Annotated in this window: 404 protein-coding genes, 2 tRNA genes, 4 pseudogenes and 2 riboswitches (1 of these 412 cut by a window edge); of the genes and pseudogenes, 186 read left to right on the top strand and 224 right to left on the bottom strand. The window is 56.2% G+C overall.

What is annotated here, in order from left to right:
• Window positions 1-506 precede the first annotated feature (506 nt).
• Window positions 507-1,766 (bottom strand): cytochrome c peroxidase, encoded by a 1,260-nt coding sequence (locus ABJN86_RS10420; RefSeq protein ID WP_348432268.1) that lies wholly within the window; start codon window positions 1,764-1,766, stop codon window positions 507-509.
• A 72-nt stretch (window positions 1,767-1,838) separates the two neighbouring features.
• Between ABJN86_RS10420 and ABJN86_RS10415 the strand changes: the two genes are divergently transcribed.
• Window positions 1,839-2,306 carry a tetratricopeptide repeat protein gene (locus ABJN86_RS10415; protein ID WP_348366908.1) on the top strand — a complete coding sequence of 156 codons (468 nt, stop codon included), beginning with the start codon at window positions 1,839-1,841 and terminating at the stop codon, window positions 2,304-2,306.
• Between the two features lie 49 nt (window positions 2,307-2,355).
• Here the strand turns inward: ABJN86_RS10415 and dctP are convergent, their stop codons facing one another.
• From dctP to ABJN86_RS10385, 6 genes are all read right to left on the bottom strand, one after another.
• Window positions 2,356-3,411, bottom strand: coding sequence for a TRAP transporter substrate-binding protein DctP (dctP, locus tag ABJN86_RS10410; RefSeq protein WP_348366906.1), 1,056 nt, complete (start codon window positions 3,409-3,411; stop codon window positions 2,356-2,358).
• A gap of 62 nt (window positions 3,412-3,473) precedes the next feature.
• Window positions 3,474-5,003, bottom strand: a complete 1,530-nt coding sequence (locus ABJN86_RS10405) for a TRAP transporter large permease (protein WP_348366904.1) — start codon at window positions 5,001-5,003, stop codon at window positions 3,474-3,476.
• Window positions 5,003-5,599: a TRAP transporter small permease subunit gene (locus ABJN86_RS10400; protein ID WP_348366903.1), complete on the bottom strand. Its 597-nt coding sequence runs from the start codon at window positions 5,597-5,599 to the stop codon at window positions 5,003-5,005. The genes ABJN86_RS10405 and ABJN86_RS10400 overlap by 1 nt, the downstream gene beginning before the upstream one ends.
• Before the next feature lie 45 nt (window positions 5,600-5,644).
• Entirely contained in the window at window positions 5,645-6,166 is a 522-nt protein-coding gene (locus ABJN86_RS10395) for a flavin reductase family protein (RefSeq protein ID WP_348366901.1), read from the bottom strand.
• Window positions 6,166-7,056 carry an aldo/keto reductase gene (locus ABJN86_RS10390; RefSeq protein ID WP_348366900.1) on the bottom strand — a complete coding sequence of 297 codons (891 nt, stop codon included), beginning with the start codon at window positions 7,054-7,056 and terminating at the stop codon, window positions 6,166-6,168. Before ABJN86_RS10390 ends, ABJN86_RS10395 begins: the two co-directional genes overlap by 1 nt.
• On the bottom strand, window positions 7,056-8,210 hold the full coding sequence (locus ABJN86_RS10385; RefSeq protein WP_348366899.1) for an LLM class flavin-dependent oxidoreductase: 1,155 nt from the start codon (window positions 8,208-8,210) through the stop codon (window positions 7,056-7,058). The genes ABJN86_RS10390 and ABJN86_RS10385 overlap by 1 nt, the downstream gene beginning before the upstream one ends.
• Window positions 8,211-8,309: 99 nt before the next feature.
• On the opposite strand from ABJN86_RS10385, the gene ABJN86_RS10380 reads away from it, so the two are divergent.
• Both ABJN86_RS10380 and ABJN86_RS10375 read left to right on the top strand, forming a co-directional pair.
• On the top strand, window positions 8,310-9,020 hold the full coding sequence (locus ABJN86_RS10380; protein ID WP_348366897.1) for a GntR family transcriptional regulator: 711 nt from the start codon (window positions 8,310-8,312) through the stop codon (window positions 9,018-9,020).
• A 9-nt stretch (window positions 9,021-9,029) separates the two neighbouring features.
• Window positions 9,030-10,139 carry a Gfo/Idh/MocA family oxidoreductase gene (locus tag ABJN86_RS10375; RefSeq protein ID WP_348366896.1) on the top strand — a complete coding sequence of 370 codons (1,110 nt, stop codon included), beginning with the start codon at window positions 9,030-9,032 and terminating at the stop codon, window positions 10,137-10,139.
• Window positions 10,140-10,162: 23 nt separating this feature from the next.
• Here ABJN86_RS10375 and ABJN86_RS10370 read toward each other — a convergent pair whose 3' ends face one another.
• Window positions 10,163-10,528 (bottom strand): hypothetical protein, encoded by a 366-nt coding sequence (locus ABJN86_RS10370; RefSeq protein ID WP_348366894.1) that lies wholly within the window; start codon window positions 10,526-10,528, stop codon window positions 10,163-10,165.
• A gap of 529 nt (window positions 10,529-11,057) precedes the next feature.
• On the opposite strand from ABJN86_RS10370, the gene ABJN86_RS10365 reads away from it, so the two are divergent.
• A complete protein-coding gene (locus ABJN86_RS10365) occupies window positions 11,058-11,888 on the top strand; it encodes a DUF547 domain-containing protein (RefSeq protein ID WP_348366893.1) in 831 nt (276 codons plus the stop codon).
• A gap of 153 nt (window positions 11,889-12,041) precedes the next feature.
• Window positions 12,042-13,409, top strand: a complete 1,368-nt coding sequence (locus tag ABJN86_RS10360) for a radical SAM protein (RefSeq protein WP_348366891.1) — start codon at window positions 12,042-12,044, stop codon at window positions 13,407-13,409.
• A gap of 2 nt (window positions 13,410-13,411) precedes the next feature.
• On the opposite strand, the gene ABJN86_RS10355 is transcribed toward ABJN86_RS10360, so the two are convergent.
• From ABJN86_RS10355 to miaB, 4 genes are all read right to left on the bottom strand, one after another.
• A complete protein-coding gene (locus tag ABJN86_RS10355) occupies window positions 13,412-14,407 on the bottom strand; it encodes a PhoH family protein (protein WP_348366939.1) in 996 nt (331 codons plus the stop codon).
• Window positions 14,408-14,567: 160 nt separating this feature from the next.
• Complete coding sequence (locus tag ABJN86_RS10350) at window positions 14,568-14,894, bottom strand: hypothetical protein (protein WP_348366890.1); 327 nt, start codon at window positions 14,892-14,894, stop codon at window positions 14,568-14,570.
• Window positions 14,895-14,906: 12 nt separating this feature from the next.
• Window positions 14,907-15,479, bottom strand: a complete 573-nt coding sequence (locus ABJN86_RS10345) for an OmpA family protein (RefSeq protein WP_348366888.1) — start codon at window positions 15,477-15,479, stop codon at window positions 14,907-14,909.
• Between the two features lie 300 nt (window positions 15,480-15,779).
• Window positions 15,780-17,096, bottom strand: coding sequence for a tRNA (N6-isopentenyl adenosine(37)-C2)-methylthiotransferase MiaB (gene miaB / locus ABJN86_RS10340; protein WP_348366886.1), 1,317 nt, complete (start codon window positions 17,094-17,096; stop codon window positions 15,780-15,782).
• A gap of 113 nt (window positions 17,097-17,209) precedes the next feature.
• Between miaB and ABJN86_RS10335 the strand changes: the two genes are divergently transcribed.
• Window positions 17,210-18,070, top strand: a complete 861-nt coding sequence (locus ABJN86_RS10335) for a hypothetical protein (RefSeq protein ID WP_348366884.1) — start codon at window positions 17,210-17,212, stop codon at window positions 18,068-18,070.
• Between the two features lie 85 nt (window positions 18,071-18,155).
• On the opposite strand, the gene ABJN86_RS10330 is transcribed toward ABJN86_RS10335, so the two are convergent.
• From ABJN86_RS10330 to ABJN86_RS10310, 5 genes are all read right to left on the bottom strand, one after another.
• Entirely contained in the window at window positions 18,156-18,605 is a 450-nt protein-coding gene (locus tag ABJN86_RS10330) for an Hsp20 family protein (RefSeq protein ID WP_348366883.1), read from the bottom strand.
• Between the two features lie 142 nt (window positions 18,606-18,747).
• A complete protein-coding gene (locus tag ABJN86_RS10325; protein ID WP_348366881.1) occupies window positions 18,748-19,554 on the bottom strand; it encodes a trypsin-like serine protease in 807 nt (268 codons plus the stop codon).
• A gap of 917 nt (window positions 19,555-20,471) precedes the next feature.
• Window positions 20,472-21,803, bottom strand: coding sequence for a glycolate oxidase subunit GlcF (gene glcF / locus ABJN86_RS10320; RefSeq protein WP_348366880.1), 1,332 nt, complete (start codon window positions 21,801-21,803; stop codon window positions 20,472-20,474).
• A 3-nt stretch (window positions 21,804-21,806) separates the two neighbouring features.
• Window positions 21,807-22,904 carry an FAD-binding protein gene (locus ABJN86_RS10315; RefSeq protein WP_348366879.1) on the bottom strand — a complete coding sequence of 366 codons (1,098 nt, stop codon included), beginning with the start codon at window positions 22,902-22,904 and terminating at the stop codon, window positions 21,807-21,809.
• A gap of 42 nt (window positions 22,905-22,946) precedes the next feature.
• Window positions 22,947-24,380: an FAD-linked oxidase C-terminal domain-containing protein gene (locus ABJN86_RS10310; RefSeq protein ID WP_348366877.1), complete on the bottom strand. Its 1,434-nt coding sequence runs from the start codon at window positions 24,378-24,380 to the stop codon at window positions 22,947-22,949.
• A 91-nt stretch (window positions 24,381-24,471) separates the two neighbouring features.
• Here ABJN86_RS10310 and ABJN86_RS10305 point away from each other — a divergent pair, with 91 nt between their 5' ends.
• Together ABJN86_RS10305 and ABJN86_RS10300 are read left to right on the top strand one after the other, a co-directional pair.
• Window positions 24,472-25,200, top strand: a complete 729-nt coding sequence (locus ABJN86_RS10305) for a DUF599 domain-containing protein (RefSeq protein ID WP_348366875.1) — start codon at window positions 24,472-24,474, stop codon at window positions 25,198-25,200.
• The gene (locus tag ABJN86_RS10300) at window positions 25,197-25,559 is read left to right on the top strand and encodes a hypothetical protein (protein ID WP_348366874.1); all 363 of its coding nucleotides are present in this window, start codon (window positions 25,197-25,199) and stop codon (window positions 25,557-25,559) included. Before ABJN86_RS10305 ends, ABJN86_RS10300 begins: the two co-directional genes overlap by 4 nt.
• Here the strand turns inward: ABJN86_RS10300 and ABJN86_RS10295 are convergent.
• From ABJN86_RS10295 to ABJN86_RS10280, 4 genes are read right to left on the bottom strand one after another with little or no spacing between them, the layout of a single operon-like run.
• Window positions 25,556-27,619 carry a hypothetical protein gene (locus ABJN86_RS10295; protein WP_348366872.1) on the bottom strand — a complete coding sequence of 688 codons (2,064 nt, stop codon included), beginning with the start codon at window positions 27,617-27,619 and terminating at the stop codon, window positions 25,556-25,558. The two genes, ABJN86_RS10300 and ABJN86_RS10295, sit on opposite strands and share 4 nt — an antisense overlap.
• A 3-nt stretch (window positions 27,620-27,622) precedes the next feature.
• The gene (locus ABJN86_RS10290) at window positions 27,623-30,367 is read right to left on the bottom strand and encodes a DUF4159 domain-containing protein (RefSeq protein ID WP_348366871.1); all 2,745 of its coding nucleotides are present in this window, start codon (window positions 30,365-30,367) and stop codon (window positions 27,623-27,625) included.
• Window positions 30,364-31,269: a DUF58 domain-containing protein gene (locus ABJN86_RS10285; protein WP_348366870.1), complete on the bottom strand. Its 906-nt coding sequence runs from the start codon at window positions 31,267-31,269 to the stop codon at window positions 30,364-30,366. The genes ABJN86_RS10290 and ABJN86_RS10285 overlap by 4 nt, the downstream gene beginning before the upstream one ends.
• On the bottom strand, window positions 31,266-32,273 hold the full coding sequence (locus tag ABJN86_RS10280; RefSeq protein WP_348366868.1) for a MoxR family ATPase: 1,008 nt from the start codon (window positions 32,271-32,273) through the stop codon (window positions 31,266-31,268). Before ABJN86_RS10280 ends, ABJN86_RS10285 begins: the two co-directional genes overlap by 4 nt.
• Before the next feature lie 66 nt (window positions 32,274-32,339).
• On the opposite strand from ABJN86_RS10280, the gene ABJN86_RS10275 reads away from it, so the two are divergent.
• Complete coding sequence (locus ABJN86_RS10275; protein WP_348366867.1) at window positions 32,340-32,927, top strand: DUF1285 domain-containing protein; 588 nt, start codon at window positions 32,340-32,342, stop codon at window positions 32,925-32,927.
• Window positions 32,928-33,369: 442 nt separating this feature from the next.
• A complete protein-coding gene (locus ABJN86_RS10270; protein ID WP_348366865.1) occupies window positions 33,370-33,999 on the top strand; it encodes a LysE family translocator in 630 nt (209 codons plus the stop codon).
• Window positions 34,000-34,002: 3 nt separating this feature from the next.
• On the opposite strand, the gene polA is transcribed toward ABJN86_RS10270, so the two are convergent.
• The 3 genes from polA to ABJN86_RS10255 form a co-directional block, all read right to left on the bottom strand.
• Window positions 34,003-36,789 (bottom strand): DNA polymerase I, encoded by a 2,787-nt coding sequence (gene polA / locus ABJN86_RS10265; protein ID WP_348366863.1) that lies wholly within the window; start codon window positions 36,787-36,789, stop codon window positions 34,003-34,005.
• Window positions 36,789-36,965, bottom strand: coding sequence for a zinc-finger domain-containing protein (locus ABJN86_RS10260; protein ID WP_348366862.1), 177 nt, complete (start codon window positions 36,963-36,965; stop codon window positions 36,789-36,791). Before ABJN86_RS10260 ends, polA begins: the two co-directional genes overlap by 1 nt.
• Window positions 36,966-37,076: 111 nt before the next feature.
• The gene (locus ABJN86_RS10255; protein ID WP_348366860.1) at window positions 37,077-37,583 is read right to left on the bottom strand and encodes a hypothetical protein; all 507 of its coding nucleotides are present in this window, start codon (window positions 37,581-37,583) and stop codon (window positions 37,077-37,079) included.
• Between the two features lie 251 nt (window positions 37,584-37,834).
• On the opposite strand from ABJN86_RS10255, the gene ABJN86_RS10250 reads away from it, so the two are divergent.
• Window positions 37,835-38,722: an SGNH/GDSL hydrolase family protein gene (locus ABJN86_RS10250; protein ID WP_348366858.1), complete on the top strand. Its 888-nt coding sequence runs from the start codon at window positions 37,835-37,837 to the stop codon at window positions 38,720-38,722.
• A 108-nt stretch (window positions 38,723-38,830) separates the two neighbouring features.
• Entirely contained in the window at window positions 38,831-39,292 is a 462-nt protein-coding gene (locus tag ABJN86_RS10245) for a YHS domain-containing (seleno)protein (protein WP_348366857.1), read from the top strand.
• A gap of 147 nt (window positions 39,293-39,439) precedes the next feature.
• Here the strand turns inward: ABJN86_RS10245 and ABJN86_RS10240 are convergent, their stop codons facing one another.
• Both ABJN86_RS10240 and ABJN86_RS10235 read right to left on the bottom strand, forming a co-directional pair.
• Complete coding sequence (locus tag ABJN86_RS10240; RefSeq protein ID WP_348366855.1) at window positions 39,440-39,811, bottom strand: histidine triad nucleotide-binding protein; 372 nt, start codon at window positions 39,809-39,811, stop codon at window positions 39,440-39,442.
• Window positions 39,812-39,816: 5 nt separating this feature from the next.
• Window positions 39,817-41,394: a DUF5928 domain-containing protein gene (locus tag ABJN86_RS10235; RefSeq protein ID WP_348366853.1), complete on the bottom strand. Its 1,578-nt coding sequence runs from the start codon at window positions 41,392-41,394 to the stop codon at window positions 39,817-39,819.
• 156 nt (window positions 41,395-41,550) lie between these two features.
• Between ABJN86_RS10235 and ABJN86_RS10230 the strand changes: the two genes are divergently transcribed.
• Entirely contained in the window at window positions 41,551-42,369 is an 819-nt protein-coding gene (locus ABJN86_RS10230) for a sulfotransferase family protein (RefSeq protein WP_348366851.1), read from the top strand.
• A 45-nt stretch (window positions 42,370-42,414) separates the two neighbouring features.
• On the opposite strand, the gene ABJN86_RS10225 is transcribed toward ABJN86_RS10230, so the two are convergent.
• The 3 genes from ABJN86_RS10225 to nth are packed head-to-tail and all read right to left on the bottom strand — an operon-like array spanning window position 42,415 to window position 44,654.
• Entirely contained in the window at window positions 42,415-42,987 is a 573-nt protein-coding gene (locus tag ABJN86_RS10225) for a GNAT family N-acetyltransferase (protein ID WP_348366849.1), read from the bottom strand.
• 22 nt (window positions 42,988-43,009) lie between these two features.
• Window positions 43,010-44,005, bottom strand: coding sequence for an adenosine kinase (locus ABJN86_RS10220; protein ID WP_348366848.1), 996 nt, complete (start codon window positions 44,003-44,005; stop codon window positions 43,010-43,012).
• A complete protein-coding gene (gene nth / locus ABJN86_RS10215; RefSeq protein ID WP_348366846.1) occupies window positions 43,998-44,654 on the bottom strand; it encodes an endonuclease III in 657 nt (218 codons plus the stop codon). Before nth ends, ABJN86_RS10220 begins: the two co-directional genes overlap by 8 nt.
• 106 nt (window positions 44,655-44,760) lie before the next feature.
• On the opposite strand from nth, the gene ABJN86_RS10210 reads away from it, so the two are divergent.
• The 4 genes from ABJN86_RS10210 to ABJN86_RS10195 all read left to right on the top strand — a co-directional run bounded on the left by ABJN86_RS10210 (window position 44,761) and on the right by ABJN86_RS10195 (window position 48,084).
• Window positions 44,761-45,639 carry a bifunctional helix-turn-helix domain-containing protein/methylated-DNA--[protein]-cysteine S-methyltransferase gene (locus ABJN86_RS10210; RefSeq protein WP_348366845.1) on the top strand — a complete coding sequence of 293 codons (879 nt, stop codon included), beginning with the start codon at window positions 44,761-44,763 and terminating at the stop codon, window positions 45,637-45,639.
• A gap of 161 nt (window positions 45,640-45,800) precedes the next feature.
• A complete protein-coding gene (locus ABJN86_RS10205; protein WP_348366843.1) occupies window positions 45,801-46,436 on the top strand; it encodes an OmpA family protein in 636 nt (211 codons plus the stop codon).
• 127 nt (window positions 46,437-46,563) lie between these two features.
• Complete coding sequence (locus ABJN86_RS10200) at window positions 46,564-47,208, top strand: OmpA family protein (RefSeq protein ID WP_348366841.1); 645 nt, start codon at window positions 46,564-46,566, stop codon at window positions 47,206-47,208.
• Between the two features lie 105 nt (window positions 47,209-47,313).
• The gene (locus tag ABJN86_RS10195) at window positions 47,314-48,084 is read left to right on the top strand and encodes a FadR/GntR family transcriptional regulator (RefSeq protein ID WP_348366839.1); all 771 of its coding nucleotides are present in this window, start codon (window positions 47,314-47,316) and stop codon (window positions 48,082-48,084) included.
• Here ABJN86_RS10195 and ABJN86_RS10190 read toward each other — a convergent pair.
• Window positions 48,074-49,303, bottom strand: a complete 1,230-nt coding sequence (locus ABJN86_RS10190; RefSeq protein WP_348366837.1) for a mandelate racemase/muconate lactonizing enzyme family protein — start codon at window positions 49,301-49,303, stop codon at window positions 48,074-48,076. The two genes, ABJN86_RS10195 and ABJN86_RS10190, sit on opposite strands and share 11 nt — an antisense overlap.
• Window positions 49,300-50,388 (bottom strand): Zn-dependent alcohol dehydrogenase, encoded by a 1,089-nt coding sequence (locus tag ABJN86_RS10185; protein ID WP_348366836.1) that lies wholly within the window; start codon window positions 50,386-50,388, stop codon window positions 49,300-49,302. Before ABJN86_RS10185 ends, ABJN86_RS10190 begins: the two co-directional genes overlap by 4 nt.
• Window positions 50,389-50,519: 131 nt before the next feature.
• On the opposite strand from ABJN86_RS10185, the gene pcaD reads away from it, so the two are divergent.
• Both pcaD and ABJN86_RS10175 read left to right on the top strand, forming a co-directional pair.
• Entirely contained in the window at window positions 50,520-51,305 is a 786-nt protein-coding gene (pcaD, locus tag ABJN86_RS10180) for a 3-oxoadipate enol-lactonase (RefSeq protein ID WP_348366834.1), read from the top strand.
• Window positions 51,306-51,344: 39 nt separating this feature from the next.
• Window positions 51,345-52,565 (top strand): TCR/Tet family MFS transporter, encoded by a 1,221-nt coding sequence (locus ABJN86_RS10175; RefSeq protein WP_348366832.1) that lies wholly within the window; start codon window positions 51,345-51,347, stop codon window positions 52,563-52,565.
• On the opposite strand, the gene ABJN86_RS10170 is transcribed toward ABJN86_RS10175, so the two are convergent.
• From ABJN86_RS10170 to fabA, 9 genes are all read right to left on the bottom strand, one after another.
• On the bottom strand, window positions 52,534-53,721 hold the full coding sequence (locus tag ABJN86_RS10170; protein WP_348366830.1) for an endonuclease/exonuclease/phosphatase family protein: 1,188 nt from the start codon (window positions 53,719-53,721) through the stop codon (window positions 52,534-52,536). The genes ABJN86_RS10175 and ABJN86_RS10170 overlap by 32 nt on opposite strands.
• On the bottom strand, window positions 53,718-54,698 hold the full coding sequence (locus ABJN86_RS10165) for a threonine/serine dehydratase (RefSeq protein WP_348366829.1): 981 nt from the start codon (window positions 54,696-54,698) through the stop codon (window positions 53,718-53,720). Before ABJN86_RS10165 ends, ABJN86_RS10170 begins: the two co-directional genes overlap by 4 nt.
• Window positions 54,695-55,516: an alpha/beta hydrolase gene (locus ABJN86_RS10160; protein WP_348366827.1), complete on the bottom strand. Its 822-nt coding sequence runs from the start codon at window positions 55,514-55,516 to the stop codon at window positions 54,695-54,697. The genes ABJN86_RS10165 and ABJN86_RS10160 overlap by 4 nt, the downstream gene beginning before the upstream one ends.
• Window positions 55,513-56,199, bottom strand: coding sequence for a haloacid dehalogenase type II (locus tag ABJN86_RS10155; protein ID WP_348366825.1), 687 nt, complete (start codon window positions 56,197-56,199; stop codon window positions 55,513-55,515). Before ABJN86_RS10155 ends, ABJN86_RS10160 begins: the two co-directional genes overlap by 4 nt.
• A gap of 57 nt (window positions 56,200-56,256) precedes the next feature.
• Window positions 56,257-57,039 (bottom strand): site-2 protease family protein, encoded by a 783-nt coding sequence (locus ABJN86_RS10150; protein WP_348366824.1) that lies wholly within the window; start codon window positions 57,037-57,039, stop codon window positions 56,257-56,259.
• Window positions 57,040-57,058: 19 nt separating this feature from the next.
• Complete coding sequence (locus ABJN86_RS10145; protein ID WP_348366822.1) at window positions 57,059-57,847, bottom strand: SDR family oxidoreductase; 789 nt, start codon at window positions 57,845-57,847, stop codon at window positions 57,059-57,061.
• Window positions 57,848-57,850: 3 nt separating this feature from the next.
• The gene (gene fabB, locus ABJN86_RS10140; RefSeq protein ID WP_348366820.1) at window positions 57,851-59,080 is read right to left on the bottom strand and encodes a beta-ketoacyl-ACP synthase I; all 1,230 of its coding nucleotides are present in this window, start codon (window positions 59,078-59,080) and stop codon (window positions 57,851-57,853) included.
• Between the two features lie 129 nt (window positions 59,081-59,209).
• Window positions 59,210-60,853, bottom strand: a complete 1,644-nt coding sequence (locus ABJN86_RS10135) for a hypothetical protein (RefSeq protein WP_348366818.1) — start codon at window positions 60,851-60,853, stop codon at window positions 59,210-59,212.
• A gap of 80 nt (window positions 60,854-60,933) precedes the next feature.
• Window positions 60,934-61,443 (bottom strand): bifunctional 3-hydroxydecanoyl-ACP dehydratase/trans-2-decenoyl-ACP isomerase, encoded by a 510-nt coding sequence (gene fabA, locus ABJN86_RS10130; RefSeq protein ID WP_348366816.1) that lies wholly within the window; start codon window positions 61,441-61,443, stop codon window positions 60,934-60,936.
• 157 nt (window positions 61,444-61,600) lie between these two features.
• On the opposite strand from fabA, the gene irrA reads away from it, so the two are divergent.
• From irrA to ABJN86_RS10115, 3 genes are read left to right on the top strand one after another with little or no spacing between them, the layout of a single operon-like run.
• Window positions 61,601-62,017, top strand: a complete 417-nt coding sequence (gene irrA, locus ABJN86_RS10125) for an iron response transcriptional regulator IrrA (protein ID WP_348366815.1) — start codon at window positions 61,601-61,603, stop codon at window positions 62,015-62,017.
• 25 nt (window positions 62,018-62,042) lie between these two features.
• On the top strand, window positions 62,043-62,714 hold the full coding sequence (locus ABJN86_RS10120) for a DUF1007 family protein (protein ID WP_348366813.1): 672 nt from the start codon (window positions 62,043-62,045) through the stop codon (window positions 62,712-62,714).
• Entirely contained in the window at window positions 62,699-63,670 is a 972-nt protein-coding gene (locus ABJN86_RS10115; protein WP_348366811.1) for a hypothetical protein, read from the top strand. Before ABJN86_RS10120 ends, ABJN86_RS10115 begins: the two co-directional genes overlap by 16 nt.
• An 18-nt stretch (window positions 63,671-63,688) precedes the next feature.
• Here the strand turns inward: ABJN86_RS10115 and ABJN86_RS10110 are convergent, their stop codons facing one another.
• Together ABJN86_RS10110 and ABJN86_RS10105 are read right to left on the bottom strand one after the other, a co-directional pair.
• Window positions 63,689-64,252, bottom strand: a complete 564-nt coding sequence (locus ABJN86_RS10110) for a TetR/AcrR family transcriptional regulator (protein ID WP_348366809.1) — start codon at window positions 64,250-64,252, stop codon at window positions 63,689-63,691.
• Window positions 64,249-64,623, bottom strand: coding sequence for a hypothetical protein (locus ABJN86_RS10105; RefSeq protein ID WP_348366807.1), 375 nt, complete (start codon window positions 64,621-64,623; stop codon window positions 64,249-64,251). The genes ABJN86_RS10110 and ABJN86_RS10105 overlap by 4 nt, the downstream gene beginning before the upstream one ends.
• A 70-nt stretch (window positions 64,624-64,693) precedes the next feature.
• Between ABJN86_RS10105 and ABJN86_RS10100 the strand changes: the two genes are divergently transcribed.
• Window positions 64,694-65,152, top strand: a complete 459-nt coding sequence (locus tag ABJN86_RS10100) for a hypothetical protein (RefSeq protein ID WP_348366806.1) — start codon at window positions 64,694-64,696, stop codon at window positions 65,150-65,152.
• Window positions 65,153-65,160: 8 nt separating this feature from the next.
• Here ABJN86_RS10100 and ABJN86_RS10095 read toward each other — a convergent pair whose 3' ends face one another.
• The 4 genes from ABJN86_RS10095 to ABJN86_RS10080 form a co-directional block, all read right to left on the bottom strand.
• Window positions 65,161-65,490: a DUF2322 family protein gene (locus ABJN86_RS10095; RefSeq protein WP_348366804.1), complete on the bottom strand. Its 330-nt coding sequence runs from the start codon at window positions 65,488-65,490 to the stop codon at window positions 65,161-65,163.
• A gap of 170 nt (window positions 65,491-65,660) precedes the next feature.
• Window positions 65,661-66,584: an MYG1 family protein gene (locus tag ABJN86_RS10090; RefSeq protein ID WP_348366802.1), complete on the bottom strand. Its 924-nt coding sequence runs from the start codon at window positions 66,582-66,584 to the stop codon at window positions 65,661-65,663.
• A 118-nt stretch (window positions 66,585-66,702) separates the two neighbouring features.
• On the bottom strand, window positions 66,703-67,014 hold the full coding sequence (locus ABJN86_RS10085) for an ETC complex I subunit (protein WP_348366801.1): 312 nt from the start codon (window positions 67,012-67,014) through the stop codon (window positions 66,703-66,705).
• Between the two features lie 73 nt (window positions 67,015-67,087).
• Window positions 67,088-67,585 (bottom strand): YHS domain-containing (seleno)protein, encoded by a 498-nt coding sequence (locus ABJN86_RS10080; RefSeq protein WP_348366799.1) that lies wholly within the window; start codon window positions 67,583-67,585, stop codon window positions 67,088-67,090.
• A 180-nt stretch (window positions 67,586-67,765) separates the two neighbouring features.
• On the opposite strand from ABJN86_RS10080, the gene uvrB reads away from it, so the two are divergent.
• Both uvrB and ABJN86_RS10070 read left to right on the top strand, forming a co-directional pair.
• Window positions 67,766-69,970, top strand: coding sequence for an excinuclease ABC subunit UvrB (uvrB, locus tag ABJN86_RS10075; protein WP_348366797.1), 2,205 nt, complete (start codon window positions 67,766-67,768; stop codon window positions 69,968-69,970).
• A gap of 260 nt (window positions 69,971-70,230) precedes the next feature.
• Window positions 70,231-70,476, top strand: a complete 246-nt coding sequence (locus tag ABJN86_RS10070; protein WP_348366795.1) for a hypothetical protein — start codon at window positions 70,231-70,233, stop codon at window positions 70,474-70,476.
• Between the two features lie 39 nt (window positions 70,477-70,515).
• Here the strand turns inward: ABJN86_RS10070 and ABJN86_RS10065 are convergent, their stop codons facing one another.
• The 5 genes from ABJN86_RS10065 to dacB form a co-directional block, all read right to left on the bottom strand.
• Window positions 70,516-70,833, bottom strand: a complete 318-nt coding sequence (locus ABJN86_RS10065; protein ID WP_348366793.1) for an antibiotic biosynthesis monooxygenase family protein — start codon at window positions 70,831-70,833, stop codon at window positions 70,516-70,518.
• Window positions 70,834-71,290: 457 nt separating this feature from the next.
• Window positions 71,291-73,582, bottom strand: a complete 2,292-nt coding sequence (locus ABJN86_RS10060; protein WP_348366791.1) for a glycosyl hydrolase family 28-related protein — start codon at window positions 73,580-73,582, stop codon at window positions 71,291-71,293.
• 188 nt (window positions 73,583-73,770) lie between these two features.
• Window positions 73,771-74,175 carry a DUF4864 domain-containing protein gene (locus ABJN86_RS10055; protein ID WP_348366789.1) on the bottom strand — a complete coding sequence of 135 codons (405 nt, stop codon included), beginning with the start codon at window positions 74,173-74,175 and terminating at the stop codon, window positions 73,771-73,773.
• Between the two features lie 61 nt (window positions 74,176-74,236).
• Window positions 74,237-75,814: a lysine--tRNA ligase gene (locus ABJN86_RS10050; RefSeq protein ID WP_348366787.1), complete on the bottom strand. Its 1,578-nt coding sequence runs from the start codon at window positions 75,812-75,814 to the stop codon at window positions 74,237-74,239.
• Between the two features lie 117 nt (window positions 75,815-75,931).
• Window positions 75,932-77,431, bottom strand: a complete 1,500-nt coding sequence (gene dacB / locus ABJN86_RS10045; protein ID WP_348377700.1) for a D-alanyl-D-alanine carboxypeptidase/D-alanyl-D-alanine-endopeptidase — start codon at window positions 77,429-77,431, stop codon at window positions 75,932-75,934.
• A 64-nt stretch (window positions 77,432-77,495) separates the two neighbouring features.
• Here dacB and ABJN86_RS10040 point away from each other — a divergent pair, with 64 nt between their 5' ends.
• Window positions 77,496-78,353, top strand: coding sequence for a DMT family transporter (locus ABJN86_RS10040; RefSeq protein ID WP_348366783.1), 858 nt, complete (start codon window positions 77,496-77,498; stop codon window positions 78,351-78,353).
• On the opposite strand, the gene ABJN86_RS10035 is transcribed toward ABJN86_RS10040, so the two are convergent.
• Together ABJN86_RS10035 and mgrA are read right to left on the bottom strand one after the other, a co-directional pair.
• Entirely contained in the window at window positions 78,322-78,936 is a 615-nt protein-coding gene (locus ABJN86_RS10035; protein ID WP_348366937.1) for a nicotinate-nucleotide adenylyltransferase, read from the bottom strand. The two genes, ABJN86_RS10040 and ABJN86_RS10035, sit on opposite strands and share 32 nt — an antisense overlap.
• On the bottom strand, window positions 78,932-79,999 hold the full coding sequence (gene mgrA / locus ABJN86_RS10030) for an L-glyceraldehyde 3-phosphate reductase (RefSeq protein ID WP_348366781.1): 1,068 nt from the start codon (window positions 79,997-79,999) through the stop codon (window positions 78,932-78,934). The genes ABJN86_RS10035 and mgrA overlap by 5 nt, the downstream gene beginning before the upstream one ends.
• A 119-nt stretch (window positions 80,000-80,118) precedes the next feature.
• On the opposite strand from mgrA, the gene ettA reads away from it, so the two are divergent.
• Entirely contained in the window at window positions 80,119-81,774 is a 1,656-nt protein-coding gene (gene ettA / locus ABJN86_RS10025; RefSeq protein ID WP_348366780.1) for an energy-dependent translational throttle protein EttA, read from the top strand.
• A 519-nt stretch (window positions 81,775-82,293) separates the two neighbouring features.
• On the opposite strand, the gene ABJN86_RS10020 is transcribed toward ettA, so the two are convergent.
• Both ABJN86_RS10020 and ABJN86_RS10015 read right to left on the bottom strand, forming a co-directional pair.
• Window positions 82,294-82,698 (bottom strand): BrnA antitoxin family protein, encoded by a 405-nt coding sequence (locus tag ABJN86_RS10020; RefSeq protein WP_348366779.1) that lies wholly within the window; start codon window positions 82,696-82,698, stop codon window positions 82,294-82,296.
• A 246-nt stretch (window positions 82,699-82,944) separates the two neighbouring features.
• Complete coding sequence (locus tag ABJN86_RS10015) at window positions 82,945-83,130, bottom strand: hypothetical protein (RefSeq protein WP_348366777.1); 186 nt, start codon at window positions 83,128-83,130, stop codon at window positions 82,945-82,947.
• A gap of 392 nt (window positions 83,131-83,522) precedes the next feature.
• Between ABJN86_RS10015 and ABJN86_RS10010 the strand changes: the two genes are divergently transcribed.
• Complete coding sequence (locus ABJN86_RS10010; protein WP_348366775.1) at window positions 83,523-83,753, top strand: DUF465 domain-containing protein; 231 nt, start codon at window positions 83,523-83,525, stop codon at window positions 83,751-83,753.
• A 164-nt stretch (window positions 83,754-83,917) separates the two neighbouring features.
• Window positions 83,918-84,124, top strand: coding sequence for a cold-shock protein (locus ABJN86_RS10005; protein WP_021101227.1), 207 nt, complete (start codon window positions 83,918-83,920; stop codon window positions 84,122-84,124).
• Window positions 84,125-84,188: 64 nt separating this feature from the next.
• Here ABJN86_RS10005 and ABJN86_RS10000 read toward each other — a convergent pair whose 3' ends face one another.
• A complete protein-coding gene (locus ABJN86_RS10000) occupies window positions 84,189-84,704 on the bottom strand; it encodes a PhnA domain-containing protein (RefSeq protein ID WP_348366773.1) in 516 nt (171 codons plus the stop codon).
• Window positions 84,705-84,819: 115 nt separating this feature from the next.
• Here ABJN86_RS10000 and ABJN86_RS09995 point away from each other — a divergent pair, with 115 nt between their 5' ends.
• Window positions 84,820-85,986, top strand: a complete 1,167-nt coding sequence (locus tag ABJN86_RS09995) for a geranylgeranyl reductase family protein (RefSeq protein WP_348366771.1) — start codon at window positions 84,820-84,822, stop codon at window positions 85,984-85,986.
• On the opposite strand, the gene ABJN86_RS09990 is transcribed toward ABJN86_RS09995, so the two are convergent.
• Window positions 85,983-86,186: a dodecin family protein gene (locus ABJN86_RS09990; protein ID WP_348366770.1), complete on the bottom strand. Its 204-nt coding sequence runs from the start codon at window positions 86,184-86,186 to the stop codon at window positions 85,983-85,985. The genes ABJN86_RS09995 and ABJN86_RS09990 overlap by 4 nt on opposite strands.
• 81 nt (window positions 86,187-86,267) lie before the next feature.
• Between ABJN86_RS09990 and ABJN86_RS09985 the strand changes: the two genes are divergently transcribed.
• Both ABJN86_RS09985 and ABJN86_RS09980 read left to right on the top strand, forming a co-directional pair.
• On the top strand, window positions 86,268-86,843 hold the full coding sequence (locus ABJN86_RS09985) for a gamma-glutamylcyclotransferase family protein (protein WP_348366768.1): 576 nt from the start codon (window positions 86,268-86,270) through the stop codon (window positions 86,841-86,843).
• Window positions 86,844-86,914: 71 nt separating this feature from the next.
• Window positions 86,915-87,646, top strand: a complete 732-nt coding sequence (locus ABJN86_RS09980) for an SDR family oxidoreductase (RefSeq protein ID WP_348366766.1) — start codon at window positions 86,915-86,917, stop codon at window positions 87,644-87,646.
• A gap of 158 nt (window positions 87,647-87,804) precedes the next feature.
• Here the strand turns inward: ABJN86_RS09980 and glpK are convergent, their stop codons facing one another.
• Together glpK and glpD are read right to left on the bottom strand one after the other, a co-directional pair.
• A complete protein-coding gene (gene glpK / locus ABJN86_RS09975) occupies window positions 87,805-89,289 on the bottom strand; it encodes a glycerol kinase GlpK (protein ID WP_348366764.1) in 1,485 nt (494 codons plus the stop codon).
• The gene (gene glpD / locus ABJN86_RS09970; RefSeq protein WP_348366763.1) at window positions 89,286-90,869 is read right to left on the bottom strand and encodes a glycerol-3-phosphate dehydrogenase; all 1,584 of its coding nucleotides are present in this window, start codon (window positions 90,867-90,869) and stop codon (window positions 89,286-89,288) included. Before glpD ends, glpK begins: the two co-directional genes overlap by 4 nt.
• 95 nt (window positions 90,870-90,964) lie before the next feature.
• Here glpD and ABJN86_RS09965 point away from each other — a divergent pair, with 95 nt between their 5' ends.
• Window positions 90,965-91,723, top strand: a complete 759-nt coding sequence (locus tag ABJN86_RS09965; RefSeq protein WP_348366761.1) for a DeoR/GlpR family DNA-binding transcription regulator — start codon at window positions 90,965-90,967, stop codon at window positions 91,721-91,723.
• Window positions 91,724-91,742: 19 nt separating this feature from the next.
• Here the strand turns inward: ABJN86_RS09965 and ABJN86_RS09960 are convergent, their stop codons facing one another.
• From ABJN86_RS09960 to ABJN86_RS09945, 4 genes are all read right to left on the bottom strand, one after another.
• On the bottom strand, window positions 91,743-93,146 hold the full coding sequence (locus ABJN86_RS09960; protein WP_348366760.1) for an L-serine ammonia-lyase: 1,404 nt from the start codon (window positions 93,144-93,146) through the stop codon (window positions 91,743-91,745).
• An 82-nt stretch (window positions 93,147-93,228) separates the two neighbouring features.
• On the bottom strand, window positions 93,229-94,494 hold the full coding sequence (locus ABJN86_RS09955) for an ABC transporter permease subunit (protein WP_348366758.1): 1,266 nt from the start codon (window positions 94,492-94,494) through the stop codon (window positions 93,229-93,231).
• Window positions 94,491-95,297 (bottom strand): ABC transporter ATP-binding protein, encoded by an 807-nt coding sequence (locus tag ABJN86_RS09950; protein WP_348366757.1) that lies wholly within the window; start codon window positions 95,295-95,297, stop codon window positions 94,491-94,493. The genes ABJN86_RS09955 and ABJN86_RS09950 overlap by 4 nt, the downstream gene beginning before the upstream one ends.
• A gap of 80 nt (window positions 95,298-95,377) precedes the next feature.
• Window positions 95,378-96,382 carry an ABC transporter substrate-binding protein gene (locus ABJN86_RS09945; protein WP_348366755.1) on the bottom strand — a complete coding sequence of 335 codons (1,005 nt, stop codon included), beginning with the start codon at window positions 96,380-96,382 and terminating at the stop codon, window positions 95,378-95,380.
• Window positions 96,383-96,882: 500 nt separating this feature from the next.
• Between ABJN86_RS09945 and ABJN86_RS09940 the strand changes: the two genes are divergently transcribed.
• Window positions 96,883-98,295, top strand: a complete 1,413-nt coding sequence (locus tag ABJN86_RS09940) for an aminotransferase class III-fold pyridoxal phosphate-dependent enzyme (protein WP_348366753.1) — start codon at window positions 96,883-96,885, stop codon at window positions 98,293-98,295.
• Window positions 98,296-98,366: 71 nt separating this feature from the next.
• Here the strand turns inward: ABJN86_RS09940 and ABJN86_RS09935 are convergent, their stop codons facing one another.
• A complete protein-coding gene (locus ABJN86_RS09935; RefSeq protein WP_348366751.1) occupies window positions 98,367-99,281 on the bottom strand; it encodes a helix-turn-helix domain-containing protein in 915 nt (304 codons plus the stop codon).
• 130 nt (window positions 99,282-99,411) lie between these two features.
• Here ABJN86_RS09935 and ABJN86_RS09930 point away from each other — a divergent pair, with 130 nt between their 5' ends.
• From ABJN86_RS09930 to ABJN86_RS09900, 7 genes are all read left to right on the top strand, one after another.
• Window positions 99,412-100,239 carry a cysteine hydrolase gene (locus tag ABJN86_RS09930; RefSeq protein ID WP_348366749.1) on the top strand — a complete coding sequence of 276 codons (828 nt, stop codon included), beginning with the start codon at window positions 99,412-99,414 and terminating at the stop codon, window positions 100,237-100,239.
• Window positions 100,240-100,446: 207 nt separating this feature from the next.
• A complete protein-coding gene (locus tag ABJN86_RS09925) occupies window positions 100,447-101,910 on the top strand; it encodes a PLP-dependent aminotransferase family protein (RefSeq protein WP_348366747.1) in 1,464 nt (487 codons plus the stop codon).
• Between the two features lie 197 nt (window positions 101,911-102,107).
• Window positions 102,108-103,877 (top strand): sulfoacetaldehyde acetyltransferase, encoded by a 1,770-nt coding sequence (gene xsc, locus ABJN86_RS09920; RefSeq protein WP_348366746.1) that lies wholly within the window; start codon window positions 102,108-102,110, stop codon window positions 103,875-103,877.
• An 87-nt stretch (window positions 103,878-103,964) separates the two neighbouring features.
• A complete protein-coding gene (locus ABJN86_RS09915) occupies window positions 103,965-104,909 on the top strand; it encodes a phosphate acyltransferase (protein ID WP_348366745.1) in 945 nt (314 codons plus the stop codon).
• 14 nt (window positions 104,910-104,923) lie between these two features.
• Entirely contained in the window at window positions 104,924-107,734 is a 2,811-nt protein-coding gene (locus ABJN86_RS09910) for a molybdopterin oxidoreductase family protein (protein WP_348366743.1), read from the top strand.
• Entirely contained in the window at window positions 107,731-108,474 is a 744-nt protein-coding gene (locus ABJN86_RS09905) for a 4Fe-4S dicluster domain-containing protein (RefSeq protein WP_348366741.1), read from the top strand. The genes ABJN86_RS09910 and ABJN86_RS09905 overlap by 4 nt, the downstream gene beginning before the upstream one ends.
• On the top strand, window positions 108,474-109,349 hold the full coding sequence (locus ABJN86_RS09900) for a DmsC/YnfH family molybdoenzyme membrane anchor subunit (RefSeq protein ID WP_348366740.1): 876 nt from the start codon (window positions 108,474-108,476) through the stop codon (window positions 109,347-109,349). The genes ABJN86_RS09905 and ABJN86_RS09900 overlap by 1 nt, the downstream gene beginning before the upstream one ends.
• Before the next feature lie 74 nt (window positions 109,350-109,423).
• On the opposite strand, the gene ABJN86_RS09895 is transcribed toward ABJN86_RS09900, so the two are convergent.
• The 5 genes from ABJN86_RS09895 to ABJN86_RS09875 all read right to left on the bottom strand — a co-directional run bounded on the left by ABJN86_RS09895 (window position 109,424) and on the right by ABJN86_RS09875 (window position 114,111).
• A complete protein-coding gene (locus tag ABJN86_RS09895; RefSeq protein ID WP_348366738.1) occupies window positions 109,424-110,119 on the bottom strand; it encodes a phosphatidylserine decarboxylase in 696 nt (231 codons plus the stop codon).
• 68 nt (window positions 110,120-110,187) lie between these two features.
• Window positions 110,188-110,976, bottom strand: a complete 789-nt coding sequence (locus ABJN86_RS09890) for a phosphatidylcholine/phosphatidylserine synthase (RefSeq protein WP_348366935.1) — start codon at window positions 110,974-110,976, stop codon at window positions 110,188-110,190.
• 147 nt (window positions 110,977-111,123) lie between these two features.
• The gene (locus ABJN86_RS09885) at window positions 111,124-111,669 is read right to left on the bottom strand and encodes a hypothetical protein (protein ID WP_348366737.1); all 546 of its coding nucleotides are present in this window, start codon (window positions 111,667-111,669) and stop codon (window positions 111,124-111,126) included.
• A 6-nt stretch (window positions 111,670-111,675) separates the two neighbouring features.
• Window positions 111,676-113,118, bottom strand: coding sequence for an NAD-dependent succinate-semialdehyde dehydrogenase (locus ABJN86_RS09880; protein WP_348366735.1), 1,443 nt, complete (start codon window positions 113,116-113,118; stop codon window positions 111,676-111,678).
• A 6-nt stretch (window positions 113,119-113,124) separates the two neighbouring features.
• The gene (locus ABJN86_RS09875; RefSeq protein WP_348366734.1) at window positions 113,125-114,111 is read right to left on the bottom strand and encodes an aldose epimerase family protein; all 987 of its coding nucleotides are present in this window, start codon (window positions 114,109-114,111) and stop codon (window positions 113,125-113,127) included.
• Window positions 114,112-114,273: 162 nt separating this feature from the next.
• On the opposite strand from ABJN86_RS09875, the gene ABJN86_RS09870 reads away from it, so the two are divergent.
• Both ABJN86_RS09870 and ABJN86_RS09865 read left to right on the top strand, forming a co-directional pair.
• Window positions 114,274-115,182, top strand: a complete 909-nt coding sequence (locus tag ABJN86_RS09870; RefSeq protein ID WP_348366732.1) for a 2-dehydro-3-deoxygalactonokinase — start codon at window positions 114,274-114,276, stop codon at window positions 115,180-115,182.
• A gap of 59 nt (window positions 115,183-115,241) precedes the next feature.
• Window positions 115,242-116,108 (top strand): SMP-30/gluconolactonase/LRE family protein, encoded by an 867-nt coding sequence (locus ABJN86_RS09865; RefSeq protein ID WP_348366730.1) that lies wholly within the window; start codon window positions 115,242-115,244, stop codon window positions 116,106-116,108.
• A gap of 66 nt (window positions 116,109-116,174) precedes the next feature.
• Here ABJN86_RS09865 and ABJN86_RS09860 read toward each other — a convergent pair.
• A tRNA-Met gene (locus ABJN86_RS09860) sits at window positions 116,175-116,251 on the bottom strand.
• A 111-nt stretch (window positions 116,252-116,362) separates the two neighbouring features.
• On the opposite strand from ABJN86_RS09860, the gene ABJN86_RS09855 reads away from it, so the two are divergent.
• Window positions 116,363-117,778 (top strand): FAD-binding oxidoreductase, encoded by a 1,416-nt coding sequence (locus tag ABJN86_RS09855; protein WP_348366728.1) that lies wholly within the window; start codon window positions 116,363-116,365, stop codon window positions 117,776-117,778.
• Here the strand turns inward: ABJN86_RS09855 and ABJN86_RS09850 are convergent.
• Entirely contained in the window at window positions 117,766-118,467 is a 702-nt protein-coding gene (locus ABJN86_RS09850) for an HAD family hydrolase (RefSeq protein ID WP_348366726.1), read from the bottom strand. The two genes, ABJN86_RS09855 and ABJN86_RS09850, sit on opposite strands and share 13 nt — an antisense overlap.
• A 113-nt stretch (window positions 118,468-118,580) precedes the next feature.
• Here ABJN86_RS09850 and clpS point away from each other — a divergent pair, with 113 nt between their 5' ends.
• Genes clpS through ABJN86_RS09835 form a run of 3 tightly spaced genes read left to right on the top strand, consistent with a single transcriptional unit; the run spans window position 118,581 to window position 120,780 of the window.
• Window positions 118,581-118,901, top strand: coding sequence for an ATP-dependent Clp protease adapter ClpS (gene clpS / locus ABJN86_RS09845; protein ID WP_348366933.1), 321 nt, complete (start codon window positions 118,581-118,583; stop codon window positions 118,899-118,901).
• A 21-nt stretch (window positions 118,902-118,922) separates the two neighbouring features.
• Window positions 118,923-119,933 carry a class I SAM-dependent methyltransferase gene (locus ABJN86_RS09840; protein ID WP_348366725.1) on the top strand — a complete coding sequence of 337 codons (1,011 nt, stop codon included), beginning with the start codon at window positions 118,923-118,925 and terminating at the stop codon, window positions 119,931-119,933.
• A gap of 40 nt (window positions 119,934-119,973) precedes the next feature.
• The gene (locus ABJN86_RS09835) at window positions 119,974-120,780 is read left to right on the top strand and encodes an SDR family oxidoreductase (protein WP_348366723.1); all 807 of its coding nucleotides are present in this window, start codon (window positions 119,974-119,976) and stop codon (window positions 120,778-120,780) included.
• A gap of 110 nt (window positions 120,781-120,890) precedes the next feature.
• Here the strand turns inward: ABJN86_RS09835 and ABJN86_RS09830 are convergent, their stop codons facing one another.
• Both ABJN86_RS09830 and ABJN86_RS09825 read right to left on the bottom strand, forming a co-directional pair.
• On the bottom strand, window positions 120,891-121,232 hold the full coding sequence (locus ABJN86_RS09830) for a RidA family protein (protein ID WP_348366721.1): 342 nt from the start codon (window positions 121,230-121,232) through the stop codon (window positions 120,891-120,893).
• Between the two features lie 331 nt (window positions 121,233-121,563).
• Entirely contained in the window at window positions 121,564-122,322 is a 759-nt protein-coding gene (locus tag ABJN86_RS09825; RefSeq protein WP_348366720.1) for a cell cycle transcriptional regulator TrcR, read from the bottom strand.
• Window positions 122,323-122,462: 140 nt separating this feature from the next.
• Here ABJN86_RS09825 and ABJN86_RS09820 point away from each other — a divergent pair, with 140 nt between their 5' ends.
• The gene (locus tag ABJN86_RS09820) at window positions 122,463-123,095 is read left to right on the top strand and encodes a ribonuclease T2 (protein WP_348366718.1); all 633 of its coding nucleotides are present in this window, start codon (window positions 122,463-122,465) and stop codon (window positions 123,093-123,095) included.
• A 294-nt stretch (window positions 123,096-123,389) separates the two neighbouring features.
• On the opposite strand, the gene ABJN86_RS09815 is transcribed toward ABJN86_RS09820, so the two are convergent.
• The gene (locus tag ABJN86_RS09815; RefSeq protein ID WP_348366716.1) at window positions 123,390-124,376 is read right to left on the bottom strand and encodes an NAD(P)H-quinone oxidoreductase; all 987 of its coding nucleotides are present in this window, start codon (window positions 124,374-124,376) and stop codon (window positions 123,390-123,392) included.
• A gap of 9 nt (window positions 124,377-124,385) precedes the next feature.
• A complete protein-coding gene (locus ABJN86_RS09810; protein WP_348366714.1) occupies window positions 124,386-125,069 on the bottom strand; it encodes a COQ9 family protein in 684 nt (227 codons plus the stop codon).
• Between the two features lie 112 nt (window positions 125,070-125,181).
• On the opposite strand from ABJN86_RS09810, the gene rpsU reads away from it, so the two are divergent.
• The gene (gene rpsU / locus ABJN86_RS09805) at window positions 125,182-125,385 is read left to right on the top strand and encodes a 30S ribosomal protein S21 (RefSeq protein ID WP_348366712.1); all 204 of its coding nucleotides are present in this window, start codon (window positions 125,182-125,184) and stop codon (window positions 125,383-125,385) included.
• Between the two features lie 200 nt (window positions 125,386-125,585).
• Here rpsU and soxR read toward each other — a convergent pair whose 3' ends face one another.
• Window positions 125,586-126,047: a redox-sensitive transcriptional activator SoxR gene (gene soxR / locus ABJN86_RS09800; protein ID WP_348366710.1), complete on the bottom strand. Its 462-nt coding sequence runs from the start codon at window positions 126,045-126,047 to the stop codon at window positions 125,586-125,588.
• 72 nt (window positions 126,048-126,119) lie between these two features.
• Between soxR and ABJN86_RS09795 the strand changes: the two genes are divergently transcribed.
• On the top strand, window positions 126,120-126,497 hold the full coding sequence (locus ABJN86_RS09795) for a VOC family protein (protein ID WP_348366708.1): 378 nt from the start codon (window positions 126,120-126,122) through the stop codon (window positions 126,495-126,497).
• 39 nt (window positions 126,498-126,536) lie between these two features.
• Here the strand turns inward: ABJN86_RS09795 and ABJN86_RS09790 are convergent, their stop codons facing one another.
• The 5 genes from ABJN86_RS09790 to ABJN86_RS09770 form a co-directional block, all read right to left on the bottom strand.
• Window positions 126,537-127,127 (bottom strand): hypothetical protein, encoded by a 591-nt coding sequence (locus ABJN86_RS09790; RefSeq protein ID WP_348366706.1) that lies wholly within the window; start codon window positions 127,125-127,127, stop codon window positions 126,537-126,539.
• A gap of 12 nt (window positions 127,128-127,139) precedes the next feature.
• Window positions 127,140-127,274: an aa3-type cytochrome c oxidase subunit IV gene (locus ABJN86_RS09785; protein WP_348366705.1), complete on the bottom strand. Its 135-nt coding sequence runs from the start codon at window positions 127,272-127,274 to the stop codon at window positions 127,140-127,142.
• A gap of 84 nt (window positions 127,275-127,358) precedes the next feature.
• Window positions 127,359-127,817, bottom strand: coding sequence for a DUF6173 family protein (locus ABJN86_RS09780; protein ID WP_348366703.1), 459 nt, complete (start codon window positions 127,815-127,817; stop codon window positions 127,359-127,361).
• A gap of 3 nt (window positions 127,818-127,820) precedes the next feature.
• Window positions 127,821-128,852 carry an MBL fold metallo-hydrolase gene (locus tag ABJN86_RS09775; RefSeq protein WP_348366701.1) on the bottom strand — a complete coding sequence of 344 codons (1,032 nt, stop codon included), beginning with the start codon at window positions 128,850-128,852 and terminating at the stop codon, window positions 127,821-127,823.
• Window positions 128,849-130,555: an acyl-CoA dehydrogenase gene (locus ABJN86_RS09770; RefSeq protein ID WP_348366700.1), complete on the bottom strand. Its 1,707-nt coding sequence runs from the start codon at window positions 130,553-130,555 to the stop codon at window positions 128,849-128,851. The genes ABJN86_RS09775 and ABJN86_RS09770 overlap by 4 nt, the downstream gene beginning before the upstream one ends.
• Before the next feature lie 141 nt (window positions 130,556-130,696).
• Here ABJN86_RS09770 and ABJN86_RS09765 point away from each other — a divergent pair, with 141 nt between their 5' ends.
• The gene (locus ABJN86_RS09765; RefSeq protein ID WP_348366699.1) at window positions 130,697-131,656 is read left to right on the top strand and encodes an L-threonylcarbamoyladenylate synthase; all 960 of its coding nucleotides are present in this window, start codon (window positions 130,697-130,699) and stop codon (window positions 131,654-131,656) included.
• A 5-nt stretch (window positions 131,657-131,661) separates the two neighbouring features.
• Here ABJN86_RS09765 and ABJN86_RS09760 read toward each other — a convergent pair whose 3' ends face one another.
• Window positions 131,662-132,231, bottom strand: coding sequence for a YqgE/AlgH family protein (locus ABJN86_RS09760; protein ID WP_348366697.1), 570 nt, complete (start codon window positions 132,229-132,231; stop codon window positions 131,662-131,664).
• 125 nt (window positions 132,232-132,356) lie between these two features.
• On the opposite strand from ABJN86_RS09760, the gene ABJN86_RS09755 reads away from it, so the two are divergent.
• Window positions 132,357-133,184: a protein-disulfide reductase DsbD domain-containing protein gene (locus ABJN86_RS09755; protein WP_348366695.1), complete on the top strand. Its 828-nt coding sequence runs from the start codon at window positions 132,357-132,359 to the stop codon at window positions 133,182-133,184.
• Here the strand turns inward: ABJN86_RS09755 and ABJN86_RS09750 are convergent.
• The 5 genes from ABJN86_RS09750 to ABJN86_RS09730 all read right to left on the bottom strand — a co-directional run bounded on the left by ABJN86_RS09750 (window position 133,181) and on the right by ABJN86_RS09730 (window position 139,994).
• A complete protein-coding gene (locus ABJN86_RS09750; protein WP_348366694.1) occupies window positions 133,181-136,570 on the bottom strand; it encodes an efflux RND transporter permease subunit in 3,390 nt (1,129 codons plus the stop codon). The genes ABJN86_RS09755 and ABJN86_RS09750 overlap by 4 nt on opposite strands.
• Window positions 136,571-136,573: 3 nt before the next feature.
• Window positions 136,574-138,028: an HlyD family efflux transporter periplasmic adaptor subunit gene (locus ABJN86_RS09745; RefSeq protein WP_348366692.1), complete on the bottom strand. Its 1,455-nt coding sequence runs from the start codon at window positions 138,026-138,028 to the stop codon at window positions 136,574-136,576.
• 85 nt (window positions 138,029-138,113) lie between these two features.
• The gene (gene moaB, locus ABJN86_RS09740; RefSeq protein WP_348366690.1) at window positions 138,114-138,656 is read right to left on the bottom strand and encodes a molybdenum cofactor biosynthesis protein B; all 543 of its coding nucleotides are present in this window, start codon (window positions 138,654-138,656) and stop codon (window positions 138,114-138,116) included.
• A 19-nt stretch (window positions 138,657-138,675) separates the two neighbouring features.
• A complete protein-coding gene (locus ABJN86_RS09735; protein ID WP_348366689.1) occupies window positions 138,676-139,227 on the bottom strand; it encodes a hypothetical protein in 552 nt (183 codons plus the stop codon).
• On the bottom strand, window positions 139,224-139,994 hold the full coding sequence (locus ABJN86_RS09730; protein ID WP_348366687.1) for a uracil-DNA glycosylase: 771 nt from the start codon (window positions 139,992-139,994) through the stop codon (window positions 139,224-139,226). Before ABJN86_RS09730 ends, ABJN86_RS09735 begins: the two co-directional genes overlap by 4 nt.
• A gap of 156 nt (window positions 139,995-140,150) precedes the next feature.
• Here ABJN86_RS09730 and ABJN86_RS09725 point away from each other — a divergent pair, with 156 nt between their 5' ends.
• The 6 genes from ABJN86_RS09725 to ABJN86_RS09700 all read left to right on the top strand — a co-directional run bounded on the left by ABJN86_RS09725 (window position 140,151) and on the right by ABJN86_RS09700 (window position 144,545).
• Entirely contained in the window at window positions 140,151-141,107 is a 957-nt protein-coding gene (locus ABJN86_RS09725; protein WP_348366684.1) for an aspartate carbamoyltransferase catalytic subunit, read from the top strand.
• On the top strand, window positions 141,104-141,571 hold the full coding sequence (locus ABJN86_RS09720; protein WP_348366682.1) for a hypothetical protein: 468 nt from the start codon (window positions 141,104-141,106) through the stop codon (window positions 141,569-141,571). The genes ABJN86_RS09725 and ABJN86_RS09720 overlap by 4 nt, the downstream gene beginning before the upstream one ends.
• A 102-nt stretch (window positions 141,572-141,673) precedes the next feature.
• Window positions 141,674-142,213 carry a hypothetical protein gene (locus ABJN86_RS09715; protein ID WP_348366680.1) on the top strand — a complete coding sequence of 180 codons (540 nt, stop codon included), beginning with the start codon at window positions 141,674-141,676 and terminating at the stop codon, window positions 142,211-142,213.
• Entirely contained in the window at window positions 142,213-143,508 is a 1,296-nt protein-coding gene (gene pyrC, locus ABJN86_RS09710; RefSeq protein WP_348366678.1) for a dihydroorotase, read from the top strand. The genes ABJN86_RS09715 and pyrC overlap by 1 nt, the downstream gene beginning before the upstream one ends.
• Window positions 143,501-144,112, top strand: coding sequence for a glycerol-3-phosphate 1-O-acyltransferase PlsY (gene plsY, locus ABJN86_RS09705; protein ID WP_348366677.1), 612 nt, complete (start codon window positions 143,501-143,503; stop codon window positions 144,110-144,112). The genes pyrC and plsY overlap by 8 nt, the downstream gene beginning before the upstream one ends.
• Window positions 144,113-144,116: 4 nt before the next feature.
• Window positions 144,117-144,545, top strand: coding sequence for a DUF805 domain-containing protein (locus tag ABJN86_RS09700; RefSeq protein ID WP_348366675.1), 429 nt, complete (start codon window positions 144,117-144,119; stop codon window positions 144,543-144,545).
• On the opposite strand, the gene ABJN86_RS09695 is transcribed toward ABJN86_RS09700, so the two are convergent.
• From ABJN86_RS09695 to ABJN86_RS09685, 3 genes are read right to left on the bottom strand one after another with little or no spacing between them, the layout of a single operon-like run.
• The gene (locus ABJN86_RS09695) at window positions 144,542-145,912 is read right to left on the bottom strand and encodes a glutamate--cysteine ligase (RefSeq protein ID WP_348366673.1); all 1,371 of its coding nucleotides are present in this window, start codon (window positions 145,910-145,912) and stop codon (window positions 144,542-144,544) included. The genes ABJN86_RS09700 and ABJN86_RS09695 overlap by 4 nt on opposite strands.
• A gap of 58 nt (window positions 145,913-145,970) precedes the next feature.
• A complete protein-coding gene (locus tag ABJN86_RS09690; RefSeq protein WP_348366672.1) occupies window positions 145,971-146,495 on the bottom strand; it encodes a hypothetical protein in 525 nt (174 codons plus the stop codon).
• A complete protein-coding gene (locus tag ABJN86_RS09685) occupies window positions 146,492-147,217 on the bottom strand; it encodes a 16S rRNA (uracil(1498)-N(3))-methyltransferase (protein ID WP_348366670.1) in 726 nt (241 codons plus the stop codon). The genes ABJN86_RS09690 and ABJN86_RS09685 overlap by 4 nt, the downstream gene beginning before the upstream one ends.
• A gap of 12 nt (window positions 147,218-147,229) precedes the next feature.
• On the opposite strand from ABJN86_RS09685, the gene ubiA reads away from it, so the two are divergent.
• From ubiA to ABJN86_RS09670, 3 genes are all read left to right on the top strand, one after another.
• Window positions 147,230-148,210 (top strand): 4-hydroxybenzoate octaprenyltransferase, encoded by a 981-nt coding sequence (ubiA, locus tag ABJN86_RS09680; RefSeq protein WP_348366668.1) that lies wholly within the window; start codon window positions 147,230-147,232, stop codon window positions 148,208-148,210.
• Between the two features lie 71 nt (window positions 148,211-148,281).
• Window positions 148,282-150,156, top strand: coding sequence for an OmpA family protein (locus tag ABJN86_RS09675; RefSeq protein WP_348366667.1), 1,875 nt, complete (start codon window positions 148,282-148,284; stop codon window positions 150,154-150,156).
• Window positions 150,149-150,478, top strand: a complete 330-nt coding sequence (locus tag ABJN86_RS09670; RefSeq protein WP_348366666.1) for a hypothetical protein — start codon at window positions 150,149-150,151, stop codon at window positions 150,476-150,478. The genes ABJN86_RS09675 and ABJN86_RS09670 overlap by 8 nt, the downstream gene beginning before the upstream one ends.
• A 5-nt stretch (window positions 150,479-150,483) precedes the next feature.
• Here the strand turns inward: ABJN86_RS09670 and ABJN86_RS09665 are convergent, their stop codons facing one another.
• Window positions 150,484-150,774, bottom strand: coding sequence for a hypothetical protein (locus tag ABJN86_RS09665; RefSeq protein WP_348366665.1), 291 nt, complete (start codon window positions 150,772-150,774; stop codon window positions 150,484-150,486).
• A gap of 68 nt (window positions 150,775-150,842) precedes the next feature.
• Between ABJN86_RS09665 and ABJN86_RS09660 the strand changes: the two genes are divergently transcribed.
• Entirely contained in the window at window positions 150,843-152,333 is a 1,491-nt protein-coding gene (locus ABJN86_RS09660) for a DNA polymerase Y family protein (RefSeq protein ID WP_348366932.1), read from the top strand.
• Window positions 152,330-155,542 carry an error-prone DNA polymerase gene (locus ABJN86_RS09655; protein WP_348366663.1) on the top strand — a complete coding sequence of 1,071 codons (3,213 nt, stop codon included), beginning with the start codon at window positions 152,330-152,332 and terminating at the stop codon, window positions 155,540-155,542. The genes ABJN86_RS09660 and ABJN86_RS09655 overlap by 4 nt, the downstream gene beginning before the upstream one ends.
• A gap of 204 nt (window positions 155,543-155,746) precedes the next feature.
• Here ABJN86_RS09655 and ABJN86_RS09650 read toward each other — a convergent pair whose 3' ends face one another.
• A complete protein-coding gene (locus ABJN86_RS09650; RefSeq protein ID WP_348366661.1) occupies window positions 155,747-156,256 on the bottom strand; it encodes a MarR family transcriptional regulator in 510 nt (169 codons plus the stop codon).
• A 136-nt stretch (window positions 156,257-156,392) separates the two neighbouring features.
• On the opposite strand from ABJN86_RS09650, the gene ABJN86_RS09645 reads away from it, so the two are divergent.
• From ABJN86_RS09645 to ABJN86_RS09630, 4 genes and pseudogenes are all read left to right on the top strand, one after another.
• Window positions 156,393-157,448, top strand: a complete 1,056-nt coding sequence (locus ABJN86_RS09645; protein ID WP_348366660.1) for a TAXI family TRAP transporter solute-binding subunit — start codon at window positions 156,393-156,395, stop codon at window positions 157,446-157,448.
• Between the two features lie 54 nt (window positions 157,449-157,502).
• Window positions 157,503-159,818, top strand: a complete 2,316-nt coding sequence (locus tag ABJN86_RS09640; protein ID WP_348366658.1) for a TRAP transporter fused permease subunit — start codon at window positions 157,503-157,505, stop codon at window positions 159,816-159,818.
• Between the two features lie 408 nt (window positions 159,819-160,226).
• A complete protein-coding gene (locus tag ABJN86_RS09635; RefSeq protein ID WP_348366656.1) occupies window positions 160,227-160,844 on the top strand; it encodes a hypothetical protein in 618 nt (205 codons plus the stop codon).
• Between the two features lie 282 nt (window positions 160,845-161,126).
• Window positions 161,127-161,294: pseudogene (locus ABJN86_RS09630) on the top strand (IS5/IS1182 family transposase); the annotation flags it as partial.
• A gap of 48 nt (window positions 161,295-161,342) precedes the next feature.
• Here ABJN86_RS09630 and ABJN86_RS09625 read toward each other — a convergent pair.
• Window positions 161,343-162,002, bottom strand: coding sequence for a hypothetical protein (locus tag ABJN86_RS09625; RefSeq protein WP_348366654.1), 660 nt, complete (start codon window positions 162,000-162,002; stop codon window positions 161,343-161,345).
• 347 nt (window positions 162,003-162,349) lie between these two features.
• On the opposite strand from ABJN86_RS09625, the pseudogene ABJN86_RS09620 reads away from it, so the two are divergent.
• Window positions 162,350-163,306, top strand: a pseudogene (locus ABJN86_RS09620) (IS3 family transposase).
• Window positions 163,307-163,310: 4 nt separating this feature from the next.
• Window positions 163,311-163,463 (top strand): helix-turn-helix transcriptional regulator, encoded by a 153-nt coding sequence (locus tag ABJN86_RS09615; protein WP_348366653.1) that lies wholly within the window; start codon window positions 163,311-163,313, stop codon window positions 163,461-163,463.
• A 105-nt stretch (window positions 163,464-163,568) separates the two neighbouring features.
• On the opposite strand, the gene ABJN86_RS09610 is transcribed toward ABJN86_RS09615, so the two are convergent.
• Window positions 163,569-165,449, bottom strand: a complete 1,881-nt coding sequence (locus tag ABJN86_RS09610; protein ID WP_348366650.1) for a PhoX family phosphatase — start codon at window positions 165,447-165,449, stop codon at window positions 163,569-163,571.
• Between the two features lie 330 nt (window positions 165,450-165,779).
• On the opposite strand from ABJN86_RS09610, the gene ABJN86_RS09605 reads away from it, so the two are divergent.
• Window positions 165,780-165,959 (top strand): hypothetical protein, encoded by a 180-nt coding sequence (locus tag ABJN86_RS09605; protein WP_348366648.1) that lies wholly within the window; start codon window positions 165,780-165,782, stop codon window positions 165,957-165,959.
• Between the two features lie 774 nt (window positions 165,960-166,733).
• Here ABJN86_RS09605 and ABJN86_RS09600 read toward each other — a convergent pair.
• The 6 genes from ABJN86_RS09600 to ABJN86_RS09575 all read right to left on the bottom strand — a co-directional run bounded on the left by ABJN86_RS09600 (window position 166,734) and on the right by ABJN86_RS09575 (window position 172,833).
• The gene (locus ABJN86_RS09600; RefSeq protein ID WP_348366647.1) at window positions 166,734-167,735 is read right to left on the bottom strand and encodes an ABC transporter ATP-binding protein; all 1,002 of its coding nucleotides are present in this window, start codon (window positions 167,733-167,735) and stop codon (window positions 166,734-166,736) included.
• Window positions 167,732-168,757, bottom strand: a complete 1,026-nt coding sequence (locus tag ABJN86_RS09595) for a Gfo/Idh/MocA family oxidoreductase (RefSeq protein WP_348366645.1) — start codon at window positions 168,755-168,757, stop codon at window positions 167,732-167,734. Before ABJN86_RS09595 ends, ABJN86_RS09600 begins: the two co-directional genes overlap by 4 nt.
• Entirely contained in the window at window positions 168,754-169,593 is an 840-nt protein-coding gene (locus ABJN86_RS09590) for a carbohydrate ABC transporter permease (RefSeq protein WP_348366643.1), read from the bottom strand. The genes ABJN86_RS09595 and ABJN86_RS09590 overlap by 4 nt, the downstream gene beginning before the upstream one ends.
• Entirely contained in the window at window positions 169,593-170,519 is a 927-nt protein-coding gene (locus tag ABJN86_RS09585) for a sugar ABC transporter permease (protein WP_348366642.1), read from the bottom strand. The genes ABJN86_RS09590 and ABJN86_RS09585 overlap by 1 nt, the downstream gene beginning before the upstream one ends.
• Before the next feature lie 147 nt (window positions 170,520-170,666).
• The gene (locus ABJN86_RS09580) at window positions 170,667-171,920 is read right to left on the bottom strand and encodes an ABC transporter substrate-binding protein (RefSeq protein WP_348366640.1); all 1,254 of its coding nucleotides are present in this window, start codon (window positions 171,918-171,920) and stop codon (window positions 170,667-170,669) included.
• Entirely contained in the window at window positions 171,913-172,833 is a 921-nt protein-coding gene (locus ABJN86_RS09575) for an N-acetylmuramic acid 6-phosphate etherase (RefSeq protein ID WP_348366638.1), read from the bottom strand. The genes ABJN86_RS09580 and ABJN86_RS09575 overlap by 8 nt, the downstream gene beginning before the upstream one ends.
• A 164-nt stretch (window positions 172,834-172,997) precedes the next feature.
• Here ABJN86_RS09575 and ABJN86_RS09570 point away from each other — a divergent pair, with 164 nt between their 5' ends.
• The 4 genes from ABJN86_RS09570 to nagA are packed head-to-tail and all read left to right on the top strand — an operon-like array spanning window position 172,998 to window position 176,831.
• The gene (locus tag ABJN86_RS09570; RefSeq protein ID WP_348366637.1) at window positions 172,998-173,894 is read left to right on the top strand and encodes a BadF/BadG/BcrA/BcrD ATPase family protein; all 897 of its coding nucleotides are present in this window, start codon (window positions 172,998-173,000) and stop codon (window positions 173,892-173,894) included.
• Window positions 173,891-174,649 (top strand): GntR family transcriptional regulator, encoded by a 759-nt coding sequence (locus tag ABJN86_RS09565; protein WP_348366635.1) that lies wholly within the window; start codon window positions 173,891-173,893, stop codon window positions 174,647-174,649. The genes ABJN86_RS09570 and ABJN86_RS09565 overlap by 4 nt, the downstream gene beginning before the upstream one ends.
• An 8-nt stretch (window positions 174,650-174,657) precedes the next feature.
• Window positions 174,658-175,689, top strand: a complete 1,032-nt coding sequence (locus tag ABJN86_RS09560) for an SIS domain-containing protein (protein WP_348366633.1) — start codon at window positions 174,658-174,660, stop codon at window positions 175,687-175,689.
• A complete protein-coding gene (gene nagA / locus ABJN86_RS09555; RefSeq protein ID WP_348366631.1) occupies window positions 175,686-176,831 on the top strand; it encodes an N-acetylglucosamine-6-phosphate deacetylase in 1,146 nt (381 codons plus the stop codon). Before ABJN86_RS09560 ends, nagA begins: the two co-directional genes overlap by 4 nt.
• A 258-nt stretch (window positions 176,832-177,089) precedes the next feature.
• Here nagA and ABJN86_RS09550 read toward each other — a convergent pair whose 3' ends face one another.
• Complete coding sequence (locus ABJN86_RS09550) at window positions 177,090-178,004, bottom strand: LysR substrate-binding domain-containing protein (protein ID WP_348366629.1); 915 nt, start codon at window positions 178,002-178,004, stop codon at window positions 177,090-177,092.
• 94 nt (window positions 178,005-178,098) lie between these two features.
• Between ABJN86_RS09550 and ABJN86_RS09545 the strand changes: the two genes are divergently transcribed.
• The 3 genes from ABJN86_RS09545 to ABJN86_RS09535 all read left to right on the top strand — a co-directional run bounded on the left by ABJN86_RS09545 (window position 178,099) and on the right by ABJN86_RS09535 (window position 180,619).
• Window positions 178,099-179,541 carry a catalase gene (locus tag ABJN86_RS09545; RefSeq protein WP_348366627.1) on the top strand — a complete coding sequence of 481 codons (1,443 nt, stop codon included), beginning with the start codon at window positions 178,099-178,101 and terminating at the stop codon, window positions 179,539-179,541.
• A gap of 63 nt (window positions 179,542-179,604) precedes the next feature.
• Complete coding sequence (locus ABJN86_RS09540; RefSeq protein WP_348366625.1) at window positions 179,605-179,958, top strand: DUF3088 family protein; 354 nt, start codon at window positions 179,605-179,607, stop codon at window positions 179,956-179,958.
• Window positions 179,959-180,061: 103 nt separating this feature from the next.
• Window positions 180,062-180,619 carry a MarR family transcriptional regulator gene (locus ABJN86_RS09535; protein WP_348366624.1) on the top strand — a complete coding sequence of 186 codons (558 nt, stop codon included), beginning with the start codon at window positions 180,062-180,064 and terminating at the stop codon, window positions 180,617-180,619.
• A 47-nt stretch (window positions 180,620-180,666) separates the two neighbouring features.
• Here ABJN86_RS09535 and hmpA read toward each other — a convergent pair whose 3' ends face one another.
• The 5 genes from hmpA to ABJN86_RS09510 all read right to left on the bottom strand — a co-directional run bounded on the left by hmpA (window position 180,667) and on the right by ABJN86_RS09510 (window position 184,171).
• Window positions 180,667-181,881 carry an NO-inducible flavohemoprotein gene (gene hmpA, locus ABJN86_RS09530; RefSeq protein WP_348366622.1) on the bottom strand — a complete coding sequence of 405 codons (1,215 nt, stop codon included), beginning with the start codon at window positions 181,879-181,881 and terminating at the stop codon, window positions 180,667-180,669.
• A gap of 127 nt (window positions 181,882-182,008) precedes the next feature.
• On the bottom strand, window positions 182,009-182,548 hold the full coding sequence (locus ABJN86_RS09525; RefSeq protein ID WP_348366620.1) for a cytochrome P460 family protein: 540 nt from the start codon (window positions 182,546-182,548) through the stop codon (window positions 182,009-182,011).
• Window positions 182,549-182,578: 30 nt separating this feature from the next.
• Window positions 182,579-183,136 carry a redoxin domain-containing protein gene (locus tag ABJN86_RS09520; RefSeq protein WP_348366618.1) on the bottom strand — a complete coding sequence of 186 codons (558 nt, stop codon included), beginning with the start codon at window positions 183,134-183,136 and terminating at the stop codon, window positions 182,579-182,581.
• The gene (locus ABJN86_RS09515) at window positions 183,133-183,369 is read right to left on the bottom strand and encodes a hexameric tyrosine-coordinated heme protein (RefSeq protein WP_348366617.1); all 237 of its coding nucleotides are present in this window, start codon (window positions 183,367-183,369) and stop codon (window positions 183,133-183,135) included. The genes ABJN86_RS09520 and ABJN86_RS09515 overlap by 4 nt, the downstream gene beginning before the upstream one ends.
• A 55-nt stretch (window positions 183,370-183,424) precedes the next feature.
• A complete protein-coding gene (locus ABJN86_RS09510; protein WP_348366615.1) occupies window positions 183,425-184,171 on the bottom strand; it encodes a hypothetical protein in 747 nt (248 codons plus the stop codon).
• A 158-nt stretch (window positions 184,172-184,329) separates the two neighbouring features.
• Here ABJN86_RS09510 and ABJN86_RS09505 point away from each other — a divergent pair, with 158 nt between their 5' ends.
• From ABJN86_RS09505 to ABJN86_RS09490, 4 genes are all read left to right on the top strand, one after another.
• The gene (locus ABJN86_RS09505) at window positions 184,330-184,791 is read left to right on the top strand and encodes a helix-turn-helix domain-containing protein (RefSeq protein WP_348366613.1); all 462 of its coding nucleotides are present in this window, start codon (window positions 184,330-184,332) and stop codon (window positions 184,789-184,791) included.
• 1,050 nt (window positions 184,792-185,841) lie between these two features.
• A complete protein-coding gene (locus ABJN86_RS09500) occupies window positions 185,842-186,381 on the top strand; it encodes a hypothetical protein (protein WP_348366612.1) in 540 nt (179 codons plus the stop codon).
• 94 nt (window positions 186,382-186,475) lie between these two features.
• Window positions 186,476-186,808 (top strand): hypothetical protein, encoded by a 333-nt coding sequence (locus ABJN86_RS09495; RefSeq protein ID WP_348366611.1) that lies wholly within the window; start codon window positions 186,476-186,478, stop codon window positions 186,806-186,808.
• A gap of 169 nt (window positions 186,809-186,977) precedes the next feature.
• Window positions 186,978-187,934: a primase-helicase family protein gene (locus ABJN86_RS09490; RefSeq protein WP_348366609.1), complete on the top strand. Its 957-nt coding sequence runs from the start codon at window positions 186,978-186,980 to the stop codon at window positions 187,932-187,934.
• A 506-nt stretch (window positions 187,935-188,440) separates the two neighbouring features.
• On the opposite strand, the gene ABJN86_RS09485 is transcribed toward ABJN86_RS09490, so the two are convergent.
• A tRNA-Gln gene (locus ABJN86_RS09485) sits at window positions 188,441-188,515 on the bottom strand.
• Window positions 188,516-188,607: 92 nt separating this feature from the next.
• On the opposite strand from ABJN86_RS09485, the gene ABJN86_RS09480 reads away from it, so the two are divergent.
• Window positions 188,608-189,783 (top strand): NAD(P)/FAD-dependent oxidoreductase, encoded by a 1,176-nt coding sequence (locus tag ABJN86_RS09480; protein WP_348366930.1) that lies wholly within the window; start codon window positions 188,608-188,610, stop codon window positions 189,781-189,783.
• A 1-nt stretch (window position 189,784) separates the two neighbouring features.
• Here the strand turns inward: ABJN86_RS09480 and kdsA are convergent, their stop codons facing one another.
• From kdsA to ABJN86_RS09450, 6 genes are all read right to left on the bottom strand, one after another.
• Entirely contained in the window at window positions 189,785-190,618 is an 834-nt protein-coding gene (kdsA, locus tag ABJN86_RS09475) for a 3-deoxy-8-phosphooctulonate synthase (RefSeq protein WP_348366607.1), read from the bottom strand.
• 6 nt (window positions 190,619-190,624) lie between these two features.
• On the bottom strand, window positions 190,625-192,301 hold the full coding sequence (locus ABJN86_RS09470; RefSeq protein WP_348366605.1) for a capsule biosynthesis protein: 1,677 nt from the start codon (window positions 192,299-192,301) through the stop codon (window positions 190,625-190,627).
• Window positions 192,279-192,938 (bottom strand): ATP-binding cassette domain-containing protein, encoded by a 660-nt coding sequence (locus tag ABJN86_RS09465; protein ID WP_348366603.1) that lies wholly within the window; start codon window positions 192,936-192,938, stop codon window positions 192,279-192,281. Before ABJN86_RS09465 ends, ABJN86_RS09470 begins: the two co-directional genes overlap by 23 nt.
• A 201-nt stretch (window positions 192,939-193,139) precedes the next feature.
• Complete coding sequence (locus ABJN86_RS09460; RefSeq protein ID WP_348366602.1) at window positions 193,140-194,438, bottom strand: Na+/H+ antiporter NhaA; 1,299 nt, start codon at window positions 194,436-194,438, stop codon at window positions 193,140-193,142.
• Window positions 194,439-194,504: 66 nt separating this feature from the next.
• Window positions 194,505-195,527 (bottom strand): permease, encoded by a 1,023-nt coding sequence (locus tag ABJN86_RS09455; RefSeq protein ID WP_348366600.1) that lies wholly within the window; start codon window positions 195,525-195,527, stop codon window positions 194,505-194,507.
• Entirely contained in the window at window positions 195,520-195,852 is a 333-nt protein-coding gene (locus ABJN86_RS09450) for a helix-turn-helix domain-containing protein (RefSeq protein ID WP_348366599.1), read from the bottom strand. The genes ABJN86_RS09455 and ABJN86_RS09450 overlap by 8 nt, the downstream gene beginning before the upstream one ends.
• A 64-nt stretch (window positions 195,853-195,916) precedes the next feature.
• On the opposite strand from ABJN86_RS09450, the gene ABJN86_RS09445 reads away from it, so the two are divergent.
• The gene (locus tag ABJN86_RS09445; RefSeq protein WP_348366597.1) at window positions 195,917-196,513 is read left to right on the top strand and encodes a uracil-DNA glycosylase family protein; all 597 of its coding nucleotides are present in this window, start codon (window positions 195,917-195,919) and stop codon (window positions 196,511-196,513) included.
• On the top strand, window positions 196,510-197,289 hold the full coding sequence (locus ABJN86_RS09440; protein WP_348366595.1) for an SseB family protein: 780 nt from the start codon (window positions 196,510-196,512) through the stop codon (window positions 197,287-197,289). The genes ABJN86_RS09445 and ABJN86_RS09440 overlap by 4 nt, the downstream gene beginning before the upstream one ends.
• Here ABJN86_RS09440 and ABJN86_RS09435 read toward each other — a convergent pair.
• Genes ABJN86_RS09435 through ABJN86_RS09410 form a run of 6 tightly spaced genes read right to left on the bottom strand, consistent with a single transcriptional unit; the run spans window position 197,286 to window position 203,886 of the window.
• The gene (locus tag ABJN86_RS09435) at window positions 197,286-198,218 is read right to left on the bottom strand and encodes a glyoxylate/hydroxypyruvate reductase A (RefSeq protein ID WP_348366593.1); all 933 of its coding nucleotides are present in this window, start codon (window positions 198,216-198,218) and stop codon (window positions 197,286-197,288) included. The two genes, ABJN86_RS09440 and ABJN86_RS09435, sit on opposite strands and share 4 nt — an antisense overlap.
• 6 nt (window positions 198,219-198,224) lie before the next feature.
• Window positions 198,225-199,364 (bottom strand): rod shape-determining protein RodA, encoded by a 1,140-nt coding sequence (gene rodA / locus ABJN86_RS09430; protein WP_348366592.1) that lies wholly within the window; start codon window positions 199,362-199,364, stop codon window positions 198,225-198,227.
• Window positions 199,361-201,304, bottom strand: a complete 1,944-nt coding sequence (mrdA, locus tag ABJN86_RS09425; RefSeq protein ID WP_348366590.1) for a penicillin-binding protein 2 — start codon at window positions 201,302-201,304, stop codon at window positions 199,361-199,363. Before mrdA ends, rodA begins: the two co-directional genes overlap by 4 nt.
• Complete coding sequence (locus tag ABJN86_RS09420) at window positions 201,301-201,900, bottom strand: hypothetical protein (RefSeq protein ID WP_348366589.1); 600 nt, start codon at window positions 201,898-201,900, stop codon at window positions 201,301-201,303. The genes mrdA and ABJN86_RS09420 overlap by 4 nt, the downstream gene beginning before the upstream one ends.
• Window positions 201,893-202,798: a rod shape-determining protein MreC gene (gene mreC, locus ABJN86_RS09415; protein ID WP_348366588.1), complete on the bottom strand. Its 906-nt coding sequence runs from the start codon at window positions 202,796-202,798 to the stop codon at window positions 201,893-201,895. The genes ABJN86_RS09420 and mreC overlap by 8 nt, the downstream gene beginning before the upstream one ends.
• 47 nt (window positions 202,799-202,845) lie before the next feature.
• Window positions 202,846-203,886 (bottom strand): rod shape-determining protein, encoded by a 1,041-nt coding sequence (locus ABJN86_RS09410; protein ID WP_348366586.1) that lies wholly within the window; start codon window positions 203,884-203,886, stop codon window positions 202,846-202,848.
• A gap of 152 nt (window positions 203,887-204,038) precedes the next feature.
• On the opposite strand from ABJN86_RS09410, the gene rlmJ reads away from it, so the two are divergent.
• A complete protein-coding gene (rlmJ, locus tag ABJN86_RS09405) occupies window positions 204,039-204,809 on the top strand; it encodes a 23S rRNA (adenine(2030)-N(6))-methyltransferase RlmJ (protein ID WP_348366585.1) in 771 nt (256 codons plus the stop codon).
• 61 nt (window positions 204,810-204,870) lie between these two features.
• On the opposite strand, the gene ABJN86_RS09400 is transcribed toward rlmJ, so the two are convergent.
• Window positions 204,871-206,427 carry a 2-isopropylmalate synthase gene (locus ABJN86_RS09400; protein WP_348366584.1) on the bottom strand — a complete coding sequence of 519 codons (1,557 nt, stop codon included), beginning with the start codon at window positions 206,425-206,427 and terminating at the stop codon, window positions 204,871-204,873.
• 12 nt (window positions 206,428-206,439) lie between these two features.
• Window positions 206,440-206,793, bottom strand: coding sequence for a cupin domain-containing protein (locus tag ABJN86_RS09395; RefSeq protein WP_348366583.1), 354 nt, complete (start codon window positions 206,791-206,793; stop codon window positions 206,440-206,442).
• Between the two features lie 199 nt (window positions 206,794-206,992).
• Here ABJN86_RS09395 and ABJN86_RS09390 point away from each other — a divergent pair, with 199 nt between their 5' ends.
• Both ABJN86_RS09390 and ABJN86_RS09385 read left to right on the top strand, forming a co-directional pair.
• Entirely contained in the window at window positions 206,993-207,658 is a 666-nt protein-coding gene (locus ABJN86_RS09390) for an SDR family NAD(P)-dependent oxidoreductase (RefSeq protein ID WP_348366582.1), read from the top strand.
• 268 nt (window positions 207,659-207,926) lie between these two features.
• Window positions 207,927-208,118 carry a hypothetical protein gene (locus ABJN86_RS09385; RefSeq protein ID WP_348366580.1) on the top strand — a complete coding sequence of 64 codons (192 nt, stop codon included), beginning with the start codon at window positions 207,927-207,929 and terminating at the stop codon, window positions 208,116-208,118.
• Between the two features lie 127 nt (window positions 208,119-208,245).
• Here ABJN86_RS09385 and ABJN86_RS09380 read toward each other — a convergent pair whose 3' ends face one another.
• Window positions 208,246-208,647 carry a hypothetical protein gene (locus tag ABJN86_RS09380; protein WP_348366579.1) on the bottom strand — a complete coding sequence of 134 codons (402 nt, stop codon included), beginning with the start codon at window positions 208,645-208,647 and terminating at the stop codon, window positions 208,246-208,248.
• A 779-nt stretch (window positions 208,648-209,426) separates the two neighbouring features.
• On the opposite strand from ABJN86_RS09380, the gene ABJN86_RS09375 reads away from it, so the two are divergent.
• From ABJN86_RS09375 to ABJN86_RS09365, 3 genes are all read left to right on the top strand, one after another.
• Window positions 209,427-209,810 (top strand): hypothetical protein, encoded by a 384-nt coding sequence (locus tag ABJN86_RS09375; protein ID WP_348366578.1) that lies wholly within the window; start codon window positions 209,427-209,429, stop codon window positions 209,808-209,810.
• A gap of 95 nt (window positions 209,811-209,905) precedes the next feature.
• Complete coding sequence (locus ABJN86_RS09370; RefSeq protein ID WP_348366577.1) at window positions 209,906-210,565, top strand: response regulator transcription factor; 660 nt, start codon at window positions 209,906-209,908, stop codon at window positions 210,563-210,565.
• The gene (locus tag ABJN86_RS09365; RefSeq protein WP_348366576.1) at window positions 210,565-211,923 is read left to right on the top strand and encodes a HAMP domain-containing sensor histidine kinase; all 1,359 of its coding nucleotides are present in this window, start codon (window positions 210,565-210,567) and stop codon (window positions 211,921-211,923) included. The genes ABJN86_RS09370 and ABJN86_RS09365 overlap by 1 nt, the downstream gene beginning before the upstream one ends.
• Here the strand turns inward: ABJN86_RS09365 and ABJN86_RS09360 are convergent.
• Window positions 211,920-213,332 carry a 2-isopropylmalate synthase gene (locus tag ABJN86_RS09360; protein WP_348366575.1) on the bottom strand — a complete coding sequence of 471 codons (1,413 nt, stop codon included), beginning with the start codon at window positions 213,330-213,332 and terminating at the stop codon, window positions 211,920-211,922. The genes ABJN86_RS09365 and ABJN86_RS09360 overlap by 4 nt on opposite strands.
• A gap of 154 nt (window positions 213,333-213,486) precedes the next feature.
• On the opposite strand from ABJN86_RS09360, the gene ABJN86_RS09355 reads away from it, so the two are divergent.
• Genes ABJN86_RS09355 through ABJN86_RS09340 form a run of 4 tightly spaced genes read left to right on the top strand, consistent with a single transcriptional unit; the run spans window position 213,487 to window position 217,785 of the window.
• Window positions 213,487-215,145, top strand: coding sequence for an NAD+ synthase (locus tag ABJN86_RS09355; protein ID WP_348366573.1), 1,659 nt, complete (start codon window positions 213,487-213,489; stop codon window positions 215,143-215,145).
• Window positions 215,135-216,445, top strand: a complete 1,311-nt coding sequence (locus ABJN86_RS09350; protein WP_348366571.1) for an SDR family oxidoreductase — start codon at window positions 215,135-215,137, stop codon at window positions 216,443-216,445. The genes ABJN86_RS09355 and ABJN86_RS09350 overlap by 11 nt, the downstream gene beginning before the upstream one ends.
• Entirely contained in the window at window positions 216,445-216,921 is a 477-nt protein-coding gene (locus ABJN86_RS09345; RefSeq protein ID WP_348366569.1) for a DUF2269 domain-containing protein, read from the top strand. Before ABJN86_RS09350 ends, ABJN86_RS09345 begins: the two co-directional genes overlap by 1 nt.
• 54 nt (window positions 216,922-216,975) lie before the next feature.
• Window positions 216,976-217,785 (top strand): prolyl oligopeptidase family serine peptidase, encoded by an 810-nt coding sequence (locus ABJN86_RS09340; RefSeq protein WP_348366568.1) that lies wholly within the window; start codon window positions 216,976-216,978, stop codon window positions 217,783-217,785.
• 19 nt (window positions 217,786-217,804) lie between these two features.
• Here ABJN86_RS09340 and ABJN86_RS09335 read toward each other — a convergent pair whose 3' ends face one another.
• A complete protein-coding gene (locus ABJN86_RS09335) occupies window positions 217,805-218,719 on the bottom strand; it encodes an MBL fold metallo-hydrolase (protein ID WP_348366566.1) in 915 nt (304 codons plus the stop codon).
• Window positions 218,720-218,868: 149 nt separating this feature from the next.
• On the opposite strand from ABJN86_RS09335, the gene gltX reads away from it, so the two are divergent.
• Both gltX and ABJN86_RS09325 read left to right on the top strand, forming a co-directional pair.
• On the top strand, window positions 218,869-220,194 hold the full coding sequence (gene gltX, locus ABJN86_RS09330; RefSeq protein WP_348366564.1) for a glutamate--tRNA ligase: 1,326 nt from the start codon (window positions 218,869-218,871) through the stop codon (window positions 220,192-220,194).
• A 396-nt stretch (window positions 220,195-220,590) separates the two neighbouring features.
• Window positions 220,591-220,914: a hypothetical protein gene (locus ABJN86_RS09325; protein ID WP_348366563.1), complete on the top strand. Its 324-nt coding sequence runs from the start codon at window positions 220,591-220,593 to the stop codon at window positions 220,912-220,914.
• 8 nt (window positions 220,915-220,922) lie between these two features.
• On the opposite strand, the gene ABJN86_RS09320 is transcribed toward ABJN86_RS09325, so the two are convergent.
• Together ABJN86_RS09320 and ABJN86_RS09315 are read right to left on the bottom strand one after the other, a co-directional pair.
• On the bottom strand, window positions 220,923-222,500 hold the full coding sequence (locus tag ABJN86_RS09320) for a hypothetical protein (RefSeq protein ID WP_348366561.1): 1,578 nt from the start codon (window positions 222,498-222,500) through the stop codon (window positions 220,923-220,925).
• A 441-nt stretch (window positions 222,501-222,941) separates the two neighbouring features.
• The gene (locus ABJN86_RS09315; protein WP_348366559.1) at window positions 222,942-223,499 is read right to left on the bottom strand and encodes a TlpA disulfide reductase family protein; all 558 of its coding nucleotides are present in this window, start codon (window positions 223,497-223,499) and stop codon (window positions 222,942-222,944) included.
• 24 nt (window positions 223,500-223,523) lie between these two features.
• On the opposite strand from ABJN86_RS09315, the gene argH reads away from it, so the two are divergent.
• The 4 genes from argH (at window position 223,524) to ABJN86_RS09295 (ending at window position 226,714) form a co-directional block, all read left to right on the top strand.
• On the top strand, window positions 223,524-224,924 hold the full coding sequence (gene argH, locus ABJN86_RS09310; protein ID WP_348366558.1) for an argininosuccinate lyase: 1,401 nt from the start codon (window positions 223,524-223,526) through the stop codon (window positions 224,922-224,924).
• Entirely contained in the window at window positions 224,921-225,070 is a 150-nt protein-coding gene (locus ABJN86_RS09305; RefSeq protein WP_348366556.1) for an argininosuccinate lyase, read from the top strand. Before argH ends, ABJN86_RS09305 begins: the two co-directional genes overlap by 4 nt.
• 125 nt (window positions 225,071-225,195) lie before the next feature.
• Window positions 225,196-225,666: a transcription elongation factor GreA gene (gene greA / locus ABJN86_RS09300; protein ID WP_348366554.1), complete on the top strand. Its 471-nt coding sequence runs from the start codon at window positions 225,196-225,198 to the stop codon at window positions 225,664-225,666.
• Between the two features lie 25 nt (window positions 225,667-225,691).
• Window positions 225,692-226,714 carry a hypothetical protein gene (locus ABJN86_RS09295; protein ID WP_348366552.1) on the top strand — a complete coding sequence of 341 codons (1,023 nt, stop codon included), beginning with the start codon at window positions 225,692-225,694 and terminating at the stop codon, window positions 226,712-226,714.
• 52 nt (window positions 226,715-226,766) lie between these two features.
• Here ABJN86_RS09295 and ABJN86_RS09290 read toward each other — a convergent pair whose 3' ends face one another.
• The 6 genes from ABJN86_RS09290 to fdhD are packed head-to-tail and all read right to left on the bottom strand — an operon-like array spanning window position 226,767 to window position 231,149.
• Window positions 226,767-227,354: a GNAT family N-acetyltransferase gene (locus tag ABJN86_RS09290; RefSeq protein ID WP_348366929.1), complete on the bottom strand. Its 588-nt coding sequence runs from the start codon at window positions 227,352-227,354 to the stop codon at window positions 226,767-226,769.
• Window positions 227,354-228,637, bottom strand: coding sequence for a gephyrin-like molybdotransferase Glp (gene glp, locus ABJN86_RS09285; RefSeq protein WP_348366550.1), 1,284 nt, complete (start codon window positions 228,635-228,637; stop codon window positions 227,354-227,356). The genes ABJN86_RS09290 and glp overlap by 1 nt, the downstream gene beginning before the upstream one ends.
• Before the next feature lie 7 nt (window positions 228,638-228,644).
• Window positions 228,645-229,136: a molybdopterin-guanine dinucleotide biosynthesis protein B gene (mobB, locus tag ABJN86_RS09280; RefSeq protein ID WP_348366549.1), complete on the bottom strand. Its 492-nt coding sequence runs from the start codon at window positions 229,134-229,136 to the stop codon at window positions 228,645-228,647.
• Entirely contained in the window at window positions 229,133-229,744 is a 612-nt protein-coding gene (gene mobA / locus ABJN86_RS09275; RefSeq protein ID WP_348366548.1) for a molybdenum cofactor guanylyltransferase MobA, read from the bottom strand. Before mobA ends, mobB begins: the two co-directional genes overlap by 4 nt.
• Window positions 229,741-230,268, bottom strand: a complete 528-nt coding sequence (locus ABJN86_RS09270) for a hypothetical protein (RefSeq protein ID WP_348366546.1) — start codon at window positions 230,266-230,268, stop codon at window positions 229,741-229,743. Before ABJN86_RS09270 ends, mobA begins: the two co-directional genes overlap by 4 nt.
• Window positions 230,265-231,149 carry a formate dehydrogenase accessory sulfurtransferase FdhD gene (gene fdhD / locus ABJN86_RS09265; protein ID WP_348366544.1) on the bottom strand — a complete coding sequence of 295 codons (885 nt, stop codon included), beginning with the start codon at window positions 231,147-231,149 and terminating at the stop codon, window positions 230,265-230,267. The genes ABJN86_RS09270 and fdhD overlap by 4 nt, the downstream gene beginning before the upstream one ends.
• A gap of 58 nt (window positions 231,150-231,207) precedes the next feature.
• Here fdhD and ABJN86_RS09260 point away from each other — a divergent pair, with 58 nt between their 5' ends.
• Together ABJN86_RS09260 and ABJN86_RS09255 are read left to right on the top strand one after the other, a co-directional pair.
• Entirely contained in the window at window positions 231,208-231,906 is a 699-nt protein-coding gene (locus tag ABJN86_RS09260) for an AzlC family ABC transporter permease (protein WP_348366543.1), read from the top strand.
• Window positions 231,903-232,232, top strand: a complete 330-nt coding sequence (locus ABJN86_RS09255) for an AzlD domain-containing protein (protein WP_348366541.1) — start codon at window positions 231,903-231,905, stop codon at window positions 232,230-232,232. The genes ABJN86_RS09260 and ABJN86_RS09255 overlap by 4 nt, the downstream gene beginning before the upstream one ends.
• Here the strand turns inward: ABJN86_RS09255 and ABJN86_RS09250 are convergent.
• Together ABJN86_RS09250 and ABJN86_RS09245 are read right to left on the bottom strand one after the other, a co-directional pair.
• Window positions 232,229-232,669 (bottom strand): hypothetical protein, encoded by a 441-nt coding sequence (locus tag ABJN86_RS09250; RefSeq protein WP_348366539.1) that lies wholly within the window; start codon window positions 232,667-232,669, stop codon window positions 232,229-232,231. The two genes, ABJN86_RS09255 and ABJN86_RS09250, sit on opposite strands and share 4 nt — an antisense overlap.
• A 1-nt stretch (window position 232,670) precedes the next feature.
• On the bottom strand, window positions 232,671-233,132 hold the full coding sequence (locus ABJN86_RS09245) for an Lrp/AsnC family transcriptional regulator (protein WP_348366538.1): 462 nt from the start codon (window positions 233,130-233,132) through the stop codon (window positions 232,671-232,673).
• Window positions 233,133-233,267: 135 nt separating this feature from the next.
• Here ABJN86_RS09245 and ald point away from each other — a divergent pair, with 135 nt between their 5' ends.
• Window positions 233,268-234,386, top strand: coding sequence for an alanine dehydrogenase (gene ald / locus ABJN86_RS09240; protein ID WP_348366537.1), 1,119 nt, complete (start codon window positions 233,268-233,270; stop codon window positions 234,384-234,386).
• Between the two features lie 59 nt (window positions 234,387-234,445).
• Here the strand turns inward: ald and mscL are convergent, their stop codons facing one another.
• The 4 genes from mscL to pheT form a co-directional block, all read right to left on the bottom strand.
• Window positions 234,446-234,814 carry a large conductance mechanosensitive channel protein MscL gene (mscL, locus tag ABJN86_RS09235; RefSeq protein ID WP_348366535.1) on the bottom strand — a complete coding sequence of 123 codons (369 nt, stop codon included), beginning with the start codon at window positions 234,812-234,814 and terminating at the stop codon, window positions 234,446-234,448.
• 439 nt (window positions 234,815-235,253) lie between these two features.
• Window positions 235,254-235,703, bottom strand: coding sequence for a YtoQ family protein (locus ABJN86_RS09230; protein ID WP_348366533.1), 450 nt, complete (start codon window positions 235,701-235,703; stop codon window positions 235,254-235,256).
• A 260-nt stretch (window positions 235,704-235,963) separates the two neighbouring features.
• Window positions 235,964-236,722: a calcium-binding protein gene (locus tag ABJN86_RS09225; protein WP_348366531.1), complete on the bottom strand. Its 759-nt coding sequence runs from the start codon at window positions 236,720-236,722 to the stop codon at window positions 235,964-235,966.
• 158 nt (window positions 236,723-236,880) lie between these two features.
• Complete coding sequence (gene pheT, locus ABJN86_RS09220) at window positions 236,881-239,274, bottom strand: phenylalanine--tRNA ligase subunit beta (protein WP_348366529.1); 2,394 nt, start codon at window positions 239,272-239,274, stop codon at window positions 236,881-236,883.
• Window positions 239,275-239,490: 216 nt separating this feature from the next.
• Here pheT and ABJN86_RS09215 point away from each other — a divergent pair, with 216 nt between their 5' ends.
• A complete protein-coding gene (locus ABJN86_RS09215) occupies window positions 239,491-239,685 on the top strand; it encodes a hypothetical protein (RefSeq protein ID WP_348366527.1) in 195 nt (64 codons plus the stop codon).
• A gap of 61 nt (window positions 239,686-239,746) precedes the next feature.
• Window positions 239,747-240,436, top strand: a complete 690-nt coding sequence (locus ABJN86_RS09210; RefSeq protein WP_348366525.1) for a hypothetical protein — start codon at window positions 239,747-239,749, stop codon at window positions 240,434-240,436.
• Here ABJN86_RS09210 and ABJN86_RS09205 read toward each other — a convergent pair.
• Window positions 240,429-240,809 (bottom strand): hypothetical protein, encoded by a 381-nt coding sequence (locus tag ABJN86_RS09205; RefSeq protein ID WP_348366523.1) that lies wholly within the window; start codon window positions 240,807-240,809, stop codon window positions 240,429-240,431. The genes ABJN86_RS09210 and ABJN86_RS09205 overlap by 8 nt on opposite strands.
• Window positions 240,810-240,811: 2 nt before the next feature.
• Window positions 240,812-241,885 carry a phenylalanine--tRNA ligase subunit alpha gene (gene pheS / locus ABJN86_RS09200; protein ID WP_348366522.1) on the bottom strand — a complete coding sequence of 358 codons (1,074 nt, stop codon included), beginning with the start codon at window positions 241,883-241,885 and terminating at the stop codon, window positions 240,812-240,814.
• Window positions 241,886-242,097: 212 nt separating this feature from the next.
• On the opposite strand from pheS, the gene ABJN86_RS09195 reads away from it, so the two are divergent.
• From ABJN86_RS09195 to ABJN86_RS09185, 3 genes are read left to right on the top strand one after another with little or no spacing between them, the layout of a single operon-like run.
• Complete coding sequence (locus tag ABJN86_RS09195; protein WP_348366521.1) at window positions 242,098-242,307, top strand: hypothetical protein; 210 nt, start codon at window positions 242,098-242,100, stop codon at window positions 242,305-242,307.
• 21 nt (window positions 242,308-242,328) lie between these two features.
• Window positions 242,329-243,159, top strand: a complete 831-nt coding sequence (locus ABJN86_RS09190; protein ID WP_348366519.1) for an OmpA family protein — start codon at window positions 242,329-242,331, stop codon at window positions 243,157-243,159.
• 35 nt (window positions 243,160-243,194) lie between these two features.
• Window positions 243,195-243,410, top strand: a complete 216-nt coding sequence (locus ABJN86_RS09185) for a hypothetical protein (RefSeq protein ID WP_348366517.1) — start codon at window positions 243,195-243,197, stop codon at window positions 243,408-243,410.
• Window positions 243,411-243,483: 73 nt separating this feature from the next.
• On the opposite strand, the gene ABJN86_RS09180 is transcribed toward ABJN86_RS09185, so the two are convergent.
• The 5 genes from ABJN86_RS09180 to pyk form a co-directional block, all read right to left on the bottom strand.
• Window positions 243,484-243,918 carry a BLUF domain-containing protein gene (locus ABJN86_RS09180; protein ID WP_348366515.1) on the bottom strand — a complete coding sequence of 145 codons (435 nt, stop codon included), beginning with the start codon at window positions 243,916-243,918 and terminating at the stop codon, window positions 243,484-243,486.
• Window positions 243,919-244,094: 176 nt separating this feature from the next.
• Entirely contained in the window at window positions 244,095-244,460 is a 366-nt protein-coding gene (gene rplT, locus ABJN86_RS09175) for a 50S ribosomal protein L20 (protein ID WP_348366513.1), read from the bottom strand.
• Window positions 244,461-244,472: 12 nt separating this feature from the next.
• Complete coding sequence (rpmI, locus tag ABJN86_RS09170) at window positions 244,473-244,673, bottom strand: 50S ribosomal protein L35 (protein ID WP_298259700.1); 201 nt, start codon at window positions 244,671-244,673, stop codon at window positions 244,473-244,475.
• A 131-nt stretch (window positions 244,674-244,804) separates the two neighbouring features.
• Entirely contained in the window at window positions 244,805-245,029 is a 225-nt protein-coding gene (locus ABJN86_RS09165) for a hypothetical protein (RefSeq protein WP_348366511.1), read from the bottom strand.
• Between the two features lie 31 nt (window positions 245,030-245,060).
• Window positions 245,061-246,509 carry a pyruvate kinase gene (gene pyk / locus ABJN86_RS09160; RefSeq protein ID WP_348366509.1) on the bottom strand — a complete coding sequence of 483 codons (1,449 nt, stop codon included), beginning with the start codon at window positions 246,507-246,509 and terminating at the stop codon, window positions 245,061-245,063.
• A 220-nt stretch (window positions 246,510-246,729) separates the two neighbouring features.
• On the opposite strand from pyk, the gene ABJN86_RS09155 reads away from it, so the two are divergent.
• From ABJN86_RS09155 to ABJN86_RS09145, 3 genes are read left to right on the top strand one after another with little or no spacing between them, the layout of a single operon-like run.
• Complete coding sequence (locus ABJN86_RS09155; RefSeq protein WP_348366507.1) at window positions 246,730-247,029, top strand: DUF1244 domain-containing protein; 300 nt, start codon at window positions 246,730-246,732, stop codon at window positions 247,027-247,029.
• 56 nt (window positions 247,030-247,085) lie between these two features.
• A complete protein-coding gene (locus ABJN86_RS09150) occupies window positions 247,086-247,343 on the top strand; it encodes a hypothetical protein (protein ID WP_348366505.1) in 258 nt (85 codons plus the stop codon).
• A 4-nt stretch (window positions 247,344-247,347) separates the two neighbouring features.
• Complete coding sequence (locus ABJN86_RS09145; protein WP_348366503.1) at window positions 247,348-247,632, top strand: hypothetical protein; 285 nt, start codon at window positions 247,348-247,350, stop codon at window positions 247,630-247,632.
• Here the strand turns inward: ABJN86_RS09145 and ABJN86_RS09140 are convergent.
• From ABJN86_RS09140 to ABJN86_RS09120, 5 genes are all read right to left on the bottom strand, one after another.
• Window positions 247,629-248,486: a D-amino-acid transaminase gene (locus ABJN86_RS09140; RefSeq protein ID WP_348366501.1), complete on the bottom strand. Its 858-nt coding sequence runs from the start codon at window positions 248,484-248,486 to the stop codon at window positions 247,629-247,631. The genes ABJN86_RS09145 and ABJN86_RS09140 overlap by 4 nt on opposite strands.
• A 4-nt stretch (window positions 248,487-248,490) precedes the next feature.
• Window positions 248,491-249,456 carry an N-acetyl-D-Glu racemase DgcA gene (gene dgcA, locus ABJN86_RS09135; RefSeq protein ID WP_348366500.1) on the bottom strand — a complete coding sequence of 322 codons (966 nt, stop codon included), beginning with the start codon at window positions 249,454-249,456 and terminating at the stop codon, window positions 248,491-248,493.
• A 24-nt stretch (window positions 249,457-249,480) separates the two neighbouring features.
• Complete coding sequence (gene dgcN / locus ABJN86_RS09130) at window positions 249,481-250,482, bottom strand: N-acetyltransferase DgcN (RefSeq protein WP_348366498.1); 1,002 nt, start codon at window positions 250,480-250,482, stop codon at window positions 249,481-249,483.
• A 139-nt stretch (window positions 250,483-250,621) separates the two neighbouring features.
• Window positions 250,622-251,455: a sugar phosphate isomerase/epimerase gene (locus tag ABJN86_RS09125; protein ID WP_348366497.1), complete on the bottom strand. Its 834-nt coding sequence runs from the start codon at window positions 251,453-251,455 to the stop codon at window positions 250,622-250,624.
• A complete protein-coding gene (locus ABJN86_RS09120; RefSeq protein ID WP_348366495.1) occupies window positions 251,452-252,435 on the bottom strand; it encodes a fatty acid desaturase in 984 nt (327 codons plus the stop codon). The genes ABJN86_RS09125 and ABJN86_RS09120 overlap by 4 nt, the downstream gene beginning before the upstream one ends.
• 98 nt (window positions 252,436-252,533) lie before the next feature.
• Between ABJN86_RS09120 and ABJN86_RS09115 the strand changes: the two genes are divergently transcribed.
• Window positions 252,534-253,388, top strand: coding sequence for a LysR substrate-binding domain-containing protein (locus ABJN86_RS09115; protein WP_348366493.1), 855 nt, complete (start codon window positions 252,534-252,536; stop codon window positions 253,386-253,388).
• On the opposite strand, the gene ABJN86_RS09110 is transcribed toward ABJN86_RS09115, so the two are convergent.
• The 8 genes from ABJN86_RS09110 to ABJN86_RS09075 all read right to left on the bottom strand — a co-directional run bounded on the left by ABJN86_RS09110 (window position 253,385) and on the right by ABJN86_RS09075 (window position 260,363).
• Window positions 253,385-253,735 carry a hypothetical protein gene (locus ABJN86_RS09110; RefSeq protein ID WP_348366492.1) on the bottom strand — a complete coding sequence of 117 codons (351 nt, stop codon included), beginning with the start codon at window positions 253,733-253,735 and terminating at the stop codon, window positions 253,385-253,387. The genes ABJN86_RS09115 and ABJN86_RS09110 overlap by 4 nt on opposite strands.
• A gap of 75 nt (window positions 253,736-253,810) precedes the next feature.
• The gene (cobM, locus tag ABJN86_RS09105) at window positions 253,811-254,581 is read right to left on the bottom strand and encodes a precorrin-4 C(11)-methyltransferase (RefSeq protein WP_348366490.1); all 771 of its coding nucleotides are present in this window, start codon (window positions 254,579-254,581) and stop codon (window positions 253,811-253,813) included.
• A complete protein-coding gene (gene cobJ / locus ABJN86_RS09100) occupies window positions 254,578-256,389 on the bottom strand; it encodes a precorrin-3B C(17)-methyltransferase (protein ID WP_348366488.1) in 1,812 nt (603 codons plus the stop codon). The genes cobM and cobJ overlap by 4 nt, the downstream gene beginning before the upstream one ends.
• Entirely contained in the window at window positions 256,380-257,081 is a 702-nt protein-coding gene (gene cobI, locus ABJN86_RS09095) for a precorrin-2 C(20)-methyltransferase (RefSeq protein WP_348366486.1), read from the bottom strand. Before cobI ends, cobJ begins: the two co-directional genes overlap by 10 nt.
• Window positions 257,078-258,280: a precorrin-6y C5,15-methyltransferase (decarboxylating) subunit CbiE gene (gene cbiE / locus ABJN86_RS09090; RefSeq protein WP_348366484.1), complete on the bottom strand. Its 1,203-nt coding sequence runs from the start codon at window positions 258,278-258,280 to the stop codon at window positions 257,078-257,080. Before cbiE ends, cobI begins: the two co-directional genes overlap by 4 nt.
• Entirely contained in the window at window positions 258,277-258,915 is a 639-nt protein-coding gene (locus ABJN86_RS09085; RefSeq protein WP_348366483.1) for a precorrin-8X methylmutase, read from the bottom strand. Before ABJN86_RS09085 ends, cbiE begins: the two co-directional genes overlap by 4 nt.
• 3 nt (window positions 258,916-258,918) lie before the next feature.
• Complete coding sequence (locus ABJN86_RS09080; RefSeq protein ID WP_348366482.1) at window positions 258,919-260,145, bottom strand: sirohydrochlorin chelatase; 1,227 nt, start codon at window positions 260,143-260,145, stop codon at window positions 258,919-258,921.
• The gene (locus tag ABJN86_RS09075) at window positions 260,142-260,363 is read right to left on the bottom strand and encodes a DUF6732 family protein (RefSeq protein WP_348366480.1); all 222 of its coding nucleotides are present in this window, start codon (window positions 260,361-260,363) and stop codon (window positions 260,142-260,144) included. Before ABJN86_RS09075 ends, ABJN86_RS09080 begins: the two co-directional genes overlap by 4 nt.
• Before the next feature lie 294 nt (window positions 260,364-260,657).
• On the opposite strand from ABJN86_RS09075, the gene ABJN86_RS09070 reads away from it, so the two are divergent.
• The gene (locus ABJN86_RS09070; RefSeq protein WP_348366928.1) at window positions 260,658-261,608 is read left to right on the top strand and encodes a glutathione S-transferase family protein; all 951 of its coding nucleotides are present in this window, start codon (window positions 260,658-260,660) and stop codon (window positions 261,606-261,608) included.
• Window positions 261,609-261,629: 21 nt separating this feature from the next.
• On the opposite strand, the gene ABJN86_RS09065 is transcribed toward ABJN86_RS09070, so the two are convergent.
• A complete protein-coding gene (locus ABJN86_RS09065) occupies window positions 261,630-261,992 on the bottom strand; it encodes a hypothetical protein (RefSeq protein ID WP_348366479.1) in 363 nt (120 codons plus the stop codon).
• A gap of 212 nt (window positions 261,993-262,204) precedes the next feature.
• Here ABJN86_RS09065 and ABJN86_RS09060 point away from each other — a divergent pair, with 212 nt between their 5' ends.
• The 5 genes from ABJN86_RS09060 (at window position 262,205) to ABJN86_RS09040 (ending at window position 266,036) form a co-directional block, all read left to right on the top strand.
• Window positions 262,205-262,579 carry a DUF1636 domain-containing protein gene (locus ABJN86_RS09060; protein ID WP_348366477.1) on the top strand — a complete coding sequence of 125 codons (375 nt, stop codon included), beginning with the start codon at window positions 262,205-262,207 and terminating at the stop codon, window positions 262,577-262,579.
• Window positions 262,572-263,507, top strand: coding sequence for a threonine-phosphate decarboxylase (locus tag ABJN86_RS09055; RefSeq protein WP_348366475.1), 936 nt, complete (start codon window positions 262,572-262,574; stop codon window positions 263,505-263,507). Before ABJN86_RS09060 ends, ABJN86_RS09055 begins: the two co-directional genes overlap by 8 nt.
• A complete protein-coding gene (gene cbiB / locus ABJN86_RS09050) occupies window positions 263,504-264,439 on the top strand; it encodes an adenosylcobinamide-phosphate synthase CbiB (RefSeq protein ID WP_348366474.1) in 936 nt (311 codons plus the stop codon). The genes ABJN86_RS09055 and cbiB overlap by 4 nt, the downstream gene beginning before the upstream one ends.
• Before the next feature lie 30 nt (window positions 264,440-264,469).
• Window positions 264,470-265,633, top strand: coding sequence for a lytic murein transglycosylase (locus tag ABJN86_RS09045; RefSeq protein ID WP_348366472.1), 1,164 nt, complete (start codon window positions 264,470-264,472; stop codon window positions 265,631-265,633).
• A gap of 73 nt (window positions 265,634-265,706) precedes the next feature.
• Complete coding sequence (locus ABJN86_RS09040; RefSeq protein WP_348366470.1) at window positions 265,707-266,036, top strand: H-NS histone family protein; 330 nt, start codon at window positions 265,707-265,709, stop codon at window positions 266,034-266,036.
• Window positions 266,037-266,098: 62 nt separating this feature from the next.
• Here the strand turns inward: ABJN86_RS09040 and smc are convergent, their stop codons facing one another.
• Window positions 266,099-269,554, bottom strand: coding sequence for a chromosome segregation protein SMC (gene smc, locus ABJN86_RS09035; protein ID WP_348366468.1), 3,456 nt, complete (start codon window positions 269,552-269,554; stop codon window positions 266,099-266,101).
• A 195-nt stretch (window positions 269,555-269,749) separates the two neighbouring features.
• Window positions 269,750-269,967: riboswitch (cobalamin riboswitch) on the top strand.
• A gap of 92 nt (window positions 269,968-270,059) precedes the next feature.
• Between smc and ABJN86_RS09030 the strand changes: the two genes are divergently transcribed.
• The 6 genes from ABJN86_RS09030 to ABJN86_RS09005 are packed head-to-tail and all read left to right on the top strand — an operon-like array spanning window position 270,060 to window position 276,575.
• Window positions 270,060-270,194, top strand: coding sequence for a CbtB-domain containing protein (locus ABJN86_RS09030; RefSeq protein WP_348366926.1), 135 nt, complete (start codon window positions 270,060-270,062; stop codon window positions 270,192-270,194).
• A 15-nt stretch (window positions 270,195-270,209) separates the two neighbouring features.
• On the top strand, window positions 270,210-270,893 hold the full coding sequence (locus ABJN86_RS09025) for a CbtA family protein (RefSeq protein ID WP_348366467.1): 684 nt from the start codon (window positions 270,210-270,212) through the stop codon (window positions 270,891-270,893).
• Window position 270,894: 1 nt separating this feature from the next.
• A complete protein-coding gene (gene cobW / locus ABJN86_RS09020) occupies window positions 270,895-271,956 on the top strand; it encodes a cobalamin biosynthesis protein CobW (protein WP_348366465.1) in 1,062 nt (353 codons plus the stop codon).
• Window positions 271,953-272,411 carry a GNAT family N-acetyltransferase gene (locus tag ABJN86_RS09015; protein WP_348366463.1) on the top strand — a complete coding sequence of 153 codons (459 nt, stop codon included), beginning with the start codon at window positions 271,953-271,955 and terminating at the stop codon, window positions 272,409-272,411. Before cobW ends, ABJN86_RS09015 begins: the two co-directional genes overlap by 4 nt.
• Before the next feature lie 28 nt (window positions 272,412-272,439).
• Complete coding sequence (cobN, locus tag ABJN86_RS09010) at window positions 272,440-276,108, top strand: cobaltochelatase subunit CobN (RefSeq protein WP_348366461.1); 3,669 nt, start codon at window positions 272,440-272,442, stop codon at window positions 276,106-276,108.
• Window positions 276,105-276,575: a GNAT family N-acetyltransferase gene (locus ABJN86_RS09005; RefSeq protein ID WP_348366460.1), complete on the top strand. Its 471-nt coding sequence runs from the start codon at window positions 276,105-276,107 to the stop codon at window positions 276,573-276,575. Before cobN ends, ABJN86_RS09005 begins: the two co-directional genes overlap by 4 nt.
• A gap of 2 nt (window positions 276,576-276,577) precedes the next feature.
• Here ABJN86_RS09005 and ABJN86_RS09000 read toward each other — a convergent pair whose 3' ends face one another.
• Window positions 276,578-276,856 carry a hypothetical protein gene (locus tag ABJN86_RS09000; protein WP_348366458.1) on the bottom strand — a complete coding sequence of 93 codons (279 nt, stop codon included), beginning with the start codon at window positions 276,854-276,856 and terminating at the stop codon, window positions 276,578-276,580.
• A 158-nt stretch (window positions 276,857-277,014) separates the two neighbouring features.
• Between ABJN86_RS09000 and cobO the strand changes: the two are divergent.
• A pseudogene (cobO, locus tag ABJN86_RS08995) lies at window positions 277,015-277,621 on the top strand (cob(I)yrinic acid a,c-diamide adenosyltransferase); the annotation flags it as partial.
• 4 nt (window positions 277,622-277,625) lie between these two features.
• Here the strand turns inward: cobO and ABJN86_RS08990 are convergent.
• The gene (locus ABJN86_RS08990) at window positions 277,626-279,281 is read right to left on the bottom strand and encodes a thiamine pyrophosphate-binding protein (RefSeq protein ID WP_348366456.1); all 1,656 of its coding nucleotides are present in this window, start codon (window positions 279,279-279,281) and stop codon (window positions 277,626-277,628) included.
• Between the two features lie 82 nt (window positions 279,282-279,363).
• Window positions 279,364-279,765: a VOC family protein gene (locus ABJN86_RS08985; protein ID WP_348366454.1), complete on the bottom strand. Its 402-nt coding sequence runs from the start codon at window positions 279,763-279,765 to the stop codon at window positions 279,364-279,366.
• A 43-nt stretch (window positions 279,766-279,808) separates the two neighbouring features.
• Between ABJN86_RS08985 and ABJN86_RS08980 the strand changes: the two genes are divergently transcribed.
• Window positions 279,809-280,597, top strand: coding sequence for an acyl dehydratase (locus ABJN86_RS08980; RefSeq protein WP_348366452.1), 789 nt, complete (start codon window positions 279,809-279,811; stop codon window positions 280,595-280,597).
• On the opposite strand, the gene ABJN86_RS08975 is transcribed toward ABJN86_RS08980, so the two are convergent.
• Window positions 280,592-281,626, bottom strand: coding sequence for an FAD-binding oxidoreductase (locus ABJN86_RS08975; protein WP_348366451.1), 1,035 nt, complete (start codon window positions 281,624-281,626; stop codon window positions 280,592-280,594). The genes ABJN86_RS08980 and ABJN86_RS08975 overlap by 6 nt on opposite strands.
• 53 nt (window positions 281,627-281,679) lie before the next feature.
• On the opposite strand from ABJN86_RS08975, the gene mnmD reads away from it, so the two are divergent.
• Complete coding sequence (mnmD, locus tag ABJN86_RS08970) at window positions 281,680-282,330, top strand: tRNA (5-methylaminomethyl-2-thiouridine)(34)-methyltransferase MnmD (protein ID WP_348366450.1); 651 nt, start codon at window positions 281,680-281,682, stop codon at window positions 282,328-282,330.
• On the top strand, window positions 282,327-283,196 hold the full coding sequence (locus ABJN86_RS08965) for a DMT family transporter (RefSeq protein ID WP_348366449.1): 870 nt from the start codon (window positions 282,327-282,329) through the stop codon (window positions 283,194-283,196). The genes mnmD and ABJN86_RS08965 overlap by 4 nt, the downstream gene beginning before the upstream one ends.
• On the opposite strand, the gene ABJN86_RS08960 is transcribed toward ABJN86_RS08965, so the two are convergent.
• The gene (locus ABJN86_RS08960) at window positions 283,186-285,123 is read right to left on the bottom strand and encodes a lytic transglycosylase domain-containing protein (protein ID WP_348366447.1); all 1,938 of its coding nucleotides are present in this window, start codon (window positions 285,121-285,123) and stop codon (window positions 283,186-283,188) included. The genes ABJN86_RS08965 and ABJN86_RS08960 overlap by 11 nt on opposite strands.
• A 145-nt stretch (window positions 285,124-285,268) precedes the next feature.
• On the opposite strand from ABJN86_RS08960, the gene dapA reads away from it, so the two are divergent.
• From dapA to smpB, 3 genes are read left to right on the top strand one after another with little or no spacing between them, the layout of a single operon-like run.
• Entirely contained in the window at window positions 285,269-286,141 is an 873-nt protein-coding gene (gene dapA / locus ABJN86_RS08955) for a 4-hydroxy-tetrahydrodipicolinate synthase (protein WP_348366446.1), read from the top strand.
• A 42-nt stretch (window positions 286,142-286,183) separates the two neighbouring features.
• Window positions 286,184-286,783: a metallophosphoesterase gene (locus ABJN86_RS08950; protein WP_348366445.1), complete on the top strand. Its 600-nt coding sequence runs from the start codon at window positions 286,184-286,186 to the stop codon at window positions 286,781-286,783.
• A 45-nt stretch (window positions 286,784-286,828) separates the two neighbouring features.
• The gene (gene smpB, locus ABJN86_RS08945; protein ID WP_348366444.1) at window positions 286,829-287,314 is read left to right on the top strand and encodes an SsrA-binding protein SmpB; all 486 of its coding nucleotides are present in this window, start codon (window positions 286,829-286,831) and stop codon (window positions 287,312-287,314) included.
• A gap of 44 nt (window positions 287,315-287,358) precedes the next feature.
• Here the strand turns inward: smpB and ABJN86_RS08940 are convergent, their stop codons facing one another.
• Complete coding sequence (locus tag ABJN86_RS08940; RefSeq protein WP_348366442.1) at window positions 287,359-288,543, bottom strand: MFS transporter; 1,185 nt, start codon at window positions 288,541-288,543, stop codon at window positions 287,359-287,361.
• Window positions 288,544-288,611: 68 nt separating this feature from the next.
• Between ABJN86_RS08940 and ABJN86_RS08935 the strand changes: the two genes are divergently transcribed.
• The 4 genes from ABJN86_RS08935 (at window position 288,612) to ABJN86_RS08920 (ending at window position 292,240) form a co-directional block, all read left to right on the top strand.
• Window positions 288,612-289,589 carry a DJ-1/PfpI family protein gene (locus ABJN86_RS08935; RefSeq protein ID WP_348366441.1) on the top strand — a complete coding sequence of 326 codons (978 nt, stop codon included), beginning with the start codon at window positions 288,612-288,614 and terminating at the stop codon, window positions 289,587-289,589.
• Window positions 289,590-289,744: 155 nt separating this feature from the next.
• Window positions 289,745-290,593: a 3-mercaptopyruvate sulfurtransferase gene (gene sseA / locus ABJN86_RS08930; protein ID WP_348366439.1), complete on the top strand. Its 849-nt coding sequence runs from the start codon at window positions 289,745-289,747 to the stop codon at window positions 290,591-290,593.
• Complete coding sequence (locus tag ABJN86_RS08925) at window positions 290,593-291,777, top strand: amino acid aminotransferase (RefSeq protein WP_348366438.1); 1,185 nt, start codon at window positions 290,593-290,595, stop codon at window positions 291,775-291,777. Before sseA ends, ABJN86_RS08925 begins: the two co-directional genes overlap by 1 nt.
• 28 nt (window positions 291,778-291,805) lie before the next feature.
• Window positions 291,806-292,240: a lytic transglycosylase domain-containing protein gene (locus ABJN86_RS08920; RefSeq protein WP_348377701.1), complete on the top strand. Its 435-nt coding sequence runs from the start codon at window positions 291,806-291,808 to the stop codon at window positions 292,238-292,240.
• A 48-nt stretch (window positions 292,241-292,288) separates the two neighbouring features.
• On the opposite strand, the gene ABJN86_RS08915 is transcribed toward ABJN86_RS08920, so the two are convergent.
• The 12 genes from ABJN86_RS08915 to ABJN86_RS08860 form a co-directional block, all read right to left on the bottom strand.
• Complete coding sequence (locus ABJN86_RS08915; protein WP_348366435.1) at window positions 292,289-293,242, bottom strand: carbon-nitrogen hydrolase family protein; 954 nt, start codon at window positions 293,240-293,242, stop codon at window positions 292,289-292,291.
• Window positions 293,239-294,435: a cytochrome P450 gene (locus tag ABJN86_RS08910; RefSeq protein ID WP_348366434.1), complete on the bottom strand. Its 1,197-nt coding sequence runs from the start codon at window positions 294,433-294,435 to the stop codon at window positions 293,239-293,241. The genes ABJN86_RS08915 and ABJN86_RS08910 overlap by 4 nt, the downstream gene beginning before the upstream one ends.
• Window positions 294,436-294,501: 66 nt before the next feature.
• Window positions 294,502-294,819 (bottom strand): non-heme iron oxygenase ferredoxin subunit, encoded by a 318-nt coding sequence (locus ABJN86_RS08905; protein ID WP_348366433.1) that lies wholly within the window; start codon window positions 294,817-294,819, stop codon window positions 294,502-294,504.
• Between the two features lie 2 nt (window positions 294,820-294,821).
• Window positions 294,822-295,778 carry a fatty acid desaturase family protein gene (locus ABJN86_RS08900; RefSeq protein ID WP_348366431.1) on the bottom strand — a complete coding sequence of 319 codons (957 nt, stop codon included), beginning with the start codon at window positions 295,776-295,778 and terminating at the stop codon, window positions 294,822-294,824.
• A gap of 43 nt (window positions 295,779-295,821) precedes the next feature.
• Window positions 295,822-296,688, bottom strand: coding sequence for an amino acid ABC transporter permease (locus tag ABJN86_RS08895; protein WP_348366429.1), 867 nt, complete (start codon window positions 296,686-296,688; stop codon window positions 295,822-295,824).
• Window positions 296,689-296,747: 59 nt separating this feature from the next.
• Complete coding sequence (locus ABJN86_RS08890; RefSeq protein ID WP_348366428.1) at window positions 296,748-297,581, bottom strand: transporter substrate-binding domain-containing protein; 834 nt, start codon at window positions 297,579-297,581, stop codon at window positions 296,748-296,750.
• Window positions 297,582-297,602: 21 nt separating this feature from the next.
• Window positions 297,603-298,406 (bottom strand): amino acid ABC transporter permease, encoded by an 804-nt coding sequence (locus tag ABJN86_RS08885; RefSeq protein WP_348366427.1) that lies wholly within the window; start codon window positions 298,404-298,406, stop codon window positions 297,603-297,605.
• A gap of 6 nt (window positions 298,407-298,412) precedes the next feature.
• Complete coding sequence (locus tag ABJN86_RS08880; RefSeq protein ID WP_348366425.1) at window positions 298,413-299,153, bottom strand: amino acid ABC transporter ATP-binding protein; 741 nt, start codon at window positions 299,151-299,153, stop codon at window positions 298,413-298,415.
• A 367-nt stretch (window positions 299,154-299,520) separates the two neighbouring features.
• The gene (locus ABJN86_RS08875; protein ID WP_348366423.1) at window positions 299,521-300,039 is read right to left on the bottom strand and encodes a redoxin domain-containing protein; all 519 of its coding nucleotides are present in this window, start codon (window positions 300,037-300,039) and stop codon (window positions 299,521-299,523) included.
• 84 nt (window positions 300,040-300,123) lie between these two features.
• Window positions 300,124-301,461 (bottom strand): TRAP transporter large permease subunit, encoded by a 1,338-nt coding sequence (locus ABJN86_RS08870; protein WP_348366421.1) that lies wholly within the window; start codon window positions 301,459-301,461, stop codon window positions 300,124-300,126.
• A complete protein-coding gene (locus ABJN86_RS08865; RefSeq protein ID WP_348366420.1) occupies window positions 301,462-302,097 on the bottom strand; it encodes a TRAP transporter small permease in 636 nt (211 codons plus the stop codon).
• A gap of 55 nt (window positions 302,098-302,152) precedes the next feature.
• On the bottom strand, window positions 302,153-303,172 hold the full coding sequence (locus ABJN86_RS08860) for a TRAP transporter substrate-binding protein (RefSeq protein ID WP_348366418.1): 1,020 nt from the start codon (window positions 303,170-303,172) through the stop codon (window positions 302,153-302,155).
• Between the two features lie 173 nt (window positions 303,173-303,345).
• On the opposite strand from ABJN86_RS08860, the gene ABJN86_RS08855 reads away from it, so the two are divergent.
• From ABJN86_RS08855 to uvrC, 7 genes are all read left to right on the top strand, one after another.
• Window positions 303,346-304,065: a FadR/GntR family transcriptional regulator gene (locus ABJN86_RS08855; protein WP_348366416.1), complete on the top strand. Its 720-nt coding sequence runs from the start codon at window positions 303,346-303,348 to the stop codon at window positions 304,063-304,065.
• Window positions 304,066-304,113: 48 nt separating this feature from the next.
• Window positions 304,114-304,539 (top strand): heme-binding protein, encoded by a 426-nt coding sequence (locus ABJN86_RS08850; protein WP_348366414.1) that lies wholly within the window; start codon window positions 304,114-304,116, stop codon window positions 304,537-304,539.
• Between the two features lie 24 nt (window positions 304,540-304,563).
• Window positions 304,564-305,442: an NAD(P)-dependent oxidoreductase gene (locus ABJN86_RS08845; RefSeq protein ID WP_348366413.1), complete on the top strand. Its 879-nt coding sequence runs from the start codon at window positions 304,564-304,566 to the stop codon at window positions 305,440-305,442.
• 162 nt (window positions 305,443-305,604) lie between these two features.
• Window positions 305,605-306,405 carry a S49 family peptidase gene (locus ABJN86_RS08840; protein ID WP_348366411.1) on the top strand — a complete coding sequence of 267 codons (801 nt, stop codon included), beginning with the start codon at window positions 305,605-305,607 and terminating at the stop codon, window positions 306,403-306,405.
• Between the two features lie 184 nt (window positions 306,406-306,589).
• Window positions 306,590-307,537 (top strand): calcium/sodium antiporter, encoded by a 948-nt coding sequence (locus ABJN86_RS08835; protein ID WP_348366409.1) that lies wholly within the window; start codon window positions 306,590-306,592, stop codon window positions 307,535-307,537.
• Window positions 307,538-307,541: 4 nt separating this feature from the next.
• A complete protein-coding gene (locus ABJN86_RS08830; RefSeq protein ID WP_348366924.1) occupies window positions 307,542-308,327 on the top strand; it encodes an SDR family oxidoreductase in 786 nt (261 codons plus the stop codon).
• Window positions 308,328-308,632: 305 nt separating this feature from the next.
• Window positions 308,633-310,522, top strand: a complete 1,890-nt coding sequence (gene uvrC, locus ABJN86_RS08825; protein WP_348366407.1) for an excinuclease ABC subunit UvrC — start codon at window positions 308,633-308,635, stop codon at window positions 310,520-310,522.
• Window positions 310,523-310,546: 24 nt separating this feature from the next.
• Here uvrC and ABJN86_RS08820 read toward each other — a convergent pair whose 3' ends face one another.
• Window positions 310,547-310,816, bottom strand: a complete 270-nt coding sequence (locus ABJN86_RS08820) for a hypothetical protein (RefSeq protein ID WP_348366405.1) — start codon at window positions 310,814-310,816, stop codon at window positions 310,547-310,549.
• A 12-nt stretch (window positions 310,817-310,828) separates the two neighbouring features.
• Between ABJN86_RS08820 and ABJN86_RS08815 the strand changes: the two genes are divergently transcribed.
• Window positions 310,829-312,109, top strand: a complete 1,281-nt coding sequence (locus ABJN86_RS08815) for an acetylornithine deacetylase/succinyl-diaminopimelate desuccinylase family protein (RefSeq protein ID WP_348366404.1) — start codon at window positions 310,829-310,831, stop codon at window positions 312,107-312,109.
• Here ABJN86_RS08815 and ABJN86_RS08810 read toward each other — a convergent pair.
• The 4 genes from ABJN86_RS08810 to panB form a co-directional block, all read right to left on the bottom strand.
• A complete protein-coding gene (locus ABJN86_RS08810; protein WP_348366402.1) occupies window positions 312,106-313,224 on the bottom strand; it encodes an aminodeoxychorismate synthase component I in 1,119 nt (372 codons plus the stop codon). The genes ABJN86_RS08815 and ABJN86_RS08810 overlap by 4 nt on opposite strands.
• A gap of 5 nt (window positions 313,225-313,229) precedes the next feature.
• Window positions 313,230-313,523 (bottom strand): Dabb family protein, encoded by a 294-nt coding sequence (locus ABJN86_RS08805; RefSeq protein ID WP_348366400.1) that lies wholly within the window; start codon window positions 313,521-313,523, stop codon window positions 313,230-313,232.
• Window positions 313,524-313,625: 102 nt separating this feature from the next.
• The gene (gene panC / locus ABJN86_RS08800; RefSeq protein ID WP_348366398.1) at window positions 313,626-314,471 is read right to left on the bottom strand and encodes a pantoate--beta-alanine ligase; all 846 of its coding nucleotides are present in this window, start codon (window positions 314,469-314,471) and stop codon (window positions 313,626-313,628) included.
• On the bottom strand, window positions 314,468-315,301 hold the full coding sequence (panB, locus tag ABJN86_RS08795) for a 3-methyl-2-oxobutanoate hydroxymethyltransferase (protein WP_348366396.1): 834 nt from the start codon (window positions 315,299-315,301) through the stop codon (window positions 314,468-314,470). The genes panC and panB overlap by 4 nt, the downstream gene beginning before the upstream one ends.
• 159 nt (window positions 315,302-315,460) lie before the next feature.
• On the opposite strand from panB, the gene ABJN86_RS08790 reads away from it, so the two are divergent.
• The 16 genes from ABJN86_RS08790 to arfB all read left to right on the top strand — a co-directional run bounded on the left by ABJN86_RS08790 (window position 315,461) and on the right by arfB (window position 330,572).
• Window positions 315,461-316,933: an ABC transporter substrate-binding protein gene (locus ABJN86_RS08790; RefSeq protein WP_348366395.1), complete on the top strand. Its 1,473-nt coding sequence runs from the start codon at window positions 315,461-315,463 to the stop codon at window positions 316,931-316,933.
• Window positions 316,934-316,954: 21 nt separating this feature from the next.
• Window positions 316,955-317,899 (top strand): ABC transporter permease, encoded by a 945-nt coding sequence (locus ABJN86_RS08785; protein WP_348366393.1) that lies wholly within the window; start codon window positions 316,955-316,957, stop codon window positions 317,897-317,899.
• Between the two features lie 10 nt (window positions 317,900-317,909).
• A complete protein-coding gene (locus ABJN86_RS08780) occupies window positions 317,910-318,719 on the top strand; it encodes an ABC transporter permease (RefSeq protein ID WP_348366391.1) in 810 nt (269 codons plus the stop codon).
• Complete coding sequence (locus ABJN86_RS08775; protein ID WP_348366389.1) at window positions 318,716-320,269, top strand: dipeptide ABC transporter ATP-binding protein; 1,554 nt, start codon at window positions 318,716-318,718, stop codon at window positions 320,267-320,269. The genes ABJN86_RS08780 and ABJN86_RS08775 overlap by 4 nt, the downstream gene beginning before the upstream one ends.
• Before the next feature lie 12 nt (window positions 320,270-320,281).
• Complete coding sequence (locus ABJN86_RS08770) at window positions 320,282-321,736, top strand: aldehyde dehydrogenase family protein (protein WP_348366388.1); 1,455 nt, start codon at window positions 320,282-320,284, stop codon at window positions 321,734-321,736.
• A complete protein-coding gene (locus ABJN86_RS08765; RefSeq protein ID WP_348366386.1) occupies window positions 321,729-322,238 on the top strand; it encodes a GNAT family N-acetyltransferase in 510 nt (169 codons plus the stop codon). The genes ABJN86_RS08770 and ABJN86_RS08765 overlap by 8 nt, the downstream gene beginning before the upstream one ends.
• Window positions 322,228-322,974, top strand: a complete 747-nt coding sequence (locus tag ABJN86_RS08760) for an SDR family oxidoreductase (RefSeq protein ID WP_348366384.1) — start codon at window positions 322,228-322,230, stop codon at window positions 322,972-322,974. The genes ABJN86_RS08765 and ABJN86_RS08760 overlap by 11 nt, the downstream gene beginning before the upstream one ends.
• Entirely contained in the window at window positions 322,974-323,948 is a 975-nt protein-coding gene (locus tag ABJN86_RS08755) for a P1 family peptidase (protein ID WP_348366382.1), read from the top strand. Before ABJN86_RS08760 ends, ABJN86_RS08755 begins: the two co-directional genes overlap by 1 nt.
• Before the next feature lie 68 nt (window positions 323,949-324,016).
• On the top strand, window positions 324,017-324,778 hold the full coding sequence (locus ABJN86_RS08750; protein ID WP_348366380.1) for an SDR family oxidoreductase: 762 nt from the start codon (window positions 324,017-324,019) through the stop codon (window positions 324,776-324,778).
• Window positions 324,779-325,273: a gluconokinase gene (locus ABJN86_RS08745; RefSeq protein ID WP_348366378.1), complete on the top strand. Its 495-nt coding sequence runs from the start codon at window positions 324,779-324,781 to the stop codon at window positions 325,271-325,273.
• Window positions 325,274-325,349: 76 nt separating this feature from the next.
• Window positions 325,350-326,021, top strand: a complete 672-nt coding sequence (gene pgsA, locus ABJN86_RS08740) for a CDP-diacylglycerol--glycerol-3-phosphate 3-phosphatidyltransferase (RefSeq protein ID WP_348366377.1) — start codon at window positions 325,350-325,352, stop codon at window positions 326,019-326,021.
• Window positions 326,018-326,266 (top strand): molybdopterin converting factor subunit 1, encoded by a 249-nt coding sequence (moaD, locus tag ABJN86_RS08735; protein WP_348366375.1) that lies wholly within the window; start codon window positions 326,018-326,020, stop codon window positions 326,264-326,266. Before pgsA ends, moaD begins: the two co-directional genes overlap by 4 nt.
• A gap of 5 nt (window positions 326,267-326,271) precedes the next feature.
• Window positions 326,272-326,718, top strand: coding sequence for a molybdenum cofactor biosynthesis protein MoaE (locus ABJN86_RS08730; protein WP_348366373.1), 447 nt, complete (start codon window positions 326,272-326,274; stop codon window positions 326,716-326,718).
• A 137-nt stretch (window positions 326,719-326,855) separates the two neighbouring features.
• Window positions 326,856-327,482: a queuosine precursor transporter gene (locus ABJN86_RS08725; protein WP_348366372.1), complete on the top strand. Its 627-nt coding sequence runs from the start codon at window positions 326,856-326,858 to the stop codon at window positions 327,480-327,482.
• 453 nt (window positions 327,483-327,935) lie between these two features.
• Window positions 327,936-330,107, top strand: coding sequence for a DEAD/DEAH box helicase (locus ABJN86_RS08720; RefSeq protein ID WP_348366370.1), 2,172 nt, complete (start codon window positions 327,936-327,938; stop codon window positions 330,105-330,107).
• Between the two features lie 42 nt (window positions 330,108-330,149).
• Entirely contained in the window at window positions 330,150-330,572 is a 423-nt protein-coding gene (gene arfB, locus ABJN86_RS08715; RefSeq protein WP_348366368.1) for an alternative ribosome rescue aminoacyl-tRNA hydrolase ArfB, read from the top strand.
• Window positions 330,573-330,584: 12 nt separating this feature from the next.
• Here the strand turns inward: arfB and pncB are convergent, their stop codons facing one another.
• Complete coding sequence (gene pncB / locus ABJN86_RS08710) at window positions 330,585-331,877, bottom strand: nicotinate phosphoribosyltransferase (protein WP_348366366.1); 1,293 nt, start codon at window positions 331,875-331,877, stop codon at window positions 330,585-330,587.
• On the bottom strand, window positions 331,870-332,478 hold the full coding sequence (gene pncA / locus ABJN86_RS08705; RefSeq protein ID WP_348366365.1) for a bifunctional nicotinamidase/pyrazinamidase: 609 nt from the start codon (window positions 332,476-332,478) through the stop codon (window positions 331,870-331,872). Before pncA ends, pncB begins: the two co-directional genes overlap by 8 nt.
• A 104-nt stretch (window positions 332,479-332,582) precedes the next feature.
• On the opposite strand from pncA, the gene ABJN86_RS08700 reads away from it, so the two are divergent.
• The gene (locus ABJN86_RS08700; protein WP_348366363.1) at window positions 332,583-333,482 is read left to right on the top strand and encodes a rhodanese-related sulfurtransferase; all 900 of its coding nucleotides are present in this window, start codon (window positions 332,583-332,585) and stop codon (window positions 333,480-333,482) included.
• Between the two features lie 27 nt (window positions 333,483-333,509).
• Here ABJN86_RS08700 and ABJN86_RS08695 read toward each other — a convergent pair whose 3' ends face one another.
• From ABJN86_RS08695 to fliF, 5 genes are read right to left on the bottom strand one after another with little or no spacing between them, the layout of a single operon-like run.
• The gene (locus tag ABJN86_RS08695) at window positions 333,510-333,980 is read right to left on the bottom strand and encodes a hypothetical protein (RefSeq protein ID WP_348366361.1); all 471 of its coding nucleotides are present in this window, start codon (window positions 333,978-333,980) and stop codon (window positions 333,510-333,512) included.
• On the bottom strand, window positions 333,980-334,696 hold the full coding sequence (fliP, locus tag ABJN86_RS08690) for a flagellar type III secretion system pore protein FliP (RefSeq protein ID WP_348366922.1): 717 nt from the start codon (window positions 334,694-334,696) through the stop codon (window positions 333,980-333,982). The genes ABJN86_RS08695 and fliP overlap by 1 nt, the downstream gene beginning before the upstream one ends.
• A 26-nt stretch (window positions 334,697-334,722) precedes the next feature.
• Window positions 334,723-334,995 carry a FliM/FliN family flagellar motor C-terminal domain-containing protein gene (locus tag ABJN86_RS08685; RefSeq protein WP_348366360.1) on the bottom strand — a complete coding sequence of 91 codons (273 nt, stop codon included), beginning with the start codon at window positions 334,993-334,995 and terminating at the stop codon, window positions 334,723-334,725.
• Window positions 334,988-335,584: a hypothetical protein gene (locus ABJN86_RS08680; protein ID WP_348366358.1), complete on the bottom strand. Its 597-nt coding sequence runs from the start codon at window positions 335,582-335,584 to the stop codon at window positions 334,988-334,990. Before ABJN86_RS08680 ends, ABJN86_RS08685 begins: the two co-directional genes overlap by 8 nt.
• Window positions 335,581-337,197 (bottom strand): flagellar basal-body MS-ring/collar protein FliF, encoded by a 1,617-nt coding sequence (gene fliF, locus ABJN86_RS08675; protein WP_348377699.1) that lies wholly within the window; start codon window positions 337,195-337,197, stop codon window positions 335,581-335,583. Before fliF ends, ABJN86_RS08680 begins: the two co-directional genes overlap by 4 nt.
• 102 nt (window positions 337,198-337,299) lie before the next feature.
• On the opposite strand from fliF, the gene ABJN86_RS08670 reads away from it, so the two are divergent.
• The 9 genes from ABJN86_RS08670 to ABJN86_RS08630 all read left to right on the top strand — a co-directional run bounded on the left by ABJN86_RS08670 (window position 337,300) and on the right by ABJN86_RS08630 (window position 345,851).
• Window positions 337,300-337,788, top strand: coding sequence for a flagellar basal body-associated FliL family protein (locus ABJN86_RS08670; protein WP_348366354.1), 489 nt, complete (start codon window positions 337,300-337,302; stop codon window positions 337,786-337,788).
• A 9-nt stretch (window positions 337,789-337,797) separates the two neighbouring features.
• Window positions 337,798-338,181 carry a hypothetical protein gene (locus ABJN86_RS08665; protein ID WP_348366353.1) on the top strand — a complete coding sequence of 128 codons (384 nt, stop codon included), beginning with the start codon at window positions 337,798-337,800 and terminating at the stop codon, window positions 338,179-338,181.
• Window positions 338,178-338,762 (top strand): hypothetical protein, encoded by a 585-nt coding sequence (locus tag ABJN86_RS08660; RefSeq protein WP_348366351.1) that lies wholly within the window; start codon window positions 338,178-338,180, stop codon window positions 338,760-338,762. Before ABJN86_RS08665 ends, ABJN86_RS08660 begins: the two co-directional genes overlap by 4 nt.
• A 34-nt stretch (window positions 338,763-338,796) precedes the next feature.
• Complete coding sequence (motA, locus tag ABJN86_RS08655; protein ID WP_348366350.1) at window positions 338,797-339,666, top strand: flagellar motor stator protein MotA; 870 nt, start codon at window positions 338,797-338,799, stop codon at window positions 339,664-339,666.
• The gene (locus ABJN86_RS08650; RefSeq protein WP_348366349.1) at window positions 339,663-341,519 is read left to right on the top strand and encodes a hypothetical protein; all 1,857 of its coding nucleotides are present in this window, start codon (window positions 339,663-339,665) and stop codon (window positions 341,517-341,519) included. The genes motA and ABJN86_RS08650 overlap by 4 nt, the downstream gene beginning before the upstream one ends.
• 88 nt (window positions 341,520-341,607) lie before the next feature.
• Complete coding sequence (gene flhA / locus ABJN86_RS08645; protein ID WP_348366347.1) at window positions 341,608-343,671, top strand: flagellar biosynthesis protein FlhA; 2,064 nt, start codon at window positions 341,608-341,610, stop codon at window positions 343,669-343,671.
• Window positions 343,671-344,444 (top strand): flagellar biosynthetic protein FliR, encoded by a 774-nt coding sequence (locus ABJN86_RS08640; RefSeq protein WP_348366345.1) that lies wholly within the window; start codon window positions 343,671-343,673, stop codon window positions 344,442-344,444. Before flhA ends, ABJN86_RS08640 begins: the two co-directional genes overlap by 1 nt.
• Window positions 344,444-345,532, top strand: a complete 1,089-nt coding sequence (locus ABJN86_RS08635) for a flagellar type III secretion system protein FlhB (protein ID WP_348366344.1) — start codon at window positions 344,444-344,446, stop codon at window positions 345,530-345,532. Before ABJN86_RS08640 ends, ABJN86_RS08635 begins: the two co-directional genes overlap by 1 nt.
• Window positions 345,522-345,851 carry a hypothetical protein gene (locus ABJN86_RS08630; protein ID WP_348366343.1) on the top strand — a complete coding sequence of 110 codons (330 nt, stop codon included), beginning with the start codon at window positions 345,522-345,524 and terminating at the stop codon, window positions 345,849-345,851. Before ABJN86_RS08635 ends, ABJN86_RS08630 begins: the two co-directional genes overlap by 11 nt.
• Here ABJN86_RS08630 and ABJN86_RS08625 read toward each other — a convergent pair.
• The 9 genes from ABJN86_RS08625 to ABJN86_RS08585 are packed head-to-tail and all read right to left on the bottom strand — an operon-like array spanning window position 345,848 to window position 350,374.
• Window positions 345,848-346,315 (bottom strand): flagellar basal body-associated FliL family protein, encoded by a 468-nt coding sequence (locus tag ABJN86_RS08625; protein ID WP_348366341.1) that lies wholly within the window; start codon window positions 346,313-346,315, stop codon window positions 345,848-345,850. The two genes, ABJN86_RS08630 and ABJN86_RS08625, sit on opposite strands and share 4 nt — an antisense overlap.
• Before the next feature lie 8 nt (window positions 346,316-346,323).
• Window positions 346,324-347,064: a flagellar basal body L-ring protein FlgH gene (flgH, locus tag ABJN86_RS08620; protein ID WP_348366339.1), complete on the bottom strand. Its 741-nt coding sequence runs from the start codon at window positions 347,062-347,064 to the stop codon at window positions 346,324-346,326.
• Window positions 347,061-347,495: a flagellar basal body P-ring formation chaperone FlgA gene (gene flgA, locus ABJN86_RS08615; RefSeq protein ID WP_348366338.1), complete on the bottom strand. Its 435-nt coding sequence runs from the start codon at window positions 347,493-347,495 to the stop codon at window positions 347,061-347,063. The genes flgH and flgA overlap by 4 nt, the downstream gene beginning before the upstream one ends.
• A 5-nt stretch (window positions 347,496-347,500) precedes the next feature.
• On the bottom strand, window positions 347,501-348,286 hold the full coding sequence (gene flgG / locus ABJN86_RS08610) for a flagellar basal-body rod protein FlgG (RefSeq protein ID WP_348366336.1): 786 nt from the start codon (window positions 348,284-348,286) through the stop codon (window positions 347,501-347,503).
• A gap of 14 nt (window positions 348,287-348,300) precedes the next feature.
• A complete protein-coding gene (locus ABJN86_RS08605; protein ID WP_348366921.1) occupies window positions 348,301-349,020 on the bottom strand; it encodes a flagellar hook-basal body complex protein in 720 nt (239 codons plus the stop codon).
• A 2-nt stretch (window positions 349,021-349,022) separates the two neighbouring features.
• A complete protein-coding gene (locus ABJN86_RS08600) occupies window positions 349,023-349,292 on the bottom strand; it encodes a flagellar biosynthetic protein FliQ (protein WP_348366334.1) in 270 nt (89 codons plus the stop codon).
• A complete protein-coding gene (fliE, locus tag ABJN86_RS08595) occupies window positions 349,292-349,567 on the bottom strand; it encodes a flagellar hook-basal body complex protein FliE (RefSeq protein WP_348366332.1) in 276 nt (91 codons plus the stop codon). Before fliE ends, ABJN86_RS08600 begins: the two co-directional genes overlap by 1 nt.
• A gap of 25 nt (window positions 349,568-349,592) precedes the next feature.
• On the bottom strand, window positions 349,593-349,985 hold the full coding sequence (gene flgC / locus ABJN86_RS08590; RefSeq protein ID WP_348366330.1) for a flagellar basal body rod protein FlgC: 393 nt from the start codon (window positions 349,983-349,985) through the stop codon (window positions 349,593-349,595).
• 5 nt (window positions 349,986-349,990) lie between these two features.
• On the bottom strand, window positions 349,991-350,374 hold the full coding sequence (locus ABJN86_RS08585; protein ID WP_348366329.1) for a hypothetical protein: 384 nt from the start codon (window positions 350,372-350,374) through the stop codon (window positions 349,991-349,993).
• Window positions 350,375-350,454: 80 nt separating this feature from the next.
• Here ABJN86_RS08585 and ABJN86_RS08580 point away from each other — a divergent pair, with 80 nt between their 5' ends.
• Window positions 350,455-351,783, top strand: a complete 1,329-nt coding sequence (locus ABJN86_RS08580; RefSeq protein ID WP_348366327.1) for a FliI/YscN family ATPase — start codon at window positions 350,455-350,457, stop codon at window positions 351,781-351,783.
• Between the two features lie 15 nt (window positions 351,784-351,798).
• On the opposite strand, the pseudogene ABJN86_RS08575 reads toward ABJN86_RS08580, so the two are convergent.
• The 7 genes and pseudogenes from ABJN86_RS08575 to ABJN86_RS08545 form a co-directional block, all read right to left on the bottom strand.
• Window positions 351,799-352,551 (bottom strand): annotated as a pseudogene (locus ABJN86_RS08575) (IS5 family transposase).
• Window positions 352,552-352,656: 105 nt separating this feature from the next.
• Complete coding sequence (locus ABJN86_RS08570; RefSeq protein WP_348366325.1) at window positions 352,657-353,457, bottom strand: DUF1217 domain-containing protein; 801 nt, start codon at window positions 353,455-353,457, stop codon at window positions 352,657-352,659.
• Complete coding sequence (gene flbT, locus ABJN86_RS08565) at window positions 353,454-353,858, bottom strand: flagellar biosynthesis repressor FlbT (protein WP_348366323.1); 405 nt, start codon at window positions 353,856-353,858, stop codon at window positions 353,454-353,456. The genes ABJN86_RS08570 and flbT overlap by 4 nt, the downstream gene beginning before the upstream one ends.
• Window positions 353,855-354,268 (bottom strand): flagellar biosynthesis regulator FlaF, encoded by a 414-nt coding sequence (flaF, locus tag ABJN86_RS08560; RefSeq protein WP_348366321.1) that lies wholly within the window; start codon window positions 354,266-354,268, stop codon window positions 353,855-353,857. The genes flbT and flaF overlap by 4 nt, the downstream gene beginning before the upstream one ends.
• A 27-nt stretch (window positions 354,269-354,295) precedes the next feature.
• A complete protein-coding gene (locus ABJN86_RS08555; protein WP_348366320.1) occupies window positions 354,296-355,777 on the bottom strand; it encodes a flagellin in 1,482 nt (493 codons plus the stop codon).
• 194 nt (window positions 355,778-355,971) lie between these two features.
• Window positions 355,972-356,310, bottom strand: a complete 339-nt coding sequence (locus tag ABJN86_RS08550; RefSeq protein WP_348366318.1) for a hypothetical protein — start codon at window positions 356,308-356,310, stop codon at window positions 355,972-355,974.
• Window positions 356,300-356,587: a rod-binding protein gene (locus tag ABJN86_RS08545; RefSeq protein WP_348366316.1), complete on the bottom strand. Its 288-nt coding sequence runs from the start codon at window positions 356,585-356,587 to the stop codon at window positions 356,300-356,302. Before ABJN86_RS08545 ends, ABJN86_RS08550 begins: the two co-directional genes overlap by 11 nt.
• A 102-nt stretch (window positions 356,588-356,689) precedes the next feature.
• Here ABJN86_RS08545 and ABJN86_RS08540 point away from each other — a divergent pair, with 102 nt between their 5' ends.
• Together ABJN86_RS08540 and ABJN86_RS08535 are read left to right on the top strand one after the other, a co-directional pair.
• Window positions 356,690-358,330, top strand: a complete 1,641-nt coding sequence (locus ABJN86_RS08540) for a flagellar hook-length control protein FliK (RefSeq protein WP_348366315.1) — start codon at window positions 356,690-356,692, stop codon at window positions 358,328-358,330.
• Window positions 358,331-358,339: 9 nt separating this feature from the next.
• Entirely contained in the window at window positions 358,340-358,993 is a 654-nt protein-coding gene (locus ABJN86_RS08535; RefSeq protein WP_348366313.1) for a flagellar hook capping FlgD N-terminal domain-containing protein, read from the top strand.
• Here ABJN86_RS08535 and ubiB read toward each other — a convergent pair.
• Window positions 358,985-360,517, bottom strand: a complete 1,533-nt coding sequence (gene ubiB, locus ABJN86_RS08530; protein WP_348366311.1) for a 2-polyprenylphenol 6-hydroxylase — start codon at window positions 360,515-360,517, stop codon at window positions 358,985-358,987. The two genes, ABJN86_RS08535 and ubiB, sit on opposite strands and share 9 nt — an antisense overlap.
• On the bottom strand, window positions 360,518-361,270 hold the full coding sequence (gene ubiE / locus ABJN86_RS08525; RefSeq protein ID WP_348366309.1) for a bifunctional demethylmenaquinone methyltransferase/2-methoxy-6-polyprenyl-1,4-benzoquinol methylase UbiE: 753 nt from the start codon (window positions 361,268-361,270) through the stop codon (window positions 360,518-360,520). It abuts the gene before it with no gap.
• 89 nt (window positions 361,271-361,359) lie between these two features.
• On the opposite strand from ubiE, the gene mutM reads away from it, so the two are divergent.
• The 9 genes from mutM (at window position 361,360) to gyrB (ending at window position 370,954) form a co-directional block, all read left to right on the top strand.
• A complete protein-coding gene (gene mutM / locus ABJN86_RS08520) occupies window positions 361,360-362,208 on the top strand; it encodes a bifunctional DNA-formamidopyrimidine glycosylase/DNA-(apurinic or apyrimidinic site) lyase (RefSeq protein ID WP_348366308.1) in 849 nt (282 codons plus the stop codon).
• Window positions 362,209-362,266: 58 nt separating this feature from the next.
• The gene (locus tag ABJN86_RS08515; RefSeq protein WP_348366306.1) at window positions 362,267-363,043 is read left to right on the top strand and encodes an enoyl-CoA hydratase; all 777 of its coding nucleotides are present in this window, start codon (window positions 362,267-362,269) and stop codon (window positions 363,041-363,043) included.
• Between the two features lie 86 nt (window positions 363,044-363,129).
• A complete protein-coding gene (rpsT, locus tag ABJN86_RS08510; RefSeq protein ID WP_348366305.1) occupies window positions 363,130-363,393 on the top strand; it encodes a 30S ribosomal protein S20 in 264 nt (87 codons plus the stop codon).
• Window positions 363,394-363,602: 209 nt separating this feature from the next.
• Window positions 363,603-364,052: a rhodanese-like domain-containing protein gene (locus tag ABJN86_RS08505; protein WP_348366303.1), complete on the top strand. Its 450-nt coding sequence runs from the start codon at window positions 363,603-363,605 to the stop codon at window positions 364,050-364,052.
• 27 nt (window positions 364,053-364,079) lie between these two features.
• On the top strand, window positions 364,080-365,450 hold the full coding sequence (gene dnaA / locus ABJN86_RS08500) for a chromosomal replication initiator protein DnaA (protein WP_348366301.1): 1,371 nt from the start codon (window positions 364,080-364,082) through the stop codon (window positions 365,448-365,450).
• A 107-nt stretch (window positions 365,451-365,557) separates the two neighbouring features.
• Window positions 365,558-366,676, top strand: a complete 1,119-nt coding sequence (gene dnaN / locus ABJN86_RS08495) for a DNA polymerase III subunit beta (protein WP_348366299.1) — start codon at window positions 365,558-365,560, stop codon at window positions 366,674-366,676.
• 9 nt (window positions 366,677-366,685) lie between these two features.
• Entirely contained in the window at window positions 366,686-367,804 is a 1,119-nt protein-coding gene (gene recF / locus ABJN86_RS08490; RefSeq protein ID WP_348366298.1) for a DNA replication/repair protein RecF, read from the top strand.
• A 9-nt stretch (window positions 367,805-367,813) separates the two neighbouring features.
• Window positions 367,814-368,434, top strand: coding sequence for a LysE family translocator (locus tag ABJN86_RS08485; protein ID WP_348366296.1), 621 nt, complete (start codon window positions 367,814-367,816; stop codon window positions 368,432-368,434).
• Between the two features lie 105 nt (window positions 368,435-368,539).
• A complete protein-coding gene (gyrB, locus tag ABJN86_RS08480; RefSeq protein ID WP_348366294.1) occupies window positions 368,540-370,954 on the top strand; it encodes a DNA topoisomerase (ATP-hydrolyzing) subunit B in 2,415 nt (804 codons plus the stop codon).
• A gap of 52 nt (window positions 370,955-371,006) precedes the next feature.
• Here gyrB and ABJN86_RS08475 read toward each other — a convergent pair whose 3' ends face one another.
• The 6 genes from ABJN86_RS08475 to ABJN86_RS08450 form a co-directional block, all read right to left on the bottom strand.
• Window positions 371,007-372,107, bottom strand: coding sequence for a flagellar basal body P-ring protein FlgI (locus tag ABJN86_RS08475; protein ID WP_348366292.1), 1,101 nt, complete (start codon window positions 372,105-372,107; stop codon window positions 371,007-371,009).
• Window positions 372,107-373,114 carry a hypothetical protein gene (locus ABJN86_RS08470; protein WP_348366290.1) on the bottom strand — a complete coding sequence of 336 codons (1,008 nt, stop codon included), beginning with the start codon at window positions 373,112-373,114 and terminating at the stop codon, window positions 372,107-372,109. Before ABJN86_RS08470 ends, ABJN86_RS08475 begins: the two co-directional genes overlap by 1 nt.
• Before the next feature lie 2 nt (window positions 373,115-373,116).
• A complete protein-coding gene (gene flgK, locus ABJN86_RS08465; protein ID WP_348366919.1) occupies window positions 373,117-374,559 on the bottom strand; it encodes a flagellar hook-associated protein FlgK in 1,443 nt (480 codons plus the stop codon).
• A 25-nt stretch (window positions 374,560-374,584) separates the two neighbouring features.
• Window positions 374,585-375,892, bottom strand: coding sequence for a flagellar hook protein FlgE (locus ABJN86_RS08460; protein ID WP_348366288.1), 1,308 nt, complete (start codon window positions 375,890-375,892; stop codon window positions 374,585-374,587).
• A gap of 99 nt (window positions 375,893-375,991) precedes the next feature.
• Entirely contained in the window at window positions 375,992-376,810 is an 819-nt protein-coding gene (locus ABJN86_RS08455) for a flagellar motor protein MotB (RefSeq protein ID WP_348366286.1), read from the bottom strand.
• 88 nt (window positions 376,811-376,898) lie between these two features.
• Window positions 376,899-377,321: an Lrp/AsnC family transcriptional regulator gene (locus tag ABJN86_RS08450; RefSeq protein WP_348366284.1), complete on the bottom strand. Its 423-nt coding sequence runs from the start codon at window positions 377,319-377,321 to the stop codon at window positions 376,899-376,901.
• Between the two features lie 133 nt (window positions 377,322-377,454).
• Between ABJN86_RS08450 and rocF the strand changes: the two genes are divergently transcribed.
• The 4 genes from rocF (at window position 377,455) to ABJN86_RS08430 (ending at window position 381,068) form a co-directional block, all read left to right on the top strand.
• Window positions 377,455-378,384 carry an arginase gene (rocF, locus tag ABJN86_RS08445; protein WP_348366282.1) on the top strand — a complete coding sequence of 310 codons (930 nt, stop codon included), beginning with the start codon at window positions 377,455-377,457 and terminating at the stop codon, window positions 378,382-378,384.
• Window positions 378,384-379,319, top strand: coding sequence for an arginine deiminase-related protein (locus ABJN86_RS08440; protein ID WP_348366280.1), 936 nt, complete (start codon window positions 378,384-378,386; stop codon window positions 379,317-379,319). Before rocF ends, ABJN86_RS08440 begins: the two co-directional genes overlap by 1 nt.
• A 1-nt stretch (window position 379,320) precedes the next feature.
• The gene (locus ABJN86_RS08435) at window positions 379,321-380,367 is read left to right on the top strand and encodes an ornithine cyclodeaminase (RefSeq protein WP_348366278.1); all 1,047 of its coding nucleotides are present in this window, start codon (window positions 379,321-379,323) and stop codon (window positions 380,365-380,367) included.
• A 44-nt stretch (window positions 380,368-380,411) separates the two neighbouring features.
• A riboswitch (FMN riboswitch) is annotated at window positions 380,412-380,557 on the top strand.
• A 76-nt stretch (window positions 380,558-380,633) separates the two neighbouring features.
• Complete coding sequence (locus ABJN86_RS08430; RefSeq protein ID WP_348366277.1) at window positions 380,634-381,068, top strand: 6,7-dimethyl-8-ribityllumazine synthase; 435 nt, start codon at window positions 380,634-380,636, stop codon at window positions 381,066-381,068.
• On the opposite strand, the gene ABJN86_RS08425 is transcribed toward ABJN86_RS08430, so the two are convergent.
• On the bottom strand, window positions 381,065-381,829 hold the full coding sequence (locus tag ABJN86_RS08425; RefSeq protein ID WP_348366275.1) for an SDR family oxidoreductase: 765 nt from the start codon (window positions 381,827-381,829) through the stop codon (window positions 381,065-381,067). The two genes, ABJN86_RS08430 and ABJN86_RS08425, sit on opposite strands and share 4 nt — an antisense overlap.
• A gap of 57 nt (window positions 381,830-381,886) precedes the next feature.
• Here ABJN86_RS08425 and ABJN86_RS08420 point away from each other — a divergent pair, with 57 nt between their 5' ends.
• Window positions 381,887-382,810 (top strand): 3-keto-5-aminohexanoate cleavage protein, encoded by a 924-nt coding sequence (locus ABJN86_RS08420; protein ID WP_348366273.1) that lies wholly within the window; start codon window positions 381,887-381,889, stop codon window positions 382,808-382,810.
• On the opposite strand, the gene ABJN86_RS08415 is transcribed toward ABJN86_RS08420, so the two are convergent.
• From ABJN86_RS08415 to ABJN86_RS08375, 9 genes are all read right to left on the bottom strand, one after another.
• Window positions 382,807-384,006, bottom strand: coding sequence for an FAD-binding oxidoreductase (locus ABJN86_RS08415; protein ID WP_348366272.1), 1,200 nt, complete (start codon window positions 384,004-384,006; stop codon window positions 382,807-382,809). The genes ABJN86_RS08420 and ABJN86_RS08415 overlap by 4 nt on opposite strands.
• A gap of 105 nt (window positions 384,007-384,111) precedes the next feature.
• Window positions 384,112-384,501, bottom strand: a complete 390-nt coding sequence (gene cueR / locus ABJN86_RS08410) for a Cu(I)-responsive transcriptional regulator (protein ID WP_348366270.1) — start codon at window positions 384,499-384,501, stop codon at window positions 384,112-384,114.
• Window positions 384,498-386,945 carry a heavy metal translocating P-type ATPase gene (locus ABJN86_RS08405; RefSeq protein ID WP_348366269.1) on the bottom strand — a complete coding sequence of 816 codons (2,448 nt, stop codon included), beginning with the start codon at window positions 386,943-386,945 and terminating at the stop codon, window positions 384,498-384,500. The genes cueR and ABJN86_RS08405 overlap by 4 nt, the downstream gene beginning before the upstream one ends.
• 68 nt (window positions 386,946-387,013) lie before the next feature.
• Entirely contained in the window at window positions 387,014-388,042 is a 1,029-nt protein-coding gene (gene ugpC, locus ABJN86_RS08400; RefSeq protein ID WP_348366267.1) for a sn-glycerol-3-phosphate ABC transporter ATP-binding protein UgpC, read from the bottom strand.
• Window positions 388,030-389,454 carry a mannitol dehydrogenase family protein gene (locus ABJN86_RS08395; protein WP_348366265.1) on the bottom strand — a complete coding sequence of 475 codons (1,425 nt, stop codon included), beginning with the start codon at window positions 389,452-389,454 and terminating at the stop codon, window positions 388,030-388,032. The genes ugpC and ABJN86_RS08395 overlap by 13 nt, the downstream gene beginning before the upstream one ends.
• Complete coding sequence (locus ABJN86_RS08390; RefSeq protein ID WP_348366264.1) at window positions 389,451-390,344, bottom strand: AraC family transcriptional regulator; 894 nt, start codon at window positions 390,342-390,344, stop codon at window positions 389,451-389,453. Before ABJN86_RS08390 ends, ABJN86_RS08395 begins: the two co-directional genes overlap by 4 nt.
• Window positions 390,345-391,175, bottom strand: a complete 831-nt coding sequence (locus ABJN86_RS08385; protein WP_348366262.1) for a carbohydrate ABC transporter permease — start codon at window positions 391,173-391,175, stop codon at window positions 390,345-390,347.
• Window positions 391,176-391,177: 2 nt separating this feature from the next.
• Window positions 391,178-392,038 (bottom strand): sugar ABC transporter permease, encoded by an 861-nt coding sequence (locus ABJN86_RS08380; protein ID WP_348366260.1) that lies wholly within the window; start codon window positions 392,036-392,038, stop codon window positions 391,178-391,180.
• 143 nt (window positions 392,039-392,181) lie between these two features.
• Window positions 392,182-393,248 carry the 3' portion of a sugar ABC transporter substrate-binding protein gene (locus ABJN86_RS08375; RefSeq protein ID WP_348366258.1) on the bottom strand. It continues 241 nt past the right edge of the window, so the window shows 1,067 of its 1,308 coding nt (coding positions 242-1,308); its start codon lies off the right edge, out of view; it ends in the stop codon at window positions 392,182-392,184.

Below are 393,248 nucleotides of genomic sequence, written 5' to 3'. Positions count from 1 at the left end.
GCGTCTTCGGAGGCATTGGACTTTGCCAACTTAGGTGACATTCCTGAGCCAGAATTGCCCTTCGATGACTGCTTCATCATGTAGATCATAAAATTCACGGTGCCCGGCGATATCAATCTGCGCCGGGCATCATTCCTTATTTGATATCTGCCTCCAAGAGGTCCTTTGTTGGACGGAACGACACTCAAAGCGATTTCGACTAAGCTGTCGTTCGTACTTGGTACAGCGAGTTCAACGAAAGAGCTCACTTTTAGACTTTAAACTTGTCAAAGTTTGACCCTGACATTGAGCCTGCCGAATGTCAGAAATGCGAAAGCTGCACCGCAGCGCCACTTCTTTGCGCCAATGCCCGGAATGGGAAGTAATTTCAGGATTAGTTTTTGAACTATCTCTCGGAACCGGACTTTAGCTGCGATGCAGAAAAACGGCAAAATGGGCCCTTTGCTGCATGATGCACACAGGTCAGCCTTGCCGTTTCAATTAGGTTGACGACGCGGTGGCCAAAATCACCTGACGTTCAATAGGTCGACGGCCAAACCGCTGGGCACTGTATTGGGCACACCGAACTCAGGCCTGTCCAACGAACTGCCGGTGAGTGCCCCCAAGAAAGCCACCAAATCCGCGATCTCCGCCTCGGATAGCGTGGGCGTCACAGAGGCCAGAACACGCGATTGGCGTTCAATCTCGGCGCGGTCCTGCCAGATCAGAAAATCCGCATGTTGCAACCATTCGACCTTGGGCAAGTTGGCGGAGGCCGGCGTCCACTCATCGAACATGCCCTGCGGGTCCATATGTTGGCGGATCATGTCCCCCAGCGTTTTATGCGCCCCATTGTGACCATAAGGGGCGCTCAGGGCCACATTGCGCAACATCGGAGTGCGGAACTTGTAGGCGTCTTCTATCCGGTCGCTTTCGCCCAAACGCCCAACATCGCGCGCCATCAAGTCGAAACGGCGCGTACGGCCGGGCCCAAAGGGCGGCACACCGATTGCATGGAATTTCTGGTCCGACATCAGCTTGCCACTATGACACGACGCGCAATCCGCCTTGCCGTAAAACAGATCAAGCCCACGCTTTTGTGCCCTGTTTATTGCGGCAGTGTTACCCGCTAGATACTGGTCAAACGGGCTATCGATACTTTGGAACTCTAGCGATTGAAACGCGGCCAAAGCGTTGGCGATCTCGACGATTGTAACTTGCTCGGGTGCCGTGATGTGGTGGAAGGCGTCGACGAACCTTTGGCCGTACTGTGGGATCGTGCGCACCCGTTTGGCGATGATTGGCCAGCCGTTGTCGATGCGGTCGGTCACCGCCCCTGACACTTGGTTCTCGCCGGTGCCCCCCGCCATTTCCGTCTCGGAGGTCAGCGGGAAGAACGCCTGCGCAGCCAACACGCTATCGACGCCGTCGGGCAGCCATTCCTCGGCTGGGGTGTTGAACAGATTTCCGTAAGTATCCGCCGCGCTGATACGTCCGTCATGCATCAACGTATGCACGTCGCGTGCGCCAAGGTTCCACAAGGCTGGCGCGTTGCGGGGGACCCGCCGTTCGATACGCGATTGGCCGGTGCCTGCGTGACGTTCCGTCCCTAGCCCGACACCGCCTTCGCCAATCCCCAAGGACAACCCGTCAGAGGTTCCAAACTTTGGATGATGGCAGGTGCCACAGCTGATATTCTTGTTCCCAGACAGGATTTTATCGTAGAATAATAGTTGACCGAGAGCCGCCTGTTTGCGGTCCACAGGTAGGAAATCATCGGCCGTCAAAGCGGCCGGAAGGGGCTCAGCACTGAGTGATGCTGGAACCAACCCTGCGACCAGAAGGAGGGCTTTGCCCCAATGAGAACTCTTATTGCCTTGCTGATGACGGTAAGCCCCGCCTTTGCCGATATTGAACATGCCCGTGACCTTATGGAGAGCAACAAGTTCGAGCAGGCCTACACCGAATTGACGCCCGCTGCCTTGGCCGGAAATGCCGACGCCGAGGAGTTGATCGGCATTATGTATGCGATGGGTTTGGGCGTCGAGCGCGACGACGAGCGGGCGTTTGAATGGTATCTGCGTAGCTCCATGAAGGGGCATCCGGGCTCGCAATCCGCCGTGGGGTGGTACTATGAGGTGGGTCGTGGCATGCCTGCGCCCGATCTGACCCGCGCTTACATGTGGTACACACTGTCGGCCATTGGCGGCGACCCTGATGCGGCGATCAGCCTTGAGGAAGTGGTCAAAAAGATGACGCCGGAGATGATCGATAAAGCGCATGTGCTTGTCGCCGATTACAAGGGCTGGATGTACCCGTTTAAGTAGCATCCCAAAGATCGGGGCCGCACGGAACATCCGCGCGGCCCCAAGTGATTTAGTTCAGGTCTTTGGCGTAGTCAGCGGCAAGACCAGCCTCGGCCTCACCCACGGCTGCGACCAATGCGTCCAGAATTTCATTACCGCCATCTACGTTGCCACGGAACCATTCTTGAACTGGTTTCGCCGCTTCTGCGAAGGCTGCTTTTTGCTCTGGGGATGGGACGTACAGATCGCCGCCACCTTCAACGAAGGCTTGGTAAGCCTCGATGGATTTACGCTTTGGCGACGCGAATGTAGCCTGCTGCAACTGGCTGAAGCCATCTACAACAACACGGCGCATGTCTTCCGGCATGGCTTGGAAGTTCGCGTTGGACATCCACCACAGCGCACCCATGTAGGCGTGACCGTCAAGAGTTACGTACTGCAGACCTGCATCAGGGAACTTCATGCCCATGATGTCGGTGATGCCGTTTTTCGAGCCTTCAACAACACCTGTCTGGAACGAGGTGAACAGCTCTGGCCACGGGATCGGAGTTGGAGACGCACCAAGGGCTTTCACAAGCTCTTGCGGAAGGTCAGCAACCACCGTGCGGATTTTCAAGCCGTCCATATCCGCAGGCTCTGCCACGCGGCGTTTGGTGTTGGCAAAGTTGCGCCAGCCGCCAGTGTTGCCGATGGTCATCAAGCGGATCGCATCGTCGGATGTTTCCAACGCCATGTCGCGCATCTTGCGAGTGAAGTCGCCGGTTAGAACGGCCTCTGCCACGCGGTCATTTGCCATCAGGTATGGCAGGTCGAGAACCTGCACATATGGGAAGATGCCCGCGGCACCACCAGAGGTGGAGATGTAGACATCAATGGAGCCTTCGGCCACGCCCTCAAGGCATTCTGCACCGGTTGCGCAAAGCTGTGTGCCGATGAATAGCTCCACTTCAATGCGACCATTAGAGGCTGATTCAACGTAGTTTTTGAACACGACTAGACCGTCATAGTCTTCGTCGTTCTCATTCGAGTTCGCAGTGGCACGGATCGTGAAATCCGCAGCCCAACCCGCAACAGGTGTCGCCAGCAGTGCGGCCGTCATGGCCACTTTGGTTAGAGTCTTAAGCATAGTATCCTCCCTATGGATTCTAATGGAACGCTTGAAGGCGTCCTTTGTGGTTACCACCGTGCTTACGGCGATGGGCTTATGCAAGCCGAGAAACCGACCTCTGGGCCGCAACCCAAGAAACCGGCAAGATATGGCACCGTCATAGAAATGGCGGGGACATAGGTGATGAGGAAGATCACGACGACCTCCACTGCAAGGAATGGCAAAATGGCGCGAGAAATAGTCTCGACCTTTTCGCCCGAAACCGATGAGGCCACGAAGAGCACCAACCCCATGGGTGGCGTCGCTAGCCCCACAGTCAGGTTCACCGACATGATGATGGCGAAATGCACGGGGTGCACGCCAAGGTCGACGAAGATCGGGCCCAAGATCGGACCAAGGATGATGATCGCGGGGCCCGCGTCCAAAAACATGCCGACGATGAACAACAAGATGTTGATCAAGAACAGCAAGACCAGCGGGTTTTCCGACAGCGACAAGATGTATTCCGACAGAATTTGTGGCGCGTAGGATAGCGATACAACGGTCTTGAACGACACCGCCGCGCCCACCAGCAACAGCACCGCCGATGTGGACACAGCAGAACGCGTCAGCACCTCGATCAGATCACGGCTGTTCATCGAGCGCAGCACAAAGAAGCTGATGATCAACGCGTAAGCGACGGCCACGGCGGAGGCCTCGGTCGGAGTGAAGACCCCAATCAAGATCCCGCCCAGAATGATGATGGGGGTTTGCAACGGGGCGACGGCCTTCTTGCACACCAAACGGAAGTCATTGGACACCCGCGCCTTGGTTGCCTGCGCCACCGCATGCGCAATCGGCAAGGCAACCAAGAAGATCAGCCAGCCGTTCACCTCCATAGGCAGCACCCACGTGACCAAGCCCGACACCGCATAAAGAACCGCCGCGATGTTGATGCGGATCAGCACGAAGCTGACACCTGCCTCTAGTGGGGTAATTGACTGATCCTTGCGCACGATACGTTCTGCCTTGGGCAGGTCGTAGCGATCCGCCATTAGCCGCACCATGACCATCAAGCCGACGCCCACAAGAACACCCGGCACAATCCCCGCAAGGAACAGGGCCGCCACGCTTTCACCCATCACATAGGCATAGATGATCATAATGCCCGAGGGCGGAATGATCGGCCCGATGACCGAACTTGCCGCCGTAATCGCCGCCGCGAATTTTCGGGTGTAGCCGTTTTTCTCCATCGCGGGGATCAGGGTCGAGCCAAGCGCAGACGTATCGGCCACAGCGGAACCAGACAGCCCCGCAAACAGGATTGACGCCAAAATATTCACATGCGCCAGACCGCCACGCAGATGCCCCATGAAGGCTTGCGAAAACTCCACCAACCGCAAGGTGATCCCGCCGCGGTTCATGATCTCACCGGCCAACATGAAGAACGGCAGCGCCATCAGCGGGAAGCTGTCCATGCCATTGTAGAGATTGCGATAAAGGCCCGCGACCACGTTGCGCTGGTCGCCTTCCAGCATGATCAACGCGATGGGTGAGGCCAGCAGTGCGAAAATCACCGGCAGGCCGATCATGATCAGGAGCAAGAATATCGGAAGGAACCAAAGAAGCATCAGTCAGCCCCCGCCAAATCATCATTGGTGATCGCAGGAAGCTTATCGCCGTGACCCAGCAAGGTCGTAACTTGGCGCACAATCAGCTCTAGGTTCACGAGGATCAGCAGGTTCACCCCAACCCAAAGGGCGGAATATTGGTAGTTGTTCTGGAACTTGGCCCCGCATTTACCGATCTCAATGCCGAACGGCCAACGCAAGGATGATGAGCAACCCCGCCCCGACAAGGTATCAACGTGGTTGTTCAGCCCGCGGTCCCACGCGATAAACAGCACCCAAAGCGAGATAGCCAACAGCAAAATGCCCAACAGCCCCGCAAGCAGTTTTGGCAGCGCCTCCTCAAGCATATCGATGGCGACGAAGCCCCCCATGCGGTAGGCCAGCGGCGCCACCAAACCGGTCATCCACAACATGCCAAAGCGCGCGCCCTCTTCTGTCCAGTTCGGCGCATCATTCAAGGCGTAACGGAAAAAGACTTGCCCCAAGATCAGGCAGACCATTATCGCCAGGGCGCTGATCCCAATCCAGCGGCCTACCGCCAAAACGCGGCTGTTGACCCAATGCAGCAGACCGGCGGTCGCTAACAGTATCTGCATGTCTTCCTCCCCTGAGAACGCTGCGCCCTCCTCGACGCATCGCTGTCAGTGTGCTGTAAAACTCCCCACTTGCCCTTTAAAGAACGCGAGCGGATCGCCCTCTTCGCGCATCTCCGCGCGCAATACTTGGCCAAGCATTATAACGTGATCGCCGCCCTCATAGACGGCTGTTTTGGTGCATTCGAAACGTGCCAAACAATTCTCAAGAACCGGCACACCTTCCGCGTTTAAATTCAGATTGTGATCGTTCAACGCGTAAACATCCTTTGCAACCGCCCAGCACAGATCGCTCTGCTCCGACGACAAAACATGCACCGCGTAATTGGTCGCCTTCTCAAAATGCGTATACCTGCGCGAGGTTCGGTCTGGCGACCACAAGACCAGTGGTGGGGTCAAGGATACCGATGAAAAGCTGTTCGCCGTGATCGCCGCCACGCCGCCCTCAGTTGCCGCCGTCACAATCGTCACCCCTGTTGTGAAGCGTCCGAATGCATCACGCAGCAAGCGCGTATTTGTCTCATCCGGGACAAAGGTATTGGAGGAAGGTGGAGTCGCGTGAACGGTCATTAAGCGACCTCGCGCCCCAAAGCCGCCTCGTAAAGCGAGAACCATGCCTCACGATCCAGCTTTACTTTCAATGCATCGGAAATTTTGGAAATCCGGTCCAGATTGTTGGTCCCCAAAACCGGCAGGATATTTGCAGGATGGCGCAGCAGGAAAGCCACCGCCACCGCTGCGCGGTCCACGCCTTGCTCGGACGCGATGGCATCCAAACGGTCCGCCACGTCGCCCGTGCCGGTCATCAACTCGCCGCCGCCCAATGGCGACCATGCCATCATCGGGTTGCCTTGGCGTTGGTGAAAAGCCATATCGCCATTGGTGAAGGGGGCGACCTCGGCCAGCGAAATTTCGATCTGATTGGTGGCCAGTTTGGTCTTCATGCCCGATTGCAGCAGTTCCCAATCGTAGGGACGGAAGTTCGACACGCCGACCGCACGCACCTTGCCGCTTTGCACCAAATCATCAAGGACAGCGCCCGTCTCAACGTGGTCCATCAAAGGATCTGGGCGGTGGATCAGCAACATATCAATGTGGTCGATCCCCATGTCACGCAACGAGCATTCAACCGAATACTCAATGTGTTTGCGCGAGGTATCGTAGTGCTTCACCTTCGCATCAGAATAGCGGCCGGCGGGGGCCACGATATCGCATTTGGTGACGATCTCCATCTGGTCACGCAGCTTTGGGTTCGCCTTCAACGCGCCGCCCAAAACGGCCTCCGCAACATAACCGCCATAGATATCAGCTTGATCGAACGTGGTGATACCTTGGTCTAGGCAGGCCTGAATTTTGGCCTCCACATAGGCGGGCGATGTGTCGGCATCATCGGCCACACGCCACATGCCGTAAACAAGACGGCTGAAAGTAAGATCGGTTGTAAGCGAGATGCGGTCCATTAGCGGCGGACTCCTGCGGCAAGTGGGGTTGAGGGAGGCTGCGCGGGAACGCGGCCGTATTCTTCGGGCAAGGAGCAAGTTTTCATCTGCGGCAGCACGCGAGCACCGAAATGCTTGGCCTCGTCGATATGAGGGTATCCGGACAGGATAAAGGCGCGGATGCCCATCTTTTGGTAGGCTTCCAGCTTGCTCAACACCTGATCGGTGGAGCCAACAATCGCCGCCCCACAACCCGAACGCGCACGGCCAACACCAGTCCACATATGTGGCTCAATATAGCCATGGTCATCCGCCACATCGCGATTCTTAGCTTGATGGCTGACGCCAAGCGACTTGGCGTCAAGGGCGCGGTCACGGATGGCGGTGCCTTGCTCGTCGTCCAGTTTAGAGACGATGTATTCAGCGTATTCCTTGGCCTCAGCCTCAGTGTCGCGCACGATCACATGTGTGCGCAGCCCGTAATCCAACGTGCGGTTGTGACGCTTGGCGGCTTCATTCGCGGCCTTCATGCGACCTTCCAGCTCTTCGACTTTCTCCGGCCACATCAGGTAGACGTCGCAGTATTCACCGCAAAGCTCCAACGCATCGGGGGAGTAGCCGCCAAAGTACAGCATCGGACCGCCCGATTGATAAGGGCGCACCGGATCAGTCGTTAACCCTTTGAAGTCGTAGATGTCGCCAGTGTGGTTAATCTCGTCTTGCGTCCACGCCTGCTTGAGAATTTGCACCACTTCGCGCGAACGTTGGTAGCGGTAGGGGCTTGGCTCTTTTTGACCGGGGAAGTCCGAGGAAATGATGTTGACCGTCAAGCGGCCTTCCAACATGTGATCCAACGTGGCAAGCGTGCGCGCCAACATGATCGGTTGCATCTCGCCACACCGCACTGCGGCCAACAGGTTGATCTTGGAAGTGATCGGCGCGCAGCCAGCGACAAAGCTGAGCGTATCTTGGCCAACTTGGTAGGATGACGGGCACAGAATATTGCGAAATCCCTGATCCTCTGCGGTTTTTACGATGTCAGAGCAATGCGCCCAAGACGAGCGCAGGTCGCCGTCTGGCACACCCAAAAACTGGTAATCATCTGAGCAAAGCGCCGAGAACCAAGAGACCTCAACCGCGTCCAAATCTGGTGATGTCACCGGAACAACTGTCATCTGATTCCTCCCAAACCGTGTCGTAATTTCTTCTTGCGTAACCTTGTCTTTGATGTAGATCAATGGGGTATCAATTTTGCGAACGGGAGGGGCTCGCACATGTACGAGCGTCACGACAGTCCCGCCGCCCTGCCGATCTATGCCCAAGTCAGTGAAGTCCTAATCCGCGAAATTGCGGCTGGCCGGTTGGCTGACGGCCAACGTTTGCCACCTGAACGTCAGTTGGCCGCGACCCATCAAGTGACCGTGCGCACCTTGCGAAAATCCCTAAAAATCCTAGAGGAAAAAGGGTTGCTGGAACGGGTGCAAGGGTCAGGCAATTACGTGAGTTCCAATTCGGCAGCGCGAAGTATCTATTCGATGTTTCGCATTGAACTGCTAACTGGTGGCGGGCTTCCCACGGCGAAATTCCTCGATATTCGCGAATGCGATAAGCCCAGCGACTTGCCGGAATTTGGCACGTCCAATCGCGGCACTCGAATGCGCCGATTGCGGTTTTTGAACAAGGTTCCTGCCGCGGTCGAAGAAATTTGGCTCGACGCGGACAGCGGAACGGTCCTAACGGAGCACGCGTCGGATTCCCTTTATCACTACTACCAAGTGAAACTGGGATTTTGGATCACCCGCGCCGAAGATTACGTCAGCATTGGACAGGTTCCCAACTGGGCCCCACCCGAATTTGGCACGCCCATCGGCGACACATCAGGATTTATCGAACGCTTGAGTTGGGGGCAAAAATCACGCCCCGTCGAGTATTCGCGAACATGGTATGACACAGACACCGCACGCTATGTGCAGCGGTTAAAATAGGAAAACGACATGGCGAAACTGGTCAACTACGGCGTCATCGGATGCGGGATGATGGGGCAAGAGCACCTGCGCAACATAGCCCTTTTGCCCGACACCCGCGTCAGTGCAATTTTCGAGCCGGATGCGAACATGGCGCACGAGGCATTGGAGTTTGCGCCAGACGCAACTTTGGTGGACAGCATCGACGCCCTGTTGGAAGTCGCGGATCTAGATTGCATCCTGATCGTCAGCCCAAACTTCCGGCACATCGAGCAACTGGAGGCATTGGCCGCCAAACGCCCCCTGCCCGTTCTGGTTGAGAAACCCTTGTTCACCGACCCAAACGACGTGGCCCGCATGGAGACGTTTCGCCAAAACTACCCCGCCCCCGTTTGGGTCGCGATGGAATACCGCTACATGCCCCCCATCGCGACGTTCTTGAATGAGACCGCCGAGGCCACTGGCGGGGTCAAAATGCTCACCATCCGCGAACACCGCTTCCCCTTCTTGCCCAAAATTGGCGACTGGAACCGCTTCAACGCGAAGACAGGCGGCACATTTGTTGAGAAATGCTGCCACTTCTTCGACCTGATGCGCCTCGTCATGCAGTCGGAGCCGATCCGCGTCATGGCATCGGGCGGGCAGGACGTGAACCATTTGGATGAGAGCTACGAGGGCGAGACACCGGACATCTTCGACAACGGCTATGTCATTGTCGACTTCGCCTCCGGCGCGCGCTCCATTCTGGAGCTATGCATGTTTGCCGAGGGCGCGCGGTACCAAGAAGAGGTCAGCGCGGTGGGGCCCAAGGGCAAGATCGAGGCATTGGTTCCTGGTCCCGGGCGTTTCTGGCCGGAACATCTGGGCGCCCCACCAGTGCCCCAAGTCATTGTCAGCCCACGTGATCCCAAGGGGCCATATGTGCGTGAGGTCCCTGTTGACCCGACCATTCTGGATGCGGGCGATCACAACGGATCGACCTTTTACCAACACCAAGGCTTCGTGGATTTGGTGCGCGGGGTTCGTGATGAGGCCGAAGTCGGATTCAGCGACGGCATGATCTCGGTCCTGATGGGGATGGCGGCGCAACGCTCCATGACAGAGCATCGCGCAGTACGCATTGACGAGTTTATCGCGTAGCGACGAAACTCATGGGGAGAGGTCTACCGCGAAAACCCTCTTGAGGAGCGGAACGTGCCCTTGCGGTTGTGGCCTCGTAGAGAATGACGGTAGCCAATAAATCCATGGCGACGTGCAGACCTGTGATGGGTTCGGGAAAAGCGGTGGTGGCGTGAAAACCCGTGGTGACGTGAGGCGCGGTGATGGCGCGAAGCGCGGTGGTGCCGCTTATGACCGTGGATTTTCGACTTTGCCTGTACGACAACTGCGTCATCGACGCTGTGCGATACAGCAGGCACAACATGTGCGTTAAAGCTGTCGGCGGCGGCGGGGCTTACGAAAACCACGCCCGCACCAATAACTACGGCGAAGAGTGCGGAAACCGTTTTTCGTTTTGCAGTGTAAGTCATGATGTCTCACTTCCTGTTTTCAGTGTTTCGATTAATTCGCATGAGACATTGTTGCCCGATCGAGAACCCTGAAGATAGCAACGCGCGCTCACACAACCTGTCGAACCCGTTACTAGATCAGAGATTCACGTGATGCGGGCTGTAGAAAGCCGACCTAACCATCTGAAAACCATCACTTTAAAAAATTAAAAACACAGCTTCTTACGAGATTAACAACCTTGGTGCAAATGCGCACAATCATAACCATGGATACGTCGTGGCTTTCGCGAAGCCTTTGGAACGCCTGCCTTTCCAATAAAACCCCGCCTGCAAGGCAGCGACTAAAGCAAAGCCGATCTTCGTGTAAGTTACAGAAAATGACACCTTCGGTGGCAGAGTGAGCGCTTTGGCGAAATCGTCAGCTTCACAGCACTCGCGACGCGCATGAGCTGTTTGAATTCCCAAGTGTGCACATCTGCGAGAGGGGGGCTTGTCCTAACGGCCCCATACCGAACACACTCGATTTGATCCAACGAAAGGAACGACAATAATGCTGCGCCCCCTAATAATTGCCACACTTGCCGTCAGCCTCGGCGCATGTGCATCCGTCGAGCGTCTCGCCTTGCCACAGCCGACCTTGTTGTCCGAAGACTTCGCCTTCCAAACTCCAAGGAAAACTGAACGAGTGAACTACGCTGTCTATAACCAGTTCTTGGCCAAGTATTGGACCAAGGACGCAAATGGCATCGCGCGATTGGACTACAAGGCTGTTGGCGCAACAGATCAAGCCAATTTGGCAAGCTTCATCAATCAGCTTCAGCAGAGAGATCCAAGCAATCTAACGCGTGATGATCAGTTGGCCTATTGGATCAACCTGTACAATGCGCAAACCATTCGCGTGGTGCTAGATGCGTATCCCGTCACCAGTATCCGAAAGATCAAAGATGGACCGTTCAGCATTGGCCCGTGGAACCGCAAAGACGTTGTGGTCAATGGCACGGCGCTTAGCCTCAACGACATTGAACATCGTATTATTCGCCCGACCTTCAATGAACCGCGTATTCATTATGCCCTAAATTGCGCCGCAGCCTCTTGTCCCAATCTAGCCCCACAAGCGTGGCAAGGGTCAGGACTTGATGCCGCATTTGAGGTGGCGGAGCTTTCATATCTGGCGGATGATCGTGGGATCAGCATTGGGGACGACGGACGCGTGCAAGCATCCAAGATTTACAGCTGGTTTCGCGAAGATTTCGGGGCCACTGAAAATGAGGTCCTTGCACGTTTGATCAGCAAGTCTCCTGCGCCCAAAGCCGCCGCATTGCGGGCACGCGGGCGCATTGATGGATATGACTACGACTGGTCTTTGAATGAAGTACAGTAACGACGCGCCATAGGTTGGTTGACCTTTGCTAATTGGGTGCGCGCTGACATGACGCGATGTTGAAAGACCTCACGTCATTGTTGGGAGACGACCTCTGGCGTGAGGGCCGAATGCACGACAACGTAAGGCGGAATTTAACCGCGGGAACATCCTATGGCGAACGATCTAGACATTCACGGCGATCCGGCTTTTGCCGCGCGAGGACGCACCTTTGAGGGAACCGACCAGAAAGCCCCTTTGCGCGACGGCCTGGCTGCAGCGGGGCAATATGATGACCTGCAAACTGCGGGGCGGTTTTATCCAATGGCCTGCGTGTCGTTGGAAATAACGCAGCGCTGCAATCTCGATTGTTCGCTATGCTACTTGTCGGATCGCGCGGAGCTTGCCCACGACATACCATTGCCGATCTTGTTCACCCGCATTGCGATGATTGCGCAGCATTACGGGCCAGGTACGCCTGTGCAGATCAGCGGTGGCGACCCCACATTGCGCTCCGTCGAAGATCTCGAAGCGATCTGTACCGAAATCCGCCGCTTGGGTCTTCGGTCTTGTTTGATGACAAATGGAATTCGCGCCACACGCACTATGCTAACGCGTCTTGCACGTGCCGGATTAAATGACGTCGCCTTCCATGTCGATCTGACGGAAGAACGCAAAGGCTACCCAACAGAAGCGAGCCTGAACTCTGTAAGGCGTGACTACATTAACAGGGCGAAAGGCCTTGGGTTGCGCATTCTGTTCAACACGACTGTGTTTGACGGCAACATCGACGAATTACCCTTAATGGCCCGTTTCTTTCGCGATCATGCGGCACATATAACACTCGCGTCCTTTCAAATGGGTGCTGACACAGGGCGTGGCGTCTCGGATCATCATGCCAGTGCCTTGTCCCGCGATATCGTCTCAGACGCGCTTTCAAAAGGGTTTGAAACGGATCTTCGCGCGACACTGGCCATCGGGCACCGCGAGTGTAACAGGTACGACATCTTGCTCGTTGCAGGCAAAAAAGCGATTTCGGTAACAGCAGATGCACCATTCCTGCGCCAACTCATTCCGGCGCTGGAAAGCCCAGATGTAGAACGCAATGCACCAGTGATCGGGCGAATGATCCGCCGAACGCCAAAGATTGCTTTGAAAGGGCTAATCAAAGGACTTGGCCTTTTGTGGAAAATCCGCAGTGGGTTAATCGCAAGCCGCGGGCGCGTGCACCGGATGAGCGTTTTGATCCACAGCTTCATGGATGCAGAGCAATTGGACGCGGAGCGCTGTGCCTCCTGTGTCTTCATGACGATGACATCAGATGGCCCCATGTCCATGTGCGCCTTCAACGCCAAACGTGACGCGCTTATCTTTAAGCCCGTCCCTGTTCAAAAGGGGCAGAGCACTGAATGGTGGAGTGCGGCAACAGGGAACGTAACCAAGTTGCCAGATCAAACTGAGCCAAACCCTGCACCATATAAGCTATTAAAGGGGCGCCAGCGCGCGTTGGCCGCGCGCGAGCGAATGCTTCAAAAACCGTGAGGTCAGCCCTTGGCTTCCGCTTCCTCATAGGCCTCGATGATCCGTGCAACGAGCGGGTGGCGCACCACGTCTTTTGAGGTGAAGTAGTTAAACGACACGCCCTTGACGCCTTTGATCAAATCCTCCGCCTCGCGCAGACCCGACTGCACCCCACGTGGAAGGTCCACCTGCGAGCGGTCCCCCGTAATCACCATGCGAGAGCCCTGCCCCAAGCGCGTCAGGAACATCTTCATTTGCATCGTCGTGGCGTTTTGCGCCTCGTCCAGCACCACGAAGGCATTGGACAATGTGCGCCCGCGCATGAAGGCGAGCGGCGCAATCTCGATCTGCTTTTCTTCGATCAACTTGGCGGCTTGTTTGCCCGGCAAGAAGTCATTCAGCGCATCATAAAGCGGCTGCATGTAAGGATCGACCTTGTCCTTCATATCTCCCGGAAGGAAGCCCAGACGCTCGCCGGCCTCTACCGCTGGACGTGACAGGATAATCTTGTCGACCTTGCCCGTGATGAACAGCGACACACCAACGGCAACCGCAAGATAGGTTTTACCTGTACCGGCGGGACCAATGCCAAAGGCCAGTTCGTTTTTGAACAATGAGTTGACGTAGTCCTTCTGCGCCTGCGTACGTGGTTCCACGGTTTTCTTGCGCGTTTTGATCTCAACGTCGCCGCCGTTGAACATCTCGATCTGGTCGCCCTCTTGGGCCTCAACCATATCAGCGGCGCGCCCCATGCGGATCTCCGCTTCGATGTCGGCCATCTCGACAGTTCGCCCACCTTCCAGCCTCACATAGAGGGCCTGCAACACGGTGGCCGCCTTATCCATCGCCTCGCCCATCACGGCAAGCTGGTTGCCTCGGCGCACAATCTGCACGCCCAGCACCTGTTCAATTTGCGCCAGATGTCGGTCGAACTCTCCACATAAGTCAATCAGCAACCGGTTGTCGGGAAACTCCAGCAGGGTTTCAGACGGGGCGGTATTCGTGGCGGCCACGGTCATATCACTTGTGGACAATGAGTTCTCCTGAGTTGGATATTACCCCTTTAGGGTGCATGAGCCAGCATGAGCACGCAAGGGGGAGAAGTCATCTTTCACGTGATTGGAACGAAAAAGGCTGTCCCAGAGGACAGCCTTTTCCAATTGCTTATATGCTAGGCGCCTAGATGGGGTCGCCAATGTCTTTGGAACCACGGTAGTTGCCAGTTGCGTAGCCGGGAGGGGCTGCACCGGAACATACTGGCTTGCCATTGCGGTCAAGACGCGCAGACAAGTAACCCTCGATGCCATCATCGATGATCCAGTGATCGCAACCGCGTGGATCAACCCAGATACCAGCTTCAAGCTCGCTTAGGTCTTTCTTACCACGCCCAAAGATGGAGTGGCCGTAATCACGCGTTTTGTCATTTTTGTTCGAGCCTGTGCCACCCTCGCAAGCGACGAGTGCGCCAAGAGCGATAACGGCGGTGAATGCTTTTACCAATTTCATGTCATCGTCCCCTTAGCGAATGCACTGAATTTCAACGCGACGGTTCGCGGCTTGACCTTTGGTCGACGCGTTAGACGCCTTCGGCACACGCTCACCATAACCACGGGTAGACACCACTCGCGCCCCAACGGAACGGGCAACCTGAGCCACGGCTTGTGCGCGGCGCTGCGACAGGTTCAGATTGTGAGCGTCACTTGCGCGGCTGTCGGTGTGACCTTCGATCGCATAGGCTGTCGCCCCTGCGGACTTGAAGAACTCTTGAAGGCGTTTTTTGTTTGCGCCGTTGATGCTCGCTTGATTGGTAGCAAACAACTGATCCGAGTTCATAACTGCACAGGTGTTACCACGTCGGCAAACCGGAATGCCCTGACGCGTTACATGCGGCGTCATAAATCCTTCGAACCCGTCATCCATAACCCAGTGCTCACAGCCATCGGGATCAATCCAGATGGTTGGAACATAACGCTCTGCACGAATAGTCGTACGACGCGCGATCTTGCCGTTTTTTACCGTACCTTGGGTAAAGCCATCTTCTGTGAATACGTATTGCTGCTGCGCGGATGCGCCTTCTGTTGAAAGCGTCAAGGTTGCCGCCGCTACGGCGCATCCTGTAATCGCTGTCCTCAGGGATTTTACGAGATTAATGTGCACGTTCCCCGTCCCTCTTTTTGTTGTACCATTGAACTGTTTCATTGCGACTTGTCCGAGCTTCGACCCGCCTCTCAATATATGCGTATCTTAGCCAACTTAAGTATAGATTAAAGAAGTTTTTACTACATATAGTTGCCAAGTCGGCGACAATGGCGCAAATTTGACTCACTTTGTGCAAGCCAAACTGCCCCGCACACGAAAACGTTACCTCAAAGATGCAGAAGTTCTGCGACCCTACGTCAACTCACCCGTCAGGGAATTTGTCATACTTGCGACGATGCGCACGGATTGAACCGTCCCGATCATATCTTCTGGCGCCTCGCAATGGACTGCGTGCAAATAATCGGACTTGCCGATAATCTGCCCAGCCTCGCGGCCCTTCTTCTCAAACAGTACCTTGACCACACGACCAACCATCCCACGCTGCGCGGCGTATTGCTGTTCGCTAAGCAAGGCCTGAAGGCGCTGCAATCGATCAGAAGCGACGTCATCGGCGACCGCCTCTTTTTCTGCGGCAGGCGTGCCGGGACGGGCCGAATATTTAAACGAATAAGCCTGCCCGTAGTTTACCTTGCGCACCAAATCCATGGTTGCCTCAAAGTCCTCCTCCGTCTCGCCGGGGAAGCCAACAATAAAGTCGCCTGACAGCAATAGATCAGGCCGAGCAGCACGGATGCGATCGATCAATTCGATATAGCTTGCGGCCGTATGCTTGCGGTTCATCGCCTTGAGTATCTTGTCGGAGCCAGATTGCACCGGCAAATGCAGATATGGCATCAGCTTGTCGCAGGTGCCATGCGCCTCGATCAGAGCGTCTTCCATATCGTTAGGATGGGAGGTCGTGAAGCGAATGCGCTTGAGCCCCTCAATGTCACTCAGCGCCCATATCAGGCGAGCCAACCCCCATGTGCCATCCTCGCCCTCGCCATGGTAAGCGTTAACGTTCTGACCAAGCAGTGTGATCTCGCGCACACCGCGCTCCACTAGGTTTTGCGCCTCCGCGATCAAGCGCTCTGGCGGGCGCGACACTTCGGCCCCGCGCGTGTATGGGACAACGCAGAAGGCGCAGAACTTGTCGCAACCCTCCTGCACGGTCAAAAATGCAGACGGGCGTGCCTTGCTCACCCGCTTGGGTAGGTGCTCAAATTTGTCTTCTTCAGGGAAATCCGTATCAAGCGCCGCTTCGCCCTTGTTCACCTTCGCCATCAGGTCAGGAAGGCGGTGATAAGTCTGCGGCCCCACGACCAAATCAACCATAGGTTGGCGGCGCATGATCTCGCCCCCCTCGGCTTGGGCCACACAGCCCGCGACGCCGATTTTCAAATCCGGCTTTTCGTCCTTCAACGGGCGCATCCGGCCCAGATCGGAATACAGCTTCTCAGCCGCCTTTTCGCGGATGTGACAGGTGTTAAGCAGGATCATGTCCGCGTCCGCCATGACCTCGGTGGTCTCATAGCCGTCAGACCCCAAAGCTTCCGCCATGCGCTCGCTGTCATAGACATTCATCTGACAGCCATAGGTCTTAATAAAGAGCTTCTTAGTGTTGGACATGATGCACCGGTGTAACAAGGGTTGGGGCGGGGCATACCGCAGCCTGCGCGATCTTGCAATTCAAGGCGGGATGACAGAGTTTAGCCGCAAGCAGAAACGATGGAACGGCAGGCATGCGGCACAGCTCACTTAGCGACTTTTTAAGCGTCGCCACCAGCCAACTCTCCCCGAAGGGGCCGTTTGCGCTTTTGTTCATTGAAGATGACACCGAGGTCACAAGCACCATCGATCATCTAAAGAAGTCCGGCTTTCGCGAAATCCTAGCCTTCGCGGCAGGCCATTTGTTGCCCGAGGACAATGACGGTCTTCACCTGATCGAAGCGGATGTGCACAAACAAGATGCCTTCGCCAGCATCACCACCGAGGTGATTAAACTCTTTCCCGGCGTCTGGATGCATTACTGCTTTAACGCCGAATACTTGTTCTTCCCGTTTTGCGAAACCCGCAACGTGCGTGAGTTGATCGCCTTCATCGTCGAAGAACGCCGTCAATCCATGATGACCTATGTCGTCGATCTATACTCCAATGATCTCGGCAAGCATCCCAACGCCGTGTCGCTAGATCAGGCCCACCTAGACAAGTCCGGCTACTATGCCCTTGCGCGGTTTAGCGAGGACGGCGAAGCGCTGGAACGGCAGTTGGACTTCTTTGGCGGCTTGCGCTGGCGCTTTGAGGAGCACATCCCGTGGCTGCGCCGCCGCATCGACCGCGTAGGACTGTTCCAAGCCACCAAGGATCTGAGGCTATACGGCGACCACACCTTTAGCGAGCAAGAGTACAACACCTACGCCTGCCCGTGGCACCACAATATCTCCGGCACGATCTGCTCGTTCCGAACCGCGAAGGCCTTGGTGTCCAATCCGGGGTCAATGTACGAGATCCCGCACTTCTGGTGGAAGAACTCCGCCCATTTTGACTGGCACTCCAATCAACTGTTGGAGCTGGGATTGATGGAGCCGGGGCAGTGGTTTTAGGAGGCAATTCGCCTCAAACTTTCTGTACCTAAAATATGAGACGCCCCCCGTGGGAGGACGAGGGGCGCTCAACTGATGCGAAGGTTTAGGCTTCTAGAACCTGCGCCTTAGCCGTTTTGCCGATCTGGATTTGACGCGGCTTCAACGCCTCGGGCACTTCCCGCACCAGATCGATATGCAGCATGCCGTCAGCATTGTTAGCGGCAGTCACGCGAACATGGTCCGCCAGATGGAAGCGTTTCTCAAACGCACGGGTCGCGATGCCGCGGTGCAGGTAGGTCTTTGCCGCGCTCTCATCCGCCTTCTTCGCCGACACGATCAGCGCGTTTTCGCGTTGCTCGACGGTCAAATCCGCCTCGGAGAAGCCAGCGACAGCCACCGAGATGCGGTAGGCGTCTTCGTCCGTGCGCTCAATATTGTAGGGTGGATAGGTGGAGGTCTGAACCTCCGAGGACAGAACCCTGTCCATCAGATCGGCAACCCGATCAAAACCAACGGTGGCGCGGTGAAGGGGCGTGAAATCATATGCTCGCATTTAGTGCATCCTTATCAATAAGCAATGTTTGCGTGTGCGGGCCTTCCATATGGACAGGCCCATTTGCGTGTACCGAACCCCTATTGGGCATCCGGTAGTATTGATGTGGGAAAGCGGGATCTGGGTTTCAAGACCCTGATGTCTACGGCTTGATAAACAAGGCCCCTGAAGGCTGCACACCGGATTGCAGCGCGACACGAGATGCGCCAGTGTCGACACGGCGAAACACCCCGTCATTGTACTCAATCTCGCTTAAAAGGACGGATAGGCGTTGGTCCAAACCAACCCCAAGCGCCACCTTTTGCTTGCGCCATTCAGCTTTGGCGGACACCACTGACAAGATGACGGGCTCACCGTTTTGAATTGCGAAAATCGGCGCGCCGGAGGAGCCAAAGTCCACATCACACGACGTCACATAGACCCCCGGATCACGTGCAAGAACGTTGCATGTTTCCTGAATGGATGGCGAATCCTCGCGGTTTTTGGCGTAGGAAATCACCTGCACCTCCTGCCCGCGGCCAACCTCGGTGCCCGTGGCAAATGGGCGGATTGAGGGGTTTTTGATCGGCTGATCCAACTGGATCAACGCCAGATCGGAGGACACTTTGTCGACGTTTCCACGCCCCTTGTAGACGTAATCAGGGTGGATCACCGACCGCTTCGCGCCACGATACGCCGAGGCGCGACCGTGCTGCCAGCCTGCTAAAAATTCAATGTCGGCATCTTGGGTACGGTTACCATCGTTATCAAAAAAGCAATGCGCCGCTGTCAAAACCAGATCAGGTGCAATCAACGTACCCGTGCAAAACCCCGAGGTGCCCAAATTGATGCGCCCCACGCCCTGCCAAGCTTTCGTCGCATCAAGTGACCCTAGCGACCGCAAGGCCCCTTCCGCATGTGCGGAGGTCGTCAGTATGATTGCCGTGATCAGTGTTGCCAGTATACGCATCAATCGCCCCGATATGCCCGTTTTGACCCCACTTAGAGAACAGTTGAGGCGAAATTGCGGCTAGGAGCTGTCATTTTTGGCCACCCACGCCCGCATAGCCTAATGAGGCCACAGATAGCAGTCATGTCCAGACCCCAATCCAAGCAACCACGAAACTGAGGGTATTGTGCAGCAGTGACAGGATGAGTTTGTCGCACAATCTTGCTACAAGATTGTGTATCCTATGCTCACGACAGTCAGCGATCCGTTAGCATCCCAATAAACGGCTCCACCGGAACCATAGGATAGAGTTTTCAGCAACCAGTTCTCACTCCACCCAAATGGAGACTTCGCTCCACCATCTTCCCTAATCCAAGTGACAAATAGTGTGACGCTTCCTGCCCTAAAATGCCCAACGGGATACCGCTTGATTAGGGTTTTGAATCCCACGCTTTGGAACCAAGCGGCAGACTTCTCTGGGTCGCCAATAACGCTATTGATGCGGAACAGGCACACCTTCGCCTTGGCGTCACTGCTCATTGCGCGCCAGTTAACCTTGGTCAGATCATACCCGAACTCAGACTTGGCACGTCTCGTCAAACAAGACTGAGCAGTTGGAAACCTATGAGTTGCAATCTGGTAAGTCAGCGCCTCCCAGCGGGAAACGTTGTGGGTATTGCTGTCAGTTCGCCGGTCAATAAACGATTCCGGAAACGCATTCTGGTCCACTACCCATGACAACGGCTCACACGGTTCACCAGCACAACCCAAGTGGAAGGCCGTACCATCTTGGGTATTCGCTTGATCAGTTGATCGCATTAGGAACCCAGACGGAAATACACCCCAGAACAATACACCTAGACCTAGGACGACCCCACAGATTTTATAAATGGCTTTCCTGTTCATTGAATTTAGTCCTGCCTCAAACGTCCATCGTGCTAGCGCAGGACCGGAATGTCCATCGGGCGTACTCCCCCGTTCGCGGCGGCCAGCATTGCGGGGGGCTTTGGGCCACCCGTTGCCCAATCCAATAGCTCAACTGTGTGCACAATCGGTACCTGCGTGGCGGAGCCGATCTGCATCATGCAACCAATGTTGCCCGCCGCGATGATGTCGGGGTTCTTGGCCTCCAAGGTCTTCACCTTCCGGTCCTTTAGCTCCTTGGATATTTCCGGCTGCATCAGGTTATAGGTCCCAGCCGAGCCGCAGCATAGATGCGGGTCCTTTGGCTCCAACACAGTGAAGCCCGCACGCCGCAGCAGGTCTTTGGGGTAGGTCTTGATCTGCTGGCCGTGCTGTAAAGAGCACGCCGCGTGATAGGCCACATGCAGCTCTTGATCCGAACCTTCCGGCAGGTCCAGCTTCATCAGCACCTCGGACACATCCATAGTGATGTTCGAGACAGCCTGCGCCTGCGCCGCAAGGGGGCCATCGCGGAACATATGCCCGTAGTCTTTCACCGTCGTGCCGCAACCGGAGGTGTTGATGACGATCGCGTCCAATCCCCCGCCGTCCATCTCCGCGCTCCATGCGTGGATGTTTTTGGCAGCCGTGGCGTGGCTCTCGTCGGCCTTGCCCATGTGGTGAGTTAACGCCCCGCAACACCCCGCGCCTTCAGCCACGACCACCTCGCAGCCCAAGCGGGTTAGCAGGCGGATGGTGGCGTCGTTGATATCGGTGTTCAGCGCCTTTTGCGCACAGCCCGTCATAAGCGCCACGCGCATCTTTTTGGCCGTCTCAGGTGCGAAGCTTTGCGGATCATCATTGCGCGACACAGGCGGAATATTTTTGGGCGCCATCTCGATCATCGCACGCAAACGCGGATCAGGCATGAACCGCGCGAAGGGGCGCGCGATCTTGGCCCCAAACAGCGCCAAACGGAACCGAGTGGGATAGGGCAAAATCCGCGCCAACACCCAGCGAAGCGCACGATCGGTAAAGGGGCGGTCGTAATGTTGCTCGATATACTCGCGGGCATGGTCGACCAGATGCATATAGTGCACGCCGGACGGACAGGTCGTCATACAGGCGAGACACGACAAGCAGCGATCTACGTGCTTCACCGTTTTGGCATCCGGCTTGCGGCTGTTCTCCAGCATGTCCTTGATCAGATAGATGCGCCCACGCGGGCTGTCCAACTCATCCCCCAGCACTTGGTATGTGGGACAAGTGGCGGTGCAAAACCCGCAGTGAACACAACTGCGCAGCACCTTTTCGGAGCGCGCCATGGCTGGGTCTTTGAGCTGCTCGGGGGAGAAGTTGGTTTGCATGATTTACCCCATCATTCCGGTATTAAAGATGCCGCGTGGATCGAACTGACGACGCAAGCCTTCCGACAAGGCGGCAAGCGCCGCAGGCTCTGGGTGGAACATTTCCGCATCGCCGCGCAGACATGTGGCGTGGCCTGCAACATCCCCTAATGCGCTGCGCACATCCGCCCCTTCAGGCACCACAGCCCAGATCAATCCGCCACCCCAATCAAGAGACACATCTGCGTCGCTTGGCAGGCGCGCCACCACCTCTGCTGCGTCGCTGGGTTTCACGGAAATCCGCCACAGATCACCATTGTCTTGCGCAAACTGAGTTGCATCGCAAACATCCGCCCAGAATTCATCTGACGCGCCTGCTTCCAGTTCCTCCATCTCGCCAAACTCTTTTAGCAGGTCTCGCAAGCCCTTCATGCGGTATGTGACCGATGACGCAAAGCCTTCCAGCCGAAGCGCTGTTAAGCCTTGCTTTATATTTTGCGCCGCACCCGATACCTCGAATGGAGAACCAAGCCCGATGGACATGGCCTGCACCGCGCGGGTGACGTCCAGCCCGTGAAGCAGCAACGTTTTTGTCGTCTCAATCCCGGGCAAGACCTTGAAGCTCACTTCCGTCATAACCCCCAAAGTGCCGTAGGCGCCCGCCATCAACTTGACCAAATCATAGCCCGTGACGTTCTTCATCACGCGGCCACCGTTTTTGATGACCTCGCCCTGCCCGTCCACATATCGCACCCCAATTAGGCTATCGCGGCACGCCCCCGCTTGGATGCGGCGCGGGCCGGATGAATTTGTCGCAACAACGCCCCCGATAGTTGGCTCCCCAGAGGTGCCGAGCAGTTTGCGGTAGTCCCGTGGCTCAAAGGGCAACCGTTGGTTTTCCTTAGCCAACGTTTTTTGGATTTCAGACACGGGCGTACCCGCTTGCGCCACCAACGTCAGCGAGCCTGGCTCGTAAAGCTTGATACCGCTCAGGCCCGCAGTGGACAGCACATTCCCCTGTGCCGCGCCGTGCAATCGCGTCCCCCCGCCTTGAATGCGGAATGGGCTTTTTGCACTAGCGACTATTTCGGCCAATGCCTGTTCACTGTCAGGGTTCATCATATCGGGTCTATCTTCTATTGATCTGTTGTTCTGCGCGCCCAATTAGCCAGCGCGGCGAGACTCTGTGGCAGAAAGTGGAAACACTTTTGAAGGGTTCAAAAGCCATTTGGGATCGAAGACGTCCTTCACCTTCATCTGCGCCTCAAGGTCATTGGGGGTGAATTGGTCAAACATCAGATCACGTTTCTCGATGCCCACGCCGTGCTCCCCTGTCAGGCAGCCGCCGACCTCGACGCACAAGCGCAAAATATCCGCCCCCATGGCCTCGCACAGCTCCAAATCGCCTTCTTTGTTCGCATCAAACAAGATCAGCGGGTGCATGTTTCCGTCGCCTGCGTGGAACACGTTCCCGACGCCCAGCCCGTATTGCTTGGACAATTCCCCAATGCGTTTGAGCACGTAAGGAAGTTCCGACACGGGGATCGTCCCGTCTAGGCACATGTAGTCGTTGATCTGCCCCATAGCGCCAAACGCGGACTTGCGTCCCAGCCAAATCTTGGCGCTTTCCTCGGCGGAGGTGCTTTCGCGCAACTCCACAGGGTTATGCTTGCGAGCGATGTCCATGATTTTGCTAAGCTGGTCGTCGATCTCTTGTGGGGAGCCTTCGACCTCCACAATCAATAGAGCCTCGCAATCTGGGTATCCGGCGCCAGCAAAGGCCTCGGTGGCGCGGATAACGGGGCGGTCCATAAATTCAATCGCCACGGGCAGAACACCCGCCTTGATGATGTCAGCCACACAAGCGCCAGCGACCTCATTGTCGTCGAAGCCCATCAGCACGGGGCGCGCACCTTCAGGCTTGCGAAGGATGCGCAAAGTGGCCTCTGTCACCACTCCCATTTGCCCTTCGGAGCCGCAGATCAACCCAAGCAGGTCATACCCCGGCGCATCCAGATGCGCGCCGCCGATCTCAACAACGGTGCCGTCCATCTGCACCATGGTGACGCCCAGAAGGTTGTTCGTCGTCACCCCGTATTTCAGGCAATGCGCGCCGCCGGAGTTCATCGCAATGTTGCCCGCAATGGCACAAGCAAGCTGGGAGGACGGGTCTGGGGCGTAGAAGAAGTCATTCTCCTCAACCGCGCCTGTCACAGACAGGTTGGTCATGCCGGTTTGGATGCGGATATAGCGGTCGTTGTAATTCGTCTCCAGCACATCCGTCAGCTTGGCCACCCCGAGGATCACGCAATCCGCAGTTGGCAAGGCCCCGCCCGCAAGGGATGTGCCAGCGCCGCGCGGCACCACTGGCACGTTTTCCTCATGGCAGATTTTCAATGCCTCCGAGACTTCCCGAGTGGACGACGGCAACACCACGCAAAGCGGCGGACATTTATAGGCCGTTAACGCGTCGCATTCATATGCACGGGTCTCAAATTCATCATAGATCACTGCATCGGTCGGAAGAACCTGTTGCAATCGCTCCACCAGTTTGGCCTTTTTAGCCATAATTCTTGCATCTGGGACTGGCATTTCCATGGGTTATCCTATCGAAACAGAGTAATTGGTAAAAACATATTACCAATTTACATCTATGGCAAGTCCTAGAAAACGCGGCTAGCATTGCCCCATGAATGTTCAAGATCACCTAACTTTATTAACCCCTCTAGACGCCCTTGCGGTGGCTTTATTGGTGGCTAGCTGGTTCATCATTAGCTGGTGGATCGAGCGTCCGAACGCCGCAAAGCCATCTGTGACCATCTTAATGATTGAGTATCGCCGCGAGTGGATGCGCCAAATGGTGACCCGCGACCCGCGCATTTTCGACGCAGCCGTTTTAGCGGACCTACGCCAAGGCACATCATTCTTCGCGTCAGGCTGTATGATTGCAATTGGCGGCGTGCTGGCCGTGATTGGCAACACCGACCAAATCCAGCATGTCGCCTCTGACCTGACCCTCGATAACATTCCGAGCATCATCTGGCAGTTCAAACTGCTAACCGTTGCCCTGTTCCTCACTTACGGCTTCTTGAAATTTGTGTGGTCAAACCGGCTGTTCGGCTATTGCGCCGTCGTCATGGCATCAGTGCCCAATGATACAACCGCGCCAACCGTTTATGAGCGCGCGGAGCAAGCAGCAGACATCAACATACGCGCAGCTTGGAACTTCAACCGCGGATTACGCGCAATTTACTATTCTTTGGGTGCTTTAGCGTGGTTAATGGGCCCGATTGCCTTGCTCATATCCGCCACGATCGTCACCTACATCATTTGGCAGCGAGAATTTGCCTCCATTCCGCGTAGTATATTAATTGACGGGCCTGCTTTGCCCAAAACAACTGAGGAAACCAAAGTATGAAATCCCTGTTGAATACCGTTATCGCCCTTGGCCTGCTTAGTGCCCCTGCATTTGCTGACCAAGCGTCCATCGAGAAGGTCGCCGCCCGACAAGCTGGCAATGGTTGGAGCTTTGACGTCACCATCAAACATCCTGACTCGGGCTGGGACCACTATGCAGATGGCTGGTCCGTCAACGCCCCTGATGGCACCGAGTTGGGGTACCGTAAACTGACGCACCCGCATGAAAATGAACAACCCTTCACACGCTCCTTGTCAGGCGTGACCATCCCAGATGGGGTTAAAGAGGTCATCATCCGCGCCCACGACAGTGTGCATGGTTGGTCCGACAAAACCTACTCGGTGAAGTTGAAAAACTAACGGCGCCCTTCGCGCAGCCACGCGCCAACCGTCAGCACCATCGCCAGAAGCAAAAACAGCCAAGGCGACACTATGGGCGTGACCGTCACATTGGTGGTGACATAGGCATTGCGCGGGGTTAACCCGATCCAACCGCGACCGGCAGCATTCCGTCCCTCGCCAACCATGCGCAGATCAGGAATGCCGTCTTCTAGGCGCAAGATTCCACCCCGCGTTGCATCCACGATGCCTTCCAGCTTGTCGCCGGACGCCACGGTTTCGATAAATTCTCGGGGGGCTGCTGGCCCCAATGCAACGACGCTTTCATGATCCCCCTCTTTCAGGCGGTACAACCCTTGTTGCGGCCCGACAAAGGTTGTTGTGAAGCGTCCGGGGCTGGTCTCGGTCAAAGGCAGCAGTGTCACGGTCCCATCGGGCGCAGTGATTTCCAACTCGCCCACTTCCAGATCCAAAGTCCGGCGCGTCAGAGACATGGTTTGCCCTTCGACCACCGCCGTAAGCGCCTCTTCCTCAAGATCAGGTTCTTTCATCATCCAGTGGGCAAGGCGGCGCAGCAGTTCCAACTGCGGGCCACCGCCCTCATAGCCGCGATGCCACAACCACGCCTGATCCGACGCCATCAACGCAATGCGCCCGTCGCCCACGCGGTCCAGCGTCAGCAATGGGCGATCCTCGATGCCCGACATAACCGTTTGACCTTGAAGCGCTTCGACCTCGATTTGCCGCATCCAACGCCCCCAACCCGGAACACCGTCAACGGTTGGGTTTGGCGCAAACTTCTCTAGGCCTTCGGTGACGGGGTGGCGCTGGCCAAGTTCAGACACCAACGGCTTGAAGCCTTGATCCAAGACGCGGGCCGTCGGTTGAGCCGGAATGATTTCACCCAAAGGCGAGCGGAAAATACTGTCAGCCGATGCAAAGTCAGGGCCCGCCGCCACCAGCACCGCGCCGCCGCCCTCAACATATTGACGGATGCTGTCGAAATAGAGGGCAGGCAGAATGCCGCGTCGCTTGTAGCGATCAAAGATAATCAGATCGAACTCGTCGACCTTCTCAAGAAACAACTCCCGCGTCGGGAAGGCGATCAGCGACAGCTCTGACACCGGAACGCCGTCTTGCTTTTCGGGCGGGCGCAGGATGGTGAAGTGGACAAGGTCCACAGCACTGTCGGATTTGAGCAGATTGCGCCATGTGCGTTCCCCCGCGTGTGGCTCGCCCGAGACCAGCAGCACGCGCAGGCGGTCGCGCACACCGTTGATCTGCACCACCGCCGAATTATTACGATCAGTCAGCTCTGTCTCGTCTGCGGCGACATCAAATTGCAGCACATTCATACCACCGTGTGGCAGCGTTAGAGGCAGCTCCAAATCCTCATTAACCGGGACTTTGAAGTTCTGCGCCCGTGCCCCGTCTATTGCGATGGAGATACTGGCGAGTTCAGGAATTCCGACTGGAACGCGACCCTGATCCTCGATGCGTATAGTCAGCTTGATCTCTTCGTCGAGAATGGCAAAGGCTGGCGCATTTTTGATGATCAGGCGTCGATCCCAATCGGCTTCTCGCCCTGTGAGCAATGTATGAAGCGGGGCCTCCAACGCCGGTGCGCGTGCCGCATCGTGCAACTGGCCATCCGTGATAAGCAAGGTGCCGGCGAGGCGCGATTTGGGTTCTTCGGACAATGTGTCACTTAACGCGGTCATCAACTCGCTACCCGCGTCGCCCTGCCCGTCAGGCACGGTCACTTGACGCAGCTCCATGCCGCGCGCGGTGATGTCCGCGCTTAACGCATCGACCGCTTGCGCCGTTTGGCTTTCGCGATCGGACAGGCGTTGCGAGGCCGTCTCATCCACCAGCATCACCACGATATCAGACAGTGGATCACGCTCTTCGTCTTGTAGCGACGGGTTCGCCAATGCGACCAGCAGCACAGCCATAGCAGGGGCGCGAAGCCACCAACCTCCAAGGCCACGCCAGATGGCTATAATGGAAAAGATCGCGGCAACTGCCGCCGCCGCATAAAGGGCAACCCATGGCACGAGGGGGTCAAAAATCACATCCATATGCTAATTCCCCAGCCGCTCTAGCAGGGCCGGAACATGGACCTGATCGGACTTGTAGTTACCGGTAAGGACATGCATCACCACGTTCACACCAAAGCGGATTGCCAGCTCGCGCTGACGCTCCCCGCCAAAGCCGCGCCCCACGGGATAACGAGGATTGCCCCGCTCATCACGCGCCCAAGCGGCCGCCCAATCGTTGCCGCCGATCAGCACAGGGGTCACCCCATCGTTCAAATCGCGGAACGGCAAGCCTTCGGCGGCCTCGGCATCTGCGGGGGCAGCTTCCACCCAAATATCGCGCGACGAGAAACGCCCCGGGAAATCTTGCAGCAAATAGAAGGTGCGGGTCAAAACATGGTCCTGCGGGATTGGTTCCAGCGCGGGGATATCCAAAGGTGCTGCCAAGGCCTGCAACTTGCGGCCCAGTGGCGTAGAGGTGCCAAAGCCGCCGATATTGCCATCACGAGTGTCGAACAGGATCATCCCACCGGTGCGCAAATAGCGGTTAAGTTTGGAATATGCTTGCGACGACGGGGTGGGTTGGCTTTCGGTAATCGGCCAGTAAAGCAGCGGATAAAACGACAACTCATCCGTCTCCAAATCCACCTCTAGCGGGTCAGCAGGCTCAATAGACGTCCGCCGGAACAGGCTAACGGACAACCCGCGCAACCCTTCCTCAGACACGCGGTCCAACTTGGGATCACCAGTTTTCACATAGGCCAAAACCACGTCAGACGTGGCTTGCAAGGCCCGCGCGTCATCTTGGGCATTTGACATCTCCGGCATGCTCGTAACCGCAACGAGCACCACCGCCGCAGCAGTAGCCCCACGCAACTTTCCAGACAGAGCCAATGAGGCCAATATATCAGCCAGCAACAAGGCCAGCGCTGCACTGAGCAATGCGCCCATAAGCGGCGTTTCTTCCGCCACAAGTATACCTTCCACAGTCACGCCAGCGGGCCAAGTTGAGGGCGACAACTCTGCATCTGAAGGCAACACATTCATAGCCAAACGGCGGTCTTCGCCGGCGTAGAGCCCCGGCGGCAGATCGGCCCCAATGGGGGTTTCGGCCACCGTCTCTCCCGCAATGCCCGCAAGGTTGCCCGCGTCGCGCACCACCCCGAATGCATCCAATGTCTCCTCGGGAACCCATGTGGTTCCAATCAGGTCTTCAGCGGCGATTTCGGCGGGTCGGGTGGAGATCGCCAAGCGCTCCAGCATTTGCACGAACAGGCCCGACAAAGGCAGGGTGGACCATTCGGCATTGGAGGTGACGTGAAACAAAATGATCTGCCCGTCGCCTAGGGATTTGCGTGTCACCAAGGGCGTGCCATCGACAAGCGAGGCAATTGTGCGCTCTGCCAGTTCGGGGTCAGGCTCGGCCACAACCTGACTGCTCACCTGCACGTCTTCGGGAATGGTCAGGCCAAAAAACGGGCTGTCGCGAGTGAAGGCCCGCAGCGCCTTAGGCTCACCCCAAGACATCGCCCCGCCCACACTGCGCCCACCTGCGCGAAGGCGCACAGGCATCAAGGGGTCATTCCGCTCAATATCCGCCGAAGCGGTTCGCGGGCCCGCAAAGCGGACCAACATGCCGCCCTCGTCCACCCAATCCAGCAGGGCATCACGCTCCGCGCCAGACACCGTAGCGACATCGGCCAACATCAACACGTCAGGACTGGCGAGCAGCATGTCTTGCAATACTCCCTCAATGAGATCAGCGGTCGGGACCAGCGCCTTGTTTAGATAGTAAAGTGGCGACAGCAGGTCCTGCGCCTCTTGGTCGTCGCGGCCAGACAGCAGCCCCACTTCGCGACGTTTTAGCGCGTCGTCGGTCAAAGTCACGGCACCGGCGGAGCGCGTGCCTTGGATCTCGAAACGATTAACGCGGTTGCGCAACTCGGACGGCAGATCAAGCTGCACTTCTGCGCGATCCGCCCCGATGGTGAATTCAGCAGTAGCCGTGGCCAACACTTGCTCAACGCCATTTGGGTCCGGCCCCATGGCCAGCAATGTCAGCTCATGCGCGGCAGATGTCGGGCTGCGTAGGGCAGTGACCGAGATGCGCCCGTCTTTGAACACCGCAGGCGTCAGCGCGTAGATAGGCCGCGCGGTTTCAATGATGGTCACCTCGCCTTTGGCGTCAAAGGCGGCCAGCGTATCCGTGCGCGTTGCGCGGTCCAACCCGTCAGAGAACCAGATCGTCTCAAAGTCCGTAGAGCCTAGGCGGCCATACCAATCCGTCAGGGTCGCCGCGTTCGGCTCCCATGCGCGGGGCTGCACGCCCGCCAGCGTTGCGGCAACAGCATCAGCCGATTGGAACCTCAACTCGCCCGACGTTGGCTCGGACAGCACAACAACTGCGGCGGGGCGACCTTCGCGGCCAGCCTCGGCCAACAAATCCTCGACCCGTGAAATGCGCCCTGACCAGTCACGCGAACTGGCCCATGATCCATCCATCGCAATCAACAATGGACCCGATCCAGCGCGATCCTCTTCAGGGTTCAGAATCGGCCCCGCAAAGCCAATGATAAAGGCCGCGACGGCCAGCATGCGAAGCAACAGCAGCCACCAAGGTGTGGTGTCGGTTTGGCTCTCATCGTCGTTCAACCCCAACAGCAGCGCAATACCGGGGAAGCGTCGCTTGATGGGCGCGGGCGGCACCGCTCGCAGCAGCCACCACAAGATTGGAAGGACTGCGAGGGCGATCAGCAAAAGCGGCGTGGTAAAGGCGAGATTGGCGATCATGCGGCACCTCGCTCAAGGGATTGGTACAGCCACATCAGCGACTTAGCCGCGGGGTCATTGGTGTGATGGCACATGTATCGCCAACCGGTTTTTCGCGCCAAATCCTGCAAGCGGGCTTTGCGTTGCTTCAGGCGATCAAGATAGGCATCGCGCAGGGAGTTGGCCTTGAGTGTTTCGAACTTGATCGCGCCGGACATGCTCTCGAACACCGTGCGGCCATCAAATGGGAAGGCTTCTTCGTCGGGATCAAGCACCTGCACCAAGGCTCCGCGAACGCCGCGGTCCGTGGCGGAGGTCAGGGCCATCTCAACCTCTTTTGGGTCGCCCAAGAAGTCCGAGATAAATACCGCACGCGACCCCGCAGGCAAGACGCGGGCGTTTGGCGTGCCGTAGTCAGCCTCGCCTTGGGCATTCATCAGATGGCCTGCGATCCGGCCCAGCTGGCCCTCGCCCCTGCGAGGTGGGGTGCCGCGATTGGCAAGGCCGAAACGCTCGCCGCCCTTGTTCAGCAGCACGCAAAGCGCCATGGCGATCACGCGAGCGCGGTGACCTTTAGTGGGGCGATCCTTGCCGCCAGAAAAGCTCATGGACATTGCGTCATCCACCCACAGCATCACCGATTGCGCCGCTTGCCATTCTTTTTGGCGCACGAAAGTCGCGTCTGATCGGGCCGAGCGGCGCCAATCCACATCGCGTAATCCATCACCGTGACCTGTCGGGCGGTACTGCCAAAACTCATCCCCCATGCCCGCACGTTTGCGGCCATGATCCCCCAATAGAACCGTTGCGGCCAGATGCTCTGCCTGCGCCAAAAGGGCAGGAAACGCACTGGCATGGGCCTCGGCACGATGCCTAAGGCCAGCCGGTGTGCTCGCAGGATCAGTGGGGGCTGTTTGGCTCACGCGGCAGCTTTCCTTTGGCCGGTTTGGGCCGCGACGTCGGCGATAACATCCGTCAAGACACGCCCTTCCGCACGGGCGGCGAAGCTAAGCGCCATGCGGTGCGACAAGATCGGATCGGCCAACGCCAACACATCATCCGAGGACGGAGCCAAGCGACCCTGCAGCAACGCCCGCGCACGGACGGTCAGCATCAAGGCTTGGGCGGCACGCGGGCCAGGCCCCCATGCAACGGTTTCGCGAACCAAATCTGTGGCCTCGGCCTCATCGGGGCGGCAAGCGCGGACCAGATCAAGGATATGCTCCACCACCGCGTCACCAACAGGCATGCTGCGCACCAGATTTTGCGCCGCCAACAGTTCGTCACCCGTGAACACTTCCGTGGCTTGCGCAGAGGCGGTCCCCGTCGTGGCCAACAAGATGTCGCGCTCTGTATCACGGTCGGGGTAATCCACGTTGATCTGCAAAAGGAACCTGTCGAGTTGCGCTTCGGGCAGCGGGTAGGTGCCTTCTTGCTCCAACGGGTTTTGGGTGGCCAGAACGTGGAACGGCGCGGGCAGGTCGTGGTCAACGCCCGCTACGGTCACAGACCGCTCCTGCATCGCCTGCAACAACGCGGATTGGGTTCGAGGCGAGGCGCGGTTGATCTCATCCGCCATCAGCAATTGCGCAAAAATAGGCCCCTCGATGTAGCGAAAGGAGCGGCTGCCATCATCCGCAGTTTCCAGCACCTCCGAACCGATAATATCGGCGGGCATCAGGTCAGGTGTGAATTGCACACGGTTAGAACTCAGCCCCATCACGGTGGACAGCGTATCCACCAACAAGGTCTTACCAAGTCCGGGAAGCCCCATAAGCAACGCATGGCCCCCTGACAGCATCGCCACCAGTGATAGGTCCACAACATCTTGCTGCCCAATGATCTTTTGGCCGATGCTGGCGCGGGCGGCGCTTAGCTTCTCCGCAAGGGCTTCTATATCTTTTACCAATTCCTGCGCGTCGGCCATATGACAACTCCCTTGGGGCGGCTATACTCATTACAGACATAAAGGCAGAAATGACGGGATAACGGAATGGCAAAAGGCACCGATGCACAAAAGCTTGAGCTTCCATCGGCGGAAAGCATCGCAGCAGCTGCGCAAGAAGGCGCCAAAGGCGGCATGCCCCCCGTAGATAAATGGAATCCGCCGTTCTGCGGAGACCTAGACATGCGCATCGCGCGGGACGGGACGTGGTTCTACCTTGGAACGCCCATTGGGCGGGCAGGCTTGGTGAAGCTGTTCTCATCGATCATTCGCAAAGATGGCGACGACTACTTCCTTGTCACCCCTGTGGAAAAGGTCGGGATCACGGTCGATGACGCACCCTTTGTTGCTATCGATTTCGACGCCAGCGGTGCCGGTGCAGATCAAAAGCTACGTTTTGAGACCCACGTCGGCGACAGCTTTGTTGCAGGGGTTGAGCACCCTTTGCGTGTCTCCTATGACGAACACGGCGAGCCGTCCCCCTATGTGCTGGTCCGACGCAACCTAGAGGCCTTGGTGGACCGCAAAAGTTTCTACAGGCTGGTTGATCTGGGGACGCATCACAATGATTGGTTTGGCGTGTGGTCCTCAGGCGAATTTTTCCCGATAATCCGCTCAAGTGAACTCGGTGATTAGTTTTCGATCCGCCCGCCACTCACACATTGGCGCACAGAAGTAGTGCGTTCGTAGGCTATTTCCGCACGAAGGTATTGGGTAAGCTGCGATCACACTCTGTCGAATCCGAAAGCACCATATGTCCCGTTTTTTCATGGCCCACCTGCTGTTCAGCGCCGTTACGTCGGCACTTATGTCTTCGTTAGTTTGCGGTGTGGCAACGTTTCGAATGGTTGGGGCGTCTGGGGCATTTATGCATGTTTGGACGGGAGCATGGATGTTCGCTTGGCCCGTCGCATTTTTGGTTTTGGTGAGTATCGGACCGTTTGTGCGCAAAGCCGTTTACCGCAGCTGCAACTGCCCAATGACCGTCCCAACGCAACAAGACAAATAAACACATTCCGACTGGACTATCTCCTGCACGCGGTTCTTTACTGAGCACTGCATAAGGAGATCACACCACATGGATGTTTCAGTCTGGCTCACATTTGTCGCCGCTTCCACCGCCCTACTTCTCATTCCTGGACCGACAATTCTGTTGGTGCTTAGCTATGCGTTGAGCCATGGGCGAAAAGTGGCACTTGCGACATCTGCAGGCGTGGCATTGGGCGACCTGATCGCCATGAGCGCCTCACTTGCGGGGTTGGGCGCCATAGTCCTTGCATCTGCCACGCTATTCACCACCTTGAAATGGATTGGCGCTGCATACCTAATTTACATGGGCATCCAGCTTCTGCGCAGCGCGGGGGCCGCTAAATTGGGGAACCTGCAATCCTCACGTGAGCCCTCAGCACGCGAGTGCTTTACCAACGCCACCATCGTCACCGCATTAAACCCAAAGTCGATCGTGTTTTTCATCGCCTTCGTTCCACAGTTTGTGGACCCGCAAGCAGCGCTTCTACCCCAGTTCGCCATTTTGATCGCGACCTTCGTAGGGTTGGCGACCCTCAACGCACTGACTTATGCGCTTCTAGCCGACAAAATGCGCAGCCGAATGCAGCGCCCTTCGGTCATTGTCTGGCTAACCCGCACAGGTGGCGCGGCCTTGGTGGCCATGGGCATCGCCACCGCAGCCGTCAGACGTGCTGCCTAAAGCCTAATGCGCCTCGGCCCAGTTCGCGCCCTGTCCGGCGTCGACCACCAAGGGCACGTCGAATTTCACGGCTGGGTCAGAGGCGTTTTCCATCACGTCGCGCACGGTGCTGATCGTCTTGTCCACGTCGGCTTCCGGCACCTCGAAGATCAATTCATCATGGACCTGTAGCAGCATTTTGCAGGGCAGGTCTTTAATCGCGGCGGGCATTTGGATCATCGCGCGGCGGATCACATCAGCGGCTGTGCCTTGGATCGGCGCGTTGATTGCCGCGCGTTTGGCAAAGCCCGCGCCGGGGCCTTTGGCGCTGATCTCTGGCGTGTTGATTTTGCGCCCGAACAGCGTTTGCACATAGCCGTGGTCTTTGGCGAATTGAACGGTCTCATCCATATAAGTGCGGATGCCGGGGAAGCGTTCAAAGTAGCGGTCGATGAACCCCTGCGCCTCGGAGCGCGGGATGCGCAAGTTGCGTGCTAAGCCAAAGCCGGAGATGCCGTAAATCACCCCAAAGTTGATTGCCTTGGCCTGACGGCGAATGTCAGGCGTCATCTCGTCCAACGGTACATCGAACATCTCGGAGGCGGTCATGGCGTGAATGTCATGACCGTCCTTGAAGGCTTGCTTGAGCGCATCAATACCCGCGACATGGGCGAGGATGCGCAGCTCAATTTGGCTATAGTCGAGCGACACCAAAACATTGCCCTGATCCGCCACGAAGGCTTCGCGGATGCGGCGACCCTCCTCGGAGCGCACGGGGATGTTTTGCAGGTTCGGGTCCGACGACGACAAGCGCCCCGTGTTGGCCCCTACGATGGAATAGCTTGTGTGCACACGGCCAGTGTCCGCGTTGATATGGGTTTGCAGCGCATCCGTGTAGGTGGACTTCAGCTTGGACAGTTGGCGCCAATCCAGAACCTTGCGCGGCAATTCATGCTCGGTCGCGAGGTCCTCCAGAATGTCGACGCCAGTGGAATATGCCCCCGTCTTGCCCTTCTTGCCGCCAGGGAGTTCCAACTTATCAAAGAGGATTTCACCAAGCTGCTTGGGCGAGCCCACGTTGAAGTCTTGGCCCGCAAGCTCGTGGATATCCGCCTCTAGCCCTGCCATCTTTTGGGCGAAGGAATTGGACATCCGGCTGAGCGTATCGCGATCAACTTTGACACCGTGCCGCTCCATTTGGGCCAGCACGGGAACCAAGGGACGCTCCAACGTCTCGTAAACAGTCGTGACGCCTTTCACATGCAATTGCGGCTTCAACACCTGCCACAGGCGAAGGGTGATGTCGGCATCCTCTGCGGCATAGGGCGTGGCGTCATCAATCGGCACGCGGTCAAAAGTGATCTGGCTTTTGCCCGTCCCCAGCAACGTCTTAATCGCGATTGGTTTGTGGTTCAGGTAGCGCTCCGACAGCGCGTCCATGCCGTGGCCGTGAAGGCCAGCGTTCAGGGCGTAACTGATCAACATGGTGTCGTCGAACTGCGTCACTTCCACCCCGTAGCGATGGAAGATTTTGGCGTCGTATTTCATGTTCTGCCCGATCTTGAGGATGCTTTCGTCCTCCAACATCGGCTTCAGAATATCGAGCGCCTCTTGCAGCGGCATTTGCCCCTCAGAGGGCGCATCCGCCCCGAACAGATCATCCCCGCCCTGCTTATGAGCCAGCGGAATATAGCAGGCATGGCCCGCGTTCACACACAGCGAGATGCCGACAAGATCCACCACCATATCGTCGAGGCCGGTTGTCTCGGTATCCACTGCCACGTGACCGTGCTCATAGGCCAAATCGACCCATTTTTGCAGCTCCGCGCCGTCGCGAACGGTGTCATAGACCGCGTCCTTGATCTCGGGCATTTCCGGTGCATCAGCTGACGCAGGGGCCGCGTCTTCGATCACCGGAGCCTCCGCGCCCAGCTTGTCTGCAATGCGCTTGGTCAGCGTGCGGAATTCCATGTCGGCCAAGAAGCCCAGCAGTTTTTCTGGGTCAGGGTCGCGCACCTCTAGATCATCAATAGAGAACTTCAGCGGCGTGGCCTCATCGAGCTGCACCAAGCGTTTGGACAGCTCAATTTGCGCGCGGTTGTCGATCAGGGTCTGGCGGCGTTTGGGCTGCTTGATCTCTTCGGCGCGGTCCAGCAGCTCCTCTAGGGAGCCGTATTCGTTGATCAGCAAGGCGGCGGTCTTAACCCCGATCCCGGGCGCGCCGGGCACGTTATCGGCGGTGTCGCCCGCCAGCGCTTGCACATCAACGACGCGGTTGGGGCCAACGCCAAACTTTTCCTCGACGCCTTCGACGTCAATGACGCGGTTCTTCATGGCGTCATACATCTCGACGCCACCACCGACGAGCTGCATCATGTCCTTGTCGCTAGAGATAATGGTGCAACGCCCGCCAAGTTCGCGTGCCTGCACGGCCAAGGTCGCGATGATGTCGTCGGCCTCATAGCCTTCCATCTCTTCGCAAGCGATGTTGAACGCGACTGTCGCCTCGCGGGTCAGGGGCATTTGCGGGCGCAAATCCTCGGGCATGGCCTCGCGGTTGGCCTTGTAGAGGTCGTACATGTCGTTGCGAAACGTGTGCGATCCTTTGTCAAAGATCACCGCCACATGTGTTGGCGCATCCGCGCCTGTGTTGCCCTCAACGTAGCGCTGCAACATGTTGCAAAAGCCCGCGACCGCCCCGATGGGCAGCCCGTCAGACTTGCGCGTCAGGGGCGGCAAGGCGTGGTAGGCGCGGAAGATAAAGGCAGAGCCGTCGATCAGGTGTAGATGGCAACCCTTGCCAAACGTCACTAGACTTTGCCCTCAAAGTCTTTGTGGATGATCTTCTTGTCGCAGTAAGGGCATTCAACGAAGCCTACCGCAGGGATTTGCAACCAAACGCGCGGGTGGCCCAACGCCCCTTCGCCGCCGTCGCACGCCACGCGCATGCTGTCCACAATTTCGATCTCGGGGGCTGCAGTGGCCATGATGAATCGTCCCATTACAAGAATAAATTAGAGGATGCGATCATAGCGGTCTGGCGCGTACGAACAAGAGGTGAGTCAGTGTGTCATGGCGCGGAATTGCAGATTTCAATCTCAGGGTCGCACTTCGCTCCGTACTCGGCCCTTAAGTGTGATGACGCGCAACGCGCGACCGGTAAAACTGCCAGCACCAGCGCCGAGCACACATGCAAAGATGATCGCGAAGCTAAGCCCTGCTTGGACTTGCGGCGCAACGACCCCCAACACCCCGTTCACAAAATTCGAGAAGAAAATCAGCATCAAAATTAAGATCGTCACCCGATCCCCTTTAAGTGTCATTTTCCAGCCGATTCTCTCTACGACCAAACCATCTTGCCACTTAAATGCGCCTGCTGCACCGATGAGGTAGCTGATCCCAAATGCCGCCCAACTAACCGATACATGGCTAAGCCCACCAACAGCATTGACCGCAGACAGGCCAAAAAGTGGGTAAAAGAAGTAGGGTATAACCGAGCTCTTACGGTCTCGCATTGCCATGACACCGACAATCACCAGCACCACGAACAACGGCCAAACCCACACTGGAGCGTTTTCCCAAATACCGAGAAGAATATTACCCATCGAAATAACCCAAATTTGAAGCCTAGCGGCACAATAGCCGCGATCATCTACGGGTACTTTCTCTATCGGTGCTTCGCCAGTGCAAATTAGCGCCATCAAATCGACAAAACAAAGTTGTTAGTTGAATATTCATCAATAATATCGAAGCAATAACTCCCAACACGCGCCGATTGATTGACCGCTCTTGCACCATACGAGCGTTGAGGTAGCTTACGATTAAAACGGACCTATGCCGCCGAGGAGTACCTACTATGTTGAAAGCCGGTCGAAACTTTCTTACATCCGCCCTATGTGCATTGACGATGAGCGCCCCTGCCCTTGCGGATGACTTCGTCTCGCCGGAGATTTTGATCCTAGGCGACAGTCAGATATCCTTTGGGTCCGGCCCCGCTTTCCTTGAGTTCTTTACTGACATTAAACAGCACTGCAGCCCCTCGCCCAAACAGGCGCAGAACCTCGCCCGTTTGGGGGAAATGCGTGTCGGTGTGATCGGCGTTCGCTCCACATCCATCGGGTCATGGATCGCGCGCAAGGGTGCTGCGAAGAACACGATTTGCAAAGAGGATCGCAAATGGCGTGTGAATGCAGGCACTTACGGCTTCATCAACATGACTGGCAATAAATACGTCCAGATCGGCAAGGGAAAGGAATACCAGTTCTGCACCCCTCAAAAATCCGCCTTCGAGCACATGTTTCGCGAGGATTACTACAACCCCAAGTTGCTGCTGATGTCCTTCTTGGGGAACTCCGCGAAACGCTGGGCAAATGACCCCCAGACTGCGATTGATGACGTCGAAGAAATGATGCGCCAATTGCCCAGCGATACCCCTTGCATATTTATGACCACAGCGCCGGCGTTCTCCAAGAAGATCGTCGATTTACGGCTGAAGGCCCAAAAGAACCTGATGACAGCCTTTGAAAAGACCGGCAGCCGGTGCACCTTCGTGCCGGGCGCTACCCCCAAAACGGTAGCCGCGAACCAAGGGAATAAGCACTACTTCCGCCTCAACAAACAGGGCATGGTGAAGGACCCCTATCACCCCAACCAGCGGGCGGCTAAAAACTTCTTCGCGCTGGAAATGGATGGTATTTGCAACGCAATATTCACCCAAGTTGACGACGCGATAAAGAACCCCTGAGGCGCTGATCACAAAGCTCACGCTCCTTCTGTCGGTTAGTTGATTGGGAGTTTTCCCGCCCTTTGTGTAGACTGGTCATCATCCAGAATTAGCTCAAAGGGCGACCTCATGCGACTAACACGCCGGTTATTTGTTACCAGCCTTCTAGCGACAACCGCCGCTGGGGTGGCGCACGCGAAGACTGTACACGAGTTGAACTTGTCTTCTTCAGGTCTGGCCCTGCGCGGGGTAGACCCAGTGTCCTACTTCGTCGCCGGAGAGCCGCAAAAAGGCAACAAGAGCATAAGCTTGGAGCATAAAGGCGGGACGTATCGCTTCACCTCGGAGGCCAACAAAGCTCTGTTTGAGAAAAACCCGGACAAATACCTCCCCGCGTTCGGCGGGTATTGCGCCTATGGCACCGCCGTGAACAATAAGGTCGATGGCGACCCCTACATTTGGCACATCGTGGATGGGCAACTTTACCTGAACATCACCCGCCCCGTTGATTGGGTCTGGCGCCGCAACGTGCCGAAATACATCAAAGACGCCAACAGAAACTGGAAGCGGATCAAATTCGATCCTGCGTGATCCAACCTAACTGGACGGCCTCAGTCCTGTTAGCGAGTGATAATATATAGATCACAAATCTGAGGCTGAGTTGTCGCGAAAACCCGTTGGCCTGTAATTGGTGGAGCGCCTGCGTCGCCTCATCGAGGCCAACACGTCAACCTAACCTCAGTCGACCTTCGACAACATCCGACCTAGCGGCCTGCCGCCAATAACGTGTACATGCAGATGCGGCACGTCCTGAACACCGTGCTGCCCTGTGTTGGCAATGGCACGAAAGCCGTCTTCACTGACGCCTTCTAGGCGGCAAACCTCACCGATGGCGCGCATGAAGCCGACCAGTTCCGCCTCGGACGCCTCTTGGGTGAAATGATCCATCGACACGTAAGCCCCCTTCGGGATCACCAATACATGGGTCGGTGCTGCAGGGGAAATATCGCGAAATGCCAAGGCGTGGTCGCTCTCGAAAACCGTATCATTCGGGATTTCACCGCGCAGAATTTTGGCGAAAATGTTCTGATCGTCGTAAACGTAGGCCATGGGGGTCAGTCCTCAAACAGGTAGTCGATGTTCAATATTTCACGCGCCTTATCCTCGGATATATCCATGAAGGCCATCAAGGGCGCGATATTTTCTTCACGTGATTGGTTTTCCGACACTTTGAAATAGTTCGGGAAATCCGCGTCCTTGATCTGATCGCTCTCGAACAAGAAGTTCTGCCGCACGGTAGGTAGCAACCGGTCGATGGTGTCTTGCGGCGTCATCTCCCCCGCGAGGCCCACACGTTTGGCGTGGCCTAACAGGTATTCATCCTCAAAGCGGCACTCGACTTCCAACAACCGTGTGGTGGAATTGTCCGAAAATAAATCGCTCAATAGATCCAAATTCGACGGATCAAGGCAGATCACCATTCGGTTTCGGTCATAATGATCATACAAAAGGCGCATCAACGCACGGCGGTGACGGGTCCGTTTGTCCAGCGTCGTCTGGATGCCGCCCAAGTCCGGTAGCACGGTCCCAGCTTCGTCGAACAGATACTCAGCCCCCTTCAACTCGGTATGCTCCAACACTCGGCTGAGCAGGCGCTTGGCGACATGCCACTTTTTGCAGGCAATAACCATCAATTCACGTTCGCGCCCCAATGAGCTTTCGCGTTCCCAAAAGCGCGTGGCAAAGCGGCGTCCAATGCGCCCCCTACCCGTCAAGAACTTGAACAACGTCCGCCCCTCGTTGGAGGTTTGGAAATCCATCCGCTCCGACGCGTAAAGGTCACCCAAGCGCTCCTTCAGCTCCAAGGCGTCAGGGGACACCTTGCGCGCGAACAAGAAGTCCTGACTTAGCAGCAGGTCATAGTGGTCATTATAGAATGTCACCGGCATCCCGTAGTCGGTGAACATCAAGAAGGTCAGCGTGCGTGTTCTGATCTCGGCGGCGGGCACCAAATGGCGCACCAACGTTTGAAAAAAGGTCTCGTCAGGGATCCACGTGGTTTTGAAGAACCGCATGACGTCGGGACGGTCTCGTGTAAAATCCAACACCCATTCCACCGTGCGCCTGCGCAAACACCACCATTGTGACCCGATCATCATTTGCAAATCTGAGGGGATTTCGCGTTTTAAGCCGAACTTCTTTTGCAGCTCAAAGGACGTATAGAACAGCCATTTATGTGCCCGCTCGTTAAACCAGTGGCGATAGATCAGCCGGTCACCCTTCATTCCGGTCTTAATCCAATCCGATGCGAAGAAGTCAAAGCTCTCAATGTAGTCAACATCACTCGAATCGAGCGCTTCATGGGCGTAAGTGGCCGATTTGATCGCCATGCAGTCCCCAGACAGCATGTAAAAATGCGTGGCCCGTGGAAACTCGTCAACCGCCGCACGCATTGCGTGTAATGTCGCTTGGACCAAGGACCATTCACCCCAGCCGCATTTGATGCGTTTTTTGGCGAATGCAACATTGGGATTATCATCCAACGCTTCGCGAATCTCTTTGTAGGCGGCAGGGTCCGCGCTGGCGTCGAAGTGAATGGCCATGCAGTCACCAGCAGCCGTCAGCCTTTCCGCCTGGTCGATAATCGCACCGGGGTCTTTATGACACAGAAGAATGAAGGCGATTTTTGCCATCTGGAATTTGCCCCCGGTCCCGTCTTAAAACTCTTTTAGGTTCACCTACATAACCTTAGCAGCGGTTGCTTAAACAGACCGTAATTGTAATTGTAAGTCCGATTGTGGCTAAAACGTAAACAATCGGCCATTTGGTACTAAAACGAGGACAGTAGTATGGGGTTTCCAGGGACCTGGATGACGGAAAGCGAAAGCATGGTGTACCGCGTGGTACCCAAATGTGCTTGCTCGTCCATTGGCCAGATTATGTATTATTCCGACCACGGCGAATTTTTTGACGGCGACATTCACGACGCGACCGGAAAAATGCACAAATGGGCGATTGAAAAAAGCCAGCCGAGGATCGAGAAAAACGTCACCTCCCATAAAAGCTACGCCTTTACCTGCGTGCGCAATCCCTATGGGCGCATCTTGTCGTCCTTCTTCGACAAAATTTGCGGCATACAACGCAACGGCAAGCGCTACCGCGGTAACTTGGTGCCACTGCTCGTTCAAAAATACGGCATTGAGGTCGGCGACCCCGACACGGGGTTTGAATTCGACCAGATCGAGTCGTTCCGCCGCTTCTTGCTCTTCGCGCGCGACACCATTCGCTGGAAGCGCCCGATGGATCCCGACATTCACTGGTCCGCCATGTCCGGCCACATCTCGACGTTTATTGTGAACGGCGGGCGCTACGACAACATCTTCTTCACCGAGACCTTCAACGACGGCATGCAATCCGTCATGGACTCCGTGGAAACCAAGCACGCCGTAGACGTCGCCAAAATTCCGCGCTTCAACGAAAGCGAAGGGCACGGGCCTAAGCGCGCGCACCCGATTGAGGACTACTTCGACGATCTGTCGATGCATTTGGTCTATGAAATCTACAAGCGCGACTTCAACCTGTTCAAATATGACTTCGATAACCCCGGCAACAAGATGCCTATCGGGGAGATCGACTTGGACGAGGTTCACGCCAAGCTGGGTGATTGATAGCAATTAGGATATGGCTGTGTGGTCTCATACAGCCATTCCAACCTAACCCAATGAGACCCGCGCTCGCTCCATAAACAGTGTTTCCCGACCGCCGTAGACGCCCAAGGTCTCGTTTCCGTAGCCGGCTTTTCTTGCAACATGCACCGAGGCCGAATGCGTCGGGTCGAAAATACATGTAGTTTTCGCGTAGTTCAGATGCGCATCCGCCCAACCCAGCATTCGAGTAACGGCTTCAGTGGCGTAGCCTTTCCCATGGGCGCCAGAGGTGAAGACCCAGCCCGCTTCGGGCGTTTCTCTCAGGCTCGGCTGGGTATCGCGTCGATAGTCTGCAAAGCCAACCTCCCCCAAAAACGCGCCATCGGTCTTGGATTCGACGACCCAATAGCCGAACCCCAACTGATACCAATGCCCCGTGTAGCGCAGCAAACGCGCCCAGGATTGTTCCTCGGTTGAGGGGATTCCGGATATATGAGCAACGACCAAAGGATCAGCCCACATCGATGTGAGCGCTGCGGCGTCACTGGCTTGATGCCCCCGAAGCCGCAGGCGATCAGTCTCAAGGGTTGGGACTAAATCACTCACAGGCATCAGGGTGCTTTCTAATTTCCGGTGCATTCACATGCCCCTATTTCAAGGGCTAGAGCAGCCCCTGTTCCTTAAACAATGCGGTCAGATCAGCTTCTGGACGCGCACCAATATGGGAAATCACCTCGGAGGCCGCGACGCAGCCCATCCGGCCACAAGTTTCCAAATCATGGCCTGCTGTAAGCGCCCAGAGGAACGCACCGGCGAACAAATCGCCCGCCCCTGTGGCATCTACGATTTGCACCGGCATTGCGGGCACATGCCAACGCTGGCCTTGTGACAGCACATGCGCGCCGTCTTCACCGTCGGTACACGCCACAATCGCGACCTCAGACGCCGCCATTGTTAATGCTGCGTCGAAATCTTCAGTTTCATACATCGACAGCATTTCTGCGCGGTTGCAGAACAACAGATCCACGTGATCCTTGATCAACGCGCGGAATGCGTCGCGGTGACGGCCAACGCAGAAAGGATCCGACAATGTGATCGACACGCGGCCACCAGCGCCCGTGCACGCATTAATGGCTTTGTCGAAGGCCGCTACAGATTCCGGCCCGTCAAAACGGTAGCCCTCAAGGTAGATCCACTCGGCCTGCGCCATTTGCTCTTCGTCGATGTCGTCCTCGCTCAGGAACTCGGTCACCCCCAGATAGGTGTTCATCGAGCGCTCCCCATCCGGTGTGACAAGAACGATGCAACGACCCGTTTCGGCCTCGTGAGACGCAGGTGCCAAGGGGGTTTCATAAACCGCACCCTGCGCGCGAAGGTCATGGGCAAAGATGGCGCCCAACTGGTCATCCTTCACCTTGCCAACATAGGCCGTTTTACCACCCAAGTGCGCAATGCCAGCAATCGTATTTGCAGCCGAGCCGCCAGAAATTTCCTTGGCAGGCCCGATCAGGTCATACAGCTCCACCCCACGTGCGCGGTCGGTCAGCTGCATGATGCCTTTGTCGATGCCGTTGTTCGCCAAAAACGCATCTGTTGTGGACGCCAATACGTCCACCATTGCGTTGCCGATACCGACGACTTGGAATTTCTTACTCATGGATTTTATCCTCAGAAGTGCACAGATCACGAATGATACAGTTGTTGCAAACCGGCTTGCGGGCCTTGCAGACATAACGCCCGTGCAAGATCAGCCAGTGGTGTGCGTGTTGTTGAAATTTGACGGGGATGTTGTCCTCGATGGCACGCTCGACCACATCCACGTTTTTGCCCGGACAAATGCCGGTGCGGTTGCCGATCCGGTAAATATGCGTGTCCACGGCTTGCGACGGATACTGCCACCACATGTTCAAAACAACATTGGCCGTTTTGCGCCCCACCCCCGGAAGCGAGATCAATGCCGCCCGCGAAGATGGCACCACACCGTCATAGTCATCCACCAAAATCTGGCTCAGCTTTATGACGTTCTTGGCCTTGTTGCGGTACAGTCCGATGGTCTTGATGTGTTCGGTCACGCCGTCCAGCCCAAGATCGAGCATCTTTTGTGGGGTGTCGGCAATCTCGAACAGCTTCTTGGTGGCCTTGTTGACCCCAATATCCGTGGCCTGCGCGGACAGCGCCACAGCCACGACCAACGTGTAGGCGTTGACGTGATCCAACTCTCCCTTAGGTTCGGGATCAGACGCGGCAAAGCGCGTGAATATCTCGTTGATCGTATGATAATCGAGCTGTTTGGCAGGCTTGGTCATATGCGCGGTATGCCCCGTTGCCCCGTTGGTGGCAAGGTTTTACCACCTCACAAGAATGCGCAAAAAACGGGTCGATACATGCCGCCTTGCGCCCTAAGCTGAGTGCATGGAACACAAAACCGACCACATCACCAACCACGACCAAGCCGCCGCCGCTGAGAGCAGCTACCACTACGGCCTTGTCAAACGCGCCATCGAGGCCATCGACGGCCATCAAGACGGGCCGCTCTCTCTCGACGCCTTGGCCGCCTCAATGCAGATGAGCCCCGCACACTTCCAACGCGTGTTCAGTAAATGGGCAGGCGTTTCGCCCAGCCGGTTGCAGCAATATCTGCGGCTTGGGCACGCGAAGGCTCTGCTTGAAGAGCGCTTCACCATGTTAGAGACATCGGGTGCGGTTGGCCTATCAGGCAGCGGGCGTTTGCATGATCTCTTTGTGAAGTGGGAAGCCATGAGCCCCGGTGATTTTGCCCGCAAGGGTGACGGATTGACCATCTATTGGGGCTGGTTTGAAAGCCCCTTTGGTCCTGCCTTGGTGATGGGCACCGACAAGGGCATTTGCGGCATCGGCTTTGGGGCCGAAACAGGAGAGCTTGCCGCGATGGAAGACTTGGTAAGCCGATGGCCCAAAGCCACCTATGTGGAAGACCCCGACATGCTGCGCCCCTGGGCCTTGGCGGCCTTTGGCGCGGACACACAAAACGCGCCACTCTACCTGATCGGCGCCCCCTTTCAGATCAAAGTCTGGGAGGCCCTTTTGAAGGTCCCATCAGGTCACGTCACCACCTATTCCGAAATCGCCAATACCGTAGGCCACCAAAAAGCAGTGCGCGCCGTGGGCACTGCGGTAGGGCGCAACCCGATTAGTTGGCTGATCCCTTGTCACCGCGCGTTGCGCAAGTCAGGCGGATTGGGTGGGTATCACTGGGGGTTGCCGGTAAAACGCGCTATGCTGGCCTATGAGGCGGCGAAAACCGGCCTATAGCCTGCGCGGATCACCGCCAACGACCCACCCTGTTTCAATGAATTGAACAGACAAGCGGCATCCCGCTTGGGGTAAATTTCTTGTGGGTTGCAACGGAAGCGCCGAGTCCCAACGTTAAAGGACCAAGCGCCGCCCGTTACGGCTCAACAAGGACAAACGACATGAAACCTATTCTTATGGCGATCCCCGCTGCTGCCGTAATCTTGGCGGGTTGCGACGCCACCACCGCTGACCACCGCACCAAAAACGGCGCGTTGATTGGGGCGGTTGTTGGCGGGGCTATCGGGGCCAACACAACCAGCGACAACAACCTTGAACGTGGCCTCATCGGTGCGGCCATTGGTGGGGCCGTAGGCGGATTGATTGGCAACGAGCTGGACAAGCAAGCCGATGATCTGCGCAGTGATCTGGGAAACAACAACGTGGACGTGGTCAACACGGGCTCGGAGCTGCGGGTCACCCTCCCCCAAGACCTGCTATTCGCGACCGATAGCACCTCCCTGCGCCCCGACCTACAGGCGGACTTGCGGGCTGTTGCGAACAACCTCAACGATTACCCTAACAGCAATGTGATCGTGGTCGGCCACACCGACAGCACAGGCGACGCGAGCTACAACCAAAACTTGTCCGAGCGCCGCGCCCAAGCGGTATCCTCGGTTCTAAGCCGCGCGGGCGTCGCTGGATCACGTTTGCGCGTAAGCGGGCAAGGCGAAAGCCAACCGGTCGCATCCAACGACAGCGTGGCGGGCCGCGCACAGAATCGCCGCGTAGAAATCATCATTCAACCGCATAGCTAATCTGTATCGGGCCGGCGGCATGTTTTCGCCGGCCTACGCTTCCCCCTTAACAAAACCACCAAAATCGCCTAATATCTGCCCATAACCCACGCCGAAAAGGCGGGATCCCTATACCGAGGCAGGTACCATGACTATCAAATCTATCGCAGCCTTTGCGGCTGTATCTATTGCTGTAAGCGCGTGCACGACAGACAGCATCTCCGATGTTAACAAATCCCAAACCGGCGCCATTATCGGCGGCGCGGTTGGTGGGCTCATCGGCGCATCCAGCGACGACAACAAATTGCTTAAGGGCATTGTGGGGGCCGGAATTGGCGCTGCCGCAGGCGGAGTGATCGGACATCAGCTGGACAAACAAGCCGCTGACCTGCGCCGCGACATCCCCAACGAGGACATCCAGATCGAGAACACCGGCGACGAGCTGCGCGTGACCATGCCGCAAGACCTGCTGTTCGCTGTGGACAGTTCCGACCTGGGTTATGGCTTGCGCGAAGATTTGCGCGCCTTGGCCAGCAACCTGCAAGACTACCCCGACACATCGGTCAACATTGTAGGTCACACGGATGACACAGGCTCGGACGGGCACAACTTCGATCTGTCAGAGCGCCGCGCACAAGCTGTGGCCTTCACCTTGGAAGATGGCGGCGTCACCCCGTCGCGCATCCAATCCTACGGCCAAGGCGAAACCCGCCCAGTTGCCTCGAACATCACCGAGGAGGGCCGCGCCCAGAACCGCCGCGTAGACATCATCATCCGTCCAAACGCAGCCTAAGTTCACTACACATGTCCCAAACGGCCCCCACCATGCGGGGCCGTTTTTTTGTTGTTTGGCGCTAGTCTTGGTCATATAAATTGACCAATTCAGCAAGGTGAACACATGCCGTTCAACAAAATAGAACCCGAAAAACTGTCCAACGCGGTTGTCCGCCAAATCGAGCTATTGATCTTACGTGGCATCCTGAAACCCGGTGAGCGGCTGCCGTCAGAGCGTGAACTGGCCGAAAAAATGGGCGTATCGCGCCCATCCTTGCGCGAAGCCGTCGCCAACCTACAAGATCGCGGATTGCTGGCGGCCAAGGCGGGCGCGGGCATCTATGTCGCCGAGGTCGTTGGTGCGGCCTTCTCGGACGCGCTGATCCAGCTATTCTCGGATCACGACGAGGCAGTCTTCGACTACATCTCCTTTCGCCGCGACTTGGAGGGCCTTGCCGCCGCGCGCGCCGCACGGTTGGGGTCAGACACGGACCTGAAAGTGGTCGACACCATCTACCGTAAAATGGAAGCCGCACATACGAAACGGAACCCTGCCGAAGAGGCGCAACTCGACGCCGAATTCCACCTCGCCATTATCGAGGCCAGCCACAACGTGATCATGCTCCATATGATGCGTGCGATGTTCCAAATGCTGCGCGAAGGCGTGTTCTACAACCGCAACGTGATGTTCAAACAGCGCACCACCCGCGACACACTACTGGAGCAGCACCGCGCGATAAACACCGCACTATTGGCCCGCGACGAAGACGGTGCCCGCGCAGCCGTGGAAGCCCATCTGAACTACGTCGAGCAAAGCCTGTCCCAAGATGCCAAGGCTCAGCAAAACGAAAGCATCGCAAAGCTGCGTCTAGAACATGAAACAGCTAAGTCTTAAGCGGCGCACCACCTGCGAAGGTATTCCCGTTTTGGTAGTCACAAGGCGCTTCTTGCATCTGCAAGTGCAGGCCTGACCCCGTGAACGGGTGCGCCTCTGCCAGTTCCTCATTTAACGTGATGCCCAGCCCAGCTGTCTCCGGCGGCGTGATGTAGCCATTCTCGACGCTCAACGCGCCACCGATAAGGTCCGCATGGAACGGTGTCTCGATGGTTTCGCACATCAGCAGGTTCGGGATGGAGGTGGCCAGATGGATATTCGCCGCCCATTCCACAGGACCAGCGTATAGGTGCGGCGCCATTTCAGCGTTGAACACTTCTGCCAGCCCCGCCAGCTTTTTGGTCTCCCAAATACCACCTGCGCGGCCCAAAGCGGGTTGCAATATCTTCACCCCGCCCGTGCGCAGAAGGGTCGCAAACTCGGCCTTTGTTGTCAGCCGTTCCCCCGCAGCAATTGGGATGCGCACCGCGTTTGCGACTTGCGCGAACTCCAACGGGTTGTCCGGCGGCAATGGCTCCTCGAACCACAAGGGCGAGAACTTCTCGATTGCCTGCCCTAACCGGATAGCACCCGACGTGTTGAACTGCCCATGGGTGCCAAACAATAGGTCCGCGCGGTCCCCGACGGCCCCACGGATCGCCTCGCAAAACGCCACCGATAGTGAGATGTCGAACATCGCTGGCTGGTTGCCTGAGTGGATCGTGTAGGGGCCGGCGGGGTCAAATTTCACCGCCGTATAGCCGCGATTAACCGCGTCCAATGCCGCCTCCGCAGCCATCTCGGGAGAGGTCCAAAATTCCGTCAAATCATGGTGCGGCAATGGATACAGATAGGTATAGGCGCGAATTTTGGGGTTCATCTTGCCCCCAAGCAACGCCCAAACCGGACGGCCTCGCGCCTTGCCCAGAATGTCCCAACACGCCATCTCCAAGCCAGAAAACGCGCCCATAACCGTCGGATCGGGCCGCTGGGTGAAGCCGGATGAATAGACACGGCGGAACATCAATTCGATGTTTTCGGGATTTTCACCTTCGATGTGCCGCGTGAAGACATCCTCGATCACAGCCCGCATGGCGTCAGGCCCAACAGCGGAGGCATAGACCTCCCCAATGCCCTCAATCCCGCAAGCGGTGGTCAGCTTCACAAATAACCAATACTGCCCGCCCCACCCCGGTGCAGGCGGCGCAGTTACGATGATTTTGAGGTCTTGTAGCTTCATTTGAACACAATCACATTGCGACGCGCGGAGCCTGAGCGCGTATCGGCAATGGCCTCGTTAATCTCATCAAGGGACCAGCGGCCCGACACCAATTCATCAAGCTTCAAGCGACCTTGGTTATAGAGGTCGACCAGCCACGGAATGTCGCGCTTCAGGACAACATCGCCCATCTTGGTGCCTTTCATGCCTTGCGCCATGGCCCCGAAAATCACGGGCTCGTATGTGGCCTTGTCGCCGGAATGCGGCATGCCGACCAGATACATATCACCACCCGACCCAAGGAAACGCGGGGCGCTGTCAAACGCTGGGATCGCGCCCACCGTGATCATCACGGCATCCGCCATCTTGCCGCCAGTGATCTCGGCCACCTTTTTCCACGGTTTCGGGTCGGTGGCCAAAACGCCGTCAGTTGCGCCGAACTCCTTTGCCGCTTCCAGCTTTTCCGGTGTCATATCGACCGCAATGATCCGCGCAGCCCCCGAAATTGCGGCCCCTTGGATCGCGTTCAATCCAACGCCACCCGCGCCAATCACCACAACGTTTTGTCCAGGGCGTACCTTGGCCGTGTTCACCACTGCGCCGACCCCTGTGATGACCCCGCAAGACAACAGGGACGCCGCATCCATCGGAATGCCGTCGGGGATAGGAGCGATCTGGCTTTGGTCAACGACCGCGCGCTCCGCGAAGGCGCCACAGGCCAAGCCGTGCTCCAACGCGTCTCCGTTCGGCATACTCAATGGGCCGGACATTCGATCATAAGGCGTGGCGCATTGCGTGGGCACCCCCGATGCACAGGGCGTGCAGGTCGCGCAGGACCGGATCAGCGTCACAAGAACGGCGTCCCCGATGGCCACTCCAGTGACCCCCTCGCCCAAGGCCGACACACGGCCCGCGGCCTCGTGCCCATAGACCGCCGGCAAATCCCCGCCCCATCCGCCATCGATAAAGGAGATATCCGAGAAACAAACAGCACATGCTTCCAAGTCCACCTCCACTTCGCCGGCTTGGGGGGCGCGAAGCTCTACCTCTTCAATGGTAAGGGGCGCGCCAAATTCGTGGCACACTGCGGCTTTGACTTTGCTCATCTAAGGGTCCTCGCGGAATGTTACCCTTGAACACAAGCTGCGAAATTGGCACTTCGCAAGGGCGTTAAGCGACATTCATGTCCTAAAGCCGCTTTTTTTGACTTCACCCGCAACTATGAGGTGCCTGCCCCGTGTTAATCGATCTTGGACATATCACGCTAAACGTCGCTGAAGATGGCGACCCAAATGGCGCACCCGTAGTCTTTTCCAATTCACTTGGCACATCGCTTGAGCTTTGGGACAAGGTCATCCCGCTGCTTCCACAAAGCTTGCGAATAATTCGCTACGACATGCGTGGCCATGGACTATCCGACGTGCCTGACGCACCCTATTCAATGGGCGTTCTGGTGCGTGACGCGGAAACACTGTTGGACCATCTGGGCGTTCGCGACTGCGTCTTCATCGGACTATCAGTTGGCGGCATGATCGCCCAAGGGCTTGCCACCAAACGGCTGGACCAAGTGCGCGCCATGGTGCTGTCGAACAGCGCCGCTAAAATGGGACACGGGGCGATGTGGAAAGACCGCATGGCCGCCGTCGAGGCAGATGGCATCGAAAGCATCGCGGACGGTGTGATCGAGAAATGGTTCTCTCGCAATTTCGTCAAAACCCCTGAACTGGCCAAATGGCGCGACATGCTGACGAGCACGCCAAAGCAAGGCTACCTCGGGGCTTGCGCAGCTATTGCGGGCACGGACTTCTACACCACCACCGCCAAGCTCACGCTTCCCACATTGGCCATCGCGGGTAGCGAAGACGGGGCCTCCCCACCGGACCTGATCCGCGAAACCGCAGACCTAATCCGTGGCAGCCAGTTTGAGCTGATCCGCCGCGCAGGGCATCTTCCATGCGTGGAGCAGCCAGAAATCTTTGCGTCGTTGCTGACACAATTCTTGAGCGACATTGGCCACACGTAAGCCTTGCCATGCGACAAGTGCATCTCCATCAAGGGCGCTATGAAGAAAAATCTACCCATCACCTTTATCATGATTACCGTCCTCATCGATGCGATGGGTATCGGGTTAATCATGCCCGTCATGCCGGAGCTGATCCAAGACGTGGGCCAGACGGGCATCTCGGGCGCGGCTATTTGGGGTGGTATCCTATCGGCGGTATTCGCGCTGATGCAGTTTCTCTTCTCCCCCACTGTCGGGGCATTGTCAGATCGATTTGGGCGGCGTCCGGTGCTGCTCACCTCCAACGGGGTGATGGCTTTTGACTATGTGCTTATGGCGTTGGCGGGCACGATTTGGTTGCTGTTGATCGGGCGCATTATCGGCGGGATCACCGCCGCGACCCATGCGACCGCAAATGCCTTCATGGCGGATGTATCCCCACAGGAAAAGAAGTCGCAAAACTTCGGACTAATCGGCGCGGCCTTCGGTGTGGGGTTTGTCCTTGGCCCCGTAATTGGCGGCCTGTTGGGAGAGCTTGGTCCACGCGCGCCGTTTTGGGCTGCAGCCATCCTTGCGGGAGCAAATTTTGTCTTCGGCTACTTTGTCTTGCCAGAAACCGTCACTCCCGAAAAGCGACGTGCCTTTGAGTGGCGCCGCGCGAACCCCATCGGCGGTTTGCAAGCCGTCACCGCCCTGCCCGGCCTAGGCTCAATGCTGTCAGTCTACTTCTTCTACCAAATAGCCAACATGGTTTATCCGGCCATTTGGGCCTACTACACCGCCGCCAGTTTTGGCTGGTCACCCGGCATCATCGGCGCATCTTTGGCGATTTACGGGATATCGATGGCCGTGACCCAAGCCGTGTTGATCCGGTGGATCATCGCGAAACTGGGTGAGGTGCGCACCGTTTATTGGGGCCTTGTCTACAACGCGGCGACCTTGGCGATGATGGCCTTCATCACCAATGGCACATGGCTGTTAATCCTGACCCCGCTGGCCGCATTTGGGGCTGTGGTTGGCCCCGCGCTGCAATCCGTTATGTCGGCGCGCGCCGCCGACAACCAACAAGGAGAGCTGCTGGGTGTCATGTCATCAATCAACGCCTTAGGCATGATCTTCGCGCCGCTGGCCTTCACCCGCGTGTTTTCCTATTTCACGGGCGAGGACGTGGCGCTGTTCCTTCCAGGTGCCGCATTCCTGCTGGCGATGGGGTTAATGCTTGTCGCCTGGGTTATGGTCGCGCGAGCGTTTACGCGTCCCACAACCGCAGATGCGCCATGATCTGCCCGTGATCCGACGCCAGCTTGTTGTAAGGCGCTTCCTCGTGGGAGCCGTCGGTCAGGTGGTCATTGAACACCGAGAAATATGACATCTCCCCGATCTGACCTTTGCCACCCGTGAAGTGCCGTGACAGCAATATCTGGTCAATGCTCTCAAACACCCCGCCAAAGGCCGATGTGTAGACCATGTCGCGCAGGGATTTGCGCACAAACAGCTTCTCGCAGCTTTCCAGCCGAACCGCCTCGATCTTCTCTTGGATGATCTCGTTCTCTTCGTCCGTGTAACGGTCGTTAGATTTCTTCGCGTCGTGACGCCGCATCCATGCGTAGTTTTTGAACGGGCGTTCACCCGCGATGATCTCAGAGCTGACCGCGTTTTCGCTGTCGTTGAAGTCGCCCAATACGATGACAGGGTTGCCGCCTTTGATCTCCTCGACGATCAGTTGACGCAGCACCCAAGCCTCTGCCATCCGGCGCGTCGCCGCCCGAAGTGCGCCCAAGGCGCGGCCAACGGGGTCGTAGTTGACCAGATCAACTTCCGGCGCTTGCCCGCCTTCGGGGTGCACAAATTCACCGAGCTTGGATTTCAGGTGACAGTTGAACACCGTGACCACCTGTTTGCCGACGGGAATACGTGCCTTCAGGATCGGGCGCGATAGCCGGTCCAAGCGGAAAGACCCGCCGTCGCCCTCCCCCATCAACCCGAAGGGGATGACCAGATCGGGGTCCACGTCTTGGATCACCTCCGGCGTTCCGACAAAGCCATAGCGCGACAAGATCGCCAAGCCCGGGCGGCGCTCTCCTGGTCCGCCATCGTTGACATTGGGCGCGAAGGCTAAGGCTGCGTCGGTGTAATCCGCATAGGCCAGCTTGCGAAAAATCGCCTTGCGCGCGTAGCGTTTCTTGCGGTCAGGCACCGCGTCCTCGTTGGAGGCTTTGCCGCGCAAGTCCGCCTCATCAATCACGTCTTGAAGCGGGGCTTTGTCAAAAATCTCCTGAAAGCCCACGATGTCCGCGTTCAGGGTAAACACCTGATCCGCCAGCCAGTCTTCCTTCCATGCGTGCTCCTCTGGGGTGTATTTTTCGAAGCGGTAGTATTCTTGATCCGCCCCGATCAGGTTTTTCACGTTGAAGCTGGCAATGGTAAAATCAGTCATGCGTCTTTCCCGTATTTAGTAAGCGCCAATTGGAACACGTCAGCATCGACATTGCCCCCAGAGGCCACGGCGATGACGTCGTCCCCCTCAATCTTGTCGCCATGATAAAGCGCCGCGGCCAGCGCAATCGCGCCCCCCGGCTCTAACACCACCTTAAGGCGGGCGAAGGCCACAGCCATGGCCCGCAGGCAGTCCTCTTCAGGCACCACGATGCCCGAGCCACACAACCGTTTCAGCAGCGGGAAGGTTACATCCCCCGGTTGCGGCGTAATGATCGCATCACAGATAGAGCCTGAAAGATTGGCGTTTCGCTTGATCTCGCCGGCCTCAAGGGAGCGGGCCACATCGTCGAAATGCTCCGGCTCCACAGGCCGCACGCGCATATCAGGGGCTTTGGCCTCCAACGCCAAGGCCACACCGGCGGTCAAGCCGCCACCACCGCAGCACACCAAAACTTCGGACGCGTTGACGCCTAACTCTGCCGATTGCGCGACGATCTCCAAGCCAACCGTGCCTTGCCCCGCAATAACCAACGGCTCGTCAAAGGGTTTGACCAAGGTGAGGCCACGGTCCTGCGACAAGCGCGCGCCGATCTCATCGCGGTCCTGCGTGGCGCGGTCGTATAGCACCACCTCCGCCCCAAGGGCGCGGGTGTTGTCGATTTTCATTTGCGGCGCGTCGGCGGGCATCACGATCACCGCCGATGTGCCGTGCTCCCTTGCCGCCAAGGCCACACCTTGGGCGTGGTTGCCGGACGAAAAGGCGATGACGCCTGCCTTCAACACATCATCGGGCAATGACGACAACGCCGACCACGCCCCGCGAAACTTGAACGATCCGGTGTGCTGCAATGCCTCGGCTTTCACGAACACCCGCCGCCCCGCGATCTTGTCCATGAAGGGGGACGACAGCATCGGTGTGCGCCGCGCGTGGCCGTGAATACGCGTGGCGGCGGCCTCAATCATCTCAATGTTCATCTCATTTCCTCAATCCACGCCTTGATGGTGAGCAGGGACTCCGGTTCGTCTAAGAACGGCACGTGACCCCGACCTTGCACCTCGACCGACAGCATATCGGGTCTGCGTTTTTCCATCGCCATCGCTGTCTCACGGCTCAACAGGTCCGAGTTCCCCCCCCTAAGCAGTGCCAGCGGCAGTCCGTTCATTGCGTCGAAGAACGGCCAAAGATCAGGGGTCAGGTTTTGCGGCACAGAGAGCACCGCCTCGCGCAATTTGGGGTCGTAGTTGATGTCTAGGCCGTCCGGCTTTTGGACGTAGTGCTTGTGCGCCTCCGCGCGCCAACGCTCCTCTGGGACATCCGTGAAACCCGCCATGAGTTTGGCCCGCTGAACAGTCGCCTCGTCGTAATTTTTGAAGCTCGGGCGGCGACCAAGGTAGCCTTTGATGGCCTCTATCCCCGCCTCCGCGATGTCCGGCCCAATGTCGTTCAGGCAAGCCCCCAGCAGCCGGTCTTTCACAGTAGCCGCCAAGCCCATCGCGATCAGACCGCCCCGCGAGGTGCCCAATATCGCGGCCTTCTCAAGACCCAAATGATCCAGCAGGGCAATCGCATCCATCCCCTCTTGCGGCAGCGTGTAGGTGGACGGGTCGGCCCAGTCAGATTGACCACGACCGCGGTAATCCATGCGGATCAAGCGCACGCCTGTCAGATGCGGTGCCACATAATCGAAGTCAGAGCTGTTCCGCGTCAGGCCCGCGAGGCACAGGACGGGAAGCCCCTCGCCTTCGTCCGTGTAGTGCAGGGATATGCCATCTGCGGCCGTGAACTTGCTCATAAAGAGGCCGCCAGATCTGGGATCGTTGTCAGATCACTCAGTACATGCGCAGGTGTCCATGGCAGGCGGTCCACAGGCTCGCCCGCGCGGTTCACCCATGCAGTCCTAAACCCGTAGCCCGTCGCACACGCCGCGTCCCAACCGTTGGAGGACACAAATAGCACCTCGTCCTTGGCGCAGCCAAACCGTTTGCACACCAAGTCATAGACCGAAGAATGTGGCTTGAAGACACCGACATCCTCAACCGACAAAACGTCGTCCAAGGTCTCGCCAATTCCGGCTGAGGTCACAGCACCGTCCAGCATATTCGGCGACCCGTTCGACAAGATCGCCGTGTTCATCCCTGCTGCTTTTAGCTGTGCCAACATGAAGGGCACCTCCTTATAGGCGCGCAATTCCCAATAGAGCGCCAACAGTCGCTCGCGCAGTTCGGCGTCATCCAAGCCGTTGGCCTCCATCGCCCAATCCAGCCCGTTTTGCGTGACGTCCCAGAAATCCGCATGGTCACCTGTGACCGCACGCAACCATGTGTATTGCAGCTGCTTGTTGCGCCAATCGCCCGCCAGCTTTTGCCAACAGGCCGCGAGCTTATCACGTCCCGGCTCTTCAGCTGCAAGGCGCGCGGCGGCAGAGACATCGAACAAAGTGCCGTAAGCGTCAAAAACACATGTGGTGATTGGCATTAAATTTCCTCCGGTTTGCGGTGGCAGCTTTGCACAGCCTTTCGCGGAGGAAAACGGTTAAAGATAGCGCTCCAGCATAGCGAGCCCGCCCCAGAAATGCGCACCCATCGTGAACAGGTAGGCACCAAGCGCCAAAAGCCCACGCCGTTTGGTCAATGGGGTCTTATGCATCGCCGCCTGAGACCACGAAAATAACGATTGAGCCCCAAGGATCGCGAAGAAAAACAGCGCCATCGATTGCATCGCCACAGCCGCAGCCCCCAATGCCGCACTCATGGCCATTGTCACAAACTTAGCAGCCCTCGGCGCGAAGGTTTCCGTCAAAATACGCACGCAACGCCCGCCATCTAGAGGCCAGAACGGCAGCAAATTAAAGAAGTTCAGCGCACCCGTGACGATTGCGAACACATAGAAGAACTCGGCCACAGGCGGCGAATAGGGCTGCACAGCCTCAGACAAAGCATAGGCCAACGCCATTGAGGCGAGACAAATACCGGGCCCCATTAGCGTAATAAAGAAGTCATCGGCTTGCGTGGCAGGTGCCCGATCAGAGATCGCAACGCCCCCCATCAAGGGGATCAGGCGGAACCGCGCATCATCATGCCCCGCGATGCGAAAGGCGGCGACATGGCCAAACTCGTGGATCATCACCGAAACAACAATCGCAACGCCGTAAAGGGGGCCAAAATACCAAGCGGCAGCGATGAAGGCGAGCACCCCCAAGCCAAGACCCTCGACGTCCATGCCCACTATGGTGAAGCCGTTCTTAGAGGACAATCCGCCCTTAAGCACCACCAACATTAAACCACACAGGGTGATTGCGGCGACTAAGGTTAGCATTACGCGCCCGTCACAGCCGTCACAGATTCTCAGGCTGAGGCATACCCAACACGTGATACCCGCCGTCCACGCGGATGATCTCGCCCGTTGTGCAATTGCCGCTGTCGCTTGCAAGGTAGACGGCGGTGCCGCCCACGGCGTCCAGCGTAGCATTGGCACGCATAGGGGAATTTGCCTCGGTCTGGCGGAACGTTTTGCGTGCGCCGCCAATTGCCGCGCCAGCAAGAGTTTTCATCGGGCCAGGCGAGATGGCATTCACGCGGATGCCTTCGGGGCCAAGGTCATTGGCCAGATAGCGCACGGTGGATTCCAACGCGGCCTTCGCCACGCCCATGACGTTGTAGAACGGCGTCACGCGGTTGGACCCTTGGTAGGTCAGCGTCAACAAAGTGCCGCCGTCCGTCATCAAAGGTGCTGCGCGGCGGGCCACATCAATAAGCGAGTAGCAGCTGATGGTCATGGAGTTTTTGAAGTTATCGCGCGAGGTGTTGATGAAGCGCCCTGTCAACTCGTTCTTGTCGGAAAACGCGATGGCGTGGACGACGAAATCCAGCTTGCCCCATTTGTCTTCAAGCGTCTTGAAACACGCGTCCAGCGAGTCGTCATCGGTCACATCAACATCAACCAAAATGTTGGAACCCAGCGATGCCGCCAGCGGCTCCACGCGTTTGCCAAAAGCATCGCCTTGGTACGAGAACGCCAGCTCGGCGCCCTCCGCGGCCATGGCTTTCGCGATGCCCCACGCGATAGAACGCTCATTGGCCACGCCCATAATAAGGCCGCGCTTGCCCTTCATCAAATCCGACATCAATTAATCCTTAAACTTAGAGAGCAGCATGGAGCCGTTGGTGCCGCCGAACCCGAAAGAGTTCGTCATGACCGTGTCCAGCCCTGCGTTCTCGACCAGCGTGGTCGCAATTTCTGCAGGCTTCAACGCTGGGTCCAGCGTCTCCACGTTGATGGACGGCGTAATAAAATCGTCTTTCAGCATAAGCAGGCAGTAAACCGCCTCTTGCGCGCCCGTCGCCCCTTGGGAGTGACCGGTCATCGACTTGGTGGAACTGATCGGCGGGGTTGATCCCTCGCCAAAGACGCGGCGCACGGCCTCGACTTCGCCCACGTCGCCCACGGGTGTGGATGTTCCATGCGCGTTGATGTAGCTGACGTTGCGCCCCTCGGGGATCGTGCCCAGCGCCAAACGCATCGCGCGCTCGCCGCCTTCGCCCGATGGGGCAACCATGTCGGCCCCGTCGGATGTGGCACCGAAGCCCGTGACTTCCGCGTAGATTTTAGCGCCGCGCGCTTTGGCGTGCTCTAGGTCTTCCAGCACCACCATGCCGCCGCCACCCGCAATGACGAAGCCGTCGCGGTTCGCGTCAAAGGCGCGGGACGCCTTGGTTGGCGTGTCATTATATTTGGAGGACATCGCCCCCATCGCGTCGAACAGGCAGGACAGGGTCCAGTCGAGTTCCTCGCCGCCACCTGCGAACATGATGTCTTGCTTGCCCATCATGATCTGCTCGGAGGCCGCCCCGATGCAATGCAAGGACGTGGAGCAGGCCGAGGTGATCGAATAGTTGATCCCCTTGATCTGATAGGCCGTCGCCAAGTTGGCGGAAATCGTCGAGCCCATACATTTTGGAACCGCGAACGGCCCGATGCGTTTGGTCGCGCCCGTTTTCAGCACCGACTGATGCGCCGCAAACATGGCAGAGGTGGACGGGCCACCAGAGCCAGCAATCAGCCCCGTGCGCGGGTTCACAACATCGCTGTCCTCAAGCCCCGCATCGGCAATCGCTTGTTCCATCGCGATATGGGCATAGGCAGCACCCGGCCCCATAAAACGCAGGCGGCGCTTGTCGACATGCTCCGTCACGTCAATTTTCAACGTGCCCGCAATCTGACTGCGGAAGCCATGCTCCGCCATCACCTCAGAGGCAACAATGCCAGAGGTGCCTGATTTCAGGGCAGTGGTAACTTCTTCGGCGGAATTGCCGATAGGGGATACGATCCCCAAACCTGTGACGACGACGCGACGCATGGGCGTGCTCCTCTTTTTTAGCTTGTATTCTGTGTAAGGCAGGGGGGCTGAGGGGCGCAACCAAATAGAAACCAAAGGTCACGGCCGGATGCTCAACTTATCGCCTTCAAAACTTAGAAAACCAGACATTCACCCCGCGAACGCATCCTCTTCCCCAATCACCTCAATTCCCCGCTCCTTCAGGGCCTTGAGCAATTTCGGGCTAGGGTTGCTGTTCTCCAAACCTACAATTTTCTTCAGATTTGGCAGCAAGTCCAAATCAGCAATAGCCTTATTCGTAACCGCTTCTGGCATCTGCCCAGTACCAGCGTCGAAGAACGGGGTAACTGCATAAAGAACATCAGTGGCCGGATGAATTCCGCTTGTTTGAACCAATTTTTCAACCTTAGCCAAGGCGGCCTCTGGGGTCGCCATCGCCTTAAAGTAGGCCTCGACTTCTTGAATTGGGTCGTAGCCGTCATTTTCCACCGAAATTTCGCGGGTATCACATTCTGCGATAAACGTATCCAAGTTGAATTTCGGCGTAAGCTCTGCCTGATCAAACATAAGCTCCTGCACAACCAATAACTTCAACCCCAAATCCTTGAATTGGTTCTGGCCGCGCTTTGCTTTCGGATATGTTTTAGGCGCGTTTTTGCGCAGATCCGCGTCTTGTAAAAGCTGTGACAGCCGGTCACCAACCTCAGGCTGGACCAAAGTCACCACCGACTTAAGCGTCCGCCTGACCGTGGCCGACTTAGCCACAAATTTAACCGCGCTTAGGTATCGCGACGCCTCCCATGCGGGGAAGTCGGTCTCGACTTGGGCGAGCTCGGCTTCGTATTCAGCCAACCATTTCGCGTCACTGTCGCGTTGCCAATCGGCTGACAGCCCCATTGACGCTTCATAGGGCTCCGAAAGACGTTTGTTCGTGTTTGCGACCTTCGCCTTCACATCACACACAACTTGATCTTGGCTCATCGCATGTATGTCCAATGGGCGCAGGATAAGGTCACTGGCAATTTTAGCGTTTTGCGCCCCAGTTGTACCTTTAAGCGCCTGCGGCAGGATGCTCGCTCCCTTCTTGAACCAAAAGTCGTCTCGGTTGGCATGCTTGCTGAAAAACTCATGCCCGAACATCTCATAACTCTCAGCCCCCAATTCAGGGCCTTCGAGAATGCCGCGAAGTATATCCGCAAAGCAACTCACTCCATCACGGTGATGCTCCAAGACAGATAGCGCGGTGCGATCTGCCGCCTCCGGGTATGCTGCGATGGCTTGGGCGACAAGTGGTGCCACTTTTGCGGCCAACGCGTCCCCCTCAGCCCCATAGTTGACATGCCAATAATAAAGGCCAACCACATCCATGACCATGTCGCCCCATTTCCCTGACCGCGTGCGGTAGTCATCGGCAATTATTTCGCGGTTAGGGAAAGCTATTGCGAGCGACAAAAGCTCGGCGATTTTGTCATGGTGCTCGTGCAGGAATTTTTCGGCTTCTTGGCGGGCTTTGTGACCCATCACATAGGGCGCATTTGAGAAGGCGCGAATGAATAAGTAGGCGTCTCGCTCGGGCTCTGGCTGCCCGCCAAAAACCGACGCCGCCCATCCGCGGGGCGGCGCGGGTGCGACCATCCGATCAAACCGCTTTAGGAAGCCATCATACATCTTCGCCATGGTTTTTGGCGTTTCTTCGTATTGCTGCCCTAGAGCCTTTTGCAGCTGGCGACCATGGTTAAAATCCGAAGAGTCAGCGACAAAATACTCCGCCCACAGCGTATCATACGAACTCATCAGAACTACCTTTGCGGGTATTTCAGCAAATGTGCGCCACAGGCAAAGCTGCTGGCAATCTTGGGAGTGGAGGCTGCAGCCTAGCTTTCACTAAGCGCCACCTTCATGTCTTTCACTTCGTAGATAACTTCGCCATCAGCCTCGACGATACCGTCCGCCACGCCCATCGTCAGGCGGCGGGTTTGGATGGCCTTGGTGAAATCAATCTTATAGGTCAGCATCTTGCGATCAGGGCGCACCATGCCTTTGAGCTTCACTTCGCCCACGCCCAACGCGTAGCCACGTCCCTGCCAGCCGCGCCAGCCAAGGTTGAAACCGGTCAATTGCCACAGGCCATCAAGGCCAAGGCAGCCCGGCATAATCGGGTTACCCGGGAAGTGGCAATCGAAGAACCACAGCTCAGGCGTAATGTCGAACTCGGCAAGGATGTGCCCCTTGCCGTGCGCGCCGCCGTCACCGGAAACTTCGGTGATCCGGTCCATCATTAGCATGGGCGGAGCGGGAAGCTGCGCATTGCCTTCGCCGAATAACTCGCCGCGCGCGCATTTCAACAGCGCGTCCTTGTCAAAGCTTGTAGGATATTCGCTCATTCCGCCTGCCCTATATCTCGTGTTGTTACCTTAGGTTCCATCTAGCATTGGCGGAATATGGCGTGCAAGGGTCGCCATCACGCACTTGCGACTGATTTTCAATTGAAACATAGGTGCTGCACCCCCTATATGTAAGGCAAGCATAGGGATTAGACGAATGCAGTCGATAGAAACCAAGCGTGGAACGGAATGGCTGGCGGGTGCGGGATTACGCCCGACGCGCCAACGTGTGGCATTGGCAGAACTGTTGGTCGGAGACGGCCAGAATCGCCACATCACAGCCGAAAGCCTGCACGCGGCCGCAACGGACCATACCGAAGGTGTGTCGCTGGCAACGGTTTACAACACGCTCAAAGCATTCTCCGAGGCTGGATTGATCCGCGAAGTCATGGTCGATGGCACCAAAAGCTACTTTGACACGCGCGTGGACGACCACCCCCACTTCTTCTGGGAAGACGAAGGTCACCTGACCGACGCACCGAAAGAGCAACTGGAAATCGCCGCCCTGCCCGATGCCCCTGAAGGCACCGAGATTGCCAAAGTCGACGTCGTCATCCGGTTGCGCCGCACCTGAACTTTCCACTTCACGGGATGCCTCCATGCGAAATGCTAAGACCGCTATTGCTGCCACCCTTGCCGCGATGCTGGCCGCTGGACCCTCCAATGTCGCGGCCCACCCCCACGTCTTCATCGATACCGGTGTTGAGATCATCTTCAACGACCAAGGCCAATTGACCCACGTGAAGGTCACTTGGCTTTACGACGACCTCTATTCATTGCTGTTGGCCGAAGACTACAAAGTGGATGCCGACAGTGACGGCGAATTGACGGATGCAGAACGCGAAGAGCTAACCGGCTTTGACGCAGATTGGGTCGAAGGCTACGCGGGCGACTTGGCGGCTGTCATCGACGGCCAAGCATTGATCCTGTCGCGCCCGATTGATCCCACTGCCGACATGATAGAGGGCCGCCTCATCTCGACCCACCTGCGCGAAGTGTCCGGCACGCCACTTCTGGCTGGTGATACGGTGTCCATCAAGGCGTTCGATCCCAGCTATTACACCGCCTACGACCTCACGCTACCGGTGAAAATTTCGGGGCGCGATGATTGCCAGATATCGCGCGTAGAGCCCGACATCGAAGGCCAGTTGGCCCAAATGCAAGCGCAGCTTCTAACCTTAGATGCAAACGCGGATCTTGCTGAAAATGACATCCCACTAATAGGCGGTGAATTCGCCACGGACATTCGTATCACATGCCCCGCATTGTAATTGTACCCGTTGCTATAGCCATTGCAGCGCTCCTTTGGCTATGGAGCAGCGGTGGCTTTGACAGCCTCGCCGCATGGGCCGCTGGTGAGCAGCGCGACTTCCAAAACCAGATCGCACGCACGTTGCGCGGATTGCGCGCAGGGGATGCCGGCGCACTATCCCTGCTGCTGACGCTTTGCTTCGCATATGGGTTCTTCCATGCAATCGGGCCGGGCCACGGTAAGGTTTTGATTGGCGGGTACGGGCTTGGGCGCAAGATACCTTGGATGCGCCTGTCGTTAATTTCGCTCATCTCCAGCCTTGGGCAGGCCGTTACTGCCGTCGCCCTCGTCTATGCGGGTGTGTTGATCTTCGATCTTAGCCGCAAGCAAATGGTCGGAGCGGCCGAGAACTACATGGCCCCCGTCAGCTATGCCGCTATTGGGGCCGTCGGGTTGTGGCTGGTATTCCGCGCCTCCCGCAAATTCGTGAGACTTCGCCAACCGGTGGCGCATGATCACGCGCATCATGACCATCACCACGACCACGACCACGACCACGACCACGACCACGACCACGACCACGACCACGACCACGACCACAATGGAGCGTGCTCAACCTGCGGCCACAAGCATGGTCCCAGCATTGATGAGGTGGAAAACGCCACCTCTTTGCGGGATGCTTTAATTCTGATCGGCGGGATCGCGATGCGCCCCTGCACTGGCGCATTATTCGTCCTGATCATCACGTGGCAAATGGGAATAGGGGCTGCGGGCATTGCAGGCGCTTTCTCCATGGCGCTTGGCACGGCGGTGGTGACCGTCGGCGTAGGCGTTGCAGCCGTGACAATGCGGGCTGGGGTATTGGGTTCATTTGCCTCGTCACGCACGGCTACACAGATCGTCCCAGCCATAGAGCTGGTTGCGGGCCTGCTGGTCCTTGTAATCGCATCGGGGCTGCTTCTGCGCGCGATCTAGCGGTGGCAGGGGCTACTTTCAGCTTTCACTTTTAGACAGTTGATTTCGAACCAAACCGTCAAAGGTCACGGCCAGTCGCTCCCCAACGCCCCTCGCGTTTTCACGCCATATCACCTGCGTCCCAACGAAGGCAGCGTATTCCAATTCCGCGAAGGTTTTGGCGTCACCCTCGCTCATGTCAAACCGCTTGATATATATGTTTTGCAGATAGCTCACACGCTCCGCATCAACCTGCGCGACCCAGATCTGGATGCCAGGTCGCGTCTCGCCCAATCGACGCATCCCCAAATCACTAAGCATGTTCAGCTTGCTCGCAATTGCCGCCAAGCGTTCGGCTTGATCATGGGGATCGCGCAAAACCTCCACAGCCTCAATGACGTTCTGCGTATGTGTTTTTCGCCAATGCTTGCCAAGCTCTGTGAAGAAGACGTCCATGTCTTTGAAATGGTGGTAGAACGACCCGATAGTTCGCTCCGCCGCGGCACAAAGATCATGAATTTTCAGCACCTCAGGACCGCCCTCGCCTAGGCGTTTCAACCCAAGCTCAAGCCAGTCTTCACGGCGAAAACGTTTGCGTGTCATTGAAGCAGTCCAGCAAGCCCTATGAGTGCGAGAGGCAAAAAGAGAAGCCCTTGCGGCATATACTGGAACTTTTGGCGGATAGTGACAACCAGCACCATCCCCCAAATAGAGAACGCAAAGGCGGTAAAAACAGCGATCACAGCAACGAGGTAAGCCGAGGGGGCAATGGCCGCCCAACCGAACGATATCGAGAGCTGTAGCAACGATATCGAGACCAGATGCCAGCAGTAGTAGTTCGTCTCGCGCACCACCGGATGCAATTCTTCGCAGTTTCGCATTGGGTTCGCGATATTCGGGCTCCCTGCAAACATATGCAGCAATAAAATGAGGCCAGATACTCCGGCGCAAATTGCAAAAAAGTAATTGATCATAATCTCCATCCACTTGACAAATTTTCAGTAACATAACAAATGTTACTTAATGTTCAAGGCGGAGCTTTAGATGTCCAAAACAATCCACCTCACCCATACCTACCCATACTCCGCCGCCTCAGTTTGGCAGGTAGCAACCGATCTCGATCACCTAAGGCGTGTGACAAGCGGCAAAATCACATTTCGCAACCTTCCCAGCGGATCAATCTTCGAAGGGCAGATGCTTGAGGTGGATGTGTCGCTCTTTGGCTTACTGCCCTACCAACCCTACCGGATGGAGGTTCGCCAATTTGATGCAAAAGCTATGCGGTTTGTATCCAGCGAGATCGGCGCCGGCGTGAAGTCGTGGGAGCATACGCTTCATGTGATCGATCACTCCGACCATTGCCAGATCAAGGAGCACATCAAGATCGACGCCGGTATTTTAACCCCCGCGTTCTGCCTATGGGCAAAATACCTGTATCGAAGCCGCCACCTTCCACGCCTCGCCATTTTAAAAGAGCTATCAGGCGCGAAAAGACCGGCTTGAACCGTTCCTTAGGCTTCTAGCACGCGAATGTTCAATGACGCGCCACCTGCGACAATCTCAAGCAAGCGGTCAATATTCGGGTGCGCGCCGAGGCGGTTCTTCGCATCAGCAGTATGCTCGGCGAATACATCCAAACCATGCGTCGCGGCCTCCGTGTCCAAGGCGGCAAAAACCTGCGCAAGATACCGGTACACAACAAGTGAGCCCTGCTTGCCCGGCTGGTTCTCGATGGAGGCAACAACGCTCCCAGCGTGATCAACCAATTCGATGCGCGCAATGCCCTCAATTGACGGCAGCATTGCTAGATTGTCTTTGAACGAAGCGGTCGGTTTAATCATCGTAGTTTCCTCGCTGAGAGCCTTGTACCTGTGGTCATTCATCATCGCCTCCAAGGCGCGATCATCGGGGGCTATAAACGGGCGAAGCACCCATGTGAAGCGTCACATGACACCTGCCCCTCACTGGCCTAGATCAGCCAATCGGGCCCATTGCCCCGCGATGCGCTGATCTAGGCCAAGGCCTCTTTAACCGCTATTTCTGCCATCTTCAGGACCGCGTCCCGCGAGTTTGCCACCGCGATAAAGCGCCCGTTATGGCAGAACTTAGCCCCCGTCACGCCGCTGGCGGCTTCAAGGTCCGCGTCAGTCAACCCGGCCCAAGCGGCGGGCAAATCCGCGCGGTTGTCAAATGTGTCGTCTCCGATACGGATCGTGGTCAGGGTCCAGTCCTCACCGCGTGGGTGGATAACGAACAATAAATGATCTGCTTCGGCCTTTTCCACACCTGCGCGGAACGGCATGCCCATTGGCAAATCCAAAACGCGCCCTTCGCCCGCGGCCTCAATGGCGGCCATCACCATGTCCTCGGCGCGGAACTTGGCGGCCTTACGTCTGATCTGCGCTTCGACGAATGCGCGCGCCACGGGCAATGCCGCCATGAAGGCCCGATCATCCGCGCCCTCCGTGCGATCATCAAAGACGGTCTTCAAGCTTTCCAACAGGACCGGCAGCGTCATGCCAGAGAACAACGGCCCCGCTTCCGAGGTATTCACCGCGCCATTGTCCACCAAATCCACGGGCAAAACGAACCCTCGATCGAACGAGCCGTGGATCGCGTCGACGTCTTTCTCTGGCACGTCCATCGCACTCAGGTAATCACGGCCATATTGCGCCCAAATTAACCCGAAGGAGCTGTAGGGCTGTCCGTCTTCACGCAGCGGGTTGGGCCGCTGATGGTGGTCAAAAATCTGGGCCGTTGCGTCGAAATCGCCCCCCACATCATAGATGATCCGATCCTCGCTGGGCGTAATCCACGCCTTATCCCGCGTACGCAGCAACTCAGCCTCGGGGAATAGACGTGTCAGGATAACTGAAGACAGCAGCTCATCCGCATGGAAGCCGCCGGAGTGTGTGACGAGGTGGGTGATGGTCATGGCGATTGGCTCCAGCAGCGTTGAAAATAACTTGAGCGGCCAAATAGGCCGCTCTTCGGAGCGTTATTGAATTGGTTTCACCTGATTGTCGAGGTGGACTTGGGCTGCAGCGAAAAAGCTAGTGGGTCCAAACCCCACGACGGTGTGTCGCAAAGTTCTCGCCGTAGCCACCCTGACGGATCACCGGCTTACGGGTCTTAGGGTCGGTCACCGTCGCCTCAATGCCATTGTCCTTGGCATAATCCAGCGCGGCCTCCTTGCTGTCGAACGACAGCTTCACTTGTGCTTGTGTGTCAGCCGAAGAGGTCCAACCCATCAAAGGGTCAACGTCGCGGCCCGTGTCATTCACGTATTCCAGCACCCAATTCTTGGTCTTGGCTGTGCCCGATTGCATGGCTGTCTTGGTCGGCTGATAAATACGTGCGCGCATCGCTATTGCTTCCTTTGGGTAGCGTCACCACACCAATATGCGCAGTGGCTGTCTGGATCAAGACCACAAGCGCTCACACCGCGGTCAGTTTGAGTAGCCTTTTAACGTCCGGCCATCTCTCGTCCCCGCGCTCAATGAACCCCGCACGGTCCGAGTTCCAGGTCTCCTGAACCCCGTCGTCATAGTTCAAGTACAGCTTCCCCTGCACCACAGACCAGTTCTTTGGCTGCGTGGAATACAGCAAACCTTTCTCGGCCACCGCCCAAGCGCAATAGCCGCCGTATTGCGGGGCATAGGCCATCGGGTCGGCCTCAAACGCGTCTCGGTGCGCGCTGGTGGCGAACTGCCATTCCACCCCCGCCCATGTCAGCGAGAAATGCGACGTCCCCATAACCGATTGACCCAACTTGAAATAACCAACCGGATCAGCGCCACGCAAGGCCACACCGCCTTGTGAAAAATACTGGCTGTTACCTGGCGTATCGCGGCCATATCCGGCCCAATATGCTCCGATGCCAACGGTTCCCAAAGCGAAGATGCCCCCTAAGGCCAAGCGACGATCTAAATCCATTGGTACATGTCCTCTCGGCTCGGTTGCTCCTATTCGAGGTCAATTTGCGCCTTATTGCGCCACAGGTCTAGGTCCAGCCAAAGGCCTACCCCCGTTGTGATCAGCTGTGAATGTCGGAACCTCCCTTGAAGCGGCCCGCAAAAGGCGCATCTTATAGGCAAGCCCAAGGAATCGGACGACATGCACAATAACTCCCCCGAACAGATGCCGGATCAAGTACCGATCCTGTCCAATCCTGCACCGGACGTTAAAACCCGCGAGAAGCTGGAAGGTGGTCTAACCTTCCGCCTCGAGACGGAGTTCGAGCCCGCAGGCGATCAACCCACCGCCATCAAAGAGCTGGCCGAGGGCATCAATTCCGGCGAACGGGATCAGGTGCTCCTTGGGGCCACTGGTACAGGCAAAACCTTTACGATGGCTAAACTCATCGAGGAAACCAACCGCCCCGCGATCATCCTTGCGCCGAACAAAACGCTGGCCGCACAGCTTTACGGCGAGTTCAAAGGCTTCTTCCCCGACAACGCGGTCGAGTATTTCGTGAGCTACTACGACTACTACCAGCCCGAGGCCTATGTCGCCCGCTCCGACACCTTCATCGAGAAGGAATCGCAGATCAACGAGCAGATCGACCGCATGCGCCACTCCGCCACCCGTGCGCTTTTGGAGCGCGACGACGTGATCATCGTGGCCTCCGTGTCCTGCATCTACGGCATCGGCTCGGTGGAAACCTACGGCGCCATGACCCAAGACCTGCACATCGGCGAGGAATACGACCAACGCAAAGTCATGGCCGATCTCATCGCGCAGGCCTACAAACGCAACGATCAGGCGTTTCAGCGCGGCACCTTCCGTGTGCGCGGCGACAGCGTGGAAGTCTGGCCCGCCCACCTTGATGACCGCGCGTGGCGGCTGTCATTCTTCGGCGAGGAGCTGGAAACCATCCACGAATTCGACCCGCTCACCGGCACCAAAACCGACACCTTCGAGCGCGTGCGCATCTACGCCAATTCGCACTATGTGACCCCGCGCCCCACCATGCAGCAGGCCATCAAGGGCATCAAAAACGAGCTGTCCATTCGACTGCCTCAACTGACCAACGACGGCAAGCTGCTCGAGGCCCAACGGCTGGAGCAGCGCGTCAACTTCGATCTGGAAATGTTGGAAGCCACTGGCGTGTGCAACGGCATCGAAAACTACTCACGCTACCTGACGGGCCGCGCCCCGGGCGAGCCGCCCCCCACCCTGTTCGAATTCATCCCAGACAACGCCATCGTATTCGCCGACGAGTCCCACGTCTCAGTGCCGCAAATCGGCGGCATGTATAAAGGTGACTACCGACGCAAATTCACGCTGGCCGAACACGGCTTCCGCCTGCCGTCCTGCATGGACAACCGCCCGCTCAAGTTCGAGGAATGGGACGCCATGCGCCCGCAATCGGTCTTCGTCTCCGCCACACCGAAGGATTGGGAGTTGGAGCAAGCAGGCGGCGTCTTCGTCGAACAGGTCATCCGCCCCACGGGCCTTCTAGACCCCGTGATTGAGATCCGCCCTGTCGACACCCAAGTCGATGACGTCATGGACGAAATCCGCCGCGTCAGCGCAGACGGCATGCGCACGCTGGTCACCACATTGACCAAACGCATGGCGGAAGACCTCACCGAATTCCTGCATGAGAACGGCATCAAGGTGCGCTACATGCACTCCGACATCGACACCATCGAGCGCATCGAAATCTTACGCGACCTGCGCCTTGGGGTCTTCGACGTGCTCATCGGGATCAACCTGCTGCGCGAGGGCTTGGACATCCCCGAATGTGGCCTCGTCGCCATTCTCGATGCCGATAAGGAGGGCTTCTTGCGCTCCGAGACCTCCCTCATCCAAACTATCGGCCGCGCCGCGCGAAATGCTGAGGGCCGCGTCATCATGTACGCCGATAAAATCACCGGCTCGATGGAACGCGCAATGGGCGAGACCGAGCGTCGCCGCGCCAAGCAGATCGCCTATAACGAGGAACACGGCATCACCCCCGCCACGGTGAAGAAAAACGTCGAGGACATTCTAGCCGGCCTCTACAAAGGCGACGTCGACATGAACCGCGTCACCGCCACCATAGACGCCCCTGCGGGTGCAAACCTGCAGGCCGTTCTGGATGGCTTGCGCGACGACATGCGCAAGGCCGCCGAGAACCTAGAGTTCGAAGAAGCCGCCCGCCTGCGCGATGAGGTGAAGCGCTTGGAAACCGTCGATCTGGTGATCTCCGACGACCCCTTGGCACGCCAATATGCGGTGGAGAAGGCCGTGCAAGACGGCAAGAAAAACAGCGGGCGTTCAACGGCTGGCAGACCGGGCCAACGTGGTGGTGTAAAGAAGCGGGGGCGGGGGTAGTACGATGCTTATAAAATTATTTTCTCAATGGCTACACAAGAAAGCAGTCACAACCCTTCGAAGTTCAGTGGATACACTGCTAAAGCGGGAACAAGAAAATCCCGAGGAATTTGCAGACTGCGGTATAATTTTACCAGCAGTTCTCGCGGGTTTACGTGAAAAATTAAAACGGCCTGTGGACATCATCCTTTCCCCCCTATGATCTAACCTTCCGGCAACGAGAAGACATCATTCGCCATATTGATGTCGAGAGCGCACGAATGAAGGCACTGTTCGAACAAGATACAAGCGATGACGCTGCATATTACTCCCTAATTTGTTTAAACTGGCTCGAAATTTTACAACAAGCCCATTTCCGAAGTGCGGATATGCCAGATACTCTACCAGAAGTAACCACGCAGACACGTGATGACATATCCGACTTTGTTTTCCGCGCGCTTGAAAAGGGTTCAGCAAAATTAGCTGCCCTGAACGAAGCTGAGCATGACGGGCGGCTCATACATTGAACGTGGGCGAATTTGCTAACGTTTCGCGAAGCACCCCCCTCAAAACCCCTCCACCACCTCATACATCACCGGCTCAAAGCTCTTGCACAGCCCGCCGATGACACGGTTCCGCTGACGCATCTCGGCGGAGCGTAGTACCGCCTGAAAATCCTCGCGTCGCTCCCATTGGGAATAGTTGGCGATCCGCGTTTGCGCGTCGTTCACATGCAGCGCCGCCGAGATAAAACCCGGCTGTTTCGACACGAACTGCGCATAGGCTTCGGTCAACTCGTCCAGCAAATCCTGACAGGTGCCCGGGGTCATCTCAAAGGTCGTGATTACGGTTTGGCTAGTCTGTTGCTTAGATACTTTCAACATTTGGCGTCCTCCTGACACCAAGCCTAGCACAGTTCTCGCACAAGCCTGAAATCCTCACGCATCGCGCAATTAACCAAGTCGCAACCCGAATCCCGCCACAAATACGGGATGACACATACAGATTCAGACCCGCTCGCCCTGCGCCACGGCGCATTGATCACCAACATCTGGGACCAACTCGGAAAAGCTCGGCAAACAGCCTCGGATGGTTCTCACGACGATCAATCCGCCTTCTGGCTGCGCCGAATGCGCAACCTAAAGCGTCATGCCTTGCTCGCGCAAAGATCAGAAGCCGACCGCGGGGAGGTCGCGCAACCAGAGTTGACCCATTGGTTCGCTCAAGCCACCAACGCCTTATCTCGCGCGGAAGCACATTTTCAGAGGCAAGTAAGACAGCATCACGAAACCAAAGCACAAGGATCACGACCCCACCCAAATCGGGCAGGGCCGCAAAGTTCTAAAATGGGTTATCAACCCGCGCTGTGACGTTGATCTTGCCGTGCACGGCGCTGCCCCAAATGATCTCCACCGCACTCCCGTTAGAGCCTTCCTCAGGGTCCGTGTAATGCGTCACGAACTGCTTCACATTGCTCGAGTTGCGCAATGCCCCCACGGGCGTAACATCCGTCACATTCCGCGCGCGGCCACCAAAGGGCAACCACCCGTCAAAGTCGCAGGTCCAAGTCTCCGCAGCGCTGGTCTCGCTAAATGACAACATCACAGGGCTTTGCGTCCATTGGTTAATCGCATGGTAGGTATTCCCCACCCAATTGATGTTGCGCAACCGGCTCGTGTCCAACTCGGCAATGCTGTCGTCAACTTTATCAACACGGTCAATATTGCCATTGGTGACCTTGAAGGTATTCCCCGACACATTCAGCCCATTAATAAAATGCCCAGTCCCATAGGGCTTGATCACAAGGAACCTGAAAGACGACGTCGCCCCAATCGCCGTGAAAATATTGCCCACAATCGACAGGGAGCCAAAACTCAACTCGCTCGAGAAATTCGGCAAAGCGTCATGCTCATTGTTCCACTCAATGTAGTTGTTGTCCGAGTAATTGCCGTTAATCACAATCTTCGACGAAGGTTTCGTCAGGATCAGCCCCGCCACCCGCGGCGCTCCCGTCAGGTTGTCCCCATGGAACCAATGGTTGCCCAGCAACATGTGCCCCGAGCCGTGGATCACCGCAAAAGCCCCCATGCGAATGCACCGGTTGTCGCGAATTTTGGCGTCATTGGCGTTCACGTTGAACCCGATGGAGGTCCGTTGTGTCGCCGCCAAGGACTGCTCGTTTGAGATGAACTGACACCGGTCAATCATCATTCCCTGACACGCCGTCCCGATGGAAGTCACAGCCCGGTCTTGCGGTTGGTTGAAAAAGCAGTCCCGGAAATGCCAGATTAACCCCGCAGGTGGCAGCAAAACGCAACTCGCCACCCCGTCCGCCTTCATGTCCACATCTGCAATGTTGAACTGCGAAAGCTTGTCGAAGCCGCTGAAGTCCAGCATGTATCGGAACCGCTTAAAGGTGTAGTTTTGCGTACCAACCGCATCGTATAATTGCTGGCTCAGCGTCAGCGTCTGCGCCCCTACGTTGGTCGCGGTGACGTAAACCTCGCGCCCCACGCCGTTCCCTGTCACAAGACTGCCAACCTCAATATTCGCCACATTGCTAACATTGCTCAACTGAAAGGGCTGCGAGGTGGCGTAAGTCCCGCTAGACGTCGCCGTCCCCGTGTTCCAAGCCGCATTATTAATCGCATCCAGCTGTCCATTTCGGATCACACGCCGCGAAGTAAACGATGACACATCCGGCACCGCTGCGCGCATATCGACAGGTCCGCGTAAACCGATGGAGCGCCCGCAAAGATCCAAGCTGTCATGGCTCGACTGCTTCATCAGCGCTTGGAACGCCTTGCGGAACGCGAGTTCTTCATCACCGAATGCAGCCGCGTAATGGTCAAAATCGAAGTTCTGCGACAACGCCAGATATTTGTTGTCCGGCATACTCACCGTGCCTTGGAACCTAACCCGGTTCTCGAAGGTCACGTTGTTGGCAAGGTAATACTCCCCCTCCGAGATAAGAACCTCGCGCCCATCTGCCGCGGCGTCAGCCGCCTCAAACGCAGCCGTATTGTCCGTCACCCCATCACCGAACGCGCCGAAGTCTCTCACATCGACCCAATCCATCATGCCGCGCAAGAACGCGCCAGTGATGTCGGTAATCTCAATGTCGTCGATGCGCACAACGCCACCGTTCGCCCCCAACAACTCAATCCCGAAGTGGCCATACAGCGCATTTCTGCCCCATCTGAGGTCAACGCCATTGCGCGTACTGGTACAAACAATCGCCGTGACCTCAGCAACGTCGCCGTAGCTGGTCAGACCAATGGCCGGCCCCACCGTCGTTACCCCTGTTACTTCAGCGCCTCCGGCCCCGCCCGCAAATGCACTCACCCTCACCGACGGTAGGTTTCCTGAAATCGCCTTGATGCGCGCTTTGATCTGCAGGTAGCAGCCCGGCAGCAACGGGGTTTCCCCCATGTAGCGCACTGTCTGCGTGTTTTCGGTTTTCAGCACCTCCAGACAGCCACCAAAGTCCTGATCCGCCGGCACGAAAGCCGCCGACGCGAAGCCGTCGTAGGTCGCCGTACCCGGAGTTCCGTCGCCGCGCGACCATACATCCAAACCGTTTGCAAATGGGGGCGGGGTCAACACCAGCCCGTCGGTAATCGCCTTGTTCATCGATAGCCCTTTTCAACTTGGTTGGAACAGGCGCGCCCGATCAAAGCATGCGCCGGACACAAGCCAAGCGCCCCCATCGCGTGGGGTCAGAAATTTGCTCAGTTTAGGAAATGCCGGACACGCCGCCCTGACGGGGGGTGGTTTAGCGAAAGGTCATTAACGCGTGCTTAAATAGCACCGTACGCAGGTCAGGCCCCTACGGGCGGTGCTACAAGATATTGCACCCCGTCGATCAGCCACCCCTCATCCGTTTGCAGCATATTATACTCCAACACATGTGGGGCGCCATTTTGGTCAATGAACAGAACCTTCTGGAACAACAATTCTCCTTGTCGCCGCAGCGCTAGGAATTCCACCTTCGACGGGGCCCACACCATCGGGTAGCCGTTTTGAACCATTGCCCCGAACCGTTCCGGCGAGCCAAACAAGCGTTGAATATTGGGCGACGCAAAGGTGAAAGCCGTCGTCGCATCTTCCGCAAGGAAGGCGTCCACTTGGCCTTGGATCGTGCGCTCTATGCCCGTGATCCGCTCTTGGGCCACGCCCGATTGCGCGAAGAAAACCGCGAAAATTGCTGCAAATAAAACCCGCATCTCAACCTCCCTGTTGGTGTCAGGATAGGCCAAATGCGGGTTTCGTCAAATCACGCGAGGATTAGTCGACCAGCTTGCCTGCCAATGCGTCGTCGATCAGGGCGATGGTTTCCTCCACCCCGAACAGCGCGATGAAGCCGCCAAAACGTGGCCCTTGCGACGCACCAAGCAGCACTTCGTACAGGGCTTTGAACCAGTCGCGCATCGGGTCAAACCGCTCACGCCCGCAAGAGAACACGACCGATTGCAGCGCATCCCCGTCCAAGCCGCCGCCCCATTCCGCCAATTGGCCGCGCAAGTCCAACAGGGCTTCGCGCTCCAAGTCGCTTGGCAAGCGGAACACTTTGTTCGGCTTCACGAAGTCGTTGTAATACCGCACGGCAAAGCCCGCCGCTTGGTCCAGGTCAGCATGCGTCTCAGGCGTGGCGTCAGGCGCGTAACGGTTGATGAAGCCCCACAGTTGCTCTTTGCCCTCAGCATTCGCGACGGACGCAAGGTTCAGCAACATCGAGAACGGGACGACCATTTTCGACGTCGGCACATCCGCGCCGTGAATATGGAACACAGGGTTATTCGCCCGCGCCACCGCATCTTGGCCCGCATAGGCCCGCAACTGCTGGTGGTACTCGTCCATCGCTTTCGGGATCACGTCGAAATGCATGCGTTTGGCCGTCTTAGGCTTCAGATACATGAAGTACGACAGCGATTCCGAGGACGCATACGTCAGCCAATCATCAATCGACACCCCATTGCCCGAGGTCTTCGAGATCTTGTGCCCTTCGGAATCCAAGAACAGCTCGTAGCTGAAATGCTCCGGCTTCTTGCCACCCAGAATTTCGCAAATGCGGTCGTAGATCGGCGTGTTGGTCGAATGGTCTTTGCCGTACATTTCAAAGTCCACGTCCAACGCGGCCCAGCGTGCGCCAAAGTCCGGCTTCCACTGCAGCTTCACGTTGCCGCCGGTGACCGGTAGCGTCCATTCCTTGCCGTCTTCGTCGTCAAAGGTGATCTCGCCTTTTGCCGCGTCAACATTCTTCATCGGCACGTAGAGAACGCGGCCCGTCTCAGGATGGATTGGCAAGAAAATCGAATAGGTCCCGCGACGCTCTTCGCGCAGGGATTTCAACATCACCTTCATGATGTCGTCGTATTTTTCGCAAGCCCGCAGCAGGACTTTGTCAAACTGTCCAGACGCATAGAATTCCGAGGCCGAGTAGAACTCATACTCAAACCCAAAGGTGTCCAAGAACCGGCGCAGCATCGCGTTGTTGTGGTGGCCAAAGCTCTCGTATTCGCCAAACGGATCAGGCACCTTGGTCAAAGGCATCTGCAAATACTGCTCCAACTGCTCTGGGTTCGGCACATTGCCCGGAATTTTGCGCATCCCGTCCACATCGTCCGAGAAGCAAATCAGCCGCGTCGGGATGTCCGAGATCACCTCAAAGGCGCGGCGGATCATCGTGGTGCGGGCAACCTCGCCGAAGGTGCCGATATGGGGCAAACCGGACGGGCCGTAGCCTGTCTCAAACAGCACGTAGCCCTTTTCCGGCGCACCCTTGGCGTACCGTTTGAGCAATGCGCGCGCCTCTACAAAAGGCCAAGCTTTCGAAGTCATTCCAGCGTCACGCATATCCGTCATCGGAGCACATCCAGTTCTATCGTGCAGCACACCATGCGCTGCAACAAAACCGCTACCTATTGTGTGCGTTGTCTCAGGTCAACATTCTGCGCTGCAACAAAGGTCCGTCAAAGCACTTTAGCTGCTGTGTAGAACGGCCCACCGGTTGATAAGTTTGGATTGCAGCCGCTTGGCTCGTCCATTCCAAGACCGCGATCCACGTGGGGATTCGCGCTCGGACTTCTTTAAGGCTTTCCTGCGCGGGACATCCGCCATGAACATCGCGAACGCCAAATCGCGCCCATCTGGCGTGCGGATATACCCAGCAAGTGCGCTGACAAAGTTCAACGTCCCCGTCTTGGCCACAACCTTGGTTGCGCTGTTTTGCACAACCTTATGGTCATTATCGCGCACCGGAATGAACTTCAGTATCGAGCGCAACTGCCCGTTCGCGCCTGCGCCCACCAGTGTTTTCACCATCTCTTGCGCGCTCAATTGCGAGGCGTCGCCAAGGCCGGAGTGGTCAACAAGTTTTGCCTTCTGAATACCATGCTTCGATTTTAGCCAATCCGTCATAGACCGTGCGGAGGCGCGGATAGTCCCTGCCCCACTCGCTTGCAATCCCAGCACCTCTGCCGTCAGATTGGTCGAGAATTTCAGCATATCGCGCGCGATCACGCCGACTTCCGCGCTATTATGCTCCACCAACACTTTGCCTCGCGGCGCTCCTGAAGACTTCACCGGAAACGGCAATGTCACGCCATTGGAGCGCGCCACGGTTTGCAACACATCGCCCGCGTAAATCTCTGGTCGGCGCACAGGCAACCAACGGCCACCAGCTTTGCCCAGCGCTTTGTTGGCAACGCTCCAATTGTCTTTGCCGCCTTGGCCCGAGTATTTGAAAACTGGCAAGGAGCGCGCCGCGACGGTGGTCTTGGCGAACCCAACACCGGGGCGGATCTTGTTCGTGCGCCCATCCATCTTCAACGCATATCCGTTGCTCGTGCGTCTCCAGTCCAGATACACACGGTTATAGTTCAAGTTCAGCCCCGCCACCGCAGGGTTGTAGCCAACGTGTTCCGGCTGCTCGCGGTCAATCTGATCAATCACCGACATGCCCCCATGCACACGCAGCTTGCCTCGAACAGAGGTGACACCGGCCGCTTTCAGGCGGCCAGCCATCGCGTTCAGATCGTCGGAGGTCAGCGTAGGGTCACCCCCGCCTTTCAGGATCAAATCTCCCCGCAACACGCCATTTTTCACAGGGCCTGTCGCAATCAGTTGCGTCTTGAACCGCCGCCCCGCGCCCATACGATCTAGCGCATACAAAGTGGTCAGTGCTTTCATCACACTGGCAGGTGGCAGGGTGGCTTGCGGGTTATGCGCCTCTAAGACCTGTCCAGTGCGCGCATCTGCCACCACAAACCCCACCTTGCCGCCAAGGTTGGCATCCTTAATCAGCGCATCAGCGCCCTGCACAGTTCTCTTTGCAGCTTGTTTAACAGCCCCTCTGGGCTTTTGGGCGGGCCGAAGCGAGGTCGCAGGCGCGTTCGCAAGCGCGGCCTCGGCCACACCAAACATCAAGAACCCCAACACGGCACGTCGGCCAAATTTAGTCACAGCAGCATCTTTCTTCATGGTGAATTAATCGCCTATGCAAATGGCGGTGGCAAGCGCCAACGCGCCCTGTTACGCAGCTGTGATGGAGCGTTCAACACTTTTGGCCGTCAGCGTGATGTCATTGGGAATGATGCTCATCCCACTCGGCGATACCGCTGGCAAACTCATGACGTCGGCGGGTATCTCCCCGTTCTTCGTGGCGTGGACGCGCTATCTGGTCGGCCTCATCATCCTGCTCCCCTTCGCCTTCCACACAGAAGCCGCCCCGCTGCTAAAAGATTGGCGCATCTGGGTGCGCAGCGCGATCCAAGTGGTGTCCGTTAGCTCAATCCTAACCGCATTGCAGACAGAGCCTATCGCAAACGTCTTCGCCGCCTTCTTCCTTGGCCCAACCGTCAGCTACTTGCTGTCGGTTACCCTGCTCAAAGAGCCCCCCGACATGAGCCGCCTTCTGCTGCTCATCCTCGGGTTGGTTGGTGTGTTTTTGGTCGCAAAGCCCGGCTTCGGGATGACAACAGGTATGGGCTTCGCCGCCTTCGCGGGCCTGTGCTACGGCATGTTCCTCACTGCGTCCCGCTGGGTCGCACCTCTGGGCAAACCCGTCCATCTGCTGATCACCCAGCTGTTCATCGGGGCGCTGCTTTTGGTGCCATTGGGTTTGTGGACCATGCCACCGATCACGCCGTCCCTGTCAGGTTTGGTCTTGTGGTCGGCCGCCGCATCCATGTTTGGGAATTTGTTTTTGGTGTTCGCTTATGCCCGTGCGGGCGCAAGCGTTCTGGCCCCCTTCGTCTACGTCCAGCTTATCGGCGCCACGATCTATGGTGCGATGTTCTTTGACACCCTGCCCGATGGGCTATCCGCATTGGGGTTGGCGGTGATTTTCCTCACGGGTTTTGCCACGCTATTCATTGCGAAGCCCAAGCCCCAGACGCCCTGATCTTGGAGGAGGACGCGTCGCTCAACGGCAGGTTAATATAACACCACCGTGGTGCGCCGCCCTGCCCCAAAAGCTGCGATGCCGCCCCTGACAGTCGCGCACTCTCAAAGCGTTGGGCCGCCACAGATCGCCGCGCAGAAATCCGGTCACCGGGGCGTGCCATGACCCCAATGGGGACATTGCGCATGATCCACTCCCAGTCTTGCCAATGGTGAAAACTGGCAAGGTTATCCGCCCCCATCAGCCAAACAAAATTCACACTTGGGTAGCGCGCCATCAAGGCTGCGAGTGTTTGCGCCGTGTAGCATGTGCCAAGTTGCACTTCCAAATCGGTAACTTTGACCCGTGGGTGCGCCATCACATCCCGCGCCCGCTCCAGTCGCGACGCCATCGGTGCAGGTCCGCGATCCTTCAACGGGTTACCGGGGCTAACCAGCCACCACACAAAGTCCAAGCCAAACCGCTTCAAGGCCTCGCGCGTGATGTGCGCGTGGCCCTCATGTGCTGGGTCAAACGATCCGCCCAAAAGGCCTACCGTTTGCCCCGCTTGTGCGACAGGCCAGCCTGCGCGTGTGAACTCAATCGATTTCAGAGGACTTCGCCCATAGGTTGATCTCTTCCTCGGACGAGATGCGGTCAATCTCGGCCAGCTCATCGGCGCTAAATTCAAGGTTCGCCACCGCTCCGACGCAATCCTCAATCTGGCTCGGCTTCGACGCCCCGATCAATGCCGTCGTCACTCGCTCTCCGCGCAGAACCCAAGCCAACGCCATTTGCGCCAACGTCTGGCCACGCGCTTCCGCCATGTCGTTCAACGCGCGCACACTTGCCAAGGACCGCTCGTTAATCATTCCTTCCTTCAGCGATTTGCCCTGCGAGGCACGGCTGCCCTCAGGAATGCCGCCCAAGTACTTCTTGGTCAAAATGCCCTGCGCCAAAGGCGTGAACGCAATTGAGCCGACGCCCAAGTCATCCAGCGTATCCAGAAGTCCGTCATGCTCCACCCAGCGGTTCAGCAAATTGTAGGACGGCTGGTGGATCAGCATCGGCGTGCCAAGGTCTTTCAAGATCGCCACCGCTTCGCGCGTGCGCTTGGAGTTGTAGCTCGAAATCCCCGCATACAGCGCGCGACCCGATCGCACGATGTAGTCCAGCGCCCCCATGGTCTCCTCCAACGGCGTGTCTGGGTCAAAGCGGTGTGAGTAGAAAATGTCGACATAATCCAAACCCATCCGCTCCAGCGACTGGTCGCAAGACGCCACCAAAGATTTGCGGCTCCCCATCTCGCCATATGGCCCCGGCCACATGCGGTAGCCGGCCTTGCTGGAAATGATCAGCTCATCGCGGTAGCCCGCCAAATCCGTCCGCAATATCTCGCCAAATGCCGTTTCAGCCGAGCCGGGGGGCGGGCCGTAGTTGTTCGCCAAGTCAAAATGCGTAATCCCATGGTCAAACGCGGTGCGGCACAGGCTGCGCTTCAGCTCATGCGGGGTGTCGCCGCCAAAGTTATGCCAAAGCCCAAGACTAATCGCGGGCAACCTGACGCCAGATTTGCCACAACGACGATACGCCATGCGGTCATATCGGTCACTGGCGGGAACATATTCAACGGGGCGGGGCTTTGCAGGGCGGGTAAGATTTGTCATGCGGCGCAATCTGCGCTGAATTGGACGGATCGTCAAATCAAAGTCCTACGATTGCTCTTATGCTAAAGCCCGACTAAACACGGCCCAAAGCAAATCCATTCTAGTCCGGAGCATCTCCCATGGCAGCCAATCAATTCGTCTACTTTATGGACGGCGTATCCAAGCAATACCCTGGCGGCAAGAAGGTGTTCGAGAACATCCGCCTGAACTTCCTGCCCGGCGTCAAAATCGGCGTCGTCGGCGTCAACGGCTCGGGTAAATCCTCGCTCATGCGCATCATGGCGGGGACCGATAAGGACTTCACCGGCGAGGCATGGGCCGCCGAGGGCGCGCATGTCGGCTACCTGCCGCAGGAGCCGAACTTGGACGAATCCCTGGACGTGCGCGGCAACGTGATGCTGGGCGTGAAGGCCAAGAAGGACATCCTCGATCGCTACAACGAGCTGGCGATGAACTACTCCGACGAAACCGCCGAGGAGATGGCTAAGCTGCAAGATGAGATCGACGCGCAAAACCTCTGGGACCTCGACGCGCAAATCGACGTCTCGATGGAGGCCCTGCGTTGCCCCCCTGATGACGCCGCCGTCGAAAGCCTGTCGGGCGGGGAAAAACGCCGTGTGGCCCTGTGCAAATTGCTGCTCGAGGAGCCGGACATGCTCCTCCTCGATGAGCCGACCAACCACCTTGACGCCGAAACCATCGCTTGGTTGCAAAAGCACCTGATCGACTACAAAGGCACCATCCTGATCGTCACCCACGACCGCTACTTCCTTGATGACATCACCGGCTGGATTCTGGAACTCGACCGTGGCCGCGGCATCCCCTACGAGGGCAACTATTCCGCTTGGTTGGAGCAAAAGGCCAAGCGTCTGGAGCGCGAGGCCAAGGAAGACAAATCCCAACAAAAGACCCTGCAAAAGGAACTCGAGTGGATCCGCGCAGGTGCCAAGGCACGCCAAGCCAAGTCCAAGGCGCGTATCAACGCCTATAACGAGATGGCCGGCCAGTCCGAGCGCGAGAAGCTCGGCAATGCGCAAATCATCATCCCCAACGGCCCGCGCTTGGGCAATAAGGTGATCGAGGTCGAAAACCTCACCAAAGCCTACGGCGACAAGCTGTTGGTCGAAGACCTGTCCTTCTCCCTGCCTGCGGGTGGGATCGTCGGCGTCATCGGCCCCAACGGCGCGGGTAAATCCACGCTGTTCCGTATGCTCACCGGTCAAGAACAGCCCGACAGCGGCTCCGTCAGCTACGGCGATACCGTGCAGCTTAGCTATGTGGACCAATCACGCGACGCATTGGCGTCAGACGCAACCGTTTGGGAAGAAGTCTCCGACGGCGGCGAGATCATCCAACTGGGTGACGCGCAAATGAACTCCCGCGCCTATTGCTCCGCCTTCAACTTCAAAGGCGGCGACCAGCAGAAAAAAGTGGGCCTGTTGTCGGGCGGTGAACGTAACCGTGTGCACATGGCGAAACTCCTGAAATCCGGCGGCAACGTGTTGCTGCTCGATGAACCTACCAACGACCTTGACGTAGAAACGTTAAGGGCGCTTGAAGATGCCATCGAAGATTTCGCCGGTTGCGCCGTGGTCATCTCCCACGACCGCTTCTTCCTCGACCGCCTCTGCACACACATCCTAGCCTTCGAGGGCGAGGCCCATGTGGAATGGTTCGAGGGCAACTTCGAGGCCTACGAGGAAGACAAAATCCGCCGCTTGGGTCCAGATTCAGTGGAGCCAACACGGGTGAAGTATAAGAAATTCACGAGGTAACCGTCGCGTCGCTTACGACGCGGCGAGCGCGAGGCAGCGTTTTCAAAGAAAACGCGTTCGCGCACCGTTGAAATAATGTGTTTTCATTCCCAAATGTAGATCGCTTGATGGGTTCGGCATTAGTCAACCATAAGGCAGGTGAGCGACTCATAAGAGCACCGCAATCTTTGCCTAAGATTCTTGAAGTGCTTAGCGGCGCTATGTCGAAACCTTTGCGGGAATTAGGCTAAGGCGGTCCGGCGGCGGGAAGCTGATCGGGTAGTCGTCGAACGGTAGGTTCGAGTGATCATAGAGCCATGCCAAGCCGTTGGAATTGGGACGGGATATAAACACTGAGCGAGTGAAATCGCTCGACCGGTCGAGCATCGCTGGAGCTTAGGCTAATGCGTTTTTTGACCAAGTTGAAAGGGAGAGTCTCTTATGCTGATTTCATCGGCACGATTGCACTCTTGCTAACTATTATAAGTTTATTCTTATGACAGTTGGGCGGTCTTCGGACCGCCCTTTCTTTTTGCCCCCTCAAACCTCCCCCTCCTCCGGCCCTTGCTCAATATCCTCCGGCGCAGGCGTGTTATACTTGTCCAACGTCTCCTCTACGACAAACTGGTAGAAGTTCTCCTCAATCGTCAGGCTCTCCGCGATCCTTGCTTGCGCGTAGGTCGCCAAAATCCGGTTGATCCGCGCCTGATAGCCGTTGCCCCACGCGCGGTAGAACTTCGCCACGCTGCGGTCGACGCGTAGGGTGATCTTCACCTTCGGCTCCTCCACATCGATGTCATGCTCCAGCCGGTGCCACGCCTGCGGGATTTTTTCGCGGACCAGCGTGCTCACGTCGTCTTCCAAGTCCGCCAGTTGCAAAAGCCGCCCCAGCCGCTCTTTGGCGATACGTTGGGACTTTGGGCGGGTGTTGGGTTTGAACTGCATAACGGCGGCCTCGCAAAATTGGGACGCCGTGGGTCTACCCGATGCAGTTTAACGCCCCTGAAACCCAGCGCGCGGCGCTGCCCGACACAACGCCGACGCGGTGCCGACGGCTTGCAGACATCCCATAAAACGCAAAAAACGCTCAGGCGATCCTGAGCGTTTTCTGGGGAAGGTCCGGCAAGTACCGGCCTCTGATCGGGGCGCTAAACGTGTAGCGAGCGGCGCTCCTGATATGGTTACTTTCGCTTAGATGACAGCGAATGAGGTGTGCATGGGGTTGCTCGCGAGGTGAGACGAAAACACATTCTGTTCAGCCTCGTGATCTGCACAAGGAGGCAAAATCACAGGGCCTGAACCGGACTTGCGAATATGTACCGCGCGAAGGGCGATAAGGCGGTTGTGGCGGGCTTTTTCTGCGAGTGAAATGGACATGGCGGTCTCCTATTCCATTTTTGCGGTGAAAAACTGGTTGCAAAATAATAAGGCGAAAAATCACGCGTTCTCGCAAGTATGTTTCTCCTTACTCAATTGTTAAGGCACATAAATTTCGCATTTCCACCACTATTTCGGCACAATTCACAGCCGATTCCATTCGCTTTGCGCCACTTAAGGCGGGAATGTGTTCATGTTCGTAAAAATGCAGATATTTTTAGGTTGCTGAAAAATGGATTATTTTAATTTCATTCGCCTTTGAGGGAAATTTTTCATGAGTTTTTACAGAATCGACGCCCCAAATTCGCGCTCAATCTTGACCCATATCAATGCAGGTTTCCGGCAATGGGCTACGCTGATCCCAACGCAACACCCAGACCAAGGAGCACCCGATGTCCCACACCCCCCACGAATTGGCCGAAGAGTTCCCAGACAAAGCTGAGACCATTCACGCCCTCAAAGAATCAAACGCGCATTTCCGTAAGCTCTTTGAGGAATACCACACAGTGAATCGCGCCGTTCACCGCGCCGAGACCAATATCGAGCCAACCGACAACGCCTTCGAAGCCAGTTTACGTAAGCAACGCATGACCTTGAAGGATCAGATCGCAGCGATGCTCTAGGCGAAAAAGCTTTACTTGTGAGCCAGAATCTGCGACACGCGCCGTGCAACGTTTGCCTCTACGACCCACTGTCTTCCCTAATAAGGCCGCCAGTCTATCGTTACAGACCAATCGAGCCGAGCTGCCGCGATCCTGCGGGCAGCATTAAATTAAGGAATAACACGATGGCTAATGGCACCGTGAAATGGTTCAACTCTACTAAAGGCTTCGGCTTTATCGCACCTGAAGGTGGCTCCAAGGACGTGTTCGTACACATCTCCGCTCTGGAACGCTCCGGTCTGTCCACACTGGACGACAACCAAGCTGTGACTTTCGACGTTGAAGCTGGCCGTGACGGCCGCGAAAGCGCTGTGAACATCGCTCTGGCCTAAGCCACCGCGACCAAGAATTCTAAGGGCGTGCGAAGGCAACTTCGCGCGCCCTTTTTCTTTGCCGCTACTTCTTCTTGACGAACTCGGTCAAGATCACGATGCGCTGCCCCTCAACGCGGCCCTCAATATGGCCCGCATTGTCCGACACCAAAGATATGCTGCGCACGGCCGTTCCCCGTTTCGCTGTGAAGCCTGCGCCTTTAACCGGCAAATCCTTGATCAGCACAACATTGTCCCCCGCCGCCAATAATGCGCCGTTCGCATCGCGGTGCTCCAGCGGCACGTCTGCCGCCCATGCGCTTAAGTCGTCGTCCAGATACACCATGTCCAAGGCCTCTTGCGCCCAAGCCATATCCAGCTTGCGTAGCTGGCGCACGGCCTGCACCTGCACTGCCGGCACCTCGGACCAGACAGCACCTTGCAAGCATCGCCAGTGGCTTTCATCCGCGACCTCAGATGCACAGGTGGCACATAACGCAATCACATCATCCCTTGGGGCCACTGTCACGGCTTCAGACGCCTCCGCCCCGCATAGCTCGCATGCGCCATTGCTGCGCGTCATAACGTTCTCTGGTATCATCTTAGGGTCCCTCTTTGTTGCCCTGACCTAACCCTAATGGGTGTGATGCACCATCGCGCATTTACGTTGCAGCTAACGCATTGGCATAGCGGTTGTGATCCCCTAGAACTCCACCATGTCTGAGTATGATATCATTGTTGTTGGCTCCGGCCCCGCTGGTTCCGCCGCCGCCACCACGGCTGCCAAGGCGGGATATTCGGTTGCTGTGGTCGATAAGGCCGTCTTCCCACGCAACAAGCTATGCGGTGGTCTGTTTACGGGACGCAGTCAAAAGGCGATGCGCCGCATCTTCGGGCAAGAGGTCACTCAAGACTTATTCGTCACCACGGATCACATGCGCCTCCTGTCCAAAGGTCGCGTGTTGGCTGACATCCCAGGCGCTCCGCCTGTTCACCTCACCATGCGCCGCGACTTTGATGCAATGTTGCATGGCGAAGCAATCAAGGCAGGAGCGATCCCATATTTGGGTCACCCAATATCGGAGTTGGGCGAAAATGCGCTGACCCTACGGGATGGCACACAACTCGCGTTCAAGGTTCTGATTGGTGCTGATGGCGTGAGCTCTTTCGTTGCAAAAACCCTATTTGGCCGCTCCTTTAACCCCGACACAATCGGCTTTGCCCTAGAGATTGAAACACCCCGCACCCCTGCCAAAGATAATGCCGTAGAGATCGATCTAGATGCGGCGAGTTGGGGCTATGGCTGGTCTTTTCCCAAGCACAAATCTGTGACCGTCGGAGTGGGCGGCATTAACGCACGCAACGCAAATATGAAGGCCAACATGACGGCATATGTTCGCCAGACTGACAGCGATGAAGAGCTACGCTTTAAAGGCCAGTACTTGCCGTTTGGCGATTACAGAAAGAAGCCAGGTCGCGGCAACATACTGCTGGCTGGGGATGCCGCTGGTCTTGTGGACCCTGTTACGGGCGAAGGCATCGCCCTCGCAATGGAAAGTGGCAGCTATGCCGCCGAGGCTGCAATCAAGGCGCTACAAAACAAGCGCCCACAAACGGCCTACGTCCACTACTCCAAACTGGTGAAACCAATTCAGCGATCTATTGATCAAGCGAAAATTTGGCGGATGATCATGTTCCCCAAAGCCACCAAAGGGTACTTCCGAAAAGCGTTGGAGCGGGGAAGCTCCATGCAGGCGAAGTATCTGGACCTCCTAGCAGGAGAAGCGGAATACGCCGATCTGCGCGGCGCGCTATTGCGGCGTATTCCCAATCTTGGTTGGCGGTTCATCAAGCATCGTCTCGGCTTCAAAGGCCCTGCTTAGTCTTCCAGCACAAAGGTGACTTTCAAGGTCACGCGGTACTCCGAGATTTTGCCATTCTCAACGGTACATTTTTGATCTTGAACCCAAGCGCCCTGAACGTTCTTCAAGGTCTTTGTGGCGCGTTTTACGCCTTCTTCAATTGCATCATCAAAGCTCTTCTTCGAGGACGAGATGACTTCTGTTACGCGTGCAATAGACATGGTTTTTATCTCCGTAAATTATATGAACCTCCTTGCTAACCGCTCTGGGCAATAACTCAACTTGTGCCTGCGGGGAAAATCTTGTCTCTTCCGACCATGAACAATCCATATTTCTTCGGCTACGGCTCGCTCGTAAACGCCGCCACGCATGTCTACGCCTCCACTCACCCTGCCAAGCTTGAGGGGTGGCGTCGGGTCTGGCGCCACACATCCATCGTGAAGCACGCCTTCCTAAGCGTCACCCCTGCCCAAGACACCGGCATCGATGGGTTAATTGCCGAAGTTCCCGATGCCGATTGGGACGCCTTGGACCTGCGAGAGACTGGCTATTTTCGCAGCGCCCTGCCAGCCAAAGGCCTGACCCACGATGCTGGGAACCTCGACGTGCACATGTATCAAGTCAAACTTGAGAATGAGGTCGAAGGCCCGGCCAACCCCATTTTGCTCAGCTACCTAGACGTGGTGATCCAAGGGTACCTGCAGGTGTTCGGCGAAGAGGGTGCAGTGAACTTCTTCAACACAACTGACGGATGGGATGCCTCCATACTGAACGACCGTTCAGCCCCCATCTATCCGCGCACTCAAACTCTAAGCACCTCAGAGACAGCATTCGTAGATGATCAGCTCTCAAAGATAGGGGCAAACATCATCCGCTGAGCGCCACGACAACCCAATACAGCCGTGTAATCCTACGGATTTTGCAAAGTACGCCCGACCAAAAGGGGAACATGATGACTAAAACTATAGTGCTAACCGGTGCGAGCCGCGGTATCGGCCATGCAACGGTCAAGAAATTCACGCAAGAGGGATGGCGCGTCTTGACCTGCTCTCGTCAGGCAATCGATGACAACTGTCCTTGGCCGGGTGGGCAAGAAAATCATATCCAGATTGATTTGTCTGATCCGGCAGATACGATTAACGCAGTCGAGATCATTCGAGACCGTCTCGACGGTGATGAGCTGCATGGTTTGATCAACAACGCAGGCGTGTCGCCCAAAGGCCCTGATAATACGCGGCTGAATACAATGAACACCGACCTCATGGACTGGGGAAAGGTGTTCCATGTTAATTTCTTTGCCCCTGTTGTCCTGTCACGGGGGTTAAAGAAAGAACTTATGAAGGCCAAAGGGTCCATCGTAAATGTGACTTCAATTGCGGGATCACGCGTGCATCCCTTTGCCGGTGCCGCCTATGCAACATCAAAGGCAGCACTTGCTGCTCTGACACGGGAAATGGCCCATGATTTCGGGCCATTTGGTGTCCGCGTTAACGCAATTGCACCAGGTGAGATCGAAACGTCCATTCTGTCCCCTGGCACCGATAAAATTACTGAAAAATTACCTTTGCAACGGATAGGCCACCCCGACGAAGTTGCAGACGTGATTTTCTTTTTATGTTCGGACGCATCCTCTTATGTCAGCGGCACAGAGATCGAGATCAATGGCGGGCAACATGTTTAAATCGATCAGTATTTCTCTCGACCGTTAGAAATAAAGACAGGTCTAATCTATCGTTGCAGTTGGGATCGTTCAGGTGAGCCGGAAAAAAGGGGACATTGGTTCAATCGCCGCGAAAACGCATTAAGTCCGCACCTCAGTCACCCAGCCCCTCACGAACCCTAGACCGACATCGTCGCGGCGACGGCTTTCTTCCAGCCCGTGTACTTAGTGGCACGCATGTCCTCGTCCATGTCCGGCTCAAAGCGTTGATCCAACGCCCAGTTCTTCGCAAAGCCCTCCATGTCGGGGTAAAGCCCCGCGCGAGAGCCGGCCAGCCATGCGGCCCCTAAGGCCGTCGTCTCCAGCACCTCTGGACGGTCCACCTGCGCATCAATGATGTCGCTTAGGAACTGCATCGTCCAATCACTAGCGGTCATGCCGCCATCAACGCGAAGGACATCTTCGCCATCGCCACCCCAGTCAGCCTTCATCGCTTCCAGCAAATCGCGGGTCTGGTAGCCCACGCTTTGCAACGCCGCACGGGCGAGCTCCTCGGGGCCGGTCCCACGGGTCAGCCCAAAGATAGCCCCACGGCAATCCGCGTCCCAATACGGTGCGCCCAACCCTGTGAAGGCGGGCACCATGATCACCTCTTGGCTGTCATCTGCGTTCTCGGCCAAGGGTTGTGTTTCACTCGCGTCACGGATGATCTTGATCCCGTCGCGCAGCCATTGCACCACCGCACCCGCAATGAAGATCGATCCCTCCAACGCATAGGTCGGCTTGCCATCCAGCTGATAGGCGATCGTGGTCAGCATCCGGTTCTTAGAGGTCACCGGCGTATCGCCCGTGTTCAACAACGCAAAACAGCCCGTGCCATAGGTCGACTTCATCATACCTGGCTGGAAGCACGCCTGCCCCACAGTCGCCGCCTGTTGGTCACCCGCGACCCCTAAGATAGGCAGCTCCTTGCCAAACAAATCCGCGCGGCACATGCCGAAATCATCGGCGCTGTCTTTGACCTCAGGCAGCATCGACACAGGAATGCCCAGTAACTCGCAAATCGTGGTGCTCCAGCGTCTTTTGCGGATGTCATAAAGCATAGTACGCGCCGCGTTGGTGGCATCCGTTACATGCGACGCCCCATCGGTCATCTTCCAGATCAAGTAGCTGTCGACGGTCCCAAACAGTAATTCGCCCGCCTCGGCACGTGCGCGCACGCCTTCAACGTTTTCAAGGATCCAGCGCAGCTTCGTCCCCGAAAAATATGGATCCAGCAGCAGACCAGTGCGTGCGGTGAACATCTCTTCATGGCCCGCATCGCGCAGCTCGCGGCAATAATCAGATGTACGGCGGTCCTGCCAAACAATCGCGTTGTGCACCGGTTCGCCGGTTTCCTTGTCCCACACAAGCGTCGTCTCACGCTGGTTAGTGATCCCAATCGCCGCGATGTCTTGCGCCGTGATGCCAGCGCGCTCTATCGCGCCGCGACATGTGCTTGCCGTGGTTGACCACAGGTCCGCGGGGTCATGCTCCACCCAACCCGATTGAGGGAAATGCTGCGCGAACTCCTCCTGCGAGGACGCCAAGATCTTCATATCAGCGTCAAAGATGATCGCCCTGCTAGACGTGGTTCCCTGATCAATCGCCAGTATATGTGTCATGCATCCCCCTTAACGGCCGCGCGCGCGGCTTGCATCCATTCGTCAAGCTGGCCGATTTCAGCCACGCTCATGCGCAACCCTAGCTTGGAGCGCCGCCAAACAACATCCTCGGCCCGTCGCGCATATTCATGTGCCATCAACCACCGCACTTCGCGCTCCGTCAAGTTCGCGCCGAACAGCTGCCCCATGTCCGATACGGCACCCGCGTCACCCAACACATCGCCCGCCTCGGTCCCATATGCGCGAACCAAGCGCTTCGCCCAGACGTCGTCGAGGAAGGGATAATCCACGATCAACCCGTCGATCAAATCCTGCACACCGTCCACGGGGAAGTCCCCGCCGGGCATTGCGACGCCAGCCGTCCAATCCCCCTTGTCATTGTCGAAGAACGGCAGAATTTTCTCCATCGCGCTCTCTGCCAGCTTTCGGTAGGTCGTGATCTTGCCGCCAAAAACATTCAGCATCGGCGCGCCGTCGTCATAGACGCTCAGCACGTAGTCCCGCGTCAAGGCAGAGGCCGAAGCCGCCCCATCGTCATAAAGCGGGCGCACACCGGAGTAGCTCCAAACCACATCGTCAACCGTGATGTCGTACTTGAAGTACCCATTGGCGAAGTTGAGCAGGTAGTCCCGCTCCTCATCCGAGCACTCCGGCTTGATCGAGGCGTCCGCATGGTCCGCATCGGTGGTCCCAATCAGCGTAAAATCTGTCTCGTAAGGGATGGCGAAAATGATCCGCCCGTCTTCGCCTTGGAAGATGTAGGTTTTGTCATGCTCAAACAGCCGCTTGGTCACGATGTGGCTGCCGCGAACCAACCGCACGCCTTCGCTGGAATTGGTCCGCGTCACTTGGCGGATCACGTCCTCCACCCAAGGCCCGCCCGCGTTAACGAGCATCCTTGCGCGGCGCTCGAAGGTGTCGCCCGTCTCCACGTCCTGCAAGGTGACGACCCAATGGTCCTCAACCCGTTCAGCCGAGGTGACTTTGGTGCGCACCATCACTTCGGCCCCTCGCGCCTCCGCGTCACGGGCGTTCAGCACCACCAACCGCGCGTCCTCGACCCAGCAATCAGAGTACTCATAGGCGAAGGCAAAGCGATCATCGATCCCCTTGCCCACCTCATCCGTCGTCATGTCCACGCGGGTCGTGCCTTGCAAAATTTCGCGCCCGCCAAGGTTGTCATACATAAACAGCCCCAAGCGGATCAGCCACGCAGGGCGGCGCCCCTTCATCCAAGGCATCACAGCGCCGAGCAATTTGGAGGTCGGCGTCCCCCCCTCGAACCGCATGTCCTTGTGGTAGGGCAGCACAAACCGCATGGGCCAGCTGATATGCGGCATGGCTCGCAGCAATGTTTCGCGCTCGATTAGCGCTTTGCGCACCAATCCAACCTCGAAATACTCCAGATAGCGCAGGCCACCGTGGAACAGTTTACTCGATCCGCTTGATGTCGCTGACGCAAGGTCGTTCATCTCGGCCAGTGACACGGACATGCCCCGTCCAGCGGCATCGCGGGCGATACCCACTCCGTTGATGCCCCCGCCAATGACGAACAGGTCAACAATGTCTTCACGCGCCATATCTGCGACTCCCCTTGCATTCACACCCCTTAATCACAAGTTTACTTTCGTTTCGTCAAGGTTTACTTTCGATTTATCGACAAGCAGGGTGACTCATGGCCGAGAACTTTAGACAATCCGAAATCATGGACATCGCGCGTCGCAAAGGACGTGTCAGCGTCGAGAAGCTCGCGCGGCGATTTCAGACCTCGGCCCAAACCATTCGTAAGGACCTGTCTGATCTATCGGATAGCGGCCACCTAAAACGGGTACACGGGGGGGCAATCTTCCCTGAAAACGCGTCGATGATTGGCTATGATGATCGTCGCCAGCTCAATGACACCGCCAAAATCCGCATCGCCAAGGCTTGTGCGCAGGACATCCCTGAAGGAGCCTGTGTCTTCCTGAACATCGGCACCACGACCGAGGCCGTTGCCCGCGAATTGCTGACACATAGCGACCTGACCGTGGTGACCAACAACCTGAACGTGGCGAATATCCTGTCCGCCAGCCCACAAATTGAGGTGTTGGTGGCAGGCGGCACGCTGCGCCGATCCGATGGCGGGCTGGTCGGCTCAATGACAACCAAGTTGATCGCGCAATTCAAGTTTGATTATGCGGTGATCGGTTGCTCCGCCCTTGATGATGACGGGGACATTCTGGACTACGACATCCAAGAGGTGGATGTGAGCCAGACCATCATCGCCCGTTCACGCAATACCTACCTTGTGGCCGATGCATCAAAGTTCGACCGTGCAGCACCCGTCAAAATCGCGTCTCTCGAAAGCATTGATCGCTTCTACACCGACGCATCCCTACCAGCGCAATTGGCGCAAACCTGCGCTGACTGGGGCACGGAGCTATGCATCCCCTAGCCCTCAAAAGCGGGTCCGATCAACACTCAGGAATGTTGACCGCAAGCCCCCCTTGCGAGGTTTCTTTGTATTTAGATCCCATGTCGATGCCGGTTTGGCGCATGGCCTCGATGCAATTGTCCAGCGGCATGAAATGCGTGCCGTCGCCGCGCAGCGCAAGGGACGCGGCGGACACCGCCTTAATGGCGCCAAGGCCATTGCGCTCAATACATGGCACCTGCACCAACCCCGCCACAGGGTCACAGGTCATGCCAAGATGATGTTCCAATGCAATCTCGGCTGCGTTCTCGATCTGCTCGTTGCTACCACCTAAAGCCGCACACAGCCCCGCCGCCGCCATCGATGACGCGGAGCCAACTTCGCCTTGGCATCCGACCTCAGCCCCTGAAATCGACGCATTGTGTTTGATCAGCCCACCAATCGCCGCCGCTGTCAGCAAAAAGGTGCGCTGCCCGTCCTCGGTCGCGCCGATGCAGTGATCTTTGTAGTACCGCATCACCGCAGGCAGCACCCCAGCCGCGCCATTCGTGGGCGAGGTCACAACCTTGCCACCCGCCGCGTTTTCCTCGTTCACCGCCATGGCGTAGACGCTCATCCAGTCGTTGATCGTATGTGGCTGGCCACGGTTCATGCCTTGCTCCGCCAGCAATTGATCGTGAATGCTCTTGGCACGTCGCTTCACGTTCAGACCACCCGGCAAGATGCCATCAAGGCGCATACCGCGGTCCACGCAATCAAACATAGCGTCGCGAATGAGCGTCAGATTACGGTCCAATTCAGCGCGCGACATCATCGCCAGCTCGTTTTCTTCTTTCATCTTCGCAATGGTCTTGCCCGAAGCCTTGCCCATTTGCAGCATCTCTTCCGCCGAGCCAAACGGGTGTGGACAGCCCGCCTGCTCTTGTTGGGCATGCAAATCCTGCTCTTGCCCCGCCATCTCTGCTTCCGTCACTACAAAGCCGCCGCCGACTGAATAGTAGGTCTCCTGCATGTACAGGTTGCCGGACGTGTCCCACGCCTTCAAGATCATGCCGTTGGCGTGTCCGGGAAGTGTCAGGTCGTAGTCAAAAACCACATCGCGCGATGGGTCAAACGCCAGCGCGGGCAACCCATCCACCTGCAAGGTTTTGTCCACATGCAGGCTTGCGATCAACTCATCAACCGCGTCAGGGTCCATGTTCGCGGGTAAGAACCCCATCAGCCCCAGCATCACCGCACGGTCCGTCGCATGGCCCTTTCCGGTGAATGCCAGTGATCCATGCAAGGATGCGGACACTGCCGCCAGCTCGCCCGCGCCCGGTTCCTTTTCGCGCCCGCCGCGCAGGTCATCAAGGAAGCGCCCCGCAGCCGTCATCGGCCCCATCGTATGAGAGGACGACGGGCCGATGCCCACTTTGAATATGTCGAAGATACTTAGAAACATGGCGCTACATTCCCCTCAAACGCAAACTGCCACCTATCAAAACAAGACAGGTGGCAGCGCATTCACGACAATGACACAGAATTTAGCTGCGGCCCTTCCATGGAACCAGCAACTTCTCGGCCCAGCGCATCAGCACGTCGATGCTAAAGCCGATCACCCCAATCAGGATGATCCCCATCAGCACGATGTCGGTGTTCTGGAACTTGGACGCCACCATGATCATCATGCCAGCCCCCTTCTCTGCGGCGACCAGTTCGGCGGCCACAACCGTGCCCCAACAGACCCCCATCGCCACACGCGCACCGGTGAAGATTTCCGGCAGACTGTTTGGCACGATGACATGGCGCATGATCTGCCATTTGGACGCGCCAAGCGAGTAGGCCGCATGCACCTTGGTGATGTTGACCCCCGACACGCCAGAGCGCGCCGCAATCGCCATGATCCAAAGCGCGGCCAAGAACAGCAGGATGATTTTTCCAACCTCGCCAATCCCTGCCCAGATGATCACCAGCGGGATCAACGCCAATGGCGGCACGGGGCGCATGAATTCCACAATCGGGTCAAACCAGCCACGGAACCAATTGGACAACCCCATGGCATACCCCAATGGAATGCCGACAAGTGCGCCAAAGATGAAACCCAATATCACGCGGAACAAGGAGAAGCCCAAGTGCTCCCACAACGTAAAGTTCCGGAACCCGTCGGTCGCGATGTCGCCTACACGCTTCAACACGTTCTCTGGCGGGGGCAGCCAAATCGGCTCCATCTGCCAGCCGGTTTTGGGCACGATGTTCAACGTGCCTTTGGGCGTCATAGCAACCCGTGCGAAGTCGGTTAACACTTCGCCACCCGGCGCAATCGCTTCACCGTTGATGGCTATGATCTTCGCGCCCACATCGCGGCCACGCTCATCATTTTGGTCAACGCGCAGCAGCTTGGAGCGGTACTTCACAATTGATACCGCGTCGTTCTTGGCAAACCCGTCGCCTAGCGCCACTTCCGGAACGGTGGCGTCCCCCTCTTTGTCATGCACATTCACTGTCACGGTGGCGTCATTGGTCTCGCCTTCCGCCTCCACCGTGTATGTGAATTCGCCCATGCCCGAATACGCCCCCGGCGCATGTAGGAACGACGGAATCAGGCTAGAGCCAGTGAACGCCGCCCATAGGACGAAAATGCTGCCCACCGAAATGATCGATGCCGCGCGGTTTGGACGAACCGCACTTTCGTCCCCAAAGGTCACCGTCTTCAAAGAGGTGTAATCCTTAGGTGCCGTCGAAGCTGTAATGTGTTTTACAGCGAAAAATGCCCCAACAAAGATGGCGATATAGATCAGCAGAATGATCATGCGCTTTCCTCCGTGCGACCCATAATTTCTTCTTCCATATCCCAGATCATCGCGAGAATTTCCTCGCGTGTTTTGTTGTAATCGGGGTGCTTTTTCACTTCGCGCAAATCTTGCCCGACGCCCAAATCGGCAAACGGCAAGCGGTACTCTTTATGCACGCGGCCAGGGCGCGGGGCCATAACCAGCAGGCGCTCGCCCAGTAGCAACGCCTCTTCAACCGAGTGGGTGATCAAGATGATCGTCTTGCCCGTCTCTTTCCACAGCTTCAGCACAAGGCTTTGCATCTTCTCACGGGTCAGCGCATCTAGCGCGCCCAAGGGCTCGTCCATCAAGATGACGTCGGGATCATTGGCAAGGCAGCGGGCCAAGGCCACACGTTGCTGCATGCCGCCGGACAACTCGTAGATGGCCTTTTCTTTGAAGTCGCCCAAGCCAACAACTTCAAGAAGGTGGTCTACATTGGCGCCATATTGCGCCTCTGTTTCCCCCTTCATGCGGGGGCCAAACGCCACGTTTTCGCGGACGTTCATCCATTCAAACAACGCGCCTTGCTGGAACACCATGCCGCGATCGGCATCGGGGCCCTCAACGGTCTTGTCGTCCAAGGCAATACGCCCTTCGGTCGGGGCCAAGAAACCCGCGACGATGTTCAATAGCGTAGTTTTTCCGCATCCCGATGGCCCGAGGACGCTCATCAGCTCACCTGGCTTCAGGTCCAAAGACACGTCCTTCAACGCCTGCACTGAGCCGCCGTTGGGCAGGTCAAAGCGCATTGATATATTTTCGATTGATAGGCCCGACATAGTAACCTCACTTCTGGTTTTATTGGTGTGGGGAAGTGAAAAGGGTGGCGCGAGATATCCCGCGCCACCCCCTATCGGTTTTACATTTTGGAAGCAGCTTCCAATGGACCAGTGTTTACAGTCGCGCTGTAGCTGTCCAATGCGGAGTCGATGGATTTCGCGCCCACGAAGATATCTGCGACACCTTTCATGAAGGATTGCGCGCCGCCGCCCAGCCATTTGTCGCCCAGTTGTTCATCAACGGATGGGAAGGTGAAGCCAGCCAATGTGGACTTGGTTCCCTCCTCGTCCATACCAGCGTCTTTGGCGATCACTGGCAGCATTTTGGCTTGGTTCGCCTCGTCAGCCCACATTGCGTTCGCGTCTGCGGTGACTTTCAGGAATTTGGCAACCGTTTCGGCGTTCTCAGCAACGAAGCCCGCAGGCGCGGTTGTCACGTCGAACACCAGAATGCCAAGCTCTTCCTTCTCAGCGCCTGTCAGCAGAATGTTGCCAGACTCTTTCATGCGGCGCAGCGCACCACCCCAGCCGCAAGACATGTCCACGTCACCTTGCGCCAGCGCAGCAGCACCTTCCGCAGGGGCCATGTCCACAACGGACATAGCGGAGATATCAACCCCGAAATGTTTCATTTGGCTCAGGAAGCCGTAGTGCGCGGCAGTGCCCAAAGGTACGGCCACTTTCTTGCCAGCCAGCTCAGCTGCGGATGTTTTGTCGATTTCTAGACCGGAGGCCACAACGCAGTTGTCGTTATCCGAATAGGACACAGCCACATCAAGGATTTGCAGATCTTGGCCGGCGGATGCTGCGACCACGAACGGTGGAACACCTTGCGAGACGGAAATATCTACGTCACCCGACGCCATGGCTGCGGACATCGCAGTACCAGTGTCGAAGGACACCCAAGTCACCGGAACGCCCAGCTCTTCGTCATAAGTGCCGTTCACTTTCGCGAATTCGAACGGCATCGGCCACTCAAGGAAGTAACCAACGGTCAAACCGTGGCCATCAGCCATTGCAGCTTGCGCGCCGGACAGCATTGCGATGCTGGCAACAGCACCCATCATTTTGGTGGTTAGTTTCATGTGTTCATCTCCCATGTTGAACAATGTACGCCTTGCGGCGCGTGTATTTCCGTTGATGCTGCGGGACTGGTTATCCAGCTCTCATGCAACGCCAAGGGGCTATTTGAACAAATCACATTAACCCTCAGAAGCTAGTGCAATTTGCCGATAAAGTAGAAGTTTCACATCTTTGCATGAAGTCTTCCTGCTTTTCTGCATACGAACTAGGCAAAGCGGACCGGCTCACGTCAATGGATTTAATCGCGGCTCTTCGCGTGCAGATAAACCGCATTAATAATATCTCAGAACAACTAAGTCCATGTATTAAATAAGTTTTGCCTAAATCATGACCCCTTTCGGGGTGCTCCAGCACCTTAAACTGGCTCTACGTGTGATGTGCTTCTGGCCCTATTGCAGACCCAGATTCCATGCAGCTTAGTTTTTAGCGCTATACTTTGCGCACAACGATTAGAATCGCCGGACATCTGTTCCGGCCCCCCCTTCAAGATTGGAGCAAGCCGATGGACGGTAATCTGCAAAGCAATGATCTCTCCGGCGTTGTCGAAGCCGATCGTGCCCATGTTTGGCATCACCTAAGCCAACACGCGGGCTACATGGCCGAAGAAAACCGCGCCGACCCCAAGATTATGGTCGAGGGCAAAGGTTTACGCGTTTGGGACCAGAACGGACGCGAACACCTAGATGCCGTCTCTGGCGGTGTTTGGACCGTCAATGTCGGCTATGGCCGTGAAAGCATCGCCGATGCGGTGCGCGATCAGCTGGTGAAAATGAACTTCTTTGGTGGCACCGCGGGCTCGATCCCAGGGGCACTATTCTCTGAGCGCCTGATCTCCAAGATGCCCGGCATGAGCCGCGTCTACTATGCCAACTCCGGCTCCGAAGCCAATGAGAAGGGCTTCAAAATGGTCCGCCAAATCGCGCACAAACGCTATGGCGGCAAGAAGCACAAAATCCTCTACCGTGATCGCGACTACCATGGCACCACCATCGCCTGCCTATCCGGTGGCGGCCAAAACGAGCGCAACGCGCAATACGGCCCCTTCACCCCCGGCTTCATCAAGGTCCCCCACTGCCTAGAGTACCGCGCGATGGACCAAGGCTTGGGCGATCTGTCCGGCGAGGCCTACGGCATCGCAGCCGCCAACGCGATTGAGGAGGTCATCCTGCGCGAAGGCCCCGACACCGTCGGTGCCCTTTGCCTAGAGCCCGTCACCGCAGGCGGCGGCGTCATCGTGCCGCCAGAAGGATACTGGCCACGGGTGCAAGAGATTTGCAAAAAGTACGACATCTTGCTGCACATCGATGAGGTCGTCTGTGGCATGGGCCGCACCGGCACATGGTTCGGCTACCAGCACTACGGCATTCAACCTGACATCGTGACAATGGCGAAAGGCGTGGCCTCTGGCTATGCCGCGATCTCGTGCTGCGTCACCACTGAGGCCGTGTTCGACATGTTCATGGACGACACGTCCGATCCGCTGAACTACTTCCGCGACATCTCGACTTTTGGCGGGTGTACGGCCGGCCCTGCGGCCGCGATCGAGAACATGCGCATCCTTGAGGATGAGAACCTGCTCGAAAACACCATCACTATGGGCAACTACATGCTCGAGCAGCTCGAGGTGCTGAAAGGCAAGCACAAATCCATCGGCGACGTGCGCGGTAAAGGCCTGTTCCTAGGGGCCGAGCTGGTTGCAGATCGCGAAACTCGTGAGCCATTGTCCGAAACCCTTGTGGCCAAAGTCACAGGGCATTGCATGGCCAAAGACGGCGTGATCGTCGGCATGACCAATCGTTCGGTGCCGGGCTACAATAACACGCTGTGCTTCTCGCCTTCCTTGATCGCAACCAAGGATGATATCGATGCGATCCTAACGTCCGTCGACGGGGCACTGACCGAGGTATTGGGCTAAAAGCACCCGCGCCAATGAAACATGAAAGCCCGCGCCTCAACCGAGGTCGCGGGCTTTTCTTTGCAGCCTCTCTATTCGGCAAGACGGCTGGAGGATCTGAAGCTTCGCGGCGATTGCCCAGTCTTGGCCTCAAACATGCGAGAAAAGGCGCTGCGGCTTGAAAACCCGACCATATCGGCTACACGCTTTACCGGTAGCTCAGTTTCTTTCAATAGTGTGCCCGCCATCCGCATTCGCAAATCGCGCAACAACTCCATTGGGCCACTTCCATAGGCTTCCGAAAATCGTTTTGCGAAGGCAGACCTGCTCATTCCAACTACATGCGCAAGGCTATCCACCGAGTGGGATTTTCCAGGATCATCCAACATAACCCGCAGGGCTTGCCATACGCTCGGGTCCTTTAAGGCCGCCATCCACGCCAGCGCTTGATCTTGTGCAGTAAGCCGCGAGCGCAACATATCGATCACACACTCAAGCAAGATCGCCCTAACCATGGCACGGCTGCCCAGACGGGGTTGAGACACTTCCTCAATGAGCCGCATCAACGGTTGCTCCATTCGGCTGCCCCGCGATACACATTCGACCATCGGCTCGCGTACCAGATCCACGACGTCCTTCACTCCGCGCAAGCCAATTGTGACGTTAGTACAAAGGGCCGCCAGCTGGCCGTTGGGCGCGTTTTCGGAAGTCTTGAGCAACCTTGCGAGGTCCAGCTCTGCAGGTCGGCATGTGGGCAGCGGGTCGAAATCGTCACCAAAACTTCGCAAGCTGTGGTTTTGCAAAGCAGGGATGAGAACAATTGAGCCGCGCGCAACTTGAACCGGTTTACGGCCCCTTACCAATATCTCACCTCGTCCCGACAGGACGTAATGCAAGGTTGCCCGCGGCTCATACCCCAGCCCCAGATTGCACTCCCCGCGCAGCTCACACAGCGCAAACGGGTCCACCGTAATATCAAGTTCATTGAAGATATGTTCATATGTCATAACGCAAACATGCACGACTATCGGACGAACGGATACGTTTAGCGGCACAATCGGTCATGAACAGGACGAAAAGGCACATGCATGGTGGCAGCATGATTGCACTACTCAACCTTATCATGGAGACAACACAATGTGTAAGTGCAACGACCCAAACCACAAACACCTATCCCGACGCGAAGCCTTGCGTGGCGGAGTGGCCATCACGGCAACGGCCGCAGCTACGGTTCTGGCAACGGATCAAGCCTCGGCTCAAACGGCTAACCCCTATGCTGATCCAGCAGAGCCAGCCTTGCCACCCTCCAACATGGTGCTTGATCTATCTCGGGCTGCATTGGTCGTAACCGACCCGCAGGTTGATTTCTTAAGCCCAGATGGCGTCACTTGGGGCGTCGTTGGACCATCCGTGACCGAGCATAATACCGTCGAGAATATCGAGGCTCTGTTCATCGCAGCCAAAGCAGCCGACATCACGGTTGCTGTCTCGCCCCACTATTACTATCCGACCGACCACGGCTGGAAGTTCGAAGGTGCGCTGGAAAAGCTGATGCACAAAATCGGCATGTTTGACCGCCCCGGTGCGCTCGACCTAGAGGGCTTTGAGGGTTCTGGTGCCGATTGGATGCCGCAATATAAGAAGTATATCAACGACGGCAAAACCATCGTGACGTCCCCCCATAAAGTCTACGGCAACGACACAAATGACTTGTCATTACAGTTGCGCAAACGCGGAGTGGATCAGGTGATCTTGTCGGGAATGTCCGCCAACCTTTGCACAGAGTCGCACATGCGCGAGTTGCTTGAGCAAGGATTTGAGGTTGCCGTGATCAAAGATGCAACGGCAGCTGCCATCGTACCAGAAGGCGACGGATACCTCGCCGCTCTGACGAACTTCCGCTTCATGGCGAATGCTGTTTGGACGACTGAAGAAGTTGTCGAGCAAATCAAAGCTGCATCCTAAATCAACAAAATGGAGCGCCGTGAGAACCGGCGCTCCATGAAATCAAGTCAAAGATTTGACCAGTGGGTCAGTGTGTCCGGGTTAAAGAGTGTTATCTTTACCCTTGCCATGCTCGGCCCGCTCATGGCCGCCTGCACCGAGGAGGAAGCCTTCCTCTTGCCTCCCAAATGCGATATAGCCAAATCATAACTGATTTAAGGCCAGCCAATGCCCATCGCAGTCGAAACCTTCTTTCTAGACCCCGACTTCGAGGGCACTCTGCAACAGCAGATCCAACAGTTGGTCGCGGGCGGCATTTTATCAGGGCGCTTTCGACCGGGTGAAAAGCTTCCGTCTTCGCGCAAGTTGGCCACCCATCTGGGCGTCAGCCGCATCACCGTCACCCTCGCCTATAACGAGTTGATGGCGGATGATTACCTCTCCTCGGCCGGCCGCTCCGGCTACTTCGTCTCCCAGAATGCACCCGAGCCCCCCCAGATCAGCGCACGCTCTTCAGCGGACACGGTTGATTGGTCCCGCGCCATCGGCAATCGTTTTTCCGGAAACCTGCAAGTGTCAAAGCCGTTAAACTGGCGCCAATACAAATACCCTTTCGTTTACGGTCAGGTGGACCCGGAACTCTTCGACAGACAGAACTGGCGCCTCTGCGCCATCCGTGCCCTTGGCCAGCGCGATTTCGACAGTCTAACCGCAGATCAAGAGGACCGAGACGACCCACAACTCGTGGAATTCATCGCCCGAAACACGCTGCCCCGCCGTGGGATTTTGGCCAACTCTGACGAGATCCTGATCACAGTTGGGGCACAGAATGCCTTGTGGCTGGCGGCGCAAGTATTGTTAACGCAAAGGCGCACGGCGGCCCATGAGGACCCATGTTATCCGGGCCTGCGCTCCATTTTGCACCAATCGCGTTGTCACCGTGTCGAGCTTGGCGTGGACAAGGACGGGCTTCGACCTGATCTCATCCCACCTGAGGCTGATGTGGTTTTTACCACCCCAAGTCACCAATGCCCCACCACCTCAACCATGCCTGTAGCCCGCAGAAAAGAGCTGCTGCGCCGCGCGTCAGAGGATGATTTCCTAATCGTCGAGGATGACTACGAGTTCGAAATGTCCTTTCTGAAACCCCCGTCCCCCGCGCTCAAATCGCTTGATGACGATGGGCGCGTTATCTACATCGGCTCCTTCTCAAAGTCGTTATTTCCTGGGCTGCGCTTAGGCTACCTTGTCGGCCCTGCACCCTTCATTCGCGAAGCACGCGCCCTCCGCTCTGCGGTCCTGCGCCACCCTCCCGGACACATGCAACGCACAGCCGCATATTTCTTGTCATTAGGGCATTACGACGCCTTAATCCGCCGCCTTCGCAACGCATTTCACGACCGCCGCCGCATCATGGATGCAGCTCTAGAGGAACACGGGTTAACCGTGGCAGGCGTGGGCGCGTTTGGTGGATCCAGTTACTGGATGCGCGCCCCTGACGGGGTGGACACCAAAGAGCTTGCAGACCGATTAAAGCAAAAGTCGGTTTTGATCGAACCGGGTGCGGCCTTTTGCGAAGGCGAAAACCGCGAGTACAAACATTACCGCTTGGCTTACTCGTCGATCAGCACGTCGAAAATATCACCAGGGGTCGCATTGATCGCTGAGGAGATTAGAAAAATCATCGGGTGAATTAGTAGATTGCGGAGGCTTTCACCCTGAAAAAATCCGCAAAATAGAGCTAAAAATGAAGGCCACCCCAACCCACTGGATTTAACATCGAAAAAAACTGGCCATAACAGAACCACCCCCGACCGCTTAACTTCCAAACAGATCCTTACAACTCGGGCACCTGCGCCCGCCTTACACCACATCGGGAGATCGCCACCATGAAAATGACGACCGAAGAAGCATTCGTCAAAACACTACAAATGCACGGCATCCGCCACGCATTTGGCATTATCGGCTCGGCCATGATGCCGATTTCCGACTTGTTTCCGACTGCGGGTATCAAGTTCTGGGACTGCGCCCACGAGATGACCGCAGGTATGATGGCCGACGGCTACACCCGCGCCACCGGCGAGATGTCCATGATGGTTGCCCAAAACGGCCCCGGCATCACCAACTTCGTCACTTCGGTTAAAACGGCTTACTGGAACCACACTCCGTTGCTGTTGGTCACGCCTCAGGCTGCCAATAAGACAATCGGCCAAGGCGGCTTCCAAGAGATGGAGCAGATGAACCTGTTTGCGGATTGCGTGGCCTACCAAGAAGAAGTACGCGACCCGACGCGTATCGCAGAGACCCTGAACCGCTGCATCATGCAAGCGCACCGCGCCTCGGCCCCCGTGCAAATCAACATCCCACGCGATTTCTGGACCCAAGTGGTCGACATTGAGCTACCAGTCGCCGTTGACTTTGAGCGCCCAGCAGGTGGCCAAGACGCCGTCAAAACTGCGGCAGAGCTTTTGTCCTCCGCCAAGTTCCCCGTCATCTTGAATGGTGCGGGCGTGGTACTCGCAGGCGGCATTGGTGCCTCGATGAAACTGGCTGAGACGCTCGATGCACCGGTGTGCGTTGGCTACCAACACAATGACGCCTTCCCAGGCAACCACCCCCTGTTTGCGGGCCCACTTGGCTACAATGGGTCGAAGGCGGGGATGGAACTGATCTCTAAGGCCGACGTCGTATTGGCCCTTGGCACACGATTGAACCCATTCTCGACACTTCCGGGATACGGCATCGATTATTGGCCCACGGACGCTAAAATCATCCAAGTTGACCTAAACCCCGACCGCATCGGCCTGACTAAGAAAGTCGCCGTCGGTATCGTGGGTGACGCGAAGAAAGTGGCCGAAGGTATCTTGGCACAATTAGGTGACAGCGCAGGCGACGCCGGACGCGCTGATCGCAAAGCCATGATCTCGCAGACCAAATCCGCATGGGCACAAGAATTGACCTCGCTGGACCACGAAGACGACGATCCGGGCACCACATGGAACGAGCGCGCCCGCACACGCGAGCCGAACAAAATGTCCCCTCGCCAAGCATGGCGCGCAATCCAATCGGCCTTGCCAAAGGATGCGATCATCTCCTCTGACATCGGCAACAACTGCGCCATCGGCAACGCCTACCCGTCGTTCGAGCAGGGTCGCAAATATCTGGCTCCGGGCCTGTTTGGCCCCTGTGGTTACGGCTTCCCAGCGATCACAGGCGCTAAAATCGGCTGCCCAGATGTGCCTGTTGTCGGCTTTGCGGGTGACGGCGCCTTCGGCATCTCAATGAACGAAATGGTGTCAGTGGGTCGCGGGGATTGGCCCGCTATGACCATGATCATTTTCCGCAACTACCAATGGGGCGCCGAGAAGCGGAACACTACATTGTGGTTCGACGACAACTTCGTCGGCACCGAGCTGGACACCAACGTCTCTTACGCAAAAATCGCAGATGCATGCGGGCTAACCGGCGTGCAAGTGAGTGGTATGGACGAGCTGACCGAAGCGTTGAACACAGCGATCAAGGGCCAGATGGAAGGCAACGTCACCACCTTCATCGAAGTTCTGTTGAACCAAGAGCTGGGCGAGCCGTTCCGACGCGACGCTATGAAAAAGCCGGTCTCGGTGGCTGGAGTGTCTGCTACAGACATGGCAATCGAGTAAACTTCTCGTCATACTGAAGCCCTGCCCGCCCCAAGATATTGGGGCGGGTTTTCGGGTGAACAGCCGCGTTTTGGCAGAAAGGTCGCAATGACATCTAACCACCCGTTCTTGTCTCAACAAGAAGCCGTCTGCCCCAGCTGGCTTCTGGATATGGCACAAAAAGCCGCGACCCCACGTGTCGCCATCGCACGTGCTGGTGCGCCATTGCCCATGGAAGCCGCACGCGACGCAGCCGAGGCTGGCATCATGGAGCCGGTTTTTACCGGCGAGCGGCAAATGATCGAGGCTGAAGCTGAAAAGCTAGGCTGGGACATCTCCCAATTCCAATTGATCGAAGCCACTGGCGAGCAGGAAAGCGGTATGGCCGCTGCCATGGCCTGCGGCGACGGCCGCGCAGACGTCATGATGAAGGGGCAGTTGCATTCTGACACCTTCATGCGCGCGGCATTAGCCCGTGACGCGGGCCTACGGACGGGCAACCGCCTTGTACACATCTTTCACATCAGCCACCCCGATGGCGGCAAGTCGATCACCATCTCGGACGCAGCGGTCAACGTCGACCCCAACATTGAAACCCGCAAAGACGCCACCCGTGAGGTGGTCAAACTGCTGCACATGCTGGGAACGAAGCACCCGAAAGTCGCCTTCCTATCCGCCACCGAAAGCGTGCTGCCCGCCGTGCCGTCCTCGGTCGAGGCGGACGAATTGGCGACTTGGGCCAAGTCCGAAATCCAAGGCGCAGAGTTCTCCGGCCCGCTGGCACTGGACCTGATCATGTCCCCCGCCGCCGTCGCCACCAAGAAATTGACCGCCGACCCCGTGGCAGGTCAGGCCGACGCCATCATTGTGCCGGACATCGTGTCCGGCAACTCGCTGTTCAAGTCCTTCGTCTATCTGACCGGGGGCTGTGCGGCGGGGATTGTCATGGGGGCGAAGGTTCCTGTGTTGCTAACCTCTCGCGCTGACCCGCCTGCCGCACGAATGGCATCGGCCTGCCTCGCGGCCATCGTCAACGCCAACAAAAGTAGCTAATCGGAGCCAACATTGTGAGCCAACCCGTGATTGATCTATCCCCGAAGGTTAGCGACGAAATTCGCAAGACAACCTGCTACATGTGTGCCTGCCGTTGCGGGATTAACGTGCACATGAAAGAGGGCAAGGTGGCCTATATCGAAGGCAACCGCGATCATCCCGTGAACCAAGGCGTGCTCTGCGCCAAGGGCTCGGCTGGCATCATGCAGCACAACGCGCCGTCACGACTATCCTCCCCGATGAAGCGCGTCGGGCCGCGTGGATCGGGTGAGTTTGAACCGATCACATGGGACGAGGCTTACGACATCGCCGAAGGCATCCTGCGCCCAATCCGCGAGACCGCACCCGAGAAGCTGGCATTCTTTACAGGTCGTGATCAGTCGCAAAGCTTCACCTCCCTTTGGGCGCAGGGCTTTGGCACGCCCAACTATGCGGCGCACGGCGGGTTCTGCTCGGTCAATATGGCGGCCGCTGGCATCTACACTATGGGCGGCGCGTTTTGGGAGTTTGGGCAACCGGACTGGGACCGCACCAAAATGGTGATGATCTTTGGCGTTGCCGAGGACCACGACAGCAACCCGATCAAGATGGGCCTTGGCAAGGTCAAGGCGCGCGGGGCCAAGGTCTATGGCGTGAACCCGATCCGGTCTGGCTACAACGCAGTCGCGGACGAATGGGTCGGCATCACTCCGGGCACCGACGGTCTATTCATCCTGTCAATGGTTCATGAGCTGTTCAAAGCAGGCAAGCTTGACCTCAACTATCTAGCACAATTCACCAATGCGCCGGTGCTGGTGAATTGCGACGAGCAGTCCGAAGATTTCGGCCTACTCCTGCGCGACGAGAACAACAAGCTGATGGTGATCGACCGCGCCACAGGCAAGCCCGCGGCCTTTGACGCCAACGGGGTTAAGCCCGATTTGGCGGGATCACTGCGCGAAGCTGGCATCACGCACCGCTCGGTCTTCCAGCACATGGCAGAGAAATACCTAGACCCGCAATATGCACCCGAGGCCGTGGCCGAACGCACCGGAATCTCCGCCGAACGCATCAAGCGCATTGCAGCCGAGCTGGCAGATGTCGCCTTCAACCAAGCGATTGAGCTGGACCGCGAATGGACCGACTTCCGTGGCCATAAGCATGACAAAATGATCGGGCGTCCGGTGTCTTTCCACTCCATGCGCGGCATCTCGGCCCATGCCAACGGCTTCCAAACCTGCCGCGCGCTTCATGTGCTGCAAATCATCCTTGGCAGCGTCGAGACCCCGGGGGGCATGCGCTTCAAGCCGCCCTACCCCAAGCCGCCAGAGGCCCACCCGAAACCACATTACGGCGTGACACCTGGACAGGCGCTTGATGGCCCACACTTGGGCTTCACCCACGGCCCCGACGATCTGGCCTTGAAAGAAGACGGCTCGCCTGCGCGTATCGACAAAGCCTTCACATGGGAAAACCCCATGTCGAGCCACGGCATGATGCATATGGTCATCTCCAACGCCCATGCCGGTGACCCCTATAAGATCGACACGCTGTTTATGTATATGGCGAACATGTCGTGGAACTCCTCGATGAACACGCGCGGCGTTATCGAGATGCTGACCGACAAGGATGACGACGGGAACTACGTGATCCCCAACATCATCTACTCCGACGCCTACAGCTCGGAAATGGTGGCCTTCGCCGACCTGATCCTGCCCGACACGACGTATCTGGAGCGCCACGACTGCATCTCCCTGCTGGATCGCCCAATCTGCGAGGCGGACGCCGTGGCAGATGCGATCCGCTGGCCCGTGGTCGAGCCTGACCGCGACGTTAAAGGCTTCCAATCCGCGCTGTGCGACCTTGGTGCGCGCCTTGGCTTGCCCGGTTTCGTGAATGAGGACGGGTCGCAAAAATACAAAGACTACGCCGACTACATCACCAACCACATCCGCCGCCCCGGTGTCGGCCCATTGGCGGGTTTTCGCGACGATGGCGACAGCCACGGGCGGGGCGATAGCAACCCCGCGCAGCTTGACCGCTACATTGAAAACGGTGGCTTTTGGGTGGAGCACATCCCCGAGGACGCCGCCTATTACAAGCCATGGAACATGGGCTACCAAGACTGGGCGGTGAAGAAATCCTTCTTCGACAAAACCATGCCGTATCTGTTCAACCTCTATGTCGAGCCGATGCGCAAGTTCCAACTGGCCGCCGAAGGGCATGGCACCCGCCAGCCCCCAGATCATTTGCGCGAACGCATCAAGCAGACCATGGATCCGTTGCCGATTTGGTATTCCAACGAAGAGGAAAACCTCGCGGAAGACTACCCGATCACGGCCCTAACCCAACGCCCGATGGCGATGTATCACTCATGGGGCAGCCAGAACGCGTGGCTGCGCCAAATCCACGGGCACAACCCACTCTATGTGCCAACGAAGATATGGGACGATAATAACTTCGCCGAGGGCGATTGGGCCAAGGTCACCTCACCCCATGGCGAAATCGTGGTGCCCGTGGCCTTGCAAGCGGCCTTGAACGACAAGACGGTTTGGACGTGGAATGCCATCGGCAAACGCAAAGGCGCATGGGCGCTGGACGAGGACGCACCCGAGACCACCAAAGGCTTCCTTCTCAACCACCTTATCCATGAATTGCTGCCCCCCAAAGGGGATGGGTTGCGTTGGGCCAACTCTGATCCCATCACGGGTCAAGCGGCTTGGTTCGACCTCAAGGTTCGGATTAAGAAAACTACCGCCCCATCCGAGAGCCAACCCAACATGCCCGCGCAAAAATCCCCCGTAGGCAAAGGGCCGTCCAACCTGGAATGGAAGGTTGGCAAATGACCACTCTCCCCACCCATACCGAAAAGAAGCTCGGCCTTGTGATCGACCTCGACACATGCGTTGGCTGTCATGCTTGCGTGGTGTCGTGCAAAGGCTGGAACACCGAAAACTACGGCGCGCCGCTGTCTGACCAAAACCCCTACGGCGCGGACCCATCGGGCACCTTTTTGAACCGCGTGCATTCCTACGAAGTGACGCCAGACGAGGGCGCGGCAATGACCGTGCACTTCCCAAAATCATGCCTGCACTGCGAGGACGCCCCCTGCGTTACCGTTTGCCCCACAGGCGCGTCCTATAAGCGCGTCGAGGACGGCATCGTGCTGGTCAACGAATCCGACTGCATCGGCTGCGGCCTTTGCGCATGGGCCTGCCCTTATGGCGCGCGCGAGTTGGATCAGGCCGAAGGCGTGATGAAGAAATGCACCCTTTGCGTCGACCGCATCTACAACGAGAACCTGCCCGAAGTGGACCGCCAACCAGCCTGTGTGCGAACCTGCCCCGCGGGTGCACGCCACTTTGGCGATCTGGGCGACGAGACGTCTGACGTGTCCAAACTGGTGGCCGAGCGCGGCGGGATGGATCTTATGCCTGAACTGGGCACGAAGCCGGTTAACAAATACCTACCACCACGGCCCAAGGATGATCAGATCGATATCCTCGCCCCCTTCCTAGAGCCCGTCGCACAGGAGGCGCAGGGCTTCCTAGGTTGGCTCGACAAAACGCTTGAAAGGCTCGGCTGATGCATCCGGCACCGTCAATTATCTTCTTCACCGTTTTCTCGGGGTTGGGCTTTGGGCTGTTAACATTCCTCGGCTTCGGCAAACCGGATTACTCCGGCTTCACGGCCTTCATTTTCTTCCTGATCGCTTATGTCTTTGCGGTGGGCGGGTTGATCTCTTCGACCTTCCACCTAGGAAACCCGCAACGCGCCCTCAAGGCGTTTAGCCAATGGCGCACCAGCTGGTTGTCCCGCGAGGGCTGCTTGGCCGTCGCCGCACTAAGCGTCATGGGCCTCTACGCCATCGGGGTGGTGTTCTTCGACACGCGCTGGACCTTTCTTGGCTTGCTGGGCGCGGCCCTTAGCCTCGCCACTGTCTTTGGCACCTCGATGATCTACACCCAGATTACGACTGTGCCGCGCTGGAACCATTGGTCCACGCCCGTGCTGTTCCTCGCCTATGCCATTACAGGTGGCGCATTCCTTGCGGGCCAGACCTCCATCGCGGCGCCGTTGCTACTGGTCTTGGGCGTGCTGCAATGCATCGTGTGGTTTATCGGCGACAAGCAGTTCGCAGCCTCAGGCTCCACCATTGAGACAGCAACAGGGCTTGGCGACATGGGCAAAGTTCGCATGTTTGAGGCGCCCCACAGCTCCAAAAACTACCTGATGAAAGAAATGGTCCATGTGATCGGCCGCAAGCACGCGCTCAAATTGCGGGTCATTGGGTTGGTGTTCCTGTCACCGCTGCCCTACCTGCTGCTTACCTTGCCAGCCTTCAGCCACTGGATATCCCTACTGGCCTTATTGCTGCACATCGCGGGGGCCTTGACCCTGCGTTGGCTGTTCTTCGCTGAAGCCGAGCACACAGTTGGGCTGTATTACGGCAAGCGCTAGGCGTTAGGTTTGAACGACAAAAGGCCCCACCATTTCGGCGGGGCCTTTTGTATTCTCAGATGCCCGTGTGGCGTTTAGATGCTCGTGCTTTGCACAGAAGCCTGATCGCCGCGCAAGTCGGCAAGGATCGTCTCGCCCGCCACAGCAGTTGTGCCAACGGACACCGCTGGGTTGATGCCTTCGGGCAGGTACACGTCCAAGCGGCTGCCAAAACGGATCAGGCCGAAACGCTCGCCCGCTTTCAGCATGTCACCGACTTTGACGAAGCACACGATACGGCGCGCGACCAATCCGGCGATTTGCACAACGCCGATGCGGTGCTGGCCGTCTTCGGTCTCAATCGCCAAGCCGTTGCGCTCGTTGTGCTCGCTGGCCTTATCAAGCGAGGCATTCACGAACTTGCCCTTGTGGTAGGCGATCTGTGTGACCTTGCCATCCATCGGCGAGCGGTTCACGTGGCAGTTGAACACGTTCATAAAGACCGACACGCGGTACACTGGCGTGTCGCCTAAGCCCAACTCTGGGGGCGGAGCGACCTCGGAGATGAGCGATACAACCCCGTCCGCAGGTGACAACACCAACCCACCGCGCTGTGGCACCGTACGCACCGGGTCGCGGAAGAAGTAGTAGCACCACACGGTGGCCCCAAGGCCCAACCAGAACAGCGGCTGCCAGATCAAACCAAGCAGCACCGCGATACCGGCAAAAATAGCGACGAACTTGCGGCCTTCTGGGTGCATCGGCACCGCCACAATCTTTAGCATGTTCATATGTATGTCCTGTCCAAATCTAGGCTGGCACGCTCAGTGACAGCAAAGCCGTTGAGGGGCAATAGCCCCTAGTCTTCGGCCAATCGGTATTTGCGTTCGCGCAGGTAGGAAATGGGCAAGGACCCAAGATACATGACGTTCGCAAAAATGAAGGTGTGCCACGGGTAGACCATAAGGCAGATCACCAAAATGGCTGAGCCAATAGCAATCATCGGGAAGTGGTTCTTGCTGACCGATGCATGCTTGATTGAGAACGTCGGGATCATGCTTACGGCCAGTAAGGCCACCGCAATCTCATATACCGCGACCAAATGGGCGTAGGTGCTAATACTCTCCCAGCCCACGAGGCTCATGAAAACCGGCATCAATGCCAGCGAGGCCAATGCGGGGGCAGGAACCCCCACGAAGTAATCGCGCTGGCCTGCTTTGGGCGGGATCGACAGCCCCACATTGAAACGCGCCAAACGCAGGGCGCAGCAGATTGCCAGCAACATGCAGCTTAGCCACCCAAGGTTTTGGTACTCAGAGGCATGGTAGAGCGCGCTGTAGATCAACAACCCCGGCGCGATACCGAAGTTGAAGAAGTCGGCCAACGTATCCAGTTCCGCCCCGAAAGGACTGGCAGTGTCGAGAAATCGTGCAAGCTTTCCATCGGCAGCGTCCAAGAAAACGGCCAGCATGATCAGGTACAACGCCGCCGAGATATTGCCTTCGATGCTCATCCGCAGCGAGGTCAAACCGGCGCAGATCGCAAAAACAGTGACCAGACTGGGGATGACATGGCGCACCTTAATCCGGCGTTCAGGCGTGAGCGGCTCAACAGGGGAGCCTTCTTTGTCGCTACGGTCTGTCTTCATCTCACTCAAGGTAATACCCTATTCAACTCGGTCCTGACATCGCGCCTCGCTGCATCCGATGCAAGCTGGAAACCATAGTTTTAGCATGAATAGCAAAAGAAACCCCTAAACATTTTGGATTGCCGAAGCTTATATCTTCACCTTTTGTTAAGCCGGCTTCTTAGGCGCCTTGCTTGCAAGCTGCTCCAATCGGGCCAATGGCTCAGACGGGACCGCTTGTGGCTCCCCCGTAGACTGCAATGTTTTTGCCACCTTCGAGACCATGATCGTTCGCGCCCCCGGCTTGCTGAACTCGAATCCGTGCCCGTAGACTTTTTGTGCATGCACTAAAATCGGCCAAAGCAGTTGCGGCCAATCCAAGTTGTGCAAAACCACCCTCACCGCGCCTTTGGCAAAGGAGTCGACCATGGCTGATCCGGCCATGGCAATGCGCGCATCTTCGATGACCAAATGCTCCGCCGTGCCCTCGGCCCGCGACGGGAAATGCGGGCCTTCGATTGCGGCAACAGCCATCGCAAACAATTTCGGGTCGCTCATGAATTGCGCCGAGACCCCTGCGAAGTCCTGCGCCTGGCGCAAAGGCAGGCCCTCCCCCAATCCCGCGTTCAAAAACAGGTGTTGGACATCGGCAATGGTGCGGTCCTCGGCGGCATAGTCAGGTCCACCGCCGAGGAAGGTATCAATCCAACTCATGCCCGATCAGAAATCCACAGCCGTGTATTTCACGTCCATGTAATCCGCGAGCCCTTGGCTCCCGCCCTCTTTGCCAAGCCCGCTTTCCTTCATGCCGCCAAATGGCGCTTCAACGGTGGTGATCAGGCCCGAGTTCACGCCGATCATGCCGTATTGCAGCTTTTGGTTCAGCTTGAAGATCCGGCCCACGTCGCGGGTGTAGGCATAGGACGCCAAGCCAAACTCGGTGTCATTCGCCCACGCGATTGCGTCGTCCTCATCCTCAAACCGGAACACAGGGGCAAGGGGGCCGAAAATTTCTTCCCTCGCGAAATTCATGTCTTGAGTGGCCTCGGTCACGATGGTCGGCTCGAAGAAGCTTTGGCCATTGCCGTGACGCCCGCCGCCCGTGACAATTGCCCCGCCCTTTGCGGTAGCGTCGGCCACGAACTCCTCGACCTTCTCGACTGCACCCATATCGATCAGCGGTCCTTGCTCAACACCTGCTTCGCGACCGTCCCCGACTTTCAGGTTCTCAACGGCTGTCTTGAACTTGGCAACGAACTCATCGTAGACGCCCGCCTGCACATAAAAGCGGTTGGCACAGACGCAGGTTTGGCCAGAGTTGCGGAACTTCGACACCATCGCCCCCGCCACGGCAGCATCCAAATCCGCGTCATCGAACACCAAGAACGGCGCGTTGCCGCCCAGCTCCATCGAGACCTTTTTGACCGTGTCCGCCGACTGGCGGATCAGCTCTTTGCCCACTTCAGTAGAGCCAGTGAAGGTCACTTTGCGGACCCGCGGGTCCTCCATAATTGCCCCGCCAATTTTGCGTGCGGAGCCGGTGACCACATTGACCGCCCCCTTGGGGTAGCCCACCTCTTCAGCCAACGCCCCCCACGCCAAGCCGCTATAGGGCGTGGCCGTCGCAGGCTTGGCCACCACGGTGCAGCCAACCGCCAAGGCCGGAGCGATTTTGCGCGCCAACATGGACGACGGGAAATTCCACGGCGTGATCATCCCCACGACCCCTACGGGGTGGTTGGTCACTAGGAAGCGGCGGCCATTGGTGGGGGCGGGCACGATCTCGCCCTTGGCGCGGCGCACTTCCTCGGCGAACCAACGCACGTATTGCGCGCCGATGCCGATCTCGCCCATGGCCTCGGCCAATGGCTTGCCCATCTCAACTGTAAGCAATTCCGCCAGCGACTTTTGGTTGTCCATCAACGCGTCGTGCAGCTTCCACAAAAGGCCGACACGCTCCATCAGTGCCATACCTGCCATCTCGTCAAAAGCGCCCGCTGCCGCGTCGATTGCACGACGGGTTTCGACGTCGCCGCACGCAGGAATGGTTCCGATGACCTCGCCATTAGATGGGTTGGTGACCTCAATGGTTTCACCGCTATCCGCCGCAACCCATTCGCCGCCGATGAAGTTGGCTTCTTTCAAGTACTTTTCATAGCTCATGACCGGTTATCCTTTAGAAATTTCGAATTGGGTGTGTTGTTCATAGGTTTCATTCGGACGCAGAACCGCGGTGGGGAAGCTCGCGTGGTTGACCGCATCTGGCCACGCCTGAGGCTCTAGTGCGACGCCCGCTCTTGGCCCATATATACGCCCATCCAAACCAGGCTGGTCCTGCTGCATCTTATACGCGTCATAGACCTGCAACCCCGCCTCCGTGGTGTGCATCTTCATTGTTACCCCAGAAGCCGTTGATGATAGCGACCCAATCGGGCGCAGCGGTTGGCGAGCATCAGACAAGCACAGGTTGTTGTCGATAAATACGTCGTCGTGAATCGGGCGGGCTTTGCGAAAATCACAACGGGTTCCGGTGACGTCGAGCGTCCTGCCCGTGGAGATAAAATCCGCGTCCACATCGGTAATGCGATCGGCATCTACCTGCATGAGATGGTCGTGCGTGTTTTCCCCACCATCCAAGTTCCAGTAGGAATGATGCGCGAAGTTGCAAACTGTCGGGGCATCGGTCTCGGCCGTGATACGCACATCCAACACGCCGCCCTCAAGGCATGTATAAGTGCAACGCACGGTCAGGTTTCCAGGGTAGCCCATCTCCTCGTCAGCCATATCCAGCCGCAAGATGATCTGGTCGTCGCTCACATTCTCAACCGTCCAATTGCGCTTGCCTGCGCCCAGCGATCCGCCGTGCATATGGTGCCTGTTCTCGAAATTCAGGTCCAACTGGTAAGCTTTGCCATCAATTTCAAAACGCCCCGCCCCAATGCGGTTCACGCATCGCCCGACCACCGCGCCAAAGTAGGACATATCCGTCAGGTAGGGCGTAAATCGATCAAACCCCAGCACCAAGGGCGGCTGATGTCCCGCCAACCGCAAGTCCTGAAGCGTCGCGCCGTAAGACATCACGTAGGCTGTCAGTCCCCCGCCCTCAATCCGGTGGCGCGTGACGTCTTCCCCGTCCGGCATCTCTCCAAATTTCATACGACGTCTCCTGAATGGGGTGGCAAGGGGTTGCGCCACAAAAGCCGACCCGTGTGCGTCGCGCAAGGACAACTCCTCTCTGGACTTATAGTTTCGTAAAAATTGCATGGGTTTCGCCTCTGTGGGCTTGGTCAACCGCGCGATTGTGATAGTAACCGTCCAATGCAAAGCAACCTGACATATCCCGACTGGATTGCAGTCGACTGGGGCACCTCCAACCTACGGGTATGGGCCATGACCGCAGAGGGTGAAATCCTTGCGGAGAACGCGTCCGATCAGGGCATGTCCACAGTCGCCCCCGACGAGTTCGAGGTCACGCTTCTGTCCCACATCGCGCCATGGCTAGGGAACCCCAACACGCCCGTCATTGCATGTGGCATGGTAGGTGCCCGCCAAGGCTGGGTCGAGGCCCCCTACCGCGCGGTGCCGACCACCCCAGTGGGCGATATCTTTCAGGTTCCGTGCAAGGACAGCCGCATTTCCATGCACATCCTGCCGGGTCTCAAGCAAGAGCGCTCCGTGGATGTTATGCGCGGCGAGGAAACTCAAATCGCGGGCTATCTGACGGATAACCCCGAATTTGACGGCATTCTTTGCTTGCCGGGCACCCACACCAAATGGGCGCATATCAGCGCGGGCGAGGTTGTCTCGTTCCAAACCTTCATGACGGGCGAGTTGTTTGATCTGCTCAGCCATCAATCGGTGTTACGCCACTCCATCGGGGAGGGCGGCGGCTTGGATCAAGAGGCCTTCGCGGGCGCAATCGGGGACACCATCAGCAGACCCGAGGCGGTGGCAACGCAGCTGTTCAAAATTCGCGCGGTCGATTTGGTGCACGGGGCACATGCATCGGTATCCCGCGCTCGGCTTTCCGGCATATTGCTGGGGCTGGAGCTCGCAGCGGCGCGGCCCTATTGGCTGGGTCAATCTGTGGCGCTCATCGGCCCCCCCGCGCTAAACGCGCTCTACGAAACGGCCCTGTTGGCCCAAGGCGTCGCCCCGACCCTTCACGACATGGAAAACATCACATTAAAGGGTCTGACGGCAGCGTATAAATCACTGGGCCAGTAAGCTATTGTTAAGCTTGGTCGCATCAGTTTCAGTCGAAGAAACCACGAGATAGTAGTATTATGAGTTCATCAGTTCACGATAACCGCCCCTGCACCTTGGGCGAAGGGGCCTTTTGGCACCCTGAATTGGGTAAGTTATTTTGGTGCGATGTCATCGGGAAGCGCCTGTTGTGTGACGATGGCCGCGAGTGGCAATTTGATGAACACATCTCTGCCATTGGCTGGATTTCGAAAACCGTCCTCTTGATTGCAAGCGAAACCGCGTTGCTCAGCTTTAATCTCGAGACGAACGAGAAGGCGCGCTTGTGCAAGTTGGAGGCGGACGACCCTAAGACCCGCTCCAACGATGGCCGCGCCGACCCTTATGGGGGCTTTTGGATTGGGACCATGGGCAAGCAGGCGGAACTCGATGCCGGTGCCATCTATCGCTACTACAAAGGGGAGCTACGCCGCCTGTTTGCGCCTATCACAATCCCCAACGCGATTTGCTTCTCCCCTGACCGCGCCTTCGCCTATTTCACGGATACCTATTATGCGCGAATGATGAGAGTGGCACTGGATCAGGACGGATGGCCCTGTGCGCCGCCATCCAAGGTTTTGGACTTCAGCAAGGAAGGCCAAAACCCCGATGGCGCAATCGCTACGGAAGACGGGGAGCTGCTTGTCGCACTATGGGGCGCGTCCCGTGTCGCGCATTTCGGGAGATTTGGAGAGTTGCGTGACACCTTCGAATTGCCCACATCGCATGTCACTTGCCCAGCACTTGGCGGGCCAAACATGTCGACGCTCTTTGTCACAACTGCCCAACAGGGCCTGTCCAATGAAAAACTGCGCAACGAGCCGCACGCAGGGAAAACCTTCGCCATCGAGACGAGCTTGCGCGGCACCCCTGCCCCCAAGGTTTTGGTCTCCGAAACGGTCCTGTAAACAGGCCACATCCCGCGTGTAAGAAACAAAAAACCCGCGGAGGCTTTTCAGCTTCCACGGGCTTATTGGTGGCGTTAGGTGGACTTGAACCACCGACCTAACGATTATGAGTCGTTCGCTCTAACCAACTGAGCTACAACGCCAGTGGGCGGGAGATATGAAAACGCGGCGGCGGGGTCAAGTCCCAAGTTTAGGTTTTGGGCTTGCTATCGTCACCTTTGCAGGGGAACTTCGCCCCAAAGACGGAGACTCTTATGACACTACTTAACAAATTGCGCGAAATTGTAGGTGATTCCCACGTATTGATCGACGCGGACACGGCCAAATACGACCATGATTGGAGCGGCAAATATAAGGCCACCCCAATCGCCGTGATCCGCCCCGCCTCGACGCAAGAGGTCAGTGACATCGTCAAAGCCTGCGCCGCCACCAAAACTGCGATTGTGCCGGTGTCAGGCAATACATCGCTTGCGGGCGGCACCTACGCCAAAGACGCAGTGATGATTTCGATGGAGCGCATGAACGACATCCGCGAGGTGCGCCCAGACGCCCGCATCGCGATAGTTGGCGCGGGCGTGGTGTTATCCTCCATTCACGACGCCGCTGATGCGCATGATCTCGTCTTCCCCCTGACCTTTGGGGCCAAAGGTTCCGCGATGATCGGTGGCGCGCTTAGCACCAACGCCGGTGGCTCCAATGTGGTGCGCTATGGCTCCACCCGTGGGCTGTGCCTTGGGTTGGAAGTGGTTCTGCCGGACGGCCAAATCATGGATTTGATGAGCGAGCTGCACAAAGACAACTCCGGCTACCACCTGAAGGACCTGATGATCGGGGCGGAAGGCACTTTGGGCCTGATCACAGCCGCCGTGGTGAAGCTGGTTCCCAAGCCACGCGCCTATGCCACCGCCATGGTAGCTGTGCCCGCATTGCCGGACGCGCTGACGCTTCTAAATGATTTGCAAGCCGCGACAGGTGGCTTGGTCGAGGCGTTTGAATATATGGATGCCCTCTACATTTCTGACCACTTAACGATGTTCCCTAACGCCCGAGCCCCCTTTGAGGAGCGTCACGATATCAACATCATGGTCGAAGTTGGCGCAACAGCCCCCAACCTCACGGACCTGCAATCTGACGGCACCGTGCCTCTCGTGACCTTGCTAGAGGACACCTTAGCTCAGATGATGGAGGACGGCCGCGTCAAAGATGCCGTTGTCGCCCAAAACGACGCCCAACGCAGCGAAATGTGGGAGAGGCGCGAGGCGGCTGGTGAGGTGATGCTTTTGCGCCAGCCGATGATCAACAACGATATTTGCGTGCCAGTCGACAAAGTCGCCCGATTCTTCGAGCTCATCGACGCGATGTTGGCTGATCTGGACAATGGAGCTTTGCACACCTCGGTCAGCCATCTGGGTGACGGGAACATCCACTTGCTGGTGTCCCCAACCAAAGACGACCCCAGCCACATCGACATGATTACAGAGGCGGTTGAAGACGTGGTTCTATCACTCGGTGGAAGTTTCTCGGCAGAGCATGGGATTGGCCTCACCAAAATACCGTCGATGACCCGCCGCAAGAACAAGGTGGCGCTAGCTGTCATGCGCTCGGTCAAGGCCGCGATCGACCCTGACAACATCATGAACCCCGGAAAAGTGCTGCCTCAGACCAACTGAGGCAGCAGCGCTTCCAACTCGCCCAAGTGTTTTAACACCCGAAAACGCGGGTGGTCAGTGGGCGCGTCGGCGCGTTCCATTTCCCACTCGTATTTCGCGGGGACATGGATGCCCCAACCGCCTGCCTCAATGGCGGGGACCACGTCGGACTTCATCGAGTTGCCCACCATCACTGCACGCTCCGGCCCATGCCCGTGGCGCATGAAGGCGCGGATGTAGGTCTGGGGCGTTTTATCCGCCACGATTTCAACCGCATCGAACATCTCGCCCAACCCCGACTGCGCCAGCTTGCGGTCTTGATCCAGCAAATCGCCCTTGGTGATCAGCACCAGCCGGAAGTCGCGCCCCAAGGCCTCCACTGCCTCGCGGGCATGTGGCAAAAGGTTCACTGGATGGCGCAACATCTCTTGACCGGCCTCGATGATGGTTTGGATTACATGTGCAGGCACTTTTTGGTCCGTGACCTCAATCGCAGTCTCAATCATCGACAAGATGAAGCCTTTGATGCCGAAGCCGTAGTGCCCAAGGTTCTTGCGCTCTGATTCTAACAATCGCTGCGCCAGATGGTCTGGGTCGGCATAATCGCGCAGCAAATCGTAGAAAACATCTTGGGTCAGGCGGAAAAATTCCTCGTTCTGCCAAAGTGTGTCGTCCGCATCGAAGCCGATAGTCGTAATAATATGACTCATTTAACGAAGCGTCCCCCTTTTCTGGACTCATGTGTCGCTTATATAGTAGGCCTCGCCAACCAAAAGATTGCCGCCGCAAGGGAATGCCACCTGTGACTCCGTTTGAGATCCTGATGTCAGACAATGACGACGACGCCGAGGGCGACGTCTCCGTTGTGACAAAGACAAAACCAAAGACCAAGCGGCCGCCCATGTACAAGGTGATGCTGCTCAACGACGATTACACCCCAATGGAGTTCGTCGTTCTGGTGCTGGAAAAATTCTTCGGCCTAAACCACGCGCAATCCGTAGAGATCATGCTGACAGTCCACAAAAAGGGGCTGGCCGTGGTTGGCGTCTTCGCCTTTGAGATCGCCGAGACCAAGGTCGCACAAGTCATGGATTCGGCGCGCCGCAATCAACATCCGCTTCAATGCACGATGGAGAAAGAGTAGGCTCCGCGCCTGCCACCCCCTATGACAGATACCCGTTTTTCACTGGCACTGGACCAAGACCTCCTGAGCCTGCCCGAAGGTGACGTCGCTGTATTGAATGCAGCGGGCGATATGGACCTAAGCTTTGCCGACAGTGCGCGTCTGCGCCTGAGCCAAAGCTTCTACCCCGACCATAAGGCGCTGTCCTCGCGCGGGTTCAACGTCACCGTCGACGACACCCCCGCAGTCGCGGCCAGTTTGGTGATGTGCCACCGCTCCAAACCCGCAACCTTCGATCTGGTGGCGCGGGCCTTGAAGCAAACAGCCGTTGGCGGAATTGTGGCCGTTGAGGGCGCTAAGACCGACGGCGCGGAATCGATCCTGAAGGCCGTGCGCAAACGCTTTGACGGGGTGGAAACCTACGCCAAGGCACATGGAAAGCTGTTCTGGTTCCCCCGCCCCGACGCTTTGCCTGATCTGTCCGACTGGATCGCCAAACCGATTGCGTTGGACGCAGGCTTCACCACTTACCCGGGCGTGTTCTCGTCTGACGGCATCGACAAAGGCTCCGCCTTGCTTGCCCAGCACCTGCCTGACCTGAAAGGCCCAGTGGCCGATCTTGGTGCGGGTTGGGGCTATCTGGCGCGTAAAATTCTGTCCTCCGAGGGCGTCAAATCCCTCGATATGGTAGAGGCCGACCACCACGCGCTGGAAGCCGCCAAGGTGAACATCACCGACCCACGCGCCAAGTTCCACTGGGGGGATGTGACCTACCACGTTGGCAGCAACTACGCCGCGGTGGTGTCGAACCCGCCCTTTCACCTTGGCCGCAAGCCCGCGCCGGAGCTTGGACAGATGTTCATCCGCCGCGCCGCCGATATGCTGATGCCAAAGGGCCAATTCTGGATGGTCGCTAACCGCAACCTCCCCTACGAGCAAACCTTGAACGAGCGTTTCGGGCAGGTGGATACCATCGCCCAAACAGCCGGCTTCAAGGTGATTTGTGCCCGCCGTCCGCTGACGGTTTCGCAAAGCTCTCGCGCTAAACGCTAGAATCACCCTAGTTTGATCCAACCCAACCGGAGACATTCCAATGTCATTTTCCATTGCTGGTAAGACCGCCATTATCACAGGCGCCGCAAACGGGGTCGGCCTCGCCATCGCCCGCCACTTCATCGCGGAAGGTGCCAACGTCATGATGGCAGACCGAGACGAGAAGCACCTGCGCGCCGAAATGAGCGATGTGGCTGATGATGAAAGCTCCGCGCGCATCTTCTCGTGTGATCTGCGCGAGAAGCTGTCACAGGCCAATCTCTTGTCCGCCACAATCGACGCATTTGACCGTGTCGACATCTTGGTGAATGCATCGCGTCAGGTGCTGCCCACTGACCCGATGGACGACAACGACGACTCCGTAGAGCAATTGCTGCAGCAAAACCTTCTGTCCGGTATGCGCCTGAGCCAGTTGATCGCCAAGCGGATGATCAAACAGGCCGAGGACGATGAAGACGGCGAAATGGCGGGCTCCATCGTGAACCTGTCGTCCATTGCCGCGCGGCGTTCGCGCCCCGGCCTTATGGGGTATTCGATCTCTTGCGCGGCCCTTGACCAGATGACCCGCACCATGGCCATCGCGCTGGCGCCCGAGCGCATCCGCGTGAACGCCGTGGCCTTTGGCTCCGTGATGAGCGCCAGCTTGCAAAACGCCCTCAAAGAGACGGAAGAGCTGCGCGACGACATCATCGAGCACACACCATTGTCACGCATCGCCCCTGCAAATGAGGTGGCCGAGGCGGTGCAGTTCCTGTGCTCGCCCAGCTCGAATTTCATCACCGGTGAGATCATGACCGTCGACGGTGGCCGCACGCTGCTTGATCCTGTTGAGACCGCAGCGCACTGACTTCCAGAGGATCAAATGACTTTGATCTGTCACCCACCACATTGAGTATAAATCAGAAACTCAGATGGGCGACATATCTTAGCTTGGTGTTCCTTGAGAGCGCCAATTCTTCACGAATATGCTGCATCCACGATGAATTCCACCTTCAGCTCGGGGCGGGCCAACTTGGCCTCGCCACATGCACGCGCTGGCGCATGACCGGCGGGCACCCATGCGTTCCAGACCTCATTCAGCCCATCAAAATCATTCATGTCTGCCAACCAGATGGTAACACGCAGCATATCTTCGCGTGACGATCCGGCTGTTTTCAAAAGGGCATCAACTTTATCCAAACAGATCTTCACCTGTTCTTGAATGGTGTCACCTTCGCCGACTTGGCCTGTCAGATAAGCCACTCCATTGTGTTTCACGATTTTGCTCGACCGTGTTCCGGTGTCGATACGCTCAATCATAAGAATTTTCCTCAGTTGCAGTGGTTTCCTATCCCGACCGGGACAGGTTGATCACCATATGGTCATGGCAGAAATATCGAGGCAATCTCGATTTCGTTTTATTTAGTTCAGGAATTCTTAAGTTGGCAATCGAGATCGACATGCTCAGATAACATACGTCAATCGCGACCCACGGCAGCCTGTCAGAGGCGACGGTCGCACCCCCTAAACGGTCTATCAAGGCTCTTTGCCCTTTTCGAGACAGCCGCTCTTGGCGGGCCACATAACGCCCAACGAAAAACGCCGCTGACCCGTTAAGGCAGCGGCGCTAATTCTTGCGATCTTTAACGGATCAGTCGTCGTCGCCATCAGCGCTTGGGGCGTCGGGCAGGTTGAACAGGCTGTCTGCATCAACTAGCAGGTTGTCATCCTCTTCCTCGTCATCCGCATCACCGGACAGGGTGAAGGCCTCAAGACCGGACATGGAGGACGGCAATTCGGGCTCTGGCTCAGGGGCCAGACCCAGCGACTGCTCAGTCGACACCAGCTTGCGGCGCTCTTCGTCGGACAAGGCCGTGCCCTCTTTGAGGCGTTTCGCGTTGGCTTTTTGCACGGCGGCATCCAGCTCGGATTGCTTACACAGACCCAAAGCAACCGGATCGATCGGCTGAATGTTGGAGATGTTCCAATGCGTGCGCTCGCGGATCGCGTTGATCGTGGGCTTGGTTGTCCCCACCAGCTTGGAGACTTGACCGTCTGTCAGCTCTGGGTGGAATTTCACCAGCCACAGGATCGATGCAGGGCGGTCTTGGCGTTTAGACAGCGGCGTGTAGCGTGGGCCGCGGCGCACTTCTTCGCCTTCGGCTGCGGCGTTGTATTTCAACTGCAAACGGTACTTGCGGCTGGCCACGGCTTTGTCGATTTCGTCTTGCGTGAGTTGGTTGTTGGCAATCGGGTCAAAGCCCTTCACGCCTTGCGCCACGTCGCCGTCCGCGATGCCTTGGACTTCTAGCTCGTGCAGGCCGCAGAAATCTGCGATTTGAATGAATGTCAGTGTGGTGTTGTCGACCAGCCAGACTGCGGTGGCTTTCGCCATAATGGGTAGTGCCATTGTGCTTTCTCCTAATAGCCGCCTCAGCGGACACAACTTCCCCGTCACCCGGCTTAGGGGCTGTCCCATTTGGAACAAGTTCGTGATGTTGGGGAACTTGAACGCTATATAGGGCCGGATTGATCGTAGGGGAAGAGAAAATGCGAAAGTTGTTAATTGGGCTGATGCTTTGGGCGGGACCTTTATGGGCGGATGGGGAACGGGCTGGCGACTTTGACTACTATGTCCTCGCCCTAAGCTGGTCCCCGAACTGGTGCGCGTTGGAAGGTGACGCGCGCGGGTCGGATCAATGCGACGATCGGCATGATCACGGATGGACGCTGCACGGGTTGTGGCCACAGAACGAGCGTGGTTGGCCTTCCTACTGCCGCACGTCGCAGCGGGACGCCTCTCGTGGGCAGACAAATGCGATGACCGATATTATGGGCTCAGGTGGGTTGGCGTGGCATCAATGGAAGAAACACGGGCGTTGTTCCGGCTTGTCCGCACCTGACTACTTCGAGGCTTCCCGCAAGGCCTATACCGCAATCGAGCGCCCAGCGGTATTTCGCAAGTTGAAAGATCCGGTAAAGCTTCCAGCAAAGGTCGTGGAGGAGGCGTTCCTCGAATCGAACCCTAGTTTGTCGCCCAATATGATCACCGTGACATGCAAAAATCGGCACATCCAAGAGGTCCGCATCTGCCTCGACAAGCAGTTTGAACCTCGAAATTGCGGAAGTGACACGGTAACCGACTGCACAATGAGCAACGCCATCTTCACGCCAGTTCGTTGAAAGCAAATGGAAAAACTTAACCCCCACCCCAACACACACAATGATGTGAACAGGTTTTTGGTCATTCCCTCCTGAACTTCCATCGAGGGTATGGTATTCCTTACCTAGGGAAGCGCTTTTCTGGAACTGAAGAGTGTGTGTGTTCATGTACCAAAATGGCATTAGCTCTCGTGTTTGGGGCAGCGCCGTTTTCGGTGACCAGCTTGTTACGCTGAAAATTTAACCAGTGTTGTGACCTTTAGTGTTTTAAAGGGTAAATAGTAGAAGCTGGGCTTCCCGGGCCCAGCTTACTTTTCAAACCTTCAAAACGATTTTGCCGATATGGGACGAGCTTTCCATATGTGTATGCGCCATTGCGGCATCCTCCAATGAAAACTCACTGTCCATCACCGGCCCAATCCGCCCCGCCTCCAGTAGTGGCCAGACATGCTGTCGCAACTCTTCGCCAATCCGTGCCTTCGCCAGATCGCTTTGAGGGCGCAATGTCGATCCCGTAATGGTCAGCCGCCGCATCATCACTTGGGCGAAGTTTAGCTCCACCTTCGGGCCTTGCAGGAATGCAATCTGCACCAACCGGCCATCATTGGCCAAGGCGTGCACATTGCGCGGCAGGTAATCACCACCGACCATATCAAGGATCAGGTCCGCCCCGCCCTCTGCCTTCATCACATCGACGAAATCCGCCTCGCGGTAGTTCACCGCCTGTTCAGCCCCCAATTTCAGGCAGGCCGCGCATTTCTCGTCAGATCCGGCAGTGGTGAAAACCCGCGCCCCCAAGGTCGCCGCAAGCTGGATGGCCGTCGTCCCAATCCCCGACGAGCCGCCGTGCACCAAGAATCGCTCCCCTGCGTTCAAGCCGCCGCGCATCACCACGTTGGAATAAACGGTGAAAAATGTCTCCGGCAGGGCCGCCGCTTGGGCCATGCTCAACCCGTTTGGAACCGGCAAACAGTGGGCGGCAGGCGTGCGCACATATTCGGCGTAGCCACCTCCGGGCAGCAATGCACAAACCTGATCGCCAAGGCTGACGCCTGTGACCCCATCCCCGACGGCCGCAATCGTGCCCGCCCCTTCAAGGCCCGGCAAGGGCGAGGCCCCTTCGGGCGGGTTATACATGCCAGCGCGTTGCAGCGCGTCGGGCCGGTTCACCCCTGCGTATTCCAGCTTGATCAGCACCTCGCCGTGGCGCGGGGTTGGCAGTGGCATAGTCGTGGGTTGAAGCACCTCTGGGGCGCCATGCGTGGTAATTTCTACCGCCCGCATCATCTGTGGTAGCGACATTATCGTTCCTTACTTGGGCGTCGTGTGGCCCGGCAAATCGGCGTCAAAACCAGTGCCGGGGGCTTTCATCTGCGACAGCAGCCAATTCGGCCCTGCCATCAGCTTAGCGGTCAGCGGGTTCTCGTTCATCTGCGCTTTAAATTTCTCGAACTGCATGACGTTGTCGATGCGGCGGTCCAGGAACTCCCAGGTTGCGGCATGATCTTCACTCTCGTCGCCCAGCCAGAACAGGACGGTGGCGGTGTAGACCGCCGACAAGGTGGCACGTTTGGTGTACCAGTTGTGGTCCTTGGATTGGTCCCCCAAGGCAGTCCAAATCGCATCCGCCGTACCCCAAACCAATTTGGCCCCTTCACCGGCATTCATCGGCAGCGCGAAAAAGGATGATCCTCGGCGCACCGCTTCTTTCTCTTCACCCGCCGCTTCTAGCCGGAACCGCACGCCCGCAGCGATTCGGTCGCGAAAGCGCATCGACAGCAAATTGGCCGACTTCAGCGCCGCCACCATCTGCGCGTCGCCGCGGTGGTGGAAGGCCACGGCTAAGTCCAACGCCCCACGCGGGTAGAGCGAACGCGCCAAAGCCGCGTCAATGCCCGTGTCCTGTAAGGCCGCGTCATAGGTCTCCTTGGACCAACCGTCGAATGTTACATGGGGTAGGCTCGCGTCTAGAATTTGGGTCTTGGCGTCGTCCATCGAAGGCTCCTTCTCAAAGGCTTGCTTCATGGTAGACAAATTCAGGTGGCTTTGCTATATGGCCATTTCCTGCAATCTTGCAAAATTTAACCTAGGAAGGTGGTGACACCACATGCAGGTAAGCGTTCGCGACAACAACGTCGATCAGGCTCTCCGCGCACTGAAGAAGAAACTTCAGCGTGAGGGCGTTTTTCGTGAGATGAAGCTCAAGCAACATTACGAAAAGCCTTCTGAGAAGAAAGCACGCGAGAAAGCCGAAGCTATTCGCCGTTCCCGCAAGCTGGCTCGCAAAAAGCTCCAGCGCGAAAACGGCTAAGACGCCCGACTTTCAAGCAAAGAATACAGCCCCCGAAGCCCCGTGCTTCGGGGGCTTATTTTTTGTTCTGATGGGTTAGGATGCACTCACGTGTGAGCGCGATACACTGACAGATTTTACCTACCGCTTTAGACCTAACCGCGTTCATCACGTCATAGATTTACACTTCACACTGCATGCAACGAATGATCGGAAGAGCCCTAAGCAGGCTTCAATACTGTCGGTTCAATAAGATGTCGCGGGCCGGGTCCGGACGAACGCGCGCGGTCGTCAGGATTGTAAAGCGCACATCGACGCAGCGAAAGACAACCACACCCAATACAACCATCCAGCGTGTCTCGTAGCCGCTCAGCCTTAGCGATACGGGCATCTAGATCACTGCGAAACTTGGTTGCCATGCGAGTCCAGTCAGCGCGTGACGGTGCACGACCTTTAGGAAGGACTTGCATCAGCACTCCAAGATCACGCAGCGAAACACCCAACTCCTGAGCGATCATCACAAAGCTCAGTTTGCGAATGTCGGAGCGGTCATAGCGCCGATGCCCAGAGGCGTTTTTATAGGGCTCCACCAAACCATGTGTCTCATAAAATCGAATGGCCGACACGGCCAGCCCTGTGCGATCGGCAACAGCCCCTATGGATAGACCTTGTGAAATAGGCATAAAAACCTCTTGACCTAAAGTTAACTTGAGGAATTACAACATATTTACAAGAAGCTTACAAAGGAGAAAACCATGTCAGAGTTAGAGCACTTAAACGTCACTGTGAAAGACGTCGCAACTACAGCGACAATGCTGTGCGATCTTTTTGAATGGGAGGTCCGCTGGGAGGGCGCGTCGATCTATGAGGGGCACTCAATACATGTTGGTAGCAAGGCCAGCTATCTGGCCTTGTACACACCTTCAACCGACACAAACGCCCCTGCCGAAACCTACCACAGGCGCGCAGGATTAAATCATATCGGTATCGTCGTGGACGATCTGGACGCAGTTGAAGCTAAGATCAAAGCGCGGGGCTATGTACCCAATAGCCATCAAGATTACGAACCGGGACGCCGGTTTTATTTTGAGGATGAGAACGGGATTGAATTCGAGGTGATCTCGTACACATGACGTTGAATTCAAAGAGGGCTGCCCCTAGCGGGCAGCCGCTCAACCCGCAGGCAGCTTCGCCGAATTATCGTCTGGATCGTCATCAAAAACCTTGCGCGTCTTCACGCCGGGGAATTTGGCGAAGGCTTCCATAGTCTTCTTCGGGAAGTACGACACCTTGATGCTCTCAAAGCCCGGCAAACGGCTAAGAATGGTGCTGGTCGACAAGGAGCACGACGCCTTCGGCACGGCGCCAAACGAGGCGGCCTCTTGCAAGGCCAGCTCCGCCACTTCCGGCGAGACTTCCAATTCTTGGATAATCGTGTGGTAGGTTTCGCGGGTGTGGTAGTCGACGTAAACGCCGACCATGCGGTCATTCATGCCGTAATGCAGGTCGTTGCGCTCGGGCGCGTTGGGGCTCCACCATGTGCCGGCTGGGTCCCAAACGACCCGCTGCGAGCCGTTGATCAGCAAGCCCGTATGCCCACCTGCACCGGAGCGGTTGTTGATCACAGTGATCAGCGTCAGCGATGCAGGACCAGTGTGCCTGTAAGCCTTGGAGCGCACTTCATCGTCAGGTGCCCATACGGATTCAACTCCGCAGGATGACAAAAGGGCAACGACGCCAACTAGTAAAAACAACCGCTTCATAAGACGAATATCTTAGCCGTTTACCATAGCCAAAAGCACCAAGAAGATCAGGATGCCGATGACAGCGTAAGTGGTGAATTTAGCGAACCCAGCGAACATTCTCTCATGCTCGGTTACGTCCATGGAGCCGTGTTTGTGCTCAGCCATTGTATCTCTCCGTAATTCGTTTTTTGTGCAGTACCGGATTCTTTCCCCGCTGTCACGCGACAGGGGGACGCGGGGGCGCAATAATCAGGCTTTGTCCAAGTCCTGCGCCAGCCGGAACCCAATTCTGTTTGGCTCAGGTTGGTCCACTTGCTTGGGCAACGTGCGCAATTGGACGTTTAGCTGGCTGACGTGCTGGATTTGCTGGGTGCGCGCGCCGCTTGGGTCCGAGCCGTAGAAGGTGATGATGTCAGGGGCGTAGAACCCGATGCCCTCGATGCGCATAACGCCCGTGTCACCGCCGACAAAGCCCATGGCAATCTCGTGGTCGTTGTCCAGCTTCTCCTCGAAGTTTTTGATGTAGAGGATCAAGCGCTCATAAGCCCACTCGGAGGGGGACTTTTGCTCGATCGGGGTCTTGCTCATCGCCTCTGGAAGGGGCTCCACCTCGGGTGTGGAGCCGCAGTCATTGACGTGAACAACCCCTGCCCTACGTAGCGCGGAGGCCTCGACTGCTTCGGCGGTTGTCTCGATTTTTTCGTCCATGGGTCAGGCCTCTTTGCGTTGATACACGTATGCCCCATCTTCACGCAAAGTTCGCACCACTTGTCCAGCCAAATATAGATGCGCGCAATGAGCCACGCTCTCCACTAAGGCCAATCCATACTCACCACCGCGAATTTCGCGCTTAAATAGCGGCACAAAACACTCATGCGCAGATTTGGGGGTATCCAGGAAGTCATGAAGGCGTTTCAAGGCTCCGTGGTGATTGTCGATCAACTGGCGCATCCGCAAAGGCAGCCCAGTGAACGGCAGTTTGTGCCCCGGCAAAACCAACTGATCGGGCGCAGCAAAGCCCAAAAGGCGCTCGCAGGCTTCCAGCCAATCGGCGACGGGATCGGCGTCTGGCTCCGTTGGGTAGACCCCAAGGTTGGGGCTAATCGACGGCAACAACTGATCCCCGCCAAGCACCACACCGTCCGACCAAAGCGTCGCGTGCTCGGGTGCGTGCCCATTGCCTATGCGCACATGCCAGTCGCGCCCGCCCGTCCGCAGCGTGTCGCCTTCGCGGATGCGGCGATACCCAAGCGGCATCGGATACACGCAATCGGAGAAATTGAACGGGCGCTCAGTTGCGCGCTTGTCGAAAATGTCCGCGTCCATGCCAGCATGTTTCCAAAACTGTAGCGCCTCTGCGGTGGGTAAATCCTGCTCATCCAGAACCAGCATCCGCGCCATCAGCCACGCGGTGCGGGTCGTGACCAACTCCGCCCCATGCTCCGTTTGGAACCAGCCTGCCATGCCGATATGGTCGGGGTGGTGATGCGTGACAATCACCCGCGATACCGGTTTCCCTCCAAGCGGGCCAGCCATCAGCTTTTCCCAGATCGCAACACCGCGCTTTGAGTAGAAACCAGTGTCGACGATCGTCCAGCTGTCGCCATCATCCATTGCGTAAATATTGACGTGGTCCAGCTTCATTGGCAGCGGCAGGCGCATCCACAAGATGCCATCCGCAACTTCGATTGCTTCGCCCTCGGCTGGAATATCCGCAAACGGGTAACTTAGCTTTTCGCTCAAGCGACAAAATCCTCTTCGCTCAGCTCATACAGGTCCGCAGCCCCGCGACGGGCTTGCTCAGCAAGGCCAGAATGCTCCGGCAACAGGCGCAAAATATAGACCGTGGCCAAACGCCTACGCGCACTGTCCGCACCCGCCACATTCGCAGCACAAAGATGGAAGTACCCGCCCAAAACGCGGGCGAATAGGCGCAGATAAGGCACGGCCCCCGCAAAGCGGTCGTTCATGTCTTGCTCGACCAGCCATTCGGTCGTTTCGCGCAAGGTCTCTGCGGCCGTGAACACTGGCCCCGCAAGGTCTGGCAGCGTGGCTTTGCAAGTTTCCGCATAGGCTTCGATCTCGTCAATCAACGCATAGGCCGCCTCGCCGCCGTCCATCATCTTGCGCGCAACTAGGTCCATTGCCTGAATGCCGTTGGTGCCTTCATAAATCGCAGTAACGCGCACGTCGCGCAGGAACTGCGCCGCACCAGTTTCCTCAATGAAGCCCATACCGCCGTGAACCTGAATGCCCTGCTCGGACACCTCAACGCCTGTGTCGGTACCAAAGGCTTTGGCAATTGGGGTCAACAAGGCCGCGCGCGCCGCGTGTTCCGGCGCACCCGTCGCCACTTGCATATCAATGGCCACAGCGCAGGCCGCAGCAATGGCCCGCGCCGTGAACACATCCGCCTTCATTTGCGCCAACATACGGCGTACATCCGCGTGGCCCAGAATGCTGTCGCCCACCGCGGCTTTGCCTTGCTTGCGGTCTTGCGCGTAGCTCGCCGCTTGCTGGTAGGCGGCTTCCGCAACCGCAATCCCTTGGCCCCCGACGCCAACACGAGCGTTGTTCATCATGGTGAACATCGCGGCCATCCCGCCGCCCGGTTTGCCGATGATCCAGCCGGTCGCCCCGTCATATTGCATCACCGCAGTGGGGGAGCCGTGAAGGCCCATTTTATGCTCCAGCGACACCACCTTCAACGAGTTGGCCACCCCTGGCTTGCCATTCTCATCCGGTATCAGCTTCGGCACCATGAACAGCGAAATACCTTTGGTCCCTGGGGCCCCATCTGGAAGGCGCGCAAGCACTAGGTGGCAAACGTTCTCGCTAAAATCGTTGTCACCCCAACTAATGTAAATCTTCTGGCCTGAGACCGCATAGGTGCCGTCGCCGTTGTCCTCGGCCTTGGACTTCAACGCCCCCACGTCAGAGCCCGCCTGAGGCTCTGTCAGGTTCATCGTGCCGCACCATTCGCCAGAGATCAGTTTCGGCAGGTACAAATCCTTGATCGCATCAGAGGCATGATGCTCCAACGCTTCGATCTGACCTTGGGTCATCAGCGGGTTCAATTGCAGTGACAGGCAGCTGCCGCCCATCATCTCATTCACCGCGTTCTGGACCGAGAAAGGCAAACCCATGCCGCCGTATTCAGGGCTGGCGGCCATGCCGATCCAACCACCTTCCGCGATGGCTTTATAGCCGTCCGCGAAACCGGGGGAGGTGCGCACAACTCCGTTTTCCAGCTTGGCAGGATGCAGGTCGCCGTTGCGGTTCAAGGGGGCTAAAACTTCGTTCGACATCTTGGCCGCCTCGTCGAAGATGGCCGAAACCATGTCCGGCGTTGCCTCGGCGAAACGTTCTGTCGCGGCGACTTTGTCGAAGCCAACAATGTGGTCGAGTAAAAATTGGTAGTCAGCAGCTGGGGCACGGTATGGCATGCTCTGTCCTCACGTTGCGCATCACGCGGCTTTGCAAGGGGCCGCAGGATCAGATAAAGGGTCGATCGTTAATGCTTCAGGATAGCCATTCTCGGGCCTTTGCATCAAGTGAAACGCCACGTCAGTACAAGGTCCGCCAACATGACCACCCTTACGACCCAACTGCTGCGCTCCGATGAGGTGGCCCAAGCGGCACAAATGCTGCAAGCAGGCCAACTCGTCGCTTTCCCGACCGAAACGGTTTACGGGCTTGGCGCGAATGCCAAAAACGGCGAGGCGGTTGCGGCGATTTATGCGGCGAAAGGCCGACCCAGCTTCAACCCGCTGATCGTCCATGTCCCCTCACTTGCGCAGGCTGAAAAGTTGGCGGTGTTTGACGACGATGCACGCGCCTTGGCGGATGCCTTCTGGCCCGGTCCGCTATCGTTGGTCTTGCCTTTGAAAGATGGTCACGGGCTGTCGTCCCTGGTCACCGCAGGATTGGACACCGTCGCCATTCGCGTGCCGGCCCAACCCCTCGCACGCGAACTTCTGGCGCAAGCTGGCTGCCCAGTCGCCGCCCCCTCCGCCAACCCCTCGGGCCAGATCAGCCCCACCACAGCCGCGCATGTGACAGCAGGGCTGTCGGGGCGGATTGATGCGGTCATAGACGGCGGCCCCTGCACAGTCGGGGTGGAGAGCACGATTGTCGCCACAAATCCCGTCAGGCTTCTACGGCCGGGCGGGTTGCCGGTTGAGGCCCTAGAGGCCGCAGTAGGCCACGCGTTAGATCACGACCTAAACCCATCCACCCCAAGTGCACCGGGGCAATTGACATCGCATTACGCCCCCAACGCGGCGGTGGTACTGAATCAACTCAAAGGCGCTCTGATGCTGGGGTTTGGCTCGGTAGACGGGCAATTGAACCTGTCCGCGTCAGCAGACCTGCGTGAGGCGGCGGCCAATCTCTTTGCGATGCTGCGTCAGATGGATGCCTTGGCAAAGGGTCAGGACAAGGGCGAGGGTGAAGGCCAAATTCATGTGGCCCCGATTCCAATGGCCGGCTTGGGCCTTGCGATCAATGACCGGCTCTCGCGTGCCGCAGCTCCTCGATCAAACTAGCCTAATCAGGCGGACCCACCGCCCGGTGACAGCATCAACGGATCAACCCCCAATAGATCCAACGCGCCAACCCATTTGGCGTCATTCGCCCCCTTGAAGATCAGGTCACTATCCGCGTCGCTAATGAGCCAGCCGTTGTTTTGTATCTCTTCTTCAAGCTGCCCCGGCCCCCAACCAGCGTAACCCATGGTCAGCAGGCATTGCTCAGGCCCCTCACCCGTCGAGATGTCCTCAAGGATATCCAGCGTTGCGGTCAGCCCATAGCCGCCCTCAATCTCCAACGTGCTGTCGTCGCTATGGTAGTCGGGTGTATGCAAAACAAAGCCACGCCCATAATCCACGGGACCACCGACATGGACGCGAATTTCACGGGCTTTAGGGGCTTCGGGAATATCCAGTTGTTTCAACAGGTCGTTAAACCGCAAATCCCGCGCGCTTTTGTTCACGATCAGCCCCATGGCCCGATCTTCGGAATGTGAGCACATAAAAATAACAGACCGCGCGAACCGTGGATCTCCCATATCGGGCATGGCGATAAGCAGTTTTCCTGCCAATGAAATCGAATCAAAACTCATGGCGACAAACTGGTCATTTGGGCGGGGGCATTCAAGGTGCCCTTTCCCACTCAACACGTCAGTTATGACAAACTCTCGCTCAAACGTGAGTTTATTGTCATATAAGGAGCCGCTATCGGTGGGTTATGTCCAATAGTAGCCTTCTTAAACTGACCAGTGCTTGCCTTTCAGCCTTAGCCTTGCTCACTCCTGCGGCCTCCGCGCAGGTACTGACCAATGACATGTCGGAGGTTGTGACCGTCGATATTCTACCAGGATGGCTCGATGCGAACGGGATCCATTATGCGGGCCTTAAGTTCACCATGGCCCCGGAATGGAAAACCTATTGGCGCGCCCCCGGTGATGGCGGATTGCCGACCTTGTTGGAATGGGACGAATCCGAAAACCTCGATGACGTGAAGATGCTTTGGCCAACACCTCAGGTGTTTCGCCAACATGGGCTGCGCTCTATCGGCTACGACACAGACTTCATCTTGCCGCTGGCCTTAAAGCCAGAAGGCGACGGGCCGATAGAACTCGACGGGTTGCTTCGTTTTGGCCTGTGCAAAGAAATTTGCCTGCCTGTGAGCATAGATCTGCAAGCAACGCTGCAATCGGACCAAAAAGAATACGTCTCGGAAGTCAGCCAAGCGCTTGCCAACCGGCCCATGACCGCAGCCTTAGCGCAGGTTAAGCGGGCTGACTGCTCGGTAGACTATCTTGAAGGTCGCGCGGAAATTCGGGTTCAGCTCGACATGCCCGCGTTTGACGGCAAGAACGAGGCGCTGGTCATCGAGGCCGCGAATAAAGACCTCTGGATCAGTGAACCAAAAGTCGCGCGTGACGGGAACATCCTTAGCTCCACCGCTGAGGTCCTTACTCACGACGCCACGCCATTTGAGCTGGACCTTACCCAATTGCGCATGACCGTAATCACCACGCAGAATGCGGTAGATATCTTCGGCTGCGACTAAGTCGCCTTGAGGCGCGCGCCAAGGTGAAGCAGCGCCGCGACTATCCAACTTACAATCAACAGCGCGACGGTTCCCGCAAGGAACATCAGCAAGGCTGACGTCACGACGGCCCCATCCATCGCGAAAGCGTCCAACTGCTCTGGCAGGGCACCCTTGAAGATCGCGCTGCCCATTGTGGCCGCGAACATGGAGGCGATCACGGCCACCAAGCCAAGTGTCACCCAGCGCAAAGCCCCTTGCGATCTCAACGCCCGTTTCAATGCGGTCGTTTGCTGTGCCACATCCGCCTGCATCGCCATGAGTGATGGCACGACCAGCAAGACCAGCACCAAGCCAAAGCCCAACCCGTAGCACAATGTAATGACCGTCGGCTTCAAGAATTGCGCTTGGGAGGACGTCTCAAACAACAAGGGTGCCAACCCAAGAACCGTGGTCAGGGTCGTCAGTAAAACGGGCCGCAACCTGTCGGAGGTCCCGTCGATAATCGCAGGGATCAACCCGCGTTCCTGTGCGTATTCATCCACCGTAGAGACCAACACAATCGAGTCGTTGATGATGATCCCTGTCATCCCAATCAGCCCGATCACCGTGAACATCGACAGTGGCACACCCCACGCGTTGTGCCCGTAAATGGTGCCTACCAACCCAAACGGTATGATCAGCATAATAACCATCGGCCGCGTCCAGCTAGAGAAGACCCACGCCAGCGCCAAGTAAATCCCGACTAAGCACAGTAAGAACCCTAGTCCCGCATCGGTGAGGAAGTCGGATTCCTGCTCCGAAAGTCCTGACAGGTCTGTTGAGACACCAAAGTCCTGCTCAATGGTCGGCAATATCTCTTCTTGTAGGCTGACCATGATCTCTTCGGCGCGCACCGGATCATCCTCAGACAAATCGCCCGTGACGGACACCAACCGCACACCATTCTCACGTCGCACCGTGGAGAAGCCCGATTGGCGCACAACGGCCACGATATCGCTCAGCGGGACGTATTCTCCGGACTGCGCCAAAAGGAAGGTCCGCTCAAGGAAGTCGGCGGTCAGCTCGCCTTTTGGCAATTCAACGCGGATGGTCGCGGAGCGTGGCCCATCCGGATAAGTCGCCGCCTCAATGCCGTTCAACCGATTGCGGAGCACACGGCCAAGATCGTCAATCTTGAAGCCAAGAGCTTGGCCTTGGGCCGTAAGATCAAGGATCAACTCCTCCTTGTCGTAAGCAAGGGTATCTTCCAACGCCGACACTTCGGGGAATTTCGCCAAACTCGTTTTTAACGCCTCGGAGGCACCTTTGAGTGTGTCAGCTTCCGCACCATAAATTTGCACGTCCAACGCATCCCCACCAGGGCCAGATCGCCCGCCACGAAAGCTCACGGTTTCCAGCATCGGGTGCCGCCGCACGGTGTCTTGCAATTCGCCGATGAATTGGAAGCTGGAATAGGTGCGCAAATCCGCGTCGATCAACTCAATCGCCAAGGACCCCAGTTGGTCGGTGTCTTTGGTGTCTTGTCCTGCCAAGCCGCGCCCTGTGGTCCCGCCCACCTCGGCCAAAACGTAATCAATCGGGCTGCGGCCATGCTCCGCTTCGTACTTCTCGGCCAGCTCGTTGGTGGCGCGTTGCATTTCACGCATCATCGCAATGGTGTCGTCACGGGTCGCGCCGGGGAGCATGGCAAAGTTGCCAGAAATGGAGCCTCGTTCCGGCGCATTAAAGAACCGCCATGTCACGTCGCCCTTGATGAACAACGCGGCTTGCGACATCAGCAAAACCAACGCCCCCGCCATCACCGGATAGCGCGCCCAAATGACGCCAGCGATGAACGGGCGGAATAGTTTTTCGCGCGACCAGTCGAAGCCACGCGTAATGGTGCGCGACGGCCAGTCGTACCAGCGTTCTTTGCTTTGCGCGGCCAATGCATGGGCCATGTGATTGGGCAGGATCAAGAAGCACTCTATCAGCGACGCAATCAACACCACGATCACGGTAAACGGGATATCTCCGATCAGGTTCCCAAACCGCCCTCCAACCGCGACCAACCCAAAGAAGGCGATAATGGTGGTGATGGTTGCAGCAAAAACCGGTTGCGCCATGCGCCGCGCCGCGTTCTCGGCGGCTGTGGCGGGGTCTTCGCCCAGTCGTGTCGCACGGAAGTCCGCATGCTCGCCCACCACGATGGCGTCATCCACCACGATGCCCAGCGTTATGATCAATGCGAAAAGCGATATCATATTGATGGTGATCCCAGCCGCATACATCAGCGCGATGGCGCCCAGCATGGCCACGGGAACACCTGCGGCCACCCAAAACGCCGTGCGCGCATTGAGGAAGAGGAACAGCAGCAACACGACCAAGCCAAGGCCCATCAGCCCATTGTCGAGCAGGATGTTCAAACGCCCCGAAATCGCCTCGGAGCGGGTGCGGATCAACTCCACCTTAGTGCCTTCGGGCAGGGTCAGCTCCAATTCGTCAGCGACCTCTTGCACCTGAGCTTGAATGGCAATCGCATCCCCTTGAGAGCTGCGATCAACACGCACAGATATCGCGGAGTTTTCCCCCACATAATACGCCCGCTCGCGATCAGTCCCTTCAACAAAAATGGTAGCGACATCGCCAACCGTCAGTTTCGATCCATCCTCGTTGGATCGCAAAACGATCCCCGAAATTTGGTCCGCGCTGCGTTTGGCCACACCCGTGCGCACCCGCGCGTTCGCCCCGTCCACGTCACCCGCAGGATCAGCCGAGGCCTCGCCCCGTATGGCTTCAGCAATCTGCGCCATAGTCACGTCATTGCGGATCAATGACAAAGACGACACTTCCACAATAGTCTCAGGTGCGGCGACCCCGCGGATGGTCGCGCGGGTTACGCCAGCCGCAAACAAACGGGTTACGAATTCATCCGCAAAGCGCCCCAATTGGTCCACTGACACAGGCCCGGATATCACGACATCTGTGACCCTGTCGCGCCAAGCGCCACGTCTTACGCTGGGTTCTTCCGCATCCTCGGGCAAGTTCGTGACAGTATCAACCGCCACCTGAACATCGTCGGCGGCGCGCGACATATCCCAACCGGGTTCAAATTCAAGGCTAACGCTGGCGCTGCCTTCGCGCGATTGCGAGCTGGTGCTTTCAACACCCTCCACCGACAGCAAAGCAGGTTCCAACAGCTGGATAATCGCGCCGTCGACATCCTCAGCCCCTGCCCCGTCCCATTGCACGTTGACCGAAACACTATCAATCACGACGTCAGGGAAAAACTGCGTATTCATGCGTGGAACTGCCGCCGCGCCGATGGCGATCATGATCACCAAAAGCAGGTTTGCAGCGGTGCCGTGGCGCGTGAAGTAGGACAGAACGCCACCAGTTTTAGACGCGATTTTTCCGATTTTCATGACCTAGCTTCCCATCCGGCTCTCAAGCCGCTCCACCATTTCGGCGGGGACTTGTGGCTCGGTGAGGCGCCCCAGCATGCGGGCCTTCGTTTCCTTGGGAATGCGGCTGTTGGCTTCCACAAATGCGATCAGCTTTTCGCGGCGTTCTTGGTCCAACTCCACCATTGCGGGGGCTTGGGGGATCTCGCGCTCGCCGCGCAGGGGTTTAACCTTGATACCCGCCCCCAAAAGCTGCGAGCGTTCCGCCACGACTTCGCGACCACGCAAAGCACGGGCGCGAACAATCACGTTGTCACCTTGGCGGCGCAGCACGGTCACTTTGCCGTTTTCAAGCCGGTCACCCTCACTCAAGACCAACACCGCACCCGCCGCATCCACAGCCGTTGACGGGATTACCGCCACGCGTTCCAACACAGGCTCCTCAATCGCAACAGTCACAAAGTCACCTGGGCGAAGGCCGCGTGTATCGTCAAGCTCCGCGAACAGCAGCCGCCCCGTGGTGCCTTCACTCACAGCGGCACTTTCGCGGGTGACCCGCCCTTGAAAGCTAAGGTCGGTGCCCAACACGTCCAGCGTCACCGTAACGGGCGCAGTGCTCAGCGTCCCTTCCTCGTCAATCAATCGCGCGTATTGCGCGGTCGAGACACGGAACGACACTTCCAACGCATCAGGGTCGATCAATTCCGCCAATTGCTCATTGTTCGCGACCAAACCGCCTTGGGCCGTGGTCACGCCCGACAAGCGACCATCGAATGCGGCGAAGACTTCCGTGTCCGCCAAAAGGCGCTCTGCGTTGGTCAGGTTGATATGGCGCCGGTCAATAAGGGTTTGCGTCTGATTAAACTGCGCCTCGGCCTGCTGAATGGCTTGGCGGCGTGACAACACGGCCTGCTTCGCGCTGGCTTCGGCCAATTCCGCCGTCTCAACGGAGGCCTCTGTCCCAACACCGCGGGTCTTCAAGTCACGTTGGCGCTGGAGTGCGCGGTCGCGCAGTGCCAACTGCTCTTGTGCAGCGATCAAGTCGTCCCCTGCCAACCCCAAAGCGTTGCGCGTGTCGATCAAGTCGGCTTCGGCCTCAATCAGGTCTGTACGGGCGACATCTACCGCCGTTTGCGCGTCCGCGGGATCAATTCGCGCCAAAAGCTGGCCCTCACGAACCGCGCCCCCTTCTACGAAATCTGGGGACAATTCGACCACGGTGCCACCTACAGGCGCGCGCAGGAATAACGTCCGGCGCGATCGCACCTCACCAAAGCTGGTTAAGATTGGTGTAACCGTCGCAGGTTCCAGTTCCACAACATTGACCGAAAACACACGCTCGCGTGCGGGACGCGAAACGCTCTCTCTCGCCCACCGCTCTTGAAGGGAGCCGTAGATCGTGTGCCCGCCTACGGAAAGCAGGGCGACAGTCAACGAAACTAAGAATATGCCAACAAGGCATCGACGGAAAAAGCGCATTAGAAATTAGACTCCGAAATTCACCAATGAATGTACGCGCTAACGCGCGCAAAACCAACGTCATTGACTTAAACGTGTCGTTTCGTCACTTCCGTCGCTTGTGTTCGTCTAATCTTGGAAAAATTTCCACAAAGTTGCAGGGACGGTGGCGATAATCCAATTGTAGCGACAATATTTCGTCCCAAGCGTCCTTGCAGGCCCCCGGGCTTCCCGGCAACGCAAACAGATATGTTCCGTTGGATACCCCTCCCGTTGCGCGGCTTTGCACCGCCGAGGTCCCGATTTTATTCATGGAGACGATGGTGAACACCGTCCCGAAGGCTTCGATCTCTTTCTCGTAGACATCGCGGTGCGCCTCAACGGTCACATCGCGCCCCGTCAGCCCCGTGCCGCCGGTGGTCAAAATCACGTCGATGTCGGGATTGGCGCACCATATGCGTAGCTGATCGGCGATCTGTTGGCGCTCGTCCTTCAAAATCATCCGATCAGCCAGCATGTGCCCTGCCCCTTGCAGACGATCCACCAAGGTATTGCCGGATTTGTCGTCTTCCGGTGTACGGCTGTCCGACACTGTCATCACAGCAATACGGACAGGCACGAATTCCCTTGTGTCGTCTATTCGGGTCATTTTGGTTTTCAATCCCTTGTTAGCACGGGCTCATCACAGGTATCCGCTTAGGACCCAAGACGTTTTGGAAATGTTCCTCGCTGGCCGTCACGCTCAGGTTGTCGACAAAGCTCTCCACAAAGTCAGCCGGCTCGCCGGTGCAGTTTTCAGGAATAATAGTAGTGCTTTCACCCTTAATAAGCATCTCAATTGCGGATCTTACGGCCACCAGATCGCGTCCCTCGGGCATAATCGGCACATTGTTTTCAGCGTAAAACCTAGCGATTCCGCCCAACAGGTTGTCGAGAGCTGCCCGCTCGCTCGGGTTCACCGAGAGTTCGCATTGGCGGTCCATCGCGGACGCATGCACTGCGATCATCATCCAGCAACCAACCGCACCTTGGTCAGTCCCGTCGAAAGCCTCGTAACTGGTCGGACCATTTGGCATTCTTTCGCGGATGATCGTCACCCCATGGGTCACCACCTCATCTTGCGACCCGGCCTCCTCGACCAGCTTCTCAAAGTCCGTGTCTAGCGCAGTTTGCGCCGCAGCCGGACCGGCCAACATCAAAGCCATTACTAGCCATTTCATACACCTAATCTCCCCTTTAGGTTTAACAAATCCTCCCAAGCCTCCCGCTTGGAATGTGGTGTCCGCAGCAGATATGCTGGGTGCAGCATCGGTAAAACTGGCTTGCCGAGCGCCTCCGTCCATGTGCCACGCAGTTTTGTGATGCCCTTACTCCCCAACAGAGCTTCACAAGCTTGGTTCCCCATCAATACCAAAACCTCCGGCTTCGCCAAGGCGATGTGCCGCGTCAGGAATGGCAACATCATCGCCACGTCCTTAGGGTTTGGGTCACGGGTTTGCGCGCGCCAAGGCAACACGCTGGTTAGATATATCGGGTTCTGCGCATGGTCGCGCCCATGATCAATCGCACCGAACATGGCGTCCAAAAGCTGCCCCGCCACGCCAACGAAGGGCGTGCCCTCGCGGTCTTCCTCGCGGGTGGGCGCGTCGCCAATCACCATCACCTTGGCCCCAACGGTCCCGCCGCTAAATACCAAATTGCGCGCGCCGTTTTTCAAATCACAATGGGTAAAACTGCTCATCGCGGCCTTCAAGCCGTCCAAATCCTGCGCCCCTTGCGCCAGCTCGCGGGCAACGGCGACAGGATCGGGGCCTTGCTGCATAACGACAGGCGCCGCGTCAGCAGGTTTGGGCTTGGCCATTTTCGGGGCTTCTTTGGGCACGTCATAGCGGTTGATCGGCACGTTCCCGATCGCTTCATCAGCGCCAAGGTCCACATGCCAATCTAACAGCGCCTTGGCCGTGTGAAAGTCTAGTCCCGATTCCATAAGCGCAAACTAGTCTGGCAGCCTCAATCCGACAATGGTTTAACGATCACAACTGCAACAGGCCTGCCATACCTGCAGTAAACGCCCATTCCTAGGTGGTCTTGCCCGACTGCCCGCACGCCCCTATAACCCCATAAAATTACGATGAGGGCCACCATGACATTCCGCGCGAAGCATCTGCTAGGGATTGAGCATCTTGGCCCCGATGAAATCACCACACTTCTTGATCTCGCCGACCAATACGTCGACCTGAACCGCCGCGACGTGAAGCACTCCGACACGCTTGCGGGGCTGACGCAGATCAACATGTTCTTCGAGAACTCCACCCGCACCCAAGCCAGCTTCGAAATTGCGGGCAAGCGTCTAGGCGCAGATGTGATGAACATGGCCATGCAGGCCAGCTCCGTGAAGAAAGGCGAGACGCTGATCGACACCGCCCTGACCCTAAACGCCATGCATCCCGATCTGTTGGTGGTGCGCCACCCGCACTCTGGTGCGGTGGATTTGCTGGCCCAAAAGGTCAACTGCGCCGTGCTGAATGCAGGCGACGGCAAGCACGAACACCCCACGCAGGCCCTGCTGGATGCGCTGACCATTCGCCGCGCCAAGGGACGAATCCACCGTCTCTCCATCGCGATTTGCGGCGATATTGCGCACAGCCGCGTGGCACGCTCCAACATTATGCTTTTGGGCAAAATGGAAAACCGCGTGCGCCTGATCGGGCCACCTACTTTGATGCCGACCGGCATGGAGGAATTTGGCGTTGAGGTCTTCGAGGACATGCGCGAAGGCCTACAGGACGTCGACGTGGTGATGATGCTGCGCCTCCAGAAGGAACGCATGGACGGCGGCTTCATCCCGTCGGAGCGCGAATACTACCACCGCTACGGGCTGGACCCCGCAAAGATGGCCTACGCCAAAGACGACGCCATCATCATGCACCCCGGCCCGATGAACCGCGGCGTGGAGATCGACGGCGTGTTGGCCGACGACATCAACCGCTCGGTGATCCAAGAGCAGGTTGAGATGGGCGTCGCCGTCCGCATGGCCGCAATGGAATTGCTGGTCCGCACCCGCCGCGAAGCTGCGGCAGAGCAAGGGGTGATGGTTTGAGTGCCACTGACACCATCATCTGGCGCACGTCGGGCAAAGTGTTCCTGAAACGCGCCGTTTTTGGGTCTGTGATCATGGCGGGAATGATCAACGGTTTCGGGTTGTTTTCTGGGCTAATGTCCTTTGACATCGCCTCTCTTCTAGCCAGCCTAGCGTCCATCGTAATCTCGGCCGCCTTTTACATGTTGGTCTTTGATGAATGGCAAAACTGGAACAGACGTCGAAATGAAGAATGGCGTTTGTCGAAATTCACACTGGGTTTCCGTGATACCGGGCTCAGCATCGAATACGACGACCTCCAGCTTGTTGACATTAAATCCGTCTCGCTGAGCTTTTGGCTCGGGGTTCGCGTTCGAATGACCGATGGTCGTGCGTTCATGATGAGCTATCTCCCGAACCCCAAGCAGGTACAGGCAGAGATCGAGCAGCGCGCAACTGCGCTTCAATCGGAGGCAAGCAGATGAGCGATCCCAAAGACCCCCGCATGTCCGGCAAAATCGCGACCTATGCGTTGCTGGGCATCTTTGCCTTCACTGGCCTGATGATCTGGTTGGGGGGCTGAGGGCGTGGCGAACTTACTTGAGGTCTCTAAGCATGAAACGGGCGTGCTACGTGTTTTCCAAGTGACGGACGACGTGGCACTCCCTTACTCCATGAAAGGCGATTGTGAGAACTTGGAGCGCGCCATGGGGGGCACATCCTTAAATCCGCAAGAGATGCAGCACATAAGCGCGGGCGAGCTGTCTGACGCTGACTTGGAAACCCTGCTGGTCGACGGCTATGACATCGCACCTGCCTCGATCAATCTGTCAGAGATTCCACATAAGTTGTCTTCTATCCTACTCGTCCGAAGTGCTGCATTTGAAAACAAACCAGCCACGCTACACTTGACCGACAACGCCAATTTGGTCGCGGCCTTCACCGAGGGCAAAGCCCCTGCCCCGCAGTTTACTCCGCTAGAAAGCGACGCCGCAAAAGGCGTGTTGGACGGCCCCGTCCCTGAGGTCAAAAAGGGGCGCAGCTTTGGCGATCGAATGGCACTCACCGCACTGGCGGCGCTCGTTTGCGCCGTTGCCGTGCTCTACACATATTACATAGGGTTCTGATGGCTGACTTGCTTCTTACCAACGCAAAACTGATCGACCCAGAGGCCGGAACCGAGACGCTTGGCTCGGTACTGATCAAGGACGGGCGGATTAACGAAATATTACCGCAAGATGTTGATCTGAATGACAAAAGGTTCCCCACGGGGAACGTCGTGGATTGCGGCGGCAAATACCTCGCCCCCGGCATCATCGACATCGGCGTGAAGGTTTGCGAGCCCGGCGAGCGGCACAAGGAAAGCTTCCGCACCGCGGGCTTGGCGGCGGCGGCAGGCGGGGTCACAACCATCGTCACCCGCCCCGACACCATCCCCACCGTGGACACGCCGGAAACTTTGGAATTCACCAAACGTCGCGGCGCGGAAATGGCGCCTGTGCGCATCGCCCCGATGGCGTCCCTGACCAAAGACCGCGCTGGCCGCGAGATGGTCGAGATGGGCTTCTTGATGGATGCCGGCGCAGTGGCCTTCTCGGACGGCGACAATGTGGTGACCGACAATAAAGTGCTCAGCCGCGCGATGACCTACGCGCGCTCCCTTGGGGCACTGGTGATGGGCCACCCGCAAGACCCGATCCTATCTAAAGGCAGCGCTGTGACCTCCGGCAAGTTTGCCTCGCTACGGGGCCTTCCCGCCGTATCGCCTATGGCGGAGCGCATGGGGTTGGAGCGCGACGTGGCCTTGGTCGAGATGACGGGCGTGCGCTACCATGCGGATCAAATCTCCACCGCGAAGTCCCTACCCGTTCTGGAACGCGCCAAGGCGCAAGGGTTGGACGTGACCGCAGGTGTCTCCATCCACCACCTTACGCTGAACGAGCTGGACGTGGGCGACTACCGCACCTTCTTCAAGGTAAAGCCGCCTTTGCGCTCCGAGGACGACCGCATGGCCATGGTGGAGGCCGTGGCAAGCGGTTTGATCGATGTGATCTGCTCCATGCACACCCCGCAAGACGAGGAAAGCAAACGCCTGCCGTTCGAGGAGGCCGCCTCCGGTGCCGTTGCGCTGGAAACCTTGCTGCCAGCCGCCATGCAGTTGCTGCATTCGGGCGGGATCGACCTGCCGACCCTATGGCGTGCCCTGTCGCTGAACCCCGCCAAACGGTTGGGGCTAGAAGGTGGCCGTTTGAGTGTAGGCGCACCGGCGGACTTGGTGCTGTTTGACCCAGGCGCGCCCTTTGTGATGGACCGCGAGACGCTGCGATCCAAATCCAAAAACACCCCGTTTGACGGACAACGTATGCAAGGTCGCGTGTTGCGCACCTTTGTTGGCGGCGAGGAGGTTTTTACCCATGCCTGAGATCGTAACTGCCCCTTACCTTTTGTTCTTCGTCGCCGTAGCGTCTTACTTGCTGGGGTCGATCCCCTTCGGCTTGGTGATAATCAGGCTGATGGGTTTGGGCGATCTGCGCCAGATCGGGTCAGGCAACATTGGTGCTACGAATGTGCTGCGAACCGGATCGAAACCCGCCGCATTGGCCACTGTGTTGTTGGACGCTGGTAAGGGCGGCATCGCCGTATTGCTCGCCCGGATATTCATAGGCGAGGACGCGGCCCAACTGGCAGGGCTTGCGGCCTTCATCGGCCATATCTTCCCCGTCTGGTTGAACTTCAACGGCGGCAAAGGCGTTGCAACCTACCTTGGCACTTTATTGGCACTGTCGTTCTTTGCGGGTTTCGCCGCTTGTATGACTTGGCTCGCCGTCGCGCTGGTTTTCCGCATCTCGTCGCTGGCAGCTCTGGTGGCGGCGGCGCTTATGCCGCTTTGGCTGAACCTCATGGGGCTGCCGAGCTACATCATTCTGACGGCCTTGCTAGGGGCGTTGATCTGGATGCGCCACGCGGACAACATCCGCCGAATACTTGGCGGCACTGAAAAGAAGATTCAGCTTAAGAAGGGGTAACCCGATGGGACCAATCCAAGCACTCAAGAGCTGCATGTCGAAGTCTTTCCGGTGGAAAGGGCGCGCATCACGGTCTGAGTTTTGGTGGTTCGCCCTGATTTACTACGGGGGGCTGGCTGGCTGCTTGACCTTCTTTGCCGCCACAATCACCGAAGGAGAAGAAGGAGGTGTAGGACCCTTTGTCCTTTACCTGCTGATCATGTTCTTCCCGTTCATATCCGTCCTTGCCCGCCGATTGCACGACAAAGGGCTAACTGCGTGGCTGCTGCTATTGGGGCTGGTCCCTTTTGGGCAGATCGCCTTGATCATCCTCGCCATGTTGCGCGGCGATGACGGGCCAAACGGCTATGGCCCTGATCCATTGAAAGACAGCAAGCCAGAGCCGCTCAGCTACGGTAGCTCCCGCGTGCCATTGGTGCGCGACGACGACTAGTAAGCGTACTCGTCGTAGATGCGGCTTAGATCACCGTTCCATTCGCCGTGGTACTTCGCCAGCAACTCGTCCGCGGGGGTTTGGCCCGTCTCGATGCTTTCTTTCAGCGCATTGAGGAAATGCGTCTCGTCGGGGACCAAGCCACCAGCGCCCGGTTTGGCGCGCGCCTTTAGGCCCGCCTCGGAGATGTTGACCACCTCCCGCGCGAGGTCGATCATTTTCAGCCCACCGACTTCGGCGGCCAACCCATCAACGGAGGCGGCAACACGCCATGCCTCGCGGGTTTCTGCGTCCCAACCTTTGGCCACATCCCAAGCCGCATCCAACGCGGTTTGGTCGTAGCACAGGCCAACCCAGAAGGCGGGCAAGGCACATAGACGACGCCATGGGCCGCCATCGGCCCCGCGCATTTCCATGAACTGCTTGATACGCGCCTCTGGGAATACGGTTGTCAGGTGGTCCGCCCAATCAGACAGCAACGGCTTTTCGCCGGGCAGTGCGGGCAGCTCCCCTTTCAGGAAGTCGCGGAAGGACTGGCCCAAGGCGTTGATGTATTTGCCGTCGCGGTAGACGAAATACATCGGCACATCGAGCACCCATTCGGCCCAAGCCTCAAAGCCCATGCCTTCGTCAAAGACGAAAGGCAGCATGCCTGTGCGGTCGTCATCAAGTGCGCGCCAAATGCGCGAGCGCCATGATTTGTGGTTGTTGATTTTGCCCTCAAAGAACGGCGAATTCGCGAAAAGTGCCGTGGCCACAGGCTGCAACGCCAAGGCAACGCGCATCTTTTGGACCATATCGGCCTCGGAGCCGAAATCGAGGTTCACCTGCACAGTGCAAGTCCGGCGCATCATGGCGGTGCCCATGGTGCCGACTTTTTCCATGTAGTTGTTCATCAGCTTGTAACGGCCCTTGGGCATGAGGGGCATTTCTTCATGCGTCCATTCCGGTGCGGCACCCAGACCGATAAACTTTACGCCAATCTCGTCGGAGACGGCTTTGACTTCCGCCAGATGAACATTCACCTCGTCACACGTCTGGTGAACGGTTTCCAAAGGCGCGCCTGACAGCTCCAACGCACCACCAGGTTCCAGCGAGACATTGGCTCCCTCTTTGGTCAGGCCGATAAGGTGGCCGCCCTCTTCCACAGGGGCCCAGCCGAAGCGGTCGCGCAGCCCAGATAGGACAGCGTTGATCGACCGCTTACCTTCATAGGGCAGCGGCATATGGGTGTCTTGGCAGTAGCCGAATTTCTCGTGCTCAGTGCCGATACGCCAATCTTCCTTGGGCTTGCAGCCATCAGCCAGCAATTGCGCCAGTTGCGAATGATCAGTGATAAGGCCGCCGCCGGATTGTGGAATGGACATGTCGTTGGCTCCGTCTGGCTACTGAGATGTGTAGGGGTGAGGCGATTTGCGGGGGATGTCAATGCAGACGCGCGGGCTCTTTTGCCCAGATCACAAAGCTGTCATTCTCGGTTGCCTCCATGGCACGGATTGCGGCTTCAAAATCAACACCTTTTAGCGGGGATAACGCATCAAACAACTGCGCCGCCCCTTCGGCAGAATTTGGTATGAGCAGTTTGGTGCCGCCGTTTTCCTCAAACAACCAATGCACATCGTCCGCGTACGGGCCTTGGTCGCTTGTGATGATGGTGACGCGGGCGAGATCATTGATCGACACGGCCCCGCCGCCTGATGGGGTGAAATATGTGATTTGGCGCTCATCCACTTCGACCACTCCGGGGCCATCTTGGGTGGCTGTTGTGATGCGCGTGCGACGCCATGAAGTCCACGCCACAACCCCGCCGAACAAGGCCAAGACGGCCCCAACCGCCTTAAGCAGCAGGTCCCCGTAAATTATGCCCCAAGCGCCCAAAGCGACGAAGCCGACCCCCAGTAGCAGCTCATGGTGCCGCCAAAACAGCTCGCGGACCTCCGGGCGGATCATGCCCAATCCCCAAGGGCCGTTTGCCACAGCGCCAATGCCGCCACCGCTGCGGTATCAGCGCGCAAGATACGCGGGCCAAGGCTGATTGCGTGGCTGTTGGGATGCGCGCGCAGGGTGTCGCGTTCGCGCGGCGAAAACCCGCCTTCGGGGCCGATTATGATTGCCCAAGGGCCTGCGGGTAGCTCGGTTAGGTTGGAGGGTTGTCCGACCATGGATTCGTCACAGAACAGGATTTTGCGATCCTCGGGCCAGCTGTCCAACATCGCGGCCAGCTTTTGGATATTCGCGACCTCAGGCACATATGTCCCGCCGCATTGCTCGGCGGCCTCAATGGCGTGGGCTTGCAACTTGTCCTGCCTGATGCGGTCAGAGTTGGTGTATTCGGTCTGCACGGGGAACACCTTGGAAGCGCCCATCTCGGCCGCTTTTTCCACGATGAAATCCGTGCGGGCCTTTTTGATCGGGGCAAACAGGAGCCAAAGGTCGGGCGGCATTTGCAGGGGCAAGGTTTGCGTCTCACAGACCACCATGCCACGGCGCTTGGCGGCGTCCACGACACGGCATGTCCATTCGCCATCCTGCCCGTTAAACAAGGCCACCACATCGCCCACGCCGAGGCGCATAACGTTGAAAAGATAATTCGCCTGCGGCTGCGTCATTGGGACTGAATTGCCCTGTCCCAATGGGTGCTCTACAAACAACCTGATTTTTGCGCGTTCCATGAGGCCGAACATATGAGCGACACACGCCAATTGCCAGAGGGCCAATTGCCAGAAGGCCAAGTCATTGATGCGGTTAAGGGCAACTGGGTCGACACATGGGCCCCTGCCGCAACCCGCCCCTATCTGCGGCTGAGCCGTGCGGATCGCCCAATTGGGACTTGGCTATTGCTGCTCCCTTGTTGGTGGGGCGTGCTTTTGGCGGCGGCGTCCGACCCTGCGGGGCTGGACTGGTTCGATCTGTGGATCATCATCGGTTGCGCCTTGGGCTCCTTTTTGATGCGCGGCGCGGGATGCACATGGAATGACATCTCGGACCGCAAACTTGACGCACAGGTGGAGCGCACCAAGTCACGCCCCCTGCCCTCCGGCCAAGTCACCGTGAAGGGCGCCGTCATTTGGATGGTGGCCCAAGCGCTGATTTCCTTTGGCATTTTGCTGACCTTCAATGTCGCCGCCATTGCGCTTGGCGTCTTAGCCTTGCTGCCCGTCGCCATCTACCCGTTTGCTAAGCGGTTCACATGGTGGCCTCAGGTTTTCCTTGGGGTGGCCTTCAACTGGGGGGCCTTGCTGGCATGGACCGCGCACACTGGCTCCTTGGGCTGGGCACCGGTTTTATTGTACCTCGCGGGCATCGCTTGGACCTTGTTCTACGACACGATCTACGCCCATCAGGACAAAGAAGATGATGCGCTCATTGGGATAAAATCCACCGCGCGATTGTTCGGGGAGAACTCCCTTTGGTGGCTGAGGCTGTTCATGGTGACGTCGGTTTCACTGATGGCCCTGTCGATCATCGTGGCCTTAGTCCCCCACGCCAACGTGATGGCTTTGACGCTGGCCCTGTCTGGAGCTTGGGCGCTAGGCTGGCACATGGCCTGGCAACTTCGCCGCCTTGACACCGATGATTGGGAGGTCTGTATGCGCCTGTTTCGGTCCAACCGCGATGCAGGGCTGATTACTGCGCTGTTTTTCGCCATCGCAGCCTTGCTGTGATTGAACATTCGCGTTGCGCCCGTTAGGACTACATTCGGGCTTAATCGCACCATTAACGATAGACGAACTGTATGAGACTAAAGACTATTGCTGCCTTCACCTCCGCTGCGGCGCTCTCTGTTGGGGGCGCTTGGCTTTCGGCTGGGTGGGTCGAGGCCCGTTCGGCAGAGGTTGTAACCTCCGAGTTAATTGATGGTCGACACGAATGGGCCACAGTCACCACGGATGGTTTGCTTGTGGCCTTGGGCGGCGAAGCACCAGATGAGGCAACGCGCTTCCGTGTGGTTTCTCAGGTCGGCGCGGTGATCGACCCCGACCGCATAGTCGACAACATGGACGTCAAAGCCCGCGCAAAGATTGAATCACCCCGGTTTTCGGTTGAAATGCTGCGCAATGTCGACGGCGTCTCGTTGATCGGGCTGATCCCGCCCTCCGAAGACGGCGATAGCATAACGGAGCAGCTTGAAGACATCGTTGACGTCGCGCGTATTACCGACCTTCTGGAGACCGCCAGTTATCCGATTCCGCCCAACTGGGAGGCTGCGTTGGAGTTTTCCATCGATGCCCTTCGTGATCTGGAGCGCTCCAAGATTTCTGTGTCGGCCGACCTTGTCGAGATCACCGCGATCTCTGACAGCCCAGAAAGCAAGCGTCGCATCGAATCCCAATTGGCGCGTAACGCCCCAAGTGGCGTGCGCCTTGCGTTGAACATTTCCGCGCCGCGCCCTGTGATTTCCCCCTTCACCCTACGCTTCACGCTGGACGCCGAGGGAAAAGCAGCGTTCGACGCCTGCTCGGCTTATGACGAGGACAGCAGCTCCCGCATCATTCGCGCAGCGAGCGAAGCCGGAAGCATCGAGAAACCAGAATGCGCAATCGGCCTTGGCGTGCCGTCCCCCAACTGGACCAGCGCCGTTGAAGTGGCAATCGCCGGTTTGAAAGACATTGGTGGCGGCTCCCTGACGTTCTCGGACGCGGACATCACATTGGTGGCGCTGGACACCACAAGCCAAGGCACCTTTGACCGTGTGATCGGCGAAATAGACGCGGCCTTGCCGGACGTGTTCTCCATGCATGCGGTATTGCCCGAGAAAGTCGTCGTTAATGGCACGGGCGCCGTGGAGGCCATTGAATTTGTCGCCACCCGCAGCCCCGAGGGCTTGGTGCAACTTCGCGGACGCCTGCCGGATGACGGCATCGAACAAATCGTAGGCTCCTTCGCGCGCGCCCAGTTTGGGAGCGACAAGGTCTACCTTGCGACCCGCGACGATGCGAACCTGCCACAAGACTGGCCGGTGCGCGTGCTTGCAGCACTTGAGGCGCTGGCCGCCCTAGAAAACGGCAGCGCGGTGGTTCAAACCGATTACGTGGAAATTCGCGGGGTCACCGGCGACAAGAAAGCATCCAACACGATATCGCGCACATTGGCCGACAAGCTGGGCGACGCGGAGAACTTTGAGATCAACATCCGCTACGACGAACTGCTGGACACGCAGCTCGACCTACCAACCCCAGAGGAATGCGTGGCGCGTATCAACACCATGTTGAACGCCTCCAAAATTGTGTTTGAACCCTCCTCCGCGGACATCACTACGGAAGCCGGACGCACAGTCGACCGCATCGCCGAAATCGCAAAACAATGCGAACGGGTCCGCATGGAAATTGGCGGCTACACTGATAGCCAAGGCCGCGAAGAGATGAACACCGATCTAAGTCAGCTGCGTGCCGATTCGGTTCGTGCCGCTTTGTTGTCGCGCCGCGTGCTGACGGGCAACATGACCTCCAAAGGATATGGCGAGGCCGATCCTATTGCCGACAACGACACCGCCGAAGGCCGCGAAGCCAACCGCCGCATCGAGTTCAAACTGTTGACAGACGCCCGTGCGGCGGCCACAGACGAAACCGAAGGTGACGACACTCCAGAAGCAGAGACCCCAAGTGAATAGAACCGAATTTATCATTGCCACCGCCTTCATCCTGTTTCTGGCGTTCTGCGCCGGCTGGTTCACCTGCTGGCTGGTCCAACGTTTCAGCCGCGTGACCACGGCAGATGTCGCGGAATTGGACGACATGGCGAAGGCCCTGCACGACGCGGAAGAAACCCGCGACCAAGCCATCACCTACCTGCAGCAACGCGAAGCGGAACTGACCAACCAATTGGCGCAGACCGAGGCGGAGTTGAAGGCGGCAATGGACGGCCTACGCGACGCACGCCACGAGGCCGAAGAGCTGCGCGGATACATCGAGCGCACCAACCAAGGCGCGTAATTGGGCTATTTCGCCATCTGCTGATCGACCTGCTGCTCTTCATTGATCATCGCTTGCAACTGCCTGCCATCAATTGGCAGATCAATATGGGGCGTTGTCTTGTTGGCCATACCCTTCTGCACGGCATTTAGAACGGCGCGACCCTCTTCAAAGGCGTGCTGCACATCTTCGGTCATCATCTGAGACAACGCTTCGCCTTCGGGGCGGATGTTGCGCAGTTGGAACCAGTAAGAGCGCGGATGTAGGTGGGCCCAAATCAGAAATGGCTGGCGGTGTAATGCTGTCTTCGATTCCACAAACACAGACTCGACTCTGATGCGGCGGGCATTTATTAAGAACAAATCAGGAACATTGAGTGAGTGGCATGTTCGATGGCACCCCACAAAACCAAACCCGGCGGATCATTTCGCTGTGGTTTCCCCGCCTCGCGAGTGACCGTGTGCTTCGCATGCGGGCGGTCGCAGGCCCCTTTGCGCTGACACTCAAAGAACATAACGCAGAACGGATTTATTGTCTTAATCTTGATGCTCTGCAGGCAGGGCTGCATCGGGGCATGCCATTTTCTGATGCGCGGGCGTTTTGTCATGAATTGGTGAGCGCCGAGGCCGATCTGCAGGCCGATCAACGTCTGTTGCTGACCCTGCGCCGCTGGGCCACCCGCTATTGTCCTTGGGTCGGGCTGGAGGGACGCGATGGGCTGACGCTTGATATTACGGGGGCGGCGCATTTGGTAGGTGGTGAAAGCGCCTTGGTGGCTGATATCCGCGGACGGTTGATGCGGGCGGGGTTCTCTGCCGTCGTCGGCTTGGGAGATACACGCGGGGCCGCTTGGGCATTGGCGCGTCACGGCGAAGGGGTAGCAGAGGTCGGAAAACCGCTTGAGGCCTTGGCAACGCTACCTGTGGCCGCCCTGCGCATTGACCCAAAAACCGACGTGGCCCTGCAACGTTTGGGATTGCGGGACATCGGTGCTTTGGCCGCATCCCCCCGCGCGCCATTGGCCCGCCGCTTTGGAGCGGACCTGCTGATGCGGCTGGATCAGGCGCTTGGCGTGCAACCTGAACAGATCACCCCACTGGTTGAGCCGCCCCATTACGCCGTGCGCATGACATTGCCTGAACCGATAGGGCGATCTGATGATGTGATGGCAGGCACCCAGCGGTTGTTGACTCGGCTCTGCGCCAAACTTGCGGCCAATGGCATGGGAGTGCGGGTGCTACATCTGACATTGCGCCGCGTTGATAAGGATGCCCAAGAAGTTGAGCTGCGACTGGCCCGCCCGCTGCAGGATGCGGCGCGCATTCTCCCCTTGTTTGAACGCGGGGTGGGCGAGGTTGATGCGGGCTTTGGGATTGATCAATTGCGCCTGTCGGCTGCGGCGGTTGAAAGCCTGCCGGTACAACAACTCAACCATGAGGCCTCTTCGGGAAAAGACCGGCTTGATGACCTTATCACCCGCATTGGCACACGGATCGGTTTGGAAAACGTCCAGCGGTTTCTGCCTGCTGACAGCCACATTCCAGAGCGCAGTTTTATCATTGCCGCAGCGGCGTTTTCAAAAAGCGCCGGGGCGTGGGTCGCAACACAACCGCGCCCCCTGCGTCTATTTCCACCAGAGGGCATTGCAGGACAGGGGCCACACCCCCCACAGCGGTTTCGCTGGCGGCGTATGGCACTGACAACGGGCCGCGCTATGGGGCCCGAACGCATCATGCCCGAATGGTGGCTTGAGGATGAACGCTGGCGCGCAGGCCTGCGTGATTACTGGCGTATCGACACGCGTGAAGGGCGCAGGCTGTGGATGTTCTACACCCCACAAAGCCCCGCGTGGTTTGTGCAAGGTGAATTCGCATGAACTATGCAGAGCTGTGCGTCACAACCAACTTTACCTTTCTCACAGGTGCGTCACATCCCGAGGAAATGATCGTTCGCGCTGCCGACCTCGGACTAGAGGCGGTTGCCATCACAGATCGCAATTCACTTGCCGGTGTGGTGCGTGCGTATTCGGCGCTGAAGGTGTTGCGCGAAGACAGGGATGACCTGCCCAAACTGATCGTCGGGTGCCGCTTGGTGCTGCGGGACAGCCCCGTGCAATGGCTTGCGTTGCCAACGGATCGCGCAGCGTATCAACGGCTGACGCGGCTTTTAACATTGGGCAAACGTCGTGCGGAAAAGGGGCATTGCCATCTCGATGAGCGTGATCTGTTAGAGCATGGCCATGGTTTGATTTTGATTGCCCTACCGCAGGAACTGCACAGTGCCGCACACGGTATATCGCGGCTGCAAAGGCGGTTTCCTGGATATGTATTTTTGGGGGCCGCGCCCTGTTACGACGGCAGCGATCAGGCCTATTTTAATGCCTGCGCGCATCTGGCGTTACGTTGCTCCACACCGATGGTCGCTGTGGGGGATGTGTTGATGCACCACGGCAAGCGCAAACAACTTGCGGACGTGCTGACCTGCATGCGCGAACATATCACCATCGACCAGATCGGCACGCGCGCCTTGCCGAATGCAGAACGCCGCCTGAAAGGCTATCCCGATATGGCGCGTCTGTTCCGCAATCACCCTGCCGCACTGCGCCGCACGCTTGAGATATCCGCGCGCTGTAGCTTTGATCTGAGCGAGTTGAGCTATGAATACCCTGATGAGATTTCTGACGGTGAAAGCCCGATGGCACGGTTGGGGCGGCTGGCCCATGCGGGGCTAAGCCAACGCTATCCAAATGGCCCTACGGACAAAGCCAAAGCGCAGCTTGAGAAAGAACTCAAACTGATCGCCAAGCTAAACTTCCCCGCCTATTTCCTGACGGTACATGACATTGTGCAATACGCTCGTTCGCAAGGCATTCTGTGCCAAGGGCGCGGATCTGCGGCCAATTCGATTGTCTGCTACCTGCTGGGTATCACCGATGTCAGCCCTGAAACCATCACGATGGTTGTTGAACGTTTTGTCTCTGAACATCGAGGAGAGCCGCCAGATATCGACGTGGATTTTGAACACGAGCGTCGCGAGGAAGTTATCCAATGGATATATCAGCGCTATGGCCGCCACCGCGCAGGGTTATGTGCGACTGTGATCCACTTTCGCTCCCGTGCCGCAATCCGCGAAGTGGGTAAGGTCATGGGCCTTTCGCAGGATGTGACCGCGGGGCTGTCGGGGCAAATCTGGGGCATGTCGAATGGCGGAGCGGACCCCGAACGCATGCGTGAATTAGGGCTGGATCTGAATGATCGGCGGCTTGCCCAAACCATCCGCTTGATTGCTGAAATTATCGGGTTCCCACGTCATCTAAGCCAACATGTCGGCGGCTTTATCATCACCAAGGGGCGACTGGATGAGTTATGCCCGATCGAGAACGCCGCAATGGACGACCGCACGCTGATTGAATGGGACAAGGATGACATCGACGCGTTGGGTATCTTAAAGGTTGATATTCTCAGCCTTGGTATGCTGACCTGCATCCGCAAAAGCTTTGATCTGCTGAAAGAGCACGAACATCAAAACCTGAGCATCGCCACGGTGCCGCAGGCGGACACGCAAACCTATGACATGTTATGTCTAGCAGATGCCGTGGGCGTGTTTCAGGTGGAAAGCCGCGCACAGATGAATTTCCTGCCACGTATGAAACCACGTGAGTTCTATGACCTTGTGATCGAAGTCGCCATCGTACGCCCCGGACCAATCCAAGGCGGCATGGTGCATCCCTATATCAACCGCCGTCAGGGCAAGGAACAGGTACATTTCCCCTCTGAGGCGCTTGAAGGGGTGTTGGGCAAAACGTTGGGCGTGCCATTATTTCAAGAGCAGGCCATGCAGATTGCTGTGGTCGCCGCAGGTTTCACCCCAGAAGACGCGGACAAGCTGCGTCGCTCGCTTGCGACATTTCGCAAGATGGGCACCATTGGCACATTTCGAGATCAATTTATCAACGGCATGCTCGATCGCGGGTATGAGCCTGAATTTGCGGAGCGCTGTTTCGCTCAGATCGAAGGGTTTGGCGAATATGGTTTCCCTGAAAGCCATGCGGCAGCTTTTGCGATGCTGGTTTATGTCTCGGCATGGCTGAAACGGCATCACCCTGCGATTTTTGCCTGTGCGCTCCTCAACTCCCAACCAATGGGCTTTTACGCGCCCGCCCAAATCGTGCGTGATGCCCGTGAACACCAAATTGATGTGCGCCCGATTTGTGTGAACGCCAGCACATGGGACAACAAGCTTGAGCGTCGATCTGACGGGGCATTAGCCCTACGTCTTGGTTTTCGCCAGATCAAAGGGTTTCGTGAAGAGGATGCGAATTGGATCGCCGCGTCACGAGGCAACGGGTATCTTGACCCCGAAGCGGTCTGGTTGCGCGCGGGTGTTGCACCTGCTGTGTTGGAAAAATTGGCAGAAGCTGACACTTTTTCCAACATGGGTCTGACGCGACGGGACGCGCTTTGGCAGGTGAAAGCTTTGCGCAGCCAAAATCCGTTGCCATTGTTCAACGACCCGATTGACGGCGAAATGCTGAGCGAGCCAGAAATGATGCTGCCACCCATGCATTTGGGCGAAGAGGTGGTTGAGGATTATGTCTCAACCCGCCTGACGTTGCGCGCACACCCGATGGAGCTGTTACGCCCGTCAATGGCGAACATCACACCACACGCCCAACTGGCCCATGTGCCACTGGGGCAATTAAGCGTGTGCGGTTTGGTCATTACCCGTCAACGCCCCGGGACAGCGGCTGGGGTGATTTTTCTGACACTTGAGGACGAAACTGGCGTTTCCAACATTGTCGTCTGGCAAACCGTCTACAAGCAATTTCGCCGCGCTGTCATGGGGGGACGATTGCTGCGTGTCACAGGTTATCTGCAACGCGAAGGCATCGTCGTCCACCTCATCGCGCAATCGATAGAGGATATGTCGCACAAGCTTTCTGATCTTGGGCACCCGATGGACGACGCTATTGGGGTTACCCAATCTCAGGCAGATGACGCACCACGCCCGCAAAAACCACAGCCCCGCGCCATGCACCCACGAGATCAGGCCAAACGGTTGTTCCCTAGCCGAGACTTCCATTAATCGTCAAAGGTTGGGTTAACCCGACACAAAACCCACCAATGGTATAAACCTCCAGCACAACTGGCGTCCCTTTCGGAACCGGATTGCCATCCTTGTCGTAGACATTCAGGGAGTGTTTTACGTAAAAGTACCAGCCCCTTCAGACAGACACACGCACGCCGATGTCTCTGGCCGGATCAATCCAAAGCACATTTGGGCGTCACGTCAGTCTATGCTTTCAGTCTCGACTATCTGGTTCACAGGTAGACGCACGAAGTCTTCAAGCCGATCCAGATACCCGACGAACTCTTTGATTTCTGTTTGTGTAAAAGCATCGCTCAACGCAGCGCGGCGTCTGCCCATTATTGGCGCGGCAAGATGATACGCATCGCGACCCTTGTCCGTCAGCGTCACAATCGTTTGCCGCCCGTCTTGTTCAGCTTGGCACATGAACACCAGTCCCTTTTGGCGCATCTGGGGCAACGCCCGACTAAACAAGGAATGATCGGCGCGTTGGGTTGATGCAAGATCGCTGATTGTCATGGGACCAATCTCGTGCAAGTCCCAAAGGGTCCGCCATTCGACAATCGAAAGACCCCCGCCCGTTTGCAACAAGCCCTGAGCCTGTTTGCGAGAGGCCGCATATATTGTAGCAAGCCGCGCAAACAAATTGGTGTCTTCTCTGTCGATCCGGGCCTTTATCCGATCAACATCACGTTCCTGATCGTCGATCATGCGCGTCCTCCTTGTTTCCGATAAGACCTGAGAAATTATTACGTGACAAGTCATATAATTTCTGCAAACCTCATCTTAAGCCTTCGAAATGGGGGCATTTGCCCTTGGAGGAGGGCAGATCATCAGGGAGGATGATATGATCAAATCAATGCTAATGGGCGGGGCAATTGCCCTTGCACCAGCACTTGCTTTCGCACAAGCCACACTGACGTCAGAGACAACTTCGCCGGGTTCAACGCCGCACTACATCGATACGACCTTGGCGGCTGTTTTGGACAGCGCAGGTGTCGCCAAGATGCAAATCACCGAAGGTGCGACGCTGACGAACTCTGTTCAAGCTGTCGCCGAAGGGCAGCTAGATATGGCACCGGCAGCCTTGATCTTACCGTTTCTGTTGTCACGGGGCATCGGCCCATACAGTGGCATCGGCCCCGAGAAAGGCGCCGAGCTGGCCAGCAACATACGTGTCCTCTTTTTTAATGCTGGCGCTGCGCAATTGTTTGGGCATTACAACAGCAACCCCATCGACGACATCCGCGATTTGGCCGGAAAACGCATCTGGAACGGTCCGCCACGCGGGGCTGCACTAACGTCAGGGCGCGCCATGATTCAACTGCTGTCCGGCGAAAAGGACGGCGAAGGCTATGAGGGCGTTCAAAACCCGTGGCCTGACACAGTTTCCGCCATCACGGGCGGCGGTGTAGATGCATGGACAATGCCCGAAGGCTTGCCATCTGGCCGCGAAATCGCGATTGCGGCGGCGGGTGGCATTACGCTCTATGATGTCCCGTCCGACTTGCTTGCCAGCGAATTGGGGCAGCAAATCCTCGGCGCGCCAGGCCATGCGCCCTACTCCGTCCCCGTCGATGAATTCCGCGCAGCTTACGCGGGCAATGACATTACGGTTGTCACGGATGACGACTCGTTCGACACCTTTGCCTTGGCCTTTGGCCAAATCGTCACGGCAACAATGGAAGAAGATCTCGCCTATAATATCACCAAGGCCTACCTAGAAGCCGAGGATCGCTTTCTAACGGGGTCGCCGCGCGGGCCATACCTTGGCCTAAGCTTTGGTGACATCGATGGCGCCGCCCAAGGCGTCTGCGGTTCCGTTCAGGTGAAAATGCACGAAGGCGCGATCCGTGCCTTTGAGGAAGCTGGTCACACTATCGCGGACTGCCTGCGCCCGTAACGCAACTTTCCATGCGAGGCTGGTCTTTCCCAGCCTCGCGTAAGGGGCCTTTTCATGTCAGACACACACGCAAACAAAGGCATCGGCCGAACTTGGGCGATTGCCTTGGGTTTTCTTCTTGTCGTGGTTGGCATGCTCAATACGATGCCGGAAATCCCCGGCTTGCAGGACGCTGCTCGGGCCCTCACGGGGCAACCTTTCTTACGGGTTTCGAGCTTCCCGCCTGAATTCTTCTACCCCCCTGTTTTTCTGTTAATGATGCTGATCGTCGCCCTTGATGCCAGCGTGTATCGAGCGTGGAAGGTCAGCCGTCCGTCCTTGGCTTGGTTGGGTTTGCTTTTGGATGCAGGCCTGATCTTTGCTGCGTTTTTGGCCTCGTTTGGATATTTGGTCGAGGTCGATTCAGTCTGTCTGATTGACCAATTCACCGGCGAGCGGGCACGTTTGATAGCAGAAGCGGCGGAACGGTCAGCAGGCGTGATCCCCGGCATATCATTTGATGCAGAAGTTCCCGCGTGTCAGGGGCGGTTCGGGATTTTGATTATCCCACTGCTGTTCACAATTATCACCCTATTCTTCCTATATAACGTCAGAGTTTGGGGCGTTCCATTGGTCGCCGTGGCCAGCGTTGTGGTGATCTATACGGTCGGTACGGCACTGATCTGGGTCTATGACCTAAGCGACAACAGCTTCTTGCTGACCAAGCTGGGGGCAGATGGCGGCGATATACAGGCGGCAGCGATCCAGAAAGCCACGAATGTGTTCATCACGCCAGATGGGTTCATGGGCCGGTTTATGGATATCGTCGTCAATCAAGTCTTTCCCTATGTGATTTTGGGGGCGTTGTTCGGCACCTCGGCTGGCGGCACATCATTGATCAAACTGGCCGTGCGCCTGACCCGCAACTTACGCGGTGGGCCAGCCCATGCGGCGATTGTGTCCTCTGCAATGTTCGGCACAATCACTGGCGGGCCGGTCACCAATGTTCTTTCAACGGGGCGCCTGACGATCCCAATGATGAAACGCAACGGGTTTTCCCCACAATTTGCAGGCGGGGTTGAGGCCGCGGCGTCCTCTGGTGGGCAGATCATGCCACCCGTAATGGGTGTTGCAGCTTTCGTTCTGGTTGCCCTGACAGCGGTGCCCTACACCAAGGTCATCACGGCGGCATTCCTGCCCGCGATGTTCTTTTTCTTCTCGATTTTCCTTGCGGTGATGTTCCAAGCTCGGCGTGAAAAGGTCGAAGCCATGCGCGAAATTCCAGACGATCTGGTGATGTTTCGCCAAGACTGGTTGAACCTCATCATCATCTTCGTGCCGATCATGACCATCCTGTTCTTGCTGCTGGGGAACAAAGACGTTGTCAGCGCAGGCTGGCTATCCAACATCTTGCCCGACTTTGTGACGCGAACCATCGTCAATTCGACCGGTGATGCGACATCCGCGGGATGGTGGGCCGTCATCGTCCTATTGCCGCTTTTATTCCTAGATCCCGAAACCCGGGTGAAACCGTCTAAAATTATCGTCTCGCTGGCGGACGGTGGCATCTTGATCTCACGACTGTTCCTGCTTTTGTTTGCAGTCTCAATCATCTCGGCGTTTCTGAATGAAAGCGGCCTGACCGGAGAACTCACACGCGCTGTCACCTCATGGCTGGAAACCGCAAACGTGTTGCGGATCTTGGGCTTTGAAATCCCGATTGTCGGCGGTGTCTACCTGATGCTCGCCCTGACCTGTGCCATGTTCTGCGCCATTTTGCTTGGAATGGGGATGCCGACTGTCCCTGCATATGTGAATGTGGCGTTGCTGTTAGGACCACTTTTGGCAAGCCTTGGTGTCAGCTTCTTTACCGCTCATATGTTTGTCTTTTACTTCGCCGTCGCGTCGGCGATTACGCCTCCTGTGGCCATCGCAGCCTTTGCCGCCGCCTCGATCACGAAAACCGAACCGATGCGGACGGCCTTTGCCGCCGTGCGCGTTGGGATCGTGATGTTCACGATCCCATTTGTTTTCGCATGGTATCCAGAACTGTTGCTCATTGAAGAGGCCGTCACGATCACCGACGCCTCAGGCCGCAGCACACTGATTGAAGGATATACCGGCACTGTGGATTGGATTGCCTTGACCCTTTTAAGCCTTCGCTTGATCCTCGCGCTCTACTTGATGGCTTCAGCTCTTGCCTACTTCGACCGTGCCCCTTTAAAGCGATGGGAAGTCGCCCTCAGGCTGCTCGCAGCAGTACTGTTGTTGTGGAAAACCGCAATGCTGATGTGGGTCGGTCTTGGGTTGGCCGCCATATTGCTAGGGCGACATTCCATAACGGCACGCGCCGCTGAAACCCAGCCAAACGCTGAAATTCCTCCATCATAAGTTCTTCAAAGGAAGACTTTCGCGGCAGCCGAAGATTGACAAGCTCGGCTTTGAGCCGGCCTCGGGTGCGGCGCGGCATCTACCAAATCACGGCATTGGCACTCGTCACTCACGGCCCATTGCTGATGAGGTGGATGAGGCTGTGGTCGCTTTAGGTCTCTAGCGAGCAGAGATCTACGGCGTGCAACAACGCTCATCGCTATGGCTCTATATCCGGATCATGATGTATCTTGGAAGCAAATTTGACCAAGACCCGATGCTGCCGTGGGCCGCGAACAGGCCCGTGAATATATCCTCTATTCCCCGAAAAGGAGAACTCCATGGATTACATTGATTTCGCACACCAAGAATGCCCGCCAGCATTTACGCAAAGCGTCACACAAGTAGTGCGCGGATCCAAATCCACCGATGAAACTCTTACCTTCTCGGGCAGCACTCACACCACCTTGCGCCTTAGGCATCGTCGGCCACCTTGGCGAGTCCATGACGGCCTCCAGAAGTACCCCGTTCAAAAGCAACTTCATCTTTCTTGCACGACGTTACCACGGCGATTTCAAACGTATGGACGCGAAGACCTATGAAAACCTGCAAAGGGTCATTGGACGCGCAATTGGAGCAATTCTTGACGACATAACGGTTTCTCAACGGCGTGGGGGAATGCTGGATGTTCTCATGCTCTATCGCATCAACTTGCTCGTTCCGATCAGCAAACGAGTTGATTACGTTAGCCTCACCCAGAAGGGCTTTCTCGCTGATTGGCAGTTTAACGAATACGCGACCTGTATGGGGGATGCGGACGCGCAACTCCGTTTGGCGCAAGTCCTTGAAAAGAGTGGACCTCAAGACCTCAGATTAATCTTCACCGACCAACGCGGGAAAATCGAGCGCGGTAGCGCATGTATGCCAGAGCGCCTGATATCAAACCTTGCCCGCCCCTATCTGCGCGACGCGCGTCCAATCCAAGACGTCGATGGCGGTGGTCCGCCTGTCAGCACCTACGCAAAAGAGCTTCTGGACGCACTTTAATCTCAAAGCGCAGCCCAGAAGCGTTACTTTCGATAAACTAGATGCGCCGTTCGAAGTGTGGTGTTGTCGGCACGCGTCCTACTCCAGCACCAGACCGCTCGCTAATTCCCGAATTTTGGCGCTCCGCACAGTTAACACGTTGCCGTTGCAGAAATCGAATATCACTTCGTCACCCACCTGCTCAGCCTAATCGAAGGCGTCCTGGTCGGACTTGAATGTGAAGTTCTCCAACTCGATCAGAACCGGCACGTCAAGCATATCAAGTTGGTCGCAAGTCACACAAAAATCGTTCAATACGACAAGCGTGGTTATTACACACGCAGCAACCGTATCGAACGCATGTTTGGTAGGCTCAAGGACTGGCGGCGCGTCACACCCCGCCAATACAGGCGTCCAAAGGTGTTTCTCTCAACAATTGCCCTCGTTGCAACAATCATATCTTGGTTGTAAGTTCTGAATCTAGGGCAGAAATCGTGCCTCCATCACAACATGTTTGCTCTATTTAAGCACATCGAGAAAAGTGCTGGCATCATTGTCGTAACCTATCTTGCGAGACAGTTCCGCGCTTCGCTTTAGCCACCTAACCGAAACAATATCGAGCATTTCATGTGAGAAATTGATGTCTTGTTTTAATTTCGGCCGCGAATTCCGTTTTGAGATAGAACTCCGGCTCACTTCGATATTAAAGTGGTGATTGAGCTTTTCATCGTCTTCAGGCCGATCAATCCTAAATATAAATTCAGGTTTTTTTGTTAAGCAAAGCTCGTACCACAAAGTCATACCTGCAAGTGCAACAGAGATTTCGTTTTGGGGAACATCTTTACCGTTAGTAATGTCGATACCGTAATAATTCATCAAGATATCGCGGCGAAACTTAAGAGACCCTTCTACCCTGTTTTCTGCCATCACAGAAGGAATTGCTGCAACCATGGATCTTACGGCACAGAATACGTAATCGGTATCTTTCAGTGGGCGATGATGTCCATTTCCCCAAGGTGTGACACTTCTTTCGCTAACGGATAACCACGAGACATTTCCATCGGCATGACGCCGTTCATGACCTATTTTCAACCCCGCCGCAGATAGCAAGTAACTTGTAAAACCGGTGCCGCATCTAGGATGCCCCAGTCCAATAATTTTTCTCGATTTTTCGATCATAGTTTGAATTACCTATCTTAAGGTTTTCCCTTTATCAAAGCAGAAATATCAACCCTTATTGCTACCTCGTGTAACTCTATAAGACTTCCCACATGACAGCGCCAGCAGATCCCCGTGCCTTCTGTAGTCACTCGAGGACTGTTGCGTTAAATTGGTAAGTGCTTATTTCCATTGGGGCATGGGGTCAACATGCGTAGAAAACAGCCAGTCAAACATCATCGCTTTCCGGCATCGATCAATTTGTCAGCCGTACGAATGTATCTTCGGTACCCGTTTTCTGTGAGCTGACGCGCCCCTAGATTTGTAGACGCTTTGTTTGGTAATTTTGGAACCAAGGAGAGACGGATATGAACAAGGGCATTCGGTTTACGGATGCGTATAAACAGGACGCTGTAGCGAAGTTTTTTGAACGTGGTTGCCTTGTCAGCGAAGTCGCTGAGCGGTTGGGTCTCAGCACCAAGTCGCTGTACACTTAGAAGACGCAATTTGCGAAGTCACCTCGTGTGCGATCATAGATTGCGGAACTAGTTACTGAGAGCAAGCGGTTAAAGCACGAGTTGGACCGCGTAGCCGAGTACTGCACCATTCTAAAAAAGGCGACCGCGTACTTCGCGCGAGAGTCTCAGTGAGATACGCGTTTATTGAGGCTCACCAAAGTTTTCTGTCCACTCGATGTGCCGCGTGCTGGCTGTGCCATTTCAGCGGTTTCTATGCATAGCTTAAAGAACCGTTAAGCCAATATGCGCTTGAAGATGCGCCAAACTGAACTCATCCTGCAGGCCTGGCCGGCAGGGGCAAAGTCTATGGATATCGCAAAATGGCAGATGATCTACGTGATCAAGACGAAACCTGCTCTGAGAACGGTGTGGCGCGCTTGGCATGCTTGTCAGATCGGATACAAACGCCGACTTGGACGGTATGGTGGCAAGGCATCGGTTTTCGCGGATAGCACATTAGGTCGGCAGTTCGAAGTTGATGCCCCTAACCGTGTTTGGGTAATCGACATTACCTACATCAGGTCCCATGAAGATTGGCCGCCTCTCGCAGGGTTATCGACCTGTTCTCACGGCGTGTCGTAGGCTGGTCGATGCCATGACAACGCAGTCGCCGAGAGCTTCTTTCATCTACTGAAACGGGAGCGCATCAGGCGGCGGACATACACCAATCGCAACACCGCAAGGCAAGACGTGTTCGATTACATCGAGATGTTTTACAACCCAACACGCAAGCACATCAAAAACGGTATGCAGTCGCCAGTTGATTACGAAATGAAACAGCAGAAAGGGAACGAGGCAGGTGTCTAGGAAAATGGGGACACCTCTCGCCTTCGGGTGCGGTCTGCATCGCACCTACGTCAATGGTGTTGAACGAGGCGTTCGCAATCCGATTGTACTGGTACTTGAGAAACTGGCAACGCCACTGGGAATTACACCGGCTTTGTTGCTGGAAGTAGAGCCGTGAGCGGCCCTAAGCGGACGTTTAGGTAACAAGAGAAAATCCAACTTTGAGCGACAGAGGGCTTTGGCTTGAGAGCAGAGCCCTCTGTCACTTTCACGGACAGTATCTTTAACCAACCGGCGCGTTATCATCGCGTTTGATCGCGACGATGCTGGAGCGAGCGAGTTTGCCCTCACCGTCAGGGAAAGGGGCATCGGGGTGCTGAATGCCAACAAACATCGTCCGGCGATCTGATGACCATGTCAGGCCAGTCACTTCCGCTCCATTAGGGGCGGTCAAAAACCGTTCTATTTGTCCGGTCACTGGGTCCCCGGCAAGCATTTGATTGTTGCCCATACCAACAAAATCGCCTTCGTTCTTGTCGTCGCCATCTGTCTGGATCCACAACAAGCCGGTGCTGTCAAACATCATGCCATCTGGGGAATTGAACAGATTGCCAGCATTGATGTTGTCTGATCCGGCATAAGTGTCGTTGTGCACGGAGGGGTTGCCCGCCATGACATAAAGATCCCAAGTGAAACCAGCAGATGTATGGTCGTCATTTTCGGGCTTCCAACGTACGATTTGGCCATACTTATTGGCCTCACGCGGGTTCGGGCCTTGTACCGGTGTTTCATCTCCACCTGCGTTGGTTTTAAGTCCCCGGTTTTTGTTGTTGGTTAGCGCGCAATAGCATTCAACAGCATGTGGGTTTACTGCAACCCATTCTGGCCGATCCATGGTTGTTGCGCCCACCTTAGAGCCCGCTTTGCGACTGAAAATCGCTATCTCAGCGGCGGTCATGCCTGTCGCTTCTGGTGTCAAAGCAATCCATTCACCAGTGAGGTCATCATTGAACTTTGCCACATAGAGTTGACCGTCATCAAGCAAACTGCTGGTGTCACCACCGGGCGTGTAGAGGCCGTGCGAGATGTACTTATACATGAACTCACCGCGCTCGTCGTCGCCCATGTAAACAACGACTTGACCATTGGGCGCAAGCGTAACGGCTGCATTCTCGTGTTTGAAGCGGCCCAATGCTGTGCGTTTGATCGGCGTGGATTTAGGGTTAGCTGGATCGATTTCGACAATGTAGCCAAAGCGATGCGGCTCATTTGGATTTTCTGACACATCAAAACGCGCATCGAACTTTTCATAGGCATAGCGCCCTTCCAATCCGATACCATACCGCGCGTAGTCTGCCGGCTTTTCAAAGGTCTCGTCTGTTGATCCAAAGTAACCGTTGAAGTTCTCTTCACAGGTCAAATATGTGCCCCATGGTGTTTTCCCCGCACCACAATTGTTCATTGTGCCCAGCACCGTGCGCCCCGTTGGATCTGCGGATGTCATTAACAAATCATGGCCTGCAGCAGGTCCCGTAATCTTCATCGGCGTGTTATGCGTGATGCGGCGATTAAGCGGGCTGTCCACAACGATGTCCCAACCGCTGTTGCCTTCGATGACTTCCATCACCGTCACGCCTTGCAAATTTTGCAGCTTCATCACGTCATTTGCCGAAATCGGAACCCCATCTTTTGTGTGGGGCAAGTTCAGTTTCGGGTTGGCATATTCATTGTTTACCGCGATCACTTGACGGCTTCCGACGGAAAACAATTCCATCCCGTCAGTGTTCTCGCCAAAGACACGGTTTGAGGATGCTACATCACCGCCGGTCGTGTGATCAAATTCTGCCGCATCCGAAAAGAGGGGCTGACCCCATTTTGAGACGACACGCCAGTTGTATCCGTCAGGAACATGGATTGTCGCATCTGTTGAGGTGGGGATCGGCGTAAAACCAATACGGCTGATGACTTGCGCCTGCGCGGCGCTTGAATTCAAAAGGCCCGTTCCCATAACCGCAGCACCTGACCCAAAGGCCAATACACGACCTATAAATCCACGTCGGTTCATCGCTGAATCAACCACGTCGTCGAAGCCGTTCGTCTCAGCGCGTGGGCTTTGTAGCTCGTCCCAATCGTCCCATGACAAGTGCGAAGTGTCGTCTTTCATTTTGCTTGCTCCTGCTAGCATTTCACTGCCGTGAAGAGGTAGGTGGAAAACCAAACAGAAAGATGATGCTTTTGTAATAGTTTGATGACAATTGCATAGCTTTACGCGTGCTCTATCTCCAGCTTTGGGTCAGAGCGCAGCGAATGTCTCGTATCCGCCAACAAAACCGAGGAACTCCATGCATCTAAAATAGAAGCAATCAATGGAGTAACTCATGCCTTACCGACTTCTATTTTCCCTCGCCCGATCCTCATTGCGACTCCGACCCAAGAGTGAGTTGGAGGCGCTGTTCGTGCTATTGATGTTCGCCGCCCGTCACTGGCGGCAGCGATGAAGGGGCTGGAACCGGGTGTCACCGTGACCATCAGTGCTTTCGACGACGTCCCTGAACACCTCTTCTTGGTCCACACCGTCGAAGAAGACTGCGTAACCGGAGTAGCACTCACGGGCCCTCTCGAGGGTGCATACGGCGAACCCCCGATCGAACTTATCCGCTCGATCCAGACCTAACACCAACACCCACCACATTCCCGAAACATTAACTGGAGCTCGGCTCCGGAAGGATGACTCATGTCTAATCGTATTCGTTACGCCTACCAGAAACAGCAAACATGGCTCTATCGCCGCAACTACCCCAAGGACGTGGCGTTGGTCCTTGGCGTCGCAGCCCTCAAACAAAGCCTGAAGACCAGTGATCCCAGAGTCGCTAGTGCTAGGGCAGCGGAGGTAAACACCCTCTACGAGGCAACCGTGGAACAGGCCCGGCTTGGGGTGAAGGTGAGACTAACCGACCCCGCGTGGGCCACCTCCCCAGCTGATGCCCTCGCTAACCTGCGTAGCACTCTCGACACCTCTGGAGGGGCCTCGTTCCCTGCACGAGGGAGAAGGCCAGTGCCGACGGTGTTCGCGCTGTCCCGTGAGTACCTCCGGCGTCGTGGGGAGGAGCTTCGCCCCGGCGGGTACAAGAGCGTCCGCTATTCAGTCGATTTGTTCAGCACCAAGTTCCCCGATCGCCCCGTGACCTCGTTCACAAGGGAGGATGTAGTTTGTTAGACGGGCTTCGTGTAAACTTACGCAATTGCGGGTTATCTAAATGGCTGGTCATCTCATCTAGCCCAGAAATATCTTCAAGTGGAAACCCCAACGATCCGGCACAGCGTTTCGTGCCTCGGCTATCGCACTCTCAAATCCCACACTCTTGATAGTACCCTGTTGAATTTACACTGGTCTTGAGCGGGCTGCGAGGTATTGAACGCTAAAGATCTCGCCCTCCAACAGCAAACGTCAAGCGAAGAACCTCTGCTGTTTGTCGTCGAAAACAAAAGATTTCTCATCTTCAAAATCCAGTTCAACAGATTGTCCAACTGCGGTTTCGTTTTGCCCGAATAAACGCACGGTCACGGCTTCATCTTCATCTGTTTTCACCATCAAATTGGTATCGCCGCCTAAGCGTTCGACGTGCGAAACCACCCCTTTAATGCGTCCTTTTTCTGTTAGGGAAAGGTATTCTGGACGAATTCCAATAGCGCCACCTTCAGGAACGTTGAGTGGCGCTCTTTCCAAGAAATTCATCGCGGGCGACCCCAAGAAGCCGGCAACGAAACGATTGGCGGGATTGTTATAAAGCTCCATTGGAGAGCCGACCTGTTCAACACATCCATCCCGAAGCACAACGATTTTATCAGCAAGGGTCATGGCTTCGGTCTGGTCGTGTGTAACATAGATCATCGACGCGCTAAGGTTGCGGTGCAATTCGGCGATTTCGATGCGCGTATTCATGCGCAATGCGGCATCAAGGTTGGACAGGGGTTCGTCAAACAAGAAGAGCTTTGGTTCACGAACAATCGCCCGACCAATCGCCACACGTTGCCGCTGACCACCAGATAAATCAGACGGTAAACGATCCACATAAGGCGCAAGATCCAGCATCTGGATCGCTTTTCCGACACGTTCGTCGATAAGGGCTTTGGGCTGTTTTTCTTGCTTCAAACCAAGGCCCATATTGTCACGTACGCTGAGGTGTGGGTAAAGTGCATAAGATTGAAAAACCATTGCAATTCCGCGCTTTGCCGGCGGCACCACATTGACCACATCGTCGTCAATCATAACCGTGCCGGTTGTCGCATCTTCCAGCCCTGCGATCACACGCAGCAGCGTAGATTTACCACAGCCTGACGGCCCAACGAAAACAACAAACTCACCATCCTCGACTGTGAGGTTGATATCTTTAAGCACCTCAACAGACCCAAAGGATTTGCCGACATTGGAAAGGGTTAGGGCAGTCATCGGATGTCTCCTAGGTCTACGGGTTGGCCTGTGCGGATGCTTTCATCCGCAGCCATACAAATCGCAAGTGATTGGATTGCGTCAGTCATGTGCCGTGTTAGGTCGATATCAGCACTGATAGAGTTCATCATGAAGGTTTGTTCTGCATCGCAGAGATCTTGGTGGCCGGGCTCGCCGGGCATTTCGATCAACCTGTCACCAGTCGGTTTATGGATCAAAATACCGCCCACTTTTGTATGCCCATCTACATCATCCGAGGCCCCTTTGTTGCTATCAACAATCGAGACAGATCCTGAGGAAGAGACCACGTCTTTCACGAAAAACGCAGTCTCTGACATCATTGGACCCCATCCGGCCTCATACCACCCGACCGATCCGTCATCGAACCAAACCTGAAGTTGGCCGTAATTATACATGTCAGGTGCTATTTCATCTGACAGCCGCAACCCCATTCCACTGACGCGCACGGGGGCAGCATCGGTGATCTGACACATGACATCCACATAATGGACCCCGCAATCTACGATTGGGCTGGTTGTTTTCATCAGGGCTTTATGGGTTTCCCATGTGGGCCCGTCAGATTGTTGGTTCAGGTTCATGCGAAACACATAGGGGCCACCCAGATCGCGGGCTTCGGTTATCAGGCGTTGCCAAGATGGATGGTGACGCAAGATATAGCCAACCACCAGTTTGCGCCCCAACCGTTTTGCTGTTTCGACTACGCGGATTGCATCCTCCAGGGTAGTCGCAAGCGGTTTTTCGACAAACACATCAGCGCCAGCTTCCATAGCAGAAATTGCATAATCTGCATGGCTGTCCGAGTAGGTCGCGATGCAAACCAGATCGGGTTTGGTTGCCAAGCCTTTTTCGAAAGAGTGAAACTGAGGATAAGTTTCCAACGCTTCTGGAAGCTCTCTATCAGATCGGTTTACCAAACCAACAATCTCGGCCTGTGGATGTGTGTGATAGGCTAACGCATGGCTGCGCCCCATATTCCCTAACCCCGCAACAAGAACCTTCATTTTACGGCTCCAGATGTGATGCCGCGGATCAATTGCCGTGAGAAGATCACGTAAAGCGCCATAACCGGTAGGATCGCAAGCGACAGTGCGGACAAGACGGCATTCCAATCTGTCACAAACTGTCCGATGAAGACTTGGCTGCCCAGGGTCAAGGTTTTCACCTCTTCCGCTGGGGCGAGGATCAGCGGGAACCAAAGGTCATTCCAGATCGGTATCATGTTAAAGACCGCCACAGTTGCCATTGCAGGGCGCACCAATGGTATGACCAACCGGAAAAAGATGCGGTATTCAGATAGGCCATCGATACGGCCAGCATCTTTCAAGTCATCACTAACCTGCCGCATAAACTCGGACAAGATGAACACAGCCAGTGGTAGGCCCTGGGCGGTGTAAACGAGGATCAACGCCCAAAGTGTATTCACAAGACCGGTCTGCACCATCATTTCAAGAATAGCGACGGTACCGATGCGAATTGGGATCATGATGCCAAGTGCCAGATACAGGCCCATCAACGTGTTCCCCTTGAACCGGTATTCCGCCAACGCAAAGGCAGCCATAGCCCCGAAAAGAAGGATAAAAAACAGCGACCCAACAGTTACGATCATCGAATTCTGAAAGTAGAGAAAGAAGTCCCCCTGCTTCAGCACAGTTTCATAACCGATGAGGGAAAAGCTCTCGGAACTTGGCAAGGCCAATGGTTCGCGGAAAATGGCCCGTCGGGTTTTGAAGCTGTTGATGACGATGACGAACACCGGAAACAACGCAATCAACGTATACAGGATCAATGCGCTGTGGGCAGCGATTGTATTGAAACGGTTTGAACGTGCGATAGCCATTAGAACTGGTACCTCCGCATGCGTGATTGAATACCGAACAGGTAAAGACAGACGCCGATTAAGATGATCCCGAACATGGCAGATGCAATGGCGGATCCCATGTGTGGATCGCCCAGTTGCAGCTGGAATCCAAAGAACGTGCGGTACATAAATGTGCCTAAGATATCCGTGCTGTAATCAGGGCCAGCCAGTGCGCCTTGGGCCGCATAGATCAAGTCAAACGCGTTGAAATTGGCGACGAATGTCAATATCGAAATTATACCGATTGACGGTAGGATGAGCGGCAGTTTGATCTTCCAGAACGCGGACAGACCTGTAATGCCTTCGACCTCGGCGGCTTCTAGGATTTCATCAGGGATGGACAAAAGTGCAGCGTAGATTAGCATCATTGGGATGCCAACGAATTGCCACACAGACACCAGTGACAGTGTGGTAAGGGCGTATTCTTCTTTGCCCAACCATGGTGCGTAAAGCGATTTTAGGCCAACAGCATCCAACATGCCGGGCGCGATGCCCCAGATCGGCGAGAGGATGAGTTTCCATGCAAAACCGACGATTACAAAGCTTAGGATCGTGGGGATGAAAATGGCCGAACGGTAGAAGGCGGAAAACTGCAACTTTGGATGACTGAGGATCGCGGCCAAGGCGATTCCGATCGGGTTTTGAACAAGCATGTGGATCACAAAGAACCAAAGGTTGTTCCCTAACGCATTCCAGAATTGGGTGGACCAAACACTATCACCAAACAATGTACGGAAATTTTGCAAACCGACATACACGCGGGATTGGTCAACTTCCGTAAACAACGACAGTCGAAGCGTGTTGAACAGCGGGTAGATCATGACCACCGTGTAAACAAAGACCGCAGGCGCCAGGAAAACGACGATGTGCCATCTAAATTTGGGGCGTAGATTTTTGTCAGACATTTGTCAGTCCTCATGTCTTCATAAATGGAGGCCAAAGCCCAAAGATAGACGACAGTCTAAATGGTAACTGGGTCAATTTGTACGGGATGTTTGTAGAGTCGTATCCCTGCCCCGGCGGAAGGAAACCGGAGCAGGTAAACATCAGCCTTACTGCTGTGGTACGTACCAGCTCGCGAGGCCTTCTTGCAGACGTGCACCTGCATCTTCTGGTGTTTCATCACCTTTGATCACAGCAACAGATGCATTCCATGTGTCTGTCTCGAGGTTTGGTGTGCCACGTGACAAGATCTGGTAGGTAGAGCGGATCGAGCTTTCGCACTCACCACGCCAAGAGATGAACTCTTGTGCCAATGGATCATCCAAGGTCACAGGTGCATCTGACAACGGGAAGAAGCCAGGCAAAGAGTTCGCAAAGATTGTTGCAAATTCAGTTGAACCAACCCAATTCAGGAATGTTTCAGCGGCTTCTTTGTTTGGTGTGGCAGCGTTCATGCCGATACCAATGTCAGTGTGGTCAGAGATATAGCAAGTATCACCCGCGTTCTGTACTGGTGGGTAAAATGCGCCCATTTCAAAGTCGGCCAAGTCGTTGAAACCAGAAATTTCCCAAGACCCCGTTGGGTATACCGCAGCGCGACCAAGTGTGAAGATGTTCTGGCTGTCTGGGTATGTTTGCGCTTCAAAACCGTCACCGAGGTATTCACCCCAACGCGCCAGTTGGCGGTATGGCGCAACCCAGCCTTCGTCTGTCAACGATTGTTCACCCGCGAGCAGTGCCAAACGGCCCTCTTCGCCCTTCCAGTAGTTTGGGCCAATGTTGTTATAGCCCATTGTTGCGGCTTCCCACTGGTCATTGGTGCCCATCGCCATTGGAATGTATGTGCCGTCTTCTTTGATCGCATCCAATGCGGCAAAGAACTCTGCTTCTGTTGTCGGCTCTTCAAGGCCCAACTCTGCGAAGGCGTCTTTGTTGTAGATAAAGCCGTGGATCACGGATGCCATCGGGACACAGAACTGAACAGATGCGTCATCTGTGCTCCAGCCGGATTTCGCAACGTCAGAGAAGCTTGCCATACCGTCAAGGTTGCTGATGTCTGCAAGATGACCTGCGTCATACAACGCCAAAGAGGCGTCAAATGGGCGACATGTGATGATGTCACCGGCAGAACCTGCATCCAGCTTGGAATTCAGAACCGCGTTGTATTCAGCTGGTGCAGACGGCGTGAAGTTTAACTTGATGCCAGGGTGTGTAGCTTCAAATGCCGGAATGATTTGTTCTTGCCAAATGGCCAGATCATCATTGCGCCAGCTTTCAATTGTCAGCGTAACGTCTTGCGCCGCCGCTGTGCCCGCGATGAGCATTGTTGCCAACATCGCGCCTATTGTTTTCGACTTAGTCATCTCTCTCTCCCATGTTGGATGATTTTTCGTGATTTCGTGGTCGTTCTTGCAAACATGGACCAAGATGGCCCGCATGTTGTAAAAGCAAGGCTTCAGCTTGTGCTTTACCGATGCCGGACCCGATCAAGATTGCGAGCTTCGTATTTCCATCAGCGAGCCCAAGTGCCGATTGGGCCGTCGCAATCGATGTATCGGAAATTTGCGCCACGATATTCGCGGCCCGTTTTTTCAGTTTAATGTTATCCGCGACAACGTTCACCATCTGGCCTTTGTAAACGTGCCCCAGAGCGATACCCATCATCGATGACATCGTGTTGAGCGCCACCTTTTGCGCAGTGCCAGCACCCAGACGGGTTGAGCCCGCAATGATCTCTGAGGGGGTTTCCAAACAAATCGGAATATCGGCAATGTTCAACAACTCCGTGTCAGGATTGTTAGCTACTCCGATCACAGTTGCCCCTTTGATCTTTGCTGTGCGAGCAACACCCAGCGCGTAAGGTGTTGTGCCGCTTGCGCTAAGCGCGATGACAACATCACACACACCAACATGTGCCAACGCCGCGTCAACCTCTGCAGTGCTGTCTTCTGTATCTCCGGGCATGCATCCATCGACCGGCACACCGCCCGCCATGAAAATGTGAATTAGATCTTGGGAAATGCCAAAGGTACCAGCAAGCTCAGAGCAATCGGCCAACGCCATCAAGCCTGAGCTTCCAGCTGCCACGTAGGTCAATGACCTCCCCGCACGAAGGGCCTCCGCCATGATGTCCGCCGCCTTTGTCAATTGTGGCCCTGCGGCAGCGACTGCGGCAATCGCCTTACGCTGGCCATCAATCAATACAGCACAGGCATCAAACGCCGAAAGTGCATCAATTGGTGTATTGGCCGATAATTTTTCTGTGACTGGTAGCAATTCCGAATCCCCCTAAACACGAAAGATACCTTTATAATACCTTTTGTCTACCATTTTATTTCCAGCCAAGGATTTCAGCCTAAATCCAAATTTTAGTAGAGAAGTTTGCTAAAATTGCACATTTTGGTCTATTAATTTCAAAATAGGTATTATAAAGGTATTGAATGTACGATTTGACGAAATCACTGATTATTGGAGTTGATGGGGGCGGCACCGGCTGCCGCGTTGCCATTGGCACTCGCTCTGACGGCATCCTTGTGCGCGCCGTTGGCGGCTCCGCGAACTTCGCAACCAACCCCGACTGCGCAATTGCGAATGTAAAGAAAGCAGTTGTGGAAGCCGCGGCCAAGCTTGACCTCGATGAGCAATCATTGACCGCCGCAACCGCACACGTGGGTTTGGCGGGGGCACTAACTGAAGATGACCAGCAGCGCGTCGCGAACGCATTGCCATACAAAACGATTACAGTAACAGACGATCGCCCCACCTCTGTTGTAGGAGCTTTGGGGGCGGGCAACGGGTATTTGCTATCAGTCGGGACAGGGACTATCGCAGCCGCCAATTCGAGCGAAGGTTTTCGTTACGTTGGCGGGTGGGGGTTCCACATTTCGGACCAAGCATCTGGTGCCTGGTTAGGGCGAGCAGCGCTGGAGCAAACCATGTTGTGTTATGATGGGCTGGCGAAATACAGCGATGTGACGCGTGATCTGTTCGCCAAGTTTGACAATGACCCAAGCAAGGCCGTTGCCTTTAGTATGTCAGCCAAGCCCGGTGACTTTGGCGCATTCGCGCCTGATGTGGTGCGCGGGGCGGCAAGCGGTGATCCTTGGGCGCTCTTAATCATGGACACCGGTGCAAAATACCTGGCGGCATCTTTGGCCGCATTGGGACATCAAGCGGGCGATTCTGTTTGTCTGACAGGCGGCCTAGGCCCCCTATATACAACGTATCTTCCCGCCGAATGTTCAGCGAATTTAATTCCAGCAAGTGGGAACGCGCTAGACGGGGCATTCCGGCTTGCCAGCCAAACCAAACATCAACAATCAAGGCCTGTAACATGAACATTACGGACTTTCTGGCACCCGAAAAATGGATGCAACCAGATGCTGGGCCCCGGTATTTGCAACTTCGACAACGGCTGCATGACGGCGTTGATGAAGGTATTTTGAAGGCAGGTAGCTCCTTACCCCCAGAACGTGAAATCGCATCTATTACTGAGTTGTCACGTGTGACCGTTCGAAAGGCGATACAGTCCTTGGCAGACGATGGAATTATTGTCCAAAAACATGGATCAGGCTCCTTCGTTGCATCAGACACCCTTCAGTTTGAACAGTCACTGTCACGGCTAACGTCATTTAGCGAAGACATGTCACGTAGAGGGTTGGATTCGACCAGTGTTTGGTTGGAACGCGGCGTGTTCATGCCCTCACCTGACGAGGTCCTTGCATTAGCGTTATCACCGGATGCATCCGTGTCACGCATTGCACGTCTGCGCATGGCCGATGGCAAACCGATGGCGATAGAACGGGCGTCCCTGTCCACCGAAATGTTGCCAAACCCAGTGTTGGTCGAGAAATCCCTATACGATGTGCTGGATGCCAACGGGCTTCGGCCCGTCAGAGCGCTCCAGAAAATATCTGCCTTTAATCTGGAAACAGCGGATGCTGAATTGCTTGATGTCAACATCGGCGAGGCTGGTTTGCGCATTGAGAGGACGTCCTATTTAGCGGACGGTCGCATCGTTGAATTCACCCAATCCATCTATCGCGGAGACGCCTATAATTTTGTAGCCGAACTTCGCCTAGCGAAAGAATAGGAAGTCACATGCCACATCACCAAACACAAATGCGCAAAGAGGTGTTGGAAATACCATCGGCTGTTGACCGGCTCTTACAAAATGGGGGCGATGACATTGCCCGCACCGCGGATGCGCTGCGCACACATGCGCCCAATTATCTTGTCAGTGTTGCGCGAGGATCATCGGACCACGCGGCAACCTACCTTAAATACGCCTCCGAACTTCTGATGGGGAAGCCAATTGCGTCGATCGGGCCGTCGATTGCGTCGATCTATAACAAACAACTGGACTTAACTGGCAGCGCCTGCATTTCCGTTTCACAATCGGGCAAAAGCCCAGACATCGTAGAAATGGCACGAATGGCGCGGGCGGGCGGTGCATTATCGATTGCACTAACCAACAACCCAGACAGCCCACTAGCCCAAGTTTCTGATCACACATTGAACCTGCATGCAGGTCCTGAATTGAGCGTTGCCGCGACGAAGACCTTTGTAAACTCTGCGATTTCAGGTCTTTGGTTGCTCGCTCAATGGGCAGAGGACGCTGACCTTCTGAAAGCCATTTACAACCTTCCTGACAATCTGGAGAATGCCGTTGGTATTGACTGGCCAGAAGTCCGTTCAGCCGTAGAAGGTCGACAATCATTGTTTTGCCTTGGGCGCGGCCCCTCCTATGCGATCTCCGGCGAGGCTGCATTGAAATTCAAAGAAACATGCCAGATCCATGCGGAATCTTACTCCTCTGCTGAGGTGCTCCATGGACCGGTGTCGATCGTCGATGGTGGATTTCCCACAATCGCGCTGGCCGCTGACGATGCCGCCGCTGATGCGCTTGCCGACGTCGCGGATAACCTTGCCGAAAAAGGTGCCCAAGTCTTTGCGACCAGCACAGATGTCAAAAAAGCAACGTCTTTGCCCACTGTGCGAACTGGCCATCCGTTGACTGATCCGATTTCATTGGTCGCAAGCTTTTATGCGATGGTCGAACGGGTTGCCTCGGATCGCGGCATCAACCCTGATGCGCCACGCCACCTTAAGAAAGTAACGGAAACAGTATGACCCTTCCGGTTAAGGCCTTCGTTGGTGCCAAAATTCATGATGGTAAAGCTTTGCATGAACGCTGCGCCTTGATCGTTCATGATGATGGGAAATGCTGCATCCTTGCGCAGAGCGAAGTGCCGACAACCTGCGTGACGGAACGTCTTTCAGGGGGCATCATTACCCCGGGTTTCGTCGATCTCCAGGTGAACGGCGGCGGTGGTGTTATGTTTAACGATGACCAATCCGTCGATGCATTGCGCACGATTACCAGCGCCCATGCGTCGAAGGGTACAGTCGCGATCTTGCCAACCTTGATCACCGATACCGCGAAAAAAACGCGCGCAGCCATCGATGCAGTCGAACAGGCCATCAAACTGGGCGTAAAAGGTATTGTTGGCATTCATCTTGAAGGCCCACATTTGTCCGTTACTCGAAAGGGAGCACACGACCCGTCCCTGATCAGACAGATGGATGAAGATGATTTGGATATGATATTGGACGCCGCACAACGGTTGCCCAATGTGAAAGTCACGGTCGCCCCTGAAAATACATCACTGGCTCAAATTCGGGCTATGTCTGATGCTGGTATCATCGTGTCACTTGGCCATACAGATGCAGATTTCAAAACCTGCTTGGGCGCTTTCGATGCAGGTGCCTGCTGCGTAACCCATCTGTATAACGCAATGAGCCAAATGGGTAACCGCGAACCAGGCTTGGTCGGGGCCACTTTGTCTCGCAGCGATGTTTATGCTGGTGTCATCGCGGATGGTATTCACGTTCACCCATCCAGCATTCGGGTCGCCTTGGATGCAAAGCCAGACAACGACAAAATTTTTCTAGTTAGCGATGCAATGGCAGTAGCGGGTTCTGAAGTTCAGCACTTCATCCTGAACGGTCGAAAGGTTACCCGAAGCACCGATCGCTTGACACTTCCAGATGGAACACTGGCGGGTGCCGATCTAGATCTGCCACAGGCGGTATCAGTTATGATTACGGATGTCGGGGACAGCGAACAACAAGCAATAGCACGCGCGACATCGACACCTGCGTCTATTCTAGGCAACAAAGGTGAATTGGGTGGGCTTACACATATTGAAGCGGGAATTAACTACTTTAGCGATACCAAAAACATGAACATCAGGAATCTAGCGACTCCTTAATCGCTACCTATTTTTAATTCTAACATAATAAATCGATATCAAATGAACGCCGATCCGACCGATGTGTGACAATCAATTTGATGTATTATAACCACCCTATCACCTTAATAACCGGCGCATGTTTATTTTGGATCTTTGGCCAAGCCAAGTAAAGATATTCTCCTGAGGGTTCTGGGTTCTGCCATATCTTGACCAAACGGTTCTTTGGTACCTCTGACAGCACCTACAAGATCGAAACCAACGCTATGTATGGTGTTGTCAGAGCGGCAAGACCACTGTTCGCAGAAAGCTAAGGAAGCCGGCAAACGTATCAATTCGATAATCATTCTTTCGCCAACTTACTTGAATTGCCCTTTCAAGTGTTCTGCCAGCGATTGGATGATAAGTGATCAGGCCGTTCATTCCATCGGATCCCAAAACAGATAGCGCTGGCAACAACGCAGCGCCTTCACCTGCTGCTACCATCTGGCGTAGCATTTCCAAACTGCTACCAACCCTACGATCAGATGCCGCAGCAAGGTTGCAGAAACCCATGGTTTGATCTCGCATGCAGTGCTCCGTGCTTGGGAAAAGCAATTGCTCCTGATCAAACTGCGACCACTGCATCACGGTATTATCTTTGAGTGCATACTCTACTGGACAGGCCAATATATAAGGTTCGTCGAACCAATGCTGGCTTTCGAGTTCTTCGAACTCAGGCATCGTCGCCAAACATATCAGATCAAGCTGACGCGCGAGCATCATCTCCTTCAGATCATTAGTAGTTGCTTCCACTAAATTGAGTTTCAAATTCGGGTATTGGTCACGGATGGCGCGTAGAATATGTGGCATCAGATAAGGCCCCAATGTCGGAATAATACCCAGGCGCAGCTCGCTTTCCATTGGATCGTTAAGGCTCGCGGTTGCATCCAGAAGAGCACGAGCTTCAGTTAGAATAACGTCGATCTTCTTGAGGAACATCTCTCCAGCCGGAGTGACGTAAAAGCTATGTGCAGAGCGATCAAAAATTGGAAACCCAAGACGGGCTTCAAGTTTGCGTATTTGCTGGCTGATTGCCGGCTGCGAGATTCCGCAATCAATCGCGGCCTGTCCGAAGCTTTTGTTTCTGGCAACAGCTTGAATGTACTCAAAGTCCCTTAAGGACAATCCAGATAAGCTCTGATGTACGACCATACATAAGTATCCATTATTTGTCTGATAATTTATATAACTTTGACTCGCTATCACTTTACGTCCAAAAACGCCCTAACTGCAAGAGGAGATTCTGATGACAAAACCACCCAAGTTGACCACCGCATTTGGTGCCCCTGTTCCCGACAATCAAAATACAATGACTGCTGGTCGGCGCGGGCCAGTCTTATTGCAGGATGTTTGGTTTTTAGAAAAGATGGCGCATTTCGACCGCGAGGTCATTCCCGAGCGTCGTATGCACGCCAAAGGGTCTGCTGCCTTCGGGACCTTTACAGTGACCCATGATATCACGAAATACACGCGCGCAAAGATCTTCTCGGAAGTCGGGAAGAAAACGGATTTGTTTTTACGCTTCTCAACAGTTGCGGGCGAACGCGGTGCCGCAGATGCCGAGCGGGATATTCGTGGCTTTGCTGTGAAGTTCTACACCGAAGAAGGCAATTGGGATTTGGTCGGAAACAACACTCCAGTTTTTTTCCTGCGCGATCCCCTAAAGTTTCCCGACCTTAACCACGCTGTAAAACGCGACCCGCGCACAAATATGCGCAGCGCGGACAACAACTGGGATTTCTGGACTAGCCTGCCCGAAGCTTTGCACCAAGTGACAATCGTAATGTCAGAACGTGGGATACCAGCCAGCTACCGCCACATGGACGGGTTTGGCAGCCATACGTACAGCTTCATCAACGCGCAGAACGAGCGCTATTGGGTCAAGTTCCACTTCAAAACTCAGCAGGGAATTAAAAATCTCACCGATGAAGAAGCCGCCATTCTAATTGCCGATGACCGTGAAAGCCATCAACGTGACCTCTATGACAGTATCGAAGATGGCCAGTATCCCAAGTGGACTTTGTCAGTTCAAATCATGCCCGAAGTGGACGCTGGCGAATATCATCTCAATCCGTTTGACCTGACCAAGGTCTGGCCCCATGCGGATTATCCATTAATTGAAGTTGGTGAACTGGAATTGAACCGCAATCCCGATAACTATCATGCGGATGTTGAGCAGTCTGCCTTTGCCCCATCAAGTGTTGTTCCAGGGATTAGCTTTTCGCCGGACAAGATGCTGCAAGGGCGATTGTTTTCTTATGGTGATACACAGCGCTATAGGCTCGGCGTAAATCACTCGCAAATTCCGGTGAATGCACCGCGTTGTCCTTTCCATTCGTATCACCGTGATGGCGCGATGCGGGTCGATGGAAATGGTGGCTCGCGCATTGGATATGAACCCAACACTGTTGGTGAATGGCAGGAGCAACCCGATTTTTCGGAACCACCGCTATCAGTTGAAGGGGCCGCCGATCACTGGAACCACCGGGAAGACGAAGATTACTACTCTCAGCCCGGTGATCTGTTCCGACTTATGAGCGATGACCAGAAGCGAGTTTTGTTTGAAAACACAGCGCGCTCAGTAGGCGGGGCTCGTGTCGATATTCAAGAGCGCCATATCCACAATTGTACCATGGCCGACCCTGAATACGGTGCCGGTGTCGCCCAGGCATTGGGTTTGACGGTGTAGGCTCTTCATAACACTCTGAGGGCCGCTTCGGCGGCTCTCTCTCCCAAACCAAAGGACATATTCGTGTCTCAGGCCATTCTCTACTTGCTAAAGCCCAAGTTCAAAGATCCCATTCACGGCAATGCTGATTTCTTTTGCCCACAGTGCGTGCCTATCGAGGGATTGCTCACCATGTTCCCTGATATGTGCCAGAATCTGGACATCCGTTATGTTGATTTTGCACGACCGCGTGGAGAAATGGGCATTTATGTCGGTGACGAGCAATCCTGCCCGCAACTCATTCTACCTAATGGGGACGACACGCATTCAGTGAAGCTGAGCCACGAAGGGTTGGGTAAAGTGCGCCGTATCGAAGACCCCAAAGATGTTCATTGCTACTTGATTGCGCGTTTCGGCCTGCCAAAGCCCCATCCTTAGACGCTTTAAGCTCTTTGGCATTTTGTTCAAAGAGCTTAAAGCAACCCACCATTAGATTTCTTTTTTATTTGCAACGGTAATTTCGTCTCATTACCTTACGTATATGAATCCTGATGAACGTGTTCGAAATTTGATCAACCGACTGGCGCGCCTAGATGTTGCGCGTACATGGACAGGTGATGTTAATCCTGCCCAACGTGCAGCATTAGAGTATCTACGCGACGCAAATCAGTTTTCGCGCACACCGTCCCACGTAGCCGAGTATCTGGGCACTACACGCGGAACAATGTCCCAGACACTAAAGGCGCTCTTGCGTAAAGAATATGTTCGAGAAGAGCGCTCGGCCAGCGATAGACGGTCCATTTCCTATACTCTGACTGAACATGGCGCTGCGATTGTGACCGATGAAAACATTCTTGCAGGAGCTTTCGGATCATTAAGCCCAACAGAGGTCGCAACTCTTGAAACAGTGTTAAGCGGGGGGCTTAAAAAGATTCTGGAGCAAAATGGTAGTCGATCATTTGGACTGTGTTACAGTTGTAATTTCCATACGATCAACAACGAGCATCCATACTGTAAATTGCTCTCACTGCCTCTTACAGAGGTAGAAAGCGAAAAAATCTGTGTGGAGCATCAAACCGGGATGCAGTCAGGCCGGTGATCGTTGAGACGGCCTGACCTCAACCTCGTAAAGCCAGATGCTTGCTGCTATGGTGATTGTGGACCGAATGCCTCCAGTCGGACTTGTGAAGCCGGAATATTCCAATCGCTCAGAATGCCGCTCATCGCGGACATAAAGCCACTTGGGCCACAGATGTAATAATCTGCATTTGTATCTTCAAGCAGCCCGTCAAGGAACGTCTCGTCAACTCTCCCGTCGCTCGCGTTTGCAGCCTGATGATCGTTCTCCCCGCGTTGCTCGTATCGATGGTGAAGCTTCAGATTGGGATAGCGATTGGCTAGCTCTTCAAGCGATGAGCGAAACGGCTGAACTTCTTCGTTCAAGCATGCATGCACAAAAATAGCCGAACGCTCTGCGTCCTCATCCAGCGCGCTGGAAATCATGCTAAGGAGTGGCGTGACACCAATTCCGCCTGCAAGGAATACTAGGGGTTTTTCTGAATCCTTACCTGCCTTCAAAACAAACTCACCGCAAGGTGGCCCAACCTCAAGTGTTCCTCCCTCTTTCACTAACGTATGAAGGTAATTCGAAACATATCCAACAGGCTGAGCACCAACGCGGCCTTGTTCGTGTTTAACGCTAATGCGGAACAGTTTTTTTGTACTGAGATCAGATAGGCTATAATTGCGCATCGTTGTATGTCCATCCGGTGTCGGGACGCGAACAGTGAGGTATTGACCTGGTAGGTATTCGGGGAGGGAGCCGCCGTCTTGCGGTTCAAGATAAAACGACGTTACGAGTGAACTTTCCTGCACACGCTTGGTGACACGAAATGAACGGAAACCAGACCAACCGCCCTCTCGTTCAGCATTGCTCTTGTAGATCGTCGCCTCGCGACCGATGAGAATGCCTGCAAGAAAGTCATAAGCCTCTCCCCAAGCAGTTATGATCTCACTCGACGGCTCTAAGTTTAAAAACTCTTGGATTGATGCCAGTAAATTTTCACCAACAATGGGATAGTGCGTTGGCTTGATCATGAGCGACGCATGTTTGTTCGCGATCAACTCCACAGCACTCGTAAGTGCTTCCAAATTATCGACATTTTTGGCGAAGGCAACAATTGCACCCGCAAGGGCCTGTTGTTGCCGCCCTTCGGCTTGATTTGATGCATTGAAGTAGGGTTTCACTTCTGGGTTTCGCTCAAACATTCTTTTGTAAAAGTGAGAGGTCAGAGCGGTTCCGTTCTCACTCAGAACTGGAACGGTCGATTTAACGATGTCGATTGTTTTTTGTGAAAGCATGGTGAGTAATTTCCTTGTAGAGCCAGTCCTTTGGTCCAAGATCCACCAATCGTGCCAAACGCGACAAACGTGTGAACTCAGACGCAAAGCTGCAAACTAGACTTGCGTGATCTCGATGACGAGACTTCTATGGTTGAGCTGCAATGAGATGTTCGAGAGAAAAAACAAACTCTGAATCTGACAGTGGATTATGGCACGCACGGCAAGCAGTCATGTCTTTGTTCAGGTTCTCTCCAGCTGTGCTAAAAAGATCAAATTCCCAGTCTCCGACCTTTAGCTCTTCAGGATATTGTTCATCCCATCCAGACTGTCTTTCCATCACGGCAATTGCTTTCATTGGGCCAGAAATTCTTCGCCCGATTGCGCTCTCTTTTACGTCGCCGTCTTCATCCTCTATCGTTGTAAAGAGTTCAGCAACCAGAACAGAGCCATAGGGAAGCATTCCGTCCAGTTTGGCTCCATCAAGCGCGACATCATTGGCGTAAATCCGAATAACTTGATCGTGTTCAAAGAGGCGATCACCGCGAAAGTACTCGGTGAATGTGTCACGATATCCAGTCGGATATTCCAAAGCACGATCTTGCAGTAGATCATCAGCTGCCCAAAGAGCTGTAGCACCCGATAAAATGACTGCTATGCCAATGATTGCTTTGCGATAGTTGTTCATGGGAATTCCTTTTCTGTCCAAGATCATCTCTTAATTGGTACAACCGATTGGCGTGCAGACTTGACCAGCGATGCTCCTAACGTTGCTGGTCTCTTCAGCAACTGGCGCTTCGTAAATCAGTTTCGATATTGATGCGGCAAGTTTCATATCGTTTTCTTGTCCAAACAAATTGAGCCTCTGGCGACCCATCCGGTCGATGACAAGCAGCGATGGTGTTCCCCTAAGTTGATATGTCTGCATTGTGTTCGGAAGTGCCATTCCGTCCATTTCTGAGGGTTGGTCGACACCCACTGGAAACTTAATTCGATACTCGTGGAGGAATGCTTCAAGCGCATGTGGTTGCATAGCGCTGTGGTGTTCAAAGACCGTGTGAAGCCCAATAACCACAACATCGTCTTGTGAGAATGTTTCCGATATCCGCATAGCTTGTGGAAGGCCGTGGCTAACGCATCCCGGGCAAAGCATCTGAAAAGCCTCAATCACAACAACTTTCCCTCGAAGGTCAGAAAGAGTGATTGGTTCAGGAGTGTTGAACCATTGCATGACCTGTAGTTCGGGCGCATTCGAATAGACACTTGCGGTTTTCATTGGATGTTTCTCCAATAATTGTTGGTTGCAGCAATAGTCGAAAACTGTGTTGCAGCGACGTGTGGGACTGCAATCAGCGCATCGGCGTCAACTTCGTATTCAGATCTCAACTTTTCACGAAAGGCTGCGTCGGATTGGATCAGTTTCACGGCCATACGAGACAGCAGAACCGGCGGCGCGTAGCTATCTTGGCGCGTGGAAGTGATGAGAGAGGGGAGCCAATCATTGGGCATTTTCTTCTCCTGTGTTGAGCGACAGGCGACGGCCAGCACCGCCTGTACGGTTGCGTTAATCAATTTTGCCAGGAAGGCTCAGGTCGCCAGAGGCGACATCAAAGACATCGGTGACGCAGACATAAGGGGCGTGGAAATCTGTATCGACACGTAGTGCAGTCGTGACCCCATCGTAGTTGATGCCTTCAAGCGCACTAATGTCTGAATTGGCCAGCACGACGTTGATCGTGATTTCGGCCCCGTCAAACACCGGCGTAAAACCAGGGCTATCGAGGTAGAATGGAACACCAGGCCATGTCGCAGGCATGACAGGTGTTTCACCTTCGGCAACATCTTTGACAGCGAGAGCGCCGGGCCCACATTCCTCATTTGGGGTCAACACCACCCAATGGCTGTGCCAATGCCCACCGTCGTTACCGGTGTCGCCATCAATGTTTTCGTCGAAAAGTGGTGTGTCGTCAAAATCTGGATGATTGGTTGCTGCTAGCGCCAAAAGGCCAGTCTCTTCACCAAAGCCAACAGCAGATGGGTCAAGTGTGGTTGGCCATACATAGGCCCAGATGCCCGCTCCGGGAGCTCCATTTCCTGTTGCTTCAAGCGTGGTGCCCCCAGCGGTTCCAGCGGAAGACATACGGAAAGTGGCAAACCGTCCGCTAATTTCCACTTCAGCAGCTACAATATCGAAGTCCGCAACCCTTGCAGAATCCACTGGGGAAGTGATCCCGTGATCATGGTCGCCGTCAGCAATGGCGGCTCCAGCAGTCAAGACCAGCGCCGCAGCGGAGAGTTTCAGAAGTTTCATGACAAATCCTTTCAAGTTTGGCTGATGTCGACTCACCATTAGTAGCGAGTCGACATTATTGCAATAACTATTTCGACTCGCTACCTTTCTCTTGTGGAGCCAAAACCACATATTCGCGAACTGATCAGCAGATTGGCGAGGCTAGACGCAACAGACAGTTGGAACACGAATTAAATCCGACCCAAGACGCAACGCTTGGCTATCTCGTGCAAGCCAACAAGTTCTCGCGAATCCCGTCGCAGGTTGCGGCCTATCTTGGCGCAACACGCAGAACGACCTCTCAGACGCTCAAATCTCTGCTACGAAAGGGATATGTAGAAAAGGTGCGCTCAACTCAGGACAAGCGGGTCATTAGCTATGACCTGTCGCCAAGGCAAGAGTTCTTGGGGGCCACTCGGCAAGCTGCGCGCATGATGGAAATGGATAGTCCGAAGGGGTATCAGGTGTCGGTAATACTTAGTTACTGGTTTGGGACGAGCTACTATGCAGACCCTCTTTTCCCTTGGATCAAAGAAAAAATCCTTGAGAAAAATGATCCAGATTCTAAAGCGGATCATGTCCTCGCTTACGCGGTGAAAAGGTTGAACAAGACAAAGGGTATGAGAGAGAATGTGCTTTAATTCAACCGTATCACCAAGCACGTCGCCTGGCTCGTTAGGTGGCGCTCCTGTCAGCGCAGCGGCTGACGGAAGTGCCGCGAGAAGCGCTTTATCGGTGCGTCCAACACGCGCAGCTTGCGGCTGTTGTTCTGGTTTAATTTCTAGGAATGGTGCACATGACAATACTCCCAATAGCGCACTACGTCAGAAAAGCTCTAGTGGAGGGTATAACGGCCAACATGCGAACCCGTTTAAGGCAAACATCGTGGTTGATACTCATTCGCCTGCAACTGCCTCATCCGCTCCTGGAGCGGGCCGGATCATTATCACAACACTGATGGCGGCGATAAATTCTACTGCGCCTAGTCCGGAGCGACCTTTAAGCGTTGCGACGAACAACACGCAACTTTCCAGCCGTATTCGGTTGATTCCGGCAGCAATAGCACGTTATTGGAACGCAAAACCGTTGAAGCTAGACATCACTGACTCTACCTGCGGCCAAAACATATACGAAATAGTCTTTGACCCTCAGATTGTGCTTTCATCGGGAGGGCGCAAGGGTGGTGTCCACTACAACGTTGAGATGGTGAACGTTCCGCCTCAGCCGGCACCAAATACGCTAGGCCCACTGATCCCACGGCAAAGCGTTCTTCAAGGGCAATCGTATGTTTCTGGCTATAGCGCGGTATTTAACATAGGTGAGTCTCGCTCTGGTACGGACGGTAGAGTGCCGTCGCGAAGGAATCCGCAAGCTGATATTTTGGAAGCCCACGAATACGGTCATATGCTTGGCCTCAAAGACGAGTATAATGATACTAGGTTGAATCGTGGTGGGGTCGATTATGTGCTGCCTGATTCCACGGTGCAGAATGCATCGGGCCAGCAACACCTAATGGACACAATGGTAAACGAACAAGAAGCTCGTCAGGCACGATATGCGTCTACAATCGCTTACGCTGTCCAGGATATATTGAACCGTAACGGGCGGCGGGTTAGCCGTAATAGAATTATTGGAGACTACATAAGACCGCCTTAAGAACCCTTGCCACAGCGGTTTTCTTATCGGGTTGTATGACCCCGACAACACAGGAGAACAGTACATTGGTTCCAGCTTTTTTTACGGGAATGACGCTACTTCAAGAGATTGATTGCGGCGGCTTTGATGTTCAGTATTACGCCCATCCAGAAATAAGTATAAGTGAATTGCTCTCTCCATTAAGCGCCAAAGGGTTTGGAAGCGTCGTCGTTTCAAAATCAGGGTCGCAACTTTCTCAAGTTTTAACGCGTTTGGCTGAGGTTCCCAAATTAGGCCAGAACTACGTTATCTCACACCAGGCTCCGAATGATGTTGTTCGTGATATTACAGGTAATGGGTTAGATGGCCATCGCGCACCGGACGCGGCATATCTGCAAGATAGCCCCCTATTTAATGACGATGGCGTGTTTCCGGTTCAAGCCCGATATATAACCATTTTGAATCAAAATACTAATGGGCTCTATGGCCCTGGCGAGCTCACAATCGACGACCGAGTTTCGCAAGTATTCACGGCAGATGATGGATCGACCTGTACACTTAAGCCTCCAAAGGTCGTGGTGCGCATCAAGCCCTAGGAATTTTATCATGCTCAGTTCCTGATGTTGGCGACCTCGGCACGTTCGGCCCAACCGGATCAGGGAGCTAAAGACCGATGCCAGTGAACGGCTGGTGCCTCTGCACTCTGAGTTGGAGGGGGTGCTGGATCGGCTCCCCGCCGAGGGCCCGCTATTCCCCCACCTGACGGTGAACCAGGTGACCAAGGCATTCACGGGGTTGAGGGAGAAACTGGGGTTGGGGCGTCCGGGGTTGGTATTCCACAGTACTCGGAAGTGGTTCATCACCCAGTGCGAGCGAACGGGGGTTCCGGAGCACTTCACCGCGTCTCTTGTGGGCCACCAGTCGGCGCGATCTGAGAACCAGTTGACCTACTCGATCTACTCAGCGGGCATCTCGGACGAACAGAAGCGGGGTATCATCGATCAGATCAGGCTGCCCCGGTGACAATGTCCTCGGCGGTTCCTCCGGGAGCCGTCGGGGGTACACTTTACTTTTTTCTTGCTGACGGCTGGGATGCAGGTCCACCGCTAACACCGTGAACGAGCCGAGCACGTGACGTCACCAACTGCACCCGTGGAAGACGCTCCCCCAGACACCCAAAGGGCCCCAAGGAATGCCCCAGTTCGCCCACTCCGGGAGAAAAAGTGATGAGGGTCATGGGCGAGCAAGGAAGCCGACTTGGGCCCCGTTGCTCTACTCTCGCAGCAAAGGAACCGGGAAGAGCACCCTCTGCCAGTTGCTGGCTTTGCTGTTCGGGGAAGATAACTCGGTCACTCAAAATAACGTCGATATGCTCACCAGCCGTTTCAACATGACCGCGCTTCGAAGCAAGCTCGTGATCTCGGAGGAGCTCCAGCTTCGCCCAGGATCTAAGCAGGCCACTATGCTGAAGAGCTATCTGACCGAGACGACGACCCTATCGGAAATGAAGGGGCGAGAGGCTGAGCGGGTTCGGCAGAGCTGTTGCTTTATCTTCACCAGCAATCACCTCCCCACATGGATCGAAGAGGGTGACCGGCGGTTCTATATCATCGAAGTTGATCACAGCGGACACGCTTCAGGCGAGAAGGCCGGTGAGTTCACGGCCTTGATTGCTCGTCTTTACGACTACATGGGCGATCCGGCGAACATCGCCAAACTGCACGCAGCCCTGATGGTCCGCTCGCTGCCCGACAGGTTCTCCGCCAAGTCACTGAACGTATCGATCCACGCCACACCCGTCATGCTTCGGATTAACGCGGCCTCCGAGCGGACAGTTCTCACCCTGCTCGAGGAGGAACTGAACCGCCATGGACTGAAGGAAAGGCCGGAGAGCAACCTCGCGGCGTTCATCTCGCAATCGTTGAAGAGCTCGATCGGCCAGACCCGCCACCTCATGGCGGAACTCGGGTGGACGAAGTTCAAGGTGAAGTGGGGAGGAGCAACCTTCTCCAAGGCGCTCTGGGTTGCCCCTGAGTTCTCGGTAGATCGAGGGTACCTGCAAGGGCCCGGCATGGAACTCGTGAAGATTGACGAACACCTTCGCGGGGCCATGCCTGAGGAATTGAAGAGGATCGAATATATTGACTGATTTTACGTATCGCGACGAAAGCCAGATATACCTCGAGAGAGTAATGGCAGAACACTATGAGGAGGCCCTTGCGAGGGCCGACTCTCTGATCAAGGACACGAGCGAGGACGAGAATGGCTGTCTGGTGACGAATACGACCTTGCCCCGCAAGGTCCGTTTCCGGGGTCACCAACTGCCCGCCTATCGCTTCGTATATTGCGTCCGTGAGAGGGCCGTTATCGGGGCGAACGAGGTGGTTCGGCATCGGTGCCATAACCGGCTCTGCGTGAACCCCGCGCACCTCGTGGTCGGGTCCAAGGTGGATAACAAGCGGGACGACTGGGATTAATGGGCGAACGGGGTGGACTACGATCTGCTCTAACACGTGAACGAGGCCTTCTGGGAGCCCATCAGGGTCCCCAGGCGGCACCCACGGCACCCGCTCTGTGGCCTCGTGGGGCATTCCTTGGGGCACTGTGGACCCACCGGTGGCCCTGAGGTCCATTCCTAACAATGTCTGAGGTGGTTGGCTGGGATGGTAGGATTCGAACCTACGATCTACTGTACCAAAAACAGGTGCCCTACCGCTAGGCCACATCCCAATACCGTCTTGTGATTTAATATGCCTTTCTCGATGCTGCAACCCCAAAATCGCGTCTTGTCGTACGGAAGTGCGCCCTTTATCCCCGACCCTATGAAAGCACAGGTTGTAATCATTGGCGCAGGGGCCGCCGGCATGATGTGCGCGCTCGAATCGGCGCGCCGAGGGCGCTCAGTATTGCTGCTCGATCACGCAAAGGCTGCGGGCGAGAAGATTCGCATCTCTGGCGGCGGGCGGTGTAATTTCACCAACCTCGACATTCAACCAGATCGCTTTCTATCACAAAACCCGCGCTTTGCGGTGTCAGCGCTGAAACGGTTCACCCAATGGGATTTCATTGCCATGGTCGATGCGGCTGGCATCCCTTGGCATGAAAAAACACTAGGGCAGTTGTTTTGCGATCGCTCCGCCAAAGACATCATCGCGATGTTGCTTGGGGACATGGAGACGGCTGGCGTGTCGATCAAGCTCGGCACAACCATCACAGAAGCCACCCAGACGGACGGCGGATTCCAGCTACTAACCAGCGCAGGAACAATCACTTGCGAAAGTTTGGTGGTTGCCAGTGGCGGTAAGTCTATCCCAAAAATGGGAGCCACGGGCTTCGGTTACCGGATCGCCGCGCAGTTCGGCCTCCCCTTGGTCCCCACGCGGGCTGGCTTGGTTCCCCTAACCTTTAGCGAACAAGAGCTGGAGCAAACACGCCCCCTTGCAGGCACCTCCGTTCAGGCCAATGTGTCCTGCAATAACTCCAGCTTTAGCGAAGGGTTGCTCTTCACGCACCGTGGGCTGTCGGGGCCATCTATTTTGCAAATTTCGTCCTATTGGGACGAAGGCAGCACCTTGGGCGTAAACCTTGCGGCCGCCAGTAACGTCAGTGAGGAGCTGAAGGCAATGCGCGCCGAGGCGGGGCGGATATCCATCAAGAATGCATTGGCGCGCATCATCCCCGAAAAGCTGGCGGCCATGGTGGTTGCCCAATCACGACATAGCGGCAACTTGGCGGACCAGAACAACGCGTCCCTCGATAGCTTGGCCGAGCGCGTGCACAACTGGCAGGTAAAGCCGATTGGCTCCGAAGGGTACCGCACAGCGGAGGTAACATTGGGCGGTGTCGGCACGGACGCCTTAAGCTCCAAAACAATGGAGGCCAAAGATATCCCCGGCCTCTATTTCATCGGCGAAGTTGTCGACGTCACGGGATGGCTGGGCGGTTACAATTTCCAATGGGCGTGGTCATCCGGCTGGGCCGCCGGTCAGGTCGCCTAACCTACACGCGACAAGGGTTTGCCTTGGCCAAAGCGTCAAAACCCATCAGGCTTTTCATCAACTCCGGCATCTGATGCAGCGGGATCATGTTGGGGCCGTCTGATGGCGCGCTGTCGGGGTCTTCATGTGTCTCGATAAACACCCCTGCCACACCAAGCGAGACCGCAGCACGTGCCATCACTGGTGCAAATTCGCGCTGCCCACCAGAAGATCCGCCCTGCCCGCCCGGTTGCTGCACCGAATGCGTGGCGTCCATGATCACCGGATAGCCTGTTTTCGCCATCGTTGGCAGACCGCGGAAATCGGCAACCAGCGCGTTGTACCCAAAGGATGTGCCACGCTCGGTCAGCATGATGTTCTCATTGCCGGTGCTTTCCACTTTGGACACCACGTTCGGCATGTCCCAAGGGGCCAAGAACTGGCCCTTCTTGATGTTCACCACCGCACCGGTTTTGCCCGCCGCGACCAACAGGTCGGTTTGGCGGCACAAGAAAGCAGGGATTTGCATAACGTCAACGGCCTCGGCCACGGCCGCGCATTGCTCGGGCGCATGGACGTCGGTGAGTGTCGGGCAGCCGATATTGGCACGCACCTCGTCCATCACGCGAAGACCCTCTTCGATGCCGAGCCCCCGAACGCCAGACACGGATGTTCGGTTCGCCTTGTCGTAGCTGGCTTTGAACACAAATCCGGCCCCCGCATCCGCGCAGGCTTTCGCCATGGCTTCAGCGATCATCAACGCGTGGTCTAGCCCTTCAAGCTGGCAAGGGCCCGCAATCACGGTCAAAGGCAAATCATTGCTGCAATCTAATGCGCCAATACGGATAGTTTTCATTTGGGGTTATACCTGTTCACGTAGGATGGAAGCGGTCAGCGAGACCATCAAGTAGATGCCCGCAAAGATCAAGAACGCCAAGATCGTGTTCTCAAATGAGCGGGGATAGGTCGGCTCGTCCGGCGCTACGGGTTTGACCCCGATGGACAAGTAACGGACCTGACGGTTCGCCTCTAGGCGGGCCGACTCGAACTGCGCTTCTGCTGCCGCAAGGAACTCTTGGCGCATGGCCAGATCACCTTGGGCGATCAACAGCTCGGCCGAGATACGTGCCAACGAGCCAGTGTCTTCATTGCTCTCGGTCAACTGGTCACGCTTTTCAGCAATGAGCTTTTGCAATTCCGTAATCTTGTTTTCTTCAGCGCTAACCTTTGCTTGGTTGGGGCGCGGGTTTGCCAAAAATTGCTGCAACGAAATCCGCGAAGTCAGCAGCTCACTGTCCAACTGCGTAATCTGCCCGAAGATCGCTTGAACTTCACTCTCTGGGCTCAAAACGCCCAGTCTCTCTTGTAACGAGACGATCCGGTCCTGCGCCGCGAACATCTTTTCTTCAGCTTCAACTCGGCTTTCGGATGCGCCTTGCATCTGATCGCCACGCAAGCGCGATGTCAGCTCATCGACCCGCTGCTCGGCATAGGAAATCAGCTTCTCTGAAAACGCCGCTGATGTCTCTGGCGAGGCCGCGCTGACTTCCATCTTGATAACGCCTTCGGCAGGGTCGTACCCGATCCGTACATGCTTTTTGTAAAGCGAGTAGGCAGCCTCATTCGAGCTGTCCAATTCTATGCGCTGCAAAGCATCGATATTGTCTTGGGAGAAGTGGGTCTTGAACCCTTCATCCTCGTTCAGACGCAGCATTGCGTCCCGCGACTGCAGGTATCCTTGCACCGTGATACTGTCTTGCGACGTCGCAAGACCCGTGCCCGAGAACAAGCCACCCAACTGGCCCGATGAAGATGGCTCGGCCGTCTGAATAACGAACTCCGACTTGGTCGCATACATCGGTGTCGCAATTACATAATAGTAATACCCAGCTACAAACGCAGGCAGCATGACGAAAACCATCATTCGAATGGCAAGCAAAGTCGCACGGCGGCGGCGGCGTTTCGCGATGTCACGCTGAATAGCCATGATGTCCGACGCGCGGTGGTCATCCGAAATCACTTCTGTTGAGGGCAAGGCGGCTTTCGCCACGACGGTGGATGGCAGCTGTGGCTGGCCGCCCTGTGTTGCCTCCGCGTCTTCGCCATCAGGCATCACCAGCTCCAACATGTTGGAGCGCTTGAACGGATCGATCCCCTTTTCGCGCAACAATCTAACGGCGTCATAGTCAGACACCGGTGCCAAGCCCTGCTTTTGCGCAACACGGCGTGCCATGCGCAATTGCCGGCCGGTCAAGCCCTCGCGACGAATACCATCGATCAGCTCCGCAGGACTTTTAGCGGCCTCCTCGGCTACCGCTTCTTGCGTTTTGCCCTCGGGTTTGTCAGCAGCCCCCGCACGAAAATCCTGCTTGCCAAACCCGTCATCGACAGGCGCTGCAAACATCATCTCTTCAGCTTGCAAGATGTCCGTAACAGCAGAGCTCGTACCCGCAGGTGCTGAGGCCGCAGGCATTGCTGCCGCAGATTGACCCTCACTGCGCCGCAGGCGGTACTTTTTAGCTTTGGGTTTCGTAGTCATACAGTTGCTTCGCTTCTTCCAATGTGTCGAACATGACCAGCTTGCCCTTACTCAGGACTGCGGCGGATCGGCAGAATTTTTCCAGCGTTTCAGCTTGGTGCGATACCACGATAACTGTGGCTTTCTTCAATCGGTCTTTCAAGATGGAGCCCGCCTTGCGGTTAAACTCTACATCAGTCGTCGCAGGCATCCCCTCGTCAATAAGGTAGATGTCAAATTCTAACGCCAACATCAGCGAAAACGTAAATCTGGCCTTCATACCGGACGAATACGTGCCGACGGGCATATCGAAGTACTCCTCCAAGCCACACAGGTAACGGCAGAAGGCCTCGATGTAATCTGGGTCAAGCGAATAGAGCCTAGCAATATACCGAGCGTTCTCACGCGCCGTGTGCTTGCCAACCACTCCGCCCATGAAACCCAACGGGAAGGATATCCGAGAAGTGCGCACGATCTCGCCCTCGTCAGGCTTCTCCAACCCCGCCATCATGTTGACAATAGTGGTCTTGCCCGTGCCATTCGGGGCCAAAACCCCGATTGAATGACCAAGCTCCACGCGAAAAGAAGCGCGGTCAAGGATCACCTTGCGCTGCGTGCCGGTCCAAAAGGACTTGCTGACGTCTTGAAACTCTATCATCTCCGGGGAAACCCCCACCTCATTGTGCCCGCATGTGCCTAGCGGATCGTTAGGTGCATTCTAGGCACCTTTTAAGGCCGTATTATGTCGGATTAGGCCCCTGCAGTTCAACGCTATATCAGTAAAAAGACCGTAAACGTGACAAGACGGCACAAATAAATGCGCCGTCTTGCTAATCAATCACACTGGATGAGTGCCTCTTTAACTGTTTTGTTTCTCAACTCGGCAGATCTTACCGGCCAGAAGAGACACGGCTGCGGCACCAAATGAGAACAAGGCCCCCATCTTCGCGGCGTCCTGAACAGGCCCAGCATCAAACGCCACGGATGCCACAAACAGCGATACCGTAAAGCCAATTGCCGCGACACACCCGATAACAATCAGATCCACAATCCGCATGCCTTGCGGCAGCCCCAGCCCCAATGGCTTTGCAGCAACCCAGCCGAACAGCAAGATGCCGACAGGTTTACCGATCAACAAGCCGGCCAGAACCAGCCAAGTTGCATCCCCAATGGCGTTGAACTCAACCCCAGCGTTCAACAGGCCAAAGAAGAACAAGATGATCTCAACAGGGTGCTTCAGTGCGTGCTCGAACACGTTAAGCAGGTCGGTCAAATATTGCTCAGCCTCCGAGAACAGGCCGAAAGCGCGGTCTGCATGTGGGATAGTCGGCACGATTGGCAGCAGGCCAAGCGCCGGGTGCAGGCCACTTTCCGCGAAGCCGTACCAGCTAAGGCATGCTGCGATAAGGTATGGCAGGAAGTGCAATTTGTTGCGCACAAACGTAGAGACAGGACGCGTTTGGTTGCCACGGTCCAATTTGCGAGGCAGCCAGTTCGCCAGCAGGTAAACGCCAACAGCGGCCCCAAACGATAGCAACAGCCACTCTGGTGCCAATTCGCCAGATGGATAGAAAATCGCCAGAATGATCAAGCCAGCCGCGTCGTCCGCGATAGCCAAAAGCAACAAGAAGCGCACCGCCGGGTGGCCCGCACCAAAGACCATACGGCCCACAAGATAACTGAACGCAATGTCAGTCGCCGTCGGAATTGCCCAACCGTTCGCCACGGCGCTGTAGGTGTCAGAGCCAAGGAAGTAGGCCAACCCAAGGTACACGCCAATAGGGCCAAACATGCCGCCCGCCGTTGCAAACAAGGGCGTTGCCGCTTTCTTGCCTCGCAGTGATCCATTCTTGAGGATCACGGCTTCCCAGACTTCCTTCGCTGCAATCGCAAAGAACAATGCCATCAACACATCATTTACAAGGTAGTGGAGGCTCAAAACTTTAGTGACGTCACCGACTTCGTATTTTTCGTAGCCCTCGCCGTAGGACTTGGCCCAATACGAGTAATCCAAACCGATCCAGTCATTGAACCACAAGGGGGTCTCGACAAAGTGGTGATAGGCATGTGGGTTCGTGTTCGCCCACACAAGCGCAATAAGCGCGCCGATAATCAGCAACAGCGAATAGTTGGTGACAAAGTTCCAGACGCGATACATGCCGCCCCTCCCGTAGGTAAGTTGTTTGCCGTGAGTTAACCCAAACTCGGGCTAGGGGCAATCTTCTCAGGCGATTACATTCCAGATCATTCCCGCAAAAATGCTGCCAACGAAGGCAAAACCTAAATAGGCGGCGAAAACCCGCGGCTTCACCAAGGCCCAAACCGCGATGGCCGCCGGTATACAGCTAACCCCCCCCGCCAGCATAAACGACATCGCCGCCCCGTTGCTCATCCCTTGGGTCAGCAATGCGTCGACCAATGGAACAGCCGCGTAGCCGTTCAAGTAAGCCGGCGCGCCAACCAACGCGCCAAAGACAATCGGCCCAACACCCGAGCCCCCCATGACCGACGACACCAAGCTGGCAGGTACATACAGCAACATAAGGTTCTCAAGCAGGTAGGCGAGGAACAACCACTTGGCGAGGAAAGCAAGGTTGTCCCATGCCGTGGCCTTGAAGACGGCAACACGCGTCTCATCCTGCCAAAAGCGCCATTGAGGCGTGCCCTTGAATGAGGAGCTGCACCCGCACCCCCCCTGCTGCACATCGCGCAAGGGATCAGCAAACAGCGCCGTCTTGGCCAGTGTCATCGTCGCAAAACCACCGAACAACCCCAATCCAAGCGCCGCCAGTGTTTTGGCCAAGGCAAATTCAAACCCTAAGGTGCCTGAGGTGATTAAAAACATCGCCGGATCCATCAAAGGGGACGCCAACCAAAACGCCATGACCGCCGATAAAGGCACCCCGGCTGCCAAAAGAGCCGCGATAAATGGGATCACCTCGCACGAGCAAAACGGCGCTAACCCACCAAGGGCAGCCGCTAGAAAGATCATCCGCGTCTCTTTTCCCTTAAAGGCCTCCGCCACCAAAACCTCTGCGCCGGAGGCTTTGAGAAAGCCAATTGCCAGTACCGCAAAGATGATGAAAATCGCCGTATGCGCCATCGCTCCGAAGGTTCCGGTAAGAACTGGCACCCCGTGCTCGGGGTCCAACACGAAGACCAGTCCCAAGATGGCCGCACTGAGCACCCAAACCTTCGGAAGCTTCTCCCAAAGGGTTAAGGAAGGGGATTGGGTCAGATCAGCCATGTTTATGCTCCTCAAGGTCAGCACAACACTCGGCCAACAAAAAGTCGTTCAATCGCTTGAAAGTCGCGTAGTCCGCCACGGCACAAATGGTGGAGCGCCCCTGTCTGGTCTGTTTAATCAATCCGGCCTGCGCCAGAATTTTAAGATGATGGGTCAGGTTCGCCCCGCTCAACTCTGTCGCCGCACCAAGCGCGCCAATGTTCATTCCCTGATCCCCGGCTCGCGTTAACCGACGCAACAAAGACAGGCGTTGTTCCGAGCCAAGGGCAGCGTAGGCGCTTGCGGCTTGGATAAGGGATAGATTCGTGTCATCAAATGTTTTCATACTTCTATAATTATAGAATGATAAAACATTAGCAAACATTAATTGATACTTTATGGTGCATGCCATGACATTGGCCTCACTCTCAAATGACCTAACAAGCTGTGAAATATGTAAAGATCGCTTTGCCGCGACTCATACCGCACACGCTCCACGCCCCGTGGTTTGGTTTCAAAAACCCGCGCGCCTGCTCATCGCGGGGCAAGCGCCGGGCGCCCGTGTGCATGAAAGTGGCCAGCCGTTCACCGATCCATCTGGTGATCGCCTGCGCGATTGGATGGGCATAAACAGCACCACATTTTACGACCAATCCCGTGTCGCCATCCTGCCTATGGCCTTCTGCTTTCCAGGCTACAACGCCAAGGGCGCGGACCTACCACCACCACCCGTCTGTGCCAAAACATGGCGTGCGCCAATCCTTGATAAATTGCCAAACATCGGCCTAACCCTGCTCATTGGCGGCTATGCCCAGAAGTACCATTTGGGCAAATCGGCGGGCACGGTGACCGATACCGTTGCCCAATGGCGCGACCATGCCCCGAGCATTATTCCCTTGCCGCATCCTTCATGGCGCAATACCGGATGGATCAAACGCAATCCGTGGTTCGAGACAGAGCTTCTGCCAGTCCTCAAATCGCGCGTGAAAGAGGTCCTTGTCCCATGAACACTCCGCTAGATCAGGCCCACACCGCCATGGAAGCCAGCCCCAAAGACGACGCGGCCCGCCTACGGTTCTACGAGCGCATGGGCGATTCCGAATTGTTCCTACTGCTGGAGGCCGAGCCAAAAGGCGACCAAATCTCACCACATGTGTTTGAGGTCGAAGGGGCTTCCTACATCCTAGCCTTCGACCGCGAGGAGCGCTTGGCCGATTTCGCTGAAGGTTCCGCCCCCTACGTCGGTCTATCCGGTCGGGCTTTGGCGCAAATGCTGGCAGGGCAAAATCTAGGTTTGGGCGTCAATCTTGGCGTGGCCCCCTCCTCCATTTTGTTGCCATCTCAGGCGGTGGACTGGTTGAACGAGACCTTGTCGCACGGCCCCTCAGAAGCTGCCGAGACGCCAACTGAGATCACTCCGCCCAAAGGATTGCCCGACAGTTTGGTCACCGCGATAGACCAAAAGCTGACCACTGCGGCCGGCCTTGCGCAATGCGCATATCTGGCGGGCGTGACCTATGCCAGCGGTCAGCGCTCTCATATCTTGGCCTTCGTAGGCGCCGAACCCGCCGCCCAAGACGCACTCGCCCGCGCCACGAACGAAGCTTTGGTCTTTTCGGGTATTGAGGCAGGTGCGCTGGATGTCGCGTTCTTTGACGCCAGCCACGCGATTGTGGGCGCGCTGGAGGCTCAAGCGCTGCGGTTCGATCTGCCCCAACCGATCCAGCCAGTGGAACGCGCCGCACCGGGCAGTGACCCTGCAAAGCCGCCTAAGCTAATTTAATATCCGGCGGCGCGATCCACGACATGGAGAAACGGCTCGCCCGCCTCACCCAAAACCACGTTCTGCGCAATCACCTCGGAGGCCGTCGTGGCCTTCGTTTCCGCTGCGATATGGGGCGTCACGGTGACTTTGGGATGTACCCAAAACGGATGTGCTTCAGGCAAAGGCTCAATACGGAACACATCCAAGGTCGCATGCGCCAATTGCCCGCTGTCCAGCGCCGCAAGCAATGCGTCATCGTCGATCAGCGGACCACGACCCGGGTTCACGATGAAACCACCCTTCGCCATCAGCGCCATACGCTCCGCGTTCAGAACATTCTCTGTCGCCGGCGTGTCGGGAAGCAGTAACGCCACCATATCCGCCCCCGACAAGGCCCCTCTTAGACCGTCCTCGCCAAAGTGGCAGGTCATGCCTTCGCAGGATTTCGCGCTACGCGCCCAGCCGTGAACGTCAAAATTCAGTGCAGACAGTGCCTTTGCACATGCCATGCCCAAAGCCCCTAAACCCAGCACACAAACCTTGCGGTCCCTTGCCAAGGGTGCGGCGGTTCCTGCCCGCCAAACCCCGTCCTGCGCGGCCACGAACTGATCCATCCCAAGATGGTAACGCAGCACTTGGCCGGTCACCCATTCGACCATGCTTTCGGTCAATCCATGATCCACCATCCGGCAAAGCGGAACTCTAAGCGAGGGGTTGTCCACCATCGTCTCTACGCCCGCCCAAAGGCTTAGGACAGCTTTCAGCTTGGTAAACGGGGTAAAATCCGCCTGCCCGCCATTGGGGGCGTAGACCACATAATCCACATCGCTTGGATCAAACTCGACCCGCAAGTCCGCATGGATCCCCGCCTTGGCAAACGCCGCCCGAAGCGGCGCCTCATATTGCACCCAATTCTTGGGCGGCGCTAGAAACAGGACGTTGATCATTGATGGCTACCTAGGTCTGTGAACATGCGCGCTTTGCATCAACCCAAAGGCGAGCAACAACACGATCATCGCCGAGCCGCCGTAGCTGACCATCGGCAAAGGAACGCCAACCACCGGCGCCAGCCCCATGACCATCGACATGTTCACCGCAAAGAACAAAAAGAACGTCAGCCCGATGCCCAAGGTCAGCAAGGATGCAAAGCGGTCCTTGTTGCTTAGCGCCGAGACGACGCAGAAAACCAGCACCAGAACATATAGGCTCAACAATGAGATGCCGCCGATAAAACCAAATTCCTCGGCCAATGTGGTGAAAATAAAGTCGGTGTGTTTCTCGGGCAGGAAGTTCAGACGGCTCTGCGTGCCTTGCATGTAGCCGCGCCCCGTCCATCCACCTGACCCCAATGCAATCTTGGATTGAGTGATGTGATAACCAGCCCCGAGCGGGTCAGATGCAGGGTCAATAAATGTATCGATCCGGCGGTATTGGTAGTCTTTAAGCAACTGCCATGTGGTGCCTCGGCTCTCGAATACGGCGCTCACCAGCCCTGCAGCGCCACCGACCACCGCTGCGAAATAGGCCCAATGCACACCCGCCAGAAACATGATCCCGCCGCCGCCAAATGCCAATAGCAAGGACGTCCCAAGGTCGGGCTGGCGAAGCGTCAGATACATCGGCACAGCGATGATAATTACGGGAATGATCACCCAAAGCGGGCGGGAAATTTTCTTGATGTCGACCCAGTCATAATAGGCCGCCAGAAACATGATCACCGTAACTTTGGTCAGCTCAGATGGCTGCAAACGAATAAACCCAAGGTCAATCCATCGCTGCGCGCCCATGCCGGTGGCGCCAAAGAACTCCACCGCCAGCAGCAGCAAAACCGATATCCCATATGCTACTCCAGCGATGTTGCGCAGGAACCAAACCGGCACCATCGCGACGCAGATCATTACGAACAACCCCACGGCAAAACGCTTCATCTGCGGCTCCGCCCAAGGGGTCATTGACCCACCGGCCACGGAGTACAGCATCAAGAACCCGACGCTAGCAATCGTCGTCAGCAATACGATAATCGGCCAGTTCAGGTGCAACAACTTGGACAACCCGCTGGGGACCGACTTCACGTTGTATTCGAGATAACTCACGCTTGGGTCTCCGGCGGGGTCGGGTCGTCAGGATCCCAGACTTCCAGTTTACTCAAGGACGACCGAATGCGGCCGCGCTGCGAGCTGGGGTAGGCGGTCAACGGCGGCATGCCGCCTGACTGCGCCGCCAGCATCACGTCGCGCGCGATTGGGGCCGCAGCCGTGGAGCCGCCGCCACCATGCTCGACCACGACAGCTACCGCGTATTTCGGGGCGTCCGCTGGCGCATACCCCACATAAAGCGCGTGGTCCCGGCGCTCCCATGGCAAGTCAGCGTTACGGAACACGCCACGCGCACGTTCAGCCTTCGTAATGTTACGCACTTGGCTGGTTCCAGTTTTGCCCGCCATGCGCATCGACTTGTCGACAATACGGGTGGCCGCCCCTGTGCCGCCGCCTTCATTGGCCACGGCAAACATGCCACCGCGCACCTGATCCATCATTTCTTCGTCGATCCCTAGGGATTCTCCCGCACCAGACGGGGTCTCAACCCCATCCACGGATTTCACCAGCCGTGGCGCCACCGCACGCCCTGTGGCGATGCGCGCAGTCATAACCGCCAATTGCAACGGCGAGGCCAAAACGAACCCCTGCCCGATCGATGCATTCAAGCTATCGCCGATCACCCAGTCTTGGTCGCGGTTTTCTTTCTTCCACGCTTTTGTCGGCATCAGCCCGCCAGCCACTGCGGACATCGGCACGTCATGCTTCTCACCCAGCCCCAACCTGCGGGCCATGGCGGAAATCTTCTCAATGCCAACGCGTTGCGCCAGCTCATAGTAGTAAACGTCACAAGACTGCTTCAACGAATCCCGTAGGTTCATCCGCCCATGCCCACCGCGTTTCCAGCAGTGGAAGCGGCGGCTCGCAAGCTCGGTGTAGCCCGTGCAGCGGATCGTCTCGTCAGGCGTAATCACACCCGCCTCAAGTCCGGCCAACGCCGTCACCATCTTAAAGGTAGAGCCCGGAGGGTAGGTTCCCTGAACCGCCTTATTGGCCAGCGGGCGATACTTATTCCCTGTCAAATCACCGTAATCCTTGACCGAGATACCGCGCACAAACAAATTCGGATCAAACGCAGGTGCGGAGCCAATGGAGACCAAATCCCCTGTCTCCACATCAATTACAACGGCGGCCGCACTTTCACCCGCCAAACGGGCCTGCACGAAGTTTTGCAACCGCGTATCGATAGTCAGTTGAACATTCGCGCCCTTCTGGCTCTCATCACGCCCCAACTCGCGCATCACGCGTCCGATGGCGTTCACTTCAACCCGTTTGGTGCCGGCCTTACCGCGCAAGCTCCGCTCCAGCTTGTTCTCGGACCCCGTTTTGCCGATCTGGAACTTCGGAATTTGCAGCAGCGGATCCTTGTCATCGATCCGGCTGAGATCATAATCGCTGACCGGTCCAACATATCCCACGATATGCGCATAGTCAGCGCCACGCGGGTAAATGCGGCTTAGCCCGACCTCGGGCGAAATCCCCGGCAAAGCAGGCGCATTCACCGCCACTTGGCTCAGGTCTTCCCAAGACAGACGATCCGCAATCGTAACCGGTACAAGCCGCGAGCGTTTGCGCAATTCCTCGCGGGCATGCTCCATGTCTTCGTCGGTCATCGGGATCAGTCGCGCGATAGCCTTTAGCACGGCTTCCGGATCCTCCACCTTGTCGCGAACCATTGTGACGCGGTAGTTCTGCTCATTCCCAGCCAACATCAGGCCATTACGGTCAAATATTTGCCCTCTGGCCGGAGGCAACAGGCGAATATTAATCCGGTTTTCTTCCGCTAGAAGGCGAAACTGATCAGCTTGATCTACCTGAAGGTGACGCATCCGCAGGCCCAAAAGCCCCGCAAAGGCAGCCATACCGCCACCAAGCACAAGGCCACGACGCGAAACGATCGCGACGCTTTCCTCCGTGTCTTTGGGCGAGCGCCTCATCCGATTACTCCGTCACTGTCCAACTCGCGGGCCGCAGCTCGCCTGACTCGCAATATAAAGTGGGTTACGCCAATCACAAAGGGGTAGGCGATAGCCGTCGTCAAAATGTGAAGTATCGTCGCGCCAAATGCAGGATGGGACACCGCAAATATCAGATGCAGCAATCCGTTAACCAATACCGCCGCCGCAAACGTCCCGACAACAAGGGCCACCTCGAAGGGGACCGCGATTTCAGCCGTCGCATTCGTCTGGCGGCGCAAAAACTCGTAGCCCACAATCGACACGGCAGGCCAAAGCCCCAAAGGACGCAGAAACAAAATGTCCGCCAGCAAATGCACGACCACAATCAATAGCACCGGCGCCCAACGCGGGCGACGCATCAAAAAGGCGGCCGTAAAGCAAAACAATAGATCAGGGCCGGGAAGGCTCAAGTAAGAGCCGCCTTCGCGGATCAACTCCCCCGTTTCAGGGTCCAGCAATTGAACCGATGCGGGGCCTGTATTTAAGGGCAGCAGTTGACCAAAGATGACGAGCGCGCTGACCAGCAAAAATAAGACGCGAAACTGAAACCGCCGCCATGTAATCGGGTCAACCATCGGTTGCCTCCGCTGCAGGCTCTGCCTCAACGACCACCTCATCGGCGGCAATCAACCCGCCCGATTCTCCGATCACACCGGAATGCGGCGTACGCAAAACGCGCAAAAATTCCAACCTGCCGTAATCCGCCGCGAGCTTGACCCGCAACCGGCGATCCGCCCCCAATGCGATCTGCCCGACCAACACATCCGCAGGGAAAACCTTTCCGTCACCGGATGTCACCACACGGTCGCCCGGGCGCACGTCCTCGATGTTCTCAACAATATCAACCGGCGGGGCGAGCGTGTTGTCCCCAACAAGCAAAGCCTTCTGCCCAGACGGCTGAATGGTCACTGGCACACGGCTACTCGTATCGGTCAGCAAAATAACGCGCGATGTCTTATCGCCCACCCCCGCAATGCGCCCAACCAGCCCTAGGCCGTCCATCGTGGCCCAGCCGTCTTGGATGCCGTCACGCGCACCCACGTTCAACAGCACGGACCGCCGGAAGGGCGAGCCATTATCCGTCAGCACAACACCCGTCACAAAGGTCAGCTGCGCGTTCAGGCGCACCTTGTTCAGGTCCAGCAGGCGGGCGTTTTCTTGCTCCAGTTGAATCGCAGCTTCACGCCAAGACTTCATCTGTTGCAATTCACGACGCAGCTCTTGGTTTTGCTCATAGATGCGGGCGTAGGACTGAAAGTCATCAAACATGCGACTGACGCGGGTAACCGGCACCAAAGCCCAATCAAAAGACGGCACAACTTTGTCGACTAAATTGGAGCGAAACCGCTCCATCCGTGGGTTGTCGATCCGCCAAAGCCCGAAGATCGCCAGCAAGAACACGACCAAGACCCCGATCAGCACTCGTCTGACGGGGCGGGCGTATTCATCATGTCCGCGTCGGTCAATTGCCATGGGCTTGGTCCAAACTGCCGAGGGCCCCAAACGGGTGCCCGATAGGGTTAACTATCGTAATCTATCACATGGCGCAGTTGTTTTTCGTACTCAAGCGCTTTGCCCGTGCCCAGCGCTACGCAGTTCAGGCTTTCATCCGCCACGGAAATCGCCAGTCCGGTCTGCTCGCGCAACGCCAGATCCAACTCGCCCAACAACGCACCGCCCCCCGTGAGCATCACGCCGCGGTCCACAATGTCCGCTGCCAAATCAGGTGGGGTTGCCTCCAAGGCAGTCATAACGGCTTCGCAGATTTGCTGCACCGGTTCGGCCAACGCCTCAGCCACTTGGGCTTGGTTAATCTCAGTCTCTTTGGGCACACCGTTCAACAGATCACGCCCGCGAATTTCCATAGAAGCACCACGCCCGTCATCCGGCATTCGCGCCGTCCCGATCGAGGTTTTGATCCGTTCAGCCGTGCTTTCACCGACCAAGATGTTTTGATGACGGCGCAGATACGAAATCAGCGCCTCGTCCATGCGGTCACCACCCACGCGCACAGATCGCGCATATACGATATCCCCAAGCGACATAACGGCCACTTCCGTAGTGCCACCGCCAATGTCCACAACCATGGAGCCGGTCGGGTCCGTAATCGGCATGCCCGCACCAATCGCCGCCGCAATCGGCTCTGCAATCAATCCCGCCTTGCGCGCACCAGCACCCAAAACAGACTGACGAATTGCGCGTTTTTCAACGGGGGTCGCGCCATGCGGCACGCACACAATAATCTTCGGCTTGGTAAAGGTAGAGCGGCGATGCACCTTACGGATGAAGTGTTTAATCATCTCTTCTGCCGTGTCGAAGTCGGCAATCACGCCCTCACGCATCGGCCGGATCGCTTCAATCGAGCCAGGTGTCCGCCCCAGCATCAACTTGGCGTCCTCGCCCACGGCCAACACTTCCTTGCGACCCGCCTTGGTGTGATACGCCACAACGGAAGGCTCATTCAGAACGATCCCCTTACCTTTGACGTAGACCAACGTATTCGCGGTCCCAAGGTCGATTGCCATGTCGGAAGAGAACAAACTCGAGAAGATGCCAGCCATGTATATTTATCCCAAGCAGTCAGAAGTTTTCGCCGACTCAGCCGCCAGCGGTGTAGATTGGAGACTTATAGGCGGGCCGCGCTCCGGTTGAAAGGTATCAGAGGGCCGATATCAGCACTATTCCGCTTCTCTTTAGCAGGTTAGAAGGCGCTATGCTGTCCTATCAACACATCTTTCATGCTGGAAATCCCGCCGACGTTCACAAGCACGCGCTCCTTTGCGCCATGCTGTCCTATATGACGCGCAAGGATAAGCCCCTCAGCTACCTAGAAACTCATTCAGGCCGTGCCCTCTACGACCTGTCCTCCTCCGAGGCCTTGAAAACCGGCGAGGCAGAGGCGGGCATCACCGCCCTCACGGACAAATTCGCGCCTGATCATCCCTATATCAAAGCACTCACCGCGCTGCGCGAGCAGCACGGGCAAGACGCATACGCAGGTTCTCCGCTGCTTGCCGCTCTGTCTTTGCGCCCAACCGACAAGCTGCATCTGGCCGAGCTGCACCCGCAAGAGCATCAAGCTCTACGCGATACCATGCGCCGCCATAACGCCAAATGCTACAAGCAAGACGGCTTCGAGATGGCCCAAGCCGTCTGCCCGCCAGAGCCGCGCCGTGGGATCATGCTCATCGACCCAAGCTACGAAATAAAGTCAGACTACGACGCCATTCCCAGCCAAATTGCCAAGCTGCACCGCAAATGGAATGTCGGCGTGATTGCCTTATGGTACCCGATCCTAACCTCTGACGCACATGTGCCGATGGTCAGAACGCTTAAAGCGCAAAATCTGCCGAATGTATTGCACCACGAGGTGTCATTCCCGCCGGTGCGCGAAGGCCACCGCATGATCGGGTCGGGCATGTTCATCGTGAACGCGCCCTACGGGTTGGACGCCGAAGCCAAGTCCCTAACCCAGATATTCTAGGGGCTCACGCCTGCCACACACTCCAATATGAAGCGCGCCGCAGGCGCTCATTGAAGTCAGACTAGCTGACGTCTTTGTAAGACACCTCGGCCACATCACCACCCGACTTCTCACGGCGCACCACCAGACGGTTCAGCGCGTCGACATAGGCTTTCACTGACGCCACAACCGTGTCCACGTCAGCCGACTGCCCCGTTGCGATCTTGCCGTCTTCCTCCAGCCGAACCGACACAGTCGCCTGCGCATCCGTGCCTTCGGTGACCGCCGCCACTTGGTAGACTTGCAGCCGCGCCTTATGCGGGAACAGCGCCTTCACCGCGTTGAACGCTGCATCCACCGGCCCGTCGCCCGTGGCGGTGACCGACTTGGCCTCCCCGCCAATTTCCAACGTCATTTCAGCGGACTTCTCCAAGTCCATCCCACATGACACGCTCAGGGCAGTCAGCTTGATGTGGTCCGCGTCTGCATCCCCTGTTTGCATCAGGGCAATCAAATCGTCGTCGTAGATCTCTTTCTTCTGGTCGGCCAAGGCTTTGAAGCGCACGAAGACGTCCTTCAGTTGGTTGTCGCCTAGCTCAAACCCAAGTTCCGCCAGCTTGGAGCGCAGCGCGGCACGACCCGAATGCTTGCCCATCACCAGATTGGTCTCGCTCAGGCCCACGTCCTCAGGACGCATAATCTCGAAGGTTTCCGCGTTCTTCAGCATCCCGTCTTGGTGAATGCCGCTTTCATGTGCAAAGGCGTTCTTACCGACGATGGCCTTGTTGAACTGCACCGCAAAGCCCGACACCGACGCCACACGGCGCGAGATGTTCATCAGCTTGGTGCTGTCGATGCCCGTTTGGAACGGCATGATGTCATTGCGCACTTTCAGCGCCATAACGACCTCTTCCAAGGCCGTGTTGCCCGCACGCTCACCCAAGCCGTTGATCGTACATTCCACCTGACGCGCGCCCGCCTCCACGGCGGCCAAAGAGTTGGCCGTCGCCATGCCAAGATCGTTGTGGCAGTGGGTCGCGAAGATGATTTCATCCGCACCCGGCACGCGTTCCAGAAGCATCTGGATCAACGCGGCACTTTCGCGTGGCGCGGTGTAGCCCACGGTGTCGGGGATGTTGATCGTCGTGGCTCCCGCCTTGATCGCAATCTCAACCACGCGGCAAAGGTAATCCTCCTCGGTGCGCGTGGCGTCCATTGGCGACCATTGCACGTTGTCGCACAGGTTACGGGCATGGCTGACCGTTTCGTGGATTTTATCGGCCATTTCATCCATATTCAGGTTCGGAATGGCGCGGTGCAGCGGCGAGGTGCCGATAAACGTGTGGATACGCGGGCGCTTGGCGTGTTTCACCGCGTCCCAGCACCGATCGATGTCTTTGAAGTTGGCCCGTGCCAAGCCGCAAATGACAGATGTTTGCGCCTGCTCCGAAATCGCCTTCACCGCGGCGAAATCGCCCTCGGATGCAATCGGGAAGCCTGCCTCGATGATATCGACGCCCATCTCGTCCAGAAGACCGGCAATTTCCAGCTTCTCGTCATGGCTCATGGTGGCGCCCGGAGATTGCTCGCCATCGCGCAGGGTGGTGTCGAAGATGAATACTTTGTCTTGTTCGCTCATGATCTCAGTCTCTCAAATACGTGGCTTGGCGGCGGCAGTCGTTGCATCGCCGGTGTTGGGGAGGCCTTGCGGCTCTATCAGTAGGACTTTGGCCTCGGCCTCTGCGCGCGGGCGGTGCACGACGCCCTTGGGCACCACACATAATTCGCCCGCCCCCATGACAATGCTGTCACCATCCTCGCGGTCGAGGGTCACTTCCCCCTCAAGCACCAAAAAGAAGTCGTCGCTGTCGTCATGCTTGTGAAACGGGAACTCGCCCTGAAATTTAACGACCATAATGTCATTGCCATTATAGTCGGCCACAACCTGCGGATCCCAATGGGACGAAAACAGGCTCAGCTTTTGTTCAAGATTGACCTTTTGCACGGGGTCACTCCTTAGCTATTCGGTTTTTTTGGAATGTCCGGCGCTGGCACTACTGAGCGGCACGCGCCGGTTGGGCACGCTCAGCGCAGGCTAAGAAGTAGGAGATGTGCGTAAATGCTCATATGGGGGATAATACGAATCCCCAGCGGAAAGGAAAGACGCAATTTGACTTGGGCGACAAGACAGGTAGGTCTGGAGCATGACACGAACCTTAATCATCGGCGCATCTGGCGGAATTGGCTCCGCATTGGCAACGGGTGCCACCAACCGCGGTCACGATGTGACAGGCCTATCGCGTAGCACTCACGGATTGGATATCACCGACGAAGCCGCAATTGAACGAGCCTTCAAATCCTTATCCGATACTTACGACCTAATCATCTGTGCGACAGGTGCCTTGGTGATAGATAGCGCCGAGCCCGAAAAATCGATCAGCGCCCTAAGCCCGCAGGCTCTCACTCAACAGTTCCAAACCAATGCGATGGGCCCTGCCTTGGTCCTAAAGCACGCCGTTCGCGTCCTCCCCAAAGACAGGCCGTCCTGTTTCGCGGCACTGTCTGCCCGTGTGGGATCAATTGGCGACAATCACATAGGCGGGTGGCACAGCTACCGCGCCGCCAAGGCCGCGTTGAACCAACTCATCCACGGTGCGGCAATCGAGATCGCGCGCACCCACAAGCAGGCCACCTGTGTTTGCGTACACCCTGGAACGGTGGAAACGCCTTTCACCGCCAAATACGCTGGGCGACACGAAACGGTGCCTGCCTCGGTCGCGGCTGAGAACATTCTAGACCTCTTAGCTGGATTGAACCCGCCCGACACGGGCCGATTCTTCGATTACGCGGGAAAATCGGTGCCTTGGTAGCCGAATCCCCAAGAATCGGGCGTGTCGCGGCGGCCAAATGTGTTCATTGTTTGTTAATGAAATGCAGTCGATAGGGCATATTTGTTAATCATCGCGACTTCATCGGCGCATAAATTTCAATCAAGAAACTGTAAATAAACAATAAAAATACATTAACCGAATATGAACATTGGGTTCGCGCTTCATTCAACTCCAATGCTGCATAACGGTTTCATCGAAGGCTGGCCCCGACAGACTGGCCCGACATAAACTAAGAAAGGAGAACACCATGACCGGATCATTTGCCGAGAAAGCCCGTACCCGTCGCATCGAAGCCCTCCAGGCGATGCACACACAGCGAGCTGGTGTTACCCCGAAAGCTGCAACCCTCTGTTCAGCTAAAGACATGCGCTTCCCGCCAATTGAAAAGGTGCTGGCAGCGCTCTCCATTCAGGACCCTCTGCGCCTTATGGCGGCCTGAACAAAACCAAGGTTTACGTAACCCTCCAAGGTACGCGTATACCCCTCCAACTAAAGAAGGCCGCCTCCTCTGGGCGGCCTTTTTCTTTGCTGGGGTCAACTCGTCGCGTCAGCTGGCCATGAATAAATCAGCTGGCCCTGCACATGGACGCCAGCGCGGAGTAAACCGTTGGCCCAATCAACGCAGGCCCCATCAGGAAAAACGCGGTGGTTGATGAAATGTAGCGAAGCTGAACCAGCGCAAACAACGACAAGAATGCGGCGAGTGTGACCCAGTACCCGAATGCGTAGGAAGGCAGCTGCGCCACCTGAAGACTTTTCGCGATCGAGGATTTGATCGAGCCGCGAGGTCGCAACATTAACCCTACGCCGATCTGAAGAACCAACGCGACAACCGTAACCGAGGTCAACAAGTGAACCCATTCCGGCGACAAGCGGCCGTAACCGAGCCAAAGTGCGAAACCAAACGCTCCAAGCACCCCGACAAGCACGATATTTGATATGATTTTCACGCCCTGATGTATGGTCATTGCAATACCTTTCTTCGCTCTACTGATGCCTGAATTTGACCAGCGAATAAGGCCATTTTCCGGCAAGTATCCTGTGATTGGGCGTTACTCAGGCCATAGTCATGAAAATCGCTTCACGTTCACGCGAGATTTCGGCTGTGGGTGCGCGGGCATGACCAAATCTTTGCGATGTATCATTGTCCTCAAGCCTCAAATTGCTCCATGAGTACGCACCAAATCCAGGACGGGCTTTTGCAATCCACCTAAACACTTATAAAAGTACCTCCAAAAGTTGCTTCGGTAGAGAACCCCTTGATAGCCCTGTTAACCCGTATTCTTGTCCCCATCGGTTTACTGACAGGCGGCTTCACCATGCTAATGTTGTACTTGCTTGCCCCAATTATTTTTTGGATCGGGGTAGCTGTATATTGCATTAGGCTTTCGTTGAGACTTTGGGTTTGGCGAAAAATGACGAACCAAGAGAGGAAAGAGAGTGCTAATCCTGCGCACCTGATGAACTACAATTATGGGTTTTCCGCTACAACCGAATGGCTGACTTTCTTATTCGGATTTTTCGCTAGTTATTGGCTACTCAAGGGTTTCTGATTTTCTGTAGCGGGTTGACCAAGGGAATGACCAATAACCCATGTCTTTTGGTCAGCAATCTCGAATGTTGCCCCACAAGGAAGCCATCGGAAAACCCTCACCCCATGCTTTTACGCGAAGCGACCCTAAATTATTTTGACGTCATTCATATTCGTTCACGCTGCATTCATCTTCGCTCTGCTATGCGTTGGCCCATGTTCAAAAGTATCCTTCTCCTCGGCGTTGCTGCCATCAGTTTCACAAGCCCTTCTTATGCGTCCTCTGCGCATGAGATGAAGCGGTCTGAGCTTCGCCAAGTTGCGATGTACGGCAATACCGTCAGCATGAAAGCGACACTTAGTTCTGTTTCCAATGCCCTCCATGCCAAAGTCGTCGAAGCCCGCGCTTTCGACGCCGGCGGCGTTTACTACCGCTTCGTCCTGAAACGACCCGATGGCCGTCTGGTAAGTGTCATAATCGACGCGCAAACTGGCGACCAAGTTCCCTCCAATTCCTCTGTGGGTTGTCTGATTACCGAAGCTGCCTCTGTTAAACACGTTAAACTTGTGCCCTCTGCAACTCGCTCCAACGGGATGTAAAGGGCCATGAGACGACAGAAAGAACGCCGCAACCTGCAATAGATTTTCACGCCACGGCCACAAACCCGCCTAAATCCAACGCTACTTACGCAAGCATGAGAATATTGCTTGCAGAAGATGACGTGACTCTCGCGTCCCAGGTTAAAACCTTGCTCACCGCTGAAGGGCGCGTCGTTGACGTCGCCCATGATGGCGAGGAGGCGGGGTTTTTGGGCTCAACAGAACCCTATGATATGGTCATCCTTGATCTTGGGCTTCCCACAAGAGACGGCATTTCGATCCTAAAGGAATGGCGCTCGGAAGGGTTGGACTTCCCGGTGTTGATCTTAACCGCTCGCGATGGCTGGACCGACCGTGTCGATGGTTTGGATGCGGGCGCTGACGACTACATGACCAAACCGTTCCACATGCCGGAGCTTGCCGCCCGAGTGCGCGCAATGCTGCGCCGCAAATCTGGCCGCACAAACCCCTTGTTTGAGAAGGGCAGCGTGGCCTTCGACACTCGCAACGCTAAGGTTACCTTGGGCGGGATCCCCGTCGATCTAACCTCGCAAGAGGTCGCGGTTTTATCCTACCTCATCCACAACGCAGGCCGCCTGATCTCGCGCACTGAGTTGAGCGAGCATATCTACGAATATGACGGTGACCGCGACAGCAACACAATCGCCGTGTTCATTACGCGGCTACGCAAAAAATTGGGGCCCGACTTTATCCAAACCATTCGCGGCCGCGGTTACAAAGTGGACGCAGCCTAGTGCTGTCGCTACGTCGCAGGGCAATGATCGGCGGGGCCCTCTCCGCCATGGCCTCCATTCTTGTGGGGGCTTTTGTTCTGCTGACCTTGATTGAGGACAACGTGCTCGACCGCTTTGATCGCGGGTTGATTGACCGGCATTCACAACTCGTGGTCGCCCTCAACACAACCGCCACAAACCCTGTGGCCCTGTCTGAGCGCCTTTATGATCCCGCTTATGCCACACCATTTTCGGGGCGGTACTGGCAAATCAGCAACCTCGATGGCGAAACATACACATCCGGCTCGATGTTCGACACAACGCTAAAAGCGCCCTCGAGCCACTCAACCGATCTGACCCTGCGCTCCATGACAGGCCCGGAAGGGGAGCCTGTTCGCAGCGCTTTCCAGCAGATTACTCTAGAAGACGGTAGCACATGGGACGTCAGCGTCGCCGAAAGCCTCGCCGCCCTCGCCGCGGAGCGTCAACAAACAAGACGCTCCCTTTTGCTCGCCTTCGTTCTCGTTGGGCTGCTTGGTCTTGCGGGGGCCATTCTGCAGACAACAACCATCCTTCATCCGCTCGACAAATTGCGCCGCGATGTGTCCAAACGGTGGGAGCAGGACGAGGACCTCACGACCAGCGACTACCCCCAAGAGGTTGCCCCTTTGGTCGATGACATCAATGAGCTGCTTGCCCGAAACCGCGATATCATTGCGCGTGCACGGCGCCAGGCAGCAGACCTCGCACACGCCTTGAAAACGCCAACCGCGATTTTGCGTAACGAGTTAACGGTGCTGAACGCTCAGAACAACAACATGGAAGCCTCCCTTGATGCACTCGACCGCGTCGACGCGCAGCTTGGCCGTTCCCTTGCGCGTATGCGCGCCGCCAACAGCGGGGCGGCCGTTAGTGTGCGGACCGACCTTTCTAATTCGGTGGATCGCTTCACCCGTTTATTCAGCTCAATGGCCGAACGTGACGGCAAGGAAATGTCGACATCCTGCGCCCCAGACCTTTTCATCCGAATGGACCAGCAGGACATCGAAGAGGTCATCGGCAACCTTCTCGATAACGCTCTGAAATGGTGTAACGACGCAATTTCACTAACGGCCATAACCCGAGAGGACGGCGTGGAGTTGCTAATCGAAGACGACGGCCCCGGCATTCCCGAAGGCCGCGAGCGCGAGGCGCTCAAATCGGGAGGCAGGCTCGACAGCTCCAAACCTGGAACCGGCCTTGGCCTCGCGATCGCAATTGATTTGCTGCAAGCTTATGGCGCAGATTTGAACCTAGAGAAATCCGCCGCCTTAGGTGGATTGGCCGTTCGAATATTCATCCCCAGCAAAAGACGTCAATCGTTGGCCAAAGCCGCTTAATCCGCAGCAGCGTCTTCCACAACCTCGTCAGCTTTTACAAGCAACCCGTCTTTCCAAAGGCCGCTAACCGTCTCTCCATTGGCGTATTTCAACACGCCCTTGCCCGAGCGCTTGTCGGCTGCGAATTCGCCCTCATACACGTCACCGGTGTTATATGTGGCCACGCCGGAACCTTCCGCCACGTCGTCTTTCCACATACCAACATAGGTAAATCCGCTGTCAGATGTCAGCGTCCCTTTGCCCGTCCGGCTTCCACTGGCAAAAGCGCCCTCGTAGATAAGCCCGTTGGGAAACTCCATGCGGCCTTGCCCGTGCATCTGACCCGCAAGCCATTGCCCGTCATACACACGACCATCAGGGGAGGTCATCTTGCCCTTCCCCTCTTTGCGCGCGTTGCGGAATTCGCCCTCATAGCGCTCCCCGTTAGGGAATGTCGCGACGCCGACACCCTCGATCACGCCGTTGACCCACTCACCGTCGTAGTTCGCGCCATTCGGATTGGTCACCTTGCCCTGCCCATGCGCCAGATCAGATTTAATCTGGCCCGCATAAATAGACCCGTCAGGGTAATTGACCGTCCCTGAACCCTCGATATGGCCGTCAATCCACTCGCCGGAATAAATGAAGCCGTCAGATAGGCTAAAGACCCCCTGACCGTGACGCTGATCCGCCTTAAAGCCGCCCTCGTAGACGTCTCCATTCGCGTATTCCATGCGGCCCTCGCCTTCACGTGCGCCAGCTTTCAACGATCCCGCGTAAACATCCCCGTTCCCGTGAACGCGGGTGCCGTCGCCTTCCATTTGGTCCGCGGCCCAGCCCCCTTCATAGGTAAGGCCATCGGGCATATTCAACGTCCCTTGCCCGCTGCGCATGCCTGCGGCCATCTCACCTTCATAGATCGAGCCATCCGGATAAGTGACCTTGCCGCGCCCTTCTTTGACACCGCCGACCCATTGGCCCTCGTAGCGGAACCCGTTTGGATTAACCAAAACCCCAATGCCATGATATTGTGCGTTCAGGAACTCGCCCTCGTAGCGCACTCCGTTGGCCAAAATAGAGATGCCGCGACCCGTAATTTTCCGGTCGATCCAGTCCCCCTCGTAGGTGCCGCCATCGGCAAAGATGATCTTGCCGAAGCCGTTGGGCTTGCCGTCCTTGAACTGCCCTTCATAGAGGGAGCCATCGGGAAACCGCGCCGTGCCTTGGCCGCTGATCTCGCCATTGGCCCAATTGCCGGAATATTCATATCCATTGGGCAGCGTGAATATTCCCTGCCCGTGGCGTTTGCCCTCTTTGAAGGACCCCGTGTAGACGCCGCCGTCTTCATATTGCTTGGTGCCGGAATCTTGGGCTGCGAGCGGGGCCACGGCCAGGCCAATGCAGAACAGGGACACAGAACTTAGGCGCATAGGTATCAACTCCGACGGGTAATTTTGCGAGAGCCTAGTGGAGCACTTCGCCACTGACAAGCGAGGCGACCAGATCCTCAATCGTTTTCGCACTCCCTCTTCCCCTCGCGCACGGGTCTGCTAAATGTTGCGCGTTGATCGAAGGACTTGTCACATGAGCGATAGCTTCCGCCTTACCCTTGCCCAGTTGAATCCAACCGTGGGCGATTTCGCAGGCAACGCCGCTAAGGCACGCCACGCGTGGCAGCAAGGCAAAGACGCAGGCGCCCAAATGGTGGCCCTGCCCGAAATGTTTATGACCGGCTACCAAGTGCAAGATTTGGTCCTAAAGCCCATTTTTACTGAAGGTGCTGTGGCCGCCGTCGAACAACTTGCCCTTGATTGCGCCGATGGCCCAGCGGTCGGCATCGGCCACCCCGTCTTTATCGACGGCGCGCTCTACAACGCCTATTCCATTCTGGAGGGCGGCAAAGTGAAGGCCCGCTCGCTCAAGCATGAATTGCCCAACACCGGCGTCTTTGACGAGCGCCGCTTGTACGCCGAAGGCCCGCTTGGCGGCCCCTATTCCATCGGCCCGTTGCGCATCGGCTCGCCTATTTGTGAAGACGCGTGGCATGAAGATGTGTCTGAGACCCTCACCGAATCCGGCGCGGAAATCCTGCTGGTGCCCAATGGCTCGCCCTACTATCGCGGCAAACATGACATCCGCCTCAACCACATGGTCGCCCGCGTCATTGAGAACGATCTGCCGCTGGTGTACCTCAACATGGTCGGCGGTCAGGATGATCAGGTCTTCGACGGCGGCTCCTTCGTGCTGAACCGTGGCGGCAAGCTGGCGCTGCAACTGCCCGCCTTCGACGAGGCAATCGCACATGTCGACTTCACCCGCGACGCCGACGGCTGGACGGCGGTTGAGGGGCCTAAAACCGCCCAACCCGATGCCTTCGAGCAAGATTACCGCGTCATGGTCGAATCCCTGCGCGACTACATGCGCAAAACCGGCTTCAAGAAGGTGCTGCTTGGCATGTCTGGCGGCATCGACAGCGGCTTGGTCGCCACCATCGCCGCCGACGCCCTTGGCCCCGACAATGTACGCTGCGTGATGCTGCCGTCCGAATATACCTCCGAGCATTCGCTTGAAGACGCCTCCGAGGCCGCCCGCCTGCTTGGCACCCGCATCGACACCGTTCCAATCGCCGGCCCACGCGCCGCCGTAACCGAGGCACTAGCACCACTGTTTGCAGGCACCGACGAGGGCCTGACCGAAGAAAACATCCAGTCCCGCCTGCGCGGCGTGCTGCTGATGGCCCTGTCCAACAAGTTCGGGGAAATGCTGCTCACCACGGGCAACAAATCCGAGGTCGCAGTCGGCTACGCCACGATCTACGGCGACATGGCGGGGGGCTACAACCCGATCAAAGACCTCTACAAAATGCGGGTGTTTGAGACCTGCCGCTGGCGCAACACCAACCACCGCGAGTGGATGATGGGGCCAAGCGGCACCGTGATCCCCCAGCGCATCATCGACAAACCCCCGTCGGCCGAGCTGCGTCCAGACCAAAAGGACGAAGACAGCCTGCCGCCATATGAGGTGCTTGATGACATTCTGGAGCGCCTCGTCGACAAGGATCAATCCGTGGCCGAGGTCGTCGCCGCAGGTCACCCCCGCGACGTGGTGAAAAAAATCGAACATCTGGTCTACATCTCTGAGTACAAACGCTTCCAATCCGCCCCCGGCGCGCGGCTGACGGATAGCGCGTTCTGGCTGGACCGCCGCTACCCGATTGCCAACCGCTGGCGTGATGACAGCTGAGGCCAAAAACGTGCTGATCCTTGGGGCCTACGGCCTCATTGGGTCGGCCATCGCGCGGCATTTGGCCCGCGCAGGCCACCGCGTCACTGGCTTGGGCCGCAACCCTGCCACCGCGCAAAAAGTCCTCCCCAATGTGCCGTGGCGGATTGCCGACATGGCGGCCCTTACATCCGCGCAGGACTGGCCCGCACATCTATCTGATGCGGATGTCGTGATTAACTGCACCGGCGCATTGCAGGACGGCCCCCAAGACGATCTGGAGGCCGTGCATCACCACGCGCTCAAAGCCCTCTCGTTGGCATGCGCCGCGCATGATGTGCAACTCGTCCAAATCTCCGCCATTGGGGCCACGCTGGACGCGGCCACCAACTTTATGGCCTCCAAGGCGCGTGGCGATGCGGCGATCAAAGCATCTGGCTGCCACCACCAAATCCTACGCCCCGGCTTGGTCTTGTCCGATACCGCTTACGGCGGCACCGCAATGCTGCGCATGTTGGCAGCAGTCCCATTGATCCAGCCACTGGCCTTTGCCGACGCACCGATCCAGACCGTGTCCACCACCGACATCGCCCGCGCCGTTGAGGCCGCGGTGTCGGGGCAAGTTCCCAACGGCTTTGAGGGCGACTTGGTGGAACCCGACGCCCGCCCCTTGGCCGAGATCATCGCCTCCATGCGCCACTGGCTAGGCTTTGCTAAAGCCACCAAGACGGTCGCGATCCCCCCCGTGATATCGCGCGGCATGACCAAATGCGCGGACGCTCTGTCCCACCTCGGATGGCGCTCGCCCCTTCGCAGCAACGCCGTCCGCGTCCTACAAGGCGGCGTGACGGGCGACCCCATACCGTGGCGTGCGTTGGGCCTCGCGCCGATCTCCTCGTTAGAAGAAACCCTACGCGCCATGCCCGCCCGCGCCGAGGATCGCCTGTCCGCTCGCATCAGCCTTGTGATGCCAATGCTCGTAGCAACCCTATCCCTGTTCTGGCTGTTGTCCGGCCTCATCGGGTTGGCCCAAGCCAACACCGCCGCCGAAGTCTTGCAAGATGTCGGCTGGCCCTACCCGCTGGCCGTCCTCAGCGTGGTGTTTTGGGCCATTGTGGACATCGCCCTTGGTCTAGGCATTCTCATCCGCAAACACGCGCCCAAGGCATGTTGGGCCATGATCGCCGTGAGCCTGTTCTACCTCGGGGCCTCAACCCTGTTCACCCCGCATCTATGGGCCGACCCGCTTGGCCCGCTGGTGAAGGTGCTGCCCGCAATCGCCTTGACCCTTGTGACACGCATCACGCTGGAAACCCGCTGATGGAGTGGCTCGACCTATTGCGGTTCGCCCATGTGTTGGGGGCCTGCGTACTGATCGGCACCGGCGCGGGCATCGCGTTCTTCATGATGATGGCCCACCGCACAAATGACGCCGCCAACATCGCGCACACGGCGCAGGCCGTAGTCATTGCCGACACGCTGTTCACCGCGACGGCGGCAATCGTTCAGCCCATCACGGGGTCGCTGCTTGCATCCGCGTTGGGCTGGTCATTGCTGGAAGGCTGGCTGGTCGCGTCACTGGCCCTCTATGTGGTCATTGGCCTGTTCTGGCTACCGGTGGTCTACATCCAAATCCAAATGCGCAACGAGGCAAGGCGTGCGGTCGCATCCGCAACCCCGCTCGGGGAACGCTACCACAGATTATACCGCATATGGTTCGCCTGCGGCATCCCCGCGTTCCTCGCCATCGCGGTGCTGCTGTGGTTGATGCTGATGAGGCCCAGCCTGCCAATCTAGCGCAGCACGCGCTTGTGAGTTGCAGCCAACCTGCGGATTTGGCACCAATTCGCTATGAAATTCATAAGCGCCCTGTTCACCGCCCTCGCCCTGACATCCACACCTGCGCTCGCGTGCGGTGCCGACACCGACTGCAAGCTGGGCGACCGCACCTACCGCGTGGCAATGCCGGAGGGGCATACGAGCGCCGAACCCGTGGGGGCTATCGTGTTCTCTCACGGATATCGCGGCACGGCGGCGGGACTGATGCGCAACAAGAACCTGCGCCGCACGATCTCTGACATGGGGCTGGCGTTCATCGCTCTGAAATCCAAGGAAGACGACTGGGTCTTGCCCAACTCGCCGCGCCACATGGATAGCGACGGCTCGGACGAGTTTGAATACATTGACGCCGTGATCTCGGATGCCACAAAACGCCTGCCCATCGACAAGACTCGCCTCGTCGCGGCGGGCTTTTCGGCGGGGGGCATGATGACTTGGAACCTTGCCTGCGCACGCTCCGATCTGTTTGCGGGGTTCGTCCCGATATCGGGCACCTTCTGGCTCAACGCGCCTGACACCTGCGCGGGGCGGGTGGCCAACATTATCCACATCCACGGGGACAACGACCCGACCGTGCCGCTGAACGGGCGAAAAATCCTCAGAACGCACCAAGGCAAAGTGTCGGAGGCCTTGGACATGTACGCCACCTACGGCGGGTTCAAACCCACCAAGCCCAGCAAAACAGCACGCCTGACGTGCGAAAACAACGCCAATGCGTCGGGCGACTTGTTGAACTTTTGCTTGTTTGAGGGGGGCCACAGCTTCCGCAGCGAAGACCTGCGCTATGCGTGGGGCATCTTGGCGGACGCGGGGCGGCTGTAACCAACCGCCCCAAGCCTAACTAAAGCATCATCTGGTAGCTCATCGGGACATACTCGAAGCCATCGTCCTTGTTGGCCACATAGCCAATCGCAGGGAACGGCATGTGGTAGCCCACCATTGGCACGCGGTCTGCGGCCAACATGCCCAGCACCTTGCGGCGCGACTTGGCGGCGGCTGTTTTATCCATGTCGAAACGCACTTCCCAATCCGGCTTGGCCAAGGACCAAACGGGGTGATTGGCAAGGTCGGCAATCAGCATCAATTGCTCTCCGTTGCTCTCAATCATGTAGCCCATGTGACCAGGTGTGTGGCCGTAAGCCGCCATCGAAGTGATCCCCGAGGCAACAGATGCGCCATCGTCGATCATGGTCATTTTCTCAGACAATGGGGCAACCTTGGCCTTAAAGCCGTCGTTGTCCGCTTTGGACCAGTGGTTGTGCTCAGCCGAGCCTGCAATGTAGGAGGCGTTCTTGAACGTCTCACCGTCGTCGCCCATCAGGCCGCCGATGTGGTCGCCGTGCATGTGCGTAATAACCACTTTGTCGACTTGGTCCGTGGTGTAGCCTGCGGCCTCAACAGCCGAGGTGATGCCCTTGGCGTTCAGGCCAGTGTCGAACAAAATCAGCTCACCGCCAGTGTTGATCAAGGTTGGCGTGAAGAAGAATTGCACTTTGTCTGCAGGAATGAACGCGTCTTCGGATGCCTTTGCGAATTCTTCTTCGCTAACGTTCATGCCAAAAATGGTTTGCGGCTCTTCGCGGGCAGCAGTGCCAGCCAACAGCGTGGTCACCTCAAAATCGCCAAGCTTCACACGGCGAGATTTGGCAATGTCCAAGCCCTTCATTTCCGCCTTGGCGGCAGCGGCGTGTGGGAGTGCGGCGGCAAGTGGAAGGCTGGCCCCCAATGACAGGGCGGCGCGTCTGGTTAATGACATGGCAATATGCTCCTAAAAATTTGTGATGTCGGCTGCACCAAACAATGTCTCGAATTGAAACACTAATCAACTGGATGTGAGGACAGCCAAGATATGGACAAATGCGAGCCTTTGTGGTTCACGAACGGCAACCCGAAAAGGACCGATCCATGACCGTCACTCGCTTCGCCCCATCCCCGACCGGCTACATTCACGTAGGCAACCTGCGTACCGCGCTGTTCAACTACCTGATTGCGCGCAAGGCTGGCGGCCAGTTTATTCTGCGCCTTGATGATACTGACCCAACACGCTCGACGCAGGAATATGCGGATGCGATCAAGGTTGATCTGGAATGGCTGGGCATTGAGTGGGACCGCGTGGAAACGCAATCCTCCCGCCTAGAGCGCTATGTCGCCGCCGCCGACGAGCTGCGCGCAAACGGGCGCTTCTACGAGGCCTTTGAGACCCCGACCGAGCTGGACCTGAAACGCAAAAAGCTGCTGAACATGGGCAAACCGCCGGTGTATGACCGCGCCGCCTTGGACCTGTCCGACGACGAGACCGCCGCCCTGCGCGCGGAACGCGGCAACGGCGTTTGGCGCTTCAAGCTGGACCAACAGCGCATTGAATGGGCCGACGGCATCATTGGCGACGTGTCTATCGACGCGGCCTCCGTGTCTGACCCCGTGCTGATCCGTGGCGACGGGCAATTCTTGTACACGTTGGCCTCCGTGGTGGATGACACTGAAATGGGCATCACCAATGTGGTGCGCGGCTCTGACCACGTCACCAACACGGCGACCCAAATCCAGATCATTCAGGCCTTGGGCGGCACGGTGCCAAGCTTTGCGCACCATTCCTTGCTGACCGGCCCACAGGGTGAGGCCCTATCAAAGCGCCTTGGCACATTGTCCTTGCGCGACCTGCGCGACGCGGGCGTGGAGCCGCTGGCGCTTTTGTCCCATATGGCGCGCCTTGGCTCGTCCCAGCCTATTGAGCTGCGCAGTTCCATGGACGAGCTGATCGAAGGCTTCGATCTGAGCCACTTCGGCGCAGCCCCGACCAAGTTTGATGAGCAAGACCTCTACCCGCTGTCCGCGCGCCACTTGCAGGCGCAAAGTGCTGACGCGGTGAAGGCCGATCTGGACGCCCTGTCCATTCCTGCCGACAACCAAGAGGCCTTCTGGAACGTCGCACGCGAAAACATCACAACCCGCAAGGACATCGCGGGCTGGTGGGACTTGTGCCTGAACGGCGCTGATCCGGTGGTGGACGACGAGGACAAAGACTTCGTCGTCGACGCGCTGGCCATGCTGCCCGACGCGCCCTTCACCGACACAAGCTGGTCCGAATGGACGAAGGCCGTGAAGGAAGCCACAGGCCGCAAAGGCCGCGGGCTTTTCATGCCGTTGCGCAAGGCGCTGACAGGTATGGATCACGGCCCTGACATGGGCTCGCTGATGCCGCTGCTGCAAAAGATCAAAGCGAAGGTGTAAGTCCCCCTTCACTCGACAAGGACCATTTAATGAAACAAGTCGCTGTAGGTCTGCTGTGTTGGTTTATCCCAACACTAGCAGTTTGGGCTGCGATCATCCTACTGCCCTTCAATGTGTCCGAGATGTTCTTCTACCCTAGGAACGGCTGGAACAGTCTCGCCGTAGCATTTTTGTGTATCGCCACCCCCTGCTGCGTGGCGGCAGGGCTTACACTTTTCCTCGCCTCGGCACAAAAAACCCAAACCCCAGACGCTCCTTTGGTCCATTGGAAGCACCTTTGTTATCATTGGAATTGTTTTCACAATATGGTTGTCGCTTATCCAAGTCGTCGGCAGCTCATCTTTCGAGAGAAGCTACCCCAAATTAACGTTCATGTTGGTAGTAGTGGCGCTTCTCTTGCCCATTCTTACGTTCCTATTTCTGCCACTCATTGTAGTGCACGAGCACCGCGCGATCGTTAAGGGGCCTTGGTGGCCTGCCCTTTTGGCAATACTAGGCCTTCCCGCGATCATGATGATTGTGACGCTTGTCAGCGGAACAATCGTGGCGCGTCTAGTCGGCGATCTCGCCGCGAGCATGGGCGGACATTACCACACCTGGCTTAACGCCACTGATCCGGGGGTTATCTGCGCGATTGCTATCGCAAGCACAGTTTTAGTGAGCCTTCGTTGGTCCAAAGAGCTCAATAAGGCTCAAGTGCCGCTGCAGGCTGGCAAATAGCGCCAAATCTAAAGCTGCTCCAACGTGTCCAGCACCAATGGAAGTGGCGCCATAACATGGGGCAGATACGAATCAAGCCGATAGATCGGCGCCCCTATTCGTTCGGCAAAATCATTCAAAAATTCCGATGAATTGATCATTGAGTTCCCGCAATGGATCAACGCCGCACGAGGGCGCTTGTTGGTGTTTGCGGACGCGTGGGCCCAGTCCAAGCAGGTGACACTGGCATCCCGCCACGGTCCATCGTGCTTGTTCTGTGCCACATCTTGAAAATTCGCCTCAACCGCCCGAATGCCGTCCGCGTCTTCAATCTCGTCAAGCCGAATCCCCAAAAGCGGGTGCACAACCGAATACCGGTCCTCCATCTTTTCCATTTTGCTAAGGGCAAGCCCAAACATGAATTTGACGGTTTTTGGCGCATATAGGCACGCAAGCCCGAAGGTTTTCATTTTGCCCGAAAACCCCTTGATCGCATCCCGAGATAAAATAGGCGGAGTGACTTCCAGCCCGACAATCATCTGCACGCGTTCGGGGTGCTGCAAGGCCAGCGGATACCCCACCGAAAACCCGTCCGCGGCACCATAGATTGAAAAGGAGCTTATCCCCTCATGGTCCACAATCGCCATCACGTCATCCACGTGATCTTGCAAAAGATCATCTTTGATTTTCGCATTCACGGTTGAGGCACCACGCCCCGCACGGCTTATGCGGATCACTTGCCAGCCTCGGCGCAGCGCAAGATTGCGGGCCTTTTCGGGCCAATGACGCCCCTCCAGCAATCCATGGAGATGCACCAGTGTTTTCTCCGAACGCGGCCCGTCGATTTCGTAACAAATAGTGCGCCCGTCGGGCCGCAGAAGGGTGCGCCCCCCCTCCCCATTCCTCGTTGTTCGCTCTACTTGCTGCGGCGGCATAAGGTTTGCCGCCTGATGAACAATGCGCAATATATCACCCTGAGAGCTCACGCCCAATTTGTTGCTCAGTGTTTTGACTTGGCTGCGGGTGGTCTCCCATGACTTTCCCAAACGGTCAGAGATTTCGCGGAGTGTACCCCCTGAAATCAGCTCCGACACCAACGTGAATTCGGCGTCAGTCAAATCGAAACTGTCCGACACAAATTTCGAGATGATCGAATGAAACTCGGCTCCCGTGCGCTTCAGGATGAAGCCCTCTTTCGTCGGGGCTTGGGATAAAATAGCCAGCTCGGCCCCCTGCTCGTTGAAAACACGCATTAGCAGGGCCTTGGTCGATGCTTTGGACGATAACCAGTGATTCAGGGCCTTGAGGTCTTCGGCCCCGATTTGGTCGTGGATGGCCTGCTCGACGTCTGCTTGGCTTTTAAAATAGGTCTGCTCAAGGTGCGGCATCTCTTCGGCGGGCAGTGGCTCTGGCGTCGAGATTTGCCCGAGCAGCCGCCAAGCGTGCTCAGCGTGATAATCCAACTTCGGCGCAATCACTTCGCCACCCTCGTCGTCCAGCCATGAGGTCAACATTTCCATCACTGAATCAAGCTTGTCCGGGTCCGTCAGGCATTCATAGAAGCCGAGCAAAACCGGCCCCAATTCGGGGTCTTGATCCAGCGTCATGTCATTCCCCCATCCGCCATATTTGGCTGCCGATGGCGGCACTGTAATTATATTTCTGGGTCAACGCAGCCCCATAAAGTGATACTTTTCAGCCACGGTTCCGGCGGTGATGGAGATGGATTTCTAATATCACCCAAACGGGTGACTCGTAGCTTTTGACCGCGCGTTATGAGACGGGCGTTGCGTCGTGTTGCCAAATGATGCGGTAAGGGGTGAAAAGCAAGTTGTGCGGTATTCATCAGTAATGATGAATAAACATCTTTGGATGGTTTGGGCCAATCTCGATGGTCCAAAAGGACCGAAGTTGTCCGTGCGGAACAGACCTAAGATTTTCTACGCCCTTTGAGTGAGCCCATGATTTGGCAATGCATTACCTACGCAACAGATTGTGTTAATCAGTGTCAAACGGGGTCCCTTTTTGGGATCCCGTTTTTTTAGTGATTAGCTGCCAGCGATCCAGCCGCGCATCAAAGCTAATGCCTCTGGGCTATCCCATTCCGCATCACCGCTCATGCGGGCCACTTCGCGCCCGTCCGGCCCAATCAGAACCGTCAATGGCAAACCGCGGCCGCCAATGTCTCGTACGAACTCCATCTTCGGGTCGAACAGCTTGGGCAGGTGAGACAGCTCTTTTTGCTTAAAGAACTGATCAACGGCAGGTCGCGAGTTGCGGCCTGCAGCCACAGTCACCACCTCAAAATTGGCCCCGCCAAGTTCGGCGCCCAGCTCATTCAGCGCAGGCATTTCCTTGACGCAAGGTGCGCACCAAAGCGCCCAGAAGTTCAAAACAACATGTTTCCCACGGTAGGCGGACATATCGGTAGGCTTGCCCTGCGCGTCATAAAAGACGGTCGTCGCCACCGCGCGGCTTTCACCATGGGTTTGCAACCTCACCAAATCCCCCTTTGCGAGGGATATGAGCGCCGAGGTATCGGCCACCGCAGTGTTTGCACCCGCGGCTAGGCCCGCGTATAGCACCAGAAGCTTTAAGTACCGCATTTAACTACTCCAAAAGGCCAGTCCATGACCGACCAGAAAAAAGACGCATCCAACGCCATGTGGGGCGGGCGCTTCGCCGCCGGCCCAGACGCTATCATGGAGGCCATCAATGCCTCCATCGGGTTTGACCAACGTTTCGCCCAACAAGATATCGAGGGCTCACGCGCCCATGCCGCCATGTTGGGTGCCAAGGACATTATCACGGGTAACGATGCCGAAGTCATCAGGGAAGGCCTCCTCACGGTCTTGTCAGAGATCGAGACCGGAGAGTTCCCGTTTTCCGCCGCCTTGGAAGACATTCATATGAATGTGGAATCCCGTTTGCGCGAACTTATCGGCGAACCTGCTGGCCGCCTGCACACTGGCCGGTCGCGCAACGACCAAGTGGCATTGGGCTTCCGGCTGTGGGTCCGCGACCAAGTGGACGCGGCCATCGTCAGCATCAAAGCGCTGCAAAAAGCGCTGGTCGCACAGGCCGAGGCGGGGGCCGATTGGGTTATGCCCGGTTTCACCCACCTGCAAACGGCGCAGCCTGTCACATGGGGCCACCACATGCTGGCCTACGTCGAGATGTTGGGCCGCGACGTGTCCCGCTTCGAGGACGCCCGCACACGCATGAACGAATCCCCCCTTGGGGCGGCGGCGCTTGCAGGGACCTCCTTCCCAATTGACCGCGACATGACATCCGCCGCTTTGGGCTTTGATCGCCCCGCCGCCAACTCGTTGGACGCCGTGGCCGACCGCGACTTCGTGCTCGACTTCCTTAGCTCCGCCTCCATCTGCGCGATGCACCTGTCGCGTCTGTCCGAAGAGCTGGTGATCTGGTCCTCCGCGCAATTCCGCTTTGTGACGCTCAGCGACCGCTTCTCCACCGGCTCCTCCATCATGCCGCAAAAGAAGAACCCCGACGCCGCCGAGCTGATCCGTGCCAAAATCGGACGCATCTACGGGGCCAACACCGCGCTGATGATCGTGATGAAGGGCCTTCCCATGACCTATTCCAAGGACATGCAGGAAGACAAAGAGATGACCTTTGACGCCGCCGACAGCCTAATGCTGGCGCTGGCTGCGATGACTGGCATGGTGGCGGATATGACCGCCAACCAACCCGAGCTGGAAAAAGCCGCCGCCTCCGGTTTCTCAACCGCGACGGATCTGGCTGACTGGTTGGTCCGCGCCTTGGACATGCCATTCCGCGAGGCCCACCACGTCACTGGCACGCTGGTAAAACTGGCCGAGGACAAGGGTTGCGACCTGCCCGACCTTAGCCTTGCTGACATGACCGGCGTTCATGCTAAGATCACGCGGGACGTCTTCGACGTTCTGGGCGTGCACAACTCGGTCGCCAGCCGCACCAGCTATGGCGGCACGGCCCCTGATAACGTGCGTGCGCAGGTGGCTGTTTGGAAGGAAAAACTGGCATGAAATACGTGATCTCACTGTCCACTGTGGCGATGCTCGCCGCATGTGGCATCGACGGCGAGCCCAGCACGCCAGAGCCTGTAGCCGCGACCAAATCCGGCATCTCCATCACGGGCCGCGCCGAGGTAGGTCTGCGCAAAAAGTGGTAGGCTGACGCCACTTCTAACAAAATAGGCGGCCCACCGCCGCACGTGCCGCTTGCAAATGGACAGCGACGCGGGTGAAGTGAATAAACAGGTGCGGACAACCCGCCACGACAACGGTAAGTGAGAGTATGGAAAAGATCCCAATGACCCCAAAGGGGTTCAAGGCGCTCGACGAAGAGCTGAAAAACCTCAAGGTGGTGGAACGCCCTGCAATTATTCAGGCCATCGCCGAAGCCCGCGAGCACGGTGACCTGTCCGAGAACGCCGAGTACCACTCCGCCAAGGAGAAGCAGTCCTTTATCGAGGGCCGCATCAAAGAGCTGGAAGGCATGATCAGCCTCGCTCAGGTCATCGACCCCAAAACGCTGTCGGGGACCATTAAATTTGGCGCGACCGTGAAGCTGGTGGACGAAGACACCGAGGAGGAGAAATCCTACCAAATCGTGGGCGAGCAAGAGGCCGACATCCACAATGGCCTGCTCAACATCGCCTCACCTTTGGCGCGGGCATTGATCGGCAAGGAAGAGGGTGACAGCGTCGAGGTGAAAACTCCCGGCGGCACCAAGGACTACGAGATTCTGGAAATCATCTACGCATAAAAGCTACGGCACGGACAGCACCAACATGCCAGACCAAGAACCAGAGATCATCACAGAAAAACCCATGGAACTGGGTGTCTACGCACGCCCCAAACGCGGGTTTGCGGCGGCGGATATGATTGCCGTTGGCCTGTCTGCCATGTGGCTGGTGTTGGTGGGCATCTACTTCATGTTTATGGCCCCAGCCGAGGAAACCAGCCAAGGGACTTTCCTTGTCGCGATGTTGGCAATACTCCTGCCCATCGCGTTGATCTGGATTGGTGCCACAGTAATCAAAACCGCCCGCGTCATGCGCGAGGAGGCCGCACGACTGCAATCCGCCATCGACGCCATGCGCCAGGCGTATGTCTCGCAGGCACAAACCTCGGGTATGGGCGTCAAACCCGCCGTAGAGCGCAAGCTGGACGAGATCGCGACGGCCACGAAGCAAACCCAAAACGCCGTGGCGACATTCGCCACATCCCGCCCCTCAGCGGTGGAGCAAACGGCCTCTCACCCTGCGTTGGTCAAGCCCGGCGTGACGACGGACAGCCAGCCCGCCTTGGCCTTGGGCACGCCACCACCAAATACCGCAGCCCCCCTGTCGGTTACCGATTTCATCGGCGCGCTTAATTTCCCCGAAGATGAGAACGACGTCGAAGGCTTCCGTCAATTACGCCGCGCTTTGGCGGATCACGAAAGCTCCAAACTGGTGCGTTCCTCGCAAGATGTTCTGACATTACTCAGCCAAGACGGCATCTACATGGACGATCTGACCCCCGACCGGTCCCGCCCCGAGTTGTGGCGGATGTTTGCGACGGGCGAGCGCGGCCCAGCGGTGGCGGGCATCGGCGCGGTGCATGATCGGTCCTCCTTGGCGCTGGCCTCCGGCCGGATGCGCTCCGACGCGGTGTTCCGCGATGCGGTGCACCATTTCTTGCGCCAGTTCGACAAAACCTTCGCCAATTTCGCACCCGTCGCCAGCGACGAAGAAATCACCAAGCTGGCGGACACCCGTACCGCGCGGTGCTTCATGCTGCTTGGCCGCGTGACCGGAACCTTCGACTAAGACGATGTGTTGAACCTGAGAGGGATTTACCCCCGACCGCGCCAATAGTCGGTTAGGTCTTGGGCGCTACCTTTCGGCGCATGGTCGTTGCTTTGCGAAACCCGAACACGCGATGTAGTGGCCATGTGTCGACGTCCCCACAAGGCTCAAACCCGCGCCGTTTGTATAGCGCGCGGGCACGCGGATTTCTGTCGATCACGTCCAGCCTGATCTCGGAGTAGCCGTCTTCCACCGCGATACGCGTTATGGCCTCCAGCAACGCAGTCCCGACCCCTTTGCCACGCGCGGCCTCGGCCACAAAGATGCCGTCCATCAGCAATTGCCCCTCAACGATCTCGCGCTCTAGCTTGTCCAAAATCAACCCGCGCCAAAGACCGCCAAAGCCGCCATAGATCGGCGTCAGGTCGGACAGCTCGCCACCGACCAAACCGCCTTCAGGGGTCTTGAAGCCGGCAACGCCCAACAGTTGATCGTTCTCAACTGCGCAAAGCGCAAATCTGGGTTGTAGAACATTAGAAATGAACTTGAGCGCCTTCGGCTCCGGCCCCAAAACAGACGTCAGCTTGCCAGAAAACGCAGCCCAAAACAGAGCCGCGACTTGCTCGCGTTGAGCATTCTCAAATCCGGCGATAATCTGCATCACATCCCGAAGCTTGCATACGGGATGTAGCGAACCATGTCGCCCCGATGGATATCCACCGCGCCGTCTGGCAACTCAACCAAGCCGTCGGCCCAGCTTAGCCCCGATATGCGACCCGATCCTTCGGAGGCAAAGACCTCCACCCCGTCCGCCCCCATACGTGCACGCAGGTACTCGCGCCGTCCCGGCTTTTTGCGCTTGGCAAACGCCGCCGCAACCATGAAGCCTTGGGGGCGCGACCATGCCGCCCCTGCCATTTTCAAACAGGCGGGGCGCGCGAAGATCAGCGCGCAGATCAATGCCGCCACCGGATTGCCCGGAAGACCAAATACCGGAACGCCTTGCCACAACGCCAAGGCCAGCGGGCGGCCCGGCTTGAGGGCGATCCGCCAAGCCTGCAAGTTCCCGTGCTCGCGCAGCAAGGCGGACACGTGGTCCTCATCCCCCGCCGACGCCCCGCCCGAGGTCAGGATCACGTCGCACCGCGCCGCTGCCTCGTCCAATCTGGCGCGTAAGGCGTCGCGGTCGTCTGCGGCGTGGCCAAGGTCCACCGCCTCAAAGCCCCAGCCCTGCGCCAGTTGCAAAAGCATCGGCCGGTTCGCGTCATAAGTCCGGTCAGAAGCGGCCTGCATGGCAGGGTCCACCAACTCGTCCCCAGTCGACAAAACGCCAACCTTGAGGCGCTTGAACACATCCAGCCGATCCACCCCAAGGGCAGCAAGCAGGCCTGCGTCTTGCGGGCCAAGCAGATGGCCGCCTGCGAAAACCTCCGCGCCTTGCTCAACATCTTCGCCCGCCTTGCGGGTGTTGGCGTAGGGGCGTATTGGCCCGCGAAACGCCACATGGGTCGTGGTCACGGTGCAGTCTTCCTCCAGCACCACAGTGTCCACGCCTTGCGGCAACACGGCGCCCGTCAGAATGCGTATCGCTTCGCCATGGGCCACCGCGCCGTCATAGGCACCTCCGGCTGCCGCACGCCCGTCCACAAGCGGCAAAACCTGATCGCCATCCTTTGTGCTGGCATGTGCAAAGCCGTAGCCATCCACGGCGGAGTTCGGCGCTGGCGGGTTAGAGCGGCGCGCAACCACATTGGCCGCGAGCACCCGACCCGCGGATTGCGCGTGCGAGACCTCTTCAACCCCCACAACCCGCGTCACCGCCGCGTTCAGCCTAGCAAGCGCGTCGTCAACGGGGGTCCAATCGACCCCCGCAGGAAGCGCAAAGCAATCGTCGCGCAGTTTGGGTGGGCGGGGTAGATCTGGGGGCAGGTCTGGGGCGGTCATACGATCCTCACAACCCGACGCGCGCAAGGATCAAATCGGCGATGGCTTTGGTATCGTTCAAGTCCATCACCGGCACGGCTGCATCCGGCGCGCTGTCTGAGGCCACCGCGATAATGGTCGGGTCGTTCGGCGCAATCAACGGCTCGCCGGTCTCCGCGCGGTGAGCCTCGATCTTGTCGTGACCTTCGCGCTTGTAGCCTTCCACCAGCACCAAATCGACGGGGTCTAGCTTGCTCAGCAGTTCGCCCAATGCCGGCTCATCCCCGCCGCGCAGCTCGGTCATCAACGCCCATCGGTTTCGCGAGGACAGGATCACCTGCGACGCCCCCGCCTCGCGGTGGCGGTAGCTGTCCTTGCCCGCGTGATCCACGTCAAACGAATGATGCGCATGTTTCAGCGTCGAGACCGTGAATCCCCGCGCGGTGATCTCGGCCACGAGGCGCTCCATCAATCCCGTCTTGCCGGAGTTCTTCCACCCCGTGACGCCAAATACGTTCATAACAAACCTTCCGCACGCGCCATGTCCTCGGGCGTGTTCACATTAAAAAACGGATCGAACGGCGTGGCGGGAAACTCGGCCGTTGCGGCACCATGCTTATCCGTCCAAGCCACCACTTTGCGCACACCGTCCGTGAGTGCCGCACGCAGGTCGTCGCGCAAATCCACCGGCCATAGCCCAAAGGTGGGGTGGCGCGACATGCCTCGTTTAGGGTCTGGTGTGGCGGCTAAGACAATCGGGGAGTTCGGCGCATTCTCTGCTGCCATCATCAATTGAGGCACCAAATCGCAGGGGAAGAACGGCGTGTCTGCCGCTGCCGTTACGATGTGGCTGTGTCCGCGGGACGCGGCCCAATCCATGCCAGCCAAGACGCCTGCCAATGGGCCGGGATATTCCGCAATGCTGTCGGCGACGATCGGCAGTCCAATGCGGTCAAACCGCGCCAGATCGCCGTTGGCGTTCAAACCCACCTCCGCCACCTGCGGCTCCAGCCGGTCTATAACGCGGGCCAGCAAGGTTCGCCCGCCCAAGCTCAGCAACCCCTTGTCGCCGCCCCCCATGCGCCGCGATTGACCACCTGCCAGAATGATGCCTGCGGGTTGTTTCATGCTGCATCTTTCCAAGCTTGAAGCTGTTCGCGAAACGCGTCGGGAGCCATAGGCAGTGCTGCGTCTGGAATGGGGTGAATGATGGCCCCCATCCGCAAAGCTGTTGCGTCAGATAACGACATGACCTCGGAAATGGCTGTCCACTTGTTGAACGAGTTTCCTAGGTTGTTTTCAAACCGCACGCCGCTCGCATCAAAGCAAACCTCTACGTCACCACGTGCGGCGTCTTGCTCCATGCTGCGGGCTGCTGTCTCGCGCAGCATCAAACGCGCGTTCACGACGACAATTCCAAACACGGAAACCATCCCGATTAAGAAAGCGATCAAATGTGACAGCTGCGTATCAAAGTTGAGCCAATTGTCGATGACATACAGACCCAAGATCATGATCACGCAAAGCGCAATTACGAATAGAACAAACGGTCCTTTCGGGCGGCGGCGCTGCAACTGCCCCCCCGCCTGCAACATGGCGCGCTGCATCTCCGCTTGGGTTGTGCGGAACGTGACGTTGATTTCAGCACTCATGCGCCACCCTTCCGGCCCGACTTCCTCGGCTCGTCTGTTATGCTCAAAGGGTCCGCGTCCCAGATCAAGCGCTCCGCGCCGGACAGGCACATGAACCGCTGCCCGCGCATGCGGCCAATCAGCGTCAGCCCCACCTGCTGCGCGATCTCCACGCCCCACGCCGTAAAGCCGGATCGCGACACCAACACCGGAATGCCCATCAGCGCCGTCTTGATCACCATCTCGGATGTTAGCCGCCCCGTGGTGTAGAGCACCTTATCGGCGGCCGTGGCCCCCTCAAGCGCCATCCAGCCGCTGACCTTGTCGACCGCGTTATGACGGCCCACATCTTCCATATACACCAGTGGGCGGCGACCTTCACATAGCACCGTCCCGTGAATGGCCCCCGCACTTAGGTACAGCGACGGGGCCGTGTTAATCGCCTTGGCCAACGCGTATAAATCGGATGTGCGCAGGCGGGCGTCGGGCAGGGTCACGCCCTCCAGCCCTTCCATCATGTCGCCAAAAACAGTTCCCACTGCGCATCCCGAAGTGCGGGTCTTCTTGGCCAGCTTTTCCTCGTGATCGGTCACCACGGCGGTGCGCACCACGGCGGTCGCTGTTTCCTCATCGTAGTCGATGCCGGTGATTTCATCTTGCGTGTTGACCATCCCTTGATTGCGCAAGAAGCCAAGCGCCAGATATTCGGGGTAGTCGCCAATGGTCATCGCGGTGACAATTTCTCGGGCATTCAGATAGATCGTCAGCGGGCGCTCCTCGACCACGCGCAGCGCGGTTTTGCGCCCCTCATGGTCGGTGCCAGTCACGCTGCGGGTTAAGCCCACGCGGTCAGGATCGGGCGCCAAGAGCCATTCCTGATCCGACATATCACTATTTGCCATTTGAACCCGCTCCCAAGGCGCTTTAGCACTGTTCAGGACCCAACCTTAAAGGCAGAGCATGTCTCCTTCCACCACCAAAACCGCCCTATGGCGCGGGGTTCGCGCCAGCATACCCTTCATATTCGTGGTGATGCCTTTCGCCACGCTATTTGGTGTCGCGGCCACGGAGGCGGGGATGCCCCTTACTCAGGTTATGGGGTTCTCATTGGTCGTCATTGCTGGGGCGGCCCAATTCACCGCCCTGCAATTCATGATTGAGAACGCGCCAACGTTGGTCGTGATCGCCTCCGCTTTGGCGGTGAACTTGCGCATGGCGATGTATTCAGCGGCTCTGGCCCCCCTGCTGGGGGATCAGGCCTTATGGCGGCGGGTCCTGATCAGCTACATGATCTTTGACCAAACCGCGAACCTCATGACTATGGACGATGAAACCCTCCCCACGCAGACGACGGCGCAACGAACGGCATTCTTCATTGGCAGCTCAATCCCTATCGTGACCTTTTGGATCGGCAGCACATGGGTTGGCGCGGCCCTTGGCGGGCAAATCCCGCCTGAGTACAGCTTGGATTTTGCCATGCCGATTGCCTTCCTCGCGATGGTCGCGCCCGCGCTGCGCACCCTGGCCCATATGGCGGCGGCGATCACATCCGTGGTCTTGGCCTTGGCGCTTGGCTTTGTGCCGTTGAACCTAGGCCTACTCATCGCGGCGGTGGTGGCGATGATGGTCGGTGCAGAGGTTGAAAGGCGCATGACATGAACTATTCGGTAGAGAATATCTGGTGGATCATCGCCTTTATCGGCATTGGCACCTTCATCATCCGATTTTCCTTCATCGGTCTGATCGGGTCGCGCGAAATGCCGCCATGGGTGCTGCGCCACTTGCGGTATACCTCGGTCGCTGTCCTTCCCGGTCTGGTCGCGCCCTTGGTTGTGTTTCCCGCCGCGACAGACGGCAACCCCGACCCCGCAAGGCTGGCCGCCGCCGCGACGACCATCCTCGTCGGCTACTTCTTCAAGCGCATCGTCACTGCGATGTTGGCTGGCGCGGTTGTGTTGTTCGTCATGCAATACCTGTTGGGTTAACGGCTCTTGCGGCGACGGGTCTTCGCTGCGCGCGGCCGTGATCCATCAAAGTCGAGCCAAAGCTTGCCCTTGTGGTAACCCCCGTGGATCAGGTGCCCCTTCCGGCGCACTTCTGGAAAGGTTTTCGCCCAGTCACGAAACAGATCGTTTGACACGACCTGCCCGCCTTCCGCGCGTGCGGCGCTCAAAAGGTGGCGATCTGCTTGCGAGCCTTTGTCCACAATGGAGACCTGCGCGGCGGGTATTTTCAACATCTGCGCCAGCTCGTCAGCACGCTTTGACCCTTTGAAAACGACATGACCAACATTGGCGTCGAACACCACATGCGGAACGATTCCCCGTTCCATTAACACCTCAATAGCGCCGATCACGGGATCAAGCGTGGGCGGCTCCCCGCCCCAATACATGACGTTGGAGCCATCTATTTGGACATGCATCCTAAACGGGCAGCGATGTTGTTTTGAACACGGTGCGCAGCGCGAAGCTGGATTGCATTTGCGCCACTCCGGGAAGTCGGGCCAGCGAGCGGCGGTGGATCGCGGCAAAGCCTTCGGTGTCTTCCGCCACGACCTTCAATAGGTAGTCCGCAGCCCCCGCCATCAAGTGGCATTCCAAAACCTCGGGGACTTTGGCGACCTCTTTCTCGAAGGCCTCCAACACCTCATCCGCTTGCCCGCTCAGCGTGATCTCCACAAAAACGGTCGTCGGACGGCCCACTTTGCGTGGGTCAAGCATCGCCACATAATCGCGAATAATGCCTTCACTCTCGAGACGTTGAACACGGCGATGACAAGCCGAGGCGGATAGGTTGACCTTCTCCGACAGGTCGGCATTCGACATGCGTCCGGATTTCTGCAGCACCCTCAAAATGCGTGCATCTGTGTCGTCATATGGAGCCATTCCGAAGAATCCTTTCATTAGTCCGTAGATATTAGCACAAACCGTGTTCAAATGGTACTCAACAAGGGACAAATTGCGAAAACCTACCATTAAAGCCAGGCTAGCATCATTGCAGGTAAAGAGGAGGACCCTGCCATGATCATCGGCTGCCCAAAGGAAATCAAACCCCAAGAATTTCGCGTCGGCATGACGCCAAACGCGGCACATGAGGCCGTCAATCACGGCCATAGCGTCCTGATCGAAACCGGCGCGGGATTGGGCGCGGGTTTTGAGGATGCCACATACATCGATGCAGGCGCGCAGATCGCCGCCACTGCCACAGATGTCTTCGCCAAGGCCGACATGATCGTGAAGGTCAAAGAGCCCCAAGCCGTTGAGCGCAAGATGCTGCGCGAGGGGCAGTTGCTGTTCACCTACCTGCACCTTGCGCCGGATCCCGAGCAGACCAAGGACTTGCTCGCCTCCGGATGCACCGCGATTGCCTACGAGACCGTAACCGATGCGAACGGTGGCTTGCCCTTGCTGGCCCCGATGTCCGAAGTTGCAGGCCGTCTTGCGCCGCAAGTTGGGGCTTGGACCTTACAAAAGGCCAATGGCGGTCGCGGCGTCCTTATGGGCGGCGTTCCGGGTGTTGGCCCTGCGCGTGTCATGGTCATCGGCGGCGGCGTAGTTGGCACACATGCCGCCAAAATCGCGGCGGGCATGGGCGCAGATGTGACCGTGTTGGACCGCTCCCTTCCGCGCATGCGGTATCTGGATGACGTCTTTGGCGGCGTGTTCAAAACGCAATATGCCTCCGCTGGTAACATTGCGGAGCTGGCGATGGAGGCCGATATGGTCGTAGGCGCCGTGTTGATCCCGGGCGCGGAGGCCCCCAAGCTGATCACCCGCGCTCAACTCTCGACAATGAAGCCCGGTGCGGCGCTGGTGGATGTGGCGATTGACCAAGGTGGTTGCTTCGAGACATCAAAGGCCACCACCCACGCCGATCCTGTCTATGAGGTTGACGGCGTGATGCACTATTGCGTGGCCAACATGCCTGGTGCGGTGGCGCGAACATCCACCATCGCCTTGGGCAACGCGACGATGCCCTTCATGCTGGCATTGGCCGACAAAGGCTGGAGGCAGGCCTGCGAGGACGACCCGCATTTGCTGAACGGGTTGAACGTCCACGCGGGGCAGCTGACCTACTATGCAGTTGGCAAGGCGCTTGGCATCGATGTGCTATCGCCCCAGCTGGCATTGAAGGCGTAGCAACGAAAAAGGCCCGCCGGATCAACCGGCGGGCCTGTCTTACGCGTGGCGTAAAAGACTTACTTCTTCAAAGCAGCCAAGATGTCTGCCAACAGCTCTTCTTGCGTTGGGCCAGCTGGCGCTTCCGGAGCAGCTTCTTCTTCTTTTTTCATGCCGTTCACGGTGCGAACCAGCATGAACACAACAAACGCGATGATCAGGAAGTTGATGATCGCCATGATGAAGTTACCGTAGGTAAATTCAGCATCGCCCACTTTTGCGGACAAGCCGCCGAAGTCTACGCCGCCCATGAAGATACCGATCAGCGGGTTGATCAAGTCAGCTACCAGTGAGCCCACGATTGCCGTGAAAGCCGCACCGATGATGATACCAACAGCCATGTCCATGACATTGCCCTTGGCGATAAAGTCTTTGAATTCGTTTAGCATCGTTCCATTCGTCCCTTTTGTTGTAACTGGCGCTATTGTTTTTTTGTTTGCGCCTGCAACGGTTAATAGCATTGATTTGCATCAAATCACTGGCTTTTTAGTGTATTGTTTCCGGAGACTTAAAGGGGAAACGCAGATACTTACGCTCAGAATGTGCAATATTCGCAGGAAACCGTTGCGCACGTATGGTTAAGATCGGCGAAACCCAAGCACCTGTAAAAGCTGCATTGTCTAGACAGCATTCGGTCACTTGGACCCCGCAACGGGTCATCTTGATCACCGGTGAATATCAAGGGCCATCACCCTTGAAAGATGCGGGATTAAAGCCCCGTCCAGCGCGACCACCACGGCGGCGCCGCCACTTTGCTACCTATCTACCGAGGAAATCCCCACCCGTGCGCCCATCTTTGGGCCGCACGGCATTGGGCGTATCAGTAGCTCAACCGGGCAATTGCCCCGTCAGCACATAGCGCAAGATCTCCGCCACCTTCAAAGGGTCTTCGGTCACGGCCAAGGCCGCCGCATCCACCTCTTTGAGGGCATGTTGGTGATCCGCCCCGTGCACGACAATCAAGGACTTGCCCAAGGCCGCCGCAAATCCCGCGTCGAAGGCTGCGTTCCATTGCTTGTACTTGTCGCCAAATCTGACAACCACCACGTCGGCGTCTTGGATTCCCTTGCGGGTACGAATGGCGTTCACCATCGCGCCCTTATGGTCATGCCAATACTTTTGATCTTCGGCCCCAAGGATATTGACACCGCAATCATCCGACGCGCCGTGGTCTGTCACCGGCGCGTTGAAGCTCACGTCCAGCCCCTTCGAGGCCTCAACGATCTGCTCGCGCCAATCCGTGTGAATTTCACCCGACAAATATACCTTCAGCGTCATGATCTTGCGTCTTTCTCTGGTTGATCCCTAATTGAGCCCAAGCCTGACACTTACAACGCTGAAGGCAAGTGCATTTAACCGACAAAGATGACTTCGCTTATATAGAAGCTCAAGAAACCGCGGCTATCGATACCTTTAAGGGTCAGCGTGTCATAGAAGCCGATGTCAATCACGGCCCCGTCGATGGCACCATCAATGCAACAAAAACACCCGCCCTCTAAAAAAGAGGGCGGGCGCAAGTCGTCTAAGTTGATGCGGAATTAACCGATCAGCGGGTCACTATAGTGCGCTGTGAACTCACTCAAATCGGTGTCATCAAACGTCAGGGTCAAACCCTTGTCCAACCGCAAAACCAAGTCGGAGCCGTCTTGGGTCAAGGTGGCATCTGCCGCGCCCGCCAAGAAGTCAGCCATGAAATCCTCGTCGGATTGACCTGCGATGATGAAGTCATCAAGACCCAACTCAAAGTCGGTCACTGTCACCAAGGAGCGCTTCTTAGCGCCCATCCCGTAGAATTCGAACGTGTCGGCATCTGCGCCACCGGTCAAAGTGTGCCAGCCACCTTTGGTGGTGTTCGCCAAGATGTGGTCTTCACCGTTGCCACCGTTCGCCACCGAGCCGTGCAGGCCCGTGTCGATGGTGTCGCTGCCTGCGCCGCCGCTCAGGGTGTTGTTGCCCTTTACGCCGTAGATGAAGTCATCACCATCACCACCTTCGATGATGTCAGCCCCTTTGCCGCCATAAAGCGTATCGCCACCAAGCCCGCCGGAAATGTCATCATTCCCTGCGCCGCCATCGACGAAGTCGTCGTGTTTGCCCGCAACGATGGTGTCATTACCAGCGCCACCGAGCAGAATATCTTCGCCTTTGCCGCCGTTGATGAAGTCATCACCATCGCCGCCTACGACCCGATCGTTCCCTTTATCGGCGATAATTGTGTATTCGCTATCAACCCCCGGGTAGAGGAGCGGAATACTAATATCATCGTCGCCGGACGTACCTAAAACTGTAGTTACCATTACTAAATCCTTACTGCTTCGTAGAATCGACGCACTCCCCTCCGAGGACGTCTGATCAAGGCGAATTCACCACTGAAACATGGCTAAGTCTGAGCAATTTAACGACAATTTTAAGATGTGGCATAAATCCCGCGCCCAATCAGGCGCAGGATCAAAGATTAGCCGCGTAATGTGCCACCGGTCGCCTTGGAGACCTTCTCGACGATCTTGGCGCTGACCGCCTCGATGTCTTCGTCCTTCAAGGTTTTCTCGGTAGGCTGCAAACGGACCGTGATGGCCAAGGACTTCTTGCCCTCGCCTAGCGAGCCGCCGATGAATTCATCAAACACCCGCACACCGTCGATCAGGGCCTTATCGGCACCAGCGGCGGCATTGATCAATGTCAGGGCCTCAACCCCAGTGTCGACCACGAAAGCAAAGTCACGCTCCACCGCTTGCAGGTCTTGCAAGGTCAGTGCCGCACGGGTCGCCGATTTCGATTTCGGGAACGGAATTTCGGACGGCCAAAGTGTAAACGCCATCGCGGGGCCTTTAATATCATACGCCGCGAGGATCTTCGGGTGGATTTCACCGAACACGCCCAGCACCTTTTTCGGGCCAAGGCAGATTTTGCCGTGACGGCCAGGGTGCCAAGTGTCATCCGCACCGCGCAGGACTTGCACCTTCGCAGGGGCACCCATTGCGGCCAGTGCCGCCTCGGCATCCGCCTTCACGTCATACACATCCACCACGCGCCGTGCGCCGTGCACATCCTTAGGGCCGGTGTGGCCAATCAACAGACCGCTGGCCAACAAGTGCTGCTCGGTCGGCTCGCCGCCGTGGAAGGCAGGGCCAACTTCGAACAAAGACATATCGTTGAAACCGCGCGCTTGGTTGCGCGCGGCGGCTTGCAGCAAGCCCGGCAGCAACGCGGGACGCATGTGCGACATCTCGGAGCTGATCGGGTTCTCCAGTTTCGTCGCATCCGTGCCGCCGCCAAACAGCGCCGCCGACTTGGCGTCGATGAAGGAGTAATGAACGCATTCATTATAACCAAGTGCTGCAATCGTGCGTCGAGCGACTTGCTCGCGTTTTTGCATCGGCGTCAGGATCGGCTTTGGCAGGCCGGCCTCAATACGCGGCAACGGGCGGCCTTCCAGCTTGGTCAACGAGGCGATGCGGGCGACCTCTTCGACCAGATCGGCCTCGCCCTGCACGTCGGGGCGCCAAGACGGCACTTGCGCCATGTCACCGTCCATCACGAAGCCCAAAGCCTCCAGCGATGCGACTTGAGTGGCGGCTGGGATTTCCATGCCGACCAGCGACTGCACGCGATCCGTGTCCAGCTTATAGGCCCGCGAATGATCCGGAAGTGCGCCAGCCATGACAACCTCGGAGGCCTCGCCGCCACAAAGATCGATAATCATGCGCGTTGCGTGCTCGATGCCGTCCGGTGTCCACGCAGGATCGATGCCCCGCTCAAAGCGGTAGCGTGCGTCGGAGTTGATCTTCAGCTTACGGCCCGTGTGCGCGGTGCGGATTGGATCAAAGAACGCCGCCTCCAAGAACACGTCGGTCGTTTCCTCGCTGCAGCTGGAGTGCAAGCCCCCCATGATGCCGCCAAGGCTCTCGATGCCGCCCGCGTCAGAGATCACGGTCATGCCCTCTTGCAGAGTGTATTCCTTGTCGTCCAACGCCGCGAAGCTTTCGCCGCCTTTGGACAGATGCACCTTCAGCGCTCCGCCCTTAACCTTGCTGGCGTCAAAGACGTGCAGCGGACGGTTGCGGTCATAGGTAAAGAAGTTGGTAATATCGACCAAAGCAGAGATCGGGCGCAGGCCAACAGCCTTCAACGCGTCCTGCAACCAAGCAGGCGACGGGCCGTTTTTCACGCCCCTGATCACGCGACCATAGAAGACGGGGCACGCCTCAGTGTCTTCAATGCTCACGCTGATCGGGCAGGGGAAGCTGGCGTTTACCGGCTCCACGTCGCGGGCCTTTAGGGTGCCAAGCCCGCGCGCCGCCAAATCACGTGCGATGCCGCGCACGCCCAACGCGTCTGGGCGGTTCGGCGTAATGGCGATCTCGATCACGGTGTCGACTTTGGACGGGTCGTTCGCCGCCAGCCAGTCGGTGAACTTTTGGCCCACGTCGCCGCTGTCTAGCTCGATGATACCGTCATGTTCTTCGGACAGCTCCATCTCGCGCTCCGAGCACATCATGCCGTAGCTCTCGATGCCGCGGATTTTGCCGACGCCAATGGTGGTGTCGATGCCCGGCACATAAACGCCAGGCTTGGCGACGACGACGGTGATCCCCTCGCGGGCGTTAGGCGCGCCGCAAATGATCTGCATCTCGCCCTCGTCGGTTTCGACCTGACACACCCGCAGCTTGTCGGCGTCAGGGTGCTTCTCGGCGGACTTAACGTGGCCGATGGTAAAGGCGGACAGGCGCTCGGATGGGTTCTCGACACCTTCGACCTCTAGGCCGAGGTCCGTCAAAGCATAAAGGATATCGTCAAGGCTGGCTTCGGTTTCTAGGTGATCCTTGAGCCAAGAGAGAGTGAATTTCATGCCGCGCGCCTTCGTCTAAATCTGTAAGTAGGGACAATTGCCCCCAGTTGTCCCCTGCTACCCCATCAATAAGGCAAGTGAAAGTGCCGCCTCACCTTTCGAACCACCAGCAAACATGAAGGATTGGAGCTATAAGCCACAATCTCGCCACATTTTGGGTCCAAATAGGGCACAAGTGGGGCATCAACGTGATTCTAAAGTACTAAGGTGCATGGTATGCAATTTTTGTTCGACATATTGGCCTCGGCGTTCAAGCCCTCGCTTATTGCCCTGTCGATTGCGTTCGGGGTGGCTATCATCTCGTTCAACGACTCCCCGCTTCGGGTAAACCAAAGCTCAATTGATCTTGGCAATATTGGTTGCCCAGCACTACTGAACTTTGCCTGTGGCCCAGGCGGCTTCCTGCGCTAAGGCGCTAGAAACTAATTTCGGTGTAATGTTTCAGCATTTCGTTTCTCCAAGGGCGTAGCTGATGACCCTCTGTCACTCGAACATCCCTCCAACATGTATGCTGCACATCGGTAAAACCGGTGGCAGCTACATGCGCTCTATCCTTAAGTACAACGAAGATCGCTGGACCCGCCCGCTGCATCTGCTTGGGCATGGGGGCACGTTAAAAGGCTCGGCCAAGCGCTTTGGCAACGATCGCCAACTGGCCTTTGTGGTCCGCGATCCACTCACTCGCTTCACATCCGCATTCTACTCGCGGCAACGCCAAGGCAGGCCGACCTATCAGTCGCCGTGGAGCGCCGAGGAAGCCGTCGCCTTCTTGTGGTTTGAAACGGCAGAGGAGTTGGCCTTGGCTCTGGGGTCAAAGCACGAGCGAGAGAAATCCGCGGCCTTATTCGCCTTCTCCGCCATCCAGCATCTCAAGATGGACCTTCGCCACTACCTAGGCGGCATCGGCCCGCTCATGGCGGAACGAGAAAACATCGCCGTCTGTGTGGATCTGGCCGATTTGGACGCCCATCTCCCCGCCATCATGCAAAAGCTTGGGCTGGAGAACTACGACATGCCACCCAAGCCCAAAACCCATACAGCACCCGCTCCATTGCCGTCCTTGAGCACGCAGGCCGAAACCTCCCTGCGCGCACATTGGGCCGAGGAGTTCGAACTATACGACGTTGCTTGCGAAATCGCCGACCAGCTGGGGTTTACTTAGGCGAGGCGTGCAACCGTGCGTAAGCCTTCGCCTCTCGGATCAAAAGCCGACGCTGCGACAAGTAGCTGGACGGCAATGGCGCGCCCGCATGGTGGTGAATGTGTTCGCGCAAAACAGTGGCAAGCACCAATGCATTTTCGGCAACACGCTGCGGCAGCACCGGCCAAACGGGCTTCGCCGCGTAGAGGCCAACTATCCACATGGCGCGCCGAAATTGCGCATGAAGCTCATCTGGGGGCAGGTCTGCGGTCGCGTCAAACAATCGCCGACGCAGGCCGTAATCGCGCGTGATCCTCACGCAGAAATACAGCAGCGCCAACGATGGCGGAACCGAGCCAAAAAGTATCGACCAATCCCAAACGTGCAGCAGCATTGTTAGCGGCTAAGTCCGCCCGTCAGGTTCGGTTGATCCAGCGAGGCGAAGCCGTAGTGGCGCAGCCAACGCAGGTCGCTGTCGAAGAACGCACGCAGGTCGGGGATGCCGTATTTCAACATCGCAAGGCGGTCGATCCCGATGCCGAAGGCGAAGCCTTGGTACTCGTTGGGGTCGATGCCCGCCGCCGTCAGCACCTTCGGGTGCACCATGCCGGAGCCAAGCACTTCCATCCAATCGTCGCCCTCACCAATCTTCAGCTGGCCGCCCTTCCATGTGCACTGGATATCCACCTCGGCTGATGGTTCCGTGAACGGGAAGTGTGACGCGCGGAAGCGGGTCTGGATGCCTTCGATCTCGAAGAATGCCTTGAAGAATTCCTCCAACACCCACTTGAGGTTCGCCATCGAGATGTCCTTGTCGATGGCAAGGCCCTCGATCTGGTGGAACATCGGCGTGTGGGTTTGGTCGTAGTCAGCGCGGTACACACGACCCGGACAGATGATGCGGATCGGGGCACCCTGCTCCTTCATGGAGCGGATTTGTACCGGTGACGTATGGGTCCGCAGCACGTGGGGCGGGCGGTCATCCCCTTCGGCGCGGTTCATGTAGAAGGTGTCCATTTCACCACGCGCGGGGTGGTGGCTTGGGATGTTAAGCGCGTCGAAGTTGTGCCAGTCATCCTCAACCTGCGGGCCTTCGGCGACGCCAAAGCCCAGATTGGCGAAGATTGCGGACACTTCCTCCATCACCTGACTGATCGGGTGAATGGTGCCAGCGGGGCGGTTACGGCCCGGCAAGGTTACGTCCAGCCACTCGGTGCGTAGGCGGGCATCCAGTGCCGCATCGGCCAACGCGGCTTTCTTGGCAACCAGCGCGGAATTCACTTCATCTTTCAGCGCATTCAACGCAGGGCCCGCGACTTGGCGCTCCTCAGGGGTCATCTTGCCCAGCTCGCGCATGCGCAGGCTGATCTCGCCCTTTTTGCCCAAGGATGAGACCCGCAGGTCCTCCAAAGTGGCTTCATCTGCCGCGTCGGCAATTTGGCTTAAATATTTGGCTTTCAGATCGTCCATGACGGCCCCCGATTTGGTGTTACTGCCCTGCTAACTTCCACGTGGACTGATTGCAAGCAGGGCGCGGCCTCATCAAATTGTTGCCAGAAGGACTCAAACTTGCCAAATGTTCGATTTTTGCAACATTCAGGCCGCAAAACGGTTCAAACCACCAGATAAAGTGTGTATGCCTACAACCACGCCACCTGCCAGTTGGCGAACCGAGGGGAACTATGCAGGACATTCTCTATACGCACCGTTTCAAAACAGTGCTTCAGCACAGCGTTGTTGAATTGGGACTTACCCTCTCAATGGACGACGAAGGCTCCGATATTTCACTTGCGAAAAACGAAGCCCTGATCCGAGAAACTGCATCCAGCCTTGGCATTAAAGTAAACTTAGAAAGAGCAGGGTCGACAACGACCGCAGTATTTTACCGGTAGAGACCTCTTGGGGGAGTAATTATGTCACCGATTAACAGCACTAGACCAAATACCCTTAACAACAGCAATTTGAAAACACCACAAGGCACACGACAAACCGAGTGTAAGTCAGAGTTTCGCCGCTCCGCCTTGATCGCAGCATTGGCCTTTGTGGCCGTTGGGGCCGTCTCCTACATCGGGCTACAAAAGATTACGACCGCGCCCGCAGAGCCCGTCGTCCAAACGGCTGAAACTTCGCCAAACGCGGCACTTTTGCTGGCCTTGGAGTTGTTGCTAGAACGCGAGAAAGAAACCGCGCGCCAAACCGAAGAACTTGCCGCAACCAACGCAGCATTGATCGGAACACCAGTGGCACCAACAGCGCCCAGTGCAACCCTATCAGCCCCTATTGAGACCGCAGCAACCCAGGTGGCGCTTGCCACTACCGATGAAGGCCACGACACCACGGCGCATGACACACATGCAACGCCGGTCGCCGCAGCCACAAACTGCTACGACGAAGTTGTGAACACCGCCAAGGAAGCGACGATCTTCTTCCGCGTTGGCAGCGCCACGTTGACACCGGAAGACACTCCGAAGCTTCGCAAACTCGGAGCTTTGGTTGCGGATTGCCCTGACGCGCTTGTCCACGTCACCGGCCACTCTGACGCCAGCGGTGACGACACCGTCAACATGACCCTTAGCTGGCAACGCGCCGACAACATCGTAGCTGCTGTCGCCGCCCTTGGCCTCGACGCGTCACGCTTCGAGGCTGTTGGCTTTGGTGCCCGTTCCCCATTGTCGCAAGGCGGGGCTTCTGACGAAGACCTGAACCGCCGCGTAGAGTTTATGATCGTTCGCGACCACCACTAAGGCGCGCGCGGCCCCCAAATCAGGAGCAACGTGTCATGCAAAACCTCATCGTTCTACTCCTCGCCATGACAGCGAGCGGCGCGATTGGGTTCTACCTAGCCCGTGAACGCTACATGGTGAGCGACGGGGCCAAGCGACGAATGGCAAATAGCGCCTCCCGCCTCCGCAGGCGGGTTCGGGATGCGGAGGACGCCAGCAAACGCCTCAAAGTGAAACGCGGCCAAGTCCAAAGGCCGCAGCGCACGAAGTAACCTCAAGACAGATAAGGCCCGACACGCACATGCGTATCGGGCCTTTTTCATTCAATCACCTGCGCGGCAGGTCTTAGATCGAGATGGTCAGCTTGGTCGGCTGCTCAAGTGGCAGGTCTTGAAGCGCATCCAGCAGGGTTGTGACATTCACCGTTTCAGGGTTGATATCTGTCGTCGCGAAGTAGCGCAAAAATACCTTGCGGCTCTCCTCGTCCATACCCTGATGGAGCGCCATAGCGCTGTCGGGGAACATACGCTCATATGCGTCGCCAAAGGACAGCAAGATAAGCCTGTCGTGGCGGGGATCGCGGGCGATGCGGGCGTATAGCTCTGACACTTCCACACGGCCGCCCTCAATCACCTGAACATAAACCCCATCATGCGTATGGAGCAGGCCGGTCAGGTTGTGCATCTCATTGCTGCGCTCACAAGCATCCACAAGCGCAGTAACGTCCACATCTCTGGATGGGTTTCGTTGGCTGTAATAAACAAGACGGGTGAGGTTCATATTGCCCTACTTAAAAATCGTTAATGCCCCCCAATAGGGCCATGGGGCCGCAAAGGCAATCTCAAGTGACGCGCCGCGCGATGGGTATCTCCCCCGAGGCGGGCCTTCACAAATGAAAAACGCCGCCTCAACCAAATGAGACGGCGCATTCTAACCTGCAAAGCAGATAAGATGTCTTAAGCGGCCAATGCGGCTTTCGCTTTTTCGACCACTGCCGCAAATGCGTCAGGCTCGTTCACAGCCAGATCGGCCAGAACTTTACGGTCAACTTCGATGCCGGCCAAGGACAGGCCGTTGATGAAGCGCGAGTATGTCAGCGCCTCGTCGATTGCACGGCAACCAGCGTTGATCCGTTGGATCCACAATGCGCGGAAGTTGCGCTTGCGATTCTTACGGTCGCGGGTCGCGTATTGGTTCGCTTTATCCACCGCTTGGCTGGCAACGCGGAAGGTGTTTTTGCGACGACCTTGGTAGCCTTTAGCGGCTTTGATGATTTTCTTGTGGCGGGCGTGGGTTACGACGCCGGAAGTAACTCTGGACATATCAAATTCTCCTTAGCGCGCGTACGGCATGTATTTTTTAACGATTTTCTCATCTGCTGCGCAGAGGATCGTTGTGCCACGGGCGGTGCGGATAAACTTGGTAGAGCGCTTGATCATACCGTGGCGTTTGCCTGCTTGACCAGCTTTGACGCGGCCAGAGGCCGTCATCTTGAAGCGCTTCTTAGCGCCTGATTTCGTCTTCATCTTCGGCATTTCCATCTCCTCAAAGATCGAGTGGTGTTGCGCGCGACTCGGCATGCCATTCGCCGGACGCGCGGGTTGAGCGCGCTTCGTATTGGTAAAGCGCAGGTAATGCAAGCCTTGTAACTAAGCTTGTGGCCGCTTTAGCGCACAAACCCCGCAACGACGGATGTAAACACGTTCGGCAGGTCCGAAACCTCATAACCGCCCGGGGCGTTATACACCGCATAGACGATCATGCCGCCCGAGATAACAGCTGCGATCGTCGCCACCCTAGGCGCGCTCCCATCAAGGAACGCGGAAAGGATGGCGGGAATGGTCAAAACACCAATCACGATGCCCAGCACAAGTATTAGATCGTAATCCAAATCGGCCTCCTACAGCTAGGATAGCCGAGGTTTACTCTGGGTCGACGCTGTAAATCAACCTTTCGTCGCAAGGTGCTACGCGAAGGATATTGGTTGTGCCTGTTTGGTTGAACGGCACACCGGCGGTTACAACGATCTGATCCACGGCTTCTGCAAAACCGTCTTCACGCGCCACACGGGCCGCGCCGACAACAGCGCCCTTAAAGCGGTCAACCGCAGACGTTTGCACACAGTGCGTGCCCCAGCTCAGCGCCAAACGACGAGCGGTGCCGATAAGTGGCGTCAACGCGATGATCGGAACATGCGGACGTTCGCGCGAAACCAGCGCGGCTGTGGTCCCCGATTGGGTAAAGCAACAGATCGCCTTAATGTCGGTTGTCTCAGCGATTTCGCGTGCCGCAACAACGATACTATCAGCTACGGTGGTTTTCTTGCCGCCACGTTGAGCAGCGATGATGTCTTGGTAGTTCGCGTCGTTCTCGACCTCGATTGCCACGTTGTTCATCGTGGTCACGGCCTCAATCGGGAAGCTGCCAGCCGCAGATTCAGCGGACAACATGATCGCGTCAGTGCCTTCATAGATGGCCGTTGCCACGTCGGAGACTTCCGCGCGGGTTGGCATTGGGCTGTCGATCATCGATTCCAGCATCTGCGTTGCCACGATGACCGGCTTGGCCACCGCACGGCAGCGACGGATCAGGCGCTTCTGGATTGGCGGCACCGCATGCACCGGCAATTCAACACCGAGGTCGCCACGGGCAACCATGATGCCATCAGACACCGCCAAAATTTCGTTGAACGCTTCAACGGCCGCAGGCTTTTCGATCTTCGATAAAACTGCCGCACGTCCAGCCGCCAATTCGCGGGCCTCGTTCACATCCTCTGGGCGCTGCACAAAGGACAACGCCAACCAGTCGACGCCAAGTTCGCAGACAAACTCCAAATCTTTGCGGTCCTTCTCGGACAGCGCTGCGAGCGGCAGCAACACGTCCGGCACGTTCACACCCTTACGGTTGGAAATCGTACCACCCACAACAACTTCGCAATTGGCGAAATCTTTGCCGCAGTCTTTCACCTTCAGGCGAATTTTGCCGTCGTTCACGAGCAGGCTAGAGCCTGCCTCTAGTGCCGCGAAAATTTCTTTGTGTGGCAGTTGCACGCGCTTCACATCGCCTTCGGCCTCATCAAGGTCCAGACGGAACGGCGCGCCGACTTCCAGCTCTTCCTCGCCATTGGCGAACACACCAACGCGCAGCTTTGGCCCTTGAAGGTCAGCCAGAATTGAAATCGGGCGGCCAACATCTTTTTCGATTTGGCGGATAATTTGGTGGCGCACGCGGATTTCGCTATGCTCGCCGTGAGACATGTTCAGGCGGAAAACATCAGCTCCGGCCTCGAACAATGCGCGGATCATTTCGTAGTCGTCGGAGGCTGGCCCCAAGGTTGCCACGATTTTTACGTTACGTAGTCTTCTTTTCATTTCCGTCCCTCGGCCATCAAATGTTAGCGGTAGCATATGACGGGTTTCACCCAGAACCGCAACTAGCCCTTCTGGGCAATCAGGGTTATTGTGCACCAAATTGCGACGAACATCGCGCCCAATCTCAGCTTACCGCTACAAATTTAGGCGATCCGCCCCTATCTAAGGCTTGGCCGGTCGGGCCATATGAGATGCAGATGCACATGAAGGAACGAAGACTATGGACGCCCAAACCAAACTAGAACTGGAAGCCGCAGCGTTTCGCACCATGCAAGCACATTTGCAGCGCCGCACGGACGTTCAAAACATAGACATGATGAACCTCACGGGCTTTTGCCGCAACTGCCTAAGCCGCTGGTATGAAGAGGCCGCCAACGAGCGCGGCATTGCGATGTCCAAAGAAGAGGCCCGCGAGGAATTTTACGGCATGCCCTTCAAGGAATGGCGCGACCTCTACCAGTCAGAGGCCAGTGACGCCCAAAAGGCTGCATTTCAAGTTGCTCACAAGGATGCAACTTGATGTGATTGGGCAACCTGTCCAGCAAATGCTATGATCCCGTCAAAAGGAGACACGTTATGAAACACATTCTTATCGCTGCCCTTATTGGTACGTTCGCACTGCCCGCAGCGGCGAATAACCTAACGCAGTTGCAACGTGGCGCCCAAGTCGCGCTACACAACTATGGTTATCACGATGTTGACGTCACAGAGCTGAATACAGCGCAACTGGCGCAAATCCGGCATCTAGCTGGCAGCGGCAAAGGCCACGGCGACATTCGCGGCTCTATCGGCGCGGTTGTTCGCAACGGCATCGTAAACTTCCTGCGCGGATAAGCCCATGTTTAAGCCAGCACTTATAGTAACAGGACTTGCCTTAGCCGGGTTGGTCCTGCCTGCGTCTGCGGCCCCGAACGCTCAGTTGGTAAATTCCGTACAACAACGGATGAACGTTCTGGGGTTTCGCGATGTGGACGTCAGCCAGCTTACCAGCCATCAAATCGTAGCGCTGCACCTAAAGCTGCAAGGGCCATCCAACTCCGGCATCCGTAAAAAGCAAGACATCAGGGCCATCCTTCGCTGGGATGGCCGAGAACGCAATCATTCGGTCGACAAGACGAATTAAAGCGCCTGCTTCCTGCTTTCATCTAGATAGATTTCGCGTAGACGTGCCGCCGACTTACCCGGCTTGCCGTCGCCCAACATAACACCGTCAACTTCCACAATCGGCATAACGAAGGTCGAGGCTGAGGTGATAAATGCCTCATCCGCGTTCTGCGCTTCTTCAATGGTGAACGGGCGTTCTTCAATCTGCATCTGTGCCGCTTCGGCGTAAGCCAGAACCGCCGCACGCGTGATGCCATGCAGGATTTCAGAGCCAAGGTGGCGCGTGATGATTTTGCCGTCCTTAACGATATACGCGTTGTTGGAGCTGCCTTCGGTCACATGGCCGTCCTCGACCAACCACGCATCATCCACACCGGCGGCCTTTGCCATCATCTTCGCCATGGATGGGAAAAGCAGCTGCGTGGTCTTGATGTCGCGGCGCGCCCAGCGCTGGTCGTCGACCGAGATCACCTTCATCCCGATATCAATCTTAGGGTTATTCAACAGGTTCGCTGTTTGGGTAAACAAAACGATTGTGGGCTTCACATCCTCGGACGGGAACGCGAAGTCACGATCGCCCGGATTGCCGCGCGACACTTGCAGGTAGATCATGCCTTCCTTCAACTCGTTGCGCTTCACCAGCTCGCGGTGAACCTCCAACAGGTCTTCGGTCGAGATCGGGTTTTGCATCTGCAACTCGTCGAGCGAGCGCTGCAAACGAGCGGCGTGTCCGTCAAAGGCAAGGATCTTGCCATCAAGAATAGAGGTCACCTCATAAACCGCATCCGCGAACAGGAAGCCGCGATCAAATACCGAAACCTTGGCCTCTTCTTCGGGCAGGTATTCTCCGTTTACGTATACAATGCGGCTCATGTGACTATCCCCATAGCTCGGGCTTGGGCGCGTGGACCCCAGCCTCGTCAAAATTCAAAGGTTCTATGCGGTCTTCGGCCAGAAGAAGCGGCCCGTCAAGGTCAGTGTAACCGACGCCCTGCGCTAATATCGTCGCAGGGGCCATCGCCAGCGACGATCCCACCATGCAGCCGACCATAACACCGTAACCCTGTGCGATGCCCGCGTCCTTCAGGGCCAAGGCCTCGGTCAGCCCGCCGGTTTTATCCAGCTTGATGTTGATCACATCATATTTGCCCTTCAACGACGGCAAGGAGGCGCGGTCATGGCAGGCTTCATCGGCGCAAACGGGTAGTGGGCGCTCGATCTCGGCCAGCATGTCGTCCTGGCCTGCTGGAAGTGGCTGTTCCACCAGTTTTACACCAAGGCGCACCAAATGCGGCGCCAGCTCGGAATAGACCTCCGCCGACCAGCCTTCATTGGCGTCGATAATGATCGGGGTCTCAGGTGCACCACGGCGGACGGCCTCTAGGCGAGGCATATCGTCTGGCGTGCCCAGCTTGATCTTAAGCAAAGGCCGGTGGTTATGCTTGCGCGCACTGGCCTCCATCGCGTCAGGCTCGCCCAAGGACAACGTGTAAGCGGTGATTTCAGGCTTCGGGGCTGGCAGGCCCAACATGTCCCATACGCGAACGCCTTTTGACTTGGCTTCCCAATCCCACAACGCGCAGTCAACGGCGTTGCGCGCGGCCCCTGCGGGCAGCGCACTTTGCAATTCGACACGCGTAAGTTCTGAAGGGAGGGACAAGATTTCCTCGATCACGGAATCCAGCGTCTCGTCGTAGCGGGCATAGGGGACGCATTCGCCCTGCCCTATGATCCCGCCACGATCAACGCGCGCGGTCAGGACTTCAGCTTGCGTGCGAGAGCCGCGTGAGATGGTGAACACCTCCGCCAATTGGAACACATCCTTGGTCACGGTAATGCTCATGTCGCGGCCCTCCCTTTTGCTTTTCTACACAGCTTCCAACGCGTCCACGAGGCGTTCAGCCCCAAAGCGGTAGGGGTCGGTCGTCGGCAGCCCCATGCGGTCTTCGACCTCCTTGAGGTAGCTACGCGCCTCATCTTCACCCAAGTGTTGAGTGTTAACGGAGATGCCAGCCACGACACAAGCAGGGTTCGCCACACGCGCCATAGCAAGGGCCGTGTCGCGAAGGGTTTCCAACTCTGGCTGCTGATAGGTCGGCAAACCACGCATGTGTTCGCGCGTTGGCTCATGGCACAAGATCAGCGCATCAGGCTGGCCACCGTGGATAAGCGCCATGGTCACACCGGAATAGGATACGTGGTAAAGCGAGCCCTGACCCTCAATGTGGTCCCAGTGGTCCGCGTCATTGTCAGGTGTCAGATACTCAACGGCGCCCGCCATGAAATCCGCGATAACCGCGTCCAAAGGCACACCGCCGCCGGTGATCAAAATGCCCGTTTGACCCGTTGGGCGGAAGGTGGATTTCATGCCGCGTTTGGTCATCTCTGCGTCGATGCAAAGGCCCGTGTACATTTTACCAACGGAGCAATCCGTACCCACAGCAAGGCATCGTTTGCCTGTGCGCTTGATGCCCGTGGCAATCGGATAGGCGACGGATGGGATGCGCACATCGTGCAAGGTGCGGCCGTGTACCTTTGCCGCGCGTTGAATTTCGTCCTCATCGCGCAGCAAGTTGTGCAAGCCTGACGCAATGTCATAGCCAAGCGCCAATGCCTCGACCAACACAGCTTTCCACGCGTCCGAGATCACGCCGCCACGGTTTGCCACGCCGATCACCAGTGTTTTCGCGCCTGCGTCCAAACCTTCTTGCAAAGTCATGTCGCTAAGGCCGACGGTGGCGCCGCAGCCTTCCATGCGGAACTGGCCAACTGCATTCTCTGGGCGCCAGTCTTTGATCCCTTGGGCCACTTTTGCAGACAATGCATCTGGTGCGTCGCCGAGGAAGAGGAGGTATGGTGTCTGGATCATGGCAGTTCTCCGTATGGGTGCTGATTTTCAACCACCATAGGAGTTTAGGGCAGGTATTTTTTCCTTGAAGTTCCACGCCACGAAAAGTGATTTCGAAGAAATGCCGACTTTATCGCCCAAAGTTAGAAGATTTCACCATTCATCCCAGATCACTCCAGATATCTTCGGCCCAAGACTTGATTTGCAGCGCTTCCTCCCACCGATTTGAAAGCTCCCGACCATCAGCGCCCGTCATGGCGTATTCTGGTGGGCCAAGTTCGCACAAGAAGATGCAATCCCCGTCTGCGTTGCGGCTTTGCCAGCTGGTCATCCCCTCGCGCCACCAGCCTTTGAACAGCTCGACCCATTTTTGATGCTGTGGGAAGCTCAGCGGCAATTGTATCTGCTGGCGCGATGCAACCCGCCCCTGAAAGCTGTCGGAGCGTTCCAGCACGCGCGAAATCAATCCCATGTCGTGATCCGACAATGGATACCAAAACTCGCGGTCGACCACATAATGGGACAGGTCTGCGCAGACCCGCATCTGAGGGATACGGTCCAACAATTGCAGCATCGTATAAAGGTCATTGGTGATGCAATTGCGGTGCGTCTCGAACTGAATGGGCACACCGATTTTGTCCGACATCTCCATCCACGTCTCGATCACGGGGACCATGTCATCAAGGGCGACGGGCATAACCTGCCCGATCACATCCACAAAAGGAGCGTCGAAGTCCTTGGCCATTTTCAGCGTATCTTCAAGGCTGTCGATCGTTTTGGGGAAAGCCACAATCAGTGGCGTGAGGTTGTTGCGCTCCATATGCGGGCGCACCGCATGCGCCACTTCGACGTCAGATGCGCCCAGATCAATCGCCATACCATCATAGCCCGCACCGGCCACCATTTCGCATATCTGATCGTAGGGCAGCTTCACGCCCGTTTGATCATGCGGCTGCATCGCCCAAAGCGAGGTGTAAGTCTGTAGCCTCCTCATTCCGCTGGGATCCGTGCGGAGCGGCCACCGGATAACGGCACGACCCAAACCTCATCCATCGGGTATTGGCTTTCGTCCTTCGCCATCAGCTTTGAGATCACCTCTTTTTGGAACTCGATCCAGCCCATGCGGTGCACTTCACCGGCTTCGGCCTCGATCTTGGCATTCAATTCGCGCAGCTTCCAGAACGGCACGGCGGGGAACACGTGATGGGCCGTGTGGTAGGGCATTTGCCAGCACAGCCAACGGATCACGGCATTGGTGCGGGTGGAACGGGTGTTCTCCAGAATGTCATCCTCGTGGCTGAGCCCCAAATGTTCGATCGTGTTTTGCAATTGATGGATCGGCTTGCTCAGCACCATGGGCAACAGCCAAAACGTAACGGCAATCCAAGTGCCCCCAGCCAGTGAGGCAATGGCGATGAGCAGATACAGCGCCAAATGAACGCGCGCCTCTTTGATGACCTTGGCCTCTTCTTCCGCGCGAATGTAGGGTTCCAGAATAATGCCACGCGCACGGCGGATGTTTCCAACGATGCGGTTGCGCCAATAGGTAACCCCACTCAGCCACAGCAGGTAGGTTGTCAGAGTATAGGGCTCGCGCATCAATTCGCCGTCGCGCTCCCAATCTTGGGTGTAGGTGTGATGGGCGAAGTGCATCACCTGATCAAAGTCGCGCGGGAAAAGTTGGATGAAGCCAATAATTCGCCCGAACATCTCGTTCAGGCTGCGGGTTTTGAATACTGTGGCGTGGCTCAATTCATGCTGCGCGGCGTAAAGGAAGTTCAACAACACCCCAAGCGCCAACCCCGTCAGCCAGACCCAAACTGTCCCCATGGCTTGCGCATGAAGGATCACCACAACTGCGATTGCGCCGATGTGGCTGGCCATCTGAAGGCCGCCCATTACATCTGAACGCTCGTTCAGCGCCCGCAATTCCTGCGGTGTGACAAGCTTGCGGCGCGAAAAGCTGGCTTCCATGTCTTCATTCCCTAGATCATTGGTCAGGGGAGAGTTTGACCCGCATTATTCCTCATGTCATACGATATATGTTCAAATATCACATGAGTTTTTTTCATATGAATATTCCATCCACATCCTCCCTACAGGCCCTGGCAACCTTCGCCCGTCTGGGAAGCATCACCGCCACGGCGGAGGCCTTGTCCGTCACCCAATCCGCCATCAGCCATAAATTAAAGGCGCTTGAGGAGCAGCTTGGCTTTCCCCTGATGCGCCGAGAAGGGCGCGGGGTGCGTTTGACCGAACGCGCGAGACATTATGTGGCCGAAATTGCCCCCGCCTTGGACACATTAGCGCGGGCCTCGCAAACGCAGGCGCTGTCCGGTTCCCTAACTTTAAATGTTGCGTCGGGATTCGCCGCCAGTTGGCTGGCCCCGCGCATTGGCGGTTTTCTGGCCAAGCACCCCGGAGTGGCCTTACGGATCAACACCCCGCGCCGCTACGGCGATCTGGGCGAGTTGCGCAACGATCTGTACATTGGCTTCCTGCTGCCCGAGGAAGTGCCCGTCAATTCGGTCAAGCTGATGGACGTTGGCTTCTTCCCTGTGGCCGCCCCCTCGATGATGAGCGGGCAAACCACTTCGGACGTCGAGGGCTTGGTGCAGCTGCCATTCCTGCACCTCGACAACAGGCAAGATTGGCAGCGCTGGCTTGTGGCCGCGGGAGGCGAGGCCCCATCCGACGCGGGCGTCGTGTTTCAAGATGTGTTGATCATGGAAATGGCCACCAAAGCGGGCCAAGGCGTATCGTTAGGAGACAACTTAACAAGTCGCGCCGCCATGGATCGCGGCGAGTTAATGCGGATCCATCCGTTCGAGCTAGCTTCCGCTCGCGCCTATTGGTTGGTTCGTGGCAAGGCCCCGCCTAGCGAAAGCTCAAAGGCCTTTGAGCAGTGGTTAACCGCCGAGATTTAGGATTTGGCGATCAGCCCAACAGGGGCCGCCTCGTCGCGTACGAAATCCAGCGCGGGGTGACTTGCCGTTGCTGTATTGCGTTTGAATTCGAACACGACCGTATCGCCATCAAAGGACGTTGCCACAACCAACGCTTGATACAGATGCCGCGCACCATCGAAGATATCGACAAGCCCCCGCAGTCGTGGGGCTTTGTCTTTCTCGATCGTAAAATGACTGCCGGTGAGCTTCACCAAAGGGATCAGGTCATCGCCAGATCGTATCCGCAGTCGCGTCTTTTTCTTGTCTGCTTTCAGCCTCGCGGCAGCAAGGCCATCCACGATTTCTTTGGGCAAATACTCGATCATGTCAGCGATTCCCTCCGCTTCCCCTGCAAGGATAGTGGAACGCTAAACCGTTAACATCAAGTTTTTACGACAGTTTTACGAAGCTTTAACGACAGGACGCAGCACATGCGGCATTGTTGGATCATACAGCGCGCTGTCTCGGAAATCCTTCACCTCGCCCAAAGCGGGCCCCACAAGGATCAGTGCCGTACGTGTCAATTTCTCCGCACGGACCTTCTTGCGGATGTCTTTCAACGTACCGCGCAGGAACAACTCATCGGGCCACGACGCCCGATACGCCACCACCACGGGGCAGTCTTCGCCATAGTGAGGGATCAAAACCCGCTCAATTTCGCGCAACGCCCTGATGCCCAGATGGATCGCCAAAGTTGCACCTGTGCGCGCGAAGTTGTCCAAGGTCTCCCCCGCCGGCATGGAAGTGGATTCCATAGACACACGCGTCAACACAATCGATTGCGCGATTTCGGGGATGGTCAACTCCTGTCCCAATGCCGCCGCCGCTGCCGCATAGGCTGGCACGCCGGGGATGATCTTGTAGTCGATGCCTTCGGCTGTCAGGCGGCGAATTTGCTCGGCGATGGCCCCGTAGAGCGACGGATCGCCCGAATGCACCCGCGCCACGTCTTGGCCCTTGGCATGTGCCGCCATGATCTGCGCGTGGGTGTCGTCCAATGTCATCGGCGCCGTGTCCATGACCAAGGCCCCCTCGGGCGCGCCGGCCACGACCTCCTCGGGCACCAGCGAACCTGCGTATAGGCACACAGGGCAGCGCGCGATGGTTTTCTGCGCCTTAAGGGTCAGCAATTCAGGGTCACCTGGCCCTGCGCCAATGAAGTAAACGGTCATGATGAAGTTCCTGTTTTAGCAAGATCGCCGTCGATCTTTCGCGCATAGCCGCGCGGTGTGTACATACGCGGGCCTTCGCCCAATTGCGCCAGTTTGGAGTGGCTGGAGCCGATCAGAACGACCGTGAGCATGTCGACCTCGTCGACCTCCAACTCGTCCAAGCGGCGATAACGCACGTGCTCCTCTGGGCGCCCCAAGGACGACGCCAGCATGACTGGCGTATCGGCGGGGCGGTGTTCTAGCAAGATGTCGCGCGCCTCGGCCAGCAATGTGCGACGGCGCATGGAGACGGGGTTGTAGAAGGCGATCACGAAGTCGCCCTCCGCCGCCGCATGCAGGCGTTTGATGATGTCCTCGCGCGGGGTCAACAGGTCCGACAACGAGATGGCGCAGAAGTCGTGCCCCAATGGCGCACCAGCGCGGGCCGCAGCCCCTTGCAACGCGGATACACCGGGGGTGGAGACCACTTCCACGCGGCGGGCGGCATCCGTAACCCCAAGCTCGTCAGCGCTGCGATCGAGTAGCTCAAACACAAGCGCCCCCATGGCGTAGATGCCCGCATCACCCGAGCAGATCAGCGCCACGTTGCGCCCCTCGCCCGCGCGTTCCAACGCGTAGCGGCAACGATCTTCCTCGCCGCCCAACGGGAAGTCGGAGCGCTGCTTGCCGTAGGCCAAGGGTCCGAGCAGATCAATGTAGAGCCCGTAGCCTACCAGTTCTTCAGCTTCATTCACCAGCTGCGACGCCTCTGGCGTGCGCCACGAATGCTGCCCCGGCCCGATGCCGATGATCGACAGCTTGCCACGCGCACGGCCACGCAATTCGGTGATCGGTGCGGGGGCCAAAGCCACGGCACAGGTTGCGTTCTTGGTCTTCTGTTTCGGCGCAACAAGCGTTGCGTCATCCCCAGCGCCCGCCAGTGCGGCAGCCTCGGACACGCCGTGCGTGCCCACTTCTGCAAAGACCACATCGGACGGGTTTTTCAGGCGCGGGGTTTCAGCTTCCAATGCTTCGGCGTCGAAAACCCGAACCGGAATATCGAATGCACGCGACAAGGCATGAACGGCAGGCTCGTCGGCCTTCAGGTCCAGCGTGTAGATTGCCTTTAAGGCGGCGGGCGCAATATTGGCGTCACTTAAGGTTTTGGTCACCAAGTCGTGCAATTCTTCAGGCGCACAGTTGCGCGCGCAGCCGACGCCCAAGGTGACTTGTTGCGGGTGGAACACCAAATCAGCACTCGCGGGTGCTGTCGTACAAGTGATGCGTACGCCGTCACCTTTTGGCAGGTCAGCCAACCACGGCGCGTCACCATCCACGGTTGCCCCCTCGCCCGACAACAGCTTGGCCATGGCTTCTTTGGCGTTCTCGGGATTGGCAAGGCGGTAGCCCAATGGCGGCTCGTCCAGCGCCACGCCCAAGGCCACATCCCCTGCCGTGGTTACTGCGGCAGTGGCGTCCATGGCTTTCGCGATCAAAGCCGCCATACGGTTCGCCCCACGATGGCCACCTAACAATGGCACCACAACCGCGCCATCGTCCGAGACGGACAACACAGGCGGCTCGGCGGTTTTATCGGCCAGCACAGGGGCCACGGCGCGGATCAAGATGCCCGACGCACAGACACCCACCACAGGTGTGCCCGCTTGGAACAACAGGCGCGTGTGGTCCAGCGCGTTGGCAAAGAACACATCCGCCACATCAACGCGGCCCTCGCGGCCATGCACGGGGGCGTCTAGCAGTTTGGCGACGCGGTGCGCAGTGGCCTCGCCTGCGCGGTTGAGGCACAGGACTACGGGTTTTACAGCCATGGATCGGCCCCTTTGGTCAGCAGAATTATGGAAAAATACGGTGCCTTTTCAGGCGCTTCGGACAGCGGTAACACCACCTCCTCGGGCAGAGTAGCCCGCTCGACATACATGGCCTGATCCGTCAGTCCCAGATCATCAATCACGGCGCGGATTTTGGGCAGGTGGCGGCCGACCTTCATGATGACGACGCTTTCGGCCCCATCAATGCGGCTGCGCAATTCGGCCTCCGGCAGCGGGCCGGGCAGCACTGTCAGGCGTTCATTGCGGGCGGCCAACGGCATGGCGGCGCGGGCGGCGCAAGCGGTCACGGAGGTCACACCGGGAATGATCTCGATGTCATAGGCCGAGGTCAGGCGTGCATGCAGATACATGAAGGAGCCGTAGAAAAACGGGTCGCCCTCGCACAGGCACACAACGTCTTCGCCTGCGTCCAGAATAGCAGCGATTTCCTGAGCGCCCGCATCATAGGCGTCTTGGGCAGGCTGGCGCTCCGTGCTCATTGGCACATCCATGCGAATTTCGCGGGTGCCGTCCTTGATTAGTCCTGCCGCAATGGCGCGTGCAAAGCTGTCCCCCCCCGCAAGGGTCGGGTAGGCGATGGTCGTCGCGCCCTCGATCAAACGCGCTGCTTTCAGGGTGATCAGCTCGGGGTCACCTGGCCCAAGGCCCACGCCATACAAGGTGCCGCTCATCGTTTCACAAGGCTCCATTGTGTGACGGTCATCGATGGGCGCCATCCGGTCAGGCGGCCCACGGGTTCAGCCCGCTGGACGCCAATCTTGACCAATTCGCCGCCGTGCTTCTTGTGCAATGCGATCAAGATCGCCTCGCTTTCCAAAGTCACAGCATTGGCCACCAATCGGCCAAGTGGGCGCAGGTTGTCCCATGCGATGTTGAAGACCTCCTCGCTAAGGCCGCCCCCGATGAAGATCGCGTCCGGTGCCTCCAACCCCTGCAAGGCTGCGGGCACTTCGCCCTCGATCAATTGCAACTTCGGCGCACCCAAGGCGAGCGCATTTTCAGCAGCCATTGCGCGACGATCTGCGCGGGGTTCGATCCCCAACGCGCGGGCGTATCGCGCCGCTCGCATCCACTCAATCGCAACCGAGCCGGAGCCAGTCCCGATGTCCCACAGCAGCGCCCCGCGCATCGGCATCAGCTTGGCCACTGTGGCCGCGCGCACTTCACGCTTTGTCATGGTGCCGTCGGAGCGAAACAAATCGTCACTCAACCCCGGCACGCGCGGCAGCAACGCCGCGTCCTTAGCCGCGACGCAAAGCACGGCGAGTGTGTTGAACGCGGGCACCTCATGCGACCAATCGGCGGCGGTCCCGTCGAAGCGTTGCTCTTTGTCCCCGCCCATAGAGGCCAGCACGGTCATCTGCGACTGACCAAAGCCGCGCTCGGTCAGGAATTGTGCGATCTGCGCGGGCGTCTCCGCGCCGGTTGTCAGGATAATCAGGCGTTGGTCCGGCTGGATAAACGCCACCATCTGATGCACGGGTCGCCCATGTACGGTCAGGGTCTCAACGTCCGCAAGGCTCCAGCCCATACGGGCGGCGGTGAGCTGAAATGCGGAGAGTTGCGGGTGGTAGACGATCTGGGACGGATCAATCGAGCGCCCGATGCGCGCCCCCACCGAGAACCACAGCGGGTCACCCGTCGCCAGCACCACAACGCGTTTGCCTTTGTGGCTTTCCAAGGTCTCAATCAGCGCATCAAAGGGCGATGGCCACGCCACGCGGGTCGCATTTGCATTGGTAGACAGTTGATGATGGCGATCCCCGCCGATGATCACTTCCGCCGTTTCCACCACTGCGCGGGTCACGGGGCTGAGGCCGTCCATCCCGTCCTCGCCGATGCCGACGATATGGAGCCATGCGTCGCTCATGATTGCACCTCTGGCAGGCCAGCGGCCAAGGCATTCACCGCCGCCGACGCTATGGCGGAGCCACCTTTGCGCCCACGAAGGGCGACGAAGTCACAGCCTCGTGGGTTGGCGGCCAATTCGGCCTTGGATTCAGCTGCCCCGACAAATCCAACAGGAAAGCCGAGGATCACGGCAGGTTTGGGAAAGCCCTGATCGATCAGCTCCAACAAATGGAACAACGCTGTGGGTGCGTTGCCGATGGCCACGACCGCGCCTTCGATATGCGGCTCCCACAGCTCCACGGCGGCGGCGGATCTGGTGTTGCCAATCGTAGCCGCCCGGTCCGGCGTGCTGGGATCATTGAGGGTCACGATCACCTCATTATCCGACGGCAAGTAGCGGCGGATGATGCCCGCGCCAACCATTTCGCAATCGCACAGGATCGGCTTACCCTCAGCAAGGGCATGATGCCCCGCGTAGTAGGCCGTGTCGGTAAAGGACAAGCGGTCCGCAATTTCGACCATGCCGCAAGCGTGGATCACCCGCACCGCGAGACGATCCAGCCCGTTCGGGAAACGGTCCAAACTCGCCTCCGAGCGCACGGTCTCGAAGCTTTGCGCATAGATCGCGGCTGGGTCTTTTACGTAGGGGCGCATGGGCTAGATTTTCGCCTTGCGCGCAGACTCTGGGCCATGCGGGTGCATGGCATGAGGGTACGGCGCGTGGTGGTGGTCGTGATCATGGTCGTGCCCATGCCCGTGACCGTGATCATGCGAATGATCGTGGCTGTGGTCATGGTCGTGATGGTGGTGGTGATGTCCCGGCAATTCCAAGCGGCACATCCCTGTGCAGAAGGTATCGCATCTGTCGCAATCCTCTACGTTGGAGCCGGGGGCGTGTGCGCCTTGGCCCTCCACGTGGTGGTGGTGCGATTCCTGAACGGCGCCAACCTCGCCCTCGAACCCGAGAACCTGCACGCGGTATTTGCACAGCACGCAAGTGGGCGGCGGCACGTCCCCAAAGGCGGCGTGATCTACAGGCGCGATGTGCTGCACCTCTTCACCCTCAATAGCCAAAACCTGTGTGCGGTATTGGCAAATGCCACAGTTGGGGGGCGGGTTGCTTCCAATCTGCTCGGTAATGCGTTCGGCGAAAGTTTCCAGCACTTGTGAATGATCGTTCAGATAACCCGCTTTGACGAACTCAATATCGGGGTTCTGGGCTGCAACCTGATCCGTGAAACCGTAGATGCGGTCGATCAGGATGCCTGTGAACAAGAAGTATGGGAACACCACGATGCGCTTGTACCCCAGCTTGGCGGCGTGGGTCAGGCAAGGCTCAACCAGCGGGAAGGTCACGCCGGAATAGCCAACCTCGACCCAGCCAAAGCCCATACCTTCGTGCAGCATCCGCGCGATTTTGGAGACGTTGCCGTTGGCGTCCGGATCAGACGCGCCGCGCCCGATGACCACAAGGCAGGTTTCCTCGTTCGGGACATGCTCCACCGCATTCGCGGCATCAACGGCCGTCTGGATGCGCGCACCGGCGGCAGCGATCATCTTGGGGTCGACGCCCAACTCGCGGCCATAGCTGATCTCGATGTCATGCTTGGCAGCATAGGTGTTAAGTACGGTTGGGATGTCATTTTTGGAGTGCATCGCGGCGAACAACATGCCCGGCACGGCCAGAATTTTGTCGCAGCCTTGTTCGCGCAGTTTATCAAGCCCGTCGCGGATCACTGGATTGGCGAACTCAAGGTAGCCGTATTCCACCGGCCATTCAGGCGGCAAGTAGCTTGGTAGCTTCTCCGCCAGAACCGAAAACTGGTCCACCGCCGCCTGAGAGCGAGAACCGTGACCGCAGATCATGACACCAACTTTGCTCATGCCGCTTCCTCTTCCAGCTCTTCTTCGTGTTCGGCGTCTACTTCTTCAGCATCCTTTTTGCCCTTTAGGACACCCCAAATGGACACGGCCACCGCAGCCCCCAAAGCGGCCCCCGCGACCCAATGGTCGTGGCCCGCAAATTCGCCAAGGTGCCCGACATGCGCCGAGGCTGAGGTTGCTGAAAACAACATGGTTAAGGTGATAAATACTCGGGTCATTGCCGTGCCTTCCATCCAAACTTCCATAGGGGAGAGATTGGGGCAACCGCCCGCTCCATGACGATGCAACCGGTGGATCCCCTATCTGGGTCGATCCGAAGGCCGCCAACCTCTCTGGGCAAAAGCCCTCGTCATGAGTCGCAGGTATATGGGGCGGCGGTGCTTCCCGCAATGGCATTGAGCGTCGCGCCGTGGTCCGAATGCGTCGTCTCGCGCAGTTTCTGTGCATATTTGCGAGGTGACGCAGGGCCAATCGGGCGCTACCAAAGCATACCGACGCATGGAGGATTGGTTTTGGGACAACTTGTAGACGGCACATGGCACGACACTTGGTATGACACAAAATCAACTGGCGGGGCGTTCAAACGCACAACCGCAGGCTTCCGGAATTGGATTACCCCCGACGGCGACTTCCCTGCCGAAGCCGACCGGTATCACCTCTACATCTCTCACGCCTGCCCATGGGCGCACCGCGCATTGATCTTTCGCAAGCTAAAAGGTTTGGAGGATTTGATCGATGTCTCCGCCGTACATCCCGACATGTTGACGGATGGCTGGACCTTCGAGAAAGACGAACATGGTGCCACCGGCGACCAGCTTTACGGCCTGCCATTTGCCCGCGACCTTTACACCAAGGCCGATCCCGGTGTGTCGGGCCGCGTGACCGTGCCGATCTTGTGGGACAAGCACAGTGAGACCATCGTCAGCAACGAATCCTCCGAGATCATCCGCATGTTCAATTCGGCCTTCGACGCGTTGACCGGAAACACGCTGGATCTATGGCCCGAAGACCAGCGCGACGCCATCGAGCAGGTGAATGAGCGCATCTACAACACCGTGAACAACGGCGTCTACAAAGCAGGCTTCGCCACATCGCAGTCCGCCTATGACGCGGCCGTGGGGCCGCTATTTGAATGTTTAGACTGGCTGGAAGACCGCTTGAGCGACAACCGCTACCTCATGGGGGGCGGCATCACCGAGGCAGACTGGCGCTTGTTCACCACCTTGGTGCGTTTTGATCCGGTCTACCATTTGCATTTCAAATGCAACCGTAAGCGGATCATCGACTACCCGAACCTATGGGCCTACACCCGCGAGTTGTATCAATGGGACGGCGTCGCGGAGACGGTGAATTTCAATCACATCGTGCGCCACTACCACTACAGCCATGAGACGATTAACCCCAACCGCATTATCCCGACCAACCCGACGTTGGATTGGCAGGAACCGCACGGTCGCGGGTAAAAGCGGGCGTAGAGTGAAACCTTACCTTGCGTGGTATTCGACCAAGGCCGCCAGGTCTTCGGGCTGGGTATTTTGTGGGATCATAGCGCAGGCGTTGGGCATGAAGTTGAAAATCGACCCATCCGAGAAAAAGCTGTTGGACGAGACGCAGACAATCTTAGCGTTCGGCTGGCGAAAGCTTGCGTAATCCGCAATGGCCGAGGCGTCCCCGACGCTCGGATCAAGCTTAAGGTTAACAACCAAAACGTCGAAATCCTGCCCGCGCAAGAATTCCTCAGCATCTTGTTGACTATGGACGAGGGTGACCCTGCATCCAAGCCGCGCGACATGGTCGGACCAAATCTGGCCCAGCCCGCTTCTGCATTCTACAATGAGAACATTCATTACTTTCTCCGACCAATGGCGAGGATAGGCCGGTACGCTTCCCGCAAATTTTATTTTTATTATCCTAGTGCTGTAGGATTTCGTCCTTGTGGCATTAAGTCCCTAACGAAAGGTTAACAAATCACGTTGCACGAAATTGAGACCTCACTTCTTGCGAATCTGGCGGATTTCCGCTTGATAGGAGAGGATATTTTACTGGCGCGAGAAACCTCATGACAACTTGGATCACTATTTGCGACACTTGCAAACGCGATGACTGGGAGGCGCGTGCCCCGGGCGTTGCCGACGGAGAGGTTTTGGCCGATTTGATTGAGGCCGCCGCCGAAACGGCAGAAGGCGTGCGCACCAGACGCCACTCCTGCCTGATGGGCTGCGCGCGCGGGTGCAACGTGGCCATCCAAGGCAAAGATAAACTGAACTACACCGTTGGCGAATTTGAACCCACCCAAGAGGCCGCCGAAGCCGTCGTGGGCTACGCCACCCTGCACGCCCAAAGCGAAACCGGCCAAGTGCCCTACAAGCAATGGCCGCAAGCCATCAAAGGCCACTTCGTCACCCGTCACCCCCCTATGCCCGACGATGAGTAGCACCCCGCGCGATCACGGCGGGGGCTTGGACGCAGCAATCGCGAAATATGGCGGGCAACGTGCGGACTGGCTGGATCTATCCACTGGGATTAACCCCGTCCCCTACCCCATCGGCGAAATCGACGCGGAAGCGTGGACGGCCCTGCCAGACAGCGGCGCGTTTGAGCGCCTTGCAAACGCGGCACGCAAACATTGGGGCGTTCCTGAAGGCGCGGAGATTGTACCCGCGCAAGGTGCCTCCGCGCTGATTGCAGCGATGCCTCATGTTTTCAATGGCCGCTCCGTTGTGATCCCGACACCCACCTACAATGAGCACGCCGCCGCCTTTCGCGCGCAAGGTTATGACATAGCCGGTGCAGGCGCTGGTCTGCGTGTCGTGATTCACCCCAACAATCCAGATGGGCGGCTTTGGAGCACATCAGAAGTCTCAGGCCCAATCGTGATCGACGAAAGCTTCTGCGATATCGCCCCTGCGGACAGCCACATCCAATTGGCAGAACGGCCCGACACCGTCGTTCTAAAAAGCTTCGGCAAGTTCTGGGGGCTGGCAGGCATGCGGCTGGGCTTCGCGATCACAACCCCGAAGATCGCCCAGAAGCTTCGCAATGAAATCGGACCTTGGGCCGTATCCGGCCCCGCGTTGCAGATCGGCGCAAGGGCGCTGGAAGATCACGCATGGGCCGACACCACGCGCGATCGTTTGGCACAGGACGCGGAGCGGTTGGATGCGGTCATGCTTAAGGCTGGTGCGAAAATTGTCGGGGGCACCACGTTGTTCCGCCTCTATGATGTGAATGATGCCGCCCATTGGCAGGACAAATTGGCGAAGGGTCATGTCTGGTCGCGCATCTTCCCATACTCGGATCGCTGGCTGCGCCTAGGCTTGCCCGCACCCGACCGCTGGGACCAATTGGAAGCCGCGCTATGACCGTTGTTTTCGCGATGATCCTAGACGCGGTGATAGGCGAGCCTAAGTGGCTATGGGACCGCCTGCCCCACCCCGCCGTCTTGATGGGCAAAACCATCGCGTGGGCCGAGGCCCGCATGAACCACGGCAACGACCGCCGCGCCAAGGGAGTGGCGCTGGTCATATTTTTGGTGGTCTGCGCCCTTGGGCTGGGAACGCTCCTGTCGGCCTTCGGGTCCGTTGTTGAGATCATTCTCGGGGCCATATTATTGGCGCAACGCTCGCTGGTCGATCACGTCGCGGATGTCGCCCGCGCCTTGCGCCTTAGCTTAGAGGATGGCCGCGAGGCGGTGGCCCGCATAGTGGGGCGCGATGTGAAAGCGCTGGACCGCTCCGGCGTGGCGCGCGGCGCCATTGAAAGTGCGGCCGAGAACCTAAGTGACGGGGTTATCGCACCCGTATTTTGGTTCATGCTGCTCGGGTTGCCCGGATTGCTGGCCTATAAGATCATCAACACAGCGGACAGCATGATCGGCTACCGCAACGCGCGGTATGAAGAATTCGGTTGGGCCGCCGCACGTCTGGATGATCTGGTGAATTGGCCTGCTGCTCGCCTGACGGCCGCGCTCATGTCACTGGCTCATTGGCACCGCGATGCGTGGCGGCTCGCCAAACGCGACGCCAAATTGCACCGGTCCCCGAATGCGGGTTGGCCGGAAGCGGCGATGGCCAGTGTCCTTGGTGTCGCCCTATCGGGGCCTCGCAGCTATGACGGTACCTTGCGCGACGAGCCATTCGTGAACCCCGAGGGCCGCCGTGACCTTGACGCAGACGACATAGATACCGCGGTGCGGGCCCTTTGGAAGGCTTGGGCCATCACCTTCTCGTTTGTTCTGTTCATCGCGTCGGCTCCTGTATTGGCCTACATTGCCCTTGCTTTGGTGATTGCATAGATTGCCCCGAAATTGTCTTCGGAGCCTCCAATGCGTCACTTGTTACTTGCCTTGTCTTTGTCCCTCGTCGCACCCGCAGCGCATGCGGCTTGTGGCGGAGGGTGGAATTCCTTCATCGGCGAATTGAAGTCAGAGGCCGTCGCAAAAGGGCATTCAAAATCGAGCACTGACCGCTTCTTCGCCTCTGCACGCCAAGATCCGAAAGTTCTGAAAGCCGACAGATCGCAGGGGGTTTTCAAACGCGACTTCATCGACTTCTCACGCCGCGTCATCTCCAAGTCCCGCATCGATAAAGGCCGCGCCAACGCACAAAAGTATGCATCTGTCTTTAGACGCGCCGAGCAAGAATACGGCGTCCCCGCAGGGGTTTTGTTGGCCTTCTGGGCGCTAGAGACCGATTACGGCGCAGTGCAGGGAAATTTCAACACGCTCAACGCATTGATAACCCTGAGCCACGATTGCCGCCGCCCCGAACTTTTCCGCCCACAAGTGTTCGCGGCACTAGAATTATTTGAGCGTGGCGAATTCGATCCAAAATCAACCAAGGGCGCATGGGCAGGCGAAATCGGCATGGTGCAGATGCTACCCGAGGACATTATCGCCAATGGTGTCGACGCGGATGGGGATGGGAAGGTTAGCCTGAAGACCTCCGCCCCGGATGCGCTATTGTCAGGCGCGAAAATGCTACGGTCCCTTGGTTGGCAACCCGGACAAGCGTGGTTGCAAGAGGTTCAGGTTCACAAGCAGATGGACTGGTCCAAAACGGGACTGGGCACCACATTGAGCGTAAATGATTGGGCCCAAATGGGCGTCAAACCTAAGTCCAAAAAATTTAATGGGTCCGCTGGCTCGATCCTTTTGCCAATGGGAAAAAATGGTCCGGCATTTATCGCCTACCCAAACTTTCGCGTTTACTTTGAATGGAACCAAAGCTTCGTCTACGTGACGACCGCCGCCTATTTTGCAACGCGTTTGTCGGGTGCGCCCGTCTATGATGCTGGCAATCCAAGTCCCAACCTTTCGGACGCTAACATGAAGAAACTACAGAAAAAATTGTCAAATCGCGGCCACAATGTCGGAAAAATAGACGGCATTCTTGGCTCAGGAACTCGTGCGGCGGTACAAGCAGAACAAAAACGCCTTGGGCTGGCGGCTGATGCATGGCCGTCATTGGAGTTGCTAAATCGACTGTAGAAAAAACCAGCCTTGGATTTATTCAGTTTTTGCTTTATCAGAGCCTCATTCATAAAGCTGGGGAGCTTAACAAATGGCTAAAATCGATCTGAGACCATTGTCTCTGACAGAACTAAAATCGCTAAAGGCCCGTGTCGAAAAGGCTATAGAGCGTCACGACAAAAAACAGAAAAGTAAAGCACTCGCCGTAGTGAAAGCGAAAGCAAAAGAGCTTGGCTTCTCGTTGGGCGAACTGACCGGAGAGGTTACAAAAGCCCCAAAGGCAGCCGCTAAGAAACCAAGCAAAGCGGCCTACCGTCACCCTGACGACAGCAGCAAAACTTGGGCAGGACGAGGTGCACGACCTCTGTGGCTCAAAGACGCTTTGAAAGCTGGAAAATCATTGGACGACTTTAAAGTTTAGTTGCCCAATTAGAATTTTAGAAAGGGATGTGTGTGTCGACGCACGTCCCTTTTTCTTTGCCGTTAAGCCACCAGTTGTTCCGCTTTTTTCAGGTCAACTGACACCAATTGCGACACGCCCAATTCCGCCATTGTCACCCCGAACAAACGATCCATCCGCGCCATTGTCACCGCGTGGTGGGTGATGATCAAAAAGCGTGTATCGGTGCGGCGAGCCATCTCATCCAACAAGTCACAAAAGCGCGTCACATTGGCGTCGTCCAGCGGCGCGTCGACCTCGTCGAGCACACAGATCGGCGCAGGGTTCGCAAGGAACACCGCGAAGATCAGCGCCAATGCGGTCAGCGTCTGCTCGCCACCCGACAGCAGCGACAGCGTCGACAGCTTCTTGCCCGGCGGCATGCACATGATCTCCAGACCAGCTTCCAGCGGATCGTCGCTTTCGACCATGACCAGCTTGGCCTCCCCGCCGCCAAACAGGTGCTTGAACAAGGTGGCGAAGCTGCTGTTCACTTCTTCAAAGGCTGTCAAAAGACGCTCGCGGCCTTCTTTATTGAGCGACGCAATCCCTGTACGCAGCGCAGAAATGGCGCTTTCCAGATCGGTCTTCTCACCCAGTAAATTGTCGTGTTCTTCGGACACCTCTTTGGCGTCTTCTTCGGCCCGCAGGTTCACCGCACCAAGCGCATCACGCTGGCGTTTCAAGCGGTTCACATCCGTCTCGATGCGCTCGGACGGTGGCATGTCGTCTGGGGCCGTATCAAGGGTTTCCAACAGGTCCTGCGGGGTGGTTTCCATCTCTTCTTGGATACGCTCCACAGCGTAGGTCACGGTCTCTTTGGCGGCCTCGGCGCGGGCCTCGGATCTCGCGCGGGCCTCGCGAGCCTCGGAGGCTTCGCGCTCTGCCTCGCGCTCCGTTTGGATGCCTTCACGCAGGGCAGTCTCGGATTCCGCCAGATTGTCAGCCGCCACTTTGCGGCGCCCTTCGGCCTCCTCAATCGCGGTGCTTAACTCGTCGCGCTTCGCCGCCAATTCGGCAGGAGCGGCGGAGGCTTCTTTTAGCTCTTCCTCAGAGGTGGTTTTGCGTTCTTCCAGCTCGCCAATACGCTTTCCAGCAGTTTCCAAACGGTGCTTCCAGCCGCTAATTTCGGTGGTGATTTCTTGACTGCGTTTGGTGCGTGCCTCGCCCTCGCGGCGCAATTCATCATGCGAGGACCGCTTGGCCAACATCGTCATCCGCGACGCCTCGACGGTCATTTTGACGTCTTCCACCTCGGCGCGGGCGGCGTCCAAATCGCCCAAATCAGCCACGCCTTTGTCCGCCTCGCGCAGACGATCCCGTGCGGCCATCGCCTCTTCCTCGTAACGGGTCACAGCCAGCTCTAAGCTTTCGACGCGGCCACCAGCGATGGATTTTTCGCCCTCGGCGCGAGACACGGCACGCGACGCATCGGCCATCGCACGGTCCGCGTTCTTGCGGGCTTCACGCGCATCGCGGTCAGCTTGGGCCGCTTGCGCCAGCTCTTTGGTCAACATCTCATGCGCCATTCGCGCGCCATCAGCGCGGGCTGTCGCACCTTCCAATGCTTGCTTCAATTCTTCCAAACGATTGAGCTGCTGCAAACGCATCGCGGCCGCAGACGGTGCGTCATCCGCCCCTGTTCTGAAACCATCCCAACGCCAAACATCACCTTCTACAGACACCAAACGTTGCCCCGGCAACAAGGAAGCTTGCTGGCGGTTGCCGTCATTGGCGGGCACCAATCCGACTTGCGACATGCGGCGAGCCAACACGTCAGGAATCGTCACATAGCTGGTCAGCGGGTTCACCCCTTCGGGCAAACGTTGCGGCTGCGCATAGGCATCCAGACGCGCCCAACCGGTAACTTCATCGTCGTCGATTTGCGGCGCACGCAGATCATCGGCCAAGGCCGCACCAAGCGCCTTCTCGTAGCCGGATTTCACCTGCACCACGTCCAAAAGCTGGCCTTGCTCGGACGTATCACGGTCCACCAAACGCGACAGGGCGGTGGCCTCGGCCCGCAAGGCATTGGCCTCACCTTCCGCCTCGGAGCGTTGTGAGCGGGCGTCGCCTTCCTTGTTCTGCGCCTCGGTACGGGCGGTCTCCGCGGCGGTCAAATCACCGTCAGATTTTTCGGCTTGCAACGTGGCTTGCGACAGCGATGTTTGCGCGGCAATCAATGCCGTATCCGCGTTCATTGCCGCAGCCGAGGCGTGATCAACCGAGGCCCGCGCTTTGGTCGCTTCGTCCTCGTAGCGCTGCAACGTCTTGGCGGCATCTTCGCGCAAACGGTGCGCGGATTGGTGACGCGCGGCCAAGCGGGCGACATCCTCTGTGTGCTCCGCCAATTGCGTCTCGCGGTCTTGCAAAACGGTCGCGGCTTCGCGGGCCTGCGTGGCGGCGGCGTCCAACTTATCGACATGCCCTTCGGAGGCTTTGCCTAGCTCGCGTGCTTCCCATTCCAGCCGCTCAATCGTCTCACCCGCGTCGCGATTCAGGGCGGTTTCACGCTCAATATCGCGGCCCAACTGGTCGATGCGGCCCGTCAGCGTTTCAATCGTTTGCTGGGCCTGACGTTCTTGGTCGGTCAGCGTGTCGCGTTGCACTTGCAGGCGCTGCAAAATGGCGGCGGCGATCGCCTCTTCCTCGCGCAGTGGCGGCAGCGCGTCTTCCATACCTTGGCGCAGCTTGGCCACTTCGCGCACCTGTGCCTCAGCGGAGGCCGCCAGTTTGGTGCGCTCGGTCAGGGTTTGGCTGGCAGCTAGATTGGCCTCCTCGGCCTCTTTCCAGCGGCGATACAGCAACATGCCCTCGGACTTGCGCAGCTCTTCACCGATCTCGCGGTAGCGCGCAGCCTGACGCGCTTGGCGGGCCAGTTGCGCCAATTGAGCCGCAAGCTGCTCAATCACATCATCAACGCGAGACAGGTTGGTTTCCGCCCCGTTCAGCTTCAGCTCCGCCTCATGGCGGCGTTGGTACAGACCCGAAATGCCCGCCGCCTCTTCCAAAATGCGGCGACGCGCCTTGGGGCGCGCGTTGATCAGCTCGGAGATTTGCCCCTGACGCACAAGTGCTGGCGAATGCGCACCCGTGGAGGCATCCGCGAACAGCATCTGCACATCACGCGCGCGCACGTCCTTGCCGTTGGTCTTATAGGCAGAGCCCGCGTCGCGGGTGATCCGGCGAATGATCTCTAGGGTATCAAGGTCGTTGAACCCCGCAGGCGCCAAGCGTTCCGAATTGTCGATATGCAGGGAGACTTCCGCGAAGTTACGCGCAGGGCGCGACGAGGCCCCTGCGAAGATCACGTCCTCCATGCCGGAGCCGCGCATAGACTTGGCGCGGTTCTCGCCCATCACCCAACGCAGCGCTTCCAGCAGGTTGGACTTGCCGCAGCCGTTTGGTCCCACAACGCCCGTCAGCCCGTCAGCAATCACCAACTCCGTGGGGTCCACGAAGCTTTTGAAGCCGTTCAATCTGAGTTTAGAAAAGCGCAATGCGTGCCTCGCAAAGGAATCGGGGTCTGATGGACTATTGTTTGAACCCAGCCCGTCCAAGTCAACGTAAAACCACTGCATATCGCCAGTTCGGCAAGGTTATCCCCAAGATGTTGCGGATTGTGGCTTATATCGCCGTGCCGCGAAATGCGTTCCCCGTGTCGGAATCGGTCTTGACCCAAGCTCGTGCATTAACGCATTGTCGTGCGGCATGGTTCCCCGCGACGTGCAAAGCACATGTGGGGAAAAATGGGAATTCGGTAAGCCTGACCCAACTAGGGATGCAATTCCGAAGCCGCCCCCGCGACTGTATGCGGAGAGCACCCTGCCAAGCGCCACTGGAGCAATCTGGGAAGGCGGCAGGATGCATCGACCCGCGAGCCAGGAGACCAGCCGTGCGTTGTGTAACCCCTCCCGTCGGGTGTGACGGGGCAAGGAGATATAGAAAATGAAAAACGAAGCTAAAGTCGCCACGTTGAACGCAAATGAAGCCCAGGCCGCTGACATGAGCCTTGTCAGCATTCTTGGTGCAGCCGCTCTGGCATTGGCCCTGCTGTTCGCAGCCGGTTTTGCCCAAGCCTCCGTGATGCATGACACCGCGCATGACCAACGGCATGCCATGGCTTTCCCCTGCCACTAAGCATCACTTAAAATCATGTTTAAAAATTTGGTAACCAGCGCTGTGTTCGCTGGCGTAGCCGTCGGTGTAATCGCCGCCGCGTTGCAATTCTGGATGGTGACGCCCCTTTTGCTAGAGGGCGAGCTGTATGAAACTGGCGCACGGGTGCATTTCGCAACCGATGGCTCCACCCAAAGCGACGCGGGCCACCCCGCGCTGTTTACAGAACCCGCGCGTGACTTGATGACCGTTGGGTTCAACATGATCACCTTCACTGCCTTCGCCCTGCTTCTTGCAGTTGGCTTCGCGCTGGTGGAGCGAGGCGGCCATGAGATCACCGCAAAAGGCGGGCTGATCTGGGGGTTGGCGGGCTTCATCGCCATGCAGCTTGCCCCCGCCGTTGGGCTGCCACCTGAACTGCCCGGAACCATTGCCGCCGATGTAGAGCTGCGCCAAGTTTGGTGGATCTGCACCGTGTTGGCGACCGCCCTCGGGTTGGGCCTCATTGCCTATGGCCCGATGGCCGCAGGCTTGGTCGGCGCAGCTCTGATAGCGGCCCCTCATGTTATCGGCGCACCGCATCTCGATACCTATTTCGGCGTGGCCGCCCCAGAGCTTTCGGCGCATTTCGTGGCGGCCTCTTTGGGCACCTCTGCAATCGCTTGGGCGCTTTTGGGCCTGTTCACCGCGGCCCTTTGGGTCAAATTCAAGGACGCATAACATGCAAGCCAAAATCCCTGCTACCGTCGTCACCGGCTTCCTTGGCGCGGGCAAAACCACCCTCATCCGCCACATGCTGGAAAACGCGAATGGCAAACGCATCGCCCTGATCATCAACGAGTTTGGTGACCTTGGCGTCGACGGCGACATCCTCAAAGGCTGCGGCGATGAGACCTGCACCGAAGATGACATCATGGAGCTGTCCAACGGCTGCATTTGCTGCACCGTGGCCGACGACTTTGTGCCGACCATGGAGGCCCTGCTGGCCCGCGAAAACAAGCCCGACCACATCGTCATCGAGACCTCGGGGCTGGCCCTGCCGCAACCCCTGCTCCGCGCCTTCAACTGGCCGGAAATCTCGACCAAGGTGACCGTGGACGGCGTAATCACTGTGGTCGACGGCAAGGCGGTATCCGAAGGCGTCTTCGCCCATAACGTCGCCGCCGTGGACGCGCAGCGCAAGCTGGACGAAAACCTAGACCACGAGACACCATTGTCCGAATTGTTCGAAGACCAAGTGGCCTGCGCCGACATGATCGTCGTCAACAAGTCCGACCTTTTGGGCGAGGCCGAAGCCGACACGCTGGTCGGCAAATTAAAGGCCGACAGCCGCAAGGGCGTGCAAGTAGTGCGCACCTCCATGGGCAAGCTGCCGGTCGATGTATTGCTGGGCCAAGGCATCGGCGCGGAGGACGACCTAAGCGCGCGCCACGAGGTGCATCATCACCACCATGACCATGACGACGACCACGATCACCACCACGAACATGACCACAGCCACGACGAGTTCCAATCCTTCGTGGTCACCCGTGGCGAAATCACCGACCCCAAGGCCTTTGCCGAACAGGTGGCGGACGTCATCCGCACCCACGACATCCTGCGCCTCAAAGGCTTCGCAGCCGTAGACAGCAAGCCCATGCGCCTGACCTTGCAAGCGGTTGGCCCGCGCGTGGACACCTACTTTGACCGCCCCTTCGGCAGCGACCCACGCGAAACGCGCCTAGTGGTTATCGGCCAATCCGGCTTGGACCAAGCGGCGATTGAAACCGCGTTGCAAGCATGATCGTAGAGCGCGCAGACCCCCGCGACCCACAGGTGGCGGCACTCCTTCAGGCGAGCCATGCCTTGATGGAGTCGTTGTTCCCGTCGGAGAGCAACCACTACCTGTCTATCGACGCGCTTTGCGTGCCGGAGGTGCATTTCTTCGCCGCCCGCGATGGGGACACTGCTCTGGGATGCGGCGCGTTCAAAACTATGGGCGACTACGGCGAAGTGAAATCTATATTCACCGCCGAGGCAGGTCGCGGGCGCGGTGTGGCCTCGGCCATTCTCACGCAGATTGATGCGCAAGCCCGCGAACTTGGCCTCGCGTCGCTCAAGCTCGAGACCGGCGATTTGCTGCATGCCGCGCACAAGCTTTACGCCAAACACGGGTTCACCCCTTGCGGGCCTTTTGGTGACTATGAGGCCAATAAATCCAGCATCTATATGGAGAAGTCGTTAGCGGCTTCGACCTAATCCGAATACCGCGCCGGAGGCGACCCCAATGCACCTACTCGCTGCCACACCAGGAAGCATAGATGACGGCCAAGAGCCCGTTGACCTGAACCAGACCCCCGCCGATCTGGTGTTCATCTCCGCCGCCGACACCGAGCTGGCCGCCCTATCTGCCGCACGTGGGGAGTTGGCAACGCCGCCCACCCTGCGCCTCGCGTCGATGATGCATTTGATGCACCCGATGTCGGTCGATCTGCACATCGAGGCCTGTGCCGCCAAATCCAAACTCGTTATCGCCCGCGTCCTTGGTGGCGTGGGCTACTGGAAATACGGCGCGGAGCAATACGCAGCCCACATGCATGACGCAGGCGTCCCGCTGGTCCTTTTGCCGGGTGACGACAAACCGGACGCGGAACTGCGCGGGCTGTCTACCGTGTCGGACGAAGACTACGACGCGCTTTGGGCATATCTGGTTGAGGGCGGCCCAGCCAACTGCGAAAATTTCCTGACCTACGCGCAGGCGATGATCAACGGCACCGAGCGCCGCTCCTCCGCAACCCCCTTGTTGCGCGCGGGCGTTTACTGGCCCGGGTCGGGCATCTCCGACCTCGCAGCGGCCCAAGAGGCTTGGACCAAAGACGCGCCAATCGTGCCGCTGATCTTCTACCGCGCGCTGGTGCAAGGCGCGGGGCTGAACCCCGTCAACCGCTTGGTCAAATCGCTCCTTCGCGCGGGCTTGAACCCGCTGCCAATTTTCGTGGCCTCCCTCAAAGATCCCGTCAGCTTGGCCACATTGCAAGGCCTGTTCGAGCAAGCCCCGCCAGACGTGATCTTGAACGCGACCTCCTTCGCAACAGGCTCCCCACACCAAGGCGATGCAGAGACGTTCAACCCGCTCGCAGCCCCTTTTGCCAACCAAGCGCCTATCTTTCAGGTGATTTTCTCCGGCTCCTCCGAAGAGGCATGGGAAGAAGGCCTAACCGGCCTGTCAGGCCGCGATATCGCGATGAATGTGGCCCTGCCAGAGGTCGACGGGCGCATCTTGTCGCGCGCGGTCAGCTTCAAGGGCGAGGCCTATTTTGACGAAGCCACCGAATGCCCAATCGCCGCCTACCGCGCGCGCGGGGACCGCATCCAATTCGTGGCCGACCTCGCCGCCAACTGGGCCAAGCTGCGCCGCGCCAAAACCGAAGACCGCAAGGTGGCGCTTATCCTTGCCAACTACCCAAACAAGGACGGGCGCTTGGCCAATGGCGTGGGCCTAGACACCCCCGCCGCGACCGCTCATGTGCTGGGGTTGCTCAAAGGCGAAGGCTACAAGGTTGAAGGCGCGCCGGATGACAGCAAGGCCCTGATGGAGCGCATCATGGCAGGCCCCACAAACTGGTTAACCGACCGTGCCGACCGCGACGGTGGTGAGGCCCTGTCGATGGAGGCCTACACGGCCCAATACTCCAAACTGCCCTACGCCTTGCGCCAACAGATGGAGGGCCGCTGGGGCGCGCCCGAAACCGATCCCTTCTTTGACGGCACCAGCTTCAAGCTGTCGATCCACCGCTTCGGCAACGCCGTCGTGGGCCTGCAACCTGCGCGCGGCTATAACATCGACCCGACAGACACTTACCACTCGCCGGACCTTGTGCCGCCGCACAACTACCTCGCGTTTTACTTTTGGTTGCGCCATGAGTTTGGCAGCCATGCGATCGTCCACATGGGCAAGCACGGCAACCTCGAATGGCTGCCCGGCAAGGCGCTGGCTTTGTCGGAAGAATGCTGGCCCGAGGCCGTGTTTGGCCCCACCCCACATGTCTACCCGTTTATCGTTAACGACCCCGGCGAAGGCACCCAAGCCAAACGCCGCGCGCAAGGCGTAATCATCGACCACCTGACCCCGCCGATGACACGGGCGGAGACCTATGGGCCCCTGAAAGACCTAGAGGCATTGGTCGACGAATACTACGAGGCCGCAGGCGTGGACCCACGCCGGATCGAACATCTGCGCCGTGAAATCTTGTCGATGACCTCCGCCACGGGACTATCAGAAGACGTCGGGTTTTCAGGGGACGAGGACGGCGATTTGGCCAAGCTCGACGCCTACCTTTGCGAGTTGAAGGAGGCCCAAATTCGCGACGGGTTGCATGTGTTCGGCGTGTCTCCAACGGGCGAGCAGGCGCGTGATTTGACCATCGCATTGACCCGCGTGGCACGTGGTGATGGCAAGGGGGCGGACGCCTCAATCATCCGTGCTTTGGCCGACGATTTGGCGCTAGACTTCGACCCGCTCTCCGCGGATTTGGCAGAGCCTTGGACCGGCCCGCGCCCTGCACTTCTGATGGGCGACACATGGCGCAACACCGGCGACACAGTGGAGCGGCTGGAGGATTTGGCGATCCGTTTGATGGAAGGGGAAACGCCCCCCGGCCCTGCAAGTGCTGCCGTGATGGACCATATCCGCGACCACGTATCGCCCACCGTCAACGCCTGCGGACTTATGGAAGGGGCGGGCCTTCTCAGCGCCCTCAAGGGACACTTCGTCGCCCCGGCGCCCTCCGGCGCCCCGACACGCGGACGGATGGATGTGCTGCCAACCGGGCGGAACTTTTTCTCCGTCGACAGCCGCGCGGTTCCAACGCCGACCGCATGGGCCTTGGGGTGGAAATCCGCGAACCTATTGATTGAGAAACACCTACAAACCCACGGCGACTGGCCCCGTGCCTTGCTCTTGAACGCATGGGGCACGGCCAATATGCGCACCGGTGGCGACGACATCGCACAAGCCTTGGCGCTGATGGGGTGCAAGCCGAAATGGGACGCGGCCAACCGCCGTGTCACCGGCTTCGAGGTTCTGCCACTGGGCGTGCTTGGCCGCCCTCGGGTCGATGTCACCTTGCGTGTGTCCGGCTTCTTTCGCGACGCCTTCCCGCAGCTCATCGCGTTGGTCGATAGCGCCGCACGCGCGGTCATGGAAATGGACGAACCAGAGGCCGACAACCCCGCCGCCGCCCGTTTCAAACGCGAAGGGCAAAGCCACCGCGTGTTTGGCTCCAAGCCCGGTGCATATGGGGCGGGCCTGCAGGCTATGATCGATGAACGCCTATGGTCCGATAAATCAGATCTCGCAGAGGCCTACCTTGAATGGGGCAGCTACGCCTACGGCAAGGACGCCGAAGGCACCCGTGATCGCGCGGGCTTTGAGGCGCGATTGGGCCAAGCAGAAGCCGTGGTTCAAAACCAAGACAACCGCGAACATGACATCCTCGACAGCGACGACTACTACCAGTTTGAAGGCGGTGCGGCGGCGGCAATCGAGACGTTACAAGGCCACGCCCGTCCGATCTATCACAACGACCATTCACGCCCTGAGCGTCCTGTCATTCGCACCTTGGACGAGGAAATCGGCCGCGTTGTGCGGTCTCGCGTGGTGAACCCCAAGTGGATCGAAGGTGTGAAGCGACACGGCTATAAAGGGGCGTTCGAGATGGCCGCCTCGCTGGACTATCTCTTCGCCTTCGCCGCGACGACAGGGGCCGCCAAGTCGCATCACTTCGACCTCGTGCATCAGGCCTATATTGAGGACGACGACACACGCGACTTCATTGAGGAACACAACCCAACCGCCCTGCGCGAGATGGCTGAGCGCCTCAAAGAGGCCATTGAACGCGGGCTTTGGACACCAAGGTCCAACTCCGCCCGGGCGTTGATCGACAGCTTGCTATGAATGCAACGTTCAAAGCTCCCGAAGATTATGATGCGGCCGTATTGCTTGACCTGATCCGCGAGGCGTTTGTCGAGCAAAATGGCCGTATCGATCCGCCATCTTCCATGAACACCCTTCGTATCAGCGACATTGAAACGCATCTGGCGAACGAAATGATATTCGTTATTGAGGAAGGGGGCACACCTGCCGCCTGCTTGTTTGGCACCCGCAAACAAGGCGCGCTCTATGTTGGGAAATTGTCAGTGCGTCTTGCCGCACGCGGGTCGGGCCACGCCAAGCGGCTCATTGCTGCCGCCGAAATCGAAGCCTTTGCAATGGGGCTAAGGTACCTAACCTTAATAGTGCGGCGTGAACTCACCGAAAATCACGCGTTCTTCCAACACCTTGGGTTCGAGAAGTTCGCTGAAGCTAGGCATGACGGGTACGACACCGTGACAGAATTCCATTTCCGCAAGGTATTGCTATGACCTCAGCACAAGATATCGGCTTGGATCATGGCCACGTCACCGCGAACCGAGCTGCGCACCACATGGCACCCCGTTGCCCGCTCAATAGCCGTAGCCCCCGCCGCGAAGACCTCCCGCGCCTTAGGCTTGCGCATGATGTTGGTGCGATACGCTTCCGCGCGCGCGCCTTTGTGCCGGACGGTAAACGAGAACTGGCCTACGTCCATCTTCGTCTTGGCACCGCCCATCACGCCAACACTCGGCGCGGTGCATGCGGGTAGGAGGCCCAGCAGAAGAAACATGAATACACGCACGGCGAACCTCGGTTTGATCTCAACTTCCACCAAGTTACCGCCCAGTAAATTAACAAACCCTTTACCGCCTTAGAGCTTGCATCAAACGCATCCCTCCAACAGGTTAAGATTAACAGATATCCGGAGCGCACCATGACTGATGAAACCCCAGAAGACCTGACACGCCACGCCACCAAGATGGCCAAGAAGAAGGCCGCCCGCGATAAGATCATGGCCACCAAGACCGACAAACGCGGGCTGATCATCGTGCACACCGGCAAGGGCAAGGGCAAAAGCTCCGCCGCGTTCGGCATGATTTTCCGCTGCATCGCGCATGACATGAAATGCGCCGTGGTCCAGTTCATCAAGGGCGGCATGAGCACCGGCGAGCGCGACCTGATCTTGGGCAAGTTCTCCGACACCTGCGAATTCCACACCATGGGCGAGGGCTTCACGTGGGAGACCCAAGACAAATCCCGCGACATCGAGATGGCGCAAGCCGCGTGGGAGAAAGCCAAAGAGCTGATCCGCGACCCGTCAAACCACATGGTTCTGCTGGACGAAATCAACATCGCCCTACGCTATGATTACGTCGACATCAACGAGATCGTCACCTTCTTGGCCGAAGAAAAGCCCGACATGACCCATGTGGTCCTGACAGGCCGCAACGCCAAGGAAGAGCTGATCGAGATCGCCGATCTGGTCACCGAAATGGAGCTGGTCAAGCACCCGTTCCGCTCTGGCATCAAGGCGCAAATCGGGGTGGAGTTCTAAACTCCTACCCCTCTCCCAACGCCCGTGTTTGCGACAGGGTCATACCCGTTGAAAGCACCTCGTCGTCGAGCTGCAACTCGATCACAGACAACACCCCTGCGGCCTGCGCTTGCGCAAAGGCCGCAGCGAAATCTTGCGTCCGCGTAACGGTCTGCCCCTCCCCGCCATAGGCCCGCGCGAGGGCTGCAAAATCAGGATTAGCGATCATCGTGCCAGATACGCGCCCGGGGTAATGCTTCTCTTGGTGCATACGGATGGTGCCGTATTTGCCGTTGTTCACCACGATCACAATCACCGCCGCGCCGTGCTGAATGGCGGTCGACATCTCGTTGCAAGTCATCTGAAAACACCCGTCCCCTGCAAAGCAAATAACCGTGCGGTCGGGATGCTCCAACTTCGCGGCAATCGACGCAGGGAAGCCGTAGCCCATCGAGCCAGACGTCGGCGCCAATTGCGTGGTATAGTTTTTGTAGCGGTAATAGCGATGCACGAAAGCCGCGTAGTTCCCCGCCCCGTTGGTCAAGATTGCGTCCTGCGGCAGGGTCTCCGCCAGCCACGCGATCACCTGCTCCATCTTAACCGGACCAGGGGTTTCTTGCGGGTGCTGCCACGCCTCATAGTCATGCCGCGCCTGATCCCGCCAGTCAGCCCAAGCCCCAACAGCGCCCCCCGCGTCACCAAGTGCCGCAAGCAACGCACCACTCTCGCAGGCAACCGCGAAATCAGGGGCGTAGACATGACCCGGCTCATCGGGGCTCGGGTGCGTATGGATGATCGTTTTGCCGTGGTCAGCCACGTCGAGCAGCTCAAACCCGCCGGTCAAAATGTCCCCAACCTTGGCGCCAATCACCAGCAACACGTCCGCGTCCTGCAACCGCTTCGCCAGCGCGGGGTTCATGCCCACGCCAAGGTCGCCCACATACTGCGCGCTGTCGTTATTTATGTAGTCCTGCCTGCGAAACGGCACGGCCACCGGCAGATCCATCCCCGCGGCAAACCGCTCCAAATCCGACGCGGCCTGCGCTGACCAACCAGCTCCACCCGCAATCACCAAGGGCCGCTTTGCCTGCCCCAGCATATCAAGAATCCTCGCCGTATCCGCAGGCGACGGCATCGCGCGCGCCACCTGTGCCACGGGGCGATCCGCCACGTCGGCCATGGCGGACAACATGTCCTCGGGCAGTGCCAAAACCACCGGACCCGGCCGCCCCGACATGGCAATCTGAAATGCCCGCGCGATGTATTCCGGCAAGCGGTCGGTCTGGTCAATCTCGGCCACCCATTTGACCAAGCCGCCAAACATCTGGCGATAGTCAACCTCTTGGAACGCCTCGCGGTCGCGGTGGCCGCGCGCAATCTGTCCCACGAACAAAATCATCGGCGTGCTGTCTTGCATCGCCACATGCAAACCCGAGGAGGCATTCGTAGCCCCCGGCCCACGGGTCACAAAGGCCACGCCCGGTTGTCCAGTCAGCTTGCCCTGCGCCTCCGCCATCATCGAGGCACCACCCTCTTGGCGGCACACAATGTTCTGGATACCGCTGTCATAAAGCCCGTCCAAGGCCGCAAGGAAGCTCTCCCCCGGCACCGAGAACACCCGCGTCACGCCTTGAATTTTCAACTGCTCCGCTAAAATCGCGCCGCCATGCCTAGGTGCCATCACACTCTCCATCTCTTGTTGAATGCAGTCTGTGGTCAGAGCATCAGATTTTGCAACGCCAATAACATCTCATAGGGGTGGATCATTCAGTACTGTTGGAAATCTCGATCAGATTTCCATCAGGGTCGCGAATGTAGATGGAACGGATCGCAAACTGCGCACCACTGCGATCAATCGGCCCTTCTTCAATCTCCACACCAGCCGCACTTAGATGCGCCATCCAATCCTCCAAAACCGTGTCCGATAAGAAGCACAGGTCCGCACTGCCAGCCGTGGGCCCCATCGCATGTGGTTTGAACTCCGCTCCGACTTCGTGAAGGTTGATCTTTTGTGCCCCAAAGTACAGAGCCGTTCTGGTGGAGCCATCCGCAGGCTGAAACGCCCGCACCTCCATTCCTAAAACGTCCCGGTAGAACGCCGATGTCGCCGCAATGCTGCGCACAGTCAGCACCAAGTGGTCCAAGCCGCTCAAAACTGGGGTCATGTCACGCTTGCCTTTCAAGTGTTTGGCGAAGAATGATACCCGTATGCAACCAGATCAAGCCCTCATAGACATCGACGACGCCCTCGACCCCTCGCGTATGAACGCCTTGGCCGCCTGCTTGGCGTTGCCCGATAATCAGCCACGCCCGTTCTGGCATCAGGTGTATTTCTGGGACGCGCAGCCCCCCGGGCAACTCGGGGCAGACGGCCACCCCAAAACAGGCGCGTTAATCCCTGATCTAGGTCTACCTCGCCGCATGTGGGCCGGTGGCAGGCTGCAGTTTCACGCACCGCCCGTACTTGGAAAGCCTGCAACCAAATCAACGCATCTACTAAAGGCCGATCGCAAGGAGGGGCGCACTGGCCCCCTCGGCCTCGTCACCCTTCGGCACAACATAAAACAAGGCAGGGCGACCTTGGTCTCAGAAGAACAAGATCTCATCTATCGCCAATCAGATGCCCCAACCGGAACGCCACCAATGGCGCTCACCGATGAAACGCATTCCCGCCCCCATAAATTCACCACGACCGAGCTGTTCCGATACTCCGCCCTCACCTTCAACGGTCACCGCATTCACTACGATCGCGATTACGCTCAAGACGTCGAGGGGTACAACGGCCTCGTCGTGCACGGGCCACTTTTGGCGCAATACCTGATGTTGATGGCGCAAGATATCTTAGGCGGTCTGGTCCATTTCAGCTTCCGCGCAACCGCCCCATTGATGGATCACCAGTCGGTGACGTTTTGTGCAAAACATAACGGCACAGGATTGGACATGTGGGCACGGGCGGACGACGGACGGCAATGCATGACCGCCACCGCCTCACTATAAGCAGCAGGTCGCTTGAAAATCGGGCGGGATATTGTCGACGCTGTCCAGTACCAAATCGGCCATGACATGGGCGATTTTCGGGGCCATTCCAAAGCCGATTTTGAACCCACCATTAACCACAAAAGCGCCATCCTCAAACGGGTGCCTGCCCAACATCGGCGCGCGTGTGCGCGAGCGGGGGCGCACGCCGCCCCAACGCGCGATGATCTTCGCCCCGCCAAGCAGTGGAAGGCCCGCAACCGCCCGCGCATGGAGCGCATCAAGTTGCTCGTCAGTAGACGTGGGCGCGTCGAAGTATCGCTCGGTGGTGGAGCCAATCGCGACCGTCCCATCCGTGTGGGGCACCACATGCACACCGTCGAAAAACAACTGCGGCAGCTTCTGCGCGTCATAGTCCAGCAGCATGGCTTGCCCCTTCTCGCCATTCCCCACCTCGCGGCTATGCAACGCGGACATCGCCAGCAAACCCTCGTAGCCCGTGGCGTGAACCACCGCGCCCTCAAGCGGGCCGCTTCGCGTGATCTCTCCGCCCGATGCCTCAATCGCGGCAGCCAAGGCCAAGCAAGACTGCTTGGGGTGAAGCCGCCCCGACAATGAGTCAAACACCACTTGGCCCGTGGGCGACGCTGGACACCAATCGCCCGCCGCCGCCTCTAAGCGCCATTCGGCAGCGCCCGCCCAAAGGGTCTTGGCATCTTCTGATCGCGCCTTCGCCAGCGTCAGCCCCCTGTCGTTCAAAACCGGTTGCACCCGCCCCAGCCGCGCGTAACCCGTAGGCAGGCCGGACGCATCCTCGACCTCCCCCCAGAACTGCGCGGCCATGAGCAAGCTTTCCAGTTGAAACTGCTTCTTTTCATCCCAACGCTCCGGCGTGTGTGGGGCCAAGGCCCCGACAATTCCCCCCGATGCGCCAGCGGCCACACCGTTCGGATCAATCACCCGCACGCGCGCGCCGCGCTGCACGCAGGCCCACGCCACGGACAGCCCAAAGGCGCCGGCACCCAGCACTGTTACTTCTGCTCTGGACAAGGTTGCCCCCTTTGCTCAGTGTCGCTTGGGTGGGACATGTAAGGCAAACCAGCATGAGCGACCAGACAGCAGACCTAGAATGGCGCGACGGTGTGATCCCTGTCTCGACACAGTTCGACGATCCCTATTTTTCGCTAGAGTCGGGACTGGACGAAACCCGCCACGTCTTCCTTGCAGGCAACGATCTTCCCGACCGCTACCAAGACGGTTTTCACATCGCGGAGTTGGGCTTTGGCACAGGATTGTCCATGCTCACCGCCCTGCACGCTTTCACAGGCGAGGGTACGTTGCATTTCACCAGCTTCGAGGCCTACCCAATGGCCCGCGCCGACATGGAAGCCGCCCTTAAGGCCTTTCCCGAATTGGACCCCGCACCCCTGTTGGATCACTGGCCCGCGACCACAATTCGCACGGACCGCTTGCACGCGGACATCATCATCGGCGACGCCCGCGAAACTTTGCCCCAATGGGGCGGCAAGGCGGATGCCTGGTTCTTGGACGGGTTCTCGCCCGCCAAAAACCCCGAACTTTGGGCGCCGGAATTGATGCGGCAGGTCGGCCAACACACGGCGGAGGGCGGCACCTTCGCCACTTACACTGCCGCCGGACATGTACGTCGCAGCCTCGCCGACGCGGGCTTCACGGTAGAGCGCGTCCAAGGCTACGGCCGCAAACGCCACATGAGCATAGGACAGCTGACATGAGCGGCAATGACACCAAACGCGGCATCATGCTGATGTCCCTGACCATGCTCATCTTCGCCTCTCAAGACGGCATCTCGCGCTATCTGGCGGGGGAGTACAACGTGGTGATGATCGTCATGATCCGCTACTGGTTCTTCGCCGCCTTCGTGCTGACGGTCTCGGCCAAACGAGCAGGCTCCATCAAGGACGCCGCCCGCACTACCCAACCCGTGCTGCAAGGGTTCCGCGGGGTTCTTTTAGCGCTAGAGGTTTGCGTTATGGTCGCGGCCTTCACGCTGTTGGGGTTAATCGAGAGCATGGCGATTTTCATCTCTTATCCGCTAATTGTCGCCGCCCTGTCTGGTCCCGTGTTGGGCGAAAAAGTGGGCCTTTACCGCTGGAGCGCCATCGGCCTTGGCTTCATCGGCGTCATGATCATTTTGCAGCCCAGTGGCGGGGTCTTCAGCCCCTACGCGCTGGTCGCAGTTGCCTCGGCGTTGATGTTCGCCCTCTATACGCTGCTGACCCGCTTCGCCGCGCGCAAAGACACCGCCGCCACCAGCTTCTTTTGGACAGGCACCGCCGGAGCCGTGACCATGACGCTGATCGGGGTGTGGTTTTGGGAGCCTATGGCACCCCGCGACTGGCTCTGGATGTCGACGCTTTGCGTCATGGGGGCATCAGGCCACTACCTGCTGATCAAAACCTATGAGGTCGCCGAGGCCTCCGCCGTGCAGCCCTTCGCCTACCTGCAACTGGTGTTCGTGTCCGTGATCGGCTTGTTCGTCTTCCATGAGGACATGCGCCTGAATGTGATCATCGGCGCGGGGTTGGTGATCTGCGCGGGCATCTTCACCCTCTGGCGCGCCCGCCGCGCTACTGCTTAAGCTGGTCGCTTAGCCTGATGTCGTCCACCTTGCCGCTCAGCCTAGCGCGGTATGGCGCGAAGCTTTCGGTCACGCGCATCACGTAGTTGCGGGTCTCGCGAAACGGGATGCCTTCGATCCAATCCACCACGTCTACATCTGCCCCGCGTGGATCGCCAAACAACGTGGGCCACCGCTCCGCTCGGCTTGGGCCAGCGTTGTAACCAATCGACATCAACACGGGGTTGGACCCGAACCGCTCCGCCAAGCTGTCCAGATAAGCCGTGCCCAATCGTGCATTATAACTGGGGTCACCGGTCAACCTTGAACGCTCGTACTCTTCGCCGATCTGTCCCGCCACTTGCTGCGCCGTGGCCGGCATCAGCTGCATCAGACCACGCGCACCCGCGCCGCTGACCACCACGGGATCAAACTCACTTTCACGCCGCGCAATGGACAGCGCGAATTCCTCAGGGATGTCCATCTTGATGCCTTGCGGCACTGCCAACGGGAAGTAGCCATTGTACAATTCAAACCCTTGCCGCGCGCCCTGTTTGGCCAACATCAAGGCGATATGTGTCTCGTCCCACGACGTCGCCACATTGATCAATTGCCCAATTCCCGTGCGCGACTGACTTTCGGCCAAATGCACTAAGAACCGCTCCGCCAAGCTGCGCAATCCGGCGCGGTGCAATGCCTCCGCCGCGTCAAAAACAGAGGACTTGGTGAACTCCGCCCCACGCCAATCAGGGAACTCTTCGGCGCCGGCCATATCGACATCGCGAGCCACATTCGCCCGCTCGGCCGCCAGTTGGCCATAGAAGGAGGATTGATAAAGCCCGCCAAACTCATAGGCCGCCTTGGCAATATCCGCATCACCCTCGGCCTCGTACGCACGTCCCAGCCAATACCCAGCGCGCCCCAGCGAGATTGGGGTCTCCACGGCTTCTTGGAAGCTGTTGAAATGCGCCAACGCCTGCTTGGGTGCATCAAGTTTCCGCAAGGAGATGAAGCCCGACAGCCACTCCAAATCAGCATAGGCTGACCCCGCCGTCAGGAAATGTTGCGAGGCGACGGCGTATGCCTGCTCGGCGTTGCCGTCGCGCATCAATTGGCGTGCGATGGACCTTCTTCGATCCGCCCATTCAACCGGACGCCCTAGGTCTTGCACCGACAAGGATCGCTCCAACAAAATCTCCACGGCTCCGTCAACACGCCCTTTACGCGCCCGCCACAAGAACCGCTCATAGGCCAGTCCCGCATCTTCAGACAGCGCCGCTGGCACCGCCTCAATCAACCCGTCAACGCCCCCTGCAAGGTCGCGAAGCCCAATCCGCGCCCGCGCAAGCTTGGTCCAGTCCGCAGACACAAGCTCAAACATACGCCGCGCGGCAGTGTCCTTGCCGCGCCAAAGCAGGGTGTCCAATCGCACGGTGTGCAGGTCTTTCAAATGCTCGCCGTGGCGCGTCACAAAGGCGTTGTGTTCGGCTTGGGCAAGATTGAACACCTGCCACGCGCGCCGCGCCTCTTCGATAGCCTCATCCCCACGCTCAACCGCCCTTAGGGCTTCGATCAGACGCAATGATCCTGTGCCAGTTTGCGGAAGTGTTTCGCCGAAAAATTCCAACACCAGCTGTGGGGCGATCCCTTCGCGCGGGATCGAATATTCGCAACGCAGCCGTAGCAAGCGCAGCCCCGGCCAATCGGCGTTGCGGTCCAGAAAATCCACGCATTCGCTAAAGCTACCTTGCTGTCCGCGCAGGCGCATCCAGTCGACGATATCGCGCTCAACCGGATCAAATAGTGCCCCCCGCGCTTCGGCGACCGCGGCCCAATCCTTGGCACCCGCAGCAGACACGCCTTTAGCCAAATCCGATTGCTGAGCTACCACGCCGCCCACACAGCCCATCCAGGCCGCCAGTACAGCACCGAAAACTCTTGCAATCACAACTAACCTTCCACGCGATAGGTGCCCATTAAGTAGGTGCGAATACGCACCATGCAACTCACATAGATGACATCTCCCCCCTTGCGGCGGCGTTCCGCCAACGGTATCCGAAGATTGAGACAACTTAACCAAAGGAGAACGTGTCATGTTCAAAGGCTCAATGCCCGCACTGATTACCCCGTTTAGCAACGGTGCAGTGGATTTTGACGCACTCAAACACTTGGTTGAGTGGCACATCGAGCAAGGCTCCCACGGGCTGGTTCCTATGGGGACAACGGGCGAAAGCCCAACCGTCAGCCATGACGAACACGACGCCGTGGTGGACACCGTAGTCAAAGCCGCCGCTGGCCGCGTGCCTGTGATTGCGGGCGCAGGCTCCAATAACACGGCAGAAACTGTGCGCCTTGTGCAACACGCCAAAGAGGTCGGCGCGGATGCCGCCCTTGTGGTCACGCCATATTACAACAAACCAACTCAACGTGGGTTGAAGGCGCACTTCACGGCTGCTGCGGATTGCGGCTTGCCGATCTTCATCTACAACATCCCGCCCCGCTCGGTCATCGACATGACGCCTGAGACCATGGGCGATTTGGCAAAGCACGCGATGATCGTGGGTGTGAAGGATTCGACCGCCGACATCACCCGCGTGTCCCAGCAGCGCATCACCTGCGGCAACGACTTCTTGCAGTTCTCTGCCGAAGACGCATCTGCTTTGGGCGCTCATGCTCATGGCGCTCATGGGTGCATTTCGGTGACGGCCAACGTCGCACCAAAGCTATGCGCCGAGTTCCAGAACGCGATGGCGGACGGGGATTACAAAACGGCCCTGACTTATCAGGACCGCCTAATGCCGCTGCACAACGCGATCTTCACGGAGCCAGGCCTGGTCGGTGCCAAATACGGCGTGTCCTTGCTTGGCAAATGCACGGACGAGGTCCGCTCCCCGCTGACCACGCTGGAAGACAGCACCAAGGCGGCCATCAAGGACGCAATGGTATTTGCAGGCCTGATTAACTAAACAAGCCTTTAATTGTCGTTCACAATCTGGGAAGGTGAGCAAATGAAATTGCTCGCCTTTTCGGACCTTCACCGCGACATAAATGCAGCCCGCACAATCGTCAGCGCCAGCGCAGATGCCGATGTGGTCGTCGGGGCAGGAGATTTCTCAACCCGTAGCTTTGGTCTACACGACACTCTCGACATTCTCGTCCACTGCAAAGCCCCGTTGATCTTGGTCCATGGCAATCACGACAACGCACCAGAGCTGGCGCAGCAATGCAAGTCCGACGCGAACATCCACTACCTGCACGGACAAAGCGTAAGTATCTCTGGCACCACGTTCTTTGGCTTCGGGGGCGACACCCATCCCAACGGCGGCGTCAGTAAGAACCACTCCATTTCCGAGGCAGAGGCCGCGCAGTATCTGGCCCCCTGCCCCCAAGGCGTCATTCTCGTCACTCACACGCCGCCCAACGGCATCGCGGATCTCTACGAGGACGGCACCCATGGCGGCAGCACCGCCGTGCGTGACGCCATTGAGGCCACAACGCCGCGGCTTACCCTGTGCGGGCATATCCACAACTCTTGGGGGGCAGAGGGCCACATCGGTGCGTCGCATATCCGCAACCTTGGCCCCGCACCCGTGTGGTTTGACCTATAGCTTGGGATTGACCCCGCGCCGCGCCCTGCCTACCTAGAGCAGACTATGGCCAAGAAACCCAAATCAGCAGAAGAGCGTAACTACAAGGTAGTGTCGGAGAATCGGCGCGCCCGCTTTGACTATGCCATCGAGGACGACATCGAGTGCGGCATCATGCTTGAGGGCTCCGAGGTCAAAGCCCTGCGCTCGGGCCAAGCCCAAATCGTCGAAAGCTACGCCGCCGTGGAAGACGGCGAGTTATGGTTGGTGAACAGCTACTTCCCCCCCTACGAGCAGGCCAAGATGTTCACCCATGAGGAACGTCGCCGCCGCAAATTGCTGGTCAAGCAAAAGGAGCTGGTCAAACTCTGGTCCGCCACCCAGCGCGACGGCATGACCCTGGTACCGATGGTGATGTACTTCAACCACAAGGGCCGCGCGAAGATTAAGCTTGGCATCGCCAAAGGCAAAAAGCTGCACGACAAACGCGAGACGTCAGCCAAACGCGATTGGCAACGCTCCAAGGCCCGCTTGATGAAAGAAAATAGGTAGGGCTGCGACCGCTACCAATATCCGCTTCGCTATTCTCATCTATGCTAGGCAGCCTCGCGAGTTTCTTTCACGAACATCGCAGCTGCAATCACCAAAAGCGCAAGAGATACGGCAGCAAGCACAGCCCAACCGAACCCAGCGATGATTGCCCCAGCGGCGAAAGCACACAACGTCGACACCAGCGCGATCACTGTATCGTTCGCCCCTTGCACCAGCGCTTTTTCGTCTTCTGATACAGAATTTGCGAGCATCGTTGTCGCGCCGATGAAGCCAAAGTTCCATCCGATGCCCAATAAAACGAGCGCCCCATAAAAGTGAACAGACGTCAGGCCACTGAGCGCTGCTATCGAAGACACAGTCAGCAAAGCCAGCCCCATGAAAGCAATGGGATGCACGCCAAATCTTTTGATCAAGAACCCTGTAAAGAAGCTGGGGGCAAACATCGCCACGACGTGCCAACGGATGACGTCACCCGCCAAGGCTTCACTAAAGCCGCATCCGATCATGGCGAGTGGCGTCGGCACCATCAAAAAGACCATGATACCTTGCGAGACGGCCCCAAGCCCAACCGCAAGGCGCACAGGTTTGCGTTTTAGAATTGAAAGGGATGCAAAGCGGTCTTTGAGGCTTTGTGGAGCACCGGCTGTTGGAGCGGGCAGCCGCGTTAATGCCAATGGGACCAACCCTAGTATCGACAACACGGCGAGCCCTGCATATGCGCCCGCCAAGGGAATTGGAGCAAGCGCATCTTTCGCAACGATGAACATCTGTGGACCGACAAAGGCGGCAATCAAACCCGAGGTTAACATCAACGAGATTGCGACAGGCTGCCACTCTGCACTGACGGTTTCGGCAGCCGCGAACCTGAAATATTGATAGCACGCGAGTGCGGCACCTAACGCAAGATGTGCGATGCACAGGAGAAGGAAACTACCAATATAGAGAGCCCAAACCCCGAGTAAGGCACCTAAGACAGCGCAGACAACGCCAGTGACAAAACCAGTTTTTCGCCCATGTTTGCCCATCAAAAGCGAAAACGGGGCGGCGGCGAACAACCCTGCAAGCGTCTGAAGCGATGCCGGAAGTGTTGCCAGTGCGGTTGACGGGGCCAACATCAACCCGGCCAATCCTCCCAAAATAATCAGCATCGGCATGGCGGATCCAAGGACTGTGTTTGCCAAAAGCAAGCCCAAGTAATTACCGTTCCGAGATATGAACGAGGTCTGCATATCAAAAATCCAAATCAGATTGCGTTATGACCGTGGTAAAACAATTCGCTTCTGTCTAAAATGTCATTGTGATATCAAATATAGACAAATCATTAAAAACACGCTCAATCGACGTCTTGCTCTTTGACGATGTCAATTTGCTGGATGTCTCTGGCCCTGTGCAGGCGTTCGACACCGCTATGGTGGGTGGTGAAAAGCGATACGATGTTCGGTATGTTTCCATCGATGGAGGTCCCGTCAGAGCAGGTTGCGGGTTGCGTATGACCCCTGATGCAGCGCTGTCGCCCCAGACGACGAGCGACGATCTTTTGATCCCGGGGGGGGCGGGCGTTGATGCACTGATCCCCAATAGTGCCGCCTGCGACATCGTTGCAAACCACCTTGATCGTAAGCCGAACGGGCGTGTCATCTCGATCTGTTCTGGCGCATTACTGCTTGCAGCGGCAGGGGTGCTGGATGGACGGACGGCAACAACACATTGGTCACGTTTGGCAAATACCAAAGAATATGACCGCGTGTTATGGGACCTTGATCAGATTGCCATAGGGCAAGACCGTGTTTTCACGTCTGCAGGTGTGACGACTGGTATCGACCTTGCCCTTTCCATCATTCGCGCGGATTGCGGTGCAACCGTTGCATTGGCCGTCGCACGCGAGCTTGTCGTGCAGTTGCGACGCACAGGTGGACAAAGCCAATACGCCATTCATTTGGCGGGGCAATTCACCAAAGACGATGCACTTACCCAACTGATCGAACAGGTCGTCGCTGAACCACATTTAGACTGGTCACTGGATGGATTGGCCAAAACCGCTGGTATGAACCCACGGACGCTGTCACGGTATTTTAAACGCGATCTGCAAGAAAACCCTGCGCAGTTCGTGGAACGGATACGCATTGAACACGCCCGAGGGCTGATGGCTGACAAACTACCGCTGAAGCGAGTTGCACAGCTCAGCGGCTTTGGAGACCTCCAACGCATGCGCCGCGCCTTTCAACGCAGATTAGGCGTCAATATCAGCGACTATGTGAATTCATTTGTGACCTAAGATTGACAGCCCGAAAGCCGCCCCCTCCTCCGTGTGGATCCCTCAACGCCTACCAATGCACAACACTCGCTCATTTTGACGCCATGATGCACCCTTCACTTGCCTCCGCATGATCACAGGGCTACCAACAGGCAATCCCGCTCGGAGGCTGTGCAATGACTGATGATCCTAAGACCCTCGTTTCCACCAAATGGCTGGAGGATCACATCAATAATCCCGATCTGCGGATCATCGACGCCTCTTGGTATCTTGCAGACATGAACCGCGATGGCCGCGCCGAATATGATCGTGGGCACATCCCGAATGCGCGGTTCTTTGACATAGATGAGATCAGCGACACCCGTTCGGCCTTGCCACATATGGCCCCGCCCGTGGAAAAATTCATGTCCCGCTCCCGCGCACTTGGTGTCGGTGACGGCCACCAGATTGTGGTCTATGACGGCGCGGGACTGTTCTCCGCCGCGCGGGTTTGGTGGCTCTACCGTTTGATGGGCAAAACCGATGTGGCCGTGCTGGATGGCGGTTACCCCAAATGGATCGCCGAAGGTCGCCCAACCGAGGACCTGCCCCCCGTCCACAAAGAACGCCACATCACCATTCATCGCCAAGCGGCATTGGTGCGCGATGTCACGCAAGTGGCTGCAGCGTCCAAGCTTGGCGATCACGCGATCCTAGACGCCCGTGGCGCGCCCCGCTTCAAAGGTGCGGAGCCGGAGCCGCGTGAAGGTCTGCGCTCAGGCCATATCCCCGGTTCCCAGAACGTGCCCTATAAATCCATGCTCAACGCGGATGGCACGATGAAATCCGTGTCGGATATCCGCGAGGTGTTCCATGACGCCAAGATTGATCTGACCAAGCCCGTGATCACCACCTGTGGCTCGGGCGTCACCGCCGCCATCCTTAGCCTTGCGCTGGAGCGCATCGGCAACCGCAATCACTCGCTCTATGACGGCTCTTGGGCCGAATGGGGCCAATTCGACCAACTCGCCGTGGAGACCGGATAATGTTTGAGACCCTGAAAGCCCAACCTGCCGACAAAATCCTGTCGCTTATGGCCGCTTACCGCGCAGACCCACGCGACGACAAAGTCGACCTTGGGGTTGGCGTCTACAAAAACGCGGACGGTCAAACGCCGATCATGCGCGCCGTCAAAGCAGCCGAGAAAAAGCTGTGGGAAGTAGAAGACACCAAAAGCTACACTGGCCTTGCCGGCGACACGGGCTACCACGACGTGATGCGTAACCTAATCTTGGGTGATGCCGTCTCTCCTGACCAAGTCGCCGCCGCCGCAACACCGGGCGGCACGGGCGCTATCCGTCAGGGGTTGGAGCTGATCAAAATGGCCTCGCCGCAAGCCACCATCTGGCTATCCGCACCCACATGGCCAAACCACCCGTCCATCATCAAATACCTCGGCATGCCTATGGCCGAATACCGTTACTTCGACGCGGACACACGTGGCGTGGACTTCGGCGGCATGTTGACCGATCTGGACCAAGCCAAAGCCGGTGACATCGTGTTGCTGCACGGCTGTTGCCACAACCCAACGGGGGCCAACCTCACGGCCAGCCAATGGCAGGAGGTCGCGGACTTCCTAAAAGCCAAGCAGCTGATCCCCTTCGTGGACATCGCCTACCAAGGCTTCGGCGACGGCTTGGACGCGGACGCGTTCGGCGTGCGTCACCTTGCCAAGACCCAGCCCGAAATGTTGGTCGCCGCCAGTTGCTCCAAGAACTTCGGCATCTACCGCGAACGCGCGGGCGTGCTGATGGCGATCTCTCAGGACCCTGCCAAAACGGCGCTGAACCAAGGCACTGTGGCCTTCTTGAACCGCCAGAACTTCTCATTCCCGCCCGACCACGGCGCGCGGTTGGTAACGCTGGTTTTGAACGACGCCGAGCTGCGAACCGATTGGCTGAATGAGTTGGAAGACATCCGCACCGGCATGCTCGGCCTGCGCCAGCAGCTGTCCGATGCCCTGCGCAAACGCACCAACTCCGACAAATTCGACTTCATTGCCCAGCACCGCGGCATGTTCTCGCGCCTAGGCGCCACCGAGGCGCAGGTCGAGGCCATGCGCGAAAGCCACGGCATCTACATGGTGTCCGACAGCCGGTTGAACATCGCAGGGCTTAACGCGCAATCCGTGCCGATCTTGGCCGATGCAATCGTGGCTGCCGGTGTTTAGGGCCCTCGTCCTTGCGTTGAGCTTGGGGGTGTCAGCTTGTGGTGGCGGCAGCCCCGATCCCGCCCCCGTCACCCGTGCGGACACAATCCCGTTGCATCCCAATGAGACCCCAGAGCTGCGCGCCTTGATCAACCAATACGCAGACTTCTACGAGGTGCCGCGTGCCTTGGTGCATCGCCAGATCATCCGCGAAAGCACCCATCGCCCCGAGGCCCGCAATGGCCCCTACTACGGGTTGATGCAAATACTGCCAGCGACAGCCCGCACTATGGGCCATCGCGGCACACCGGAAAGTCTGCTGGATGCAGAGACCAACCTGAAGTACGCGGTCAAATACCTACGCGGCGCGTGGCTGTTGTCTGACGGCAGCTTTGATACAGCGGTAAAATGGTACTCCCGCGGCTACTACTATGAAGCCAAGCGGCAGGGTAAATTGGTCGAGACTGGGTTGCGGTCGGGGTAGCACTCGATTGCGCGCCTGAGGTGATGTCTTAGAGGTAGGTATCCTCCCTCACCCCTTGCCCGCGCCAATCACGTTTGCCCCCTGAACCGTCAAATTCAAGACGTCAGGCCTTGAGTAATGCCCGCTCGGGTCACGAAGCTGGCGGGCCATCACAACTGACTTGGTGTCGATGTCAGCTGCCACTATCCCTTCTTCCCCCACCAAAGGCCCCGCCACGATGGAGCCATCCGGTGCAACTATATGCGATCCGCCATTTTGCCAGACTTTTTTACGCGTAAGCATCTCTTCCCGAACCGGAAAAATATCCTCGCTCAGATGTTCCATGTCTTGCGCCCGCAACACCCCGCAGGCGGCAATGGACCAGGTTTTGCCCTCAATAGCGATGAAGCGGGTAATGTCATCAACCTGAGTGATGCTACCCGGCCAGACACCGACATGGATGAATTCGTCTTGTTGGTGCAGTGCCGCCCGTGCCAACGGAAGCCAATTTTCCCAACAATTCAGCGACCCGATTTTGCCAATTTTGGTGTCATGCGTCCGTAGGCCCAAACCGTCACCATCTGCCCAAACCAGACGTTCTCGCCATGTCGGTTTCAATTTGCGATGTCGCCCGATGAGTTCACCCTGCGCATCGATGGTGATGATCGTCGCATAGACCGAGCCACCCGAACGCTCCGCCACGCCGCCGATGATCATGACCTTATGACGCTTAGCGAACGCCTTGATGTCGGCCACCAAGGCGCCATCCATAGTAACCGCCTGATCCCAATAGCGTGCATAGGCAGGCTCTTGAGCCTCAGTTGTGTCAACGGCAACCCACTCGGGGTAACCCGGTATAAGCGTCTCGCCCCACGTAAGCACCTCTGCGCCATCGTTCACGGCCTCCAGACCCATGGATTTGATCTTGTCCCATGTGGCCCATGCATCCAGATACACCGGTGCAACTTGCAAAGCCGCCACACGCAAAACCCCTGCAGAAAAAGGTGATGTACGGTCCGTCATGATGGGTTCAGGACAACGTCAAGCTCGCTAATAGATGTAAACAAGGGCGAGTGGCTAAACCCAGTTTTCTTGAGCGTCAAATTCGGGTGGCGTTGGGCAAGCAGCGCAATAACCTCCTCAACTTCCATGGTCACAGCATAGCGCCCCACACATGAGAAAATGCCGCCCCCGAAGTTCAGATGCGGAGGCTCATCAACCCGATCAATGTCAAACATTTCGGGGTCCGCGTAATGGCGCGCATCCCAATGGGCCGCGCCGATGTTGGCGAAAACAGGCGTGCCCTTGGGCAAGAGTGTCCCCTCAATTTCCATGTCTTCCATGACCTCACGCGAGGTGGATATTGAACGCGGATGAAATCGCATAACTTCGCGCACGGCTGCTGGAACCAATGTGGCATCCGCACCAAGCCGCGCCCAGACGTCAGGGCGTGAGGCAAGTTCGATCAAGGCAATCCCGATCTGATGCGATGAATTGTCAGTGTTGGCTTCCGCCAGCTTCACAACCCAATTGCGCAAATCGGATTCGGACAATTGCCCCGCATCGGTGGCACGGATCAAATCTGAAAGCAGGTCATCCTTCATGTCAACGCGACGCTCCTTGATCCGCTCATCCACGAAATCCAGCAAACTTTCAAAAGCTTTGACAATATCCTTGGTGTGTTCGGGGTTCCGTGTGTGCACCTGTTGAACCGTGTGAGACGTCCGTGCCACGTAAGAGGCGTAATCGAAAGGTGCTCCGGTCCAGTAACAATAAACCGCCGATGGGATGGGGTCGCAAAGATGCGTGACCAAATCAACCGATGTGTCTGTTGGGATCGCATCGACGACACGGGTTATGACGTGCTTGATATCTTTGCGAAATCGCTCAGATGCGTCCGGCCCCATCAACTTTGTCACCGGAATACGTAGATTACGGCGACGTGGGCCTCGATTGTGATACGAAATTGAGGCGCGTTTGTAGTCCAACGCGCGACCTTCGGGCAGACCCAACACATCCATTAGTTTGGGGTGACCCGTCCCCAGTTTTCTGTCCACGATGGCATGGCGGCACAGGTCATAGTCCAACAGCTCAACTCCACGTTCGGAGCGGGCGATTTTCCAACGGCGCGCACAATCAGCAAGCATTTTGAAAGGTGCCGCTTGATACTCAGGTGAGGCAAAATCAATCTCTGGCAAGTCATCGACGTGTCGCATGGGGCTTCCTTTTCGCTGCGGCCAAGGGCCAGGTCTCTTGTTCGGGTCTCTTGTTTAGGTTTTCGTTCAGGTCTTGATCTGAACCATCCCCTCTTTGATACGAGTCTCAAATGTCATCATTGGGCGAGTGGCCGGTGGGCTAACGGGCTTGCCATCGCGCACATCAAAAGCCCCTTGGTGAAGCGGGCATTCAATCACGTGGCCATCAAAGTACCCGTCGCACATGTCTGCACCGCCGTGATTACAAAGGGCCGAAGATGTGTAGACGCCACTGGGAGTGTCATAGACGGCAAGCTTCCGTCCCCCCAAGTCCACCCGCGTCACCCAACCCGCCTCTAGAAGATCAACCGCGATGATATTGTGCCATGTCTTTTCACGCGCCATCTCTATTGAGCCCCCTGCGCGGCAGATTTTTGAGCGTGGATTTGACGCAAGATATCAACGTGAGCCCCAACATATCCGCCCTTTTCAACGTAGATATGATCTTTCAGTTTTTCATGAAGCTTGGGCAAAGAGTGGAACGGCACCGACGACACATAATGGTGTTCAGCGTGATAGTTCATGTTCCATCCCAGAAATCGCCATGGCAGTGAAACAAGGTTGGTGCGCGTGTTCTCATGCATTTGTGCAACCATTGGGCGGCCAACATGTTCGGTCATGCGAATGAACCGCATAACCGGCTCTCCAAGCACCATGGGGATCACCCAAAGCCAGATCAATCCCCACCAGCCCGAAACCGCCATACCCAAAAACAGGACCGCATAAGTACCGAGCATTAAGCGGGCATCACGAAAGACTGCCGCGTGCTCCTCATTGGGAATGAACTTACGCTCAGTTTCACTCAGGGTGCCCCGCGCATGGCGAAAGACTTCCGTGACTTTGTTGCGCCAGTAGGGAATGGCCGTCAGATAAAACAGATACTCGCCGTAGGTCGTGGGCGTTGGGATCAGTTCCGGATCATCCCCCGTGACCTGAGTGAACGTATGGTGGTCGCAGTGTTCATATCGGAAAAACCGATGCGGCAACATGATAATGAAACCGCAGATTTGCCCTGCTATATCGTTGTAATGGCGAGTGCGAAAAACGGTGTAGTGAACACATTCATGCTGCAGCGAAAAGTGGTGAACAAGAACCACACCATGCACGAACATCGCAGGCCAGATTAACCATGAGTTCCACGCCAAAGCCACCAGCGCGGTTGTAGAGATCAACACAAGCGCCCAGATTGCCAAGTGCCGAAAGGCCGGCGCATCGGAGCGCTGCATAAGCTCTTTCAACTCCGCGCGCGACAGCTTGCCTTCGGCTAAGGCTTGGATCAGCGGGGTTACGATGGGGTGTGGCACGTGCGATCCTTAGTGAGGTGTTGTAGGGCCATAGACAAGCTACCTATTTCTCCATCCGTCGAAATAGCATCGACAGCCCGAAACAGATTATGAAGTAGAACGCAGCGGCGGTCAGCCACGCTTCGAATATCAAGCGTGTAGAGGCGACAAGCTCGACGGTTTTAAACGTTAGGTCAGGCACTGAAATCAGCGACACAAGCGAGCTGTCCTTGATCAACGTGATGAACTGATTGGCCATAGGGGGCGTGACCTTGCGCAGGGCTTGCGGCAGCACAATGTAGCGCATTTCTTGGTAGCGGTTCATCCCAATAGATCGCGCGGCTTCGCGTTGACCCTTACCGACAGACTGGATGCCTGCACGAACGATCTCGCCCACGAAAGCGCTTTCAAACAACGCCAGAACAATGACCCCAGAAATCAACGCAGGAAAGCGCCGCATATCACCGAACAGAAAGGTCCAGACTCCGTTATCGTCGCTGCGCGCAATGCCGCGCGCCCAGCTTTCCATGTTTAGTGCCGTGATCAATTGCTCGGACAGGAAAAAGAAGAAAATGAAGATGATCACAACCGGCGGGACATTCCGCAGGAATTCAAGATAGGTGCGCGCCAGCATGCGAATGGTCAGATTGCTCGCGCAACGTGCAATGCCCAAACCTACGCCAAGGATCAACGCAAGAATGCTGGAGTAAATCGCAATGCGGAGCGTCGTATACAGCCCTTGGACCAGCAGGTTGGCGACCCATGCGTCTTCGCTTTCTTTATAGCGGAAAAGGTAATTCGGGATCTTTTCCCAGCGCCAATCATAGTTCAGCGCACTTCCCATGCGCACCGCAATTAGTGTCGTCACCGTCGTGACAACAACAAGGATAACGTAATCCATCCAATGCAGGCGTTTAAGGAACTTGGGCATGAGGCCTTTCCGGCGGTTGGGTAAGGCGGGCCAGTTAAAGCCCGCCTTGGTAGGTTTGATTACTCAGCGACGCTGGCTTTCCATTCGTCACCGCGGAACCAGTAGTTGTGGCGCTCTGTCAACCAACCGGTGCGGGTTTTGATGCCGATCCAGTTGTTGAAGAAGTTCTCGGCGTCTGGGTCACCCTTGCGCAAAGCAAAGCCTTCACCAGCAGCTTGGAAGGCTTGCTCAAACGGCACGTTCACTGTCTCAGGGTACTTGCGTGCATATTCAGACGGGGAAGGCTCCGCGCCCATTGTTGCGTGTGCGTTGCCATTCAGGACCTCTTGATCAGCCGCGCCATCCTCGTCGAACAACAGCAATTCAGCCTCTGGGAACATCTCGGCGATAACCGTAGCAGGTGTCGCGCCGCGGCGGGCCGAGAAGGTAACGTCTGGGCTGTTATAATCTTCCAGCGCGAACCCTTTGGTCAGCTCATTGTTGGCCATAATCGTCAGACCGGAATAAGCATAAGGGTCCGAGAATGCGACTGTCAGATTACGCTGCGGCGTGATGGTCATGCCAGAGATGATGACGTCAAACTTGCCAGACACGAGAGCCGGAATGATCCCGTCCCAAGATGTCGGCACGAACTCAACTTCAACGCCCATGTCTTTGGCCAGCTCACGGCCCACGTCCAATTCAAAGCCCACCAATTCGCCGTCGAGATCGCGCATGGACCACGGGCGGAAGATGGATAGACCAATGCGCAGGACGCCGTCTTGCTTGATGGTCTCGATAACTGAGGCCGCTGCCAGACCTTGGCTGGCGTTTTGAGCGGATGCGGGGAGCGCCAGGGCAACCGTGGCTGCCGCCGCGAGGGCAATCCCTGCCATACGTCTAGTAAGTTTCATAAAGTTTCTCCTTGGTGAGTGCTAAGTTTGAACTGCGTATTTCTTTTCGATCCGGGACACGCCGATGGACAACATCAGGGTCAGGATCAGATAAACGGCGGCGATGGTGAACCAGATCTCGAAGCTCATGTAGGTGTCGGAAATCAGGTTGCGGCCAATGGTGGTTAATTCCACGACGGCAATCATGCTGACAATCGCGGAGCTTTTGACCAGATGAACCATTTCACCGGTCATGGGGGGCAACATAAACTTTATGGACTGCGGCAGGATGATGTAGCGGTATGCCTGTGCCTTCGACATACCAATCGACGTCGCCCCCTCCCATTGGCCTTTGGGCACGGAGTTGATGCCAGCGCGGAAAATCTCGGAGATGAGGGCGGCGTGAAATACCGCAAGACACATGATGCTAGCGGTGTAGCGGTCAAGATCAAAGACCGGCCCAAGCACATAGTAAAACAGGTAAAGCAGTACGAGTAGCGGCATGTTGCGCACGAATTCCAAGAACACGACGGCGACCGCACTTCCGACCACCAGACCGGACAGGCGCAACAAGGCGACGACCAGCCCCAGTAGTGTCGCAAAGATGAACGCGGTGACGGATAGCTGGATCGTTTTGACCAGCCCAACCATGATCTCGCCCCATTGGAAGCCATCCTCTGTCAATGTGTAGAAGTACTGCGGCATCCGGTACCACTGCCAGTTGTACCCCATCGCTTGCGCGCCAGAATAGGCCAGCCAGAAAATGCCGAACACGACGGCGAGGTAGAGGCCAATGGCCACCGGCACCGCGTTCAAAACCGCCTTGAGTGTTAGTCGCTTTTCCATCGGCCTCTAGTGGTCCAGAATTTGCCCAAGGAAGGCTTTGCAACGGTCGCTGTCAGGATTGGTGAAGAACTTCTCCGGTGGGGCAACCTCAACGATTCCCCCCTCCTCCATGAACACCATCGTATCAGCGACCTTACGTGCGAAGCCCATCTCATGGGTCACGCAGACCATGGTAATTCCGGTGTCCGCCAACTCGATCATCACGTCCAGAACCTCGTTAATCATTTCTGGATCAAGGGCGGATGTTGGCTCGTCAAATAGCATGATTTGCGTTTCCATGCATAACGAGCGCGCTACCGCGACGCGTTGTTGCTGCCCGCCAGATAACTGTGCGGGGTATTTGTCTGCTTGCTCGGGAATATGGACGCGTTCAAGATATTTGCGGGCGCGTGCTTCGGCCTCAACCTTGCCAACTTTCTGCACCTTCATTGGGCCGATCGTCAGGTTTTCGAGAATTGTCAAATGGGGGAACAGGTTGAACTGCTGAAAAACCATGCCAACCTGCTGCCGCAGCCGGTTCAAATCCTTGCTGTCTTCGGCAACAAGGAGCCCATCAACCATTACGGTTCCGGAGTCGTGGAGCTCCAAGCCATTCAGGCATCTGATCAAAGTTGATTTTCCGGAACCCGATGGCCCACAGATCACGACGCGTTCCCCTCTCGTCACCTCAAGGTCAACGTCGCGGAGCGCTTGGAATGGGCCAAAGGACTTACTCATTCCGGAAATCGAAATCATTTTTTCATGCATAATCGCGGCGACTGAGCAAATCCAAATCGGTCAATTTGAATAACAACGGCTTCGACGTCCTAAGAAGTTGCGAAGCAGTTTCTAACTAAGTCTCCTCCCGAAAGTAGCCCACTGGAACGCCCTACCAATGAGTAGGTAACTTAGCAGAGCGGATTTTGAGTGCAATCAAAATTGCATTCAAGTTTTCGCTACCTGCTTGAACACCTGCAAGCTGGCTCGTCTAATCTAGGGATATCGTGGTCTTCTTTTAAAGACGTGTCTGGCTTCAGCCAGCCTTGGCTCTCAGGTTCCATTGTCTGCCGACAGGAACGTACATATTCCCCCATGCGCCCTCAATGAGGCCTTCGCACGGGGGAATAGTTCTAGATTAAACAGTCCCGCGTGCTGGGCGTTTATGCTCGATGTTGAATTTCATGCCATCAAGCAGTTCTTCAAGATCAGGGCGTGCAGCTGGGCCATTCGACAAGCACACAATCTGAATTACTCCATCGGGGCGAATGCAGAAGATCGCAGGCTCCGAGAAACGACGATCAGTCTCATCAGGGGAAAGCGGGTTCGAAATGTATACGCCCAACTTTTCCATTTGCTCTTCGGTCAAGCCGTAGCCAAGGTCGAAGTCCCAACCATATTCGGCGACATCTTGCTGCGCTTTGCTTTCTGGATCTGCCGATACCACAGAGATATCGAAGCCAGCGGCTTCCCAATCGGACGCGATTGCCTGCAACCCATTGAGATACTTCTTGCAACGACCACAGTGCTTGCCTCGATACACGATGAAAAGGGAGTAGCGATCTTTAGGTCCACCGACGGAGATCGAGCCACCGCCAAGTTTGTCAAAGGTCATTTGCGGAAAGAGACCGCCGGCCTCCGGTTTCGTGTTTAGCATGAATTGCCCTTTCATTAGATAGCAAAGATAGGTTTTCAGACGAGGGCCAAGCGAACCCAGCCCTCGTCAGGGAGAACACGATTATTACAGCAGCAAAGTCGTGATTTCTGGGAAGGCCATCATGACCCCCAGCACAAGAAGCTGGATGCCAATGAATGGCAAAAAGCCCTTGAAGATGTCGGCCAAAGAGATGTCCGGCGGGGCCACTGATTTAAGATAGAAGGCAGCAGGGCCAAATGGGGGGCTAAGGAAGCTGACCTGCATGTTGATGCAGAACAAGATGCCGAACCAAACGGACACATGAGACGGTGACAAGGTTCCCAAGACACCGATATCCGCAGGGTCCATCCCCGCCACGATGGGAAGGAAAACTGGCATAACCAGTAGAACAATCCCGATCCAATCCAGCAACGCGCCTAAGAACAAGAAGATCAACATCATGACCAAAATGATGCCCATTGGCGGCACATCCAACCCTAGGATAAGTCCAGCAATGAATGTTGGCCCGCCAGCAAGAGAGTAGGCACCAGCAAGCGCGGTTGCACCAAAAGTCACCCACATGATTGTACCGGTTGAGCGCATCGTGCGCTGCAGCGCTTCAACAAACAATGACCAAGACATCTCTCCGCGTAGTGTAATCAAGAGCAACGTCCCGATGCACCCAATAGCGGCCGCCTCGGTAATGCCCGTGATGCCACCGTAGATGGACCCCAGAATTGCTCCGACCAGCAGCATTGGCGGCAGCAGCCCCTTAAGTGCTATGATCTTGTCGCGGAAGGTGACCTCAAAATCCAACTCGGGAAGTGGCGCATCTTGCGGGCGCAAGCGAGCACGGATCGCGATGTAGACGATGTAGCTGAACCCAAGAAGCAAGCCGGGAATTAGGGCGGCCTTGAACAGCGAGTGAATAGAGGTCTCCGTAACCACGCCGTAGATGATCAACACGATAGACGGTGGGATCATGGTGCCAAGGGAGCCCGCAGCACAGATTGTCCCGCACGCAAGGTGTTTGTCGTAATTCAAGCGCAGCATTTGTGGCAGTGCCACAAGACCAAGCAAGACGATCTCGCCTCCGATAATGCCGGACATGGCGGCCATGATGATAGCCATGACGGATGTCACGATTGCGATGCCACCCCGTGTGCGCGACATCCAGACGCTCATGGAGTCGTACATATCTTTGGCTATGTTACTTCGCTCAAGGAGCATGGCCATGAATATGAACAGAGGAACGGCCAGCAAGGCATGCTCGATCGTGAGGTCATACATCCGCTGCCCGAGAATGAAAAACCCGCGGTCACCCAGCTTCCAATAAGCGACAAGAGCGCCCAAGAAACCGGAGGCAAAACCAAGCGGGACACCAATGGCCAACAGTACGATGATGCCCAATACGAGCAGGATTGAAAGTTCTGCGATACCCATCTAGCCGTCCTCCGCCGGAGCCAATGGCGTGCTACGCCGCCAGTCGACGATAAGGTTGTTAATCGCTTGGATACTCATCCAAGCACAGACGATACAAATTAACGGCTTCATGATGGCCGGAATTGGCGGGTTCCATGCGGAGCCGTAAAGCTCCCATGAACTGAATTTACGCATGGAATTTTCCCAGTACCCCCAAGCAACCGACCAGCAAAAAACGCAAACGCACGCGGTGGCAAGTGTCTCCATAATGCGCTGAGTATTGCGGTTAACGATGTCGTAGACGATAGTGACGCGGATGTGGGTGCGTTGCTGCATGGCGTATAGCCCCGCGACAAGAAAGATCACACCGCCAAGCCAACGCGACAACTCTTCGACCCAGATAGTTGGGCGCGCGAACACGTAGCGCATGATCACTTCGAACAGCATAATGCCCATGATGATCGCGACGACAAACATCAACAAAGACGAGATTCGAAGAGTTACATGGTCAACAAATGTAAGCGGCGGGCTATCTGCCCCGTGCAATCCACGCGACAGCATGGGCACAAATTTTGGCGCAATGAAGAGCATCCAGAAAAGGGTTAAACCGCTTAAGGATGCCACCCAGATATAGCCGGATGGATCGAGTGTAGGCATGGGGCTGGCTTTCAAAATGAGGTTGGGGCGGCGAGCATCGCCGCCCCAGTTTCAGTTATTTAGTAATCAGGCCGATTTGCTTCATGAAATCGATGTGGCTGCTAACCAAGGACCCAGCTTCTGGTGTCTTTGCGCCCCATTCTTCCCACTTGCCGCGAGAGAATGTACGGAAAGCTTCACGCTGCTCGGCATTCCAGTTGTACAGCGTCACGCCACTTGCTTTCGCTTTTTCAGCAGCAACACCCATTTCAACCTGGTGGCTGAGGGTCTCGCGGAAGGCCATTTTCTCCATGGCAACTTCAAAGATCGCTTGGATGTCTGCTGGCAGACCGTCCCAAACTTCTTTGTTGATCGCAAGGTGGTCCGCAGGCATCGAGTGGAAGCCAGGGTATGTTGCGTGCTTGGCAATGTCATAGAGACCAATCTCAGTGTTGGTCGCGATGTTTGAAGCATCTGCGCCGTCAATGATTTTAGTCTCTAAAGCCGTAAACACCTCACCGAAGTCCATAACGATCGGGCTTGCACCCAATTCCGCGAAGATTTCAGTTTGGATGCCTGGAGGGGAGCGGAACTTCCAGTCTTTGAAGTCTTCTACGCCAGCCAACGGGCTTGTAGATGACAGCGATTCCTGACCAGAAATCCACCAACCAACAACATGCATGCCGTGCTTGTGGTACAGAGGCTGAGCCGCTTCAAGGCCGCCACCGTAGTAGAACCACGAGTACATTTCCCAAGGTGTGTCGTAACCACCAAGGATATCACCAACGAACTGGAACGCTGGGTCTTTACCTGTTTGGTAAGCAGCACCAGTCATATCGCCGTCAAGAATGCCATTCACGGCGGCGTCAAATGTTTCCGTCGCCTTCACCAATGAGGCTGAATAGAACATTTCAATGTCCACGCGTCCGCCGGACATGCGTTCAACATCGTCCACCAGGCTTTGAACGTTTTTGCCTTTCAGCGATTCGGCACTGAAGTGAGTTTGAATGCTGATGTCGAACTCAGCAGCACTGGCGCCCGCGGCGCCGATCATCGTTGCAAGCAACGATCCCGTCAGGTTTTTAGTAAGAGTCATTTGGTCCTCCCAAGGTTGCGTCGTGATGCCGATTAAAGGTTTCCTCCCGACATCATCTGTTGTATGTTGTATGATGAATCTACTAAAAGCAACTAACAAAAATATTCACCGCTAGCTGAAGGCATCGTGTAACTACTTGAGGAGAGGTACGATAACACCGGAGGAGTCTGAAAATGGTTGATTCAAAGGGTCTTGCTTTGGGCATGCGTCCGAAGCTTGGCGAACGAGTTGCGGATCAATTGCGCGAACGCATTCAGAAGGGCGACTTTGCGCCGGGCGCACAGCTGCCAACGGAAAGCGCGCTGGTCGAACAGTTCGGAGTGAGCCGCACGGTAATTCGCGAGGCTATCTCGTCTTTGCGCGTTGATGGTCTTGTAAAGGCGCATCAAGGGCGTGGCGTTTTCGTCTGCGAAGACATCAGCCAACAACCCTTCCGACTTTGCAGCAAGCACCTGAACGAGAAAGACCACATTGAGCAAGCCATGGAGCTTCGTATGTGCATGGAGGTCTCCAACGTAGAGCTTGCCGCGTCGCGTAGGACCGAGGCCGACATTAAGGATATGTACGCGGCCCTAGACAAGCAGCACGCCGCACATCTTGCGGGCGAGTTGGGCCAGATCGAAGACTTTCAATTTCATCTGGCCGTTGCTGCTGCGACAAAGAACTCGTACATCGCTGATTTCTTACGCTTCTTAGGGCCGTTCATTATCCCCGCAAACGCAATGCAGCACATGGATCAACAAAAACTTCCGGCCTACCAAGAGAGCTTACGCCAAGAGCATTTGGTCATCGTCGAGGCGATCAAAGAGGGCAACGCCAACGCTGCGGGAGACGGAATGCGCGCTCATCTGCGGCGTGGCCTTCAAATCAACTCAGGGGAACGCAACGTTTGATCTGCGAAGAAAAGCCCAAATGCTAAACAACCGACTTAGGGAAACAGAATGCTGACTATTGAACGTCTCGATATTGCCGACGCAAACGCGCTGATAGATGGCGCACGCGCTAAAGCAAACGAAATCGGCATACCGATGTGTATCGCCATTACCGACGAAAGCGGCAATTTGATCGCATTTGAACGTATGAACGGCGGCAAAGTTACCAGCATCAATCTGGCTATCGACAAAAGCTATACGGCTGTGGGCGTCAAAAAAGGCACCCACGTCCTAGGGGAAGTCAGCCACCCCGGCGAGCCGGCATATGGCCTGTCGTCAACTCTGGGCGGCCGCATGGTCGTGGTCGCTGGCGGCCTTCCGGTGCTGTTCAACGGTGAAGTTGTCGGCGGTATCGGCGTCAGCTCAGGCTCCCCCGCACAAGACCGCGAAGTCGCCGAAGCTGGCGTGCGCGCGTTCTCTGAAAATCAATCCTAAAACAAGAACTCAAGGAATCTAAAAATGGAAAAACCTGTCATTGGCTTTATCGGCCTCGGCCTTATGGGCGGCAACATGGCTGAATGCCTGCAAAAGAATGGCTACGAGCTGAACGTCATCGACCGCAGCCCCGAAGCGGTTGCAGCGACCACTGCACGCGGCGCAACTGAAGCTGGTTCCGCCAAAGAACTGGCCGAAAAGAGCGACATCGTCATGCTTTGCCTGACGACATCTGACGTTGTTGAAAGCCTGATCTACGGCGACGAAGGCATCTTGGCCGGCATCAAAGAAGGCGCTGTTGTCATCGACTACGGCACGTCCATCCCTGCCTCCACACGCAAAATCGGCGCTGATTTGGCCGCAAAGGGCGCTGGCATGATCGACGCACCTCTTGGTCGCACACCAGCCCACGCGAAAGACGGCCTGCTGAACATCATGGCCGCTGGCGACTTGGAGACATTCGAGAAGGTGAAGCCTGTTCTTGAAGTTCAAGGCGAGAACGTTTTCCACCTCGGCGCACTTGGCGCTGGCCACGTCACCAAGCTGATCAACAACTTCATGGGCATGACAACTGCTTGCACCATGAGCCAAGCTTTCGCCGTTGCAGAGCGCGCAGGCGTTGATCGCCAGCAGCTGTTCGACATCATGTCCGCTGGTCCGTCCAACTCGCCATTCATGCAGTTCTGCAAGAACTACGCTGTGGACGGCGTTAGCGATTTGGGCTTCTCCATCGCCAACGCGAATAAGGACGTGGGCTACTTCTTGCAGATGGTTGAAGACATGGGCACCCGTGCGCCAATCGCTGAGGGTACATCTGCGAACCTTCAGGCCGCGTTCGACGCGGGTATGGGCAATGGCAACGTGCCAGAAATCTTCGACTACTTCTTGAAGCTACAGAAGTAATTTACGGCTCAGACGAACGAAGGTGCCGCTCCGGTCGCGAGCGGCGCCTTCACCTAAATGCGGTGTGGAACACGGGCCGCGAAGAAAACAAAGTTGCGGTTCCCCAAACCCGCAACCGACATCACCCTTGTTTGGCGGCTTCGCGGGCTTTACATGGCTAGCATGAAACGTTTTATCCCCTTTTTGAAGTCGCCCCCTGTGATCAACGTCGTCTCCATGAGTGGCGTGATCGCCGCAGGTGGTCGTGGTGGCAATCTCAATGACGCGGGCCTCGCGTCCATGCTCCACAAAGCCTTCCATAAAGGGAAGCCTGCCGCAGTTGCGTTGCAATTGAACTCACCAGGCGGATCTCCGGTACAAAGCTCATTGATCGGTGCCCGCATTCGGCGCTTATCCGAGGAAACCCAGGTTCCCGTATTCGCATTCGTCGAGGACGTAGCAGCATCCGGAGGCTACTGGTTGGCCGCGAGTGCGGACCACATCTATGTCGACGAAAGCTCGGTCGTGGGCTCTATCGGTGTAATTTCCGCCAGCTTTGGCTTTCACGAGTTAATGCAACGCCAAGGGGTGGAGCGGCGGGTACACACCGCCGGCAAAGACAAGTCCATGTTGGACCCCTTCCGCCCAGAGCGCCCCGCAGACATCAAGCGGTTGAAGTCGCTACAGGCACAAATCCATGACACGTTCATCGCCCATGTGAAGACGCGCCGCGCTGATAAACTATCCGAAGATGGTGACCTATTCACCGGTGAAATTTGGGTGGGCGAAAAAGCTATCGAGGTCGGGTTGGCAGACGAGGTCGGACATCTGGTGCCCGTGATGAAGGAACGCTTTGGTGACAAGGCTCGTTTTAATTCATTTGGCCCCAAACGATCACTATTCCAACGCTTCGGCGCACGAGTACTGACCGACACGATGGACCAGCTTGATGAGAAAGCGCTTTGGGCGCAATTCGGACTTTGATGCGATGATTTTCAAAATCATCACCCTATTTCTGGCTGGCATGGCAATCCTCGCCATGTTCGGGAAGCTGAAGTTTCCAAAGATAGGGCCAAAGCTGGGCGCGAAGGCTGCGCATAAATGCGCGAAATGCGGAAGTTATAAGATCGGCAAAGGCCCCTGTCCTTGCCGCAAAAAGGGCTCATAAATGTTTGAACTTCTGGGGGCCCTTGGCGGGCTGATTATCCTGCTTGTGGCAGGTGACGCGCTTGTGCGAGGCGCAGTGAACCTATCGCTTCGTCTTGGCATCCCCGCATTGATTGTCAGTCTGACCATTGTGGCCTTCGGGACCTCCGCACCTGAACTACTGATCGCGGTGCAATCCGTCTTGGGCGGTGTGCCGGGTTTAGCGCTTGGCAATGTCGTGGGATCGAACACGGCTAATGTTTTACTCGTGCTGGGAATCCCAGCCTTGTTCTTTGGTCTGCCAACGAGCGAGTCCCAAACCCAAAAAAGCTACATGCAGATGATCGCGGCAACGCTGCTGTTCATCGCAGTTTGTTTCTTTGGCCCCATCACATGGGTTCATGCCCTAGTCTTGCTCGGCGGCATGTCCCTGATCCTGACTGACCAATTCCGTGAAGCCCTTAGTGGTCGCATCAAGAACGACGAGGAAGAGCCTGAAGGCGCGGACCCGTCAATGGCCGGATGGAAGATCGGAGCCTATCTGCTTGCGGGTCTGATTGGCCTCCCATTGGGCGCGAGCCTGTTGGTGGATAACGCCAGCGCTATTGCGACGCGTATGGGCGTATCGGAAACCGTCATCGGCCTGACTTTGGTCGCCGTCGGAACTTCCCTGCCCGAACTGGCGACAACTGTCGTAGCTGCCATGCGCAAACATGCCGATGTGGCATTGGGCAACGTCATCGGATCGAACCTGTTCAACTTGCTCGTCATCATCGGAGTAGCCGGTCTTGTGGGCCCCATCCCCGTCCCTGAGGCGTTCTTGCGCTTTGACTTGTGGGTTATGCTGGCATCATCTCTCGTCTTGATCCCAATTGTGTTCATGCGCAAAGATTTGGGGAAACGTTGGGGCGCAGCCTTATGTGCGCTATACGTGATCTACATTGTGATTGTGTTGGCGGCAGGAGTTTAACTTGATTAAAAGGCGAGCCCTCGTAACGGGAGCAGCGGATCGATTGGGGCGTGCCATGGCGCTGTCCCTTGCGGAGATGGGTTTCGATGTGGCCGTACATTATGGCTCCTCCAAAGATGCGGCTCTAGAAACGGTCGCATTGATCAACGCCAAAGGCTGCACCGCCGTAGCCGTGCAAGCAGACCTGCTCGATATGGACAAGGTCGAGGCGCTGATCCCCGAAGCAACCCAAGCCCTCGGTGGCCCCTTCAGTGTTCTGATAAACAACGCATCAATTTTTGAATATGACACGTTGACCTCCGCCACCCGCAAAAGCTGGGATCGGCACATGGGGTCGAACTTTCAGGCCCCCTTCTTGTTGACGCAAGCCTTTGCCGCCCAAGCGCCGGAAATCGGGCGGGACGAGAATGACGAACCCGTCGCACAGGCAGTGGTCATCAACATGATCGATCAACGTGTCAGGAAGCTTACACCTGAATTCATGACCTACACTTTGGCGAAGATGGGCTTGTGGGCGTTAACCCAAACTTCCGCTCAGGCGCTTGCGCCCGCTATTCGCGTCAATGCCATTGGGCCCGGCCCCACCATTCAGGGCATCCGACAGTCTGACGACCATTTTTCCCGCCAACGCGCGGCGACCATACTAGAGCGCGGATCAAACCCAGATGAAGTCACCGCCGCAATGGAATATCTAATCAAATCACCTGCGGTGACAGGGCAATTGTTATGCGTAGATGGTGGTCAACATTTGGGTTGGAAAACGGTGGATGTGATCGGAGTAGAAACTTAGAAAACCAGCGATTAACGAAGGATTGAGACTTGACTTGTCCCCTGCGGAGTTTCTCTTCACATACCCGTTATTAAAAGCTTAATGTTTTCAGTGCTTTGCGATCCTCCAATTAATTTATCGTTTTATAACAAAGGTTTGGATAAGTGCCTATTTTTTAGGCATTTAGCTTTTAGCCCCGAAAAATAACGATAATTTCTAGTTCACGGTATTTCCCCCACAAGGTTATCCACAAGAACAGTGGAAACCTTTTATCTTGCTACTCGTTGCGCGACATTGCAGAGGAGATAAGGAATCATACAGACGATATGACAGACACTATGCCGCCCTCAAAATCTGTTGAAGATGCATCCGCCAAACTGACGGGGCACGATTGTGTGCAATCCTATCTAAAGACTTTGGACAACTCGCCGGGCGTCTACCGGATGCTCGATGCGCAACAACGGGTTCTTTATGTCGGTAAAGCCCGTGCGCTGCGAAAGCGCGTGTCGAATTACGCCAACCCAAACGGCCACGTCCCACGGATATCGCGAATGATTTCCGAGACGGCATCGATGATGTTCCTGACCACTAAGACCGAAACCGAGGCATTGCTGCTCGAGCAAAACCTGATCAAACAGCTGAAGCCCAAGTTCAACGTATTGCTGCGCGACGACAAGAGCTTCCCGAATATCTTGGTGACGACGCAGCACAGCTTTCCCCAAATCAAGAAGCACCGTGGCGCCAAGCGAGAAAAGGGCAGCTACTACGGCCCCTTCGCTTCTGCCGGAGCGGTGAACCGAACGCTCAACCAATTGCAACGTGCCTTCTTACTGCGCAATTGCTCTGACAGTGACTTCGAGTCCCGCTCGCGCCCTTGCCTTCAGTATCAGATCAAACGTTGCGCCGCTCCTTGCGTTGGTAAAATCAACGATGACGATTACGGCAGATTGGTGAAGGACGCGCAGAACTTCCTGTCTGGCCGCTCCACCGACATGCAAGAACAGCTTGCCACGCAGATGCAGCAAGCCTCCGACGAGATGGAGTTCGAGCGAGCTGCCGCCCTGCGCGACCGCATCCGCGCATTGACCCAAGTGCAAACAGCCCAAGGTATCAATCCGCACACGGTGTCCGAGGCTGACATCATCGCGCTACATCTGGAGCATGGGCAAGCCTGCGTCCAGGTGTTCTTCATTCGCGCGAACCAAAACTGGGGGAACCGCGACTTCTATCCCAAGACCGCCAATGCAGCCGAGGCGGAGGTCTTGCAGGCCTTCATGGGCCAGTTCTACAGCGACAAAGAACCGCCACGCCAGATCATCCTGTCTCACGCGATTGAGGACCCCGACTTGATGGCCGATGCTTTGGGGCAGAAGATCGACCGCAAGGTTGAAATCTTGGTCCCCCAACGCGGCGAGAAACAAGAGTTGGTCACAGGTGCCATTCGCAACGCCCGTGAAAGCCTTGGCCGCAAAATGTCGGAAACCGCGACGCAGGCCAAATTGCTTCAAGGCGTGGCTGAGGCCTTCGGCCTTGAGGCCCCACCGAAACGGATCGAGGTTTACGACAACTCCCACATCCAAGGCACCAACGCGGTGGGCGGCATGATCGCCGCGGGGCCGGACGGGTTCATGCGCAGCCAGTACCGCAAGTTCAACATCAAGGGCGAAGACCTCGTGCCAGGGGATGACTTCGGCATGATGAAAGAGGTGCTGCAGCGCCGCTTCAAGCGCCTCAAGAAGGAAGACCCCGAACGGAAAACAGACATGTGGCCGGACCTGTTGTTGATTGACGGCGGGGCGGGACAGGTTTCCGCCGTGCGTCAAATCATGCGCGAAATGGACGTGGAAGACATCGCCATGGTCGGCGTGGCCAAGGGCGAGGACCGCGACGCTGGCAAAGAGGAATTCCACCGCACAGGCAAGCGTCCCTTCGCGCTGCGCCACAATGATCCGGTGCTCTATTTCGTGCAACGCATGCGCGACGAGGCGCACCGTTTTGCCATCGGCACCCACCGCGCCAAACGTGCCAAATCACAAATGAAGAACCCGCTGGATGAAGTCGAAGGCGTAGGCCCCAAGCGCAAAAAGGCGCTCTTGCTACACTTTGGGTCCGCCAAGGCGGTATCGCGCGCAAACTTGTCCGATTTGATGAGCGTCGATGGCGTGTCTGAAGCCATGGCGCAAACGATCTACGACCACTTTCACGAAAAGGGGTAAGGCCGTTCCGGTTGTGAACGAGAGCTAGTGCTCCCAGCCTTGAGCGTAGGCAAGAAGGTAAGCATAGGCCCCGATAGCGAGCAGCAGAATTACAACGACGATGACTATGATCGGTCTCCAACTGAAGTTGGGGCTGCGCCAATAGAAGTAGAACGCGGCTAAGATTGCAGGCAAGACGACGAGCCCAAAAGCGCCCGTGACGATCAAACCAAGACCGATGAAGACGATGATCAGCGAGATGATGACGTTCTTTGCGGGCATAATGGCCTCTTGGCGTTGTGATGCGTTCGTCATAGCGTAGAGGGCATGAGTGATCAAATAGCCTTAGGTGCCCGCATAGACAGCAAGCGCGACGACCTGATCGCGCTGACGCAAGACTTGGTTCGCATCCCGACACTTAACCCACCGGGCGAGAACTACCGCGAGATTTGCGAATATTTGCTTCAGCGTTTGGAGGCACGCGGCTTCACCTGTGAGCTGATCCGCGCCCACGACACCCCTGGCGATAGCGAAAAATATCCACGTTGGAACATCGTCGCGCGGTATGACGGAAAGAGGCAAGGCGACTGCGTTCATTTCAACAGCCACACCGACGTGGTCGAGGTCGGGGCTGGTTGGAGCACCGATCCGTTTGGCGGTGAGTTAAAAGACGGCAAAATCTACGGGCGCGGCACCTGCGACATGAAGGGCGGGTTGGCCGCGTCGATCATCGCGGTTGAGGCGTTTATTGAGCAGCATGCCGATTTTGCTGGCAGCATTGAGATCAGCGGCACGGCGGACGAGGAAACCGGCGGCTACGGCGGCGTGGCCTATTTGGCCGAGAAAGGGCACTACGCCCATGTCCAACATGTGATCATCCCCGAGCCTTTACAAAAAGACCGCATCTGTTTGGGGCATCGTGGCGTTTGGTGGGCGGAGATCGAAACTCATGGCGAGATTGCCCACGGGTCTATGCCCTTCCTCGGTGACTGCGCCGTGCGCCACATGGGCGCGGTGATGCATGAGATGGAGCAAAGCCTGTTCCCAGCGTTGGCCGATAAGAAGACCGAAATGCCAGTGGTGCCGATTGGCGCGCGGTCCTCGACGATGAACATCAACTCGCTCCACGGTGGGCAAGCGGAACCGGAGCCGGACTTCACCGGCCTTCCGTCCGCTTGTGTGCCAGACCACGCGAAGATGATCATCGACCGCCGCTACCTGATGGAAGAAAGCAAAGAAGAGGTCGAAGGCGAGGTCCGTGCGGTCCTCGACAAGGTCCAATCGGAGCGAGAAAATTTCAGCTACGACTTGAATGAGATTTGGTCGGTGGAACCCACGATGGCCAGCAAGGATGCCCCCGTTGTGACTTCGGTGGCCAAGGCGATTGGCGAGGTCTTGGGCAAGGAGGCAGAGTATGTCGTCTCTCCTGGCACCTATGACCAAAAGCACATTGACCGGATTGGCAAGTTGGAAAACTGCATCGCATACGGGCCGGGTTTGCTGGAACTCGCCCATAAGCCCGACGAATATGTGGGGGTTGATGACATGCTCGACAGCGCCAAGGTTATGGCGAATGTACTGGTCGACCTGTTAGACCCGCGCGACTAATTGAGATCCGCGAACTTGGCTTTCAGCAGGGCCTCGTCATACTCATCTTCAGCGGTGCTGTCATAGACCACGCCGCCCCCTACATTCATGCTTACGCTGCCGTCTTCGCCACACATAAGCGTGCGGATGGCCACGTTGAACTCCATCGCTCCATCGGGTGCGATCCAACCGATAGCACCGCAATAGCCGTCACGAGGGCCTGCTTCCAAATCGCGCAAAATCTCCATCGCGCGGATCTTCGGCGCACCGGTGATGGAGCCACATGGAAACAGCGCGCGAAACAACTCCGCAATGCTGGTGCCATCGTTGATTTGCGCTGTGATGCGGGACGTCATTTGGTGCAAGGTCGCGTAGCGCTCCACTTGGAACAACTCCGGCACGCGCACGCTGCCGATTTGCGAGATGCGGCTTAGGTCATTGCGCAACAAGTCGACGATCATCAGGTTCTCGGCGCGGTTCTTCTCGGATGTTGCCAACGCATCGCGCAAGGCGTCATCCTCGGCAGACGTGTGCCCGCGCGGGGCAGTTCCCTTCATGGGGCGGGCAGTTAGCTTTCCTTTAGCCGACAGTGAGAAGAACAATTCCGGCGACCGCGACAATAGCGCAGGGCCACCCAACTGGACCAATGCACCATAAGGCACGCTTTGGCGGGCGCATAGCGCTGCATACAATGCCTCGGGCGTCCCTGTTAACTGGGCTTGCATAGGGAAGGTCAGGTTGGCTTGATAGACGTCGCCTGCCTTGATGTATTCATGCACGACCTCAAAGGCACGGGCGTACCGATCGCGGCTCCACATCGGCAGGGGCGACGTCAATTCCGCCCGCCCCCCCTTTAAGGGTTCGACCGCAACGGGATCATCAAATACACCGAATTGCAGCAATGGAAGTTGACGCACCTCTGGCAGCAGGCCGACCAATTTGCGCGACATCAAATAACCTAGCTCATAGGACGCAAATCCCGCCAGCCAATGCCCCTGACCTTGCGCGTCCTGTAAGTCGACAAAGGCTTGAGGCACCTCGTCAGGCGACGTGGCCGTGATAACGCGACGCGCGTTCTTGAATGCGGTGCCGGTGCCAAGTGGCCCACGGTCAAAGCGCACCCTAGGCGCAGACATGGTCTTTAAAAGTCCGCAGCAATCCGCAATTCGCGCAAAGGGCGAACAACGGCGATGGAGTCTTGATACAACTGGTGCGCCTTGTAGGCCCGCAGGTCTTCGTCGCTTTCGAACTCTGCGTAGACCACCACATCAACCTCGCCCGATAGCGCGTCGACGTTTTTGTTTTCCGACACCTCGAAAGTCGAGGAATGCGGGATATCACGTAACAAGCTCAGGCCCTCACGAATGCGGGTCACATCGGCTTTGTCCTTTGCGCTGAAGAATACAACGTGTCGGATGAAAGATCGGTTTGCCAAGGTAAGTCCTCTTGTAGTCTAGGGCGCGGTCTTGCGGGGAGGTTTAGCAAAACTGAGCCCCTAGGGAAGGGCACAAAAGCGCCATTTGAAAGCAGCTTTCGGCTATTCCACAGCTATATTGTCGATGAGGCGGACACCAGCCAGCCACGCGGCGGCCAATAGTCGCGCTGGACGGGTTGGCGTATCCAGCTCCTCCAGCGTGTCACGGGCGCGTAAATCCATATATTCGACTTCCGTAAAACCTGCCCGTTCAATGCGGGCGGTGGCCTTGGCGCGCAGTTCGGTGATGTCACCGCCCGCAAGCAACCCGTCGGCCATGTCTTGCATCGCCGCGTTCAGCTCAGGTGCCCAGACGCGAGCGCGATCTGATAGCAACAGGTTCCGCGACGACATGGCAAGCCCGTCTTCCTCGCGAATGGTGGGGCATCCGACGACCTCAACCGGGATATCCAGATCACCGGCCAAGCGGGTCACCACCTGCAATTGCTGAAAGTCCTTCTCACCGAAGTAGGCGCGGTCAGCCTGCGTTTGTAAAAACAGCTTACTGACAACCGTCGCCACGCCGTCAAAATGGCCGGGGCGATGTGCACCACATAGTACATCCGTCAACCCACCCACAGATACATTGGTGGCAAAGCCCTCGGGATACATTGCCGGCCCATCAGGCACATAAACCACATCCACGTCAAACGGCTCCAGCTTTTGGGCGTCATCCTCTTCGGTGCGCGGATAGTTTTCGTAGTCCTCTGGGTTGTTGAACTGTTTGGGATTGATGAAGATCGTGACAATGACACGGTCGCAACCTTCCTTGGCGGCGCGAACAAGGCTCAGGTGGCCTTGATGAAGCGCGCCCATGGTTGGCACGACCCCCACGGTTTCGCCCCGTTGTTTCCAACCGGTCACCAGCTGGCGCAACTCGGCTAGCGAGCGAACAATAGCCGCGCTCATTTCGACGCCTTCGGTGCGTCTGCCGCGAATGTATGCTCTGACGCGGGAAAACTGCGCGCTTGGACTTCTTGCGCGTAGGCTTCAATCGCGCCACGGGCATCCTCGCCCAAATGAGCGAAGCGCTTAACGAACTTGGCCTTGAACGCGGTGAACAACCCGAGCATGTCGTCGACCACCAAGATTTGCCCGTCACAATTGACTGACGCCCCGATGCCAATCGTCGGGATCGCCACCTCTTGAGTGATTTGGTCAGCCAACACGGCTGGTACTTTTTCCAACACGACAGCAAAGGCGCCTGCCTCAGCGACAGCTTTTGCATCAGCGATCAGAGCAGCAGCTTCCTCGCCGCGCCCCTGCACCTTGTAGCCGCCAAGCGTGTTGATGGATTGCGGCGTCAGGCCGATATGCGCCATCACGGGAATGCCGCGTGACACAAGGAAATTAATCGTGTCCGCCATGCCAACGCCACCTTCCAGCTTTACGGCACCGGCGTTGGTCTCAGCCATCAAAATAGCTGCATTGCGAAATGCCTGCTCGGTGCTTTCCTCGTAGGAGCCAAATGGCATGTCCATCACCAGCATGGACGCGGACAGCCCACGTCGCACCGCCTTGCCATGCATGATCATCATGTCCATCGTGACACCCACGGTGGATGGCAAACCATGCAGCACCATGCCCACGGAATCCCCGACAAGGACGAAATCGCAGATGCCGTCCATCATTTCAGCCATCGGGGTGGTGTAGGCGGTCAGGCTGACCAAGGGTACCCCACCTTTGCGGGCAAGAATATCTTGCGGCATGGGGGCGGTTTTACGGGCGGTGGCGCTCATAGGAATGGTACCTTCTCGTAGCAAAGTTGTGCAGGGCCTATCAATTTGGCGGCTGTGATACCAGTGCGTCCGGACGCTTGCACTTGATTACATCACGATTCCGTTTCAGACTTGGCGGTGACGGTGCGGCAACCGCCCCAGACAGACGGAGGATACTCAATGACCCGCTGGATTTTAGGAACCGTGGCTGCAACCGCGCTTCTAACCGGAACTGCTTTCGCAAAAACTGACGTCACGATCGGCCTACAGCTAGAGCCACCGCATTTGGATCCGACGTCGGCTGCGGCAGGCGCGATTGACCAAGTGCTGTACTCCAACGTGTTCGAAGGATTGATGCGCTTTGCGGCGGATGGATCTGTCGTCAATGGCTTGGCCAAAGATTGGAGCATCTCCGAGGACGGGAAAACCTATACCTTCACCCTGCACTCCGATGTGAAGTTCCACGACGGCACTGATCTAGAAGCAAGCGATGTGGTTTTCTCCTTGGATCGCGCCCGCGCCGAAGATTCTGTGAACGCCCAAAAGGCTCTGTTCGACAACATCGAAACGGTGGAGGCCGAGGATAACCTAACCGTCAAGGTGACGCTGACCGCTCCTCAAGGGAACTTCCTGTTCAACATGGCTTGGGGCGACGCCGTGATCGTGGCCCCTGAAAGTATCGATGACATCAAGGTCAAACCAGTTGGCACCGGCGCGTTCATGTTCAACGATTGGAAGCAGGGCGACAGCATCACACTCGTGCGCAACCAAGGCTATTGGGGGGATGCCCCCAAGCTGGAGGAAGCAACGTTCAAGTTTATTTCCGAGCCCACGGCAGCCTTCGCCGCGATGATGGCCGAGGACGTTGACGCCTTCTACAGCTACCCCGCGCCTGAAAATCTCGCGCAGTTTGAAGCGGACCCTCGCTTCACCGTGTTAGCTGGCAACACCGAGGGCGAAACAATCCTCGCCATGAACAACAAGCAAGCGCCGTTCGACAACATTTTGGTACGCCAAGCGGTCAGCCACGCGATCGACCGCCAATCGGTCATTGACGGGGCCATGTTCGGCTATGGCACCCCTATTGGGTCGCACTTTGCACCACATAACCCCGCCTATGTAGACCTGACAGGGAACTCCGAATTCAACCCCGAGAAGGCGAAGGCATTGCTCGCCGAGGCAGGTTTGGCGAACGGCTTCAAAACGACCCTAAAGCTGCCTCCGCCATCTTATGCGCGGCGCGGCGGCGAGATCATCGCGGCGCAGCTGCGTGCGGTTGGCATTGAGACTGAAATCAGCAATCTGGAATGGGCACAATGGCTGGAACAGGCCTTCCGTGGCAAGGATTTTGGCCTGACAATCGTAAGCCACACGGAGCCGATGGATATCGGCATCTACGCGCGGCCTGACTACTACTTCCAATACGACAACCCCAAGTTGCAAAAGCTGGTTGCTGATCTTGATGTCGAGGTTGATGCGACCAAGCGCACCGACATGTTACAATCCGCGCAGATGATTATTTCGGCGGATTACGTGAATGGCTATCTGTTCCAACTGGCCTTAACGTCGGTGGTGAACGCCAAGTTGCAGGGGCTCTGGCCCGATGCACCGACACAGGCGATTGATCTGACCGGCGTTAGCTGGTCCGAATAGACGCGGAGCATAGCGGACCACATGATACGCTATGCCCTCAAAAGAATAGGCTCGCTCATGATCTCCTTGATCGTGGCGAGCCTTGTCATTTTCGCCTGCATCGAAGTGATCCCAGGTGACCCTGCATCATTCATGCTGGGTATCAACGCGCAGCCCGATACGGTTGCAGCCTTACGCGAAGAACTGGGCCTCAACGCCTCACTTTCAGTGCGATACCTGTCATGGGTCACGGGCATGTTGTCGGGGGATTTTGGCACCTCCTACACCTATCGCACACCCGTCGCAGAGATCATCGCGGAACGCCTTTGGCTCTCGCTCCCGCTCGCATTGATCGCATTGGGTTTGACCGTGTTTATCGCTTTCCCAATCGGGATACTCGCAGCCACCAAGCGCGGATCATGGACGGACATGTCGGTGATGGGGGCCACGCAGCTTGGCATCGCGGTGCCTAACTTCTGGTTTGCCATGCTGATGGTTTTGCTCTTCGCGATCAATCTGCGGTGGTTCTCTGCAGGGGGATTTCCGGGATGGGATAACCCGTTCGCCGCGCTCAAGGCATTGACCTTACCATCCATCGCATTGGCACTTCCGCAGGCATCTATCCTTGCGCGCGTCATGCGCTCAGCCCTGCTCGATACATTGTCCGAGGACTACATCCGAACCTGTCGAGCAAAGGGTCTAACAAGGCGGCAGGCGCTTTGGCGGCACGCTTTACGCAACGCCATGATACCCGTGCTCACAATCATCGGGTTGCAGTTCTCATTCCTTCTGGCTGGCGCAATTATTATCGAAAACGTCTTCTACCTGCCGGGTCTTGGTCGCTTGGTATTTCAAGCCATATCGCAGCGGGATTTAATCATGGTTGAAAGCGTCGTTTTCTTGCTGGTCTTCGCTGTCATCATCGTAAACTTCGCCGTTGATCTGGCCTATGCTTGGGTCGACCCTCGTCTAAGGGCCCGTGTATGAGAGGCCGTGTATGAGGAACTTGATCGTAGGCCTAACTCTCACCGCAATCTTTGTGCTCGCCGCCTTGGTATCTTTCCTCTGGACGCCCTACGATGTCACCGTGCTTGAGATTGCAAACAAGCTAAAGCCCCCAACCTTCTCGCATTGGTTCGGCACGGATCACTTCGGGCGCGACATCTTCTCGATGATCATGGTTGGTGCGCGCACCTCAATCGCTGTCGCCGTGGTCGCAGTAGGCATCGGTATGGGGCTGGGTGTGCCGCTTGGCCTTGCCGCCGCTGCTCGAAAGGGGTCATTTCTGGACGAGGTGATTATGCGCGGAAACGATCTTATCTTCGCATTCCCCTCGCTTCTAATCGCAATTCTAATTACCGCGATATTCGGCCCTTCCGCGGTCAACGCCATCATCGCCATCGGCATATTTAACATACCGGTTTTTGCTCGTCTGACACGCGGCGCCGCCATGTCCCTATGGACCCACGATTATATTCTTGCAGCGCGGGTGGCGGGTAAGGGCGCGACGCGTATCTCGGTTGAACACATCTTGCCCAATGTAGCGAACTTGTTGATCGTCCAAGGCACTATTCAGTTCAGTCTAGGCATTCTGGCCGAGGCCGCGTTGTCCTACGTAGGCCTAGGTGCGCAGCCCCCAACGCCATCATGGGGGCGCATGTTGGCCGACGCGCAAACACTGATCGCCTTGGCGCCCCATGTGGCTCTATTCCCAGGTTTCGCAATCCTGTTCACGGTCTTGGGTTTAAACTTGGCCGGAGACGGCATTCGCGATCTATTAGACCCTAAATTGAGGGTTCAGCGATGACGCTTTTGTCAATCGACAAACTATCCCTATCCATTCGCGGCACGCCGATCTTGCGCGGGGTGTCTTTGTCCATTGGGGCCGGCGAAATTCTTGGCGTCATCGGGGAAAGTGGCTCTGGCAAATCGCTCACGGCTTTGTCCGTTCTCCAGCTTTTGCCCGACGGCGCTGCGTGCACTGGGAGGATAACACTGATGGGGCAAGATGTGCTCACTCTGACAGAACAGAGCCTTTGCGCAATGCGTGGGCGCGATGTTGGTATGGTGTTTCAAGAGCCTATGACGGCCCTAAATCCGGTGCAAACCATAGGCGCGCAAGTTGCCGAGACCATCTTGATCCACGAACCCAATACAACAAAATCAAACGCGCGAAAACGTGCAGAACAGGCTCTAACACGATGCGAATTGCCTCAGGATCGTTTTCCACTGAGCCGTTACCCACATGAATTATCCGGCGGGCAACGCCAACGCGTGGTGATCGCTATGGCCATCGCGCTACAACCCAAACTGCTCATCGCGGACGAGCCGACCACGGCATTGGATGTCACAACTCAGGCGGAGATATTAACCCTTCTGACACGGCTCGTGCGCGAGGATGGGATGGGCTTGATGCTCATCTCTCACGACTTGGCTGTGGTCAGCAACATGGCCCACCGCATCGCGATCATGAAGGACGGGCAAGTTGTCGAGGCCGGCAACGCAGATCTGCACCGCACCATGACCCACCCCTACACTAAGGCATTGTTCGCCGCGTCCAACCACCAGCCGGATCGACGCGTCACGCCCAAGGAAGTGCCGCTGCTGGATGTACGCGGTGCAACCCGCGACTACGCGCTACCCCGCAAATCCTTGTTCGGTACCCCGGCCAAGTTTCGCGCCGTTGACGCAGTTAGTTTTCAGATCAACAAAGGGGAGAGCTTAGGTCTCGTTGGAGAAAGCGGATGTGGAAAATCGACCCTAACACGCGCCATATTGGGTTTGGAGACCTTGCAAGACGGTAGTGTTTTTCTCGATGGTGAACCCGTTGGTCCAAATGTTCTTCGCAAGATGCAGGTGGTTTTCCAAGACCCTTACGCCAGCTTTAACCCACGACACAAAGTCAGGCGCCTAGTGGCGGAACCTTTTCATGTGTTGGGGCGCAAAGCTACGGAGGCCGAGGTCGACGAGGCCTTGACCTCGGTTGGCCTGACACCCTCAGACAAGCACAAATACATCCACGAGTTCTCAGGCGGTCAACGCCAACGTATCGCCATTGCGCGCGCATTGATCATCAAGCCAGAACTCATCGTGTTGGACGAGGCGGTCTCAGCATTAGACGTCTCTATCCGTGCGCAAATCCTCGACCTGCTCGCAAAACTGTCGAACGACTTTGGCCTAACCTACCTGTTCATCTCCCATGATCTATCGGTGGTCCGCGCCATCACGGATAGGTGCTTGGTGATGAAGGCAGGGAAGATCGTTGAGGAAGGCAAAACCGAAGACTTGTTTAACGCCCCGTCTCATCCCTACACTCAAGCCCTAATCGATGCCGCCCCTCAGCTTCCAATCGCATAGAAAGGCACTCTCATGAGCAGTCAAGACATCTGGTTCGATCCTTCATTGTGCTTCATCGGTGGTGCTTGGGTCGATCCTGCGGGCGGGCTGACGCTGAATTTGGAAAACCCATCAAATGGCGAAGTGATTTGCCAGATCGCACGTGGGCAAGATGCCGATGTGGACCGCGCGGTCACAGCCGCGCAAGAGGCTTTGGACGGCCCTTGGGCGCGCATGACCGCCCCAGAGCGCGGGCGAATCTTAGCTAGAATCGGACAGCTGGTTTTGGACCACTCCGACACGTTGGCGCGGCTTGAAGCCATGGACGTAGGCAAGCCCTTAAAGCAAGCGAAAGCCGACGCGTTGGCATTGGCACGCTACATGGAATTCTATGGCGGTGCTGCAGACAAGTTGCACGGTCACACGATCCCTTATCTGGACGGCTACACAGTCTACACCCTGCGCGAACCGCATGGCGTAACTGGGCATATCATCCCTTGGAATTACCCTATGCAAATCATCGGTCGCTCCGTCGGGGCGGCCTTGGCGATGGGTAACGCCGCCGTCCTAAAGCCAGCCGAGGAGGCTTGTTTAACGGCCCTCGCGTTCGCCGATCTCACACGCCAAGCCGGACTACCGGATGGTGTGTTAAACGTGGTCACGGGATTGGGCGCGGAAGCGGGTGCCGCGCTGTCCGGCCACGCGGGGGTGCACCATGTCTCCTTCACTGGGTCAGTTGGGGTCGGCAAATTAATCCAGCGCCAAGCCGCCGAAAACATCGTCCCTGTGACGCTGGAACTCGGGGGCAAATCCCCGCAACTTGTGTTCAACGACGCGGACATCGATGCCGCCCTGCCGTTCCTCGTGAATGCTGGGGTGCAAAACGCCGGACAAACCTGCTCAGCATCATCGCGCATCTTGGTGCAACGCGGGGTGTTCGACGAAGTGCTGGACCGTATGGCCGCGCGCTATGGCGAATTGCAGGTCGGGCCTGCCACGTCCGATCTGGATGTCGGCCCCCTTATCTCATCCCGTCAGAAGGAAATCGTTGAGGGTTTCCTCGCCCAAGGCACATCTTTGGAATTGGCGGCTCAGGGCCAAATCGTAGGCGATGCTCCGGTGGGCGGCCATTACGTGGCGCCAACATTATTCGCGGGTGTCAGCCCCGGCCACGTGTTGGCTCAAGAGGAAATCTTCGGCCCCGTCCAAGTGGTGATCCCGTTTGACGATGAGGCGGAAGCCCTCGCCATCGCGAATGGAACTCAGTTTGGTCTTGTCGCCTCCGTTTGGTCCCGTGACGGCGCGCGGCAGATGCGTCTGGCAAAAGCGCTGCGCTCTGGGCAGGTGTTTTTGAACAACTACGGCGCGGGCGGCGGGGTGGAGCTGCCTTTTGGCGGCACGGGCCTATCTGGTCATGGCCGCGAAAAAGGGTTCGAGGCCCTGTATGGATTCTCAACGTTAAAGACCGTCGCAGCGCTGCATGGATAACCTCAAAATCATACCCCTGAACGCGCAGGATGATTTCGTGCGGGTGCGGGATTTATGTGAACGGGCCAGTGACTATGTGATGCTGGAAGAAGGCCATCCTCCCGACGATGCTTATGTGACGCGCACGCTCAATGAGGCCCCTCCAGTGTGCGGTCCCGATGACATTTTCCTGCGCGGTATCGAGCGCGAAGACGGGTCTCTTGCAGGGATAGCCACATCCATTCGCCATTTCTATGAGCACGGCGAATGGTACATGGGTTTGCTCATGTTAGACCCGAAAGAGCGGGGTGGCGGCCTTGGACGCAAGGTTGCCCAACATGTCATCGATGAAGCCTGTGATGACGGTGCGCCATGCATCCGCATTGCGGTGCTTGACGCCAACACACGCGGTCGGAAATTTTGGGAAAGCCTCGGCTTTACCCACGAGAAATCAGTGCAGAGTGACGATCACTTACGCCATGTCTTGAAACTAGATTTGAAGGAGGGCCCCGATGCGGCTTGAAGGAAAAACAGCGATCATCACTGGAGGGGCTTCGGGTTTTGGCGCGGGGATCGCCATGAAGTTTGTGTCTGAGGGAGCCAATGTTTTGATCGCTGATCTAAACGTGGATATGGCCAATGATCTGGCGTCTCAGCTGGGTAGTTCAGCACGTGCTGTCAAAACCGATGTCGCGCAAGAAAGTAGCGTGAAATCTATGGTTCAAGCCACATTAGAGTCATTCGCGCGTGTCGACATCTTGATCAACAATGCAGGAACCACGCATCTGCCAACCGCATTGGAGGACGTCACGGAAGACGACTTCGACAGGGTGTTTGCGGTCAACTGCAAGTCGGTCTACCTGACCGCCAAGCACGTGGTTCCTCTTTTGAAAATGCAGGGCAGCGGGGCGATATTGAACGTGGCCTCCACTGCAGGAGTTAGCCCACGGCCACGCCTGAATTGGTACAACGCTTCTAAGGGCTGGATGAACACAGCGACCAAAACCATGGCAGTGGAACTTGCCCCCGACGGCGTTCGCGTCAATGCGATCAATCCGGTGGCGGGCGAGACACCATTGCTCAAAAGTTTCATGGGGGAAGACACGCCCGAGGTTCGTGCCAAGTTCATCGCCACTATCCCACTAGGCAGGTTCTCCACCCCTGAGGATATGGCCAACGCCGCCCTCTATCTATGTTCGGACGAAGCCGCGATGGTCACAGGCGTGTGCATGGAAGTCGACGGCGGGCGGTGCATCTGATGCGGGCTGGTGCACGCAACTTGATCACGGATGTCGCGGGCCTGAAGGTCGGACATGCGCAAGATGATAGTTTGAAGTCTGGTGTCACGGTGTTGACCGCAGACGCCCCTTTCGTGGCCTCAGCGCACATTATGGGCGGCGCACCTGGGACGCGAGAAATTGCATTGCTAGACCCAGATAAGTCTGTGGAAGGGGTCGACGCATTAGTCTTGTCAGGCGGATCAGCGTTCGGGCTGGACGCGGCATCTGGTGTCACCACCGGATTGCGAAATCAAGGGCGCGGTTTTCTCGTTGGCAACATGCGAGTGCCGATTGTCCCGTCAGCGATCATCTTCGATTTGCTAAACGGAGGGCGTAAGGATTGGGTCGATAATCCTTATACTGATATGGGGGGCGCCGCCTTGGCGAGTGCCTCAACCGACTTCGAGCTAGGTAGTATTGGCGCAGGGACTGGGGCTACATCGGCGACTTATAAGGGCGGATTAGGATCTGCCTCGCTGGTTTTAGAGGACGGTGTAACAATTGCCGCCCTGGTCGTCGCGAACCCCATCGGCAGCGTTGTGACCCCCGACGGAAAGTTCTGGGCGGCACAATCCGAAATCGATGCAGAGTTTGGCGGCTTGGGGGGCGACCCAGCCTCCTATGGTGCGACGCGGTTGCCGTTGAAGACTGATGCACGCGAGGCCGGCAATACGACCATCGCAATAGTGGCAACAGACGCCAAACTGACCAAGCCGCAATGTAAGCGCATGGCGGTTGCGGCCCATGACGGCATGGCACGGGCCATTGTGCCATCCCACACCCCAATGGATGGTGACTTGGTCTTCGCAGTGTCTAACGGTGATAAGCAAGGCGATCCAATGGCGATCGGCCATGCCGCCGCGACGTGTCTGGCCCGCGCGATTGCACGTGCGATCTATCTCGCAACACCTTCTGAGAACGACGTACTGCCATGTTTTTCAAAACCAACTTAGGCACTGTTCTGATGACTGTTTATGGTGCAAACATGTGCCGACCATTTTTCTTTTTGTAGGATGATACCATGACCAAGGGCACCGCTCTTTTTGACCTCACAGGCAAGCGAGCACTTATCACAGGATCGTCTCAGGGCATCGGCTACGCCTTGGCTCAAGGCTTGCAGGAAGCAGGGGCTGAAATTGTCTTGAATGGTCGTGATACGGTCAAGCTTGCGGCGGCTGCAAAGGCTCTAAACACGCCTCATATGCTGCCATTTGATGCATCAAACCACGAAGCTGTTCGAAAAGCCGTGGACGAGTTCGAGGCCTCCACTGGCGCTATCGACATATTGATCAACAACGCTGGCATGCAGCACCGAACCGAGTTGGAGAACTTTCCAGCCGACGCGTTTGAGAAAATGCTGCAGACCAATGTCGCCTCTGTTTTCCACGTAGGTCAAGCCGTCGCCCGCCATATGATCGGGCGTGGCGCGGGTAAAATCATCAACATCGCGTCGGTCCAAACGGCGTTGGCCCGCCCCGGCATTGCCCCCTACACCGCCACCAAGGGCGCGGTGGGAAATCTCACGAAAGGCATGGCCACCGACTGGGCAAAACATGGTTTGCAATGCAACTCCATAGCGCCCGGCTATTTCGATACCCCGCTGAATGCGGCCTTGGTTGCTGACGGTGAATTCTCGGCTTGGCTTGAAAAACGTACTCCGGCGGGGCGTTGGGGCAATGTCGAAGAACTTGTGGGAGCAGCGATCTTCTTGTCTTCGCCCGCCTCCAGCTTCGTCAATGGCCATACTCTATATGTCGACGGCGGCATCACGGCGTCTTTGTAAATGCTCAAGGCAATTATAATGGGGGTCGCGGGCTCCGGAAAATCCTCGGTGGGTGCCGCTATCGCGAAAAAGATCGGGGCAAGCTACCACGACGGGGATGACCTGCACCCGCAAAGCAACATCGACAAGATGGCGGCGGGCACTGCGCTGAACGACGAAGACCGCGCCCCGTGGTTGGATAGCGTCGGCAGGGCATTGGCGCAGTCAAATGCGCCGTTAATCATCGGCTGCTCAGCACTCAAGCGGTCTTACCGTGACCGAGTTCGCGCCGTATGCCCCCAGACCAAATGTATACACCTAGCGGGGTCACGCGAGGTGATCGAGGCGCGGATGTCAGCAAGAAAAGGCCATTTCATGCCAGTTAGCCTGCTCGATAGCCAATTTGCCACGCTGGAAACTCTTGAGGCCGATGAAGCTGGATTCAGCGTAAATATCGCGCAGAATTTAGACGCGGTGGTGGCCGAGATGGCTGCCCATTTGATCGACGAATACTGACCTTCGTTGGGGCGCCTAATGCCACGACACAAAGTCGCGGGTTTCCACATGGGCGGGCCTCAGTTAAACAAGGCCCATGAATTGGAATATTCCTAATATCCTGACGCTCTTGCGTTTGCTGGCAGCCCCGGGCGTGGCAGTCATGTTTTTATACTTTCAACGGCCTTGGGCGGATTGGTTCGCGCTTGTGTTGTTTGTGACTGCAGCGCTCACGGATTGGCTGGATGGCTACTTGGCCCGCGCGTGGAAGCAAGAAAGCAAGTTCGGTGCGATGCTAGACCCGATTGCTGATAAGGCGATGGTCGTGATCGCGCTACTTGTGATCACGGGCTTTTCAGGCATGAACCCTTGGGTTCTATTGCCCTCCACGTTGATTATGTTTCGCGAAGTCTTCGTATCAGGGCTGCGCGAGTTTCTTGGCGACACCGCAGGGCTTCTGAAGGTAACCAAGCTCGCGAAATGGAAAACCACCGCACAAATGACCGCCATCGCGGTTTTATTTGCAACCGGCTTGTTCCAGCATGAATTTTTGGACCGCACGTCTGGGATGGATGACGCATTGTTGGACGCGATTATGTCAGGGGAAATTGATGACCCTTTGGGCCTGAATTGGTTCGCCGCAGCCGCGAACGCGACGTTCAAAGTCGGCGTAGTCCTGCTTTGGGCGGCCGCCGTTTTAACGCTGATCACCGGGGGGGACTACCTTCGTAAAGCAATGCCTTTCTTACGTGACGAGCAAAAACAATGATCAATGTGTTGTACTTCGCATGGGTGCGGGAACGCATCGGCTTGCCTAAAGAAAAGGTCGAAACCAGCGCCACTACCGTTATGGGATTAGTAGATGAGTTGCGCGCACGCGAAGAACGTTACGCGCTGGCATTCTCGGATCTATCGGCGCTTCGTGTGGCGTTGGACCAAGACCTGTCCGACTTTGACGCGAGCCTTGATGGCGTGCGCGAAGTAGCGTTCTTTCCGCCAATGACGGGCGGCTGATTGCAATGCGGGTTGTTGTCCAAGAAGCCCCTTTCGATCCTGGCGCGGAGCTAAATGCCTTTGGCAAGGGCGACACTGATATTGGCGCTGTGGTCAGCTTCACGGGCGTGACGCGAGATGTCTCTGGCGGATTGAGCCGTATGCAGATTGAGCATTACCCTGGCATGACCGAACGCGCCCTGACCCAAATTTGCGAAGAGGCGCAAAGCCGCTGGAGCCTTGCAGATCTTTTGGTCATCCATCGTCACGGTGTGATGGAAGCAGGCGACAACATCATGATGGTCGTCACGGCCTCCCGTCACCGCGCAGATGCATTCGCTGCCGCCGATTTCTTGATGGATTATTTGAAATCACGCGCACCGTTTTGGAAGAAAGAAGTCACCGTCGATGGGGCTGACTGGGTCGCCGCGAAAGACAGTGACGAAGACGCGCTGGACCGCTGGTCTCAGTGAACGCTGCGACAGCATAATCCTGCGCGCCTTCCCCAGCCATCATAGACCACGTTATTCCTTGCTACTGACCGTCACTTCCCCTAAACGCGCCAACTGAACACCAAGTCTCCGCTACCTTGTCAAAACGGAATAATATTATGACACGTCTTCTACCTGGCATCTTTGCCATGGCCCTCACAGTTGTGGCCTCCAACGTTCTTGTACAGTTCCTGCTCGGGGATTGGCTCACATGGGGCGCTTTCACCTATCCAATCGCATTCCTCGTCACTGATGTGATGAACCGCATCTACGGCGCATCTGCCGCGCGGCGGGTGGTCTTTGTGGGCTTCCTTGTCGGCATCGCCTGCTCCCTCATCGGGTCGCAAATCATGCTGGAATTCGGCCCCGCCGTGCCACTACGCATCGCCGTGGCATCTGCCATCGCTTTCTTGACTGCCCAACTTTTGGACGTTTCGATCTTCGACCGCTTGCGCGAGGGTCAGTGGTGGAAGGCACCACTGGCATCAACCATTGTTGGCTCCATCGTCGATACCGCCTTGTTCTTCACCATCGCTTTCTCCGCCTCGGTTACATTCTTTGGTGCAGGAAATGACGAAGCGATTTCATGGGCTTGGGAAGGCGTTCCGCTGCTCGGTCAAGGCGCAGTATTGCCGCTTTGGGTCTCGCTTGCCGTGGCCGACTGGGGTGTGAAACTCTCCATTGCCTTAATCGCCTTGGTTCCGTTTCGCATCCTCGTTTCAAAGTTTTCGCACAAGATGGCGTAGAAAAAACTTGAGTTATCCACAAGATGTGGCACCATCCTTACTAACAGCAACCAGTAGAAAGGAGGTGTCCATGTCTAGAGTGATATTGGAGCAACGTGTCAGGCAAGGTACGGAGGTGCGTGTCTAGGGGCAGCCCCCTAACTCACACCGAGGTATCCGGTCATAGATCGACCTGACCCACCTCCATCAGACTCGGAAAGGGCGTCCCGTGCTGTGGGCGCCCTTTGCTTTTGTAAATCAACCAATCTCTTTTCTCTCACAGCCCCAGCGCAACTCCCCAGTGTCACGCATAGCGGGTTCCCAGCGCCGATTACGCCCTCCCCCCTATACAATGCTGCGCAAGCAGCGTATTGCCCCCCACTTGCGGTGCGCTTTCAGGGCTCGGACCGCTTTTGGCGGCCAAATAGGGGTGGCTGCCGTTCCCTTTCCGCCCTGCACAGAAAAGAGTGACCCGTGATCCAATCTATTCAAGACGCGCTGACCGAGCGCGGCTACACCGACCTGACTCCCGTACAAAAAGCCGTAACCGGCGACGAGTACCAAGGCGCTGACCTTCTGGTCTCCGCGCAAACCGGCTCGGGTAAAACAGTGGCCTTCGGCCTTGCCATCGCCCCAACATTGCTTGGCGAAGAGCTCCGCTTCGACCGCGCAGCAGCACCTTTGGCTTTGGTCATCGCCCCAACCCGCGAATTGGCCTTGCAAGTGAAACGCGAGTTGATGTGGCTCTACGCCAAAGCTGGCGCGGTTGTTGCGTCCTGCGTGGGCGGCATGGACATGCGTGACGAACGCCGCGCGCTGGACCGTGGAACACATATCGTAGTGGCCACACCGGGTCGTCTTCGTGACCACATCCAACGCGGCTCTATCGACCTAAGCGAAGCCCGTGCAGTTGTGCTTGATGAAGCTGATGAGATGCTGGATCTCGGTTTCCGCGAAGACTTGGAATTCATCCTCTCCGAGGCCCCCGAGACACGCCGCACTTTGATGTTCTCGGCGACAGTTCCCGCGTCCATCGCACGTCTGGCGAAGAGCTACCAGAAGGACGCGATCCGCGTCACCACGAAGGCCGAAAACAGCCAGCACTCCGACATTGAATACCGTGCGATGGCCGTTGCCCCGCGCGATGCCGAGAACAGCCTGATCAACGTCCTGCGCTACTACGAGGCCCCAACCGCGATCGTGTTCTGTAACACTCGCGCCATGGTGAACCGCTTGACGACCCGCTTCTCGAACCGTGGGTTCTCGGTTGTGGCTTTATCGGGTGAGTTGAGCCAGAACGAGCGCACCCACGCCCTGCAATCCTTGCGTGACGGCCGCGCCCGCGTCTGCGTGGCCACCGATGTGGCCGCCCGCGGTATCGACCTGCCGAACCTAGAGCTGGTGATCCACGCGGAGCTGCCAAACAACCACGAAACATTGCTTCACCGCTCTGGCCGTACGGGCCGTGCTGGTCGCAAAGGTGTCAGCGCGCTGATCGTGCCCGCCAAGATGCGCCGCAAGGCAGAGCGTCTGTTGCAAGGTGCGAAGGTGAAGGCCGACTGGGGCGAAGCCCCGTCCGCCGACGACGTAAACGCCCGCGACGAAGAACGCTTATTCAATGACGCAGTATGGACCGACACGCCTTCCGATAGTGAAGCTGGTTTGGTTGCCAAGCTGGTTGAGCGTTTCTCACCAGAGCAAGTCGCAACAGCCTACACGCGTATGTTCCGTGAGCGCCAATCCGCCCCCGAAGATTTGGCACCGGCCAACTCCGACGCACCCAAAGCACGCCCTGCCTTTGGGGCAAGCGTGTGGTTCTCCATCTCCATCGGGCGCAACGACAACGCAGAGCCACGCTGGTTACTGCCAGCCATGTGCCGCGCAGGTGATCTGACCAAGGACGACATTGGCGCGATCCGCATCCAGCAAAACGCCAGCTTTGTGGAAATCCTGAAGACCAGCGAAGAAGGCTTCCTGAAAGCCCTTGGCGACGACATGAAACTGGAAGACGGCGCCATCGTGACCCGTCTTGATAAGGCGCCGGACTTCGATTCCATGCCACGCCCGAAAGGCGGCAAGAAGAACTTCGACAAGAAGCCTTACGACAAAAAACCACGCGATAATAAGCCGTATGACAAGAAGCCATACGATAAGAAGCCACATCGCGGCGACTACGACACCCCACCACGCCCTGCCGCTACCGAGCAGCCTAAATCGGGCAAAAGCATCGCAGACGCACGTCCAGCCGGTGCCGTAACTGGGCACAAATCCCAAGGCGACAAAAAACCGTATGAGAAGAAGCCCTATGAGAAAAAGGGCGACAAGAAACCATACGACAAAAAGCCATATGAAAAGCGCGGCGATAAGCCCGACTACGACAAGAAACCTGGTGGCAAGAAGCCGTTCAAGAAGGCCGATGGCGACAAGCCATTCCGCAAGAACGACGGCGATAAGAAGCCATATGACAAGAAGCCTGGTGGTAAAAAGCCATTCAACAAGGCGGACAGCGGCAAGCCTGCGGGCAAACGCCCATCAGCAAGCGCCAATGACACCTCCAAGCGCTTCACCCCTCCGGGTGGCAAAGGCAAGCCTCGCGTCAGCAAAGGTGCAGGTGCAACACCACGTCGCGGTAAGGGCAAACCTTAATCCGACGTATTCACGGCAAGGATCATAGGGTATCAACACCCTATGATCCGCGTGAACGACAATATTACCATTGAAGACTGGGAACTGGCCGAGAGCTTCACCCGCGCCCAAGGGCCGGGTGGGCAGAACGTCAACAAGGTCTCTACCGCAGTGGAGCTGCGGTTCGAGGCGGAGCGATCCCCTAACCTAACCGCCCCCGTAAAGACCCGTCTCAAGCGCCTTGCAGGGCGTCGTTGGACTAATGAGGGGGCGTTGATTATCTTTGTGCAAGAGACCCGCTCTCAGGCCCGTAATCGCGAGCTGGCCGAAGAACGCCTGCGCGAGATTATTCTCAAGGCGCTGGAGACTCCCAAACGTCGGATCAAGACCCGCCCCACACTAGGGTCGCAACGTCGACGCATCACCGCGAAAAAACAGCGCGGTGAAGTGAAGAACTTGCGCGGTAGAGTTAAGGATGATGATTAGGGTCTGGCGGCCCTAAACAACCACATCCATGTCTTCCTGATCGCCAACTCCAAACACGCGCTTGTAACGTTCAATCTCGGACGCAGGGCCCATGGCTTTGCGTGGGTTGTCCGACAACTTGACCGTCGGGCGACCGTTTGCCGACACTGCCTTACACACCAGCGAGAACGGCGCGAGGCCGTTATCAGGCACAAGCCCCCTGAAGTCATTCGTCAGCAAAGTGCCCCAGCCGAAGGAGACCCGAACACGTCCACGGAACCGCTGTTGCAGCTCCACGATCTTGTCGACGTCCAAACCATCCGAGAAAATCACCAACTTCTTCGTTGGATCTTCGCCACGGGACTTCCACCATGCAATTGCGCGCTCAGCACCCTCGCCCGGATCGCCGCTGTCGATGCGAATACCCGTCCAGCCCGCCAACCAATCCGGCGCGCCCGAAAGGAAGCCGTCGGTGCCATATGTGTCTGGCAGAATGATCCGCAGGTTGCCCTCATGCTCTTCATGCCAGTCGGCCAGAACATCGTATGGGGCCTGACGCAAGGCATCGTCGCCATCTGCAAGCGCCGAATAAACCATCGGCAATTCATGCGCATTTGTCCCGATCGCCTCGACCTCACGGCGCATCGCAATCAAGCAATTCGAAGTGCCGACAAACTTGCCACCAAGCCCCTCTTGCATCGCTTGTACGCACCAGTCCTGCCACATGAAACTGTGACGGCGGCGCGTGCCAAAGTCTGCCAAACGAAGATCATCAACGCCTTGCAGTTGCTCAACCTTTTCCCAAAGGCGGGTCATTGCGCGGGCGTAAAGCACCTGTAGTTCGAACCGTCCCATGCCTTTCAGTACCGCGCGGGATCGCAGCTCCATCAATACTGACAACGCGGGAATCTCCCACAACATCACCTCGGGCCAACTGCCCTCAAACGTCAGTTCATATTGACCGTCGCGTTTTTCCAAATGGTAGGGCGGCAGCGAGACATTCTCGAACCACTCCATAAAATCAGGGCGAAACATTTGGCGTTTGCCGTAAAAGGTATTGCCACGCAGAAATGTGCTTTCACCACGCGATAAAGACAGCGAGCGGATGTGGTCCAACTGCTCGCGCAACTCGCCCTCATCCACCAAGTCCGCCAGTCGGATGTCTTTGCTGCGGTTAATCAGAGAAAACGTTACATTGGTGTCACGCTTGTTGCGAAACACCGATTGGCACATCAGCAATTTGTAAAAATCGGTGTCGATCAGAGACCGCACAATCGGGTCGATCTTCCACTTGTGGTTATAAACCCGCGACGCGATATCAACCATTGAGCTGCACTCCTGCATCTTTCATTCCAGAAATCGCGGCATTCAGCGACCCATCCATATCAATCGCACGGCATAAGCTCTGCTCAACCGTCACCTCGAAGCCCAGCTTCGCGCCGTCGACAGCCGAGAAATTGACGCAGAAGTCCAAGGCCAAACCTACAAGCGTCACTTTCTTAATGCCACGATTGCGCAAGTAGCCCTCAAGCCCCGTCGGCGTCACGTGATCATTTTCAAAGAATGCCGAGTAGCTGTCGATCGCAGGGTTGCACCCCTTGCGTACAATCATTTGAGCAACATCCGCGTTCAAGTCGGCATGGAATTCCGCCCCTTGGCTCCCCTGCAAGCAATGATCAGGCCACAGCACCTGCGGGCCGTAAGGCATCTGCGTTAAGGAGAACGGGTCCATACCTTCGTGAGATGTGGCGAAAGAGGAATGTCCTTTGGGATGCCAGTCTTGGCTCAGAACTACCGTATGAAACTGCTCCATCAGATCGTTAATCGGTCCTACAACTTCACCGCCGCCCGCAACGGCAAGCGCACCATCCGGGCAAAAATCATTCTGCACGTCGATCACGATCAAGGCCTCATCGGCTCCACGCATTTCCTATCCTCCCGGGAATTTGCCTGAACTTGCTAGGCCTATGCCCGCCTTGCGTCAACAGGCTGCACTTGAACCCACTATTGAGCAGGCGTAAAGCCTAACCCATGTTTACAGTCGCAGCACTCTATCACTTCACACGCTTTACCGATCCCGACGGATTACGTCCGGCTATTGTTGAGCTTTGCGGTCGCGAAGGCATACGTGGCACCTTACTCGTGGCCAAGGAAGGCATCAACGGAACAGTGGCAGGAAGCCGCAAAGGGATCGACGCGTTGCTGTCTCACCTACGCGCACTTCCCGGTTGTCTTGAAATGGAGCATAAGGAATCCACCGCCTCAGAGATGCCATTCAACCGCATGAAGGTCCGCCTAAAACGAGAAATTGTCACGATGGGTCAGCCCGATGTCGACCCGCTGGCTGGCACTGGGCACTATGTAAGGCCTGAAGACTGGAACGAGTTAATTCAATCTGAAGATGTCGCAGTAATTGATACTCGAAACGACTACGAAGTTGCGATTGGGACCTTTGAAGGCGCAATCGATCCTAAAACAAAGAGTTTCGGTGAGTTTCCCGCATGGTGGGAAGCAAACAAAGAACGATTTCACAACAAGCGTGTAGCCATGTTTTGCACTGGCGGCATTCGTTGCGAAAAATCCACCAACTATTTGCTCGGGCAAGGTGTGGAGGACGTTTACCACCTGCAAGGCGGTATCCTGAAATACCTTGAGGACGTGCCCGAAACCGAAAGCACTTGGGATGGCGAGTGTTTCGTATTTGATGGCCGTGTGTCTGTTGGTCATGGGTTGAAAGAAGGCGACTTGAAGCTCTGCTATGCTTGCCGCCGTCCACTCCAACCTGAAGACCTGCGTCTCAATGAATATGAGTTGGGTGTAAGTTGTCACCAATGTGTGAACGAGACCAGTGAAGACGACAAAACGCGTTTTCGCGAGCGCCAAAAGCAAATTAAATTAGCTGGCAAACGTGGCGAGAAGCACATCGGTTAGCCCCGGTTGCAGCCGAAATTCGCAAGGTTACTTCTTCAACTCGGCAACATATGTCGCGACTTGACGTGCCGTTTGCCCACGCAATTTACGTAAAGCCTCCAGTTGCTGATCAGTGGGTAAGGCGATCAAGTGTTTTGCAATCAACGCAGGGTGTTGAACCATGATCTCGGGCTTGTTCCTTTGCGCCAAACTTTCATCTGATGAAGCTTCAACCCCCGCCGAAGCCGGCACCGATCTGCGTGGCTTTGCTTTTTTCGCTTCCGCCAACCGTCTCACTAATTTAGCAAGCGCTTGGCTTATATCAGGAGTGGTAGGTTCTACATCTACCGACTTCACCGCCGTATGCGCCAATTCCTTGAAAAACGGATGCGTCGACGTCTTCGCGAAGTCAGCCCCCAACAATGAGACTAGCATTCGCGCTTTCGTAACTTGTGATGCGGATGGGGTGTTGGTGGCCACTCCGTCGGTGGCCGAAACCTTCTTAGCATTAGATTGCATCAGACGTAGCTCCTTACTAATGCGCTCGATATCAAACTCCATCCGTCCGCGACTACAAAGAAAGACAACTTGAACGGTAAGGATACAATTGCGGGCGGTACCATCATCATCCCCATCGACATCAGCACCGCCGAAACCACAAGGTCGATAATTAGAAACGGAAGAAATACCAAAAACCCGATTTGAAACGCCCGTTCAATTTCGCTCAACATGAAACTGGGGATCAAGATCGATAGCGAGGCTTCGCTCGGCGGACCTTGTCCCGCTTGCTCTGGGCGTAAATCAGCAAGGGTCCTGAACGTATCTAAATCAATTCGAGCGGACATGAAGGTTCGAAAGGGTTCTAGCGCCCTTGGAATCGCCTCCTCTACGGTCAAAACACCATCGCTTAGTGGCTTTAACCCAACCTCCCAACTTTTGGTAAACACAGGATCCATAACAAAATAAGTCAGGAACAACGCTAGGCTTACAATCAGCATATTTGGTGGGGCGGATTGCAATCCAATAGCTTGGCGCAATATCGACAGGACAGTCACGACGAACGGAAAGCAAGTAATCATAATCGCAATGCCCGGCGCGAGGCTCAACACGGTCATTAACGCGATCAATTGCATCGCTCGGGCGCTCAGAGACGTGTCGTCCCCTAGCGAAAACGACACGTCTTGCGCGAAAGTTGGCTGTGCGAATAAGGCAACTATCAGCACAACTGTGCACATAGTTCTAAGGGACAAACGTAGCCCTATCATTTCAAGCCAGCGGCGGGATCACCCACCGTTGAAAGCCGCACCGAAAGCCCACCATCTTCCGCATCTGCTGTTGTCTCAAGGAACCCAGTTGCAACCAGTTTTTCGCCTACATATAGCTCCACCGGATCATCAATCTTAGTACTCAACGGCAAAACTGCATCTGGGCCGAGCTGCATCATCTCCTTGATAGTCGGTGAAGCAGACCCCACACAAACGCGCAGTTCGACGGCTACCCCTTGCAAAACATCATCTTTCAAAGGGTCAGGCATGTTTCGCCTCCATGGTATTTGGGGTTTCAAAGAAGGTATCGATGCAATTGCGAAGAGCGTCCAAGGTCTCACCAAGGTCCAACAAAGTTTGCCCTTCGTCCAAGTGCAGAATGGCTTGGGATACGGATAAGGTGCTTTCCCCCTCGATCGTGATGGGGAATTTTATGACGTCCGCTACGAGTTCTTTGAGCGCGTCTACATTTTCAGGCGCACAGGCAATCGACACGGATGACTCAACCCCGTCGGCAGCCTCACCGAGAAGTTCAACCAAACGCCCACCCAAGCTTTGAGACAACAGTTCTGGTAGGACCGCATCAACCATCGCTTGCAACACTGGTCTGACGGATTGCATCGCATGTTCACGCGCTTCAAAATAGGTAAAATTCAAGGATTGCAATGAAACTGAAATAGCTTCCTTCAACTCGAGATCTTGCCTTTCCGTAGCAGCCGCCCCGTCTTGCCACCCACATTTGTATCCGTCATCGAAGGAGGCTCGCAGGTCTTCATCGCTTTCTTCCGCCTGAACACTGCTAACCGACATGTTAGGAGTGGCTTCGGAAAAGTCTTCTAAAAATGTCATACTATTCATTGAACACTCACTTCCGGTTCTTCGATCCAGCTTTTGAGCACCTCGACGGTCTCGTCTTGTCGTTCATCAATTAGGCTCTTCAATCTCTCGACAGGGTCATCACTTTGCTCCGGCGAGGCCAGCGTCCTTGGATCAATTTTTGTGAGTTTTTGAACAGCTGGTGAAACACCACTAACATCGTCGATTGAGCCTGCCAAAGCTGGAGCAGCAAGCAAGTCGGTTTGAGGGATTTCGTTTAACGTTGAGCCGGCTTTCTTTGCGGCAATTAAAATTGGGCGCAATACGAATAACCCTAGTACCAATACAACAAAAGCTGCGGCACCAATCTGAGTTAACCCCATCACATCCATAGGCCGTGAGGTAGCCCATCCATCCTCTGGCGTCTCCACGGCTACGGAAGCTACCGACAGATCCATAGATCGTAAGGTAACCGAATCTCCTCGTGCCTCATCAAATCCGATGGCAGACTTAACGAGTTCCTCAAGGGCGAGCAGCTCTTCATCACTACGCGGCTCCCAAACTTCGGTGCCGTTATCATCCACCCGCCGCACGCCACTGACAAGAGCGGCCACAGTGACCCGTTTGATGGATCCGACCACACGTCGCACCTCGCGAGTGGTCTCTGAAATTTCGTAACTCACAGTCTCACGCGTGTTCGAGTTTTGGCCTGATTGTTCACTGCCCCCTTGCCCGGCACCCTCGGGAAGATTGCTAGCGACCGTTACATCCCCCCCACCTTGGTTCGTTGAGGAGCTGGTTGTTTCCTGCGTAGTGGTACTGATTGCAACACGGCTTTCCGGGTCTACTTTGCGTTCAACAATGGTCTCCGCATCAGTCAGAGTGTCAACATTAACCTCGACGACAGCGCCCCCTGCGCCTGTTCGCGCTAAAATGAGCCGCTCCACATTTTGCTTCAGCCTCTCACCGTGCGCCAACGCCGTTCTCACTGGCGTTTCTTCGCCGGCATGTGACATGACGATGCCCAAATCGGCGTTAATAATCGAGACGCTTTCGGGCTGAAGACCCGCCACCGCAGATGCCACCAAAAAGCGAATAGCGTCTGCGGTCGCATTTGGCATCGCCCTCCCGTCACTTCGCACCGACACAGAGGCCGTCGGCTGAACTGTTCTGCGAAAGGGGCTTTGATCAGATTGAGCAATATGAACGCGAGCGGCACTGATTTGGGGGTTTGCTACAATAGTTCGAGCCAGCTCCCCTTCCTTTGCACGAAGGTAAGCTGCATCAAACATTTTTGAGGTTGTTCCAAACCCACTCAACCCGTCCAAAAGCTCGTACCCCTCCCCCCCGTTGGCAGGAAGACCTTCCCCTGCGAGGGTCAGACGTAATTGATCTCGTCGCGCTTCCTCGACATAAATAGCGCCTCCCCTGACTTCGAACCGCACACCTTGAGCTTCAAGTTGGCCAATGATCTCACTCGCCGCATTTGGGGCTAACCCGCTGAACAGCAATCCCATGTTTGGGGTAGTTGCAATACGGGTGAGAAACAAAACCCCGACGGTGACCAATATCGCTGATCCAACAACGATCACACGTTTTTGGGGACTTAAAGCACCCCAAACTTCTTGGAATTGCTGCACGAATAGACCTCTCACACATCGAGTCGTTCTGACCCGCTGACACCACATAAAGTGATCAGCCTTAACAATCGGTTAGTCGGTTCACCGGTATAGCTAAAAAAAACCGATGAGAATCAAATGACCAACGAAACGAATGAAACCGCGGAAGAGACACCCAAGAAAAAGGGGAAGCTAGGGCTTATTATAGGCGTAGTACTGGCGCTCATTGCAGGTGGCGGTGCTTTCTTTGCCGTCTATTCTGGAATGCTCTTGGCCCCAAAGGCTCATGAAGCAGCCAGCTCAGAACATGAAAAAACGGCCCCCCTACCTAACATTAGCTTTGTGCCGATCGAGCCCATAATTGTAACAGTCGGCCGCGCCGGATCCAAGCAACTAAGATTCCGAGCCGAACTTGAGGTTGCACCAGAACGCGCCGATGACGTTGCCCATTTAATGCCACGAATTTTAGATGTTCTAAATGGCTACCTGCGAGCGGTTGACTTGTCGGAGCTAGAGAACCCCGCATCCCTGATCAAAATACGCGCGCATATGCTTCGTCGCATCCAAATTGTCACCGGTACCGGCCATGTACGTGACCTACTAATAACTGAATTTGTTTTCTCATAAGGATTTAAAGTGGACTTTATATCAGATATTTTTCTGGGTTTCGGGGCCATAGGGGCCGCAGTTTACTGCTTTGTATTGTCTCGCAAGCTATCCAAGCTCAAAGGCTTGGACCAGGATTTAGGGGCCGCAATAGCGATCCTATCTCGCCAAGTCGACGACATGACAAAGGCCCTCTCTTCCGCGCAAACAACAGCTGGAGAATCTGCTCAAATCTTAGAAGACAAGACAATTACCGCCGGAGAAATTGCAGGACGTCTAGAATTAATGATCGCGGCGCTTCAGGATTTACCAGATGTTGAGCAGCAAGCAGATTCAGACTTCATTGAAGCTGCATCCGAAATCCCTCCTGATACCAATGTATTCGTACGGAACTCTGATCGTAGGGCATCATGATGAAGATAACAAAAAGCAAAACAACCATCCGCGGCATTCTCGCATTCATTATTACAATGCTTCTTTTCTCAGGAAGTATACGTCTTGGAACTATCGGAATTGCTGTCGCATCAATTAACCCTACAGATGATCCGGTAGCCCTAACTGGCACACATGCATCTTGCACCACAGACGCCGAAACAGAAAGACTCATGGCCATATTAAAGGAGCGCTCCAAGGAACTTGACGAGTTGGAAGAACAACAAGTTCAGCGTCAAGCTAACTTAGATCAGGCAAGGGCTGAGATTTCAAAAAATCTTGCCCTTGTAGAAGAAGCTGAACGGCAATTATCTCAAACGATTACCCGGGTAGGCGATGCATCTAGCAATGACGTAACTCAACTGACTGCCGTTTATCAATCGATGAAACCGAAAGATGCAGCAGCACTATTTGAGCAGATGTCTCCCGATTTTGCGGCTGGTTTTCTAAGCGGAATGTCACCCGCCGCCGCGGCAGGGATTCTCTCGGGGCTAAGCTCGGAAAAAGCCTATGCTGTTAGCGTGGTTTTAGCCGGCCGGAATGCCAACGCTCCAACCCAATAACTTTCTCAAGTACTGTATTCAAAGGGCAAACTCGATGGTTGGAATTGTAGGCGTCATCGTCGTTTTCGTAATGGTTTTCGGTGGTTACCTAGCTGCGGGTGGAAAAATGGGAATCATCCTCAAGTCTCTACCATTCGAGTTTACCATGATCGGTGGTGCTGCGATTGGAGCATTCCTTATCAGCAATGATTTTCCAAGCGTCAAACATACGATCAAAGACGTAGGCAAAGTGTTCAAAGGGCCAAAGTGGAACAAGCAGGATTATCAAGACTTGCTTTGCATGCTTTCAGAACTTCTCCGGGTAGCTCGACGCAGTCCTGTCGAACTTGAACCACATATTGAAGTACCTTGGGAATCAGATCTGTTCAAAATCCACCCTCGCATTCTCGCGGACGCAGAAGTGGTAAACCTGATTTGTGACACCTTGCGGTCAGCTGGCATGAATTATGACGATCCGCATCAAGTAGAAGAAGTGCTGGAGAAGCGGATCGAAGGAAATGCACATCATGCGATGCACTCAAGCCATGCAATGCAAACTGTTGCAGATGGCCTACCTGCCCTTGGCATCGTCGCGGCCGTACTCGGCGTTATCAAAACCATGGGTTCCATCGATCAACCCCCGGAGATTTTGGGAAAGCTCATCGGGGGGGCTTTGGTTGGAACTTTCCTTGGCGTATTCCTTGCATATGGATTTGTCGGCCCCTTTGCCGCAAAAATTAAGACCGTTATTGAGGACGAAGGCAATTTCCAGTCCCTCATTCGAGAAGTTCTGATCGCAAATCTTCACATGCATTCAGTTAACATGTGCATTGAAGTTGGTCGGCAAAATGTTCCAAGTTCTCTTCGACCCAGCTATTCCGAACTCGAGGAAGCGCTCAAAAGCGCACGAAAGGATGCTGCGTGAAATTAGTTAGCTTTCTATTTGCAATGATCTTATCCAATCCTTGCTGGGCCAAACCTGCAACAGTTAAATCTGGTGAACACGACAGTTTCTCTCGGCTAGTTCTTTACACTGGCGAGTCACAAACTTGGTCTTTGGCACAAGAGTCTAATATTGTGACAGTCGCAGTAGAAGGCTGGACGGAAGACTTTGACATCAGCGAAATTTTTACCACCTTGCACCGGGTCCGCGTTCTCAATGTAAATACTACACCTAGAAGCTTGGTGTTAACCTTGGGTTGTGAATGTGTATTGGATATCAGCGCGCTCAAACAGGTGGGCATCATGATCGATGTTAAGAACAAGGTATCTACAAGAAGCCGGCAGTCACCTCTTCTTTTTCCCGAACACCGATCAGTCTCCGAACGCTCTTTGACACTAGAAGAAAGAAGGAAGAAAAGTGCCCAAACTACTTCGGTCAAAGATCTCCAACAAAAATTGACTAGGCAACTTGGGCACGCTGCGACTCAAGGTCTTCTCTTGCCCATCCCAGATCCTTCATTCAATTTAAAGAAGGCCAATCTCCCTGTAGAAAACCTCGCCGACCCTCCGGAAGAGATACGTTTAAGAACCACATCAGCCTCCGAACGAGCAACGCAACGATTAAGTTCCCAGAAAATCCAATCGACTCGATGCCCTAATCCCAGCTTCGGCGATATTGAAAATTGGGGTACTGGATTGCCTTTCTCATCGCAATTAGGAGAGATACGTGGATCCGTTACGGGAGAGTTTGATACAATTGATCATTCGAAAGCTATACAACTAGCTCAATTATACCTTTACTTTGCTATGGGTGTCGAAGCAATCTCCGTGCTGGATATTTTGTCCAAAGGCTCTCCCAAAACAAATTTCTTAAGGTCATTGGCGCTCGTTCTTGATGGGTCAGGTTCAGAGGTATTTCTTAACACAATATCGCCCCAAGAATGTCCCGGTTCGATGGCAATCTGGTTCGCACTATTAGATAAGCACAATTCGTCAATTTCAGAAGCCCAGTCAAAGATGATCAGCGAGGCATTCGGAAAGCTTCCACATCCGTTGAAAACAATGTTGGGTCCAACATTGATTGCTCGATTACAACAAAGTAAACATGAAATCGCTGCGAGTATTATCCAAAACTCTATTTCCTTACAGTTCGAACAGAATGCACAAGCCGCTAGAAAAACGCTAGAGTTGACCCGAAGCTCCTCCGGTGAGCTTATTAAACTTGTATCTCAAAACAACGATCTATCTGCGAAAGCTGTGGCTCAAATCATTCGGTCCAACATTGACCAAGGTCATCCAACCTTAACCCCTATGCGCGACGTCGCCATGTCCTATGTTGTCCAACAAAAGGGAGACCCCATTTCCAACGAAATCGCGTATTTGTTGATCAAAAATGAGGCAATTCAAGGTAGTTATATTCAGGCACTCAATTCCGCATTGGACGTTTCCGTCGAAGCCACCCGTGACGATCTACTAAACTATATAGCAATGCGGGTAATTAGAAGTGGGCGAGACATCGACGTTGCGAAGTTCGCATTACGTTTGATTTCGAAAAAGGCACAGGCATATCTCAGCAAAAATAACGCCGCGTCCCTTACGAGTCGGCTGCAAGACACTGCAATGCGAAATATTATCAATTCGATTTTTCAAAAAAAAGCCTCCTCGTCAGAAATTTCACCTTCCAAAGCTATCGCACCGAAAGTGAATTCTTTTGTGAAATTGGAACAAACCGCGCTTAAAGAAGATCAATCATATAATCTACAAGATGCTGCTGTCATTCTAAATGGAAGCCGCTTAATGAAGGAAAGATTACTAAATCTATTAAATAAAAATTAGATAATGAAGTTTCTTTTTAACTGAATATTACGAATGACTCGGTTAATTTTTTCATTACATCTTCATCAATATCAATTCGGTAAATTAAATGAAACTCCTTCTTCAACCGACTGTGGCTTTGGCGATCACCTTGATGTCGATCATCGTCATGATGGTGCTTCCTATGCCGGCATGGATTCTAGATTTGGGTTTGGCAGCCTCATTTGGGCTAGCCATTCTAATGTTCACAACAACTCTTTTTCTCGAAAGACCATTAGATTTTTCCGCTTTTCCTACGATCTTATTGGCCTCATTGATGCTTCGCCTCTCTCTCAACATATCATCAACTAAATTAATTATTGGGGAAGGTCATACAGGCACTAGCGCCGCTGGAGATGTCATAGAAGGGTTTGCGAGCTTTATTATGGGCGGAAGCATCTATCTAGGCCTTGTTGTCTTTTGTGTCCTGTTAATCGTGAATTTTATAGTCATCACCAAAGGCGCAACTCGTATGGCAGAGGTCGGGGCGCGTTTCGCATTAGACGCCATGCCCGGAAAGCAACTCGCCATCGACAGTGATATGTCCGCAGGTGCTATCGACCACGTTGAGGCCAAAACCCGGCGGGAACGTGAACAAGCAGAAACCACCTTTTTCGGCTCCCTAGACGGAGCATCAAAATTCGTCAAGGGAGATGCAATTGCTGGGCTACTAATTACACTACTCAATCTCGTAATGGGCTTAATCATCGGCGTTTCAGCTCACAAAATGCCAATAATTCAAGCATTTGAAACATATGCTATCCTTACTGTCGGAGACGGCTTGGTTACGCAAATTCCAGCGGTCATAATATCGATCGCTACCGCACTGCTTCTGGCTCGAGGAGGAACCAGTGGCTCGACAGATGTCGCACTTGTAGAGCAAGTCGGGCGGCACCCCGCCGCTCTGGCGACGGTCGGTATATTGATGGCTTTTTTCGCCCTCGTCCCCGGCATGCCATTCGTACCGTTTGTTCTTGGCGCTATAACGTTACTTTTTTCGGCCAATCATTTTAATAAAAAAGTGGTCAAGTCTCTAAATATCGAACCGCCAGTAGAAGTTAAGAAGATTCCAGAAAGATCCATGGGGGATATCTTGGATTTGGATGAAATTCATGTCGAGTTTTCCCCCGACTTGGTCATGATGGCGCTCGATCCTGCTACCGGTTTAGAAACGCGAATTAGCAATATGCGAAATCATGTTGCCAGCAACTTTGGGTTGATCTTACCCGAAATTCGGTTGACTGACGATGCCTCTCTGCCCTCTGGTGTTTACAGAATTCGCATTCAAGGGGTTATTCAAGCTGAAGATAAGCTGTATCCCGATTCCATGCTTGCTCTTCTCCCAGTAGACACAAAAAACTTTACAGAAGATTCCATTGTGAAAGAACCTGTGTATGGTGCTCCGGCGAAATGGGTTCCGAAAAATAAAAAAGAAACAGCAGCATTTTCCGGTTGCACTATCGTTGCACCACCTGAAATATTGGCAACTCATCTTCTTGAAGTGATTAAGTGTAACTTCTCTCGCCTACTGAGCCTGAAAAGTTTGCGCAGGGTGTTAGATGAATTCACCAACCTGACAGACCCCAAACGGAACGACGCCAACCGCAAAATATTGGAGGAATTGGTACCAGAAAAGGTTTCACCAGAAACACTTTTACAAGTTCTCAGATTGCTCTTGGATGAACAAGTTTCGATTAGAAATCTTCCTGTCATTCTTGAGAGTGTAGCTGAAGGTCGATCAATTCACACCTCTGCTGATGCCATTTGCGAGCATACGAGGAAACGTTTAGGTGCTCAAATTTTTTCGGACCTTCAACGCGATGACGGCTCTTTACCTTTGATCAAACTGGCTTCCGATTGGGAAGATTTATTCATCAAATTTTCCAACAGCATGCCCGATTTTCCTGAGGTAGCGCTGCCTCCAGAAAACTTCAAACGCTTGACAGAAGGAGTATCGGAAAAACTCTCACACCTGAACGATACCGGCGTGTTTCCAGCGATCGTCACATCTGCACATAGACGTCGATTTCTTCGCCTTCTCTTAACTAGTCGAGGGATCAAGGTACCAGTACTTTCATACGACGAAATTGCACAAGATAGCCGAGCTACGATCGTTGGAATGATCGCTGCATAATGCTTAATGAATTATTACCCTGGGTGTTTCGAGAAGATCAACTTTGGATCGTTACTCTTATTGTAATACGAGTAGGAGCTGCCATAGCCTTTTTACCGGCATTTGGCGAACAAGTTGTTCCAATGCGATTAAAACTCTCTGCAACCCTCGCCTTCTCCGCGGTGATGATTCCTTTAATCTGGACGAGCGTCGAAGATGTTGTCGTCAATCATGGCTGGGTCACGTTGCTAGCGTCTGAGGTCATTGCGGGGGCAATGGTAGGTTTTGTCTTTCGGTCTACAGTTTTTGCACTTCAGATTGCTGGAACTATTGTCGCTCAATCCACCTCCCTTTCTCAATTTTTTGGGGGGGGACTTGGTTCGGATCCTCAACCAGCATTTAGCACGTTATTCGTGGTATCAGGACTCTGCCTAGCCGTTACGCTCGGCCTTCATGTACGGGCCTTGGAACTCTTGCTCTACTCTTACGAGAGCTTCCCTCCTGGACACTGGCCTGCTCCCGGTGCGACCGCAGAATGGGTTGTACTTAAAGTTAGTTTCACCTTTGGTCATGGATTCGCATTGGCAGGACCATTTGTTTTGGCATCACTCATCTACAACTTAGGCTTAGGTGTCATCAACAAAGCGATGCCGCAACTTATGGTCGCGTTAGTTGGCGCGCCTGCGATCAGCTTTGGAGGTTTGTTAATCCTTTTCGTCACTTGTCCAATCATACTGTCAAGTTGGGGAAAGGCTTTCATCTCCGCAACCAGACCTCTTGGCTCAGGTTTTTAATGTCGGAACCGTCTAGTAGTGGTGAAAAAACCCACGATCCAACCCCAAAGAAGTTGCTTGATGCACGCAGACAAGGTCAGATCCCTAAATCTACCGATATCGCGGCCTCGGCCGCCTATCTGGGATTAGCTCTAGCCTTAACCATACTCGGCCCCACGACGATATTGACCGGTGCCGAGAGCTTGGCTCACCTACTTGGCAACCCACAAGATTTTCAAGATTCGGGGTCAGGCATAGATAAAACAAACCTAACTAAGTTGTTAATCTCAATCCTTAAAACGTCCTTGCTACCACTATTTTTCATTCCTGCAATTGCTGTCTTAATAAGTTTAATCGCGCAAAATGCAATCACGATTGCGCCGACAAGGGTACTCCCAAAATTCAGCAAAATTTCACCAATCACATCAGTAAAGAATAAGTTCGGAGCTGCAGGGCTATTCGAATTTTCAAAATCCACAATCAAGCTAATTCTCGCATGTGTAATTATGGTTTTTTTTCTTAAATCGAGCATTCCTAGTATGTTGTTGATCATAGATAGTACGCCACAGATTACGCCCACAATTCTTGGTGAAAATATCGTCCTATTTCTGTGTGTGATTTTTACATCTAACCTGTTGGTTGGTGGAGCAGACTACCTGTGGCAAGTGGCGGAACATCTTAGAAAACACCGCATGACAAGAAAGGAGGTGGAAGATGAGAACAAAGAGTCTGAAGGTGATCCCCACAACAAGCAAGCTCGGCGCCAGCGGGGTTTTGAAATAGCCATGAATCAAATGCTAACCAATGTTCCTGACGCCGCTGTTGTAATCGTCAATCCGACTCACTACGCAGTCGCACTCAAATGGGACAATAATTCCAGGGCCGCACCGATTTGCGTTGCAAAAGGTGTGGATGAGATAGCCTCGCGAATTCGAGAAACGGCTATTGCTGCTAACGTACCAATTTTCAGAGATCCGCCGACTGCAAGGTCACTATTTTCCAGAATCGAGCTTGATCAAGAGGTTGAGCCCAATGATTATCGCGCGGTCGCTGCTGCAATTCGGTTCGCACGCTCTATGAACAAGGTAGCGAGATCAGATGAAGCTTAAAGATATAGAACCTCATTTAACAGCAGTATTCAATTCTGATCAGGCAAAACTGACAGATCTCCGACGTCGTCAGCTCGACCTCGAATTGACCAAAACAGAACTCTCAAATTCTTTTAACTTGGCTCACGAGGAAGCGATTAGTTTTGAACAATCTGTAGATGAAAGCCGATATCAAAATTGGAAAAGGCAAGAAATTGAAAACCTAGATAGATCAATCAACGAATTACAATCTGGGATAGATACCTCAAAGAAAAACTTGAAACGTTCGTTCGGCAAACTGGAGGCTCTCAGACACGTCTTAGAAGGCGATGACGATTAAATATCTTGGCGCACGATATCGGTAATCAGGATATCTGAAATACTCTCCCCCGCGACCAACCTAGCACTCTCTAACAGAGAACTCCGCAATGCGTCCATTGCAGGGGATGCTGTGTATACACCATTAAACCCACCAATGTATGCGTGATCGAACATGACTTGCAGGAATGCATCCCGAAGTTTGGGTTCACGCTCGTATATGAATGCTGTCTCTGAAGCCGGCGCTTCGAGGCTCAAAGATAGCACGACAAGTGCGGAAACTTTGTCTTCATTGATGATAGGCACGACGAATTGGTTGTTGATCTTCACGTAACCAATTTCGTCGACAACGACCTCCTTTTCGCCATCTGCCTGATCTTTTTTCATGACATCTTCGGGCTCAACAGAAGGTCGAAGAGCCATACCTGCCCCAACGCCTAAACCTAGCCCTAACAAAACGAGCACTATTGGGAGTAAAATCCTCATGTATTCTCCTAAAATGGAAGAACAATATCAGCCACTTGTTGTCCATATCGGGGCTGTTGCACATCTGTAATTTGACCACGCCCTCCGTACGAAATTCGTGCCGCTGCTATTCGATCATACAAAACTTCGTTCTTCCGGTTGATATCTGCCGGCCTTACATACCCAGTAACCAACAGTTCTCGTAGTTCAAAATTCACCCTGACTTCTTGCGATCCTTGGATGCTCAACACACCATTTTGCAATACATCGACAACAGTTGCGGCCACTCGAACCGAGAACTTTTCATTACGTTTAATCGAACCGTCCCCAGAAGATGAGCTTGTTGAATTGGTTGATACGGCTGTATCAAGGCTAGCACCGTCTGGGAGTTTATCGTTGATCCTTTGTGGAATACCTAAAAGCGATGGGAGCTCCAAAGTCTCCGATCCCGAACGCCCCCGCGAACTGCTATTCGAAATTTCAGCGCGCTCATCAATCTCAACCACGACTGTCACAATATCTCCTATTTGTTCGGCTCGTTGGTTCCCCAAGAGAGAGCTACGCCCAGATTTCCACAATGAAGAGCTATCTGCGGGCAGAACTTCCACTACAGTTTTTGGCAAAGGAACGCGCATCATTGCATAATGCTCATTGGAACTTGTCACAGGTGTTATCTCGGGGGGCTTTCCAATCGCCTCTATCCGACCGCAGGCATTGGTCAGCAACATCAATGCACCCAGAAAACAGTAACTCAAAAGCTTAACAATCATCGGTATCCCCGGCCTTGATTAACAATAACTTCACCTGCATGGTTCACGTGGCCAACCACAGTGTTCCTGGAAGCAATATTGATCACTCTAAGTTTCGCGCCTTCTGCACCTCTCCCCAATGCTCTGCCTTCTGTCGCAATGCTCAATAACGTCGTTTGATAAATCAATGTTACGATTTCGTTTCGTTCAACCAAGGCCGGTGCGCCAATGTCCCCAACTTGGAACGGGCGGCCCCGATATAGAACCCGCTGCACCTCCAAACCGATGACCTTCGATACATCGGTAAAAGCCCCCGTCTGCACATCCTCAACCACGCGCACATCCCTTGCGGTTACGAGCTGACCAGGTTTCAAAGTTTGAGTCGGAACTACCGACTGCGCAAAGGTGATCGTACTCGAGAAGACCACGATCAAGTTGGTTAGACTCCACATCAATCTCATCGGATTTGCGTAGTCGCGCTGAGCATTTGGTCTGCGGCGGTAATAACTTTGGCGTTTAACTCATATCCTCTTTGCGCTTCAATCAGCTCGGTAACCTGCCGAACTGCATCAACAGACGAGTCTTCAAGATATCCATGCCGGAAGCTACCCAATCCATTCTCACCCGCGGTATCAACAACAGCATTGCCAGAAGCGCCAGTTTCAACAAACAAGTTGCTTCCGATTGCTTCCAAGCCCTTTTCATTCGCAAAACCTGCAAGTGTAATTTGACCTAATTGCTCTGGCTCCACTCTATCCGCAAAATACGCGTAGACCTCTCCGTCAGGGTTGATCGAAATCGAACTTACATCCTCGGGAATCGTGATGTTAGGTACGATTGGGAATCCATCTGACGTCACGAGTAACCCATCCCCGGTACGTTTCAGACCGCCGTCACGAGTATACCCTGAATTGCCGGCCGGAAGGGTAACCTCTAAAAATCCTCGACCTTCAATAGCCAAATCTAGATCGCCACCCGTTTGCGACAATGCGCCTTGGGCAACGTTCACAGAAACCGCCGTCGGGCGCACGCCCAACCCCATCTGCACCCCTGCTGGGATCAACGTACCATCCGCAGCACTGATGCTACCCGCACGTGTTAATTGTTGATAATGAAGATCCGAAAACTCCGCTCGGCGAGCGTTGTAGCCTGTCGTCGACATGTTCGCGAGATTGTTCGAAATAACGTCCACACGGGCCTGCTGTGCGGCCATCCCAGTCGCGGCAATTTTGAGTGCATTCATTTCACATTCCTTTTCTATCGGCCGCCAACCAGCGTCATAATGGAGCGAAGTCGCTCATCTTCTTTTTCAAGAAATGATTGTCCCATTTCATAAGAGCGCTGCACCTCGATCATGCGTGCAATTTGCTGCACAGGTTCAACGTTGGAGGCCTCCAAGAACCCTTGACTTACGCTCGCATCTTCAGCGGGGATCAATGCCGATTGCGTACTGAATTTAACGCCATCCTCTCGGACCATGTCTGTGAGATCTTCAGGGATGACCAAGCCAACCTGTGCAATTGGGTTCCCATCTGCTGACAAGGTACCGTCAGATGCAATATCAATCTTGCTTGCCCCCAATGGTGCAACGATTGGTGCTCCGCCGAAGTCCAACAGATTGTATCCTTCGGTTGTCACCAGTTCCCCTGCCGCGTTCGGGCTAAAAGATCCTGCCCTCGTCAACCTCACACCAGCAGGTGTTTCGATCTGAAAGAATCCGTCTCCATTGATACCCAAGTCAAAAACGCCTCCCGTTTGCGTAAGGGAACCCTGAAGAAAGTTCGTCGAATGCGCACTCGCCCGCGCCATCGACATACTTCCGTTGTCTCGTCCCATGGGGACTACAAATTCGGTAAAAATCGTTTCTTCCGATCTGAATCCAGTTGTCGCAAGATTGGCAATGTTATTTGCAACGACATTCATCTCTTTCATCAACCCGGACTGACGCGTCAAGGTTGCGTAAACTGTATTTCCCATGATCAACCTCCTACAACATTGGGAATAATTGTGTCCGCCCAAAAAGACGTTAGGCTCTTCGTCATAAATCCCATCGTGACCCAAAAGGTTGCTAAAATCGCACCGACTTTAGGAACGAAGGTCAGGGTCATTTCTTGAATTGAGGTGAGAGCCTGGAACAACCCGATAAGTAAACCAACACCAAGCGCCACTGCCAATATCGGGCCCGAAATGACGATTGAAACCCAAAGGCCTTGTCGAAGAATATCATAAAGCTCAGCCTCGCCGAGCATTAGACCGGCATTCTCAGTATTTCCTGATAGGCCTCTACCACTTTGTCCCGCACACTAACGGCGGTTTGTATCGCTAACTCAGATTGAGTGAGCGCCTCAACCAATTGGTGCGGATCTGCGTTGCCAGCCATTGCATCCATCGCGGTATTCTCACCCATTGCCACCACATCAGCGAACTGCTGAGAAAGCCGCCCCAAACTCGCATCTGAGGATGGCATAGTCGCTGGTTTCGATATCTTATATGCCTCGTGGGCAATCGAAGTAGAGATATCCATTCTGGATTTCCTTATATTTGAGCAATTATCGTTTCAATAAATCAAGAAGTTCAGAAGACATTTTTCGAGTTTGCTCGAACATCTTCAGGTTGACTTCATAACTTCGTTGCGCCTCTCGCGCGTCGGCTATTTCGATCATTAGGTTTACATTTGACCCCTGAACATACCCACCATCGTCTGACATGGGATGAGATGGATCAAACTTCATTGGTAGTTCAGTCTGATCCAATCTGGTTTCACCACTCCGAACTAATCCAGTCGACTCTCCAAATTTGGTCTCACTTTCAAAGGACGCCATTTTTCGGCGATACCCAGGTGTGTCCACATTTGCCAAATTTTCTGCGGTCAATCTAAGGCGAGAGGAATGAGCTCGCATACCACTTGCCGAAATCGCCAAGCTACCCGAAAAGCCCTCCATGAATTTTACCTCCCTCTACCAATAGAAATTTTCAACACGTCCATTGCATGTTGGTAAATGGCCAACGCCTTAGAATGTTGCCGTTCTATTTCAACAGATTTCAGTATTTCCTCTTCGACAGATACAGAGTTCCCGCTAGGCTTACCTTCGAGAAGGCCCGGCTTAGGGCTCCAACTCTCGCTGGAGGTCTCATCAAATATCCTAGAATTTTCGGGTTGAATTTTCAGATCGACTCCCATTCCAATAAAGTCGGAAAATGGGGCGATATCTCTTGGTACATAATTTGGAGTATCTACATTGGCCAAATTTGTGGAAACCAATTTTTGCCGCGCTGACGCGTGCTGCGCCATCATACTCGAATTTTCTAAAATTTTAATATCAGCGAACAACGGGGCTTCTCCCTCCATTACATACACATTGTTTTAAGAGTGATTCCTTTAAAAAGAGTAAGCAGCACGGAGAACTTGAAATGCAAAATCAAAGCCTCAACCAATTACTATCGGCAATTAATGATATACCGCGCACAAAAAGGGATGGTTCAGTAAGGTCTACTTCCGCAGGAATTGCCAGCGTTGTGGGTCTATCCAAAATTGCGCATATCGGCGACCTCGTCGCCTTTCACCATAAAAAAGGAAAATCCACATTTGGAGAAGTCGTCGCATTAAGTGAAAACAGCATCGACGTCTTACCCGAAACAGGAGTGGATGGCCTCGCACTCAATGGACGAGTGTCTCACCTCGGCACAAACAGACTAATGCCTGACAAGAGCTGGTTAGGCAGAGTGATCGACCCTTTCCTTCGCCCTCTCGATGGCAAACCCCTTATCAACGGTCTAGATGAAGTTCACCTCAAGCGATCACCGCCCTCTCCGGCCACTCGAAAAAGGTTAGGGCCACGTATTCCTACCGGAATAGCGGCGATCGACACATTGCTCCCATTAGTACAGGGGCAAAGGATTGGCCTCTTTGCTGGTTCTGGGGTCGGGAAATCAACACTAATATCCGACCTTGCTAAAGGTATTTCCGCTGATGCCATTGTGATCAGTTTGATAGGGGAGCGGGGACGAGAAGTACGAGAGTTCATAGAAGAAACTTTAGGGTCAGAGGGGTTGGAGCGGTCTGTAGTCGTGGCTGCAACAGCTGACCAGTCAGCAATGATACGACGTCGCGGCGCATGGGTCGGGATGGCAATTGCCGAGTACTTTCGGGATCAAGGCGCTCAAACCTTACTCTTAACCGATTCTGTCACTCGTTTCGCCGAAGCTCATAGAGAAATTGCACTCTCTTCCGGAGAAAGCACATCACTTCAGGGTTTTCCACCCTCAACAGCGCAAGAATTAATGGCTTTGAGTGAGCGCGCAGGGCCGGGATCTGAAGGACGCGGAGACATTACAGCCGTATTTTCTGTTTTAGTGCAAGGTTCCGACATGGAAGGGCCAATCGCCGATATTATGCGGGGGATTTTGGACGGCCACGTAATCCTGGCCCGCAACATCGCTCAACGAGGTAGATATCCAGCAATCGATATCACAAAATCAATATCACGCAGCCTTCCGAATGCAGCACTAGACGCCGAACTTGATTTGATTGCGCAAGCGCGGTTGGCAATAAGTACCTACGAAGAGGCACAGGCTTTGATCAAATCTGGGTTGTATGAAGCGGGAACCGACAAAGCGATTGATCATGCAATTGATGTTCGCCCACACCTTGAAACATTCTTATCAAACCGCAACTCTAGATCCATCTCATCTGCATTTACACTTCTCCAAAACGCCTTGAACATCGACAAGTCAAGTTAGCGCTTAGGTCAAGACTCATAACTGAAATATGACGGTTGCGGCCGGCGCGATTGCCGACAAGAAGACCTTCGGGCATCGGCCATAGCGGATTGGGACGCGCCGCCAATTTTTGAGGCTACCAAACATTCGCTCGATACGCTTGCGGCGTCTGAATCGGCGCTTGTCGTATCAAATGTCCTTCTTACGAGATTTGCGATCCGGGACGCAGGGTCGTGTGCCCCTTTCTAACAAGGCTTCGGGGAATCAATCCCATCATAGCCCCGGTCACCGAGTAGCCATTCAGCATCTGGTAGACTGTTCATCAAAGCCATGGCACCGGTGTAGTCACTGACTTGACCTGCTGTAAAAAGAAGCGAGTTGGCCAACCATCCGTTTCTGTGACGGCGTGTAGTTCGAGTTCATGCCACCCTTTGCTTGCCCGATCAGACGCCCACGCCCCCTTTTTAAGCCTCAGGCTTGCGGCCGTGCGGTGTGCTTTGAAGTATGTCCATCAATTGGGATGGTCTTATTGTCTGGAGTTTCCGCCGCCAACCCGCTCATGATCCGGGTAAACACGCCTAAATCGCTCCAACGTTTCCTGCGATTGCAAAAGGTCTTTGGCGGGCCATAGGCGGTAAGCAGATCACATCCTCGTAACCTATTCCAGTTAATGAGTATAATACCACTCAAAACACGCCTGCCATCACCCCGCGACCGACCCCGGCTCTTCGGAAAGAACGATCGAAGGCCCCTCATTTGCGCTTCCGTCAGCCAGTAAGGGTTGCACATTAGTCCCCCAAACTGTTGGAGATTGTGAATCATGGCAATGACCCCGCATCAACCCTTCAATGGCTCCTGACCCTAACAACAACCCTCTTCTTTACCAGCAATACCTTACGCCGTCGCCCCACCTTGTAGCAACGTCAATGCTGTCGATGCGCCATTTGTGTACTGATAGCGCTCCAATTGGGTCGCCAAAAGAAACCGTGTTCGCATTTTATCAATATTTTTCTGATCTCTGAAGACATCAACGCTCGAGCTTCCATACTGCATCTCAGTGCGCTCTTTAAGAAGGGCAACTTGATCGTCTAAGTCCAAAGAATCAAATCCATCAGGCAAGAACATTGATCTTTCGACAATAGATTTCAATGGTGGATTTCCCAGAACCTCAAGCCATTTCGTATCTTCACCTTTATCAGTCTCTGTAATATTCTCCATTTCCCTTCCAAATGACAAAGCCAGTCGCATATCTTGATCCTGTTCACCGACTGACACCTCAAACTGCCTGTCTTTGTACAACGACAAAATCTCTTCTGAAAAATAACTCAATTGCGTTCTGGGCACGTCAAAATCACCGAACCCAAAAGCCTTAGTAAATGCCAAGTATCGCTTATCCGAAAATCGATTTGCCAAAGCATCCGGGTCACTTGATCCATCATTGAGAATTTTCCTTATTAAAAATTTGTTGTCGATATCATCCTCTAATCCAAATGCAGTAAGCGCTACTGACAGTAACTCTCGATCTGCAACGAGTTGTTCAGCTGTGTGAACTTCGGAAATTTTTTCCTGAAATTCAAGGATGTTTCTTTCGGCTTCCCCGTTGGCGAAATATGCATGCTTCTGTGTGTCAATTGTCCGCGAAAGAAACAACCAACCTTGCAATCCAGTTTGAGGGAGGGCAACAGAAAATGTCATTTCACAGAAACCCCCATAATTTTTGACTCTCGAGACAGTAAGGAGCGTAGACTTTTCATGGCCTGATAATACTGCCCACCATTGACTTGTTCAGTTGATACACTAAGAATTTTTCGACTTTCAGTATCACTAAATGCCTGATTAAGCTGCTCTATTCCTTTAAGGGCTTGCCGCTTCCCTGTGTCCTGAGGTGCATCTCCGGATAATACTAATTGCATGATATAGCACACTCGACGTACCGGCGTGTTTACCTCTAAGGGATGGAGCGCATCTTTCAATCTCAATATATGTGCATCTGGCGTAACAATTTGTAACTTACTTCTCTTGTCACCATTTTCGACAACAGCACCATTTATCAAGATACGCTCCTTGGGTCCCAACTTTATCACAAGACCAGTCAAGAGGCCGGGCCATCGGAGCTTAGGCCGCGCATAATCGAAATGTTTACTTCACTCAACGCCTCTGTTGTTGCCTTTCCACTAAGAACTTTCTTTGTATGAGCGTTCACGAACTCCGATAGATAGAATATACTTGCACGGATTTCTTTGGTTAGAGCATTTTCAGAGCTAGACACGTCGATGGCTAAGGCCGTCCAAAGCTGTCGATTTTTATGCAAAACAGAAACCAGGTGCGGAAAGTTATCCCGCCGTTCTTGGCTTAGATTCATTATATCACGCGTAATTTTGGTGAGAATTTCTATTTCAATTCCCCTATTTGTTTTGAAGGCTCGACTGTTCACGCCATAGGCGGACGCGGCTTGAAGTGTAGCATTCATCATTTTACCCAGCATTGTTAATGGGGCGAAAACCATGAATGATCATCGCCCCTTGGTAGATTATTAACGGAATAGAGAAAGAATATTTTGAGGAGCTTGATTCGCAATCGACAACGCTTGCACGCCTAGCTGTTGCTGGACTTGCAGAGCCTGAAGTCTAGCTGACGCTTCTTCCATGTCCGCGTCCACCAACGTACCAATGCCGGATTTCAGTGAATCTGTTAGCTTCCCAATGAAATCGCTCTGTGTCTCAATCCGACCTTGAGCCGAACCGAACTCAGCCGCAGCGTCAATAGAGTTTTGGATCAAAATCTCTACATTATCTAGGGCGGCCTCTGCGCCTTGGTCAGAAGTTACGTCAATGCCATCTAACCCAAACAGTCCACCTGAAGCCGTCCCGTCTTGAGCGCCAACCGCTGTGAAAGTCGAAACTGGTGTTCCACTGTCGTTGTCGATCTTAAGCACCTGCTCACCGTTATTGTTTGTGGTGACTCTTGTTGAAATTCCTTCAATTTCTGCTGCATCAATTGCAGCTTTCAAGCCGTTGGCGACGTCCTCAAATGTTTCGCCTTCACCTGCGACATAAGTAGCCACATCAGACCCTAAAGTAACACGGTAACCGTCTCCTGAATTAACCTTAGAGACGGACGAAAATGTTACGTTTTCTGCCCGTTCAGAAATCTCTACGCTATCGTCAGATACTGGTGAACCGGAAAAATCGACATCAACTGTCTCGAATGCACGCGTAGACGTAATTTCTAAATCACTGCCATTTCGAGTTGCACTAACACCTTCAAGCCCCAATGCATTAATTTGACCCGCAATTTGATCGATGGCTAGCTCTTCAGTATCTGATGCAGCAAACGTGCCTGCAGAAAAGTTCAAGGTAGAACCCGCAACCGTGATTTGAAAATCATCCCCGGACATATCGGTGCTATCCGCAAACGTAATTGCCTCAGTGTTACCTGTATTAGCAATGGCTCCGGCTGATGCAGTAGCATTAGCGGATAGAGAAGTTCCCGTACCGTACGTGCCCGCAGAGTCTGACAGGTCAGCCCGTGCGATTGAAATATTCGATGCAGAAACTGATCCATCGCTCAAACGATCCAAAGACGAAAGTATATCAACAGAATCCGTACCTTTAAGCATATTCAATCCATTGAATTGCGCTGCACCAACCACAGAAGAAATCTGCGACGTCAATGCGTCAATGTCAGTTTGGATTTTTTCTCGATCAACGTTCTCTTCTTGAGCGGAAACCACCTTTCCCTTTATCTGCGTTAACAGGTCTGTAACGGTTTCTGCACCTTGGCGAGCTACCGCAACTGTGGATTCCCCGAGCGACAAACTTTCAGAAATTGCATTAAAGCCTTTTACGTCCGACTCCATCACTTTAGAGATGGCCCAAATTGCAGAGTTGTCCTTAGCTGACGATACAGATTTGCCCGTCGAAATTTCTGACTGCGTATCGAGCAAGCCGGAGTTGATTGTTTTCAGTGTTTGTAGCGCCACCATCGCGCCATTATTCGTCAAAATACTGGACATTTTAGTTCCTTTTCACGGCGCATTCAGCACCAAATTTGCATCACTCAAAGTGACTTCAAAGTCGTTTTGACAATTACATGTTTTCTTTTTTAACACGCGCCATCCCAATCGCGGGATGCTCCGTTGTTTTGCAACAACAATCCTAACAGAACGCTAAATAGGGGAATTACGGTTTGGAAAATTGTACTCAACAATCACACCCTTATTCCTCTGGCAGAATCACAGGTAAACACCTGAGTGCCTTTCGAGTTGTACACCTTGAGAGACCCTCGTGATTCAATTAACTCTTCAACTCGTTTCAAAGCCGAAGAAATTCCAACCTTTACACTTAGGTAGAGATCTTGGTTTTCAGCCAACTCCTGCTTCAAACGCTCTGCATCAAGTACTTCCAAATTAGATTTTTTGGATTCTATTTCTTCTAATATGGCCTCCTTGTTTCTCAGAATTTCTTTCAATCCTGAAAAATTTCCTGCCATTAAGAACTTTCTCTCATCATCAATAATTTTTCTTATACTGACGGATTTACTTTTCATAACCATGCCCTCCGGGCATCTTCGTCATTATTGAAACAGACAAGCCTACGCCACCATGGGCGACAATCATCTCGGCATATTCATCATTCAAAAATGATTTAAACTGTTCCTCGCCGGCCCCACCGGCAAATGTGATTTCTCCAGACGCAGTGTCGATAGATTTCAGCATTTCGGCAATAAATACCTGCTCTAACTTTCTAACCACATCTCGCTGAGCATCAGTACGTGGGAAAAGTTCAACGCGATCAAGAGGGCTTTGTATACTTTGTATGTCCACTGCTTTTCTCCAAACCCTCACAGGTCAGAAATATTCTTGCACTGGTAAAGATTAAGTAACTCCCATCTGAAAGAACAGGAAAGAACGTTTTGAGAGAGAGAAATGCATTCACTACTTGCGCACCAACCAAATGGCACCCGTCAGCTCACCTCGATGAACACACTTGAATCTAAGTTAATCGAATCAGATAGTGATACGCGCGATGCTGAAAAGGATATTTTTACCTTATCCCTCGAGGTTGCCGACAAGCCGACGAATGAAGACCAGCCTGTGTCATTGTCTGGTTCGTCCGGTTCTCAGTTGAGCCACAATACGACATCTTCACTCCTAGCTATCCACGCTCAACTCGGCCCTATGCCTGAATTCAATCCGGTTAGCAGTTTACCGGATACACGCGAGAAAATATCGGAGAGCAGTGAAGGCACGAAAGGTAATCCAGCAGAGGTGGTCGCCCCAACAGAGGGAGCATATCACCGACAGCTAGAGGAATCCGAAAAACAACCGGATCACTGGGCCGCCAGTTCAATGCAAAGCAATGCGCCTATCGCGCGCGTTGAAGTAGCCGAAGAGCTGGCAGTCCCCGCCCATACAGAGGCAATTGTTCCAGCCGCAATTGAGCCAGACACTCCCGAGATGAACCCAGAAAAAGACTTACGAACTGAAAACCAGCATTCGTCACTCAACTCTGACACTGCTAAGGGGCAGCTCACCGAAAGCTCGCCAAAGTTTGACCGGCCCCAACTAGAACACGAAAATAACTCAACAGACCAGCCATCTCGCATCCTTGTCTCTTCGGAAAAGTCGATTGAGTCTTCAACGGTCCACTCAATCATTCGTGAGGTTGAAGTAGCTCATTCATCAGCAGCCCAACGCGTTCAGATGAGTGCACCTCCAACAGTTCAGCCCGACTTTGGTGCATTAGATCCAGCGTCTGAAACTCACTTGAAATCAGGGGATGCAAATCCTCAACCGCAAGAGGTTGGATCTGTAACATCAGGAAAACTGCCTGTAATTCTGTCCGAACAATCAGGCCTGCAGGATCCCAGTGAGCTGAAAGCTTCCGATTTAGCACGAGTCAGTAAGGATCCGCATAGCCCCCACGCAGCCACATCTACGTTAAGCGAGCCCGCAACGCCTGCTCCAACAAGGACCACAATCTCGCCCCCAATTAACTCTCACGTTGAGATACATAAAACATCAATGACGTCGAATGCTGGTGAAGCACTTGGCGGCTTATTGCCGAATGTGGAGAATGACATCCACTCTATGAATCTGCCATCATTCACGACAGCTGTCCTACCTTCTTCTTCCTCGATGTCTGTTGCAATCAACCTATCACATTCGACAAGCACCGTTCCCAGGTCTTTCAGTGGCATCAGCGACCAAATCACTGCCGCGATAACGACCACCAACGAAAATGAAATCGAGGTTCGGTTAGATCCGGAAGAGTTAGGGCGTTTGCGCATTGTATTGGGTGGTCGCGAAGGCTCAATGAACGTAACTGTGTTCAGCGAAAGAACTGACGTACTCGAGTTATTGAAACGCAATTCAAACCTACTTGAAACCCATTTTTCAGACGCCGGATACGAGGACGCTAGTTTTTCTTTCGAAAAAGAACATCAAGAAGCACCCCATGAAGACATCGACGATCATAGCTTGATCGTGATTGATGCGCCCGAACTTTCAAATGCCAAACACCTGCATAACATCAGTACAGACACCCAGCTAGATCTTCGCCTTTAAGGAACCCACATGGAACCAATTTCCTCAACCTCAACCCCAACGACAGCTGCGACACAAGCCAGCACCACATCAGACAGCATCATAACTTCCGATTTTGAAACCTTTTTGGTCATGCTTACTGCTCAGATGGAAAACCAAGATCCATTGAACCCGCTAGACTCGCAGGATTTCGCGACTCAGTTAGCAACCTTCTCAGGGGTGGAGCAGCAAGTAAAAACAAACGATTTGCTTGGCGCGCTGAACTCACAGCTGCTTGTTTCAAGCATTGGCGACATGGCGAGTTGGGTCGGAATGCAGGCCCGAATGGCAGCTCCAGCCTATTTTGGTGGCACACCGATAGAGATCGTGGCGAACCCGGTCAGCTTTGCCCAACGCGCGGAATTGGTCGTGTCGGATGAGCAAGGGAATGAGATACAACGTATCAACGTGCCCGTGTCTGACGATCCGATCCTTTGGGCAGGCGTTTCAGATGACGGGCAGCCATACGATGAAGGGACCTACAGCTTCTCGGTAGAATCCTATTCTAACGATGCCCTTATCGACACGCATACACCTGACACATTCGCCAACGTAGTGGAGATCAGGACGGTGGATAATACAGCCGTCGTCGTTACCGAAGGGGGTGCAATTCGCCCTGCATCACTTGTGACCGGTCTAAGATAGTAAAGCCCAAGTAGCAGCCGCGCCAACTGCGACCGCAACTCCTGCCAGAAAAGCAAATGCTCCGGTGCTCCCCTTTGATACGTCCACAGGCTTGCTATTCTGCTCAGATTGCAGAAGCGCAGCCTCCATTAGATGCGGCAGTTTTGGTCCAAAACGCCCCAATACCTGCGCGGTTGCGATCAAATCTCGCAGCAACGCTTTGGGACCAATGTTTTGCTTGATGTAATCTTCAACCACCGGCTGCGCGACCTGCCAAATATTGATCTCGGGATGCATCGTTCTTGCGACCCCCTCCACCACTACCATGGTACGCTGTAACAGAATCAGCTCAGTCCTAGTTTCCATGCCGAAGCGTTCGGTAACCTCGAACAGATATGCCAACAAATGCGCCATTGATATCTGCGTCGCATTCATCCCAAATATAGGCTCACCGACGGCCCGCAAGGCCTGCGCGAACTCGTCGATATCCCGGTCAGCGGGGACATAGCCGGCCTCGAAATGGACCTCCGCCACGCGGCGATAATCCTTGCGAATAAATCCAATCAATATCTCAGCATAGACCCGCCGAGTGTATTCATCGATCCGACCCATGATACCAAAGTCATAAGCAATGATATCCCCATCAGCGCTAACCTTTAGGTTGCCTTGATGCATATCGGCATGGAAGTAGCCGTCATTCAACGCTTGGCGCAAAAACAGCTGCAAAACACGTTCACCAAGGGCTTGCCGATCATGCCCAGCGGTAGCGATCACCTCAACGTCGCCGAATGGGATTCCTTCCGCCCATTCCATAGTCATGACTCGCTTGGCAGAATTGAAGAAATGCGTTTTTGGAACCACGAAACCAGCATCGCCTTCAGTTTTTGCCGCGTATTCACCAGCAGCCGCGGCTTCCAATCTTAGGTCCAATTCCCCCTGCACGACGCCGTCAAAATGTTCAATCACGGCGCTTGGGTGCAGCCGCCTTGATGCTGGAGACAAGAACTCAATCACCGATGCGGCAAAGTAGAAGGCGTCGATATCTTTCCGGAACGCTTTTTCAATTCCTGGGCGCAACACCTTCACGGCGACCTCTTCGCCTGTCTCATTTAGCCGCGCCTTGTGAACCTGTGCGATGGACGCCGCAGCGACGGGCTCCGAAAATTCGGAGTAAATTGTATCAAGCTGCGCACCTAACTCTTCTTCAACCGTAGCTATGGCTTGTTCAGTTGGGAAAGCTGGCAACTTATCTTGAAGAACACGCAGTTGTAGCGCCAATTCGTCGCCAACCACATCTGGGCGCGTCGATAAAACTTGCCCAAATTTAATGTAGGCAGGGCCAAGCGCTGTTAGAGCGCGAACAGCCGGTGGCATGTCGGGATCACCTTTGTGACCAAGCCATTGAAACGGCCATGCCACGACACGCGCAACAACCCGCAACGACGGCGGGGCATCAAAAGCATCAAGCGCGAAGCTCATCGCGCCCGTGCGCTCCAGCGTGGCCCCAGTGCGAATGAGGCGCCAAACATTGTGCGGACCACGCATCTAGATTTTCCAACCGGCGTGAAGGGCCGCGATGCCCATTGTCATATTTCGATAAGAGACATTTTCGAAACCAGCGGTGCGGATCATATCCGCAAAGGTTTCCTGGTCAGGAAACTGTCTGATGGATTCCACAAGATATTGATAGCTATCACTATCATTCGCGATCATTTTCCCCATTTTGGGGATGACGTTAAACGAATATAGGTCATACGCCTTTTGCATCATAGGGTTGGGAAGCTGCGAAAACTCTAGCACCATCAATCGACCACCCGGACGAAGAACGCGGTAAGCCTCGGCCAAAGCATCGGGGATGCGTGTTACGTTCCGAATACCAAAGCTGATGGTGTAGACGTCAAAGCTGTTGTCCTCAAACGGCAGCGCCATTGCGTCGCCAACGACCCAATCGAGATTTTCTGCAAGCGACGCGGCTTCAGCGCGCTTGCTACCTTCAACCAACATCGATTCTGTCATATCGAGGACGACAGCATTCGCCTCGCCAGCCCGCTCCAAAAACCGAAACGACACATCGCCGGTTCCACCAGCCACATCCAAAAGGCGTTGACCAGACCGCGGGGCCAGCCAATCCATCATCGCTTCTTTCCAAATCCGGTGGATTCCAACGGACATAACGTCGTTCATGATGTCATACTTTGACGCAACATTGGTGAACACTCCGTGCACCATCCCAGCTTTCTGGTTTTCAGGTACATCGGTGAAACCGAAATGGGTCGTTTTTTGCGAATCTACAGCCATGGTTCTTGCAGTCCTTACGTTCTCACCCTTTCTTATAGGTCCAGCCTGTCGGGTTACAATGCGACGCGAAGGACCATCGGGGGAAGAAAGTGCCAGAATTACCAGAAGTTGAAACCGTGAGGCGGGGCTTACAACCCGTCATGGAGGGTCGGAAAATATCCAGCGTCGACGTGAATCGCCCTGATTTACGCTGGCCATTCCCAGAAAATATGGCGGACCGGCTTACCGGCAAGACCATCACAGCTATGCGGCGGCGCTCTAAATACCTGTTAATTGATCTTAGCAGTGACGAAACTTTGATCATCCATCTTGGAATGTCAGGCCGCATGCAAATTACCTTGGCTGAAACTGCAGAATCTCACCGAGACCAACCAGCAACACAGAAGCACGACCATGTTGTGTTCCACATGGAAGATCGCACCAGAATCGCCTTCAACGATGCAAGGCGGTTTGGCGCAATGGATCTAGCCAAAACGGCAGAGCTGGAACAACATTGGCTAATTGAGAAGATAGGCCCCGAACCCTTAGGCAATCAATTCGACGACGCTTACTTAATCAAGGCGTTAGCGAAAAAAGTCTCCCCTATAAAAACGGCACTGTTGGATCAACGAATTGTTGCGGGTTTGGGCAACATCTATGTGTGCGAAGTACTCTTCCGCACGGGGATTTCCCCCAAGCGAAGGGCAGGCAGTCTAAGTGCTGCGCGCGTGGCGACCTTAGTCCCAACAATCCGAGACGTGTTAAATGAGGCCATCGAATCGGGTGGATCGTCCCTACGAGATCACCGGCAGGCGAATGGCGATTTGGGTTATTTTCAACACAACTTCGCCGTCTACGATCAAGAGAATGAACCTTGCAGAAACGACTGTGGAAGCACGATTTCAAGGGTTGTCCAATCGGGTCGCTCAAGTTTTTACTGCCCAAAATGCCAAAGATGAATTGAACCTGCGTACGAACATGATACGTCTCATGCCCTGTTAGCAATGAGGATAGATCATGGCGTTCAAGACAATTATCGTTGAAATTGAAGAGCATATCGCTCTGATCAAACTGAATCGCCCCGACGCGCTAAATGCGTTGAACGCGGCGTTACTGACCGAATTGTCTCAGGCTTTGCTGGACGCCAACAGCAACAAGAAGGTCCGTAGCATTGTCATCACCGGCTCTGAAAAGGCCTTCGCCGCGGGTGCTGACGTCACCGAAATGGCAGATAAGTCCTTCACCGATGCATTCGGCGGCGATTTGTTCTCAGAATTTTCAAACAGCTTCCAACGCATCCGCAAACCAATTATCGCAGCCGTTTCGGGCTATGCCCTTGGCGGCGGATGCGAATTGGCGATGATGTGTGACTTCATTATCGCGTCCGACACCGCCAAGTTCGGACAGCCTGAAATCAACCTCGGCGTAATGGCCGGTTTAGGTGGATCGCAGCGGTTAACCCGCTTTGTTGGCAAATCCAAAGCTATGGACATGAACTTGACCGGTCGCTTCATGGACGCAGAAGAGGCCGAGCGCTCCGGCTTGGTAAGCCGCGTCGTGCCCGCCAAAAAGCTTGTAGCAGAAGCGTTGGCTGCAGCCGGGAAAATCGCCGAGAAATCCGCAATGGCGACGATGGCGATCAAAGAATCGGTAAACCGTAGTTACGAAACCTCGTTGAACGAAGGCTTGCTGTTTGAACGCCGTGTTTTCCACTCATTATTTGCCACCGAAGACCAAGCAGAGGGCATGGCCGCATTCATTGAAAAACGTGAACCGCATTTCCGTGACAAATAACCCGACTTAGGGCGTTGACTTGCAAGTGAGTCGGCCCTAGAAGCGCAATCTCAGATTTACACACCGAAGCATCGGGAACCTTAAGTATGGCAAACACGCCTCAAGCTAAAAAGCGCGCTCGCCAAACAGAGCGCCGCACCGAAGTGAACAAAGCGCGTCGTTCGCGCATTCGCACATTCCTGCGCACTGTTGAAGAAGCGATCACCTCCGGCGATTCTTCCGCAGCTAAAGATGCCCTGAAGTCCGCACAGCCAGAGCTGATGCGCGGCGTTACAAAAGGCATCATGCACAAGAACACAGCCGCTCGCAAAATGTCGCGCCTGTCTTCACGGGTTAAAGCACTCGGCTAAGCCGATCTGCGAGCCTCGCCTTAAAATTTTAGAAACGCGTCTTTTTTAGGCGCGTTTTTTTTATGATCAATCGGTTAGACGGAGGCAAATTCGTCACGGTTAGATTCGTGTTTCAACTAACTATGAGTCAAGTACGAAGATAAGTTGCGAGGGCCCTACTCCTGTCGCTATCCATGTTGAGCGATTCACTTCGTCTCGGGGGACATGGAATGAGCACGAACTCCAGTTCGGCTGTAAAAGACTTGCTGCCGGCACAAGCTTGGGACCTTTTAAAGAGTAACCCGACATCAGTGCTCATCGACGTCAGGACAAAGGCCGAATGGTCCTTTGTGGGGAAACCTGATCTGTCGAGCCTTACTCGTTCGGTCATAACGATCGAATGGTGCAGGTATCCAGACATGTCCGTTAACCCGCGGTTCGTTGAAGAAATGACCGACGCTTTAGATGGCAACGTGCCGTCTCAATTGTTGTTCATTTGCAGGTCAGGAGTGCGGTCTATGAATGCCGCCCTTGCCGTGCAGGCGTCTCTTTCTGCAGATGCGCCTAGCATGGAGCTGTTCAACGTGGCCGAGGGTTTCGAAGGCGATTTAAATCCTGAGAAACATCGGGGTGGCCTTAACGGTTGGAAGGCCAACGGATTGCCTTGGCAACAATCCTGATCTGCGGAATTGGTAAACGGGTAAAATATGACGAATGAATTTTGGGGGCGAACACGTGAAACTTTGCGGGCTGCGATTGGCAAGAATAACTATCAAACATGGATTGAACCACTCACATTGATCTCCTGTGAAGCTGGCGTCGCCGAATTCGGCGTTCAGACCAGTTTCCAAGGCGATTGGGTGTCTCGGAATTTTGGCGATGAGATTCTGCGCCAGTTTGAACAGCATGGCGTCCAAGTTGGCCGTCTGAAGTTTACTGTACAAGCGAACCGCCCAGCACCTGCCCCGAAGGCGTCCCCAAGCGCCGAGAAGTTCACACCGAAAAACGCGCCAGCGGTTGCTCCTGCTGAGGAATCGGTTATCGGCGCACCGCTGGACAAACGTTTTACGTTTGACCGCTTTGTCGTTGGCAAACCGAATGAGCTTGCGCATGCCGCCGCGCGCCGCGTGGCCGAGGGTGGCCCTGTAAGTTTCAACCCGTTGTTCCTTTATGGCGGCGTTGGCCTCGGCAAAACCCACCTGATGCACGCGATTGCATGGGAATTACAGACACGCTCACCTGAGCTGAAGGTCGTGTATCTTTCGGCCGAGCAATTCATGTACCGCTTCATCCAAGCGCTACGCGACAAGCAGATGATGGACTTCAAAAGCCTGTTCCGCTCGGTCGACGTTCTCATGGTGGATGACGTGCAATTCATTGCGGGCAAAGACAGCACGCAAGACGAGTTCTTCCACACGTTCAACGCGCTGATTGACCAACAAAAGCAGATCATCATCTCCGCAGACCGCGCGCCTGGTGAAATCGACGGGCTGGAAGAGCGTATCCGCTCCCGCCTGCAATGGGGCTTGGTCGTGGACCTGCACCCAACTGACTATGAGCTGCGCCTCGGCATCTTGCAGCAAAAGGTTGAGCAATACCGTGCGCAGTACCAAGAGCTGAAGATCTCAAATGGCGTGCTAGAGTTCCTTGCGCATCGGATCTCGAATAACGTTCGCGTCCTTGAGGGCGCGCTGACACGTTTGTTCGCGCTCGCCTCCTTGGTTGGCCGCGAGATCACGCTGGAAATGGCCCAAGAAAGCCTCGCCGACATTCTACGTCAGTCTGACCGCAAGGTCACAATGGACGAGATCATGCGCAAGACCTGCGATTACTACAACGTTCGCATGTCCGACCTGTTGTCGCCCAAGCGTTCGCGTAATATCGCGCGCCCACGCCAGATGGCAATGTGGCTGGCAAAATTGCTGACGCAGCGCTCTTATCCTGAGATCGGTAAGCGTTTCGGCAACCGCGATCACACCACAGTCATCCACGCCGTCCGCAAGATTGACGAGCTAAAAGCACAAGACAGCCAAGTGGCCGAGGATGCGGAGCTACTTCGCCGCATGCTAGAAGCCTAATTGGCTTGACGCCCCCGCCATAAAAGCGGACTTTTCAACAAAATGTTTGCATAAGCGGGCGGAGAGGATACCTTCTCCGCCCCAGCTATCTTCCAAAGAGGACGGATATGAAAATCAGTGTCGAGCGTAGCGCCCTACTCAAGGCAGTGAGCCAAGCCCAATCAGTCGTTGAACGCCGCAATACTATTCCTATTTTGGCGAACGTCCTGATTGAAGCCGAAGGCAACGATGTCACATTTCGCGCAACCGACCTCGATATCGAAGTCGTCGATAAAGCGGCAGCCCAAGTAGAGCGCCCAGGTGCCACAACGGTATCCGCGACCACGCTGCATGAAATCGTGCGTAAGCTGCCCGACGGCGCGTTGGTGTCTTTGACCGACGACGGCGCATCCGGTCGGCTGACTGTTGAGGCTGGGCGCTCAAACTTCTCGCTGGCGACTTTGCCACGCGAGGACTTCCCCGTTATGGCAACCTCCGAATACCAATCGAACTTCTCGGCACCGGCACCTGTGTTACGCCGCCTGTTCGACAAATCCAAATTCGCCATCTCAACCGAAGAAACACGTTACTACCTTAACGGCGTCTACATGCACGTGTCCGATGCTGATGGCGGCAAAGTCCTGCGCTGCGTTGCAACCGACGGCCACCGCCTTGCCCGCATCGACGCGGACCTGCCCGAGAGCGCCGCAGACATGCCCGGCGTAATCGTTCCACGCAAAACCGTGGCTGAGCTTCGTAAGTTACTAGATGACGACGACATGCAAATTGCGGTCTCCGTATCGGAAACCAAAATCCGCTTCGCAACACCAGACATCACATTGACCTCCAAGGTCATCGACGGCACCTTCCCCGACTACACACGCGTTATCCCGCAAGGCAACACGCGCAAGTTGGAGGTCGATGCGACCGAATTCGCAAAGGCCGTTGACCGTGTGGCAACTGTATCGTCGGAGCGTTCCCGCGCGGTGAAACTGTCCCTTGAGGAAGACCGTCTAATTCTATCTGTAAACGCGCCCGACAGTGGTGCAGCTGAGGAAGAACTGGCAGTCGCCTATGGCGACGAGCGCTTGGAAATCGGCTTCAACGCCAAGTACCTTTTGGAAATTGCAGGACAAGTCGATCGCGAGAATGCCGTCTTCATGTTCAACTCCGCAGGTGATCCAACCTTGATGCGAGAAGGCAACGATCAGTCGGCAGTTTATGTCGTGATGCCAATGCGCGTTTAACGCGCGACAATGGCGGGGCTGTATCTCTCTGCGTTAACTCTGTCTCGCTTCCGCTCCCACCGCCGGGTGGAGCTGGAATTGGACGACCGCCCGATTGCAATTTTCGGCTCCAATGGGGCCGGAAAGACCAATATCCTAGAGGCAATTTCGATGCTGTCGCCCGGACGTGGGTTACGACGAGCAAAAGCCGATGAAATCGCACGCACGCCCGAGGCCGTTGGTTGGAAGGTCTCGGCCCTATTGCACAGCCTAGGCCAAACACACGAAGTCGAAACTCGTGCGGAAAACGGCAGCAACCGGACGGTCAGCATCGATGACAAAACCGCGCCTCAGATCGCCCTCGGGCGCATCGCGCGGGTGGTTTGGTTAATCCCAGCAATGGACAGGCTGTGGCTAGAAGGTGCAGAAGGTCGCCGCCGCTTTCTTGATCGCATCACCCTCAGCTTCGAACCCAAGCACGCCGAAGCCTCCGTCGCATATGAAAAGGCGATGAGGGAGCGTAACAGATTGCTAAAAGACATGGTGCGTGATGCGATGTGGTACGGCGCGCTAGAAGCCCAAATGGCCGAGGCAGGCGCACAAATCATCACAAACCGCGCCGCTGCACTCACACGATTGCAGGCCGCTATGGAAAGTGCCCAAACCTCTTTCCCAACAGCCGCCCTATCAATCGAAAACCCCGATGATGCGGATTTCATTGACGGCCCAGACGCGCTGCTCGCCGCCCTCCAAGCATCCCGCCCCACAGACCTCCGCGCAGGCAGAACCCTTGTTGGCCCCCACCGCGCAGACATGAAGGCCATTTACACCGCCAAAAACGTCGAGGCAAAGCAATGCTCAACGGGCGAGCAAAAAGCCTTGTTGCTCTCCCTCATCCTCGCCAATGCACGCGCGCTGTCTCAAGACTTCGGGGCCGCCCCAATCATTCTACTGGATGAAGTTGCCGCCCATCTGGACGCAGGCAGACGCGCAGCGCTTTACGACGAGATTTGCGGGTTAAAAGCGCAGGCATGGATGACCGGAACAGGTTCCGAACTTTTCACAGAACTTGGCGATCGCGCCCAACACCTTGAAGTGTCCGACCACGATGGCGCATCTGATGTCACCCGAATTGATCCCAACGTGTAAGGCATCGCAATGACCATTACCCCCCTTGAGTTGCTGTTTTATGCAGGCGGGCTGTTCATATTGTTCCTAACCCCGGGGCCCGTTTGGGTGGCCTTACTCGCGCGCGCTATGTCGGGCGGGTTTCGATCCGCTTGGCCATTGGCATTCGGCGTCGTCGTTGGTGATGTAATTTGGCCCTTGGTCGCGATCTTGGGCGTGACGTGGATCGTGGATCAGGCCAGCTGGTTTATGGATGCGCTCAAATGGGTCGCCGTCGCGATGTTTATCGCAATGGGCATATTACTTATCAAAAACGCGGATCAAGAACTGTCCGAGAACTCCAGCCTTACGCGCCCAGGCATGTGGGCTGGCTTCATCGCGGGACTGGTCGTCATACTAGGCAACCCGAAGGCTGTGTTGTTCTATATGGGCGTGCTGCCCGGCTTTTTTGATCTCACAAAAGTCACATACCTTGATATCGCAGCGATCTGCACACTCAGCTTCATCATACCTTTATTTGGAAATCTAATGCTAGCAGCCTCCGTGGACCGCGTTCGCGGGCTACTCAAAACCCCTGGTACAGTTAGAAACATGAACATCATTGCGGGTTGGCTGTTGGTTGGTGTCGGCATCATAATCGGGTTAAGTTAACACACTTCTTACGCCGCCCTTCGCAACCACAATATCTTGCGTCAATTGCGTGACAATCTGCTCTCAAAAGACTATATTTCGCGTAACAAAAGCGGGAAATACCTCATGTCTGACGACCAAGAACAACAAGCCGATTACGGTGCCGATTCCATCAAAGTTCTCAAGGGCTTAGAGGCTGTTCGAAAACGGCCAGGCATGTACATCGGTGATACAGACGATGGCTCCGGTCTCCACCACATGGTTTATGAGGTCGTGGACAACGGAATTGATGAAGCATTGGCCGGACATGCCGACGCGGTAAACGTCAAGATCCACGCAGACAGCTCGGTTTCAGTCAGCGACAACGGCCGCGGTATTCCCGTAGGTATCCACGAGGAAGAGGGCGTCTCCGCCGCCGAGGTCATCATGACCCAACTTCACGCAGGCGGTAAATTCGACAGCAATTCCTACAAAGTTTCGGGCGGCCTGCACGGTGTGGGCGTTTCCGTGGTGAACGCGCTTTCCAACTGGCTAGAACTCCGCATTTGGCGCGAAGGCAAAGAACACATCGCCCGATTTGAGCACGGCGATACCGTCAAGCACCTTGAAGTCGTGGGTCCAACTGACCGCACGGGCACCGAAGTACGTTTTATGGCCTCGACCGACACGTTCTCCAATCGCGATTACGTGTTCGAAACACTGGAAAAACGCCTGCGTGAATTGGCATTCTTGAATTCGGGTGTGCGGATCATCCTAGAGGATGAGCGCCCCGCCGAAGCCTTGCACACCGAACTATTCTACGAAGGCGGCGTTAAAGAATTCGTTAAGTATCTGGATCGCTCCAAGTCCTCGATTATGACTGACCCTATTTATGTGGTTGGCGAAAAGGATGACATTGGCGTCGAAGTCGCAATGTGGTGGAATGACAGCTATAACGAGATGGTCCTGCCCTTCACCAACAACATCCCACAGCGCGATGGCGGTACACATATGGCCGGCTTCCGCGGCGCGCTTACACGTACCATAAACGCTTACGCCCAAAGCTCCGGCATCGCCAAAAAAGAGAAGATTTCCTTTACCGGCGACGATGCTCGCGAAGGCCTGACTTGCGTGCTGTCTGTCAAAGTGCCTGATCCGAAGTTCTCCTCGCAGACAAAAGACAAACTGGTTTCCTCCGAGGTTCGCCCTGCGGTCGAGAGCCTGATGAATGAAAAACTGACCGAATGGTTCGAGGAAAACCCTAATGAGGCCCGCGAAATCGTCTCCAAAATCGTCGAAGCTGCACAAGCCCGCGAGGCGGCCCGCAAAGCCCGCGAATTGACCCGTCGCAAGAACCCGATGGACATGAATTTCTTGTCGTCGAAATTGAAAGATTGCTCCGACAAAGACCCATCCAAGACCGAAGTCTTCTTAGTTGAGGGGGACTCCGCTGGTGGCTCTGCGCAAACTGGTCGTGATCGTCAAACCCAAGCTATTTTGCCCCTTAAGGGTAAAATTCTAAATGTAGAACGCGCCCGTTTTGACCGCATGCTTGGCAGTCAAGAGATCGGTAATATGGTCATGGCCCTTGGCACTGGTATTGGACGCGACGAATTCGACATCAGCAAATTGCGCTACCATAAAATCGTCATCATGACGGATGCGGATGTGGATGGTGCCCACATCCGTACTCTTTTGCTCACCTTCTTCTATCGCCAAATGCCCGAGTTGATCGAACAAGGTCACCTCTACATCGCGCAACCGCCTCTTTACAAAGTAGCACGCGGACGCTCGGAAGTGTACTTGAAGGATCAAGCATCGATGGAGGACTACCTGATTGAGCAGGGCGTTGAAGGCGCTGTGCTAAAGCTATCCACTGGCGAAGAAATCGTCGGACAAGATTTACGACGCGTAATTGAAGAAGCGCGCACTGTACGCCGCATTCTGCAAGCTTTCCCAACTCACTACCCGCAACACATCCTAGAGCAATCTGCCATCGCTGGCGCTTTCGCCGCCGGCCAAGTCGACCAAGATTTGCAAGGTGTGGCCAATACCGTAGCTGCACGCCTAGATCTAATCGCATTAGAATATGAAAAAGGCTGGCAAGGTCGCCCAACTCAAGACAAAGGCATACGCCTATGGCGTGTATTGCGCGGCGTTGACGAAGTCCGAGTCCTAGATGGTGGCGTATTGCGATCCGGTGAAGCGCGACGTCTGGGGCAACTGACCAATAGCTTGCAAGAGACCTACGGCAAGCCCGCGAAGCTGGTCCGCAAAGATCGTGAGCAACCTGTTTATGGGCCAATCGATCTACTTCAATCTATTCTCGAAGAGGGCGAGAAAGGTCTATCACTGCAACGCTACAAAGGCCTAGGCGAGATGAACCCAGATCAGCTGTGGGAAACCACACTGGATCCTGATGCACGTACACTGTTGCAAGTTAAAGTTGAAGACATGGCCGAAGCAGACGACATTTTCACCAAACTCATGGGTGATGTCGTAGAACCTCGCCGTGACTTCATCCAAACTAACGCTCTTAGCGTGGAAAACTTGGACTTCTAACTTCACTCAGGGTAGCGGAATACCGCTGCCCTGAACCGCTCAATCCCCCAACCTATTGCACAATAAATTCTGCATGTAAGGCACCTGCAGCCTTTATGCTCTTCAAGATATCGATCATGTCCAAGGGTGTTACACCCAGCGCGTTTAACCCAGAGATAACATCTTTCAAAGTGGTTCCCGGAGAAATTTCTGCCAATCCTATGCCTGGCTCCTCATCTATTGCCGCTGCTGTGCGAGGAACTACAACAGTCTCGCCTTCGGAAAATGGATTTGGTTGAACAACGACAGGAGCTTCCTCAATCGTTAACGTGAGATTCCCCTGCGCCACTGCTACGCGCGAAATTCGTACATTCTCGTCCATAACGATAGTCCCCGACCGTTGATCAACAACAACGCGGGCGCGGCGCTCCGGCTCAATCACGATATTTTCTATCCGGCTAAGAACATGCGCGGCAGAGCGCAATCCTGTCGCGTCAACGTCCAACTCAACGGTTCCAGCGTCCAACATCAACGCCACGCTACGCCCCAAGGTAGAATTGATCGCCAGTTCAATTTTCTCAGCGGTAGTAAAATCTGGAGTTCTAAGCGCCATACGCAAACTGGAAAGTTGCGAAAACTCGAAATCAACTTCCCGCTCGACCCGGCCACCTGCAGGAACAATTCCAGCAGTAGGAACTCCGTGAACGACACGCGCTGCTTCACCTTCTGCTGCAATTCCCCCGGCGATGACGGTCCCTTGGGCAACTACATATACGTCGCCATCTGCTGCGTTGAGCGGCGTCATAATAAGTGTACCACCCAGCAAACTCTTCGCATCTCCAATTGCTGATACCGTTACATCTACTTTACTCCCTGTACGACTAAACGCTGGCAAAGCTGCGGTTACGAGAACAGCTGCAACGTTTTTGGGGCGAAACTCTTCTCCCCCAACATTCACCCCAAGACGTTCGAGGATGTTAACCATCATTTCCTCAGTAAAGGGCGAGTTTCGAAGCCCGTCACCCGTTCCATTTAAACCAACAACCAACCCGTAACCAACGAGATCGTTTCCACGAACACCGTCAAACTCAACCAAATCTTTTAGACGAACGCTGGATGCGTTAACCATTGTGGGCAAGAGTAGTGCGAGCAGTAGAGCGCTGAACCGTAGCATTACAAATAATCCGACAAACGTAACTGTGATGTTCGTGCCGTCAAAACATAAAGCGTTTCTATTTGGAATTGAACAGCCTCCAATGCACTCGCTGTTTCATAAGGATCGATTGACAAAATTTCTGAGCGCGCCATTTCGAGTACGCTTTTTTCAGCTACAGCAGCGACGTCCGCTCGTTCGAGCAAAGCTTCCACCTGACCCGTATCGCGTTGCATTTCGATTAAAGATAGCTCGGCAGAAATCAAATTTTGAGCAACCGAAGAAAGTACGTCACGTTTCTCCTGAGATGTGGCAGCGATATCGCCTTGGGAAATTACTGCTGAAACTGCCAACCCCTTTAACATCGCCCGAAAATTCTGGTTATCCGCCTTGAGCGGCAAATCAATCTCTTGATGCTCGGAGATTGAAATGTTGCTTCTTGCCTGACTCCCTCCTCCATAAGCCAGAGTTTCGAAGCCACCACCTAAATCATCGAACCAAGCATCGACCTGCATCACGAAGTCCGACACACCAGTACTCATAGCGGCAAGGTTACTCATTTGAGCAAGCATCTCATCGCCCGAGATCAAGGGCTTTTGACCCGTAGCACTTCCTGAAAACAAGTACTCGCCAGATACCTGGACGTTCAGACGTGATATGACTTCGCTCAACCGCCCTGAAGCGCCAGATAAATGGGCCTCTAGAACCTCTGGTTGCTCGAGACCTGTCGCGGCAGCGAGTTCGGTCCCGTAGTTCGAGATAACTTCCTCCATGGCTCCAAGAGTAGTTTGCAGGTTGGAGACCTGTTGCCCGATATTTGACCGTCCCAGCGAAAATCCGTCGAGCTTCAATAGTGAGCTCTCTAACCCTGAAATAACTCCAAAATTTCCCCGCACTTTCTTCCCAACGTCCTGCACCTCTCTGGTCGTCAACTCTGTTGTGAGTTTGACTAAAGTGGTTGTTAATTCGGAACTCTGACGACGAAGCATCATGCTCTGACCTAGATCGCTTAGACTGCTATAATTCATTTTCAAATCCTCAACAGTGATTCCAACATCTCATCAACGACCTGGATTACTTTGGCGTTTGCAGCATAGTTCCGCTCAATAAGAAGGAGTTTTTGTAGCTCTTGATCAGTATCTACCCCGCCAGAGCGCTCAACATCAGAGAGTGTTTGAACTCTCGCGATCTCATAACTTTCACGTTGCTCAGACGCATGTCTTTCCTGAGAAATCTGCGTTAAAAACTGTCCTATTAAGTCAGCACTAGAACCCGCATCGGAAAATGCCCCAGTTAACGGGGAAGATACTTGGGAAAAACTATCGGCATATGCGTTCAGCAACTCATTATTAGACGCGGGTCCAGCATCGATCGCGGCGATACCATCCCGAATTCGCCATGCCTCCCCCCCATCAGCAGCAATCACTGCGGAGTTGACACTCAATCGAGATGACAAACCTGCTTCGTACAACGGATCCAGCGTGCCGCCGTTATCAGTAAATAGGCCCGCATCACTTAACCCCAACGTCCCATCTGCGGATGACGCTCTGTCCATCAAATCGCGCGACAATGCATCAAGATTGGCTTGTATCTTTGGAATTTCCTGGTCTCGCAACTCAAAATCTGCTGATAAAGCCCCACCAGAGATAGCTTCTATTGCTGTGCCGCTCACACTGGAGGCGCCAGAAATTTTCAACCCTGACAAAGCTCCGGTTTCAAGGGTCATGTCCGGTGTTATCACCCCAGTTTCCACAAATTCAAAGGATGCCGCTTGATAGTCCACGAGCGTCGTTCCATTCGGTGTAACCAATGCAACCTGCCCGAAGTCACGAGCCACTGTTTGTACAGGTACAATCGCACCGATGCTGTCAATCACCGCTTGCCTTTGATCCATTAAGCCCGAGGCATCCCCCCCTGAATTCAATTGCGTGCGTATCTCTCCGTTCAGCCTGTCGACATTCGAAAGCCCCGTGTTCAGATCAGCAACGTGCCTGCTGATGGCGCTGTCCGCCTCATCCCGCAAATCGATTAGATGATCAGATATCTCATTGATTTTATCGGTCAATCCGATGGCACTGTTAACAACAGAACTAAGCGCGGAGCTATCCGAGGGAGTAATGGATGCCGTGATTAAGTCCTGTTCAAACTGGCCCATCAGACTACCCAGTGAGGCACTTGATGTTGGAGACCCGACAGTTTGTTCAATCGACGCCAACGCTTCACTTCGCGTGGACTGGTAACCTAACTCAGCCTGTGCAAGACGCCGGTCGGCAATTGCAGTCTCATTCACAACGCGCTCGATGCCGTTGATTTGCACTCCAGCGCCCTGCCCACCAACAGTAGCAGCGCCCAATGAAAGTTCACGCCGCCCGTAACTCTCCGTCATTGCGTTCGCTACGTTGGAAGACACAACTTCAGCCGCCCGGGATACAGCGTTCAAGCCAGAGGTCGCATTTGATAGAGACGCAGACATACTCATAAGTGGCTTCTCCCCTCAGTTAGCGCTTGATGTTCGTAGTTTCCTGCAACATCTCATCAACGGTTTGGATAACCTTTGCATTAGACGAATAAGCGCGTTGCGTTTGGATCAATGCCGTCAATTCCCCCGCAACATCCGTTGTGGATTCCTCAAGCGCATAACCTAGTATATCGCCCGTCGGCCCGTCCCCTGCGTCCCATAAAAAGAAGGAACCACTCTCGTTAGACGGCACATAAGTTTGGTTGTCCATGGCCGTCAGCCCATTCGGGTTTGGCAAGTCGACCAGAGGAATTTGGTAAATTGTCCGAGTAATTCCGATATCAAAGGTCGCTTGTACGAAGCCATTTTCATCGACTTCAACAGAAGTCATATTTCCGACTGGGGACCCATCCTTGGTGATTTGTGTCGGCGCGAAGCTATCGGAAAGCTGCGTTACTCCAGTCCCCGATCCCAGTTCACCGATTGTAATTTCCAATGGCCCGCCGTCTAACTCCACCTCGAAACTGCCAGTTCCAGCAACATAATCACTCCCGACAGTCGATGTCCGCACAACAGACGCCAACGTGCCGCCACTGCCACGCGTGTCATCAAACGTCAGCGTGTATTCTCCTACAACTGCTCCCCCATCGGCAGAATCACGCATCTCCATCGTCCACTCATTCGAAGCTCCTGATGTGGGGACAACCGGAGTGTAGGTCACAAAGAGATTTTGAGAGGTGCCAAGATTGTCGAAATATTCAACTGACAATTCAAGTGAATCCCCGCTTGCACCAGCTTCGGTATCTGTCGCGGGTAAATTAACTCCCAAGCCCATCCGCGTCGTCGGCTCACCTGCAAACTGGTTAACATTGATTTGAATTGGTTGGAGACCATCTGCAGTATCGCGCGGAAACGTTGGAACTGTCCCGTCCGAATCTGCAGGCCACCCCATAAGGACCATTCCGGTATCAGTCGTCAGATACCCTTGAGAGTCGGTACGAAACGAACCAGTTGTGGCCAGCCTGAATGGAGTGTCGCCGCCATCAAGGTTGATCGCGGCCTCCGTTGTGATCGGTAAAAACCCACGCCCACGAACTGCCAGATCGGTCGAGTTGGTCGTGGTAAGCAATGAGCCTTCCTGATCGATTAACCGCTGCGAAGTAACACGCACGCCACCCGCGGAATAATTGCCCTGACTGTTCGAAATGACCATCGAATGGAATTCTGTCTCAGCGCGCTTATATCCGTTCGTTCCTGAATTGGCGATATTGTCAGAAATCGTAGACAGGCGGCTGGCATTTGCCGCAAGGCCAGCCACGCCGGCATTCAAAGAAGAGGAAATTGTCATAGTGCGCCTTTCTGAAGCATTACGTCTTGAGAAGAGTTATTGCGCTCGCAGACTTAACATCGCGCTAACAGATAAAATTGGATTGATTATTCGCGAGAATTAACGGGGTGCTCGCAACAGCGTCACCTCAAGCCGGTTGTTCCGCACTTCCATCGGGTCGTTCAGCAGCGGTTTGCTTTGACCAAATCCTGTCACACGTTCCATTCGGTCGGGGTCCAAACCCTCACGATCCATCAACTCGCGTACCAAATGTGCGCGGCTGGTCGTCTCGTCCCAAGCAGGGTTATCCAGCAAAACCCTTGGATAGGCTTGGGAGTGGCTCGCGACAGCCACGTTATTTGTCACGGTAGAAAAAACGTCCACGATCATCTTCGAAATTTCACGCAACACCTTTGTCGGTTGGCCCGTTATCGGATCGAACAACGGCGCCCCTTCAAGATCAAAAATTTCGACAACTAGCCCTTCGTCCGTGACATCGGTAATGATGTGTTCAAGTGTCATTTCCTTGATCAAGCTATCGCCACCTCGTCCCAGAACCCCAGTGGCCAGTTGCTCAAACATCGCTTGTTCTTGCTGCGCCAATGCCGCATCCGCGCTGTCCCTTGTCATAGACAGATCTGGAAGCCCACCTTGCCCTGATTGCGGGAGCTGCGACTTCACAAGCAGCGAATCCCCTCCAAAGGCCCCGTCACCCCCGCCCGACACCCGCGCCACTGCAATCGTCGGGGTAAAGTAGTCGGCCAACCCTTTGCGCTGCTTTTCAGTCGTGGCATTCAGCAACCACATCAGCATGAAGAACGCCATCATCGCGGTCACAAAATCCGCGTAAGCAACTTTCCAAGCACCGCCGTGATGCCCTCCGCCGCCCGACACCTTCTTGCGCTTAATAATGATCGGTCGTGCAGCATTGTCGCTCATGACAGTCCTCGCCAGCAGATTACCGAGGGGATTAAATCAGAAGCTGCTGAAACGACGGTTAACAGTTAAAATTGTTGAGGTAATTCGGCTAACCTCTGGCGCGGTCTAGCAGCAATGAGGTCTCACTACCTGTCACCCCTTGAATCTCACGAACCTGCCGCAGCACACGATCGAAGTCAGGCAGATTGGCCACTTCTATTCGCGCAACCAAATCCCAAACGCCGTTTGTTGTATGTAGATCCACGATTTCAGGCATACGCCGAAGGTGGCGGATCACCGGCGCGGCTTGGGCGCCTTTGACCTCAACCATCATAATCGCTTGGATTAAATCATCCAATCCAGCTTGCCCCATTTCGATGGTAAAGCGGTGTATCGTGCCGTTGTGTTTCATCCGGTCTAGCCGCGTTTGCACCGTCACCCGTGAAACCCCCAGCTGGCCCGCCAAGGTCGTAATAGACGCCCTGCTGTCTTGCTTAAGTAAGCTTATCAATTTTTGGTCGGTGGCATCCATATTCGCTCAAGTTTTATCATATCGCACAAAGTTGTAGACATTATGATAATTATACCTCTCACATTTGTCACTCTGGTTATCGCTTTCGTTATGCCTGCCAATTATTCTGGGCCCAACAGCATAGGAGCGCGAAATGACATCTAAGTCTTGCATACTCGTCGGGGCCCCCGTGCAATCCGGCGCAAGCCAGCCCGGTTGTGTTATGGGTCCGGATGCCTACCGCACCGCGCGATTAGCGCACACTTTGGCCGGGCTTGGCCACACGGTCACGGACCGCGGCAATGTCGTCCATGATGTGCCCCACAACGTCGCCCACGAGAACGCGGCGATACACGACTTGGGGCAAACCGTGGCCTGGGCATCCGCGTTGCAAGATGCGGCCTATGATGCGGCTCAGTCAGGCGAGATGCCAATCTTCCTTGGCGGCGACCACAGCATGGCATTGGGTACGGTTCCCGGGGTCTCGCGTTACTGGCAACAGCAAGGCCGGCCCCTCTTCGTGCTTTGGCTCGATGCTCACCCTGACTTCCACACATTTGAGACCACAAGCAGTGGCAACCTTCACGGCACGCCGGTTGCATACTTCAGCGGCTTGCCCGGTTTCGAGGCCTACCCCAAGCTGGCAGCCCCAGTTGATCCCGCCAATCTGTGTATGATGGGCATCCGCTCCGTTGATCCGGCAGAAAACGCGGCGCTGGCGGAACACAATGTCGAAGTCAAAGACATGCGCGCCATTGACGAGCACGGCATTGCCGCCCCCTTGCGCGCGTTCTTGGAGCGTGTACGTGCCGCGAACGGCGCCTTACACGTATCACTAGATGTCGACTTCCTAGAACCATCAATCGCCCCTGCAGTCGGCACCACCGTGCCGGGAGGCGCCACCTTCCGCGAGGCACATCTGGTGATGGAAATGCTCTGCGACAGCGACCTTGTCACATCCTTGGATCTGGCCGAGCTGAACCCATTCCTTGATGAGCGCGGGCGCACAGCACACCTCATGGTCGACCTCTGCGCGAGTCTTATGGGTCGCAAAGTACTCGACCGCCAGACAAGGAGCTTGTGATGCTCTCAGCTCAAGCCCCTGCCGCAGTGGTAATGGTTCGCCCGCATCATTTTACATCCAACCCGCAAACGTTAGGTGACAACGGTTTTCAGTCCAAAGACACGCGCAATCCCTCTGAGATATCCAGTCTCGCGCGGGCAGAGTTCGACGGCATGGTATCAAAGTTACGCAATGCGGGGATCACCGTTCACGACTTCGATGACACGGGCACTGCAACACCAGATTCTGTCTTCCCGAACAACTGGTTCTCCACCCATACGGGGGGGCATCTGGCCGTCTACCCTATGTTTCCCGAGAACCGCCGCCTCGAGCGCCGCTGGGACATCATAGAGACGCTAAAGACCGAATACCGTGTGCAAGACGTCATCGACTTCTCAGGGTTGGAGCAAGACGGCGTCTTCCTAGAGGGCACGGGTGCGATGGTCCTCGACCACATTTTCCGCGTAGCCTACACGGTGCAATCCAATCGCGCTGATCCCGTGATCCTTGAACGGTTCTGCACGCATTTCAACTACGAGCCTATGGCCTTCGCCGCCGCCGACAACTCTGGCACCAGCGTCTATCACACCAACGTATTGATGACTGTGGGCACGGGTTACGCGTTGATCTGCGACGCAATGATCACAGATCATGATCGCCGCGCTCAAGTCATGCAACGTTTGGCTGAAGGCGGACGGGATGTGATTTCCCTGACGCACGATCAGATCGATAACTTCGCGGGAAACGCTTTTGAGCTATCCGGCAATGACGGTTTGATTCTAGCACTGTCGGAAACCGCTTTTAACGCGCTTACGCCCTCCCAACTAAATCGCATTGAGCAACACGCAACACCGCTGCCCCTTGCTGTGCCCACGATTGAAACCGCTGGCGGCTCCGTCCGCTGTATGTTGGCAGGCGTGCATCTTGCCCGCCGTCCAGAACAGAAAGCTCCCTGATATGACAACGCCATCCAAACTGGCCCTTGTGCCATTCGTATCCGTCGACAACATGATGAAGCTGGTGAATGCCATCGGCCCAGCCAAAATGATTGCGGAAATCGCAGATTACATCGAGGCCGACTTCAAACGCTGGGAGCAGTTCGACAAAACCCCCCGCGTAGCCGCCCACTCCGATGAGGGCGTCATCGAGCTGATGCCAACCTCTGACGGCGAAAGCTACGGCTTCAAATACGTCAACGGCCACCCCGCCAACATGGCGCGCGGGTTCCAAACCGTGACTGCCTTCGGTGTGCTGGCCCGCGTCGATAACGGCTATCCGGTCCTGTTGTCCGAGATGACGATCCTGACGGCCCTGCGCACCGCCGCGACATCCGCGTTGGTCGCGAAATACTTGGCCCCCAAGGGATCCAAAACCATGGCGATGATCGGCAATGGCGCGCAGTGCGAATTCCAGGCGCTGGCGTTCCAAACTGTCGTCGGCATTGACACTGTTCGCCTCTATGACATCGACCCAGAGGCCACGGCCAAAGCCGCCAAGAACCTCGCGGCGACTGGCCTGAAGGTCGTCTCTTGTACCTCCGCCGAGGAGGCCGTCGCAGGCGCGCAGATCATCACAACCTGCACCGCCGACAAGCAGTGCGCGACGATCCTCACCGACAACATGATCGGTGCTGGGGTGCACATCAACGCCATCGGTGGCGACTGCCCCGGCAAGACCGAGTTGCACCGCGACATCCTGCTGCGCTCCGAGATCTTTGTGGAGTACCCGCCGCAGACCCGCATTGAGGGTGAAATCCAGCAGCTGGAAGATGATTATCCGGTGACCGAGCTGTGGCGTGTGATGTTGGGGCAGACCGATGGGCGTCGCGACGACAAGCAGATCACCCTGTTCGATTCGGTGGGCTTCGCGACCGAGGACTTCTCGGCCCTGCGCTACATCCGCGATCAACTCACCGATCACGACACTTTCATCGAGCTGGACATGCTCGCAGACCCTGACGATCCACGTGATTTGTTCGGTATGGTCGCACGCGCGGCCGTATAGGGCGCATTTGCCCTTGCGCCCTGCCTTATGGCCCGCCATTTTAAAGGTGTTCTCAGGGCGGGGCGAAATTCCCCACCGGCGGTAAGCGGATCACTCCGTAAGCCCGCGAGCGCCTTTCACCGCGAAAGGGTCAGCAGATCAGGTGCAACTCCTGAGCCGACGGTCATAGTCCGGATGAAAGAGAACGAGCATATGAACCCCGCGCGGGGTCCGTATGCCCGTGATCGCCTTGGGTGACGTGTCGTTGCTAAGAAGGAGAGATCACTATGACACCCACCCGATACGCGTTCGTCAAAGCCAACTGGCACTCGGATATCGTTGACCGAGCCTTGGAAGGTTTCTGCGAATTGATCCCCGCGTCGCAAGTCGACGTCTTTGATGTGCCCGGCGCATTCGAGATGCCCCTGCTGGCCCGCGATCTGGCCTCTACCGGCACCTATGCCGCTGTGGCCTGCGCCGCGCTGGTGGTGGACGGTGGCATCTACCGCCACGACTTCGTCGCACAGGCGGTGGTGGACGGGCTGATGCGCGCCGGCCTCGATAGTGGCGTGCCGGTTTTGTCAGTGTCCCTGACCCCGCACCACTTCCAAGAGACCGAGCATCACATGGCCATCTATAGCGAGCATTTCGTGACCAAGGGTCGCGAAGCAGCAAACGCGGCCCTAATGATCGGCAAGGCCCGCGCAGCCGTCGCCGCCTAAGCTAGCTTTTGCGTGTCCCCGCAAATGGAAATCGCTTGCCCAGAAATTGTTCGTCCTCTCGTGGAGGCAAGGAACAAACACTGGTCAGCGATCTGTTGCGGGGTCACGTAGTCCTTGATGGACACATGCGAAAAGGCGGCCACTTCAGTCTCTTCATATGACTGCCCCAACCGCTGCGACTTGGCCTCCAAGACTCGCCGCTGCCGGTCACCGGCAACCAACCCCGGCAAGATCGCATTGGCCCGCACACCGTAAGGCCCCAGCTCCAACGCCAATGACTTTGTAAATCCAATCACCCCCCATTTCGCCGCCGCATAAGGGCTGCGAAGGGCAAAGCCGACGCGTCCCGCAAGGGATGACAGGTTGATGATTGATCCGTTGGCGCTGGCCTTCAGCGCATCAACCGCCACTCGCGTGGTGTTAAACTGGGACGTCAGACAGACCTGAAGCGTGTCGTCCCAGCCGTCAGGCGCGATGTCTTCAACGCCTCCCGTCGGCCCTGCGATGCCCGCGTTGTTCACAAGGCAATCTAAGCCCCCCATCTGCGCAATGGTGTCCCCCATGAAGCGGGTGACGGCGTCGCGGTCAGATACGTCGACCTTGGCCGTGCGCATTCCCTGAACACCCTCCAAGGCCTGCTCGTCGATGTCGCAGATGGTGACGGTGGCCCCTTCGTCTCGAAACCCTTCCGCGATCACCTTGCCAATTCCACTCGCGCCCGCCGTGACGATCACGCGGTGGCCTTTCAAACCCAAATCCATGCTTCCCCTTTCCTGAAAACCTCTCTTAGGACAGTATCAACGAAAAGGAGTCTCGCAATGTCTGATACTGTAATTGTCACCGCCGCAATCACAGGAGCCATTCATACGCCGACCATGTCGGATGCCCTGCCGATCACTCCGCAGCAGATCGTTCATGCTGCCGTGGAAGCCGTCGAGGCTGGCGCAGCAATCGTCCACCTCCACGCACGCAATCCCGAAAACGGCGCCCCTGATCAATCGGCGGAGGCGTTTGAGCCGATCCTCTCCGCCATTAAGGATCAGTCCGACGTGGTGATCAACATCACCACCGGCGGCGCCCCCACGATGACCGTGGCAGAGCGCGTCCGGCCCGCGCAACAATGGCAACCCGAGCTGGCTTCTCTCAACATGGGCTCCATGAACTTCGGCCTGTTCGGGATGCTAGGCCGGTTCCCAGAGTTGAAGCACCAATGGGAGGCGGACTACCTCGGCAACCGCGACATCATCTTCCGCAACACGTTCGAGGACATCGGCTTCGTGCTAGACACCCTGCGGTCAGCTGGCACCCGGTTCGAGTTTGAATGCTACGACACCGCCCATCTCTACAACCTCGCGCATTTCCGCGATGCGGGCGCCGTGGAGGGGCCGCTGCTCATCCAGACAGTGTTTGGCCTGCTCGGTGGCATCGGCGCGCACCCAGATGACGTGGCCCATATGAAGCGCACTGCGGACAGGCTGTTTGGCGACGATTACGTCTGGTCTGTGCTTGGAGCGGGTCGTAACCAAATGCCCATCGCGGCCATCTCAGCGGCTCAAGGGGGCAACGTTAGGGTCGGTTTGGAGGATTCCATCTGGTTGGAAAAGGGCGTGCTCGCCCCCTCAAGTGCGGCGCAGGTCACCAGGGTTCGCGAAATCATCGAAGGGACAGGGCGGCGCATCGCCACACCGAACGAAGCCAGAAAGCGCCTGAACTTGAAGGGCGGCAATAACACCGCCTTCTAGATCACCGCTTTCTCCACAAACTTGCGGCCCTCTACAATCCGGTCATAACCAAAGGGCGTCAGGTCCAGTGATCGATACTCGCCGTAAGTGATCCACTCCGCCACGCCGCGCCCCATTGCGGGGCTTTGCTGAAGTCCATGCCCCGAGAAGCCGTTCACGAACACGAAGTTCGCCACCTCGGTATGCGGACCAATAACCGCGTTTTGGTCAAAGGCGTTGAACGCATAATGCCCCGCCCAAGAGTTCATCAACTTGATCGCCTCAAACGCTGGAACACGGATCGCTAGGGCGGGCCAGACCTTCTCTTCCCAGATCGAATGATCCTGCACGAAGTCATCAAACTCGACGGCGGGGTCGTCGTCGGGCGGGCATCCTGCAAGGTAGTATTTCCCCTCGCTGCGCATATGCACGCCGCTTGGGTCAATGGTCAGCGGCAGGTCTCTGTCCAACGGCTGTTCAGCGGCGAATATGTATGTGTAGCGTTTGCGTGGCTCGACAGGGATCTTCAAGCCCGCCATTTGAGCGGTCCGCGCCGCACGCGGGCCAGAGCAGTTCACAAGCGTGCCACAAGCCACCACGTCGCCCGACGCCAAGGTGACGCTTTCAACTCGGTCGCCAGTGGCATTTTTGGCGATCTCCGCCACCTCATTATGCAGGTATTCGACGCCGTTGGCCTTGGCTTTACGCCGCCACCAATCAAAGATCGTGCCTCCGTCAAAGTAACCCTCATTGACCAAGTTGTGGTTCCCGCCAATGATCCCCTCAAGGTTGTAAAACGGGTAATCCGCCATGATTTCGTCCGCGGTCATAAACCTCGTGCCGGCACCAAGGTGCTGCTGTATCGTTTGGGCCTCGCGCAAAGAGGACGCAAAGCCCTCATCGTCTGCCAAATACATGTAGCCGTAGCTTTGCAGCACAATGTCAGGCGCGTCGTCGTCTTGCATGAAGTCTTTGAAGCCGTGAATGAACTCCGCCCCAAACTGCGAGATCTTAACATTCACCTCCGCCGAGAACTGCTGCCGGATGCAGCTGTTTGTGTGTGACGTGGAGGTGAATTCATACGTCGGGTCTCTCTCCACCACCAAGATCGAGCCGTCAAAGTCAGGGTTGCGCGACAACCACCACGCAACCGAGGAGCCATACATAGCCCCCCCGACAATCACCACGTCGTAGCTGTTGGTTTTGGGTGTCAGCATGCGGCTACTTTCAAAGTACAACCAGCGGCTCTATGGGGCCGCAACACCTTTATCTGACAACCACGTGAGGCGTTTGGCAATCCCTTGCGAACACCGCCTCTAAAATTATCGCGGCCGGCCCAACCCCGTTAGGATCGGGCAATCGGGCCGCCCGTCGCCTGCACATGCGTGCACCAGCTCTCCCAGCGTTTCGCGCATAGACTGCAAGTCGGCAATCTTTTGGTCGATCTGCGCCAAGTGCTCTCCCGCAATCCGCTTCACATCAGTGTTGGCTCGCGACTGATCTTCCCACAAGGCCAACAACACACGGCAATTCTCGATAGTAAAACCAAGCGCACGAGCACGGCTAATGAACGTCAATTTATGCAGATCGTTTTCACCAAACGCGCGGTATCCGTTGCGGTCGCGTGCAGGCCGGATCAGGTCAATGTCCTCATAGTAGCGAATGGTTTTTGCAGGCAGCCCTGCGCGCGTCGATACCTCACCGATATTCATGCCGAACCTCCCGCTCGTTTCAGTCGTAGCGCGTTGCTCACCACAAAGACGCTCGATAATGCCATCGCGCCCGCCGCCAGCATGGGCGACATCAGCACACCCCAGAACGGATATAGCACGCCCGCCGCCACGGGGATTAGCGCGGTGTTATAGGCGAAGGCCCAGAACAGGTTTTGCCTGATATTGGCCATCACACGCTTACTTAGGTCGATTGCCTTCAAAACTCCGCCCAAGTCACCCGACATCATCACAACATCGGCAGTCTCGATCGCGACGTCCGTGCCGGTGCCAACGGCCACCCCCACGTCGGCGGCGGCCAACGCTGGGGCGTCGTTGATGCCGTCCCCGACAAAGGCCAACATGCCGTGACCTTTTAATTCGGCTATGGCGTCGGCTTTGCCGTCGGGCATGACACCCGCTACGACCCTCGTAATCCCCAACATATCCGCGACGGCTTGCGCCGTTTGCGCCGTGTCCCCTGTGACCATCGCGACATCTACGCCCTGCTCTGTCAGGCGCGACACAAGCTCTGCCGCTTCTGGCTTCACTTGATCCGCGACAGCGATCACCCCCGCCGCCACACCGTCAATGGCTACGAAAACCGGCGTCTTGGCTTCACCAGCCCATTGCGCGGCGATGGAGCCCAAGCCAGCCAAGTCGATACCTTCGCGGGCCATCAATCGCTTCGCCCCACACAAAACCACTGCGCCATTAACCTTGGCGCTCAGCCCCAATCCGGTGATCGACGCAAAGTCAATCGCATCCGAAACAACCAAGCCACGCTCTTTTGCCTCGCGCACAATCGCGGTGCCAATCGGGTGTTCAGACAACGCCTCCACCGCTGCGATTTGGGCCAGCACTTCGGCTTCGTCAAATCCACTCAACACAGTCACATCCGTCACATCAGGCCGCCCCATCGTCAGCGTCCCTGTCTTGTCGAACGCAATGGTCTTCACCTGCGACAGCACCTGCAAAGCGGAACCTTTCCGAAACAGAACTCCAAGCTCTGCGGCCCTTCCTGTACCAACCATCACGGAGGTCGGCGTCGCCAAGCCCATCGCGCAAGGACAAGCCACGATCAGGACCGAAACCCCCGCCACCAACGCGTGGCTAAGTGTCGGCCCAAAGATGAGCCATATTATAACTGCTACCGAAGCTGTCAGTAGGACCGCTGGCACGAACCAACGCACGATCTGATCCACGACCGCTTGTATGGGCAGTTTGGCGCCTTGGGCCTCTTCAACCATGCGCACGATGCCCGCCAAAACGGTATCCCCGCCCACGGCGGTTGCTTTGACTTGCAGCGCGCCGGTTCCATTCACCGTCCCGCCAATTACTGCGTCACCGTTTCTGCGTTCCACAGGGACAGGCTCGCCGGTGACCATGCTTTCATTAACGAAAGATCGTCCATCGACAACTTCGCCATCCACGGGAATTCGCGCGGCGGGCCGCACCAGTGTGACGTCACCTGTCTTAATGTCATCAATGCCAACCTCAACCCACTCACCAGCACGCTTTACCTGTGCCACTTTCGGCTTTAGCTCCAGCAACGCGGTAATAGCCGAGCCAGTTTGCACCTTCGCCCGCGCCTCCAGCCAGCGGCCAAATAGGATCAAGGTCACGATCACCACCGCCGCCTCAAAGTACACCGCGCGGCTTGCCTCAGGCAGCAGGCTTGGGGCGAATAACGACACCGATGAAAACACCCAAGCAGCCGAAGTGCCCAATGCAACAAGCGAATTCATCTCCGGCGCGGCGCGCCACAGCGCGGGGAACCCATCGCGGAAAAATTGTCGTCCGGGGCCAAGCAAAACGAGGGAAGCCAGAACCCACTGCAGCATCCAACTGGTTGGCTGCCCAATGGTTTGTGCCACGAGCTCCCGTACCCCCGGGACGAAATGGCTACCCATCTCTAGGGCAAACACAGGCAAGCTTAGAAGCGCTGCGATTACGGTGGCCTGGCGAAGCGAATTCACTTCTTCCATGCGCTTCTCAGTAGCGCTTGGCGCGCTGATCTGTTTGTCCGTCAGCGGTACCGCCACATAGCCTGCGGACGTGATGGCTTTCGCGATACCCTCGACTGTCTGACTGCCACGCAGCCACGAAACTGTCGCAGTGGAGGTGGCCAAGTTGACCGATGCCTCCACGACACCGGGAAGTTCGGTAGCACCGCGCTCCGCCCGCCCGACGCAAGACGCGCATGAAAGACCTTCAACGCTAAATTGGGATGTCTCTTGAACCGCAGGATAGCCCGCGGCGTCTAAGGCTGTGACCACGCCGTGCAAATCCACATCGTCGCCGCCAATCCGTGCATTGGACGTTGCTAGGTTCACCGCCGCAGATGCTACATTTGGCAGCCCCTGTAAAACGCGTTCGGCCCGCCCCGCGCAAGACGCGCAGGACAGGCCATTAATTTCGAACGACAGTGTGCGTGGATCCGCCAATTGCGAGACCTCTGATAAATGTCAGGGACTCGCTATATGGGGGTTCCATCTACTGGAAGGTCAAGCCCTCAAGACGCTTTTGTCAGCCCATCAGGTGCAAAAACATGCTGGCGCTCTGGGATTGCCGTGAAGTGCAATGTGTCCCCGTAAGCCTCAGTTGGTGGTGTCTCCATCTTGGCGATGAATTCGGAACCATCTTCAGTGATCAGGTGGGCAAGGGCGTATTCACCCAATTGCTCAACCAGATCCAGCTTACCCGATATCAATGCGCCAGCAGCGTCAGTGGCTATCAGATGCTCAGGACGGATGCCCAAAGTGTCGCCTTCAGTATATGTCGCAGGACGCGATCCGGTGCCAACATCATTGCCAACGAAGAAGTTCATCTTCGGGCTACCGATGAATTGCGCAACGAAAGAGTTCGCCGGGCGTTCATACAGCTCAATCGGGGAGCCGACCTGCTCAATGCGGCCGTCACGCAGAACGACGATCTTGTCGGCCAATGTCATCGCTTCCACTTGGTCGTGGGTCACGTAGATCATTGTGGACTTCAACCGCTCGTGCAGGCGTGCAATCTCCAGACGAGTCTGAACACGCAAGGATGCGTCGAGGTTGGACAATGGCTCATCGAACAAGAACACTTGAGGATCACGAACAATGGCACGGCCAATAGCCACACGTTGACGTTGACCACCCGACAGGTTGCGCGGGCTGCGGTCTAGGTAGGTGTTGATCTGAAGCACTTCGGCGGCAGCTTGAACGCGGCGGTCGATCTCGTCTTCAGGTGTTTTAGCCTGCTTCAGGCCAAACGCCATGTTCTCATACACAGTCATGTGCGGGTACAGAGCGTAAGTCTGGAACACCATGGCAACGCCACGCTTGGATGGCGCAACTTCGTTCACCTCGCGATCGCCAATAGCGACTGTGCCGTCAGAAATTTCCTCAAGACCCGCGATCATACGCAGCAGTGTTGATTTACCGCAGCCCGACGGGCCAACGAAAACAACAAACTCACCGTCGTTAATGTCGAGGTCGACGCCATGCATAACCTGCACGTCGCCGTAGCGTTTCACCAGGTTGCGAATTGTTAAACCGGCCATATTAGCTCCATTTCCTTAATTGCGCCTCGAAGGGCGGTGGTGAAGTCCTGAAAGCGGTCTGGCAGATCCGCCCAAAGAAGTTTTGAATTACAAAAAGCGTCGAGACTCTCGTCGCCCGCAAGCATTGGTTCCAGTAAATCCCAGCTTGGCTCGAAGTACTTGAACGGGATTTTACCCGCGGCCACATGCTTCGAGAACACGTACCAGCTCGCGATAGAACGCAGCCCAGCACTCGGGGTAATCCCCTGCGCAAAGCAGCTTTCCAACGTTGGCCGAATAAAGATTGGAAACTTCGCCATGCCGTCCGCGCAAATGCGCTCAACAGAGTCGGCGATGGCAGAGTTGCCAAAACGATCCGCAATGCTTTGCAGATATTCCGCACGATCAAACGGGAGATCCAAAGTCAGCGCGGGAAGGACTTCGTCGCGCTCATAGGCCCAAAAATGATCGTTCAGGTCGGCTTCAGCCATCGCAGCATCAAATGTATCGATGCCATGCAACGCAGCGAGATAAGCAAGGCAAGTGTGCCCTCCGTTCAGGATGCGAATTTTAGCTTCCTCAAACGGGTGAACATTTGGCGTAACTGTAACTCCAACTGCACCAAGGTCCGGCATTGGACCAGCGAAGTCGTCTTCCAGAACCCATTGAGTAAAGCTCTCAGCAATGATCGGGGACACCGCTTTGCTGTCGAACATGGCACGAACCTCAGCCAGAAGCTCGGGGCTACTGCGTGGGGTAATTCGGTCAACCATAGAGCACGGGAACGTCACGTTCGCCTCTACCCAAGCGAGCAGATCAGCGTCACCCTTCAACCGAAGGTAGGAACGGAAGTTCGCGCCCAGCTTGGTGCCATTCTCACGAATGTTGTCACAACATAAAATTGTAATCGGCTGACCAGTTCCATCCTTACGCGCGCTCAATGCACGGGTAAGGTAGCCATAAACTGTGGTCGGTGTTTTCCCGGAAACTTCGCCTACGATCGTCGGGTCCTCAGGGTTCAACAGCCCAGCATCGTCCGTGTAATAGCCACTCTCAGTCACCGTGATGGTGACGGCATGTACGCTAGGAAGGGACAACAGGCTTTCAGCGCCAGCGGCGTCCTTGCTCCAATCAGCGAATGCGACGTGGGAACGAACGCGGCGGAAAATAGTCTGCCCATCTGGCGAAATCGATTTAACAACATAACCGTCGGACTCGGCGTCATATTTGGCGAAGACTTCCGCCTCTGGCGCACGCAGGTTTACTGCGGCAATGCCCCATCTCAGGTCGCCGGTGGCTTCCATCATGTCATCGATATATTGTGCTTGGTGGGCTCGGTGGAAAGCCCCGAACCCCAAGTGGACTACGCCAATCTCGCAAGATTTTCGGTCGTAACCGGTGGCGTAAAGTGCCGTTGTAGTCGGCTTATTCATGACGCGCGCGCCCCTTTAGATACAAGTTCCTGCCTAGCAAATTCGCGGTAGGCTGAAGGCGTCATGTCCTTCATCTTAAGAAACTGGCGATTGAAATTTGCAAGGTTTTGAAACCCTACGTCGTAGCAGATCGACGAAATTGGCTCGTCGGTCGCGTAAAGTTTTCCGCAAGCCTGCCCAATGCGGACACGATTGACGAACTCGACAAAACGGTGCCCCGTGACGGCTTGGAAATTCCGCGAGAACGAGGTGGTGCTCATACCCGCTTTTTGTGCCGCAAGCTCAACCGACATGTCATCGGCGTAGCATTCGACGATATGGTTAATCACATCGGCGATCCGTGTCTGTTTGCTGCTTCCCTCAGGTTGCACGATCTTCATGACCGAAAGCGTCTTCTTCTCCGCATGTTCATTCACGCGAATAAGAAATCTGAGCAAGGCCACGATGCGCTCCGGACCCTTAGAGTCGCGAATTGCCTCGAGGTGACCCTTTGCAAAGGTCGGGTTGAAACCCACAAACTCGATACCCGATTGGGCAAGTGTCAACATCTCACGAAGCTCTAAAAATTCGGGGAACGCTGTTGCAAGCCGGTCCAAGCTGCCTTGGCTGAATTGCACCAGCATATCCCGTGTTGGAATTGGTTCTTTGTAGACTTGGTCAGTTATCCAGTTGTGCGGCAGGTTAGGACCGGTCAGGTACAAGGCCCCTGGTCCAAAGTCGCCAATGTAGTCACCTACAAAAGCTTTGCCGCGCGTGTCCGTAATCAAGTGTAGCTCGTACTCACGGTGGCTGTGCCAGCGGCACAGATCCGTGGGCCAACCGTGCTCCAGATAGCGGATGCTTTCTGTAGCACGGTCGACGAACTCGATTTCCGGCTGGATAATCGACACTTACTTCACCGCCCCGAAGGTCAGGCCTTGAACCAGCTGCTTCTGAGCCATCCAACCGAAGACAACGATTGGCGCACAGGCCAGCGTCGACACGGCAGATACTTTCGCCCAGAACAGACCCTCAGGCGCTTGGAACGATGCCACAAAGGCGGTCAACGTGCTGGCGTCTGTGGTGGTCAAAACGATCGACCAGAAGGCTTCGTTCCAGCACAAGATGATCGACAAGAGCGCAGTAGATGCGATCCCGCCCCATGCAAGTGGCAGCACGATTTGGCGGATCTCGTTGAACGTCGATGTGCCGTCCATACGCGAGGCTTCCAAAATCTCTTTCGGGATCTCACGGAAATAGTTGAACAAGATCAACATCACGATCGGCAGGTTCATCAGCGCGTAGATGATGACCAACAGGATACGTGTGTCAAACAGGTTAAACTTCTGCGCCAAGAAGTAGATTGGCATCATAACGCCAACCGCAGGCAACATCTTGGTCGAGAGCATCCACATCAACACGTCCTTGGTGCGGCGTGTCGAGTTGAAGGCCATCGAGTAGGCCGAAGGGATGGCAATCAGAAGCGCAAGCAAGGTGCCACCGAAGGCCGTGATGACCGAGTTGATGGCAAACTTGGTGTAGTTCGTGCGCTCTTGGATTTCCAAGTAATTCTCCAAGGTTGGCTCGAAGATCAACAATGGAGGAATTTGGATGGCCTGACCTTCAGTTTTGAAGCTCGTCAGAACCATCCAGAAGATTGGAAAGAAGAACACGATTGCTGCGATCCAAGCAAAGGTCACGGCCGTGCGGTCGATCCATATTTGGCGTTGTCTATCTGTCATGGTTACACCGTCAATGTTTTGCCAACGGCGCGGATCAAGAAGAGCGCGACAATGTTGGCGAGGATGATTGCAAAGACACCACCGGCGGAGGCAACGCCTACGTCAAAGGCTTGCTGCGACTGGATGTAGATCAAGTACGTGAGGTTGGTCGACGACACGCCCGGACCACCAGAGGTCGTAACAAAGATCTCAGCAAAGATCGCAAGGTGGAAGATCATCTGGATGAGCAGCACGATAGAAATCGGGCGCGCCAGATGTGGCAACGTCAGGTTCCAGAACTGGGACCAGAAGCCAGCGCCGTCCAGTGTGGCGGCCTCTTTTTGCTCTTGGTCTTGGGACTGAAGTGACGTCATGAAAATCAGGATGGCGAATGGGGTCCACTGCCAGCTCACCATGATGATGATCGAGAACAATGGGTACTGCGCCAGCCACTCAACGGGCTGAAACCCAAGGGATGTGGCAAACGAAGCAAACAACCCGTTATTAGGGTCCATCAGCATGTTCTTCCAAACCAAGGCCGAAACGGTTGGCATGATGAAGAACGGCGAGATCAGCATAACCCGAGCGATGCCGCGTCCTTTAAACGGGCGGTCGATCAGGATGGAAATTGCCAGTCCCAGCACGATGGTGATTGCAAGAACCGAACCAACGAGGATCAATGTGTTGATCAACGCGGGCCCGAAAGATGGGTCAGTCGCGAAGAAGCGGTAGTTATCAAGGCCGATAAAGCCTGTGCGTTCTGGGTACAGTAGGTTGTACCGGATGGTCGAGAAGTAGACCGTCATGCTTAGTGGCACGATCATCCACACGAGAAGCACAAAGATACTTGGCGCTTGTAGCCATCTGACGAGTGTCGGATTCATGAAATAGCCCCCTGGTTGGTACGTCACTCATCACACGCGCGGCGCTTGAGTGGTCCAATTGGCGAGAAAACGGAATGGAGTAGGATTAGTCGCTCATATCGGGGCGGAGACCGAAGTCCCCGCCCCTAAAGATTAGCCTGGGCTTAGTAGTAGCCGGCTTTCTTCATTTCACGGTCAGCAGCTTCTTGGCTGTTAGCCAATGCTTCTTCAACAGTGATGTTGCCTGCAAGAGCGTCAGTCATTTGTTGACCAACAGCTGTACCAATTGCTTGGAACTCAGGGATGGCAGCAAATTGAACACCAACGTATGGGGATGGGTTCAGTGTGCTGTCTTCTGGGTTAGCAGACAGGATGGCTTTCAGCTCAGCTTCGTCGAACGTAGCCGCTTCTTGGAACTTAGGGTTGTCGTATGTGGACTGACGTGTGCCAGTCGGAACTGCACCCCAACCGTTTTTGGAAGCTACAAGCTCGATGTAGGACTTGGATGTTGCCCATTCGATGAACTTCTTAGCGTCGTCGCCTTGCTTGGTGCCGGCAGGAATTGCCAAGGACCATGCCCACAGCCAGTTCGCACCTTTGGTGGTCGCTTTTTGTGGAGATTGAGCGAAGTCGATCTTGTCAGCAACTTTGGACTGACCTGGGTCTGTCACGAAGGACGCCGCGATAGTTGCGTCGATCCACATGCCGCACTTGCCTTCGTTGATCAAAGCCAAGATCTCGTTGAACGAGTTGCCTTCGGAGCCGGGAGGGCCCGATTCGTTGAGCATATCAACGTAGAAGGTTACTGCGTCTTTCCAAGCGTCGGAGTTCAGAGCAGGTGTCCAATCTTCGTTGAACCACTGTGCGCCGAAGGAGTTCGCCATGGTCGTGATGAACGCCATGTTGTCGCCCCAGCCTGGCTTACCGCGAAGACAGATACCGTAGACGCCTTCGTCTTTGTTTGTGATCGCTTTAGCAACGTCACGAACGTGGTCCCAAGTTGGGTTGTCTTCGATGGACATACCAGCAGCTTCAACCAAGTCCTTGCGGTACATGATCATGGACGATTCGCCGTAGAAAGGTGCAGCGTAAAGCTTACCTTCGTGGCTCAGGCCGCCACGCATAGCTGGCAAGATGTCATCAACGTCGTACTCGGCGTCGAATGTCAGTTCTTCCAACCAACCGCGCGAACCCCAGATTGGAGCTTCGTACATGCCGATTGTCATGACGT

Origin of the sequence: Litoreibacter sp., assembly GCF_039974535.1 — a bacterium.
Taxonomy (GTDB): Bacteria; Pseudomonadota; Alphaproteobacteria; order Rhodobacterales; family Rhodobacteraceae; genus Litoreibacter.
Note: the sequence above shows the minus strand (reverse complement) of the source record. Positions and strands in the feature narration are given on the sequence as shown.

Bases quoted from the DNA above. Each gene is read 5' to 3' on its own strand.
- dacB (WP_348377700.1), bottom strand. From the start codon at position 77,431: ATGAAGAAAGATGCTGCTGTGACTAAATTTGGCCGACGTGCCGTGTTG.
- ABJN86_RS09995 (WP_348366771.1), top strand. From the start codon at position 84,820: ATGTCTGAGTATGATATCATTGTTGTTGGCTCCGGCCCCGCTGGTTCC.
- ABJN86_RS08420 (WP_348366273.1), top strand. From the start codon at position 381,887: ATGTCTGATACTGTAATTGTCACCGCCGCAATCACAGGAGCCATTCAT.
- ABJN86_RS08580 (WP_348366327.1), top strand. From the start codon at position 350,455: ATGCAAAATCAAAGCCTCAACCAATTACTATCGGCAATTAATGATATA.
- ABJN86_RS10260 (WP_348366862.1), bottom strand. From the start codon at position 36,965: ATGGCCACTGCAGCCCCCGAGATCGAAATTGTGGACAGCATGCGCGTG.
- ABJN86_RS09245 (WP_348366538.1), bottom strand. From the start codon at position 233,132: ATGGCTCCATATGACGACACAGATGCACGCATTTTGAGGGTGCTGCAG.
- ABJN86_RS09185 (WP_348366517.1), top strand. From the start codon at position 243,195: ATGCAAAACCTCATCGTTCTACTCCTCGCCATGACAGCGAGCGGCGCG.
- moaB (WP_348366690.1), bottom strand. From the start codon at position 138,656: ATGACCCGAATAGACGACACAAGGGAATTCGTGCCTGTCCGTATTGCT.
- panC (WP_348366398.1), bottom strand. From the start codon at position 314,471: ATGAGCGCGGCTATTGTTCGCTCGCTAGCCGAGTTGCGCCAGCTGGTG.
- ABJN86_RS08875 (WP_348366423.1), bottom strand. From the start codon at position 300,039: ATGCTAAACACGAAACCGGAGGCCGGCGGTCTCTTTCCGCAAATGACC.
- ABJN86_RS10095 (WP_348366804.1), bottom strand. From the start codon at position 65,490: ATGATTAAACCGACCGCTTCGTTCAAAGACAATCTAGCAATGCTGCCG.
- ald (WP_348366537.1), top strand. From the start codon at position 233,268: ATGATCATCGGCTGCCCAAAGGAAATCAAACCCCAAGAATTTCGCGTC.
- ABJN86_RS09615 (WP_348366653.1), top strand. From the start codon at position 163,311: ATGGGGACACCTCTCGCCTTCGGGTGCGGTCTGCATCGCACCTACGTC.
- ABJN86_RS09190 (WP_348366519.1), top strand. From the start codon at position 242,329: ATGTCACCGATTAACAGCACTAGACCAAATACCCTTAACAACAGCAAT.
- ABJN86_RS09260 (WP_348366543.1), top strand. From the start codon at position 231,208: ATGTCTCCTTCCACCACCAAAACCGCCCTATGGCGCGGGGTTCGCGCC.
- ABJN86_RS08730 (WP_348366373.1), top strand. From the start codon at position 326,272: ATGCGGGTTGTTGTCCAAGAAGCCCCTTTCGATCCTGGCGCGGAGCTA.
- ABJN86_RS09345 (WP_348366569.1), top strand. From the start codon at position 216,445: ATGGAGTGGCTCGACCTATTGCGGTTCGCCCATGTGTTGGGGGCCTGC.
- ABJN86_RS09335 (WP_348366566.1), bottom strand. From the start codon at position 218,719: ATGTCATTAACCAGACGCGCCGCCCTGTCATTGGGGGCCAGCCTTCCA.
- cbiE (WP_348366484.1), bottom strand. From the start codon at position 258,280: ATGAGCGACGCATGGCTCCATATCGTCGGCATCGGCGAGGACGGGATG.
- dnaA (WP_348366301.1), top strand. From the start codon at position 364,080: ATGACGAATGAATTTTGGGGGCGAACACGTGAAACTTTGCGGGCTGCG.
- cbiB (WP_348366474.1), top strand. From the start codon at position 263,504: ATGACCGTTGTTTTCGCGATGATCCTAGACGCGGTGATAGGCGAGCCT.
- ABJN86_RS08470 (WP_348366290.1), bottom strand. From the start codon at position 373,114: ATGAATTATAGCAGTCTAAGCGATCTAGGTCAGAGCATGATGCTTCGT.
- ABJN86_RS09735 (WP_348366689.1), bottom strand. From the start codon at position 139,227: ATGAAATGGCTAGTAATGGCTTTGATGTTGGCCGGTCCGGCTGCGGCG.
- ABJN86_RS09830 (WP_348366721.1), bottom strand. From the start codon at position 121,232: ATGATTGAGCGTATCGACACCGGAACACGGTCGAGCAAAATCGTGAAA.
- ABJN86_RS10205 (WP_348366843.1), top strand. From the start codon at position 45,801: ATGAAACCTATTCTTATGGCGATCCCCGCTGCTGCCGTAATCTTGGCG.
- ABJN86_RS10210 (WP_348366845.1), top strand. From the start codon at position 44,761: ATGGAACACAAAACCGACCACATCACCAACCACGACCAAGCCGCCGCC.
- clpS (WP_348366933.1), top strand. From the start codon at position 118,581: ATGTCAGACAATGACGACGACGCCGAGGGCGACGTCTCCGTTGTGACA.
- ABJN86_RS08865 (WP_348366420.1), bottom strand. From the start codon at position 302,097: ATGCCTACACTCGATCCATCCGGCTATATCTGGGTGGCATCCTTAAGC.
- ABJN86_RS09675 (WP_348366667.1), top strand. From the start codon at position 148,282: ATGAGACTAAAGACTATTGCTGCCTTCACCTCCGCTGCGGCGCTCTCT.
- ABJN86_RS10350 (WP_348366890.1), bottom strand. From the start codon at position 14,894: ATGAAATTGGTAAAAGCATTCACCGCCGTTATCGCTCTTGGCGCACTC.
- ABJN86_RS10090 (WP_348366802.1), bottom strand. From the start codon at position 66,584: ATGACCATCACCCACCTCGTCACACACTCCGGCGGCTTCCATGCGGAT.
- ABJN86_RS08820 (WP_348366405.1), bottom strand. From the start codon at position 310,816: ATGACGAACGCATCACAACGCCAAGAGGCCATTATGCCCGCAAAGAAC.
- ABJN86_RS09435 (WP_348366593.1), bottom strand. From the start codon at position 198,218: ATGATCAACGTCCTGTTTCTAGCGCCGCCCAAGAATTGGGTGCAATAT.
- plsY (WP_348366677.1), top strand. From the start codon at position 143,501: ATGCCTGAGATCGTAACTGCCCCTTACCTTTTGTTCTTCGTCGCCGTA.
- cobI (WP_348366486.1), bottom strand. From the start codon at position 257,081: ATGAGCGGCACCTTGTATGGCGTGGGCCTTGGGCCAGGTGACCCCGAG.
- ABJN86_RS08535 (WP_348366313.1), top strand. From the start codon at position 358,340: ATGGAACCAATTTCCTCAACCTCAACCCCAACGACAGCTGCGACACAA.
- ABJN86_RS08570 (WP_348366325.1), bottom strand. From the start codon at position 353,457: ATGACATTTTCTGTTGCCCTCCCTCAAACTGGATTGCAAGGTTGGTTG.
- arfB (WP_348366368.1), top strand. From the start codon at position 330,150: ATGATCCGCGTGAACGACAATATTACCATTGAAGACTGGGAACTGGCC.
- ABJN86_RS10390 (WP_348366900.1), bottom strand. From the start codon at position 7,056: ATGGACCGCATCTCGCTTACAACCGATCTTACTTTCAGCCGTCTTGTT.
- ABJN86_RS09790 (WP_348366706.1), bottom strand. From the start codon at position 127,127: ATGAAGCGGTTGTTTTTACTAGTTGGCGTCGTTGCCCTTTTGTCATCC.
- ABJN86_RS09500 (WP_348366612.1), top strand. From the start codon at position 185,842: ATGACCCCGACAACACAGGAGAACAGTACATTGGTTCCAGCTTTTTTT.
- glpK (WP_348366764.1), bottom strand. From the start codon at position 89,289: ATGACACATATACTGGCGATTGATCAGGGAACCACGTCTAGCAGGGCG.
- ABJN86_RS10355 (WP_348366939.1), bottom strand. From the start codon at position 14,407: ATGACCGTGGCCGCCACGAATACCGCCCCGTCTGAAACCCTGCTGGAG.
- ABJN86_RS08765 (WP_348366386.1), top strand. From the start codon at position 321,729: ATGGATAACCTCAAAATCATACCCCTGAACGCGCAGGATGATTTCGTG.
- ABJN86_RS08940 (WP_348366442.1), bottom strand. From the start codon at position 288,543: ATGCAGACCTCGTTCATATCTCGGAACGGTAATTACTTGGGCTTGCTT.
- ABJN86_RS08850 (WP_348366414.1), top strand. From the start codon at position 304,114: ATGCTGACTATTGAACGTCTCGATATTGCCGACGCAAACGCGCTGATA.
- ABJN86_RS09900 (WP_348366740.1), top strand. From the start codon at position 108,474: ATGCATCCGGCACCGTCAATTATCTTCTTCACCGTTTTCTCGGGGTTG.
- ABJN86_RS09945 (WP_348366755.1), bottom strand. From the start codon at position 96,382: ATGAAACTAACCACCAAAATGATGGGTGCTGTTGCCAGCATCGCAATG.
- ABJN86_RS08670 (WP_348366354.1), top strand. From the start codon at position 337,300: ATGACCAACGAAACGAATGAAACCGCGGAAGAGACACCCAAGAAAAAG.
- uvrC (WP_348366407.1), top strand. From the start codon at position 308,633: ATGACAGACACTATGCCGCCCTCAAAATCTGTTGAAGATGCATCCGCC.
- ABJN86_RS09770 (WP_348366700.1), bottom strand. From the start codon at position 130,555: ATGCCATACCGTGCCCCAGCTGCTGACTACCAATTTTTACTCGACCAC.
- mobB (WP_348366549.1), bottom strand. From the start codon at position 229,136: ATGAACGTATTTGGCGTCACGGGGTGGAAGAACTCCGGCAAGACGGGA.
- ABJN86_RS09835 (WP_348366723.1), top strand. From the start codon at position 119,974: ATGTCATTTTCCATTGCTGGTAAGACCGCCATTATCACAGGCGCCGCA.
- ABJN86_RS09780 (WP_348366703.1), bottom strand. From the start codon at position 127,817: ATGGACGAAAAAATCGAGACAACCGCCGAAGCAGTCGAGGCCTCCGCG.
- flaF (WP_348366321.1), bottom strand. From the start codon at position 354,268: ATGGTTTTCGCCCCATTAACAATGCTGGGTAAAATGATGAATGCTACA.
- ABJN86_RS10275 (WP_348366867.1), top strand. From the start codon at position 32,340: ATGGCAAAAGGCACCGATGCACAAAAGCTTGAGCTTCCATCGGCGGAA.
- ABJN86_RS10360 (WP_348366891.1), top strand. From the start codon at position 12,042: ATGGCGAACGATCTAGACATTCACGGCGATCCGGCTTTTGCCGCGCGA.
- cobW (WP_348366465.1), top strand. From the start codon at position 270,895: ATGCAAGCCAAAATCCCTGCTACCGTCGTCACCGGCTTCCTTGGCGCG.
- nth (WP_348366846.1), bottom strand. From the start codon at position 44,654: ATGACCAAGCCTGCCAAACAGCTCGATTATCATACGATCAACGAGATA.
- ABJN86_RS08600 (WP_348366334.1), bottom strand. From the start codon at position 349,292: ATGCTCGGCGAGGCTGAGCTTTATGATATTCTTCGACAAGGCCTTTGG.
- ABJN86_RS10070 (WP_348366795.1), top strand. From the start codon at position 70,231: ATGAAGGCACTGTTCGAACAAGATACAAGCGATGACGCTGCATATTAC.
- ABJN86_RS10310 (WP_348366877.1), bottom strand. From the start codon at position 24,380: ATGGAAATGCCAGTCCCAGATGCAAGAATTATGGCTAAAAAGGCCAAA.
- ABJN86_RS08475 (WP_348366292.1), bottom strand. From the start codon at position 372,107: ATGCTACGGTTCAGCGCTCTACTGCTCGCACTACTCTTGCCCACAATG.
- ABJN86_RS09110 (WP_348366492.1), bottom strand. From the start codon at position 253,735: ATGATCGAGTATTTGCCCAAAGAAATCGTGGATGGCCTTGCTGCCGCG.
- fdhD (WP_348366544.1), bottom strand. From the start codon at position 231,149: ATGGCAAATAGTGATATGTCGGATCAGGAATGGCTCTTGGCGCCCGAT.
- ABJN86_RS09510 (WP_348366615.1), bottom strand. From the start codon at position 184,171: ATGAAACTTCTGAAACTCTCCGCTGCGGCGCTGGTCTTGACTGCTGGA.
- ABJN86_RS10245 (WP_348366857.1), top strand. From the start codon at position 38,831: ATGCGACTAACACGCCGGTTATTTGTTACCAGCCTTCTAGCGACAACC.
- ABJN86_RS10235 (WP_348366853.1), bottom strand. From the start codon at position 41,394: ATGGCAAAAATCGCCTTCATTCTTCTGTGTCATAAAGACCCCGGTGCG.
- ABJN86_RS09025 (WP_348366467.1), top strand. From the start codon at position 270,210: ATGTTTAAAAATTTGGTAACCAGCGCTGTGTTCGCTGGCGTAGCCGTC.
- ABJN86_RS08895 (WP_348366429.1), bottom strand. From the start codon at position 296,688: ATGCCCAAGTTCCTTAAACGCCTGCATTGGATGGATTACGTTATCCTT.
- ABJN86_RS08395 (WP_348366265.1), bottom strand. From the start codon at position 389,454: ATGAATAAGCCGACTACAACGGCACTTTACGCCACCGGTTACGACCGA.
- ABJN86_RS08915 (WP_348366435.1), bottom strand. From the start codon at position 293,242: ATGACGGACCGTACATCACCTTTTTCTGCAGGGGTTTTGCGTGTGGCG.
- ubiE (WP_348366309.1), bottom strand. From the start codon at position 361,270: ATGGCTGTAGATTCGCAAAAAACGACCCATTTCGGTTTCACCGATGTA.
- ABJN86_RS10150 (WP_348366824.1), bottom strand. From the start codon at position 57,039: ATGCTAACCTTAGTCGCCGCAATCACCCTGTGTGGTTTAATGTTGGTG.
- ABJN86_RS09655 (WP_348366663.1), top strand. From the start codon at position 152,330: ATGAACTATGCAGAGCTGTGCGTCACAACCAACTTTACCTTTCTCACA.
- ABJN86_RS09410 (WP_348366586.1), bottom strand. From the start codon at position 203,886: ATGGCTGGCATCTTCTCGAGTTTGTTCTCTTCCGACATGGCAATCGAC.
- ABJN86_RS09905 (WP_348366741.1), top strand. From the start codon at position 107,731: ATGACCACTCTCCCCACCCATACCGAAAAGAAGCTCGGCCTTGTGATC.
- flgG (WP_348366336.1), bottom strand. From the start codon at position 348,286: ATGAATGCACTCAAAATTGCCGCGACTGGGATGGCCGCACAGCAGGCC.
- ABJN86_RS09115 (WP_348366493.1), top strand. From the start codon at position 252,534: ATGAATATTCCATCCACATCCTCCCTACAGGCCCTGGCAACCTTCGCC.
- ABJN86_RS10175 (WP_348366832.1), top strand. From the start codon at position 51,345: ATGAAGAAAAATCTACCCATCACCTTTATCATGATTACCGTCCTCATC.
- ABJN86_RS10050 (WP_348366787.1), bottom strand. From the start codon at position 75,814: ATGACGGATATGCGTGACGCTGGAATGACTTCGAAAGCTTGGCCTTTT.
- ABJN86_RS10115 (WP_348366811.1), top strand. From the start codon at position 62,699: ATGCCCCGCATTGTAATTGTACCCGTTGCTATAGCCATTGCAGCGCTC.
- ABJN86_RS09465 (WP_348366603.1), bottom strand. From the start codon at position 192,938: ATGATAGAGTTTCAAGACGTCAGCAAGTCCTTTTGGACCGGCACGCAG.
- ABJN86_RS09595 (WP_348366645.1), bottom strand. From the start codon at position 168,757: ATGAAGGTTCTTGTTGCGGGGTTAGGGAATATGGGGCGCAGCCATGCG.
- rpmI (WP_298259700.1), bottom strand. From the start codon at position 244,673: ATGCCGAAGATGAAGACGAAATCAGGCGCTAAGAAGCGCTTCAAGATG.
- ABJN86_RS10100 (WP_348366806.1), top strand. From the start codon at position 64,694: ATGTCCAAAACAATCCACCTCACCCATACCTACCCATACTCCGCCGCC.
- mnmD (WP_348366450.1), top strand. From the start codon at position 281,680: ATGAGCGACCAGACAGCAGACCTAGAATGGCGCGACGGTGTGATCCCT.
- ABJN86_RS10255 (WP_348366860.1), bottom strand. From the start codon at position 37,583: ATGGGTAATATTCTTCTCGGTATTTGGGAAAACGCTCCAGTGTGGGTT.
- ABJN86_RS09990 (WP_348366770.1), bottom strand. From the start codon at position 86,186: ATGTCTATTGCACGCGTAACAGAAGTCATCTCGTCCTCGAAGAAGAGC.
- ABJN86_RS10220 (WP_348366848.1), bottom strand. From the start codon at position 44,005: ATGAGTAAGAAATTCCAAGTCGTCGGTATCGGCAACGCAATGGTGGAC.
- irrA (WP_348366815.1), top strand. From the start codon at position 61,601: ATGCAGTCGATAGAAACCAAGCGTGGAACGGAATGGCTGGCGGGTGCG.
- fabA (WP_348366816.1), bottom strand. From the start codon at position 61,443: ATGAGCGAATATCCTACAAGCTTTGACAAGGACGCGCTGTTGAAATGC.
- ABJN86_RS10280 (WP_348366868.1), bottom strand. From the start codon at position 32,273: ATGGCCGACGCGCAGGAATTGGTAAAAGATATAGAAGCCCTTGCGGAG.
- pheT (WP_348366529.1), bottom strand. From the start codon at position 239,274: ATGAAATTCACTCTCTCTTGGCTCAAGGATCACCTAGAAACCGAAGCC.
- mobA (WP_348366548.1), bottom strand. From the start codon at position 229,744: ATGAAACAACCCGCAGGCATCATTCTGGCAGGTGGTCAATCGCGGCGC.
- ABJN86_RS09225 (WP_348366531.1), bottom strand. From the start codon at position 236,722: ATGGTAACTACAGTTTTAGGTACGTCCGGCGACGATGATATTAGTATT.
- ABJN86_RS08485 (WP_348366296.1), top strand. From the start codon at position 367,814: ATGACCATTACCCCCCTTGAGTTGCTGTTTTATGCAGGCGGGCTGTTC.
- ABJN86_RS09390 (WP_348366582.1), top strand. From the start codon at position 206,993: ATGACACGAACCTTAATCATCGGCGCATCTGGCGGAATTGGCTCCGCA.
- ABJN86_RS10365 (WP_348366893.1), top strand. From the start codon at position 11,058: ATGCTGCGCCCCCTAATAATTGCCACACTTGCCGTCAGCCTCGGCGCA.
- ABJN86_RS10290 (WP_348366871.1), bottom strand. From the start codon at position 30,367: ATGATCGCCAATCTCGCCTTTACCACGCCGCTTTTGCTGATCGCCCTC.
- ABJN86_RS09885 (WP_348366737.1), bottom strand. From the start codon at position 111,669: ATGAGTTGGATTGATACCTTCCTCGGCGGTGGACCTGACTATGCCGCC.
- ABJN86_RS10385 (WP_348366899.1), bottom strand. From the start codon at position 8,210: ATGACAGTTGTTCCGGTGACATCACCAGATTTGGACGCGGTTGAGGTC.
- ABJN86_RS09440 (WP_348366595.1), top strand. From the start codon at position 196,510: ATGAACACTCCGCTAGATCAGGCCCACACCGCCATGGAAGCCAGCCCC.
- ABJN86_RS08760 (WP_348366384.1), top strand. From the start codon at position 322,228: ATGCGGCTTGAAGGAAAAACAGCGATCATCACTGGAGGGGCTTCGGGT.
- ABJN86_RS09150 (WP_348366505.1), top strand. From the start codon at position 247,086: ATGAAACACATTCTTATCGCTGCCCTTATTGGTACGTTCGCACTGCCC.
- glp (WP_348366550.1), bottom strand. From the start codon at position 228,637: ATGACCGCCCCAGACCTGCCCCCAGATCTACCCCGCCCACCCAAACTG.
- ABJN86_RS08835 (WP_348366409.1), top strand. From the start codon at position 306,590: ATGTTTGAACTTCTGGGGGCCCTTGGCGGGCTGATTATCCTGCTTGTG.
- mscL (WP_348366535.1), bottom strand. From the start codon at position 234,814: ATGCTAAACGAATTCAAAGACTTTATCGCCAAGGGCAATGTCATGGAC.
- ABJN86_RS09640 (WP_348366658.1), top strand. From the start codon at position 157,503: ATGTCAGACACACACGCAAACAAAGGCATCGGCCGAACTTGGGCGATT.
- ABJN86_RS09230 (WP_348366533.1), bottom strand. From the start codon at position 235,703: ATGACGCTGAAGGTATATTTGTCGGGTGAAATTCACACGGATTGGCGC.
- ABJN86_RS09810 (WP_348366714.1), bottom strand. From the start codon at position 125,069: ATGGACGACGCCAAGACCCAAATTCTAGACGCGAGCCTACCCCATGTA.
- ABJN86_RS10400 (WP_348366903.1), bottom strand. From the start codon at position 5,599: ATGCAGATACTGTTAGCGACCGCCGGTCTGCTGCATTGGGTCAACAGC.
- sseA (WP_348366439.1), top strand. From the start codon at position 289,745: ATGACTGATGATCCTAAGACCCTCGTTTCCACCAAATGGCTGGAGGAT.
- argH (WP_348366558.1), top strand. From the start codon at position 223,524: ATGACCGACCAGAAAAAAGACGCATCCAACGCCATGTGGGGCGGGCGC.
- ABJN86_RS09065 (WP_348366479.1), bottom strand. From the start codon at position 261,992: ATGAATGTTCTCATTGTAGAATGCAGAAGCGGGCTGGGCCAGATTTGG.
- mreC (WP_348366588.1), bottom strand. From the start codon at position 202,798: ATGGCAATTGACCGACGCGGACATGATGAATACGCCCGCCCCGTCAGA.
- ABJN86_RS10335 (WP_348366884.1), top strand. From the start codon at position 17,210: ATGCGGCACAGCTCACTTAGCGACTTTTTAAGCGTCGCCACCAGCCAA.
- pncA (WP_348366365.1), bottom strand. From the start codon at position 332,478: ATGCGTGGAGCCGATGAGGCCTTGATCGTGATCGACGTGCAGAATGAT.
- ABJN86_RS10395 (WP_348366901.1), bottom strand. From the start codon at position 6,166: ATGACCGTTCACGCGACTCCACCTTCCTCCAATACCTTTGTCCCGGAT.
- ABJN86_RS10195 (WP_348366839.1), top strand. From the start codon at position 47,314: ATGCCGTTCAACAAAATAGAACCCGAAAAACTGTCCAACGCGGTTGTC.
- mrdA (WP_348366590.1), bottom strand. From the start codon at position 201,304: ATGAGGCGCTCGCCCAAAGACACGGAGGAAAGCGTCGCGATCGTTTCG.
- cobN (WP_348366461.1), top strand. From the start codon at position 272,440: ATGCACCTACTCGCTGCCACACCAGGAAGCATAGATGACGGCCAAGAG.
- ABJN86_RS08380 (WP_348366260.1), bottom strand. From the start codon at position 392,038: ATGAATCCGACACTCGTCAGATGGCTACAAGCGCCAAGTATCTTTGTG.
- ABJN86_RS10415 (WP_348366908.1), top strand. From the start codon at position 1,839: ATGAGAACTCTTATTGCCTTGCTGATGACGGTAAGCCCCGCCTTTGCC.
- ABJN86_RS09340 (WP_348366568.1), top strand. From the start codon at position 216,976: ATGAAATTCATAAGCGCCCTGTTCACCGCCCTCGCCCTGACATCCACA.
- rplT (WP_348366513.1), bottom strand. From the start codon at position 244,460: ATGTCCAGAGTTACTTCCGGCGTCGTAACCCACGCCCGCCACAAGAAA.
- cobM (WP_348366490.1), bottom strand. From the start codon at position 254,581: ATGACCGTTTACTTCATTGGCGCAGGGCCAGGTGACCCTGAATTGCTG.
- ABJN86_RS09795 (WP_348366708.1), top strand. From the start codon at position 126,120: ATGTCAGAGTTAGAGCACTTAAACGTCACTGTGAAAGACGTCGCAACT.
- dapA (WP_348366446.1), top strand. From the start codon at position 285,269: ATGTTCAAAGGCTCAATGCCCGCACTGATTACCCCGTTTAGCAACGGT.
- ABJN86_RS08950 (WP_348366445.1), top strand. From the start codon at position 286,184: ATGAAATTGCTCGCCTTTTCGGACCTTCACCGCGACATAAATGCAGCC.
- motA (WP_348366350.1), top strand. From the start codon at position 338,797: ATGGTTGGAATTGTAGGCGTCATCGTCGTTTTCGTAATGGTTTTCGGT.
- ABJN86_RS10155 (WP_348366825.1), bottom strand. From the start codon at position 56,199: ATGCCAATCACCACATGTGTTTTTGACGCTTACGGCACTTTGTTCGAT.
- ABJN86_RS08415 (WP_348366272.1), bottom strand. From the start codon at position 384,006: ATGCTGACACCCAAAACCAACAGCTACGACGTGGTGATTGTCGGGGGG.
- pyk (WP_348366509.1), bottom strand. From the start codon at position 246,509: ATGAAAAGAAGACTACGTAACGTAAAAATCGTGGCAACCTTGGGGCCA.
- ABJN86_RS08440 (WP_348366280.1), top strand. From the start codon at position 378,384: ATGCTCTCAGCTCAAGCCCCTGCCGCAGTGGTAATGGTTCGCCCGCAT.
- ABJN86_RS08635 (WP_348366344.1), top strand. From the start codon at position 344,444: ATGTCGGAACCGTCTAGTAGTGGTGAAAAAACCCACGATCCAACCCCA.
- recF (WP_348366298.1), top strand. From the start codon at position 366,686: ATGGCGGGGCTGTATCTCTCTGCGTTAACTCTGTCTCGCTTCCGCTCC.
- ABJN86_RS10370 (WP_348366894.1), bottom strand. From the start codon at position 10,528: ATGACTTACACTGCAAAACGAAAAACGGTTTCCGCACTCTTCGCCGTA.
- ABJN86_RS09460 (WP_348366602.1), bottom strand. From the start codon at position 194,438: ATGTATCGCGTCTGGAACTTTGTCACCAACTATTCGCTGTTGCTGATT.
- greA (WP_348366554.1), top strand. From the start codon at position 225,196: ATGGAAAAGATCCCAATGACCCCAAAGGGGTTCAAGGCGCTCGACGAA.
- ABJN86_RS08630 (WP_348366343.1), top strand. From the start codon at position 345,522: ATGAAGCTTAAAGATATAGAACCTCATTTAACAGCAGTATTCAATTCT.
- ABJN86_RS09570 (WP_348366637.1), top strand. From the start codon at position 172,998: ATGTACGATTTGACGAAATCACTGATTATTGGAGTTGATGGGGGCGGC.
- ABJN86_RS09765 (WP_348366699.1), top strand. From the start codon at position 130,697: ATGACCACCCTTACGACCCAACTGCTGCGCTCCGATGAGGTGGCCCAA.
- ABJN86_RS08840 (WP_348366411.1), top strand. From the start codon at position 305,605: ATGAAACGTTTTATCCCCTTTTTGAAGTCGCCCCCTGTGATCAACGTC.
- ABJN86_RS08905 (WP_348366433.1), bottom strand. From the start codon at position 294,819: ATGGCGCGTGAAAAGACATGGCACAATATCATCGCGGTTGATCTTCTA.
- ABJN86_RS09040 (WP_348366470.1), top strand. From the start codon at position 265,707: ATGGCTAAAATCGATCTGAGACCATTGTCTCTGACAGAACTAAAATCG.
- ABJN86_RS09480 (WP_348366930.1), top strand. From the start codon at position 188,608: ATGAAAGCACAGGTTGTAATCATTGGCGCAGGGGCCGCCGGCATGATG.
- ABJN86_RS08660 (WP_348366351.1), top strand. From the start codon at position 338,178: ATGATGAAGATAACAAAAAGCAAAACAACCATCCGCGGCATTCTCGCA.
- ABJN86_RS09825 (WP_348366720.1), bottom strand. From the start codon at position 122,322: ATGGCACTACCCATTATGGCGAAAGCCACCGCAGTCTGGCTGGTCGAC.
- ABJN86_RS09215 (WP_348366527.1), top strand. From the start codon at position 239,491: ATGCAATTTTTGTTCGACATATTGGCCTCGGCGTTCAAGCCCTCGCTT.
- ABJN86_RS10190 (WP_348366837.1), bottom strand. From the start codon at position 49,303: ATGAAGCTACAAGACCTCAAAATCATCGTAACTGCGCCGCCTGCACCG.
- ABJN86_RS08775 (WP_348366389.1), top strand. From the start codon at position 318,716: ATGACGCTTTTGTCAATCGACAAACTATCCCTATCCATTCGCGGCACG.
- ABJN86_RS09085 (WP_348366483.1), bottom strand. From the start codon at position 258,915: ATGCGCCCCTACGTAAAAGACCCAGCCGCGATCTATGCGCAAAGCTTC.
- rlmJ (WP_348366585.1), top strand. From the start codon at position 204,039: ATGCTGTCCTATCAACACATCTTTCATGCTGGAAATCCCGCCGACGTT.
- ugpC (WP_348366267.1), bottom strand. From the start codon at position 388,042: ATGGCCGGTTTAACAATTCGCAACCTGGTGAAACGCTACGGCGACGTG.
- ABJN86_RS09210 (WP_348366525.1), top strand. From the start codon at position 239,747: ATGACCCTCTGTCACTCGAACATCCCTCCAACATGTATGCTGCACATC.
- fliP (WP_348366922.1), bottom strand. From the start codon at position 334,696: ATGTGCACAGTTGTGCTGATAGTTGCCTTATTCGCACAGCCAACTTTC.
- ABJN86_RS09380 (WP_348366579.1), bottom strand. From the start codon at position 208,647: ATGACCATACATCAGGGCGTGAAAATCATATCAAATATCGTGCTTGTC.
- ABJN86_RS10295 (WP_348366872.1), bottom strand. From the start codon at position 27,619: ATGGATGTGATTTTTGACCCCCTCGTGCCATGGGTTGCCCTTTATGCG.
- ABJN86_RS08860 (WP_348366418.1), bottom strand. From the start codon at position 303,172: ATGACTCTTACTAAAAACCTGACGGGATCGTTGCTTGCAACGATGATC.
- ABJN86_RS10240 (WP_348366855.1), bottom strand. From the start codon at position 39,811: ATGGCCTACGTTTACGACGATCAGAACATTTTCGCCAAAATTCTGCGC.
- moaD (WP_348366375.1), top strand. From the start codon at position 326,018: ATGATCAATGTGTTGTACTTCGCATGGGTGCGGGAACGCATCGGCTTG.
- ABJN86_RS09660 (WP_348366932.1), top strand. From the start codon at position 150,843: ATGTTCGATGGCACCCCACAAAACCAAACCCGGCGGATCATTTCGCTG.
- ABJN86_RS09730 (WP_348366687.1), bottom strand. From the start codon at position 139,994: ATGGAATCGGGACTAGACTTTCACACGGCCAAGGCGCTGTTAGATTGG.
- ABJN86_RS10060 (WP_348366791.1), bottom strand. From the start codon at position 73,582: ATGAACAAGGCGATTACCGACGGGCTGGTGTTGACCCCGCCCCCATTT.
- rpsU (WP_348366712.1), top strand. From the start codon at position 125,182: ATGCAGGTAAGCGTTCGCGACAACAACGTCGATCAGGCTCTCCGCGCA.
- ABJN86_RS08625 (WP_348366341.1), bottom strand. From the start codon at position 346,315: ATGAGGATTTTACTCCCAATAGTGCTCGTTTTGTTAGGGCTAGGTTTA.
- ABJN86_RS09155 (WP_348366507.1), top strand. From the start codon at position 246,730: ATGGACGCCCAAACCAAACTAGAACTGGAAGCCGCAGCGTTTCGCACC.
- ABJN86_RS09685 (WP_348366670.1), bottom strand. From the start codon at position 147,217: ATGGAACGCGCAAAAATCAGGTTGTTTGTAGAGCACCCATTGGGACAG.
- ABJN86_RS08990 (WP_348366456.1), bottom strand. From the start codon at position 279,281: ATGGCACCTAGGCATGGCGGCGCGATTTTAGCGGAGCAGTTGAAAATT.
- pyrC (WP_348366678.1), top strand. From the start codon at position 142,213: ATGGCTGACTTGCTTCTTACCAACGCAAAACTGATCGACCCAGAGGCC.
- ABJN86_RS09605 (WP_348366648.1), top strand. From the start codon at position 165,780: ATGAAGGGGCTGGAACCGGGTGTCACCGTGACCATCAGTGCTTTCGAC.
- ABJN86_RS09960 (WP_348366760.1), bottom strand. From the start codon at position 93,146: ATGTTTCTAAGTATCTTCGACATATTCAAAGTGGGCATCGGCCCGTCG.
- ABJN86_RS09880 (WP_348366735.1), bottom strand. From the start codon at position 113,118: ATGAGCTATGAAAAGTACTTGAAAGAAGCCAACTTCATCGGCGGCGAA.
- ABJN86_RS09060 (WP_348366477.1), top strand. From the start codon at position 262,205: ATGACAACTTGGATCACTATTTGCGACACTTGCAAACGCGATGACTGG.
- ABJN86_RS10300 (WP_348366874.1), top strand. From the start codon at position 25,197: ATGAAATCCCTGTTGAATACCGTTATCGCCCTTGGCCTGCTTAGTGCC.
- flgC (WP_348366330.1), bottom strand. From the start codon at position 349,985: ATGGAGGGCTTTTCGGGTAGCTTGGCGATTTCGGCAAGTGGTATGCGA.
- ABJN86_RS09370 (WP_348366577.1), top strand. From the start codon at position 209,906: ATGAGAATATTGCTTGCAGAAGATGACGTGACTCTCGCGTCCCAGGTT.
- ABJN86_RS08725 (WP_348366372.1), top strand. From the start codon at position 326,856: ATGACACGTCTTCTACCTGGCATCTTTGCCATGGCCCTCACAGTTGTG.
- ABJN86_RS09725 (WP_348366684.1), top strand. From the start codon at position 140,151: ATGACATTCCGCGCGAAGCATCTGCTAGGGATTGAGCATCTTGGCCCC.
- ABJN86_RS09940 (WP_348366753.1), top strand. From the start codon at position 96,883: ATGGACGGTAATCTGCAAAGCAATGATCTCTCCGGCGTTGTCGAAGCC.
- ABJN86_RS08680 (WP_348366358.1), bottom strand. From the start codon at position 335,584: ATGAATAGTATGACATTTTTAGAAGACTTTTCCGAAGCCACTCCTAAC.
- ABJN86_RS10005 (WP_021101227.1), top strand. From the start codon at position 83,918: ATGGCTAATGGCACCGTGAAATGGTTCAACTCTACTAAAGGCTTCGGC.
- ABJN86_RS08385 (WP_348366262.1), bottom strand. From the start codon at position 391,175: ATGACAGATAGACAACGCCAAATATGGATCGACCGCACGGCCGTGACC.
- ABJN86_RS09915 (WP_348366745.1), top strand. From the start codon at position 103,965: ATGACATCTAACCACCCGTTCTTGTCTCAACAAGAAGCCGTCTGCCCC.
- ABJN86_RS08605 (WP_348366921.1), bottom strand. From the start codon at position 349,020: ATGGGAAATACAGTTTACGCAACCTTGACGCGTCAGTCCGGGTTGATG.
- ABJN86_RS09525 (WP_348366620.1), bottom strand. From the start codon at position 182,548: ATGAACAACTATCGCAAAGCAATCATTGGCATAGCAGTCATTTTATCG.
- ABJN86_RS10315 (WP_348366879.1), bottom strand. From the start codon at position 22,904: ATGATGAACCCTGACAGTGAACAGGCATTGGCCGAAATAGTCGCTAGT.
- ABJN86_RS10080 (WP_348366799.1), bottom strand. From the start codon at position 67,585: ATGGATTTAGATCGTCGCTTGGCCTTAGGGGGCATCTTCGCTTTGGGA.
- ABJN86_RS08815 (WP_348366404.1), top strand. From the start codon at position 310,829: ATGAGTGATCAAATAGCCTTAGGTGCCCGCATAGACAGCAAGCGCGAC.
- dgcN (WP_348366498.1), bottom strand. From the start codon at position 250,482: ATGATCCAGACACCATACCTCCTCTTCCTCGGCGACGCACCAGATGCA.
- cobJ (WP_348366488.1), bottom strand. From the start codon at position 256,389: ATGGCTGTAAAACCCGTAGTCCTGTGCCTCAACCGCGCAGGCGAGGCC.
- ABJN86_RS08695 (WP_348366361.1), bottom strand. From the start codon at position 333,980: ATGCAATCTAATGCTAAGAAGGTTTCGGCCACCGACGGAGTGGCCACC.
- ABJN86_RS09700 (WP_348366675.1), top strand. From the start codon at position 144,117: ATGGGACCAATCCAAGCACTCAAGAGCTGCATGTCGAAGTCTTTCCGG.
- ABJN86_RS09420 (WP_348366589.1), bottom strand. From the start codon at position 201,900: ATGGTTGACCCGATTACATGGCGGCGGTTTCAGTTTCGCGTCTTATTT.
- rocF (WP_348366282.1), top strand. From the start codon at position 377,455: ATGACATCTAAGTCTTGCATACTCGTCGGGGCCCCCGTGCAATCCGGC.
- ubiB (WP_348366311.1), bottom strand. From the start codon at position 360,517: ATGCGTGGTCCGCACAATGTTTGGCGCCTCATTCGCACTGGGGCCACG.
- ABJN86_RS09355 (WP_348366573.1), top strand. From the start codon at position 213,487: ATGAGCGATAGCTTCCGCCTTACCCTTGCCCAGTTGAATCCAACCGTG.
- dgcA (WP_348366500.1), bottom strand. From the start codon at position 249,456: ATGAGCATTACCGTGACCAAGGATGTGTTCCAATTGGCGGAGGTGTTC.
- ABJN86_RS09745 (WP_348366692.1), bottom strand. From the start codon at position 138,028: ATGCGCTTTTTCCGTCGATGCCTTGTTGGCATATTCTTAGTTTCGTTG.
- ABJN86_RS10000 (WP_348366773.1), bottom strand. From the start codon at position 84,704: ATGATACCAGAGAACGTTATGACGCGCAGCAATGGCGCATGCGAGCTA.
- ubiA (WP_348366668.1), top strand. From the start codon at position 147,230: ATGAGCGACACACGCCAATTGCCAGAGGGCCAATTGCCAGAAGGCCAA.
- ABJN86_RS09560 (WP_348366633.1), top strand. From the start codon at position 174,658: ATGCCACATCACCAAACACAAATGCGCAAAGAGGTGTTGGAAATACCA.
- ABJN86_RS09015 (WP_348366463.1), top strand. From the start codon at position 271,953: ATGATCGTAGAGCGCGCAGACCCCCGCGACCCACAGGTGGCGGCACTC.
- ABJN86_RS08455 (WP_348366286.1), bottom strand. From the start codon at position 376,810: ATGAGCGACAATGCTGCACGACCGATCATTATTAAGCGCAAGAAGGTG.
- ABJN86_RS08700 (WP_348366363.1), top strand. From the start codon at position 332,583: ATGTTTACAGTCGCAGCACTCTATCACTTCACACGCTTTACCGATCCC.
- ABJN86_RS09255 (WP_348366541.1), top strand. From the start codon at position 231,903: ATGAACTATTCGGTAGAGAATATCTGGTGGATCATCGCCTTTATCGGC.
- ABJN86_RS09585 (WP_348366642.1), bottom strand. From the start codon at position 170,519: ATGTCTGACAAAAATCTACGCCCCAAATTTAGATGGCACATCGTCGTT.
- ABJN86_RS09180 (WP_348366515.1), bottom strand. From the start codon at position 243,918: ATGAACCTCACCCGTCTTGTTTATTACAGCCAACGAAACCCATCCAGA.
- ABJN86_RS09535 (WP_348366624.1), top strand. From the start codon at position 180,062: ATGAATCCTGATGAACGTGTTCGAAATTTGATCAACCGACTGGCGCGC.
- ettA (WP_348366780.1), top strand. From the start codon at position 80,119: ATGGCAGCCAATCAATTCGTCTACTTTATGGACGGCGTATCCAAGCAA.
- mgrA (WP_348366781.1), bottom strand. From the start codon at position 79,999: ATGACAAATCTTACCCGCCCTGCAAAGCCCCGCCCCGTTGAATATGTT.
- ABJN86_RS09445 (WP_348366597.1), top strand. From the start codon at position 195,917: ATGACATTGGCCTCACTCTCAAATGACCTAACAAGCTGTGAAATATGT.
- ABJN86_RS08755 (WP_348366382.1), top strand. From the start codon at position 322,974: ATGCGGGCTGGTGCACGCAACTTGATCACGGATGTCGCGGGCCTGAAG.
- ABJN86_RS09750 (WP_348366694.1), bottom strand. From the start codon at position 136,570: ATGAAAATCGGAAAAATCGCGTCTAAAACTGGTGGCGTTCTGTCCTAC.
- ABJN86_RS09930 (WP_348366749.1), top strand. From the start codon at position 99,412: ATGTGTAAGTGCAACGACCCAAACCACAAACACCTATCCCGACGCGAA.
- ABJN86_RS10170 (WP_348366830.1), bottom strand. From the start codon at position 53,721: ATGACTGATTTTACCATTGCCAGCTTCAACGTGAAAAACCTGATCGGG.
- ABJN86_RS09695 (WP_348366673.1), bottom strand. From the start codon at position 145,912: ATGTCCATTCCACAATCCGGCGGCGGCCTTATCACTGATCATTCGCAA.
- ABJN86_RS10330 (WP_348366883.1), bottom strand. From the start codon at position 18,605: ATGCGAGCATATGATTTCACGCCCCTTCACCGCGCCACCGTTGGTTTT.
- ABJN86_RS08855 (WP_348366416.1), top strand. From the start codon at position 303,346: ATGGTTGATTCAAAGGGTCTTGCTTTGGGCATGCGTCCGAAGCTTGGC.
- flgH (WP_348366339.1), bottom strand. From the start codon at position 347,064: ATGATTGTTAAGCTTTTGAGTTACTGTTTTCTGGGTGCATTGATGTTG.
- gyrB (WP_348366294.1), top strand. From the start codon at position 368,540: ATGTCTGACGACCAAGAACAACAAGCCGATTACGGTGCCGATTCCATC.
- flgA (WP_348366338.1), bottom strand. From the start codon at position 347,495: ATGTGGAGTCTAACCAACTTGATCGTGGTCTTCTCGAGTACGATCACC.
- ABJN86_RS10325 (WP_348366881.1), bottom strand. From the start codon at position 19,554: ATGCGTATACTGGCAACACTGATCACGGCAATCATACTGACGACCTCC.
- ABJN86_RS09850 (WP_348366726.1), bottom strand. From the start codon at position 118,467: ATGAGTCATATTATTACGACTATCGGCTTCGATGCGGACGACACACTT.
- flgK (WP_348366919.1), bottom strand. From the start codon at position 374,559: ATGTCTGCGTCTCTATCAAATGCGACCTCTGGCTTGAACGCTGTATCC.
- ABJN86_RS09250 (WP_348366539.1), bottom strand. From the start codon at position 232,669: ATGCATGTCCAAATAGATGGCTCCAACGTCATGTATTGGGGCGGGGAG.
- miaB (WP_348366886.1), bottom strand. From the start codon at position 17,096: ATGTCCAACACTAAGAAGCTCTTTATTAAGACCTATGGCTGTCAGATG.
- ABJN86_RS08750 (WP_348366380.1), top strand. From the start codon at position 324,017: ATGACCAAGGGCACCGCTCTTTTTGACCTCACAGGCAAGCGAGCACTT.
- ABJN86_RS10230 (WP_348366851.1), top strand. From the start codon at position 41,551: ATGGGGTTTCCAGGGACCTGGATGACGGAAAGCGAAAGCATGGTGTAC.
- ABJN86_RS08770 (WP_348366388.1), top strand. From the start codon at position 320,282: ATGAGCAGTCAAGACATCTGGTTCGATCCTTCATTGTGCTTCATCGGT.
- ABJN86_RS08925 (WP_348366438.1), top strand. From the start codon at position 290,593: ATGTTTGAGACCCTGAAAGCCCAACCTGCCGACAAAATCCTGTCGCTT.
- ABJN86_RS09490 (WP_348366609.1), top strand. From the start codon at position 186,978: ATGCCCCAGTTCGCCCACTCCGGGAGAAAAAGTGATGAGGGTCATGGG.
- ABJN86_RS10250 (WP_348366858.1), top strand. From the start codon at position 37,835: ATGTTGAAAGCCGGTCGAAACTTTCTTACATCCGCCCTATGTGCATTG.
- nagA (WP_348366631.1), top strand. From the start codon at position 175,686: ATGACCCTTCCGGTTAAGGCCTTCGTTGGTGCCAAAATTCATGATGGT.
- ABJN86_RS08980 (WP_348366452.1), top strand. From the start codon at position 279,809: ATGCAACCAGATCAAGCCCTCATAGACATCGACGACGCCCTCGACCCC.
- ABJN86_RS10200 (WP_348366841.1), top strand. From the start codon at position 46,564: ATGACTATCAAATCTATCGCAGCCTTTGCGGCTGTATCTATTGCTGTA.
- ABJN86_RS09075 (WP_348366480.1), bottom strand. From the start codon at position 260,363: ATGACCCGAGTATTTATCACCTTAACCATGTTGTTTTCAGCAACCTCA.
- ABJN86_RS09565 (WP_348366635.1), top strand. From the start codon at position 173,891: ATGAACATTACGGACTTTCTGGCACCCGAAAAATGGATGCAACCAGAT.
- flhA (WP_348366347.1), top strand. From the start codon at position 341,608: ATGAAACTCCTTCTTCAACCGACTGTGGCTTTGGCGATCACCTTGATG.
- kdsA (WP_348366607.1), bottom strand. From the start codon at position 190,618: ATGAAAACTATCCGTATTGGCGCATTAGATTGCAGCAATGATTTGCCT.
- ABJN86_RS09875 (WP_348366734.1), bottom strand. From the start codon at position 114,111: ATGAAATTTGGAGAGATGCCGGACGGGGAAGACGTCACGCGCCACCGG.
- ABJN86_RS09145 (WP_348366503.1), top strand. From the start codon at position 247,348: ATGTTTAAGCCAGCACTTATAGTAACAGGACTTGCCTTAGCCGGGTTG.
- pncB (WP_348366366.1), bottom strand. From the start codon at position 331,877: ATGGTTGATATCGCGTCGCGGGTTTATAACCACAAGTGGAAGATCGAC.
- ABJN86_RS09650 (WP_348366661.1), bottom strand. From the start codon at position 156,256: ATGATCGACGATCAGGAACGTGATGTTGATCGGATAAAGGCCCGGATC.
- gltX (WP_348366564.1), top strand. From the start codon at position 218,869: ATGACCGTCACTCGCTTCGCCCCATCCCCGACCGGCTACATTCACGTA.
- ABJN86_RS08910 (WP_348366434.1), bottom strand. From the start codon at position 294,435: ATGCGACACGTCGATGACTTGCCAGAGATTGATTTTGCCTCACCTGAG.
- hmpA (WP_348366622.1), bottom strand. From the start codon at position 181,881: ATGCTTTCACAAAAAACAATCGACATCGTTAAATCGACCGTTCCAGTT.
- ABJN86_RS08450 (WP_348366284.1), bottom strand. From the start codon at position 377,321: ATGGATGCCACCGACCAAAAATTGATAAGCTTACTTAAGCAAGACAGC.
- ABJN86_RS09205 (WP_348366523.1), bottom strand. From the start codon at position 240,809: ATGCTGCTGCACGTTTGGGATTGGTCGATACTTTTTGGCTCGGTTCCG.
- ABJN86_RS10020 (WP_348366779.1), bottom strand. From the start codon at position 82,698: ATGCAGTTCAAACCCAACACCCGCCCAAAGTCCCAACGTATCGCCAAA.
- rpsT (WP_348366305.1), top strand. From the start codon at position 363,130: ATGGCAAACACGCCTCAAGCTAAAAAGCGCGCTCGCCAAACAGAGCGC.
- ABJN86_RS10120 (WP_348366813.1), top strand. From the start codon at position 62,043: ATGCGAAATGCTAAGACCGCTATTGCTGCCACCCTTGCCGCGATGCTG.
- ABJN86_RS10165 (WP_348366829.1), bottom strand. From the start codon at position 54,698: ATGAACATTGAGATGATTGAGGCCGCCGCCACGCGTATTCACGGCCAC.
- ABJN86_RS09550 (WP_348366629.1), bottom strand. From the start codon at position 178,004: ATGGTCGTACATCAGAGCTTATCTGGATTGTCCTTAAGGGACTTTGAG.
- ABJN86_RS08985 (WP_348366454.1), bottom strand. From the start codon at position 279,765: ATGACCCCAGTTTTGAGCGGCTTGGACCACTTGGTGCTGACTGTGCGC.
- dnaN (WP_348366299.1), top strand. From the start codon at position 365,558: ATGAAAATCAGTGTCGAGCGTAGCGCCCTACTCAAGGCAGTGAGCCAA.
- ABJN86_RS08965 (WP_348366449.1), top strand. From the start codon at position 282,327: ATGAGCGGCAATGACACCAAACGCGGCATCATGCTGATGTCCCTGACC.
- ABJN86_RS09690 (WP_348366672.1), bottom strand. From the start codon at position 146,495: ATGATCCGCCCGGAGGTCCGCGAGCTGTTTTGGCGGCACCATGAGCTG.
- ABJN86_RS09470 (WP_348366605.1), bottom strand. From the start codon at position 192,301: ATGACTACGAAACCCAAAGCTAAAAAGTACCGCCTGCGGCGCAGTGAG.
- ABJN86_RS09455 (WP_348366600.1), bottom strand. From the start codon at position 195,527: ATGGCTGATCTGACCCAATCCCCTTCCTTAACCCTTTGGGAGAAGCTT.
- ABJN86_RS09080 (WP_348366482.1), bottom strand. From the start codon at position 260,145: ATGAGCAAAGTTGGTGTCATGATCTGCGGTCACGGTTCTCGCTCTCAG.
- ABJN86_RS10135 (WP_348366818.1), bottom strand. From the start codon at position 60,853: ATGAGTTCGTATGATACGCTGTGGGCGGAGTATTTTGTCGCTGACTCT.
- cueR (WP_348366270.1), bottom strand. From the start codon at position 384,501: ATGAATATCGGTGAGGTATCGACGCGCGCAGGGCTGCCTGCAAAAACC.
- fabB (WP_348366820.1), bottom strand. From the start codon at position 59,080: ATGCGTCGCGTCGTCGTCACAGGTTTGGGGATCGTATCCCCTATCGGC.
- ABJN86_RS09635 (WP_348366656.1), top strand. From the start codon at position 160,227: ATGAAACTCTTACCTTCTCGGGCAGCACTCACACCACCTTGCGCCTTA.
- glcF (WP_348366880.1), bottom strand. From the start codon at position 21,803: ATGCAAACCAACTTCTCCCCCGAGCAGCTCAAAGACCCAGCCATGGCG.
- ABJN86_RS08505 (WP_348366303.1), top strand. From the start codon at position 363,603: ATGAGCACGAACTCCAGTTCGGCTGTAAAAGACTTGCTGCCGGCACAA.
- ABJN86_RS09375 (WP_348366578.1), top strand. From the start codon at position 209,427: ATGTTCAAAAGTATCCTTCTCCTCGGCGTTGCTGCCATCAGTTTCACA.
- xsc (WP_348366746.1), top strand. From the start codon at position 102,108: ATGAAAATGACGACCGAAGAAGCATTCGTCAAAACACTACAAATGCAC.
- ABJN86_RS10015 (WP_348366777.1), bottom strand. From the start codon at position 83,130: ATGTCCATTTCACTCGCAGAAAAAGCCCGCCACAACCGCCTTATCGCC.
- smpB (WP_348366444.1), top strand. From the start codon at position 286,829: ATGGCCAAGAAACCCAAATCAGCAGAAGAGCGTAACTACAAGGTAGTG.
- ABJN86_RS09005 (WP_348366460.1), top strand. From the start codon at position 276,105: ATGAATGCAACGTTCAAAGCTCCCGAAGATTATGATGCGGCCGTATTG.
- ABJN86_RS09955 (WP_348366758.1), bottom strand. From the start codon at position 94,494: ATGATCATTCTGCTGATCTATATCGCCATCTTTGTTGGGGCATTTTTC.
- ABJN86_RS10110 (WP_348366809.1), bottom strand. From the start codon at position 64,252: ATGACACGCAAACGTTTTCGCCGTGAAGACTGGCTTGAGCTTGGGTTG.
- ABJN86_RS09120 (WP_348366495.1), bottom strand. From the start codon at position 252,435: ATGGAAGCCAGCTTTTCGCGCCGCAAGCTTGTCACACCGCAGGAATTG.
- ABJN86_RS09610 (WP_348366650.1), bottom strand. From the start codon at position 165,449: ATGAAAGACGACACTTCGCACTTGTCATGGGACGATTGGGACGAGCTA.
- ABJN86_RS09580 (WP_348366640.1), bottom strand. From the start codon at position 171,920: ATGACTAAGTCGAAAACAATAGGCGCGATGTTGGCAACAATGCTCATC.
- ABJN86_RS09290 (WP_348366929.1), bottom strand. From the start codon at position 227,354: ATGCAGATTATCGCCGGATTTGAGAATGCTCAACGCGAGCAAGTCGCG.
- ABJN86_RS09865 (WP_348366730.1), top strand. From the start codon at position 115,242: ATGAGTTCATCAGTTCACGATAACCGCCCCTGCACCTTGGGCGAAGGG.
- fliE (WP_348366332.1), bottom strand. From the start codon at position 349,567: ATGGATATCTCTACTTCGATTGCCCACGAGGCATATAAGATATCGAAA.
- ABJN86_RS09270 (WP_348366546.1), bottom strand. From the start codon at position 230,268: ATGAGTGCTGAAATCAACGTCACGTTCCGCACAACCCAAGCGGAGATG.
- ABJN86_RS09625 (WP_348366654.1), bottom strand. From the start codon at position 162,002: ATGATCGAAAAATCGAGAAAAATTATTGGACTGGGGCATCCTAGATGC.
- ABJN86_RS10375 (WP_348366896.1), top strand. From the start codon at position 9,030: ATGGCGAAACTGGTCAACTACGGCGTCATCGGATGCGGGATGATGGGG.
- ABJN86_RS09545 (WP_348366627.1), top strand. From the start codon at position 178,099: ATGACAAAACCACCCAAGTTGACCACCGCATTTGGTGCCCCTGTTCCC.
- ABJN86_RS10405 (WP_348366904.1), bottom strand. From the start codon at position 5,003: ATGCTTCTTTGGTTCCTTCCGATATTCTTGCTCCTGATCATGATCGGC.
- ABJN86_RS09520 (WP_348366618.1), bottom strand. From the start codon at position 183,136: ATGAAAACCGCAAGTGTCTATTCGAATGCGCCCGAACTACAGGTCATG.
- ABJN86_RS09515 (WP_348366617.1), bottom strand. From the start codon at position 183,369: ATGCCCAATGATTGGCTCCCCTCTCTCATCACTTCCACGCGCCAAGAT.
- pheS (WP_348366522.1), bottom strand. From the start codon at position 241,885: ATGGACGATCTGAAAGCCAAATATTTAAGCCAAATTGCCGACGCGGCA.
- ABJN86_RS08810 (WP_348366402.1), bottom strand. From the start codon at position 313,224: ATGTCTGCGCCTAGGGTGCGCTTTGACCGTGGGCCACTTGGCACCGGC.
- ABJN86_RS09950 (WP_348366757.1), bottom strand. From the start codon at position 95,297: ATGTCGGGCCTATCAATCGAAAATATATCAATGCGCTTTGACCTGCCC.
- ABJN86_RS09030 (WP_348366926.1), top strand. From the start codon at position 270,060: ATGAGCCTTGTCAGCATTCTTGGTGCAGCCGCTCTGGCATTGGCCCTG.
- ABJN86_RS09320 (WP_348366561.1), bottom strand. From the start codon at position 222,500: ATGACGCTGGATCAAGACCCCGAATTGGGGCCGGTTTTGCTCGGCTTC.
- ABJN86_RS10065 (WP_348366793.1), bottom strand. From the start codon at position 70,833: ATGTTGAAAGTATCTAAGCAACAGACTAGCCAAACCGTAATCACGACC.
- ABJN86_RS10145 (WP_348366822.1), bottom strand. From the start codon at position 57,847: ATGTCGGATTTGATGAAGGGCAAGCGCGGCCTTATTATGGGCGTGGCC.
- ABJN86_RS08745 (WP_348366378.1), top strand. From the start codon at position 324,779: ATGCTCAAGGCAATTATAATGGGGGTCGCGGGCTCCGGAAAATCCTCG.
- ABJN86_RS09820 (WP_348366718.1), top strand. From the start codon at position 122,463: ATGCGAAAGTTGTTAATTGGGCTGATGCTTTGGGCGGGACCTTTATGG.
- ABJN86_RS09125 (WP_348366497.1), bottom strand. From the start codon at position 251,455: ATGAGGAGGCTACAGACTTACACCTCGCTTTGGGCGATGCAGCCGCAT.
- ABJN86_RS09055 (WP_348366475.1), top strand. From the start codon at position 262,572: ATGAGTAGCACCCCGCGCGATCACGGCGGGGGCTTGGACGCAGCAATC.
- ABJN86_RS08555 (WP_348366320.1), bottom strand. From the start codon at position 355,777: ATGTCCAGTATTTTGACGAATAATGGCGCGATGGTGGCGCTACAAACA.
- ABJN86_RS09400 (WP_348366584.1), bottom strand. From the start codon at position 206,427: ATGAGCGAACAAGACAAAGTATTCATCTTCGACACCACCCTGCGCGAT.
- ABJN86_RS10010 (WP_348366775.1), top strand. From the start codon at position 83,523: ATGTCCCACACCCCCCACGAATTGGCCGAAGAGTTCCCAGACAAAGCT.
- ABJN86_RS09140 (WP_348366501.1), bottom strand. From the start codon at position 248,486: ATGAGCCGCATTGTATACGTAAACGGAGAATACCTGCCCGAAGAAGAG.
- ABJN86_RS09045 (WP_348366472.1), top strand. From the start codon at position 264,470: ATGCGTCACTTGTTACTTGCCTTGTCTTTGTCCCTCGTCGCACCCGCA.
- ABJN86_RS08515 (WP_348366306.1), top strand. From the start codon at position 362,267: ATGGCGTTCAAGACAATTATCGTTGAAATTGAAGAGCATATCGCTCTG.
- ABJN86_RS08845 (WP_348366413.1), top strand. From the start codon at position 304,564: ATGGAAAAACCTGTCATTGGCTTTATCGGCCTCGGCCTTATGGGCGGC.
- ABJN86_RS09350 (WP_348366571.1), top strand. From the start codon at position 215,135: ATGACAGCTGAGGCCAAAAACGTGCTGATCCTTGGGGCCTACGGCCTC.
- glpD (WP_348366763.1), bottom strand. From the start codon at position 90,869: ATGGCGCGTGAAGACATTGTTGACCTGTTCGTCATTGGCGGGGGCATC.
- ABJN86_RS08890 (WP_348366428.1), bottom strand. From the start codon at position 297,581: ATGAAACTTACTAGACGTATGGCAGGGATTGCCCTCGCGGCGGCAGCC.
- panB (WP_348366396.1), bottom strand. From the start codon at position 315,301: ATGAGCGCCACCGCCCGTAAAACCGCCCCCATGCCGCAAGATATTCTT.
- ABJN86_RS09895 (WP_348366738.1), bottom strand. From the start codon at position 110,119: ATGAACATGCTAAAGATTGTGGCGGTGCCGATGCACCCAGAAGGCCGC.
- ABJN86_RS08870 (WP_348366421.1), bottom strand. From the start codon at position 301,461: ATGGGTATCGCAGAACTTTCAATCCTGCTCGTATTGGGCATCATCGTA.
- ABJN86_RS09855 (WP_348366728.1), top strand. From the start codon at position 116,363: ATGACACTACTTAACAAATTGCGCGAAATTGTAGGTGATTCCCACGTA.
- ABJN86_RS10040 (WP_348366783.1), top strand. From the start codon at position 77,496: ATGGAGCGTTCAACACTTTTGGCCGTCAGCGTGATGTCATTGGGAATG.
- ABJN86_RS08885 (WP_348366427.1), bottom strand. From the start codon at position 298,406: ATGGAAAAGCGACTAACACTCAAGGCGGTTTTGAACGCGGTGCCGGTG.
- ABJN86_RS08785 (WP_348366393.1), top strand. From the start codon at position 316,955: ATGATACGCTATGCCCTCAAAAGAATAGGCTCGCTCATGATCTCCTTG.
- ABJN86_RS08880 (WP_348366425.1), bottom strand. From the start codon at position 299,153: ATGCATGAAAAAATGATTTCGATTTCCGGAATGAGTAAGTCCTTTGGC.
- ABJN86_RS08550 (WP_348366318.1), bottom strand. From the start codon at position 356,310: ATGAAAAGTAAATCCGTCAGTATAAGAAAAATTATTGATGATGAGAGA.
- ABJN86_RS09360 (WP_348366575.1), bottom strand. From the start codon at position 213,332: ATGCGCCTAAGTTCTGTGTCCCTGTTCTGCATTGGCCTGGCCGTGGCC.
- ABJN86_RS10270 (WP_348366865.1), top strand. From the start codon at position 33,370: ATGGATGTTTCAGTCTGGCTCACATTTGTCGCCGCTTCCACCGCCCTA.
- ABJN86_RS08685 (WP_348366360.1), bottom strand. From the start codon at position 334,995: ATGCCTGACCCTTTGAAAGATGATGTTTTGCAAGGGGTAGCCGTCGAA.
- ABJN86_RS09645 (WP_348366660.1), top strand. From the start codon at position 156,393: ATGATCAAATCAATGCTAATGGGCGGGGCAATTGCCCTTGCACCAGCA.
- ABJN86_RS08640 (WP_348366345.1), top strand. From the start codon at position 343,671: ATGCTTAATGAATTATTACCCTGGGTGTTTCGAGAAGATCAACTTTGG.
- ABJN86_RS09305 (WP_348366556.1), top strand. From the start codon at position 224,921: ATGAAATACGTGATCTCACTGTCCACTGTGGCGATGCTCGCCGCATGT.
- ABJN86_RS09385 (WP_348366580.1), top strand. From the start codon at position 207,927: ATGACCGGATCATTTGCCGAGAAAGCCCGTACCCGTCGCATCGAAGCC.
- ABJN86_RS08790 (WP_348366395.1), top strand. From the start codon at position 315,461: ATGACCCGCTGGATTTTAGGAACCGTGGCTGCAACCGCGCTTCTAACC.
- ABJN86_RS09840 (WP_348366725.1), top strand. From the start codon at position 118,923: ATGACAGATACCCGTTTTTCACTGGCACTGGACCAAGACCTCCTGAGC.
- ABJN86_RS08540 (WP_348366315.1), top strand. From the start codon at position 356,690: ATGCATTCACTACTTGCGCACCAACCAAATGGCACCCGTCAGCTCACC.
- ABJN86_RS09000 (WP_348366458.1), bottom strand. From the start codon at position 276,856: ATGTTTCTTCTGCTGGGCCTCCTACCCGCATGCACCGCGCCGAGTGTT.
- ABJN86_RS09935 (WP_348366751.1), bottom strand. From the start codon at position 99,281: ATGACATATGAACATATCTTCAATGAACTTGATATTACGGTGGACCCG.
- ABJN86_RS10305 (WP_348366875.1), top strand. From the start codon at position 24,472: ATGAATGTTCAAGATCACCTAACTTTATTAACCCCTCTAGACGCCCTT.
- ABJN86_RS10085 (WP_348366801.1), bottom strand. From the start codon at position 67,014: ATGCGCGCACGTATTTATCAGCCGACCAAGACAGCCATGCAATCGGGC.
- ABJN86_RS08430 (WP_348366277.1), top strand. From the start codon at position 380,634: ATGACACCCACCCGATACGCGTTCGTCAAAGCCAACTGGCACTCGGAT.
- ABJN86_RS09195 (WP_348366521.1), top strand. From the start codon at position 242,098: ATGCAGGACATTCTCTATACGCACCGTTTCAAAACAGTGCTTCAGCAC.
- ABJN86_RS10380 (WP_348366897.1), top strand. From the start codon at position 8,310: ATGTACGAGCGTCACGACAGTCCCGCCGCCCTGCCGATCTATGCCCAA.
- ABJN86_RS08425 (WP_348366275.1), bottom strand. From the start codon at position 381,829: ATGGATTTGGGTTTGAAAGGCCACCGCGTGATCGTCACGGCGGGCGCG.
- ABJN86_RS10185 (WP_348366836.1), bottom strand. From the start codon at position 50,388: ATGAGCAAAGTCAAAGCCGCAGTGTGCCACGAATTTGGCGCGCCCCTT.
- ABJN86_RS09815 (WP_348366716.1), bottom strand. From the start codon at position 124,376: ATGTCGCTACCACAGATGATGCGGGCGGTAGAAATTACCACGCATGGC.
- ABJN86_RS10055 (WP_348366789.1), bottom strand. From the start codon at position 74,175: ATGCGGGTTTTATTTGCAGCAATTTTCGCGGTTTTCTTCGCGCAATCG.
- uvrB (WP_348366797.1), top strand. From the start codon at position 67,766: ATGCACAATAACTCCCCCGAACAGATGCCGGATCAAGTACCGATCCTG.
- ABJN86_RS09450 (WP_348366599.1), bottom strand. From the start codon at position 195,852: ATGAAAACATTTGATGACACGAATCTATCCCTTATCCAAGCCGCAAGC.
- soxR (WP_348366710.1), bottom strand. From the start codon at position 126,047: ATGCCTATTTCACAAGGTCTATCCATAGGGGCTGTTGCCGATCGCACA.
- pgsA (WP_348366377.1), top strand. From the start codon at position 325,350: ATGAATTGGAATATTCCTAATATCCTGACGCTCTTGCGTTTGCTGGCA.
- ABJN86_RS09890 (WP_348366935.1), bottom strand. From the start codon at position 110,976: ATGAAGACAGACCGTAGCGACAAAGAAGGCTCCCCTGTTGAGCCGCTC.
- ABJN86_RS08780 (WP_348366391.1), top strand. From the start codon at position 317,910: ATGAGGAACTTGATCGTAGGCCTAACTCTCACCGCAATCTTTGTGCTC.
- ABJN86_RS09980 (WP_348366766.1), top strand. From the start codon at position 86,915: ATGATGACTAAAACTATAGTGCTAACCGGTGCGAGCCGCGGTATCGGC.
- ABJN86_RS09755 (WP_348366695.1), top strand. From the start codon at position 132,357: ATGTCCAATAGTAGCCTTCTTAAACTGACCAGTGCTTGCCTTTCAGCC.
- ABJN86_RS08460 (WP_348366288.1), bottom strand. From the start codon at position 375,892: ATGACAATTTCCTCTTCTTTGAATGCCGGCGTGGCTGGCCTTGCGGCA.
- ABJN86_RS09925 (WP_348366747.1), top strand. From the start codon at position 100,447: ATGCCCATCGCAGTCGAAACCTTCTTTCTAGACCCCGACTTCGAGGGC.
- ABJN86_RS09785 (WP_348366705.1), bottom strand. From the start codon at position 127,274: ATGGCTGAGCACAAACACGGCTCCATGGACGTAACCGAGCATGAGAGA.
- ABJN86_RS09295 (WP_348366552.1), top strand. From the start codon at position 225,692: ATGCCAGACCAAGAACCAGAGATCATCACAGAAAAACCCATGGAACTG.
- ABJN86_RS09870 (WP_348366732.1), top strand. From the start codon at position 114,274: ATGCAAAGCAACCTGACATATCCCGACTGGATTGCAGTCGACTGGGGC.
- ABJN86_RS09760 (WP_348366697.1), bottom strand. From the start codon at position 132,231: ATGAGTTTTGATTCGATTTCATTGGCAGGAAAACTGCTTATCGCCATG.
- ABJN86_RS10105 (WP_348366807.1), bottom strand. From the start codon at position 64,623: ATGATCAATTACTTTTTTGCAATTTGCGCCGGAGTATCTGGCCTCATT.
- ABJN86_RS10160 (WP_348366827.1), bottom strand. From the start codon at position 55,516: ATGAGCAAGTTCACGGCCGCAGATGGCATATCCCTGCACTACACGGAC.
- ABJN86_RS10225 (WP_348366849.1), bottom strand. From the start codon at position 42,987: ATGCACCGGAAATTAGAAAGCACCCTGATGCCTGTGAGTGATTTAGTC.
- ABJN86_RS08435 (WP_348366278.1), top strand. From the start codon at position 379,321: ATGACAACGCCATCCAAACTGGCCCTTGTGCCATTCGTATCCGTCGAC.
- ABJN86_RS09965 (WP_348366761.1), top strand. From the start codon at position 90,965: ATGGCCGAGAACTTTAGACAATCCGAAATCATGGACATCGCGCGTCGC.
- ABJN86_RS09315 (WP_348366559.1), bottom strand. From the start codon at position 223,499: ATGCGGTACTTAAAGCTTCTGGTGCTATACGCGGGCCTAGCCGCGGGT.
- ABJN86_RS09600 (WP_348366647.1), bottom strand. From the start codon at position 167,735: ATGACTGCCCTAACCCTTTCCAATGTCGGCAAATCCTTTGGGTCTGTT.
- ABJN86_RS09590 (WP_348366643.1), bottom strand. From the start codon at position 169,593: ATGGCTATCGCACGTTCAAACCGTTTCAATACAATCGCTGCCCACAGC.
- dctP (WP_348366906.1), bottom strand. From the start codon at position 3,411: ATGCTTAAGACTCTAACCAAAGTGGCCATGACGGCCGCACTGCTGGCG.